392 protein-coding genes, 3 tRNA genes and 39 pseudogenes (1 of these 434 only partly in view) are annotated in these 452,136 nt (G+C 67.9%); 225 read left to right on the top strand and 209 right to left on the bottom strand.

The window, feature by feature from the left end:
• Positions 1–21: 21 nt before the first annotated feature.
• From DK389_RS06590 to DK389_RS06565, 6 genes are all read right to left on the bottom strand, one after another.
• Positions 22–597, bottom strand: a complete 576-nt coding sequence (locus DK389_RS06590; RefSeq protein WP_418292012.1) for a site-specific integrase — start codon at positions 595–597, stop codon at positions 22–24.
• A gap of 88 nt (positions 598–685) precedes the next feature.
• Entirely contained in the window at positions 686–1,252 is a 567-nt protein-coding gene (locus DK389_RS06585) for a phosphate-starvation-inducible PsiE family protein (protein ID WP_109888259.1), read from the bottom strand.
• Between the two features lie 780 nt (positions 1,253–2,032).
• Positions 2,033–3,616 (bottom strand): DUF3987 domain-containing protein, encoded by a 1,584-nt coding sequence (locus DK389_RS06580; RefSeq protein WP_109888257.1) that lies wholly within the window; start codon positions 3,614–3,616, stop codon positions 2,033–2,035.
• Complete coding sequence (locus DK389_RS06575) at positions 3,613–3,846, bottom strand: hypothetical protein (protein WP_109888255.1); 234 nt, start codon at positions 3,844–3,846, stop codon at positions 3,613–3,615. Before DK389_RS06575 ends, DK389_RS06580 begins: the two co-directional genes overlap by 4 nt.
• Before the next feature lie 124 nt (positions 3,847–3,970).
• A complete protein-coding gene (locus tag DK389_RS06570; protein ID WP_109888253.1) occupies positions 3,971–4,162 on the bottom strand; it encodes a helix-turn-helix domain-containing protein in 192 nt (63 codons plus the stop codon).
• A 775-nt stretch (positions 4,163–4,937) separates the two neighbouring features.
• Positions 4,938–5,013, bottom strand: a tRNA-Glu gene (locus DK389_RS06565).
• Positions 5,014–5,093: 80 nt separating this feature from the next.
• Here DK389_RS06565 and DK389_RS06560 point away from each other — a divergent pair.
• Together DK389_RS06560 and rpoH are read left to right on the top strand one after the other, a co-directional pair.
• On the top strand, positions 5,094–6,113 hold the full coding sequence (locus DK389_RS06560) for an RluA family pseudouridine synthase (protein ID WP_109888251.1): 1,020 nt from the start codon (positions 5,094–5,096) through the stop codon (positions 6,111–6,113).
• Positions 6,114–6,399: 286 nt separating this feature from the next.
• Complete coding sequence (rpoH, locus tag DK389_RS06555) at positions 6,400–7,293, top strand: RNA polymerase sigma factor RpoH (RefSeq protein WP_109888249.1); 894 nt, start codon at positions 6,400–6,402, stop codon at positions 7,291–7,293.
• A 161-nt stretch (positions 7,294–7,454) separates the two neighbouring features.
• Here rpoH and DK389_RS06550 read toward each other — a convergent pair whose 3' ends face one another.
• The 7 genes from DK389_RS06550 to purB all read right to left on the bottom strand — a co-directional run bounded on the left by DK389_RS06550 (position 7,455) and on the right by purB (position 15,923).
• On the bottom strand, positions 7,455–8,978 hold the full coding sequence (locus tag DK389_RS06550; RefSeq protein ID WP_109888247.1) for a histidine kinase: 1,524 nt from the start codon (positions 8,976–8,978) through the stop codon (positions 7,455–7,457).
• Positions 8,979–9,069: 91 nt separating this feature from the next.
• Positions 9,070–10,362 (bottom strand): adenylosuccinate synthase, encoded by a 1,293-nt coding sequence (locus DK389_RS06545; protein WP_109888245.1) that lies wholly within the window; start codon positions 10,360–10,362, stop codon positions 9,070–9,072.
• 172 nt (positions 10,363–10,534) lie between these two features.
• Positions 10,535–10,873 carry a hypothetical protein gene (locus DK389_RS06540; protein ID WP_109888243.1) on the bottom strand — a complete coding sequence of 113 codons (339 nt, stop codon included), beginning with the start codon at positions 10,871–10,873 and terminating at the stop codon, positions 10,535–10,537.
• An 83-nt stretch (positions 10,874–10,956) separates the two neighbouring features.
• Entirely contained in the window at positions 10,957–11,808 is an 852-nt protein-coding gene (locus DK389_RS06535) for a D-amino-acid transaminase (protein ID WP_109888242.1), read from the bottom strand.
• Positions 11,809–12,071: 263 nt separating this feature from the next.
• A complete protein-coding gene (locus DK389_RS06530) occupies positions 12,072–13,166 on the bottom strand; it encodes a catalase family protein (RefSeq protein ID WP_109896087.1) in 1,095 nt (364 codons plus the stop codon).
• A gap of 40 nt (positions 13,167–13,206) precedes the next feature.
• The gene (locus tag DK389_RS06525; protein ID WP_109888240.1) at positions 13,207–14,493 is read right to left on the bottom strand and encodes an SAM-dependent methyltransferase; all 1,287 of its coding nucleotides are present in this window, start codon (positions 14,491–14,493) and stop codon (positions 13,207–13,209) included.
• A gap of 119 nt (positions 14,494–14,612) precedes the next feature.
• Positions 14,613–15,923, bottom strand: a complete 1,311-nt coding sequence (purB, locus tag DK389_RS06520) for an adenylosuccinate lyase (protein ID WP_109888238.1) — start codon at positions 15,921–15,923, stop codon at positions 14,613–14,615.
• A 359-nt stretch (positions 15,924–16,282) separates the two neighbouring features.
• Here purB and DK389_RS06515 point away from each other — a divergent pair, with 359 nt between their 5' ends.
• Entirely contained in the window at positions 16,283–16,756 is a 474-nt protein-coding gene (locus DK389_RS06515) for a hypothetical protein (protein WP_162560532.1), read from the top strand.
• 3 nt (positions 16,757–16,759) lie between these two features.
• Here DK389_RS06515 and DK389_RS06510 read toward each other — a convergent pair whose 3' ends face one another.
• The 3 genes from DK389_RS06510 to DK389_RS06500 all read right to left on the bottom strand — a co-directional run bounded on the left by DK389_RS06510 (position 16,760) and on the right by DK389_RS06500 (position 18,294).
• Positions 16,760–17,143 carry a response regulator gene (locus DK389_RS06510; RefSeq protein WP_109888235.1) on the bottom strand — a complete coding sequence of 128 codons (384 nt, stop codon included), beginning with the start codon at positions 17,141–17,143 and terminating at the stop codon, positions 16,760–16,762.
• A gap of 154 nt (positions 17,144–17,297) precedes the next feature.
• A complete protein-coding gene (locus DK389_RS06505; RefSeq protein ID WP_194075167.1) occupies positions 17,298–17,963 on the bottom strand; it encodes a hypothetical protein in 666 nt (221 codons plus the stop codon).
• A gap of 91 nt (positions 17,964–18,054) precedes the next feature.
• Positions 18,055–18,294 carry a hypothetical protein gene (locus tag DK389_RS06500; protein ID WP_109888233.1) on the bottom strand — a complete coding sequence of 80 codons (240 nt, stop codon included), beginning with the start codon at positions 18,292–18,294 and terminating at the stop codon, positions 18,055–18,057.
• Between the two features lie 343 nt (positions 18,295–18,637).
• Here DK389_RS06500 and DK389_RS06495 point away from each other — a divergent pair, with 343 nt between their 5' ends.
• On the top strand, positions 18,638–18,907 hold the full coding sequence (locus DK389_RS06495) for a hypothetical protein (RefSeq protein ID WP_109888232.1): 270 nt from the start codon (positions 18,638–18,640) through the stop codon (positions 18,905–18,907).
• A 72-nt stretch (positions 18,908–18,979) separates the two neighbouring features.
• Here DK389_RS06495 and DK389_RS06490 read toward each other — a convergent pair whose 3' ends face one another.
• The 3 genes from DK389_RS06490 to DK389_RS06480 form a co-directional block, all read right to left on the bottom strand.
• Complete coding sequence (locus tag DK389_RS06490) at positions 18,980–19,345, bottom strand: response regulator (protein ID WP_109888230.1); 366 nt, start codon at positions 19,343–19,345, stop codon at positions 18,980–18,982.
• Between the two features lie 72 nt (positions 19,346–19,417).
• The gene (locus tag DK389_RS06485; protein WP_418292046.1) at positions 19,418–20,791 is read right to left on the bottom strand and encodes a polyhydroxyalkanoate depolymerase; all 1,374 of its coding nucleotides are present in this window, start codon (positions 20,789–20,791) and stop codon (positions 19,418–19,420) included.
• 146 nt (positions 20,792–20,937) lie between these two features.
• On the bottom strand, positions 20,938–21,138 hold the full coding sequence (locus DK389_RS06480) for a hypothetical protein (RefSeq protein ID WP_109888226.1): 201 nt from the start codon (positions 21,136–21,138) through the stop codon (positions 20,938–20,940).
• Positions 21,139–21,570: 432 nt separating this feature from the next.
• Here DK389_RS06480 and DK389_RS06475 point away from each other — a divergent pair, with 432 nt between their 5' ends.
• Positions 21,571–23,697 (top strand): TonB-dependent receptor, encoded by a 2,127-nt coding sequence (locus DK389_RS06475; protein WP_109888225.1) that lies wholly within the window; start codon positions 21,571–21,573, stop codon positions 23,695–23,697.
• Positions 23,698–23,737: 40 nt separating this feature from the next.
• Here the strand turns inward: DK389_RS06475 and DK389_RS06470 are convergent, their stop codons facing one another.
• The 5 genes and pseudogenes from DK389_RS06470 to hemB form a co-directional block, all read right to left on the bottom strand.
• On the bottom strand, positions 23,738–24,484 hold the full coding sequence (locus tag DK389_RS06470) for an arginyltransferase (protein ID WP_109888223.1): 747 nt from the start codon (positions 24,482–24,484) through the stop codon (positions 23,738–23,740).
• A gap of 128 nt (positions 24,485–24,612) precedes the next feature.
• Positions 24,613–25,098: an RDD family protein gene (locus tag DK389_RS06465; RefSeq protein ID WP_109888222.1), complete on the bottom strand. Its 486-nt coding sequence runs from the start codon at positions 25,096–25,098 to the stop codon at positions 24,613–24,615.
• A gap of 76 nt (positions 25,099–25,174) precedes the next feature.
• Positions 25,175–26,228: pseudogene (locus DK389_RS35115) on the bottom strand (cache domain-containing protein).
• A 156-nt stretch (positions 26,229–26,384) separates the two neighbouring features.
• Positions 26,385–26,771, bottom strand: a complete 387-nt coding sequence (locus DK389_RS06450) for a hypothetical protein (RefSeq protein WP_109888216.1) — start codon at positions 26,769–26,771, stop codon at positions 26,385–26,387.
• Complete coding sequence (gene hemB, locus DK389_RS06445; protein WP_109888214.1) at positions 26,768–27,838, bottom strand: porphobilinogen synthase; 1,071 nt, start codon at positions 27,836–27,838, stop codon at positions 26,768–26,770. The genes DK389_RS06450 and hemB overlap by 4 nt, the downstream gene beginning before the upstream one ends.
• Positions 27,839–28,002: 164 nt before the next feature.
• On the opposite strand from hemB, the gene DK389_RS06440 reads away from it, so the two are divergent.
• The 3 genes from DK389_RS06440 (at position 28,003) to ldtR (ending at position 30,193) form a co-directional block, all read left to right on the top strand.
• Positions 28,003–29,064, top strand: coding sequence for an enoyl-CoA hydratase/isomerase family protein (locus tag DK389_RS06440; protein WP_109888213.1), 1,062 nt, complete (start codon positions 28,003–28,005; stop codon positions 29,062–29,064).
• Position 29,065: 1 nt separating this feature from the next.
• Positions 29,066–29,518, top strand: coding sequence for a DUF6163 family protein (locus tag DK389_RS06435; protein ID WP_109888211.1), 453 nt, complete (start codon positions 29,066–29,068; stop codon positions 29,516–29,518).
• 162 nt (positions 29,519–29,680) lie between these two features.
• Positions 29,681–30,193 (top strand): transcriptional regulator LdtR, encoded by a 513-nt coding sequence (ldtR, locus tag DK389_RS06430; protein ID WP_109888209.1) that lies wholly within the window; start codon positions 29,681–29,683, stop codon positions 30,191–30,193.
• Between the two features lie 330 nt (positions 30,194–30,523).
• Here the strand turns inward: ldtR and pqqA (DK389_RS06425) are convergent, their stop codons facing one another.
• The 3 genes from pqqA (DK389_RS06425) to pqqA (DK389_RS06415) all read right to left on the bottom strand — a co-directional run bounded on the left by pqqA (DK389_RS06425) (position 30,524) and on the right by pqqA (DK389_RS06415) (position 30,927).
• Positions 30,524–30,613 (bottom strand): pyrroloquinoline quinone precursor peptide PqqA, encoded by a 90-nt coding sequence (gene pqqA / locus DK389_RS06425; RefSeq protein WP_109888207.1) that lies wholly within the window; start codon positions 30,611–30,613, stop codon positions 30,524–30,526.
• Positions 30,614–30,682: 69 nt separating this feature from the next.
• Entirely contained in the window at positions 30,683–30,772 is a 90-nt protein-coding gene (gene pqqA / locus DK389_RS06420) for a pyrroloquinoline quinone precursor peptide PqqA (RefSeq protein WP_109888207.1), read from the bottom strand.
• 65 nt (positions 30,773–30,837) lie between these two features.
• On the bottom strand, positions 30,838–30,927 hold the full coding sequence (gene pqqA / locus DK389_RS06415; protein ID WP_109888205.1) for a pyrroloquinoline quinone precursor peptide PqqA: 90 nt from the start codon (positions 30,925–30,927) through the stop codon (positions 30,838–30,840).
• 529 nt (positions 30,928–31,456) lie between these two features.
• Between pqqA (DK389_RS06415) and mgtE the strand changes: the two are divergent.
• Positions 31,457–32,826: pseudogene (gene mgtE / locus DK389_RS06410) on the top strand (magnesium transporter).
• Between the two features lie 184 nt (positions 32,827–33,010).
• Here mgtE and DK389_RS06405 read toward each other — a convergent pair.
• A pseudogene (locus DK389_RS06405) lies at positions 33,011–34,584 on the bottom strand (hybrid sensor histidine kinase/response regulator); the annotation flags it as partial.
• A 405-nt stretch (positions 34,585–34,989) separates the two neighbouring features.
• A pseudogene (locus tag DK389_RS33955) lies at positions 34,990–36,075 on the bottom strand (PAS domain-containing protein); the annotation flags it as partial.
• Between the two features lie 456 nt (positions 36,076–36,531).
• On the opposite strand from DK389_RS33955, the gene DK389_RS06395 reads away from it, so the two are divergent.
• Positions 36,532–37,212 (top strand): protein-L-isoaspartate(D-aspartate) O-methyltransferase, encoded by a 681-nt coding sequence (locus DK389_RS06395; RefSeq protein WP_109888199.1) that lies wholly within the window; start codon positions 36,532–36,534, stop codon positions 37,210–37,212.
• 140 nt (positions 37,213–37,352) lie between these two features.
• Entirely contained in the window at positions 37,353–37,697 is a 345-nt protein-coding gene (locus DK389_RS06390) for a hypothetical protein (RefSeq protein ID WP_109888197.1), read from the top strand.
• 96 nt (positions 37,698–37,793) lie between these two features.
• On the opposite strand, the gene DK389_RS34910 is transcribed toward DK389_RS06390, so the two are convergent.
• Positions 37,794–37,919, bottom strand: coding sequence for a hypothetical protein (locus DK389_RS34910; protein ID WP_257791929.1), 126 nt, complete (start codon positions 37,917–37,919; stop codon positions 37,794–37,796).
• A gap of 732 nt (positions 37,920–38,651) precedes the next feature.
• Here DK389_RS34910 and DK389_RS06385 point away from each other — a divergent pair.
• Positions 38,652–41,636 (top strand): ATP-binding protein, encoded by a 2,985-nt coding sequence (locus DK389_RS06385; protein WP_109888195.1) that lies wholly within the window; start codon positions 38,652–38,654, stop codon positions 41,634–41,636.
• Positions 41,633–42,283: a LuxR C-terminal-related transcriptional regulator gene (locus DK389_RS06380; RefSeq protein WP_109888193.1), complete on the top strand. Its 651-nt coding sequence runs from the start codon at positions 41,633–41,635 to the stop codon at positions 42,281–42,283. The genes DK389_RS06385 and DK389_RS06380 overlap by 4 nt, the downstream gene beginning before the upstream one ends.
• Positions 42,284–42,286: 3 nt before the next feature.
• Here the strand turns inward: DK389_RS06380 and DK389_RS06375 are convergent, their stop codons facing one another.
• The 4 genes from DK389_RS06375 to DK389_RS06360 form a co-directional block, all read right to left on the bottom strand.
• Complete coding sequence (locus DK389_RS06375; RefSeq protein WP_109888191.1) at positions 42,287–42,907, bottom strand: TetR/AcrR family transcriptional regulator; 621 nt, start codon at positions 42,905–42,907, stop codon at positions 42,287–42,289.
• Between the two features lie 47 nt (positions 42,908–42,954).
• Entirely contained in the window at positions 42,955–46,089 is a 3,135-nt protein-coding gene (locus tag DK389_RS06370) for an efflux RND transporter permease subunit (RefSeq protein ID WP_109888189.1), read from the bottom strand.
• A gap of 37 nt (positions 46,090–46,126) precedes the next feature.
• Positions 46,127–47,218, bottom strand: coding sequence for an efflux RND transporter periplasmic adaptor subunit (locus DK389_RS06365; protein ID WP_109888187.1), 1,092 nt, complete (start codon positions 47,216–47,218; stop codon positions 46,127–46,129).
• Positions 47,219–47,494: 276 nt separating this feature from the next.
• Complete coding sequence (locus DK389_RS06360) at positions 47,495–47,866, bottom strand: hypothetical protein (protein ID WP_109888185.1); 372 nt, start codon at positions 47,864–47,866, stop codon at positions 47,495–47,497.
• A gap of 114 nt (positions 47,867–47,980) precedes the next feature.
• Between DK389_RS06360 and DK389_RS06355 the strand changes: the two genes are divergently transcribed.
• Positions 47,981–48,598: a DNA-3-methyladenine glycosylase gene (locus tag DK389_RS06355; RefSeq protein WP_109888183.1), complete on the top strand. Its 618-nt coding sequence runs from the start codon at positions 47,981–47,983 to the stop codon at positions 48,596–48,598.
• A gap of 7 nt (positions 48,599–48,605) precedes the next feature.
• On the opposite strand, the gene DK389_RS06350 is transcribed toward DK389_RS06355, so the two are convergent.
• The gene (locus DK389_RS06350) at positions 48,606–50,249 is read right to left on the bottom strand and encodes a hypothetical protein (RefSeq protein ID WP_109888181.1); all 1,644 of its coding nucleotides are present in this window, start codon (positions 50,247–50,249) and stop codon (positions 48,606–48,608) included.
• A 205-nt stretch (positions 50,250–50,454) separates the two neighbouring features.
• On the opposite strand from DK389_RS06350, the gene DK389_RS06345 reads away from it, so the two are divergent.
• The 4 genes from DK389_RS06345 (at position 50,455) to DK389_RS06330 (ending at position 58,355) form a co-directional block, all read left to right on the top strand.
• A complete protein-coding gene (locus tag DK389_RS06345) occupies positions 50,455–51,645 on the top strand; it encodes an adenylate/guanylate cyclase domain-containing protein (protein WP_109888179.1) in 1,191 nt (396 codons plus the stop codon).
• Between the two features lie 80 nt (positions 51,646–51,725).
• Positions 51,726–53,633, top strand: coding sequence for a PhoX family protein (locus DK389_RS06340; protein WP_109888177.1), 1,908 nt, complete (start codon positions 51,726–51,728; stop codon positions 53,631–53,633).
• Positions 53,634–53,899: 266 nt separating this feature from the next.
• Positions 53,900–55,147, top strand: a complete 1,248-nt coding sequence (locus DK389_RS06335; protein ID WP_109888175.1) for an efflux RND transporter periplasmic adaptor subunit — start codon at positions 53,900–53,902, stop codon at positions 55,145–55,147.
• 40 nt (positions 55,148–55,187) lie between these two features.
• Positions 55,188–58,355 (top strand): efflux RND transporter permease subunit, encoded by a 3,168-nt coding sequence (locus tag DK389_RS06330; RefSeq protein ID WP_109888173.1) that lies wholly within the window; start codon positions 55,188–55,190, stop codon positions 58,353–58,355.
• A gap of 10 nt (positions 58,356–58,365) precedes the next feature.
• On the opposite strand, the gene DK389_RS06325 is transcribed toward DK389_RS06330, so the two are convergent.
• From DK389_RS06325 to DK389_RS06310, 4 genes are all read right to left on the bottom strand, one after another.
• Positions 58,366–58,821, bottom strand: a complete 456-nt coding sequence (locus tag DK389_RS06325) for a four-helix bundle copper-binding protein (protein WP_109888171.1) — start codon at positions 58,819–58,821, stop codon at positions 58,366–58,368.
• 155 nt (positions 58,822–58,976) lie between these two features.
• The gene (locus tag DK389_RS06320) at positions 58,977–59,720 is read right to left on the bottom strand and encodes a DUF4214 domain-containing protein (RefSeq protein WP_109888169.1); all 744 of its coding nucleotides are present in this window, start codon (positions 59,718–59,720) and stop codon (positions 58,977–58,979) included.
• The gene (locus DK389_RS06315; RefSeq protein ID WP_109888167.1) at positions 59,717–67,894 is read right to left on the bottom strand and encodes an Ig-like domain-containing protein; all 8,178 of its coding nucleotides are present in this window, start codon (positions 67,892–67,894) and stop codon (positions 59,717–59,719) included. Before DK389_RS06315 ends, DK389_RS06320 begins: the two co-directional genes overlap by 4 nt.
• 213 nt (positions 67,895–68,107) lie before the next feature.
• The gene (locus DK389_RS06310; RefSeq protein ID WP_109888165.1) at positions 68,108–68,671 is read right to left on the bottom strand and encodes a PilN domain-containing protein; all 564 of its coding nucleotides are present in this window, start codon (positions 68,669–68,671) and stop codon (positions 68,108–68,110) included.
• Positions 68,672–68,945: 274 nt separating this feature from the next.
• Between DK389_RS06310 and DK389_RS06305 the strand changes: the two genes are divergently transcribed.
• A complete protein-coding gene (locus DK389_RS06305) occupies positions 68,946–69,263 on the top strand; it encodes a hypothetical protein (RefSeq protein ID WP_162560530.1) in 318 nt (105 codons plus the stop codon).
• A 264-nt stretch (positions 69,264–69,527) separates the two neighbouring features.
• Here DK389_RS06305 and gspG read toward each other — a convergent pair.
• From gspG to DK389_RS32110, 5 genes and pseudogenes are all read right to left on the bottom strand, one after another.
• A pseudogene (gene gspG, locus DK389_RS06300) lies at positions 69,528–69,920 on the bottom strand (type II secretion system major pseudopilin GspG); the annotation flags it as partial.
• A gap of 35 nt (positions 69,921–69,955) precedes the next feature.
• Positions 69,956–70,885 carry an SCO family protein gene (locus DK389_RS06295; RefSeq protein ID WP_109888161.1) on the bottom strand — a complete coding sequence of 310 codons (930 nt, stop codon included), beginning with the start codon at positions 70,883–70,885 and terminating at the stop codon, positions 69,956–69,958.
• Between the two features lie 166 nt (positions 70,886–71,051).
• Positions 71,052–73,502, bottom strand: coding sequence for a multicopper oxidase domain-containing protein (locus DK389_RS06290; RefSeq protein ID WP_109888159.1), 2,451 nt, complete (start codon positions 73,500–73,502; stop codon positions 71,052–71,054).
• 217 nt (positions 73,503–73,719) lie between these two features.
• Positions 73,720–74,370: a LuxR C-terminal-related transcriptional regulator gene (locus tag DK389_RS06285; protein ID WP_109888157.1), complete on the bottom strand. Its 651-nt coding sequence runs from the start codon at positions 74,368–74,370 to the stop codon at positions 73,720–73,722.
• A 103-nt stretch (positions 74,371–74,473) separates the two neighbouring features.
• A complete protein-coding gene (locus tag DK389_RS32110) occupies positions 74,474–74,650 on the bottom strand; it encodes a hypothetical protein (protein ID WP_162560529.1) in 177 nt (58 codons plus the stop codon).
• Between the two features lie 505 nt (positions 74,651–75,155).
• Between DK389_RS32110 and DK389_RS06280 the strand changes: the two genes are divergently transcribed.
• Positions 75,156–75,641: a MarR family winged helix-turn-helix transcriptional regulator gene (locus tag DK389_RS06280; RefSeq protein ID WP_236960668.1), complete on the top strand. Its 486-nt coding sequence runs from the start codon at positions 75,156–75,158 to the stop codon at positions 75,639–75,641.
• 115 nt (positions 75,642–75,756) lie between these two features.
• A complete protein-coding gene (locus DK389_RS06275) occupies positions 75,757–76,614 on the top strand; it encodes a class I SAM-dependent methyltransferase (RefSeq protein WP_194075166.1) in 858 nt (285 codons plus the stop codon).
• A gap of 119 nt (positions 76,615–76,733) precedes the next feature.
• Here the strand turns inward: DK389_RS06275 and DK389_RS06270 are convergent, their stop codons facing one another.
• Together DK389_RS06270 and DK389_RS06265 are read right to left on the bottom strand one after the other, a co-directional pair.
• Positions 76,734–76,967, bottom strand: a complete 234-nt coding sequence (locus DK389_RS06270) for a hypothetical protein (RefSeq protein ID WP_109888155.1) — start codon at positions 76,965–76,967, stop codon at positions 76,734–76,736.
• Between the two features lie 120 nt (positions 76,968–77,087).
• A complete protein-coding gene (locus DK389_RS06265; RefSeq protein WP_418292045.1) occupies positions 77,088–78,305 on the bottom strand; it encodes an MFS transporter in 1,218 nt (405 codons plus the stop codon).
• A 490-nt stretch (positions 78,306–78,795) separates the two neighbouring features.
• Here DK389_RS06265 and DK389_RS32105 point away from each other — a divergent pair, with 490 nt between their 5' ends.
• From DK389_RS32105 to zwf, 3 genes are all read left to right on the top strand, one after another.
• On the top strand, positions 78,796–83,322 hold the full coding sequence (locus tag DK389_RS32105) for a hypothetical protein (protein WP_162560528.1): 4,527 nt from the start codon (positions 78,796–78,798) through the stop codon (positions 83,320–83,322).
• Positions 83,319–86,015, top strand: coding sequence for a calcium-binding protein (locus tag DK389_RS06255; RefSeq protein ID WP_109888153.1), 2,697 nt, complete (start codon positions 83,319–83,321; stop codon positions 86,013–86,015). The genes DK389_RS32105 and DK389_RS06255 overlap by 4 nt, the downstream gene beginning before the upstream one ends.
• Positions 86,016–86,134: 119 nt before the next feature.
• The gene (gene zwf, locus DK389_RS06250; protein WP_236960665.1) at positions 86,135–87,598 is read left to right on the top strand and encodes a glucose-6-phosphate dehydrogenase; all 1,464 of its coding nucleotides are present in this window, start codon (positions 86,135–86,137) and stop codon (positions 87,596–87,598) included.
• 317 nt (positions 87,599–87,915) lie between these two features.
• Here zwf and DK389_RS06245 read toward each other — a convergent pair whose 3' ends face one another.
• The 3 genes from DK389_RS06245 to DK389_RS06235 form a co-directional block, all read right to left on the bottom strand.
• Entirely contained in the window at positions 87,916–89,517 is a 1,602-nt protein-coding gene (locus DK389_RS06245; RefSeq protein ID WP_162560527.1) for a GNAT family N-acetyltransferase, read from the bottom strand.
• Positions 89,518–89,959: 442 nt separating this feature from the next.
• Positions 89,960–90,280 (bottom strand): hypothetical protein, encoded by a 321-nt coding sequence (locus DK389_RS06240; RefSeq protein ID WP_109888148.1) that lies wholly within the window; start codon positions 90,278–90,280, stop codon positions 89,960–89,962.
• Positions 90,277–92,592 (bottom strand): FdhF/YdeP family oxidoreductase, encoded by a 2,316-nt coding sequence (locus DK389_RS06235; protein WP_109888146.1) that lies wholly within the window; start codon positions 92,590–92,592, stop codon positions 90,277–90,279. The genes DK389_RS06240 and DK389_RS06235 overlap by 4 nt, the downstream gene beginning before the upstream one ends.
• A 424-nt stretch (positions 92,593–93,016) precedes the next feature.
• On the opposite strand from DK389_RS06235, the gene DK389_RS06230 reads away from it, so the two are divergent.
• From DK389_RS06230 to DK389_RS06205, 7 genes and pseudogenes are all read left to right on the top strand, one after another.
• Complete coding sequence (locus DK389_RS06230; protein ID WP_109888145.1) at positions 93,017–93,943, top strand: hypothetical protein; 927 nt, start codon at positions 93,017–93,019, stop codon at positions 93,941–93,943.
• Positions 93,944–94,224: 281 nt separating this feature from the next.
• Positions 94,225–94,530: a hypothetical protein gene (locus DK389_RS06225; RefSeq protein ID WP_109888143.1), complete on the top strand. Its 306-nt coding sequence runs from the start codon at positions 94,225–94,227 to the stop codon at positions 94,528–94,530.
• A complete protein-coding gene (locus DK389_RS06220; RefSeq protein ID WP_109888141.1) occupies positions 94,527–94,931 on the top strand; it encodes a hypothetical protein in 405 nt (134 codons plus the stop codon). The genes DK389_RS06225 and DK389_RS06220 overlap by 4 nt, the downstream gene beginning before the upstream one ends.
• A 68-nt stretch (positions 94,932–94,999) precedes the next feature.
• Positions 95,000–95,170 carry a hypothetical protein gene (locus DK389_RS33340; RefSeq protein ID WP_194075165.1) on the top strand — a complete coding sequence of 57 codons (171 nt, stop codon included), beginning with the start codon at positions 95,000–95,002 and terminating at the stop codon, positions 95,168–95,170.
• Positions 95,170–96,629, top strand: a pseudogene (locus DK389_RS06215) (APC family permease). The gene DK389_RS33340 and the pseudogene DK389_RS06215 overlap by 1 nt, the downstream one beginning before the upstream one ends.
• Before the next feature lie 7 nt (positions 96,630–96,636).
• Complete coding sequence (locus tag DK389_RS06210) at positions 96,637–97,317, top strand: hypothetical protein (RefSeq protein ID WP_109888139.1); 681 nt, start codon at positions 96,637–96,639, stop codon at positions 97,315–97,317.
• Complete coding sequence (locus DK389_RS06205; protein ID WP_109888137.1) at positions 97,292–97,567, top strand: hypothetical protein; 276 nt, start codon at positions 97,292–97,294, stop codon at positions 97,565–97,567. Before DK389_RS06210 ends, DK389_RS06205 begins: the two co-directional genes overlap by 26 nt.
• Positions 97,568–97,822: 255 nt before the next feature.
• On the opposite strand, the pseudogene DK389_RS06200 reads toward DK389_RS06205, so the two are convergent.
• Positions 97,823–98,808: pseudogene (locus DK389_RS06200) on the bottom strand (GlxA family transcriptional regulator).
• A gap of 104 nt (positions 98,809–98,912) precedes the next feature.
• Here DK389_RS06200 and DK389_RS06195 point away from each other — a divergent pair.
• From DK389_RS06195 to DK389_RS06180, 4 genes are read left to right on the top strand one after another with little or no spacing between them, the layout of a single operon-like run.
• On the top strand, positions 98,913–100,163 hold the full coding sequence (locus tag DK389_RS06195; RefSeq protein ID WP_109888135.1) for a sarcosine oxidase subunit beta family protein: 1,251 nt from the start codon (positions 98,913–98,915) through the stop codon (positions 100,161–100,163).
• 12 nt (positions 100,164–100,175) lie between these two features.
• Positions 100,176–100,463, top strand: coding sequence for a sarcosine oxidase subunit delta (locus DK389_RS06190; protein ID WP_109888133.1), 288 nt, complete (start codon positions 100,176–100,178; stop codon positions 100,461–100,463).
• Positions 100,464–100,474: 11 nt separating this feature from the next.
• Positions 100,475–103,498: a sarcosine oxidase subunit alpha family protein gene (locus DK389_RS06185; protein WP_418292044.1), complete on the top strand. Its 3,024-nt coding sequence runs from the start codon at positions 100,475–100,477 to the stop codon at positions 103,496–103,498.
• A complete protein-coding gene (locus tag DK389_RS06180; RefSeq protein ID WP_109888129.1) occupies positions 103,491–104,105 on the top strand; it encodes a sarcosine oxidase subunit gamma in 615 nt (204 codons plus the stop codon). The genes DK389_RS06185 and DK389_RS06180 overlap by 8 nt, the downstream gene beginning before the upstream one ends.
• Positions 104,106–104,117: 12 nt before the next feature.
• On the opposite strand, the gene DK389_RS06175 is transcribed toward DK389_RS06180, so the two are convergent.
• Positions 104,118–104,723 (bottom strand): helix-turn-helix domain-containing protein, encoded by a 606-nt coding sequence (locus DK389_RS06175; RefSeq protein ID WP_109888128.1) that lies wholly within the window; start codon positions 104,721–104,723, stop codon positions 104,118–104,120.
• A gap of 198 nt (positions 104,724–104,921) precedes the next feature.
• On the opposite strand from DK389_RS06175, the pseudogene DK389_RS06170 reads away from it, so the two are divergent.
• The 11 genes and pseudogenes from DK389_RS06170 to DK389_RS06120 all read left to right on the top strand — a co-directional run.
• Positions 104,922–105,814, top strand: a pseudogene (locus DK389_RS06170) (class II glutamine amidotransferase).
• The gene (locus DK389_RS06165; RefSeq protein WP_109888126.1) at positions 105,814–106,503 is read left to right on the top strand and encodes a GltB/FmdC/FwdC-like GXGXG domain-containing protein; all 690 of its coding nucleotides are present in this window, start codon (positions 105,814–105,816) and stop codon (positions 106,501–106,503) included. Before DK389_RS06170 ends, DK389_RS06165 begins: the two are co-directional and overlap by 1 nt.
• A complete protein-coding gene (locus tag DK389_RS06160) occupies positions 106,503–107,849 on the top strand; it encodes an FMN-binding glutamate synthase family protein (protein WP_109888124.1) in 1,347 nt (448 codons plus the stop codon). The genes DK389_RS06165 and DK389_RS06160 overlap by 1 nt, the downstream gene beginning before the upstream one ends.
• Positions 107,850–107,934: 85 nt before the next feature.
• Positions 107,935–109,233: a type III glutamate--ammonia ligase gene (gene glnT / locus DK389_RS06155; RefSeq protein ID WP_109888123.1), complete on the top strand. Its 1,299-nt coding sequence runs from the start codon at positions 107,935–107,937 to the stop codon at positions 109,231–109,233.
• 79 nt (positions 109,234–109,312) lie between these two features.
• Entirely contained in the window at positions 109,313–109,795 is a 483-nt protein-coding gene (locus DK389_RS06150) for a DUF3617 domain-containing protein (RefSeq protein WP_236960660.1), read from the top strand.
• On the top strand, positions 109,795–110,874 hold the full coding sequence (locus DK389_RS06145; RefSeq protein WP_109888121.1) for a histone deacetylase family protein: 1,080 nt from the start codon (positions 109,795–109,797) through the stop codon (positions 110,872–110,874). Before DK389_RS06150 ends, DK389_RS06145 begins: the two co-directional genes overlap by 1 nt.
• 829 nt (positions 110,875–111,703) lie before the next feature.
• Positions 111,704–112,357 (top strand): DUF2778 domain-containing protein, encoded by a 654-nt coding sequence (locus DK389_RS06140; RefSeq protein ID WP_418292011.1) that lies wholly within the window; start codon positions 111,704–111,706, stop codon positions 112,355–112,357.
• Positions 112,358–112,502: 145 nt separating this feature from the next.
• Positions 112,503–113,483, top strand: coding sequence for a hypothetical protein (locus tag DK389_RS06135; RefSeq protein ID WP_109888119.1), 981 nt, complete (start codon positions 112,503–112,505; stop codon positions 113,481–113,483).
• A 719-nt stretch (positions 113,484–114,202) separates the two neighbouring features.
• Positions 114,203–115,897: a sensor histidine kinase gene (locus DK389_RS06130; RefSeq protein ID WP_109888117.1), complete on the top strand. Its 1,695-nt coding sequence runs from the start codon at positions 114,203–114,205 to the stop codon at positions 115,895–115,897.
• Positions 115,894–116,559: a response regulator gene (locus DK389_RS06125; RefSeq protein WP_162560526.1), complete on the top strand. Its 666-nt coding sequence runs from the start codon at positions 115,894–115,896 to the stop codon at positions 116,557–116,559. The genes DK389_RS06130 and DK389_RS06125 overlap by 4 nt, the downstream gene beginning before the upstream one ends.
• 79 nt (positions 116,560–116,638) lie before the next feature.
• Positions 116,639–116,899, top strand: a pseudogene (locus DK389_RS06120) (glutamine--fructose-6-phosphate transaminase (isomerizing)); the annotation flags it as partial.
• Here the strand turns inward: DK389_RS06120 and DK389_RS06115 are convergent.
• A pseudogene (locus DK389_RS06115) lies at positions 116,896–117,417 on the bottom strand (glutamine--fructose-6-phosphate transaminase (isomerizing)); the annotation flags it as partial. The pseudogenes DK389_RS06120 and DK389_RS06115 overlap by 4 nt on opposite strands.
• A 738-nt stretch (positions 117,418–118,155) precedes the next feature.
• Between DK389_RS06115 and DK389_RS06110 the strand changes: the two are divergent.
• Positions 118,156–119,190: a glycosyltransferase family 25 protein gene (locus tag DK389_RS06110; RefSeq protein WP_109888113.1), complete on the top strand. Its 1,035-nt coding sequence runs from the start codon at positions 118,156–118,158 to the stop codon at positions 119,188–119,190.
• Positions 119,191–119,272: 82 nt separating this feature from the next.
• Positions 119,273–119,380, top strand: a pseudogene (locus DK389_RS32100) (IS630 family transposase); the annotation flags it as partial.
• Between the two features lie 110 nt (positions 119,381–119,490).
• Here the strand turns inward: DK389_RS32100 and DK389_RS06105 are convergent.
• Positions 119,491–119,700: pseudogene (locus DK389_RS06105) on the bottom strand (IS481 family transposase); the annotation flags it as partial.
• A gap of 114 nt (positions 119,701–119,814) precedes the next feature.
• On the opposite strand from DK389_RS06105, the gene DK389_RS34905 reads away from it, so the two are divergent.
• The 3 genes and pseudogenes from DK389_RS34905 to DK389_RS06095 form a co-directional block, all read left to right on the top strand.
• The gene (locus DK389_RS34905) at positions 119,815–119,943 is read left to right on the top strand and encodes a hypothetical protein (protein ID WP_257791944.1); all 129 of its coding nucleotides are present in this window, start codon (positions 119,815–119,817) and stop codon (positions 119,941–119,943) included.
• A pseudogene (locus DK389_RS33945) lies at positions 119,937–120,221 on the top strand (integrase core domain-containing protein); the annotation flags it as partial. The gene DK389_RS34905 and the pseudogene DK389_RS33945, both read left to right, overlap by 7 nt.
• Positions 120,119–120,648, top strand: a pseudogene (locus DK389_RS06095) (IS110 family transposase); the annotation flags it as partial. The pseudogenes DK389_RS33945 and DK389_RS06095, both read left to right, overlap by 103 nt.
• A 2-nt stretch (positions 120,649–120,650) precedes the next feature.
• Here the strand turns inward: DK389_RS06095 and DK389_RS06090 are convergent.
• Positions 120,651–120,758: pseudogene (locus DK389_RS06090) on the bottom strand (IS481 family transposase); the annotation flags it as partial.
• 58 nt (positions 120,759–120,816) lie between these two features.
• Between DK389_RS06090 and DK389_RS06080 the strand changes: the two are divergent.
• A pseudogene (locus tag DK389_RS06080) lies at positions 120,817–120,992 on the top strand (IS630 family transposase); the annotation flags it as partial.
• Between the two features lie 103 nt (positions 120,993–121,095).
• Here the strand turns inward: DK389_RS06080 and DK389_RS32095 are convergent.
• From DK389_RS32095 to DK389_RS06070, 3 genes and pseudogenes are all read right to left on the bottom strand, one after another.
• Positions 121,096–121,683, bottom strand: coding sequence for a methyltransferase domain-containing protein (locus DK389_RS32095; RefSeq protein WP_162560524.1), 588 nt, complete (start codon positions 121,681–121,683; stop codon positions 121,096–121,098).
• A 644-nt stretch (positions 121,684–122,327) separates the two neighbouring features.
• Entirely contained in the window at positions 122,328–122,516 is a 189-nt protein-coding gene (locus DK389_RS32090; protein WP_162560523.1) for a hypothetical protein, read from the bottom strand.
• Between the two features lie 19 nt (positions 122,517–122,535).
• Positions 122,536–122,766 (bottom strand): annotated as a pseudogene (locus tag DK389_RS06070) (hypothetical protein); the annotation flags it as partial.
• Between the two features lie 287 nt (positions 122,767–123,053).
• Between DK389_RS06070 and DK389_RS33940 the strand changes: the two are divergent.
• Positions 123,054–123,521, top strand: a pseudogene (locus DK389_RS33940) (IS110 family transposase); the annotation flags it as partial.
• 201 nt (positions 123,522–123,722) lie between these two features.
• Here the strand turns inward: DK389_RS33940 and istB are convergent.
• Positions 123,723–124,586: an IS21-like element helper ATPase IstB gene (gene istB, locus DK389_RS06060; protein ID WP_109888111.1), complete on the bottom strand. Its 864-nt coding sequence runs from the start codon at positions 124,584–124,586 to the stop codon at positions 123,723–123,725.
• Positions 124,583–125,845, bottom strand: a complete 1,263-nt coding sequence (gene istA, locus DK389_RS06055; RefSeq protein ID WP_109888109.1) for an IS21 family transposase — start codon at positions 125,843–125,845, stop codon at positions 124,583–124,585. The genes istB and istA overlap by 4 nt, the downstream gene beginning before the upstream one ends.
• A gap of 182 nt (positions 125,846–126,027) precedes the next feature.
• On the opposite strand from istA, the gene DK389_RS06050 reads away from it, so the two are divergent.
• Complete coding sequence (locus tag DK389_RS06050) at positions 126,028–126,600, top strand: transposase (protein WP_109888107.1); 573 nt, start codon at positions 126,028–126,030, stop codon at positions 126,598–126,600.
• Between the two features lie 152 nt (positions 126,601–126,752).
• Here DK389_RS06050 and DK389_RS06045 read toward each other — a convergent pair whose 3' ends face one another.
• From DK389_RS06045 to DK389_RS06025, 4 genes and pseudogenes are all read right to left on the bottom strand, one after another.
• A complete protein-coding gene (locus DK389_RS06045) occupies positions 126,753–127,871 on the bottom strand; it encodes a glycosyltransferase (RefSeq protein ID WP_210206734.1) in 1,119 nt (372 codons plus the stop codon).
• Between the two features lie 269 nt (positions 127,872–128,140).
• Positions 128,141–128,938: a hypothetical protein gene (locus DK389_RS32080; RefSeq protein WP_162560521.1), complete on the bottom strand. Its 798-nt coding sequence runs from the start codon at positions 128,936–128,938 to the stop codon at positions 128,141–128,143.
• A 1,548-nt stretch (positions 128,939–130,486) separates the two neighbouring features.
• Positions 130,487–130,720: a hypothetical protein gene (locus tag DK389_RS06040; protein WP_109888103.1), complete on the bottom strand. Its 234-nt coding sequence runs from the start codon at positions 130,718–130,720 to the stop codon at positions 130,487–130,489.
• Between the two features lie 4,710 nt (positions 130,721–135,430).
• Positions 135,431–136,198, bottom strand: a pseudogene (locus DK389_RS06025) (IS5 family transposase).
• Positions 136,199–136,385: 187 nt separating this feature from the next.
• On the opposite strand from DK389_RS06025, the gene DK389_RS06020 reads away from it, so the two are divergent.
• From DK389_RS06020 to DK389_RS06010, 3 genes are read left to right on the top strand one after another with little or no spacing between them, the layout of a single operon-like run.
• Positions 136,386–138,698: a peptidase domain-containing ABC transporter gene (locus tag DK389_RS06020; protein ID WP_109888101.1), complete on the top strand. Its 2,313-nt coding sequence runs from the start codon at positions 136,386–136,388 to the stop codon at positions 138,696–138,698.
• A 5-nt stretch (positions 138,699–138,703) separates the two neighbouring features.
• Complete coding sequence (locus tag DK389_RS06015; RefSeq protein ID WP_194075164.1) at positions 138,704–140,098, top strand: HlyD family type I secretion periplasmic adaptor subunit; 1,395 nt, start codon at positions 138,704–138,706, stop codon at positions 140,096–140,098.
• A 31-nt stretch (positions 140,099–140,129) separates the two neighbouring features.
• On the top strand, positions 140,130–141,923 hold the full coding sequence (locus DK389_RS06010; RefSeq protein WP_109888099.1) for a tetratricopeptide repeat protein: 1,794 nt from the start codon (positions 140,130–140,132) through the stop codon (positions 141,921–141,923).
• A 92-nt stretch (positions 141,924–142,015) separates the two neighbouring features.
• On the opposite strand, the gene DK389_RS06005 is transcribed toward DK389_RS06010, so the two are convergent.
• Positions 142,016–142,192, bottom strand: coding sequence for a hypothetical protein (locus DK389_RS06005; RefSeq protein ID WP_162560520.1), 177 nt, complete (start codon positions 142,190–142,192; stop codon positions 142,016–142,018).
• Positions 142,193–142,902: 710 nt separating this feature from the next.
• Here DK389_RS06005 and DK389_RS06000 point away from each other — a divergent pair.
• The 10 genes and pseudogenes from DK389_RS06000 (at position 142,903) to DK389_RS05955 (ending at position 152,999) form a co-directional block, all read left to right on the top strand.
• Positions 142,903–142,992 (top strand): K(+)-transporting ATPase subunit F, encoded by a 90-nt coding sequence (locus DK389_RS06000; protein ID WP_109888096.1) that lies wholly within the window; start codon positions 142,903–142,905, stop codon positions 142,990–142,992.
• A 22-nt stretch (positions 142,993–143,014) separates the two neighbouring features.
• Positions 143,015–144,730, top strand: a complete 1,716-nt coding sequence (gene kdpA, locus DK389_RS05995; RefSeq protein WP_109888094.1) for a potassium-transporting ATPase subunit KdpA — start codon at positions 143,015–143,017, stop codon at positions 144,728–144,730.
• A 3-nt stretch (positions 144,731–144,733) separates the two neighbouring features.
• Positions 144,734–144,931: a hypothetical protein gene (locus DK389_RS05990; RefSeq protein ID WP_109888092.1), complete on the top strand. Its 198-nt coding sequence runs from the start codon at positions 144,734–144,736 to the stop codon at positions 144,929–144,931.
• A gap of 35 nt (positions 144,932–144,966) precedes the next feature.
• Positions 144,967–147,054: a potassium-transporting ATPase subunit KdpB gene (kdpB, locus tag DK389_RS05985; protein ID WP_109888090.1), complete on the top strand. Its 2,088-nt coding sequence runs from the start codon at positions 144,967–144,969 to the stop codon at positions 147,052–147,054.
• Between the two features lie 17 nt (positions 147,055–147,071).
• Complete coding sequence (locus DK389_RS05980) at positions 147,072–147,677, top strand: K(+)-transporting ATPase subunit C (protein ID WP_109888088.1); 606 nt, start codon at positions 147,072–147,074, stop codon at positions 147,675–147,677.
• Between the two features lie 21 nt (positions 147,678–147,698).
• Positions 147,699–150,415 (top strand): annotated as a pseudogene (locus tag DK389_RS05975) (DUF4118 domain-containing protein).
• Positions 150,412–151,122, top strand: a complete 711-nt coding sequence (locus tag DK389_RS05970) for a response regulator (RefSeq protein ID WP_109888086.1) — start codon at positions 150,412–150,414, stop codon at positions 151,120–151,122. Before DK389_RS05975 ends, DK389_RS05970 begins: the two are co-directional and overlap by 4 nt.
• 90 nt (positions 151,123–151,212) lie before the next feature.
• Positions 151,213–151,512: a hypothetical protein gene (locus tag DK389_RS05965; protein WP_109888084.1), complete on the top strand. Its 300-nt coding sequence runs from the start codon at positions 151,213–151,215 to the stop codon at positions 151,510–151,512.
• Positions 151,512–151,940 (top strand): type II toxin-antitoxin system VapC family toxin, encoded by a 429-nt coding sequence (locus DK389_RS05960; RefSeq protein ID WP_194075163.1) that lies wholly within the window; start codon positions 151,512–151,514, stop codon positions 151,938–151,940. The genes DK389_RS05965 and DK389_RS05960 overlap by 1 nt, the downstream gene beginning before the upstream one ends.
• A 534-nt stretch (positions 151,941–152,474) precedes the next feature.
• Positions 152,475–152,999, top strand: a complete 525-nt coding sequence (locus DK389_RS05955) for a tetratricopeptide repeat protein (RefSeq protein WP_109888081.1) — start codon at positions 152,475–152,477, stop codon at positions 152,997–152,999.
• A gap of 164 nt (positions 153,000–153,163) precedes the next feature.
• Here DK389_RS05955 and DK389_RS05950 read toward each other — a convergent pair whose 3' ends face one another.
• The gene (locus DK389_RS05950) at positions 153,164–153,928 is read right to left on the bottom strand and encodes a Crp/Fnr family transcriptional regulator (protein ID WP_109888079.1); all 765 of its coding nucleotides are present in this window, start codon (positions 153,926–153,928) and stop codon (positions 153,164–153,166) included.
• 346 nt (positions 153,929–154,274) lie between these two features.
• Here DK389_RS05950 and DK389_RS05945 point away from each other — a divergent pair, with 346 nt between their 5' ends.
• From DK389_RS05945 to DK389_RS34820, 10 genes are all read left to right on the top strand, one after another.
• Positions 154,275–155,690: an ABC transporter substrate-binding protein gene (locus tag DK389_RS05945; protein WP_418292043.1), complete on the top strand. Its 1,416-nt coding sequence runs from the start codon at positions 154,275–154,277 to the stop codon at positions 155,688–155,690.
• Positions 155,687–156,544 carry an ABC transporter permease gene (locus tag DK389_RS05940; RefSeq protein ID WP_109888075.1) on the top strand — a complete coding sequence of 286 codons (858 nt, stop codon included), beginning with the start codon at positions 155,687–155,689 and terminating at the stop codon, positions 156,542–156,544. Before DK389_RS05945 ends, DK389_RS05940 begins: the two co-directional genes overlap by 4 nt.
• The gene (locus tag DK389_RS05935) at positions 156,541–157,392 is read left to right on the top strand and encodes an ABC transporter ATP-binding protein (RefSeq protein ID WP_109888074.1); all 852 of its coding nucleotides are present in this window, start codon (positions 156,541–156,543) and stop codon (positions 157,390–157,392) included. The genes DK389_RS05940 and DK389_RS05935 overlap by 4 nt, the downstream gene beginning before the upstream one ends.
• Positions 157,393–157,618: 226 nt before the next feature.
• Complete coding sequence (locus DK389_RS05930; protein ID WP_236960654.1) at positions 157,619–158,656, top strand: FAD/NAD(P)-binding protein; 1,038 nt, start codon at positions 157,619–157,621, stop codon at positions 158,654–158,656.
• Positions 158,657–158,685: 29 nt separating this feature from the next.
• A complete protein-coding gene (locus DK389_RS33935; protein ID WP_236960652.1) occupies positions 158,686–158,991 on the top strand; it encodes a hypothetical protein in 306 nt (101 codons plus the stop codon).
• A gap of 58 nt (positions 158,992–159,049) precedes the next feature.
• Positions 159,050–160,018 (top strand): aliphatic sulfonate ABC transporter substrate-binding protein, encoded by a 969-nt coding sequence (locus DK389_RS05925; RefSeq protein ID WP_109888072.1) that lies wholly within the window; start codon positions 159,050–159,052, stop codon positions 160,016–160,018.
• Positions 160,019–160,347: 329 nt separating this feature from the next.
• Positions 160,348–161,643: a 5-aminolevulinate synthase gene (gene hemA / locus DK389_RS05920; protein ID WP_236960922.1), complete on the top strand. Its 1,296-nt coding sequence runs from the start codon at positions 160,348–160,350 to the stop codon at positions 161,641–161,643.
• Between the two features lie 18 nt (positions 161,644–161,661).
• A complete protein-coding gene (locus DK389_RS05915; RefSeq protein ID WP_109888070.1) occupies positions 161,662–162,855 on the top strand; it encodes an efflux RND transporter periplasmic adaptor subunit in 1,194 nt (397 codons plus the stop codon).
• On the top strand, positions 162,852–164,504 hold the full coding sequence (locus DK389_RS34825) for an efflux RND transporter permease subunit (RefSeq protein WP_109888068.1): 1,653 nt from the start codon (positions 162,852–162,854) through the stop codon (positions 164,502–164,504). Before DK389_RS05915 ends, DK389_RS34825 begins: the two co-directional genes overlap by 4 nt.
• On the top strand, positions 164,486–165,931 hold the full coding sequence (locus DK389_RS34820; RefSeq protein ID WP_109888067.1) for an efflux RND transporter permease subunit: 1,446 nt from the start codon (positions 164,486–164,488) through the stop codon (positions 165,929–165,931). Before DK389_RS34825 ends, DK389_RS34820 begins: the two co-directional genes overlap by 19 nt.
• Positions 165,932–166,342: 411 nt before the next feature.
• On the opposite strand, the gene DK389_RS05895 is transcribed toward DK389_RS34820, so the two are convergent.
• Both DK389_RS05895 and DK389_RS05890 read right to left on the bottom strand, forming a co-directional pair.
• The gene (locus DK389_RS05895; protein WP_109888065.1) at positions 166,343–166,543 is read right to left on the bottom strand and encodes a hypothetical protein; all 201 of its coding nucleotides are present in this window, start codon (positions 166,541–166,543) and stop codon (positions 166,343–166,345) included.
• A 106-nt stretch (positions 166,544–166,649) separates the two neighbouring features.
• A complete protein-coding gene (locus DK389_RS05890; protein WP_109888063.1) occupies positions 166,650–167,291 on the bottom strand; it encodes a MarC family protein in 642 nt (213 codons plus the stop codon).
• Between the two features lie 439 nt (positions 167,292–167,730).
• Between DK389_RS05890 and DK389_RS05885 the strand changes: the two genes are divergently transcribed.
• The 3 genes from DK389_RS05885 (at position 167,731) to DK389_RS05875 (ending at position 169,758) form a co-directional block, all read left to right on the top strand.
• Entirely contained in the window at positions 167,731–168,447 is a 717-nt protein-coding gene (locus DK389_RS05885) for a Crp/Fnr family transcriptional regulator (RefSeq protein WP_162560519.1), read from the top strand.
• 111 nt (positions 168,448–168,558) lie between these two features.
• Complete coding sequence (locus tag DK389_RS05880; protein WP_109888059.1) at positions 168,559–168,825, top strand: hypothetical protein; 267 nt, start codon at positions 168,559–168,561, stop codon at positions 168,823–168,825.
• A gap of 153 nt (positions 168,826–168,978) precedes the next feature.
• Entirely contained in the window at positions 168,979–169,758 is a 780-nt protein-coding gene (locus DK389_RS05875; protein ID WP_162560518.1) for a bestrophin-like domain, read from the top strand.
• Positions 169,759–169,806: 48 nt separating this feature from the next.
• Here DK389_RS05875 and DK389_RS05870 read toward each other — a convergent pair whose 3' ends face one another.
• The 8 genes from DK389_RS05870 to DK389_RS05835 form a co-directional block, all read right to left on the bottom strand.
• Positions 169,807–170,664 carry a GNAT family N-acetyltransferase gene (locus DK389_RS05870; RefSeq protein ID WP_210206732.1) on the bottom strand — a complete coding sequence of 286 codons (858 nt, stop codon included), beginning with the start codon at positions 170,662–170,664 and terminating at the stop codon, positions 169,807–169,809.
• A gap of 147 nt (positions 170,665–170,811) precedes the next feature.
• Positions 170,812–173,064 (bottom strand): xanthine dehydrogenase family protein molybdopterin-binding subunit, encoded by a 2,253-nt coding sequence (locus DK389_RS05865; RefSeq protein WP_109888054.1) that lies wholly within the window; start codon positions 173,062–173,064, stop codon positions 170,812–170,814.
• 14 nt (positions 173,065–173,078) lie between these two features.
• A complete protein-coding gene (locus DK389_RS05860; protein WP_109888052.1) occupies positions 173,079–173,525 on the bottom strand; it encodes a (2Fe-2S)-binding protein in 447 nt (148 codons plus the stop codon).
• Positions 173,526–173,630: 105 nt separating this feature from the next.
• A complete protein-coding gene (locus tag DK389_RS05855; protein WP_109888050.1) occupies positions 173,631–174,575 on the bottom strand; it encodes a GlxA family transcriptional regulator in 945 nt (314 codons plus the stop codon).
• A 282-nt stretch (positions 174,576–174,857) separates the two neighbouring features.
• Positions 174,858–178,028, bottom strand: a complete 3,171-nt coding sequence (locus DK389_RS05850) for an efflux RND transporter permease subunit (RefSeq protein ID WP_109888048.1) — start codon at positions 178,026–178,028, stop codon at positions 174,858–174,860.
• Between the two features lie 37 nt (positions 178,029–178,065).
• On the bottom strand, positions 178,066–179,229 hold the full coding sequence (locus DK389_RS05845; RefSeq protein WP_236960650.1) for an efflux RND transporter periplasmic adaptor subunit: 1,164 nt from the start codon (positions 179,227–179,229) through the stop codon (positions 178,066–178,068).
• Positions 179,230–179,342: 113 nt separating this feature from the next.
• Positions 179,343–179,660: a hypothetical protein gene (locus DK389_RS05840; RefSeq protein ID WP_236960648.1), complete on the bottom strand. Its 318-nt coding sequence runs from the start codon at positions 179,658–179,660 to the stop codon at positions 179,343–179,345.
• A gap of 202 nt (positions 179,661–179,862) precedes the next feature.
• Positions 179,863–181,167, bottom strand: a complete 1,305-nt coding sequence (locus tag DK389_RS05835) for a TAXI family TRAP transporter solute-binding subunit (protein WP_109888045.1) — start codon at positions 181,165–181,167, stop codon at positions 179,863–179,865.
• A gap of 466 nt (positions 181,168–181,633) precedes the next feature.
• Here DK389_RS05835 and DK389_RS05830 point away from each other — a divergent pair, with 466 nt between their 5' ends.
• The 3 genes from DK389_RS05830 to DK389_RS05820 all read left to right on the top strand — a co-directional run bounded on the left by DK389_RS05830 (position 181,634) and on the right by DK389_RS05820 (position 183,377).
• Positions 181,634–182,407, top strand: a complete 774-nt coding sequence (locus tag DK389_RS05830) for a DUF2092 domain-containing protein (RefSeq protein ID WP_162560517.1) — start codon at positions 181,634–181,636, stop codon at positions 182,405–182,407.
• 117 nt (positions 182,408–182,524) lie between these two features.
• The gene (locus DK389_RS05825; RefSeq protein ID WP_109888041.1) at positions 182,525–183,064 is read left to right on the top strand and encodes a hypothetical protein; all 540 of its coding nucleotides are present in this window, start codon (positions 182,525–182,527) and stop codon (positions 183,062–183,064) included.
• Between the two features lie 82 nt (positions 183,065–183,146).
• On the top strand, positions 183,147–183,377 hold the full coding sequence (locus DK389_RS05820; protein ID WP_109888040.1) for a hypothetical protein: 231 nt from the start codon (positions 183,147–183,149) through the stop codon (positions 183,375–183,377).
• Between the two features lie 65 nt (positions 183,378–183,442).
• Here DK389_RS05820 and DK389_RS05815 read toward each other — a convergent pair whose 3' ends face one another.
• Complete coding sequence (locus DK389_RS05815; protein WP_109888038.1) at positions 183,443–183,628, bottom strand: hypothetical protein; 186 nt, start codon at positions 183,626–183,628, stop codon at positions 183,443–183,445.
• 168 nt (positions 183,629–183,796) lie between these two features.
• Between DK389_RS05815 and DK389_RS05810 the strand changes: the two genes are divergently transcribed.
• The 12 genes from DK389_RS05810 to DK389_RS05760 all read left to right on the top strand — a co-directional run bounded on the left by DK389_RS05810 (position 183,797) and on the right by DK389_RS05760 (position 198,746).
• On the top strand, positions 183,797–185,677 hold the full coding sequence (locus DK389_RS05810; protein WP_109888036.1) for an MHYT domain-containing protein: 1,881 nt from the start codon (positions 183,797–183,799) through the stop codon (positions 185,675–185,677).
• Between the two features lie 107 nt (positions 185,678–185,784).
• The gene (locus DK389_RS32070; protein ID WP_162560397.1) at positions 185,785–185,946 is read left to right on the top strand and encodes a hypothetical protein; all 162 of its coding nucleotides are present in this window, start codon (positions 185,785–185,787) and stop codon (positions 185,944–185,946) included.
• Between the two features lies 1 nt (position 185,947).
• A complete protein-coding gene (kaiC, locus tag DK389_RS05805; RefSeq protein ID WP_194075162.1) occupies positions 185,948–187,639 on the top strand; it encodes a circadian clock protein KaiC in 1,692 nt (563 codons plus the stop codon).
• Positions 187,636–187,977 carry a circadian clock KaiB family protein gene (locus DK389_RS05800; RefSeq protein WP_109888034.1) on the top strand — a complete coding sequence of 114 codons (342 nt, stop codon included), beginning with the start codon at positions 187,636–187,638 and terminating at the stop codon, positions 187,975–187,977. The genes kaiC and DK389_RS05800 overlap by 4 nt, the downstream gene beginning before the upstream one ends.
• On the top strand, positions 187,974–188,303 hold the full coding sequence (locus DK389_RS05795; RefSeq protein ID WP_236960646.1) for a circadian clock KaiB family protein: 330 nt from the start codon (positions 187,974–187,976) through the stop codon (positions 188,301–188,303). The genes DK389_RS05800 and DK389_RS05795 overlap by 4 nt, the downstream gene beginning before the upstream one ends.
• The gene (locus tag DK389_RS05790) at positions 188,293–190,044 is read left to right on the top strand and encodes an ATP-binding protein (protein ID WP_109888032.1); all 1,752 of its coding nucleotides are present in this window, start codon (positions 188,293–188,295) and stop codon (positions 190,042–190,044) included. The genes DK389_RS05795 and DK389_RS05790 overlap by 11 nt, the downstream gene beginning before the upstream one ends.
• A gap of 284 nt (positions 190,045–190,328) precedes the next feature.
• Positions 190,329–192,098, top strand: a complete 1,770-nt coding sequence (locus tag DK389_RS05785) for an N-acetylglutaminylglutamine amidotransferase (protein ID WP_109888030.1) — start codon at positions 190,329–190,331, stop codon at positions 192,096–192,098.
• A gap of 145 nt (positions 192,099–192,243) precedes the next feature.
• A complete protein-coding gene (locus DK389_RS05780) occupies positions 192,244–193,083 on the top strand; it encodes a class II glutamine amidotransferase (RefSeq protein ID WP_109888028.1) in 840 nt (279 codons plus the stop codon).
• Positions 193,084–193,433: 350 nt separating this feature from the next.
• Positions 193,434–194,468 (top strand): hypothetical protein, encoded by a 1,035-nt coding sequence (locus DK389_RS05775; protein ID WP_109888026.1) that lies wholly within the window; start codon positions 193,434–193,436, stop codon positions 194,466–194,468.
• 179 nt (positions 194,469–194,647) lie between these two features.
• Positions 194,648–195,694, top strand: a complete 1,047-nt coding sequence (locus tag DK389_RS05770; RefSeq protein WP_109896067.1) for a TAXI family TRAP transporter solute-binding subunit — start codon at positions 194,648–194,650, stop codon at positions 195,692–195,694.
• Positions 195,695–196,072: 378 nt separating this feature from the next.
• Positions 196,073–197,368 (top strand): CAP domain-containing protein, encoded by a 1,296-nt coding sequence (locus DK389_RS05765; RefSeq protein WP_109888024.1) that lies wholly within the window; start codon positions 196,073–196,075, stop codon positions 197,366–197,368.
• 430 nt (positions 197,369–197,798) lie between these two features.
• Positions 197,799–198,746, top strand: a complete 948-nt coding sequence (locus DK389_RS05760; protein WP_109888022.1) for a CAP domain-containing protein — start codon at positions 197,799–197,801, stop codon at positions 198,744–198,746.
• 919 nt (positions 198,747–199,665) lie between these two features.
• On the opposite strand, the pseudogene DK389_RS05755 reads toward DK389_RS05760, so the two are convergent.
• Positions 199,666–200,725: pseudogene (locus DK389_RS05755) on the bottom strand (IS630 family transposase).
• Between the two features lie 292 nt (positions 200,726–201,017).
• On the opposite strand from DK389_RS05755, the gene DK389_RS05750 reads away from it, so the two are divergent.
• Together DK389_RS05750 and DK389_RS05745 are read left to right on the top strand one after the other, a co-directional pair.
• Complete coding sequence (locus DK389_RS05750) at positions 201,018–202,304, top strand: site-specific integrase (protein WP_236960644.1); 1,287 nt, start codon at positions 201,018–201,020, stop codon at positions 202,302–202,304.
• Positions 202,305–202,697: 393 nt separating this feature from the next.
• The gene (locus tag DK389_RS05745) at positions 202,698–203,375 is read left to right on the top strand and encodes a DUF4163 domain-containing protein (RefSeq protein ID WP_236960642.1); all 678 of its coding nucleotides are present in this window, start codon (positions 202,698–202,700) and stop codon (positions 203,373–203,375) included.
• A 109-nt stretch (positions 203,376–203,484) separates the two neighbouring features.
• Here DK389_RS05745 and DK389_RS05740 read toward each other — a convergent pair whose 3' ends face one another.
• Both DK389_RS05740 and DK389_RS05735 read right to left on the bottom strand, forming a co-directional pair.
• The gene (locus DK389_RS05740) at positions 203,485–203,670 is read right to left on the bottom strand and encodes a hypothetical protein (protein ID WP_109888016.1); all 186 of its coding nucleotides are present in this window, start codon (positions 203,668–203,670) and stop codon (positions 203,485–203,487) included.
• Between the two features lie 63 nt (positions 203,671–203,733).
• Entirely contained in the window at positions 203,734–203,925 is a 192-nt protein-coding gene (locus DK389_RS05735) for an SRPBCC family protein (protein ID WP_418292042.1), read from the bottom strand.
• Between the two features lie 251 nt (positions 203,926–204,176).
• Here DK389_RS05735 and DK389_RS05730 point away from each other — a divergent pair, with 251 nt between their 5' ends.
• Positions 204,177–205,502 carry a polyhydroxyalkanoate depolymerase gene (locus DK389_RS05730; RefSeq protein WP_109888012.1) on the top strand — a complete coding sequence of 442 codons (1,326 nt, stop codon included), beginning with the start codon at positions 204,177–204,179 and terminating at the stop codon, positions 205,500–205,502.
• Between the two features lie 49 nt (positions 205,503–205,551).
• Here DK389_RS05730 and DK389_RS05725 read toward each other — a convergent pair whose 3' ends face one another.
• Positions 205,552–206,334 carry a PAS domain-containing protein gene (locus DK389_RS05725; RefSeq protein WP_109888010.1) on the bottom strand — a complete coding sequence of 261 codons (783 nt, stop codon included), beginning with the start codon at positions 206,332–206,334 and terminating at the stop codon, positions 205,552–205,554.
• A 349-nt stretch (positions 206,335–206,683) separates the two neighbouring features.
• Complete coding sequence (locus DK389_RS05720) at positions 206,684–206,944, bottom strand: hypothetical protein (RefSeq protein ID WP_109888008.1); 261 nt, start codon at positions 206,942–206,944, stop codon at positions 206,684–206,686.
• A gap of 472 nt (positions 206,945–207,416) precedes the next feature.
• Here DK389_RS05720 and DK389_RS35195 point away from each other — a divergent pair, with 472 nt between their 5' ends.
• The gene (locus tag DK389_RS35195; protein ID WP_335645524.1) at positions 207,417–207,785 is read left to right on the top strand and encodes a sigma factor; all 369 of its coding nucleotides are present in this window, start codon (positions 207,417–207,419) and stop codon (positions 207,783–207,785) included.
• The gene (locus DK389_RS35190; protein WP_335645523.1) at positions 207,767–208,132 is read left to right on the top strand and encodes a sigma-70 family RNA polymerase sigma factor; all 366 of its coding nucleotides are present in this window, start codon (positions 207,767–207,769) and stop codon (positions 208,130–208,132) included. Before DK389_RS35195 ends, DK389_RS35190 begins: the two co-directional genes overlap by 19 nt.
• Positions 208,133–208,237: 105 nt before the next feature.
• On the opposite strand, the gene DK389_RS05710 is transcribed toward DK389_RS35190, so the two are convergent.
• Positions 208,238–209,467 carry a sensor histidine kinase gene (locus DK389_RS05710; RefSeq protein ID WP_236960640.1) on the bottom strand — a complete coding sequence of 410 codons (1,230 nt, stop codon included), beginning with the start codon at positions 209,465–209,467 and terminating at the stop codon, positions 208,238–208,240.
• Positions 209,468–209,707: 240 nt separating this feature from the next.
• Here DK389_RS05710 and DK389_RS05705 point away from each other — a divergent pair.
• A pseudogene (locus DK389_RS05705) lies at positions 209,708–211,770 on the top strand (MHYT domain-containing protein); the annotation flags it as partial.
• Positions 211,771–211,825: 55 nt separating this feature from the next.
• On the opposite strand, the gene DK389_RS05700 reads toward DK389_RS05705, so the two are convergent.
• Positions 211,826–213,034 carry an IS256 family transposase gene (locus DK389_RS05700; protein WP_109896934.1) on the bottom strand — a complete coding sequence of 403 codons (1,209 nt, stop codon included), beginning with the start codon at positions 213,032–213,034 and terminating at the stop codon, positions 211,826–211,828.
• 119 nt (positions 213,035–213,153) lie between these two features.
• On the opposite strand from DK389_RS05700, the pseudogene DK389_RS35515 reads away from it, so the two are divergent.
• Positions 213,154–213,393: pseudogene (locus tag DK389_RS35515) on the top strand (hypothetical protein); the annotation flags it as partial.
• 629 nt (positions 213,394–214,022) lie between these two features.
• Here the strand turns inward: DK389_RS35515 and DK389_RS05690 are convergent.
• On the bottom strand, positions 214,023–214,562 hold the full coding sequence (locus DK389_RS05690) for a hypothetical protein (RefSeq protein ID WP_109888002.1): 540 nt from the start codon (positions 214,560–214,562) through the stop codon (positions 214,023–214,025).
• A 931-nt stretch (positions 214,563–215,493) separates the two neighbouring features.
• On the opposite strand from DK389_RS05690, the gene DK389_RS32065 reads away from it, so the two are divergent.
• Positions 215,494–215,712, top strand: a complete 219-nt coding sequence (locus DK389_RS32065; protein ID WP_162560515.1) for a hypothetical protein — start codon at positions 215,494–215,496, stop codon at positions 215,710–215,712.
• Between the two features lie 24 nt (positions 215,713–215,736).
• Here the strand turns inward: DK389_RS32065 and DK389_RS05685 are convergent, their stop codons facing one another.
• Positions 215,737–215,952, bottom strand: coding sequence for a hypothetical protein (locus tag DK389_RS05685; RefSeq protein WP_162560514.1), 216 nt, complete (start codon positions 215,950–215,952; stop codon positions 215,737–215,739).
• Between the two features lie 272 nt (positions 215,953–216,224).
• On the opposite strand from DK389_RS05685, the pseudogene DK389_RS33920 reads away from it, so the two are divergent.
• A pseudogene (locus tag DK389_RS33920) lies at positions 216,225–216,416 on the top strand (hypothetical protein); the annotation flags it as partial.
• A 405-nt stretch (positions 216,417–216,821) separates the two neighbouring features.
• Here DK389_RS33920 and DK389_RS05675 read toward each other — a convergent pair.
• Both DK389_RS05675 and DK389_RS05670 read right to left on the bottom strand, forming a co-directional pair.
• Positions 216,822–217,469, bottom strand: coding sequence for a DedA family protein (locus tag DK389_RS05675; protein WP_109887998.1), 648 nt, complete (start codon positions 217,467–217,469; stop codon positions 216,822–216,824).
• Positions 217,470–217,576: 107 nt separating this feature from the next.
• Positions 217,577–217,780, bottom strand: coding sequence for a hypothetical protein (locus tag DK389_RS05670; protein WP_109887996.1), 204 nt, complete (start codon positions 217,778–217,780; stop codon positions 217,577–217,579).
• 280 nt (positions 217,781–218,060) lie between these two features.
• On the opposite strand from DK389_RS05670, the gene DK389_RS05665 reads away from it, so the two are divergent.
• The 3 genes from DK389_RS05665 to DK389_RS05655 all read left to right on the top strand — a co-directional run bounded on the left by DK389_RS05665 (position 218,061) and on the right by DK389_RS05655 (position 221,571).
• Positions 218,061–218,357 carry a hypothetical protein gene (locus DK389_RS05665; protein ID WP_109887994.1) on the top strand — a complete coding sequence of 99 codons (297 nt, stop codon included), beginning with the start codon at positions 218,061–218,063 and terminating at the stop codon, positions 218,355–218,357.
• A 175-nt stretch (positions 218,358–218,532) separates the two neighbouring features.
• Positions 218,533–219,369 carry an SMP-30/gluconolactonase/LRE family protein gene (locus tag DK389_RS05660; RefSeq protein WP_236960636.1) on the top strand — a complete coding sequence of 279 codons (837 nt, stop codon included), beginning with the start codon at positions 218,533–218,535 and terminating at the stop codon, positions 219,367–219,369.
• 189 nt (positions 219,370–219,558) lie between these two features.
• The gene (locus DK389_RS05655; protein ID WP_109887991.1) at positions 219,559–221,571 is read left to right on the top strand and encodes a thioredoxin domain-containing protein; all 2,013 of its coding nucleotides are present in this window, start codon (positions 219,559–219,561) and stop codon (positions 221,569–221,571) included.
• 401 nt (positions 221,572–221,972) lie between these two features.
• On the opposite strand, the gene DK389_RS05650 is transcribed toward DK389_RS05655, so the two are convergent.
• From DK389_RS05650 to DK389_RS05635, 3 genes are all read right to left on the bottom strand, one after another.
• On the bottom strand, positions 221,973–222,212 hold the full coding sequence (locus DK389_RS05650; protein WP_109887989.1) for a DUF3072 domain-containing protein: 240 nt from the start codon (positions 222,210–222,212) through the stop codon (positions 221,973–221,975).
• 435 nt (positions 222,213–222,647) lie between these two features.
• Positions 222,648–223,292 (bottom strand): SOS response-associated peptidase, encoded by a 645-nt coding sequence (locus DK389_RS05640; protein ID WP_109887986.1) that lies wholly within the window; start codon positions 223,290–223,292, stop codon positions 222,648–222,650.
• Between the two features lie 261 nt (positions 223,293–223,553).
• The gene (locus DK389_RS05635) at positions 223,554–224,558 is read right to left on the bottom strand and encodes an IS110 family RNA-guided transposase (RefSeq protein WP_418292041.1); all 1,005 of its coding nucleotides are present in this window, start codon (positions 224,556–224,558) and stop codon (positions 223,554–223,556) included.
• A 549-nt stretch (positions 224,559–225,107) separates the two neighbouring features.
• On the opposite strand from DK389_RS05635, the gene DK389_RS35510 reads away from it, so the two are divergent.
• Together DK389_RS35510 and DK389_RS05625 are read left to right on the top strand one after the other, a co-directional pair.
• Positions 225,108–225,290, top strand: coding sequence for a ribosome modulation factor (locus tag DK389_RS35510; RefSeq protein WP_109887983.1), 183 nt, complete (start codon positions 225,108–225,110; stop codon positions 225,288–225,290).
• Positions 225,291–225,699: 409 nt separating this feature from the next.
• Positions 225,700–226,047 carry a hypothetical protein gene (locus tag DK389_RS05625; RefSeq protein ID WP_109887981.1) on the top strand — a complete coding sequence of 116 codons (348 nt, stop codon included), beginning with the start codon at positions 225,700–225,702 and terminating at the stop codon, positions 226,045–226,047.
• Positions 226,048–226,383: 336 nt separating this feature from the next.
• On the opposite strand, the gene DK389_RS05620 is transcribed toward DK389_RS05625, so the two are convergent.
• Positions 226,384–226,620 (bottom strand): hypothetical protein, encoded by a 237-nt coding sequence (locus DK389_RS05620; protein WP_109887979.1) that lies wholly within the window; start codon positions 226,618–226,620, stop codon positions 226,384–226,386.
• 316 nt (positions 226,621–226,936) lie between these two features.
• Here DK389_RS05620 and DK389_RS05615 point away from each other — a divergent pair, with 316 nt between their 5' ends.
• Positions 226,937–227,146, top strand: a complete 210-nt coding sequence (locus DK389_RS05615; RefSeq protein WP_109887977.1) for a hypothetical protein — start codon at positions 226,937–226,939, stop codon at positions 227,144–227,146.
• A 160-nt stretch (positions 227,147–227,306) separates the two neighbouring features.
• A complete protein-coding gene (locus tag DK389_RS32060; RefSeq protein ID WP_162560513.1) occupies positions 227,307–227,483 on the top strand; it encodes a hypothetical protein in 177 nt (58 codons plus the stop codon).
• 124 nt (positions 227,484–227,607) lie between these two features.
• Here the strand turns inward: DK389_RS32060 and DK389_RS05610 are convergent, their stop codons facing one another.
• From DK389_RS05610 to DK389_RS05595, 4 genes are read right to left on the bottom strand one after another with little or no spacing between them, the layout of a single operon-like run.
• Positions 227,608–228,495 carry an MBL fold metallo-hydrolase gene (locus DK389_RS05610; RefSeq protein ID WP_109887975.1) on the bottom strand — a complete coding sequence of 296 codons (888 nt, stop codon included), beginning with the start codon at positions 228,493–228,495 and terminating at the stop codon, positions 227,608–227,610.
• A complete protein-coding gene (locus DK389_RS05605; protein ID WP_109887973.1) occupies positions 228,495–228,701 on the bottom strand; it encodes a hypothetical protein in 207 nt (68 codons plus the stop codon). The genes DK389_RS05610 and DK389_RS05605 overlap by 1 nt, the downstream gene beginning before the upstream one ends.
• A 3-nt stretch (positions 228,702–228,704) precedes the next feature.
• Positions 228,705–229,040, bottom strand: a complete 336-nt coding sequence (locus DK389_RS05600; RefSeq protein WP_109887972.1) for a hypothetical protein — start codon at positions 229,038–229,040, stop codon at positions 228,705–228,707.
• Between the two features lie 3 nt (positions 229,041–229,043).
• Complete coding sequence (locus DK389_RS05595; protein WP_109887970.1) at positions 229,044–229,307, bottom strand: hypothetical protein; 264 nt, start codon at positions 229,305–229,307, stop codon at positions 229,044–229,046.
• 160 nt (positions 229,308–229,467) lie between these two features.
• Between DK389_RS05595 and DK389_RS05590 the strand changes: the two genes are divergently transcribed.
• The gene (locus DK389_RS05590) at positions 229,468–229,866 is read left to right on the top strand and encodes an exopolysaccharide production protein YjbE (protein WP_109887968.1); all 399 of its coding nucleotides are present in this window, start codon (positions 229,468–229,470) and stop codon (positions 229,864–229,866) included.
• Positions 229,867–230,106: 240 nt separating this feature from the next.
• Here DK389_RS05590 and DK389_RS05585 read toward each other — a convergent pair whose 3' ends face one another.
• Positions 230,107–230,379, bottom strand: coding sequence for a hypothetical protein (locus tag DK389_RS05585; protein ID WP_109887966.1), 273 nt, complete (start codon positions 230,377–230,379; stop codon positions 230,107–230,109).
• 968 nt (positions 230,380–231,347) lie between these two features.
• Between DK389_RS05585 and DK389_RS05580 the strand changes: the two genes are divergently transcribed.
• The 7 genes from DK389_RS05580 to DK389_RS05550 all read left to right on the top strand — a co-directional run bounded on the left by DK389_RS05580 (position 231,348) and on the right by DK389_RS05550 (position 237,804).
• On the top strand, positions 231,348–232,166 hold the full coding sequence (locus tag DK389_RS05580; RefSeq protein WP_109887965.1) for an IS5 family transposase: 819 nt from the start codon (positions 231,348–231,350) through the stop codon (positions 232,164–232,166).
• A gap of 233 nt (positions 232,167–232,399) precedes the next feature.
• Positions 232,400–232,666 carry a hypothetical protein gene (locus DK389_RS05575; RefSeq protein ID WP_109887963.1) on the top strand — a complete coding sequence of 89 codons (267 nt, stop codon included), beginning with the start codon at positions 232,400–232,402 and terminating at the stop codon, positions 232,664–232,666.
• Between the two features lie 69 nt (positions 232,667–232,735).
• On the top strand, positions 232,736–233,248 hold the full coding sequence (locus DK389_RS05570) for a DUF4186 domain-containing protein (protein ID WP_236960635.1): 513 nt from the start codon (positions 232,736–232,738) through the stop codon (positions 233,246–233,248).
• A gap of 35 nt (positions 233,249–233,283) precedes the next feature.
• Positions 233,284–233,496: a hypothetical protein gene (locus DK389_RS05565; protein WP_162560512.1), complete on the top strand. Its 213-nt coding sequence runs from the start codon at positions 233,284–233,286 to the stop codon at positions 233,494–233,496.
• Positions 233,497–234,283: 787 nt separating this feature from the next.
• Positions 234,284–235,435, top strand: coding sequence for a cell surface protein (locus DK389_RS05560; RefSeq protein ID WP_109887959.1), 1,152 nt, complete (start codon positions 234,284–234,286; stop codon positions 235,433–235,435).
• Positions 235,428–236,408: a DUF6384 family protein gene (locus tag DK389_RS05555; RefSeq protein ID WP_109887957.1), complete on the top strand. Its 981-nt coding sequence runs from the start codon at positions 235,428–235,430 to the stop codon at positions 236,406–236,408. The genes DK389_RS05560 and DK389_RS05555 overlap by 8 nt, the downstream gene beginning before the upstream one ends.
• Before the next feature lie 4 nt (positions 236,409–236,412).
• Positions 236,413–237,804, top strand: a complete 1,392-nt coding sequence (locus DK389_RS05550) for a hypothetical protein (protein WP_109887956.1) — start codon at positions 236,413–236,415, stop codon at positions 237,802–237,804.
• 434 nt (positions 237,805–238,238) lie between these two features.
• Here the strand turns inward: DK389_RS05550 and DK389_RS05540 are convergent, their stop codons facing one another.
• Together DK389_RS05540 and DK389_RS05535 are read right to left on the bottom strand one after the other, a co-directional pair.
• Positions 238,239–238,496 carry a DUF6489 family protein gene (locus tag DK389_RS05540; protein ID WP_109887954.1) on the bottom strand — a complete coding sequence of 86 codons (258 nt, stop codon included), beginning with the start codon at positions 238,494–238,496 and terminating at the stop codon, positions 238,239–238,241.
• 202 nt (positions 238,497–238,698) lie between these two features.
• Positions 238,699–239,124 (bottom strand): response regulator, encoded by a 426-nt coding sequence (locus DK389_RS05535; protein WP_109887953.1) that lies wholly within the window; start codon positions 239,122–239,124, stop codon positions 238,699–238,701.
• Positions 239,125–239,323: 199 nt separating this feature from the next.
• Between DK389_RS05535 and DK389_RS05530 the strand changes: the two genes are divergently transcribed.
• Both DK389_RS05530 and DK389_RS05525 read left to right on the top strand, forming a co-directional pair.
• On the top strand, positions 239,324–239,680 hold the full coding sequence (locus DK389_RS05530; protein WP_109887951.1) for a hypothetical protein: 357 nt from the start codon (positions 239,324–239,326) through the stop codon (positions 239,678–239,680).
• A 304-nt stretch (positions 239,681–239,984) separates the two neighbouring features.
• A complete protein-coding gene (locus tag DK389_RS05525; RefSeq protein WP_109887949.1) occupies positions 239,985–240,212 on the top strand; it encodes a hypothetical protein in 228 nt (75 codons plus the stop codon).
• A gap of 105 nt (positions 240,213–240,317) precedes the next feature.
• On the opposite strand, the pseudogene DK389_RS05520 reads toward DK389_RS05525, so the two are convergent.
• Together DK389_RS05520 and DK389_RS05515 are read right to left on the bottom strand one after the other, a co-directional pair.
• Positions 240,318–240,488: pseudogene (locus DK389_RS05520) on the bottom strand (IS3 family transposase); the annotation flags it as partial.
• A 198-nt stretch (positions 240,489–240,686) separates the two neighbouring features.
• Positions 240,687–242,636, bottom strand: a complete 1,950-nt coding sequence (locus DK389_RS05515; RefSeq protein ID WP_236960634.1) for an AI-2E family transporter — start codon at positions 242,634–242,636, stop codon at positions 240,687–240,689.
• A gap of 480 nt (positions 242,637–243,116) precedes the next feature.
• Here DK389_RS05515 and DK389_RS05510 point away from each other — a divergent pair, with 480 nt between their 5' ends.
• From DK389_RS05510 to DK389_RS05495, 4 genes are all read left to right on the top strand, one after another.
• Complete coding sequence (locus tag DK389_RS05510; RefSeq protein WP_109887948.1) at positions 243,117–243,638, top strand: helix-turn-helix domain-containing protein; 522 nt, start codon at positions 243,117–243,119, stop codon at positions 243,636–243,638.
• On the top strand, positions 243,635–244,165 hold the full coding sequence (locus DK389_RS05505) for an IS630 family transposase (RefSeq protein ID WP_109896059.1): 531 nt from the start codon (positions 243,635–243,637) through the stop codon (positions 244,163–244,165). The genes DK389_RS05510 and DK389_RS05505 overlap by 4 nt, the downstream gene beginning before the upstream one ends.
• A gap of 95 nt (positions 244,166–244,260) precedes the next feature.
• Complete coding sequence (locus DK389_RS05500) at positions 244,261–245,352, top strand: IS630 family transposase (protein ID WP_109887946.1); 1,092 nt, start codon at positions 244,261–244,263, stop codon at positions 245,350–245,352.
• 233 nt (positions 245,353–245,585) lie between these two features.
• A complete protein-coding gene (locus DK389_RS05495; RefSeq protein WP_109896057.1) occupies positions 245,586–247,406 on the top strand; it encodes a glycoside hydrolase family 15 protein in 1,821 nt (606 codons plus the stop codon).
• Positions 247,407–247,855: 449 nt separating this feature from the next.
• Here the strand turns inward: DK389_RS05495 and DK389_RS05490 are convergent, their stop codons facing one another.
• The gene (locus DK389_RS05490) at positions 247,856–248,041 is read right to left on the bottom strand and encodes a hypothetical protein (protein ID WP_162560511.1); all 186 of its coding nucleotides are present in this window, start codon (positions 248,039–248,041) and stop codon (positions 247,856–247,858) included.
• Positions 248,042–248,411: 370 nt separating this feature from the next.
• Between DK389_RS05490 and DK389_RS32055 the strand changes: the two genes are divergently transcribed.
• From DK389_RS32055 to DK389_RS05465, 7 genes are all read left to right on the top strand, one after another.
• The gene (locus DK389_RS32055) at positions 248,412–248,564 is read left to right on the top strand and encodes a hypothetical protein (RefSeq protein ID WP_162560510.1); all 153 of its coding nucleotides are present in this window, start codon (positions 248,412–248,414) and stop codon (positions 248,562–248,564) included.
• 21 nt (positions 248,565–248,585) lie between these two features.
• Positions 248,586–248,885, top strand: a complete 300-nt coding sequence (locus DK389_RS05485; protein ID WP_162560509.1) for an RNA-binding protein — start codon at positions 248,586–248,588, stop codon at positions 248,883–248,885.
• A gap of 127 nt (positions 248,886–249,012) precedes the next feature.
• Positions 249,013–250,062: a patatin-like phospholipase family protein gene (locus DK389_RS05480; RefSeq protein ID WP_109887940.1), complete on the top strand. Its 1,050-nt coding sequence runs from the start codon at positions 249,013–249,015 to the stop codon at positions 250,060–250,062.
• A gap of 315 nt (positions 250,063–250,377) precedes the next feature.
• Entirely contained in the window at positions 250,378–250,536 is a 159-nt protein-coding gene (locus DK389_RS05475) for a hypothetical protein (protein ID WP_335645522.1), read from the top strand.
• Positions 250,536–250,778, top strand: coding sequence for a hypothetical protein (locus DK389_RS05470; RefSeq protein ID WP_236960633.1), 243 nt, complete (start codon positions 250,536–250,538; stop codon positions 250,776–250,778). Before DK389_RS05475 ends, DK389_RS05470 begins: the two co-directional genes overlap by 1 nt.
• Positions 250,779–251,026: 248 nt before the next feature.
• Positions 251,027–251,179: a hypothetical protein gene (locus DK389_RS32050; protein ID WP_162560508.1), complete on the top strand. Its 153-nt coding sequence runs from the start codon at positions 251,027–251,029 to the stop codon at positions 251,177–251,179.
• 214 nt (positions 251,180–251,393) lie between these two features.
• The gene (locus tag DK389_RS05465; RefSeq protein WP_109887938.1) at positions 251,394–251,735 is read left to right on the top strand and encodes a hypothetical protein; all 342 of its coding nucleotides are present in this window, start codon (positions 251,394–251,396) and stop codon (positions 251,733–251,735) included.
• 370 nt (positions 251,736–252,105) lie between these two features.
• On the opposite strand, the gene DK389_RS05460 is transcribed toward DK389_RS05465, so the two are convergent.
• From DK389_RS05460 to DK389_RS05450, 3 genes are all read right to left on the bottom strand, one after another.
• Positions 252,106–253,293 carry a YsnF/AvaK domain-containing protein gene (locus tag DK389_RS05460; protein ID WP_109887936.1) on the bottom strand — a complete coding sequence of 396 codons (1,188 nt, stop codon included), beginning with the start codon at positions 253,291–253,293 and terminating at the stop codon, positions 252,106–252,108.
• 218 nt (positions 253,294–253,511) lie between these two features.
• The gene (locus DK389_RS05455; RefSeq protein WP_109887934.1) at positions 253,512–254,111 is read right to left on the bottom strand and encodes a phasin family protein; all 600 of its coding nucleotides are present in this window, start codon (positions 254,109–254,111) and stop codon (positions 253,512–253,514) included.
• Positions 254,112–254,836: 725 nt separating this feature from the next.
• Entirely contained in the window at positions 254,837–255,037 is a 201-nt protein-coding gene (locus DK389_RS05450; RefSeq protein WP_109887932.1) for a hypothetical protein, read from the bottom strand.
• Positions 255,038–255,194: 157 nt separating this feature from the next.
• Here DK389_RS05450 and DK389_RS05445 point away from each other — a divergent pair, with 157 nt between their 5' ends.
• Positions 255,195–256,142 (top strand): IS481 family transposase, encoded by a 948-nt coding sequence (locus DK389_RS05445; protein ID WP_109887930.1) that lies wholly within the window; start codon positions 255,195–255,197, stop codon positions 256,140–256,142.
• Between the two features lie 81 nt (positions 256,143–256,223).
• Here DK389_RS05445 and DK389_RS05440 read toward each other — a convergent pair whose 3' ends face one another.
• The 9 genes and pseudogenes from DK389_RS05440 to DK389_RS34900 all read right to left on the bottom strand — a co-directional run bounded on the left by DK389_RS05440 (position 256,224) and on the right by DK389_RS34900 (position 260,683).
• Positions 256,224–256,655, bottom strand: coding sequence for a CBS domain-containing protein (locus DK389_RS05440; RefSeq protein WP_109887928.1), 432 nt, complete (start codon positions 256,653–256,655; stop codon positions 256,224–256,226).
• A gap of 641 nt (positions 256,656–257,296) precedes the next feature.
• A complete protein-coding gene (locus DK389_RS05435) occupies positions 257,297–257,581 on the bottom strand; it encodes a hypothetical protein (protein ID WP_236960632.1) in 285 nt (94 codons plus the stop codon).
• A 41-nt stretch (positions 257,582–257,622) separates the two neighbouring features.
• Complete coding sequence (locus DK389_RS05430) at positions 257,623–257,832, bottom strand: hypothetical protein (protein WP_109896051.1); 210 nt, start codon at positions 257,830–257,832, stop codon at positions 257,623–257,625.
• Between the two features lie 238 nt (positions 257,833–258,070).
• Positions 258,071–258,286 carry a hypothetical protein gene (locus DK389_RS05425; RefSeq protein ID WP_162560507.1) on the bottom strand — a complete coding sequence of 72 codons (216 nt, stop codon included), beginning with the start codon at positions 258,284–258,286 and terminating at the stop codon, positions 258,071–258,073.
• A 186-nt stretch (positions 258,287–258,472) separates the two neighbouring features.
• The gene (locus DK389_RS05420; protein ID WP_109887924.1) at positions 258,473–258,961 is read right to left on the bottom strand and encodes a DUF3280 domain-containing protein; all 489 of its coding nucleotides are present in this window, start codon (positions 258,959–258,961) and stop codon (positions 258,473–258,475) included.
• Between the two features lie 181 nt (positions 258,962–259,142).
• A pseudogene (locus DK389_RS05415) lies at positions 259,143–259,469 on the bottom strand (transposase); the annotation flags it as partial.
• Between the two features lie 55 nt (positions 259,470–259,524).
• Positions 259,525–259,712 (bottom strand): annotated as a pseudogene (locus tag DK389_RS05410) (IS6 family transposase); the annotation flags it as partial.
• Positions 259,713–259,861: 149 nt separating this feature from the next.
• Positions 259,862–260,245, bottom strand: coding sequence for an exopolysaccharide production protein YjbE (locus DK389_RS05405; RefSeq protein ID WP_109887920.1), 384 nt, complete (start codon positions 260,243–260,245; stop codon positions 259,862–259,864).
• Positions 260,246–260,554: 309 nt separating this feature from the next.
• Entirely contained in the window at positions 260,555–260,683 is a 129-nt protein-coding gene (locus DK389_RS34900) for a hypothetical protein (RefSeq protein ID WP_257791928.1), read from the bottom strand.
• A 343-nt stretch (positions 260,684–261,026) separates the two neighbouring features.
• On the opposite strand from DK389_RS34900, the gene DK389_RS32045 reads away from it, so the two are divergent.
• On the top strand, positions 261,027–261,182 hold the full coding sequence (locus DK389_RS32045; RefSeq protein WP_162560505.1) for a hypothetical protein: 156 nt from the start codon (positions 261,027–261,029) through the stop codon (positions 261,180–261,182).
• A 328-nt stretch (positions 261,183–261,510) separates the two neighbouring features.
• Positions 261,511–262,155 (top strand): 2,3-bisphosphoglycerate-dependent phosphoglycerate mutase, encoded by a 645-nt coding sequence (locus DK389_RS05400; RefSeq protein WP_109896049.1) that lies wholly within the window; start codon positions 261,511–261,513, stop codon positions 262,153–262,155.
• Positions 262,156–262,227: 72 nt separating this feature from the next.
• Here DK389_RS05400 and DK389_RS05395 read toward each other — a convergent pair.
• The 5 genes and pseudogenes from DK389_RS05395 to DK389_RS05385 all read right to left on the bottom strand — a co-directional run.
• A pseudogene (locus tag DK389_RS05395) lies at positions 262,228–262,347 on the bottom strand (IS3 family transposase); the annotation flags it as partial.
• Positions 262,348–262,398: 51 nt separating this feature from the next.
• Positions 262,399–262,692, bottom strand: a complete 294-nt coding sequence (locus DK389_RS32040; protein ID WP_162560504.1) for a hypothetical protein — start codon at positions 262,690–262,692, stop codon at positions 262,399–262,401.
• 200 nt (positions 262,693–262,892) lie between these two features.
• The gene (locus tag DK389_RS05390; protein WP_109887918.1) at positions 262,893–263,141 is read right to left on the bottom strand and encodes a hypothetical protein; all 249 of its coding nucleotides are present in this window, start codon (positions 263,139–263,141) and stop codon (positions 262,893–262,895) included.
• Positions 263,142–263,193: 52 nt separating this feature from the next.
• A pseudogene (locus DK389_RS35505) lies at positions 263,194–263,322 on the bottom strand (DUF6894 family protein); the annotation flags it as partial.
• A gap of 136 nt (positions 263,323–263,458) precedes the next feature.
• Positions 263,459–264,223, bottom strand: coding sequence for a Crp/Fnr family transcriptional regulator (locus DK389_RS05385; protein ID WP_109887917.1), 765 nt, complete (start codon positions 264,221–264,223; stop codon positions 263,459–263,461).
• A gap of 327 nt (positions 264,224–264,550) precedes the next feature.
• Between DK389_RS05385 and DK389_RS32035 the strand changes: the two genes are divergently transcribed.
• A complete protein-coding gene (locus DK389_RS32035) occupies positions 264,551–265,015 on the top strand; it encodes a hypothetical protein (protein WP_162560503.1) in 465 nt (154 codons plus the stop codon).
• Between the two features lie 97 nt (positions 265,016–265,112).
• Here DK389_RS32035 and DK389_RS05380 read toward each other — a convergent pair whose 3' ends face one another.
• The 3 genes from DK389_RS05380 to DK389_RS32025 all read right to left on the bottom strand — a co-directional run bounded on the left by DK389_RS05380 (position 265,113) and on the right by DK389_RS32025 (position 266,462).
• A complete protein-coding gene (locus DK389_RS05380; RefSeq protein ID WP_109887915.1) occupies positions 265,113–265,661 on the bottom strand; it encodes a hypothetical protein in 549 nt (182 codons plus the stop codon).
• A 241-nt stretch (positions 265,662–265,902) separates the two neighbouring features.
• On the bottom strand, positions 265,903–266,067 hold the full coding sequence (locus DK389_RS32030; RefSeq protein WP_162560502.1) for a hypothetical protein: 165 nt from the start codon (positions 266,065–266,067) through the stop codon (positions 265,903–265,905).
• 212 nt (positions 266,068–266,279) lie between these two features.
• Positions 266,280–266,462, bottom strand: a complete 183-nt coding sequence (locus tag DK389_RS32025; RefSeq protein ID WP_162560501.1) for a hypothetical protein — start codon at positions 266,460–266,462, stop codon at positions 266,280–266,282.
• 711 nt (positions 266,463–267,173) lie between these two features.
• Between DK389_RS32025 and DK389_RS33910 the strand changes: the two are divergent.
• Positions 267,174–267,364: pseudogene (locus DK389_RS33910) on the top strand (integrase core domain-containing protein); the annotation flags it as partial.
• Positions 267,365–267,430: 66 nt separating this feature from the next.
• Here the strand turns inward: DK389_RS33910 and DK389_RS05370 are convergent.
• Positions 267,431–267,664 carry a WGxxGxxG family protein gene (locus DK389_RS05370; RefSeq protein WP_236960920.1) on the bottom strand — a complete coding sequence of 78 codons (234 nt, stop codon included), beginning with the start codon at positions 267,662–267,664 and terminating at the stop codon, positions 267,431–267,433.
• A gap of 543 nt (positions 267,665–268,207) precedes the next feature.
• On the opposite strand from DK389_RS05370, the gene pqqA (DK389_RS35500) reads away from it, so the two are divergent.
• The gene (pqqA, locus tag DK389_RS35500) at positions 268,208–268,324 is read left to right on the top strand and encodes a pyrroloquinoline quinone precursor peptide PqqA (protein WP_109887909.1); all 117 of its coding nucleotides are present in this window, start codon (positions 268,208–268,210) and stop codon (positions 268,322–268,324) included.
• Here pqqA (DK389_RS35500) and DK389_RS05360 read toward each other — a convergent pair.
• Positions 268,311–269,452, bottom strand: a protein-coding gene (locus DK389_RS05360) for an IS3 family transposase (protein ID WP_109887907.1) whose coding sequence is annotated in 2 segments (ribosomal slippage) — positions 268,311–269,185 and positions 269,185–269,452 — 1,143 coding nt in all. Because the reading frame shifts where the segments join, the coding sequence is not laid out codon by codon here. The two genes, pqqA (DK389_RS35500) and DK389_RS05360, sit on opposite strands and share 14 nt — an antisense overlap.
• A gap of 332 nt (positions 269,453–269,784) precedes the next feature.
• Positions 269,785–269,874: a pyrroloquinoline quinone precursor peptide PqqA gene (pqqA, locus tag DK389_RS05355; RefSeq protein WP_109887906.1), complete on the bottom strand. Its 90-nt coding sequence runs from the start codon at positions 269,872–269,874 to the stop codon at positions 269,785–269,787.
• Between the two features lie 560 nt (positions 269,875–270,434).
• On the opposite strand from pqqA (DK389_RS05355), the gene DK389_RS05350 reads away from it, so the two are divergent.
• The 5 genes and pseudogenes from DK389_RS05350 to DK389_RS35495 all read left to right on the top strand — a co-directional run.
• Entirely contained in the window at positions 270,435–271,439 is a 1,005-nt protein-coding gene (locus DK389_RS05350) for a sensor histidine kinase (RefSeq protein ID WP_109887904.1), read from the top strand.
• A 1,369-nt stretch (positions 271,440–272,808) separates the two neighbouring features.
• Complete coding sequence (rsgA, locus tag DK389_RS05340; protein WP_418292010.1) at positions 272,809–273,819, top strand: ribosome small subunit-dependent GTPase A; 1,011 nt, start codon at positions 272,809–272,811, stop codon at positions 273,817–273,819.
• 226 nt (positions 273,820–274,045) lie between these two features.
• On the top strand, positions 274,046–275,110 hold the full coding sequence (locus DK389_RS05335) for a ketopantoate reductase family protein (RefSeq protein WP_109887899.1): 1,065 nt from the start codon (positions 274,046–274,048) through the stop codon (positions 275,108–275,110).
• Between the two features lie 136 nt (positions 275,111–275,246).
• Positions 275,247–276,566 carry an IS701 family transposase gene (locus DK389_RS05330; RefSeq protein WP_109887897.1) on the top strand — a complete coding sequence of 440 codons (1,320 nt, stop codon included), beginning with the start codon at positions 275,247–275,249 and terminating at the stop codon, positions 276,564–276,566.
• A 177-nt stretch (positions 276,567–276,743) separates the two neighbouring features.
• Positions 276,744–277,076, top strand: a pseudogene (locus DK389_RS35495) (transposase); the annotation flags it as partial.
• A gap of 177 nt (positions 277,077–277,253) precedes the next feature.
• On the opposite strand, the pseudogene DK389_RS05320 reads toward DK389_RS35495, so the two are convergent.
• Positions 277,254–278,147: pseudogene (locus tag DK389_RS05320) on the bottom strand (IS3 family transposase); the annotation flags it as partial.
• 92 nt (positions 278,148–278,239) lie between these two features.
• Between DK389_RS05320 and DK389_RS05315 the strand changes: the two are divergent.
• Positions 278,240–279,259 carry an IS110 family RNA-guided transposase gene (locus DK389_RS05315; RefSeq protein WP_109896047.1) on the top strand — a complete coding sequence of 340 codons (1,020 nt, stop codon included), beginning with the start codon at positions 278,240–278,242 and terminating at the stop codon, positions 279,257–279,259.
• Positions 279,260–279,526: 267 nt separating this feature from the next.
• Here DK389_RS05315 and DK389_RS05310 read toward each other — a convergent pair.
• The 3 genes and pseudogenes from DK389_RS05310 to DK389_RS05300 form a co-directional block, all read right to left on the bottom strand.
• Positions 279,527–279,724 (bottom strand): annotated as a pseudogene (locus DK389_RS05310) (IS3 family transposase); the annotation flags it as partial.
• Positions 279,725–279,789: 65 nt separating this feature from the next.
• Positions 279,790–281,141, bottom strand: a protein-coding gene (locus DK389_RS05305; RefSeq protein WP_109889188.1) for an IS3 family transposase whose coding sequence is annotated in 2 segments (ribosomal slippage) — positions 279,790–280,803 and positions 280,806–281,141 — 1,350 coding nt in all. Because the reading frame shifts where the segments join, the coding sequence is not laid out codon by codon here.
• 267 nt (positions 281,142–281,408) lie between these two features.
• Positions 281,409–281,484 (bottom strand) — tRNA-Thr (locus DK389_RS05300).
• A 334-nt stretch (positions 281,485–281,818) separates the two neighbouring features.
• On the opposite strand from DK389_RS05300, the gene DK389_RS05295 reads away from it, so the two are divergent.
• The 5 genes and pseudogenes from DK389_RS05295 (at position 281,819) to DK389_RS05275 (ending at position 290,309) form a co-directional block, all read left to right on the top strand.
• On the top strand, positions 281,819–282,298 hold the full coding sequence (locus tag DK389_RS05295; RefSeq protein ID WP_109887893.1) for a tellurite resistance TerB family protein: 480 nt from the start codon (positions 281,819–281,821) through the stop codon (positions 282,296–282,298).
• A gap of 31 nt (positions 282,299–282,329) precedes the next feature.
• Positions 282,330–282,736, top strand: a pseudogene (locus DK389_RS05290) (CidA/LrgA family protein).
• Positions 282,733–283,449: an LrgB family protein gene (locus DK389_RS05285; protein ID WP_109887891.1), complete on the top strand. Its 717-nt coding sequence runs from the start codon at positions 282,733–282,735 to the stop codon at positions 283,447–283,449. The pseudogene DK389_RS05290 and the gene DK389_RS05285 overlap by 4 nt, the downstream one beginning before the upstream one ends.
• A 333-nt stretch (positions 283,450–283,782) precedes the next feature.
• Positions 283,783–288,054 carry a cadherin-like domain-containing protein gene (locus DK389_RS05280; RefSeq protein ID WP_109887889.1) on the top strand — a complete coding sequence of 1,424 codons (4,272 nt, stop codon included), beginning with the start codon at positions 283,783–283,785 and terminating at the stop codon, positions 288,052–288,054.
• A complete protein-coding gene (locus tag DK389_RS05275; protein ID WP_236960630.1) occupies positions 288,051–290,309 on the top strand; it encodes a CHASE2 domain-containing protein in 2,259 nt (752 codons plus the stop codon). Before DK389_RS05280 ends, DK389_RS05275 begins: the two co-directional genes overlap by 4 nt.
• A gap of 13 nt (positions 290,310–290,322) precedes the next feature.
• On the opposite strand, the gene DK389_RS05270 is transcribed toward DK389_RS05275, so the two are convergent.
• The 3 genes from DK389_RS05270 to DK389_RS05260 all read right to left on the bottom strand — a co-directional run bounded on the left by DK389_RS05270 (position 290,323) and on the right by DK389_RS05260 (position 294,807).
• Entirely contained in the window at positions 290,323–291,417 is a 1,095-nt protein-coding gene (locus DK389_RS05270; protein ID WP_109896043.1) for an NAD(P)/FAD-dependent oxidoreductase, read from the bottom strand.
• A 77-nt stretch (positions 291,418–291,494) separates the two neighbouring features.
• Positions 291,495–292,832: an HlyD family type I secretion periplasmic adaptor subunit gene (locus DK389_RS05265; protein ID WP_418292040.1), complete on the bottom strand. Its 1,338-nt coding sequence runs from the start codon at positions 292,830–292,832 to the stop codon at positions 291,495–291,497.
• A gap of 115 nt (positions 292,833–292,947) precedes the next feature.
• A complete protein-coding gene (locus DK389_RS05260; RefSeq protein ID WP_109896041.1) occupies positions 292,948–294,807 on the bottom strand; it encodes a type I secretion system permease/ATPase in 1,860 nt (619 codons plus the stop codon).
• Positions 294,808–295,410: 603 nt separating this feature from the next.
• Here DK389_RS05260 and DK389_RS05255 point away from each other — a divergent pair.
• Both DK389_RS05255 and DK389_RS05250 read left to right on the top strand, forming a co-directional pair.
• A complete protein-coding gene (locus DK389_RS05255) occupies positions 295,411–296,058 on the top strand; it encodes a LuxR C-terminal-related transcriptional regulator (protein ID WP_109887886.1) in 648 nt (215 codons plus the stop codon).
• Between the two features lie 51 nt (positions 296,059–296,109).
• Entirely contained in the window at positions 296,110–296,592 is a 483-nt protein-coding gene (locus DK389_RS05250; RefSeq protein WP_109887884.1) for a hypothetical protein, read from the top strand.
• On the opposite strand, the gene DK389_RS05245 is transcribed toward DK389_RS05250, so the two are convergent.
• On the bottom strand, positions 296,547–296,957 hold the full coding sequence (locus tag DK389_RS05245) for a hypothetical protein (RefSeq protein ID WP_109887882.1): 411 nt from the start codon (positions 296,955–296,957) through the stop codon (positions 296,547–296,549). The genes DK389_RS05250 and DK389_RS05245 overlap by 46 nt on opposite strands.
• A 122-nt stretch (positions 296,958–297,079) precedes the next feature.
• Here DK389_RS05245 and DK389_RS05240 point away from each other — a divergent pair, with 122 nt between their 5' ends.
• The 3 genes from DK389_RS05240 to DK389_RS05230 all read left to right on the top strand — a co-directional run bounded on the left by DK389_RS05240 (position 297,080) and on the right by DK389_RS05230 (position 300,162).
• Entirely contained in the window at positions 297,080–297,991 is a 912-nt protein-coding gene (locus DK389_RS05240) for a DNA-3-methyladenine glycosylase family protein (protein WP_194075161.1), read from the top strand.
• A gap of 82 nt (positions 297,992–298,073) precedes the next feature.
• Complete coding sequence (gene ada, locus DK389_RS05235) at positions 298,074–299,150, top strand: bifunctional DNA-binding transcriptional regulator/O6-methylguanine-DNA methyltransferase Ada (protein ID WP_236960628.1); 1,077 nt, start codon at positions 298,074–298,076, stop codon at positions 299,148–299,150.
• Positions 299,151–299,253: 103 nt separating this feature from the next.
• A complete protein-coding gene (locus tag DK389_RS05230) occupies positions 299,254–300,162 on the top strand; it encodes a DMT family transporter (protein WP_109887878.1) in 909 nt (302 codons plus the stop codon).
• Between the two features lie 4 nt (positions 300,163–300,166).
• Here the strand turns inward: DK389_RS05230 and glpK are convergent, their stop codons facing one another.
• Both glpK and glpD read right to left on the bottom strand, forming a co-directional pair.
• Positions 300,167–301,672 carry a glycerol kinase GlpK gene (gene glpK, locus DK389_RS05225; RefSeq protein WP_109887876.1) on the bottom strand — a complete coding sequence of 502 codons (1,506 nt, stop codon included), beginning with the start codon at positions 301,670–301,672 and terminating at the stop codon, positions 300,167–300,169.
• Between the two features lie 48 nt (positions 301,673–301,720).
• Positions 301,721–303,229, bottom strand: a complete 1,509-nt coding sequence (glpD, locus tag DK389_RS05220) for a glycerol-3-phosphate dehydrogenase (protein ID WP_109887874.1) — start codon at positions 303,227–303,229, stop codon at positions 301,721–301,723.
• Between the two features lie 164 nt (positions 303,230–303,393).
• Between glpD and DK389_RS05215 the strand changes: the two genes are divergently transcribed.
• From DK389_RS05215 to DK389_RS05205, 3 genes are all read left to right on the top strand, one after another.
• Complete coding sequence (locus tag DK389_RS05215; RefSeq protein WP_109887872.1) at positions 303,394–303,807, top strand: VOC family protein; 414 nt, start codon at positions 303,394–303,396, stop codon at positions 303,805–303,807.
• 110 nt (positions 303,808–303,917) lie between these two features.
• Complete coding sequence (locus DK389_RS05210) at positions 303,918–305,120, top strand: major royal jelly family protein (RefSeq protein ID WP_236960626.1); 1,203 nt, start codon at positions 303,918–303,920, stop codon at positions 305,118–305,120.
• Between the two features lie 352 nt (positions 305,121–305,472).
• Complete coding sequence (locus DK389_RS05205; RefSeq protein ID WP_109887871.1) at positions 305,473–305,655, top strand: hypothetical protein; 183 nt, start codon at positions 305,473–305,475, stop codon at positions 305,653–305,655.
• 61 nt (positions 305,656–305,716) lie between these two features.
• Here DK389_RS05205 and DK389_RS35490 read toward each other — a convergent pair whose 3' ends face one another.
• Positions 305,717–305,851, bottom strand: a complete 135-nt coding sequence (locus DK389_RS35490) for a hypothetical protein (protein ID WP_257791927.1) — start codon at positions 305,849–305,851, stop codon at positions 305,717–305,719.
• Positions 305,852–306,042: 191 nt separating this feature from the next.
• On the opposite strand from DK389_RS35490, the gene DK389_RS05195 reads away from it, so the two are divergent.
• The gene (locus DK389_RS05195; RefSeq protein ID WP_109887869.1) at positions 306,043–307,470 is read left to right on the top strand and encodes an FAD-binding oxidoreductase; all 1,428 of its coding nucleotides are present in this window, start codon (positions 306,043–306,045) and stop codon (positions 307,468–307,470) included.
• Here DK389_RS05195 and DK389_RS05190 read toward each other — a convergent pair.
• Positions 307,467–308,369, bottom strand: coding sequence for a ketopantoate reductase family protein (locus tag DK389_RS05190; RefSeq protein WP_109896035.1), 903 nt, complete (start codon positions 308,367–308,369; stop codon positions 307,467–307,469). The two genes, DK389_RS05195 and DK389_RS05190, sit on opposite strands and share 4 nt — an antisense overlap.
• 170 nt (positions 308,370–308,539) lie before the next feature.
• Entirely contained in the window at positions 308,540–308,812 is a 273-nt protein-coding gene (locus DK389_RS05185) for a DUF2312 domain-containing protein (RefSeq protein WP_109887867.1), read from the bottom strand.
• Between the two features lie 133 nt (positions 308,813–308,945).
• Here DK389_RS05185 and DK389_RS05180 point away from each other — a divergent pair, with 133 nt between their 5' ends.
• A complete protein-coding gene (locus tag DK389_RS05180) occupies positions 308,946–309,683 on the top strand; it encodes a hypothetical protein (RefSeq protein WP_109887865.1) in 738 nt (245 codons plus the stop codon).
• Between the two features lie 6 nt (positions 309,684–309,689).
• Here the strand turns inward: DK389_RS05180 and DK389_RS05175 are convergent, their stop codons facing one another.
• The gene (locus DK389_RS05175; protein WP_109887863.1) at positions 309,690–309,956 is read right to left on the bottom strand and encodes a hypothetical protein; all 267 of its coding nucleotides are present in this window, start codon (positions 309,954–309,956) and stop codon (positions 309,690–309,692) included.
• An 80-nt stretch (positions 309,957–310,036) separates the two neighbouring features.
• Positions 310,037–310,246, bottom strand: coding sequence for a hypothetical protein (locus tag DK389_RS05170; protein WP_109887861.1), 210 nt, complete (start codon positions 310,244–310,246; stop codon positions 310,037–310,039).
• A gap of 598 nt (positions 310,247–310,844) precedes the next feature.
• Here DK389_RS05170 and DK389_RS05165 point away from each other — a divergent pair.
• From DK389_RS05165 to DK389_RS05155, 3 genes are all read left to right on the top strand, one after another.
• Positions 310,845–312,053 (top strand): IS256 family transposase, encoded by a 1,209-nt coding sequence (locus tag DK389_RS05165; RefSeq protein WP_109896033.1) that lies wholly within the window; start codon positions 310,845–310,847, stop codon positions 312,051–312,053.
• Between the two features lie 98 nt (positions 312,054–312,151).
• Complete coding sequence (locus tag DK389_RS05160) at positions 312,152–312,694, top strand: helix-turn-helix domain-containing protein (protein WP_162560500.1); 543 nt, start codon at positions 312,152–312,154, stop codon at positions 312,692–312,694.
• A gap of 636 nt (positions 312,695–313,330) precedes the next feature.
• Positions 313,331–313,729 (top strand): hypothetical protein, encoded by a 399-nt coding sequence (locus DK389_RS05155; RefSeq protein WP_109887857.1) that lies wholly within the window; start codon positions 313,331–313,333, stop codon positions 313,727–313,729.
• A gap of 94 nt (positions 313,730–313,823) precedes the next feature.
• On the opposite strand, the gene DK389_RS05150 is transcribed toward DK389_RS05155, so the two are convergent.
• The 3 genes from DK389_RS05150 to DK389_RS05140 all read right to left on the bottom strand — a co-directional run bounded on the left by DK389_RS05150 (position 313,824) and on the right by DK389_RS05140 (position 315,412).
• Positions 313,824–314,657 (bottom strand): DUF4344 domain-containing metallopeptidase, encoded by an 834-nt coding sequence (locus DK389_RS05150; protein WP_109887856.1) that lies wholly within the window; start codon positions 314,655–314,657, stop codon positions 313,824–313,826.
• A gap of 20 nt (positions 314,658–314,677) precedes the next feature.
• Positions 314,678–315,013 carry a PRC-barrel domain containing protein gene (locus DK389_RS05145; protein WP_236960624.1) on the bottom strand — a complete coding sequence of 112 codons (336 nt, stop codon included), beginning with the start codon at positions 315,011–315,013 and terminating at the stop codon, positions 314,678–314,680.
• 75 nt (positions 315,014–315,088) lie between these two features.
• Complete coding sequence (locus DK389_RS05140) at positions 315,089–315,412, bottom strand: phasin family protein (RefSeq protein ID WP_236960622.1); 324 nt, start codon at positions 315,410–315,412, stop codon at positions 315,089–315,091.
• Positions 315,413–315,424: 12 nt separating this feature from the next.
• Here DK389_RS05140 and DK389_RS05135 point away from each other — a divergent pair, with 12 nt between their 5' ends.
• Genes DK389_RS05135 through atpC form a run of 6 tightly spaced genes read left to right on the top strand, consistent with a single transcriptional unit; the run spans position 315,425 to position 322,183 of the window.
• Positions 315,425–316,858 carry a phosphate acetyltransferase gene (locus DK389_RS05135; protein ID WP_418292009.1) on the top strand — a complete coding sequence of 478 codons (1,434 nt, stop codon included), beginning with the start codon at positions 315,425–315,427 and terminating at the stop codon, positions 316,856–316,858.
• 3 nt (positions 316,859–316,861) lie between these two features.
• Positions 316,862–318,070 (top strand): acetate/propionate family kinase, encoded by a 1,209-nt coding sequence (locus DK389_RS05130; protein WP_109887850.1) that lies wholly within the window; start codon positions 316,862–316,864, stop codon positions 318,068–318,070.
• Positions 318,071–318,086: 16 nt separating this feature from the next.
• The gene (locus tag DK389_RS05125; protein WP_109887849.1) at positions 318,087–318,590 is read left to right on the top strand and encodes a hypothetical protein; all 504 of its coding nucleotides are present in this window, start codon (positions 318,087–318,089) and stop codon (positions 318,588–318,590) included.
• A 27-nt stretch (positions 318,591–318,617) separates the two neighbouring features.
• A complete protein-coding gene (locus DK389_RS05120) occupies positions 318,618–320,978 on the top strand; it encodes a DUF3141 domain-containing protein (RefSeq protein WP_109887847.1) in 2,361 nt (786 codons plus the stop codon).
• Positions 320,975–321,757 (top strand): enoyl-ACP reductase FabI, encoded by a 783-nt coding sequence (gene fabI / locus DK389_RS05115; RefSeq protein WP_109887845.1) that lies wholly within the window; start codon positions 320,975–320,977, stop codon positions 321,755–321,757. The genes DK389_RS05120 and fabI overlap by 4 nt, the downstream gene beginning before the upstream one ends.
• A gap of 24 nt (positions 321,758–321,781) precedes the next feature.
• The gene (atpC, locus tag DK389_RS05110) at positions 321,782–322,183 is read left to right on the top strand and encodes an ATP synthase F1 subunit epsilon (protein WP_109896029.1); all 402 of its coding nucleotides are present in this window, start codon (positions 321,782–321,784) and stop codon (positions 322,181–322,183) included.
• A gap of 27 nt (positions 322,184–322,210) precedes the next feature.
• Here the strand turns inward: atpC and ppk2 are convergent.
• The 4 genes and pseudogenes from ppk2 to DK389_RS05090 all read right to left on the bottom strand — a co-directional run bounded on the left by ppk2 (position 322,211) and on the right by DK389_RS05090 (position 328,602).
• A pseudogene (gene ppk2 / locus DK389_RS05105) lies at positions 322,211–323,031 on the bottom strand (polyphosphate kinase 2).
• A gap of 52 nt (positions 323,032–323,083) precedes the next feature.
• The gene (locus DK389_RS05100; protein ID WP_109887843.1) at positions 323,084–326,263 is read right to left on the bottom strand and encodes an efflux RND transporter permease subunit; all 3,180 of its coding nucleotides are present in this window, start codon (positions 326,261–326,263) and stop codon (positions 323,084–323,086) included.
• 3 nt (positions 326,264–326,266) lie between these two features.
• Positions 326,267–327,385 (bottom strand): efflux RND transporter periplasmic adaptor subunit, encoded by a 1,119-nt coding sequence (locus DK389_RS05095; protein WP_109896027.1) that lies wholly within the window; start codon positions 327,383–327,385, stop codon positions 326,267–326,269.
• Positions 327,386–327,504: 119 nt separating this feature from the next.
• Positions 327,505–328,602, bottom strand: coding sequence for an AraC family transcriptional regulator (locus tag DK389_RS05090; protein WP_109887841.1), 1,098 nt, complete (start codon positions 328,600–328,602; stop codon positions 327,505–327,507).
• A 479-nt stretch (positions 328,603–329,081) separates the two neighbouring features.
• On the opposite strand from DK389_RS05090, the gene DK389_RS05085 reads away from it, so the two are divergent.
• Positions 329,082–330,119 (top strand): ABC transporter substrate-binding protein, encoded by a 1,038-nt coding sequence (locus DK389_RS05085; protein ID WP_236960618.1) that lies wholly within the window; start codon positions 329,082–329,084, stop codon positions 330,117–330,119.
• Between the two features lie 37 nt (positions 330,120–330,156).
• Here the strand turns inward: DK389_RS05085 and DK389_RS05080 are convergent, their stop codons facing one another.
• Positions 330,157–330,318 (bottom strand): hypothetical protein, encoded by a 162-nt coding sequence (locus DK389_RS05080; protein ID WP_162560499.1) that lies wholly within the window; start codon positions 330,316–330,318, stop codon positions 330,157–330,159.
• A 238-nt stretch (positions 330,319–330,556) separates the two neighbouring features.
• Between DK389_RS05080 and DK389_RS05075 the strand changes: the two genes are divergently transcribed.
• The 6 genes from DK389_RS05075 (at position 330,557) to glxR (ending at position 336,630) form a co-directional block, all read left to right on the top strand.
• Positions 330,557–330,838 carry a hypothetical protein gene (locus DK389_RS05075; protein WP_109887836.1) on the top strand — a complete coding sequence of 94 codons (282 nt, stop codon included), beginning with the start codon at positions 330,557–330,559 and terminating at the stop codon, positions 330,836–330,838.
• 293 nt (positions 330,839–331,131) lie between these two features.
• The gene (locus DK389_RS05070) at positions 331,132–332,454 is read left to right on the top strand and encodes an MFS transporter (protein WP_109887834.1); all 1,323 of its coding nucleotides are present in this window, start codon (positions 331,132–331,134) and stop codon (positions 332,452–332,454) included.
• 82 nt (positions 332,455–332,536) lie between these two features.
• Positions 332,537–333,427, top strand: a complete 891-nt coding sequence (locus DK389_RS05065; protein ID WP_109887833.1) for a LysR family transcriptional regulator — start codon at positions 332,537–332,539, stop codon at positions 333,425–333,427.
• Positions 333,428–333,552: 125 nt separating this feature from the next.
• Entirely contained in the window at positions 333,553–334,914 is a 1,362-nt protein-coding gene (gene gudD, locus DK389_RS05060; RefSeq protein WP_109887831.1) for a glucarate dehydratase, read from the top strand.
• Between the two features lie 29 nt (positions 334,915–334,943).
• Positions 334,944–335,714, top strand: coding sequence for an HpcH/HpaI aldolase family protein (locus DK389_RS05055; RefSeq protein ID WP_109887829.1), 771 nt, complete (start codon positions 334,944–334,946; stop codon positions 335,712–335,714).
• Positions 335,715–335,730: 16 nt separating this feature from the next.
• Positions 335,731–336,630, top strand: a complete 900-nt coding sequence (gene glxR, locus DK389_RS05050) for a 2-hydroxy-3-oxopropionate reductase (protein WP_109887828.1) — start codon at positions 335,731–335,733, stop codon at positions 336,628–336,630.
• A gap of 20 nt (positions 336,631–336,650) precedes the next feature.
• Here the strand turns inward: glxR and DK389_RS05045 are convergent, their stop codons facing one another.
• The 4 genes from DK389_RS05045 to DK389_RS05030 form a co-directional block, all read right to left on the bottom strand.
• Positions 336,651–337,787: a YeeE/YedE family protein gene (locus tag DK389_RS05045; protein WP_418292039.1), complete on the bottom strand. Its 1,137-nt coding sequence runs from the start codon at positions 337,785–337,787 to the stop codon at positions 336,651–336,653.
• Positions 337,788–337,888: 101 nt separating this feature from the next.
• The gene (locus tag DK389_RS05040) at positions 337,889–338,776 is read right to left on the bottom strand and encodes a sulfurtransferase (RefSeq protein ID WP_418292038.1); all 888 of its coding nucleotides are present in this window, start codon (positions 338,774–338,776) and stop codon (positions 337,889–337,891) included.
• A 397-nt stretch (positions 338,777–339,173) separates the two neighbouring features.
• Complete coding sequence (locus tag DK389_RS05035) at positions 339,174–339,635, bottom strand: YeeE/YedE family protein (protein ID WP_109887824.1); 462 nt, start codon at positions 339,633–339,635, stop codon at positions 339,174–339,176.
• A complete protein-coding gene (locus DK389_RS05030; protein WP_109887822.1) occupies positions 339,632–340,048 on the bottom strand; it encodes a YeeE/YedE family protein in 417 nt (138 codons plus the stop codon). Before DK389_RS05030 ends, DK389_RS05035 begins: the two co-directional genes overlap by 4 nt.
• Positions 340,049–340,341: 293 nt before the next feature.
• Between DK389_RS05030 and DK389_RS05025 the strand changes: the two genes are divergently transcribed.
• From DK389_RS05025 to DK389_RS05000, 6 genes are all read left to right on the top strand, one after another.
• Complete coding sequence (locus DK389_RS05025; RefSeq protein ID WP_109887821.1) at positions 340,342–340,548, top strand: hypothetical protein; 207 nt, start codon at positions 340,342–340,344, stop codon at positions 340,546–340,548.
• A gap of 28 nt (positions 340,549–340,576) precedes the next feature.
• A complete protein-coding gene (gene cysE / locus DK389_RS05020) occupies positions 340,577–341,422 on the top strand; it encodes a serine O-acetyltransferase (protein ID WP_418292008.1) in 846 nt (281 codons plus the stop codon).
• Positions 341,423–341,856: 434 nt separating this feature from the next.
• The gene (locus tag DK389_RS35095) at positions 341,857–343,248 is read left to right on the top strand and encodes a family 2B encapsulin nanocompartment shell protein (RefSeq protein ID WP_109887819.1); all 1,392 of its coding nucleotides are present in this window, start codon (positions 341,857–341,859) and stop codon (positions 343,246–343,248) included.
• 30 nt (positions 343,249–343,278) lie between these two features.
• Positions 343,279–345,270 (top strand): family 2A encapsulin nanocompartment cargo protein cysteine desulfurase, encoded by a 1,992-nt coding sequence (locus DK389_RS05010; RefSeq protein ID WP_109887817.1) that lies wholly within the window; start codon positions 343,279–343,281, stop codon positions 345,268–345,270.
• A 194-nt stretch (positions 345,271–345,464) separates the two neighbouring features.
• Positions 345,465–345,971, top strand: a complete 507-nt coding sequence (locus DK389_RS05005) for an RNA polymerase sigma factor (RefSeq protein WP_109887815.1) — start codon at positions 345,465–345,467, stop codon at positions 345,969–345,971.
• Positions 345,968–346,777, top strand: coding sequence for an anti-sigma factor family protein (locus DK389_RS05000; RefSeq protein WP_109887813.1), 810 nt, complete (start codon positions 345,968–345,970; stop codon positions 346,775–346,777). Before DK389_RS05005 ends, DK389_RS05000 begins: the two co-directional genes overlap by 4 nt.
• 307 nt (positions 346,778–347,084) lie before the next feature.
• Here DK389_RS05000 and DK389_RS04995 read toward each other — a convergent pair whose 3' ends face one another.
• The 10 genes and pseudogenes from DK389_RS04995 to DK389_RS33885 form a co-directional block, all read right to left on the bottom strand.
• Complete coding sequence (locus DK389_RS04995) at positions 347,085–347,603, bottom strand: hypothetical protein (RefSeq protein ID WP_109887811.1); 519 nt, start codon at positions 347,601–347,603, stop codon at positions 347,085–347,087.
• 134 nt (positions 347,604–347,737) lie between these two features.
• Complete coding sequence (locus tag DK389_RS04990; RefSeq protein ID WP_109887809.1) at positions 347,738–348,883, bottom strand: ABC transporter permease; 1,146 nt, start codon at positions 348,881–348,883, stop codon at positions 347,738–347,740.
• Positions 348,883–349,899, bottom strand: coding sequence for an ABC transporter permease (locus tag DK389_RS04985; protein ID WP_109887807.1), 1,017 nt, complete (start codon positions 349,897–349,899; stop codon positions 348,883–348,885). Before DK389_RS04985 ends, DK389_RS04990 begins: the two co-directional genes overlap by 1 nt.
• Positions 349,896–351,845, bottom strand: coding sequence for an ABC transporter substrate-binding protein (locus DK389_RS04980; RefSeq protein WP_418292007.1), 1,950 nt, complete (start codon positions 351,843–351,845; stop codon positions 349,896–349,898). Before DK389_RS04980 ends, DK389_RS04985 begins: the two co-directional genes overlap by 4 nt.
• Positions 351,842–352,732 (bottom strand): hypothetical protein, encoded by an 891-nt coding sequence (locus DK389_RS04975; RefSeq protein ID WP_109887806.1) that lies wholly within the window; start codon positions 352,730–352,732, stop codon positions 351,842–351,844. Before DK389_RS04975 ends, DK389_RS04980 begins: the two co-directional genes overlap by 4 nt.
• Positions 352,732–354,573 (bottom strand): ABC transporter ATP-binding protein, encoded by a 1,842-nt coding sequence (locus tag DK389_RS04970; RefSeq protein WP_109887804.1) that lies wholly within the window; start codon positions 354,571–354,573, stop codon positions 352,732–352,734. Before DK389_RS04970 ends, DK389_RS04975 begins: the two co-directional genes overlap by 1 nt.
• Positions 354,570–356,564 carry a glycosyltransferase gene (locus DK389_RS04965; RefSeq protein ID WP_109887802.1) on the bottom strand — a complete coding sequence of 665 codons (1,995 nt, stop codon included), beginning with the start codon at positions 356,562–356,564 and terminating at the stop codon, positions 354,570–354,572. The genes DK389_RS04970 and DK389_RS04965 overlap by 4 nt, the downstream gene beginning before the upstream one ends.
• Positions 356,552–357,891, bottom strand: a pseudogene (locus tag DK389_RS04960) (glycosyltransferase). Before DK389_RS04960 ends, DK389_RS04965 begins: the two are co-directional and overlap by 13 nt.
• The gene (locus tag DK389_RS33890; RefSeq protein ID WP_236960616.1) at positions 357,876–358,433 is read right to left on the bottom strand and encodes a glycosyltransferase; all 558 of its coding nucleotides are present in this window, start codon (positions 358,431–358,433) and stop codon (positions 357,876–357,878) included. Before DK389_RS33890 ends, DK389_RS04960 begins: the two are co-directional and overlap by 16 nt.
• Before the next feature lie 8 nt (positions 358,434–358,441).
• Positions 358,442–359,143 carry a glycosyltransferase family protein gene (locus DK389_RS33885; protein WP_236960615.1) on the bottom strand — a complete coding sequence of 234 codons (702 nt, stop codon included), beginning with the start codon at positions 359,141–359,143 and terminating at the stop codon, positions 358,442–358,444.
• 154 nt (positions 359,144–359,297) lie between these two features.
• On the opposite strand from DK389_RS33885, the gene DK389_RS04950 reads away from it, so the two are divergent.
• A complete protein-coding gene (locus DK389_RS04950) occupies positions 359,298–362,018 on the top strand; it encodes an ABC transporter transmembrane domain-containing protein (RefSeq protein ID WP_109887800.1) in 2,721 nt (906 codons plus the stop codon).
• Here DK389_RS04950 and DK389_RS04945 read toward each other — a convergent pair.
• Positions 361,981–363,348: an adenylate/guanylate cyclase domain-containing protein gene (locus DK389_RS04945; protein WP_162560498.1), complete on the bottom strand. Its 1,368-nt coding sequence runs from the start codon at positions 363,346–363,348 to the stop codon at positions 361,981–361,983. The two genes, DK389_RS04950 and DK389_RS04945, sit on opposite strands and share 38 nt — an antisense overlap.
• A gap of 378 nt (positions 363,349–363,726) precedes the next feature.
• Here DK389_RS04945 and DK389_RS04940 point away from each other — a divergent pair, with 378 nt between their 5' ends.
• Positions 363,727–366,006, top strand: a complete 2,280-nt coding sequence (locus tag DK389_RS04940) for a TonB-dependent siderophore receptor (protein ID WP_236960614.1) — start codon at positions 363,727–363,729, stop codon at positions 366,004–366,006.
• A gap of 225 nt (positions 366,007–366,231) precedes the next feature.
• Here the strand turns inward: DK389_RS04940 and DK389_RS04935 are convergent, their stop codons facing one another.
• The gene (locus DK389_RS04935) at positions 366,232–369,966 is read right to left on the bottom strand and encodes a vitamin B12-dependent ribonucleotide reductase (protein WP_109887797.1); all 3,735 of its coding nucleotides are present in this window, start codon (positions 369,964–369,966) and stop codon (positions 366,232–366,234) included.
• 576 nt (positions 369,967–370,542) lie between these two features.
• Here DK389_RS04935 and DK389_RS04930 point away from each other — a divergent pair.
• Entirely contained in the window at positions 370,543–370,959 is a 417-nt protein-coding gene (locus tag DK389_RS04930; protein WP_109887795.1) for an NADH:ubiquinone oxidoreductase subunit NDUFA12, read from the top strand.
• An 89-nt stretch (positions 370,960–371,048) separates the two neighbouring features.
• Complete coding sequence (locus tag DK389_RS04925) at positions 371,049–371,699, top strand: DUF2155 domain-containing protein (RefSeq protein ID WP_109887793.1); 651 nt, start codon at positions 371,049–371,051, stop codon at positions 371,697–371,699.
• A 16-nt stretch (positions 371,700–371,715) separates the two neighbouring features.
• Here DK389_RS04925 and DK389_RS04920 read toward each other — a convergent pair whose 3' ends face one another.
• The 7 genes from DK389_RS04920 to DK389_RS04885 form a co-directional block, all read right to left on the bottom strand.
• Complete coding sequence (locus tag DK389_RS04920) at positions 371,716–372,828, bottom strand: PAS domain-containing protein (RefSeq protein ID WP_109887791.1); 1,113 nt, start codon at positions 372,826–372,828, stop codon at positions 371,716–371,718.
• A gap of 255 nt (positions 372,829–373,083) precedes the next feature.
• Entirely contained in the window at positions 373,084–373,767 is a 684-nt protein-coding gene (aat, locus tag DK389_RS04915; protein ID WP_109887790.1) for a leucyl/phenylalanyl-tRNA--protein transferase, read from the bottom strand.
• 791 nt (positions 373,768–374,558) lie between these two features.
• Positions 374,559–376,364 (bottom strand): peroxidase family protein, encoded by a 1,806-nt coding sequence (locus tag DK389_RS04905; RefSeq protein ID WP_109887788.1) that lies wholly within the window; start codon positions 376,362–376,364, stop codon positions 374,559–374,561.
• 957 nt (positions 376,365–377,321) lie between these two features.
• Positions 377,322–378,674, bottom strand: a complete 1,353-nt coding sequence (accC, locus tag DK389_RS04900) for an acetyl-CoA carboxylase biotin carboxylase subunit (RefSeq protein ID WP_109887786.1) — start codon at positions 378,672–378,674, stop codon at positions 377,322–377,324.
• 10 nt (positions 378,675–378,684) lie between these two features.
• Complete coding sequence (accB, locus tag DK389_RS04895) at positions 378,685–379,173, bottom strand: acetyl-CoA carboxylase biotin carboxyl carrier protein (protein ID WP_109887784.1); 489 nt, start codon at positions 379,171–379,173, stop codon at positions 378,685–378,687.
• Between the two features lie 5 nt (positions 379,174–379,178).
• Positions 379,179–379,643: a type II 3-dehydroquinate dehydratase gene (aroQ, locus tag DK389_RS04890; protein ID WP_109887782.1), complete on the bottom strand. Its 465-nt coding sequence runs from the start codon at positions 379,641–379,643 to the stop codon at positions 379,179–379,181.
• Positions 379,644–379,763: 120 nt separating this feature from the next.
• Positions 379,764–380,543, bottom strand: a complete 780-nt coding sequence (locus DK389_RS04885) for a DsbA family protein (protein ID WP_109887781.1) — start codon at positions 380,541–380,543, stop codon at positions 379,764–379,766.
• Between the two features lie 161 nt (positions 380,544–380,704).
• On the opposite strand from DK389_RS04885, the gene DK389_RS04880 reads away from it, so the two are divergent.
• The 3 genes from DK389_RS04880 (at position 380,705) to DK389_RS04870 (ending at position 383,538) form a co-directional block, all read left to right on the top strand.
• Positions 380,705–381,028, top strand: a complete 324-nt coding sequence (locus DK389_RS04880; protein ID WP_109887779.1) for a c-type cytochrome — start codon at positions 380,705–380,707, stop codon at positions 381,026–381,028.
• Positions 381,025–382,278, top strand: coding sequence for an NAD(P)/FAD-dependent oxidoreductase (locus DK389_RS04875; RefSeq protein WP_109887777.1), 1,254 nt, complete (start codon positions 381,025–381,027; stop codon positions 382,276–382,278). Before DK389_RS04880 ends, DK389_RS04875 begins: the two co-directional genes overlap by 4 nt.
• Before the next feature lie 102 nt (positions 382,279–382,380).
• Positions 382,381–383,538, top strand: a complete 1,158-nt coding sequence (locus DK389_RS04870) for a pyridoxal phosphate-dependent aminotransferase (RefSeq protein WP_109887775.1) — start codon at positions 382,381–382,383, stop codon at positions 383,536–383,538.
• Positions 383,539–383,542: 4 nt separating this feature from the next.
• On the opposite strand, the gene DK389_RS04865 is transcribed toward DK389_RS04870, so the two are convergent.
• The 3 genes from DK389_RS04865 to DK389_RS04855 all read right to left on the bottom strand — a co-directional run bounded on the left by DK389_RS04865 (position 383,543) and on the right by DK389_RS04855 (position 388,865).
• The gene (locus DK389_RS04865) at positions 383,543–384,787 is read right to left on the bottom strand and encodes a methyl-accepting chemotaxis protein (RefSeq protein WP_109887774.1); all 1,245 of its coding nucleotides are present in this window, start codon (positions 384,785–384,787) and stop codon (positions 383,543–383,545) included.
• Positions 384,788–385,053: 266 nt separating this feature from the next.
• On the bottom strand, positions 385,054–387,927 hold the full coding sequence (locus DK389_RS04860) for an Rne/Rng family ribonuclease (protein ID WP_109887772.1): 2,874 nt from the start codon (positions 387,925–387,927) through the stop codon (positions 385,054–385,056).
• A 575-nt stretch (positions 387,928–388,502) separates the two neighbouring features.
• On the bottom strand, positions 388,503–388,865 hold the full coding sequence (locus tag DK389_RS04855; RefSeq protein WP_109887770.1) for a hypothetical protein: 363 nt from the start codon (positions 388,863–388,865) through the stop codon (positions 388,503–388,505).
• Positions 388,866–389,143: 278 nt separating this feature from the next.
• On the opposite strand from DK389_RS04855, the gene DK389_RS04850 reads away from it, so the two are divergent.
• The 5 genes and pseudogenes from DK389_RS04850 to DK389_RS04830 all read left to right on the top strand — a co-directional run bounded on the left by DK389_RS04850 (position 389,144) and on the right by DK389_RS04830 (position 394,373).
• Positions 389,144–390,148: a Bug family tripartite tricarboxylate transporter substrate binding protein gene (locus tag DK389_RS04850; RefSeq protein ID WP_418292006.1), complete on the top strand. Its 1,005-nt coding sequence runs from the start codon at positions 389,144–389,146 to the stop codon at positions 390,146–390,148.
• Positions 390,149–390,274: 126 nt separating this feature from the next.
• Positions 390,275–390,937 carry a tripartite tricarboxylate transporter TctB family protein gene (locus tag DK389_RS04845; RefSeq protein WP_109887767.1) on the top strand — a complete coding sequence of 221 codons (663 nt, stop codon included), beginning with the start codon at positions 390,275–390,277 and terminating at the stop codon, positions 390,935–390,937.
• A 36-nt stretch (positions 390,938–390,973) separates the two neighbouring features.
• Positions 390,974–392,479, top strand: a complete 1,506-nt coding sequence (locus DK389_RS04840; protein WP_109887765.1) for a tripartite tricarboxylate transporter permease — start codon at positions 390,974–390,976, stop codon at positions 392,477–392,479.
• A 54-nt stretch (positions 392,480–392,533) separates the two neighbouring features.
• Positions 392,534–393,538, top strand: coding sequence for a tripartite tricarboxylate transporter substrate-binding protein (locus DK389_RS04835; RefSeq protein WP_109887764.1), 1,005 nt, complete (start codon positions 392,534–392,536; stop codon positions 393,536–393,538).
• A gap of 134 nt (positions 393,539–393,672) precedes the next feature.
• Positions 393,673–394,373: pseudogene (locus tag DK389_RS04830) on the top strand (DUF2270 domain-containing protein).
• Between the two features lie 41 nt (positions 394,374–394,414).
• On the opposite strand, the gene DK389_RS04825 reads toward DK389_RS04830, so the two are convergent.
• Together DK389_RS04825 and DK389_RS04820 are read right to left on the bottom strand one after the other, a co-directional pair.
• Positions 394,415–396,937, bottom strand: a complete 2,523-nt coding sequence (locus tag DK389_RS04825; protein WP_109887762.1) for a glycosyltransferase — start codon at positions 396,935–396,937, stop codon at positions 394,415–394,417.
• Positions 396,938–397,183: 246 nt separating this feature from the next.
• On the bottom strand, positions 397,184–397,960 hold the full coding sequence (locus tag DK389_RS04820) for a GntR family transcriptional regulator (RefSeq protein ID WP_418292005.1): 777 nt from the start codon (positions 397,958–397,960) through the stop codon (positions 397,184–397,186).
• Positions 397,961–398,110: 150 nt separating this feature from the next.
• On the opposite strand from DK389_RS04820, the gene DK389_RS04815 reads away from it, so the two are divergent.
• From DK389_RS04815 to pyk, 3 genes are all read left to right on the top strand, one after another.
• Entirely contained in the window at positions 398,111–399,283 is a 1,173-nt protein-coding gene (locus tag DK389_RS04815; protein WP_109887760.1) for a pyridoxal-phosphate-dependent aminotransferase family protein, read from the top strand.
• A 156-nt stretch (positions 399,284–399,439) separates the two neighbouring features.
• Positions 399,440–400,738: an MFS transporter gene (locus tag DK389_RS04810; RefSeq protein ID WP_109887758.1), complete on the top strand. Its 1,299-nt coding sequence runs from the start codon at positions 399,440–399,442 to the stop codon at positions 400,736–400,738.
• An 81-nt stretch (positions 400,739–400,819) separates the two neighbouring features.
• Positions 400,820–402,235 carry a pyruvate kinase gene (pyk, locus tag DK389_RS04805; RefSeq protein ID WP_109887756.1) on the top strand — a complete coding sequence of 472 codons (1,416 nt, stop codon included), beginning with the start codon at positions 400,820–400,822 and terminating at the stop codon, positions 402,233–402,235.
• Here the strand turns inward: pyk and DK389_RS04800 are convergent.
• A complete protein-coding gene (locus tag DK389_RS04800) occupies positions 402,159–402,845 on the bottom strand; it encodes a phosphatase PAP2 family protein (RefSeq protein WP_109887754.1) in 687 nt (228 codons plus the stop codon). The genes pyk and DK389_RS04800 overlap by 77 nt on opposite strands.
• A gap of 233 nt (positions 402,846–403,078) precedes the next feature.
• Between DK389_RS04800 and DK389_RS04795 the strand changes: the two genes are divergently transcribed.
• Entirely contained in the window at positions 403,079–403,681 is a 603-nt protein-coding gene (locus tag DK389_RS04795) for a PAS domain-containing protein (protein ID WP_109887752.1), read from the top strand.
• A gap of 19 nt (positions 403,682–403,700) precedes the next feature.
• Here the strand turns inward: DK389_RS04795 and DK389_RS04790 are convergent, their stop codons facing one another.
• A complete protein-coding gene (locus DK389_RS04790) occupies positions 403,701–403,943 on the bottom strand; it encodes a helix-turn-helix domain-containing protein (protein ID WP_109887751.1) in 243 nt (80 codons plus the stop codon).
• A gap of 189 nt (positions 403,944–404,132) precedes the next feature.
• Between DK389_RS04790 and DK389_RS04785 the strand changes: the two genes are divergently transcribed.
• Complete coding sequence (locus DK389_RS04785) at positions 404,133–404,498, top strand: c-type cytochrome (RefSeq protein ID WP_109887749.1); 366 nt, start codon at positions 404,133–404,135, stop codon at positions 404,496–404,498.
• A gap of 77 nt (positions 404,499–404,575) precedes the next feature.
• Here DK389_RS04785 and DK389_RS04780 read toward each other — a convergent pair whose 3' ends face one another.
• The 6 genes from DK389_RS04780 to DK389_RS04755 all read right to left on the bottom strand — a co-directional run bounded on the left by DK389_RS04780 (position 404,576) and on the right by DK389_RS04755 (position 409,967).
• A complete protein-coding gene (locus DK389_RS04780; protein ID WP_109887747.1) occupies positions 404,576–404,836 on the bottom strand; it encodes a hypothetical protein in 261 nt (86 codons plus the stop codon).
• Between the two features lie 137 nt (positions 404,837–404,973).
• Entirely contained in the window at positions 404,974–405,702 is a 729-nt protein-coding gene (locus tag DK389_RS04775) for an amino acid ABC transporter ATP-binding protein (protein WP_194075219.1), read from the bottom strand.
• A 145-nt stretch (positions 405,703–405,847) separates the two neighbouring features.
• Entirely contained in the window at positions 405,848–406,540 is a 693-nt protein-coding gene (locus DK389_RS04770) for an amino acid ABC transporter permease (RefSeq protein ID WP_109887743.1), read from the bottom strand.
• Positions 406,540–407,262 carry an amino acid ABC transporter permease gene (locus DK389_RS04765; RefSeq protein WP_109887741.1) on the bottom strand — a complete coding sequence of 241 codons (723 nt, stop codon included), beginning with the start codon at positions 407,260–407,262 and terminating at the stop codon, positions 406,540–406,542. Before DK389_RS04765 ends, DK389_RS04770 begins: the two co-directional genes overlap by 1 nt.
• 27 nt (positions 407,263–407,289) lie before the next feature.
• Positions 407,290–408,201 (bottom strand): amino acid ABC transporter substrate-binding protein, encoded by a 912-nt coding sequence (locus tag DK389_RS04760; RefSeq protein WP_109887740.1) that lies wholly within the window; start codon positions 408,199–408,201, stop codon positions 407,290–407,292.
• A 128-nt stretch (positions 408,202–408,329) separates the two neighbouring features.
• Positions 408,330–409,967, bottom strand: coding sequence for a porin (locus DK389_RS04755; RefSeq protein ID WP_109887738.1), 1,638 nt, complete (start codon positions 409,965–409,967; stop codon positions 408,330–408,332).
• 672 nt (positions 409,968–410,639) lie between these two features.
• Here DK389_RS04755 and DK389_RS04750 point away from each other — a divergent pair.
• On the top strand, positions 410,640–411,923 hold the full coding sequence (locus DK389_RS04750) for a dicarboxylate/amino acid:cation symporter (RefSeq protein ID WP_109896015.1): 1,284 nt from the start codon (positions 410,640–410,642) through the stop codon (positions 411,921–411,923).
• A 22-nt stretch (positions 411,924–411,945) separates the two neighbouring features.
• Positions 411,946–412,848 (top strand): amino acid ABC transporter substrate-binding protein, encoded by a 903-nt coding sequence (locus tag DK389_RS04745; protein WP_109887736.1) that lies wholly within the window; start codon positions 411,946–411,948, stop codon positions 412,846–412,848.
• A 73-nt stretch (positions 412,849–412,921) separates the two neighbouring features.
• On the opposite strand, the gene DK389_RS34815 is transcribed toward DK389_RS04745, so the two are convergent.
• Together DK389_RS34815 and DK389_RS34810 are read right to left on the bottom strand one after the other, a co-directional pair.
• On the bottom strand, positions 412,922–413,542 hold the full coding sequence (locus DK389_RS34815) for an NAD-dependent epimerase/dehydratase family protein (protein WP_250645683.1): 621 nt from the start codon (positions 413,540–413,542) through the stop codon (positions 412,922–412,924).
• 110 nt (positions 413,543–413,652) lie between these two features.
• Positions 413,653–413,943, bottom strand: a pseudogene (locus DK389_RS34810) (NAD-dependent epimerase/dehydratase family protein); the annotation flags it as partial.
• 150 nt (positions 413,944–414,093) lie between these two features.
• Here DK389_RS34810 and DK389_RS04735 point away from each other — a divergent pair.
• The 5 genes from DK389_RS04735 (at position 414,094) to DK389_RS04715 (ending at position 418,420) form a co-directional block, all read left to right on the top strand.
• The gene (locus DK389_RS04735; RefSeq protein ID WP_109887734.1) at positions 414,094–415,383 is read left to right on the top strand and encodes an ATP-grasp domain-containing protein; all 1,290 of its coding nucleotides are present in this window, start codon (positions 414,094–414,096) and stop codon (positions 415,381–415,383) included.
• 816 nt (positions 415,384–416,199) lie between these two features.
• Positions 416,200–416,412: a type II toxin-antitoxin system antitoxin gene (locus DK389_RS04730; RefSeq protein ID WP_109887732.1), complete on the top strand. Its 213-nt coding sequence runs from the start codon at positions 416,200–416,202 to the stop codon at positions 416,410–416,412.
• A gap of 13 nt (positions 416,413–416,425) precedes the next feature.
• Complete coding sequence (locus tag DK389_RS04725) at positions 416,426–416,608, top strand: hypothetical protein (protein WP_109887730.1); 183 nt, start codon at positions 416,426–416,428, stop codon at positions 416,606–416,608.
• Positions 416,609–416,826: 218 nt separating this feature from the next.
• On the top strand, positions 416,827–417,096 hold the full coding sequence (locus DK389_RS04720) for a hypothetical protein (RefSeq protein WP_109887728.1): 270 nt from the start codon (positions 416,827–416,829) through the stop codon (positions 417,094–417,096).
• A gap of 1,117 nt (positions 417,097–418,213) precedes the next feature.
• Positions 418,214–418,420 (top strand): hypothetical protein, encoded by a 207-nt coding sequence (locus DK389_RS04715; protein ID WP_109887726.1) that lies wholly within the window; start codon positions 418,214–418,216, stop codon positions 418,418–418,420.
• A gap of 500 nt (positions 418,421–418,920) precedes the next feature.
• On the opposite strand, the gene DK389_RS04710 is transcribed toward DK389_RS04715, so the two are convergent.
• Both DK389_RS04710 and DK389_RS04705 read right to left on the bottom strand, forming a co-directional pair.
• Positions 418,921–419,217, bottom strand: coding sequence for a hypothetical protein (locus DK389_RS04710; protein WP_109887724.1), 297 nt, complete (start codon positions 419,215–419,217; stop codon positions 418,921–418,923).
• Between the two features lie 139 nt (positions 419,218–419,356).
• A complete protein-coding gene (locus tag DK389_RS04705) occupies positions 419,357–419,650 on the bottom strand; it encodes a hypothetical protein (RefSeq protein WP_109887722.1) in 294 nt (97 codons plus the stop codon).
• A 163-nt stretch (positions 419,651–419,813) separates the two neighbouring features.
• Between DK389_RS04705 and DK389_RS04700 the strand changes: the two genes are divergently transcribed.
• On the top strand, positions 419,814–420,152 hold the full coding sequence (locus DK389_RS04700; protein ID WP_162560497.1) for a hypothetical protein: 339 nt from the start codon (positions 419,814–419,816) through the stop codon (positions 420,150–420,152).
• A 29-nt stretch (positions 420,153–420,181) separates the two neighbouring features.
• Here the strand turns inward: DK389_RS04700 and DK389_RS04695 are convergent, their stop codons facing one another.
• Positions 420,182–420,451: a hypothetical protein gene (locus DK389_RS04695; protein WP_162560496.1), complete on the bottom strand. Its 270-nt coding sequence runs from the start codon at positions 420,449–420,451 to the stop codon at positions 420,182–420,184.
• A 388-nt stretch (positions 420,452–420,839) separates the two neighbouring features.
• On the opposite strand from DK389_RS04695, the gene DK389_RS04690 reads away from it, so the two are divergent.
• From DK389_RS04690 to DK389_RS04665, 7 genes are all read left to right on the top strand, one after another.
• Positions 420,840–422,093 (top strand): IS701 family transposase, encoded by a 1,254-nt coding sequence (locus DK389_RS04690; protein WP_109887716.1) that lies wholly within the window; start codon positions 420,840–420,842, stop codon positions 422,091–422,093.
• A gap of 488 nt (positions 422,094–422,581) precedes the next feature.
• Positions 422,582–423,805 (top strand): tyrosine-type recombinase/integrase, encoded by a 1,224-nt coding sequence (locus tag DK389_RS04685; protein ID WP_109887714.1) that lies wholly within the window; start codon positions 422,582–422,584, stop codon positions 423,803–423,805.
• Between the two features lie 99 nt (positions 423,806–423,904).
• Entirely contained in the window at positions 423,905–424,756 is an 852-nt protein-coding gene (locus DK389_RS32020) for a hypothetical protein (protein ID WP_162560495.1), read from the top strand.
• Between the two features lie 100 nt (positions 424,757–424,856).
• Positions 424,857–425,072, top strand: coding sequence for a helix-turn-helix domain-containing protein (locus DK389_RS04680; protein WP_109887712.1), 216 nt, complete (start codon positions 424,857–424,859; stop codon positions 425,070–425,072).
• 245 nt (positions 425,073–425,317) lie between these two features.
• On the top strand, positions 425,318–425,551 hold the full coding sequence (locus DK389_RS04675; protein WP_109887710.1) for a transcriptional coactivator p15/PC4 family protein: 234 nt from the start codon (positions 425,318–425,320) through the stop codon (positions 425,549–425,551).
• Positions 425,548–425,838 (top strand): hypothetical protein, encoded by a 291-nt coding sequence (locus DK389_RS04670; RefSeq protein ID WP_109887709.1) that lies wholly within the window; start codon positions 425,548–425,550, stop codon positions 425,836–425,838. The genes DK389_RS04675 and DK389_RS04670 overlap by 4 nt, the downstream gene beginning before the upstream one ends.
• Entirely contained in the window at positions 425,835–427,157 is a 1,323-nt protein-coding gene (locus DK389_RS04665; RefSeq protein WP_109887707.1) for a helicase RepA family protein, read from the top strand. Before DK389_RS04670 ends, DK389_RS04665 begins: the two co-directional genes overlap by 4 nt.
• Before the next feature lie 334 nt (positions 427,158–427,491).
• Here the strand turns inward: DK389_RS04665 and DK389_RS04660 are convergent, their stop codons facing one another.
• The 5 genes from DK389_RS04660 to DK389_RS04640 all read right to left on the bottom strand — a co-directional run bounded on the left by DK389_RS04660 (position 427,492) and on the right by DK389_RS04640 (position 429,313).
• Complete coding sequence (locus DK389_RS04660) at positions 427,492–427,761, bottom strand: hypothetical protein (protein ID WP_109887705.1); 270 nt, start codon at positions 427,759–427,761, stop codon at positions 427,492–427,494.
• Between the two features lie 288 nt (positions 427,762–428,049).
• On the bottom strand, positions 428,050–428,340 hold the full coding sequence (locus DK389_RS04655; protein WP_109887703.1) for a DUF6522 family protein: 291 nt from the start codon (positions 428,338–428,340) through the stop codon (positions 428,050–428,052).
• A gap of 163 nt (positions 428,341–428,503) precedes the next feature.
• Positions 428,504–428,746: a DUF6522 family protein gene (locus DK389_RS04650; RefSeq protein ID WP_109887701.1), complete on the bottom strand. Its 243-nt coding sequence runs from the start codon at positions 428,744–428,746 to the stop codon at positions 428,504–428,506.
• A 42-nt stretch (positions 428,747–428,788) separates the two neighbouring features.
• Positions 428,789–429,013 (bottom strand): hypothetical protein, encoded by a 225-nt coding sequence (locus tag DK389_RS04645; protein WP_109887699.1) that lies wholly within the window; start codon positions 429,011–429,013, stop codon positions 428,789–428,791.
• Between the two features lie 24 nt (positions 429,014–429,037).
• On the bottom strand, positions 429,038–429,313 hold the full coding sequence (locus DK389_RS04640; protein ID WP_109896013.1) for a DUF6522 family protein: 276 nt from the start codon (positions 429,311–429,313) through the stop codon (positions 429,038–429,040).
• A 260-nt stretch (positions 429,314–429,573) separates the two neighbouring features.
• On the opposite strand from DK389_RS04640, the gene DK389_RS04635 reads away from it, so the two are divergent.
• The 5 genes from DK389_RS04635 to DK389_RS04615 all read left to right on the top strand — a co-directional run bounded on the left by DK389_RS04635 (position 429,574) and on the right by DK389_RS04615 (position 432,216).
• On the top strand, positions 429,574–429,996 hold the full coding sequence (locus tag DK389_RS04635; RefSeq protein ID WP_109887697.1) for a DUF5681 domain-containing protein: 423 nt from the start codon (positions 429,574–429,576) through the stop codon (positions 429,994–429,996).
• Positions 429,993–430,601 carry a hypothetical protein gene (locus tag DK389_RS04630; RefSeq protein WP_109887695.1) on the top strand — a complete coding sequence of 203 codons (609 nt, stop codon included), beginning with the start codon at positions 429,993–429,995 and terminating at the stop codon, positions 430,599–430,601. The genes DK389_RS04635 and DK389_RS04630 overlap by 4 nt, the downstream gene beginning before the upstream one ends.
• Positions 430,598–430,828, top strand: a complete 231-nt coding sequence (locus DK389_RS04625; RefSeq protein ID WP_109887694.1) for a hypothetical protein — start codon at positions 430,598–430,600, stop codon at positions 430,826–430,828. Before DK389_RS04630 ends, DK389_RS04625 begins: the two co-directional genes overlap by 4 nt.
• Positions 430,825–431,082 carry a hypothetical protein gene (locus DK389_RS04620; protein ID WP_109887692.1) on the top strand — a complete coding sequence of 86 codons (258 nt, stop codon included), beginning with the start codon at positions 430,825–430,827 and terminating at the stop codon, positions 431,080–431,082. The genes DK389_RS04625 and DK389_RS04620 overlap by 4 nt, the downstream gene beginning before the upstream one ends.
• A 318-nt stretch (positions 431,083–431,400) precedes the next feature.
• Positions 431,401–432,216 carry a transglutaminase-like domain-containing protein gene (locus DK389_RS04615; protein WP_109887690.1) on the top strand — a complete coding sequence of 272 codons (816 nt, stop codon included), beginning with the start codon at positions 431,401–431,403 and terminating at the stop codon, positions 432,214–432,216.
• Positions 432,217–432,721: 505 nt separating this feature from the next.
• Here the strand turns inward: DK389_RS04615 and DK389_RS04610 are convergent.
• The 3 genes from DK389_RS04610 to DK389_RS04600 all read right to left on the bottom strand — a co-directional run bounded on the left by DK389_RS04610 (position 432,722) and on the right by DK389_RS04600 (position 434,584).
• A complete protein-coding gene (locus DK389_RS04610) occupies positions 432,722–432,964 on the bottom strand; it encodes a hypothetical protein (protein WP_109887688.1) in 243 nt (80 codons plus the stop codon).
• 654 nt (positions 432,965–433,618) lie between these two features.
• Positions 433,619–433,864: a hypothetical protein gene (locus DK389_RS04605; protein ID WP_109887686.1), complete on the bottom strand. Its 246-nt coding sequence runs from the start codon at positions 433,862–433,864 to the stop codon at positions 433,619–433,621.
• 126 nt (positions 433,865–433,990) lie between these two features.
• A complete protein-coding gene (locus DK389_RS04600) occupies positions 433,991–434,584 on the bottom strand; it encodes a phasin family protein (RefSeq protein WP_109887684.1) in 594 nt (197 codons plus the stop codon).
• 353 nt (positions 434,585–434,937) lie between these two features.
• On the opposite strand from DK389_RS04600, the gene DK389_RS32015 reads away from it, so the two are divergent.
• Together DK389_RS32015 and DK389_RS04595 are read left to right on the top strand one after the other, a co-directional pair.
• A complete protein-coding gene (locus DK389_RS32015; RefSeq protein WP_162560395.1) occupies positions 434,938–435,105 on the top strand; it encodes a hypothetical protein in 168 nt (55 codons plus the stop codon).
• Positions 435,060–435,248, top strand: a pseudogene (locus DK389_RS04595) (integrase core domain-containing protein); the annotation flags it as partial. The gene DK389_RS32015 and the pseudogene DK389_RS04595, both read left to right, overlap by 46 nt.
• Before the next feature lie 210 nt (positions 435,249–435,458).
• Here the strand turns inward: DK389_RS04595 and DK389_RS04590 are convergent.
• The 4 genes from DK389_RS04590 to DK389_RS04575 all read right to left on the bottom strand — a co-directional run bounded on the left by DK389_RS04590 (position 435,459) and on the right by DK389_RS04575 (position 439,171).
• On the bottom strand, positions 435,459–435,662 hold the full coding sequence (locus tag DK389_RS04590) for a hypothetical protein (protein WP_109887682.1): 204 nt from the start codon (positions 435,660–435,662) through the stop codon (positions 435,459–435,461).
• 786 nt (positions 435,663–436,448) lie between these two features.
• Entirely contained in the window at positions 436,449–437,918 is a 1,470-nt protein-coding gene (locus tag DK389_RS04585) for a PAS domain-containing protein (RefSeq protein WP_109887680.1), read from the bottom strand.
• Between the two features lie 342 nt (positions 437,919–438,260).
• Positions 438,261–438,497, bottom strand: a complete 237-nt coding sequence (locus DK389_RS04580) for a DUF6894 family protein (protein WP_109887678.1) — start codon at positions 438,495–438,497, stop codon at positions 438,261–438,263.
• Positions 438,498–438,979: 482 nt separating this feature from the next.
• Entirely contained in the window at positions 438,980–439,171 is a 192-nt protein-coding gene (locus DK389_RS04575) for a hypothetical protein (protein ID WP_109887677.1), read from the bottom strand.
• Between the two features lie 165 nt (positions 439,172–439,336).
• On the opposite strand from DK389_RS04575, the gene DK389_RS04570 reads away from it, so the two are divergent.
• Positions 439,337–439,495: a hypothetical protein gene (locus DK389_RS04570; protein WP_162560393.1), complete on the top strand. Its 159-nt coding sequence runs from the start codon at positions 439,337–439,339 to the stop codon at positions 439,493–439,495.
• Positions 439,496–439,651: 156 nt separating this feature from the next.
• Here DK389_RS04570 and DK389_RS04565 read toward each other — a convergent pair whose 3' ends face one another.
• Both DK389_RS04565 and DK389_RS04560 read right to left on the bottom strand, forming a co-directional pair.
• The gene (locus DK389_RS04565; protein ID WP_109887673.1) at positions 439,652–439,867 is read right to left on the bottom strand and encodes a hypothetical protein; all 216 of its coding nucleotides are present in this window, start codon (positions 439,865–439,867) and stop codon (positions 439,652–439,654) included.
• Positions 439,868–439,904: 37 nt separating this feature from the next.
• The gene (locus DK389_RS04560; RefSeq protein WP_109887671.1) at positions 439,905–440,168 is read right to left on the bottom strand and encodes a hypothetical protein; all 264 of its coding nucleotides are present in this window, start codon (positions 440,166–440,168) and stop codon (positions 439,905–439,907) included.
• 337 nt (positions 440,169–440,505) lie between these two features.
• Here DK389_RS04560 and DK389_RS04555 point away from each other — a divergent pair, with 337 nt between their 5' ends.
• The 4 genes from DK389_RS04555 (at position 440,506) to DK389_RS35485 (ending at position 442,157) form a co-directional block, all read left to right on the top strand.
• Entirely contained in the window at positions 440,506–440,715 is a 210-nt protein-coding gene (locus DK389_RS04555; protein ID WP_109887670.1) for a cold-shock protein, read from the top strand.
• A gap of 103 nt (positions 440,716–440,818) precedes the next feature.
• A complete protein-coding gene (locus DK389_RS04550; RefSeq protein WP_236960613.1) occupies positions 440,819–441,181 on the top strand; it encodes a DUF6481 family protein in 363 nt (120 codons plus the stop codon).
• Between the two features lie 43 nt (positions 441,182–441,224).
• Positions 441,225–441,425, top strand: coding sequence for a hypothetical protein (locus tag DK389_RS04545; protein WP_109887666.1), 201 nt, complete (start codon positions 441,225–441,227; stop codon positions 441,423–441,425).
• A gap of 405 nt (positions 441,426–441,830) precedes the next feature.
• Entirely contained in the window at positions 441,831–442,157 is a 327-nt protein-coding gene (locus tag DK389_RS35485) for a DUF551 domain-containing protein (protein ID WP_109887664.1), read from the top strand.
• 451 nt (positions 442,158–442,608) lie between these two features.
• On the opposite strand, the gene DK389_RS04530 is transcribed toward DK389_RS35485, so the two are convergent.
• From DK389_RS04530 to DK389_RS04490, 7 genes are all read right to left on the bottom strand, one after another.
• Positions 442,609–443,817 carry an IS256 family transposase gene (locus DK389_RS04530; RefSeq protein WP_109896011.1) on the bottom strand — a complete coding sequence of 403 codons (1,209 nt, stop codon included), beginning with the start codon at positions 443,815–443,817 and terminating at the stop codon, positions 442,609–442,611.
• A 1,061-nt stretch (positions 443,818–444,878) separates the two neighbouring features.
• Positions 444,879–445,433, bottom strand: coding sequence for a hypothetical protein (locus DK389_RS33880; protein ID WP_236960612.1), 555 nt, complete (start codon positions 445,431–445,433; stop codon positions 444,879–444,881).
• Positions 445,434–445,587: 154 nt separating this feature from the next.
• Positions 445,588–445,677 (bottom strand) — tRNA-Ser (locus DK389_RS04510).
• 151 nt (positions 445,678–445,828) lie between these two features.
• A complete protein-coding gene (gene htpG, locus DK389_RS04505) occupies positions 445,829–447,661 on the bottom strand; it encodes a molecular chaperone HtpG (protein ID WP_109887661.1) in 1,833 nt (610 codons plus the stop codon).
• A 79-nt stretch (positions 447,662–447,740) separates the two neighbouring features.
• Positions 447,741–448,961, bottom strand: coding sequence for an acyl-CoA dehydrogenase (locus tag DK389_RS04500; protein ID WP_109887659.1), 1,221 nt, complete (start codon positions 448,959–448,961; stop codon positions 447,741–447,743).
• A gap of 103 nt (positions 448,962–449,064) precedes the next feature.
• Positions 449,065–450,891 carry a glutamine--fructose-6-phosphate transaminase (isomerizing) gene (gene glmS, locus DK389_RS04495; protein ID WP_109887657.1) on the bottom strand — a complete coding sequence of 609 codons (1,827 nt, stop codon included), beginning with the start codon at positions 450,889–450,891 and terminating at the stop codon, positions 449,065–449,067.
• A gap of 92 nt (positions 450,892–450,983) precedes the next feature.
• Positions 450,984–452,136 carry the end of a DUF4214 domain-containing protein gene (locus DK389_RS04490; protein WP_162560494.1) on the bottom strand. 2,258 nt of this gene lie beyond the right edge of the window, so only the last 1,153 of its 3,411 coding nucleotides appear in the window; its start codon lies off the right edge, out of view; it ends in the stop codon at positions 450,984–450,986.

Below are 452,136 nucleotides of genomic sequence, written 5' to 3'. Positions count from 1 at the left end.
CCACATGCTGGGACCGAACATCTAGCGGCTACAGGAGCCGCTCCCCGAATGATCCTTGAAAGCGTTGGCGCGGCGGATGTAGCCCAGCACCATCCGCGAGTCGCGGTGTCCCGACTGATCCATGATGCGGGCAAGATCCGCACCCCGCTCCGCTGCCGTCGTGATGTAGCCGGCCCGCAGGCTGTGTGCCCCGAAGGTCGAGGCATCGAGGCCGACAGCGGTTGCGTGCTTCTTCACGACGTCGGCAATGGCCTGCGTCGTGAGGCGCCCGGCTTGGCGCACGTTGCCCGACCGCAATACCGGACGGAAGATAGGCCCTTCCGTGATGCCGGCGGCATCCAGCCACTCGCGGACGAGTGCCACAGGCCGAATGAACTTGCCGTGCGGTATCGCCTTCTCGATGCCCCTGCCCTCTTGATCGGTTTTTGAACGGCGTACAAAGACGCGAAGCCCATCCTTACCGTCCTGCAGGTCCTCGACATTCAGCGCGGCGAGTTCGGAGCGGCGAAAAGCGCCTGCGAACCGGAGAGCCAGCAAGGCGCGATCCCGCTTACCTGTGAGGGTGTCGGGCATCAGCATCAGCATGGCCGCGATCACGTCGGCGGTTGCGGCCGCCTTCTGGGTCGGCTTGACGCCTGTTCGGCGGCCGGGAGCACGCCTGGCTTCTCCAGGAAGGGCTGGTTGCTCAATCCTGCATCTTTGATGAGCCGTCGGCGCTCAGTTGCGTGTCCTTGCGATCTTGGTCACGCACGAGCCAATGCACGGCGCCAAGCGCCAGGACGGCAGCTGCTAGTCCGATGATGGTCAGCGGCTCGGTCTTGCTCGCGTCTAAGATGATGAACTTGCGGGCGAGCGCCAGCAGCGCGATCAGGATGACCGTGCGCAGCTGGATGATGCTCTCCTGACGGTGGAGCACGCTCAGGATCGAGTGGTTGAACTCGAGCGCGATCAGGACCGTGAAGATCATGCCGAACACGGCCTGAAACACGCTGTGCTCGGCCGGGTCGAGCAGGCCGAAGATGACGAGCAGCACGACACGGAAGCAGAGGTTGATCACGGCCGCGATGATGACGAGGCCAATCAGGCCGGTGAGCACCACGACGACCACTTCCTCGAAGCGCTCGTAGAGGCTCAGCCCCGGCCAAGCCTTACGCGTCTCCCTCAGCGTGTCCGCCGCCGCCGAGACGTGTCGGGCGAAGGGGTAGCGGCCCTTGCTCCGGTCGTCAGTTTCTTCCAGTGTCGTTTGGTTCACGCTCAGGCCCTCCGGTCAGCACCTTCAGCCAATTAGGGGAGACTCCGCGCAGGGCTCGTCTTGTCCGTTGGGGTATGCCCCAGCGGACACGTGAAATGAGGGGCAAAAGCGCGTCCACTAGGATGGCCTTCGACCTACGGACGCTCCTTCATGCAGACGATACCTTCGGGGTCAGGCCATAACACCGCTGCAGCTCGCTAACCCGCACGATGATGTCCCCTCGCATCAACCTCGCCGCGTGCGAGGATCGCGATGCATTTAGATTGACCTCGAGTTCAGCACTTGTGGCCCTCAGAACAGGGTCTAAACAGGGAGGTGAGGTATCGGATCGCCCGCAGAGACGCTCGCGCGGCGGGCAGCCTTGCCAATTCCGATAAAAGCGATCTCAAGTTCTGTCGCGTGGAGCTTGAGGCCAGAGCTGTCAGACCAAAAATCAGCTGGCCAAGGATGCAGGCACCCCGAATGCTTCTATCGTCTCAGTCCGCGCCAGGCGTTCAGCCTCGGCGCGGCTGAAGCCGCCCTCATACTCCCGGATCGCAGCGCGCTCCTCGTAGTAGGCCAGCCAGTCCTCACGACTGACCGTGCATGAAGTGCTGTCCAGCGCTTTACTGGAAGGCGCTGCGTTCGACACCTCACCCGCCTCAGGCTCCTTCGCTGCCGGCGCGCAGCCTGTCTCCTGGGGTTCGCTTGGCCTCCATGGCGGGAGTTTTGGCACTATTGGCACATTTGGCACAGCCGCTGCTGCTGACTGCGCCGCCAAGGCTTGGGCCAGCCAGCGGCTCATCGCTGCCCCCGCAGCACCGCCGGATTGACCTCATAATTGAGCGCCGGGCGGCCCTGCTGCTCGCCAGCAGGTCTGAGAACAGGCTGAATCAGGCAGGCCTCAGCAAGCTCTGCACAGGCCGCCTGCATGTCGGTCGCGTCGCGTAGCATGCCGCCGTGCTCACGGCGAACCTGCCGCGCGTTAAAAGCCCGCTGGCCAGTCCGCCGGAGATAGCGCACCAGCAACATGGCCCGGCGCTCCCGGATCGGAATGGCGGCGTCGCCGTACACCCGCTCAGCCATAGGCAGGAAGTAGCCGTCGAGCAGCCCGGCTGCCGCCTCAACGGCTTTCTTCGAGATGCAGGTCGGCTCCGCCGCGCGCGTGCCGCCGCACCACCACAGGTACTCCAGCACGCATGAGAGCCGCAGCACGTGTCCGCGAGCCTTGCCGATCGTGCCCGCCAGGAGGCCGCCTGCCTCGTGCCCCCGGTGCACCATCTCGCGCGCGAACGCCTCCAGCACATCCTCCGCCTGACTCGTCAGCCGCACGAGCCTGGGCTCGGCATGGCCGAACTCGTCCGTGCTCATCGGCAGATCGGACAGCCGCGCGAAGTTGCGCTTGGCCAGCGTGTCGTCCTGCAGGTTGCGCGCGAGCACGAACTCCGGTCTGGCGTCTGGCCACGTCCAGAGCAGGCGCGAGGCGAGCCCGTCATCCGGCCCACTGATGATCAGCGGCAGCTTGTCGGGCTGCACGCCACCCAGCAGACCGATGGCAAGGTGGCGGATGTGCAGCGGCAGTGGGCTTTTGACGCGATCGACCACGTAGGAGCGGCCGCCGTACATCTCGATGGCAAAGGCCCGATCCGAGCCGCCACCGCCGTACCTGTCGAAGGCGCCGAGCCAGCCGGCCAACTCGTCACGCACGAGCAGGAGCCCGCGCGGCAGGGCTGCAGCCAGACCGCCCAGCGCTTCGACCGTCGCGTCGGCAACGCGGATGCGCGGCCGGACCGGCAGATCCGGTGCCTGAGCCTCGTCGGGCATCGGCGGGGGCGGATCGCCCTTCTTCACCGCGGCCTTGATCTTGGCCTTCCACTCCTCCTGGCAGGCTTCGCTGACCTGCTTCTTCATGGTGTAGGCCAGCTGCTCCGTCTCGAAGCCGAGAGCCATCTGGTCCTCGGCGTAGCGCACCAGCGCGAAGGCTGCGTCCATCGACGGCGACTTCGACGAGGAGGGTGGCCCCACCACAGCACACCAGAGCAGCGGCGGCTCGGACCAGTCTGCGCCCGCCAGCGGCCAGCGCACGTTGCCGAGGGCGGCACCTGCGCAGGCCAGCAGCGCGACGGCGCAGTAGTCGATAGGGGCAGAGGCACCGGCGGCCTTCTGCTCGGCCCATTCGGCCCAGGGGCCGAGCAGTGGCAGCGGAAACGAGGGCGCAGCGCGCTGGCCGGTTCCGAGCAGCGACAGGTCTGGGCTGTCCCAGGTCGGCTCCTTGTCGGCTCGCTCGTTGGAGGGTGGCTCATCCTCCCACTGGTTTTCAAACCGCGCGCTGCTGGGTGCGGGCCCGAGCCGCTCCATCTCCAGAGCGAATGGATCTGCGATCACGGCCGCACCTCCCGGGCCTGATCAGCAGGGGCCTTCCGCCGCTCTGCCTGCACTTTGATCCTGTGCGCCTTCAGCTCCGCCACCGAGCCGATGGCGGAGCGGGTGCAGGCGACCAAGGAGCGGACAGTGTAGTCGAGGCCTGCCACATCGCCGATCTGCGCGTAGGTGGTTCCGAGCTGCGCGTGCGTTGCGGCCCAGGCGAGTGTCTCGGCAACGAACTCGCACAGCATCTCGGGATCGTAGCAGAGCGCGGCAGGAGCGCGTTGGGCAGACGCAGCGCCAGATGCGCTCAGACCGGCTGCTGGAGCGTCGCTCTGCGCCGGGGCGGCTTTACTGGAAATGGAGTTCATGGTGTCACGCTGCCTGCGTCTTGATGGCAGGCAGGCTGTTCAGCCAGGTACGCAGATCGTCCGCGAGGATGAGGGTGCGGCGACCCAGCTTCTTGGCCGTGAGGCGCTGGGCGGCGATCTCAGCGTAGATCGTCGTCCGGCTTGAGCCCGTGATGCGCGTGACTTCCGCGATGGTGTAGGCGTGCTTGCTGTTCACAAGTGTGCTCCAGGACAACGCGGAACGATCCCGCGTTCAGGAGCACACTATTCGAGCGCTAGATTCGGCCGCTCAAATTTGACAGAATTCAAGTTTGACGATCGGGCCCGCTCGATTTGTCCTGTTCGAAGTCCGTGCGATACGCTTGAAGGCAGGCGCGTACTCGGCGTGTGGAGACCGGAACGCCATAGCAGCGCGACGCTCGATCGGCGACTTTGCGCAGAAGCCATGATGGCGTGCCATATGTGCGTTTCGCGTCGCCTGAAATGCGCGCGGACCCGCGAGCCTCTATCCAGCTGCGTATATCGCCTACCACATCGTCAATGACGTCATCGCCCTCGCCAAGCGGCGTATCCGTTCGTGCGCGTCTCTGACGCTTCCGCAGAGAGAAACCCTGCATTCGACCGTTAAAGCGCTGCAGTTCCTCACGTGGGTTCATGCCCTCGATCAGCTTCTCGCTTGCCCGAGCACGCCTGTCGGCAACTCTCTGCGCTCTTCGCCTGAGAAGCTCGGCATACAGCGAGCCGACCCGAATTATTTGCTCGTACGTCAGAACGGCACGGCGGCCAGCGCGCGGACGCTGTCCACCGTGTGACATCAAATCACCTGACAGTTAGCGACCGCGTCAGCGCGGGGAAAGCAGCGCTGCAATTTGCTCGAACGCAGTGCGGCGTCGCTAGGCGGCTTTGGCTGATAGAGAGCAACAGCGTTTCCGTAAATTTTCCGTACATCTGCCGGAAAGCAGAAGGCTGCTGGCATAAGCCGTTGATCCAACTGGCGCTCCCAAGGGGACTCGAACCCCTGTTTTCGCCGTGAGAGGGCGACGTCCTAGACCGCTAGACGATGGGAGCTTTCCGGTCGGGAGGCGTTCGTATAGCGACGTGCCGGCGCGGGCACAAGGGCAGAGGCGAGCCTTTTTCGCGCCGCGTCGATGAGGTGGGGACAAGCGTTGCAGGACATCGTGGCCGGGATTGAGGAACGGGACGCTCGCGTGGCGGAGGGGGAGGGGGGACAGCGGCTCGACCGGACGCTGGCGCGGGCCTTCCCCGACCTGTCGCGCTCGCGCCTGCAGGATCTCGTGCGGGCTGGCCAGGTGCGCCTTGACGGGGCGATCGTGCGGGAGCCGGCCCTGAAGGTCGCTGCCGGCGTGCGCCTCGCGGTCATCGTGCCGGAGGCGGTGCCGGCGGAGCCCGTCGCGGAGCGGTTCGCGCTCTCGATCACCTACGAGGACGACGACCTCGTCGTCATCGACAAGCCGGCCGGGCTCGTCGTGCACCCCGCGCCCGGACACGAGGGCGGCACCCTGGTCAACGGCCTCATCGCCCATTGCGGAGACAGCCTGTCTGGCATCGGCGGCGTGCGGCGCCCCGGGATCGTGCACCGCCTCGACAAGGACACGAGCGGCCTCCTCGTCGTCGCCAAGAACGACCTCGCCCATCGCGGCCTCACCGCGCAATTTGCCGATCACGGCCGCAGCGGTCCCCTGGAGCGGGCCTATCAGGCCCTCGTCTGGGGCGTGCCCGAGCCCCGCAACGGCACGATCGAGGCGAATCTCGCCCGCAGCCAGCGCAACCGCGAGAAGATCGCGGTGGTGCGGGCGGGCGAGGGGCGGCACGCGGTGACGCATTACCGCACCGTGCGCGCGCTCGGGCCCGAAGTTGCGCTGCTCGCCTGCCGCCTGGAGACGGGCCGTACCCACCAGATCCGGGTGCATCTCAGCCACCGCGGCCATCCGCTCCTCGGCGACGCCGTCTACGGCAGCGCCTTCAAGACCAAGGCGGCGCGGCTGCCCGAGCCCGCGCGAGCCTCGCTCGCGGCACTCGGCCGGCAGGCGCTGCACGCGGGGCTCCTCGGCTTCGCGCACCCGCGTACGGGCGAGACCCTACGCTTCGAGAGCCCGCTCCCCGCGGATCTGGCGGCCCTCGTGCGGGCGCTCGGCGACCCGGGGTAACCGGCCGCCCGCATGTGCGAAAGGGGGCTGCGGAGTGCGGTGTGGCGAACCCGGCACAGTCAAGGATCGGCCCTGACCGGGTGCGCCATCACACCTCGATCCGCGACCAATCGTGCGAGGATCGACCGATAAGCCCGTTCGTGCGTTGACCACGACGTTCGCGCCGCGGACCCGCTACCGGATCGGGGATTTCCACAGTACAGATGGGAATTCGGACGGCCGGCTCAAGGAGCGGTCGACCGCGCCATCGTCCGCCCGTCAGGGGGACAGTCCAAGGAGGTATGCCATGGCAGGCGCTTTGCCCGTGCTCGCCAACGAGGGTGGCCTTTCGCGCTACCTCGATGAGATCCGCAAGTTCCCGATGCTGGAGCCGACGGAGGAGTTCACCCTCGCCAAGAGCTGGCGGGACCACGGCGACCGGGAGGCGGCCCACCGGCTGGTGACCTCGCACCTGCGCCTCGTCGCGAAGATCGCCATGGGCTACCGCGGCTACGGTTTGCCGATCGGCGAGGTCGTGTCCGAGGGCAATGTCGGCCTGATGCAGGCGGTCAAGCGCTTCGATCCCGACAAGGGCTTCCGCCTCGCCACCTACGCCATGTGGTGGATCAAGGCCGCGATCCAGGAATACATTCTGCGCTCGTGGTCCCTCGTGAAGATGGGCACCACGGCCAACCAGAAGAAGCTCTTCTTCAACCTGCGCAAGGCCAAGGGTCGCATCTCCGCCCTCGACGAGGGCGATCTGCGTCCCGATCAGGTCCAGCACATCGCGACCCGCCTCGGCGTGCCCGAGCAGGACGTGATCGAGATGAACCGGCGCCTGTCCGGCGACACCTCGCTGAACGCTCCCTTACGGGAAGAGGGCGAGGGGGAGTGGCAGGACTGGCTCGTGGACAACAGCCCGAGCCAGGAGACGGTGCTCGCCCGCGAGGAGGAGGGGCAGAATCGCCTCTCGGCGCTCCGCGACGCGCTCTCCGTCCTCAACCCGCGCGAGCGGCGCATCTTCGAGGCGCGGCGGCTCGCCGACGACCCGATCACCCTGGAGGATCTCTCGGGCGAATTCGGCGTCTCCCGCGAGCGCGTCCGCCAGATCGAGGTCCGCGCCTTCGAGAAGGTGCAGGAGGCGGTCAAGAAGAACCTCGCCGTGCGCGAGTTGCCACGGGCCGGCGCCGGAGCCGCCTGACGCGAGGTCGGTGACCCCGGCGCTCGTCCGTCCGGAACAAGGTGGGTGAGAGGCGGCGGCGTTCCGGGAGGGACGTCTGTGCCTCGCCCGGTCGGCGTTCCGCGAAACCGACCTCTCCCGATCGGGAAAGGCGAGGCGCGTTCTCCCGTCCGCTCGACCGACTATCGCCACTGCTCGAAGGCGCGCTGCAGCGCGTAGGCGCCGGAATTGCCCTTCTCGAACGTGATCACGGCGCGCTGGCCGCTCGCGTACTTCACCGCAAGGTCGAACCAGTTGCGGTGGAGCAGAAGGTCGGTGTTGCGGTCGACGTCGTTGCGCAGGGACGACAGGCCGATCAGGAACAGGTTCTCGCGCACCCGCACCGGCAGGCCGGAGAGGGGCGAGCCGCGGGCGGCCTCCTCGTCCTTAGCCTGGAGCAGGCCGATATCCTGGACGGCGCGCCGCTCGCCCTCCGGTCCGCTCGGCGTGAAGGCGAGCTTGATCGTGTGCGAGGCGGGCAGCGTCGGGTCGAGATTGCGCTGGAGCGTCGCCACCAGGGTCAGGCCCGCCTCGGGGAATTCGAGCGTCGCGACGACCGCCGTCTCGAGCGGCTGGCCTTGCTCGCCGCTCACCGAATCGAGGCGCCAGACCGCGCGGCCCGTGGTCGAGGTCGGCTGCGCGTTCTGGCCCGCGGTGTTCTCCTCGATCAGGGTGGCGCGCTGCGCCACCGCGAGATCGGCTTGGCTCGGCGGAGCGGCCTGGGCCGGAGCCTCGTTCTGCGCGGTGCCGGAGGCCCCCTGGGCCGGCTGGGCCGGGGCCGGCTCGCCGCCGACCCGGTCGGAAAACTTCTGGTCGCTGCCGTCGGCGGGTGCACTCGTCTCGGCATCGTTCTGCTGAAGATCGGCCGGCTTGTCGCGCAGCAGGAAGGCCGCGACCGCGATGAGGCCGATCACCAGGGCGAGCACCGCACCGACGAAGGCGTTGCGCAGGAGCTTCGAGCGGCCCCCGCGGGGCGGCACGACGTCGATGCGCGGGCGCTGGCGGCCGCCGTCGCTGCGGGCGGAGGCGCCCTCGGCGTCCGGCTCCGCGTCCCGGCCGGCGGCCTCGGCCTCGCCGAGGGGGAGGGCCGGACCGGGCTCCTCGGGTTCGGCAGCCTTGGCCGGCTCCCTCGCCTTGCGGGGCGCGATGGCGAGCGGCGGGGCGTCGCGCACCGGCTCCGGCTCGGCCGGGACCGTCGTGGGGCCGAGGTCGGGTGGCGGGGCCGGCGGCAGGGACGGCTCGTGCCGGCTCGACTCCGCCTCGACGAAGACGGGGGGCGAGGGCTGGCGGCGCGTCTCCGGCTCCGCCTCGAACAGGCCGTCGTCGCTCACGGGCTCGGGCCTGCGGGCCTCTGCCGGTTCGGGAGGCGCCGAGAAGGGCACGGCTTCCGGCGCGGGCGGCGGGGGGGCCGGTTCCGGCAAAGCGGCGGCCAGGGCCGCGTCGTTCGCGGGCAACGGCGCGCCGTAATCCACCTCGAGCCGCTCGATCGCCGCGTCGAGGGCCTTGCTCTCGAGGTCGATGTCCTCCTGCGAGAGTGGCGGCTCGAGGGAGCGGAGCTGACCGATCAGGGCGCCGCGCGCGCGGTCGTAGACCGCCTTGCGCATGGCGGGCGAGCGGTCGGGCAGGGCGTCCAGCGCCCGCGCCAGCAACGGATAGTAGTCGGCCATCGTGCCCGGATCCGCCCTCTCGCCCTGTCCTCTTGCCGTCGCGCTCCCGCGCCGCCCGCGCCGGCTCGAGCCGGACCGGCCGTGCCCGGGCTCAATCCTCGAACGGGTTGTGCATCAGGATGGTGTCGTCGCGCTCGGGCGAGGTCGAGAGCAGGGCGACGGGCGCCCCGATCAGTTCCTCGATCCGCCGCACGTACTTGATCGCCTGGGCCGGCAGGTCCGCCCAGGAACGGGCGCCCGCGCTGGTGCCGCTCCAGCCCGGGATCGTCTCGTAGACCGGGGTGACGCGCGCCTGCGCGCCCTGGCTCGCCGGCAGGTGGTCGAGGCGGGTCCCATCGATCTCGTAGCCGGTGCAGACGCGGATTTCCTCGAACCCGTCCAGCACGTCGAGCTTCGTGAGGGCGATGCCGTCGATGCCCGAGGTCTGCACCGTCTGGCGCACGAGCGCCGCGTCGAACCAGCCGCAGCGGCGCTTGCGTCCCGTCACGGTGCCGAATTCGTGGCCGCGCTCGCCGATGCGCTCGCCGACCGCGTCGTGCAGCTCGGTCGGGAAGGGGCCCTCGCCGACGCGGGTCGTGTAGGCCTTGGCGATGCCGAGCACGTAGCCGATGGCGCCAGGGCCTAGCCCTGAGCCCGTCGCGGCCTGCCCCGCCACGGTGTTGGAGGAGGTCACGAACGGGTAGGTGCCGTGGTCGACGTCGAGGAGCGCGCCCTGCGCTCCCTCGAACAGGATGCGCTTGCCGGCGCGGCGCGCCTCGTCGAGGAGGTGCCAGACCGTGTCCTGGTAGGGCAGCACCCGGTCGGCGATCCCGGCAAGTTCCTCGTAGATCGCGTCGGGCGAGAATTCGGGGAGGCCGAAGCCGCGGCGCAGCGCGTTGTGGTGGGCGAGCAGCCGCTCGATCTTGGGGGCGAGCGTGTCGAGTTCCGACAGGTCCATCAGGCGGATCGCGCGGCGGCCCACCTTGTCCTCGTAGGCCGGGCCGATGCCGCGCTTCGTGGTGCCGATCTTGGTGCCGGGGGCGCCATCCTCGCGCAGGGCGTCGAGCTCCCGGTGCAGGGAGAGGATCAGCGTGGCGTTGTCGGCGATGCGCAGGTTCTCGCGGCTCACGCGCACGCCCTGCGCGGTGATCCGGTCGATCTCGGAGACGAGGGCGTAGGGGTCGAGCACGACGCCGTTGCCGATCACGCCGAGCGTGTCGGGCCGCACGACGCCGGAGGGCAGCAGGGAGAGCTTGTAGACCGCCTCGCCGATCACCAGCGTGTGGCCCGCGTTGTGGCCGCCCTGGAAGCGAACCACGATGTCGGCCTGCTCCGACAGCCAGTCGACGATCTTGCCTTTGCCTTCGTCGCCCCACTGGGCGCCTACGACGACGACGTTCGCCATGCGCTCAATACCCGTACCGTTCTGCAAGGACGGGCGCCGGGCCCGACGGCTCCCGGTAACCCGTTGTCGGTAGGGTCTTTCAGCGATCCAGCCCGGGAAATCAAGCAAAGCGGCCGCAACCCGGCCAGACGGAAGGGGATGGCGTCCATCCCGCGCCCGCTGCCGGCCGGGCCTACTTCGCCTCGGTGTTCGGCTGCTGGCCGGGCAAGTCGCCGGGCTTGATCACCGGCATCGTGCCCGCATTCGGCTCTGGCGGCTTCACGACCATGCCGGGCGCCGCGATGCCCGGCGGCTTGATGACGCCGTCGTTCTTCTCGAGCTTGTCGCTCAGGGTGCCGTTCGTGCTCGATCCGTCGTCGGGCCGCACCTTCTCGGGCGGGGTCTGGCTCTGGGCGGGCAGATTCGGGTCGGTGTCGCGCCCTTTCAGGGGCGCGTCGGGCTGCTGCGCGAGGGCCGCACCGGCGGTGAGGCAGAGCGCGAGCACGGCGAGTCCGGGGATCAGTCTCGGCATCTTTTCCTCTCTCGGAAACTCTCAAGTTCCGAGAGGAACCGCTACCTGTCCGATCCGTTCCTGCCGGCGCGGCCCCGCGCCGTTCACGATTCGCGGGCCATCGCGAGGTAGAGCTCGCGCAGCCGCCGCGTCCGGGGGCCGGGCCGGCCCTCGCCGACCGGCCGCCCGTCGATCGCCACGACCGGCATCACGAACGCCGAGGCGCTGGTATAGAACGCCTCCGCCGCCGCGTAAGCCTCCTCGACGGAGAAGGGCCGCTCCTCGATCCCGAGGCCGCCTTCCGCGGCGAGCCGCAGCACCGCCTTGCGGGTGATGCCGGGCAGAATCGCCGTCGAGAGCGGCCGGGTCACGATGCGGTCGTCGCCCGTCACGATGAAGGCGGTGGAGGAGGAGCCCTCGGTGACCACGCCATCCTCGACCATCCAGGCTTCCGCGACATTGGCCGCGGCGGCCGACTGCTTGGCGAGCACCTGTGCCAGCAAGGCCACTGACTTGATGTCCCGCCGCTTCCAGCGCAGGTCCTCCACGGTGATCACCTTCGCGCCGGTCTCGGCGAGGGGATTGGCCCGGATCGCCTTTCCTTGCGTGAACATCACGACGGTCGGCGGCGTGCCGGCAGCCGGGAAGGCGAAATCGCGCTCGGCGACGCCCCGCGTGACCTGCATGTAGACGAGGCCCTCGGTGAGGCCGTTGCGGGCGACGAGGTCGATCTGCAGGCGCGTCCATGCCTCGATTGTGTACGGGTTGGCGATGCCGATCTCGGAGAGCGAGCGGTCGAGCCGGGCCAGATGGGCCGCGTTGTCGACGAGCCGCCCGTCCAGCACGGCCGAGACCTCGTAGATCCCGTCCGCGAACAGGAAGCCCCGGTCCATGATCGGGACGCGCGCCTCCTCGAAGGGGACGAAGCGTCCATCGAGATACACGGTGCGGGACATAGTCTCTCCTCGGGAGCGGGAACCCCTTCCAAGCACCGGCACGCCGCCGCCCGCAAGTGGCTTGACGGCAGGGCAGGGTGCAGGATTCGTGCAGGCCGCCACCGGCCCCCTCTCCCGATCGGGAGAGGGTCGGGGTGAGGGGGCGACCTCTGCGGAAACGCCGCACCCCTCACCCGGTCCGCTGAAGCGAAACCGGCCTCTCCCGGACGGGAGAGGTGGTCGGTCGCGCCGACCCATGAAGCCTCGGTCGTGGCCGGTTTACGTCAGAGGCCCGCCTGAGCGAGGCTGCCGGGCTCATGGATCGGGCAGCGGTTGTGCTCGGCCCGGAAACCGGAGGATTTCGGGTAGACGGCGCGGCGCGCCCGCATGATTGAGCCCAGCGGCTGGTGTGCCGCGAGCCCGTGCCACGGGCTGAAGGCGAGGCCGTCGTCGATCGCCTTCACCTTGCCCTCGCTCCAGGCCTCCTGCCTGGGCACCGTGATGCGGGCGACCGCCCGGTAGGGGCTCTCCGCCTCGGACCAGGGCACCGAGGCGTCCTCGATCGGCATCGTCTCGGCATTCGTCCAGAGCTGTGCCCGCACCTCCCAGACGCCCTCGTGCTCCGCGAAGAAGGCGACCACCGCCTCGCGCAGGCCGTTCGGCTTGCCGTTGACGTTGAGGGCGGCGTCGGTGAGGGCGGTCAATTCCGGCGAGACCGGCGCCACCGCGACCTTGGCCACGTAATCGCCCCAGCGCACCGGGACTTGGCTGAAGAAGGTCTCGCCGAGGATGTGCGTCTCGGGGTGGCCGCCGAGCGCGATCACCGTCGCGCTCTTGGTACCCAGCGCCTCCAGCACGGTCTCGACGCCGCGCAACGTCGCGGAGAAGGCCTTCTTGAAGATCTGCGGCGTGTCCGTCGTCGCGGCGAGAAGCTTCAGGCTCTTGAGGAAGGCCTTTGCGTCCGGCGCCACGAAGGCGGGCGCGTTCGCCATCACGAAATCCTGGGTCGAGCCCTCCGCGCCCGGCAGCCGCTCGCCCTCGACGCCGAGGATCTTGATCGCGAGGCCGCGGGGCGTCGAGACGCTGTCGTCGAGGATGTCGCCAGGATTGGTGGAGAGGCGCAGCACGACGTCGTGCGTGCCGGGCTTGGCGAACAGCCCTTGCGCGAGAAGCGGGTCGAGCCCCGTCAGCACCTCCAGCCTGCCGGTGAGGAGCCCGTGCCCCTTGGCGTGCACGCCGCGCACGGCGTGGCCGTAATCCTTGAGCGTGGTGCCCTGGATCTTGGCGAAGGTGGCGATCATGCCCTCGAAGGTCTCCGCCTCGTCGGGCCGCGGCGTTTCGACGGAGGGGGCGTAGGGGATCGGTCGGGCATCCGGCACGGGCGGCTCCTCGAGGAGGAAAACAATCTGCGTTTCGAGCTCAACGGTAGCCTGGGAGCTCCGTTCCGCGCGCCCGTTCACGGTCCGGCGCCAGAGCGGATTCGCGCCGCTGCAGGCGCCGCTCGGCGCGCGCGATGTAGTCACGGGTTGCCGGCACCACGTCGTTGCGGCGGGTGAGGAGGATCTGGAACACCACCGCGTCCTCGTGCCGGAAGGCGGCCTCGGCCGCCGCGAGGTACCAGTCCCACATCCGGCAGAAGCGGTCGTCGTAGAGGCGCTCGGCCTCGCTGCGCCGGGCGAGGAAGCGGGCGCGCCAGTCGCGCAGGGTGGCTGCATAGTGCAGGCGCAGCACCTCGACGTCGTTGAGGACGAGGCCCGACCCCTCGATCGCCGGCACCATCTCCGAGAGCGTCGGCAGATGACCGCCGGGGAAGATGTAGCGGGTGATCCAGGGATTCGTCGCCGCGGGGCGGCCGGTGCGGCCGATCGTGTGCAGGAGCATCACGCCGTCCTCCGCGAGGCGGTCCCGGCAGACGCGGAAGAAGCGGTCGTAATGCGCCGGCCCCACATGCTCGAACATGCCGACCGACACGATGCGGTCGAAGCGGCCGCGGACCGCGCGGTAATCCTCGAGCACGAACCGCACCCGGTCCGAGAGCCCCCGCGCCCCTGCGCGACCGAGCGCCGCCGCGTGCTGCTCGGCCGAGAGGGTGATGCCGTGCACCGTGGCGCATCCCGCAACCTCGGCGAGGTAGAGGCCCAGCCCGCCCCAGCCGCAGCCAATGTCGAGGATCCGGTGGCCGGGGCCCGCCATGAGCTTGGCCGCGATGTGGCGCTTCTTGGCGGCCTGCGCGGCGTCGAGGTCGATGCCCGGCGCGGCGTAGTAGGCGCAGGAATATTGCCAGTCCGCGTCGAGGAAGAGGCCGTAGAGCCGCCCGTCGAGGTCGTAGTGCCGGGCGACGTTGCGGCGGGCCCGGATGGGGCCGTTGCGATCGAGGAGGCGCCGCACGAGGCTGCGGGCGAGGCCGTGGCCGCGGAGCGGCGGGAAGCGAGGCGAGCCGTGGTTGGCCGCGAGCAGGACCGCCATCAGGTCGGGCAGCGTCCCGTCCTCGATGGTGAGGCGCCCATCCGTGAACAGCTCGCCGAGGCGGAGTTCCGGATCGAGGAGGGCGGCGCGCTCGGCCGCCGCGTCGCGGAAGCGGATCGCGACCTCGGGCCCGCGCCCGTCGCCCGCGTCGAAGCGGTGGCCGCTCGCCGTCGTCACGGTGAGCCGCCCGCTGAGGCCGCTCACCGCGAAGGCCCACTCTAGAATCCGGTCGAGCAGCACGCTGCAACCTCTAGACGCAGGACTTGTGTCCGCATGTAGAGGTTGTGTGTCTCGGCGTGGCCGTCAAGCGGTCCCGCCCGGTCGCGCCCTTTTCGTCGGGTCCGGACGAAAGGCCGCCCTCAAGCGTCCCGTCCGAACACCCGCTCGAAGATCGTGTCCACGTGCTTGAAGTGGTAGCCGAGGTCGAAGCATTCCTCGATCTGCTCCGGCTTCAGGGCCGCGGTGACCTCCGGGTCCGCCTTGAGCAGAGTCAGGAAGTCGCCCTCGCCGCGCCAGACCGGCATCGCGTTGCGCTGGACGAGGCGGTAGGCGTCCTCGCGCGAGAGACCGGCCTGGGTGAGCGCCAGCAGCACCCGCTGCGAGTGGACGAGCCCGCCGAGCCGGTCGAGGTTCTTCTGCATGTTGGCGGGGTAGATCAGCAGCTTGTCGACGACGCCGGTCAGCCGCGCCAGGGCGAAGTCGAGGGTGATCGTGGCATCCGGTCCGATCATCCGCTCAACGGAGGAATGCGAGATGTCCCGCTCGTGCCAGAGGGCGACGTTCTCCATCGCGGGCAGCGCGTAGGCCCGCACCATGCGGGCGAGGCCCGTCATGTTCTCGGTCAGCACCGGGTTGCGCTTGTGCGGCATCGCCGAGGAGCCCTTCTGGCCCTCCGAGAAGAACTCCTCGGCCTCCAGCACCTCGGTGCGCTGCAGGTGGCGGATCTCGATCGAGAGGCGCTCCACCGAGGATGCGACGACGCCGAGGGTGGCGAAGAACATGGCGTGCCGGTCGCGCGGGATCACTTGCGTCGAGACGGGCTCCGGCGTCAGGCCCATCTGCTGCGCCACGTATTCCTCGACCCGCGGGTCGATGTTGGCGAAGGTCCCGACCGCGCCCGAGATCGCGCAGGTGGCGACCTCCTCGCGGGCCGCGACGAGGCGCGCGCGAGCCCGCTCGAACTCGGCATAGGCCTGGGCGAGCTTGAGGCCGAAGGTGACGGGCTCGGCGTGGATGCCGTGCGAGCGGCCGATCGTCGGCGTGAGCCTGTGCTCGAAGGCCCGGCGCTTGAGGGCCGCGAGCAGCGCGTCGACGTCGGCGATCAGAATGTCGGCGGCCCGCACGAGCTGCACGTTGAGGCAGGTGTCGAGGACGTCGGACGAGGTCATGCCCTGATGGACGAAGCGGGCCTCGGGGCCGACGATCTCGGCGAGATGCGTCAGGAAGGCGATCACGTCGTGCTTCGTGACCGCCTCGATCTCGTCGATGCGGGCGACGTCGAAGACCGCGTCGCGGCCCTTCTCCCAGACCGTCTCGGCGGCCTCCCTCGGCACGACGCCGATCTCGGCCAGGGCCGTCGTGGCGTGCGCCTCGATCTCGAACCAGATCCGGAAGCGGGATTCCGGTGACCAGATCGCGGTCATCGCGGGGCGGCTGTAGCGGGGGATCATCGAAGACTTCCTGCAGGACGAACCCAGAGCGGCCCGCCGACGGGCTGATGGGCTTGATCGCGCGATGGCTAGTGAATGCGCCCGGCGATGGCAAGGCGCCGCGGGGCGCCGGTCGGGCGATGGTCCGGGACGCTTGGTCTTCGGCATGCCAGCATAATGCCGACCATGCAGAACAGCATTCGTAACTACTTCAAGTTTATCGACAGATAAACATATGTTGCATGCAGAGAACTGTACGGTTCACGACGCAGTAAGGTGACGTATTTTCGACATAAAAACGGGACCAGATCTCATGAGTTCAGTGCGGCAGCGTTTGAGTACGCCGTGCTGACGGGTGCAGTCTGATGTGGAGTATTCGGATGGCGAGGTGCGTGCCGGTGGCGATGGCAGCGGGCCTCGCCTGCATCCTCTGGGGCTCCGCGGCGGAGGCGGCGCATTGCCGGTCGGGGCAGTATTACCGCCCCTCGCGCGGGATCTGCGTCTCCGAGCGGGCCTTCCGGCGCGACGTGCAGCGGGCAGGCCACCACGCGGTGCGCGGCGGGCGGCGCCTCGCCCGGCACGGGCGCAATGTCCGGATCGTCTACGTGGAGCGCGAGGTGCCGGTCTACGTCGAGCGCCCGGCGCGCCGGGAAGCGTTCGTGCCCAAGCCCGCCCTGGTCGCGCTCGCGAGCGCCGATGCCGACACCATCCCCGCCACCACGGGCTCGGTCGGCGCCCCCGTCGCCGCGGTCCCGGAGCAGGCGCCCCCCGTGTCGCTTCCCTACGTGACGGGCGGCCTGCAATCGCTCAACCCGCTGCCGCCGAAGCCGAAGGGCTGGGAGTGGCAGCGCTGAGGCTCACCGCCCCCCGGCCGCCTGCTCGGCGGCCTTGAGCACGTCGATCGAGCGCCACGGCTTCTGCAGATAGGTCGCGCCAGCGGGCAGATGCTCGATCCGGTCGCCCGGATCCCCCGAGGTCACGAGGAGCTTGATCCAGGGCCACCGGGTGCTCACCGCGCGGGCAAGGTCCACCCCGTCGAGGATGCAGGGCAGGCGCACGTCCGCGAAGATCAGCGCCACCTCGCTCGCGTGGCTGCGCAGGTGGAACAGGGCCTCCTCGCCGCTATCCGCCTCGACGACACGCAGATCCGTCTCTTCGAGGACCGCGGCGGCGAGGTTGCGCAGGGCGCGGTCGTCCTCGACGACGAGGGCGGTTCGCGCGGGTGGCGTGGCCTGTCCCATTCCCATCTCCATCGCTGCGCCCGGTGCCGGTCGGCCCGCTCGACCGCCGGTGCCACAGGCTCTCGATGGAAGGCGGCCGCGCCGATGCGCTTGCCCCAAGTAACCACGACCACCTCCCCCGGTTCAATCCCGGCGGCGCGCGATCAATTCACGCTCAATCTTCCGGGATCGGCCCCTGGGCGGCGGGCTCGTCGTCCCGGCCCTCCTCGCGGGAGGGCGGCCTGGCGGGCGCCGCGACGCTCGGACGCGGGGGCGTGCCGGCGATGTCCTCGGGCGCGCGCAGGTCGATCGTCTGGGTCTGAGGGGCGCTCACCCGGTAGCCGAGGGCATGGGCGGTGCCGGCGAGGTCCTTGGCGGCGGCGCGGCCGCTCTCGAGCCCGTGGCAGACCGCGAAATAGGTGGCGGCGACGTTGGCGTAGCGCCGCACGGCCTCGCGAGAATCCTCGGTGGCGAAGGGCGCGAGCAGGATGCCGACCGTGCGGCCCTGCTTCTCCGCGACGACGGCGGGCCGGGTCTGCGAGCAGTAGACGTAGCCCGTCTCCTCGGCGCGCGCCTCGCGCCCGCTCGGGCTCGCGCGGTAGGTCCGGAACCGCGTCCGCTTGAGGGTGCCTTCCGGCGTGCTGCGCACCGGTTCGACCGCGAGGATCGCGAACTCGTCGCACCCGTCCGGCTGGCAGAGGCCGCGGACGAGTTCGGGCCGGTTGTAATCCTGGCGGCCCTTGTCCGCCGCCCTGTCTTGGGTCTGGGCCGGAGCTTGGGCCTGGGCCGCCCCGACGGCGCCCGCGAGCCAGAGCCCGGCGAGAGTGGTTCCGATCCGCATCGCGTGCCTCCATCCCCCGAGCGCGTCGGTTAGGGAGAGAGTTTGGCCGTCCCGAGGCAGGTACGCGGTCGCGCGGAGCGGAGGAGGTGCCTCAGCCGCGCCGGTCCCGCGCGTCGCGGGAGGCGCTGATCGCGGTCGCGGGCGCCGGGGGAGCGCTCGCGATCTCCGGGCTGCCAGCGAGACCGCCGAAGGCGGCGGCGACGTGCAGGCCGAGAACGGGGACGAAGACGAGCCCCATCATGAACAGGATGATGAGGGCGATGCTCCGGTCGCGGGCCGGGCGGGCGTTGCCCTTGCGGGCGCGGCGGGTCTCAATCTGGTGGGTCGTCATGGCTCACCTCGTTCGAACGGCCGCCCCTGGGCCGTTCGCGGGCGAGCCCGATCAGGCGATCAGGCGCGGTTCTCGCGGGCGGCCGAAGGCGGCACGAACCATCGACTACTGTCGCTGGGCATGGGGTTTGCAGGTTCCTGTGGGGCCGCGCGCTGCCCTCGGGCAGGGTCGCGACTGGAACCGACATGATGCAGGGCAATGGTTTCGTCAACCCTAAGAGGCGCGTCGGCGGCATGCTCGGACCGGGACTCTCGCCACCGTGGCAATGCTTCCACAGGCAATCCCGCGGCGTCGGCATCGTGCTAAGCCTGCGCGCTCCGGGAGACGATCGAGGGAGGCAGCGATGGCCGAACAACGCGCGCTCCGGGCGCCGATCGATCACGAGGTTCTGCTCGGGGAGATCCAGCACCTTCTCGGGGCGCTCGCCGACGTCGAGACGGATTTCGCCGTGGCCTGCGAGGAGCGCGGCTGGAGCGCGAGCGGGGAGGGGGCTCCGAGCCCCGACCGCAAAACGCTCGAGGCGGAGCGCCAGCGCCGCCGGGAGCCGCTGATCCGGCGCCTCGACAGCCTCGACCGGGCCTGCCGCGCCCTTCAAGCGGGCAACGCGGCCTGAGGACCGCCTGCCCGCGGCGAAGCCTCTAGCCGGAAGCGTCTCGCCAGAAGCCTCTTGCCGCCCCGTCGCCGCTCAGCCCAGCAGGATCTGCGCGATCCGATCCGGCTCCACCGGCTTCTCGCAATGGCGATGGGCCGCGTAGCGCGGCGGGATCGTCGCGGTGTCGTAGCCCGTGGCGAACAGGAACGGCACGCCCCGCTCCGAGAGCGCGTCGGCGACCGGGAAGGCCATCTCGCCCCGCAGGTTGATGTCGAGGACCGCGGCGTCGAGGTCCGGCGTCGCCGCGATGAGGTCGAGGGCGGCCCGGACGCTCGGCACCGGGCCCACCACATGGGCGCCGCTCGACTCGAAATGCCGCTGCATGTCGAAGGCGATGAAGTAGTCGTCCTCCACCAGGAGCACGTGGCGCCCCGCGAGCGATCGGCGATCCTCGGGCATGCGTCCTCCTGGCCGAGCGCGACGACACCGCGCGAGGATGCCACGAGCGCGACCGGCACGCCTTGCGGCACGTTAGGAGCGCGCGCGCAACTCGATCACCTCCGCGCGATCAGGCCGCTTCGAAGCCGCCTTCTCCGGCAGCCGGGGCCCGTTCGGCCCGACGGTGGAGACCGATGCGCGCTGCGGCGCGGGCCGGGCCCGGCCGCCGATCAGGATTGGGCGGTCCGCGGGCTTCCGCCGCTCGATCGGGCGCGCATGCGCCGCCATGAAGGCCGCGAGCTTCGGGGCGATCTCGGTGCGGAAGCGCGTGCCGTTGAAGATGCCGTAATGGCCGGCGCCGGGCTGGAGATGATAGGCCTTTTTCCCGGCGACGAGGTTCGGCGTCAGGTCGAGGACGGCGCGAGTCTGGCCGACGCCCGTGATGTCGTCCTTCTCGCCCTCGACCGCCATGATCGCGCAGCGGCGGATCGCCGAGGGATCGACCGGCCGGCCGCGATGGAGCATGCGGCCCTGCGGCAGGGCGTGGTCGATGAACACGGTCCGGATCGTCTCCAGGTAGAACTCCGCCGTGAGGTCCATGACCGCGAGGTACTCGTCGTAGAAGGCGCGGTGCTTGGTGGCGGAATCGCCGTCCCCCTCGACGAGGTGGTTGAACATGTCCCAGTGCGCGCTGAGGTGCCGGTCGAGGTTCATGCTCATGAAGCCGCCGAGCTGCAGGAAGCCCGGATAGACCGCGCGGCCCTGGCCCGCATGGCTCCACGGCACCGTGTGGATGCAGTGCTGCTCGAACCACGCGAAGCCGCGCTCCTCGGCGAGCCGGTTCACCGCGGTCGGCGCCACGCGCGTGTCGATCGGCCCGCCGATGAAGGTGGCGGTGCGAGGCACGCGCGGGTGGTTCTCGGCCTCCATCCGGGAAACGGCCGCGAGCACCGGCACCGAGGGCTGGCACACGGCCGCGACGTTGAGGTCCGGGCCGAGCTCGGAGAACAGGCTGATGCAGAGGTCGACGTAATCGTCGAGGCCGAATCGGCCGGCCGAGACCGGGATGTCCTTGGCATCGAGCCAGTCGGTGATGAACACCTGATGGGTGTCGAGGAAGGCCTCGACGGTGCCGCGCAGGAGGGTCGCGTAATGGCCCGACATCGGCGCCACGAGGAGCAGCTTCGGCTTCGTGCGCCGCGCATCCGGCGCCGCCTCGCCGAAGGCGAGGACGCGGCAGAAGGGATGCTCGAAGACCACGCGCTCGGGCACGCCGAGATCGAAGACGGGCTTCGCGTAGGTGCGGGTCGCCCGCTCGAACATCTCGCACGAGGCCGCCATCATGCGGCTGCCCGGCGCGAGGGCGAAGGGATTGAAGGGATTGTCGCAGGCAAGCTTTACTGCATCGGCGGCAAGTCTCACCGGTGCAAGCATAAGGTTACACGTATCGCGTGTGAGATACAGCAAAGCGTGCGCTCCCTCGAACAGCACGCCGTCGCCGCTGTCCTTCATCTCATCTTGGGGACGTCCAACGCGCGATGGTGATGTTGGGTTGCTCCTGAAAAGAAGCCGGCTGTTGATGACGCCACCGTGGAGAGGCCCGGCGGACGGCCTCAGGCCGCCCGGCGACGGGCCCGAAGACCGAGCGGGCCGGCATGCAAGCGGTCGATCAAGGTTGCGATCTCGTCGCTGACCGGGGCATGGGGCGCGGGCGGCAACGCGTCGCGCAGGAGGGGAGAGAGATCCTTCACGAATCCGCGCAGGGCGGCCGATTCGAGGGGGCGCGGATCCGGACGGGTGAATGAGGTCGGCATGGTGTTCCTCTCTCGTGATCCCGATCCCCCCATGCGGTCACGCTCTCGCGGGGAAAATGTGGCGGCCGCCATCCGTCCTGTTGATTCTCATGGAGTGTGCTGTTTCGGGCACGGAACCGGTGGTCGGGTGGAAGACGAGGCATTGCTGCGCTCTCCCACCCGATCCGTATGTTGCTGATCGGCAACACGCAGAAACATACGGTTGCAGTCTGGAAGAAATCCAGGATGAAAAGCCCGTCTGGATTCGCAAGGCGACGGACCGGCTTAGCACGTTACTTAAATTCCTTCTTAGAATTCCTTTAGGAAAGGGCCGGTGATTTACGGTTCGCTACCGCTTGCTCGCGCAACGACCGCGATTACAGCGCTCCCGTCACCGCACGCCGAGACGTGCGGACGTCCTGGACAGAACGGGACGCAACCGGGCCGGGAGCCATGAAGACCACATCTGAAGCTTGCATCGTCGGCCTCCTCCTCGCCGGTCCCGTCCTTGCCGCCCCGGCGCGCGCCCAGCCGGTGCCCGGCAACGAGTCCGTGACGCTTGATCAGCTCAGCGTGGAGGGTCTGCGCGGCAATACGGTCGGCTACCTGACGAAGCGCAGCTCGACGGCGACGAAGACCGACACGCCCCTGATCGATACGCCGCAATCCGTCACGATCGTGACGCAGCAGCAGATCCGCGACCAAGGTTTCCAGAGCATCAACGAGGCGATCCGCTACGTGCCGGGCGTGATCCCGCATCAGGGCGAGGGCAACCGCGACGACGTCGTCATCCGCGGCCAGCGCTCCAACGCGGATTTCTTCGTCAACGGCATCCGCGACGACGTCCAGTACTACCGCGACCTCTACAACACGCAGCGGATCGAGGTGCTGAAGGGCCCGAACGCGATGATCTTCGGCCGCGGTGGCGGCGGCGGCGTCATCAACCGCGTCCTCAAGGAGGCGGACGGCGTCCCGATCCGCGAGGTGCTGGTCCAGGGTGGCGAGTACTGGAACAAGCGCGTAGCGATCGATGCGGGCGACCGGGTCAGCGACAGCGTGTTCTTCCGCCTCAACGGCGTCTTCGAGGACACGGCAACCTATCGCGACTTCGTCGATATCCGCCGCTACGGCGTCAACCCGACGATGACCTTCCTGCTCGGGCCGGCGACGACGCTGAAGCTCTCCTACGAGTACTTCCACGACGACCGCACGACGGACCGCGGCATCCCCTCGCAATTCGGGCGGCCCTACCGCAACCGCGACAACGTCTCGACCTTCTTCGGCAACCCGGACCTCAACCGGGCGCGGGTGGATGCCAACATCGCCACGGCCGTGCTCGACCACCAGTTCGAGTCCGGCGTGCAGATGCACGGCCAGCTCCGCTTCGCCGACTACCAGAAGTTTTACCAGAACATCTTCCCGGGCGGCGCGGTGAACGCCGCAGGCAACCGGGTCAACCTGTCGGCCTACAACAACGAGACCGACCGGACGAACTATTTCAGCCAGAACGACTTCACCTACAAGTTCGAGACCGGCCCGCTGCGCCACACTCTGCTCGGCGGCTTCGAGCTCGGCTACCAGCAGGGGCTCTCCTATCGGCAGGACGGGTTCTTCGACACGACGGGCACGCAGACCCTCGTCGTCAACCCGCTGGCCCCGGTCAGCCGCGTCGGCGTCACCTTCCGCAACCTCGCCTCGGGCGCCAACAGCCTCTACGACCTCGGCCTCGCCGCCGCCTACGCGCAGGACCAGATCGAGGTGAACGAGCACCTGCAGTTCATCGGGGGCCTGCGCTACGACCATTTCGACTTCAGCTCGCGCGACCGGCGCACCAACGTCACGGTCGGCCGGGTCGACGACCTCCTGTCGCCGCGGGCGGGCGTCGTCGTGAAGCCCTTCGCGAACCTCGCCTTCTACGGCAGTTACAGCGTGTCCTACCTGCCCTCGGCCGGCGACCAGTTCAGCGCGCTCACGCCCGGCACGGCGATCGCGCAGCCGGAGAAGTTCGAGAACGCCGAGATCGGCGTGAAGTACGACGTCACCCCGGCCTTCCAGCTCACCGGCGCGCTCTACAATCTCGACCGCACGAACCAGCGCCTCGCCGACCCGAACCGGCCGGGCTTCTTCCTCCTGTCCGGCCGCACCAACACCCAAGGGGCCGAGATTGGCGCGAACGGATACGTGACCGACTGGTGGCAGATCGCGGGTGGCTACGCCTTCACCGACGCCCGCATCGCCAGCGACGTCTCGACCACCATCGTCCGGGGCAACACGGTCGGGCTCGTGCCGTTCAACACCTTCACCCTGTGGAACAAGTTCGACGTGACGGAGCGCTTCTCGGTCGGCGTCGGCTTCATCAACCAGACCCACACCTTCGCGTCCTCGGACGACACGGTGCGGTTGCCGAGCTTCTCCCGCTTCGACCTCGGCCTGTTCTACAAGCTGAGCGAGACGGTGCGGGCGCAGGTCAACATCGAGAACCTGTTCGACCGGCGCTACATCGCCACCGCCGACGGCAACAACAACATCACGCCGGGTGCGCCGCGGCTGATCCGCGTGCAGCTGATCGCGCTGTTCTGAGGCCGGGCCGGCGCCGTCCCGCGGAGCCGGGCCGGCGCCCCTATTCCACCCGCGCCCAGCCCTGCGCGAGCAGGCGTTCCTGGGGCAGGAAGCGGGCCTTGTAGTCCATCTTGCGGGAGCCCTCGACCCAGTAGCCGAGGTAGAGGTAGGGCAGGCCGAGCGCCCGCGCGCGCTGGATGTGGTCGAGGATCATGTGGGTCCCGAGCGAGCGCGCGGCCTCCTCGGGATCGTAGAACGAGTAGACCATCGACAGGCCGTCGGCGAGGACGTCGGTCAGGCAGAGAGCGAGCGGCGCGCCGGTGCCGCGGCCGTTGATCGCCGTGTCCGGCCCGCGGCGGCGGTAGGTCACGAGATGCGTGTCGACGTGGCTGTCCTCGATCATCATGGCGTAGTCGAGCACGGTCATGTCGACCATGCCGCCGTCCCCGTGGCGGGCGTCGAGATAGCGGCGGAACAGGGCGTACTGCTCCGAGGCCGGGCGGTTCGTCTCCGGATTGCCGACGAGGTCGGCGTTGCGGGCGATGATGCGGCGCTGGCTCGCGGTGGGCCGGAAATCGTCCACGACCACCCGCACCGAGATGCAGGCGCGGCAGGTCTCGCAGGCGGGCCGGTAGGCGATGGTCTGCGAGCGCCGGAAGCCGCCCTGCGTCAGGATCTCGTTGAGATCGCGGGCGCGCCGCCCGACGAGGTGAGTGAAAACCTTCCGCTCTTCCTGCCCCGGCAGGTAGGGGCAGGGGGAGGGGGCCGTGAGATAGAATTGGGGGGTATCGCGCGGGTGGCTCGTCACGCTTCAGGTCGCCCTCGAGGCCGGCGGCACGCTCCGCGCCGCCACCTTTGAGTGTAGCGTCGATAAGGCGCCGCTCAACAGCCTCGTTTGTGCCGCGGGCCGGATTTCAACGTCGGGAAACGGACCGTTCAGGCCGCCCGCACCACGGCGAGGCCGAGGATGAGGTCGTGGCCGAGGCGGCGGTCGCTGCGCATCACGCCGAACAGCATGTCGACGAACCAGAGCAGGAAGGTCGAGAGCGCGACGTAGAAGAGCAGCGCGTGCACGGCGGCCGTGATCATGTCGACCCGCCGGCCGCTCTCGGCGACGACGCGCAGGCCCATCATCCGCATGCCGATCGTGCTCTGGCGGGCGCCGCCGACCGTGATCATGCTGTAGAGCACCCCGCTCGCGGGCAGGATCGCGAACAACGTCCACCCCAGTCCAAACGTGATCACTCCGAGCACCGCGATCGCGAGCCAGAGCAGCATCGAGAACCCGAAGATGAACAGGATGTCGAGCAGGTAGGCGACGAAGCGCGCCCCGAGGCTCCCGCGTATGGCGGGCAGGGTCATCGGGGCGGCGTAGCCGGGCGCGTCGAGGCGCTCGGCATAACCGGGCGGGGGATTGAGCATGGCCGCGTCCTCAAGGGGGCGAGACAGTCGCCGCCGATGAGGTAGGAAGCCTCGTCGCTCCGCTCAAGATCGCCCCTCAGCCGATCTCCTGCTCGATGACGCCCCGCCAGCCGAGCCCGCGGTAGGTCTCGTAGCCCGGCGTGGCGTGGAAGGCGACGAGGCGGCCGCCCGCGTCGATATAGGCGCCCTGGGCCGCCCCCTCCGTGCGGAGGGGGTAGCGCTCGGACAGGATGCCCCTGCCCCTGGAGCAGGCGATGACCCGGTTCTCCGCATCGAGCAGCAGGACGCGGCTGCGCGCCCGCTCGTCGGCGGCGAGCCGCACCCCCTCCACCACGGCGCGCGCCTGCGGCTCCCAGTCGAAATGGATCGCGAGGTAGCCGAGGGGGGCCCCAGCGCCTCGCCGTTCTCGCGGATCGAGGCCGCGTAGGTGGCGGTCTGGGCCCCGCCGAGGCCCGCGGCGCGGCCGACATCGGCCACCGCGAACGCGTCCCCGCTAGTTAGGCGGCGGGCCCGCTCGAACCAGGGCTCGGCCCGCACGTCGCGTCCGCGCACGTCGAACCGGTCGGGACGGCCGTTGGCGATCACCCGCCCGTCGAGGCTGCACAGCCAGAGATCGAGATAGACCGTGTAGGAGGACAGGATGACGCCGAGCCGCTGGCTCGCGTAGGCGCGCGCCGCCTCGGTTGGGTCGGCGGCGCAATCGACCAGGGCGGCGTCGGTGGCCCACCAGCGCACGTCGCAGGTGCGCTCGTAGAGATTGCGGTCGATGATCTCGATCGCGTTGAGTGCGAGGTCGACGCAGCGCTCCGACCGCGCCTCGGCGGCCAGCCGTCCCACCGCCTCCGTGAGCGTGGCGACGCCCTCGCCGAGGGAGGTGCCGAGCCGCGCCGTCAGCCCGTCGATCTCGCCCGCGACCCCCGGACTTCCTGGGCCACTACGGAGAAGCCGGCCCCGTGGGATCCCGCATGGGCGGCCTCGATCAGCGCGTTCATGGCGAGGAGATGCATGCGCCGGGTGATGTTGCGGATCGCGCCGATGCTGGTCGCGGTCGAGACCTTCAGGGCACTGGTCGAGCGATCGACGATCGTTGCGAGACTTTCGGATCCGGCTGACCGATGGGCAATGCTCATTTTCTGCTTATTCCAGCGGAAGATGAGTCACATTTGACCGATTCCGTACAAAAGGAGTCTTAATGCAGTGCAATACCGATGCACCAATTTTTTGCACTGCGGTAGCAGGTCTTGGCGATTGCGATGGCAGGTTGTCGGTCGCTCGCGCGTCGGCGCTCAATTCTGGCGCACGGCTCGCCCCGGGTCGGCGGCCTCGGCATCCGGCGTGTCGAGGTAGTAGCGCTTGAGGAGATACAGGGCCGCGCCGCCGAGCGGAGTGCCATCGTTGGTGATGCCGATCAATTCGGCGCCCGCGTTGAAACGGCAGAGCGCGGCGTGGGGCCGTGGCCCGATTGCGTAATCGACGCGCACGCTGTCGGCCGTGGAGGCCGAGCCCGCGCGCAGGATCCGCAAGTCCGTCTCGCCCGGCACCAGGGCGGGCACGGCGCGCCGGCAGAGCGTGACGCGCTGGCGCTGCACCGCGCTCTCGCAGGCCGCGAGGCTGACGAGGAAGCCGCCGAGCGCGCCGGCGAGCAGGAGCCCGCGGGCGCCGCGCCGCGTCACGCCCCGGCGCGCAGGCGCTCGGCGATGCGCGGCGCGTAGTAGGTCAGCACTCCGTCGGCGCCCGCGCGCTTGAAGGCGAGCAGGCTCTCGGCCATGGCGCGCTCGCCGTCGAGCCAGCCGTTGCGGACGGCGGCCTCGATCATCGCGTACTCGCCCGACACCTGGTAGGCGAAGGTCGGCACGCCGAACTCGTCCTTCACCCGGCGGATGATGTCGAGATAGGGCAGGCCCGGCTTCACCATCACGGAATCGGCGCCCTCGGCGAGGTCGAGGGCGACCTCGCGCAGGGCCTCGGCGCCGTTGCCGGGATCCATTTGGTAGGTCCGCTTGTCGCCGACGAGGGCCGCCTGCGTGCCGATGGCGTCGCGGAAGGGGCCGTAGAAGGCGCTCGCGTATTTCGCCGCGTAGGCCATGATCTGGACATCGCGGAAGCCCGCCTTGTCGAGACCGGCCCGGATCGCGCCGACCCGCCCGTCCATCATGTCGGAGGGGGCTATGATGTCGGTGCCGGCCTCCGCCTGGATCAGGCTCTGCTCCACGAGGAGCGCCACGGTCTCGTCGTTGAGGATGGCACCTTCTTCCAGGAGCCCGTCATGGCCGTGGCTCGTGTAGGGATCAAGGGCGACGTCGGTCATCACGCCGATCTCGGGAACCGCCTTCTTCACGGCCCGCACGGCCTGGCAGACCAGGTTGTCGCGGTTGAGCGCCTCGGACCCCGTGGGATCGCGCAACGCCTTCTCCGTGTAGGGAAAGAAGGAGATGGCCGGGATGCCGAGGCGGGCCGCCCGCTCGGCCTCGCGCACGATCTCGTCGACGCTGAGCCGCTCGACGCCGGGCATCGAGGCGATGGGCTCGCGCCGGCCCGCACCCTCGATCACGAAGAGGGGCCAGATCAGGTCGTCGACGGTGAGCGTGTGCTCGCGGACGAGGCGGCGGGACCACTCTGCCTTGCGGTTGCGGCGCGGGCGCTGGGTGATCTTCAGGCTCTCGCCGCGGCTATCCTCCCGCGCGGTCTCGACGGCGAGCCGTCGCGGCTGGGGCGTGTCGTTAGACGGGGCGTGCGGCATGGCTGCGCTTGTTCGTGTGTGACACCGGGGCGGGCTGGGGGGCGCCGCCGCGAGCCCGGGCCTACCACTTCGCGAATCCGCTTGAAACCCGGCCGCCCGCAGGCTCGGTTGACGCGGGCCGCCTCGCCGGAGTCTAAGCGTCCGGCATGGGAGACCCGCAGAGCATGACGAGCGAGGCTGGAGGCGAGATCCTGTTCGAGCGGCGCGGGCCCCTCGGCCTCGTCACCCTCAACCGGCCGAAGGCGCTGAACGCCCTGTCCCTGCCGATGATCCGGGCGATGCACGCGCAGCTCCGCGCCTGGGAGGAGGACGATTCCATTAGCCGGGTCGCCGTGCGCGGCGCGGGCGGGCGTGCCTTCTGCGCGGGCGGCGACATCCGCCGGATCTACGAGGTGGCGCGAGCCGGCGACGAGACGGAGCTCTACGAGATCTGGGCCGGCGAGTACGGCCTCGTCGCCTATGTGGGCCGCTACCCGAAGCCCTATGTTTCGCTGATCGACGGCATCGTGATGGGCGGCGGCGTCGGGATCTCGCTGCACGGCGAGTACCGGGTCGCGGGTGCGAACTATTCCTTCGCCATGCCCGAGGTCGGCATCGGCCTGTTTCCCGATGTCGGGATGACCCACGCGCTGCCGCGGCTGCCGGGGCACACGGGGTTCTACCTCGCGCTGACGGGCGCGCGCATCGGGGCGGGCGACGCTCTCGCCGTCGGGCTCGCGACGCATCACGTGCCCGGCACCGATTTCGACGCGCTCGTCGACCGCCTCGCCGCGGGCGTCGCGGTGACGGACGCGATCGCGCCGCACGCCGCGCCGCCGCCTCCGGCCGGATCGCTGGTCTCCGAGCGGGCCCTCATCGAGGCCTGTTTCGACGCCGAGACGGTGCCGGAGGTCTTGGAGCGGCTCGACGCGCGGGCTGCGGCCGGCTCAACCTTCGCGGCCGAGACGGCGGCGCTGATGCGCACGCGCTCGCCCACGAGCCTGTGCATCGCTCGCGAGCAGATGCGGCGCGGCGTGAATCTCAGCCTCGCCGAGGCGATCCTCGCCGAGTACCGGCTCGTCACCCGCCTGATGGAGGGCGCCGACTTCTTCGAGGGCGTGCGCGCGGTGATCGTCGACAAGGACGGCAAGCCTGCCTGGCGGCCCGCCCGCCTCGAGGAGGTCGATCTCGACGCGGTGCGGGCGGCGTTCGGACCGTCCGGCTGGCCCGAGCCGCGGTTCGCCTGAGATGCGCGGCCCGGGACGGATCGGTCGGGGGGCGCTCGGGGATCCCGCGGGGGATCGGATCGAGCGGGGCGCTGCGGCCCCCCGCACCACTTGGGACACGGTCCTCGTCTGGTTCATGCGGGTGACGGCCCTGCTCTGGCTCGCCAAGGGCGTTCATGCCTGGGCCACGATCCTCGATCTGGTGCCGGGCCCACGCTCCTTCGAGGCGGAGCCGGTGGGGCGGCAGGCCGTGATCGTCTACCTCGCCGTGATCGACCTGACGGCGGCGGTCGGCCTCTGGCTCACCAGTGCCTGGGGCGGGGTGATCTGGCTGCTCGCCGCGACCTCGGCCCTGACCCTCGCGACGCTCACGCCGCAGCTCCTGCCGACGCCGCTTCCGGTCGTGATCGTGCAGGCAAGTATAGTTGCGGTTTACTTCGTGTTGTCGTGGTTTGCGGCGCGCGAGAGCCGGTAAATGGAAGGTTGATGGAACCGTTTCAGTTTGCATTTACCGAGAGAAGTAAATCGCGAATTCATCCTGTCGCTTAAATCGCCTTTCATTCCCGACCCATACGTTGTGCCCATAAGCGGCGTCGGACTTCACGGCGACCGACACAACAATCGGGTGAGGCACACGATGAAGACCCAGGCCGTCAAGGTTGTCGAAACCACCTCCGCCCTCGACGCTTCCGTGGCGAGCGGCTCCTATCTCGAGGCGCTGCATCTCGTGGAGCGCCTGCACCGGCGCCTCCTCGACGTGATCAAGGATGAGTTCGAGCGCCGCGGCCGCGAGGACGTCAACAGCGTCCAGGCGCTGCTCCTGTACAACATCGGCGACAAGGAGCTGACGGCGAGCGAGCTGCGCACCAAGGGCTACTATCTCGGCTCCAACGTCTCGTACAACGTCAAGAAGCTGGTCGAGGCCGGCTACCTCCACCACGCCCGCTCGAAGACGGACCGGCGCTCCGTGCGCATCAGCCTTACCGACAAGGGGCGGCAGGTGCACGAGATCATCCAGGGCCTCTACGACAAGCACGCCCGCACGATCCAGCCGATCGGTGGCATCTCGGATGACGATTTCGGCCGCCTCAATCAGGCGCTCGGCCGCCTCGAGCGCTTCTGGACGGACCAGATTCGCTACCGCCTCTGAGCACGGCCCGGAAGGCGTCGGGGAGCGATCGGTCCACCGCTGAGACCGTCCACCTCTCCGCTTCGGAGAGGGCGAATCGCGCCTCACGGAGACCTAACTCCCTTGCGGGAAGCACGCGTTCGGAGCGCCGTCACGCGCGCCGCTGCGGTTCGATCAGGCAATCAGCGACGACAGCCGGGAAGCCCGTCACGGGGCGCCCGGCTGTCGCGCGTCGCGTTTCCCGATGTCCTCGGGCACGGTCGCGTTCGCATCGGAGATCGGCAAAAAAGAAGGACGCCGTCCCCCGAAGGGAACGGCGCCCGAAGCCGATTCGCTGATGCGACGGTCAGCTTAGTGGAAGGTGTCGATCTCAGCCGACTCGTAGCTGGTGACTTCCATGCCGACGCAGACTTCCTGAACGATGGGGGCAGACCACTTCATGATGGATCTCCTGTTGGAATGAGGTGACAGGTTCGACGGTCGACCGGCTCGTCAGAGCTGGAAGAAGCCTTAGTGGAAGGTGTCGATCTCAGCGGACTCGTAGCTGGTGACTTCCATGCCGACGCAGACTTCCTGAACGATGGGGGCAGACCACTTCATAGCGTTTCTCCAGGGTTGAGTTTCAGTTTCGAAGGAGTGCTCGGCATGCCCGAGCCATCGACGCCTCAGTGGAAGGTATCGATCTCAGCGGACTCGTAGCTGGTGACCTCCATGCCGACGCAGACTTCCTGAACGACGGGGGCGGACCACTTCATGACGTGTCTCCTTCGCTTCGATGGAGAGAACATAGGCAATGTGTTGGGCACAATACAAGTGGGCCCTACACTTATATTTCTCATAGGATGTCGGGGTCATCCGAGGGCCGACGCCGGCAGAGACGCGATAGCGTAATTTGCCTTGTGTAGCAATGAGATGGTGATGTCGGTGACCGATGTCAACCGGGTCGGGCAAGGCGACCCGATGCTCGGTTCGGCGGCCCGCTCGGCGAGGCGGCGGCCCGGCCTGCATATGCACGGAAGTGCAGCTACGCTCGGCCCGGCCGCTTCCGCTTGACGGGATCGCCGTCCCGGCGCACCACCCCGGCGCCCGCGGCGACTCGGTGAGCCGTCGCGGTACAGGAATCCATCGACCGCGATGCCCAGCGACAGTTCCGATCGATCTCCCGAGCCGTGCCCGGCTCCGCGCCGCTGCCCCGCCTGACGCCCTGAGGCGCCTCCGGGACGCCCGCGCGTCGGTCGCGGGGCGAACCGGGGCAACGGTGCCGAGGAGCCGGAGGCGAGACCCATGACCGAATCTGTCGCCCTCGACGCGCGGGTCGACCCCGCCGTCCTCGCCGCGCGCCTCTCGGACGAGCGCGCCCCCGACATCGTCGAGGCCCTGAACGAGGAAGCGCCGGAGGTCGCCGCCGCAATCCTGCTCGGCCTTCCCCAGGAGCGGGCCGTCGAGGTGCTGGACCAGCCCGAGCTCGAATGCGCGGCCGACATCATCGAGATGCTGCCCCGTGACCGCGTCGCCGGCTACCTCTCCGGCATGTCGGCCGACCGGGTCACCGATATCTTCCGCGAAATCGAGGAGCCGGGGCGCTCGGACCTGCGCGCTCGCCTCGACGCCGAGACCCGCGGCGCCGTCGACCGCCTCAGCGCCTACGGCGAGGAGACGGTGGGCTCGCTGATGACGACGGAATTCGTGACGGTGCCGGGCAACTGGACCGTGGCCCAGACCCTCGACCATGTCCGCCGCGTCGAGAAGACCCGCGAGACCATCTACGCGATCTTCGTGCTCGACCCGCGCACCCGGGCGCTGACGAAGTCGGTTCCCCTGCGGCGCCTGATTTCCGGCGATCCCGAAGACAACGTGCTCTCGGTGGCACCCGGACGGCGCCCGCTCGCCGTCTCGCCGACGGCGGGCCGCGAGGAGGCGGCGAGGCTGATCTCGAAATACGATCTCCTCGCGCTGCCCGTGGTCGACGCGGTCGGCCACGTCATCGGCATCGTCACCGTCGACGACATGATCGACGCGATGGTCGAGAAGCAAACGCAGGACGTGCAGCGCTTCGGCGGCATGGAGGCGCTGCCCGAGCCCTACATGGACATCGGCTTCTTCACGATGATCCGCAAGCGCGCCGGCTGGCTCTGCGCCCTGTTCCTCTCCGAGATGCTGACGGCGTCCGCCATGCAGAGCTTCGAGGGCGAGCTGGAGAAGGCGCTCGTGCTGACGCTGTTCATCCCGCTCATCATGTCCTCGGGCGGCAATTCCGGCTCGCAGGCGACCTCCCTGCTGATCCGGGCGCTGGCGCTGCATCAGGTGCGGCTGCGCGACTGGTGGCGGGTGGCCCTGCGCGAAGTGCCGACCGGGCTCCTCCTCGGGGCGATCCTGGGGGGATCGGGATCGTGCGCATCGTGATCTGGCAGAAGGCCGGCTTCTATGATTACGGGCCGCACTGGCCCCTCGTGGCCGCGACCGTCGGCGCGGCGCTCGTCGGCATCGTCACCTTCGGCTCGCTCGCGGGCTCGATGCTGCCCTTCATCCTCCAGCGCATCGGCTTCGACCCCGCGACCGCCTCGGCGCCGTTCGTCGCCACCCTCGTCGACGTGACGGGGCTCGTCATCTACTTCACGGTGGCCCTGCTGATCCTGAGGGGCACGCTGCTATAGTGCTGCGCCGGCGCCCGGGAGCTTCCCCGGCCGCGAGGCGATGGTCACACGGCGCGGAGGATCGCCAGGACCGGGGGACCTCCGAGCCGGAACGCTCGGCCCGGCGCGGTCGCTCGGAGGCCGATGACGTTCGCGCGTTCGATGTCCGCGACGTCCGCCCCGCATATCTCGCGACGCCCCGATCTCAGGCGGTCGGCGTCTCGATCATCTCCCGGATGCGGGCCGCGAGCGTCTCGACCGGGAACGGCTTGGTGATCATCTGCATCCCCGGCGCGAGGTGGTTCTCGCCGAAGGTCGCGTTCTCGGCGTAGCCCGTGATGAACAGCACCTTCAGGCCCGGGCGCGTCTCGCGGGCCTGATCGGCGAGCTGACGGCCGTTGAGGCCGGGCAGGCCGACATCGGTGATGAGCAGGTCGATGCGGCCGGGAGCCTGCAGAAGGCGCAGGCCGGCCGCGCCGTCGCCCGCCTGCAGGGCGCGATAGCCGAGATCGTGTAGGACCTCGACGATGAGGTTGCGGACCACCGCCTCGTCCTCGACCACGAGGACCGTCTCGCCGTCGCCGGCCCGCCGGCTCGGATCGAACCCGTCCGGCTCCGGAAGTGGCACGGCCTCACCCCGGTGGCGCGGCAGGTAGAGGGTGACGATCGTGCCCTGGCCGGACTCCGAGCGGATCGCTGCGTGTCCTTCCGACTGGCGCGCGAAGCCGTAGATCATGGAGAGGCCGAGCCCCGTTCCCTGACCGAGCGGCTTCGTGGTGAAGAAGGGGTCGAAGGCGCGCGCGATGACGTCCGACGTCATGCCGGAGCCGGTGTCGCCGACCGCGAGCGCGACGTAATCTCCCGCCGTGACTCCGGGATGGCGCGGGGCGATGTCGGCGCCGAGATGCGTGTTGCAGGTCTCGATCGTCAGGCTGCCGCCGTCCGGCATCGCGTCGCGGGCATTGATCGCGAGGTTGAGGATCGCGCTCTCGAGCTGGTTCGGGTCGCAGAGCGTCGGCCACAGCTCCGGCTCGGGTCGGATCGTCAGGGCGACCGCCTCTCCCAGGGTGCGCCGCAGGAGATCTTCGAGCGACGCGACGAGATCGTTGACCGCCACCGGCCGGGGCTCGAGGGGCTGGCGCCGGGCGAAGGCGAGCAGGCGGTGGGTCAGTGCGGCGGCGCGGTTGGCCGAGGTCATCGCGGCCTTGGCATAGCGCTCCAGCGTGTCGATGCGGCCCTGACCGAGGCGGGTCTGAAGCAGGTCGAGGGAGCCGACGATGCCGGTGAGAAGATTGTTGAAGTCGTGGGCGATGCCGCCGGTGAGCTGGCCGACCGCCTCCATCTTCTGTGCCTGCCGCAGCGCATCCTCGGTGGCGCGCAGGGCCTCGCCTTGCGCCCGCTCCACGGTCACGTCGCGCACCACGGCGTAGACGAGCCCGTCGCGGGGGACGGCGTTCCACGAGAGCCAGCGGATGGTGCCGTCGCGGCTCCGGTAGCGGTTCTCGAAGCCGACCACCTCCTCGCCCCGCTCCAGCCCGTGCAGGATGGTGATCGTCGCCGCTCGGTCCTCAGGGTGGACGAGATGCAGGAAGGGGCGCGCCCGCAGCGCCTCGGTGCTCCAGCCGAGGGTGGTCGCCCAGGCGGGGTTCAGGTTGAGGAAGTTTCCGTTGAAATCGGCGACGCACAGGAGATCGCGGCTCGTCCGCCACATCGCCTCCAGTTCCGGGTGCGCTCGGCGACCTGCCGCTCCAGCGAGCTGTTCAGCTCGCGCAGGGCATCCTCGGCGCGCGCCCGGACAAGGGCGTCCCAGGTGCGGGCGGCCACCTCCTCGACGAGGACGACCTCGTCGGGCCGAAAGCTCTGCCGAGCGTTCGACCGCACTTGGAGGATCGCCCGCAACGCACCGTCGCGAAGCAGCGGGACGTGGATGGCGGCGGGCCAGGTCGGCGCTCCGCGGGCCGCGGCGGCGGGGACGACGACGGTCTCGCCGCGCAGGAGCGCTGCGCGCACGCCCGCACCACTCGCCTCCGCCGCCACCGTGCCGGCCAGTTCGCCGTAGCCGACATGATCGACGTCGAGGTGGTTGCGCAGGGCCGCAGCCGCCGCGTCCATGATCGCGCGCGGCTCGGACAGGGCGAGCAGCGTCGCCGCGAGCGCGAGAAGGAAGGCGTGCTGCGCCTCTGCCGCCCTGCGCTCGTCGATGTCGATGGCGACTCCGATCCAGCTCGTGATCCGGCCGGCCGCGTCCCGCACGGGCTCCCCCCGCACCAGGAACCAGCGGTCCGCGCCGTCGCGCGCCCGGCGCAGCGGCATCTCGACCTCGTAGCGCTCGCCCGTCTGGACCGCCAAGCGCCACGCCTCCATCACGGTTGGCCGCCGCTCGGGTGGGTAGGCACGGATCCAGCCGTCCCCAATCGTCTCGTCGTGATCGAGCCCCGTATAGGCGTGCCAGAACGGGTTGCAGTAGGTCACGCAGCCCGTCGCGTCGGCGAAGAAGACCACCTGCGGGCTCACCTCGACGAGCGTGCGGAAGCGCGTCTCCGTCTCGGCGAGCGCCTCGTCCCGGGCGCGCTCGGCGGTGCGGTCGCGCAGGATCTTCAGGAAACCGTCGACGCGCCCGGCCTCGCCGCGCAGCGGCAGCATCTCGCCGGAGGCCCAGAAGCGCGAACCGTCCTTGCGCAGGTGCCAACGCTCGTCGCTCGCCCAGCCGCTCTCGCGTGCGCGCCCCATCTCCAAGTCGGCTCGGCCCGCGGCCCGATCCTCGGGCACGAAAATCCGGTCGACCGGCTCGCCGATCATCTCGGACGCGCTCCAGCCCAGGACGCGCTCCGCGCCGACGTTCCAGTTGGTGACGAGACCCGAGGAATCGGTCGCGACGATCGCAAAATCGACGGCGCCGTCGAAAATCGCCTGATAGCGTGCCTCGCTGCGGGCGAGCGATTGCCGCGCCTGCCGGTAGGAACTGACGTCGACCTGGCTTCCGAAATGGTAGAGGACTTCGCCCCCCGTGCCGAAGACCGGGCTGATGTAGAGTTCGTTCCAAAACGGAGTGCCGTCGATCCGGTAGTTCAGGATCTCGACCGCGATCTCGCGCTGCTCGGCGAGCGCCGCGCGGATCGCCACGACCTGTTCCGGATCGGTGTCCGGCCCCTGCAGGAAGCGGCAGTTGCGGCCGACCAGGCTCTCCGCGGAATAGCCCGACAATTCCTGGAAGGCGCGATTGACAAAGATGATCGGGTCGTCCGGAAGGTTCGGATCCGTGACGATCATCGGCATGCGGGTCTTCTCGACCGCCGCGAACAGGACGTCGCGCATCGCCGGCGTAGACCGGGTCGGTCCGGCGAGCTGCGACGTTTCCGGCTGCGCGAGGAGGCCGCGCAGCCGCGCGACCTCGACGGCCAGCGCGTCGCGCTCGTCCCGCAGCGCCGCCAGCTCGCCCGCTCCGTCCGCCGCTCCCATCCCCGCCTGCGCCATTCGCCCCCGTGAAGACCCGAATCCGGCTTCCTCCCCGGCGAGGCTGGAACCCGGTCCGGGCTCGCTTAGCGCATCGTTGCGAGCGGACAAAGGGCGGCTCCGCCGATCCTCCTCAGGGCTTTGCCCGCGCCGCCGCGAACCGCAACCGCAGGTAGAGCTGCAAATCATGGATCAACCGGATATCCGAGCGGGAACGCGCGCTCCGCGGCCATCTTGTTCCGATGGACCGACCATTCCGGGCGGGAGGCGGCCATGGCGGATTTCGCGCGGCGACGTGATCGCATGATCGAGCGGCAGATCATCGGGCGCGGACTGGCCGACGCCCGCGTCGTCACGGCGATGCGCGCCGTTCCCCGCGAGCGGTTCCTGCCTGAAGATCTCCGGGATTCGGCCTACGAGGACGGGCCGCTCCCGATCGGGGCCGGCCAGACGATCTCGCAGCCCTACATCGTCGCCCTGATGGTCGAGGCCGCGGCGATCCAGCCGGGCGACCGGGTGCTCGAGATCGGTGCCGGTTCCGGCTACGCGGCCGCCGTGATCAGCCACCTCGCGGGCGAGGTCGACGCGATCGAGCGGCACCCGGAACTCGCGCGGGCGGCCTCCCTCCGCCTCGCCGCGCTCGGCTTCGACACGGTGCGGGTTCATGCCGGCGACGGCACGCTCGGATTGCCGGAGCGGGCGCCCTTCGATGCCATCCTGTCCTCCGCCGGCGGCCCCGAGGTTCCCGATTGCCTCCGCCGGCAATTGCAGATCGGAGGCCGCCTCGTCATGCCGGTCGGCGGGCGCTCGGGCGATCAGACACTGGTGAAGGTCGTGCGCCGGGACGTCGACCGTTTCGACGCCGAGACGCTCGGGCCGGTCAGCTTCGTGCCCCTCATCGGCGCGAAGGGCTGGCGGGACGAGGCGCCGCGAACGCCTCTCGGCCTCCCCTGACACAGGCACTCGGCCCGGCCGGGCTTACCCGGACGGCTCCCGGCACCGCGCCCTCTCGAAAGGGTGTCGTCGTGGCCGGTTGCCCACCCTGACAGGCTCGCGCATCATCGGGCCTCTCCACTCTTTCGCGGAGAGCCGGCATGCGGGTGATCGAGACGCCGGATGGGCGCTACATCGTGCTGCTCGGCCGGCTCTGGCGTCGCCATCGCCCGGATCTCGAGCCCGTCTCGCGGGATCGGGGCCTGCGCGCCCTGATGGAGGCTCGCCGCGCGCTCCGGGCCGGGCGCAGGGCGAAGGATCCTCAGGCGCTCGCCGATGCGCGCATCGCGATCGAGGCGGCCAAGCGCGATCTCGGCGAGCGTGGGCCGATCTGGTGGACGGACGGGGCTCCAGATCTCGACCGGCGCCCGGTTGCGGCCACACCCTACGCAGCCTGGTACGCAGGACTGCCGCCCTCCGAGCGGTCGGAACCGCCGCCGCGCTGAGGGCGGGCGCCGCGGGACGCTTCCCCGGCGCGGCCAGGCGTGGCTGTGCGCGTCGATTGATGGGGCACGTCGCGTCGCCCGCTCGTCCTCGGAAGATCAGGCGAAGAGATGGAAGTCGACTGCGATGTTCTCGTCGCTCGTGGTCTGGAGGACCTTGAGATCCGAGGCGTGGAAGCGCGGCGCCAGAGCGTCGCCCGCGCGGACGAGGAGACGAGCGGTCATGTGCGCGAGCCGCGTCCACGAGTTCGATGCCCGAGCCTGATGATCCTGGAATGAAGCCTCGTCCGCAATCTACCAGCGATGACATGCCTCTATCGCATGGCTCTAACACTGTGCAAATTGAGCTCTGAACTATGGTACGGTGCTCAGCGCTTGATGCCGCTCCGAAGGTGCGCCGAGCCGATCTCTTCTCGAAGCACCATCACGTCGCGCTCGGCGTCGACGGATGCAACTGAGCTCAGAACGCGGCGCTAAGCCCTGCACACGCAAATTTCGGTTGTGCGCGTGTATTCACGAATGAGCAGAATCTGTGCGGCAGAATACGCAGTTGTCGCGGTGCTGACGTTCTATCGAATGTTAATCCCTGAGGACTCGTGGAGGCAGTGTTAGTACCCGTTCTAACACCAGTCTTCGTGTGGCAGAAAAGTTGTCACGGGGGGAAAATTCCAAATATCCGTTTGAGCGAAGCCGAAAGTCTCTTGTCAGCAATTTCCGCCCGTGCTCAAAATCGTACCAACCTGCAAGTGTGCAGAAGCGGACGGACCAGTGTCCTGGGTTGTTAGCACAGATCGGATTGGACGACTCGCCGGGGGAGGCCAACCCAAGTCACCCCGCGTCTGGCCATTCTCGTTCTACCTCTGCGTGTTTGCGCTTGTTCTCACGCTGCCGCTTCTCGGAATATTAACATTTGTTACGAGCCGGTTCATCCAGTCCGAGCGGTCCAAGCTTGAGGGCGTGTCCATCGAGGCGAACATCGATCTCGGCCTCCTCGTCGAGCGCGACCTCATCACGCTGATCGCTGCACTCAAGGCGCTCGGCGCCTCTCCGATCGTCGACAACGACATCGCGCGCTTTCGTCACCAGGGCCGCGAGGCGCTGGCCGGCCGGCCGGGCGAGCTGATGCTGCTCGACCGTGCCGGGCGTGACCTGCTGGCGGAGGGCGGGCCCCACTGGGTGCCGGAGGTCCTGAGGCCCTCGGCCGCCACATGGGCGCAGGAGCCCGGGCACGTCTCGATCTCCGACCTCCTGCCCTACGTGCCGGGGCGGGGGCGCCAGGTCACGGTCTCGCTGCCCGTCAACTCGCCCTCGGGCGAGCGCTACGTCCTGCTCTTCGCCGTCCAGCCCTCGCACTTCACCACGCTGATGCAATCGGCGCGGCTCGCGCCGCCGCATTTCGGCGCACTCGTCGATCGGACCGGCGCCATGATCGCCCGCACCGTCGAGAGCGACCGCTTCATGGGCACGCGCGTCACGGACCTCTCGGCGATGGAGGGCGCGACGGGCCGGGTCGATGCGACGAACGTCGGAGGGGTCGAGGTCCGGCGCTTCTACCGCCGCTCGCCGATCTCGGGCTGGTACGTGCTGACCTCCGTCTCGCACGCGGCTCTGCAAAAATCGACTCGTCAGAGCCTCTGGCTGCTGGCCGCAGTGGCGGCCTCGCTCATGCTGATCGCGGTGCCGTGCGCCGTGATCCTCACGCGACGGATGCGCTACGCGGCGCGGCTCACCAAGGAGGCCGCCCGCCAGCTCGTGCGCGGCGAGCCGATCGACCGGCGCAGCACCGGCATCGCCGAGTCGGACATGGTCTGCCATATCCTCGCCGAGGCTTCGGACCGCCTGCGCGACCAGGCCGAGAGCCTGCGCAGCACCAATCAGGACCTGGAGCGGCGCGTAGCCGACCGCACGCGGGAACTCGCCGACAGCCACGTGCTGACCGAGAGCATCCTCGAGAACAGCCCCGACATCATCAAGGTCCTTGACGTGCGCGGGCGCGTGATCTTCTCGAACGAGCGCTGCCGCACCCTGCACGGCGAGGATCCGCGCGTCGCCGCGAAGGGACGCCTCTGGTCGACGTTCTGGCCCGGCGAGGGCGGCAAGGCCGCCCGCGAGGCGATCGCGCTGGCCCAGCGCGGCCGTCCGAGCCGGTTCACGGCTTGGCGCCGGGCGGAGAGCGGCGAGCAGCACTGGCTCGACGTGCTGGTGACGCCGATGGTGGGGGCCGACGGCCTGACCCGCCGGATCCTTGCCATCTCCCGCGACGTCACCGCCCATCACGCCCGCGACGAGGAGTTGCAGGTCGCCAAGGAGCGGGCCGAGGCCGCCTCGGTCGCCAAGGCCGACTTCCTGGCGACGATGAGCCACGAGCTGCGCACGCCGCTCAACGGCATCCTCGGCTACGCCGACCTCCTCGGCTCGGACCGGACCTTGAGCCAGTCGCAGAGCCGGCGCATCAGCCGCATCCAGGACGCGGCGAGCGGCCTCCTGCGCATCGTCAACGACATCCTCGACCTCGCCAAGATCGAGGCCGGCGACGTCACCCTGGAGCTGCGGCCGTTCTCGCTGAAGGATCTCGTCGAGAAGGCGTCCGCCATCGTCATGCCGATGGCGCAGGCGAAGCATCTCGTCCTCGACATCGAGATCCAGGATGGCCTGCCCCCGGCGCTCCTCGGCGACCCGGACCGGCTCAAGCAGATCATGCTGAACCTGCTCGGCAACGCCATCAAGTTCACCGAGACCGGGCGCGTCGTCCTGCGGGCCGAGGCACCGCCGGCGACGGACGGACGCTGCCGCCTGACCATCCAGATCACCGACACCGGCATCGGCATCCCGGCCGAGCTGCAGCATCTCCTGTTCCAACGCTTCTCGCAGGTGGATGCGGGCAGCGAGCGGCGCTTCGGGGGGGCTGGCCTCGGCCTCGCCATCTCGCGCCACCTCATCGAGCAGATGGGCGGCCGCATCGAGGTCGAGAGCGCGCTGGGCACCGGCTCGACCTTCCGTCTCGATCTCGATCTGGCGGTGGCCGACATGTCGACAGGGCCCGCCGAGGATGTTCCGCTGGCCTGCAGCGCCTTCGAGGCGAACGTGCTCGTCGTCGAGGACATCTCGCTCAACCGGGAGCTGATCGGTGAATTGCTCACCGCTCTCGGCGCCAGCGTCGACATCGTCTCCTCCGGCGAGGAGGCGATCGCCGCCGTCCAGGCCAAGTCCTACGACCTCGTCCTGATGGACGAGCAGATGCCCGGGATGAGCGGCAGCGCCGCGACCCGCATCATCCGCAGCCTCGACCACCCCTCGCACGACGTGCCCGTCATCGCCTGCTCGGCCGACGTGCTCTCGCACCACCTGCGCCGCTTCGAGGAGGCGGGGATGAACGGCCATGTCGGCAAGCCGCTGACCCAGGCCGCGCTCGCGAAGGTGCTGATCCGCTACGCCTTCCGGCTACGCACGCAGCCGGTGCGCCGCGAGGCGCCGCTTCCGGTCGTCGCCAGCCCCGAAGCGTCGACCTCGGGCAGGCACTGGCTGTCGGAAGAGCGCCTCGACGCCGCGCGTGGGAACCTCCGCGAGGACATCCGCATTCTGCGCGACACGATTCGGGCCGGCGACTACGAGGCCGCCGCCTGCAAGGCGCACGCGATGATCTCGACGGCCTGCATCCTCGACTTTCCCGGCCTCAGCAAGGCCGCCCAGTCCTTCGAGGCCGCCTGCAAGGGCGGCGCGCCGGACGGGCCCGAGCGCGCCCACTTCCTCGCCTGCCTCGACGAGACGGTCGCGGCCATCGGCGAGGCTCGCGCCGCGCAGCGCGCGCGCGTCATCGTCGTGCCAGAGACAGCTGTACCGCCGGCCGAGTCGCCCGCCGAACCTGACGGCGGCGTCATGGCCTCCTCCTATCCAACGAGCCTCATGAAGCGGCTCCGCTCACGCGCAGGTGACAGACCATGAGCAGTCCAGGCGCCGTCGCCCTCGTCGCCGACGATCACGAATTGTTTCGTGCCGCCGTCTCCGACCTCCTGAAGCGCGATTGCGGCTTCACCTCGGTCATCGAGGTGGGTTCCCTCGACGAGGCCATGCAGGTGCTCGGGGAGCATCCGGAGATCAGCCTCGCCTCCTTCGACCTCGCCATGCCGGGCGTCGGCAACGCCACCAGCCTGCGCAGCGTGCGCGAGGTGTTTCCGAAGGTGCGAGTCGTCGTCGTCACGGGTTCGGGCGGGCGCGAGGACATCCTGCTCGCCCTGCAGGCGGGTCTGCACGGTTACGTCCCGAAGACGCTCGGTATCTCCGAGATCGCCAACGCCTTCCGCACGGTGCTCGCGGGCAGCATCTACGTGCCCTCCGCGGTGACCGAGCTGCCGCCGCAATCGGCGCCCCCGGCCGTTCCCGTGCCGGCGCGGCTTCCGGAACTCACCGGCAAGCTCACCCCGCGCCAGCAGGACGTGCTGCGCCTGATCCGCTGCGGCCGCTCCAACAAGGAGATCGCGATCGCCCTCGGGCTGACCGAGAACACGGTGAAGGTGCACGCCAACGCCCTCTACCGGGCCCTCGGCGTCCACAACCGCTACGGCGCGGCCCACATGGCCGACCCCGCCTGACCCTCAGCCCGTCCCCAATCCCGTCAGCAAAAAATCGGTCATCTCGTCGATTGTCGGCTGCTCGCGGTCTGCGCATTGGGCGATCAGGGCGGGGTGGCAGAAGCGCACGATCGCGGTCTGCACGCAGCGCGCCGCCGCCCGCGGGTCCACAGCCCGGAACTCGCCGCTGCGCACGCCCTCCGTCACGAGGACGACGAGCAATTCCTCCACGCGGTCGATATGGCCGTGGATGACTTCCCAACTCTCGGCCATCGCCACCTCGACCATGTCGTGCATGCGGCGGTTGGCCGTGAACTGGCCCGCGCTCATCGCGTGCGTGGTCCGCAGGAACCGGCGCAGGCGCTCGCGGGCGGGCGAACAGGATTCCGAGACGATCCGGCCGAGCTCCGCCTCGATCTGCGCGAGCAGCCGCTCGGCAACCGCCTCGTTCAGCGCCTTCTTGGACGGGAAGAAGCGGTAGACGTTGCCGGGGCTCATGCGCAGGGCCGCCGCGATATCGGCGACCGTCGTCTTCCGGTAGCCCATGTCGCGGAACAGCCGCTCGGCGATCGTGAGGATGCGCGATCGCAGGTCGCTGGTGTCCGGGTCGGTCGCGGCGTCGCGGGCTAGGTCGGTCACGGTCATCGGTGGCAGAACGCTTGTACGCAGAATAGGTCCATCCGGGCGGCCCGTCATTCTGCCGCGATGGCGAGGTGGTGGACCGGGGAACGGGCCTCAGTTTGAGCGTCGGGCGCTCCCTCGTCCAGCCTGCGGCGGAACCAGAGGGCGTAGAGGGCGGGGAAGAACAGCAAAGTCAGGAAGGTCGCGACGAACAGCCCGCCCATGATGGTGATCGCCATCGGCCCCCAGAAGGCACTGCGCGAGAGCGGGATCATCGCGAGGATCGCCGCCAGCGCCGTCAGCACCACGGGACGGGCCCGGCGCACCGTCGCCTCGACGATGGCCTGCCCCCGGCTATGATGGCCCGAAGCCACGTCCGTCTCGATCTGGTCGACGAGGATGACGGCGTTGCGCATGATCATCCCGGCAAGCGCGATCAGCCCGAGGAGTGCCACGAATCCGAAGGGCTTGCCCGAGAGGTTGAGGCCGAGCGAGGCCCCGATCAGCCCGAGCGGCGCGGTGAGGAAGACGAGGAAGAGGCGCGAGAAGCTCTGCAGCTGGATCATCAGCAGGGTGAGCATCGCGAGGATCATCACGGGGAAGAGTACGAAGAGCGAGGCGTTCGCCTTGTCCGCCTCCTCGACGGCCCCGCCGATCTCGAGCCGGTAGCCAGGCGCCAGCGAATCCCGGATCGGTTTGAGCTGCGGCCAGATCGCGTTCGTCACGTCGGGCGGCTGCACGCCGTCGACGACGTCCGCCCGCACGGTGATCGCCATGTCGCGGTTGCGCCGCCACAGGATCGGTTCCTCGTGGGCGAATTCGAGCCGGGCGACCTGCGCAACCGGCACGGCGAGGCCGTTGCGGGCGAGCACCGTGAGGTCGCCGACGCGGCCGAGGTCGAGCCTCTCGGCGGCGTTCGCGCGGGCCACCACGCCCACCTGCTCGATGCCCTCGCGCACCGCCGTCACGGTGATGCCGGTCAAGAGGGTCTGCAGGGTCTGCGACACGTCCTGCACGTTGAGGCCGAGCGCCCGGGCGCGCTCCTGGTCGACGACGAGGCGGACGCTGGGTGCCATCTCGTTCCAGTCGAGCTGCGCCTCCACCGTCTTGTCATTGCCGCGCACGACGTCGCGGACACGGTACGCGACGTCGCGCACGCGGGCGGGATCAGGGCCCACCACGCGGAATTGCACGGGGAAGCCGACCGGCGGCCCGAAATTGAAGCGATCGACGCGGACCCGCGCCTCCGCCAGCGCGCCGCCCGCCACCGCCTTCTCGAGACGCGCCTTGACGCGCTCGCGCGCCGCCACGCCCCTGGCCACGATGACGATCTCGGCATAGGCCTCGTTCGGCAGTTCCGGGTTGAGGCCGAGCCAGAAGCGCGGCGAGCCTTGCCCGACATAGGCGGTGTAGGTCGCGACGTCCGGGTCATCCCGCCCGATCAGCGCCTCGGCGCGCTCCACGCTCGCCCGCGTGGCGCCGATCGACGTTCCCTGCGGCAGCCGCAATTGCAGGAACAGCTCGGGCCGCTCGGAGAGCGGGAAGAATTGCTGCTGCACGTGCCCGAAGCCGACGACCGAGCCGACGAAGATGGCGAGCGTCGCGAGCACGGTCGTCTTGCGCCAGCGCACGCAGGCCTGAATGACCCGGCGCAGCGTCCGGTAGAGGCGGGTGTCGTAGAGCGCGTCCGGGTCGCCATGCACGGCGTGACGCTTGGCGAGATCCTTCGGCAGCAGCAGCACGCCGAGATAGGGCGTGAACACAACGGCCACGAGCCAGGACACGACGAGGGCGATTGCCACCACCCAGAAGATGCCGCCCGCATACTCGCCCGTGGAGGAATTGGCGAAGCCCACCGGCAGGAATCCCGCCACCGTGACGAGCGTGCCGGTGAGCATCGGGAAGGCGGTCGATTCCCAGGCGAAGGCGGCGGCCCGCATCCGGTCCCAGCCCTGCTCCATCTTCACCACCATCATCTCGACGGCGATGATGGCGTCGTCGACGAGCAGGCCCAGCGCGATGATGAGGGCGCCCAGCGTGATGCGGTGCAGGTCGATGCCCATGGCCTGCATCACCACGAAGGTCATGGCGAGCACGAGCGGTACCGAGAGCGCCACCACGATGCCGGTGCGCCAGCCGAGCGACAGGAAGCTGACGAGCAGCACGATCGCGAGCGCCTCCACGAAGGAATGCTCGAACTCCGAGACCGCCTCCTCGACCACCTTCGGCTGGTCGGCGATCTGCTCCGCCGAGATGCCTTGCGGCACTGCCTGCATGAACTCGCCGGTCGCGGCCCCGACCGCCTTGCCGAAATCCAGGATGTTGGCGCCGCGCGCCATCACGACGCCGACGCCGAGGGCGGGCTCGCCGCGCTGGCGCACGAGCTGGTCCGGCGGGTCGGCGTATCCGCGGCTGACGCTCGCAACGTCCCCGAGGCGGAAGGTGCGGCCGTTCGCCTCGACCGGCGTCTCGGCCACCGCACGTACGCCGTCGAGCGCCCCGGTGACCCGCAGCGGGATCCGCTGCGCGCCCGTCTCGACGGTGCCGGCGGGCGTCACCGCGTTCTGGCGGGCGAGTGACTCGAACAGGGTCTGGGGCGTCAGCCCAAGGGTCGCGAGCTTGGCGTGACTGAATTCCACGAAGATCCGCGGCTCCTGCACCCCGTAAAGGTTCACCTTGACAACGCCCTCGACCTTGAGGAGGCGCTGGCGCAGGCCCTCGGCCACCTTCTTCAGCTGCCCGTAATCGGCGCCGGCGCCGGTCAGCATGTAGAGGATCGAATCGACGTCGCCGTACTCGTCGTTGACGCTCGGGCCGATCACGCCGGCCGGCAATTCGCCCCGCACGTCGTCGAGCTTCTTGCGGATCTGGTAGAACAGGGCCGGCACCTGGGCGGCCGGCGTGTTGTCCCGGAAGGTGACCTGCATCGCCGCGAAGGAGGGCTTCGCGTAGGTCATCACCTTCTCGAAATGGGGAAGCGTCTGCAGCTTCTTCTCGATCCGGTCGGCGACCTGATCCTGCATCTCCCGGGCCGTCGCGCCGGGCCAGATTGCGGTGACGACCGCCACCTTGATCGTGAAGTTCGGGTCCTCGGCCCGGCCGAGACGCAGGAACGCGAGGGTGCCGCTCGCCGCGACGGCGAGGATCAGGAACAGCACCACCGCCCGGTGGTGGACCGCCCATTCGGAGAGGTTGAAGCGCTTCATGGGATCGTCTCCCTGGCGGACGCGCTGGGGCGCCGCCTCAATATTCCAGCGCCTCGACCACGCGCACGCGCTGGCCGGGATCGAGCTTCTGGACGCCGAGCCGCACGACGCGGTCACCGTCCGCGAGACCGGAGACGACGAGCGCCTCCTGTGCCTCGTAGGCCGCGACCGTGACCGGCTTCAGCGTGAGCCGCCCCTCCTCGTCCACCGTCCAGACGGCGGGGCCGGTGCCCTGGTTGAAGAGCGCCGCGAGGGGCAGGCGCATCACCCGCTCGGCGGAATCGGCCGTCAGCGTGACAGTCGCCGTCATGCCGAGCTGCACGGCGGCATCGGCTTCGGGCAGGGAGAATCGGGCGAGGTAGGTGCGGGTAGCGGCGTCCGCGGCGGGGGCGAGCTCGCGCAGGCGGGCTTGGTAGCGGACATTCGGCTGCGACCAGAGCGCGACGCTCGCCCCGTTCTCCCGCGCCCGGCCGACGAGAGCCTCGGGCACGGCCACCACGGCCTCGCGCTCGGCGGTGCGGGCGAGGCGGATCGCAGCTTGGCCCGGCGCCACCACCTGCCCGGGCTCGACGGATGTCGCGGTGATGACGCCGTCCGCATCCGCGCTCAGTACGGCGTAGGAGGCGGCGTTGCGCGCGAGGTTCAGCGCCCGCTCCGCCCGGAGCAGGCGGCTGCGCGCCTCTTCGGTCGCCGATTTCTGGCGGTCCGTGACGGCGGTCGCGGTCCAGCCCTGCGTCGCGAGGGTGAGGGTGCGCTTCAGGTCGGCCTCGGCCTGCTCGACCGCCACGCTCGCGGCCCGTCGCTCGGCCTCCGCCTGCTCGGTCTGGAGGTTCAGGTCGATCTCGTCGAGGGTGGCGAGCGCTTGGCCCGCCGCGACCACGTCCCCGACATTGACGAGGCGGCGGGCGACCTTGCCCTGCACGCGGAAGCCGAGATCGCTCTCGATGCGCGGGCGGATCGTGCCGACGAAGCTGCGCTCGGGCACCCGGCTCTCGGCGGCGACGCGCTGGACGAGGACCGGACGACTCGTCTCGGGCCGGGCGGCGGGGGCCTGCGCCTCGTTGCAGGCGCCAAGCGCCAGGGCGGTGAGCCCGAGAACGGGGACGGCGAGAAAGGGAGACCACACCATGGGAGCCCTCGCAGTTTGGGGCATCCGGATCCGTCCGGCAGCAATACGCTGACACAAAATTGACGATCGTCAATAATCGTCAATTTCTGAAAAGTCGGTGCGACGCAGGTCCTGGGCGTCGGTGCTGGCTCGAAGTCTGAATGATTTCAGTGCTTTGCGGCTGTTCCAGAGAGCCGGCAGGAGCCCGCCAGAGGCATTCCCGAGTGTGCGCGAGAGCACATGAGCCCCGCCAATGCGCTGGCTGGCGCGGTAGCGGCGGGCGGGCTCGTGCCACTTTCAGTCGAGCGGGTCGATGCCGGCGTAAGGGATGGGCCGCGGCCCGAATCGCGTTTCGAAGAGCCCGATCCGGGCCTGCACCTCGACCGGGATGTAGGGGCCGGGCGGATAGACGACGGGCGTGTCGACGATGATCTCCCGCACGACGTGCGGCGGCCGATAGACGACCGGCCGCTCGACGATGACCTCCCGCACGACGCGCCGCGGCGGCAGCACGATCGGCCGCTCCACGATGGTGCGACGGGTCACGACGGGCGGCGGGACCTCATCGTAGGGCTCGAAAAAGTCGGCGGCACGGGCCGGCACTGTCCCGGCGGCGAGGCCCGCACCGAGCGTCAGGACGCCGAGCACCGACACTGCGATCCGTCTCATACCCTTCGTCTCCGAATAGGATGCCGGTCCAAGCGCTGCGGCCGGGCATCCGAGGCGCGCGGCCCGAGTTTGGCTGATTCGCGCGCCGCTTGCGCTGAGCTTTCGCGAGGATTCGTGCGATGGAGACCCACCGTCCCCCGCTTCGGCAGCCCTCTCCGACACCATGACCCTGCCCCCGCGTTCTTCGACCGCCCGGCCGCGCGCGTCGCCCCGGACCTGATCGGCTGGGGGCTCTCGGTCGCTGGAATCGGTGGCGTGATCGTCGAGACGGAAGCCTATGACCGGACCGATCCGGCCTCGCACAGCTTCACGGGGCCGACGCGCCGCAACGCCAGCATGTTCGGTGCGCCGGCCCACGCCTACATCTACCGCTCCTACGGCCTGCACTGGTGCCTCAACGTAGTCTGCGAGCCGGGCAGCGCCGTCCTGATCCGGGCGATCGCGCCGACCCGCGGCCTCGACGTGATGCGGGCGCGCCGGGCCATCGCCGATCCGCGCCTGCTCTGCTCGGGCCCCGGGCGGCTGTGCCAAGCGCTCGGGATCACGGGCGAGCAGGACGGCCTGCCCCTCGACCAGGCACCCTTCCGGATCGAGCCGGGCACGCCGAACGGGGCGATCGCGGTCGGCCCGCGGATCGGCATCACCCGCGGGGCCGAGACGCCCTGGCGCTTCGTCCTCGCCGGGTCTCCCTTCGTGAGCCGCCGGGCGCGGATCCGGGCGGCCTCGATCTGAGCCTTCCTCAGAGGTCGACCGCCGTCGCGGTCCGGCCTTCGTAGATCCCATAGGCCAGGTAATGCAGCAGCGGGTCGATCCGCGCGGCGGCGACGTCCGGGTTCTGGGCGAGGTAGGCGCTCGTGTCGAAGGCCGCGGACGGGTCGCGACCTTCGCGCCAGCCGAACGTGTCGTAATGGGCGAGGGGGTCGACACCGGCGGCGCGCACGTCGGGATTGGCCCTCAAGTAGGCGTCGGTGTCGAAGAAGGCGTTGCCGTCGCGGCCCTCGCGCCAGCCGAAGGTGAGGTAGTGCTGGCGGGCGAAGGCGAGAGTGTCGCTGGCGGCGAGTGCCTCGCGGGCCACGTCCGCGTTGTCGAGGAGATAGAAGGCGGCGTCGAAGCCACGGGCGGCGTTGAGGTCGGCGGACCGGCCGATCGCCGGGGCCGGCGCCGCCCGCCCCTCGTAGCGGCCGAAGTCGAGATAATGGGCGAGGGGGTCGACGCCGGCCGCCTTCACGTCCGGATTGCGCAGAAGGTAGAGGTCGGTGTCGAAGTTGGCGCCGGGGTCGCGGCCCTCGCGCCAACCGGTCTGGTCGTAGTGGCTGAGCGGATTGACCCCGGCCCGCCCGACATCGGCGTAGGCCGCCCGGTAGCCCAGCGTCGAGAAGAGGGCGTCGGGATCGCGCCCCTCGCGCCAGCCGAAATTCGCGTAATGCGCCTCCGGGTCCAGCCCGGCCGCCCGCACGTCCGGGTTCGAGATCGTGTAGAAGGCGTCGCTGACCAGCGCGCTGCGATCGGCGATGTCGCCGTAGAACAGCAGGTAGTCGCGGCCGGAGACGATCCGGCTTCCGTCGACGAGGATCGGCGTGTTGTTCGGCAGGAGCCCGAGATCTTCGCCGTAATTCGTGAGCGGATGGTAGGTGGCGGCGAGCGCTCCGAAGGCGGCCAGGCCAGCGACCCGGTCGGCCAGCGTCGAGTTCGGGCCAAATTGGTTGCCCGCGTCGGACAGGAGTCCGCGCAGCGCCTCCTCCAGGGCCGAACCGATATAGGTCGGGTCGCCGACCCGCCGGATCGTGTCGCTCCAGAGGAAGTTCGTCTCGTAATTGACCGGCGTGAAGCTGTAATTGGCGACCGGGTCGAGATACTCGACGTAGTTCGTCAGTGCCCCGGCGCCGCTCGGCGGGATCTTCGTGGTCGAGAGCCCCGGCGCGGCGAAGGTCAGTCCGTCGACGCCGAGTTCCGCCGCGACGTAGGCCGCCTCCGCCGCGCCGAGCGAGTGCCCGGTGATGGTGATGCGGTCCGTCCCGATCCCCAGGAGGGCCGCCGCGGCGATCACTTGGCGGCTGAAGGTGACCGCGTCGGTGAGCGCCTGCGGGATGCCGCCGTGATAGAGGGCGATGTCGGCCTCGATCTGGGCGAGGAGGAAGTCCGGCCGCTCCTTGTACCCGGCCGTGTCCGTTCCCTCGAAGCCGAGCACGATCTCGGGGACCGGGCCCGGTGTCTGGAAGGAGGCCCCGTGGAAGCCGCTCGGCAGCAAGCCCGAATCGAACTGGCCGCTGCCGTAGAAGAATGGCGCGAGGCCGACCGGGACCGGCGGCAGCGCGTTGCTGTCCGGGAAGCCGTACATCCAGCGGGAGATGTCGTAGTAGTTCTGCAGGGTCGGCTGTGCCATCTGAACCGTCTCCGCCGGGACAAGGGATGAGGTTTGGGCGTGGCCTCAAGCACGTGATCGGCGAAGGATCGCGCGCCATCAGGGTCTTCGTACGAAACCGCACGGCCGGACCGAACCGAGCCGTCGAAAAATCGACAGTAACAGGAAACAATCGGAAGTCGAACGCCCGTGACGGAACTGTGATTTTACTGATTTGACTCGCCGCATGGACGCACTCGCCCAACCTCACGATCTGATCGATTGGATCCTGCGCCACGCGCTCGCGACCGACGACCTCGGCGGCCTGCTCGCCGGCATCTGCGAGCGACTGTCCGCGCGCGGCGTCCCGCTCTGGCGGGCGAGCCTCGACCTGCCCACCATCGACCCGCATTTCCGCGCGCTCACGCACAAGTGGTGGCGCGACCAGCCGGTCACGGTCGGCACCTTCCTGCACGGGCCCGAGCAGGAGCAGAACTTCCAGCGCAGCGTGATCTACCACCTGCTCTCGCGCGACCTCGAGGAGCACCGCTGGCGCCTGGAGGCGGGCGAGGGGGCGGCCGAGTTCGAGCTCCTGGCGAGCCTGCGCGAGGCGGGGGGCACCGATTACGTGATGCGGCTCGTCACCTTCGGGGACGGCGGATCGGTGGTGCGCGGCTTCGCCCTCTCCTTCGCGACGGACCGCCCGGGCGGCTTCTCGGGCACGGAGATCGAGGCTGTCGGCCGCCTGATCCCGGCGCTCGGCCTCGCGGCCTACCGCACCAGTGCCGCCCTCACGGCGGCGAGCGCGCTGAGCGTCTATCTCGGCGCGAACACCGCGCAGCGGGTGCTGGCCGGCGAGATTCGCCGCGGCGAGGGCGAGCGCATCGCCGCCACGATCCTGTTCGCGGACCTGAAAGGGTTCACCGACCTCACCGAGCGGGCCGACGCGCTGCAGGTGGTGGCGTGGCTCAACGAGCATTTCGAGGCGATCGGCGCCGCCGTCGCCGCGCAGGGCGGCGAGATCCTGAAGTTCCTGGGCGACGGCCTGCTCGCCGTCTTCCCGGTCACGGAGGTCGGGCGCTTCCCCTGCGCGAGCTGCGAGGCCGCGCTGCGGGCCGCGGAGGAGGCAGTCGCCGGCAACGACGCGCTCAACGCCGAGCGCAGGCGGCGGGGCGAGCCGGCGCTCGCGGTCGACGTCGCCCTGCATTTCGGCGAGGTCGTCTACGGCAATGTCGGGGCGAGCCGCCGGCTCGACTTCACCGTCATCGGCCGGGCGGTCAACGAGACCTGCCGGATGGAGGCGCTCTGCGACGAGCTCGGGCGCAGCATCGTCCTCTCGGAGGATTTCGCCCGCCGTTCGGCCCGCGAGACGATTCGCCTCGGCGCCTTCGGGCTGCGCGGCGTGCGCGGAGAGCGCATCGTCTACGGCCTCGCCTGATCGCGTGTCACAGCTCTGACATGCGGGTGCGGGAGGGTCCCGCCCATCCGGACGATCCCAGAAGCCCGAGGTCCCGCCCCATGCCGAACGGACGCAGCGTCCGCCGATCCGACGCCGAGGCTCAACCGACCCTCGACGATCTCATCGCGGTCCGGCTGAGCCGCCGCGACCTGATGCGGGGGGCGCTGGCAACGGGCGCGGCCGCGCTGGGCGCGCCGCTCCTCGCGACGGAGGAGGCGGACGCGGCGGAGGGCTTCGCCTTTGCCGAGGTCGAAGCGGGGGTCGACGAGACCCACCACGTCGCCGCGGGCTACGAGGCCGAGATCCTCCTGCGCTGGGGCGATCCGATCTTCCCCGATGCGGCCCCGCTCGATCCGCGGGCGCAGGATGCGGAGAGCCAGCGCCGCCAGTTCGGCTACAACAACGACTTCGTCGGCTACCTGCCGATCGGCGGGTCGAGCGAGCACGGGCTGCTCGTCGTCAACCACGAGTACACGAACAGCGAGCTGATGTTCCCGGGCCTCGGCCCGCAGAGCCGCAAGACCAGCCTCGACGTGCTCTCGCGCGAGCAGGTGGCGGTGGAGATCGCAGCCCACGGCGGCTCGGTCGTCGAGATCCTCCGCGAGGGCGGGCATTGGCGCCCGGTCCTCGGCTCGCGCTTCAACCGGCGCATCACCGCCGAGACGCCGATGGAGCTGACCGGACCGGCCGGCGGGCATGCGCGCCTGCGCACCCCGGAGGATCCCGCGGGGCGGCGGGTCTTGGGCACCATCAACAATTGCTCGGGCGGCCTCACGCCCTGGGGCACCTGGCTCTCCGGCGAGGAGAACTTCCACTATTACTTCGCCGGCACGCTGCCCGAGGGGCATCGGGAGGCGGAGAACGCCCGGCGCTACGGGCTCGGCCAGCCCTTCTACGGCTGGGGGCGCTTCCACGACCGCTTCGATCTCGCGAAGGCGCCGAACGAGCCGAACCGCTTCGGGTGGGTCGTCGAGATCGATCCGTTCGATCCGAACTCCGTCCCCAAGAAGCGCACGGCCCTCGGGCGCCTGAAGCACGAGGGCGCGGCCGGCATCGTCGCGAAGGACGGCGCCTACGTCGTCTACCTCGGTGACGACGAGCGCTTCGAGCACGTCTACAAGTTCGTCACCGCGGGCCGGGTCGATCCCTATCACCCGGGTGCCAACCGCGACCTGCTCGATGCCGGCACGCTCTACGTCGCCCGGTTCGACGCGGACGGGACGGGCCGCTGGCTCCCCCTCGTCCACGGCACGGGCGGCCTCGACGCGGACGCGGGCTTCGACTCGCAGGCCGACGTGCTGATCGAGACGCGGCGCGCCGCCGCCATCCTCGGCGCCACGCGGATGGACCGGCCCGAGGACATCGAGGCGAATCCGCGTTCGAACCGCGTTTACGTGATGCTGACGAATAACGGGCGCCGGCAGGCCGATGAGGTCGACGCCGCCAACCCGCGCCCGAAGAACGCCTTCGGCCACATCATCGAGATGCTGCCGGACGGCGAGGATCACGCGGCCACGACCTTCCGCTGGGAGATCCTCCTGCGCTGCGGGCCGCCCGCGTCCGGCGCGACCTTCTCGGCCGAGACGAGCGGGAACGGCTGGTTCGGGATGCCGGACAATTGCGCGATCGACGGCCGCGGCCGGCTCTGGGTCGCGACGGACGGGAACTCGCGCAAGGCGACCGGCCGGGCGGACGGGGTCTGGGCCGTCGAGACCGAGGGGCCGCGGCGGGCGACGTGCCGCCACTTCTTCCGGGTCCCAGTCGGCGCCGAGATGTGCGGGCCCTGCTTCACGCCGGACGACGAGACCTTCTTCGTCGCCGTGCAGCACCCGGGCGAGTCGGACGACGACGCGATCCCGGCGAGCTTCGACCGGCTCCCCACCCGCTGGCCCGATTTCCGCCCCGACATGCCGCCGCGCCCGTCCGTGGTCGCGATCACGCGGAAGGGCGGCGGCGCCATCGCATGAGCCGGGCCGCCGGCCCGTTCACGAAAACGTGCCTGCGGCCTGCGGCCGCGTACTATCGAGCGCTGGAGCGTTTGCGGGGATCTCGGTGTTCTCTCACGCAATCCGGGTTAAATCAGTCACGGACCCGTCAAAATGTTGGCCTACCGACGCCATCGCAGCGTTCAGGACTGGTGCCGGACCAGCCGCCTGTGCATGAGAGCGGTCGATGAACTGCGTGTCCCTGTCCCTGTCGCTGTCACCCAGCGCGGGCGCCTGAGCTTACTCCGATGAGCACCATCCCGGGTCAGAACCTCCGCCCGATCGGGCTGAGGATGCGTACGCAACTCCTCATCCTCGCGACTCTCGTCGGCGCTGGGTTCGTGGGCTACGGCCTGCTGCACCGCGGCCCGGCCGATGCCGCCGTGCAGCCCGCCGCTCTGACGGCGCCCGCCCCGACCGGCGGCTTCGTCCTCACGACGGCGCAGCTCGCGACGCTGACGAGCGAGCCCGTCGAGCAGCGGATGTTCTTCGAGGAGATCGCCACCGAGGGCAAGATCGGCGTCGACGAGTACCGCGCCACCCCGATCTTCTCGCCCTATCCGGGCCGCGTCGTGTCGATCCTCGCGCGCTCGGGCGAGCAGGTGAAGCAGGGCGCTCCCCTGTTCGCCGTGCAGGCCAACGAGATGGTCCAGGCCCAGAACGACTATCTCGCGGCCCTCAACGTCCTCAACAAGAGCCGGTCGCAGCTGACCCTCGCGCAGACCGTCGAGAAGCGCCAGCGCGACCTCTTCGAATCGCGGGCGACGACGCTGCGCGAGTTGCAGAACGCCCAGAACGACCTCACGACCGCGACGAACGACGCGCGCACGGCCGAGGTCGGGCTCGAGGCGGTGCGCAATCGCCTGCGCATCCTCGGCCTCAAGGACGACGAGATGGCCGCGCTCCAGAAGGGCGCGATCAACCCGACCACGACGATCTACGCCCCGCTCTCCGGCACGGTGATCCAGCGCAAGATCGGCCCCGGCCAGTACATCGGCACCGGCGGCAGCGACCCGTCCTACATCATCGGCGACCTGTCGAAGGTCTGGCTGATCGCGCAGCTGCGCGAGAGCGACGCCGCCAAGGTCGATCTCGGCGAGCGGCTGACCTTCCGCGTCCTCTCGCTGCCCGACCGGACGTTCGAGGGCCGGGTGAACTTCATCGGCGCCTCGGTCGATCCGGCGACGCGCCGCATCGTTGTGCGCGCCGAGATCGACAACCCGCAGGGGCTCCTCAAGCCCGAGATGTTCGCGAGCGTGCGCATCATCAACGAGCGCGAGACCCTCTCGCATTCCGTGCCCCGGGCCGCGGTGATCCTGGAGGGGAGCAAGGCGAGCGTCTGGGTGCTGAAGGCCGACAATTCCGTCGAGAACCGGGAAATCAAGCCCGGCATCGTCGATGGCGGCACGATCGAGGTCCTCGACGGACTGAAGACGGGCGAGCGCGTGATCTCGCGGGGCTCGCTCTTCGTCGACCGGATGGCGACGCAGGGCTGATGGCGCGGCCGGCTTCTCGCCGGCCAGGGGGATCATCCACATGGACGCCATCGTCGCCTTCGCCCTGCGGCAGCGCGTGCTCGTCGTGCTCGCCTTCGTGCTCCTGCTGATCGGCGGGCTCGCGGCGTTCCGCACCCTCAACATCGAGGCCTACCCGGACCCGACGCCGCCGATGATCGACGTGGTCACGCAGGCGCCGGGCCTCTCGGGCGAGGAGATCGAGCGCTACATCACGGTGCCGATCGAGGTAATGACGTCCGGCCTGCCGAATTTGAAGCAGGTGCGCACGGTCTCGCTCTACGGCCTCTCGGACGTGAAGCTGCAATTCGGCTTCGAGTTCACCTATTACGAGGCCGAGCAGCAGGTGCTGAACCGGCTCGCCCAGCTCGACCCGCTGCCGAACGGCGCGAAACCGACCATTTCGCCGGTGAGCCCGATCGGCGAGATCTTCCGCTACAAGCTCGTCGCTCCCCCGGGCTACAGCGTGCTCGATCTGAAGACTTTGCAGGACTGGGTGCTGCGCCGCCGTTTCCGCGCGGTGCCGGGCGTCATCGACGTGATCGGCTGGGGTGGCAAGACCAAGACCTTCGAGATCAGCGTCGATATCGACAAGCTCTCCGCCTACGGTCTCACCCTGGCCGGGGTGGTGAAGACCCTCAACGACAGCAACCTCAACGTCGGCGGCAACCGGATCACGCTCGGCGCTCAGTCCGCCGTGGTGCGCGGCGTCGGACTGATCCGCTCCACCGACGACATCGAGGAGACGGTGCTGGCCCAGTCGGGGGGCGCGCCGGTACTGGTGCGGGACGTGGCCCACGTCACGATCGGCCACCAGCCGCGCCTCGGCATCGCCGGCATGAACGACGACGACGACATCGTGCAGGGCATCGTCCTGATGCGGCGCGGCGAGCAGAGCACGCCGACGATCAAGGCGGTGGAGGCCGAGGTCGCGCGCATCGAATCGTCGGGCATCCTTCCGCCGGGCGTCCGGATCGAGCGGATCTACGACCGCTCGGACCTCATCGAGGTCACGACCCACACCGTCCTGCACAACATGATCTTCGGGATCAGCCTGATCCTCGTGATCCAGTGGCTGTTCCTCGGCAACCTGCGGAGCGCGCTCATCGTCGTGGCGACGATCCCCTTCGCGCTGTTCTTCGCCGTGATCATTCTGGTGCTGCGGGGCGAATCCGCGAACCTCCTCTCCGTCGGCGCCCTCGATTTCGGGCTCATCGTCGACGGCACGGTGATCATGGTCGAGGCGATCTTTCGGCGGCTCTCGGGGCACGGGCCGCCCACGCCCGGTGGCGGCGCCAAGGGGCTCGCGGGCAAGCTCGGGGCGATCGTGCGCGCGTCGAGCGACGTCAGCCGCTCGATCGTGTTCGCGGCCATCATCATCGTCACGGGCTTCCTGCCGCTCTTCACGCTCACCGGCGTCGAGGGCCACATCTTCGGGCCGATGGCGCAGACCTACGCCTACGCCCTGCTCGGCGGCCTCATCGCCACCTTCACGGTGACCCCGGTCCTGTCCGCCTACCTGCTCCCGGAGCATATCGAGGAGGTCGAGACCGTCCTCGTGCGCACGCTCGACAGCCTGTACCGGCCGGCGATCCGCATGGCGCTCGGGAACCGGGCGCTGGTGCTCGGGCTCGCCGCGCTGCTGACGCTGGGCGTCGGCCTCGCCTCCCGCAACCTCGGCTCGGAATTCCTGCCGAAGCTGGAGGAGGGGAATCTGTGGTTGCGCGCCACCATGCCGGCGACGATCTCGCTCAAGGAGGGCAACCTCTACGTCAACCGGATGCGCCGCATCATCGCCGCGGTGCCGGAGGTCGAGCGCGTCGTGTCCCAGCACGGCCGGCCCGACGACGGGACGGATGCCGCCGGATTCTTCAACGGCGAGTTCTTCGCGCCGCTGAAACCCGTCGAGCAGTGGCGGCCGGGCGTGACCAAGGACGCGCTGACGGCGGAACTCCTCGACAGGCTGCGGGCCGAGTTCCCGGGGATCGAATTCAACCTCTCCCAGTACCTGCAGGATAACGTCGCCGAGGCTGTCTCAGGCATCAAGGGCGAGAATTCCTTCAAGGTGTTCGGGCCGGATCTGCAGACGCTGACCGACGTCGCCCGCAGGGTCGAGGCGGTGCTCAAGACCGTGCCGGGCGTGACCGATCTCGGCGTCTTCACCTCGCTCGGCCAGCCGACCGTGCAGATCGACGTCGACCGGGTGCGCGCCGCGCGCTACGGCCTCACGCCCGGCGACATCAACACCACGGTCCGCACGGCGATCGGTGGCGACAGCGCGGGCGACCTCTACGACACCGGCAGCGACCGGCACTACCCAATCATCGTGCGCCTCGCCTCGCAGTACCGGCAGAGCGTCGGCGCGATCCGCAACCTGCGCATCGCGGGCCAGGGACCGAACGGCACGGTGATCCAGGTGCCGCTCAACGAGGTCGCCACCGTGCGCCTCGTCTCGGGTCCGGCCTACATCTACCGGGAGGGGCAGGAGCGCTACTTGCCCGTGAAGTTCAGCGTCCGCGACCGCGACCTCGGCAGCACCATCATCGAGGCGCGCGAGCGCGTGGCCGCCGAGGTGGCGTTGCCGCCGGGCTACCGGCTGGAACTCGTCGGCGAGTTCAACAACATGCAGGGTGCGCTGGCCCGGCTCTCGGTGACGGTGCCGCTCGCGGTGGCGCTGATCGCGATCCTGCTCTTCGTCAACTTCAACTCGATCGTCGACACGCTGCTCGCGTTGAGCGTCATCCCGATGGCGGTGGCGGGCGGCATCCTCGCCCTCGTCTTCACCGACACGCCGTTCAGCGTCTCGGCGGCGATCGGCTTCATCGCCCTCCTCGGCATCGCCGTGATGGACGGCATCATCGTGATCACGCAGTTCAACGCGCTGCTCGCAGCCGGCGAGGAGCGCGTCTCGGCGATGATGCGCACCTGCCTCACGCAGATGCGACCGGTGGTGATGACCTGCGTGGTGGCAGGCGTCGGGCTCCTGCCGGCGGCGCTCTCATCGGGCGTCGGCTCCCAGGTTCAGAAGCCGCTGGCCCTCGTCGTGGTTGGCGGCATGGCGCTCGCGCCGCTCCTGATCCTGCTGATCCTGCCCGTGCTGATCCTGCTCCTGTCCCGGCGCCGGACGGCCGAGCAGCCCGAATCCGATGGGGTCATCGACGAGCCGGAACTCGCACCCTTCGAGGCGTGAGGGCTGCGCCTCACGCCGCGATCTTGCGGCACTCCTCGGCGCAGGCCCGGCAGGAGGCGCCGCACGCCTTGCACTCCGCGATGTCGGGGAACTTGTCGCATTCCTTGCCGCAGGCGATGCAGATCTCGCCGACGGCCTTGGCCAAAATCGCGGTGTGGGGCGAGTTGACCGCCGAGAGGGCTTCGAGCGCGGTGCAGGCCCGGATCAGGTCGTGCACCGAGGCGGTGCAGGAGGCCATGCTGGTATCCTTCATCGCCAGCATGCCGAAACAGTGGCGCAGGCAGGCATTGCCCGTCGAGACGCAGTGCGCGCTCGATTCCGTCAGCGCCTTGTACTTCGGCGGATGGTCGTGCCCGCCGGCGCCGTGACCGGAATGGTCGTGACCCATCTCGTGCGCCTGCGCCGAGCCGATGGCTCCGAAGGCCGCCACGGCACCGATCGCGGTCATGAAGTCACGGCGTTCCATCGAGAGCCTCCCCTGTTCGCCACTCGGCGCGGTGCCCGGAGAATGCCGCGGAAAGCTCGGCGGGTCGAGCCGTCGAGCTTACACGTCGACAGGCGGCCGGAACGGAGACGGCCGGGCTCCGATCGCCCGGCCGCCCCAATCCGGTCCCCGTCCTCTCAGGCGAGGTGCCAGCCCTGCTCGATCTGCGAGGCGAGGTGGTGGTGCGCTTCCTCGCTCTGCGCGATGCCGAGGGCGACCTCGGCCCGCGAGGCCCCGTGGCCCAGCGCTCCCGTCCAGCTCGCGAGGCCGCCGGCCTCGGCGTGGCGGCCGAGGGCGTTCTCGTAGAGCATGTCGACGAAGGCCGCGTCGGACAGGCCCCCGTGCTTGGCCTGATACTCGCCGGAGCCGAGGAAGGCCCGCACCATGCCGGCCTCCGACAGGCCGCCCTTGAGAGCCTGCGTCCAGGCCTGAAGCCCGCCCGCGTCCGGCGCGCGGTCGAGGAGCGTGTAGTAGAGCCGGGCCGCGTCCGTCGCCGCGTGATCGTCGACATAGATGCCCGCGCTCAGCGCCGATTGCAGGCTCGCGACGTTTTCGGCCGACAGGGCGAAGCCGACCGCGACGTCGGCGCGGGTAGCGCCGTGGCCGAGGGCGCCGGCCCAGCCGTCGATGCCGGCGGCCTCGCCCGAGCGGTGCAGGGCGGTCTCGTAGAGATGCGCCACGAAGCCCCTGTCGTCGAGGCCGCCGAACTTTGCCTGCATCTCCGCAGAGCGCAGGAACTGGTCGGCGACGTCGCGCAGGGCCGCGCCGTTCTTGAGCGCGCCGACCCAGTATTCGAGGCCGCCGGCGTCCGGTGTCCGGTCGAGGATGGCGTCATAGAGGGCGTAGACCTGGCCCTCGAAGCTGCGCACGTCGTGGCTCACCGTGCAGAACAGGTCTCGGTTCGCCGCGAAGTCGAGGTCGAAGGCGAAACTGTCGCTGTGCCCGACATTTCCGGCCGCGTCCGTGGCGGTCGCTGTGAGGAGGTAGTGGTGGCCAGGCCCCCCTCGCTCATCGCGAAGGGCAGGCTCCAGTTGCCGGCCGCGTCCGCCGTCACCGTGCCGAGGACGGCGGCACCGTCCTTGATCGTGATCGCGGCGCCGACATCGGCGAGGCCGACCGTGCCGGACACCGTGTGGCCGGTGACGTTACCGGGACCGGACACCGCCTTGACGGCGAGCGCGGGCGCGGTGGTGTCGAGGGTGAAGCTCACCGCGGCCGAGGTCGCGGCATTGCCCGCGGCGTCGGTGTAGCGGACCGCGACCGTGTGGGCGCCGTCGCCGAGCATGGCCGGGTCGTAGGTCGCCGATGCCTTGCCGTCGACGACGTAGCTCAGGCTGTCACCCGCCTCGGACGGCTGGGCCGAGAGGTGGCCGTCCTTCGTGATCCCGTCGCCCGGGAGGCCGGTATCGGCGGCGAGGGTGACGGCGGGAGCCTCCGGTGCGCCCCGGTCCAGGGTGAAGGTGAGGTAGGCCGCCGCCGAAGCGTTGCCGGCGAGGTCCGTCTGCCGCACCGCGAGCGTGTGGACACCGTCCGCGAGCGAGGCCGGATCGTAGCTCCCCCCGAAGGTGCCGCCGTCGAGGCTGTAGCTCAGGCTCGCGCCGGCTTGCGTGGCGGTCGCGGTCACATGGGCGTCGCTCGTGATCCTGTCGCTCTGCGATGCGCCGGTGTCGGTGGTGAGCGCGACGTTGGGCGCTCCGGGCGCGGTCGTGTCGAGGGTGAAGGTCAGGGAGCGCGCCGCCGAGACGTTGCCCGCCGCGTCCGTGTGCTTCACCGAGACCGTGTGCTGGCCGTCCGCGAGGCTCGACGGGTCGTAGGCGCCGTACGCCTTGCCGTCGACGCTGTAGCTGTAGCTGCCGCCGGCCTCGGCTCCGGTCACCACTAGCCGCGGATCGCCGGTGACGCGGTCGCCCGCGGTGCCGGTATCGTTGGCGAGCGCCAGCGTCGGGATGCCCGGCGCCGTGGTGTCGAGGATGAAGGTGAGGTAGCCCGCCACCGAGACGTTGCCGGCGGCGTCGGTGTGCTTCGCCGACACCGTGTGCTGGCCATCCGCGAGGGCGCCCGGAGCGTAGGCGGCGGTGTAGGCGCCTCCATCGACGCTGTAGCTGTAGCTCCCGCCCGTCTCCGCGGGCGTGACCGTGACGGCCCCGTCCCGCGTGAGCTTGTCGCCCGCTGCGCCGGTGTCGTTCGTGAGCTTCAGGCCCGGCGCGTCCGGCGCGGACCGGTCGAGGGTGAAGGTCAGCGATCCGGCCGCCGAGACGTTGCCGGTCGTATCGGTCTGCGTGACCGAGACCGTGTGCTCGCCGTCCGCGAGGAGGCTCGGGTCGAAGCCGGCTGCGTAGCCCTTGCCGTCGACGCTGTAGCTCAGGCTCGCGCCGGGCTCGGTGCCGCCGACCGTGAGAGTTCCGTCGCGGGTGAGCTTGTCGCCCGGCGCGCCGGTGTCGTTGGCGAGCGCGAGGCCGGGGGCCGGCGGGGCAGTCCGATCGACGGTGAAGCTCAGCGCACCCGCCTCCGAGGTGTTGCCGGCGGTGTCCGTGTGCTTCACCGAGACCGTGTGCCGACCGTTGGCGAGGCCGGCTTGGTCGTAGCTGTCCGCGTAGGCGCCGCCGTCAACGCCGTAGGTGTAGCGGCCGCCGCTCTCGGCCGGCGTGACGGTGAGCGTTCCGTCCTTGGTCACCCCGTCGCCGGCGATGCCGGTGTCGTTGGAAAGCTTCAGGGTCGGAGCTGCGGGCGCCGCCCGGTCGAGGGTGAAGGTGAGGGCGCCGGCTTCCGAGGCGTTGCCGACCGCGTCCGTGTGTCGGACGCGCACGGTGTGCTCGCCGTCGGCCAGATGGCTGTCGTCGTACCGCGACTCGAAGCTGCCGCCGTCCACGCTGTAGGCGAGGGTCCCGCCCGTCTCGGCGGTCGTCACCTTGATCTCGGGGTCGCTCGTGATCCGATCGTCAGAGGCGGAGCCGGTGTCGTGATCGAGGGCGACGGCCGGCTTGCCCGGCGCCGTCGTGTCGACCGTGAAGACGATCGGCAGGCTCTGTCCGGTATTGCCGGCGCCATCCGTGCCCGAGGCGACGATCCGGTGCTCGCCCTCGCCGTCGATCTCCACGGCGGCGCTCCAGTGGCCCGTCCTGTCGACGATGGCGGTGCCGATCTCCTTGCCGTTGTCGAGGATCTGCACGGTGATGCCGGCGTCGTTGAGCCCGACCGTGCCCGAGACCGTCTGCACGCCGGCCTTGACCAGTGACCCGGCCGAGATAATCGCGAGGCCGGGCGCCGACTCGTCCCCGTCGCCCTCGGCATGACCGTCGCCGTTCACGTCGCCGACGTGGTGCTTCGCGTAGCCCACCTGCACAGTCAGGCCCGCGCCGGTGAACTTCTGCAGCAGGGCTGCCATCTCCTCGGGGGAGTAGGCGGTCGCGAGCCCTTGCGACGCCGCGCCCTGGGCCACGCGGCTCACCGCGGCGACACCGACGAGGAAGTCGAGCCCGTCGGCCTTCGTGGATTGCTCGGACACGAGGGCGTTGTGGCCGTTGATCAGGGCCTCGACCTCCTCCGAGAAGGTCGAGGTCGGCAGGATGCGGCCGACGAGTGCGTGCACGGTGGCCGGGTCGGAGAGATCGAAGGGGAGACCGGAGGCGATCATCGCCACGATGTCGCTCATCGGATTCGCGAAGAACGCGGCGGATTGCAGGAGCGAGACGGTGTTGAGGATCTGCGAGGCGGTGACGAAGAGGTGCTCGGCGAGCGCCTTGGCCCCCGTCGTCGCGTTGCCGTCCATGATCGTCGCGATCGGATCGATCTGGGTGACGTCGACGCTGGCATCGAGCGCGAGGGCCGAGCGCAGCTGAGTCTGGGCCGCCGCGAGACTGGCGCCGCGCCCCATCAACTCCACGAGGATCGTGGTCAGGGGGCTCACGACGATCGAGCCGGTAGGCGCCTTGAATGTGCCGTTGAAGGCGAGGTTCGTGGCAATGTCGATCGCGCCCGTCCCGCCGGTGGCGACGATCACACCCGGCTTGCCCACGAGGGTGAAGTGTCCGGTCGCGTCGGTAATCGCCTGCGCCTCGAAGCTCTGGCGGAAGCCGTCGCCGTTCGAGTCCATGAACACGCTGGCGCCGGCGATGTAGCCGTCCTGCAGCGAGCCGTTGATCACGGCCTGCGAGCCGGGCGTCGGGTGGATCACGTTCAGGCGGAAGATGTCCGTGACCGTGAGCGGGGTGCCGGGACCCAGGTCGGTGGCGCTGACCTTGATATCGACCGGGCCCGTGACGGACGTGGCGAGCGTGCCGGTGATCCGCAGGGAGCCGTTGGCGGCGACCTGATCGACGACGCTGAGGCCGATCTCCGAGAGCGCGTGCCCGTTGGCGAGCGTGACGGTGTATTTCAGCTGCGCCGCCGGCGTCTGCGCGTCGCCGAAGACCGTGGTGACGGGCAGGTACAGGTTCACCGCCCCTTTCTCGAACACGCTGGTGTCGGGCAGGCCGACCTGGCCCTGCTGCGGCACCACGAAGGGCGCCGTGTTGACGTTCGGCGGGGTAGTGACCACGGCGGTCTGGGCCGAGACCACGCGCTCGGTGTAGCCCAGCGCGTCGACGAAGGAGGCACTGACGCGCAGCGCCTGCCCGACGACGAAGGCCGAGACCTTGTAGGATTCGCCCGTCGCCCCCGTGATCGGCACCCACTCGCCGCGGGCCGGATCCAGATACTCCCACTGGTAGGTGACCTTCGGCAGGAAAGCCGAGGGATCGGCGGAGTTCAGCGCGTCGAGGTCGAGGAGCGAGTTCGTGGCGTTGAGAAGCTGGCCGATGACCGGGTTTCCGGCAATGTCCACGGTGCCGAAGGGCAGCGTGTTCTTGGTCGGCATCGTGAACAGGAACTCGCCGACGCTGTGGGTGCCGTCCCGGAACTCCAGGCGCTCGATATTGCGCAGCTTGTCGACGCCGTCGTCCACGATCGCCGCCGCGCCGCCTCCGCCGCCGCCTGCGCCCACCGTCACGTGGACGACGGAGAAGAAGCCCTCCGCGTCGAGCCCGTCCCAGCCGCGGCCGTCCGCCGTGCGGGCGCCGATGACGTAATTGGCGGCGATGTCCGAGTAGACGGCGGTGTCGACGTCGTTCGGGCGGCCCCCGTCGAGGATCTCTCGGACGATCTGGCCGTTCTCGAGCCTGACATGCAGGTAGGCATCGCCGTCGATGATGTCGTTGCCGGCGCGGCCCTCGATGCGGTCGCTGCCGCCGCCACCCAGGATGATGTTGCCGCCCGAGAAATGGACCGGCGCATCGGGCGAGAAGAACGTGTCGAGCCCGGTGATCAGGGTGATGTTGTTGAGCTCGTTCGTTGGGTCGGCGACCGCGTCGTTCGTGCCCTGCAGGAAGTCGTCGTAGGACGAGCCGCTGAGCCCTTCCGTCTCGATGAAGCGGTCGCGGATCGCGTCGGGCGAGAGCGGGGGCGAATCGAGGATGAAGTCCTTGATGTCCATGTCGACCGAGACGCCGGCCCGGTCGAATTCGTAGGACGCCCAGTCGAAGCCGTTGCGACCCTCGAAGCGGTTGAAGCCGCCGCCGCCGATCATGATGTCGTCGCCGCTGAAGCCCTGCATGCGGTCGCCGCCATTGGCCGCGGTGTCGGTGACGGGGCTCGTGATCGGATGCCCGTCCGGCCCGGTCGGCAGCCAGGTGCCGCCGATCAGGACGTCGTCGGAGCCGTAGAGGGGCAGCTGCCCCGTCGGCGCGCCGGCATCACCGACGATCAGGTCGCCGCCCTGGCCGCCCTCGATCCAGTCGTCGCCCTCATTGCCCTGAATCTCGTCGTCGCCCTCGCCGCCGTCGATGATGTCGTTGCCCTGGCCGCCCTGGATGTCGTCGATGCCCTTGCCGCCGTGGAGCGTGTCGTTGCCGTCGTTGCCGAAGATGATGTCGTCGCCGATGCCGCCGTCGATCCAGTCGTCGCCAGCGTCGCCGTGGATCGTGTCGTCGCCCGCGGTGTCGGTGATGTGGTCGTTGCCCTCACCCCCGTAGAGGAAGTCGTTGCCGTTGCCGCCGTCGATGACGTCGTTGCCGCCGTCGCCGTAGACGGTGTCGTCGTCGGCGTTGCCGGCGAACAGGTAGTCGTCGTGCTCGGTGCCGCCGAGCACCATCGTGTTGCCGAAGAAATTGTCGTCGCCGAGGAAGTGGATCGACTTGATGTCGGCCCCGTCCGATCCCTTCAGGTGCTGTCCGTGATCGTCGAGCACCCAGCTCGACTCGAGGAGGAGCTTGCCGGTCGTCGGGTTGCGGGTCCAGGTCGAGATGTCGTCCGGATTGATGGCGCTCGCCTCGACCGTGTACTCGGGCGCGAGGAAGACGCTCGCGCTCATGTGCTTGGTGCCGAGGTTGTGCATGATCATCTCGGCGAACGAATTGTTCTCGATCTCGCCGAGGAAGTGCGTGCCCTCGAGGCGGGGCAGGTAGTAGAGCCGGTCGCCGTCCTGCAGGTTCTCCAGCTGGATGCGGAAGATGTAGTCGAAAGTCGAGCCGAGCAGCCCGCCGAACAGGTTCTGCTTCTCTGCGAGGCCGCCGATCCAGAGATCGACTTGGTCGAGGCCGGTGATGCTGCCCGTGCTCCGGAACGGGATCGCGCCGCTGGCGTCGTGGAGCGCGTTCGGGTCGAGCTTGAGCGCCGCCGGGTCGGTGATGTTCGCGTAGGCGCCCGTGCTGTGCAGGAAATCATGGGCGTCCTTGATGTCGGCCGCCGAGACGCCGCTGCCCGAATAGCCGTCCTGGCCGTGTTCCACGAGGAGGAGCGCGGCCGCGCGCTTGCCCTCGAGCGTCGTCGCCTCGAGGATGGTGTGGTGCGTGCCGTAGGCGGCCACGAAGTTGATCAGCGACGCCTCGTGCTTGAGGTAGCTGCCGAACTCGCTCCAATTCGCGTAGGGCTTCACCGAGCTGTCGTGCGTCTGGGCGTAGATCTGGTTGCGCACGAGGTTGAGCGGCGCCACGCCGGTCTCGCGGCCGCGGGCGATGTTGAGGGCGGCGAGGTCGAGGGGCAGGCCGAGCAGGTTGTTGCGCAGCGCGCCGGTGACGAACTCGTCGATCTCATTGCCGGGCTGGTTGAGCGCGCCGAGGGCGATCTCGCCCGCCGCGTCCGCGCCGTGGGCGGCGAATTCGAGCGGGTTGGTGAAAGCCTGGATCAACCCGATCGCGTTGAGGACGGGGTTGCCGGAGGCGTCGAGGAGCGGCGTGCCGGCGAGCGGGTTCGGGGTTCCGGTGACGGCGTCGGTCGGCTTGCCGTCCGCGTCGAGATACTTGCCCTGCAGCACGTAGCGGTTGAGGTTCTCGTCGAGCATCGAGTGCCCGAACCGGTAGACCGCGTTCGCGAACTCGGAGGTGATGGCCGGGTCGAGATGGACGTTCAGGTTGCCGAACAGGTGGATGGCCGGCGAGACCTTGCGGGCGAATTCCTCGAAGACGAGGTGCTGGTACTGCGTCTCGGTGCCGAACTTCGCCGCCTGGAACAGGCGCTCGCCGTTCCACTCGTTGTCCTGGATGCCGTCCGAGAGGTCGGTCCCGTCGAGGACCCAGTGGCTCGCGAAGGCGGTGTCGCCGTTGGCGAGTTCGGACAGGACGAGGTCTTTAACCTGCTGCACGAGCCGGTTGTGCTCGTCGTGGAAGACCTCGTGGATCGCGGTGAGGCCGACATTCTCGTTCGCCCGCCCGTCGCCCGCGATGTAGTGGGCGTCGAGGAGCTCGTTGTCGTAGGCCACCGGGTTGCCGCGCGCGTCGATCCCGCCGGGCGTGCCGTCCGCGTTCCGGTAGCCGACCGCAGAATCGCCGTCCGCCTGGAGATGCGGCCCCGCCGCCTCCGGGTCGCTCGGGGCCGCGCCGTAGGCCATGTCGTTGAGGAACTGGTGGCCGGTGCGCACGGAGCCGACCGTCGAGAGCGGCGTGGTCGGGCTGCCGGAGCGTAGGACGTCGTCGGCGGTGCCGGCGATCCCGTCCAGCCCCTTGAAGACGATCTGGGCGTAGCCCGTCGCCGGATCGGGGATGAAGTTGCCGTAATCGTCGGTGGCCAGCAGCGGGATGTTGTTCACGTCCTCGTCGCTGAGCCTGATGCCGATCTTGAGGGCATTGGCCTTCACGTCCGCCCAGGTCGGCTCGCCGCCATTCGCGCCCGTGAGCAGGCGGCCGGTCGTGTGGACCTTGCCGTCCGCGCCGACGATGTACTCGCGCAGGAATACCTGGTGCGAGGGGTGCGATGTGTAGGTCTGGTTCTGGTCGACGAAGGGCGTGACCTGGTTCGTGTTCGCGTGGATGTCGTCGGCGGTGCCGAGCTTGCCGTCGGGGCCGGGCTGGTTCGTCGCCCGCGTCAGCACCATGAAGTTGGTCTGCCCGCCCGGGACGTAGAGTGGATCGTCGGGCTTGAGCGGGATGTAGACCGTGCCGCTGACGCTGCTCTTCGCGATCAGGTCGAGGCCGTGGTCGAAGAACTGGCCGAACAGCGTGAAGAGCGTGTTGAACGGCGCCGAGAGGCCGGCATCCGGCGTCACGTTCTCGATGTAGAGGCTGCCGTTCTCGATCTTGAGGCCGAGCCCGTCCGTGAGGGTCTTGAGCGCCGCGTTCGCGGTGGCGAGCGCCGCGGCGTCGTGGGCGGCCGTGGCGGATTTCACGGCGTCCCAGGCGGTGGCGACCCTGGCGGCGTCGGCGTCGGGATTCGAGGAGCCGGTGAGCTTCAGCGCGGCGACGACGGCGGCGTTGTTGTTGAGCGACTGATCGGAGATCAGGTTGCTGATGACGCGCGGATCGGCGTCGAACACAGCGCCGCTCGTGCTGGCGTAGGAGGTCGCCGGGCCGCCGGGCGGCGCGAACAGCGACGGGTCGGCGCTCTGGAAGACCGGGTTCGTGAGCCGCGGGAAGGTCTGGTCGGCTGAACCGTAGAGGGGCTGGCCCGTCACCGTGCTGTTGTCGGTGCCGTCGACGTGGCGCAGGCCGAAGGTCAGGTGCGGGTTGACGGGGTTCTGTCCGGCCTCCGCCATCTCGATCTGCGTGAGGACGAAATCCAGATCGGTGCGGTTGAACTCGACGCCCATGACAGCCCCTCCGTTACTTTCGGAAGATCCGCGCTCTATCTGCGCTGAGGGGAATTTTTCACGGGGAGCACCGGGACCAATACATGCAAAGGTCCGGCGGAATGATCTTCAATGGTCTGAGCGCGCGTCGGACCTTGGTCCGATCCCGATCCTAAGCGCTTCGCCGAAGGTCCGAACCCGCCGCGCTCGGCCGGCCCGGGGGCCGGCCGGCTCTCATGGTGTGAGGATCTCCTCGGGGAGGCGGGTCTGGCGGAAGGTGGCGCGGAGGGCGAAGCGCTCGCGGGCGCGGGCCTTGTCGAACACGATCGGGCCGGAGAGCGTGGGGTTCTGCAGCAGGTGCGAGCCCTGCAGCCGGGCGATCAGCTCGGCCGCCGCCTCGCTGTAGCCGGACAGCTCCACGCCGGCGCCCGTCACCTGGATCTCGGTCAGGTAGGTCGTGGCCGGCAACAGCCGCGCCAGCTCCTCCCACACCGCCACCACGCCCGGCGCCTCCCGCAGCCGCGCCAGCTCGCCCGCCGCGCCGATCAGCCCGTAGACGCTGCGCAGCCGCTCGGCCGAGCCCCGCGCCGGCGCGTCCATCGCCGCCATCTGCGCCTCGAGCGCGCCGATCAGCGCCGCCTGCCGCCCGGCCAGCCCGCAGAAGCCGGTCAGCGCCAGCGCCAGGCAGGCCGCGCCGAGGCCGAGCGCGGCCCGCCCCGCCGCGGGCCGGGCCGGGCCTGCGCCGCCCGAACGGCAGCACCGGGCCGCCGGCCTCCGCGTCCTCCGGGCTGGCGCCATCCTCCGGGCCGGCGCCACCCTCCGGGCCGGCGACACCCTCCAGGCTGGCGATCGCGGCGCGCGCCAGCCCGAGCCGGGCCAGCGTCCGGTCGAGGAGGCTGGCCGGCACCACGAGGTAGTGCACCCGCACCCGCTCGGGGCCGTTCGGCGCCACCGCGCAGGCCAGCGCGATGTCCTCCGGCCGCAGCGGCGTCTTGCGGAGGATCTCGGCCCGCACGATCGCCTCGGCCTGCGCCAGCGCCCGCCGCGGCAGGCTCAAGGAGCGCCCGACCGCGTGCGGCAGCGCCAGGCTCAGCGGCACCGCCCGGCCGCCGGCCGCGGCCGCCGCCCGGGCCCGGGCCCGGTCGAGCCGGGCCGGGGCGTACTCGGCCCAGGTGATGCGCTCGGCGTGGAGCTCGGCCCGGGGCGTGCGCAGGCTGAGGCCGAGCCCCTCCGCGTCGGGCCGCAGGCGCAGGCGCAAGGGGGGCGGGGCGGGGCCGCGGGGGTGCCGGCGGCGGGGCGCAGGGCGGACAGGCCCGCCTGCAGCTCGGCCCGCCACCAGCCGGCCAGCGCCGCGAGCGGGGCGGCGAGCCGCGCCCGGCGCCCGGCGTGACGTTCGGCTTGACGTTCGGCTTGGCGGGCGCCCGGCACGGGTCCGGAGGGGGTCATTCGGCGGCCCTCCCGGAGGGGTCGGACCGCGAGAGGTCGGATCGCGAGAGGTCGGCCTGGCGCCCGCCGCCGGGCAGGGCGGGGCCTGTCGGGGCGATGGCGGGGGTGAGGGCGGGCGCGGCGGGGCGGGGGCGCGGGCGCGCGGGTCGGCCTCGCGGTCCTGGCCCGTGACGGTGATCAGGAAGCTGCGGCCGCGGTCGGGCGAGGCGTAGAGGTAGGGCCGGCCCCAGGGATCCTTGGGCACGGCCGCGCCCTTGAGGTAGGGGCCGTTCCAGGAGGCGAGCCCGCCCGGCGGGCTGACCAGGGCCTGCAGGCCCTCGCCGTCGAGGGGGTAGCGGCCGTTGTCGATGAAGAACAGCTCGACGGCGCTGGACAGGGTCTCGACCTGGATGCGGGCGGTCTTGGCCTTGGACTCGGTGAGGTAGCCGAGCACGCGCGGGCCGACCAGGCTCATGATCAGGCCCATGATCGAGAGCACGACGATGACCTCGACCAGGGTGAAGCCGGCTTGGCGCGCGGCGCGGCGAGAGCCTTGGCGAGCAGCGCGGCGCGCGGCGCGGGCGCGAGGCTCGTCCGGGCTGGCGGTGATGGGGTCGGTCATGGCGTGGCGCTCCCTCCCGGCACGGGCCTGCCGCCTCAGTGGTGGTGATGATGGTGGTGATGGTGGTCCCCGGCGCTCGCCTCGCGGGCGGCGTCCTTCTCGGCGTCCTTCTCCGCCTCCTGGGCGGCGTAGGTGCGGGCCTCGAGATAGGCGAGCACGTCGGCGGCGTCGGCCTCCGAGAGCGCGAGGTTGGGCATGCGCACGGACGGGAAGGCCCGGGCGAGATCGAGGGCGGCCGCGTCGCCCGCCGCGCGCAGCCGCTGCGGGTCGGTGATGTAGGCGGTGAGCCAGTCGCGGGAGCGCCGGGCGCCGATGCCGGCCAGGTCCGGCCCGACGCGGGCGCCCTGGCCGATCGTGTGGCAGGCCGCGCAGGTCTTCAGGAACAGGCTCTGGCCGGGCAGGTCGGTGGCCAGGCTCGCCTCGCCGATTGCGGCCCCGCCGGTGCGGCCGGCGCTGAAGGCGGGGTTCATGGCGCGGATGGTGGCGGCGAGCACGGTGAGGTCGCCGAAGGCGGAGTCGCGGGCCCACTCGCCGGTGGCGTCGTTGTAGAGCAGCAGGGTGCGGCTGTGCTCGACCAGCTTCTGGCTGCGCTCGCCGAGCTTGTGGCGCACCAGCGCGATGGCCTCGGGCTGGCCGGTGAGGAAGGTCCATCCGGGCCCGGCGCCGAAGGCGTCGGCGTAGGCCTTGAGGCGGGCGGGGGTGTCGGTGAGGGGATCGATGCTGATGGCCACGAAGACGGGCTCGGCCGCCTCCGCGCCCTTGTCCTGGGCGCCCTTGTCGTGTGCGAGCTTGTCGTGTGCGAGCTTGTCGTGTGCGAGCTTGTCCTGGACCTGGGTGAGGCGGGCGGTGACGACGGGGCAGATGTCGCGGCAGCTCGTGTAGATGAAGGCGATGACGGCGATCCGGCCTTTCAGCACGTCGGAGTAGAAGCGGCGGCTCTGCCCGTCCTGGTCGGTGAGCGCCACGTCCGGCAGGTAGCCCTCCCCCAGCGCGTGCCCGCAAGCGACGGGCTCCCCGCGAGCAGGGTCAGGGCCGCGCCCGCGATCAGCGAGGCGCGCGTCAGAATCCGGAACATGGGATTGGCTCTCTCGCTGGAGGAGAGCGGCCGGGGTGTCGGCCGCCCGCGTCGCGTCAGGCGCGGCCCGGCGGCTTGAAGGTCGGCTGGGCCTCGGGCAGCACCTCCGGCACGCGGAAGGTGACGCCGTCGGGCGAGGGGATCGGCGTGTTCGAGATCTGCCAGTGCGGCCGGCTGCCCGTCTTCACGTAATCCGGATCGTTTGGCGCCGGGGTCAGGAGCTGGTAGCGCAGCAGCATCGCGAAATCCTCGTGGACCGTGTTGTGGCAATGGTTCACGTAGGAGCCGCCGAACTCGCCGAAGCGGACCTGGAAGCGTACGGTGCCGCCGGGGCGCAGGCGCCAGACGTCCTTGCGCACGAGCTTCTCCATCGGGCCGATCGAGGCGCCGCCGCGGTCGAGGGTGATGCCCTCCTCGAAATGGAGGTGGATCGGGTGGTCCCAGCCGGTGCCGCCGTTGACGAGGGTCCAGTACTCGACCTCGCCGGGCTTCGGCACCAGGGCGCCGATGCGGTTTGCGTTCAGCGAGTGCGCGGCCTGCCCATTGATGCGGACCGCCCAGGGGAAGGACTCGATGTCCCCGCATTCGGGAATGCACTGGCCGGTCTTCGGGTCGCGGGAATCGCCGCCGCCGGCGCGGTTGAACTCGATGACGCGCTCGCGCACGGGGGCGACGACGGGAATCTGGGTGGTCAGGGTCTTCAGCCCGCTCTTCCAGTCCGCATTCGTGAAATCGGCGCTGCCGTCGATCTCGGTGCCCTGGTAGGTCCGGCTCGGGTCGTCGACGCTCTTGATACCGCCCTTGCGGACCCGGAACTCCATGATCGGGCCGACGCACGGGTCGGCGGCCACCCCCTTCAGGGCGTTCGACATGGAGACTGCGCCGTCCGGCTTCATGCCCGCCGTCTGCTGCAGCAGGTTGACTAGGTAGATGCTGTCACCGTCGGCGAAGGCCGAGAAGTCGATGACGATGTCGTAGCGCTCGGCGACGCCCTGCTCGTCCAGTTCCGTGATCTGGATGGGGTTGACGACGAGGTTGCCGTCGTTGGCGATGAACCAGATCGGCACCGTCGTGCCCGACGAGTAGGAGCGGGCATTGTTGACGGCGACGGCGAGCTTGATGAAGCGCGACATCGACGCGTTGAGGATGCGGAAGCGGTACCGGCGCGGCAGCACCTCCATGTAGGGGTAGTAGCTGCCGTTGACGGCCAGAATGTCGCCGAGGAAGCCGTCCGTGTCGAAGATGTCGAAGAAGAGCTGGCCGTCCTTGTCGAAGGCCGGGTTGGAGACGGCGAGGTTCACGTCGAAATCCTGGTTGCCCCAGGGCAGCGAATCACCACTCGGCAGCAGCAGGTTCACGCCGTCCCTGATGCCGGTGCTGGCCCGGTCCGGCCCGCTGTAGTAATTGCAGAGGGCGAAATTGCCCTTGTGCACGTTCTCGGCCGTGAAGAAGAACCGGTGGTCGTGGAACCACAGGGTGCCCTGCAATTCGCGGTAATCGCCCTCGACCATCATCAGGCCGCCGTCGTCGGTCGGGCCCGAGGCCTTCTTCTGGTAGAGCGGGTCGTTGAAGGCGCGGATACTCGGCATGTCCCGCCGCGCCAGGGTGGTGCCCCAGTGGTAATCGTAGAACGTGCCGGGGAAGTGGTAGGCGTTGCAGGCGCCGTCGCTCTCCGCGCCGTTATGCGCGTTGTGGAAATGGGTCGAGATCTCGTTGCGGCCGAAGCCGCCGTTCTGGGTGCGGTCGACCGGGAGGTCGTTGTAGATGCGGGTGAGCATCGGCTCGCCGTAGCGCGCCTTGATCAGGCAGGGCGCGCCGTAGCCGAGACGCGAGCCCGCGTTCGACCCCCGCCAGCCCGGCTGGCGCGGCCCGAACGACCACATCGCGTTGGCGTTCTGCGCCGGCATCTCGTTGCAATACTTGGTGCTCGACTGGCACTGCCCGAGGGACATGATGTAGCCGACCTTCGGGAACAGGTCGCGGTTCGAGCTCGTCGGATCCTTCGACCAGCGCTGGTGGGCGAAGAACTCGCCCGGCGGGCGGCCCTCGCAGGGGCCGCGGCCGGTCAGCGGGTTCGAGAGGCGCTGCCAGTTCGCGCCCTTCTTGCTCCACTCGTCGTGGTAGGACAGGCGCCGGCCCGGCAACTCGTTCGCGTAGGGCCGGCCATTCGCGTCGAGCCAGATCACGTCGTCGCTGCCAGCCGCGGCCACGAGCGGGATGCGCGGCTGCACCACCGCGCGGTTCAGGGGCTCGTGGAATTTCTGGGCGCCGAAGAGCGGGCTCGCCGGGGTCCCCGTCGGCACGGCCGCGTAGGCGCTGCGCACGAAGGGGCTGAGCCCGTGCTTGGCCGCGATCAGGCCGCTCGCGCCGTAGAGACCCCAGCGGAACATGTCGCGCTTGGTGATCTCGCCATGCGAGTGCGCCTTGACGATCTCCAGCCGGTTCTCGCGGGCGCGCTCGGCCTCCTGCATACGGATCCGAGAGGTCGTTTTGCGGTCCAGAAACATGGCAGCCGTTCCCAAAGAACTGCGATGTTCGGATCCTAGACAGTCGAGGCCGCCTGAATACCAACCAAGGACCAGCGCTCTGCGGGGCCTAGGTCCTAATCCGGTTCCGACCTTGGTCTGATCGGGCGCCGGGGCCCGGAATCGCGCGGGCCCCGCACCCCGCCGCGCGGGGCGGCGGAGGTGCGGGGCCCGGTGCGCGAGCGTTCGGCGCGCGCGCTCAGTGGCCGACGAGGTTCGAGCGGTTGTAGGCCAAGAGGGCGGCCTGCACGCGGTTCCGGACGTTGAGCTTGTCGAGGATGATGGTCAGGTAATGCTTGACCGTCTTCTCGCTGATCTCGAGGCGCCCGCCGATCTCCTTGTTGCTCAGCCCCTCCGCCAGCAGCGTCAGGATCTGCTCCTCGCGGCCGGTCAGGCTCGAGAACAGGGTCTGCTCGGGCCTCGGGGCCGGGTTCCGCGGCTTGGCGAAGAGGCGGGCGGCCAGCGCCGGCGTGACGTAGCGCTCGCCACGGTGAATCACCCGCACGGATTGCACCAGTTCCGGGCCGCTGACGCCCTTGAGTACGTAGCCCCAGGCGCCGCCCTGCATCGCGGCGCAGACCTGCTGGTCGTCCACGATGCTCGTCAGCATCAGGATCTTCACGTCGGCGCAATGGGCGACGAGGGTCTCGACCGCCTCCGCGCCGCCGCCGAGTATCCCGATGTCGAGGACGATGACGCTCGGCTTCAGGTCGGCCGCGAGGCGGAACGCGTCGGACGCCGACGCGCCCTCTCCGACGACCGCGATGTCGGCCTCGCCGTTCAGGGTGTAGGCGACGCCGGTGCGGAACAGCGGATCGCTATCGATGACGACGGCACGGATCTCGTTCACCTTGGGCCCCCTGTTTGGTCGGAGCCGCGCCGCTGAGTGGCGTGCCCCGCGAAGATCACCGATCAGTTCGGACGCTGCGAAGACCAGACGCCGGATAAGGACGTCAGTCGGACACGGGCCGGCGCGCGGCGGGGCGGCGGATTTTCGCCGTCCGGCGCACTGGGACGGTGACAAAACTCCTCACATGCCCGTGAGGAGTGATCTTCTGCAGGAAGAGACCCCTTGCGACGCGCAGACATTCGATAAAGTCTGAAAAGATCTTGACGATGTGCGGGCTCATGGATCTCAACCGAATTGCGGTTCCTACGTAAGTACTCGGTGCGCCCATCTTCCGTTTATCTGTTTCTCTGTAGTGCCTCGGGCGCTGAAGCACTGCACGTTCGAACTGCTGGGGCAATCCCAACAGTTTTGCAATAATTTTTTGTGATTAGAACAGGCTAGTACCCCTCTGCTGAGTGATGCTGTTTCGGTGCACAAGCGTACTTGTGAAGACTGCTCTTCGTGTGCCGTCAGCCTGACCGAAGAGAGTCTTCGCCAGCGCGCGCAGGGGGCCGGGCGCAGCTCGGCCGCGAATCACCTGGCGGCGGATTCCAGGCTTCGGATCGCGCGGGCGGGGCGTTCACCCATTCATGATGAAGCGAGGAAGCGTGGCGTGGGCACCGCATCCCGGCCCCTCGGGGTCCGCGGTCCGGGCCTGTGCGGACCGATTTCGGCACCCGCCCGTTCCGTCATCGGATATGATCAGGGACCGGGTGGCCGCGCGCCATCCGCGCGGGAGCGTGACGGTGGTGCGATCGGCGAACGGGGACGCGATGGATCCGAGCCTGTGCAGCAATGCGCTGCTCCGGCAGGCGATGCGCAGCCTCGGCCAGATCTACGACGAGGCCCTGGCGCCGGCCGGCCTGCGGGCCACGCAGCACGGCCTCCTGGCGAATGTCGCCCGGATGGGCACGCCGACGATGGGCGAACTCGCCGACGCCCTCGTGATGGATCTGTCGGGCCTCGGGCACACCCTGAAGCCGCTGACGCGGGACGGCTATCTCCGCCTCGTCCCGGACGCGCGGGACCGGCGGGCCCGGCGGGTGATCCTGACCGATCTCGGGCGCGCGAAGCTCGGCGAAACCACGGCCCTGTGGCGCGGCGTGCAGGAGCGCTTCGAGGCGGCCTTCGGGCCGGAGCGCGCGGCGGAACTCCGCGCGGTGCACGCCGTTCTGGCCTCCCGCGCGTTCCGCGACCGCGTCGCGGCCGGGGCCGACCCGGCGGAAGGATAGGCTCCGCCCGGTTCGGGACGCCCGAACGCGCGACGAAGTCCTGGCGCAGATGATGCTTCGCGGAAGGCGGCCGACGATGCCGCCGGAGCGTATCGTGGCAGCCGCGGAGGACGGAATGGGGTTCAACCGACATCTGCGCAGGGTCGTCCCCTCGGCAGCGACGTTGACCTACAACCCCTTCTTCAAGTTCGCATCCGGTTTGATGGACATCATCCCGGCGCTGATTTTTCCTGATCTGCGCAAGATCCCGCCGAACTACATGCGCATCCGCGTCGGCGTCGGGAACAGCGTCTTCGCCAACCAGATCGGCTACCTGACGGCCGGCAAGAACTTCTGGCTCTACATGCTGGCGAACGGCTTCATCTCGCCGGCCTCGGTGATCGTGGACATCGGCTGCGGCTGCGGCCGGTTCGCCCATCACATCCGCGACTACGCCTTCAGCGGCGAGCGCTTCCAGGGCCATTACCACGGCATCGACATCGACGAGGAGATGCTCGCCTGGTGCCGGGCGAATTTCGACGCCGAGCGCTTCACCTTCATCAATTCGACGCATGAGAGCGCGACCTACCGGAACGCGACGGCGCGCAGCGGCGGCTTCGACCTGCCGATCGCGGACGCCTCGGCCGATCTCGTCTTCTCGACCTCGCTCTACACGCACCTGCTCCAGCCGGAGGTCGAGAACTACACGCGGGAAGCCTTTCGCGTGCTGAAGCCGGGCGGCGTGATGGCGATGTTCGTGTTCAGCATGGACCACCCGCCCAGTTCCTTCGGGGACCGGCACACCTTCCGGCACCGGATCGGGCAGGCCCATGTGGAGACGCTGGAGAATCCCGAGGCGGCGGTCGCGTATGACGAGGCGTACCTCGTCGCCCTCGCCCACGGGCTCGGCTTCACGCAGGTCCGGGTGATCGCGGTCGCGAACGGCGTCCAGCAGCTGCTCATCGCCCGAAAAGGCGCGACGGGTGCGCCGTGAGGCCGTGACGCCTCCCGCTTCGCCCGTCCGGCAGATCTCACGCCGCGTCGGCAATCCGGGCTGATCCGCCGAGGCCGGGCCCCGCGACCCGGCCCCTGGCGGGGCAGGCGGCCGCCGGCTCAGTACCGGCGGCGCGGCCGGTCATCGTCGTCGTCATCCTCGATGTCGCGCCGCCGCTGCTCGCGCCGCATCTCGCGGCGAGCCTCCTCGCGGTCGAGATCGCGCTCGCGCTCGCGGCGGCTGCGAAGGTCGATGCTCGGGCCGCCGGGACCGATGTCGATCGATTGCGCGCGTGACGGCGGTGCACCGCACAGGCCGATCATGATCAGCGATCCGGCAAGTAAGTACCTCATGGGGCGATCCCTCCTGGGCTCGACGGACCCGCATGGCGAAAGCCCGCCTGTCCCTGAGAGGCTAGGGGGATCGCGCCGGACGGCAACGGGTCGCCGGCTCACTTCACGCTGATCCGCCCTTTAGCCGGGCTGCTCGCAGGGGCGCGGATCGGCGCGGTCGGCCACGAGCGAGACGGCCCAGACCGCGAGCCCGCCGAGCGCCAGGGCGACGCCGACGAAGCCGGTCGCGGGCAGGCCGAGCCCGTGAGCGATGGCGAGGCCGGCGAGCCACGGGCCGAGGGCGTTCGCGAGGTTGAAGGCCGAGTGGTTGAGGGCGGCCGCGAGCGTCTGCGCGTCCTCCGCCACATCCATCAGCCGCGTCTGCAGAATGGTGGCGAGGCCGCCGCCGCAGCCGATCAGGAAGACGACGGGGGCGAGCGTCCAGAGGCTCCCGACCGCGAAGGGGTAGAGGGCCAAAGCCGCCGCGCTCCAGACGAGGGTGAGCCCCGCCGCCGGCATCAGGGCCCGGTCGGCCGCCCAGGCGCAGGCGAGGTTGCCCGCCGTGAGGCCGAGGCCGAACACGGCGAGCATGCCCGGGATCGCGGCGGGCGAGGCGTGCGTGACGGTGAGCATGGTGGAGGCGAGGTAGGTGTAGACGGAGAACAGGCCGCCGAAGCCGATCGCCCCGGTCGCGAGCGTCAGCCAGACCTGCCCGCGCCGGAGCGCCCCGAGTTCCCGCAGGGCGCTGGCGCCCGGAGCGGGGGCTCCGAGCGGCGCGAACAGGCGCACCAGGATCGCGGTGAGGAGCGCGAGCAGCGCCACGAGGCCGAAGCTCCAGCGCCAGCCGGCGAGCTGGCCGATGGCGTTGGCGAGCGGCACGCCGACGACCGTCGCGACGGTGAGGCCGGCGATGACGCGGGAGACCGCTTGGCTCCGCCGCTCGCGCGGGACGAGCGAGGCGGCCACCAGCGCCGCCACGCCGAAATAGGCGCCATGCGGCAGGCCGGCGAGGAAGCGGACGATCAGCATCGTGCCGTAGTTCGGCGCCAGGGCCGAGAGGCCGTTGCCGAGGGCGAACAGGACCATGAGGCAAACGAGGAGCGTGCGCCGCGCGATGCGCGCGGCCAGAACCGCGATCACGGGGGCACCGACCACCACACCGAGCGCGTAGGCGCTGATGACGTGGCCCGCGGTCGGCTCGTCGATCCGGAGGTCCGGAGCGAAATCCGGCAGGAGGCTCATCGCGGCAAATTCCGTCGTGCCGATCGCGAAGCCGCCCATGGCCAGCGCCAGCAGGACGAGGGTCGGGTGGCTCTCCGAAGCCGCGGCGCTCGCCGGAGGCACGGTGCGGCGGGGCAGGGGCTCGTTCGTGATCGCTCGGTCGCTCACTGCGCTGTCTCGCTCCGATCCTGCGGGTGCCCGGTGCGGGGCCTCGCCGGCCCAGCCGAGCTGTGCTGCACCTGCTCACTAAGACGCTGCGCTGCAACAAGCAGGCCGGGACATAGGTCCGGAGGAAGCGGGAGGCGAGGGCGCGGCGCTCGGCTCAGGTCTTCGCTCAAGACATGGCGCCGCCTGCCGCCTGCCGCCGGCTCCGGGTCCGGCCCGGGCCGGTTCGCGGCCGCGCCTTCGTCCCATCCCGCACGAAATCAACACAGATCGAGGATCGGACTTTGGTCTGAAAAAACATCCGACCTTAGTCCCGTATATGTCGGACTTTTCGACCTGAATTGATCAGCAGAAAAATTGTATCTGATCGTTACGAATACTGTCGTGTTCGGGAGGGGGCCGGTGGAATGGGCGAACGGCCCGTCCGCCGGACGAGGCGCATCGACGCCGGAGGCCGCTGGTCATGGTTACACTGACGCGCTGGGGCAACACGCTCACGGATCAACTCAACGGCTTCAAGGTGGCCCAGGCATCGGCCGTCGAGGACCAAGTCTCCGCCGCGGACAACGCGGGCGATTTCTTCGCGGTCGCCTACCGATCGACCGAGGCCGACGGCGCCACGAGCATCTGGCTGAAGGCGCTCAACGCCGGGGGCGGCCTGTTCGACCAGGGTCTCCTGAAGGTCAGCACCGGGCCGGGCATCGTGTCGCGACCGAGCGTGGCGGGCGCGGGCGACGGGTTCGCCGTCGCCTACGAATCGCGCTCGGCCGTGGGCGAAGCCGCCGACGTGAAGGTCCGCTTCGTCGGCGCGGTCGGGCTCGTGCCCGGCGAGCTGACCCTTGGCACGGCCGAGGACGACGACCACGGGGCCGTCGTCGGCGGGTTCCAGAACGCCCTCGAGACCGCCAACAAGACGGTCGACGCCAAGACCATCCTATCGACCGGCTTCAACGTCGCCTGGATCGCGACGCCGAAGACCCTGCCGGCTGGTGCGGATGCCCGCTACGGGGCGGTGAAGTTCCAGCGCTACGCCATCGACCCGACGAGCCCGGACGGCGTGAGCCCGAAGGCCGCGGGCCTCGACGGGCTGGTGGGTGGCGCGGACGGGGACGCGGTCCAGACGCTGGCCGCCAGCGGGCGCAATGTCGCCATGACCACGCTCCACGACGGCGAGAGCGTGATCGCCTGGATCGATTCCGCGAACCACGTGCGCTTCACGATCTTCGACGCCGACGGCTCGCAGAACGACATCCGCTTCAACCCGAACGCGGCGGGCGCCGGTGGGACGCTCGCCTCCGACGCGGCGGGGATGGCCGCCCTCGGCGACGCCATGCTCGGGACCGCCAGCGCGGCGAGCGGCCTCGTGATCGCGAACATCGCGGGCACGACCGATTTCGTGATCGCTTGGATCGAGAATGTGGGCGGGGTCAGCTCGGTCGTCGCGCAGGTCTTCGCGGCGGGCGTCAACGCCAACGCGTGGACCGTCGATGCGGCCCGCGAGATCCGCTACGACCTGCCCGCCGGCTTCGGCGGGACCTTCAGCATCGCCGGCCTCGGCGAGGGCACCTCGCAACTCGTCCTCACCTACGCGGTGACGAACGCCGACAGCACCACCGACGTGGTCTCGGTCGCCTTCGCGACGGACGGCACCCACACCGCCGCCGCGACGGTCTTTCAGGGCGTCACCAGCCCGGACGGTTTCGCCTCGACGGGCGTCGCCGGCGACCGCGCCGTCATCGTCGGCAGCAACGGCGACGTGACCGCGCAATTCCTCGACACCCGCGACTATCAGGGACCGCCTTTCTTTCAGGAGGGCGACCGCCACCGCGCGGACGGGCGCATCGACGCCAAGGTCGACACGATGATCGGCACGAGCTTCGACGACGACCTCCGCCCGGGACTCGCCGCCGACACCGTCTGGGCCGGCTCCGGCGACGACCTCATCGAGGGCAGCGTCGGCAGCGACGCCATCCACGGCGGCGCCAACGGCTCGAAGGGCGACACGGTCTGGTACACCGGCCTGCAGAGCGCCTACAGCGTCAAGAAGAACGCCGACGGCTCGGTCAGCGTCGCGCATAACGGCGGCACCGAGGGGCCGGACACGCTCTGGGACGTGGAACACATCGCCTTCAACGTGCACGTGAAGGCGGACGGCACCCTCGATCGCAGCCAGCAGACGGTCCTCGACCTCGCGACAGAGGTCCAGCCGCGGTCGGATTCCCCCTCGCGCTGGGGCAACACCAACGCCGACCTGAACGGCTTCCAAGTCGACCCGGCGACGGGCGCCCAGAGCCGGCCGGCCATCGCAGACAATTTCGGCGAGGTGTTCGGCGTCGCCTCTCTCGCCGGTACGGGTGCGGCCACGCAGGTGCGGCTCCAGCTCTACAACCACGACGGGACGCCGGACGCTTTCCTTCCCCTGCCGATGCGTCTCGACGACGGCGCCGGCACCATCAGCGCGGGTACTGGCGTCGCGCTCGTCGGCTGGGGCGACGGCTACGAGGCGGTCTGGGGCGAGGCGACGGCGGAGGGCGTGCGCCTCGCCGCCCGCTTCCTCGGCCCGGAGAGCATCATCGGCAACGAGGTCAAGCTCGGCCTCGGCGGCAACGCCGCGGCCGGTCAGGTGATCGACCAGCACAGCGTCGCGATGGCGGGCTACGAGAAAGTCGTCACCCTCGACGCCGCCGGCAAGCCGCTCGACGTGCGCACCGGCTTCAACATGCTCTGGGTCGAGACCGACCGCGCCGGCGCGAACGCGGCCGGCAACGGGACGGCCGGCCACGTCTACTTCCAGCGCTACGAGGTGCAGGCGAGCGCCGACGGCGCCTCCTTCCAGGAGCCGAAGGCCGCGGGCCTCGACGGGCAGGCCGACGCGACGATTGTGGAAGGGAGCGCCGGCGCGAGCCCGAACAACGCCGTCTTCGAGCTGACGAGCGGTGCGCTCGGGCGCGACCCGAGCGTCGCGGTCGCTCATGACGGCGAGAGCATCATCTCCTGGATCGAGCGCGACGGCACGGGGCAGGACCGCCTGCGCGTGCGCGTCCTCGACCAGACCGGCGCCTTCATCGAGGGCCTCGCCCTCCCGGACGGGGTCGCCGTGGCGAACGGGCAGCTTGCCCACGCGGTCGCGCTCGGCGCCGGCAATTTCGGCCTGTTCTGGGTCTCCGATCCCGGCAACGGCGATCTCGCCGTCCTCGGCCAGACCTTCGTCCTCGGCGGCGCGCCCGGCACCTTCGTGGCGGGCGAGATCGTCGAGGTGGGCCGGCTCGGCAAGGCGTCGGTCTCCGGCGGCGCGGGCTTCACGGGCGAGTTCAACGTGGTCGGCCTCGGCGAGGACAACGACGGCGGCGTCGTCACCTACAGCGTCATCGAGAACGGTGAGACCGCGATCAAGGCGCTCAACTTCGACGGCGGCGCCAACGGCTTCGGCCACGCCGTCACCCTCGACACCGCGACGGGGCAGACCGAGAAGGGCCACGGCATCGCGGGCCTCGTCAGCGACCGCGCCGTCGTCGTCTGGAACGAGGTCTCGGCCAACGACAGCGACATCAAGGTCCAGATCATCGATACCCGCGAGGGACCGCAGGAGATCTTCGGCGACCTCGTGCGGCCGGACGGGACGACGCAAGGACGCCGCGACCTCATCGTCGGCACCGTCAACGACGACTTCATCAACGGACAGGGCCTCGACGACACGATCCAGGCCGGGATGGGCAGCGACACCGTTATCGGCGGGGCCGGCAACGACCATCTCGACGGCGGGCGGGAGCGCCTCAGCGATACGCCCGGCCACGGCAGCGACGACGACGTGGCGGTCTATTCCGGCAACCGCGCTCAGTACTCGGTGACCCTGAACGGCGACGGCAGCCTCACCGTCAAGGACATGCGCAACCCGCGCGACCCCGCCACCAATGCGGGCCCGGACGGGCGCGACGTCGTCAAGGATTTCGAGCACCTGAAATTCGCCGACGCCACCGTCGCGGTGACGGACTTCCTGCCGCTCGCGCCGAACGCCTTCGCGCCGCCGACGCCGGACGGCACCTACGCGGTCCGGCCCTGGGGCCCGCGCGCCGACACGGGCGACTTCATCGTCAACGACGGCGCCCTGCGCGCGCCGGGCGGCGGCGCCATCGCCAATCCGAGGGCCGGTCTGCAGCACGATCCGGTCGCGGTCGCGATGCAGGACAATTACGCCTTCCTGTGGGTGGAGGACGAGGGTGCTTCCGCCCGCAGCCACCTCTACCTGAAGGCCTACACCTCGCTCGGCGACCCCGACGCCGCCTTCGGCATCGGCGCGGGCGCGGCGGGCGTCATCCGCCACGAGGTCGGTGACGGCAACGGCCTGATCGCCCACGTGGCGGCGAGCGTGGCGGGCGACCTCGGCGTGGCGGCAGCCTGGGAGGAGGCGGCAGGCGCCGGCGCGACGAGCCGGATCAAGGTCGGCTTCGTCTCGGCGCTCAGCGGCAATCTCGGCGAGATCGCGGTGCAGGACCATGGTACTGGCGCGCAGACCGGCGCGTCGGTCGCGGGCTACGAACTCCTCGACGTCAACAACAAGACCGCCGAGTTCGGCTTCAACGTCGCCTACGGCCAGGGCGGACGGATCTACGTCGACCGCTTCGTGCTGCAGACCGGCACTGCGGGCCCGGAGGTCCTGCCCGCGGGCAGCCTCGGCAGCTCGGTCGATCTCGGCCTCGGCACGGGCGCCTCGACCGCGATGCTGCATGACGGCCAGCTCGTGACGAGCTGGATCGACGATCAGGGCCGCGCCCAGTACGCGATCCTCGATCCCGCGCGGATCGGCACGGGCGCCGACCCGGTCCTCGCCCGGTCGCCCCGGGGGGCGACGGGGCGGCGGTCGCCCAGGCGATCGTCGGCGTCGGCTTCACCTTCATCCTGGTCAAGCAGGGCGCGGGCGGGCTCGTCACGGCGACGATCCACAATGCCACCGGCGACCCGCTCGGCAGCCTCGACGCGCCGCTGGCGTTGACGGGCCTGCCCGCGGGCGCGACCTTCCAGGTGGTGCCCACCGCCGCCGAGCAGGGCTTCGCGATCTACTGGTACGACGCGACCGCCCATCAGGTGAAGGGCCAGGTCTACGACGCGGCCGGCATCCATCTCGGCGCCACCTTCGACGCCTTCCCGGACGGCTCCACAACCCTCGGCGTCCCGGGCGTCGACCCGAGCTTCTCCTTCTCGGTCGCGGGACTGGAGGACGGGCGCCAGATCGTGGCGGCCGAGGGCGCCGCCGCGGCCGGCGCCACCGAGCAGGACATCGTCGGGCAGATCCTCGACACCCGACAGCCCGGCAACCTGATCATCGGGCCCCGCGAGGGCGCCCCGCGCGATGTGATCAGCGGCACGGCGGGCGACGACATCATCGACGGGCGCGCGCTCGCCGACGAGCTGCACGGCGCGGGCGGCAACGACCTGATCCTCGGCGGCAGCGAGAACGACCTCCTGTTCGGGGACACCGGCGACGACATCCTGATCGGCGGCAGCGAGAACGACACGCTCTCGGGCGGGGACGGGGACGACCTCCTCATCGGCGGGTTCGGGATCGACGACCTCGACGGGAATGGGGGCAGCGACACGGTCTCGTATCGCGGCGAGGTGGCGCGCTTCCTGATCGACCTCCTCGGTGGCCCGACGCCCGCGGACGGTACCACGCGCTCGAACCGCGACCCGAACACCGGGGCGACGAACGCGGCCTTCCAGGTCGAGGACACCCTTCACAACGTCGAGAACGCGGTGGGCGGCGAGGCGGCGGACGAGATCCGCGGCACGAACGGCGCCAACCTGCTCGAGGGCCGGGGCGGCGACGACATCCTCGACGGCCGCCTCGGCGACGACACGGCCGTCTTCAGCGGCAGGCGCGCCGACTACGACATCACCCAGGATGCGGGCGGCACCGTCATCGTCAAGGGCGCCCGCGGCGACGGGCTCGCGGACGGCAGGGACACGGTCTCGAACGTGGAGCATTTCCGCTTCACGGACGGCGACTTCACGGTGCAGCAGCTCTTCAACACGAATACAGGCGGCGGAGGCACCGGCACGCCGAAGATCGCCTTCGGCACGAGCAGCCCGAGCGTCCTGGAGAATGCCGAGCACGCCACCATCACCACGCTCACCCCCAGCGGCTTCACGACCGGCACCCCCATCCTCAGCCTCGTGAGCAATCCGGGCGGCCTCTTCGCGATCGAGAACGGCACCCTCGTCGTGGCACCCGGCAAGGCCCTCGATTACGAGACGGCCCGGACCTACAGCCTGGTGATCCAGGCCCGCACCGCCGACGGCACCACGGCGACCGCGACGCTCAACCTCGCGGTCGGCGACGTGAACGAGGCGCCGACGATCGTCACCGCCACCGGCACCGGCACGAACGGCGCCCTGACGGTCTTGGAGAATGCAGCCGGCGGCACCCTCGTCGCCAAGCTCGCGACGAACGATCCGGATGTCGGGGACAGCCTCGTCTACGCGGTCGGCGGGGCCAACGCGGCCCTGTTCCAGATCGTCGGCAACGAGCTTCAGGTGAAGGCCGGCGCCCTGATCGACTACGAGACCGGCCCGCGCAGCCTGAGCGTCGACGTCACGGTCCGCGACGGGGCCGGCCACACCCTGACCCAGACCTTCGGCAACATCGCGGTCGGCAACGTCTCGGGCAGCTTCACCGGCACGGCGGCGAACGAGACTTTCCCGGGCACCTCCGAAGAGGACACGATCCGCGCGGGCGGCGGCAACGACGTGCTCAACGGGCAGGCCGGCGACGACCAGCTGTTCGGCGAGGCCGGCACCGACCGGCTCGACGGCGGCCTGGGCGCCGACCGGATGGACGGGGGCGCCGGCAACGACACCTTCGTGGTCGACAATGTCGGCGACGTGGTCATAGAGGGGGCGAACGGCGGCACCGACACGGTCGAGTCGTCGATCAGCTTCAGCATCGCCGCCCTGCCGAACGTCGAGAACGTGACGCTGACGGGGACCGCCAACATCGACGCCACCGGCAATGGCGGCCAGAACGTGCTCATCGGCAATGCCGGCGACAACGTCCTCGACGGCGGGGGCGACCGCGACGCCATGACCGGCGGCAACGGCAACGACACCTACGTCGTCGACAACACCGGCGACGTCGTCACCGAGACGAACGCGAACGCCGCGGGCGGGATCGACACCGTGCTCGCCTCCGTGAACTACCGGCTCACCAGCAACGTCGAGAACCTGATCCTGACGGGCTCTGCCCAGACCGGCCAGGGCAACGCGCTCGCCAACGAGTTGCGCGGCAACGCCCAGAACAACACACTCGACGGGGACCTCGGCAACGACAGGCTGTTCGGCCTCGGCGGCAGCGACACGCTGCGCGGCGGGGAGGGCAACGATATCCTGGCCGGCGGGGCGGGCAACGACACGCTGACCGGCGGCAACGGCAACGACGTCTTCGCTTTCGAGATCGGGACCGGGCGGGACACGGTGACGGATTTCCGCAACGGGCAGGACCGGGTCGACGTCAGCGCCTTCCTGCACACGGGCGGCGAACTCAACGCCTACCTCGCCGTCGCCAGCAACGTGCGCGCGGTGAACGGCGGTGTCGAGTTGCATCACGTCGTGGGCAGCGTGGACGACGTCATCGTGCTGACTGGCGTCACGCGGGCGCAGATCGACGCGAGCGACTTCCTGATCGGGTAGCCGGCGGAGGGCGGGAGCCGGTGCGGACCCCGCCCTCCCGCCAGACCATATTCCCATTTCCGCCGCTTTGGCGTGGCACTCCGGTTGCTTGCCCGTTCACAGCGGCGGAGGGGATGCCCGTGCGAAAGATTCCTCCCGGGGTCGGGCCGAAATTCCCGCAGGTGGTGGTCCTCGTCGGCGCCACCGGCGACCTGTCGCGGCGCAAGCTCCTGCCGGGGCTGTTCCATCTCTGCAGCGCGGGCTTCATTCCCGCGTGCCGGATCGTCGGCGTCTCCCTCGACGATCTCGACGCGGCCGCGTTCCGGCGCCTCGCCCGGGAGGCTGTCGACCTCTTCTTCGTCCGTCCCGTCGACGAGGCGGCCTTCGCCGCCTTCGCGGAGATGCTCGACTACGTGCCGCTCTCCGGCGGCGCCCCGGCGCTCAAGGACGCGGTCGAGCGGGCGGAAGCCGCGATCGGCGCCGAGAGCCGGCGCCTGCACTACCTCAGCGTCCCGCCCGCGGCCGCCCTCCCGGTCGTGCGCCTCCTCGGCGAGGCCGACCTCGTCGCGCGCTCGCGGATCATCATGGAGAAGCCGTTCGGGACGGACCTCGAGAGCGCGCGCCTCCTCAACCGGAAGCTCCACGAGGTCTTCCCCGAGGACCAGATCTTCCGGATCGATCACTTTCTCGGCAAGGAGCCGGCGCAGAACATCCTCGCGTTCCGCTTCGCCAACGGCCTGTTCGAGCCGATCTGGAACCGCAACTTCATCGACCACGTGCAGATCGACGTGCCCGAGACCCTCGGGCTCGGGCAGCGCGGCGCCTTCTACGAGGCGACGGGGGCCTATCGCGACATGGTGGTGACCCACTTGTTCCAGATCCTCGGCTTCATGGCGATGGAGCCGCCGACCTCGCTCGAGCCGCTGCCGATCAGCGAGGAGAAGAACAAGGTCTTCCGCAGCATGGTGCCGATCGAGCCGCGCGACGTCGTGCGCGGGCAGTACAACGGCTACCGCGCGGAGGAGGGCGTCGATCCGGAATCGGACACCGAGACCTTCATCGCGCTCAAATGCGCGATCGACAATTGGCGCTGGGCCGGGGTGCCGTTCTTCCTGCGCACCGGCAAGCGCCTCGCGGAGGGTCAGCGCATCATCTCGATCGCCTTCCGCGAGCCGCCGAAGAGCATGTTCCCGGTGGGCTCCGGCGTCGGCGCGCAGGGGCCCGACCACCTCACCTTCGACCTCGCGGACGCGACCAAGATGTCGCTCTCCTTCTACGGCAAGCGCCCCGGCCCCGGCATGCGGCTCGACAAGCTGAGCCTGCAATTCGCCATGCGCGACACCGGGATGCTCGGCGAGGTGCTGGAAGCCTACGAGCGACTGATCCTCGACGCGATGCGGGGCGACCACACGCTGTTCACCACCGCCGACGGCATTGAGCGCCTGTGGGAGGTCTCGACGCCGCTCCTCGAAGCGCCGCCGCCGGTGCGCCTCTACGAGCCGGGCTCCTGGGGGCCGAAATCGATCCATCAACTCGTGGCGCCCCACGCCTGGCGCCTGCCGTTCGAGCGCTCGTGGCGCGACCCGGACGCGCACGGGGGATAGGGTTTTCACCGTCGATCAGCTCGATTGTCTGAATGTCCGGATCGGGCGGGAACAGGACCCTTGAGCCGGCACGAGCCGATGTCCGCTTCGGAAGATGCCGGCGACCGCCACCGAGCGGCCGGGACGGGCACAAAGCCGAACGGCTGACTTCGGTATCCGGCCTGCCACGCGCACTGATCGACTCGAGACGCGCGTTGACAGCATGGCCGGTCGTGACTGTCACACCCGAGCAGGCTCAGATCGATTGTGGGCCTGAAATCGGTGACATCCTGTGGCCCCAGATGAGGCCACATCTTTCGAGAGATGGCCGCTCGACGTCATCCATTCGCACGGTCGACATGGATGAAGCCGTACTGCTCCAGGAATCTGGCCGCTCCATCGTCGCGCCTCTCAAGATGTACGAACACATCCTGTGAAGACGCGAACTGCTTCGCGTCGTGGAGTCTCTGTGACAGGGACAGCACGCGGACGTTCGGAGCCAACGCCTCGGTCACATTGTAGGTCTCCCAAAAATGCCAAGCCTGGCCGCGGCCCCGCATCATGCCGGGAGGGGCCGATCTGTCGCTGGCAACCCACGAGCAGTGAAGCAGAATGCCGCGGTTCGCGTAAGTGTACATGCGCGCACCGGCCTCAAGAAGACGGAGAGCCTCAGCTAAAAACTCACACTCCATCTCACGGCGCGAATAACGCACTTTCGGAAGAAGAAGATCGCTCAGGCAATTCACTCTCAAGGAGACCGTGGGTACCGAGATCGGAGGGAGCGGAGGTGTGTCCCTGCTGTGATAAATGATTTTCTTCTTCGAGGAAGCTAAGTGGAACAGATTTGCAGACAGGCTGAAACGTCGTCGCAGCGCCTTCGCTCTGGAGGTGGCGACCGGTCCCAACATATGCTTGGCTGAGCCCAGGAGGCCGTGCCGCATGACGCCGAGATAGTAATCGAAGCCGTCGAAAGATATTTCAAGTATGGACGCTTCATCGAACCGGGAGGCGAAACGGCTCTTATATTCATCCCCGCCAGCGGTAAGGTCGAAGTAAGAGAAGTTTTCTTGTGCTAGCTGCTTCGCGAGATACAAGATTAGCAACTTGCCGGGTGAGTGCTCAGAAAAAAATGGCGAGTGACAAATGATCCCGAGAGATACACTCGAACGGCTGATCGGTCCGATGTGTACTGCAATGGGAGCATCGCCGAGCATCAAGGCGGATGCGTGAATCAGCCCGGTCTTTTCCAAGAGGCCAAGCCAGAACTCCTTCTTATGAGGATCGTCTCGAAAGGGAAATGTCCGATTGATGGCGCCTTGCCGAAGATCGCAGAAATCAGCAATGGAGCCTATGAATGGCTCCAGATCCTGACGCTTCGATATCCGAGTAAATTTGAGTTCCGCGATCTTCTTAAGGCGGTTGATGCGACTTCTATTGCTTTTTTTTCGAAGCGATGCGTTGATCTGGCTCTCTGTCACAGTCTCGAGCAAGGGGCGCTTGACGACCGTTCGCTTGGTGCTCACCCCTCTGGTTCGTGCATGCGAAATCCAGCTCATCGGTGTGCGATCGGGGACGTATTGCAGGCGGATGTACTTGCCCGGAAACTGTTCTCGTAGGATGGAGAGTGCCCCGAGAATAAAAGTGTCCGAACTGGATGGTCGTGCGAGCCATACCTGATATTCGGCTTGGCAAGCTCCCGCATGCACAAGAGACTTTCCATCGCTGGATATCGCCAGCGCCAATAGTCCGGCGAGACGACCTTCCCCAGTCTCATGGAGGACGAAAAGAGGCTCGAAACAGTTGGAATAAATCTCAAACCACGTGCTGATATAGTTATAGGATTGGCACGCCGTTGCCCAGGGACATGCATCGGCAAGCGCATCCCATTCTTCCTGAAAGCAGCTGTCGCGCAGCAGATTTGCGGCCTCTTGTCCGCGCACGATCCGAATGCAATGATCAGGCCGATCCAGATCTGAATTTATCATAAAATATGCTCAGCGTGGCCCGACGATCTGGTATTTGCGGGCACAGTATGATCATAAATTATCCAATATCGTTGCTGTGGCAAGGTGACGCGGGTGAAATGTTCGTTTCTCGACTGTGCAGTATCATCCCGCTCACGATCGTCTATTGTGAGGTAGCACCAAATCGTGATCGAAAAGTGGACTGGCGTCGGGATTAAATTTCAAACCTCGCGTCAGAGCGCGCTTGACCTGAACCTTCACGTCGCGCGGGATCGGAGTCCTGCGCGTGAGCGCACGCGCCCAAACGCTCCCCTGTCGCGTGGCGCCGATTGGCCCGTCCTGCATGCGTGGCGCGATCTGAGCGGATGATACTGCGTCTGCGGGCTATCACGCGGGTCTGGCCGTGTCCGTTCGCCTCTCAGGCCGGGGGGCCCCCGAGCAGCGCCTCGCCGGCCGCGCTGAGGCCGTAGCGCGTGCGTTGCGTGCGCGCGTCGCGGCCCGCGAGCGCCAGCAGGGCCGCCGGCCCGGCGAGCGTCGCCAGCGCCCGCAGGACGAGCGCGTGCGCCACCCCGAAGATCCGCGCGAAGGTCCGGCTGTCGGCCGCGAGGCCGAGCCGGAGCCCCGCCAGGATCCCGGCCTCGAGACGCGCGAGGTCGGGCCGCAGGTCGGCGATCCGGTCGGTCTCGGCCAGGAACGTCTGCGCGAGGAAGGTCTCGGCGTCGGCGGGCGGGGCGCTCATGCGGCCCTCGCCCGCGGGCGGACCCGCACCAGCACCGATTTCGAGGTCGGCGTGTCCGAGTGCTCGCCGAAGCTCGACAGGGGCACCAGCACGTTGAGCTCGGGATAGTAGCCGGCCAGGCTCCCCCGCGGCATGTCGAAGGGCACGAGGCGGAAATCCTCGGCCACCCGCTCGATCCCGTCCGCGTGCGCGCAGACGAGATCGACCCGCTCGCCGGCGCGGGCGGTGAGGGCGGCGAGATCGTCCGGATGGGCGAAGACCACCTGGCGCTCGCCGTAGACGCCCCGGTAGCGGTCGTCGAGGCCGTAGATCGTGGTGTTGTACTGGTGGTGCGAGCGGAAGGTCTGGAGCACGAAGGTGTCGTCCGTCGCGCCCGCGCGCTGGTGCTCGGTCTCCTGCGGCAGCGGATCGGCCGAGAACGACGCCCGCGCGCCCGGCGTGTCGAAGACCCGCTCGGCCGCGAGGTTGCGCAGCCTGAAGCCGCGCGGGCGCCGCACGCGCTCGTTGAAGCGCGCGAAGCCCGGGATCGTGTCGGCGATGAGGTCGCGGATCCGGTCGTAATCGTCGGCGAGCGCCGCCCATTCGACCCGCTCGGAACCCACCGTGGCGGCCGCCATCCCGGCGATGATGCCGATCTCCGAGCGCAGCTCCGGCGAGGCCGGCCTGTTGATGCCGCCCGAGCCGTGGACCATGCTCATCGAATCCTCGACGGTCACGATCTGGGTCCTGCCGCGGCTGTTGCGGTCGATCTCGGTGCGGCCGAGGCAGGGCAGGATGTAGGCGATCTGCCCCGGCAGCAGGTGCGAGTGGTTGAGCTTGGTCGCGATGTGGACGGTCAGGCGGCACCCGGCGAGCGCCCGCGCCACCACGGCACTGTCCGGCGTGGCGCGGGCGAAGTTGCCGCCCAGCCCGATGAAGGCCTTGGCCGAGCCGTCGAGCATCGCCCGGATCGCCGCGAGCACGTTGTGGCCGTCCCGGCGGGGCGCCGCGAACCCGGAGCGGGCCTCCAGCGCATCGAGGAGGGCGGAGGGCGGCCGCTCGTTGATGCCGACCGTGCGGTCGCCCTGGACGTTCGAGTGGCCGCGCACGGGGCAGAGGCCGGTGCCGGGGCGCCCGATATGCCCACGCAGGAACATCACGTTGGCGATCTCGCGGATCGTCGCGACGGAGTGGCGGTGCTGCGTCACGCCCATCGCCCAGGTGGCGATGACCCGGTCGGCTCCGAGATAGACCTCGGCCGCCGCCTCGATCTCGTCCCGCGTCAGGCCCGACTGGTCGAGGATCGCCGCCCAGGCGGTCGCCGCGACGGCATCCCGGTACGCCTCGAAGGCGGAGGTGTGCTGGCCGAGGAAGGCGTGGTCGAGGAGCGACGGGCGGCCCGCCGCGATCTCGGCCTCGTCCCGCGCGAGGACCACCTTGGCGATGCCGCGGAAGACGGCCATGTCGCCGCCGAGACGGGGCTGCAGGTAGTGGCTCGCGATCGGCCGGCTCGCGCCGCGCAACATCTCCACGGTGTTCTGCGGGTCGGCGAAGCGCTCGAGCCCCCGCTCGCGCACCGGGTTCAGTACGACGACGCGGGCACCCCGCTCGGCGGCGCGGCGCAGGTCGCCGAGCATCCGCGGATGGTTGGTGCCCGGGTTCTGCCCGACCACGAAGATAGCGTCGGCCTTCTCGAAATCCTCCAGCAGCACCGTGCCCTTGCCGACGCCGATGGCCGCCTGGAGAGCGATGCCGCTCGCCTCGTGGCACATGTTCGAACAATCGGGGAAGTTGTTGGTGCCGTAGTGGCGGGCGAAGAGCTGATACAGGTAGGCCGCCTCGTTCGAGGCGCGGCCCGAGGTGTAGAACTCGGCCTGGTCCGGATGGTCGAGCCCCCGCAGGGTCGCGCCGATCTCGGCGAAGGCCTCCTCCCACGCCACCGGCCGGTAGCGGTCGCTGACCGCGTCGTAGCGCATCGGGTGGGTGAGGCGGCCCTCGCCCTCCAGCGCGTAATCGGTCCAGCCACGCAGCTCCGTGACGGTGTGGCGGGCGAAGAAGGCCGGCGGCGTGCGCTTGTCGGTGGCTTCCCAGGAGACGGCTTTCACGCCGTTCTCGCAGAACTCGAAGGAGGAGCCGTGCTCCGGGTCGCCCCAGGCGCAGCCGGGGCAGTCGAACCCGTCCGGCTGGTTGGCGCTCAGCAGGGCGCGGGCGCCGGAGAGCGGCGCGCGGCTGCCGAGGAGATGCCGGCCGCAGCTCTTGAGGGCACCCCAGCCGCCCGCGGCGGAGGAGCGCTTCGGGGACGACGAGCGCTTGGGGGAAGAAGACCGATCCATCGGACGTGCGGCTCCCGGAATTCGCGACCCTCGAACCGGCACGCGCGGACGGGCCGGCGCGTGCGGGCGCGCCGAGCAAACCCTTGCGGGACCTCGCGTATCCGGAGCCTCCGCGGCCCTCCGCTCCTCGACCGGGAGCGGGCGCGCGTCAGCAAAGCAGGGATAGCATCTCCCGCGCTGCGTTGGGCCGCCGTTTCACTGCCGCCGAGGTATGGGTGTCATGCATGGCTCGCGCAGCTTTGCGGTCGAGTCATCGGCTGAGGTGATGGCTGGCATGCCAGCCTGCGGCCCGCGACGACGCCCCCGCATCCTCCCAAAGGGGTAGCTCGGATGATCGCGTCGTGGCCGTTCTCAACTTGCGGTAAAGATTCCTGAGCTGGGCCACGATCGATGCCGGCCCGCTCCGCACCTGTCGGGAGGCCTCATGCGCATGATCGTCCGGGCACTTCTGTCGGCCGGCCTCCTGGTCCCGTTCGCGGGTCCGGCGACGAGCGTCCGGGCCGAGGACGTCCCCAAATCCACCGCCGACCTCCTGGCGGAGTACCGGGCCCGCCTCAACCTCGATCCGCTGCCCGGAGCGCCGTCGCAGGCGAAGGTCGATCCGGCGCCCGAGACCCGGCGCTCGGCGCCGCTCGACCTGACGGCGATGCCGGAATCCATACCGAACATGGAGACGGTCTCGGCCTATCAGCGCCGGGCCCAGAAGAAGCTCGACGAGTCGGAGCGGAGCTGGAAGCGCATCACGAGCTCGATCTGCGCGGGCTGCGGGACCTCGGTCCCCCCGGTCCGGTCCGTCACGGTCAATCCGAGCGCGGTCCTCGCCCGGCGGCTGCCGCCCTCCGAGCCGGCGGTATCGTCGGCGGAGCTGCGCGTCAGCCCGATGAGCAGGGCCGTCACCGATGTGGCGGCCGGCGACGGCCCCGGGCGCGCCGCGCCGAAGGCCGATCGCGTCGCCGACGCGCAACCGGTCGCGACCGGCACCGTCGCGGCGGCGAAGGCGGCCCGTCCGGCGCGCGTCGCGGCCGCTCCCGTGAAGCGGATCCGCCACGCGCAGCTGCGCCGCCATCACCTCACCCGCAAGCAGCTCGCGGCCCGGGCCGCGCGGCGCGCCCGGCTCGCGATGCTGCGCTCCGCCCGCCGGCAGAAGCAGGTCACGCCGGCGCGGCACCGCTACGTCGCGCGGCTTCGCCAGGCGCGGGCCGTCGCCGCCGCGCATCGGCGCTTCGTGTCGCTCGGCGCGGCGCGCAAGCACACGGGGGTTGCCACGCTCCCGCGCCGGCTCTGCACCTTCAGCTACGGCTTCCTGCCGGGCTTCGGGACGCAGTATGCCATGTGCGTCGCGGCCCGCTGACGCCCGACGCATCGACGCCCACCGGCGCGGCCGCACCGTGCCCCATCGACCTCGCGCCGACCGAGCCGACATGAGCGGCACGGGCGGCGCTTGATCGCGTCCCGATCCATCCGCATCCTCGCCGCGCCGCCGCGCCTAATCCCGCTGGCTTGCAAAAAACTTCGCACTCGCTGCGACGCACAACACTTTTCCGATTGACACGCAGCTCCTCTTGGCAGGATATTTCTCTGCAAGAATGGCTGGTTCCTAAAAGGAACTGGCGCTTTGGGAGGGACGCGTGCATGTCGCACCAGGATCCCCGCGTCGGCCGGATGTTCCGGCGCGACTGCATGGCAGCCGTCGGCGCGGTTGCCGCCGTCTGGCTGATCTACGGCTTCACGTTCTGGATGATGCGTCCGGCCTTCGCGGCCTCGGACATCACCGGCCTGATGATCGGGCTCGGTGTCTGCGTCGTGTTCCTCAACACCGCGGCGGTGCTGGCCATGGTCCGGCACTACGGTGAGGATCGGGCCGCGATCTACGGCACAGACATCTACTATCTCGACCGCCTCCGTCAGGCGCGCCGCGAGCAGGGAGTTCAGCCATGAGCCGCGAGCCCTACGAGCCGCCGACCCAGCCGGTCGCGGGCCAGATCTTCGACGCGCTCCTGATGCTCGTCCTCGTCTTCATCACGCTCTACCTGCCGCTGCTGTTCAAGCTGGCGGGCGCGGGCACCACGACGACCGAGTTCCCGAACCCGACCTGGGAGAGCCTCGGCCAGAACGCCACCATGGCGGCCCAGTGGGAGAAGCTCGGCTACGCGCCCGAGAAAGCCGCCGCCATCATCGGCACGCGCTTCGACTACGCGTTCAACTGGACGGCGGTGGCCATCACGGGCCTGATCATCGTCGGGTACTTCGTCTTCATGTTCCGGTACTCGGACCGGCAGTACCGCGACGTGATCGCGGAGCGCTTCGGCGACGGCACGACGCCCTCCCGCAAAGCCTGACGCCTCACAGGGCCGCCCGCGAGCGCGGGCGCGCCGCTTCGACACCTGCAACCCGCGAGGACTCGGTCATGGTCATGATCATGAACTGGAGCGCCTGGGCGATCGCCTGCGCGCTCGCACTCTGGATGGGCTTCGACCTCGTGCGAACCAACAGGGCTTTCGGCGAGGATTACCTGCTCTCCTCGGAGGAGGGCGAGATCGTCGATTCCGACACCGGCGAGACGGCAGCGAGGTCGTGATGCAGAACGTTCAGCTGGCGCCGTCCCCCGGCGCGCGCCCCGGCGGCGAGCCGCTGCTCGACGCCGCCCCCGCCGCGGTGCAGGCGGCCCCGCAGAAGAAGATCGCGCTGCTCCGCGTGCTCGGCCCCGGCCACGTCTGGGCGCTCGGCGTCGGCATCGTGCTCGTCGGCGAGTACATGGGCTGGAACTTCGCCGTGGGGAAGGGGGGCCGACCGCCGCGCTCACCGCCTGCTGGCTCGCCGGCATCCTCTACACCTGCGTCGCAATGATCGACTCCGAGATCACCTCGACGGTGGCCGCCGCGGGCGGCCAGTACGCGCAGGCCAAGCACATCATCGGGCCGCTGGCCGCCTTCAACGTCGGCCTCTACCTCGTGATGGCCTACACGATGCTGGAGGTCTCGAACGCTATCGTCACCGGCGACCTCCTCGAGGCGTTCATCACGAATCTCGGGATCCCGGGGACGATCGACAAGCGCGCCTACATGGTCCTCACCATCGTGGCGCTGGCCTTCCTCAATTACCGCGGCGTCCTCGCCTCGCTGACCCTGAACCTCCTGATCACGGCCGCGGCCTTCGCCGCCATCGTGGTGCTGTTCGTGGCGACCCAGCCCTGGGCCCCCGGCGCGGTGCTTCAGCACGAGTCGCTCTTCGTCGGCCTGCCCTACGGCAGCCTCGGCATCCTCGCCGCCATGCATTTCGGCCTGTGGTTCTACCTCGGCATCGAGGGCACGACGCAGGCCGCCGAGGAGGTGCGCTCGCCCGCGCGCGCCCTGCCGCTCGGCACCATGACCGGCATGATGACCCTGCTCATCGCCGCGACCGCCACGTGGTACGTCTGCTCCGGCCTGATGCCCTGGGAGTATCTCGGGCAGGCGGTGACGCCGCTCTACGACGCGGGCCGGCTGACCGGCAGCCGCTGGCTGGAGGTGTTCCTCTTCCTCGGCACCCTGTTCGCCACCGTGGCCTCGGCCAACGGCTGCATCAACGACGCCTCGCGGGCGTGGTTCGCGATGGGCCGCGACCGCTACATGCCCGCCTGGTTCGGCGCCGTGCATCCCCGGTATCACACCCCCTACCGCGCGATCGTCTTCTTCGTGCCCGTCGCGATCCTGTTCGCCGTGTCGACGCCGCTCGACCAGACGATCACCTTCTCGATCCTGTCGGGCCTCCTCGGCTACACGCTGATGGCGCTGTCGATCATCCTGTTCCGCCGCAAATGGCCGCTGGGCTCGATCCAGCGGGGCTACGTCCACCCGCTGCACCCGCTCCCGGCCGTGCTGCTGCTCGTCCTCTGCAGCGTGACGTATCTCGCCGTCTTCCTGGGCTACGGGACGCAGCTCGTCGCGATGATGACCTTCTACATCGGCGCCTCCGCGTGGTTCGTGCTCCACCGTTACAAGTATGTCCGGCGCGGCGACCAGTTCACGATGCACTGGCCGCGGCCGCAGGGCTACTGACGCCGCGATGCTCACCCTCGCCGCCCTCGCCGTGATCCTCCTCGCCGGCTACGCCATCCTCTGGTGCGGCCGTCGGGGCTCGGCGGAGCGGGCCGCGATGCTGCGTCCCTGCGCCTCCCTCCTCGCCGAGCCGGCCCAGTGGCAGGATCTCTCGGGCTTCGGCACCCTCGACGGGCTGTTCGAGGGCGTTCCGGTCTCGATCCGCCTCATCCCGGAGGCGGTGGCGTTCCGGCGGCTGCCCCAGCTCTGGCTCAGCGTGTCCGTGCATGTCCCGACCGGGCAGCCCGCGACGCTCGACGTCCTGCGCCGGGTGGCAGGGGCGGAATTCTACGCCCCGGCGGCCGAGCTGCCCCGGCGCTTCCCCGTCCCCGAGGGCTGGCCGGGCGACGCCTACCTGCGCGGATCGCGGGATGCCGCCGCCCTGGTCGACCGGACCGGCGCGCTCTTCGCCCGCCTCCTCGCCGATCCGCGCGTGAAGGAATCCCTCGTCACGCCGCGGGGCCTGCGCATCGTCTCCCAGCTCTGCGAGGGGGAGCGCGGCGCCTACCTGCTCCTGCGCGAGAGCCGGTTTCCGGTGAGGCAGGTCGAGCCCGAGACCCTGCGCCCGCACCTCGCCCGCGCGACCGGTCTCGCCCGTCACCTGATCCACGAAGGAGTGGCCGATGAGCCCGGCAGCCGCGCCGCCTAACCCGCGCCTCGTCCTCCTCGCCGCGATCGTCCTGCCCGGCATGGGCCACGTGCTCGCCGGCCGGCCGCAGCGGGGCCTCGGCTTCGCCTTCTTCACGCTGATCGGCGCCTGGCTCACGACGAAGTTCGCCGCGCCCGACGCCGACGCGATCGCCCGGCACGCGGCGGGCCTGTTCGTCTGGGCCCTGTCGATCCCCGACGCCTACCGGAGCGCGCGCCTGCGCGCCCGCCTCTCGGCCCGGGAAGGCTGAACGAGGCTGCGTCGGCGTCCGGAGCGCGAGTTCCCTCTCCCGTTCGGGAGGGGGACAGGGTGAGGGGTGCGACGTGTCCGCAGACGGCGCAGGCCGCTTCGCAACATCCGGATCCGTGAGGTCCCTCACCCGGTCCGCGTCCCGCGGACTCGACCTCTCCCGACACGGGAGAGGATGGACACCGCGGCGCCGAAGATGGGCGCCCATGCAAGCCCGGGCCGGACAGCCGCCCCCGCATGATCCCGGCGGACAGCCTCATCCCGCCCGCTCGCGCCGGCGCCGCTCGGCCCGGGACAGCTCGTCCGCGCTGGCGAAGCCGGTGGCCGCGGCGATCTCGGAGGCCACGAGCGCGCTCTCGCGGCGGAGCTGATGCGCCCGGTCGAGGCGCAGGTCGAGGTAGTGCCGGTGCAGGCCCCGGCCGAGGAGATCCCGGAACAGCCGCTCGAGCTGGCGCACCGAGACGCGGGCGAGGTCGGCCAGGGCCTCGCGGGTCAGCGGCGCCTCGAGCTGCGCCTCCATTGCCGCGAGCACCCGCAGCAGGCGCGGATCGCGCACCCCGAAGCGCTGGCGCAGATCCATCCGCTGCGGGCTCAGGCCCTCGCGGATCTGATTGTGCAGGAACCAGTCGCTCACCCCCGCCGCGAGGCCCGGCCCGTGGTCGAGCTCGATCAGGTGCAGCATCAGGTCGAGCGCCGCGATGCCCCCGGAGCAGGTGACCCGCTCGCCCTCGATCTCGAAGAGCGAGCGCACCACGTCGATGCCCGGATAGCGCTCCTCGAAGGCCGGTACGTGCTCCCAGTGCAGCGTGCAGCGGCGCCCGTCGAGGAGGCCGGCGCGCGCCAGGAGGTAGGGCCCGCCCGAGATCCCTCCGATCGTCACCCCCCGCCGGGCGAGGTCGCGCAGCCACGCGAACAGGGCCGGGTCCTCGAACCCCGCCGGGTTGCCGCCCGCGCAGACGAAGACCCGGTCGGCCGCCGTCACGCTGCCGACCGCGACGTCGGTGAGGATGGCGACGCCGTTCGAGGCCCGCACCGCGCCGCCGCCCGGGCCGCGTGCCACCATTGGTAGAGCGGGCAGCCCGACAGGGTGTTGGCCGCCCGCAGCGGCTCGACCGCGGCGCTGTAGGCCATCAGCGGAAAGTCCGGCACCAGGATGAAGCCGACCTTCAACGGGGCAGGGGGCTCGACCCGCGGCGCCTTGCGACCGGGCCGGGCGCGGACGGATTCGGGTGGGCTGCTCATTTCTGCGCGATCTGCCGGAAATGTGTCGCGGATTGCAAGCCTGCCCCCTCCGCCGTGGGGTATCAAGTGGGGAAAGACGATCACGACCGGCGACGGGGAACTCCATGCGCTACTCTGTCCTGAGCGTTCTCGGCCAAGCGTTCCGCGGCCAGAGGGACTGGAAGCCGCAGTGGCGGGACGTGGCGCCCCGCACCGAGTACGACGTCGTCATCGTGGGCGGCGGCGGCCATGGGCTGGCCACCGCCTATTACCTCGCCAAGGAGCACGGCATCACCAACGTCGCCGTGCTGGAGAAGAGCCACGTCGGCTCCGGCAATGTCGGCCGCAACACCACCATCGTGCGCTCGAACTACGGACTTGCCGGCAACATCCCGTTCTACGAGCATTCGATGAAGCTCTGGGAGGGGCTGGAGCAGGACATCAACTACAACGCGATGGTCAGCCAGCGCGGCGTGCTGAACCTGTTCCACTCGGATGCCCAGCGCGACGCCTACGCGCGCCGCGGCAACGCCATGCGCCTGGCCGGCGTCGACGGCGAGCTCCTCGACCGCGAGGGCGTGCGGGCGATGGTGCCCTTCATCGATTTCGACAACGCGCGCTTCCCCGTGAAGGGCGGCCTGCTGCAGCGGCGCGGCGGCACCGTGCGCCACGACGCCGTGGCCTGGGGCTACGCCCGCGCCGCGGACGAGCGCGGCGTCGACATCGTGCAGAATTGCGCGGTGACGGGCATCGCCCGCGAGAACGGGCGCGTCACCGGCGTCGAGACCAGCCGCGGCTTCATCCGGGCGAAGAAGGTCGCCATCTCGGTGGCCGGCTCCTCCTCTCTGCTCGCCGCGATGGTCGACATGCGCCTGCCGATCGAGAGCCACGTGCTGCAGGCCTTCGTCAGCGAGGGCGTGAAGCCCCTCATCGACTGCGTGATGACCTTCGGCGCCGGGCACTTCTACGTCAGCCAGTCGGACAAGGGCGGCCTCGTCTTCGGCGGCGACATCGACGGCTACAATTCCTACGCGAGCCGCGGCAATCTGGCGACCATCGAGGACGTGATGGAGGGCGGCATGGCCCTCTGGCCGGGGCTCGGCCGCCTGCGCCTGCTGCGCCACTGGGGCGGCATCATGGACATGTCGATGGACGGCAGCCCGATCATCGACCGGACGGATATCTGCGGCCTCTACCTCAACGCGGGCTGGTGCTACGGCGGCTTCAAGGCGACGCCGGCGGCCGGCTTCTGCTTCGCCCACACCATCGCCCGGGACGAGCCCCACCCGGTGAGCGCCGCCTACCGCCTCGACCGTTTCGCGACCGGCCATCTCATCGACGAGAAGGGCATGGGCGCACAGCCGAACCTGCACTGAGGAGCCAATCCGATGCGCATCCGATGCCCTCATTGCGGCGAGCGCGACAACGGCGAGTTCAGCTATCTCGGCGACGCCGCGCCCGTCCGCCCGGACGGGATGGAAGCCGAGGCCGGCGCCATGCACGACTACGTGTACCTGCGCGACAACCGGGCCGGCGAGATCCGCGAGCTCTGGTATCACGGCGCCGGCTGCCGGAGCTGGCTCATCGTGACCCGCGACACCCGCACCCACGCGATCAGCGACGTCTCGCCCGCCCGCGACGTCGCCCTGGCCCGCCGCAGGGGAGACGCCGCATGAGCGCGATCATCATGTCCCGGTCCCAAACGGTGATCGCTCGCGGCACGAACGGTGATCGCACCGGGCCGTTCCGCACCGCCGCCGGCGGCCTCGTCGACCGGCGCCGCCCCCTCGATTTCAGCTTCGACGGACGCACCTACACCGGCCTCCAGGGCGACACCCTGGCCTCGGCGCTGCTCGCCAACGGCGTGCGCCTCGTCGGCCGCTCCTTCAAGTACCACCGCCCCCGCGGCATCCTCTCGGCGGGCTCCGAGGAGCCGAACGCCCTGGTCGAGCTGCGCTCCGGCGCCCGGTGCGAGCCCAACACCCGCGCCACCGTGGCCGAGCTCTACCAGGGGCTGGAGGCCCAGAGCCAGAACCGCTGGCCGTCGCTGGCGCTCGACGCGCTCTCGGTCAACGCCCTCCTGAGCCCGGTCTTCGCGGCGGGCTTCTACTACAAGACCTTCATGTGGCCGGCCTCCTTCTGGGAGAAGCTCTACGAGCCGATGATCCGGCGCGCGGCGGGCCTCGGCCGGGCGGCGGCGGAGCCCGACCCGGACCATTACGACAAGGTTCACGCCCATTGCGACGTGCTGGTGATCGGCGGCGGCCCGGCCGGCCTCGCGGCGGCGCTCTCGGCCGGCCGCACGGGCGCCCGCGTCATCCTCGTCGACGAGGATTTCGCCCCCGGCGGCCGGCTTCTCGCCGAGCGGCGCGAGATCGGGGGACGCTCCGGGGTGACCTGGGCCGAGAACGCACTTTCCGAGCTGCAGAGCCTGCCCGAGGTCACGCTGCTTCCCCGCACCACCCTGTTCGGCGTCTACGATCACGGCGCCTACGGAGCGGTGGAGCGGGTGAGCGACCATCTCGCGGTCCCGGCGGCCCACGCCCCGCGCCAGCGCCTCTGGCGCATCACGGCGCGCCGCGCCGTACTGGCGGCCGGCGCCATCGAGCGCCCGCACGTCTTCGGCGGCAACGACCGGCCGGGCGTCATGCTGGCCGGCGCCGTGCGGACCTACCTCAACCGCTACGGCGTCCTGCCGGGCCGCCGCGTCGCCGTCTTCACCTCCGGCGACGACGGCTGGCGCACGGTCGCCGACGTCGCGGCCGCAGGCGGTCAGGTCGTGGCCGTCGTCGACACCCGCGCGAGCGTGCCGCCCGAGCTTCGGCGCGGCGCCGAGGCGGTGGGCGCGCGGGTGATCGCGGGCGGCTACGTCGCCGGCACCAAGGGACATCTCGCTCTGAAGGCGATCGAGGTCGTCGACGCCCACGGCAGCCACGAGACCATCGCCTGCGACTGCCTCGCCATGGCGAACGGCTGGAACCCCGTCGTCCACCTCGATTCGCACCTCTCCCGCCGTCCGGTCTGGTCGGAGGAAATCCACGCCTTCGTGCCGGGGGCGCTGCCCTGCGGCATGGTCGCGGCCGGCGCGGCGGCGGGCCGCCTGACGCTCGGCGAATGCCTGGAGACCGGCGCGCGCGCTGGCGCCGAGGCAGCCACCGCCTGCGGCTTTGCCGCGGCGGCTCCCGAGACCCCGAGAACGGACCCCGAGAGCATCGTGCACGCCCCGCTCTGGCGGGTGCCGCGGCCGAAGGGCAAGGCCTTCGTCGATTTCCAGAACGACGTGGCGGCCTCCGACGTCGAGCTCGCGCATCGGGAGGGCTTCCGGGCGGTGGAGCACCTGAAGCGCTACACGACCCTCGGCATGGCCACCGACCAGGGCAAGACCTCGAACCTCGCCGGCCTCAGCATCATGGCCGAGCTGACGGGGCAGGCGATCCCGAGCGTCGGCACCACCGTGTTCCGCCCGCCCTTCACGCCGGTGGCGATCGGTGCCTTCGCCGGCCACCACCGCGGCAAGGAGTTCCGGGCCACCCGCCACGTGCCCTCCCACGCCTGGTGCGAGGAGCAGGGCGCGGTCTTCGTCGAGACCGGATTGTGGCTGCGCCCCGCCTACTTCCCGCGAGCCGGTGAGACCGACTGGCTCGAGACCGTCATCCGCGAGGTGAACACGGTGCGGGCCAACGTCGGCCTCTGCGACGTGACGACCCTCGGCAAGATCGACATCCAGGGCCCGGACGCGCTCGCCTTCATCGAGCGGGTCTGCGCCAACCCGTTCGGGACGCTGCCCGTGGGCAAGGCCCGCTACGCCGTAGTCCTGCGCGAGGACGGGCTCGTCATGGACGACGGCACCGTCGCGCGGATGGGCGACACCCACTACGTGATGACCGCTTCGACCGCGAACGCCGCGAAGGTGATGCAGCACCTCGAATTCTGCCGCCAGTGGCTCTGGCCCGAACTCGACGTGCAGATCGTCTCGGTCAGCGAGCAATGGGCGCAGTACGCGATCGCCGGTCCCCGCGCCCGCGATACCCTGCGGGGCGTCGTTGATCCGGGCTTCGACATCGGCAACGAGGCCTTCCCGTTCCTGGCCTGCGCCGAGATCACCGTCGGCGGCGGCATCCCGGCCCGGCTGTTCCGCATTTCGTTCTCGGGCGAGCTCGCCTACGAGCTGGCGGTTCCGGCCGCCTACGGCGACGCCGCCTGGCGGGCGCTGATGGCGGCGGGCGCGCCCCACGGCATCACCGCCTACGGCTCGGAGGCGCTCTCGGTGATGCGCATCGAGAAGGGGCACGCGGCCGGCGCCGAGATCAACGGCCAGACGACCGCGCGCGACCTCGGCCTCGGCGGCATGCTCGCCAAGAAGAAGGACTATGTCGGGCGCCTGATGAAGGAGCGCCCGGCCATGACCGACCCGGAGCGGCCGATCCTCGTCGGCTTCCGCCCCGTCGATCGGAGCGAGCGTCTGCGTGCGGGCGCGCACTTCCTCGCTGTCGGCGCGAGCCCGAGCCTGGAGGCGGACGAGGGCTACATGACCTCGGTGGCCTTCTCGCCGTCGCTGAACCACTGGGTCGGCATCGGCCTGATCCGGCGCGGGCCGGAACGGCACGGCGAGCGCGTGCGGGCCTACGACCCTGTCCGGGGGGCCGACGTCCTGGTCGAGATCTGCTCGCCCGTCTTCGTGGACCCGAACGAGGAGAAGCTGCGTGTCTGAGCTGATGACGAGCGCATGGGCGCCCCGCGGCGCCTGGACCGGCTACGCGCAGGCGGGCCGGCACGGCCGCCTGCAGGGCGAGGCTGGAATTCGCCTGACGCTCCGCGAGGGCTTTGGGCTGGCCACTCTCATCGCGGGCGACGGTCAGGAGGAGGCGCTCGGCGCGATCCTCTCCGAGCGCTACGGCTGGAACCTGCCCGAGCCGGGCGCGACCGCGCTCTCGGGCGAGCGCGGTCTCGTTTGGTCGGGGCCGGGCCAGTGGCTCGCCGTGGCCGAGTCGGGCGAGGCCCTGCGTCGGCTGCCGGAGGCGCTTCGGGACGTCGCGGCGGTGACGGACCAGAGCGACGCGCGGGCGATCGTGCGGGTGTCCGGGCCGCGGGCGCGGGCCGCGCTCGCCAAGGGCGTGACGGTCGACCTGCATCCGCGCGCCTTCGGGCCGGGGCGGACGGCGGTGACGAGCATCGCTCATATCGGGGCGCAGCTCTGGCAGGTGGATGCGGTCCCGAGCTACGACGTGGCGGTGGCGCGCAGCTTCGCGGGCAGCTTCTGGTCCTGGCTGACCGACGCCGCGGCCGAGTTCGGTTACGAGGTGCGCGCGGGCGCGTAGGTTCCTCCGCGCTCACACCCGCGGATAGGCGATGATCGACAGGTAGGTCATCGGCGTCTTCAGGAGCTTGGCCGGCCCGTGCAGGGCCTGCGGGTCGAACAGGAGCGCGTCACCCGGCTTCAGGTGATAGTCCTGGTCGGCGTGCCGGTAGCTGACCTCGCCAGTCAGCATGTAGATGAACTCGATGCCGCCGTGGCGGAAGCCCGTATAGGGCTCCGCATCCTCCTCGAGCGTGATCAGGTAGGGCTCGACCACCATCTCGCCCCGCAATCCCGCGCCGAGAAGCTCGTAGATGTGGCCGACCTTGGTGCCGCGCCGCTCGATCACGACGCCCTGGCCGCGCTTCACGTAGGAGCAGTCGCGGCTCTCCTCGAAAGCGGAGAACAGGGCGGTGATCGGCACGTTGAGCGCGCTCGCCACCGCGTTGATCGAGGCCAGCGAGGGCGAGATCTGGCCGTTCTCCATCTTCGAGATCATGCCCGGCGAAATGCCGGCGGCCGCCCCGAGATCGGCGACCGAGAGGTCGCGCTCGCGCCGGAGCATCCGGATCTGATGGCCGATCGCGCGCTCGAGGGTCCGCGGATTCTCGCTCGGGGCGTTCGAGGCCGTGTTCAGCATTCTCTGTCGTTCGCCTCGTGGCTGGGGCCGGATCGGCCCGCATCATGCCTCACCCGTTGCGCGTGCACCACTCGCCGACCGACGCATTCCCCTGCGCCGCGTGTTTCTTGTGAAGAAAAAATCGTTACCACCGGTTGACGCGATCGCGCTCCTGTGCGAGCAATTCTCAACGAACCTGATGAGGCGAGGAACGAGGCCATGTGTGGGATCGTCGGGCTGTTTCTGAAGAAGCCGGAGCTTGAACCGCAGCTCGGCACTCTGCTGGCCAAGATGCTCGAGACGATGACGGGGCGCGGGCCCGACAGCGCGGGCTTCGCGGTCTACGGCTCGGACGCCGCGGGCGTGAAGCTGACCCTGCGCGGGCCCGATCAGGCGGCGCTCGGCGGGCGGTCTCCGGCCTCGAGGAGGTCTTCAAGCGCTCCTTCGACAAGACCGAGCGCGACACCCACACCGTCCTGTCCGTGCCGGCCGAGCGCGAGGAGCAGATCCGGACCTGGCTCAAGGGCAACGCGCCGGGCATCGACGTCGTCAGCGCCGGCCGCCGCATGGAGATCTACAAGGAGGTCGGCCTGCCGGCGTCCGTCGCCGAGCGCTTCGACCTCGCCGGCATGGCCGGCAGCCACGGCATCGGCCATACCCGCATGGCTACCGAGAGCGCGGTCACCACCAATGGCGCCCACCCGTTCTCCACCGGCACCGACGAGTGCCTCGTGCACAACGGCTCGCTCTCGAACCACAACGACATGCGCCGGCGCCTCGAGCGCGAGGGCCTCACCTTCGCCACCAAGAACGACACCGAGGTCGCCGCCGGCTACCTGAGCTGGCGCATGCGCGAGGGTGCCTCGCTCAAGGAGGCGCTGGAATCGAGCCTGACCGACCTCGACGGCTTCTTCACCTTCGTCGTCGGCACCGAGACCGGCTTCGCGGTCGTGCGCGACCCGATCGCCTGCAAGCCCGCCGTCATGGCGGAGACGGACGATTACGTCGCCTTCGGGTCCGAATACCGCGCCCTCGTCGGCCTGCCGGGCATCGACAAGGCCCGAGTCTTCGAGCCGGAGCCCGCCAAGGTCTATGCCTGGGAGCGCCACTGATGCCGACCTTCGACCTGAACCGCTCGGCCCTGCGCGAGCTGAACCAAGCGCTGCACGCCCTGCGCGCCGACACCAACGAGACCCACTGGACCGTCAGCGGCCCGGATGGGCGCCACGCCGTCGCTGCGGGCCTCGATGCGCCGGTCACCGTCGAGATCGAGGGTAACGTCGGCTATTACTGCGCGGGGATGAACAAGCTCGCGTGCGTGATCATCAACGGCAATGCCGGCGTCGGCGTCGCCGAGAACATGATCTCGGGCTTCGTCCACGTGCGAGGCGATGCCAGCCAGTCGGCCGGCGCGACCGCGCATGGCGGCCTCCTCGTCATCGACGGCAACGCGGGCGCGCGCTGCGGCATCTCGATGAAGGGCATCGACATCGTGGTGAAGGGCTCGATCGGCCACATGTCGGCCTTCATGGCCCAGGCCGGCACCCTCACCGTGCTGGGGGACGCCGGCGAGGCGCTCGGCGACTCGCTCTACGAGGCCCGCCTGTTCGTGCGCGGCTCCGTGAAGAGCCTCGGGGCGGATTGCGTCGAGAAGGAAATGCGCGACGAGCACCGCGAGCAGCTCTACGCCAAGCTGAAGCTGGCCGGCCTCGCGGGCGAGGTCGATCCGTCCGAGTTCCGTCGCTACGGCTCGGCCCGCAGCCTGTACCACTTCCACGTCGACAACGCCGGAGCCTACTGATGGCCGAGCATTCGAAGGACCCGCGCGCCACCCCGCGCACCAAGCCGCGCTTCTCGGCGACCTTCACGCCCGACGTGATGTCCGAGATCCGCCGTGCGGCCGCCACCGGCATCTACGACATCCGCGGTGCGGGCGCGAAGCGCCAGCTGCCGCATTTCGACGACCTCCTGTTCCTCGGCGCCTCGATCAGCCGCTACCCGCTGGAGGGCTACCGCGAGCGCTGCGGCACGGAGGTGGTGCTCGGCTCCCGCTTCGCGAAGAAGCCGATCGAGCTGAAGACGCCGGTGACGATCGCCGGCATGAGCTTCGGCTCGCTCTCGGCGAATGCCAAGGAGGCGCTCGGCCGCGGCGCGACGCTGGCCGGCACCTCGACCACCACGGGCGACGGCGGCATGACGCCGGAGGAGCGCGGGCACTCGCAGAAGCTCGTCTACCAGTACCTGCCGTCGCGCTACGGCATGAACCCGGACGACCTGCGCAAGGCCGACGCGATCGAGGTGGTCATCGGGCAGGGCGCCAAGCCCGGCGGCGGCGGCATGCTGCTCGGCCAGAAGATCACCGAGCGCGTGGCCGGCATGCGCTGCCTGCCGCCGGGCGTCGACCAGCGCTCGGCCTGCCGCCATCCGGACTGGACCGGCCCGGACGACCTCGAGATCAAGATCGAGGAGCTGCGCGAGATCACCGACTGGGAGAAGCCGATCTACGTGAAGGTCGGCGCCTCGCGGCCCTATTACGACACCGCGCTCGCCGCGAAGTCGGGCGCCGACGTGGTGGTGCTCGACGGCATGCAGGGCGGCACGGCCGCGACGCAGGACGTGTTCATCGAGCATGTCGGCATCCCGACGCTTGCCGCGATTCGCCCGGCCGTGCAGGCGTTGCAGGATCTCGGCCTGCACCGGAAGGTGCAGCTCGTGGTCTCGGGCGGCATCCGCTCGGGCGCCGATGTCGCCAAGGTGCTGGCGCTCGGCGCCGACGCGGTGGCGATCGGCACCGCCGCCCTGATCGCGCTCGGCGACAACGACCCGCGCTGGGAAGCGGAATACGCGGCGCTCGGCACCACGGCCGGCGCCTACGACGACTGGCACGAGGGCAGGGATCCGGCCGGCATCACCACGCAGGACCCGGAACTGTCGAAGCGCCTCGATCCGGTGCTCGCGGGGCGGCGACTCGCCAATTACCTGGCGGTGATGACGCTCGAAGCCCAGACCATCGCGCGGGCCTGCGGCAAGAGCCACCTCCACAACCTCGAACCGGAGGATCTGGTGGCGCTCACGATCGAGGCCGCCGCGATGGCGCAGGTGCCGCTCGCCGGCACCGGCTGGATCCCCGGCAAGACGGGCATCTGAACAAGCACGGGCCATCCCCACGCGGGGGTGGCCCATTTTGTTGGTCGATAACAAACAGCCGATCGATCCCTGGGAGGGTTTAGCGATGACGCTCGATCTCGAGACCGCCGCCAAGGAGCGCGGCATCAAGTACTTCCTCGTCTCCTACACGGATCTGTTCGGCACGCAGCGCGCCAAGCTCGTGCCGGCCGCCGCCATCCGGAGCACCTGCAAGAACGGGGCGGGGTTCGCGGGCTTTGCCACCTGGCTCGACATGAGCCCGGCCGACGCCGACCTCCTCGCCGTGCCGGACCCGGACGGGCTGATCCAGCTGCCCTGGAAGCCCGAGGTGGGCTGGCTGCCGGCCGATCTCGTGATGGACGGCAAGCCCGTCGAGCAGGGGCCGCGGAACATCCTGAAGCGCCTGATCAAGGACGCGGCCCGCGACGGCCTGCAGATGAAGACCGGCGTTGAGTGCGAGTTCTTCCTGATCACGCCCTGCGGCTCCGAGCCCGCCGACATGGCCGACAAGCAGATGAAGCCCTGCTACGACCAGTCCGCCCTGATGCGCCGCTACGACGTGATCACCGAGATCTGCGACGCGATGCTCGGCCTCGGCTGGAAGCCCTACCAGAACGACCACGAGGACGCGAACGGCCAGTTCGAGATGAACTGGGACTACGACGACGCGCTGATCACGGCCGACCGGCACGCCTTCTTCAAGTACATGACCCGCTCGATCGCCGAGAAGCACGGCCTGCGAGCGACCTTCATGCCCAAGCCCTTCATGGATCTGACGGGTTCGGGCTGCCACGCCCACGTCTCGGTCTGGCGCGACGGGCGCAACGTGTTCTCGGATGCCTCCGACGAGATCGGCATGTCCGAGGCGGGCTACCACTTCATCGGCGGCCTGATCCACTCGGCGGACGCGCTGGCGGCGATCACCAACCCGTGCGTCAACTCCTACAAGCGCATCAACGCGCCGCGCACCACCTCGGGGGCGACCTGGGCGCCGAACACCGTGACCTACACGGGCAACAACCGGACCCACATGATCCGCATCCCGGACGGCGGGCGCTTCGAGTTCCGGCTCGCGGACGGGGCGGCGAATCCCTACCTCCTGCAGGCCGCGATCCTGGCGGCGGGCCTCGACGGGATGCGCAACCGGCGCGATCCGGGCAAGCGGCTCGACATCAACATGTACACGGACGGTCACACGGTGGAGGGCGTGAAGCAGCTGCCGCTGAACATGCTCGACGCGATGCGGGCCCTCGACCGCTGCGACGTGCTGAACGATGCCTTCGGATCCTTCGTGCCGAGCTACCTCAAGCTCAAGCAGGACGAGTGGAACGCCTATTGCCGCCACCTGACCCAGTGGGAGCGTGACAACACCCTCGACTGCTGAGGAGCCGGATACCGGGGCAAGAAGCGGGTCGCGCAGCGCGGCCCGCCATGCTCTCCTGCGGCGGACAGGGAGATGCCCGGTGCCGCAGGATACCAGCCGGCCAGACGCCATTTGGAACGCGCGGCGTCGCCTCGCGCTCCTCGCGCTGCTGGTCATCGGCCAGCCCGCGCGCGCCGACGAGGCGCTCGAGCCCGGCCGCTACGCGGTCGAGGTGCGGCTCGAACTGCCCCATCTCGACGACATGACCGCCCGGAAGGTCGCCGATCTCTGCCTCGCGGGAGAGGCAGGCGCGCCCAATCCCGGCTTCGCGGTCCTCAGCGACAACAACCCGCTCGCGCACTGCCCGATCAGCAACCTCCGCCGGGACGGCGCCGAGCTGACCTTCGACATCGCCTGCGAGGGGCGCAACGCTGCGAGCGCCAGCGCCCGCTACGTGCTGTCGCCCGGAGCCTTCCGCGGCCGCATTGCCATGCGGATGGGCGGCAAGAACATGACCATGACCGAGGTCCAGGCCGGGCGCCGCACCGGCCCCTGCGCCGGCCCGGCGCCGGGGGCGCGGTGATGGGCGGGAGGCGGGATGGGGCGAAGGGCGGCGCGGCGGGGCGGCCGGCCGGGTCCGACCTCACCCGCCGCGTCCTGCTGGCCGGCGCGGCGAGCCTCGCCTCGGGGACGGGGCTCGCCGCGCCGGCGGAGCCGGGCCGCACCATGCTCGTCACCCACGCCGCTTTCGCGGCGCACGAGACCGGGCCGAGCCATCCCGAGCGCCCGGCCCGGATGCGCGCGCTCGACGAGGTGCTGGCGGGGCCCTCCTTCGCGGGCCTGCGGCGCGAGGCGGCGCCCCTGCGGGAGGACGCGGAGGCGGCGATCCTGCGCGCTCACGCGCCTGCCCATCTCGCGGCGATCCGCGCGCTGGCGGCGGATCCGGGTGGGCTGCCGGCGCGGATCGGGCCCGACACCGTGGTCTCGGCGGGCACCTGGGAGGCGGCTCTCCGCGCCGTCGGCGCCGGGCTGCGGGCCGTCGATGCCGTGTGCGAGGGGGGCAGCGTCCGCAATGCGTTCTGCCAAGTGCGGCCGCCTGGCCACCACGCCGAGCGGGCGCGGGCGATGGGCTTCTGCCTGTTCGACACGGCCGCCGTCGCAGCGCTCCACGCCCGCGCCCGGCACGGGGCCCGGCGGGTCGCGGTGGTCGATTTCGACGTGCACCACGGCAACGGCACGCAGGACATCTTCTGGTCCGACCCGGATCTGTTCTACGCCTCGACGCATCGGATGCCCTGGTTTCCGGGCACGGGCGCCGCCTCCGAGCGCGGGGTCGGCAACATCTGGAACGCGCCGCTCAAGGAGGGCGACGGCGCCGCGCCGTTCCGGGCGGCGTGGGCGCAGCACCTCCTGCCGGCGCTCGACGCCTTCCGGCCCGACCTGATCGTGGTCTCGGCCGGCTTCGACGCGCACGAGGGCGACCCCCTCGGAGGTCTGCGGCTGCAGGCGGCGGATTTCGGCTGGATCACGGCCGCGATCGCCGAGGTCGCCGAACGGTGCTGCGGCGGCCGGATCGTCTCGCTGCTCGAGGGCGGCTACCGGCTCGACGCTCTGGCGGCGTCGGGCGCAGCCCATGTCCGCGCCCTGCTGGAGGCCGGCTGATCGGCCACCACCCCTGCAGGCGCCCCTTGCGGGCGTCCATCCAGGGCGGCTCCGTCAGCCGGGAACAGGTTGAGACGCACGCCGAGTGAACTCCGCCGAGAGGTTCTCGAGCGTCGTAGATTTCGGCGAGCATCCGCCAATGTAGCGTTTCGTGCGATCGCAGATCGGCCACATGTTCGCCCAAGAATGGCCGAGCCCGGGTGGATGTCTGGCCCCGGATGATGCGGCGCGGACTGACTGCCGATCGTGATGTGCTTGCACCCTGATGTGCAGGCGTGTGACGGCGCGGACGGTTCCTGACGAGCGAGGGCCGGCAGCGCGAACATGGAACATGCTTCTTCGTCATCACGGGAGCCTCTGCACGGCGTCGGTCGCCTCGGCGGCCGGAGCCCGCTTCCCCCCTCACGATGTTGGCGGCCGCGTTCGGTCTCGCGATGGCCGGAAGCGCGTGGCAGCAGAGCCAGCCGCCCGAGGCGCAACGCGCGCCCTTGCTGCTCGCCGCCGCCCCGGCGGAGCCCGTGGAGGAGCAGGCCGTCGAGCCCCTGCCGGTCGCCGTCGATGCTTCGGTCTCGGCATCGGACGAGGCGCAACCGTTTGAGCCCCTGAACGGGCAGGCTCTGGCCCTGTGGCGCGAGGCGCTGCTCGGCGCGCTCGCTGCCCCGGGTCTCGAAGCCTTCGCGCCCGATTACGATGCGCTTCGGCCATTCGCCGCCGGCGATCCGCCGCCGGCGGACGCCGTGACCGGTCAGGACGAGGCCAAGCTCGCGCTGACCGTGCCGCTGCCCATGCCGCGTCCCCGGAACTGCGGCGCCCGACTGGGGCGGAGACGGTGCGCCGAGCCGAGCGCGGCGCCCGCCGCGCGGCGAGTGCCGCTCCGGCCGCACCGACGGAGGACGACCGCAACTTCATCGAGAAGCTGTTCGGGATCGAGCGGCCGCCCGCCTCGGCGACGGCCTACGCCTCGCTCTCGCCCAACCCAGCCGAGTCGCTGGCGCGCCCGCCCGCGCCGCCGAGGCCGACCCCCTCCGGCGGATCGGGCGTCGCCGTCTACGACATCAGCGCGCGCCTCGTGACATTGCCGAACGGCGAGAAGCTGGAGGCGCATTCCGGCCTCGGACCGAGCATGGACGATCCCGCGCACGTGCATATCAAGATGCGCGGCGCCACGCCCCCCGGCACCTACGACCTAACCGAGCGCGAGCAACTCTTCCACGGCGTGCGGGCGATCCGCCTCAACCCGGTCGGCGGCAGCGCGGCGGTGTACGGGCGGGCAGGCCTCCTCGCCCACACCTACATGCTCGGCCCGAGCGGAGCCTCGAACGGCTGCGTCTCGTTCAAGGACTACAACCGGTTCCTGCAATCCTACCTGCGGGGCGAGATCCAGCGCCTCGTCGTGGTGGCGGGCAGCGGCCAGGACCGGCTGCCGAGCCTCGCCGGCCGCGCACGGCCCCAGCGGCTTGCGCGCGTCGGCGACGATTCCTGATCCCGGCGGCGCCCGGCCGGGACACTCATCCGAAAGGTGTACCCACCCTGGCTAAGTCGTAGTTCCGAAAACTTTGCTGTACCCATCCTTGTTCGGGATTGTGGGCCTCGGCGATCGGCAACTGCGAAACGCGTCAGGAGGGCTCATGCGTGCGCTAGTCAGGACCCTCCTGTCCGCGAGTGTCCTCGCGGCTGGTGCCGTGCCCACGGCGGCGATCGGGGCGGAGAGCGCCGGACCGGCGCTCGCAGAGGCGACCGCCGAGCCCCGCGCGGAGGCGCGCGAAGGAATACGCGAAGGGGCGCGCGACGAGACGGTCGCCGAGATCCTCCGGCGGCTGCGGCGCGAGACCGGCCTGCAGGCCGAGCCCACCCGGACGATCGCGGAGACGCCCTCCACCGACGAGGCGCTCTCGGCCCACCAGCGCCGCGTCCAGAAGAAGCTCGACGACGACGAGCGCACCTGGAACCGGATCACCACCTCGATCTGCTCCGCCTGCGGGGTCCCTGGGCGCGGCTCCCGGGCCGCCTCCGTCACGCCCGGCGACGTGCTCGCGCGCCAAGCGCCGGCCGCCGGGGCGCTCGCGCGGGCGAGCGCTTCGGAAGCCACCGGCACGCGCCTCGCCGAGGCGGTACGCCCGCGCCTGCGCTACGCCCGCCTGCGGCGTCAGCTTCTCGGTCAGCCCCGGCTCGCGGAAGCCGGCACCGGCGTCGGGACGGAGGCCGCCGTGGCGGCCCGCTCGGCCGGCGCGCCGCGCCGGCCGGTGGCCTCGGCCGCGCGCAAGCGGCTGCGTTACGCCGCCTACCGGCGGCGGATCCTCGGGCAGCCCCGCGCGGTCGCGGGGATCCGCCGGCGCGTGCGCGCCGCGTGGCTGCGCCCGGGCAGCCTTGCCCGCACCCGCTCCGCGCGCGAGAGGATGCTCCTCGCGCGGCGCCATGAGGCGCGCAACCGCCGCGCGGCGCTGCGCACGCGGCTCGTCGCCTATCTCGACGGCGCTGCGATCGCCAACCGCAGCCGCAACTCCTCGTTGCCGCGCCCGGTCCGCCGCCACGACGCGCTCTGCACCTACGGCTACGGGCCGATCGTCCCCGCGAGCCTCCACCAGACGACCTGCCTGACGGGACCGTGAGCGAGGGCCGCGGCGGGCAACGCCGCCGCATGGTCGGCGCGCCCCGGGCGATGCGCCTCTACCGGGCGGCCTCGCGCGGTGCGCGGCCCGTCTCGCCGGCCATGGGCCGCATCGGATTAGGTTCACTGACCGTCCAGCGGAAACTATTCTTCCACTTTTAGGCAAGTATTGCGCCCTCTGTACTGCGACCTGACGGCCTTTCTGTACCGGTTCGCACCGATTCTGAAATTGGTGTTTCACAAACGTGTAGGATAGTGCACAAAGTCCCTGTTTCGCGTATTCCATACCGATAAAGGTCGAGTTCGCAGTTGCGAGCGAGATCTTTTGAAGAGGGCAACCTGCTCGGAGCTCTAATGAGCAAACAAGACGGGGCGGTTGGGGAGGAAATATGTGCAACCTTCATCGGTGCGCGTCAGCGCAGCAGGGCAGGTCGCGTGTCGACGATTGGCGTGGACTTGTTCCAATAAAGCTCACGGGCTGACGTAAATTCTCAAATGGCGACTCGCGCGACGGATACCGACTCCGATCCGTGCGCCGCTTCCTTCCGGTCGTCCTACCGCGGGACGATCACGCGATGCGCAGATCCTGCGTTCATCACACCGCTCAATCCCTGAGGTCCGCGTCAAAGATGTCCGCGTGGTGCAGCAGACACGCCCCTGTGATCCCGCCCGGATGGAAATCTCACCCACTCCTGCACCCGTCTAGTGGACCGTCATGCTATGACAGATAACTTTGTCATCGGTGACTTCGCGGCATCTGATCCACGGGCGTGGCGTTTCAAGGGTGAGCGCGGCGCGCTGTCCCGGGCGCACTGGCTCCGGCTCGACACACTCCTGTTCGGCCGGCCCGTCCCTCAGGTCGTAGCACTCGCCCGCCTCGCGGTCTCGATGATCGCCCTCACGGCGGTCCACGCGGCTCCGCCGCAGCTCCAGGCTCCGTTCATTCAGAATCTGATGCTCGCCTATGCCGCCTGTGCGGCGGCGGCGGCGGGCGTCTGTGTCGTCACGGCGCCGCCGGTGTGCCTGGCGTATCTCGGCCACGTCCTCGACGTGATCGTCAGCGCCGTGCTGATGTATGGCTGCGACGGTGCGGGCAGCCCGTTCGTCGTGCTGCTCGTCTTCACGCTGCTGTCCTCCGCCGCCCAGTGGGAATGGAGGAGCACGCTCGCCACCGCGATCAGTCTGCTCCTCGCGCAGGCCAGCGTCATCCTGCTCGCGCACGCCATGAGGGGAGCGCCCGTGCGGGGCCTGTTCGAGGATCTGGTGCAGGCGGGTCTGCAGGGCGGGCTTCTGCTCGCCTGCGGCTCGGTCGTCGCGTGCTTCGCGGGCCTGCGCGAGCAGAGCCGGGCCCGCTTCCAGCGTCTCGCGGAGATTTGCGCTGGTCCCGCGCCCGACCCCCGGACGGATTGTCTGAAGGAAGTGATGCGCCGCGCGGCCGATCTCCTCGCGGCCGACCATGTCTCCGTCAGCTTCATCCTGAAGCCGACCCTGCAGGGGACCGTCATCGAGTGCTGCCATGGCGCGGTCCGCTGCAGCGCCTGGCCGGTTGCCGGAGGCGATCCGATGGAGCCGCTCGATCGCGCGCCGCGCACCGCCGGCGAGCGCCGCGCGCACGGCCCGGCCGATCCTGTCATCGAGGCGGCGTTCGATTCCGCGAACTGCTGGGGATGGATCGTCGCGCGCAGGCATCGGGCTTGGTCGCCGGAGGATCGGACGGTCCTCAGGATCCTCGCAGACCGGATCGGCGCCGAGGTCCAGGATCGCGAACGCTGCGCCGCGCTCCAGGCGACGTCCGCGCGGCAGGAGCGGGAGCGGCTCGCGCGCGATCTGCACGACGGCCCCCTCCAGGGAATCGCCGCCGCGAACCTGCAACTGGGGATCATGTCGCAGCAGGTGCCGGAGCACGTCCAGGTGCAGCTCCGCGACACGCGCGACCTCCTCTGCGGCGAGGCCGACCGCATCCGCTCCGCGATCCGCAGCGCGCCCGCATCTCCCGAGCCGATCCGGAAGCTCGTGCGGCTCGTGCGCCTGCTCGACGAGCACGTCGATCAGCTCCGGCGCCTTTGGGCCTGCACGATCCGGCTCGACATAGCGCCGATGCATCTCAGAGCCTCGCGCAGCGACGTCGCGCACCTCGCGAACATGGTCTCGGAAGCCGTGTCGAACGCGGTGAGGCATGGGCGGGCGACCAAAGTGGAGATCTCCGTCCGCCAGACCGACGATCGCCTGATCCTGAGCATCCGTGACAACGGCACCGGATGTCTCGCGACCGAGGGCACCTATCCACACAGCGCGCTCGCCGCCGAGAATCTCGGGCCCCAGACGCTGCGCTCGCGCGCCGAGGCGCTCGGCGGCTCGATCAGCCTCGTGAGCAGCCGGCACGGTACCGCCCTGCACATCGAGTTCGCCACGTGAGCGGCGGCGGCAAGACGACGGTCCTCGTCGCCGACGATCACCCGATCGTCCTGTCCGGCCTGACCATGCTGCTGAAGCAGACGCCCGGCTGCGAGGTGGTCGCGTCCTGCGCGGACGGCGCGTCGGCGCTCCGGAAGATCGAGGAATTCGAGCCGATGGTGGCGTGCCTGGACATCCAGATGCCGCGGCTCAGCGGGCTCGACGTGCTCAAGATGGTGCGGGGACGGGGCCTGCGGACCAGGATCGTGTTTCTGACGGCCTCCCTGGACGAGACGACATCAACCGAGGCAAGCGCGTCCGGGGCTTGGGCCGTCCTCCACAAGGATTGCGCGGCCGATGCCCTGATCGATTGCATCGGCGCCGTCGCGATCGGACGGCGCTGGACGTCGCGTCACGAGCCCCACTGCCCGCTCGCGAACCGCGCCGAACCCGGGCCGCGGCCCTGCACGAGCGCGGCCATCCTGACTCCGCGCGAGCAGGAGATTACCCTTCTCGTGGCGGAGGGATTGTCGAACAAGGACATCGCCCGCACAGCCCGGATCTCGGAAGGCACAGTGAAGATCCACCTCTACAACATCTACCAAAAACTCGGGATATCAAACCGGACATCGCTCGCTTCCTATGCTCATCAAGTGCAAATCAACGGTGCACCTCACAGGTAAGCTCGGCATTCTAGAGGAATGTCTGGCGCCGCTTCCGAACGCTAGTGACGCATGCAGTCGTCCGCGTTGAGAGAGCGACATGTGCGGCATTGTCGGGCGCGACGCGGTGGCAGGCCAGGTGATCGAGGCGCTGCGCCGCCTCGAATACCGCGGCTACGATTCCGCCGGCATCGCAACCCTCGAGCACGGCCGCCTCGAGCGCCGCCGCGCCGAGGGCAAGCTCGCCAACCTCCAGCTCAAGCTGATCCAGGCCCTGCTGTCCGGCGCCATCGGCATCGGACACACCCGCTGGGCCACCCACGGCAAGCCCAACGAGACCAACGCTCACCCCCACGCCACCACCTCGGGCTGCTCGTGGATCTCTTTCGCCATGAAGTGGCGATGGTTGCCCTTGTCGATGCGGTAGGCCTGGGCGGCGATCTTCTGGCGCGGGCGCTCGACCGGCCGGCCGGCGACGTCGCGGATCTCGGCGCCCTCGCGGGTGAGGATCGCCCAGTCGCCCTCCTCGAGATAGGTGATCTCGTCGGTGAAGGGGGCGAGCGCCAGCGCGTCCGAGCCGAGATAGGTCTCGCCCTCGCCGTAGCCGATGGCCAGCGGCGCGCCGTGGCGGGCGCCGATCAGGAGGTCGTCGCGGCCGGCAAACAGGAAGCCGAGGGCGAAGGCGCCGCGGAGTTTCGGCAGGGTGGCGGCGACCGCCTCGACGGGGCCGAGGCCCTGGGCCATGGCGTGGCTGACGGCCTGGGCGACGACCTCGGTGTCGGTCTCGAAGGCGATGCCGTGGGCCTGGAGTTCGCGCTTCAGCTCGCGGAAGTTCTCGATGATGCCGTTGTGGACGACGGCGAGGCGGTCGGTGGCGTACTCAGCCACCACATCGAGCTGATCAAGCGCCAAGTCAACCTCTCCACCTTATACGCATATCTGAACAAGGCCCACACGATCTTCGCAGGACGAGTTTATCCCTTAACGTTCATACTGTAGAGGAGGGCGTGGCCGAACTTGATGAATGGAGCGTACAAGTAGAAGTATTAGGCGGAGTTTAAGCGGTCTAACACCTTTATTCAAGTAGGCTCGCTTTTCCGTTTGGATCGCTTTGATGCTGTGGACATCTTGAAGATGGGACATTGAGCGCGCGGGATTTGAGGTCTTTTCGCTTTTTTGTGAAGACTAGATTTGTCGTGTAAATCTATCGATTTTTGAGAAACACCATCAATTCGGGGTTGTGAATAAGAGTGATGCTCGGTATAGTGTTAATTCGCACTCTCAAGCAAATTTTCGCGGGAGAGAGATCTATTATTTGTAAATAGCTGAGCAGCGAGACTCTTCGTCTCAGGCAGTGCGAGGGGCAATCTCGGCCAGTTTGCACTTGCAGAGTCGTCAGGAGCAATCGCTCGCGACTCGCGCGGAGTATAAATACTGCATGTGGTGGCGTATTGAGTATCGAGTATTAAATCAATCCTGGCCTATACATAGGAGCGCTTTAACTGCAAAGGCTGGCTGTGTGTTTCTGTTATTTATGCAGTAAGAAACACTTGTAGACGTGCGGCTTGCCCCCTGCGACGCTATGCTGCCCTCGAAATTCTTCTCAAGGAGCTTGCCATGAGGCAACAAGATGTCGATGTGGCGAAAGATAAGATGGATAGTACTGTACTGTGCTGGTGTGAAGGGAGATTTCAGGAAGTGCCGAGGCCGGATTGGTGGAGGTCTGATAATAATTGCGGAACTCTGAATTTTCCCGTTAAGGCCGAGTACGCCGTCGGAGAGACGGCTCGCGTATCTTTGTATTATGTTGCAAGCAATGATGGTTGGATTATCAGATTTCAAAATTCAAATAATCTAACCTTTGACATTTTGTCGCGCAATCGTGCAGATCTTCTTGACTTTTTTACAACGTGGATCCCAGTTTTTTTGCAACTTCGGCCGGCAGCGGTCCAAGAACGCCAACCGAATTCCGAACAACTCGAGTCTGCAGTTCCTTTCCCAGTCGTCTTTGTTATCAATATGGATCAGCGGCTGGATAGATGGTCGGCGATCCAAGCAGAATGTCTTACTGTCGGAATTACTCCAAATCGAGTTTCGGCTATCGAGTATACACCGGGCTGGATAGGCTGCGGCTATTCTCATCTCAAGTGCATCCAAATGGCGAAAGAGCGTCGCTTGCCATGGGTGCTGATACTGGAGGACGACGCTACCGTAACCGAAGAAGGAATGACACGATTCAAAGCGATGTTGCCATATTTATGGTTTAATCGTGACAAGTGGGAGAGATTCAACGGTGGCCCTACGCTTCCTGCAGATGCGATTATAAGGCTGATGGATTTAGAGAGGAAACTGCTCTACGCGCGCGGATACACATCTCATTTTAACCTAATACATTCTGGAGCGTATGACTTAATTCTGCGGTGGAATCACGATTATGGCCAGCAAATCGATGTCTATTTCATTGAACTGGAGAAAAAGTTTAGGACAAATTTCAGTAGTATCGCAACGGTTCCTCACATTTCGATCCAACGGCCAGGGTCCTCCGATATAAGCACGGATGGTTATGGTGTCGGGGACGATTACAGCAACTTTTTTCGATTTTCAGAGGCGGTGATGCGAGATTTTCTTAGAAAATTAAGCGCTCAATGCTAGCCTATTTGTAGGTGATTTCAGCTGTAGCTACGTTTGACTGGTGACGGGTAGGTCGAGCCTGCTTCGGGGGAAGCACTTCTTTAGTGTCACCGAGACCCTGGTCCCGGTGCTGCAGCCGGGCGACATCGCCGTCATAGACAACCTGTCCGCCTACAAGGTCGCGGGCGTGCAGGACGCGATCAAGGCCGCGGAACTCTAGTGCACTGACGCAGACGAACGCTCCACGCGCTCACCTGCTAATCGCTTGCAAACGCGGAAGAAATTGCGTTGCTCGCTGTACGTTTTGTCAGCGTCAGTGCACTAGGTGTATTGTCTCGGGATTTGATAGTGCGGGTTCTGGGTAAACCTGGCGGGCTCATCTATCCAGGCTTTGCAGATGGCTTCGTAGGGTGTCAGGCCCCGTAGGGTCTTCAGGCGGCGCGCAAAGTTGTAAGCCGCCACGAAGTCGGCGAGGTGCTGCCGAAGCTGGTCATAGCTGTCATAATAGAAGCGCTTGACGGTCGCGTCCTCGACGATCCAGCCCTTCCACTCGACTTAACCATTATCCGGTACGTGACGTGACCTGACCGGCTGGCTTTGGACCGGGCTGATTGCGAGGATCAGCCAGGACCGGAGGAGCTGGAGATGAAGCGAGGACAGAGGCCGAGTGCCGAGCAGGTGGTGCTGACGCTGCGCCAGATCGAGGTGCAGACAGCCCAGGGCAAGAGCATCGCCGTTGCCTGCAAAGAGGCGGGCATCTGCGAGCAGAGCTGAAGGACGAGTGCCTACGCCAAGAGATCTTCTACTCGCTGAAGGAGGCACAGGCTGTGATCGGCCTCTGGCAAAACACCTACAACTGCGTCCGGCCGCACTCGTCCTTGGGCTATCGGCCACCCGCGCCCGTCAGCTGCCCGGCTCTCGCCTTCTGCCTACCCATGGCCGCTACCATTTCGCGGAGCAGCTATCGGCGGACGACGTCGTGGTCGTCGAGGCCACTGGCAATGCCTCGGCCGTGGTGGCGGTTCTCACGCCGCACGCGAAGAAGGTGGTGATCGCCAACCCGATGCAGGTGCGGATGATCGCGTATGCGAAGATCAAGACCGACCCGATCGACGCTGGCGTCCTGGCGCAGCTCTACGCGAGCGGGTTCCTGCCGGAGGTGTGGGTTCCGAACGAGCCGACCCAGGCGCTACGCCGGCAGGTCACCCGCCGCAACCAGATCGTCCGGCAGCGATCCCGGCTGAAGAACATCATCCAGTCGATCTTGCACAGTCACTTGATCCCATCCTGTCCCACGCCGACCTCTGCGGGGCCAGGGGCAGGGCCTGGCTAGTCGAGCAGGTCGTACCGGAGGACGAGCAACTCGCGATCGAGCGGCACCTGCGCGAGTTCGACAGGCTTGGCGAAGACCGGAAGGTCATCGAGCGCGATCTCGCCCGCTCGGCTCTCGCTGACGAAGGCGTCAAGCGGCTGATGACGAGGTTGATGCCGTAGCGCTGAGCAAGCTGCCTCAGGCTCGCTTGACTATGCTGTATCGCTCGACGGACTGCCGCTGTCGTCGTGGCGCACCCGTGGTGAACCTGTCCCATAGCGCATCCTTCCACTCGCGGGAGGAAATTGCGCCATCAAACCCTGGGATCAAACATCAGGCTCAGGTACCTGCCGTCCTACAGCCCTGATCTCAACTCGATCGAGCAAGGTTTCGCCGACAAAGGGCGCTGCTGCGCAACGCGGCAGCCCGCACCATCCCGGATCTATGGGCAGCGATCCGGCAGGCCTTCACCTCGCAGGAGTGCCGCAACTACCTCGCTGCAGCCGGATAGGAGAACGACTTGGCCGTTGCTACATGAACGGTAACACCGTTCGTTTCGCCTGTTTACCATCTCTGCAGAACGTCGCCCTATGGACATCTGGCCGCCCCGTCACTCAGATGCGAGTGTTGTTGCTGAACAACAACCCAGTTGCGGCAAGGTACGGCGCGCCTTCCTGACTCGCGATCGCCCTGACGCGCCTCGTGTCCTCTTCAAGCAAGCTACAGCCGCGGCTCACCAAGTGATCGACCCAGTATTCCGGTGGTTGGAGGTTAACATGATGGTAGCCATTCTGCCCTGGCAGAGCATGGGTCATCAATATGATGCGACCACAAAGCAGACTTGCGAGCAGGTTATCGAGATGCTTCTCTTCGATATGCTCCACGACCTCCTGGCAATGCACTAAGTCAACACGTGCATAAACGCCGGATTTCGTGAGATCGTGCTGAATCGTTGGATAAAACGACCTATCTACATTATCACGGAAACCGTCAACAGCGACAGTAAAGATTCCCTTGCTGGCGAAATAATGTGCGGCAAAGCCGGATCCGCTGCCAAGGTCCATCGCTGATCTGATGGCAAAACGCTCTCTCACATAATCCCAGGCGCGAGGGCACCATGTAAAAGGGTCGCCAACAGTGATGTTGCCACCAAGATGAGGCGAGTCGTTACTCTTTGCACTCGTTAATCCTGCGTAACTCACGGCTATGTCTCCTGCTAAGAGGAAATCTCGGATTAACGGCTGGACGCTGAATAGGCAAGACAGAAATAATTATTAGGCGATGCAGTGCCAGTAAATCGCATCAGAAGGATCCGTAAAATATTCACATACAGCTGTAGGTGCTACCCCTCAGAACTCGATCGATGATCGATGCTGCGGCCTTGAGTGCCTAACGCGGTACCGAACTCAAGCGGTTGCTGGAGGCCGATCTGGATCTGGCGCTATGCCTATGTCTCAGGTGAGCCTCTGATTACCCGGTAATTATCGATGACGCAGGTTAGAGGGATTGAGCACCAGGCCAAGTGCTCGGGCGTAGTCATTTTCCCCGCCGTCACTAGGGAACTCGTGGGCATTCAGCCGTCAAAGCGCCGTTCTCTCGAAAGCTGATGCATCCCGGCCAGAAATAACCAACACAGCGCGCTAATGCTGTATAATACGAATTGCGCAGCCTCGCAGGCACAAATGGAAGCTGCAGGGCACGGCAAGCATTGTGCCTGTCAGCGTCGGCCTTGGACAACCGCCCATCCTGATCTCCGGGCTGCGTCTCTCGCGAACCCTCACACCAGCTCCTCCTCCGTTTTCGGGGATGAACTCGAGGACGACTATGCCGACGTAGTCGAGCCAGCCTACATCCTCTTTGGAACCACGCGCGGCGAGTTCACCTTCGGTGTGTCGCTGGGGCGTTCGCCGGTGAAGGGAATCACGCCGCCATCGCGTTCAACTGGACCGGACGCGAGGAGAGGGATGACGCCTAAGGCTTCGGATGCGCCGAGCTTCGGGTCGACGGCTCGCTCTACGGCGAGATTGGCTTCCATGTCGACGACGAAATCTCCTTCATTGCCCGCCGCTGGCCGAGTTCTTCAACAGCCTGCTGTTTTTCGGTCCCGGCATGTGGTGTGACGGATCGAGCCTGAAGCGCTCGGGCTCTTTCGTCCAGGTCTGGCAGATGAACTCGTAGGGCGTGAGGCAGCGCAGGATCTTGAGCCGGCGGCCGTAATTGTAAGCATCGACGAACAGCTGCAGGTGCTGCCGCAACTCGTCATGGCTGGTGTAATGGTAGCGCTCGGCCACCACTCTCACGCTCATTGGTGCACCTCATTGGTGCACCTTCCGACCGGCGCAGGCGAGCCTCCTTATGGGGTAGCGTGCGTCAGCCTGAGCACCTGCCGTGACGGCCACTTACGCTCGCCCCTCTTGAGGGCTCAAGAGAGACCGCCGCACGGCCGGTGCCGGGAGGACCGGACGGACCACAGGGTGTCGCGCCAGAGCCTGCCAGCCAGAGCGCCTGTCAATGAGCGATCCGCACGACCTCCCGGCTCGGGTCAGTCTAGCCCTCCCGGAGATGCCAGCCCATGCTTATGACCGTCGGCCTCGACTGGGGTGCAAGCGGCCATGCCGTCTGTGCACTCGATGAACACGGCACCATTCTGGTCCGGTTCGAATGCCCCCACTCGGCGGCGGGGCTGGCCGAACTGCTGCGGCGGTTGAGGCGGGTCGCCGCTCCGGAAGCTTTGCCAGTGGCCATCGAGCGCCCCAGCGGCCTCGTCGTCGAAGCCCTCGCGGCGGCGGGCCACCCGATCGTGCCCATCCATCCCAACGTCGTAAAAGCCTGTCGCCCGCGCTACCACGCGGCCGGCGGCAAGTCCGATCCGGGCGACGCCTACATGCTGGCCGATATCCTACGCACCGACGGACACCGCTTCCAGCCGCTCACTGCCATATCCGGGGAGATCAAGGCTCTGCGGGCCCTTGTTCGAGGACGCGACGATCTGGTGGCTCAGCGCGTCTCACTCACCAATCAGCTCCGGGCTGTGCTCGACAGTTTCTGGCCCGGCGTCGCGACGATCTTCGCGGCCCTCGACAGCCCAATCGCGCTGGCCTTCATCGCCCGCTACCCCACGCCCGAGAGCGCCCATCGTCTGGGTGAAAAGCGCATGGCCAGCTTCCTGAGGCAGCAGGTGTCAACGCCGGGTGGCTTGTCCTCAGATCCGCCGAAGCAAATTTCCCCACTCTGGCGCGCTTCACGCCGGAGCGGGATCGCCTTCGCGCCGCAGCGGCGGACGACCGCGGCGCTTGGGTGCCGGTGGCGGCGTGATGAGCGCCTTCGAGCGGACGTGCTCGGGCACCAGTTCGGCATGCTGGCGCAGGCGGTAGCTCGATCCCTCGATCTGCACGACGACAGCATGGTGCAGCAGGCGGTCGAGCAACGCGGTGGCCACGACCGGATCGCCGAACACCTCGCCCCACTCGGCAAAGCCGCGGTTCGAGGTCAGGATCATCGCACCCCGCTCGTAGCGTGCGTTCACGAGCTGGAAGAACAGGTTGCCCCCGCCCGGCACCACCGGCAGGTAACCGATCTCGTCCACGATCAGCAGCGCGAAGGCCGAGAGGAAGCGGATGCGCTCGCGTAAGCTTCCCTCCCGCTCCGCCTTGGCGAGCGAGGCGATGATGTCGGCCAACGTCGCGAAGTAGACGCTGCGTCCCGCCTTGATCGCCTCCACGCCAAGTGCCACCGCCAGATGGCTCTTGCCTGTGCCGGGCGGTCCGAGCAGGTGGACGGCTTCACGCCGTTCGATGAAGTTTAGCCCCGCCAGCGCCAGGATGCGGTTGCGGTCGAGTGAGGGCTGGAAGGCGAAGTCGAAGCCGGCGAGCGTCTTCACGCTCGTGATGCGCGCCGTCATCATCGCCATCTTCACCCGCCGGTTCTGGCGCAGCGTCAGCTCCTCGGACAGCAGCACGTCGATGGCGTCCACCGCACCGATCTGCCCCTGCTCGATCCGGCGCAGGGTCTGGTCGAGCACCTCCAGCGCCCGGGCCATCTTCAGCCCGACGAGGTTGCGCCGGATCCGCTCCAGCGTCGTGGCGGGGTCGAGCCCGTCCGTCATGGCCGGCCTCCCTCGGCGAGGCGCCGACCGACCGCCGCGTAAATCTCCAGCGAGCGCCGCGCCACCTGGTCGCCGGCGCGGCCGATGACGAGACCGGCCTCGCGTGTCGGCCGCTGTGAACGCGGAGGAAGCACGGCTCGGCTGCGGTGGCCCGAGGCGACCCGGGTGCGCCGATGGCCCTCGATCACGGGGTGCACGGCGACCAAGCGCCCGGCATCGAAGATCTGGATCTCGTCGGCGAGCTGATGAACCTCGACGACGCGGCGCGTCCGGTCGGGCACGCTGTAGAGGTTGCCGCCCACGCTCACGAGCCCCTCGTGCGTGACGCGCCGCTCCAGGCGCAGCACGGCGCGGAAGGGCAGTGCCGGCAACGGCCGTAAAGTCGGCTGCTCCTCAGCAAAGGCCTCCGCGACGACGCGGTGCGTGGTGCCGTGCAGACGCAGGTTGGCCACTGTGGCGAGCCAGTCGTCGAGCTGGGCGTTCAGATCGTTGAGATCGCGGAAGGCACGCGCCAGGAAGAAGTCCTCGCGCACGTAGCGGAACGGCCGCTCGACCTTCCCCTTGGTTTTGGCCCTGTAGGGCCGGCAGGCGCGCGGCAGGAAGCCATAGTGGGCGGCCAGCGCCACGAGCGAGCGGTTGTAGACGATGTGGCCATCCTCGCCCTCGCCGGTCACCGCGGTCTTCATACGATCATAGAGGATCTCACCGGGCACGCCGCCCAGGGCCGTGAAGGCGGCGATGTGGCAGCGCAGGACCGTCTGCAGATCCTGGTGCGGAACGAAGCGTGCCCAGATCTGGCGGGAGTGGCCCAGCACCATCGAGAACAGCCAGACGATGCGCGTCACGCCCGGCTCGTCGGTGAAGCTGACGACGAAGCGGGCAAAGTCGACCTGAGCCTGATGCCCGGGTGGCGTCTCGAACCGGACCTCGAACGGGGCCGGCAGCGCCGGACGAACGTCGCGCAGGTAGTCGGTCACCGCGGTGTAGCCGCCTGCGTAGCCGTGCTCCCTGATCTCCCGCCACAGCCGCGAGCCGGTGAGCGCCGGGAAGGCGGCGACGCGCTCGCGCAGGTAGCCGGTGAAGGGATCGAGGCGATGCCCGCGGGGCGGACGCGGTTTGTAAGCCGGCGGCTCCAGGCCGCGGGCGATGTACTTGCGGACCGTCTTGCGGTCGAGGCTGAGCTGGCGGGCGATGGCGGTGACGGACAGGCCCTGACGATGCAGGTCCAGGATCATGACGAGCTCTCCGAGCTGGACCACCACCGACGCTCCCCGTGCGTTCACGAGGTTCGATCATCGGCGGGGCGGCGACGCCCGGCTGCCAGACGAACAGCGCCCGAACTCGCGGACGCGGCAAAGCCTGGGGATTTTTCAGTCGGCGCCTTCGGGGATCATTCACCCGGCATCGACAGCAGGGCTATCCTGGCCGCCGAACTCCAGCCGTGTTGCTGGAGCGGTTGCGTGCGGCTCCTGTCGGCCAAGCACCGGCCACGGAGACCGAGGCCAAAGGTCGGCTCGTTCGCGCGCTCGTCAGCGTTCTGGAGACACTCACCGTCGAGATCGGCAGGCTGTCCTCGCGCATCGAGCAGGCTGTGGCCGAGTTGCCGGACGGACGGATCATCATGTCCTTCCCCCGCGCTGGCCGCATCAACGCCGCTCAGATGCTGGCTGAGATCGGCGACGAGCAGGCACGTTTCCAGACCTTCGACCAACTCGCGGCCGAGGCCGGGGTATCGCCAGTCACACACGCATCCGGCAAACGCCGCGGCGTGGTGTTCCGCTTTGCCTGCAATCACCGGCTACGCGCCGCCATCACGTGCTTTGCCGACAACTCTCGGCATGCCAGTACTTGGGCTGCGCAGCACTATGCCCGAGCTCGGAGCCGAGGTTGCACCCACTCTCATGCGGTCCGCGTGCTCGCGCGAGCATGGCTGCGTGTTCTCTGGCGTGCCTGGTTGGACGGAAAGCCCTACGATCCTCAGCGACACAGCTCAGCCGTCCGACTGACCCGCTGATTGGACAGGGCTGGACACAGGGTGTCTCTCTTGACGAGCTTGGATTGCCCGACGGACCGTCTCAGCCGTCGTGGCGCTGCCGTGGAGAACCTGGCCCATAGTGCGTCCCTCCATGCGGCGTCAGTCGTACCACCACACAGCGGGATCAAACATCAGGGCTGTAGGTCAGAGTGGCTCCTAGCTCCCTTTTTCCGCGAAAAATCAGCGTTCACCTCAATGCGTTCACGCTGATCCGATGGAATTCTTCCCTCCTGCAGAATCTGCAAACAACTATCCAGACTTTCCTGAAAATGCCCGCTCCAATATGCCAAGATCGAAAATTCATCCAATAGACCGTATTCGTAAATCCAGGGCAGCACAAAAAGTCCGCTACTCGGAATTGTAATTGAGACCGCGTGCTTTCCGATGAGAAACCCCTGATGATGCAAGCCACACCTGCGGCAGAAGTTCATAGCTGCATGTAAAGACTCGGCGCGGGTTGGACGCCCTTCGAAGGCTTTAAGATACATACCGATTACCTCAAAGTCAGGATAACCGAGCTGCTCCATCATCGCTGCCGATTGCCACGTGCTGTAGAAAATCTCCTCTTCCCAATATCCAAGCCTAGACCGCTCGATATAGTATTTAAGTGCCAGCTCATTATTGCCACTATCGCGGTAGCTTTGAGCGAGATAGAATGTATAACGCGAGACAAGAAATTCGTCAGTTTCGCTCACTAGCGCTTTCTCTAGAGTGCGCGCATCGTCTTCATACTTTCGAGGATTTCTGCTTCTTGCCCCTCCGCGGCCCGATATGATATGAAATCCCGACTCGATTGTGCCACTCGACGATCTGGGCGGCGCCTCAATGAACTCGTGCAAAACTCCACGATATACAAATTCAAGATTATTTTTCAGTAATTGTGGGCGAAAGTACTCAGTTGGGTATAAAACGATTTTGATGTGATAAAAATCTTTATTTAGCTGCTGTTTGAAAGCAGCTTCGTTAAAATCATCATCGTAGACTATCACCTCGTCGGCATCGAGAACTAAAGCATAAGAAATATCAGTTCTTTGGCGTAATCTGCGAAGACAGGATGTTCTATTTGTCGCAAAATCGACCCATGCTTCTTCGATGACTTCGCCGGGGATGTCTTGCTCGTGAAGGTACTCGGCGATCAGCCTCTGCGTTTCGTCTGTCGATCCAGTATCCACGATCAACACATAATCAATCAACCTTCGAGCGCTTTCAATACATTTCACAATTACATCAGCTTCGTTCTTCACGATCATACATAATCCAATCATTTGCCCTCTCCGGCGGTAAATCGCTAAATTACATGATCCTGTGAAGAAAACGACCGCTCGCCAGCTGTTCAGAGCGCGCTTTATCGCTAACATTAGCTCTCCGAGTACGGCAGTCAGCCGCTGCAAATTTCCAGTCTATCAAGGCTCTAAAATAAAAGTTCAGAAAAATACGTTCGTGAATAGCCTGCCTCAACTTCGAAGATCCGCATCAGGTTGAACTTCGGCGTAGTGGGACGGATGTACGGTATCACCCGCTAATTCGCGGTAAGATTTCGCATAAATTGGGCCAGAGCGCCGCTCGTTCCGAGCTCCCTACAGCTAGCTTCCCACAAAGAGAGATATTCCTCAAGCGGAGTCGCGCTCCGAGCGGGCCAGCGATTTAAGGCACCTAAATCCCCGAGTATTGACTCGCATTCTCCAATTTCCTCGACTATATAGCATACTAGCTTTACAGCTGGGCCACTTAAGCCGGACTGACTTTCGATCTCGCGACGGTTTTCCTTAAACCAATTGGTGGGAGAGTTAACCGGTGTCGGATCGCCGTGCTGCATCAAAACGCGTAGTCGGTATTCGCGGATTGCTTCAGAAAATCTAGGAGCACCAGCGATCACCGGGCTTAAAGCCCAGTTTGTCGCAAGCTTGTCTAGCCCGTGGATTGAAAATGCTTCGACCAGAACTTCTTCAACCCATTGGCACGGCGGCGCAGATTTAGCATCCGATTGCCAGCTATTGCAAAGAACGTGCCCTAGCTCATGGCCGAATTGATAGGCAAGTCGCGACCAGTCGTTTTCTCCGACATCGACGATAATGCACGCCGTGTCCGGGCGATCGGTATGCCACCAGATGGAAGGAGGTGTGATTCCGCCGTCGTTGTGTCCATCGATAACTAATTTGGCTGGCTGACGATCAGAGAAAAGCTGAAATCCGCTCAAGCAAGCAGCCCGCGCCGCTTCAACAACTTTCAATACATTGCCCCGGCTAGAAACGCTCCAATTCCCAGCAAGTTCCATTTGAGCAGAAGAAAGTTGCGCGTCTGAAGAAGAAAGAGGCATTTGCCGACCTTTCGAGGATGCACTTAGCGGAAACTGTTCGCAGCAGAGCAGCTCATATGCGGCGTCTGGCTTCCAGACGGAATACTAACGCAGAAGCGTGCCGAATGGCAGCTGTGCTCAAGAAAATTTGCTATGCAAGATGCTGGCGTTGATCGAGGGAAGGAGATGCGCGGGTACGTCATACAGCGATTTTCTGCCGTGTCGTGACATTAGAGCAGTTGTGTTGATACTCAAACTGCGGCAGTCATTCCTCTAGTTGAACCCACCTCGTAAATGTAAGGCAAATGGTCACCTCTCCTCAGTGTCCGCAGCAGGAGCCTCAGTTTGCAGGATCATTGCTTTGCGTGAAATGAACCTTGCGCAACGAGGCCGTACTCGGCGAGACAGCCGCGCAAGCGTCGATAAGTGAGGTCGGTGAGAGAGCTGTGCTGGCTAGACAGCACGTCGCGGCTCCGACCGATGACTGCGGACGCTTGTGCGGCCCCTTTTAGAGACGACAAAGCGCAACGTCGAGCGCTGCGCGGCCTCACAGGACGCCCCCGCGTCGGCATCAGCCGCGCGTTCTTCTTCCGCTTATCGTGGGTGTGCATGCAAGTGGGCACACTCACGCCTCAGCGCGTGGCCGAGCTTCGCGATCTTGCATAGTCAGTGATGCGTGTCGGTGTTCGGTCTCGACGTCTCTCATCCTTTTTGGGCGCGCAAACGTCAGTGATTGTCACGCCAGATACTCGCGCTCGCCATTCCTATGCTGAGGCTTGTGTGTGTCGCTGGAAAGCTGCACCAATGTGCGCGAGATCTTCCCCGGGCGCTGGGATTGAGCCTGGTCACCGCTCAAAGGTGGCGATTAATACGGGCCAGCAGCGATGTCCGAATTGGTCGAAAGGAGCAACGCTCCAGCGTGCCGAGCTTGAGGAAAGTGGCGCGCATCGTCATTCTGTCGCGGCACGTCCTGTCGGCGCTGGACGACTCTCTTTATGTGTTACGCGTCGGGACTAAATATCTGGGCGGGATCCGGCTCATACACTATACCTTCGGAGATCGCTGAGTAACATTTCAGACCGGACTATTATAGCACAAACTGGGACTATTGCTCATCACGGTTCATAGCGCATCAGGTTAGAGTTTGGTCGCGGACGAATATCAAGAGCGGGTTCCGAAGGTTTAAGATTACGGAACCCGCTCTTAACTTTCTTTGGAAGGAGCGCGGTGCTCGTTGGCTCGCGCTCCGTCGTGGTAAGGCTCGTCAGTTCTGCGGGTTCAACGCGCTCTGCACTGTATGCTGAGTGCCGGAGTTGTCGGACAGCAGCCCGCCGGCGGGTGTAGTCTTCGGGTCAGATGCCTGACCACATGGTCCGCCGGCAAGCGAACTCTGCCCTTTCCCACCCTTGAACTCTGTGAGGAGATCAAGAGGCTTGCTCTGGGTCTGGACGCTTCCACCGGACTTGGCGGTGGCATCCTTTGTCGAACCTGCTGAACCAATTAGGTCATTAAGTAGCGTGTTGGCCGGTGTTGCTGGGGCTCCGCCGCTCTTAGCATCTTGAATGAAGCTCAGGCCGCCTTTGCTCCTACGGTCGTCGAGGTCGTCCGCATTGATCGCCACCGCTTTCGACCGACCTGTTGACCATTTGTCGTGCTGATGGCCCTCGCCGTGGCCGTTATCCCGATCATGGTCATGGCCCCTGCCGTGGTGACGACCCCTGCCGTGGTCATGATCGCGGTCATGGTCATGATCCCGGTCATGGCCATGACCCCTGCCGTGGTCATGATCCTTGCCGTGGCCATGCCCCGTTCCGCCGGTCGGACCCGTGCCTCCCGTCGGGCCAGTGCCACCCGTTGGGCCAGTGCCACCCGTTGGGCCAGTGCCGCCGGTCGGACCTGTGCCGCCGGTCGGACCTGTGCCGCCGGTCGGGCCAGTGCCGCCGGTCGGACCTGTGCCACCCGTCGGGCCAGTGCCACCCGTTGGGCCAGTGCCTCCGGTCGGACCCGTGCCTCCCGTCGGGCCAGTGCCACCCGTTGGGCCAGTGCCACCCGTTGGGCCAGTGCCGCCGGTCGGACCTGTGCCGCCGGTCGGACCTGTGCCTCCGGTCGGACCTGTGCCACCCGTCGGGCCAGTGCCACCCGTTGGGCCAGTGCCGCCGGTCGGACCTGTGCCTCCGGTCGGACCCGTGCCGCCGGTCGGGCCAGTGCCTCCGGTCGGACCTGTGCCGCCGGTCGGACCTGTGCCTCCGGTCGGGCCAGTGCCGCCGGTCGGGCCAGTGCCACCCGTTGGGCCAGTGCCGCCGGTCGGACCTGTGCCGCCGGTCGGACCTGTGCCGCCGGTCGGGCCAGTGCCGCCGGTCGGGCCAGTGCCACCCGTTGGGCCAGTGCCGCCGGTCGGACCTGTGCCGCCGGTCGGACCTGTGCCGCCGGTCGGGCCAGTGCCGCCGGTCGGGCCAGTGCCACCCGTTGGGCCAGTGCCGCCGGTCGGACCCGTGCCGCCGGTCGGACCCGTGCCTCCCGTCGGACCTGTCGGACCCGTCGGACCTGTGCCACCCGTCGGGCCAGTGCCACCCGTTGGGCCAGTGCCTCCGGTCGGACCTGTGCCACCCGTCGGGCCAGTGCCACCCGTTGGGCCAGTGCCACCCGTTGGGCCAGTGCCGCCGGTCGGACCCGTGCCTCCCGTCGGACCTGTCGGACCCGTCGGACCTGTGCCACCCGTCGGGCCAGTGCCACCCGTTGGGCCAGTGCCGCCGGTCGGACCTGTGCCGCCGGTCGGGCCAGTGCCGCCGGTCGGGCCAGTGCCACCCGTTGGGCCAGTGCCTCCGGTCGGACCTGTGCCACCCGTCGGGCCAGTGCCACCCGTTGGGCCAGTGCCTCCGGTCGGACCTGTGCCACCCGTCGGGCCAGTGCCACCCGTTGGGCCAGTGCCTCCCGTCGGACCCGTGCCGCCGGTCGGACCTGTCGGACCCGTCGGACCGGTCGGACCCGTGCCTCCCGTCGGACCTGTCGGACCCGTCGGACCTGTGCCTCCGGTCGGACCTGTGCCACCCGTCGGGCCAGTGCCACCCGTTGGGCCAGTGCCGCCGGTCGGACCTGTGCCTCCGGTCGGACCCGTGCCTCCGGTCGGGCCAGTGCCGCCGGTCGGGCCAGTGCCGCCGGTCGGACCCGTGCCTCCCGTCGGACCTGTCGGACCTGTGCCTCCGGTCGGACCCGTGCCTCCGGTCGGACCCGTGCCTCCGGTCGGACCCGTGCCTCCGGTCGGACCTGTGCCTCCGGTCGGACCCGTGCCTCCCGTCGGGCCAGTGCCACCCGTTGGGCCAGTGCCACCCGTTGGGCCAGTGCCGCCGGTCGGACCTGTGCCGCCGGTCGGACCTGTGCCGCCGGTCGGGCCAGTGCCGCCGGTCGGGCCAGTGCCACCCGTTGGGCCAGTGCCGCCGGTCGGACCCGTGCCGCCGGTCGGACCCGTGCCTCCCGTCGGACCTGTCGGACCCGTCGGACCTGTGCCACCCGTCGGGCCAGTGCCACCCGTTGGGCCAGTGCCTCCGGTCGGACCTGTGCCACCCGTCGGGCCAGTGCCACCCGTTGGGCCAGTGCCACCCGTTGGGCCAGTGCCGCCGGTCGGACCCGTGCCTCCCGTCGGACCTGTCGGACCCGTCGGACCTGTGCCACCCGTCGGGCCAGTGCCACCCGTTGGGCCAGTGCCGCCGGTCGGACCTGTGCCGCCGGTCGGACCTGTGCCGCCGGTCGGGCCAGTGCCGCCGGTCGGGCCAGTGCCACCCGTTGGGCCAGTGCCGCCGGTCGGACCCGTGCCGCCGGTCGGACCCGTGCCTCCCGTCGGACCTGTCGGACCCGTCGGACCTGTGCCACCCGTCGGGCCAGTGCCACCCGTCGGACCTGTCGGACCCGTCGGACCTGTGCCACCCGTCGGGCCAGTGCCACCCGTTGGGCCAGTGCCTCCCGTTGGGCCAGTGCCGCCGGTCGGACCCGTGCCTCCCGTCGGACCCGTGCCGCCGGTCGGACCTGTCGGACCCGTCGGACCGGTCGGACCCGTGCCTCCCGTCGGACCTGTCGGACCCGTCGGACCTGTGCCTCCGGTCGGACCTGTGCCACCCGTCGGGCCAGTGCCACCCGTTGGGCCAGTGCCGCCGGTCGGACCTGTGCCTCCGGTCGGACCCGTGCCTCCGGTCGGGCCAGTGCCGCCGGTCGGGCCAGTGCCGCCGGTCGGACCCGTGCCTCCAGTCGGGCCAGTGCCGCCGGTCGGACCCGTGCCTCCGGTCGGACCCGTGCCTCCGGTCGGACCTGTGCCTCCGGTCGGACCCGTGCCACCCGTCGGGCCAGTGCCACCCGTCGGACCTGTGCCTCCGGTCGGACCTGTGCCACCCGTCGGGCCAGTGCCACCCGTTGGGCCAGTGCCGCCGGTCGGACCCGTGCCTCCGGTCGGACCCGTGCCTCCGGTCGGGCCAGTGCCGCCGGTCGGGCCAGTGCCGCCGGTCGGACCCGTGCCTCCAGTCGGGCCAGTGCCGCCGGTCGGACCCGTGCCTCCGGTCGGACCCGTGCCTCCGGTCGGACCCGTGCCACCCGTCGGGCCAGTGCCACCCGTTGGGCCAGTGCCTCCGGTCGGACCTGTGCCACCCGTCGGGCCAGTGCCACCCGTTGGGCCAGTGCCGCCGGTCGGACCCGTGCCTCCGGTCGGACCCGTGCCACCCGTTGGGCCAGTGCCTCCGGTCGGGCCAGTGCCACCCGTCGGACCTGTGCCTCCGGTCGGACCTGTGCCACCCGTCGGGCCCGTGCCACCCGTTGGGCCAGTGCCGCCGGTCGGACCTGTGCCTCCGGTCGGACCCGTGCCGCCGGTCGGGCCAGTGCCTCCGGTCGGACCTGTGCCACCCGTTGGGCCAGTGCCGCCGGTCGGACCCGTGCCTCCGGTCGGGCCAGTGCCGCCGGTCGGGCCAGTGCCGCCCGTCGGACCTGTCGGACCCGTCGGACCCGTGCCTCCGGTCGGACCCGTGCCACCCGTCGGACCCGTGCCGCCGGTCGGGCCAGTGCCTCCGGTCGGACCTGTGCCGCCGGTCGGGCCAGTGCCTCCGGTCGGGCCAGTGCCTCCGGTCGGACCTGTGCCTCCGGTCGGACCTGTGCCGCCGGTCGGACCCGTGCCTCCCGTCGGACCTGTCGGACCCGTCGGACCCGTGCCTCCCGTCGGACCCGTCGGACCCGTGCCACCCGTCGGACCCGTGCCACCCGTTGGGCCAGTGCCGCCGGTCGGACCCGTGCCTCCGGTCGGGCCAGTGCCACCCGTCGGACCTGTGCCTCCGGTCGGACCTGTGCCGCCGGTCGGGCCAGTGCCACCCGTTGGGCCAGTGCCGCCGGTCGGACCCGTGCCGCCGGTCGGACCCGTGCCGCCGGTCGGGCCTGTCGGACCTGTCGGACCCGTGCCACCCGTCGGACCTGTCGGGCCAGGAACTGCGTTAACACTCACTTCGCTTGTTGCATCTAAGTCAGTGCCGCGAATCGTAGCGGCGTCATTATTGTCATCATAGGCCACAAAAAATGCTGCAGTCTCACCGTTACTGGAAATAAAAATATTGTTTACATCGCCTGCACTGGAGTTCCACACCCCAAACTGGTAAGTTCCGGCCGGCAAACTTGTGGTGAAGGAAAACGGGGTTTCTGTTCCAGCAGCCGAGTCGAACGGATTGTTTGTATTTCCAACTGTGCTCGTTTCGGTATGCCCTAAAAGTATCCATCCTGAGGATGAGCTTTCTCTATAGTAGAAATATACGTCATCCGCATTAGAGGGATTTGCTGCAGACATATTATTCGTCTGGGTCGTGGTTCCCGTGATCGTGATGATACCCTCAGAAGGCATGACCCTCTCCCACATCTCACGAATTCGCCGGCCGAGCCCACGCCCAATCGAGGCAGCTCCACCCCTTGATCAAGCCTCCTATCGCTTGCGGTGAGCAATGATGCCATATGCCGGTTGTTATAGATTGGCTCCGAGGGCATTCATGCGCTGCGCTGCACAAAAGGTTTCGCTTGGGGAGATCAGATCTTTATTTTAGCCGACTTGATTGACAGGCTAATCAAAGTCTGGAGCTTCCCCGGTTTGTAGTCCAAGGTCTACGCAAGTTTTCGGGCTCCGCATTCGGGCGATCCGGGCAGCGGGCGCCAGTCCCCGTTACTTGCCCGCCAACTCGCCCCATCTGAATTTTATCGAGCTTGCCTTCGCCAAATTGAAGACGGTGCTGCCCGGATACGCGCGGCTCTCTGGCAGAGCGTCCACGTGGCCTTCACACAAGTCCTGCCGGTGGAGTGCGCCAACTATCACTGTCACTGCGACTATGATCCAGCATGACCCGAAATGCTCTCTCGCGGCCCAATTCCTCCGGCACACAGGGAACATAACTGGTGGCCCATCAATCAGCGCACGACGTGTGGCTAGCGCCCGTCTGGCTCAACCTGCTCTCCGCCGCAGGCTCAGGTCGCGCACATGAAATCTTCGGAGGCTGCGGCCTGTTATGGCTTGAGCCAGTCGAGTGCGGCGGCAAGGCAGAGGACACCGGCGAAGCTGGTGGCGGTCTTCTCGTAGCGGGTCGCGACAGCGCGCCTCTCCTTCAGCCGTGCCCAGAGGCGCTCGACCCGGTTGTGGTTGGCGTAGATCCACTCCGGGCAAGCGACAGGAGCCTCGTGCCGCTGCGGCGGGATCGCAGGCCGGGCGCCCATGCCCCAGATGTGCTCGCGGAAGCGATGGCTGGTGTAGCCTCGGTTGCCCACCACCCACCTGGGCACTCCGGGCAGCTGATCGAGCAGCGGGATGGCCTGAGGCAGCTCATGCGCCTGCCCAGGCGCGATTTCGGAACGCGATGGCGCGACCCGCGCCGTCAGCGATCACGCAAGCTTTGGTGCCATAGCCGCCACGAGAGCGGCCAAGCGCCTCACGATGATCTCGCTCAGCTTGAGATCCCCCCTTCGCGCAGCATCCGCCGCCTTCTGGTGAGCGCGCACGCTGGTGCCGTCGAGAAACACCATGCCGAGCTGCACGCCGCGCTCCTGAACAAGGCTGAGGAGCCGCTCCCAGACGCCGGCACGCGCCCACCGGATGAAGACCTGAGCGGCCCGCCACCAGGGTCCGAGTTCGGCTGGCACGGCGCGCCATTTGGCGCCGTTCTGATGGCGCCAGAGGATGGCCGAGACGATGCGGCGCAGATCCTGTGGTGGCGTCTTGCCCTTCGGTCGGCAGGCTTCCACCAGCGGCTCCAACTGGGTCCATTGTGCGTCCGACACAGCATCGCTTCTCCTCGCCCAGGAGAGGCGAAACGCTCACACCATCAGGTGATTCAAGCGATCACACGCCGTAGTAAATCTATAACGTTTGGCGTATGGGCTCGGCCGGCCCGATGCGGGACAACCGGAACCCTGGTGAGATGCGGCCATCGCCGGACTCACGTGCGTGCGTGCGCTGAGTTTGCCGATGGCCGCGTGCGGGGAGTCCAAGTCGTTGAGCGAAGCCTCAGACCCGCGTCTCCCGGACACGCGCAGGGGGCAGGCCGCACCCGAGGCGGCCCTGAGCGTCCCGCCGAGCGGCGGACCCGACCCGAGCGTCGCCGCGCTGTCGCGCCTGCGCGCGGTCGCGACGGTCGCGCTCCATTTCGGGACCGACCTCGACCACCTGGAGTTCCGGTCCGACCGGATCGAGGCCATCCCGTCCCCCGCTTCGCTGGCGGCCTGGGTTCGGGGCGCCGGCCTCTGGGCCAAGGCGACCCGCATCCGCTGGCGCCAGCTCCTGCGGCTCGAGGAGGGGGCGCCCGTCGTTCTCCTGCTCACCAACGGCACGGCGGCGCTGCTCGTGGGGCGCGACCGCGAGAAGGGCGTGGCGTTCGTCGCGAACCCGCTCGCCCCGGAGCACGCTCCGACGATGGTCGACGAACTGCGCCTCTCGCATGTCTGGCACGGCGACGTCCTGCTGATCCGGAAAGAGCGCAGGACGAGCCTCGACGAGGCGCCGTTCTCGTTCGCGTGGCTGATGCAACTCGTCCTGCGCGAGCGCCGCAACCTGCGCGAGGTCCTCGTGGCCTCCCTGAGCCTGAGCGTCCTGCAGATCCTGCCGCCCTTCCTGACGATGGCGGCCATCGACCGCGTGATGACCCATCACACGCTCTCGACGCTCGCCCTGATCTCGCTGATGCTGGTGGTCGTCACGGCATACGAGACGCTTCTCGGCTACGCGCGGCGCGAGATCGTCGAGGTGATGTCGACCCGGCTCGACGCCCGTATCAACGTGCACGTGTTCCGCCGCCTCCTCGCGCTCCCGGTCGAGTTCTTCGAGCGGACGCCGACCGGCGAGACGACGCACAAGGTGTCGCAGATCTTCAAGATCCGCGATTTCCTCACCGGCAAGCTCGTGAGCACGATCCTCGACGTGTTCACCCTGCTCATCTTGCTGCCGTTCCTGTTCTGGATGAGCGTGACCCTGGCCTGGATGGTGCTCGCCGCATCCGTGTGCATCGGCTTGACCGTCCTCTGCTTCCTCCCCGCGATTCGGCGGGTCTACGCGCAGCTGATCGCCGCCGAAGTTAGGAAGGGCTCGCTGCTCGTGGAGACGGTGCACGGCATGCGCACCGTCAAGTCGCTGGCCATCGAGGAGTCGCGCAAGCAGGATTGGGACGAGCGCGTCGCCGAGTCCGGTCACGCCCGACTCGCCGCGGGACGGATCGCCAACTGGGCCCAGACGATCACCACCCCGCTCGAGCGCTTCGTCGATCGGGGCGTGCTGATGTGCGGCGCCTATCTCGTGCTCGTGGCGCCGGCCGGCACCACCGGCATCACCACCGGCAGCCTGATCGCCTTCATGATGCTGGGCGGCCGGGTCGCGAGCCCGCTCATCGGTCTGGCCAAGCTGACGCAGGACATCGAGGAGGTCCGGACCTCGATCTGGCAGGTGTCCGAAGTCCTCAACCACCCGACCGAGACCGCGGCGACCCGCGGCGGCCTGCGGCCGAAATTCGCCGGCCAGATCACGTTCGAGGACGTGAGCTTCCGCTATCCCGGCTCGCAGGCGCTGGCGCTCAACGGCGTCAGCTTCAGCATCCCGGCCGGCACGATGCTCGGCCTCGTCGGGCGAAGCGGGTCGGGCAAGTCGACCATCGCGCGCCTCCTCCAGGGCATCAACCGCGACTACAGCGGCCGGCTCAAGATCGACGGGTCCGACCTGCGCGAGATCAACCTGACCCATCTGCGGCGCAGCTTCGGCGTGGTCATGCAGGACAATTTCCTGTTTCGCGGCACGGTGCGGGAGAACATCGTCGGCGGCCGTCCGGGCCTGAGCCTGGATGACGTGGTGCGGGCCGCCCGCCTCTCCGGCGCGGAGGAGTTCATTGAGCGCCTGCCGCAGGGCTACGAGACCTGGATCGAGGAGGGCTCGGCCAACCTGTCCGGCGGCCAGCGCCAGCGCCTCGCGATTGCCCGGGCCCTGATCGTCAACCCGCGCCTGCTGATCCTCGACGAGGCCACGAGCGCCCTCGATCCGGAAAGCGAGGCCCTGGTCAACGCCAACCTGCTCCGGATCGCCAAGAACCGCACCATGGTGATCGTCTCGCACCGCCTCTCGTCGCTGGTGGATTGCGATCAGATCCTCGTCATGGACAAGGGGGCGGCGGTCGACCTCGGACCGCACGACGCGCTGCTCGAGCGCTGCGGCATCTACCGGCAGCTGTGGCAGCAGCAGAATCGGCACGCGGACCGGAGCCGCCAGCCGCACCTCGCCTCCATCGCGGCGCGGAGGTGAGCGGCATGGCCAGCGGCGCACTCACCCTGAGGCTCGCGGCGAGGGCGCGGCGCGCGGACGCCGCCGCCGCCCGGGCGCTCCTCGAATTCCAGTCGCCCACCGCCGAGCTCCTGGAGACGCCGGTCAGGCCGGTCGCCCGCAGCATGCTCTGGGTCATCGTCACGCTGATCCTGGCCTCGGGAGCGGTGCTCAACCTCGTCCCGATCGACATGGTGGTGACGGGCGCCGGGCGCATCGTGTCCACCGAGCCCACGGTCGTCGTGCAGCCGCTCGAGACGGCCATCGTCCGCTCGATCAACGTGCACGAGGGCCAGCTCGTCCGGAAGGGGGACCTCCTCGCCGGGCTCGATCCGACCTTCTCCAGCGCGGATGCCAGCGCCCTCGAGGCGCAGGTCCAGAGCCTCCAGGCGGAGGTGGACCGCCTGATCGCCGAGGCGTCCGGGCAATCCTACACGCCGCGCACCTCGGACGCACCGGCGGCCGTCCAGGTCGCGCTCTTCGGGCAGCGGCAATCGCAGTACCGCTACCAGATGGAGAGCTTCCAGCAGAAGATCAGCGGCCTCCAGGCGCAGCTCACGCGCGCCGAGCACGACGTGCGGGCGTTCGGGGAGCGGGCGGAGATCGCCTCCGTCCTGGAATCGAAGCGGCGCGAGCTGGAGCGCCTTCAGGTCGGGAGCCAGATGAACCGGCTGATCGCGCAGGATCAGCGCATCGAGATGCAGCGCAACCTCACGGACGCGACCGGGACGGCCGAGCGGGCCGGCCGCGACCTGAAGCAGATGATGGCCGAGCGGGACGCCTTCGAGCAGCAGTGGAAGACGCAGGTCAACCAGGACCTCACGCTCCGTTCGCGCGCGCTCAACGACGCGACGGAGGGGCTGCGGAAGGCCTCGCTCCGGCGCCAGCTCGTGGAGCTGCGCGCCAAGCAGGACGCCGTCGTCCTGAACATCGCGCGGGTGTCGGTCGGCTCCGTCATGCAGTCCGGCGAGCAGTTCATCACCCTCGTCCCGACGCACGCTCCGCTCGAGGTCGAGGCCCGCATCGCGGCCGAGGATGCCGGTTACGTCCAGCAGGGGCAGCGGGTGACGGTGAAGTTCGACACGTTCCCGTTCGTCCAGTACGGTATCGCGGAAGGTTTCGTGCGCATCGTGAGCGCCGACAGCTTCACCGGCGCCCAGGAGAACCAGCGCGGCAGCGTCGGCGGGCAGGGCCAGCAGACGGTCTGGTACAAGGCGCGGGTCACGATCGACAACGTCGCGATGCACGGCGTGCCGGGCGGGTTCGAGATGAAGCCGGGCATGCCCGTCACGGCCGACATCAAGGCGGGCGAGCGGACGCTCCTGAAGTACCTGTTCGCCCGCGTTCTCCCGGTCGGGCTGGAGGGCATGCGCGAACCGTGACGCGCGGGGTCCGAGGTGGATAGAGCCGTTCATGAGCTTCGTTGATCGCCTGATCGCTCCGCTTTCGCCGACCGCGCGGCTGCGGAACGGCGTCGATCTGATCGAGCGCGGCCGCGCCAAGGACGGCGTCCTGGAGATCGGGCACGCGGCGCGCGCCGGTCTGAGCGAAGCGCAGCATCAGCTGGCCATCTGCTATCTCGACGCGGTCGGTGTTCCGAGGAATGTCGGGGAGGCGGCCCGCTGGTTGACCGCCGCGGCGATGCAGGACCACGCCGAGGCCCAGCTACGCCTGGCCTTGCTCCACGTCAGGGGCGAATGCGCCGACCCGTCCGGCGCGGGCGCGGGACCGGACCTGTTCGCGCAGGAACAGCCGTCCCGAAGCGGCCCGGTGGAGCCCGACTTCCCGTCCGCGATGGCTTGGGCGCGGCGCGCGGCCGAGTCCGGCCTGCCCGAAGCGCAGGCCCTGCTCGGGTATATTCTCGCCACGGGTCCCCTCGTGCTCCGCGACGTCGCGGAGGCCGAGACGTGGTACCAGCGCTCCGCGGATGCCGGTTGCCCGCAGGGGTCCCTCGGCCTGGGCATGCTGCGTCTCCAGACCGGGACGGAGGAGAGCGGTTGGACCCGGGCGGCCAGCGACGTCGCGCGGGCCGCGGCCGCAGGTCTGCCCAATGCTCTGACCCTCCTCGGTGCCCTGACGCAGGTCGGGGTCGGCGTGCCGCGCGACCTGGCCGCTGCGGCGCAGCTGTACCGGGAGGCGGCGGACAAGGGCGTGCGCGCGGCGCAAACCTGCTGGGGTCTCGCGCTTCTGAACGGCGAGGGCGTGGAGCGGAACGTCGTCCTCGGCGAGACGTGGCTGCGCCGGGCCGGCCTCGCGGGCGACGCACACGCGGCGGCGCTGGTCGGCTTCCTCCACGCCAGGGGGGGCGACCAGCCGCCCAATTACGTGGAGGCCGTGACCTGGCTCGAACGCGCCGCGGAACTCGGCCACGCCGTCGCGGCGAGAACGCTGGGACAACTCCATCTCATCGGGGCCGGCGTCGAGCGGGATGGGGAAGCCGCCGCCCGGTGGCTGCGGCGCGCGGCGGAGATGGGCAGCGAAGCCTCGCAGGTCGATCTCGCGAATCTGATCTTGAGCGGCCACGGGCAGCCCGAGGATCAGGCGAGCACCCATCACTGGTTCGAACGCGCGGCTCAGCAGGGCGACATGACCGCGGCGTTCAACCTGAGCGTCTGCCTCATGCAGGGTATCGGCGTCGCCAAGGACGAGCAGGAGGCCGCGACGTGGCTGAGGCGCGCCGCCGAAGGCATCCCGACCGCGCAATACTGGTACGGCCGGATGCTGGTGGAGGGACGCGGCGCGCCGTCGGACCCGGGAGCGGGTCGCATCTGGCTCGGCCACGCCGCGGAAGCCGGATTGGTCGATGCGCAGGTGATGCTGGCGGAGATGCTCGTGAACGGGCGCGGCGGGGACCGGGATCACCCGCGCGCGCTCGAGCTGTTCCGAAAGGCTGCGCAGCGGGAGCACCTGGGCGCCCTGTTCGCGCTCGGTGCCCTGTACGATGGCGGCCACGACGTTCCAGCCGACCGCCCCCTCGCGCAGCAATGTTTCCGCGAGGCGGCCGAGCGCGGCCACGCCCGCGCGAAATTGCTCCTCGGTCAATACTTGGCCCACGGCTTGGCCGGGACCTGCGACAGGGCCGAAGCCCGACGCTGGCTCGAAGCCGCGCGTGAGCAGGGCGTCGAGCAGGCGGCCTGGGAACTGGATCAGCTCGCGGCCGGGACGGATCTGGGAACCGGTGGGGATCGTGCGACGTCGGCCGCTTGAGGCGGGCGTCGGTCAGGATCTTCGATCGCCCGATAGCAGGGCCCCGTGGGCCGGATCGGTGATTGGCGACCGCTGAGTCGGCGTCGATCCGGTCAGGCTGCGCGAAGCCGCCGGACGGGGGTCGGATTGAATCGCCGCTCCATCAGATCGATCCCGGCATCGACCATCCGGTGCTTCTCGGCCTCGCTGAACTCACCGAAACTGTCGTCGACGGCATCGTACCAGTCGCGCCAGCTCGGCCGTGCGTTCTGCGACAGCAGGAACAGCATCACTTCGATCATGCGCTCCTGCATGGAGCGGAGAGGTAGCGAAGCAGAGGTCATCCGAACCATGCGCGGCGAGGAGTTTCCGGTGATTTGCGCAATGATTTCGGCAAAGCGATGGCCAGCTGAAATGTATGAGTCAGTACAGAGGTAGATGACACAGCGCTGACGGCAATCGTGTCGAGGTTGCCGATCAGTTGGGAAAACATGAACTGGGATATCGCGACTCGGCTTCTGTTGCCGTGTTCTGATTTGAACATTTTCCCATTGTCTCGCAATTCCCTCGCGCGGCGGGATACGTTGTGCATCTCAATCGAGAGCGCTGCCGGATCAGGTTCGGCGGACGGACGAACGGGGCGCGGGACGGCTCCGCATCGGCCGGGATTGGGGAACGGCGGCGGCGTGAGCCTCCGGTCAGCCTCGACGCTCGGCCGGCCCCGATTCGATCGGACGGCTCGGACGGCGTTCCGCTGCGTCGGGACGGCCTCCCCAGAGCGACGCCGCGGATCCTCACGCGATCCTTATGCGATCGCGCCCGTCTCCCTCTCGAACCCTAACGCGGGGGCCGGCCACAATCCCGGCCGGTCGCGGTCGGTCGCGACCGCGCAACGGACTCGGACACCATGCTCGACCTGATCTTCATCGCCGCGGGCCTCGCCTTCTTCGGCCTGGCTGCCGGCTACGCCTCGCTCTGCGAGCGCCTCTGAGGTGGCGGCATGAATCTCGACCTCACCCTCGGCGCCCTCGTCACCGCGGGGCTCCTCGCCTACCTCGCCTACGCCCTCGTCCGCCCCGAGCGGTTCTGAGCGGCCTCACGGACACGATCCCATGACCCTCGACGGCTGGATCCAGATCGCGCTGTTCTGCGCGGTCGTGCTGGCGCTCGTGAAGCCGCTCGGCCTGTACATGGCCCGCGTCTTCAGCGGCGAGCGCACGCCCCTCACGCCCCTGCTCGCGCCCATAGAGCGCGGGCTCTACCGCGCGGCCGGCATCGATGCGCGCCATGAGCAGACCTGGCTGGCCTACGGCTTCGCCCTGCTCGCCTTCCACGCCCTCGGTTTCCTGCTGCTCTACGCGATCCTGCGCCTGCAGGACGTGTTGCCGCTGAACCCGATGGGCCAGGCGGGCGTCGCGCCGGACCTCGCCTTCAACACGGCCGCGAGCTTCGTCACGAACACCAACTGGCAGAACTACGCGGGCGAGAGCACCCTCTCGTACCTCGCGCAGATGCTGGGGCTGACGCATCAGAACTTCCTCTCGGCGGCGACCGGCATCGCGCTCGCCGTGGCGCTCATCCGCGGCTTCTCGCGCGCCTCGGCGCGGACGGTCGGCTCGTTCTGGGTCGATTTGACCCGCTGCACCCTCTACGTGCTGCTGCCCGCCTGCGTGCCGCTGACGCTGTTCTACGTCTGGCAGGGGATGCCGCAGACATTCCACCCCAGCGTCGAGGCGACGACCCTGGAGGGCGCGCGGCAGAGTCTCGCGCTCGGCCCTGTGGCGAGCCAGGTCGCGATCAAGATGCTCGGCACGAATGGCGGCGGATTCTTCAACGCCAACGCCGCCCACCCCTTCGAGAACCCGACCGCGCTGGCGAATTTCGTGCAGATGGTCTCGATCTTCGCGCTCGGTGCCGCGCTCACCAACGTCTTCGGCCGCATGGTCGGCGACGAGCGTCAGGGCTGGGCGATCCTCGCCGCGATGGGCGCGCTGTTCCTCGCCGGCCTCGCGGTCACCTACGGGAGCGAGGCGGCGGGCAGCCCGGTCCTCGACGGGCTCGGCCTGACCGGCGGCAACCTGGAGGGCAAGGAGGTCCGCTTCGGCATCCTCGGCTCCGCCCTCTTCGCGGTGGTGACGACGGCCGCGTCCTGCGGCGCCGTCAACGCGATGCACGATTCGTTCACGGCGCTCGGCGGCATGATCCCGATGATCAACATGCAGCTCGGCGAGATCATCGTCGGCGGCGTCGGCGCGGGCCTCTACGGCATCCTGGTCTTCGTCGTCGTGGCGATCTTCGTCGCCGGGCTGATGGTCGGCCGAACGCCCGAATACCTCGGCAAGAAGATCGAGGCCCGCGAGGTGAAGATGGCGATGCTCGCCATCCTCTGCCTGCCGCTGATGATGCTGGGGCTGACCGCCCTCGCCACGATCCTGCCGGCGGGTCTCGCCGGGCCGGCCAATGCCGGGCCGCACGGGTTCTCGGAGATCCTCTACGCCTTCACCTCGGCCGCGGCCAACAACGGCTCGGCCTTCGCGGGGCTCACCGGCAACACCCCCTTCTACAATGCGACACTCGCCGCCGGCATGCTGTTCGGGCGGTTCTTCGTGATCATCCCGGCGCTCGCCATCGCCGGCTCGCTCGCGGGGAAGAAGCGCGTGCCGGCCTCCTCGGGGACCCTGCCAACCCATGGCGGGCTCTTCGTCGGGCTGCTCGTCGGCGTGATCCTAATCGTCGGCGGCCTGACCTTCTTCCCCTCGCTCGCCCTCGGGCCCGTGGTCGAGCACCTCGCCGGGGCCGCCGGGCAGACCTTTCCGGCGGGGGGCTGAGCCATGCGCCACGGCTTCCCCGCCCGCCCGGTGCCGCGGCACCGACTGAACCTCCACCGGTCCCTCCCGCGGCGGGACGAGCGCGGCGACCGTCCGGCGCGCCTCTCGGACCTGATCCTCGCCCTCCTCGCCGTCAGCCTCCTCGGCGGCCTCGCCCTCTTGGCCGCGCTCGCCCTCGCGGGCGGCCGCGCGGCCCTCTGACCCTTCCGTTCCCGGCCCTTTCCCGACACCGACCCATGTCTCGTCAGAACCCATCCCTGTTCAGCGCCGCCCTCGTCGGGCCCGCGCTCCTCGGCTCCGTCAGGAAGCTCGATCCGCGCGCCATGATCCGCAACCCGGTCATGTTCGTGGTCGAGATCGTGGCGCTCCTCACCACGATCCTGTTCGTCCGCGACCTGATCGCGGGCGGCAGCGACCTGCTCTTCTCCGGCCAGATCATCCTCTGGCTCTGGTTCACCCTGGTCTTCGCCAATTTCGCGGAGGCGCTGGCGGAGGGCCGCGGCAAGGCGCAGGCCGAGAGCCTGCGGCGCGCCCGCACTGAGATGACGGGCAAGCGCCTCACCGGCCGGGGCGACGCCTACGAGACCGTGCCGGGCACGAGCCTGCGGGTCGGCGACGTCGTCCTCGTCGAGGCCGGCGACCTCATCCCCTCGGACGGCGAGGTCATCGAGGGCGTGGCCTCAGTCAACGAGGCGGCGATCACCGGCGAATCCGCGCCCGTCATCCGGGAATCAGGCGGCGACCGCTCAGCCGTGACGGGGGGCACGCAGGTTCTCTCCGACGCGATCAAGGTCCGGATCACGGCGTCCGCCGGCTCCACCTTCGTCGACCGCATGATCGCGCTCGTGGAGGGAGCGTCGCGCCAGAAGACCCCGAACGAGATCGCGCTCAACATCCTGCTCGCCGGCCTGACGATCGTGTTCGTGTTCGCGGTGGCCTCGATCCCGAGCTTCGCGAGCTACGCCGGGGGAGCGATCCCGGTGATCGTCCTCGTCGCGCTCTTCGTGACGCTGATCCCCACCACGATCGGCGCGCTGCTCTCGGCCATCGGCATCGCCGGCATGGACCGGCTGGTGCGCTTCAACGTGCTCGCCCTGTCGGGCCGGGCGGTCGAGGCGGCCGGCGACATCGACACGCTGCTCCTCGACAAGACAGGCACGATCACCCTCGGCAACCGCCAGGCGACCGCGTTCCGCCCCGTTTCCGGCGTCGCGGAGGGGGATCTGGCCGACGCCGCGCAGCTCGCCTCGCTCGCCGACGAGACTCCGGAGGGCCGCTCGATCGTGGTGCTCGCCAAGGAGGTCTACGGCATCCGCGCCCGCGACCTCGCGGGCCGCAACGCCGCCTTCGTGCCCTTCACCGCCCAGTCGCGGATGAGCGGCATCGATCTCGACGGCGCCGCGATCCGCAAGGGCGCGGTCGACGCGGTCGTCTCCGCGGTGACGGCCGGGCCGGTGGCCCTGCGCGGCTCGAACGCGGCGCTCGCCGTCGACCCCGACGCCGCGGCGGCGATCGCCGAGATCCGCGCCATCGCCGAGGAGATCGCGAGAGCGGGCGGCACCCCGCTCGCGGTCGCCCGCGACGGCCGCCTCCTCGGCGTCGTCCACCTCAAGGACATCGTGAAGGGCGGCATCCGCGAGCGCTTCGCGGAGCTGCGCCGCATGGGCATTCGCACCGTCATGATCACGGGCGACAACCCCGTCACCGCCGCGGCCATCGCGGCGGAAGCGGGCGTCGACGATTTCCTCGCCGAGGCGACGCCGGAGGACAAGCTGGCGCTGATCCGCAGGGAGCAGGCCGAAAGCAAGCTGGTCGCCATGTGCGGCGACGGGACCAACGACGCGCCGGCCCTGGCCCAGGCCGATGTCGGCGTCGCCATGAACACCGGCACGGTGGCGGCGCGCGAGGCCGGCAACATGGTCGATCTCGATTCCGACCCGACGAAGCTCATCGAGATCGTCGGCATCGGCAAGCAATTGCTGATGACCCGCGGCGCGCTGACCACCTTCTCGATCGCCAACGACGTCGCGAAGTACTTCGCGATCATCCCGGCCATGTTCCTCGGGCTGTATCCGCAGCTCCAGGCCCTCAACGTCATGGGGCTGGCCTCGCCCCAGAGCGCGATCCTGTCGGCGATCATCTTCAACGCGCTGATCATCGTGGCGCTGATCCCGCTCGCGCTGAAGGGCGTGACCTACCGCGCGGTCGGCGCCGCCGCGCTCCTGCGGCGCAACCTCCTCGTCTACGGCCTCGGCGGCGTGCTGGTGCCGTTCGCCGGCATCAAGCTGATCGACCTCGCCGTCAGCGCCCTCCACCTCGCCTGAGACCCCGGGAGACCCCCATGTTGAGAGAGCTTCGCCCCGCCCTCGTCCTCCTCCTCGCCCTGACGGCGCTGACGGGCCTCGCCTACCCGCTCGCCATGACCGGGCTCGCCGGTGCCCTCTTCCCGGCGCAGGCTGAAGGCAGCCTGATCGAGCGCGGCGGCACGATCGTCGGCTCGGCCCTGATCGGGCAATCCTTCACGGGCACCGGCCACTTCCACGGCCGGCCCTCCGCCACAACGGCGCCCGACCCGGCGGACGCGACGAAGACCGTGCCGGCGCCCTACAACGCCGCGAATTCCGGCGGCTCGAACCTCGGTCCGACCAGCGCGGCTTTGGCCGAGCGCGTGGCCGGCGACCTCGCTGCCCTGAGGGCGGAGAACCCGGATCGGCCGGTTCCGGTCGATCTCGTCACCACGAGCGGCTCCGGCCTCGATCCCGACATCTCGCCCGAGGCGGCCCTGTTCCAGGTCCCCCGCGTCGCCCGGGCGCGCAACCTGCCGGAGGCTAGGGTGCGGGCGCTCGTGGCGTCCGAGATCCGGGGCCGGAGCCTCGGCCTCTTCGGCGAGACGCGGGTCAACGTGCTGGCGCTCAACCTCGCCCTCGACGATCTCGCCCGACGCTGAGGGCTTCAGTTAAGATCCGGCATGTCCGAGCAAGGCCGCGATCCGCTCCGCCCCTCGCCCGACGCGCTGCTCCAGGCCGCGCGCCGGGAGGAGCGCGCCCGCGGCCGCCTCAAGATCTTCCTCGGCGCGGCCCCCGGCGTCGGCAAGACCTACGAGATGCTCACGATCGGCCGCGCCCGCCTGAGGGCGGGGACGGACGTGGTGGTCGGCGTGGTCGAGACCCACGGCAGGCCCGAGACGGAGGCCCTGCTCGACGGGTTCGAGCAGATCCCCCGCCGCAGCGCGCCCTATCAAGGCACCCTGCTGCAGGAGATGGACCTCGACGCGCTGATCGCCCGCCGCCCGGCCCTCGCCCTCGTCGACGAACTCGCCCACACCAACGCGCCGGGTTCCCGGCACCCGAAGCGATACCAGGACGTCGAGGAGCTGCTCGATGCCGGCATCGACGTGCACACCACCCTCAACATCCAGCACGTCGAGAGCCTGAACGACGTGGTGGCGCAGATCACCCGCATCCGTGTCCGCGAGACGGTGCCGGACAGCGTCCTCGACCGGGCCGACGACATCGAGGTGGTCGACCTCAACCCGGACGACCTGATCCAGCGCCTGCGGGAGGGGAAGGTCTACCTGCCGGAGAGCGCCGAGCGGGCGCTGCGCCACTACTTCTCCCGCGGCAACCTCACGGCCCTGCGGGAACTCGCCCTGCGCCGCACCGCCGACCGGGTCGACGACGAACTCCTCGGCCACATGCGGGCGAACGCCGTGGCGGGTCCCTGGGGGCAGGGGAGCGGGTGCTCGTCTGCGTCGGCGAGGATCCGCGCGCGCCCGGCCTCGTGCGCTACGCCAAGCGGCTCGCCGACCGCCTGCACGCGCCCTGGACCGCGCTCTCCGTCGAGGGCGCGCGGGCCGTGCATCGCAGCGAGCCCGTGCGCGACCGCATCGCGGAGACGTTGCGCCTCGCCGACCGCCTCGGCGGCGATGCCGTCACCCTGCCCGGCGGCCGCCGCATCGCCGAGGACATCCTCGCCTACGCCCGCTCCGCGAACGTGAACCACATCGTCGTCGGCAAGGCGGAGCGGGCGTGGCTGTTCGAGCTCGTCAACGGCTCGGTCGTCCACGACCTCGTGCGCCGCAGCGGCACCATCAGCGTGCACGTCGTGGCGGGCGAGCCACTGGCTCCCGGGGGCGCCCCGGAGAAGGCCGTCGCCACGGCCGCGCCGCGGGTGCGGATCGACGCCCGCGCCTACGCCCTCGCCCTGCTCGCCACCGCCGTCGGCCTCGGCCTCGCCCTCGCGCTCCAGCCGGCCCTCGGCGTCGAGAACGCCGACCTGTTCCTGCTGACCGCAGTCGTCGCCGTGGCGTTGCGCGCCGGGCTCGGGCCTTCGCTCGCGGCGGTGGTGGCCGCCTCGCTCGCCTACAATTTCTTCTTCCTGCCGCCCGTCTACACCTTCACCATCGCCGACCCGACGAACGTCGCGGCCTTCCTGCTGTTCACCCTGGTGGCCGTGCTGGTCTCGAATCTCGGTGCGCACGCCCGTCGGACGGCGGTGATCGCGCAAGGGCGCGCCCGCGCGACCGAGCGCCTCTACGGCTTCTCGCGCACGCTCTCCGCCTGCGCGACCCTCGACGACGTCCTCTGGGCGACCTCCGCCCAGGTCGCGGCGATGCTGTGGGTGCGCGTGGTCGTCCTGCTGCCGGACGGGGGCGCGGTGACGGTGCGGGCGGGCTACCCGCCGGAGGACAGGCTCGACGGGGCCGACCGCGCCGCCGCCCAATGGGCCTTCGACAACGACCGCCCGGCCGGCCGCGGGGCCGACACGCTGCCGGGCGCGAGGCGCCTGTTCCTGCCGATGCGGACGGGGCGCGGCACGCTGGGCGTGATCGGGCTCGATTCCGACCGAGCGGGCCCGATCCTGAGGCCGGAAGAGCGCCGCCTTCTCGACGCGCTCGCCGATATGGGGGCGCTCGCGATCGAGCGGGTCCGCCTCGTCGAGGATCTCGACCGGGCCGAGCGCGCCGCCGAGACGGACCGCCTGCGGCAGGCGCTCCTGACCTCGATCAGCCACGACCTGCGCACGCCGCTCTCGTCCGTGCTCGGCGCGGCCAGCACGCTGCGCGACCTCGACCCCGCCCTGAGCCCCGAGGCGAAGCGGGATCTCGTCGCGACGATCGTCGAGGAGGCCGAGCGGCTCAACCGCTTCATCGTCAACCTGCTCGACATGACGCGCCTGGAGGCCGGCGCGGTGGCGCCGAACCTCGCGCTGCAGGACGTGTCGGAGATCGTCGGAACGGCGCTGTCCCGGACCGAGGCGGTGCTCGCCGGCCACCGGGTCGCGCTCGATCTCGCGCCGGACCTGCCGCCCCTGCGCCTCGACCCCGTGCTGTTCGAGCAGGTGCTGGTGAACCTCCTCGACAACGCGGCGAAATACGCGCCGGACGGCTCGGCGGTCCTGCTGCGCGCCCGGCGCCTCGGCACGCAGGTGCGGATCGAGGTGATGGACGAGGGCGACGGCCTGCCCGAGGAGGATGTGGAGCGCGTCTTCGACAAGTTCTACCGGGTCCGCAAGGGGGACCGGGTCCGGGCCGGCACGGGCCTGGGGCTCTCCATCGCCCGCGGCTTCGTCGAGGCGATGGGCGGCACCGTCACGGCCGGCAACCGCCGCGACCGGGCCGGCGCGGTCTTCGCCGTGACCTTGCCGGTCCCGAAGCGCGCCTCCGGCGAGGGGCTCGCGGCATGAGCGCGCGAATCCTCGTCGTCGACGACGAGCCGCCGATCCGCAAGCTCCTGCGCACGGGCCTCGCCACGCAGGGCTACGCCATCCTGGAGGCCCCGAATGGGCGCGCGGCCCTCGACCTCCTCGGCCGCGAGGGCGCGGATCTCGTCATCCTCGACCTCGGCCTGCCGGACATGGGCGGGCACGATCTCCTGCGCGCGATCCGCGCGCGCTTCCCCGGCCTGCCGGTGGTGGTGCTGTCGAGCCGCGACGACGAGGCCGGCAAGGTCGAGGCGCTCGATCACGGCGCGGACGACTATGTCACCAAGCCCTTCGGCATGGCCGAATTGCTGGCGCGCCTGCGCACGGCGCTCCGCCACCAGCTCGCCGTGCAGGGCGAGCGCCCGGTCTTCCGGGTGGACGGGCTCAGCGTCGACCTCGTCCGCCGGATCGTCCGGGTCGGCGACGCCGAGGTGAAGCTGACCCCGCGCGAGTACGACTTCCTGCGGGTGCTGGTGATGCATGCCGGCAAGGTGCTGACGCACGCCCAGCTGATGCACGCGGTGCCGAGCTCGTCCGATCCGCAATACCTGCGCGTCTACATTCGGCAGTTGCGGCAGAAGCTCGAAGCCGACCCCGAGCGCCCGCGCATCCTCCTCACCGAGACCGGCGTCGGCTACCGCCTGCGCGCGCCGGACGAGGCGCCTGCGGAGCCACCGGTGGGCGGCTAGGGCTCCGCCGCGCCGGTGGAATCGCTGCCACTCGGGCCTCTTGAGTGCAGGTGCTGTCCGGTTATATTGCTGGACACACCGGAGTCCGTCATGAGCCGGGCACAGCGCCGCGCCGTTCGAACTTACCGCTCCCGCCTCGGCGAGCGCGGGCTCGCGCGGTTCGAGGTGCTCGGACGCGAGACCGACCGCGCGTTGATCCGATCGCTCGCCCGCCGCCTCGCGGAAGACACGCCCGCGGCAATGGAGCTTCGCGCAACAGTCAGTCGGTCGATCGCAGGCGAGCCTCCCCGGAGAGGAGGCATCCTGGCGGCCCTGAGGCGCTCACCGATGGTCGGAGCCGATCTCGACCTTGCCCGGCCCCGAGAGGATGGCCGCAACGTCGACCTGTGATGCGCTACCTGCTCGACACCAACATCATCAGCAACATCATCAAGACCTCCCCCTCGCCATCGCTGCTTGCCTGGATGGCCGGGCAGCATGACGAAGACCTCTACATCGCCGCTCTCACCGTAGCCGAGATTCGGCGCGGCATCCTGGAAAAACCCGCTGGTCGGCGCCGCGACGCACTGGAAGCCTGGTTCTCCGGTCCTGAAGGGCCGCAGGCCCTTTTTTCCGGCCGCGTCCTGCCCTTCGATGAGACGGCCGGTCTCGTCTGGGCGAGGCTGATGGCGGAGGGAACGGCGCAGGGGCGCCCCCGCAGCGCCCTGGACACGATCATCGCCGCCGTCGCGGAATCCAACGATTGCGTGGTGGTCACCGACAACGAGCGGGATATCGCCGGCGTACGCGTGATCAATCCTCTTCGGGCAGCGCCGTGACCGGCGCTCACCCCGTCCGCAAGGCCGTTGCGGAGGCGTCCTGATGGATGAGACCTGACGCGTGATACCCACTCGCGAGGGGCCGCGTGCGACCCGTTGCGGACACTCAGGAGGCCTCGCGCCTATCCACTGCGCCACTCACAATTCGGCGCTCAAATCTGTTGCAGCACTGAGTGAGCGCCTCTTCCAAGAGTTTCTCACGCTGTTGAGGCTCTGATGCTGCGTAACTGCGTCGAAAACCGGGGAGAAAAGCGAAGAGCCTTCTGTTGGACTTTTCCACCAACAGCCTCAATTCTCTTGCGTTGGGGGTGGTTCTCGACTGACCGTCATCAATCAGAACCGCTGCGCATTTCTCTAAAGCCTTCGTATACTCGTCTTCGGGAATTTCACTCGGCCGCTGCCACCCCCAGCCTTCGATCAGATGTATGGCCGTGAGAGCGTCTTGATCGAGCATGGCGAGGATTGTCTGTCACTTGCCTCAGGTCTGCAAGCCACACTTTGCGGACATACCCTGACCCCGTGCATAATCGTCGTATGAGCAAGTGGTCTGATATCGAACTGCACGGCTATGTCAGCGCGGCCGAGAGCGGTGGTGTCGCAGACCAGATGTGGCTCGGTTGGGCCTACTTTGAAGGCAAGTTCATCGCGCCCAATCTCGCCCTCGCTTCCCGCTGGCTGGAGCGCGCGGCCGCAGGCGGCGACCCGGAGGCGAGCTATCGGCTCGCCTCGTTTCTTCATGCAACGGGGCAAGTCGAGCGCGTGCTGGCCTTGCTGGAGGATGCAGCGGACAAAGGGTTCTCGCCCGCAGCCTACGCCCTCGGCGAGCACTATCGGGCCGGTCAGATCACGCCAAGGGACATAAACCGAGCGATCACGGCGTGGCGCTGGGCTGTTTCACTTGGGCACATCCCTGCCGAAGTCCAACTCGTGCGTGCCCGTATACAGGCGGTGCCACTGATCCAGCGCCCACTCGTTTGGCTACGGCTCGTGGCGATCAGCCTGCGCGCCGCACGATGTTTCTGGCGCGATCCGAACGACCCCAGGGTGCTTGGTGCCTGAGACCGGTTGCCTCTCGATCTTACGGCTGCTTTCCACCCTCAGCGCACTGCGCGAGCGGGTACCAAGCGTCAGATCTCGACCCCTCGGCGGGGCGCGGAAGGCGTTCCCTCGTGAGGGCAATGGACCCGGGACGGCGCCGATGGACGCGAACGGACAGGCTCGGCTCACGCCTCGCCCTGGACGATGTCCTGCAGCCGGGACGGCCGCTTCAGCCGGATGCAGGACCGGTCGACCGCGAGAACGCCCTCGTCCTGGAAGCGCCGCAGCATCATCGTCACCCATTGCCGGGTCGAGCCGACGAGGGCCGCGATCTCGTCGTGCGTGATCCGGCGCTCGATCACGACCGCGCCGTCGACGCGCCGCCCGTAGAGGTCGCCGAGGTTGAGGAGGAGTTGGGCCAGCCGCTCGATCACCGAGCGGGTTCCGAGCATCTGGGCCATCGCCGTGTAGCAGCGGCCCTTGGCCTCCAGCGCCTCGATCAGGCAGAGGGCGAAGTTCGGCATCTGGCGCACGAGGCTCTGCAGGGTCGCCGCGGAGAGCGCGGTGACGCGGCAGGGCTCGATCGCCTCGCCCGACCATTGATGGAGGCCGCCGCCGGTGAGGCTCGGGCCGCCGATGAAGTGGCCCGGCGTCCAGTAGGCCAGCGTGATCTGGCGGCCGGAGGGGCCGGTGTAGAAGACCCGGACCCGGCCCTCCTCGATCAGGAAGATGCCCGAGTGCGGCTGGCCCTGCTCGAACACGCTCTGCCCGGGCGCGAGCGCGAGGGAGCGGCCGGCATCCCGCAGGCGCGCGACCTCGCCCGGCGTCAGGCGGTCGAGGAAGGCGGCACCGTCGTCGAATCCCTCGATGCTCTCGCTCAGGAACAGGGCGCTGGCGATCAGGGGCGCCGGCGTGCGGGACGGAGCGAGTGCGACGATCGTCGACGGCATGGGCGGCAGCGGTCCGATTCGGGCTTGGGGCGGGACGGGGGCTCGGGACGGGTCGGTCCGCACCGCGCCCGCGGCCGTTTCATTATCCGTCCGAGACCGTTTTGAGCCATTCCAAATCCAGACACGGCCAAAGGACATTCTTTCCTTTCACCGCTCGTACGGAGATTTCTATTTCGAAACACCTCGGCGCGGACCGTATGGATGTGACGTTACTGCGGCGATGCAATTAATTGCTGGTCTCCGTTGCTGTGCGGGGACGAACATCGGCCCCGTTCCCGCAGTGCGGCAAGCCGCCCAATTCCGGCGCCGCCGCGGCCACACCCTTCCGACGGAGCCTGCCCGCGTGATCCCCTTCCGCCGCCTCGCCGCCGCCCTGCTGGCGGCCACTACCCTCGTCGGATCGGCCGAGGCCGAGACCATCCGGGTCGCCGTGGGCACGCAGGACACCACGATCAACTGCGCGACCGGCGGCCTCCTGATCCGCGAGCTGAAGCTCCTGGAGAAGTTCCTGCCCCGCGACGGCAAGTACAAGGACGCGACCTACGACATCCAGTGGCGCAACTTCACCAGCGGCGCGCCGCTGACCAACGAGATGGTCGCGGGCAAGCTCGATTTCGGCGCGATGGCCGACTTTCCCGGATCGCTGAACGGGGCCGCCTTCGCCAAGGCCGGCCGCAAGAGCCTGTTCCTCAGTGTGCTCTCGGGCAGCGTCCGCGGCAGCGGGAACGGCATCGTGGTGCCGACCGCCTCGCCGGTGCAATCCTTCGCGGACCTCAAGGGCAAGACGATCTCGGTGCCCTTCGCCTCGACCGCGCACGGCCTGCTCCTGCGCGCCGTGAAGGCGCAGGGCTGGGACCCGGAGCGGGACGTCACCATCATCACGCAGGCCCCCGAGGTGGCGGGCTCGGCGCTCAAGGCCAACAAGATCGAGGCGCACGCGGACTTCGTGCCCTTCGCCGAGCTCTTTCCCTGGCGCGGCATCGCCCGCAAGATCTACGACGGCTCGCAATCCGACGCCCCGACCTTCCACGGCTCCCTCGTCGACGCGGCCTACGCCGAGCGCTACCCCGAGATCGTCACCGCCTACCTGCGCGCCGCGATCGAGGCCGACCGCCTGTTCGCGGCCGAGCCGGAGAAGTATTCCGAGCTCGTCGAGCGCGTGACCGGCATCGAGGCCGAGGTCGCCTACCTCTTCCACGGGCCCCTCGGCCTGCAGACCCGCGACATCACCTGGAAGCCGGAATACCGGCAGGCCCTGAAGACATCGATCGAGACCCTGACGCTCCTCAAGAAGGCCGACGGCGACCTCGACGTCGACCGGTTCGTGGACGACCGCTTCGTCCGCGCAGCCGCCGCGCAGGCGGGCCTCGACTACGCGGCCCGCCTCGGCGACTACGCCCAGAATCCGCTCCGGAACGCCGACGCGGCGACGGGCAAGCCCATCACCGACGTCTCGCGCGTGGCCGAGATCTGGGTGAAGGGCGAGGACAAGGTCCGTCCCTACGCCTCCCCCGAGGCGGCGCTCGCCGCCCTCGCGGCCCTGGAGAAGGCGGGCGGCACGGCCCGCGTCGTCTACGCGCAGGACCGCAACAGCGGCATCAAGCTCTTCGCCGCGCAGGCCTGGTACGTGCAGGACCGGGAGCGGCGCCTCAGCGCCTTCCTCCTCAAGGGCGACGCGGAGACCTTCGCCAAGGCCCACGGGGGCGAGGTGATCGACTTCGCCGCCGCCCGCGCCGGCGAAGCGCGGCTGAGCGCCCGATGACCAGCGCGGCGATCGACGTCCCGGCCCTGGCGGCCGGGCGGGAGGCACCCCGCGCCCGCGCCGCCTTCCGGCCGCGCCTGCCGCTCGGGCGCCTCGCGCTGCGGGCCGGGGCGCTCGGCCTCGGGCTCCTCCTCTGGCACCTCGCCGCGAGCCTCAAGCTCGATCTCGGCCTCGTCACCTTCCGCAACGTGCCGACGCCCCTCGACGTGGCGCGGGCGGCGGCCGCGCTCGCCCAGTCGCCGAAGCTCGGTGCCCATGTGGGCGCGAGCCTCGCCCGGGTGCTGAGCGGCTTCCTGGCGGCGCTCGCCGCGGGCGTGGTCCTCGGCCTCGCCATCGGCCGCTCGGCAGTCGCCCGCGACCTCCTGCTTCCGCCGCTCGAGGTGCTGCGCCCGATCCCCGCCGTCGCCTGGATCCCGCTCGCGATCCTGATGTTCCCATCCTCCGAGCTGTCGATGGTCTTCATCACCTTCACGGGCGCCCTGTTCCCGATCCTGCTCAACACGGTGCATGGGGCGGAAGCGGTCAGCGCGCGCCTCGTCGCCTCCGCCCGGAGCCTCGGCGCCGGTCAGGGCGCGATCCTGCGCGAGGTCGTCGTTCCGTCCGCGGCGCCGAGCATCGTCACGGGGGCCGCGATCGGCATGGGCACGGCGTGGTTCTGCCTCGTCACCGCCGAGATGATCTCGGGCCAGTACGGCATCGGCTACTTCACCTGGGAATCCTACACCTTGCAGAACTACGACGACATCGTGGTCGGGATGCTCCTGATCGGGCTGCTCGGCATGGCCTCGAGCGCTGCCGTGCGCGCCCTCGGCAGCCTCGCCATGCCCTGGACCCGGGCGGGGATCCGGGCATGATCGCGATCAACGCCCCCACGTCGCGTTCTGGATCGCTCGCGATCACGGATGTGACCATCCGCCTGGGCCGCGGCGCGGCGGCCTTCGATGTCGTCGATGGCATCCGCCTCGCCATCCCCGCCCGTCAGTTCGTCTGCCTGCTCGGGCCCTCGGGCTGCGGGAAATCGACCCTGCTCGGTGCGCTCGCGGGCCATCTGGTGCCGAGCCGCGGCAGCGTCGGCCTCGACGGGGAGGCGGTGTCGGGACCCCATCCGGAACGGGGTATCGTCTTCCAGCAGCACACGCTTCTGCCGTGGAAGCGGGTCATCGACAACGTCGCCTTCGGCCCGAAGATGCGCGGCCTCCCGAGGGCGGAACGCCTCGCCAGGGCGAGGGCCTACCTCGCCCTCGTCGGCCTCGCGGACTTCGCCGACCGCTATCCGGCCGAATTGTCGGGCGGCATGCAGCAGCGGGCCGAGATCGCCCGCGTCCTGATCAACGAGCCACGCGTCCTCCTGATGGACGAGCCCTTCGGCGCGCTCGATGCACAGACCCGCCTGATGATGCAGGAATTGCTGCTCGACGTCTGGACGCGGCTTCCCACCACCGTCGTGTTCGTGACCCACGACATCGACGAGGCGCTGTTCCTCGGCGACCGCGTGCTCGTGATGTCGGCCCGCCCCGGCCGCATCCTGGAGGACATCCCCCTCGGTTTCGCGCGGCCCCGCGCGCGCGACCTCGTCGCCGACCCCGACTTCATCGCCCTGAAGCGACATTGCCTCGACCTGCTACGATCTCGGGACGGACAGCCCTCGCTGCCGCGCCTGACGCCGCTCGGCCTGCCCGGAATGCCGGTCGGGGCCGCCTGATCGTGCGGGCAAAACGTTCGTTCTTTCAAACGCCACGCGGATGAAAGCCTTTTCGCTTCCGGGCGCTGCTTATAGACGCAAAACCTCTCGCATGTTCTGAGATGGCGCAGTGTCGGCCGGACCTGACGATCTCTGAATTCGATTGCTCTTGTTCTTTTAAAAGAACGAAGCTAGCTATCGCGAGCGACGAGCCGACCTCCGGCCGGCCCGCTAGGAACACGCCTCGATGCCCGCGACGGAACCCGCTCTTCCCATCGCCGTGATCGGTGCCGGATTCAGCGGCACGATGGCGGCGCTCCAACTCCTCTCGGCGCTGCCGCCGCAGCGCCCGGTCCTGCTTTGCGAGCGGGCGGAGGCGTTCGGGCGCGGCCTCGCCTACGCGACATCGGAGCCGGCCCATCTCCTGAACCTGCGCGCCGCAAACATGAGCGCCTTCTCGGACCGGCCGCACCATTTCGAAGCTTGGCTCGAGGGCCATCCGAGCGACGGCGTCCAGCGCACGCTGGCGGGCACCTTCGCTCCCCGCGGCGTCTACGGCCGCTACCTCTCGGAATTGCTGCGGCAGGCGATCACGGCGGAGGGGTTGCCGCGCCTGCGCCTCGTCAACGACGCGGTCACGGACCTCGAGCCCGCGGGCGGCGGCTTCGTGCTTCGCACCGAGGGTGGACAGGCGCACCGGGTCGCCGGAGCCGTGCTCGCCGCCGGCAATCTCGCCGGGCCGGGAGAGCCGCGCAGCCGCTACCGCGTCGATCCCTGGCACCCGGAGACGTTCGGCCGCCTGCACCCGCACCTGCCCGTCCTCATCATCGGGACCGGCCTGACCATGGTCGATACGGTCGCGACGCTCCGCCAGCGCGGCTTCTCGGGCCGCATCGTCGCCGTCTCGCGCCGGGGGCTGCTGCCGGAGAGGCATGCTCCAGCGGAGGCGAGGGCTGCCCCGAACCTCACGACGCGGGATCTCGCCTCGCTGACCATGCTGCTCGTCCGGATCCGGCGCGAAGTGGCCGACGCCCGCGCGACCGGGGCCGACTGGCGCGGCGTCGTCGACGGGCTGCGCCCCGTCACCGACTTCATCTGGCGCAGCCTGCCGCCCCCGAGCGCGCCCGGTTCCTGCGCCACCTGCGCCCGTTCTGGGACGTCCACCGGCACCGGACGGCGCCACCCAGCGCCGAGGCGATCGCCGCCGAGATCGCGCGCGGCAGCCTCACCGTCCTCGCCGGCCGGGTCGGAACGATCGTCGATGCCGAGGCGCATGCGGCGGTGACGTTGCACCCGCGCGGCTCCGATCAGCCGGTGCACATGGACGTCCAGTGCGTCCTCGATGCCACCGGCATCGGGCGGGTCTCCGAGACCGACGATCCGCTGCTCCGCCGCCTGATGGCGCGCGGCCTCGTGCGCCCGGGTCCCTTCGGGCTCGGGCTCGATGCCGGCGCCGATTACCGCGCCCTCGGCACCCGCGGCAGCGGTCGCCTCTGGACGCTGGGGCCGCTCCTGCGCGGCGTGCTGTGGGAGTGCATCGCGGTGCCCGACATCCGCAATCAGGCGGCCGAAATTGCCGCCCTGGTGGCCGCGGACCTCGATCGGGCGCAGGCCGCCTGACACCCGCCCGCGGCCTTCTCAGCCCGCCCAGCTTCCTGCAACCGACGTGAGAGACACCATGATCCGCCGCCTCACGGCCCTCCCCGCCGCCCTCGCTCTCTTCGCCCTCGCCCTCTTCGCCCTCGCCGCGGGCCCTGCCGCGGCCGACCCGTCGTCGCTCCGCATCGGCTACCAGCGCTCCTCGACGCTGATCGCCCTGCTGCGCCAGAACGGCGCCCTGGAGAAGGCCCTTGCGCCGCTCAAGGTCTCGGTGTCCTGGCACGAGTTCACGAGCGGTCTGCCGATCATGGAGGCGCTGAACGCGGGCAGCATCGACGTCTCGGCGGACGTCGCCGACACGGTGCCCGTCTTCGCCCAGGCGGCGCAGGCCCGCATCACCTACCTCGCCGAGGAGACGCCGTCGCCGACCGCGCAGGCGATTCTCGTCCCCGCCGATTCTCCCCTGCGGAGCGTTGCCGATCTCAAAGGACGCAAGGTGGCCGTGACCAAGGGGGCCGGCAGCCACTACCTGCTGCTGGCCGCGCTCGCCGCCGAGGGCCTGCCCTTCAAGAGCATCACGCCGGCCTACCTGACGCCGGCCGACGGGCGCAGCGCACTGGCCTCGGCCAGCGTCGACGCCTGGGTCGCCTGGGACCCCTTCCTGTCCGCGGCGCAGGCGCAGACCGGCGCCCGCATCCTGCGCGACGGAACCGGCCTCTCCCTGTACAAGCGCTACTACCTCGTCTCCGACACCTATGCGGCGGCCCGTCCGGACGTGCTCGCCATCGTCTTCGACAAGCTGCGCGAGACCGGTCTCTGGGTGAAGGCGAACCCGGATGCGGCGGCGGACGAATTGTCGAAGCTCTGGCGGATCGAGGCCCCGATCGTCCGGCAGGCGAACGAGCGGCGCTCCTACCGGGTCGAGCGCGTGACCCGCGAGGGCCTGTCCGAGCAGCAGAAGATCGCCGATGCGTTCCGTGCCGAGGGGCTGCTGCCGCGCGCGGTCGACACCTCGGCCCTCGCCGTCTGGGAGCCGGCGACTCGGTAGGCGGACCGGATAGAGGGGAGGGGCCTCGCGTATGCGCACATCGTACTAGTACGCCCTAATGCTTTACTTTGTTCGACTGACTAGCCGATCAGTGCAATTGATCTCAGTTTATAAATTCTAAAGATTGCCTCTGGAGACGGGGGCGAGTCATGAATTGCTCAGGCCAGTGCGCGAAACCTCTGCCGATCGCCGATACGACTTGGCCGGAGGCGGAGCAGAAGCCCTTCCTGCTCTACTGCGCGCGGAGCGGCTGGCAGACGGCGCGTCGCTTCGAGGGCAAGTGGGTCGACTCGGCGACCCTCATGGAGGAGCTGTCACCGACCCATTTCCTGCCGGGGCTGCCCCTCACGGCGCCGGCGTCTCGCCGGGCGATCGAGCCGCAGCCCGGCCCGGACCCGCTCGCTTACGGCGGCTATTTCCAGCGGGCCCTCGATCGGCTCCATGGGGAGAGTCGATACCGCGTCTTCGTGGACATCGAGCGGGTCGCGGGCCGCTTCCCGGAGGCGATCTGGCATGCTCCGGGCGGCGCCCGACCGGTGACGGTGTGGTGCTCGAACGACTATCTCGGCATGGGCCAGCATCCAGCCGTCGTCGAGGCGCTGGTGGCCACCGCGCAGCGCAACGGGGTTGGCGCGGGCGGTACGCGCAACATCTCCGGCAACAGCCATCCCGTCGTGGCCCTCGAAGGTGAACTCGCGGATCTCCACGGGAAGGAAGCGGCGCTGGTCTTCAGCTCCGGCTACGTCTCCAATCAGGCGAGTCTCTCGACGATCGGCCGGCTGATCCCCGGCTGCCTGATGATCTCGGACGCGGACAATCACAACTCGATCATCGAGGGCATCCGGCAGTCCGGCTGCGAGAAGGCGATCTTCTGCCACAACGACCTCGCCCATCTCGAAGCGATCCTGAGCGCGGCGCGAGACCGTCCGAAGATCGTGGTCTTCGAGAGCGTCTACTCGATGGACGGCGACGTCGCGCCGGTCGCCGCGATCGCCGGACTGGCCCGCCGCTACGGTGCCATGACCTATCTCGACGAGGTGCACGCGGTCGGAATGTACGGCGCGCGCGGCGCGGGCATCGCCGAGGCGCAAGGGGCGTCCGACATCGTCGACATCCTCGAAGGGACGCTGGCCAAGGCCTACGGCGTGATCGGCGGCTACATCGCGGCGAGTGCCGCCATCGTCGATGCGATCCGCAGCTGCGCGCCGGGCTTCATCTTCACCACCGCCCTGCCGCCCGCGACCGCCGCGGCGGCCTGCGCCTCGATCCGGCACCTGAAGGGTTCGGACGCGGAGCGCCGGGCGCAGCGCGGTCAGGTGGCGGCGGTGAAGCAGGCCCTGGCGGAAGCGGGACTGCCGGTGCTCGATCACGGTACGCACATCTTGCCCGTCCTCGTCCGCGACGCCGGCGCCTGCAAGGCGGCGGCCGATCGCTTGCTCGAGCGGCACGGGATCTACATCCAGCCGATCAACTACCCCACCGTTCCGAAAGGGCTGGAACGGCTGCGTATCACGCCGACGCCCCTGCACACCGACGCGCAGATCGGCGCGCTGGTCGAGGCGCTCGCGGAGGTATGGGGCACGCTCGGCCTCCCACTGACGCCCGGCCGCGTGCCGAGCCTCTGAGGCTAGGGGAGCGACACGATGCGACCGACGCGCCTGACCCTCTCCCTCGGGGCCGTTGCCCTCGGTGGTGGCCTTTTCCTTCACGATGTCCGGTCGCCGGCCCGGATGGAGGCCCTCGCCGCGCGTGGGGATGCTCCCGTGGGAGCGCCGGTGCATCGCACCGAATTTCCGGTGCGCGCCGAGTTCGCACGCCTCGAGCGGGTGCCGGATGTGAGAACCGGCGTCGGCTGGGTCGAACCGCTGTCGACCGTCAAGGTGCGGGCGCGCATCGAGGGCGAGATCGTCGAGCGGCGCGTCGAGGACGGAAGCGTGGTCTCGGAAGGCGACGTGCTCTTCCGGATCGATGACAGCGAGATCCGCGCCGTCGTCGCGCGCGACGAGGCAACGCTCGCCAAGGACCGTGCGACCCTGGCGCGTCTGGAAGCGGATCTCGGGCGGGCCCTCGAACTGCGCGCCCGCAGCGTCTCGACCCAGGTGCAGGTGGACCAGCTGACCGCAGAGGCCCGTGCGGCCGCGGCGATTGTCGCCGCGGCGGAGGCGTCGCTCAGGGCCTCGCGGATCAGGCTCGGCTACGCGATCGTGCGGGCTCCGATCGGCGGGCGGGTCGGCGTGGTGCGCAACGCCCGCGGCGACCTCGTGGGGCCGGCCGAGGGCCCGTCCGCTGCGCTCCTGACGATCACGCCGATGAAGCCACTGCAGGTCGGCCTCACCCTCCCTGAGCGCGACCTCGATGCTCTGCGCACGGCGATGGCGGAAGGCGGGGAACGGCCCGCCGTGTCCATCTTCCTCGGCGGAGCCGAGAAGCCCGCAGCGACGGGTCGGGTCCGCTTCATCGATTCCTCGGTCGATCAGGCGACCGGCACAATCCTCGTGAAGGCCCTTGTCCCGAACGATGACGGCGCCCTCTGGCCGGGCCAGTACGCCCGGCTGAGCCTCAGCCTCGATGCGGGCAGAGACCAAGTCACGGTGCCGCTCGCCGCTCTGATGCGGGATAGGGCGGGGGTCGCAATCTTCGTCGTCCGTCCGGACGGCATGGCCGAGCGGCGCGCGGTCGAGAGCACAGAGACCGTCGAGGGTCGCGCCGTGATCCGGGCCGGGCTCGCCGCGGGCGAGCGGGTCGTCGTGGAGGGCCAGGCGCGTCTCGTCGACGGTTCGGCGCTCTCCGTGGAGAGCCGGGCCGTCGCTTCGGCCGGTGCTCCGGTGCTGCCATGAACCTCGCGGCTCCCTTCGTCCGGCGTCCGATTGCCGCGATCCTGCTGGGGCTCGCCCTGCTCGGTGCCGGGCTCTACGCCTATCGGCTGCTGCCGGTCGCGGCGCTGCCCCGCGTGGAATTTCCGGTCGTTCTCGTCTCCGCCCAGCTCCCCGGCGCGAGCCCCGAGACGATGGCGAGCGCCGTCGCCACACCCCTGATCCGCGAATTCGCGGCGATTCCCTCGCTGCAGGCGACGAGCGCGACGAACACCACCGGGACGAGCGCGATCACCCTGGAATTCGCCCTCCACCGCGATATCGACGCGGCGGCTTCCGACGTGCAGGCCGCGCTGGCGAGGGCGCAGCGCCATCTTCCGACCGAGATGCTGACCGCGCCGACCTACCGGAAGTTCAACCCTGCCGACGCGCCGGTCCTCCTCGTAGCGCTGACGAGCCAGGGCCTGCCGCTGTCCCAACTCGACGGCGTGACCAGGACCGTGCTCTCGCCCGCCCTGTCGGCTCTACCCGGTGTCGGACAAATCGTCCTGCATGGTAGTCAGAAGCGCGCCGTGCGCATCCGCCTCGATCCGCGGGCGATGGTGGGCCGAGATCTCGCCCCGGACGCCATCGAACAGGCGATCCGGGCCGCCAACGCCCAGACCCCGGTCGGCACCCTCATCGACGCGGAGCGGCGGGCGGCGCTCCGCTCGCCGACGCAGTTCGAGGACGCCGCCGGATTCCGGGACCTCATCGTCGCGACGCGGGGCGGGCGGCCGGTGCGCCTCGGCGACTTCGCCTCCGTCGTGGATTCCGTCGAGGATGATCAGTCCGGAAGCTGGCTCGACGGCGAGCCGGCACTCGTCCTCGCAGTCCATCGTGAGGCAGGCTCGAGCGCCGTCGCGGTCTCGGACGCGGTGCGGCGGGCGCTGCCGCGGCTTCGCGCCGATCTCGGCGGGAACGCGGCCCTGACGATCGTCAACGACCATTCCGGTGCGATCCGGGAAGGCGTGGCCGACGTGCTGGTGACGCTCGCTGCGACGAGCGCACTCGTGGTTCTCGTCATCCACCTCTTCGGCGGTGGTCTTGGTACCACCCTCATCGCGGGGCTTGCCGTGCCGCTCTCCGTCGCCGGCACCTTTGCAGCGATGCACGGCCTCGGATTTTCCCTCAACACCATCACGCTCCTCGCTCTCACGCTGTCCGTCGGGCTCGTGGTCGACGATGCGATCGTCATGCTCGAAGGGTTCCAACACCACCGCGAGTCCGGGCTCGGTCCGGTCGACGCGGCGCTCCGCGGCGCAAGCGAGATGGCCTTCACCATCGTCTCGGTCACCGTCTCGCTGATCGCGGCCTTCATCCCCGTTCTGTTCATGGGTGGGATCGTGGGCCGGATCTTCCACGAATTCGCAGTCACCGTCTGCGTCGCCCTCGCGATCTCCGCCCTCGTCTCGCTGACCCTGACGCCGGCGCTCGCAAGCCTGCTGCGCGGCACGCCGCGGCGGACCCGGGCGCGGGACGCCCATGCGCGTCTGCTCGCCCACTACGGCCGGAGCCTCGACTGGTCGCTTCGACATCGCTCCGTGATCGTCCTCCTGTTCCTCGCGACCCTGGGGGAACCGCCGCGCTCGGTCGCGCCATACCGCGCGGGTTCATGCCTCAGGAGGATCTGAGCCTTCTCACGGTCTCGACGGAGGCACGGCCCGACATCGCCTTCGGAGCGATGGCCGGCCTCCAGGCGCAGGTCGACGCCGCGCTTCGCGCCTCCCGTCACGTGGCGCACGTCGTCTCCAGCATCGGGGGGCCGGGCGCGAACGGCGGCGGCCCGAACCAGGGCCGTGTCTTCGTGGAGCTGAAGCCGAGATCGGAGCGTGGGAATCTTGAGACGGTCCTGGCGGAGCTGCGCCGGGCGCTCGACGCGATCCCCGGAATCACGAGCCTTGTGACGCCCTACCAGACCCTGCGCGGTGGGCGGCAGGGGCGCAGCCAGTATCAGTTCGCCGTGCAGGGCGCCGACCTCGATGAGATAGGCCGCTGGTCGGCGCGGCTCGCCGAGGCAATGGGCCGGGACGCCCGCTTTGTCGGTGTGACCACCGACCTCCGGGACGCCGTCCCACAGGTCACGCTGCGCGTTGACCGGGACAAGGCGCGCCTTCTCGGCATCGGCGCCGATCAGGTGCGGTCCGTGCTCAACCTCGGCTTCGGGCCGCGTCAGGTCGCGACGATCCAGACCGGCTCAGACATCCACCCGGTTCTCGTCGAGTTCGCCCGGACGCCCGTGGGGCAGGCCGTGGACCTCGACGGGATCCGGCTTCGCGCAGCGGGCGGCGCGCTCGTGCCCCTGTCGGCCTTCGCCCGCGCCGAACCGAGCCTCGGCCTGCAATCGCTCAATCAGATCGGGCTGTTTCCCGGCGTGACCGTCTCGTTCGACCTCGCGCGGGGTGTCTCCCTCGGAGAAGCCGTGTGGCGCATCGAGGCAATCCGCGCGGAAGCCGCGGTCCCCGCCTCGATCGCCGTGACGTTCCTCGGCACTGCGCGCACGTTCCAGGAAAGCTCAGGCAGCCAGGGCCTGCTCGTGCTCGCCGCCATCCTCGCGGTCTACGTGATCCTCGGCATCCTCTACGAGAGCTTCGCGCAGCCGCTGACGATCCTGGCTGGCCTGCCCGCCGCGACCCTCGGCGCGCTCATCGCCCTCTCCTGGACCGGGCTCAGCCTCGATCTGACGGGCATCATCGGGATCCTGCTCCTGATCGGCGTCGTGAAGAAGAACGCCATCATGGTCGTCGACGCCGCGCTCGGCCGGCTCCAGGCGGGGGACGCGCCGGTCGTGGCGATCCGCGAGGCGTCCCTCCGGCGGTTCCGGCCGATCGCGATGACGAGCCTCGTGGCCATCGTCGGCGCGGTGCCGCTGGCCTGCGGGTACGGCGCGAGCCCCGAGATGCGCCAGCCCCTCGGGATCGCGGTCGTTGGAGGCCTCGTAGTGTCGCAGATCCTGACCCTCTACGTGACGCCGGTCCTGTTCCTCGCCGTGCAGGCAGCGTCTGAGCGGGCCGGGAGGCTCGTCCGGCGCCTCGGCACGCCGCGTCCGGCCGCGCGATGAGCGTGTCCGCACACCGGGGCCACTACTGATTCGCCCGTCAGCGATTGCCGATCCCAGGTCCGCCAGCCGTGCCGCCCGTGCCCGGCGCCCCCCGGTTGGGGTGCCACCGATGTTCACGCCGGGATTCGTGCCCGGCACGGAGGCGTTGCTCGGGTTTCCGGGGAGATTCGTCGTCGGGCCGAGACCCCGGTCGATATTCCCGGTGCTTGGTACCGCCCCACTCCGCACCGGCTCCGAGGTGCCGCCACTCGAATTGTCGAGCCTTCCTTGAGCTGTCGCGGCACCCGCGAGCGCGAGGCAGAAGGTCGTGGCCAGGGCGAGATGGGGCCGCATGCGAGGGATGCTCCATGAGCGGTCAGGTCCCCACCCCAACACACGGAGCGGCCGGTCGTTCAGTATGGTCGGACAGCCTCAGCGCCGACGCCCGGTTGGAGTCAGGTCGCCTTCGAGGGCCTTCACGGCGCTCGCCCAGGCTTTCTCCTCGCTCGGGTGGGGCCTGTCCGAGCGCTCCAGCAGCTTGCCGCCGCGCCTCAGCACCCAGCGATAGGCGCCGGCCGGCTTCTCGAGGGGCAGGACTTCGATCTCATAGGGATGCGGAATTTCGTTCGTCATGGGCTCGATATGGGGCAGGCGGACCGAAATGTCAGGCGTGGCGCCGCCTGACCGACCCGCGCTCTGTGCATCGCAGGACGCCACCGAATCGGGTGACCCGCCCCGCCTAGCGGGTCAGTCCGGGAAAGAGATCGCGCAGGCTCGTCACGATCATTTCCATCGCCACCGCGGCGAGGATCATGCCCATGAGGCGGCGGGTGATGGCGGTGGCGGTCTGCGAAAGGTGCCGCCCGAGGAAGGGCGCCGAGAGCAGCGCCGCGGCGAGAAGCGCGAGAAAGAGACCGAGGCCGGCCGCCAGCTCCGTGAGCTTTCCCTGCGTGCGAGCCGTCTCCGCGAACACGATCAGCGTCGCGATCGTGCCGGGACCGACGAGCAGGGGTACGGTCAGCGGATAGATGGCGACGCTCGCCGGATCGAGATCCTCCGCCTTCTCCTTGGGGGTGGCCGCGTGCGCGTGGCTCGCCGTTCCCTGCAGCATCGAGAGCGCGATCAGAAGGACGAGTAGGCCGCCGGCGAGGCGGAAGTCGTTCACGCTGATCCCGAAGATTGCGAGGATCATGCCGCCTGCCAGAACTGCGATGAAGCAGCCGATCGTGGTGCCGATCGTCGCCATGACGGCTGTCCGCTGCTGCGCGGTCGCCGAGGCGCCCTCGGTCAGCGAGAGGAAGACCGGAACGTTGGCGATCGGATTCATGATCGCGAACAGGGCGGCGAAGACCTTCGTCACGAAGGCGAGATCGAACTGCATCCTGTCCCCTTGTCGATGGAGCCCGGTCCGCGAAGCAGAGCCGCGCGATCCTCGTCGAAGCCGGCCGCTCGCGCCGGGCCCCGCGGCCCATCAAGCGAGGCTGATGGCAGCTACACAAGTTGCATTCCTGAGGCAGACGCCAGCCCCGGTTGACGATTGCGTGCGATTCCGCGCGCAGGCCGCATCCTCGATCGCGGTCGCGCCGGGTGCCGCGCAGGACGTGGGGACGGCGGCGAGCCAAGTGTTGGCGCCCGCATCGGGGCTGTCGCGCCAGTCCGAGCACCTCAATCGGAAGGTCGCTCGGAAGTAAGAAGTTGTACGCGCCAGCCCCAATTCATCTATGCGTGCGCCGCAACTCCGGAATGCAGCAACGCAATAGATAGATCGTATAAAGTAAAAAGAAAAACTTGTTGCGTAAAATTGCTTAGGGGGCAATTAATTGACCGGAGATCCTTTTCTTCAGAAACTTGAACGCGCTGGCCAGCTATCCGAGGAAGACCGATCCGTCCTGCAGGGCTTGACCTTCAATCGGCGAACGGTGACGACCCGGCGCGACATCACCTGCGGTGAAGTCACCGATCGCGTCTACCTCGTGATGAGTGGCTTCGCCTGCCGGTACAAGACGCTTCCGGGCGGCGCGCGCCGGATCGTCTCCTTCGTCCTGCCGGGCGATCTCTGTTACATGCACGATGCCGGCCGGTTTGGACGGGACCTTCGGGTCGGAGCGCTCGCGCCCTGCTCCGTCGCCGATATCCCGCGCTCGCGCCTGCTGGAGGTGGTCAACGCGTTTCCCGCCATCAGCCATGCGATCTGGTGGGTCACGCTGCGCGAACTGAGCCGGGCGCGCGAATGGATCGTCAACGATACCCGTCCGGCCGACAAGCGCTTGGCCCATCTGTTCTGCGAGCTGCTGGTCTGTCTGCAGGTCATCGGTCAGGCTGACGCGGACGGCTTCGAGTTTCCGTTGACGCAGCTCGATATGGCGGACGCGCTCGGCATCTCCCATGTGCACATCAATCGTGTCCTCCAGAGCCTGCGCACGAACGGGTTGATCAGCTGGAGCAACCAGCAGGTGGCGTTCCCGAACGTCGAGGCGCTGAAGGCCTTCGCCGAATTCGATCCCGCCTATCTCTGCTTCGATGGGTACGGTCCCTGAGAAACGTGCCGACCGCACCGGAGCACGCCCAGCTCGCAGCAGGTCTGAAACTTGATGCGCGTTAATCCCGTTAGGTGCTGCAGGATCGAGTGGCGCCCTTTTGAGGAACGGATGGTCGATATCACCCTGGAGCCCGTCCAGATCGGGACCCTGTGCGCGGACACGGACGGACGCCTTGCATTCGCCGATGGCAAGCTCGTGGCCGTCCTGATCCGCCTGAGCGAGGAGGTGCACGGCACGGATGGTAAGGCAGGACAATGGTGCATCGAGGTCGGCTTCGGAGCTTGTGACGTCGGCGTGCTGTCCGTCCGTTTCGACGGCTTGAACGCTGCGCAGGATTGGATTGCGGAGCGGATGTCTTTGGTGCCTGCGGCCTGATCTGGCCGCGGCCGTGGATCTGACCGGAATCCGATCGTTCGCTTGGTGACCGAGGGCTGATCGAGCTCAGGCCGAATGCTACGTCTCCCGCCAAGCTCGTGAGCGTGGGAGCGCATGATCGGGGTCCGATCGCGCCGGCCCCGAGGAGCCGGGATGGGCCTGTCGCATCTTCCGCTCTGGCTATGCGGTCTCCTGATCGTCGGCCTGCCGACGCTGCTCGCGATGTTCGCTCCCATCCTGATCCGGCGGCAGATCGGCTTCGCCGCGCTTCGCACGAACAACGAGGTCGCGGGTTTCAAGTTCGCGACCGTCGGGGTCCTCTACGCGGTCCTGCTGGCCTTCGCGGTCGTGGTCGTCTGGGAGCGGTTCAGCGAGGCGGAGCGGAAGGTGGCGCAGGAGGCCGCTGCCCTTGCCGTCCTCTACCGCCTCAGCGATGGGCTCGAGGCCGGGTCACGATCGGCCCTCCGTACGAACCTGACCCGCTACATCCGGGCGACGATCGAGGACGACTGGCCTGCCATGGAGCGCGACCGGACCAGTCCCGAGGCACGCCACGCGCTCGACGGCATCTACGCGGCCGCCCTGGCGACGACACCGGGCGACCCACGCAGCGAGGTGATCCTCGCCGAGATCCTGAACCAGCTCGATCACGTGACGGAAGCGCGTCGCGACCGGCTGATCATGGCCTCCGGCAGCGTGCCGACGCTCCTCTGGCTGGTCCTCGCGAGCGGTGCGTTGCTGACGATCGGGTTCACGTTCTTCTTTGCCACCGAGAATCTGCGCGTCCAGACGATCATGACGGGGATGCTGTCGATCCTGATCTTCTCCGGGCTCCTCGTCATCGTCGCGATCGATCATCCGTTCGCGGGGTCGGTCCGGGTCGAGCCCGAGGCGCTGGGCCGCGTGCTGGAGAGTTTCGGGCGCGGCTCGTGAGCATCCCGCTTTTCCACGTGTCTCAGGCGAACATATCCGTCAGCGGTCTCAGCCCAGCTCGAAGGTCGTGATGCCGAACGTCTCCCCCAGCGGCAGGTCCGGCCGGGCACCGCGATACATCCGGGCGGTCTCGAAGACCGGTGCCAGGCCGTACGACTCGGCGAGCCGCAAACCCGCTGCGTTCGGCTCCGGCAGGTCGAGCGCCACCGGGCCGGCGAGCCCGGCGACGAGGTCGTTCAGGAGCGCGGCCGCCACGCCGGGATCCCGAGCGAACAACGGGCCGACCTTGTGGCCGACCCGGCAGGCGCGCACGACGCCGTAGCCGAGGATGGCACTGCCTTCGAGAAGTGCCTTCGCCCGATGCCCCTCTCCACCGAGCCAGCAGCGCAGGAAAATCTCGCGCGGCGCGGGAAAGAAGCGCCGGTCGTAGGCAAACAGGGCGGGCAGGAGCGCCTCGTCGACCGGGACGATGCGCGGATCGGGCGGGCCGGACCGGCGGGGTTCGCCGGCATAGCGGATGTTCCGGTGGGCCGTCGCGAAGCCGGCGCGCCCGTAGGACGCTTGCCGCGCGACGACGCCGTCGAGGCCGATGGTGCAGCCGTCGAGGTGGGTGAGCCCGGCCTCCCAGAGGCGTCGCCCGAAACCCCGCCCGCGTCGATCCGGCCTCACGATGAAGAGGCCGAGGAAGCCGAATGCCTCGGGGTAGCGGACGACCGAGATCGAGCCTGCGGGGGCATCGCCGTCGTACAGCATGAGAAAGCCGTCCGGATCGGCGGCGTGGAAGCAGGCGGCATCGTTCAGCCCGGGGTTCCAGCCTTCCGCTGCGGCCCAGTCGAGGGCCGTGCCGAGCGCGCTCGGTGCCATCGTCCGGATCGTGATCCCACAATCGGGGCGAGCGCTGGTCATGGCGCGGCCTCCACGTCGCACCGTCCCGCCGATGGACCATCGGCGAAGCGGGTCTACCATCGCGCGAGCCTACCGCAGGCGCACGCCGCCCCGCCATGTCGGTGCGGGTCGGGCTCGCCGCCGCACGTCGCCCGGCGATCTGTCGCCTCAGGCGGCAGAGAGACGCGCCTTGGCGAGCGGCAGGCTGCGCACGCGCTGCCCGGTGAGCGCGGCGACCGCATTGACGACCGCCGGCGGCACGCCGGGAAGACCGGGCTCGCCAATGCCGCCCATGGGTGCTCCGCTCTCGACGACGGTCACGTGGACGCGCGGCATGCGGGTCCGATCGAGGATCGGGTAGGCGTCGAAGTTGCGCGCTTGGCGCTGCCCACCCTCGTAGACCACCTGTTCGAGGAGGGTTGCCGAGAGGCCGAGAGCCGCAGCGCCCTCGACCTGCCGCTTGACGATCGCCGGGTTCACCACGCTGCCGGGATCGATCGCGATCCAGAGATCGTGCACCCGGGCCTCGCCGTCCTCCAGAGACACTTCCGCGATGGTGGCGGTCTCCGAGCCGAAGGGCGAGGCCATCGAGACGCCTCGCGCCCGCCGCCCTCCGTCCGGCCCCGCGAAGGGGCCTCGCTTCCAGCCGCCCGCGAGATCAGCCGCGGCCTGCAGGAGCGTCCGGTGGCGCGGGCTGTCTTTCAGGAGGGCCATGCGCAGGGCGAACGGGTCCTTGCCCCCGGCCTCGGCGACCTCATCGAGGAAGCTCTCGTAGAAGTAGTCGTTCATCGAGTGGCCGACCGAGCGCCAGAAGGCGATCGTGACCGGCTGGGGCACCTTCACGTAGTCGAGGCGGCGGTTCGGAATCGCGTAGGGCTTCTTGTCGAGGCCCTCCACCACCGAGGAATCGACCGGGCTCTTGAAGATCGCCCCGAACCAGCGGCCGATCGGTCCCTCGCCGATAGCCGTCGTCTGGAGGGCCACCGGCATCCCGTCCCGGTCGAGCGCGGCGCGGAAACGCACGAAGCCGAGCGGTCGCACGGCATCCATGCCGAACTCCTCCTCGCGCGACCAGAGAACACGGACCGGGCGGCCCGAAGCCTTGGCGAGCAGGATCGCCTGCGGGAAGGGGTTCGCGGGCCCGTAGTAGAAGTGGCGTCCGAAGAAACCGCCCAGCATCGGCGAGTGGATGCGCACCTGATCGGAATGCAGGCCGGCGATCTTCGCCGCGACCTGCTGGAACACCTCGGGCATCTGGTTCGGCACCCAGAGATCGAGACTGCCATCGGCCGCGAAGCGCGCCACGGCCGATGGCGGCTCCAGCTGCGCATGTGCGAGGTAGGGCGCGTCGTACTCCCCCTGGATCACGGTCGCGGCGCCGGTGAAGGCCGCCTCCTGGTCACCCTCCTGCTCGGCCACGATGCCCGGCCCCGTGGAGCCCTTCAGCGCGGCGAGCATGGCGGCCGACGAGAAGCGTCCCGATACCGTGTCGACACCGTCCGGCGCCGGTGCGGTCCACTCGACCTTCAGCGCTTCGGCGCCCTTTCGGGCCCGCCACCAGCTGTCGGCCAGCACCGCGACGGCCCCCGGCAGGCGGTGGACCGCACGCACGCCGGGCATCGCGGCGACATCGGCCTCGTTGGCGATGACTTGCGGCTCGGTGCCGAGATGCGGCGCGTGCATCACGGCGGCGTGCAGCATGCCGTCGAGACGGATGTCGATGGCGTAGATTGCGCGTCCCGTGGACTTGTCGCGCGTGTCCAGGCGCGCCACCGGCTTTCCGATGAAGCGGAAATCTTTCGGATCCTTCAGCGGGACGTCATCTCGTGGCGCGAGGGCGAGCGCGGCTGCGGCGAGGTCGCCGTAGTTCAGAGAGCGTCCGGACGCCTTGTGCAGGACGCGGCCGTTCTCGGTCGAGAGTTCGTCTTGCTTGACCTTAAGCTGCGAAGCGGCCGCGCGCAGCAGCATCTCGCGTGCGGTGGCGCCGAGGCGGCGCATCGCGGCGAAGCTGGAGCGGGTCGAGAAGCTGCCGCCGGTCAAGCGCAGGCCGTTGACGACGGCGTAGTCGGGACCCGGCGGGGCGCACTCGACGGTGAATCGGGCCGGATCAAGGTCGAGGTCTTCGCCGACCGTCTGGGCGAGGCCCGTATTGATGCCCTGGCCCCCCTCGACGAAGGGGCTGAGCAACCGGACTGAGCCGTCCGGCCGGATCTCCAGGAAGGCAGCGACCCGGGTGCCGGGCTTCGGCGCGATGGCGCCCGCCCCCTCGGCCGGCGCGCCGGCGCGAGCGGGTCCGACGCGCAGACCTACCCCGAGGAGGAGCGCGCTCGTGCCTGCGCCGAGCAAGGCGCGGCGAGAGAGGTTGCGGATCGGTTCGCCCGCGCGCGGCGCAGCGAGGAGCAAGGGCTTGAGATCGTTCATGGCGCGACCTCCCCTCAGGCCGCCGCGCGGCGCACGGCGGCGCCGATCGCATTGTAGGTTCCGCACCGGCAGAGGTTCGTCATCGCCTGCGCGATGTCGTCATCCGTCGGCCTCGGGTTCTGCCTGAGCAGGCTCGTCGCGGCCATCACCTGACCCGACTGGCAATACCCGCATTGCGGGACATCGAGGCCGACCCAGGCCTCGACGACCTTGCGGCCGACCGCATCCTGCTCGATCGCCTCGATCGTGGTGACGGGCTGGGTGCCGACGCTGTCCAGCGGCATCTGGCAGGAGCGCGTCGCCTGCCCGTCGATCAGAACCGTACAGGCGCCGCACTGACCGATGCCGCACCCGTACTTCGTTCCCGTGAGGCCGAGATCGTCGCGCAGAACGAAAAGAAGCGGCGTGTCAGGCTCAACATCCACGGAATATTCACGGCCGTTGATCGTGAGCTTGATCATGGCTGTCTCCTCCCGTTCAGCACTCGGTGAGTGACTATGCTAATGGCGAACCGGTCAGCACCGAAATGTCATAATCCCACCGTTTCCGGACATTGATCATGGCGTTCACGCCAGGGCCAGGGCGCGGGTCGCGCGCCGGAAGTCCTGTGGATTACGCCCGTAGACCCGAAGGAAAGCGCGCCGCATCCGCTCCCGGTCCGCGAATCCCGTCTCCGCGGCGATCACCTCGAGGGAGTGCCGCCCCTGCGCGAGCATCACCCGCGCCGCGTCGGCGCGCAGACGCTCGATCGCCTTCGCGGGGGGCAGGCCGAGTTCCGCATGGAAGGCGCGGCTGAACTGCCGCGGCGAGAGCCGGGCGATTTCCGCGAGCTGAGTGATGCTGAGCATCTCTCGCAAGTTGAGACGTGCGAAGTCGAGCGCCCTCTGGATGCGATCGGATTTCGGCTCGAGATCGATGAGGCGGGACGCCTGAGGCTGCGCCCCCAGGCGGCGCCGGTCGAGAAGCATTCGGCGTGCGACCTCTCGTGCCGTCGCCTGCCCGAGATCGGCCTCGACGAGGGCGAGCGCCATGTCGATCGAGGCGGTCATCCCGGCCGATGTCCAGACCTCGCCGTCGTTGACGAAGATCCGATCGGTCTCGACACGCAGGTCGGGAAAGCGTGCCTCCAGATCCGCCACGTTGAGCCAATGCGTCGTTACGCGCCGCTCGGCGAGGAGGCCCGCCTCGGCCAGGACGAAGACCCCGGTGCAGAACGATGCAACGCGCCGTGCGCTTCCGGCGGAGCGACGCACGAAATCGAGGAGTTGCGCCGAACCCGCGCTCTTGCCGGTGAAGGCACCCAAGATGAACGTGTCGAAGACTGCCGCATCCAACGCTTCGGTGCTGACGCCGAAGCCCGCGTTGGTGGGCACCATCCCCCCGCGCTCCGAGACGAGCCGGATCTCGTAGGCCCTGCCGCCGGACACGCTGTTCGCGGCCTGGAAGACCGAGAGAGCGGCGAGTGACATGAGCTTGAGTTCGGGAATGGCCAGCACGCCTATCGTGAGCATCGGCTTCGACCTACCTCTCCACGTTCCCGGCACAACACGCGAAGGTTGTACCGCCCGGGCGCCGCTGGGAAGTTCGGATGCATCCGCCCAATCCTGCGTGCGGGTTCGATCCAACTAGATGCATATGCATTTAATCGTTGCCATGTGGCCTCGGCCGAGGCGGGGAATCAAGTGCTCCGCCGCACGCTGGGGACTCGCTCGAAAGCGAGTCGTCAGGTTGCCGGGATCGACGCGTCGCTCTGGCCAGCTTCGGGGCACGACACAGCATGCAGATGACGGAACTCAGGCGTGATCCGCCGCAGAGCCTGCATCCGCCTCGGCCGAGGGCTTCCGCCGCCGGCGCCACTCTACGATGCGCTGCAGGACCACGTAGAGCGACGGCACGAACAGTATCGCGAGGCAGGTGGACGCGAGCATGCCGCTGAAGACCGCGATGCCGATCGATTTGCGGGCCGAGGCTCCGGCTCCGCTCGCCGTGACGAGCGGCAACACGCCGAGAATGAAGGCGAAGGAGGTCATCAGGATCGGGCGGAACCGCAGCCGCGCGGCCTCGATCGCGGCCTCGACGATCTCCATGCCCTCGGCCCGCTTCTCGCGAGCGTATTCGACGATCAGGATCGCGTTCTTGCTCGCCAGCGCGATCAGCAGGACGAGACCGATCTGCGTGTACAGGTTGTTCGCCGCGCCGAGGGCCCCGAGCGCGCCCACCGTCCCGAGGAGCGCCAGAGGCACCGCCAGCAGGACCGCCAGGGGCAGGATCCAGCTCTCGTACTGGCCTGCCAGCACGAAGTAGACGAGGACGAGCGCGAGGGCGAACACCACGTAGATCTGCGTGCCGACCGCCTTTTCCTGGTAGGACATCGCGGTCCAGTCGTAGCTCGCGCCGCGCGGCAGCACGCTTCCAGCGATCTGCTCCATCAGCCCCAGCGCCTCCCCGGAGCTGTAGCCCTGGGCGGGGCCACCGACGATCGTGGCAGTCGGGTAGAGGTTATAGAGGCTGATCAGCGACGGACCCTGCACCGTCTTCACCGTGACGAGGGTGCCGAGCGGCACCATCGTGCCGTTGCCAGCCTTGACGTAGAGGTTCGCGATATCCTCGGGCCTCAGCCGGTAGTCCGGGGCCGCCTGCACGTAGACCTGGAAGGTGCGGCCGAACTTGTTGAACTGTGTGACGTAGGACGAACCGACATAGCTCGACAGGGTGGAGAACACCTGGCCCACGGTCACGCCGAGCGCCTCCGCCTTGATCCGGTCCACGACAACGGAGAGTTGCGGGACGCCGGCGCGGAAGGAGGTGTTGAGCCGCTGCAGGGCGGATTGCGAAGACCCGTTCGAGACGATGGTCCGCGCGAGGCTCTCGAGCAGAGCGTAATCGAAGTTCCCGTCACGCAGTTCGATCTGCATCGTGAAGCCGCTCGCATTGCCGATGCCTTGGATCGGCGGCGGCACCAGCACGAAGGTCGTCGCGCCCTCGATCTCGTCGAGACCGCGGGTCAGCCGTCCGTAGAGGCTGCGCAGGTCCTGCCCGGCCGACTTCGCGCGCTCATCCCAATCCTTCAACACCACGTAGGCGACGCCGGCATTGGGCAGGCTCGCGTTCGAATCGAGCACGGACACGCCGCTGATCGTGAGCACCTGATCGACGCCGGGTACCTCCTTCGCGATCGCGGTGATGCGCTGCATCACCGCGTCGGTGCGCTGCTTTGAGGCGCCGTCCGGAAGTTGGGCCCCGACCAGGACGTAACCTTGGTCCTCGACGGGCAGAAAGGCGGTCGGCAGGCGGGTCAGACCCCAGGCGGCCGCACCCGTCAGGAGAAGCGCGATCAGCACCATGGCGGGGCTGTGCCGCACCATGCGGGCGATCAGCCGGGCATAGGCGCCCTCGGCGAGGTCGTAGACGCGGTTGAAGGCGCGATAGAAGGCGTTGCGGCGCTCCGGCGGCACGGGCTTGCGCAGCCACAGCGCGCATTGCGTCGGCTTGAGCGTGAGCGCGTTGATGGCACTGATCAGGGCGGTGGCCGCGATCACCAGGGCGAACTGCTTGTAGAGCTGCCCTGTGAGCCCCGGCAGGAATGCCGCCGGGATGAAGACCGACATCAGGACGAGGGTGATGCCGATGATCGGACCGAACAGTTCGTCCATGGCGGCCTCGGCGGCGGCCCGCGGCGTCAACCCCCGCTCGATGTGCCGGACGACGCCTTCGACGATGACGATCGCGTCGTCGACCACGATGCCGATGGCGAGCACGATGGCGAACAAGGTCGACAGATTGACCGTGAAGCCGAGGGCGGCCATCGCCGCGAAAGCGCCGATGATCGTAACCGGCACGGTCGTCGCGGGGACGAGCATCGCCCGCCAATCCTGCACGAAGACCATGATGACGATCAGGACCAGGATTCCGGCCTCGAACAGGGTGAGATAGACCTCGCGGATCGAGGCCTCGACGAAGCCCGTCGTGTCGAAGGGGATCGTGTAGACGAGGCCCGGAGGAAAGCTCTTCGCGAGCCCATCCATGCGGGCGCGGACTTCGCCCGCCACCGTGATCGCGTTGGCCTCGGGTAGCTGATAGATGCCGATCCCGGCCGCCGGTTGGCCGTTCAGCGTGAAGGATTGGCTGTAGGTCTGCGCGCCGAGCTCGACCCGGCCGACGTCGCGCAGCCGCGTGATGCGCCCGCCATCCTGCGCATCGGCCTTGAGGATGATGTTCTCGAAGTCGGGCGCGTTGTCGAGCCGGCCGTGAACGTTGAGCGTGTACTGGAAGTCCTGGCCCTTCGGCGCCGGCGGCATTCCCACCGCGCCGGCCGTCACCTCCTGGCTCTGCTGCTGGACGATGCTGATCACGGTGTCGGGCGTGAGGCCGCGGGACTGCACGAGATCGGGATCGAGCCAGATCCGCATGGCGTACTGGCCAGCGCCGAACACCGTCACGGTTCCGACACCGGGCAGGCGTGCCAACTCGCTCTGCAGGTTGATAACGCCGTAATTGGCCAGGAACAGGCTGTCGTAGCGCCCGTCCGGCGAGGAGAGCGTCACGAATTGCAGGATCGCCGTGGACTTCTTCTGCGTCGTGACGCCCTGCACCTGCACGGCCTGCGGCAGCGAGGACATCGCGATCGCGACGCGGTTCTGAACCAGCACCTGCGCCTGATCGGCATTAGTGCCGATCGCGAATGTGACGGTGAGCGTGTATGTGCCGTCGCTCGCGCTGGTCGACTGCATGTAGAGCATGCCCTGCACGCCGTTGACCTGCTGCTCGATCGGAAGGGCCACGGTGTCGACGACCGTGCGGGCGCTCGCCCCGGGATAGCGCGTCGTGACCTGGACGGTGGGCGGGACGACGTTCGGGTATTGCGCCACCGGCAGGTTCCAAAGGGAGACCGCGCCGATCAGGACCATCACGAGGGCGAGCACGTTCGACAGGACGGGCCGCTCGATGAAGAAGCGCGAGATCATTGCGGCCCTGTCGGTTCGTGGTGGCTCTCCGAACGCGTCAGCGCCGCGTATCGGCGGCGGCAGGGGGCGTCGCCTCGGCCGTCGCCTCCTGCATCACCTTCTGCGGCACGACCTTAGAGCCCGGCACGGCACGCTGGAGGCCGTCGGTGATGACCCACTCGCCCGAGGCGAGGCCTGCCTCGATCACCCGATAGCGGCCCTCTCTCTGGCCCGGCGTGACGAGGCGCTGGGCGACGACATCGTCTGGCCCGACCACCAAGAGGTAGCTGCCCTGTTGGTTCGTGCCGATCGCGTCGTCGCGCACGAGAAGCGCCTTCTCCGGCCGCTGGATCGGCACGCGCACGCGCACGAACAGGCCGGGCATGAGGGCGTGCTGCCCGTTCTCGAACAGCCCGCGGGCGAGCAGCGTCCCGGTCGACGGATCGACCTGGGGCGCCACGTAGTCGAGGTGCCCCGCATGCGGGTAACCGGTCTCGTCCTGCAGACCGATCTCGACCGGGATCTTCGAGACGTCGCCGAGCGTGCGTCCCTGTCTGGCAAGGTTCTGCTTGACCAGAAGGACCTGCTGCTCGCTGACGTTGAAGTAGACGTAGAGGGGATCGACTCGCACGATGGTGGCGAGTTTTGTCGGGCCGCCGACCCCGACGAGGCCGCCGACATCCACGAGATGGTTCGTCACGATGCCGTCGAACGGCGCCAGGACCTGGGTGTACCCGAGATTGATCTTGGCGAGGTCGAGATTCGCCTGCGCCTCTATGACGGAGGCGGTCGCTTGGTCGAGCTTGGTCTTGGTGTCCTCGACATGGGCCTGCGAGGCGAATTCCTGCTTTCCGAGAGTCGCCTGACGCTGGTACTCGGATTGCGCGTTCGTGCGGGCCGCCTCCTGGGACGCGAGGCTCCCCTGCGCCTGCTTGAGCTGGGCCTCGTAAGTGTCGCGCTGGATGCCGAACAGCGGCGTGCCCTTCGCGACGCGCGCTCCGTCCTTGTAGGTGATCGTCTCCAGAAAGCCCTGCACGCGAGCTTCGAGGTCCACTGAGGCGAAGGCCTGCGTGTTGCCGGTCATCTCGAGGTAGCGCGTCACCGGCCGCTCGATCGGCTGGGACACCGAGACGGTGGGTGGCGGTGGCGCGACGTACTGGTTCTTCTCGTTGCAGCCGGCGAGGAGCACGAGAAGTCCGGCCGCGACGAACCGGGAAGCCACATTCGAAACCGGACCACGGCTGCGCTGATCCGGGACGGACGAGCGGGACCACGATGCGTTCGGCATGAGAGGGTCTGCCCAGAAAAGGGGTGCGATGCGAGCGCCGGGCCCGTTCAGTTGGGCCCGCCTGCCTTGGCCTCCCGGCCGAGCGTCAGGCATTCGAGGAGGTCGACGTAGCTCGGCATTCCGTTCAGCTGCGCCTCCGCCGTGCAGCGCTGGCGCTCGGTAGCGGAGAAGCTGGCCCATTGCTTGGTGACCTCGGTCCGGGCAGTGGCCTCGTCGTCGATGCACCGGGCCTCCCTTTTCGGGTCGAGCGTCATCAGCGAGGTGGCAGCATGGCAGCTCGGCCGAATGTCGAAATTCGGCACGTGGTCCGTGACGGTGACGGCAAGGGTGGCCCCGAACAGGGCAACAGCGGTGACGGGCATCATGTACGTGCGCTCCTGTACGGACAACAACACAAACGACCCGGTGCGCAAGAGTACAAATACAGTCAAATCAAGTCCTGTGACGATGACATCTTTGCGGAACCCGATCAATGCCGCGCGGCGAGGTCGGCGAAAACTTCCTCCATCGTGAGTCTTGGTCCTGCGGTTTGCGCGGGTTCTGAGGGAAACGCGCGCACCGGCGCCGCTAGACGTCGGGCGCCGCCGCTGGCTTGCCGGTGGCACCCTGTCGACCGGCGATCACGTGGCGCGCATGCGCGGTGGCCGCTGCGATGACGGCCCATTGGTCCGGACCGGTATGCCCTTCGGCCTGCCGCGTGAGGGCGGCCGCGACGAGACCGTGCAAGTCCTGGTCTAGGGCGGCGAGGCTCGTCGGATCGGCGTCCCGTGCGCGCTCCGCGATCTCGACGAGACGTAACAGAAGCTTGCGATCCCGCGTCGATTGCCGCCGCCGCCTGCGGTCGGCGAGGATGGCGAGGGCGGAGCCCGTGAGGCTGACGAGGATGCCGATGACGTAGACGTAGCTCTCCGAGGTGTCGAAGAAGCTCTGATCGCCGTTGCTCAGGTAGGCGATGACGCCGGGATGGATCGGGAGGGACGGGTTCTTGTCGTCGGTGTCAGGCGCCTCGATCTGGCTCGCCAGGGGCGTCGCCGCGAGCAGCATCGGCTTCATCGTGAAGACGGAGCGGGCGATCGCCGCAGCGAGGATGTCGAGCATGGTCCGGGAAGCCACCAGCCGGTAGGTCACCGCGACGCTTGTCACCGACTCGCCCGGGACCTCGGGCCGGCCTCGGAAGGCCCCTGCCGGCACATCGATCGATTCATATCCCGGTAGACGCTTGCCGATCGCCTCGGCCTCGTCGATCGCCATGAGCTTCGGCGTGCCCTTCTCGGCCCTCGCGAGCGCGCCGACGGCGTCGACGACCATACCTGGGCCGATCGGCCCAACGGCCAGGATCGCGGCGGCCCGCCGCTCCTGCACGGCACGCCCGATCTCGTCGGCGGCCAGGAAGATCCGCTCGACCTTCGCAGCCGGCACGTCGAAATAGCCGAGCAGCCGGTCCAGGATGCGTCCGTCCTCCGCAGGGGCCGCCCCGGCGGGCAACGCCACAATGTGCCCGGAGAGACGCGCGATCCCATCAATGGGACTGCGCGGCGGGAGCACGAAGGCGACGACGTCGCGGCGGAGGATCGCTATGGTCTGGGCGTTGCGCGGCGGGGCCAGGTCGCTTCGGATCACGGCGAGATCGACGCGGCCCTCCTCGAGATCACGCCCCGACGCTTCCAGACTGTCGGTTTCAACGAGCACCAACCGCACACGCGGATGCACCTTGGCGTTCGCTGCGGCGAGTGCCGCGATCAAGCGATACATCGGGGTGCCGGATGGGCCTGCCGCGATCCGCAAGTCGGCGTGCGGCATCCCCAGATACGCGCTGGCGACCACGCAGCCCGCCAGCGCGAAGAGCCCTGCGAGCACGCGGACGACCGACATCCGACCCTCCCGATCGGCGCCCCGACAACATGCCTATCGCCGGTGGGCACAGAGGCGATGTACGTACAAGCCCTGACGTTCAGCCCAGAAATAGCCCGAACCGAAACAGTCCTAAGATGTCATCAACGCATTCGGGCGGCAATTTCGGTACGGTACTATCACATGGACTGAACATATCGGCAGGCATAAGGTGCCGCCATCCTGTGAAAGCTTTCCTCCAGATAGGAGGGGCGCCTGAATGTCCACGGCCGAGCCTACGGTCGTGCGTCCTGCGCCGAAGTTTTGCAGGAACGTTTCCACCCGCGCCCTGCCAAGGGCGTGCGCATGCACCAGCATACCTCGCGGCGCTCGCCCGAGGTCAGGATCCGGTCGGCAGAGCGGCGGATCGAATGCCGCTGCCCTTCGCCGACCCGCAGCAGAGGCCCGCGCGAGCCAGCCCCGGTGCCCGCGGGACAGGGAGGAGACCATGGCACGGCCCCGCGACGCGATCGGGCTGCTGGCGGCCCTCGTCCTGTGCATGACCGCGCCGGAGCGGGCTGCCGCGCAGCAGCCCGCCGCGGCGCAGCCGGCACAAGGCGTCGAGCCGGCGGCCGTGGCGCTACTCAAGGCCGCGGGCGACACGCTCGCCGCGGCGAAGAGCCTGAGATTCACGGCCATCGCCGTGCACGACGTGCCGAATGCCGAGGGTCAATCGATCTTCTACACGGTGCGCAGCCGGGTAGAGTTCCGGCGCCCCGATCGTCTGCGCGTCGTCACAGACGGCGATGGCCCCTCCCGCGAATTCATCGTCGACGGGCGAACGCTGACGTTGTTCCGGCCCGAAGCGGACACCGTCGCCACGGCGCCGGCACCTGCGAGCCTCGACGCCGCCCTGAAGGCGGAGGTCGCCGCGACGGGCGAGAGCCAGGCCTTCGCCGACATGCTGCTGACGAACCCCGCTCAGGCTCTGACGAACGGCCTGACGCGCGCCTTCGTGGTCGGACGCTCGCGGCTCGTCGGCGGTGTCGAGACCGACGTCGTCGCGTTCGCCGATCGCGACGCGCAGGCGCAGGTCTGGATCGGTGTGCAGGACCGCCTGCCTCGCCAGCTCTACGTGACCGAAACGGGCGCGCCGGGCCGCCCACGCAATGCTGTCACCTTCTCCGACTGGATGATCGATCCCCCGATCGAGGATCGGATCTTCTCGACCGCGCATACCGAGGGTGCACGATCCGTGCCCTTCCCGAACCCGGACTTCTGAACTCGCCGCCTCGCCCCTGATGCGGCGGCTCTCTCGGTCCGCCCCTGCGGCGAACACGCAAAGCCGAGATTTGTCATCTCAAACGGAGCCAGCGGATTTTCAACGGAGGAGGCATCGATGAAACGTCTCGTCCTCGCGATCCTGGCCGGCGCAACCCTGGCCGGCCTCGCGACGCCCGCAGAGGCATTCTGGATTGCGCGGGGCTGGCGTGGAGTCGCGGTCGGCGGCATCAGGGCGCCGCTCGTGGCGCGGGAAGCCTTCCTCGCGCGCTGCTTGCGCTGCGTCCCGGCCGCGGCCCTCGCCGGCACCGCGGTCGCGGGGGCGGCCATGGCCGAGACGGCGGGCACGGGCTCGACGGGTTCAGCATCCGGCGCCGCGCCGGGACCGGACGCCGCCGGCGCGCCTTCCAAGGATGCTGGGACGCACGTCGCGCAGGCCGGGAGCGGGGGCGCCGCCCATTGCGCGGCGGGCCTGCCGGCCGATTCGCGGATCATCTACGACGCCTCTGTGCGCAACATGAAGGGCCTCGACACCTTGCGGGACACTGTGGTGGCGCAGACCAAATCGCTGGTCGAGGCCGGCAAGATCAGCGAGGCCGACGCGCGGCCCGCTGCCGAGAAGGCCGGCACCTGCCTGCGGATGCTCGCCACACCCTGACGGTAGCGGTTTGCGGGAAGTGGTTCGAGGTCACGCGACGTCGGGTGGTCTCAGCCGGATTCGTCGAAGATGGAGACGCGTGATGAAGCAGTTCCTCCTCGCTCTCGGCCTCCTGTCGGGCCTGATCGTTTTCCTGCCGACCGAGGCGAACGCCGTCGTCTGCGCGCGGGGCGTCTACCGTGCGGGCTGCGTCGGCCCGAACGCGGCTGTCGGCGTCCGGCGCGGCTATTACGGGCGGCGCGGCGTCGTGGTGCGCCGGGGCGCATATGGGCCGAGGAGCGTGGTGGTCCGGCGCGGCTACCGCCGCTACTAGGGCGCGCGTTCGTGGACCAAGAGCATCTCCGATTGCGCTCAGCCAAAGCGTACTAGCGTGGCGCCCTACCGCTCCTGATAGATGTGAACCCGGAGGATCGGAATCGGGTGGTGATTCACCGCGAGGTGAGACGCCTCGGATTCGATGTCGATCCGCAGGCCGCTCTGCACCGCGTAGGCCATGGCCCGGTTCAGCGCGCTCGCCGCCTCGTGGACGGCGTCGGACAATCGCTTGATCGTCTCCTCGTCCATCGGGCTCTCCTCTCGACTCGACGCATCCTACGGTCTTCGTCGGGCTTTGGGGAAGGCGGGAGCGGCGGGTGCGCTTGCGAACGCCGAGCTCTGCGCCGGGCGATGGTGCTTCTGACGCGGTCAGGCTAGCTTGCGCCTCACCCTTCTGATCGCCACTCCGAACCTCCGATGGTCCATACCGGCTACAACCCGGCCCTCGTTGCCCTGTCCATCGCCATCGCGGTGTTCGCTTCCTACACCGCCCTGGATCTCGGCGCCCGCGTCCGGGACGGGGTGGCAGGCCCGCGCTGGGCGTGGCTCGCGGGGGCGGCCGTCGCGATGGGCGGCGGCATCTGGTCGATGCACTTCGTCGGCATGCTCGCGTTCGAGATGGGTCTTCCGGCCGCCTACGATCTGACGCTGACAATCCTGTCCCTGGTCATCGCGGTCGCAGTGACGGGGGCTGCTTTCGCCTGGGTCAGCCGGCCGCGTGCCAGTTCCGGCACCGTGTTTCCCAGCGGCGCATTGATGGGGCTTGGCGTCGCGGCCATGCACTACACCGGCATGGCCGCGATGCGGATGCCGGGCAACTTCGCCTACGACCCAGCCATCGTCGCCGTATCGATCGGCATCGCCGTCACGGCCGCCACGGCCGCGCTCTGGCTCACCTTCCGCCGGAACAGCGTCTGGCAGAAACTCGCCGCGGCCTGCGTGATGGGCGTGGCGGTGGCCGGGATGCACTATACCGGCATGGCCGCCGCCACGATCACGGCGGCGGATGCGGGGGCGCACGCCGCCCATCCGGCGACGCTCGGGCCTGCCCAGCAGAACCTCGCGCTCGCGGTGGCGGGCGCCACCTTCCTGATCCTGTTCCTGGCCATGATCGCCACGTCGATCGATCAACAGCGCGTCCAAGCCGAACTGCGCATGAGCGAGGAGCGCTTCCGCGCCGCGGTTCAGGCGGTGCGCGGCGTGCTCTGGACCAACGACGCGCAGGGGCGGATGGTCGGCGAGCAACCGGGCTGGGCGGCGATCACGGGGCAGTCGCCCGAGGAGTATCAGGGCCACGGCTGGGCGAACGCCGTACACCCGGACGATGCGCAGCCCACCATCGACGCCTGGAACACGACGGTCGCCGAGCGGCGGACCTTCGTGTTCGAGCACCGGGTCCGCTCGAAGGACGGCAGCTGGCACCACTACGCGATCCGGGGCGTGCCGGTGCTCGATGCCGACGGCGCGATCCGCGAGTGGGTCGGCGTCCACACCGACATCAGCGATCAGCGCGAGGTCGAGGCCGAGCTGCGGGAGTCGAACGAGGAGATCCAGCGCTACGCCTACATCGTCAGCCATGATCTCCGGGCGCCGCTCGTCAACGTCATGGGCTTCACGAGCGAACTTGAGGCCACGCGCGAGGAGATCCGGCGTGCGCTGTCCGGCCATCCCGCAGCCGAGCGGATCGACGAGGACCTCGGAGAGTCCCTCGGCTTCATCAAGGCGGGGGTCGCGCGCATGGACACGCTGATCGCGGCCATTCTGAAGCTGTCGCGGGAGGGGCGGCGCACCTTCGCCGCGGAGCCCCTCGACATGTCGGCGCTCCTGCGCGGCATTCGCGACGCGCATCGTCATCAGGCCGAGATGCAGGGCGCGACCGTCGAGATCGCCCCCGCCCTGCCCGAGATCGTGGCCGACCGGCTCGCGGTCGAGCAGGTGTTCGGCAATCTCGTCGACAACGCCCTGAAATACCTCGACCCGGGACGCCCGGGCCGGATCACCGTGACGGGACGGCGCGTGCCGAGCGGACATATTTGCTTCGAGGTCTCGGATAACGGGCGTGGGATCGCCGAGCACGACCACGGCCGCATCTTCGAGCTGTTCCGTCGGGCGGGGCCGCAGAACCAGCCGGGTGACGGCATCGGCCTCGCGCACGTGAAAGCGCTGGTCCGTGCCCTTGGAGGTCGCATCGAGGTCCGCTCCGAAATCGGCTCGGGAACGACCTTCGCCGTCACGTTGCCCTGCCAGGGGCCCGCGAGCGCGGCCATCCCCGAGCCCGTGCCGCTCGCCGCGGAATGAGCGGTGGTGCCGCCTCCCCGATCGTCCGTTTCCCGCAAGCCTCCGCGTATTGCCGCGGGCGAGGCTTTGCAGTAGGCGGGCAGCCCGTTCCGTTTTCGGAGGCCGCCTTGAGGGACCCCGTCGCCTGTCCGGGTGTGTCCGTGCTGCTGCCCGCACGACGGGGCATCATCGAGCGGCAGGACCGCATCGGCATCGCCGGCCACCCCGCAGCGCTGGCACGCGCCGCGCCGTCCCGGCTCCGGCCGCCCAGGAATCCGGAGACGCGCTGAAGTGGCCCCCGACTTTCCCCAGCCCTTGAGCCTGCCGAAGATCAAGACCGGAATCACGGGCTTCGACGAGATCACCTTCGGCGGATTGCCGGCGGGCCGTCCGACGCTGATCTGCGGGGCGGCCGGCTGCGGCAAGACGCTGTTCGCCACCACCTTCCTCGTCAACGGTGCGACGCAGTTCGACGAGCCCGGCGTGTTCATGAGCTTCGAGGAGCGCGCCGAGGATCTCGCTGCGAACGTCGCCTCCCTCGGCTACGACCTCGACCGCCTCGTGAGCGAGGGAAGGCTCGCCATCGATCACGTGCGCGTGGAGCGCAGCGAGATCGAGGAGACCGGCGAGTACGACCTCGACGGTCTGTTCATCCGGCTCGGCTACGCCGTCGACACGGTCAAGGCGAAGCGCGTGGTACTCGACACGATCGAGACCCTTTTCTCCGGGTTCTCGGATCCCTCGATCCTGCGAGCCGAGCTGCGCCGGCTGTTCGGCTGGATCAAGGACCGAGGGCTCACCGCGATCATCACGGGCGAGCGCGGCGAGGGCCAACTCACCCGTCAAGGACTCGAGGAATACGTCTCGGATTGCGTCGTGCTCCTCGACAACCGGGTCGAGGATCAGATCACGACGCGACGCCTTCGGGTCGTGAAATATCGCGGCTCGGCCCATGGCACCAACGAGTACCCCTTCCTGATCGATGCCGAAGGCATCAGCGTCCTGCCCGTGACCTCGGCCGACCTCGACTACGCGACGCCGGGCGGGATCATCTCCACGGGCATCGCTGGCCTCGACCAGATGCTGGAACCGGGTGGATTCCACCGCGGGTCGAGCATCCTGATCTCGGGCGAGTCCGGCACCGGCAAGACCATGATCAGTGCGAGCATGATCGACGCGGCTTGCCGCCGCGGCGAGCGATGCATGGCCTTCGTCTTCGAGGAGAGCGGCGACCAGATCTGCCGGAACGCGGGCTCGATCGGCCTCGACCTGAAGCAGCACGTCGAGGCCGGCCTTCTGCGCTTCGAGGCTGCGCGGCCGAGCCTGTTCGGGCTCGAGATGCACCTCGCCCGCATGCATCGCGACCTCGATCGTTTCGGCCCGGACCTCGTTGTCGTCGACCCGCTCTCGGCACTGCGGGGACCGGCGAGCGAAATGCAGGCCACGATCCTGCGCATGGTGGACCTGCTCAAGAGCCGCGGTATCACGGCGCTTTTCACGAGCCTGCGGGTCGACGGCGCTCTCGACCTCGCCGACGATTTCGGCGTGTCGTCGCTGATGGATTCCTGGGTGAAGCTCCTCAACGTCGAGGCCAATGGCGAGCGCTCGCGCACGCTCTACGTGATCAAGGCCCGTGGGATGAGCCATTCGCATCAGGTGCGCGAGTTCCTGATGTCGAGCGCGGGCATCGCCCTCGTCGATGCCTATATCGGGCCGGCCGGCGTGCTCACGGGCACCGCACGCTTGGTCCAGGAGGCGGAGGAGAAGGCGCAGGCTCTGCGGCGCCAGCAGGAGAGCGAGCGCCGCCAGCGCGAGGTCGCGCGGCAACGCGTCTCGATCGAGCGCCAGATCGCGGAGCTTCACGCCAGCCTGGAGGCGGCCGAGGAAGAGGAGCGCTTGCTGTTCGGCGAGGTTGAGGCGCGCGAGGCGCAACTGGAAACCGGGCGCCGCGACATCGCGGTACGGCGGAGTGCGGCACGATGAGCGACGCGACACCCGAACCGCCTGAGCCTGTGACCGAGCCGGATCTCGATCCCGGTCTCTATCACCTGCGCCTCTACGTCGCCGGGCAGACCGCCAAGTCGCTCGCCGCGATGGCGAACCTGAAACGCTTCTGCGAGGAGCACCTCGCGGGACGCTACGACATCGAGGTCATCGACCTGATGAAGAACCCCCAGCTCGCCGCCGGCGACCAGATCCTCGCGATCCCGACCCTGGTGCGCCGTCTGCCCTCACCACTGAAGCGAATCATCGGCGACCTCTCGAACACCGAGAAGGTGCTGGTCGGGCTCGATATCCGCCCGAGGGACGACGAGCCTTGAGCGCGAGCGTCACGACCGCGGACGAGGCGGGCCGCCCCGTCCTGCGCCTCTTCATCGCGGGCACCTCGCCGCGCTCCCGCCGCACGATCGAGACCGTGCGGAGGGTCTGCGACGCCCACCTCGCGGACGGCTACGATCTCGAGATCATCGACATTTACCAGCAGCAGGCGCTTGCCGATGCGGACAGCATCCTCGCGGCCCCGACCCTCGTGAAGCTTCAGCCGCCGCCGGTGCGCCGCATCACGGGCGACCTCTCGGACGAGCGGCGCATCCTCCAGGGTCTCGGCCTGCATCCCGCCGAGACGAAGGATCTCGATGACAGCTGACGCCCCGACGACGCACTCCGACCTCACGCCCGCGGCCTATCGCGCCCGCATCAGCGAGCTGGAATCACGCTTGGAGGAGAGCGAGGACACCCTGGCGGCGATCCGTCGGGGCGATTTCGATGCGGTTGTCGTCGAGGGTCCGAACGGCGAGCGGCTCGTCTACACCTTGGAGAACGCCGACCAGCCTTACCGGGTGCTCATCGAGCAGATCCAGGAAGGCGCCTTCACCCTCAGCCCCGAGGCCACACTCCTCTACTGCAACCGGCGCCTCGCGGCGATCCTCGGCGTGCGCCAGGAGAAGCTGATCGGTCGCTCTCTGCGCGACTTCCTCCAGCCGGGACATGAATCCAGCCTTACCGCGCTCCTCGACGGGGCCCTGAGGGCTCCGGTCCGCGGCGAGATCGCGCTGCGCGGCGAGGCCGGCGAGCCGCGCCCTGTCTACCTCTCGATCAACCGGTTGGAGCGGGAGGGCGAGGAGCCACTCCTCTGCGGAGTCCTCACCGATCTCTCCGAGGAGCGCAGCCGCCTGCTCGAACTCGCCGAGGCGAATGCACGCCTGACGGCCGAGATCTCGGAGCGCGAGCGGATCGAGGAGGCGTTCCGACAATCGCAGAAGCTCGAGGCCGTCGGTCAGCTCACCGGCGGCGTCGCCCACGACTTCAACAACCTTCTCACCGTCATCAAGTCGTCGACCGATCTTCTGAAGCGACGCGATCTCGCCGAGGATCGGCGAAGCCGCTACGTGCTGGCGATCTCCGACACCGTCGACCGCGCCGCGAAACTGACGGGACAATTGCTCGCCTTCGCCCGACGCCAAGCCCTCAAGCCCGAGACCTTCGACGCCTGCGCCAGCGTGGCGGCGATCGGCGACATGGTCGGCACGCTGACCGGTGCGCGCGTGCATGTCGTGACGCGGCTTCCGGACCGGACCTGCTGCGTTCATGCCGATCCGAGCCAGTTCGACACCGCGCTCGTTAACATCGCCGTCAACGCCCGCGACGCCATGGACGGCGAGGGCGAGCTGACGATCACGGTCGAAGCGCCGGACGCGATCCCGGCCGCTCGCGGACAGGCGGCCGTACCGGGGCCCTTTGTCGCCGTGTCCGTGAGCGACACCGGCACCGGCATCCCGCCGGCGATCCTCGACCGGATCTTCGAACCCTTCTTCACCACGAAGGGCGTCGGCCAGGGCACCGGGCTCGGGCTCAGCCAGGTCTTCGGCTTCGCCAAGCAATCGGGCGGCGAGGTCCTGGTGCGCAGCGAGCTCGGTCGCGGCACGACCTTCACGCTCTACTTGCCGCGGGCCGAGACGCCGATCGCGGCGCCGAAATCCGGAGACAGCAGCGAGGTGCCTGTCGACGGGCAGGGGACCTGCGTGCTCGTCGTCGAGGACAACCCGGAGGTCGGGCGCTTCGCGACCCAGACCCTGGAGGAACTCGGCTACTCGACCGTTTGGGTCCGCGATGCCGAGGCTGCGCTGGTGGAACTGGAGAGAATTCCCTTCCGGTTCGACGTCGTGTTCTCAGACGTGGTGATGCCTGGCCGCGACGGGGTCGATCTCGCGAACGAGATTCGGCAGCGGCGCCCCGGCATGCCCATCGTCCTGACGAGCGGCTACAGCCACGTTCTGGCGAAGGAGGGCACGCACGGCTTCGAGTTGCTGCACAAGCCCTACTCGGTCGAGCAGCTGTCCCATGTGCTGAGCCGTGTCGTCGCGGCCGGTCGGCGCGGCCGGGCTTAGCGCGAAGCCGCGACCCCCAGTCCCGTCTTGCATAGCTCGGGCAACGGTTGGGCTCAGGCGCTCGCCAATCGCCTTCGAGCCCTGCGTCCCGCTCTCCGCCGACGCAGCCCGGGAAACGGCGTGGCGCGCTGACCTGATCTGCGCCGTGGCTCGGAAATCGCTTCGTTCTCCCCGGCGAGCGAACCGGGCGAAGCGCCGGCGCGTTGCGCCCTGCGCGGAGTACGATGCCGCTCCGCCGCGCCGGGGCTGTCCGGCGTCGACCTGGAGGGGAGGGCGAGCAGCGGATGTGCGGGCTCTGCGGTGAGATCAGCTTCGACGGCCCGGCGGACCCGGCCGCTGTCAAGCGCATGGTGGACACGCTGGCGCCGCGGGGGCCGGACGGCGGCGGCATCCTCGGCCACGACAGGGTCGTGTTCGGCCACAGGCGCCTGAAGATCATCGGCCTCAGCAGCGCCGCGCAGCAGCCGATGCAGGACCCGGAACTCGGACTCTCCCTCGTCTTCAACGGCTGCATCTACAATTACCGCGCCCTGCGCGGGGAGCTCGAGGCCAGGGGCTACCGGTTCTTCTCCATGAGCGACACCGAGGTCGTCCTTAAGGCTTTTCACGCCTGGGGGCCGCGCTGCGTCGAGCGCTTCCTCGGCATGTTCGCCTTCGCGATCCTCGAGCGCGACAGCGGCCGCGTCACCCTCGCCCGCGACCGTCTCGGCATCAAGCCGCTCTACTACAGCGAGGCGAAGGGACGCTTCCGGTTCGCCTCGACGCTGCCGGCGCTGCTCGCGGCCGGCGACGTCGACACCGCGATCGATCCGGCCGCACTCCACCACTACATGAGCTGGCACGCGGGCGTGCCGGCGCCGCTCACGATCATCAGGGGCGTGCGCAAGCTCGCACCCGCGACCCTCCTCACGCTCGAATCCGACGGCTCGCGCAGAGAGGAGACCTACTGGACCCTCACCGTCGGCGCGCGGGACGAGGATCGCGTCATGACCGAGGCCGAGTGGCGCGAGGCCGTGCTCGATGCCCTCGGCACCGCCGTCGAGCGCCGGCAGGTGGCCGACGTGCCGACCGGCGTGCTGCTGTCGGGCGGGCTCGACAGCTCTGTCATCGTGGCGCTTCTGGCGCGACGGGGCCAGTCGGGCCTGAAGACCTTCTCGATCGGCTTCGACGCGGTGAACGGCGTCGAGGGTGACGAGTTCAAGTATTCCGACATCATCGTACGGGAATTCGACACCGAGCACACCAAGCTCGTCATCGACGGCTCGCGCACCCTCGACGCGCTGCCCTCCGCCATCGCGGCGATGGCCGAGCCGCAGATGAGCCACGACGCGGTGGCCTTCTGGCTGCTGTCGCAGGCGGTCGCCAAGCACGTGAAGGTCATCCAGAGCGGCCAGGGCGCGGACGAAGTCTTCGGCGGCTATCACTGGTATCCGAAGCTGATGGGCTCGCGGGATCCGGTCGGCGATTACGCCTGCGCCTATTTCGACCGCGACCACGCGGAGATGCGAGAGGCGCTCGCTCCCGATTTCCTGAACGGCGACTACAGCCGCGAATTCATCGCGCATTTCTTCGCCGGGTCGGCGAGCCGGAGTGCGATCGACAAGACGCTGCAACTCGACCAGCAGATCATGCTGGTCGACGATCCGGTGAAGCGCGTCGACAACATGACGATGGCCCACGGGCTCGAGGCGCGGGTGCCGTTCCTCGATCACGAGCTTGTGGAGCTCGCTGCCCGCATCCCGGCCGATCTGAAGGTGCGGGGCGAGGGCAAGTACATCCTGAAGGAGGCGGCCCGCGCGGTGGTGCCTGAAGCGGTGATCGACCGGCCGAAGGGCTATTTCCCCGTTCCGGCCCTCAAGCACCTGCGCGGGCCCTTCCTCGATTTCGTGCGCGATGTCCTCGATCGGCCTGCGGCCCGAGACCGCGGCCTGTTCAACCGCGCCTACGTCGACCGCCTCCTCGCCGATCCGGACGGGGCGTTGACGCCGAAGGGCAACTCGAAGCTCTGGCAGGTTGCCCTGCTGGAATCCTGGCTGCAGACGCATGGTGTCTGAACCTCCGATTCCGTGGTCGCGCAGAGGCCGCCTCGGGCAGCGGATCGAGGTCAAGCTACGCGGCGACGCGCTCAAGGTGACGTCGTTTCTCCATGATCGTCCGGGATTGGCTGAAGCCGAGGAATCACGCGGGAAGGAACCCATCATGTGCCGCTGGATCGCCTATCGTGGCCGCACGATCGCGCTCGAGCACTACGTGACCGAGCCGGCCCACTCCCTCGTATCGCAGAGCATCCAGGCTCTCGAATCGACCGTGAGCCTCAACGGCGACGGGTTCGGCCTCGGCTGGTACGGCGAGCACCCGGAGCCGGGGCGCTACCGCGAGGTCCAGCCCGCCTGGTCCGACGACAACCTGCGCTACCTGTGCCGGCATCTCCATTCCCACCTGTTCTTCGCGCATGTGCGCGCCGCGACGGGAACGCCGATCACGCGGCCGAACTGCCATCCCTTCGCCTGCGGGCCCTGGCTGTTCATGCACAACGGCTATATCGGCGACTGGGCCCGCCTGCGGCGCCCCATCGAGGCGCTGATCCCGGACGACCTCTACCCGTCCCGCAGCGGCACAACCGATTCCGAGGCCATCTTCCTGGCGATCGCCGGGGCGGGCCTGGTCGGCCAGGGTGAGCGCCGCGACCCGATCACCGCCACCATCGAGACCTTGCGAGTGCTGACCGAGCGCGTTGACGACAATGACGGCGCGCAGCCCTTCCGCTTCACGGCGGCACTGGCCGACGGGCGCGATCTCTACGCGTTTCGCTACGCTGCGAACGACGCGGCGAACAGCCTCTACTACCGCCAGTCCGAGGATGGCGTCGTCATCGCCTCGGAGCCGGTCGACCGCAAGCATGACGAGTGGATCGCGGTTCCCGACCACAGCATTGTGATCGCGCGCAAGGACGAGCCGGTGGAGGTGCGCGCCTTGACTGAATTCGGCCTGCCCCACCGGGCGGGCGCGTCCCGCCTGCCGATCCGCAAGAGCGCCTGAAGCGCGATCCGGCGCCGGGCTCGTCTGCGCAGATCAGGATTTGCCGCGCCTCGCGCCGCTAAACGACGCGCGAGAACGGGGGCGTGCACGGAACCACCCTATAAGGTGGTAGACGTTGCATTTGTTAATGCCCATCCCCTCGAAGTCGGCGCCTCTCGACGACAGTGGATCGATGCTTGGCGAGCACGACACTCCGCAAAGCGGCTCGCGATGCAACGTCGCGACTGAGGAGCGGGACTTCGGCCCGCCGCAATATTTCAAGCCTCGATCTCAACACTGACACGCGCGGCCCTCAGGGCACGCGCTCCGGCGGGCCGCGTCGCGCGAGGCGACGATCGGGAGGGATGCCAATGTCGAGCGCTCCTCGTTCCGGGTACCGCCGCGCCCCCGCCGCCCTCGCTCTGCTCGTCGCCGGCTGGGCCGCCGCGGCATCCGCGGCACCGGCCGCGGACGGGAGCGAGGATGTCCGGCCCGGATCGGCGACGCAGACCCTCGTTCTCTCGCGCGACGTCATCGGGGAGCCCGGCGCACCGATCCCGCTCGCGATCGAGGTGCGGCGCCTGCCCGACCGGTCCAACCCCAGCACCTACCTGCTCGGTCTGCCGAAGGGCGCGCGCCTCGCGGATTCCCTCCACGCCATCACGGCCCAGGAGGAGAAGTCCATCGTCGAGGTCACGGACTGGAACCTACCGGAACTGTCGATCACCCTGCTGCCGCAGCAGATCGGGACTTTCACCCTGGCGGTTGCCGCCCTGTCGCGGGCGGAGAATGGCGAGCCCCTGCGGCTGGCGCGCTCGACCTTCACCCTCAACGTCCAGCCCCGCGAGGCGCCCGTTCCGATCGCGCAGCCGAGCGGCCAAGCGGCCCTTCGGCCGGACGTCGGCGCATCGGCCCCGGTCGTAACGGCGAACCTCAAGGAGACGGCCTCGCAGGTCTATGTTCCTCAACTCCCGGCGATCGCGCCGCTGGAGGCGCGGCTCGCCGAGATGAAGCCGCCCGCACCCGCGACGCATCCGGATACCGCAGGTCCGCCGCCCGTGGGGCCAGCGCCGGGCACCGCCAAGCCTCCCTCTCCCGCCATGCCGCCCACCGCTGCCAAAGCCGCTTCCCCTTCCGAGCCGAGCCCGCAGGCGCTGGTCGAGCGCGCGGAGCGGCTGATCCAGCTCGGCGACATCAGCGGCGCGCGCCTCGTTCTGGAGCGGGCGATGGACCGCGGCGAGCCGCGCGCCGCCTTCCTGCTCGCCCAGACCTGCGACCCGAGGATGCTGCGCGCCTGGAAGGTCCAGGGGCTCCAGGCGGATCCGGAACGGGCCCGCGCCCTCTACGCCCGAGCTGCCCGCGAGGGCCTCGGCGACCCGAAGAGCCTCGCGGAGGCGATGCGCTGAGTCTGAGATCGCAACGGAGCACGCCGATGACGCCGAGGCGCACCACACTGTCCGCCCTCTTCGGGGCCCTCTTCCTCCTCGCCGCGCCGGGCTGCCTCGCCCGGGAAGCCGGCGCGAAGCCGCCTGAGCCGCGCGAGGCCAAGGTGAAGCTGCCCGAGCCGCGCGAGGCCAAGACGGAGATGCGGTCAGAGGTGACCACCGAGGCGATGCTCAGCGAGACCATGAACGCCAACACGGTCTCGGTCATCACCGGCACGCCTGGCGGCACCTACTTCCGCATCGGTGCCGACATCGCCTTCGTGCTCAACGACGGCGACAAGATCCGCGTTCTGCCGATCCTCGGCAAGGGCGCGGGCGAGAACGCCTACGACCTGCGCTTCTTGAAGGGGGTCGATCTCGGCTTCGTGCGGACCGACACCCTTGACCAGCTCCGCCAGGACAAGCGCCTCAGGGACGTCGATCAGCGCATCCACTATATCGCCAAGCTCTTCAACGACGAGCTCCACGTGATCGCCCCGAAGGGCATCGACGACGTGCGCCAGCTGGCCGGCAAGCGCGTGACCTTCGACGTCAAGGGCAGCGGCACAGATTACAGCGGCCGGGCCATGTTCCGCGGGCTCGGGATCGAGGTCGAGGCGCTCAACGTCGACCAGCCGACCGCCCTCGAGATGCTGCGCAAGGGCGAGGTCGAGGCGGTGGTCTCGGTGGCGGCGAAGCCCGTCTCGGTGCTGGCGGGCTTCGAGCCGGGCGACCGATTCCACCTCGTGACGATCCCCTACCTCGACACGCTGAGCGAGGCCTACGTGCCCGCGACGCTGACCGGCGCCGACTACCCGAAGCTAGTCGACGGCGGACGGCCCGTGGAGACGCTGGCGGTCGGAACGATCCTGGGCGTCTACAACCACTCGAAGGGTTCGGAGCGCTACCGGAAACTCGAGCGCTTCGTGGCAGCGTTCTTCGGCCAGTTCGACAAGTTCCTGGCCCCGCAGCGCCACCCGAAATGGCGGGAGGTCAACCTCGCGGCCTCGGTGGTCGGCTGGACGCGGTTCCGCCCGGCCCAGGACTGGCTCGACGCACACCGCGACGAGGGGGCGCCCCAGGCCGAGATCGAGCGTTTCCTGAGCGAGCAGCCGCAGGACGTCGCCGCCGACAAGGAGCAGGTCTACCAAGCCTACCTGAAATGGCGCCGCGCCAGACAGACGAGCCTGGGCATGGCGCGGCGCTGAGGCGGCAGAGGACGCTGCACGGCGCTGATCGAAGGATCCCCCGGCTCTAGGCGCATATTGCCATCGGTCTTTAATCTGCAGGCGAATGGCGCCCTCGCGCGCCCTCGCGTCGCTGGCGCAGCGTCAAGGGGGCGAGTGGCGAAGTGTAGCGAAGATTTCAAGTAAATCCAAATAACAGAGAACACGGTTGCGAATATAATCTCGCAAGACCGTAGTCCTTTTGTTGGAAATCATGCCTTGCATAAATGTATGAGTTTGTACTAATCCGCCCATCTGACTGTCTGCCGCTCAATTGCCAAGCTGATGACACAATATGGCCACGCTGTCTGCGATGTTAACCTTCGTCGCAAACATTTTTAATAAGCGGAGGATAGCTGGGTGGCAGCGAACCCCTTGGTCGAGCCGACGGCAGACGAACAGTACTTGCTTCAGTTGGTGAACAGTGAGCGGGCGAAGACCGGCGCACAGCCGCTCGCCTTCAGCACAGCTCTGGGCGTCGCTGCGGATGGCCATAACACGTCGATGTTCGCGACGAACGAGTTCGCACACGTGGTTTCCAATGAGCCAGACCTGACCGCCCGGGTCCAGGCTGCGGGCTACAATCTCAGTGGCGCTTGGTCAGACGGCGAGAACATCGCCTGGAAGTCTATATCCGGAGCCGCCGGCATCAGCGATGATACGCTCACGCTCCACCAGAATCTCATGAACAGCGAGGGACATCGCGCCAATATCCTCAATGCTGGATTCAGTGAGGCCGGCATCAGTGTTCAGGAGGGACAGTTTCAGGGATGGGATGGTGTTCTGGTCACCGAGGATTTCGGGCATAGCGGATCGAACGTCTATGTGACCGGCGCAGCCTTCTCCGACGCGAACGGCAATGCGTTCTACGATCCTGGGGAGGGGCTTGCAGGCGTCACGGTCACGGCAACGGACGCGGCTGGTCATGTGGCCTCGACGACCACGATGGATGCAGGCGGCTACCAGCTCGCGCTGGCTGCCGGCGAGTATGACGTGACCTTCTCCGGTGCGGGCGCACCTGCGGGCAGTCACCACGTGACGATCGCCGCCCAGAACGTCGCCCTCGACATTGCTGCTCCCGCCTCCGCCAGTGCTGGCCAGGACCCGGCCGCAGACACGGGTGCGTCGACACCAGCGCCCTCTGAACCCGTGCAACCGGCGGACAGCACATCCGTCCCGCCCGCGCCGCCGTCGTCGGCCCAGCCCACCGAGAGCACGGGCACGTCGTCCCCGAGCGCATCCGAGCCGGCACAAGCGGCGGAGAACGGCAGCGCGACTTCCGAAACGCCCCCGCCCGTCGCCCTACCGGAAGGAGGGGCGCAGCCGCCGCTGAACCCGGCCGGGACGGCACCCACGAACCCGACGGATGCGCCTACTGCGACGGCGCCCGAACCGACATCCGAGGCGTCGCGGGGCAATGCCCAGCCCGACATCTCCACCGGGTGGATGGGCAATGATTCATTTCACTTCCAAGGCAGCGGTGGGGGGCGCCACCACCACTGGCACGCCTCCGGCCATGACGGGAAAGATGCGGATACGGCCCGGACGAGCGCCTTCGACTCGTCGGGAGCCAGCGAAGACGTCGGGCATTCGGGCCATCACACCGGACATCACGACTTTCTGCAGTTTGCGCATCACTCGGATTGGCATTGTTGAGCGCGGGGCGCCGATGAAGTTCGAGGCTGGCTGCGCCCTCGAGCGCTTGCGGTCTCGATCACATGGGCGAGGGCGCCCGAGGATCGCCGCGTAAGGCGATCGAATGGGGGAGGCGGGTGCAGGAGCGCCTGCCTTTTCTGGCCACGGAACATCAAGGGCGCGAGCAACCGCCGCAGCACCCTCCTGCGCGAGGACAATCGCCGGCGGCCAATCCTCGACCGATGCCTGCGGGCAGCACGGACGCTGTCATCGACATCACGTCAACCCGAGCCCTGCGCGTTGCTGGCAGGGCGACCTGCAGTGCTGCCGCGCCAATGCTATGCAGGTTGAATATTGTAGACAGTTTATTCCGACAATCTCAGTAGTTTTTTACTCTTATTCTCAGTAATTCATAATTTCATCGTAGTGTTAACAAGGGGAGCTTGTCGAAATGGCCACGCCAACCAATATCGAATCCTACTTTCTCAGCCTTGTCAATCAAACTCGCGCGAGCGTCGGTGCGAAACCTCTCAGCTTCGATGGCGAGTTGCTGGATGCCGCGGACGCCCATAGTGCCTGGATGGATCAGACTGACACGTTCTCCCACACGGGCGTGAACGGTTCCAACCCCGGCGCGCGCATCACCAGCGCCGGCTACGGCTGGCAGGGCTACGGTGAGAACATCGCCTACGTGAGCGGGGGCCTTGACGAAGCGACCGTGCAGAAACTGCACACCATGCTCGTGAACTCTCCCGGCCACTACGCGAACATCATCAATGGTTCGTTCGAGGAAATCGGCATCGGTCTGAAACAGGGGACGATCGGCGGCTACAATGTCGTTTTCGTCACCGAGAATTTTGGGACGCCGAATGCGACAGAGCGGGCCGAGGCCAATGACGTGATCACTGGCACGGCGACGGATCCGCTGCCGGCGACCCCTGCGCCCGCGCCCACCACGCCGGTTCAGACCACGCCAACGACCGTCACGGCCGGTCAAACCCTTACCGGGGATCGCTACAGCAATACCCTCAAGGGCGGCGCCGGGAACGACACGATCAACGGCAAAGGCGGTTCGGATTACCTGGTCGGAGGCGCCGGGAACGACACGTTCGTGTTCGACACGGTGCGCGAGGCCAAGCGGGACACGGTGGCCGATTTTTCGCACGGTGCCGACAAGATCGATCTGCGGGGCATCGACGCGAACACCAAGCTCTCCGGAGACCAGGGTTTCACCTTCATCGGCGATCAAGGCTTCCATCAGAACGCCGGTGAGTTGAAGGCCTACGAGTCGGGTGGCAGCACCTATCTTGCCGGCGACGTCAACGGTGATGGCGTCTCCGACTTTACGATCAAGGCTCTCGGCTCGCATCATTTTACGAGCGGCGACTTCATCCTGTGACAGGACGGCCCCCGACACTGTCGGGGGCATGACCTGCTCGGTCAGCGTCGCCCGAGTTGAGCGAGAGTCCGTGGACTGACGAACACTCGCAACCCGGACCTCGGGCCGCACGCGGCCCGGCATCGCGTCGGCATGGCGACGGCCGCAACCACCGCTGCGCGGGTCGCTTGACGGAACGCAAAGCGTGGCCGGTTTGTTCTGAAGGCCATGGTAAACCGCACGGTCCTGGCCGGCTCAGCCCTGGCCGTCGCGGCACTCTGGGCGACCGCCTTTGGCACCCTTCTGCCCGAGCAGAGGAATGCTGCGCCGGACGACCGACAGATGACCCGTGCCGGAACGATGGACAGCGCTGCCGTGACGTCTCTGGTTTACCGGGCGAGTACTTGGGTCGACCTGCCTGCGTCAGAGGCGCCCCGTGCAGCAATTCTGCCGCGAAGCCCCAGTCACGGCCCTGTGGCGGCTGGGGCGGACGAGGTCGTGCAGGTTGGGCCAGCTGCTGATCCGGTGCCCCGGCGTCTTCGACGGGTGAGCACAGGCGCCCACCCGACCGCCACGTCCGCAGCCGAACGGCGCTCCACCCGTCGCAAGGCATCGGTGGTGCCCACGGCAGCCCATCGGAAGCGCTACAGACCGTTCCCTATTCCTGTCGAATTCAGCTTGGCCAGCCGTGGCTAGCCGATCGAGCACCTTGCGCCGATCAACCCGGCCCCATGAAAAGCGGGTTGCGGATGTCACGGCGTTCGAATTCGACGATGACGGCGCCGGAAGTTCGATTCTCGGGCAGGATCAGGCAACGACGCCGACGGTTCTGGCTGGATCCCCCGGCACGACATCGCGCAGCGGCATCCCGATCCTCCCCGAGGCAGCGTCCTCAAGAGAGCGGTCAGGGTTGGTCCGGGCTAATACCAATCGGTGGTGATCATAACTGATAGGCCCAGTCACGCAGGCCGATGGACATGATCTTCCAAGGCTGGTCGATGAACCGGTTCCAGACCTGACAGCACTGCTCGACAATGTCCTCGTAGGACGAGAAGACGCGGTCGCCGAGCCAGTTGTCGCGCAGGAACTGCCAGACATTCTCGACCGGGTTGAGTTCCGGGGCGCAGGCTGGCAGCGGCAGCAGGGTGATGTTGGCGGGCACGACGAGGTCGTGGGCGACGTGCCAGCCCGCCCCATCGAGGATCAGCACGGCGTGGGCGCCTTCCTCGACGCTGCAGCTGATCTCCCTGAGGTGCTCGTTCATCGCCGCGGTATCGCATCTCGGCATGATGAGGCCGGCACCCTTGCCCTTCTCGGGACAGATCGCTCCGAAGATGTAGGCGTGGGCCGTGCGTTGGTCCTTGGGCGCCGAGGGCCGGCTGCCGCGGCGCGCCCAGCGGCGGGGCAGCGTGTTCTTCTGGCCGACCCGAGCCTCGTCTGACCACCACACCTCGATGGCCGCGCCAGCCGGCAGCCGGGCTCGGATCGCCCTCACCTCGGCTGGCAAGTTTTTTTGAAGGCTGCCAGTGCGGCCGGGTCCTGCTCATGATGGCGCGGGCGTGCCGACAGCTTGCGGAAGCCGAGTTGTTTCACCGTGCGGCCCACCGTGCTCTCGTCCAGGCTCACGCCGAAGCTGGCGTAGATCCAGGCGGCGAGATCCTTCAGCCGCCAGCGCACCACGCCGTGTCGATCCGGGTCCGGCCCGCTCTCGACGATCTGCGCCAGCGCTTGACGCTGCGCATCGCTCAACTTGGCTGGGTTGCCCGGGCCTTGCGGTTGATCAGCCCGGCCGGGCCAGCTGCGTTGAAGGCGAGCACCCAATCGCGCACCGTCTGCAACCCTACCACCCCGATCCGAGCCGCATCCGTGCGGCTGCCGCCCTCGTAGATCTCGGCCAGCGCCAGCAGCCGGCGGCTCTGGCCCGCGTCTCGGCTGGCCTTGGCCAGACGTCGAAGATCGTCGGCGTTGAAATCCTCACGCAGAGCAACCGCAGCGGACATGGCAAACCCTCCCGGTTTGCCTCATCGAACCAGATCCGCCGCCGATACGAAACCTCGTGAGTCGCTATCACCGTCGACCGGTATAAGTGCTTGAAAAGGGTGGTGCCGCAAGAGGGATTCGAACCCCCGACCCCCTCATTACGAATGAGGGGTAACGAGATTTCCCGAGTTTGATGTGGGGTGCTGGAGATCGCTATCCCCTTGAGTCTGCCCGTGCTACGGTGAGATCGAGTGTGCTGGCGGTTCCGCTAGTTCGCCTTTCGGTGGTCACCTAGTGGTCACCAGAAGCTCGGTGACCACCGTAATGGACATCTCCCCAACCAAGCTGACGAAGCGGAGCGTTGATGCTGCGCACCCAGCCGCGATCCGCTACATCGTGTGGGACTCCGAGCTGAAAGGGTTTGGCCTGCGGGTCGAGCCTTCGGGATTGAAAAGCTACCTTGTCCGCTATCGCGCAGGACACGGTGGTCGTGCTGCGCCCAAGCGCTTTCTGAGCATCGGGCGTCATGGAGCTCTGACGCCGGATGAGGCTCGCCGGAAGGCGAAGGAAGTCCTCGGGGCTGTGGCGAGGGGCGAGGACCCGGCTGCCGATCGTGCGCAGTTGCGCGCCGCCCTGACGGTGGCTGATATCGCCGAGGCTTTTCTCGCCGAACACATGAAAACGAAACGGAAGCCCAGCACCTTAGGAAACTACCGCCGGGCTTTCGATCTGCACATCCTGCCCAGCCTCGGCCGTAAGCTGGGTGAGGAGGTCACCCGAGCTGACGTCGCTCGATTGCATCATAGAATGCAGAGCCGGCCATCCATGGCGAACTACGCCAATGCCGTCCTCAGTTCGATGTACGCCTGGGCCGCAAAACGACGGCTCGTTCCGGAGGGCTTCAACCCTGCGGCGAAGATTGAAAAGTACCGCGAGAATCAGCGTGAGCGGTTCCTCTCCGCCGAGGAGCTGGAGCGGCTTGGTCTGGCCATACGCACGGCAGAGACGCTGGGCGTTCCATGGGAGCCAAGTGCCGCCAGGAACGTGAAGCATGCACCACGGCCTGAGAACCGGCGGGTTAAAATCAGCCAGCATGCGGCGGCAGCGTTGCGGCTTCTCCTTTTCACCGGCGCGCGCCTCCGTGAGATCCTGCACCTTCGCTGGGAGCACGTGGACCTCGCACGGGGACTACTGCTGCTTCCGGATAGCAAAACCGGCAAGAAGGCGATCGTCCTGAATGCCCCAGCTCTTCAGGTGCTTGCCGATACCCCCCGCGTCGGGGCCTTCGTGATTGCTAGCGGCAGTGCTGGGCAGTCGAATGAAAAGCCACGATCGGATCTGAAGCGTCCGTGGGAGCTGGTGACGAAGGAAGCGGGCTTGGAAGGTGTCCGGCTCCATGACCTCCGGCATTCGTTTGCCAGCGTGGGAGCGGGAGGCGGCCTCGGATTGCCGATCATCGGCAAACTGCTTGGTCATTCTCAAGCAGCCACGACACAGCGGTATGCTCATTTGGATGCCGATCCCTTGCGCCGAGCCGCTAACGAGATTGGTGCCCGCATTGCGCATGCTATGGGGGATACAGCGCCGTCAGCGACATGAAGGTCAGTACTGATCCCAGCGAGATCGGCCCTGCCGACTACATTCACACACCGTGAGATGGCCAATCAGAGCAGCGCCTGAGCTATCCTGTGATAGGATGCGCATGCCGAGTAAATCGATAAGACAGCTCACAACACTGCTTGGAGAGTCGCCTCTTCGGATTGAGGGGCATGATCAAAATCCTGTAACGAAATTGCTTATAGTAAGTTAAACGGGGAAATCGTTACACGAATTCCGCTATCCACTGGAAGCTCTGGGGAGGGTGACTCTCCCACCCATGGTTGTGCGATGAACCGCCTTTTCCAACTGTTCGCAGCCGTAACCCTCCTTGCAGCGATCGTCTCCTCAGCGTCTGCTGCCGATCGACCAGTCCACCTGCGGGTCCCGCCCGACGTGAGCAAGAACCTCGCGTCCATGCCGCAGATCGTGAATCCCACTGACGAGGCGGAGCTGCGGATCAATGCCGCCCTGCGGCGCCTGGATGCGAGCGTCCGGAAGGCTGCCCTGGAGTGTAAGGCAGAGGGTGGGGCAAACAGCTCATGGGAGCGGAACATCAACGTTCCGATGCGAGGTCCCCGCTTCCTCAGCTTCGAGATCACCGACAACGTGTTCTGCGGTGGCGCGCACCCCAACGTCAGCACCATGGCCATCGTGTACGATCTCGCGACCGGAGCTCCCGTCGTCTGGACCATGCTCCTTCCACCCTCACTCACTGGCAAGGCGGTCCTCGCAGCGGGTGCAGATGGCACGAAAATGGTGACGCTTGCCTCGAGGATGCTGCACGCGCTCTACCTCGAGGGCTACCGCCCGATGGCCGGCGACGCCAAGATCGACGAAGCCGACAAGGAGTGCCGAGACGCAGTCACGAACTGGTCTGGAGACGCGCCTCCCATGATGGCATGGCTCGATGCCAAGGCAGGCGGCCTCGCAGTGCAGTTCGACCTACCTCACGCCGTTCAGGCCTGTGCTGATGCCGTGGTAATCCCGGTCGCAACGCTGTGGCAGGAAGGTGCTCAGGCCGTCCTCATCGACGCCATCGAGCCGGCACACGGGAAGCCGACAACACCCTGATCTTTGGAGCAGGGCGGAGGGCTTGCGGGACGTCCCACACACTCGCCACCAGTGTCCGCCGTCGTCAACCTCAGCGGCTTCCAGCGGGACAGGAGCTGCAAGCGAGAACTCACAGGCTCCTTGAGACGACACCGAGCGCCAGCACGGCGTAGGCAGCGATGAAAAACCACGTGCGGTACTTCACGACAGTGGGGCCGATCGTTGGGATCTTCAGGTAGAGGCTCGCAACCGCAAGCCCGATGAGGATGATGGACAGCAGGAACGTCACGAGGCGCGGCGGCGAGAGGCTCAGCATAAAGCAGTCTCGCCACACGTGGCTGAGGAGTGGTGAAGGCGGTGATCCGTACTGGCTGCTGCCCTACCTGCCTGCTTCCTTCGCGATGCCGGCCAAGCCTCGCTCGTAGACGCCGGCGATGAAGGCCACCGCCTCCGCATCACTCACCGCGTCAGCCTCGAAGGTGGCTCGCCAAGTGACCAGCGCACCTGCGCCCTTCGGCGTGACCGCGATGGTCGAGCTGTAGTTCCTCACCGGCACAGGACCACCAAGCAGCGTCGAGCTGTAGCTCGCTACCGCCGCGATCGCTGTGGCGCGATCGCATCAGGCGTCCGGGCATCGCTTACCTTAACGGAAGGTTAGGATGGCCAAGGGTGGAACCATCATGCACCATCGTGGCTGATTACGCAGGCGGACGATTCATTTCGCTGCTGTGCAACGCATCATAGTTCCAGGGCGTTGGCCATCGCAGAAATGGTCTCCTCTGCAATGGCTCTGCTCTGGAATGGGCCGAAGGGAACGCCTTTATGCTGTACCTGATGCGTGATGCTTGTGACCTGATGCTCACCCCAGCACGCATGGCAGCAGGCGTTGCCAAGACAGCCTGTCAGAACCCGTTCAGCCCACTCGCCTACACACCCTCCAGCCGCGCCGTCGCTGCCTCCTGCGAGTTGTTCGAGCGTGGCACGCGCCGCTACGCCAAGCCTGCCTTCGACCTGCCCGCGTCCGAGCACGTGGTGTGGGAGCGCCCGTTCTGCCGCGTCATTGCCTTCGGTGCACCCTCGGCAAAGCCGAAGATGCTGATCGTGGCCCCCATGTCGGGCCACTACGCAACACTCCTGCGCGGCACGGTGGCGGCGTTCCTCGACACGCATCAGGTGTTCATCACCGATTGGGCCGACGCCAAGCAGGTGCCGCTGTCGGCCGGACGCTTCGACCTCGACGACTACATCGACTACTGCATCGCCATGTTCGAGGCGCTGGGACCGGACCTGCACGTCATGGCAGTCTGCCAGCCCTCCGTGCCGGTTCTCGCCGCGATCGCCCGTATGGAAGCCGAGGATCACCCGCTGGTGCCGCAATCGGCCGTGCTGATCGGCGGCCCCATCGACACCCGCCATTCGCCGACCGCCGTGAACAAGCTGCCGCAGGAGCGCAGCATCGACTGGTTCCGGCAGAACTGCATCCACGCGGTGCCGTGGCCTCACGCGGGCTACGGCCGCAATGTCTACCCCGGCTTCCTGCAGCTGGCCGGATTCATCAGCATGAACCTCAATCGCCACCAGACGGCGCATTGGGACATGTTCAACCACCTCGTGCAGGGCGACGGTGACTCGGCCGCCAAGCACCGGGAGTTCTACGACGAGTATCTGGCGGTGATGGATCTCACCGGGGAGTTCTACCTCAAGACGATCGAGACGGTGTTCATCAACCACGCCATGCCGCGTGGCGTGATGCGGCACCGTGAGGCGCTGGTGGAGCTCGGCGCGATCCGCCGCTGTGCCCTGATGGCGATCGAGGGTGAGAAGGACGACATCACCGGCGTCGGCCAGACGCGCGCGGCTCTGGATCTCGCCGCGAACCTGTCGGCCGAGAAGAAGGCGTACCACCTCCAGATCGGCGCGGGGCACTACGGCATCTTCAACGGCTCGCGCTTCCGGGCTGAGATCGCGCCGAAGATCGCGGCCTTCATGCAGGACAATACGGCCACGCTGCCAGCGGAGCTAACGTTGGGGCTCGCGAATATGGCCACCTCCGGCTCAGATGCATTGGCAGAGCAGTTCGTAGCAGCGGCGCTGATCACTGACAGAGCGCAGTCGCAGGGCAGCGCCTCAGCCGAAAGGTACCTGTAGCCGTCCCGACGAGGCACAGCCGTTTGTGCCGAGACGCTGGCGGGCGGCCTCAGTGGAGGGTGTTGCGAGGATCTACGATCATCCTCGCTGTCCCCTTCCCCTCTTGAGCCTCCGCCATGAGCCGCTTGGCCCGCTGCTGTAGCTGGTCGAGTCGCTTGTTCAGCAGGGTGCGCTGTCTCTCCCTTTTGCTCTCAAGCTGCCGGACGATGTGCTCCTTCTCGGCCTCTGAGCTGGACCATGCCTCAAGGCGTTCGCAGTCGATCTGGAAGCCGAACTCCACATCAGCCTGGGCAGCCAAGGTTCTCTGGAGGCAGCCCGTCAGATCGTCGAGTTCGAGGCTATCCGGCAGATCAGGGGGCAGTGCCTCCGTCCAGTCGTCGCCGGAGTAGTCGAAGGGAGGCAGTACGCTGCCCTGCGCGGTGAGCGGCAGAAGCACGTTGGAGCCGGCGACGATCGCGCCCGAGGCGTCTCGCAGCGGCGTCGGATGGGGCAGGAAGGGGATCAGGGTCCCGTCCGGTCGTTCCACTACAGCCTGCACCCCACGTACTGCACGGCCCTCCTTCAGCGCCACAGCCATGGGGCACTGGTCGAGCGGCAGGTGCGCGCCTTCGGTCGTGAAGATCCGCCAGGAGCCGCACCAGCGCGTCTTGCCGAGTTCAGGCCGGTAGCCCCAGAGATCGGCTGCCGCCTCGTTGTAGTAGGTCAGCCAGCCGTCCGCGTCGGTGGTGTAGGCAGGTGACTTGATCTGCTTGAACAATTCAGCCCGCGACGGCTCGTGATTCCAGCCTCGGTCGGGCGCATCGAGTACGTATTCGGAATCGTCCGAGCCCAAGGCGTTCTCCCTCGACCGCCGGGCCGCGAAATGCCCGCAAAAAGCATTCCTGCTGCCCCTCTGTCGCGAGCAACCTGCGAACCGAATCTGCTCATTCCATGGCAGCCTCGGTCGGTTGGTATGCGTAAAGCGTCGCACTCCAGATCGTCCAACTCTGCGGAATTGCGCCTTGAAGCTTCCGGGGGCGGTTGCTCCACGACGCCATGACTGGCTTACGCCAGCCTATGCTCTCCCGCCGAGCCTTGTACGGACGCTCCTACTTCACGCAGCCGCATCGTAGCTACAATGATCCCGTGAGCTGGCGGAAATGCTTACCGTGACGCGTCAATTGCACGGAAATCCAGCCACCTCAGGCAGCCGTGGCCACGTACGGTGGGAGGGCTCCCCCAGCGGGCTTCAGGAGCGCAGAGATCGCCATCTGCTCCTCGCGGAAGAACTCGTGCATGGAGCTATAGAACCGGTGCATCGAGCGGCATGCCTCGTAGACCGAGTCATCCGCTTCGCCCTGCGAGAGCTTGAGGTAGTCGCTCGCCTTGCGTTCAGAGATCTGAGCCCCAGCGATGCACTCAGCCAGTGCCTTCTGGATCTGCGGCGGAAGGTTCTCGTTCACCTGAGTGGTTCCTGGCACGGGGCGCGTCTCCCTGTAAGGCGGCATCTAATTGGGCCGTCTTTGAAGCGTTCTATGAGACACCCTCATTGTGCGGGATGTCAGCTCGGCGTGTGAAAGGCTGAAGCTCCCACGAGCACAGAGGGAACCGAAGATCGTGCTGAGGCCGCATGCGCGCACGCTGCCACCGGGGCTGGTATACCAAGCAGGTATTTTGACCATAACCTTTGTTGCAGGTGCGTGACGATTCCTGCCTGCGCCCGCGTGAATGTACGAGGTCGTGCAAAGCCGGCAGGAAGTTGTTCGCCGGAATATCGGGGGCTCATCGCTCCCGCGTGCCAGAAGCGGAGCGATGATGAGGCCGGGACGGAAGATCGCGCGTAAGCATATCTTCCGAAGCGTCTCTCTATTTCTCCGAAACTAGGTTCGAATTCAGTATGCAACCGCAGGAACGGTGACGCTGCCGGTGAGTTGAATGGTCACGCTTCAGCTTGGCCATTCACAGGTGCCCATGATCAACCCCGACCAGAACCAGCGAGTGTGCCTGACCGCAGCCCTGCGCGCCCACCTCGGCAGTCAGCTTCGGGCCTGCTATGGCACTTTCCTGACGGAGAACCAGCCACAGCGGCTTCTCGATCTCATCCGGCAGCTTGAGACTGCGCTGGCCTCTCAGAAAGAGCCAGACGCGGCAGCGTTTCGTGATGGCTTGCTGGCAGCGGTTCCGCGATTGCACACCTACGCTATGTCCCTAACCGGGAACGCGGCGCGAGCCGATGATCTCGTGCAGGAGGCGCTGCTCAGGGCTTGGTCGAACAGCACAGGTTCGTGCCCGGCTCCAACCTAAACGCGTGGCTGTTCACGATCTTGCGCAACCAGTTCTACAGCGAGTGCCGCAAGCACAAGCGTGAGGTGGAGGACGCAGATTGGGTTGCGGCGGAGCGGCTGATCGAGGTGCCGGACCAAGAGGATCGGATCGAGTTGCAGGATGTCTGGGGCAAGGTGGCGAAGTTGCCTGCCGTCCAGCGCGAGGCTCTGCTCCTCGTGAGCGTGCACGACATGACCTATGAGGCTGCCGCCGAGGTGATCGGATGTCAGGTCGGCACCGTGAAGAGCCGTGTCAGCCGCGGACGCGCCCTGCTGTCAGATCTGCTCGGCTTCGCAGATGGCCGGTTGAGCCGGGTGACCGCCTGATGCGTCTGTGCCGCCCCACGACAGCCGCTCCCTTCAGGACGAGCTGGCCTCGTTTGGCATACCTTACAGCGCAGGAGGTTTGCCGTTGACCTGTCGTGACGCTCCTCAGCCGACCTCCAGCGGGATGTCGAGCAGGCAGACGACTCCTGCCGGCTCGTAGCTCATCTGGACCTCACCCTGGAGTTCGCTGGCAAGACCGCGCTCGATCATGCGCGTGCCGAACCCTCTGCGCGTCGGCGGTGTTACAGGCGGGCCACCCCGCTCCTCCCAACGCAGTGCAAGCCGAAGGCGCGGCTCGGCTGACCGATCGCCCACATCGGTGATCTTCCATGTCACAGAAACGGTGCCAGTCGCGTTCGAGAGCGCTCCGTACTTGATCGCGTTGGTCGCAAGCTCGTGCAGCACCATCGCGAGCGCCAGTGCGATGCGAGATGAAACGCGTACCGCGTTGCCCTGCCAGCGGCAGCGCTCGCCGTCCCCGCCATGCAGCCGCAGGGCATCAGCGACGATCTGAGCAAGGTCCGCCCCCTGCCAGTCCTCGGCTGTCAGCACGTCGTGCGCCTGAGCCAGCGCGATCAGCCGCGCCGTGATCGCCTCGCGTGCCTCGGCCAGTGAGCCGGCTGTGCGCAGAGTCTGACTGGTGAATGCCTGGACAGTGGCCAGCGTGTTCTTCACGCGATGGTTGAGTTCGTGCACCAGAAGAGCCTGACGCTCGGCTGCGCGCTTCGCTTCCGTGCGGTCCCGCAGAATCTTGAGAAAGCCGACGAGCCCACCCTCATCATCGCGTAGTGGCATCATCAGGCCGTTCGCCCAGAAGCGGCTGCCATCTTTCTTGAGGTGCCAGCGATCGTCCTCGCCACGGCCTTCCGTCACGGCCAAGCGCATCTCGGTTTCCGCGATGGCGACCCGGTCGTCCTCGGGCGTAAAGATCAGGTTGGCTGGAGCGCCGACGGCCTCGTTCTCGGTCCAGCCCATCAGGTTCTCAGCACCTGAGTTCCAGCCGGTGATGCGCCCGGTCAGGTCGGTGGTGAAGATGGCGTAGTCGCTGGCGCTCTCCACCGCGAGGCGATAGCGCGCTTCGCTGGCCGCGAGAGCCGCGCGACTAGCGGTGAGTTCAGCGTTCGCCTGCTCCAACTCGCCCGAGCGTGCCTGCTCAAGAGCCAGAGCGGCGCGAAGATCGGCCACTTCGTGCTCATAGCCTGCGGTAGCCCCAGGCACATCGTCGGCTGTGCGCCGCACAGCCTCATCGAGCGAGCGACGCAGGCGGCCAATCTCGGCCTCAAGCTCGGCTTCACGTTCGCTCGGCGGCTGAGCGGCCGGGGGCAGGTCGTGCAAAATCATCTCCGGCAGGCAAGCGCAGCGATTGGGGAGCTTGGCAGGTTGCGCGCAGTAAGCCGAATTAGCGCCTCGAATATGACCTTCTTGCTATCACGATGCGGAGGACTCCGCCTCAAAGGTGGTTGAGGAACAAGAAGTTAAACCAACTTGGCGTTTTATCGCTCCTCAGCAACGGAGAAGCTGCAAGGTGCGTTCCTCTTCGGACGTGAGCACAGCTGCTCACGAGGTTGCAGAGCTATGGCCGCTGAAGGATCTCACGACCACTTCCTCGTTCTGCTCTCGGTCGTGATCGCGGCGGCAGCCTCCTACACGGCTCTTGATCTCGCCAGCCGCGTGCGTGCCGCTACAGGTTGGGTGCGGCACGCGTGGCTCGGAACGGCTGCTGTCGCGATGGGCGGCGGGATCTGGTCGATGCACTTCGTCGCCATGCTCGCGTTCAGCATGCCGGGCATGGAGGTCAGCTACGATCCAACCCTCACCGTGCTCTCGCTTCTTCTCGCCGTCGGCGTCACCGGGGTCGCGTTCGCTGTCGTGAGTAGGAGCGAGGCGAGCACAATCATGCTCGGGTTGAGCGGCCTCTTCATGGGGCTGGGCATCGCGGGCATGCACTATGTCGGCATGGCCGCGATGCGCATGCCGGCCGACCTGCGCTACGAGAGTGTCTGGGTCGCAGTTGCGATCTTGATCGCCATCGGAGCCTCCACCACAGCCCTGTGGCTTGCATTCCGGTACCCGGGGCAGCGTCCCGGATCGTCGCAGCGCTCGTCATGGGCGTGGCCGTGGCTGGGATGCACTACGCAGCCATGCAGGGCTCAGTGTTCCACGCTCATGCAGGAATGGCTGCAGCCCACACGGATGCCAGCCTCGATCAGGTCAAGCTGGCCCTGGCCGTTGCTACCACGACCTTTGTCATCCTGTTCCTGGCCTCTGTGGCTGCCATGTTCGACCGGCGGTTTGCCGTTTTGGCGGAGCGCGAGGCCGAAGCGCTTCGTCAGAGTGAGGAGAGCTTCCGCAGGCTCTACAGCAGGACGCCTCTTCCGCTTCATTCGCTCGACAGTGACGGCCAGATCGAGCAGGTGAGCGATGCATGGCTTGACCTCCTCGGCTACACCCGCAAGGAGGTGATCGGCCGCCCGCTGATCAACTTCATGACGGAAGCTTCTGCTCGCCAGCGGATGCAGGAGGACTGGCCTCGGCTGATCCGGGAGGGCACGCTGGAGCAAGCCGAGTATCGGTTTGTCACGAAGGCAGGCGAGATCCGAGAGGTCGTGGTCTCCGGGCGAGCCGAGTACGACCACGATGGCGCATTCACGGGTGTTCTCGGCGGCCTTGTCGATGTGACCGCGCGTAAGCGTGCCGAAGAGGCACTGCGTCAGGCGCAGAAGATGGAGGCGGTGGGTCAGCTAACCGGGGGTGTGGCGCACGACTTCAACAACCTGCTGGCTGTCGTGATCGGGAACCTCGATCTGCTGCGCAAGCGAATCCCTGACACCCCTCGGCTACGCCGCCTGCTGGACAACGCTGCGCAGGGTGCTCAGCGCGGCGCGGCGCTGACGCAGCGCATGCTTGCCTTTGCGCGTCGCCAGGATCTCAAGCCAGAGTCCGTGGACATCGCTTCTCTGGTCGAGGGCATGACAGATTTGCTCCAGCGAGCTGCCGGGCCAGCGGTGCGCGTTGAGGAGCACTTTCCTCCTGAGCTTCCCGTGGTCCGCGTTGACGCCAACCAGCTGGAACTCGCCCTCATCAACCTGACGGTGAATGCGCGCGACGCGATGCCGAATGGTGGCACAATCGCCCTGACGGCGCGGGAGGAGCATGCCGGTCCTGAGGCCGCGGATGCACTCAGACCCGGCAATTACGTGTGCCTGTCGGTCAATGACACTGGCGAGGGTATGGACCCAGCGACCTTGGTGCGGGCACGTGAGCCATTCTTCACGACCAAGGGTGTTGGCAAGGGCACCGGGTTGGGGCTCTCGATGGTGCACGGACTGGCCGAGCAGTCGGGTGGCCGACTGGTCCTGTCGAGCGAGAAGGGGAAAGGCACAACGGCAGAGATTTGGCTGCCGTTGGCCGAGGAGGCTGCTTCCGCAGCGCGCCCGGCCGACACCACGGCCGAAGCCGTTGCTTCGGCGTTCAAGCCGCTGCGAGTTCTGGTGGTGGACGATGATGCTCTGGTGCTCGCAAACACAGCCGAGATGCTGGAAGACCTTGGCCACACGGTCGTTCAGGCAGCCTCAGGGCGGGAAGCCCTGAGCGCACTACGTCATGGACGCGATGTTAATTTGATCATCACCGATCATGGGTGACGTCCGTCAATGAGGTGGACTTTCGGGGTGGAATTGGAGTGGCCATCGGTCAGGCCGCCTGTGGTGGAAGTGTCGTGACGCTCTCCTCGATCAACGCCGGAGCAAACCCGGCCATGCCCTCGATCTGCATATAGCGGTGCTGAAGCTGCCACTCGTCGTTGGCCTCCAGGAGCACCGCACCGATCAGGCGTTGGATCGAGTCCGTGTTGGGGAAGATGCCGACCACATCGGCGCGCCGCTTGATCTCCTTGTTGAGGCGTTCCAGCGGGTTCGTGCTGTGAAGCTTGGCCCGATGCTGGAGCGGGAAAGTCAGGTAGGCCAGCACGTCCTCGCACGTGGCCTCGATGAAGACCTTCAGCTTCGGCCAGCGGTTGTGCAGTTGCTCGCCCAGGTGCTGAAGGGCGGCCCGGGCGGCGTCCTGATCGGGCTGCTGGAAGGCGTGGCGCAGGCCGGCAGCCACCATGGTCTGCTGGGTGCGCGGCACGTAAGCCAGCGCGTTCCGGGTCCAATGAACGCGGCAGCGTTGCCAGGTCGCCTTCAGCATCCGGCGGATGGCCGCCTTGAGCCCCTCGTGGGCATCCGAGATGACGAGCTGCACGCCCGAGAGCCCGCGCTTGACCAAGCTCCGCAGAAAGTCTGTCCAGAACACCTCGGCCTCGGACGGACCGATGTGCAGGCCGACGATCTCGCGCCGCCCCTCTGTGTCCACCGCGACGGCGACTATGGCAGCGACAGAGACGATGCGACCGCCCTCGCGCACCTTCAGGTAGGTGGCATCGAGCCAGAGATAGGGCCACGCACCCGAGAGCGGACGCGTCAGGAAGGCGTTCACGCGCTCGTCGATCTCCTTGCACAGCTTCGACACCGAGGACTTGGAGATGCCCGACAGGCCCATGGCCTGCACGAGGTCGTCGACGCGCCGAGTCGAGACGCCGGCGATCCACGCCTCCTGGATCACGGCGACCAGCGCCTTCTCGACCGTGCGGCGCGGCTCCAGGAAGCCGGGGAAGTAGCTGCCGGTCCGCAGCTTGGGGATCTTCAGGTTGAGTGAGCCGAGCCGTGTGTCGAGGCTGCGTTCGCGATAGCCGTTGCGGTAGGTGCTGCGTTCGCCTGTGCGCTCGTAGCGACCGGCGCCGATCAGGCCCTCCACGTCGGCCTCCATCAGGATCTGCAGGACCGTCTCGGCCAACGAGCGCAGGAAGTTGCCGTCGTCAGCCTTCTGCAGCGCCTCGATCAGTGCCACTCTGTCGTCGGTCATCGGGTGCTCCCGGCTCAGGTTGAAGTCCGCAAACTCCACCTTAGCCGCCGGCCCCGATGACCACCCCAATCTCCGCCGAAGCGGCCCCAGAAATTACACCTCGTCCGCGGACGCTACCCGATCATGCGATGCCGGAAATGACCGGTGTGCAGCTTGCGGCTGCGCTCCGGACTGATTGGCCTGATCTGCCGATTATCCTAGCGTCCGGCTACACAGACCTTCCGGAGGGCACGGGCTCCGGACTGCCTCGATTGAGCAAGCCGTTTAGCCAGGCGGCGCTGAAGCGAGCCGTTAGCGACCAAGCACAGGCCATAGAGCATCGGTCGCAAGTCATCCCCTTCCCAGCGCGGCAGGTATGACTAACACGCCGAGAAACATTTTCGCTGATGCTGCTCCGACCGGGCGGAGCAGTGAACCCTAAGGCACTGCCTCTAAGCACATCGCGACTGTGCAGCCTGCGGCTGATGTTCGAGAGCCTGATGCACGAGGCAGGCCCCTACTTTGCCAGGTGCGAGGCGGCTGGAGCCGCAGCCCACGACCGACGTAGAGAGGCCCCAGTGCCGTTCAGCGCCGGGGCCTCCTCTTGTCAGCTTGCAGAGCTTCACCGCCCATGTCCATCCAGACCTGCGCCCGCCGAACCCTGCCTTGTATGGCCCGAACCCAGATCCCGTTGCTGACGCGGCTGACGGAGGTGCCCAGCGCAGGTGCTGGTTGTACCCGCCTCGATGCCACTCGGTTCCTGCGAGGGGAAACGGACCACAACCCGTAGTCCGGAAGCAGCGTCACTCGTCAGCAATGTTCCGGTAATGTTCGTTCCTGTATGACGGCATCTCACCGGGAGGGCTGGCGGCCATGCACACCACGATCGTTCGTGTTAGCTGGCTCTTCGCGTGCTCTTTCCTGGGCATGCCTGCGCTGCCCCACTGACAGACGAGAGTGTGCCGGCCACCGTGTTGGCCCAACACGGTGGCACGGGACGACCTTGATCTCAGACCGTGCCCGGCTCCTTCTCGAACACGCCGAGCCACACCTTGAGCATCTGCGAGATGGAAGCTTGCTTGCTCGCTTCCGGTGCTGTGTCCGCTCGTGCAGCATTGAGCCGGTCAGCGGCAACATCAGGAGCGAGCGGGTCCGCCTGCCGCCCGATGGCCAGAGCCCCTTCGAGAACACGAATACCCTCATCCATCGACACATGCGGCATGTACCGGCCATCCAAGTCGATGCGTGCCCGGATGTAGGCGGCTCGCTCCCGCTCGATCTCGGGTGTGTCCGCGCAGGCAAGCCGGGTGACGAACGGAATGAGGCGCTGCCGCTCGACGTCGCCAGCCTCATCGTTCAGATGCAGCGCCAATCGGCAGATCGGGCGCGAGAAGCACAGCGGCATGTCGGTGGGTGCGCGCACCGGTCGGTAAGGGAAGCCGCACGCCACGATGGCGGCCTCGTTGATGCAGGTGCCGCCCTCTGGTCCAGGGAAGGTGTGTGAACCGCGCTTCAGCGTCCAATTCAGGATGTGGTAGAAGTCCGTCATGGTGGCTGATCCTGTAGCCGCCCCCAGGATCAACGCTCCCGCTTCCGGCCAGTATCCCGCAGCATTCACGACTGTTTGATGTGAATGGACATGGTGCCGAACCAGGACAGGATCTGCGTTCCCGCCTTCAGCCGCGCAGCGTCAGAACCACACTGGTGGCTGTAGGAACGATCTGTATCGCTGCTCGAACGGCGCTTCGTACCTTTTCTGGCAAACTGTCCTTAAATCGAGACCGCCGCCGATTACGGCGGGTCCGCTCGCTCCTTGGCCACATTCTCTCCATGTGACGCCGCTCAGTTGCCCCCGGTTTGGGCAACCCAAGGAGCGCGTAATGTATGCTCTTCACACTGCTTCAGGCGCAGCGGCTTGTTCGACGACGGCCGCAGCCGAGCGTCCGGTCGTTGATCTCGACCGCCAAGCTCTCGGATGTGTCATCAGAGGTATCTCTTCCGGTCTGCGTGATGCGCTGCCGGTGCCAGAAGGCGAGCCGCTACCGGAAACGTTCGACCCGTTGATCCGGCGGCTGATGACCGGCCCGCTGAGCCGTCTCGGCGCGCATTCGAGGCGAAGAGCTGTGAACCATCCGTCCCGAGTCGCTGGCCGCGCTGCCGTAAAGTTCAGTTGCTGAAGCTGGTGTCTCTACTCGGCGACGTTCGTCGCAGCGCACTGTGGACCATCTTCTTGCCGGTGCATCCAATCTGCGTCGCGCGGCGTTGAGCCTTCACGAAGATGGCCTTACACCCCATCATCCAGCCTTCCGCTCGGTCGTGCCCCGGCGCGACCCTGCGTCCCCATAGGAACCCCGCACCCCATGCCCGACGACAGTAGTCGATCGACCCTGCCGCCACTGGCTGACCGCGTGAGCCGCGCCTGATTGTTTGATCCGGCTCGCCCGCGACCGGCCTTGGCGGCTGGTCAGATTAGGTGAGCCATGACCCTTCGAAACAAATTTTCACGCGCGGCAGCGCCTGCGCGACGCGACCACAGCGCTGCCGCCATCGTCATCATGATGCTGCTGGTTTTCGCGCCCGTGCTCGGCATGCACATCGCTGCCGTAGCCTTCGACTCTGACTCCGCACCTGTCACGAAATCCTGGGCCGCCGATGGCATCGCAACGCTCTTGAGGCTCGGCCACGGCTCTCCGGGCTGACCCGCAGGCCCAGTTCCTTGCCGCCTACGCAGCTTCACCCACCGTGGTGGTCGCCTCCGAGCGAACGAAGCAGCGGTCGAAGCCGTCGGGATCGTAGACGCGTCCATGCATATCACTAACCTGCACGTCCTGCGCCTGCACGCTCTCCAAGGATCTGGCACGCTCCAGTGCGGTCTCCGGAGATCGGGTCTGATAGGCGATGTGACCGTCCTGCGTGCTCGCGCTGATGATGAAGTGCAACAGCTTCCCTCCGTGGCTGATACGGCCGAGCTTAACGAACTGAGGCCCGGTTGACGAGGTTGAGGCCGGAAGGGTGAGGATGCGCACCGCGCCTCTCTTCGAACTCCGTCAGTTTCACAGCAGATGCACGGCCACGGGCGTCGAAGGCCATAGGCGTGCACAGGAGGCTCCATGAAGAAGTTGGCTCTGTCGGCTGTTGCAGCTGCGTTCGCAGGCTCCCTGCTCGTCGCTCCGGCCGCTGAGGCTCGCCCCCAGGCTACCGCGGCGGGCACGGCTACCACGGCGGCTATGGCCATCGGGGTGGCTACCGCCACTACGGCCACTGTCGCGGCTCGGGCGTAGGTGGTGCTCTCGCAGCAGGTGCGGCGCTTGGCATCATCGGCGGCGCTATCGCCGCCAGTCAGGCTCCCCGCTACTACGCTCCGGCTCCGGCCTACGGCTACGATCCCTACTACGGCTACTGACCGCCGTCGTAGTTCGATGCGAAAAGGGGTGCCTTCCGGCACCCCTTTTTCGTTGCTGCTCAGTCTGCCTTGAGCACATAAGCATTGATGCGGTTCTGCACTATGCAACCATGCCAAGCGCAACCACACATCCGATCAGAGTTACGAAAGAAAAACCGAAGCCTAAGCTTGCTTGAAGCAGCGACGGGCCTGACGGGAGCGCATTTCTATATTCAGCATTAGTGCTCATTTATCGTCCCCAGCGTTTGAATTTGGCTTGCAACGCAGGCACAAGCTGAGCGGTTCCATCGGAAGGCGTGCACGGTCGCTTGGCTGCGCTTCTCGTCTTCACCGCAATCACGCGATCGTCTCAAGCAACGGGGTTGGAGCATCCCCAGCCCTGGGACGTTGATCGTCCGCTCGCCCTTAGGTCGGCATCAGCGGGCCGGGGAGCGCCTGCTCTGCCTCTTCCAGAAGGCGCGCCTCGTGCTTGCGCAGCATGACGATGAGCCAGATCAAACCAGCCGCTGCCAGGACGAGTAGGCATACGCCCACGGGACCGGTCACTGCCTCGATGCGCGAGCCGAAGAAATAGGCTCCGCAGGCAAATACCGTCGCCCAGACCAGCCCGCCTGTGGCATTGAACAGGAAGAAACGTGGCCATGCCATCTGGTTAGCGCCCGCCAACAGCGCCGCCAGCACGCGCAGCACGGCGACGAAGCGGCCGAGGAACACGACCTTGCCGCCATGGCGCAGGAAGAGGTAGCGCCCGAGCTTGATCTTCTCAGGTGTGATGCCGATCCGTGGCCCGTGCCGGACCAGCGCGCGCTGCCCCACGCTCCGGCCAATCCAGAAGCCGACGCTGTCGCCTATCACCGCCCCTGCCACGGCTGCCGCAATGACCGCGCCCAAGGAGAGATTGCCGGTTGCTCCGGCGTAGAGGGAGGCGGTGACGAGACACGTCTCACCCGGAAGCGGCAGGCCCATGCTCTCCAGGCCGATCACCAGCGCCACGATCCAGAGTCCGTGCGTGGCGATCAGGTGGGACAGGTCTCCAAGAACGAACTCCAACATGGACCCACCCGGTTTGCTGCTGCGGATGTTCGGCCGGCCTCAGGGTGGTTGAGCCCAGCACTGAGGCACCTTCCGAACGCACGTCAGCGCTCGCCGCCTCGTTCAACTCAACGGTGGCTCTCGCTGCTCCGGCTCATGCGGCGAGCCACATCTCGGCTCGCGTGAGACTGCCCGAAGATCAGCCAGGCTATGGCAAAGCCGAGCGCACCTGCGGCGAACAAGCCGCCGAGCGTCGCACCGTCCATGTTGCCGAGGGCTTGGCTGCCCTGTCGGTAATAGCGCTGACCCTGATCAGAGGCGCTGTCCCACATGTCGGACGCCTGTCGCGACGCGGACCGCCGCCTGCTTGTGGCGCTGAACTTTCGCAGTGAGCCCGCAACGATCCGGGTGGGCAAGGCAGTCCGGATCTTGGCGTCAAGCCATCCTGATCTGACAGGTACGCCCCTGCAGGCGCCCAGCCTTGAACTCCGCCGCAACGAGGGGGTTGTGGTTGAGCTGGCCTAAGATTTGTGCCGCCTCACGCAGGCACCTTTTCCCGCCTGGACGGTTCATCTGGCAACATGTTCCTGGGTACTTCACAAGGAAAGCGTCATGAATACGGCCAATCTTCAGCTGGAGGGCCTCTACGCCGCTGTCGCGGGTCTCATGAACGCTCTGCGTGACAAGAACCTCCTCAGCCAGGAAGAGATCGACCAAGCTTTCGGGGGTGTTGAGGCCGCCATGGTGGCGGACCCGGGACGGCCCACGCAGCTCTCCGCTGCTCATGTCGACGCCATCTGCTTCCCGGCGCGCTTCCTCAGGCTCGCCAATCAGGTCAGTGCGCGAGGCGATGCGCTTTCCTTCGCTCAACTCACCGCCGAGGTCGGTCGCTCGAAGCCACCCCGCTGATGCAAAGCCGAGGGGCGATTGGCTCACATTTGCTCGCCCGAGGAGCCTTTGCCGAAGGCCTGCGATAGCAAAGGAGTGACGCATCGTGGCCATTGTGCTTCGCAAGGCAGGACCGCCGCAGCCGGTCGGGGACGTGCCACCCCCAACCGCCTTTGACCCCCGCTTCACTGACCTCGTGGCGAAGGGAGCGCAGTTGTGTTCGCTCTACGATCAGGCAGTGTTCAGCGAGGGGCCGGTGTGGTGGCCCGCGCGCGAGATCCTGGTCTGGTCGGATGTCGAAGGGCGACGCGTGCTCGGGTGGCATCCTGACGGCCGGGTCGAGGTCGTGGTCGATGCCACCCCATTCACCAACGGCCACACGATCGACGTGGCCGGCAACCTGATCCACTGCGAACACGGTAGCCGGGGATTGAGCTGCACGACCCCTGACGGGCGAACGACCGTGCTTGTGCGTGACTACGATGGTCGCCGCTTCAACTCACCCAATGACGTGACCTGCGCACCGGACGGAGCACTCTGGTTCACGGATCCGGCCTTCGGCCTGCATTCGCCCCGGCAGGGTGCCCTCGACGAGCCTGAACTCGACCACAGGAGTGTCTACCGGTTCGATCCCCAAACCGGACAGGTCGAGCGCATGGCGGACTTCGAGCAGCCAAACGGCCTGGCATTCTCACCCGATGGCAGCACGCTCTACGTCTCCGACACCTCGCAGGCTCTTGGCGGCACACGGCACGAGATTCAGGCGTTCGACGTCACGGAAGGCGGCAGGCTGAGTGCACGGCGGCTGTTCGCGGTGATCGAGCCGGGCGTGCCGGATGGCTTCCGCGTTGACCAGCGCGGCTGGATCTGGACGAGTTCAGGAGCAGGCGTGCAGGTGTTCTCTGACCGAGCGGAGAAGCTCGGGTTGATCCCGACGCCCCAGGCCGCCACGAACTGCGCCTTCGGCTCTGGAGAGCGGCGGCTGTTCATCACGGCGCAGCAGCACCTCTACGCGATTGATCTCGGCGGGTGACCGAACCCGGTCGGACCAGTCCGCCCCCAATTCATTGATCCGGCACATCGAGGAGTTGGATCGTCCTGACGTGTCAGCCCAACAGCGTGCCACCTCACTGGATTCCTGCGTCTGGGACACCCGGAACCGTGTTTCCCCCGAGCTGCTTCCTGCGGAGGGGCGCCCTATCGCACTTGGAACGCACGCTCGATGAACCGTCTCGCGCAAGCGACGTCACCCTACCTGCAGCAGCACAGGGACAACCCGGTCGCTTGGTGGGAATGGAGCCCGCAGGCGCTCGCAGAGGCGGTACGCCTGAACCGCCCGATCCTCCTCTCCATCGGCTACTCGGCCTGTCACTGGTGCCATGTCATGGCTCACGAGAGCTTTGAGGATCCGGACGTCGCAGCCGTGATGAACGCGCTCTTCATCAACATCAAGGTGGATCGCGAAGAGCGGCCCGATGTCGACCACATCTACATGGGCGCGCTGCAGGCCATGGGAGAGCGGGGTGGCTGGCCCCTCACCATGTTTCTGACGCCGCAGGCCGAGCCGTTCTGGGGTGGAACCTACTTTCCCAAAGAGCCACGGCTCGGCCGCCCTGGTTTTGTCGACCTCCTGCGCGCTGTGGCTCATACCTTCGAGAGTCAGCCTGAGCGGATCGCAGGCAATCGTGCTGCGCTGCTGAACGGCCTGGCGGGGTCTGCAGGTCATGCACCCGCTCCTGCAATGACAGCTCACGACCTTGAGAGCGTTGGTGCGCGGTTGGCCGGCGTGTTCGATCCTCGGAACGGCGGTATCGGTGGCGCGCCCAAGTTCCCGAATCCCACGGTTCTGGAGTTCGCTGCCCGGCATGCACGCCGGGCCGACGACGGGATGCTGCGCGAGCTCGTCCACCTCACGCTCGAGCGCATGGCCAAGGGTGGCATGCACGATCATCTCGGGGGCGGCTTCGCACGCTACTCCACCGATGAGCGTTGGCTCGTGCCGCACTTCGAGAAGATGCTGTACGACAATGCGCAGCTGATCGACCTCTACGCGCTGATGGCCGTTGAGACGGGCTCGCCGCTCGCGCGATCGGTGGCCGAGGGGATCGTGTCCTGGCTCACGCGCGAGATGCTCACGCCCGAGGGTGCGTTCGCCTCCAGTCTCGATGCGGACTCGGAAGGGGAGGAAGGCAAGTTCTACGTGTGGGATCCCGCTGAGATTCGAGCGGTTCTCAGCCCCGACGACGCGGCCCTGTTCGCGCGCATGTACGACATCACGGACGGCGGCAACTTCGAAGGCAAGAGCATCCCCAACCGGCTCGATGCCCCCGAGACGGATACGGGCACGGAAGCCCGGCTGGAACGACTGCGCGCGACGCTGCTCGCGCGTCGCGAGCTGCGCGCCCGACCTAGCCGCGACGATAAGGTCTTGGCCGATTGGAATGGGCTGATGATCGCGGGGCTCGTGCGAGCGGGGCTGCTCCTCGATCGGCCGGACTGGGTAAGCCTTGCAGCAACGGCCTTCTCAGCCAACGTGAGCCTGCTGGGGCGCGACGGCCGCCTCGGGCACGCGGCGCGGGCAGGCAGCCTGGTGTATCCGGGGTTTGCACTCGACCACGCCACGATGATGCGGGCCGCCCTTGCCCTCTTCGAAGCAACCGGGGAGCAAACCTATCTGGAGCACGCACGGCGCTGGTGTGACGTGCTTCTGCGCGAGTACCGGGTACCAGAGACGGGCCTGCTTGCGATGACCTCAAGCAAGACGCCGGAGCCGCTCATCACGCGGCCCCAGCCTGTGCAGGACGACGCTGTACCCAACGCCAACGGGGTCTTCGCTGACGCACTGGTGCGGCTCGCCGCACTGACGCATGACGAGACAGCCCGGCGTGAGGCGGAGACGCTGCTGGAGCGGCTCAGCGGTCCAACACGGGTCTCCCCGCTGGCCCATTGTTCCGTCCTCAACGCCGTGGATCAGCACCTCCGCGCCACCTCCATCATCGTCGGATCAGAGGCGGCGGAACTCCTCGAGACGGCTCGGCGCCTGGCGTATCTCGACCGGTCCGTCGCCAGCGCCACAGCATGGGACCGCGTGGTGGCGGACTGGAAGAACGAGGCTGCATTAGATCTCGGCGCCCGGTCGGCGCTGATCTGTGCAGGAATGCAGTGCTCCCTACCCGTGTCCGATTCAGTAGCGCTCCTCGCTGCTCAGCGCGACGCACTGGGCAGTCACACCTGAGGCAAGACGGTGCTGCGCGTTGCGGGACCATGATCCGAGCATCTCTTGACGCGCCGCGGTCAGCACGACAGCGCTGTAGCAGGGCAAAGGCAGGATGCTTCAGCTCTATCGACCGATCATGCGGCGATGTTGTCGCGCTCTGTTCGTAGGCGCGGTTACCAGTCGCCGTGTCGTTTGTCGGGTCTGTTCAGGGGGCTCTGACGCGGTGAAGGATCCGCTGCAAAGCCTGTTGTGGTCGCCAGCAGAGGGGCGGGCGAGGAGGAACCTTGAACTCTGTTCCTCTCAAGCCCATGGCCGGCCTGCAAATCGGTCAGAGATGTTGCAAGGAGACCCGTGCGTCTTGGCTTCGCGCAGCCTCGGCCGTGGCCCGCCCGTCCTCCCGGACTTGGGTCAGCACCGTCTCAGGCATGACCTGCATCCGTCCTGAGGGCATCAATGCGCTTCGAGGCCTCCGCCTTATCAAGATCGGGATCGAACGCCTCCGGCTCCTTGGCCTCCTCCGAAAGGGTCTTGAGGTAGGAGGCCTGCGCGCCGGTCATCGGTTCGCTGCCGGTGGTCCACTGATCGGGATCCTTGACCCGGTTCGAGGCGTCCTTGGGGTTGGTCTTGGGATTCTCGTTCTTCGTCGCTGCCTTGGCCATTGCGAACCTTTTTGTTCGTGTTATGTTCTCACAACGCCGGCGATGCGATGCGAGTTCCCGGCGGCGTAAACATCTGACATCTCAGCGCTATCTTGCGGATGCACTCTGCCGATCCGGAGCCATGGTGATGGCGATCACTGCCCCTCTTCAGCCTGTTCCGCTCCGTGACGTCAGCCCGGTCGCGCTGATGCGTGCCCGGGCTGTTGCTGACGCGAACTGCCTTCGTGCTCTCGCTCGCGCAGCGCTGCGAGACGGTGCGCCGAAGCCTCAGCTCCGGGCCGGAAATGCCAGAGCTGCAGCGCATCGCGTCCTGGCTCATGCGCGCTGTATGTCGGTGCTGGCGTAGCCTGTGCCGGCCCGGGGGCTCTTCGACCTGGTCACCTGAAACGCCTACTGCTCCGCGACGACAGGGCGACAGGCGTGCACGAGTGCGCCTCAGCCCTCGTCCTTGCGAGCGCCACGCGCGACGACCTTCATCATCTCATCGGGCAGCGGTCGCTGAAGCTTCATCGCTTCCTCGGTCGGTGCTTCGAGCCAGGTGCTCCACTCGTCCTCGGTGGTCAGCAGCACCGGCATCGCCTTCGGGTGAACAGGACCGACCACGCCGTTCGCCTCCGTGGTCAGGAACGAATACAGCCGATGCTCCTCCTCGACCGGCTCCTCTCGTTTCGGCCCACGCACGCCCGTCCATGGTCTCCAGATGCCGGCGAACGCAAACAGCGGCCGCTCGTCGGCGATCGCGAACCACACCGGCGTCTTCTTCGGCTTGGTGTCGGCGTACTCGCTGAACGCGGAGACTGGCACGAGGCAGCGGTATTCCGGCTTCAGCCAGGGTCGCCAGTAGGGTGAGGCGACGTTGCGCACGTTCGTGACAGGTTGCGTGCCGACCTTCGGCGGCGGCGGGAAACCCCAGCGCATCATGCTGAGCTCGCGTCCTTCACCGCGCTGGCGCACGACCGGTGCCATCTGGTCGGGGAAGATGCCGGGCAACGGCGGCAGGTTGCCGGTCTGATCGTGCGTGATGCCGAAGACGCGTCGTATCGCGTCCTGGCCCTTGTTGAGGCTGTAGAGATTGCAGATGTGGACGGCCCCCGCTTGTCAGGATGTAGCAGCTTTCTGACCTGATCGCTTGCTCTCAGATGTCCGGCCTGTTCGCGCGGGCGAGGCCCGCTGGCCAAGATGGTGTTCGCTACACGCGTTCCAAGCACATGGGCGACGTGAGAAGTCAGTGTAACCTTCGGAAGCTCGCGCGTATCGACCGACCGGCCATACCATCTGCTGCATCCTGCAAGTTCATGGGCTATCCGCCGAGCAGCCTCGCCCGCCGGTGCCGATCTCGGATCAGGCCGGCAGGGCGGCTCGCGGCTGGCTGTAGACGCCGCCCGTGACCATCAATCGCCATGCGATGCGGGCGAACTTGTTGGCCAGCGCCACCGCCACGAGCTTGGGCGGCTTCCGCTCCAGTAGCGCGACGAGCCACGCCGAAGGCTTATGCCGGCCTTTGCGGACGTGCCTTAGCAGGGCGGTCGCTCCGACGATCAACGTCGAGCGGAGCGCCGAGTCCCCGGCCTTCGTGATGCCGCCGTGTCTCTGGCGTCCGCCGGTCGAGTGATCCCTCGGCGTCAGCCCGATCCAAGCTGCGAAGTCGCGGCCGGACCTGAACGTCTCCGGCGGCGGAGCCTTCATGCTCAGCATGGTCGAGCCGATGGGTCCTACGCCGGGGATCGTCGCGATCCGCCGGCTTACGTCATCCTCGCGATGCCATCGCATCAGCTTGGCCTCGATCTCTTCGAGGCGTGCCTCGACGGCTGCGTACTCCTTGGCCTGGAAGCGGAAGAGGTCACGCGCCATCTCGGGCAGGCTATCGTCCTCCAGCACGCGCTTGATGAGCCCGTTGACGTTCTGCCTGCCGGTAGCTCCGACGATGCCGAACTCCGCCGCGTAGCTCCTGAAGGCGTTCGAGAGCTGCAACTTCACGCTGACCAGACGCTCCCGCACGGTCATCAACATGCAGGCCGCCTGACGCTCCTTCGACTTCACAGGCACGAAGCGCATGCTCGGCCGGGTGACCGCCTCACAAAGGGCCTCGGCGTCAGCCGCATCGTTCTTCCCGCGCTTCACGTAGGGCTTCACGTACTGCGGAGGGATCAGCCTCACCTCATGGCCGAACGACTGGAGCAGCCGCGCCCAATGGTGGGAACTGCCGCAGGACTCGATGGCGACGAGGGCCGGCGGCAGGCGCTCGAAGTAGCGGACCATCTCGGCGCGACGGAGCTGGCGGCGGATGAACACGACCTCGTTCTCGTCAACGCCGTGGAGCTGGAAGACCGACTTGGAGGTATCCATGCCGATGCGGACGGGAAGGTTCACTGGACGCTCCTCTCATCTGGCTGAGACGCCGAAGCGCATCAAACCTTTGGGTTGAGAGGCCGTCCACACCAGCACAAGGTCCTGCAGACGGGCCGGCAGATCTCCGCCTGGGAGCTCGCAGGTGTCAGCGAGACCACGAGCAACACAAGGTCCTGCAGACGGGCCGGCAGATCTCCGCCTGGGAGCTCGCAGGTGTCAGCGAGACCACGAGCAACACCGTGGGTAACGGCAGCGGCGGGACCTGAACGGGAGGGCAGTAGAGAGCTTGCGTGGCGCATCAATCCTCCATCCCGGATGTGAGATGCCTCTCACGCACCGAGCTCACGCTTAATCCATGTTGTGCTTGCTCTGGAAAATAGCGTGGATGGAGAAGGGTTTCAGCTTGGCCTTAGTAAAATTCGAGATCCGATTTGTTTTGCGAGCAATTCAGTTGCAAGAAAACCAGATGGTTGCTCGTGCATCAATGCGGGATCTGCAGAGCTTCGACCGAGTTGCTTTGTGGGGGCGGAAGCCAGAGCTATCGCCATGGCAGATACCTGTCACACCCACATCGATCCCATTGCCCAAGGAGCATGGGCGCGCATTCACGGTCGCGCGAAAGATGCTTGCCCGTATCCACGTGACAGCGAGGAGCGCGCGTCCTGGATGGAAGGCTACGACGGGATGCCGCGAGACCGAACCCAGGACTTGCCGTTGTCATCAGCCTGAGCGCTGCGGGCAGGAGCCTGCCGTATAACGAGGTAGATCGTTGCGTGCGCCGTGCACTTCACTTTTGCGAAGGCTGCCGGCGGGAGTTGAGGCCGAAAGTGGCAGCGTCGGGATCTACCCCGGTATGGCCCTGCCGGCGGAAATCTTCCCCCTTGGACCGACGCCGGCGGGGCTGCTCCTCACATCCACCCTCCGCCCCGCAGCCTTATAGCTCGCGGGGTTTCTCTTGTGGACGGACATCGCAGGCTGCAAACACGGCTCAGCGGGATCCTCCCGCTTCGGGAACTACCTTGGCCCGCCCGGTTCGCCGGCGCGGGCTTCTTTATGCCCGCCCGTCCTCCAAAATGAACAAGGGCATCTCAGCAAGGTTGGCCCGAATGGAGAGCGCTGGCTGAGAAGGGCCAACGAGGTGTCCCCCGACCTCCCCGACCTCAAGGAAACGCGGGAGCTACTCGAACTCTTGGCGCGCCAGGATCGCCAGGTGCGCGAGGTCCGCGTGCGCTACGGGGTGATGCCTGGTCCCAGGGCGCCCCTGGCGTTGCAGGTTCTGTCGATGAAGATGGTTCCCCGGGTCCGTATGGCCCGCAGGGCCCTGCTAGTCATCGGAGAGATCAAAGACCGACCGCCGCCGCGGAGCCTGCCGGTCATTCTGGCGCAACAGGCGCGGCTGGTTCTGCTGGCATGGACGGTCAGGCGGGTTCTGCGGATCCTCAAGGGCCGGCAGGTGATGCTGGACGAGCTGGTTCCGCGGAGCTGACCCAGGCGGCTTGCATTCTGCTCGATTGGCAGGCCGCAATGCTTCTCAACCTCCACCGATCCCAGTGGTCACTTTGCCGGTGCCCTGGCAATCCGGGCAGGCCTCTGCCTCGAGCTTGCCGGACCCACCGCAGCGCGGGCACAGGTTCTCTCCACTGCTCGGCGTTCCGGGAGGGGCTTCGTCGCCGGGTTTCGCTGGATCCGTCCCGTTCATGGTGTTTCTCCACTAGAGGAGAAGGAAACAGGCCGATCGTGAGCGGCGTTCCGGGCGCGGTGCACGGGCAAGCGCCCGCAGCCTCAGGGCTCGTGGAGCTTTTCGGCGGCGCTTTCGATCCGCTCACAGAGCTCGCGCGAAGCCAGGGAGCAGGTCGATCGCCTGCGCCGTATCCTGAGACAGCCTGGCCTCGGTGAGTTCGACCTCAGCATCGGCCTTCACGGCCTGCCGGACCAGCTCGACGGCCTCTTCCGGACTCCCAGTGAGGGCGGCGTAGAACATCGTCAGCGGACCGTCTGGGATGCCCGCGTCGCGCCAGCTCACTTTGAGGATGTAGGCGGTCTGGTTCGGCTCAATCATGCCGGGAGCCTAGCACCGCTCCTAAGGCACAACCATACGACCATGACCGCCGCGGCCTCTGTCGCCCAAGTTAGCTAACGCGTCGGCCACCGCCTCACTGGCCTGTCCGTCACGTCACCGCCTCCGCCTCCGCGGCCGAGCAGCTGAAGTCACGCCACATCCGGCCCACCCCAGGACCGGCCGCGGTTCACAGCATCCGCTCTGCCTCGACAACCTGGTTTGGGCGGCTAGATTCCTGCCACGAGGGCAGCCGCATGAGGGCACAATGTCAGGCGGTAAGGCTGTAGTTCGGCAGCACCTCGAGCGGATCGCAGGCGTGACGCGAACCTGGTTCGAGCTGAGCCAGGAAGATGGGGCAGTGCTTAAGACGCTTGTGGTCGAGGTCTCTTTCGATACCGATCCGAACGCAGCCAGCTACAGTCAGGGCACCGTCGAGGCGATCTTCAGCACTGCCAAGGACGTGCTCACGAACGAGACAACGATGACCGTCAGCGCCTTTCGGATCGTGCCGCGAGACGCTCGGTGATGCGCACCGCCCTAGTCGCTCTCGCCTTTGTCCTCTTAGCCAGTGCGGCGAGTGCGGCGGAGCGGCTTCCTACCTTCCCGAAGAAGACGAACTACGGCGGGGCCCGTCGAAGCCTGATCGCTCTCGGCTGGCAGCCCGTGAAGATGCCGGAGGCCGACGAGTGTTCCGAGTTCAACGAGCGCTGCAAGGGCAGGCAGAGATGGAGGCCTGCGCGGGCACTGGCCTCGGCAACTGCCTGTTCACGTGGAAGCGCGCCGACACGCTGATTGAAGTCGGCACGATCGGCGAGCCGGAGCCGGAAGTCGTCAGCGTCCGCTGCCGTGCGGGCTGCCGCTAGGCATAGTCGGTATCAGGCCCGCTCCAGGACTGCCCTCGGTTCATCGTCACGTTGTTGAACAGCGTGCCCTCGGTCGAAGAGTTCACCTTCGCATCCGGCGGCAGCGGTTGCCGAAGGTAGTGACTCACGACCTTCTATAGGCAGATCCATCCTCAGCCTTTGCCGGCTCTTCGACGTAATGACCCTGTTTCGGCAAGGCGACTAAGTCGAAGTCACGAGCCAGGGTGTGCAGCGCATCGCGTAGAGCAGCTCCCTTCAGAGGTCGACCGTGCCCTGTGATCGCGAGTTCCGGTTCAAGGTCAGCAAGTGCTTTCACCGAGCGCCGGGCGGCGTCCCAATCAACCGTGAAATACATCGGCGGGCCATGCAGTTCGGGTTCCTGCACAGCGACAGCGTAGGCCGACTCCTGTGCCGTCGTCACGAAAGCGTCGGCTGCGATCAGGCTGCGATCAGCCTCGCGCCAGAGAGCCACCTGACCGACCGAGTGGCCCGGCGCATAAATCCAACGCCAGCCCGGCATTGGCGGCACAGAGCCATCCTCGGGCAGAGCCTGAAGATGATCCGATACATCGACAGGCGCGCGGGGAAATAGTGGGGAGAGTCGGGCTACCAAGCCGCCACCGACGGTGGGGTCCGGGGGCGGGTAGGCGGCTGATCCGTTGAGATATGGGTGCTCAAGCGGATGAGCCCAAACTGGCACCTGCCATTCCCGCGCGAGATCCTCAACCACGCCAACATGGTCGAAATGACCGTGGGTGAGCACGATCCCAGACGGGCGGGCACCGGGGCCGAAGCGCTTCTCAGCGGCCTTCATGATGGCAGCCTTGGAGCCGATCACCCCGGTATCAATTAAGACCCAACCGCGATCACCTGCACCGGGGCGGCCGTAATAGATAACGTTGACGATGGCGTGGCGTTGGTAGGCGAGGTCGTCCGCTACTTCGTGGGTGCCGTCCGGACCAAGGGGACGATCAGCGCGTGCCTCGGAACCAACGGGAACCTGCTGTGCCATTAGCGAGCCTCGAAGAAGGGCCTCGGATCGGCCCCCTTTTGCCGATCAATCTTGCCAGCGGAATTGGAGTTCCACCTCTGCGCAGCGGCCTCGGTGCGGCCCTTCGTCGGCAGCCCGGCATGGATCGCAAGCCCGGAGGCGGTCAACGGCACGTCGGTTAACGCCTCGAGCACTTTGCGGCTCTGGACCGGCAGGGCCCGCTTCACGGCTCAGTCGTGGCTCTCGCTGGTCGCGTTTGCCGCAAGACCGTTGGCCTGCCACCGCCAGCCCCCGGTCCAATCCGGATAGCTCTCGATCCGCCGCCCGCCGCAGGCTGTGCACCGGCAGCGCAGCGCCACGTCCAGCACGTACTCGTCGGCTCGCAATCGCTCGAATGGCAGCAGCGCCTCGTAGTTGCAGGCGCACTTCACGGTGATGCCGCGGGCTCCATTTTGCCGGGCGTTGTCGACCGTTGCCGGCTCGACCTCGCGCCCCTCCTGATCGTAGCTGCGGCGCGGGTTGCGCAGGCGGCGCGGGCCCGACGGGCCCTTGCCGCTCGCGCGCATTGGTCAGTGCTTCGACCGCATCGACGTCGGCGCCCCATCGCGCGCCTCAAGCTCCATCATGACAGAGCGGAAATCCGACATCTCAACGATCCGCGCTGCAACACGCCGCGCCTCATGGCGCGACAGGCGCCCGGTGAAGTCGAGCTGCTCTGGGTCCTCAACGAAGAACAGAGTGGCGATCGCGAGCCCATTCGCGTCCTCAACCCGGTAAGCGTCTTCAAGCTCGACGACCCGCCAAGGCAATGCAAAGTCACGAAGCTCGTTCATCGCTTCTCCAGCCGCGCCAGCGGGGTTGCCCTGTGCACCGAGGCTCTAACGGCCAGCGGCCACTGTTGGCACCGCACAAAATCAGTCGCCTGCCCTCTTGAGGAACTTCCGAGCGATCGGATGATTTCCCCCGCTCCAATCAAGAGTGGAGGAACGCACCATGAAGGCCTCAACCTTCATCAGCGCTGCTGCTGCGCTGGTCCTCTCAAGCAGCTTTGCGCTGGCCGCCCCTTGCAACACCGGCGCGACCAAGGGTCAGAGCCCCGAGCAGCAGGCGGCGAACCCGAAGAGCTCGGACGCCGATCGATCCAGCAAGAACCTTGCTGGTGGGCAGCAGCCGGCCTCGCCGGGGACCGTGGGCGCCATGAACAACGTCGGCGCGAACCAGGCGGCGGGCGCGAACACGGGTTCGACGGCGCAGGCCAACAAGGGGGATCGCACCGACCCGGGCTCCAAGAACCTCGCAGGCGGCGAGCAGCCGGCCTCCCCCGGCACCGTCGGCGCCATGAACAATACGGGCGCGGACCAGAAGGTCGGCAAGAAGGACGACGATTGCTGAGCGGAGCTCGCAGCGACTGAGACGCAGCCCGCCCAGCCACGCTGAGGCGGGCTCGTTCTTTTTACCAGTCGACCGTGTTGTTGTTCGAAACTCAACGGGAAGAGCCGGCCGAACGACGCCTGACCTAAGCTATGCGCCTTTCGGACCGGCTCCCCGTTAACGACCTTAAGGAACGCACCCTAGGGTCACAGAAACAAGCTGTGATGGCGCGAAAGGTTCACGCACCAACTCTCGGTCCTGTCACGCTATCCATCGCTTCTCCGGCCGCGCCAGCATAATCGCAGTCCTGATGGCGATACGCTTCAGGAACTCGGACGCCTCGGGATCGTGAAGGCGTTCGTGGGCCCGAGGGATCGCCGCGACCGCGGAAGCCAGATCGACCTCGTAGACGTCGGCAAAAACGAAGGGCTCTTTCGCAGTGCCAGCCACGCAGGCGGTGACGGCCGCGTCGATCTCCTCCTCGCCAATCACCTTGGCCCTGAAGAGATCACTGACGGTCGGGATATCAGCCACGTGCACACTCCCTGGCTAACGCCTTGAGCGCCTCGACGTAGAGGCTGACCGAGTGTGATCTTTTGATGTTCCTCACCCTTCAGCCCTGGCAGTGCGCCGGTGATATGCTTTGCCAGTCAGTTCGCTCTCATCCATCACAGAGCTACCGGTTGGTGGGGCTTCAGCCCGATCCCGTCTGCCTCCTCTTGGCTCAACACCTCGTTAGTGGGAGCTACCTCGCAAGTCGCGGCAACCCTCTCCCGAACCACCTCCGCAGCCACTTCGGCACTTTCTGAGAGGACAGCCCAACGCTTCTTGGCGGGCTCTTGGCCAGCGATCCTAGGCGACTGACAGGTCACCACATGAGCCTGGAGGGTCTCGGTTGGCATGTCGATGGCGACGCTCACACTCGGGAGCCCATTACGTTCAACGCGGCCGATGCGTTCCGCCCGAGAGCCGACCTTTGACTTGGTGGTTGAACATCAAGGGAAAGGGCTGCCGAGTTTCTAGGAAGTCAGGCTGGGTCATTGCGGCACCTCGCCGGCAGGACGCATCGACACCTTGACCCGACCGGCCGGCTTTGGACCGAGCTGATTGCAAGGATCAGCAAGGACCAGAGGAGTCGGGCATGCGGCGAGGTCAGAAGAATCGCCGCGCACGCAAGGAACTCACAACAGCCGATCAGGCCGAGTGCACTGCGAGGCGCGTACCACGCCGGAGAAGCTCCGACAGAATCGGCTAACGCAACCCACACGCCAAAGGGCTGATCTCCGGTGCGAAAGCGCGGCTGTGTCCCTGGCCTCGCGGATAATGGTTAACGAGGCGTAAAGGGCTCCAGCTTCGGCAATGAGATCTTCACAAGTTTGCCGCTGGTCGGGTGCTTTCGTAACCTCTCAGACCCCGTTTCATAACGGGGTGAGGGCGTGCTGATGGGGTGAGCGGCAGCATCGCGGGCGTTGGGGAGTGTCTGACGCTACCCCGGATCGCCGATGTGGACGCCCGCCGCGCGCGCAGAACTTGCGCCCGAGAGCCAACCTTACGCAACCAGCCTGACCGATGCCGAATGGGCGGTCGTTGCCCCTCTGCTACCCGCCCCCGCCCCGACGGGCCGTCCGCGCCGCTGGCCGATGCGCTCGGTGCTCGATGGCATCCTGTACGTGCTCAGGACAGGGGGCGCTTGGCGGCACCTGCCGCACGCGTTTCCGCCCTGGTCCACCGTTCATCGCTGGTTCTTGCGCTTGTCACAGGCGGGTGTGTTCGAGCGCCTCGCCCACACCCTAACGATGGCAGATCGCGAGCGAACTGGATGCGAAGCAAGCCCCAGCGGTGCCATCCTGGATGCCCAGGCGACGCGCTCGGGCGGCGTCGGTGTCGAAGGTCCACGCGGCTACGATCCAGCCAGGCGTGTCGTTGGGCGCAAGCGTCACGCGCTCACTGACACGGATGGGCGCCTGCTCGTAGCTGCTGTCTCGCCTGCTGATCTGCACGACAGCCACGGCGGCCTCGCGCTCCTGCGCGCCTCACCCCGTCTGTGGCCATTTCTGACGCATTGCTTTGCCGATCGCGCCTACAGAGGCGATCGTTTGGGCACCGCCACGGCCATCACAGTCGAGATCATCGTGCCCAAGGAAGGACAGAAGGGCTTTGCCGTTCAACCGCGGCGCTGGGTGATCGAACGCACCTTCAGTTGGATCAGCCGCTGCCGCAGGCTGGCCCGTGATCATGAGGCGACGCCTTCCTCTGCGCTCGCCTTCTTCGTCTTGGCCGCCGCCATGATCCTCGTCAGACGATTGGCACGAGCATTATGAAACGGGGTCTCATGGCCGCCTGCACATCGAGGTAGCCGAAGGGCGCGGTCTGATGCGGCTGGCTCTCGGCACCCGGCGGCGAGCCCCAGAGCATAAAGCACAACCTTGAGGATGGCCGCCACAGGGCCATGCTCGATCGTCTGCCGATTGATGAATGTGAAAAGCCTCCGAGCGGCCTTGGGCTAAGGAGAGCCCAAGCGAGCAGGATGAGCTCGCAACCTTGGGGGCAAAGCATGGAAGCCGAGGTGGATTGGAGCCGCTACGCGGTCGTGCATTGGACCGTTGATCTTCAGCCAGATCGCGGAGAGCTCCGGCGCTGCGGCCGCACTCGCGCGTTCGCAGGACTGGCTGAGGCCGTGCTGTTTGCCACCGAGCTGAATGGCCCGCAGCGGCAGACGGCCCGGGTCGATTGCGGCGGTCAGACCTATCATCTTCCCGCCATTGAGCGCTTCGTGACCCGGTCGGACTTCCCACATCGCGAAGAGTCCGAAGCGGCCTGAGGAGCAGAACGCGAGCCGTCCGCCCGGCTGGTTCCACCGCCGCGGCGGACATCCTTCTCATCGAGGGCAATGGTAGAGGCGATCGATGCTGCCGAGGTGAGGACACGATCACATATCGGGAGCTGGCGCGGTACGGACGAGCTGGGTGAGCTGATGCAGACCTTGGAGGATGTCTTCGATCAGCTTCAGCGATCTGCGTTCCGGCAGCGCTTCCGTCTGAAACCTGCGGAAGAGGCATACCTACGCAATAAGAGCGTCGCGACCGTGCTGGAGCATGCCGGAGACTTCGTCAGGCAACGCCTTGCCCCGGCCATCCCAAAGAACGATGGCAAACAGACACCGCTGCGCGGCCATCCGGTCTTTGTCGCCCAGCATGCCACGGCGACCTGCTGCCGAGGTTGTTTGTCCAAATGGCACTACATCCCATCCGGACGCGAGTTGAGCACAGCCGAAAAGGCGCATGTGGTCGAGGCGATCGCCCGCTGGCTGCGCATGCAGGACGTCAACGTTGCGCGCGACGAGCCTGCAGGGACCGGATTACCTCTGTTCGCGTGGGCCGGAGCAGATGAGAGCAATCGGTAGTGCACCGCTACGGTGAACGTGGGGGGCGCACAGACATGGGACGAGACGAGCAAATCGCTGCGGCGAAGGTGTGTGCACTTGCTGTTCTGGACGAGGGCAAGCCGAACAAGGCAGTTTCGACCTTCATCGTGGAGCTTCGGAAGCACCCGGCAATGGCGCTGATCATCACGGCTGACAAACAGGCAATTGGGCTTGAGGCTGCTTTTCTCGGGCCCTACTACGTGCGCGCTTGGATCAACAGCTTCTGAAACCTACGTAAGCCCCCAGCAGCATCAGCAGGTGTACGGTCACGATCTGCTTGCCACGTGGCGTCTGTCGCTGCGGCTTGTTCCATGTGACCGCCACATCAGATTGCAGCGAGTCACTATCTGGTTTTACTGCTGGGCGTTTCCCGTAAGCTCGTGAAGCTTTTGCCTCCTGGGCGACTGACCACGGATGTGACCGTCTTACAGGCGAGCGCAACAGTCTTGACTGACCAACCCTCTGCTTGATGGAAGGACTTCTTCCGCACGCGCTCGCAGACCGGTGCCGACGCGGCGGCAGTGACCGCTTTAGCCACCTTCGGAGCCTGAGCTGGACGTGCGGCGACCGCTCCTGGCACAGCAAGGAGCCCGAGAAACAGAACAAGGCGGAGCATGGCTGAGACCTAAGGATAGGCCCACTATGACAACGCTCCAACCTTGACCATTGTTCACGCTGGAGAGTCGCTCCCCGCGCGAGTTTTCGACGTGTGCACCCAACCAAGTAGGCGCACCGGCCAGACTGCGAGCAACGCCCGCACCCGTAAACCGGCGGCGCCCGACGCTTTGGCGCTGCTAACATACGGGCCCCTGGAGCCGGAACAAGAGCGCAGGAAGGCGGTTCGAAAAGCTGATGCTCAAACCGGCAGACATTCAGCTCGTCGAAAACTGGTGATTGAATGCAAAGCAGGCCCGCGAATCTCGCTCTCACGATGTGGCTGGGTGCTCACCGTTGAGAACCCCTGAAACCGCTCAGGAAGGATGCGCCGTGTCCAACGCTATCGTGAAATCTCCTATGCAGTACCTCGACAAGGCCACCTCGGCCCTGCGCGAGTTGGGCATCGTTCCTCCTCCAGCCATGGACGCCCCCATCAATGGCCTCCTGGAGAAGATCTCGGACTTGGATCAGGGCCGGATCGTGATCATCGCTCGCACGCTTGGCCAGACCAGCGTGTTCAATGAGGTCGTGCGGGAGCAGACGCAGGCAATGGAGATCGGCGAGCGCTACCGCCAGATCACCGAGGCCTTCAACTCCATCCGCGACGACACGAAGAAGATGGTCGACCAGCTCGAAGACAATAAGATCGACCTCCTGGAGCGTGTCACCAACGTGTGGATGAAGATCTCCAGAGGAGACGTCGCGGATCGGTTCGACGACATCAAGAAGGTCTATCTCGACGTGACCCGGTCGACCAAGGACCAGATCCAGCGCGAGCAGATCATCCTTGATGCCTACCGTGACTTCCGCGGCGCCCTGAAGCATGCCGAGGTGATGGCTCTCGAGGTGCTCCAGACCGCGGAGCAGAAGCTCGAGGCAGCCAAGGCGGAGTTGCAGAGGGCGTCGGACGCTGTCGTCAACTTCAAAGGCACGGAGGTGGCCGAGCGTGCCCGGCTCGAGCTTACCCGTGACGAACACCTCCGCCGCACTCAGGACGAGGAGAAGCGCTACCAGATCGCCAAGGACCTCTCGGACAATCTGACGGTCAGCTACAACACCTCCGAGGTGATCATGGCGCGGTTGATGCAGATGACCAACGCCAAAGAGCGGGTCTATGCCCAGGCCGTGACCTTCTTCTCGACCAACGATTCCGTTTTCACGGCGCTCAAGGCGTCGTTCACCGGCATGTTCGGCTTGCACGAGGCAACCCAGACCCTAAACGAGATGAAGGAGGGCGTATCCCGCAGCCTCGAAGTGCTGGCCGAGATCGGCGACCAGGTCGGCGAGGCTGCCGTGAAGGCCGGCTACGGACCAACCATCCGGGCCGACGCGGTCAAGAAGCTCGTGGACTCGGTCATCACGTTCCAAGAGCGCTCTCTCGAGATTGTTGGCGAGATGCGCCGGCTCGCAACTCAGAACTCGGCCGAGATCCGCGACGCCGTTGAGGACGGCAAGCGACGCATCGCGCGCTTGGTGGCGGAAGGACAGGCACTGCCAGCCAATGGCTGATCAGGCCGTGCTGACCGAGCAGGCCGCCGGAAGGGCTTCCCAGAGCCTCGACGAGGTCATGCTCGCGATGGATGTGGTGGACACCCTCCGCCACCAGGAGAACCTTGTCAGCCGAGAGCTCGGCGAAAACGCTCGCGATGCGCAGCTCCTGCAGCGGTTGCGCGACATCTACCGTGGGCAGGGAATTGAGGTGCCCGACCGGATCCTCTTGGAAGGGGTGCAGGCCCTCAAGGAGCAGCGGTTCGCCTATACCTCGCCTGGACCCAGCTTCTCGCGCACCGTGGCGCTGGCCTGGGTCAACCGTAAGCGCTTCAGCAAGGGCCTCCTAGCCATTGCGGCGGTTCTCGGTCTCGGCTGGGGCGCTTACCATTTTGGTGTAGCCGAGCCCGCCCGGCAACGGGCGGTCGAGCAGCAGGCGCAGGCCGAGCGGAACCGGATCGATCTTGCTGAGAGATTACCAGCTGCCTTGAAGCAAGGGCACGAGGACGTGCTGCGAGAGGCACAGGTTCCCGCAGCACGCCAGAGAGCCGACCAGATTTTGGCTGATGGAGAGGCCGCCATTGAGCGGAAGGATGCCGAGGGCGCACGGCAAGCCATCGGCAACCTGGAGGTTCTGCGAGCGGATCTGCGTCGCGAGTATGTCCTGCGGATTGTTTCCCGGCCAGGCGAGCCCACCGGGGTCTGGCGAGTGTCGCAGCGTAACCCGGCAGGCCGCAACTACTATCTGATCGTGGAGCCCGTGGCCCCTGATGGGCGAGTCCTCAACCTGCCTGTCAGCAGCGAGGAGGACGGCCGGACAGCCACCGTGTCTAAGTGGGGCGTGCGTGTGAGTGAGACCACAGCCAAGCAGGTGCAGCAGGATAAGAACGACGACGGCATCGTGCAGCGCAACCGTCTGGGCGAGAAGCGGCGCGGCCAGCTGGATGTCGACTACCAGATGCCGGTCCTTGGCGGGGCGATCCTACGGTGGTGACTGAATGATCTCAGGACGGCAGGCGCTCGCGCAGATTGAACATACGATCGAGACGGCTCGTCAGCAGGAAGCGCAGTTCGAGCAAGTCTATACCGCCGTGACCGAGGAAGTTGGTCGCCTTCGCATTGAGCGGACGGAGGCGTTTCGCGAGCTCGCCAAGCTGAAGCTGGACGCGATCACGAAGAATGAGGTTGTCGGCCATCTTGATGCTGCCGAGCGCCAAGCCGTTGCCCTTCTCAACAACCGCAAGGAAACCTTGCGGCAACTGACCGAGCGGCGCCGGCAGGCTGAGCAACGGGTGAGGCAGGCAGAGGCGGCGCGGCAGGCCGCCATCGACGTCTTGGAAAAGGCACTCGCGGAGGTCGAGGCTGCCCGCAAGAATGTCGAGGCAAAGATCAGCACCGACCCCGAATGGATCTCGACCCGCGCTGAGGTGGCGGAAGTCACTGAGCAGGCCAAGCAGGCCGAGAAGAAGGCCGTGCAAGCCGAGGCTGACCGGGATGAGAAGCGTCGGCCCTATGAGGCTGACGCGCTGTTCATGTACCTTTGGAGCCGAAAGTTTGGCACCGCTGATTACAAAGCCAATCCGTTTACGCGCTACATGGATCGTCTAGTGGCACGTGTTGTTGGCTACGACAAAGCACGGGCCAATTACACCCTCCTCAACGAGATCCCCGAGCGTTTGCGGGAGCACTCCAGGCGCATCATCAACGAACTTCGCGAGACCCGGGCCAAGCTCACTGCACTGGAGCGCAAGGCACTCGTGGAGGCTGGGGTTGAGGCGGTAGAGGCTAGAGCGGCTAAGGCACGCGATGTCCTGTCCGACATGGTGCACAAGCTCAGCGAGGCGCGAGAGGCCCTCGCTACGCTGGATCGCGCCTACGACACCTCCGTGCTGGAGGGGGACACTCCCTATCGAGATGCGGTTGAGCTATTAGCGGCCGCCGACGAGCGTGAGAACCTCGAGCAGCTCTACCAAGAGGCCCTCGCGACACCGACGCCGCGGGACGAAGAGATCGTTCGGAGCATCCAGGCGATCGATGGCAGGATCAACCAAGCTCTGCACCGAGCAGTCAATGCTCATCGCCAGCTCAAGGAGACGGCTCAGCGCCGCGCGATGATCGAGCACGAGCGCGAGCGACTTCAGCACCGGGGCTACGACACGCCTTACGGGACGTTCAGCAACGAGGCTGCCCTGAGCAACATTCTAGGCGGCGTTCTCACAGGTGCGGTCGGCGGCGCTGTCCTGGGACAAGTCCTGAACGGCGGCTTCCATCAGGGGCCGAGCCCGTGGGACTCCGACTTTGGCGGTGGGCTGCCCATTCCACCACCGGACGGTTTCGGCACTGGCGGGATCTTCGGTGACGGCGATTTCAGGACTGGCGGGTCTTTCTGAAAGAATGGGAGTGCATCAGGCGAGACCTCCAAGTCGGATCCGGGACCTTGGTTGACAGGCCGGAGGCACGCTGACTCTGTGAGTTCCAGCGGGATCTGGATCCAGCGGGGCGCGCCCGGCGTTAATATGCCCTACTGGTTCAGGGAAGCTCGCATGTACTCAGATCTGGAGCACGCGCGGCAAGCCTGGGACCGCGCCAAGAACATCGTGCAGCAGCTCGAAAGTCGCCCTCCCGCGAAGCCAGAGGACGCATCCCGCCACCAAGCTGAACTGCACCTCGCCCGTCTACGCGCCTACATGACTCAGGGACGCGTCATTGCCCTGGAGAGAGGCTGCTTGGGTGCACAAGGCCTGTGAGGATGCTCCGCGGGAGCGGCTGAGGGCCTCAGAGGCCTTCTCTGCCGCTTTGGCCGAACCTTAACAAGAACTCCAGCCTACACGGGCGGCTTTGTCCCTGCGCCAAAGCTCTGCTGGAACATGCGATTGAATACGTCCTGCACCTGCTCGGGGCTCTGAGGAGCCAGCGTCATCCAGCTCCTCAGCAGAGCTTCAGGCGAGAAGCGGTCCATCTCAGCCAGCATCCGCCGCTCCATCTCAGCCATGATCTTCGCCTGCATGGGCTGGACGTCAGGCAAGCCGAAGAAGGTGCGCGCCTCCTCAGGCGTGCAGTCGATCTCCACAGTAACCTTCATTGGGCAGGACACTCACGATCCGAGGCAACGAGTCTGGAAGGCATATGGAGGTCCACAGCGGTGGCACTAGTCCCTGCACGGCGGGGCTCGACGCCTCCGGGTCGCCCGGACAGCGCCTTCGATCTTGTCTTCCTGTACTGCTGGTGCCGCTCAGGCAGGGCACCCCGGTTGCCTGCCGTTGACGGTCTGCGATGGCAATCTCTCAGGCGGCAGCGGAGCCGTCCGGCTCCAGGCGGCCTGATGCTCGCGCGGCGGCAAGCTCCCTCACAGCGCCGACCAACGCCTCAGCCTCGAACGGCTTACGCAGGAACTGCGCACCCTGCGGCATCGCTTCCGGCTCTGGCTCAACGATGCCCGACACCAGCACTATCGAGACCTCTGGCCAGCGTGCTGCGGCCGCCTTGGCAAGTGTCAGTCCCGTCAGCGGCTCGCCGCTCAGATCGATGTCAGCGACCATCACCTCCAGATCCGGGTGGGCGTCGAGCGCGGACGTGGCCGCCTCGACGGTTGCTGCCTCCAGCACGCGCATGCCGGCGTCCCCGAGCGCGCTCGCGGCTGCCATCCTCTGAACGGGATCGTCCTCTACGATGAGGACAACCAAACCGGCCGATCCGGCACCGGCTGCCATCGCACACCTCCATCCCTGCCCATCTCAAAACGCGGCACGCTCCTGCTCAGACTTACGACTCGCCGGGCCTTTTGTCCGTTTTACGGTGCAGTCACCGCCATCTTCATCGAGGGATTGGCGAGGCTCCGGACCCGAGGCTCGGAGCACCACGAGGTAAACCAGTGCTCGGCGAACACTTGAGGGCGAGTGGCCCCCTGACATGAACGAAGCGGGCGCAGGCAGCACCGAGCCCGTCAGCGAAGTTGTTCGCCTGACCACGGCCCTGGCCGATCAGGTGCTCATGGCACGGCTTGAGGACCGGGCGGTGTACACCGAGCAGGCTGGGGCCCTCGTGAAGGCCGCCTGGCTTCTAGAGCAGCTAGGCGAGCCTTGGCCGCCTCTGCTCACCCAGGCGCTGTACGAGCTTTCGGGCACGGCAGAGGCAGATGGCCTGGCAACAAGTGCACCGTCGGCAGCGCAGGAGCCAGTGGAGGGCGAAGTTCCCGACGCTAAGCAGCACGGCGAGCGTGGTCTCTTGCGCTTCCTCAGGCTTCTGAAGAAGGACACGTCCGCCTAGGGGGCTTGCCATGTTCGCCAATTATAAGAACCTTTGGTGGTTCAAAACGGCGCCGCCTCGGCCGCTAAGTCGTTGGAACCACAAGAACCGCTGTGGCTCCGCGCCTCTGCTGACAAATGAAAACGCTCAACGTGACAAGCTGGCAGCCCTGACCTGCGGGTTGGCAGCCCCGCTTGAGTGACAGATCCACCGACCGTTCGCTCCTCCCAAAAAGCTGGTGATAGTGTCCTTTGCTTCGTCCGCATTCTGTCGAGTTTGCTGGACACTTTGAGAATCTACAGCTCCGACGGAAGTGCTCTTTGCCATGAGCAACGCAGGGTCAAATCAGAAAATCTCGATCTTCGCGGATCCGGATCAGAGCCTCGTGTTCCTGGAGATCTACGAAGGCGACCACCTGATAAGCACGGTAGCGTTCCGGCCCGAGGAGGCCGTGGAGATCAGCAAGGTTCTCTACGCCAAGGGCATAAACGTGCTGCAGGACGCGATGCTGTCAGCGTCGATCACCCATGAAGGGACGACTGTTCGTCACTGATCACCCGTGAAAGGAGCGGAATCCGCCGACCCGCGGCATGTTCTTATTCAGCGGGATTAGTCACTGGAGTGCACCCTGTCTGACCGGACAGGGGGCGGGGCGGGTTTAGGCACTCCGGCTGAGGAACTCTCTGGGCGAGAGTATGTGCAGGCCGGAGTGCGGATGGACGGTGTTGTCGTCCTCGACCCAGGCTGGCAGACGCCGTATCACGATCTCAGCGCCCGGCAGGATGGCGAGGCGGGCGTAGTCGCGCTTGAGCGTCGTCACGAACGCCTCATACCGTTGGCGTGCGAACTCACCCCACCGGTCCGTGATCGGATCGTGCGGCGGGGCAGCTCGCTCATCGCCAAACTCACAAACGCTGGCGCTTCCCTTGGCGAGCGGGTCAATGCGCCCTGCTTCTGCATGAGCTCACGTGCTGCTGCAGGTCTCAATCGCCAGTCGGCCAATGAGGTAGGCGCCTTTGCAGAGCCATCACAACCCTGAAGGAGATTGACGCCATGCCAGGACGTTGCGGCGAACCTCCTCAATCGATGGGGCAACTGCGTCTGCGGCCAGTGCCCGCGCGACGTCTTCCAGGTCATCTGCCTTCACCGACGTTCGGCCCCACAGACCTGCTACGATCTTCAGCTTCGGAGAGCGCCGCTTGAGGCGCCGGCATACATAGCGCACATACACCTCAGGCTTGGGATGAAAGTAGGACAAGCACACGACCTTAACGCTCGTGAGATCAAGCCGGCCGAGCGCGTCCAAACTGATCGCGCTGGCAGGCAAGACCCGCGACTGGACGCCCGCATCATCCACAAGGATCTGGGCCAACATCGCTGCCGCAGCTTCGTCGAGTTCCGTCCGTCCAGCGACACAGAGAACCGGGTCGGGAGCTTCCACCGGCTCCGCGATCTCGGATTGCGCAGCAGCTTCGGTGCTGTCGGCCGCGTCCGTAGCCACTGTCGGGCGGCGTTCGCGGACATGTTCGGCTACTTCGCGAACCACCGCCATCGTCCCTTCGGCGACGATGAGGCGGAAATCCTTGTCGCTGGTAGTACGGCGTCGGTCGACTTCAGCCAGACGCAACGCAGGCAAGGCCACCTCATCGTAGAAGGCAAGGGCTGACTTCTCGTCAACGTAGTTCTCGGCAATCTCGACCGCCTCCTCGGCATTGCCCGAGAGTAGACGCTGGTAGAAGCGCTGCTCGGGAGCCAGCACAGGTTCACTGCCCAGCAGCACACCCAGGAACTCCAGCTGCGGTACGTACCGGCCGATGACCACAAGGCATACAGTGAGCGGCGTCGAGAGGAATAGACCCACCGGGCCCCACAGGGAGGTCCAGAAGATCGCCGCCATGATAATGGCCAGCGAGGAGAGACCAGTGCTCGTGCCGTACAGCCAGGGCTCAACAACGTTGTTGCTGATCAGCTCGAGGACAAGAAACAGCGCAATTGTCCACCCCAGCATCGACCAGCCGGGGTCGACCGCGAAGGCGAGCGCTACCGGGAAGAGAGCGGCCAGAAAAGGCCCCAAGTAGGGAACGAAGCGAAGCAGCGCTGCGAGCAGTCCCCAGAGGAAGGGATTGGGAACACCGATCAGGTAGAGCCCGAGGCCGAGTGGAACGCCGTAGGTCAGGTTCACGACGAGCTGCATCAGCAGGTAGCGGCTGACCCGGGCTGCTGCATCGTTGATCGCTTCACTGCTGGTCTGAAGGTCATCAGCCCCCACGAGCTTGAGGAAGCGGTCCCGCAGGTCCTCGCGCTCGATCAGAATGAAGACGACGAATACGATGACGAGGCCTGCTGTGGCCAGCGGCGCAATGATGGGACCAAGCACTGTCTGGATGATCTGGATGGGTTGGGCAGCGCCCTGCTCGATGGTGACCGGGATCGGAGCGCGTGCCTTTGGCTGCGTCAAGGTTCCAGGTACGGTACCTGAGCTGCCAGCGGGCTTCGGTTCCGAGAGTTCCTGACTGAGATCCTTGATTGTCTCGGTGACCTGCGCGACGACGCCGCCCCCGGGAGCGTCGGTGCGCAGCGTCTGCAGCTTGGTTTTGATCGTATCCTGGTAGGCTGGAAGGTTGCCGGCGAGTTGCACGAGTTGCCCGGCAACGATGAATCCGATGCCGCCGATGAGGCCGAACGCCAGAGAGACCGTGATCGCAATCGCGGCGACCTTGGGCAACCTCAGCCTGCGCAGCCACAGGACGGGAGGCGCCAGCGCAAAGCTGAGCAGGAGAGCGAGAGCGAAGGGAACGAAAATATCTCTGCCGAAGTACAGGACTGCGACAGCGAGGACGACGCTTCCGGTGGTGATGACTCCCGCTCCGACAGTGGTACCGGACCGAGATTCCGCGTTGGGCGGCCTCAGTTGAGAAGATGCTGGTCCAGATGCGCTTGACTTGCTGGTCTCAAGGAGAGGGTCGGACGCGGGCACGGACAGCCTCGTGAAGGCAGGTTTGAGACCTTACAACTCGCTGGTGCGCTGAAAAGTCCGAGAACGTTATGTGACGTTGAGCCCAAGCTCAGCTGATCGGCCCCCACGAGGCGGTTCTTCGCCGAGTTTCGTGGAGGGCTGTAAGCCACTCAGGTCATAAAGCTTTTGCCACGCCCCTCGATGACGCTCCGTACGCCTCCGAAGAGCACGCCGCCGCGGCGTGATCGGTGATACCCGCATTCGGGCGTACTCTCCGCTATTTCCACGAGAGTTGGCGAGGAGCCCACGGGGTGGCCCGAGTTCAAAGTTAATGCAGGGCTAGTGCACAGACGCCGACGAACGCACCACGCGCTCGTCCGCTAACCGCCTGCAACCGCGGGAGGATTTTCGACGCCCGCTGTACGTTCTGTCGGCGTCAGTGCACTAAGTACGTCCTTATAAGTTTCGTGGTATGCTGGGGCGCTAAGCCGGGAGGCGGCGATGCGCGCCCTGCGTTTGGACAGCCTGAACGTCGATCAGCTGCGCGAGCTTGATGATCTCTACCGAACGACGCGCGATGTCCGGGTTCGCACGCGTGCGCAGATGATCCTGCTCGCGGCCGAGCAGAGGCTCGCTGTCTCCGAAGTTGCCGCGATCGTGCGCGAGAGCGGCGAGACGGTCCGACGCTGGGTCCATCGCTACGAGGCCGAGGGCATCGACGGCCTCTCCGACGCGCCGCGCTCGGGCAAGCCGGCCAAAGCCGGTGCCGCCTACCGCGAGCGGCTGGTCGAGCTGGTGCGGCGACGGCCACGCGCCCTGGACCTGCCGTTCTCGATGTGGACCGCCGCCCGGCTGGCCGATCGCTTGGCGGAGGAGACGGGCTTGCGTATGAGCGTGGCCAGTATCCATCGGCTGTTGCGCTCGGCTGGTCTGGGGTTCGGTCGTCCCCAGCACACGATCAGCAGCCCGGATCCGGACTATGCTGTCAAAAAAAGGCGGTCGAACTCGCTCGCGACGGTCTGAAGCCAGGATCCGTCTTCTACTACGCCGACGAGTTCAACATCAGTTGGCACCCGACCTTGCGGCCGATGTGGGGGCCGAAGGGACAGCAGGTGATGATCCCGACCCCGATGCAGCCGGCGCGGCGCTATGGGCTTGGGGCGGTCGATTGGCATAGCGGCCAGACGGTGGTCCTCACCCGCCCTCATAAGCGGCGACGCGAGGTCGCTGAACTACTCGGAACGCTCCTGACCAAGCACCCGACCGAGACCATCTACGTCGCCTGGGACAATGCCAGCACGCACGAGGACGACGAGGTCGAGGCGGTGCTGCGCGGCGCGGCCGGGCGCCTCGTCCTGCTTTACCTCCCGACCTACAGCCCATGGCTGAACCCGATCGAGATGCTCTGGCGCCAGTTCCGCCGCGAGGTCACACACTGTGAGTTGTTCGCCAGCATCGACGCCCTGGTTGAAGCCGCCCGGGCTTTCTTCGAGCGTTACAACCGCAAGCCAGGCGGTGTTTGCTCCATCATCGGAGCGCATCCCACATGACTTCCGCGGTTGTACTTAGTGGTCTGAGTTAGAAATGTGAGTGCATTTGCGAGCGAAGGTCGCAGACTGGAGCGCACCGAGCCAGGAGGTGTGCGATGTCGCGTGGACCCAAGGCCGTCGCTCCGGATCTGAGCGAGAACGAGCACGCTGCCTTGCAGCGTCTGTTACGGCGGCACGGGACCGGTCAGGCCCTGGCTCAACGCGTGCGCATCATCCTGGCCTGTGCCCAGCCCGAAGCGACAAACCTGGGCGTCGCCGCGGTTTTGGGCGTGGGCCGGCAGACCGTCGCCTTATGGCGGAGCCGCTTTGCTGCACACCGCCTGGAGGGGTTGGTCGACGCTCCTCGGCCTGGCGCCCCGCGCAGCATCGGGGACGAGGCTGTTGAGCGCGTGATCACCCTCACTCTGGAGGAGGCACCCAACAACGCAACCCATTGGAGCACGCGCACGATGGCGCGCCGCACAGGCATGAGCCAGACTGCGGTGTCGCGCATCTGGCGCGCGTTCGGCCTGCGGCCGCACCAGGCTGAGACCTTCAAGCTCTCCTCTGATCCGGCCTTCGTCGAGAAGGTGCGGGACGTCGTGGGGCTCTACCTCGCGCCGCCTGACCGGGCTTTGGTTCTATGCGTGGACGAGAAGCCCCAGATCCAGGCGGCACAAGGCACAGCTCCGACCTTCCCCTTGCGGCCGGGCCAGCCCGAACGCGCCACCCACGACGACCGCCGGCATGGCACACTCGACCTGTTCGCGGCACTTGATGTGAAAGCTGGCACGGTGATCGGCTGCTGCGAGCAGCGTCATCGCAGTGTGGAGTTTCGCAAGTTCTTGGAGCAGGTCGACAGCAGCGTTGAACCTGAGCTTGAGGTGCATCTCGTGCTCGACAATCTGAAGACGCACAAGACGCAACTGGTTCATGACTGGCTGGTGCGGCACCCGCGGGTTCATCTGCATTTTACGCCGACGAGTGCATCGTGGCTGAACTTGGTTGAGTGCTGGTTTGCGGTGCTGAGCAGGCGCCGTCTGCAGCGCAGTGCTTTCACCAGCACGGCAGACTTGGAGGCAGCCATTCAAGGCTACATCGCTGAGACGAACGCTCATCCCAAGCCGTTCGTTTGGACGAAGACCGCCGACGAGGTCCTGGCCAACGTCGCACGTTTCTGCAAGCAGATTTCTAACTCAGATCACTAGGTCTAACTCAGATCACTAGGTATGCGCCAGGGACCAGGGGCCAAACGTGGCTGTTGGTTTGCAGAGCATCCTGCGATCAGCTTCGCGGCTGGTTGGTGCGCAACCCTGACTATCGGTGGGTTTGCTGAGTCAATATATGATTTCGCATCCGCGGCTTCGCTTATCTCATTCACACCGGAGTCGCTGTCGCAGGATGTCCTGAGAGGTCGGGATGGCCCGGGGCTAAGATGCCGATGTCAGCTGAACCAGCCTCAAATATCGAGGATTATGCGCTCATCGGCGACTGCGAAACTGCCGCTCTTGTCGGGCGCGACGGTTCGATCGATTGGCTGTGCTGGCCACGCTTCGATTCCGACGCCTGCTTCGCTGCTCTCCTGGGCACTGCCGAGCATGGTCGCTGGCACCTTGGTCCCGCTGACGACATCAAGGCAGTCAGCCGGCGCTACCGCGAAGGCACCTTGATCCTGGAGACTTGCTTTGAGACGGCAGGCGGCGCCGTTCGACTCATCGACTTCATGCCGCCGCGGACGCTCAACTCGGATGTTGTTCGCCTCGTCATTGGTGAACGGGGCCGCGTCTCCATGCAGATGGAGTTCATCCTGCGCTTTGGCTACGGGGCAACCGTGCCCTGGGTGACACAACCTGAACGGGGAGTCCTGCAGGCCGTCGCCGGACCGGACATGGCCATGCTCCACACATCCGTGCCGCTCCATGGCCACGATCTACGCACGACGGCCTCGTTTGAGGTCCGCGCCGGTGAGACCATCCCTTTCGTGCTCACATACGGACCGTCGCACCGTGGGCCGCTTGACTCCATCGATCCGCTCACAGCTCTGTCCTCAACCGAAGCGTTCTGGCGTGAGTGGGTGGGCCGCTGCAAAGAGGCGGGGCCTTGGTCGGAAGCGGTGAAGCGCTCGCTCATAACGCTCAAAGCCCTCACGTACGCTCCCACAGGCGGCATCGTCGCGGCCGCGACCACCTCGTTGCCAGAACTGATCGGCGGGTCACGGAATTGGGATTACCGCTTCTGTTGGCTGCGGGACGCCACGTTGACCCTGCTGGCGCTCATGGACGCGGGCTTCTTCGATGAAGCGAGAGCGTGGCGGGACTGGCTCCTCCGCGCTGTGGCCGGCAGCCCGAACCAGATGCAGATCATGTACGGCCTTGCCGGCGAGCGACGGCTGACCGAATGGGAGGTGCCATGGTTGCCCGGCTATGGCGGATCGCGGCCCGTACGGATCGGCAACGCTGCGCACGGGCAGCATCAGCTCGACGTCATCGGCGAACTGATGGATGCTCTTCATCAGGCGCGGCGAGGCGGATTGCCGGAGAATGCTGCCGCATGGGCGCTGCAATGCGCCCTGCTGGCCCATCTTTCAACGATGTGGCACGAGCCTGACGAGGGGATCTGGGAGATCCGGGGGCCGCGCCAGCACTTTGTCCACTCGAAGGTGATGGCCTGGGTCGCCTTCGATCGCGGCATTCGGAGTGCCGAAGCATTCGGGCTTGGCGGCCCGTTGGAGGAGTGGCGGCGGATCCGTCGAGAGATTCACGAAGACGTATGCACCCGAGGGTACGATTCTTCGCGCGGCAGCTTCGTTCAGGCCTACGGCTCGCAAGATCTCGATGCGAGCCTTCTCCTGCTGCCCGCTGTCGGCTTTTTGCCTGCGTCGGATCCGAGGATCGTCGGCACCCTCCAAGCTGTTGAGCACGAGCTTGTGCGGGATGGTCTTGTTCTGCGCTATGACACCAGCACGACATCGGACGGCCTCCCGGCGGGCGAGGGGGCGTTCCTGGCCTGCAGTTTCTGGCTTGCGGATGCTTACGTCCTGCTCGGACGTCATGAAGAGGCAACGGTGCTCTTTGAACGTCTGCTGACGCTCTGCAATGACGTTGGACTGCTCTCCGAGGAGTATGACCCGGTGTTGAGGCGCCAAGTCGGCAATGTACCGCAGGCGTTTTCACATCTCGCGCTGATCAACACAGCCCATAATCTCTTTCACAACAGAGGCGAAGCTCCAGCCGATCAGCGGGCAGGTAGCGTCTCAGCATGAGTATTTGCGGCGGTGTCACGGGGAGCGGTGACGGTTTGTAACTGGGCAGGGGGCGTTGCAGCTGATCAGCTACGCTCGGGCCGCACCGGCGGTACTCGCAGATCAAACCAGCCCAGAACACTTCCTGCGGCTCCTGCCTCTCCCGGGTGCTGCCCGGCCCACTGTCATTCTCCGCGATGAGTTCGACACAGGTCTCCGATCTTGAGCTCGCCTCGCCCAGCCACCCCGCGACGAGCTAATTCGAACTCCCGAAGTTGTAGCGCCCGCATGCGCACCTTCATTCTGGGACCTGCGGTGACCACCACTTCAAAGAGGTGCTTTGACTCCTCAAGTCTACGAACGACCTCAGCTATGGACATGGGCGGCTTACGCATAGCTGTGGCACGGGTGGTGTACGGCCGCCTTAACGGGGCGCCGATTGGCTTCGGGCCGCGTGCGCGTGAACCTAATTAGACGATCGAAGAGATAATCAGCGCAGCACCAAAAGCTACAAACACGAGACAAATCGCAGGATAGGGAACGAACGCCGCATCACGGCGCAGGAAAGCGGGCTGCTTGCCGCTTCTCTTCGGCATTGCGAATACAACCAGCCCAATGCCCATAGCTAGGAGCAGTGCGCCAACGATGAGGGTCATTTGCCACCCGTGCAGCTTCAGAGACAGGGCTACCACATGCCGATGAGCCCGCGAAGGCGCCAACTCCACGCTCCGGCAAGCTCCAGACAGCGTCTACAGCCGCGTCTACTTCGCCCTGAGAGATGAGCCCCTGCCGCAGCAGCACGCCGATGGTCTGATCTTCTGTCATGCTGGCGAAGCTAGGGCGCAGATCCGAGCCTTGCAGAGCCGCCGGCAGCTCAGGACGGGCAGGCGCCGCCCTCGTCCGCTTCCGCAACGCTCGGAAGTGCTCCAGCCAGACGTGAGGCGTTCTACGTGGTGGCAGGCTTGGCATTCCGTGCGAACTCGCAGAGCCCTCCGCGGTTGGCTCGGTGGAACAGCAGGAGGTCCGATGGTTGCGCCCAATGACATGAACAGAAAGCCGGCAAGCCAGAGGATAAACCGCTTCGGCCTGATTGCGGCCGCGCTGCTGTTTGCTGCCCTCATCGCCTACGGGATCTACTTCGTGATGATCCCTTCTCCGATGCCGCCGCAGGCACACTGAGTCGCGACCGAGAGGATCGGCATGGCACGTTTCATTGCGGTTGAGAGAGGTACAGGCCGCGTCTACGGCGACACGGCTCGATTTGGCTCGGCGGGGAACGTGGTTTCGCCGGCCGATGCGGTTTGCCTGTTCGACCGCCACGCCGGCCGCGCCGCTCGCGGCTTCGGCTACGTCAAAGCCGATAGCCAGTCCGCGCATTACGACATCTACGAGATCCCGCACTCTGCTCCCGACAGCGCCACAGCGAGCGACGCGGCGGCGCAGGCTTTGATCCACCATCACGGCTCGTTGGTGACCTCACTCGTCACCTACAATTCCTGAGTGCGTCCAACGCCGGCCTTCCAACATGCTGACACTGGTGATGCCGCAAACCTCACCATGCGGGTCTGCGGTTGGGCGGCTTGACGAACGCTGCTGAAGCGTCAGACACGAAGGACTGGGGAGGCGGATGCCAGCCAACACGAACAACCTCGCTTGGGTCTTTGCGGGCGGCAATGCGCTCGGCGCCTATCATGCGGGAGCCTACGAGGCCCTGCACACTCGTGGTCTTCAACCGCACTGGGTCGTTGGGTGCTCCATCGGCGCGGTCACCGCCGCCATTGTCGCGGGCAATGCACCTGAGGATCGCGTCGCCAAGCTCCGCCAGTTCTGGAACGAAGCGACCCAGTTCACTGCTCCAAGCCCGACCAGGATGCTAAAGCCGCGTCAGGTCTACAACGGTCTGCACGCTCTCCTGGCGCTTGCCGTGGGGCGACCGAACATCTACCGGCACCGCCTACCCGGCTTCTGGTCGGCCCTGCCGTGGGTGCCGAACGATGTGGCCCTGTTCGACAACGCGCCCCTTCTCAAGACCTTGAACCGCCTCGTCGACTTCGAGCGGCTGAACCGAGGTGAGACGCGCCTCACGGTCGGCTGCGTCGACGTCGAGACCGGTGAGGAGGTCTACTTCGACACCGCTCGCCAGGCGATCCGGCCCGAGCACATCCTGGCCAGTACGGCCATTCTCCCCGCCTTTCCGCCCGTGGAGTTGGACGGCCGCGTCCTGTGCGACGCCGGCTTCACGAACAATCTCCCCCTTGACCCGATCTTCGCGACGGAGCCGGAGAGCGATCTTCTCTGCATCGCATCGGACCTGTTCAGCCTGCAGGCACCGCGTCCACGCTCTCTCGACGCTGTGCTGGAGCGAGCCAACGACCTCATCTTCGCCAGCGCGGCACGCCGCGCGGTGGCGGGTCTAACCCGCGAATACGATCTGCGGCAGAAACTGGATCCGAATGGTCCGGCCGTGACCCTTCTTCATCTCGTCTACCAAGCTGGCGCTCACGAACTCTCCGCTAAAAGCTTCGACTACTCACCGTCCTCGATCCGCGACCGCTGGGCGGCAGGCGCACGTGACGCCATCGGTGGTCTGGAGCGGCTAGAGGCCCGCGAAACTGATCGTCGGCGCTTCAACTACGTCACTCTTCACGGGCCAGCGATTGCAGAGCACCGCGGGTAAGGTGAGCCTGCCGGACTGCCCAAGCCTGTGAGATCGCCTCTCGCGCGGGCCGGGAGCGGCCACGGCACGATCAGAGCGGATGTCGGCGAGAGCGGCAGACCAGGAGAGGGAGCGGCGGAAGGACATTTTTAGTGACCCGACTGTGTCGGCTGGAAACCCTGCCGTGTGGGTGATACCTATAGCCGTGCCAGTATGTGCAGTACACCTCTAAGCGGGTGCGAGAAACGTCAATGCTCGTGACGGGCAATCAGCTCAAAGCCGCGCGCCCTGCTAGGGGTTGAACAGGCTGACCTCGCAACGCGCGCGGATGTGCACGTGAACACCGTTCGTAAGATGGAGGCGAAGGGATCGGCCACGCTGACGAGCGGTGTCGCTATCGTTCACAAGGTACAGTCTGCCCTTGAAGCCGCCGGTATTGAGTTCCTGAACCACGGGCGCCCTGGTGTCCGGCTCCGTGAGCCGATGATGGAGTGATGACCATGCGCCAGATCGGCACCTTCGCTCTTCAGATCGAGCCCGCAACCACAGCCACGCCCACGCGTGTCTCCATCGTGGTTTCCGGCGCTCCACAGGATGAGCAAACGGTCATCCATCTCAGCCCGGACTGCGTGACGCTTGACGAGTTCGAAGGACAGATCAACGGTCTGCAAGACGAGCTGGACCTGCTGCGAGCCGAAGCGCGCCGCGCCTTTGCCGATAATGCCGGCCATGCCTGACATCATCCCTGTCGGCATTGAACTCATCCCCGAGAATGGGGGAGGGGCCGGCATCCGGTTCCGCGAGCGCAGCACGCCCAAAGCTTGACCTGAGCGTAGTCTGCCAAAGCCACAGGATCACGCATGAGCACCTACGATCCACGCAAAATCGTCGCCGCTCTTGCGGATGGCGTCAGCGCCGCTTTCGGAAGGTCCGAGCAAGAGCGTTTATTCCACGGCCGGTTTTCCCGCGGGTCGCGGAGGCATTCGTGCGGGCTGGCATCGACGCTCCCGAACGCCTCCTTTTCATGAAGGTGACGGAGATCGGAGCCCTCAAGGGGATCGGCCGCGCCGAATTGGACGAGGTCTATGCGTACCGCGCTCGCTTCGACCCGAGCAGCGCCGACAAGCCGCAGCTCTGATCCAGCGCCAGCCTGCCGGGCCCCTTTGCCACCTCCCGTAAAAGGGACCCGGTTTCTTTATTCGGAATGGGGGTATGCCTTTGGGAACGCTCGCATTCGGGCGTCTCTAAAAGGATCCCTTTTTGAGCGACAGCCCGATTTCCAAATTGCCATGCAGGGCGCTGCTGTGTTGATCATATTGCGCCGATAGGAATGACCAAAACAGAGGGCGAGCATGAGCGAGCATCATGTGATGAAGTTGGCCAGCAGCGCCGATCTTGGATCATTGGAGGAGGCGTTCTGCAAGCTTGTCGATCACGAGAACGAGCAAGTTGCTGTTGGAATAAATGTTGAGACAGGTGAGCAAACACTGCTACGGCTGTGTGATGCTCTGGCTGGAGATTTGACGGTGATGCCCCGCCGCACTGTGCAATCCGTGAAAAGCTACGTCAACTGTGACAGACAGTTGACGTATGGATCAGCCTTTAGGGATGGCGCGCGCGTGATGCGTGACGCCATCAATGGCTGGACGGAGCGGTTTGACCAAGCGCAGAACCGTTACTTGGGGGACATCTGAGCCGGGCTCGGCAGACTATGTGCACGCCCTCACAAGTGCGATCATCGGACGGTTAGCACGGCCCGGAATGTCAGGCTGGCGGAGCAGTCAGCCTCTGCCAATGCCGGTCAATGGTGTCCATCAGGATCGGCATGAAGGGCGAGGTCGGGTTGAGCCGAGTGACGGCCTTGCTGAGCTCACCGAGCGCAATGGTCTGTGCGTCGAGCCCTTGCACGGCCGAGGAGTTGGCCCAGATCGCCTCGCCCGCGGCTCCAGCCTCGCTGCCTTCAACAGTCGCTGATCATGCGGAAGGGCTTTGGAACAGCCCACAAATGAGCAAGGCTGCGGTCGGTACAGCGACCGCAGTCCGCCTTGCGTCAGTTGCCGGGACCTACTTGCGGCTGTCAGCGAGTGCGGCCCGCTTGTTGCCGGAGCGCCTACCAGCGTTCGAGATCTCAACCTCATCCCGCCGGATCGTGTCCCGCACCGTCTCAACACGCTTCGTGCGCTCCCGACGGACCACGACCTCTTCCCGGACCCTGACCCCCTTGGCCACGAGCGGCACTTCGGAGGTCTCAACCATCTCGACGGTGAGCTCCGTCAAGGTCTCCCCGGTTGCCTGATCGGTCACAGGTCTGCGCCGCTCAACCACCACCTTCTCGTCATACAGCGTCACCTGCTGCTCGGCCGGCACCTCGACGACATAGCGGCGCACCGTGGTCGTGCCGCTGGTCTCGGTGCGCTTGCCCACGATCAGCGTCTCTTCGGCGAGCGGGATGACCTCCTCTTCCTGGCTCGACACCTGGGTCCTGGATGCCGAGGCACTGCCGGACCGCGCGAGGGAGCGGCCAGACGGCACGCCCCACAGCCCGAACATCGCATCAAAGAACAGCGAGCCTGTGCTCAACGGGGCGGTCGCGACACGCTGAGCGGTCTCGGCAGCGCTCTGGGTCACCTTGCGGGTGCTCTCAGCGGCCGCTTCGGCGGTTCGTGCCACCTGCTCGGCAGTCCGCCGCACAGCCTCTCGGCTCTCCCGCTCGCGATCGGCGGCTTCCCTCTGCTCGGCCAGGAGCTTCTCGGCCTGCTCACGCTCTTGCCTTTGCTCGGCCCGGCGCTGCTCAGCCTCGGCCCGCCTCGCTTCCTCGACCTCGGCCTTCCCCTCCTCGATCTTCTCGACGATGGCCTGGGCCTCCTCGTCACTCAGCGCCTTCAGGACCGCTGGCAGCAGGTCCTTGCGTTCATCGCGCACGCTCTGCTGGAAGACCTTCCGCAACTCGACGACCTTCGGGCCAAACTCCTCGCTGCCCTTGGGCGTCTCCTCCAGCTCAGCCAGCAGCTTGCGGGTTTGTTTGTTGTCGTTCAACGCAGGGGTCACAAGGTCTTTGGTTTCCTTGTGCTTCCGAAGGACTGGGAACAGGTGCTCCTCCTCCAGCTTGGCCAGGAGCTCCAGCTCATCCTTGAGGTCGCCCAGGAGGCGCTCGCGCGTTTTAACGGCATTGTTCGAGGTGTCGGCGAGTGCGGCGAAGAGCTCGTTTGCTTTCGTGGGGCTGGTCTGAATCAACTGCCGGATCGTGGTCATGTTTGCCTCATAAATGTGAGAAGAAGGGACCGCCGACGCAAAACTAGAACGGCGATCGTGCCGCTCGGGCCAGTGGCGCTCCGAGGTTTACGAGCGGCATGATTGCGAGATCTGCCATTCTTAGTGCTAGGTGATCACCTAAAGGGCGGTCAAAACGACCGCCACTCTGGTTTGTTGTCGAGCCTGAACACACATGGCCAGCTCAGAAGCTGTGTGATTCAGCGGACGATCGTTGGGGTCTGCGCGACGCTGGCGAAAGTCTTGCTGGCCTCCTCGACGGTACGCGTCGAGCTCTCAGTGATGGAGCGGCTGTCCTGCACGATGTGCTGCAGGCTCTCGCGAGCCAGCTCGCTCTGGATCGCGGCAAACTCCTGGATCGACTTCGCCCGAGCCAGCTTGTTCACTCCGTCGAGGTTGCGCTGCCACTGGCTCTGAGCCAGACCGAACCAACCACGCGATGCGTCTTGGAAGGCTTGGGTCAGAACCGTGCCGCAGCGCGTGACCGCTTCCATGTTCTGCTTGGACTGGCGGGCGAGACGCTCGCTGTCCTCACCGGTGAAGCCCAGTGTCTTGGTGAGGCGCTCCGTAGCCTCACGGGCCTGCTGCGAGGCGATCTCGACGTTCCGCTGCACGATCTGCTTGGTGTTCTCGGACGCCTGCTCCTGCAGATCGACCAGCTTGTTCACCCCGTCACGCGCGGCGTCAGCGAACTGCTTGCCCTGCTCAGCGGCCTTGTCGAGGCCCGCTTCCGCAGCGTCGGCGGCCTTGTCGCTCTGCTCGGACTGCTTGCTTTGATTGGAATTCTGATTGAAGGCCATGGTGGCTTCCTTCCCTATGGATTATGAATTCGTGGCGCTTATAAATGAGACAATAAGCACATTCATCTTAGGCAGCGAAGCATTCTGCCGCATATGCTGCACTGCACCTAAATTGCAATTGAAGCGGTTATTTTCAAGTGCCGCATGTACCATTTGTTTTTATTTAAAGTGTGACGAATTTTATCAAACGTCAGGCTCGGGAGGCAAGCTTCTGATAGCGTTGCACAATGGCGGGGCCGTTCGAGAAGAAGAGTTGCGACAGGCAGGGCCGAGGCATGATCTGAACTGCCTCTCAGAGGCGCTCCTGAATCCGGATGGCCCTCTGCTCGTGCCAGCGGTCGCCCTGCGACGTCGCCATCTTCCGCCGGTTCAACTCGGCTGCCACAGCGCCGCGTGCCGACGGGCCTAGAAGAGCACAGTCCGCCAGACTTGCGAGATCAAAGGTGTTCCTCTGCGACGAGCTGCTGACGGTCGAGGAGCGCGAGGCTGGATCGGCCGAGATCCCGGCGGATTGGGGCCAGCAGGTTGCCGCCGGCCGCAAGACCCTGCAGGGGAACGCCTAAGCTCAGATCTCGCCCGAGATGACGGCCGAGGAATGGGCGGTCCGCTACTGCACCGAGCATTGAGAGACGGCCTCGCGCGCTCGCGCGTATTGCTCCCGATTGCGCCATGTGAGACCGCCTCTCGCGCGGGCGTGCGTACTGGTCCCATATCCTCGCCGGAAGCTACGCGTTGATCTTTTTGATGAGGCTTTCCAGTTCGTCCAAGGCGGCGCCAATCAGGTCAGCTTGGGCCTTGATCTTTTCAGCATTCAGCCCGGCAGCAGCATCCGACGACCACCAGATACCGCTGTCGGCTGAGCGGAGCATGTCCGTGAAACGCTGATGCTGAAGCGCTAAGGCGTCCAATGCGGTCTGATTGTCCACGGCGCTGTCTCCTGCTTGGTGTTGATCATATGCCAGCCCAAAAGGATGCGCGACCAAGCGGACTTCTCACCACGAACAAAGCATGAAAGCGGGCAGCAGAGCCTCTTCTGCGTCCTCTGTGGTTGCGAAGCCTACAGCTCTGGACCCGGAGCCTCGGATGGACGCGCACCAGGATGCCCGCACGACACCGCTGGGTCGACGCCGGATTGTGGACCGGCTGGCCCAGGGCTGGACGGTGGCCATCGTGGCGGATGCGATGGGGATCGATCCGAAGACGGTGCGCAAGTGGCGGGACCGGTTCGCGGCGGAGGGCGCGGCGGGCTTGCAGGACCGCTCCTCCCGTCCGCATCGCTCGCCGACCCGGCTCGACGCGGGAGCGGAAGCTGAGATCGCGCGGCTCCGACGGGAGCACCTGTCCGGGCCGTCCATTGCCGGCCAGGCCCGGCGGCCTCTCTCGATAGTGGGCGCCGTGCTGCGCCGGCTCGGTCTCGGGCGGTTGGCGGCGCTCGACCCGAGGCCGCCGGTCACTCGCTACGAGCGGGAGCCGCCGGGCGAGTTGATCCACATCGACACGAGGAAGCTCGGCCGCATCGACGGGGTCGGCCGTCGCATCACGGGCCACCATGTCGGCATGGTCAGGAACCGCGGCATCGGCTGGGACCACTTGCACGTGGCCGTCGATGCTGCATCCTGGCTCGCCTACACCGAGATCCTGCCGAACGATCGCCAGGATAGCGCGACGGGCTTCCTGACCCGGGCGATCGGCTTCTTCGGCTGGCACGGGATCGCGGTGGAGCGCGTCATGACCGACAACGGCTCGGCTTACCGCTCGCGCGCCTTCGCGGCCGTCATCCGGACGGGCGGCCTGCGCCACGTCCGCACCCGGCCCTACACACCGCGCACCAACGGCAAGGCCGAGCGCTTCATCCAGTCGAACTTGCGCGAATGGGCCTACGCCCGCCCTTTCGCCACCTCGGCCAAGCGAACCCAGGCCATGCGGCCCTGGATCGGAGCCTACAACCACAGCCGACCCCACGCCGCCCTCGGTGGACAACCGCCCATCAGCCGCATCACCAAGGACAACCTCCTCGGTAATGACACCTAGCGGAATGCCGCAAAGTTCGGTGGCACCCGCCACAATGAGCGCTACGCCCACGATTACATTTGAGCGGCCAAAACGGCTGCCTCAAGCTCCCGTGATGTAGTCGCGCATCGCCCGCTGCTCGGCCTGCAAGGTGGGAAGGCGACGCTTGACCACGTCCCCGATCGAGACGAGTCCGACGAGCCTACCGTTCTCGCAGACTGGCATGTGGCGGAAACGCCCGTCCGTCATCAGCCGCATGATCTCCTCATTGGTGGTCTCGCGGCGGCAGGTGGTCACGTCGGCAGTCATGTGGCTTGAGACGAGAGCATCGAGTGCAGTAGCGCCCTGGTGCGCCAACGCCCGCGTGATGTCGCGCTCCGAGAGGATGCCGGCAATGTGCCCCTCAGTGTCACAGACGACTAAGGCGCCGATGCCCTTATCGGCCAGCAGGTGGATTGCATCATCGAGGGTGCGCTCGGGCTGCACCGTGACAACGGAGGAGCCCTTCTCGGCCAGAATATGGGCGACGGTCATGGATGTCCCTCCCTGGGGAAACACGCGCGCTGTCAGCCCGCGGCGCGCCTAGCGGAAACCAGTCGGGTTTGTTCCGGCTCGTTGTCCTACACAATCTCTAATCCGCCATGCGCGCGGCTCAAAGCGCCGGCTCAGTCCGGATAGGCCAAGCCCTATTGGAACGTCAGCGTCCTGCGCTCGCGGCCATCGCGATGGGCACAGAGAAGACACGCCAATCAGCCAAACTGGGGGTTTCACACAAAACTGCGGAGAAGCCGCAGATCCAGCACCACTGCTTAACCTGAGAAAATGAACGCGCCTCATCAGCACCTTAGCCGTGGTTTGCCGTCAGCCGATCCCCTGACGGATGGGGTGCGGTGCGCCTCTACGAGCCTGTCGCAAAATTTCTTCGGTCACTCGACGAGGTGCCTGAGAACGCAGCGCTGTCTCACGTCTCGTTGTACGCTCAGGTCAGAAGGCAGTGAGATGGCTGCCTTGGGTTGTGCCGAGGCAGGCTCGGCAGATAACAATCCCAGCTGAAGCAGCGATCCAGAAGACTTTGCGACAGGCCACTTGACTGAGGTGCTGGCGAGGGCGGCGCACTGATCAGAATAACCTGCTGCAGCCAGAGCTACCAGACGGTGTGGGCTGTTGGCGGGATCTCACTCCTCGTCATCGTCGTCATCGGCCGCCCCCGGAGCGCGCTGGATTTCGCGCCGCTCCCGGACCACTCCGCCACGTTCGATGTCACGTCGTCTCTCTACGCGATCGATGTCGCGCTCGCGCTGTCCTCTGGATCGAAAGTCGACCGACGGGCCACCAGGACCGACCTCAATGCTCTGGGCAGATACCGGCCCGGCGGCAAGTAAGCCGACCGCCAGCACCGATGACGCCAAAAGGACTTTCATGATCCCCTCCTCGGGTATCGTCGAGATCAACCGGGCCAAGGAGGGGACGTTCCGGTGAGTGCACAGATAGGCCGCGAGTGTTACTCGTCGCCCATCTCCTTGTGTTCCGTGACCTCATCCTCATCGGCATCATCGCCGAGAAGATCATCGAGCTCGTCAATCAGGTCAGCGATCTGCTGCTCGGTCGCGGCGACCTGGAAGGTCTCACCACCCTCAGCCTCAAGGGTGATGTGAAACTCGCCGTGGACCTCGTCGGTGAGAACACGGGCCAGTCTCTTGATCGGAGCCATGACGTGGTCACCTCCTAGCGATGCGAGCTGCACGAGGGTCATGCTCGTGCACCCCCTACCTCTACCTCTCAGCAGCCGTCGCGCAACAGGGCCGCTGACGACGCCGTTCGGCGCGCGTCAACCGCTGTGCAGCGGGAGCTGGCTCATCGGAAACTCGCCACTCGGGCTGCTCGCACGCCTGCTCGATCACGTCCCTTCTCCTCCCGCGCAGGCGGTCCCTCTCTGGCGGCGAGGGCAGTCACGACTTCGTCCGCATAGTGTGAAGATGCGCCCGGCGGGTGCGCAGTGTCGCGAGGTTGGTCTTGATGTTCTGCAACACGCCCCTGGCCCCGATCGCACACTGCCCGTTCTCGTTCAGCTGCTCGATCCGCGCGACCTGCTCGCCGTGGCGCTTCTCGCCTTCCGCGATGAGACGGTCGAGGGCATCCAACTGATCTTCGATTGATCGCGTCACGCCTCGCTCCGCTCCGCCTGACCCCGATACGCAACCATTATCCGGGGTGAGAAAGAGTGTGAAAGCGGCAAGCGCCCAGGTTCGCGGGCTGGAAGTTATGGAACAGCACGCCTGGGCCAGCATCAGAGCGCATGGCTCGTAGACATCTATCGATCCGCGAGGGGCAGTTATGTGGACCGATTTCACCTACGGTGTAGGTAAGTTGTTCTTCACGAGGTACCTGAGGCCACGGTCGAACGACGTGTCATTATTGCCGCGGATGTCCACGCTGTAGGCCTGCTCTGGCTTGCCGCTCTTAAGATCCTTCACGTAGACGTTGATGTTAAGGATCAAGTTGGAGACTTTCTGGATCTCGCCCGTGATGGCGACATCAGCCCCAAGTTTCCGGGCATATTCCTCAGCGCAGCCGTTGCAGCGGCGTAGGTCGGATCCTTTAATCACCTCTTCCTTCACCGGATCCGTCGACACGATCTCATAGCGACCGCTGTCTTTGAGCAGGGAGCGAAACAGGCCGCTGAGAGGTGCTAAGCGTGCCCGGTCGGCCTCTGTCGGGCCGAGCATGCCTTGATCAGCTAGTTGGAAGTCGAACACGGCTGCTTTGGGCGGCTCTGCGTAAGCAGCTGTGCCGGTCAGCAGGGCTGCGAGAGTAAAGTGCAGCCGGAGGTTGGCCATCATGAGCGTTCTGTCCTGGTTTCCGGCCGGCGATCTTTGACCACCTTTCTCCTACAATGCAGCAGAGCGCGAAAGGGCTAGCGGAAGTTCAAGTCGGCCGCCCACCTCGGCTCATGTCGCTCCAATAGGGCTTGTCCTAGCGGAACGCTCCAAAACCACTGAGAGCCTGCTGTAGGCTCAGGACTCACAACCTCGGCAGCCAAAAGAGCACGGTGGCGGCGAGCGCGATGGCGGACATGAAGGTGTGCGCGCACCGGTCGTAGCGGGTGGCTATGCGCCGCCAGTCCTTCAGTCGACCGAACATGATCTCGATCTTGTGACGCTGCCGGTAGAGCTGCTTGCCGTGGCGGATTAGACGTGAGCGGCCCGAGCGCCCAGGGATGCAGGGGCGCCTGCCGTAGTCGCGCAGCGCTTGGCGGAACCAGTCGGCGTCGTAGCCCTGATCAGCGATGAGCATGGGCGCCTCCGGCATGGCGGGCAGCATGGTGGCGGCACCCTTGTAGTCGCTGACTGGGCGCGTCGCAAACCCGGATGCGCGCCGCAAAAGGGCGTCTACCGCCCCGCTCTCATGCTTTATTCGCGGCGGGAAGTCCGAAGCAGGTTGCGAGCAGATGGTTCTGCTCGCGGACGGTCCACGCGCCGGCAAAGCCGAAGCCCTTGCGCAGCCAAAGCATGGCCTCGAAGCCCTGGATGGTGCGTCGCGCCGTATGGAAGGAGCGGAAGCCGCCGCGACACGGGGTATGTTTTTCTTGACTAGACATGGCAGTACTCCGTACGTCTGTGCCGCTTCATGGTCACGACATCAGCAAGCCGCGCGATCACGTGCGTGCAACTCTGCGCATGAAAAGCCCGCCGCGGCGCGAGCCGGGCGGGCGATCTGGGCGGAGCTGTCCATCCGGGCGCTCAGCAATTGTCGTCCTTCTTGCCGAGCGCCTGATACTCACCGACGTTGTTGAGCGCGCCAACGGTTCCAGGCGAGGCCGGCTGCTGACCACCAGCCATGTTCTTGCTGGCCGGGTCCTCGCGGCCCTTCTCCGTCACGGTGTTAGCCACCTGCTTTTCACCCAGGCCCTGGTTGGCGCCGACATTGTTCATCGCGCCCACCGTGCCAGGCGAGGCCGGCTGCTCGCCGCCGGCCAGGTTCTTGGCGCCTGGATCAGCACGCGAATTTCTGTCGTTTGAAGTCTGCTGGCCCGCCGTGGAGCCAGTATTGCAAGGCGCTGCCAGGGATGTCCCTGCCGTTAGCGCGAGAATGGCAGCTGCACCGACGATCAACGAAATTTTCACGGGCGTTCCTCCAAAATTGTTGCCAGTAAGAACAAGTCCGCTCGCGGAGCGCGGTTCCACTTTTAGCGGACGAGAAAGCAAAATATCGCCTAGTTGCCTCGGCCAGCACCGATTTTATTGCGCTTCAGCTTAGGTTGCCTGCTCCAGTTGCACATTGCTTACTACAGTGCTTTTTTCGCTGAGCAGAACTCGGCTGCCGCAAGCGCAGTTTATACCTGCAGACGTTTCGACAGCCCTGCGTTGCGGGCCACCAGCGCGGCAAAGCTCGGCGCGCAAGTGGCCCGCGGATCTGATTGCGCGACGCGGCACTCAGTCGTCCAATGCATCCGCGGCGGGATTATCGTCGGCAGGCGACGCCCAACGGTCGCGGTCGCGGTGCTTGGCACGAATAGCGTCGGTCACGGCATTGTACAGGAACTGGCTGACCGTCACCTTCAACGAAGCCGCCAACTACTCGAGATCCGCCGCCTCGGCGTCGTCCAGCTTAACCTGGAACACCCTCTTCGGCATGCTGCCCTCGCTCCGACACTGGGCGGGTTGCGACCGTGTCAGCCATTATGTCACGTCGGAGGAGCGGCATCATCAGTGGATTTCACAAGCCATCCGTAGCGTCCCATAGCCACTTTGGCCTTCCGCAGGGCGTCTCGAATTTCGCCGTCAACCCGGACAAACCACCGCCAGTGTCTCATGGAGCTGCGGCCCAGCAAGCGTTCGGTGATGCAGCGGAAAACAGGAGCAGCCAGGCTTGCCGCATGTGGAGCCGAGCGCACCGAGGTGAGAGATGCGCAGCTACGAAGCGACTGCAGAAGCCATGGAGAACGTCGCCGGCATTCTCGAGCAAGCACGCCGAGAAGGACGGGATCCAGCCGCAGCCCTGCAAATTGCCTTGGTGACGCTCAACTACATCGCAGGGCGAGACCCAAACCCGGCGCAGTAGAACACGATTGCAGCGCTTCGTCAGTCCCTGCAGGAGCAGCGGAGGGGTCAAAGCATGTAGCTGGGTGAGGAGGGATGCCAAGCGCTGGTGCGCGGCTGACGTTTCACTGCAGATGATGGCCTCGGCACTGGCGAGGACTTTAGCGGCTGAAAGGCCTTCTCAAGCGACAGTGCTGCCCCTGCCTTGAGCCGAGAACAAGCGTGCCGACGATGGCGTGCCTGGCAGGATCAGGGTGTCTGCCTTCCTTATCTGCCCCGCGACGCGGATCCCCCGGTGAATGAACCGCGCCGTTTGCTATATGCCCGGCTTCGCAAAGGGCGGCGGTGAGATGACGGCGACTGAACGAACTCTCGTGCTCGTGCGCCACGGGCAAAGCTACGATAACCAGCAGGATCTCTTCTCTGGCTTGCGAAACTCTGATCTCACCAGCCAAGGCGTGGCCGAAGCCATCCAGGCTGGGCATCAGCTCGGAAAACTTGGATTCTGTTTCGACGTCGCGTTCACCAGCGAGCTCACGCGTGCCCAGCGCACATTGTCCCTCATGCTGGCGGAACTCGGGCAATCCACTCTCACCGTCCGACGGGCTGGGGCGCTGAACGAGCGCGACTATGGAGAGCTCGCCGGTCTGAACAAGGAGGAGGCCCGGGCACGATGGGGGGTGCAGCAGGTCCGTCTATGGCGGAAGTCATATGATGCTGTGCCTCCGGGTGGTGAGAGCCTCGCCATGACCGCCGAGCGGCTGGTGCCGTACTACAGGCGAGAGATTGCGCCGCAGGTACAAGAAGGCAGGCGTACGCTTGTAGTGGCTCACGGCAACTCATTGCGATCTCTCGTCATGCACCTAGACGGCCTCAGCGCAGAGGACGTGGCGGAGGTGCACCTCGCAACAAGTCAAATCCTCGTCTATCGCTTCGACGAGGCTGGAGCAGTACTGGACAAGCAGTCGATCTTGACTGACGTTCGGCAGAACTGATGGTGTCGATCTATGCGGCAAGCCTGCCCCCGGGCGACCTGACCGGTATTTCGGACCGAGCCGATTGCGACCCTAATGCATGGTAGCGGCCATGCGTAGATGGAAGGCTGAGTCCGGGATGATGACAGGCGAGGGCGGCCGGTCGCGGTTGTAGGTGTTCTGCCAGAGGCCAATCACAGCCTGCGCTTCTTTTGCTCAGCCGCATGGGCCATTCCTGCGCAGGCGCGTGGCCCAATCAGAAGATCAGTGGGCTTGAGGCGAAGGCAGATCCTCATCGGCCAAAGCCGTTTCCACGACGAAGCACAGGTACTCGTCGAGAGTGCTCAGACTCTGAGCTGGCACCTGCGTATCCGGGTATGTGTCACGGATTAGCTGCAGGTCGCGTCGGATACCCGCCAACAAGGCAGGACGGAGATGCGGGCTGACGCGCGGGTTCAATTGTTCACAAGCGATGATCAGTGATCCGAGCGATTTGGAAAGAAAAACAACGCCAAGCTCATTGACAACCTCAGCATGTTTTGCGTCGCTCAAAGTCATGACGCCGCCTTCGGTCGTGCAGGCACGTCACGGATGCTTAGATGCCTTCCGGAAACATGTCGACCGATTGTCGCACATCGGTTCATAAGCGCACGCTTTAATCAGGGCCGCTTCGATTACGCGAAATCGATTGGCAGCCGTGAAGCGCGCCTGCCCTCACCGCTCGCCAAAGATAGAGGTAAGGTCGCGAGCGTGAAGCATCAGTGCTTCAGGATCTCGCTGGCTGTGAGGAGCATGGCCTCGCCGGCAGTCTCGCGAGCTACCTGGATCTCATCGAGCAGCCATTGCTCGATGGATGCCGCACGCGCGGCCTCCTCCAACTCCAGCAGCTCGCAGAAGAGCCGATGCTTGGAGCCGGAGTCGGTAGGAGGCGGCTCCTCGAGTATCTCGAGCAAGCGGTGCATCAGTGGACCCGCGAGGCGCTGCTGGCGTCCCATGATCGGCGCCATTCTCGTCGCGCACCGTCGCGCCAAGGCGGCTGTGCATGTGTTCAAGCGGACGTTCCCGCGCCACGTCGCAGAGCAGCTTCAGCGCGTACTCGCTCACCGCGTCCGGGCCCGCACACTCCTGCCCGCGGGTGTCGCGCGACGAGAACTTGCTGTTGTGAAGGTCGAAGAAATAGCGTGCCATGTCGCTCCCCACAGATCGTCGGCGGGAGCACACGCCTCTCTCAGCGGCTGATTGCCAGGGATCAGATCGGCGGTGAGCCACCTTAGGCCCTGCTCAGCCGCATAGCCACGCAATTCGCCGGAGCAGCCCGCAATCCTCACGCCTGCCCAGTTCGGCGCAGAAGATGCAGGTAGTTCGGATTGAAGTGAGCGAAGGCTTGCAGTCGGGCAACATCCGGAACTGTCAGCATGCCCTTGGCCAGAGTGATCAGGCCATCCGCGCGCAGCTGCTGCAGGGTGCGGTTCATGTGCACGGGCGAGATCCCCAGCGCGTCGGCCAGCTCGTTCTGCGTCAGCGGAAGGTAACAGCTGTCTGGTGCCGCAAGTCCGACAGCCTGGAGCCGCACCAGAAGCTCGCAGAAGAGGTGAGCTGTCTGGGCTTCCGAGGAGCGTTGGCCCATGCCGGTGAGCCACTCGCGCAGTATGCCCTCATCGACCAGCGTCGCCCACCACAAGGCGCGGGTGATGCGGGGATGGTTCAAGGTCAGTTCCGCAATGCTCTCGCTTGAGATCGCCACCATCGTGCACCGGCTCAGCGTGCAGATGCTGTGATCCATGAAGCCGAGGATGGCGACGTGCAGATCGCAGAAATCGCCCGGGATCAGGAAGGCCAGGATCTGGCGCTTGCCGTCCGGCAGGACTTTGTAGCGGCAGGCCAGTCCGCTCATGACGAGGTGGACCACCTCCGGCCGCTCGCCTTCCTGGATGAGATCCTTCCGCGCCTCGACCTCCCGTGTGCGAGCCGACAGCGCTTCCAGCGTAGCCTTGTCTGCCGCGGAGAGAGCGGCCCCATGTTCAAGCTTCAGGATCAGCGGGTTCGACGGTGGCTCAAGGCAGGGGAAGCCGGAGGCGAACACGGACATCCGCCAGCTAGATAGCCAAAGGATGCGAGGGTCAAATTGCCAGTCGCTCAGATGAGGCGGCAGGACATCAGCCGGACCTCTCTTCGAGGCTGGAAGCGCGCTGCGCTTTTGGGGCCGTGGGCCGAGAACCAGTCCGAATTCGCACTGACGCGCCGGTCTACTGAGCGAAGAGCGCGGTCAGCTCGTCTGAGCGACCAGCAATTTGACCCTTCGGCCGTTTCGCTGCTCCGGATCTGTGAAGGGAGCCAGAACCGGCTCGCGAGGACAGGGACCTGTTCGCGAATCCAAAAAATAAATGGGCACGAGGTCGAAAGACGAACGTTGCCCTTGGAGACAGACATTGCCGCACAGTTGTCCGATATCCTTAGGGTGCAAGCCATGAGAAACTTCGCAGCATTTCCGCTTTTACTTTTACTCGGATCAAGCGTGGCGTTGGCCCAATCGCCAGATAAGCATTTGCAGATTTGCGAGCAGGCGGATCACTCCTGTCAGGAGGCACAGAAAGAATTCAAGGGATTTTTTCCAAGAGCCCTCGCGGGAGAGCGCGAAGCTCAGCGCAATGTGTCGTCTTGTTTGACGAATGGTTGCGAGGACGCAGTTCAGAGAGATCGTGTGTTAGGCTGCGCTTGGAGGCTAATGATCATCAAATCCACGGCAAGTGAATCAAAAAATATTGACGAAGACTATTTTAGTGCGAATTGCACGGGAAGTCTCACCGATGCGGACGTTGCTTATCTGGAGAGCCAGGCGAAAGGTTTGTTCCGTGCAGTTTATAAGAAATCAATGCCCTGAAAGATCGGTCATCCGTCGGCTTGCCGCCTCTCCAGCAGCCTACACAACATGTGCTCCATAGTCGCACAAATGCCTATTTTCTGTTGCGGCGCAACATTCAGCTCAACGTTCGTTTGGCTCGGTGGGACGTTCTCTGTGTATCGAGCTTAACGGCTCTCTCACCGAGATTGATGAAGGCATAGGGAGTTCCGGGCGCCTGCCGGACGCGAAAACCCAGAGCGTAGGCTGCCGCGAGGAACATGCCGTTCGGCACGTTGCCGCCCGTGATCCGCTCAGCCGCGGACATCCAAGAGTGACTGGTCCGCTCGCGGTTGATCGCGGTCTGCGCAAAGGGGCTCGCGTAGCTGAGAAAGCGCGCGGCGCGCTCGAATGCCGCCACCAGCCCGCGTCCCGTCATGCCGTCGCGCTCGCGCTCAAGCTGATGCGGCTCCCAGTTCCAGCCGTACGACGGATCGTGCCCGATGCCGGCCGGGTGCAGATCCGGATAGTCCCTTCGAACCGCGGCAATGGCTTCTACGGCATTGTCGCGGCCCGCTCCCCAGATCGCTGCGGTGTGAAGGGCCCTGATCGGCTGGCGCAGAACCTGGGCGCGCAGCTCGGTCAGGTTCTCGGTGGGTGCCGGCGGCGTCTGCTTGGCGCGGGTCAATGATGGATCTCTCAGGCTTGCCGATGAAGGGCTCTGAAGTTCGCTGGCACGTGTTGTCGGTCGACGTGCGTTGAGGCGGTGCCGCGCCTCGGCTGGTCAAGGCAGAGCGGTTGGGTTGCATTCGGCGCGCCATAGACCGTTGGCGCCTCCGCCGACTTTAATCGTAACAGCGGCCATCCGTGCCACGTCGAGGGCTGCTCGGATGCCAGCGTTGAAGGTGGCATGTTCATTTCTGGTCATGTCACTGGCTCACATTGAGGCGGTCAAAGCTAACAAAATTGAGTGCGACATCATCGCGGATGCTCGAAGTATCTGCCGCCCTCGACACAGCGGTGGCTGCGATGAAAAACCAAATCAGCAGGTCGGCCGCATACTGGCGCAAGCTTGAGCGCACCGTTTCGGCCAAGGTAGGCGTTGCCCTCAGCAAGCGTGACGGCGACAATGAGACGCTGATTTTGTATCTGCGGGATCTGGAGAAGGTGGCGCGGGCGGAATGCGACCGTGCCGAAACCATCCAGATCATAGCATCTGGGAGGCGCCTACTCGGGGACCAGAGCACAATCAGGCGGGCAGGTCCTCCTGCCAGATACGTGACCGCGCAATCAGTGTCGCCCCTCTTCACGGGCGCGGCTCCTGTCGATGAAGGGCTGCGAACGGCGCCAGCACATGCATGCGGTCGATAGGGGCGAGCTGGCGCAGGGCCTCGGCGGATCGGGGCAGGGCGTCAGGGCCGCGCTCGGCGCGGTGGAGTTCGTCAACGGTGTCGCCAGCCTCAATCGAGATCGCGGTCGTGCCGGCCATATGTGGGACACTTTGATCGCGGGCCTTCTCCGTCCGTGCTATCGTCAGTCTGCAATCCCTACAACGCGTGGCGATCCGCTTGGAGCAATCTACTGACGCGACTGCGGCCGTAGACTTTGGGCCATCACCGCGCACCAATGCCCGCTTCGAAGCCGACCGCCAAATCACGGTCCTAAGCAGTCTTGCGGCAAAATTCGTGAACGCCGCCGTTGAGGTTGCGGCCTCGCAAGGAGACGTGCTGGCCGAGGCGAACGCGCCTCCATATTGAGGGAGCGGATACCTGCCCGACTTTGCTCCCGCACGCAAACCACCGGTCCGCCAGAGCTGGTTGCATGCTGTGATCTAAGCCGACGGAAGTGTGTTGAACCAGCGGAGTTCCTTGCGGTTTCGCCCGGAAGAGGTGTTCGGCGGCCACGTCCCGGTGCAGTCTGAGAAATGTGCATCTGGCTTCGCCAGCTCAATATGTGTTTAGGCAGGCTGCTTCTCATTCGCTGATTTCGGCCCCGGCTTGTCTCGCCAGCTATTCCTAGTGGGCAGTCTGATTCGTCCGGACAGAAGTGGTCCGCCCTCTTGTAGGGCGTTTGAGCCTGGAGAACGGACGAGGTGGCAAAGGACACAAGCCCAAACGAGATCGTTGCCAATCTGCGGCAGGCCAATCGTGCTAATCTCCCAAGGCCAGAGCGTGGCCAAGGCGGCCGGCGTGAGCGGGGTGACGAACTCCTCAGCGGCAAGATCTTCTACACGCTGAGAAACGCGCAGACCGTGATCGGGGGATGGAGACGTCACTACACACAATCAGAGTGCACAGGCAATTGGCCTATCGGCCACCAGCTCCGGAGGTGTTCATACCTGCCTTCACCATCTGGCCAGTCGCGCCGACGATGCTGCCCGCGGCGGAGCGAGAGGGCGCATCATTCCTTGGTATGCCCAAAAGGGAAAAGGGAGCCGACCCAGCCCCCTCCTCAGTGTTAGCGCCTGACAGCTCCAGATGTATTGTCCAACGTGGTTCGCGCGGCAACGCGGTCCTTGCGAGGCATCAACCCTGCAAGTCCTATCAGCCCGAGTAGACCGAGCCACCCCCACTTGCCGCTGTCGTCATGATCAGCCACGTGGGTGGGAGGGTTCGCCGTACTCGGGGCACCCGGATTTGCAGTCGTGTTCTGAGCGAGAGCAGGCGCAGCCGTGGCCAAGGCGAGAGCCATTAGTGCAGCTGGAAATATACGCATGTCGTTTACTCCTGGCGCCGAATCCATCGATTCGGTACGCATAGAGAAACGCACTCATGCCACGGAGGGTTCATATAATTCCTAAGCAAAACGATGGAACATACTGCTGAAGCAGCTTCGATGGACGTAAATGAGTCTTCAGCGGAGGTGTCGTCAGACAGGAGCTTAGTCAACGTAATACCGCGCGGCATGCTCGGCGGGTACAGACCGCACCATCATGAAACCATGAACAAGAAGAATGCTGACTTCGCGTCTTTCTGCCACCGGTGTCATATGCTGCGTGACCTGCCAGATCATCACGCCGGCGGTGGGCCGCGCTGTCCCGAAGGAGAGCGCTGAGCGACTGATTTGGGCGGCGCAGCCAAGGACGGGGCGAAGGTAAAAATAATATTTCTTACGAGTTCTGTAGTGTCAGGGCTTGTTTTATTGTCTCACAGGGCGCATACAAAAGTCATTGCGGCGGTGTCGCTGCCTGAAGTTTTTATAATCTTCTCAGGAAGATCGTTTAGGAGAGGTAATATGGTTTGGTCTGCCCCGATCGTCCAGGAAGTCTGCGTCGGCATGGAAGTCACCAGCTACGAGTCTGACCTGACCGGCATTTTGGACCGAGCCAGTTGCGAGGCTACTGCATGGTAGCGGCCATGGGTAGGCGGAAGGCCAGATCCGGGAAGCTGACGGGCGCGGGCGGTCGATACCCCAAGGACGAGTGCGGCCGGACGCGGTTGTAAGTGGCTTGCCAAAGCCCGATCACAGCTTGTGCCTCTTTGAGCGAGTAGAAGATCTCCTGGCGCAGGCACTCGTCGCGCAGCTTGCCGTTGAAGCTCTCACAATAGCCGTTCTCCCACGGTGAGCCCGGCGCGATGTACTGGATCTGTGATCCAGCTTGGGCGACCCACTTGCGCAGCGCCTTCGCAACCATCTCAGGGCCATTGTCGCAGCGGACGTTCTCCGGGATGCCGTGCAGGCACATCGCCTCCGCCAGCGCCTCGATCACGCCCAGGCTGTTGATGCGCCGCGCCACCTTCAGCGCCAAGCAGGCTCGGCTGTGCTCGTCGATCAGCGTCAGGATGCGCAAGCTGCGGCCATCGTGGGTCTGCGCCTGCACGAAGTCGAAGCTCCAGACGTGGTTGCGATGCTGCGGCCGCAGCCGCACGCAGGAGCCGTCGTTCAGCCACAGCCGGCTGCGTGGCCGGTGCTTGTGCGGGACCTTCAGCCCCTCACGACGCCAGATGCGCTGAACCCGATCCTTGCCCACCTGCCAACCACCTGCCTGCAGCAGAGCCGTGACACGGCGGTAGCCGTAGCGCCCGTACTCGGACGCCAGGCTGATGATGGCGCGGGTCAGCGCATCCTCGTCGGCTAGCACGGTGGGCACGTAGCGCTGCGTGCCGCGGTGCTGGCCGACGATCCGGCAGGCGTGACGTTCCGAGAGGCCGTACTTCTCCCGGATGCCAGAGACCGCCTGCCGGCGTCGCTCGGGGGCTACAAGTTTCCCGCCGCGACGTCCTTGAGCACCTGCTTCTCCAGGGACAGGTCCGCCACAAGGCGCCGCAGGCGGGCGTTCTCACGCTCCAGATCCTTCATCCGACGCGCCTGATCGACCTGCAGGCCGCCGTACTCCTTGCGCCAGCGATAGTAGCTCTGCTCGCAGATGCCCGCCTCTTTGCAGGCAATGGCGATGCTCTTGCCCTGGGCTGTCTGCACCTCGATCTGGCGCAACGTCAGCACCACCTGCTCGGCACTCGGCCTCTGTCCTCTCCTCATTTCCAGCTCCTCCGATCCTGGCTGATCCTCGCAATCAGCCCGGTCCAAAGCCAGCCGGTCAGGTCAAGGTCACTCCCTCGACGCCGCACTGGCAGAGATCGAGAGGCACACTCGCGGTGTCTGCCGTCGCAATCCGGGGGAGGACTGGGCCTAGGGGTTCGTGTTGTCCACGAGCGTATTCGGCCTCGCGCGCATCGCCGCGTCACAGGCATGGTCGACAGGGTTAGGCGCAGTTCACCATTCTGCAGGCCGTCCTGGTCGAAACGAGAAAAGCCGCCCTCAGGCGGCTCTCAAGTATCAGAGTTGTGAAGCGCGAACGCCCGAGTGGCTGCTTAGTGGAAGGTGTCGATCTCAGCCGACTCGTAGCTGGTGACTTCCATGCCGACACAAACTTCCTGAACGACGGGGGCAGACCAAGCCATAGTGTTTCTCCTTGTTTTATCTTCATGAGAAGATTATAAGAAAGCGAAGTGGCGGCGCCACCTCTATATTTCTTGTATGCGCCGATCCTAAAAACAAATCAAGCGCGCATGTTTGTGGAGCGAAGATTTCCCTTAGATTTCTTTTTACGCCAGAGCTAGTCGGTATGAACCTCGGAATTAACTGCCGAGAGCCCTCCTCTGAAACAGCGTGCGCCATTGTCGCCGCTGATGTTCGGATCGGTCGTGCAACGTGTGGCAGCGCTGACAGAAGGCGGCGAGGTTGGCACCGACGTGGAAGGTGGTGCCGTGATCGCGAGGGGCCGTTTCCAGCTTGCGCTCGAGCGGTGGGCCTTGGTGCGAGCGAGCGCCTGTGTGAGGTAGCCCCGTGAATGACCGGACCGGGGCTCACGCTTGTGGAAGTGTGTGCCTATGACCGACCCCATGGTGAGTTTTAACGACCCGCCCCGCGCCGAGCGCGTCGAGGTGATCACCTCCGTCCAGCGCCGGCGGCACTGGACCACGCAGGAGAAGGTGCGCCGAATGAGGTTCATGGAATTCTCATGTTAGAAGCCCAGTCTGCGTCATCGCCCGCTTGGGGAGAGCGACACCTACGCCTCGCGATCGACGCGGCGGGAGTAGCCCTGTGGTCGTGGAACGTGGACAACGACGCGTTCACCATGGACGAGCGAGCGTTCGTCCTCTGGGGCCTGCCAAAGAGCGCATCCATCACCTTCGAGGACCTGTCCTCGCGCATCCATCCAGCCGACCGTGACCGCGTCCGGGGCGCCTTCGCGGCGACCCGCGCTATCCTGGGCGATTATGAGATCGACTTCCGCATCCTGCATGGCGATCTGGTGAAGTGGATCTCCGCGCGGGGCCGCGGCGACGACCAAGGCATCGTCGGACGGGTCATGTTCGGGATCTTCCTCGACGTGACCGGACGCAAGCAGGCGGAGGAGGGACACGAGCTGCTCGCCGGCGAGATGAGCCACCGCGTCAAGAACCTGCTCGCCATCGCCAGCGGCCTGACCGCCATCACCTCCCGCTCCACCTCCACCACGGTCGACATGGCTCGCGAGCTCACCCAACGGCTCACAGCGCTCGGACGCGCGCACGACCTTGTCCGCCCACTCCCCGGCAACGAGGGCAAGGCGGCTTTGCTCGGCGACCTGATCGCGATCCTTCTGGCTCCCTACGACGACATGGGTGCCTTCAGCGGACGCATCCGTGTCTCGGTGCCGAGGATGGGGGTAGGTGAGGCAGCCGCGACGACACTGGCGCTGGTCGTGCACGAACTGGCGACCAACTCGCTCAAGTATGGCGCTCTCTCGGTTCCCACGGGCACCCTCGACGTGTCGTCCTCGGAGCAAGAGGACGTGGTGGTCATCGCATGGACGGAAAGAGGCGGGCCGCCCGTCACTCGCCCGACCGGCCCTGGGGGATACGGCAGCAAGTTGCTGAACCGGGCGATGACCCATCAGCTGGACGGGTCCATCACTCGCGAATGGGACCCGGCCGGCGTCATCGCCACTCTCACCATGAACAAGACATTCCTCGCCAAGTAGGGGTCGCTGTGGTCAGACCGCGGCAGAATCGACGCCGAACTTGGTCGCCCACTCGGCGGGACGGAACAGCGGACCGCGCGATATGACGGCGGGGGATGGAAATCGCACGTCCGCAGGGCGTTGATGGAAGGGCGCTACGAGAAGCTGCGCTCCCTCATCCGCTCCGAAACATGGTGGTGCAAGCGACGGCCCCATTACAGGCCGCTGAGGCGCTCCTGATGCCAAAACTAAGCACACCTCCAGAAGGTCATTGACCAGTCTCAGTCTCTGCTGGAAGAGTGCGGACAAGCTTATCGGCCTTGTGAGTGTCGTAGATTTTGCACGTCGCATGTTTTTCAGGTGGTAGAGACTTGCATTTCGTATTTCGAGCTACCATCTTGTGTTTACCCCACAATGACAATTAGGGCGCGTTTTCACGCTCTCTCCATCTTGGGCCGCCGCACGACCGTGCCGGTGGCCCTTCATCTTGCCCTGAAAGATCCCGCATGTTGAAGGTCTCTGCTGTGCTCGCGCTTGCGTCGAGCCTGTCACTGGCAGCGTTCCTACCTGCACGTGCAGCGGACGCGGCGTCGTACAACGGGACTTGGAGGGTCGAGCTCGTGACCGAGAGCGGCTTCTGCGATGGACGCCACACCTACTCGGTCGTCGTACAGGAGGGACAGGTTCGTCTCCTCTCGGCCTCAGACGAGGCAACGCGGATGTCCGGTCGCGTCGGTGCTGATGGAACCGTCGGCCTGAATGTCTCGCAGGGCTCGATGAATGGTTCTGTGCTCGGTCGCCTTCAGGTGCGATCCGGTTCCGGCACGTGGAAGGTCTCCGCTCTTTGTTCCGGACGCTGGGCTGCGAGCCGGCGTTCGATCGTGGCTGCGCAGGTACCGTGAATGGTCCGCGCTGGCTGGGGGCGCATCGTGGAACCTGGGACCGTTCCGCCCCGGTTCAAGTGGCGCCGAGTTCCAGGCTGATCTGAAGGATCCGCCCGATGTTCCGCTTCAGGGATAAAGAGGCGACTGCCCAGTTTGACGCAAAGTTCGGGCGTCGGCCGACACAAAGTCCTGCTTCTGCAGCAGCTGTCTGCGGCATTCGGGTTGCCAATCGAACATCTGTGCCTTGCCTTTCCCCGCGGAACACCCGGCATGGCAAGCCCGAGAGGCCCTTGCGCGAGAATTCTGATGGCTGGAATAGCGAGCGGGTCCGTAGCTGCATCTGTCTTTCGGAAGACATGCTCTGCCTTCGTGAGGGGCGCGGGACGCTTGTGAGGAAGCATCTAGGTCAACAGCACCGAACGCTCTGCATTGCTGCTTCAGGGGCGAGAGCACGCCAGAATGCAGGGTGCTGGCCATGGGCGTGACAGCGTGTCATAGGCAAATCGGTGACCGGTCATCCCGACTTCCTTCATCCCGTATCGCCTGCAAGCCTGGGTTGGTCCGACTTTTTTGAGGACCAGCGTGAGCGCAACGAGGCCGATCTCGCCCCGATGCGGATCGCTGCGGTTCACCGCTCCCGCCTGACCGCCTTGTCTCTCACTGGGCCTGTCAAGCTGACACTTCCGGCTCACACCAACACCGGCGATTACGCTGTGGGCGATTGGGTGCTAGTCGATCCCCAGACCCAAACGCTTCACCGCCGCCTCACCCGCAGGACGGTGCTGGCGCGGCGTACCGAAGGCAGCAGGCCCCTTCAGATCGCCGCGGCCAACGTCGACACCCTGTTCGTCGTCACCTCCTGCAACGCCGAATTCAACCCCGCCCGGCTGGAGCGCTATCTGGCACTGGCCAATCAGGGCGGCACCAATCCGGTGATCCTGCTCACCAAAGCCGACACTGCGGTCGATGTGGGGGCTTATCAGCGCCAGGCTGCCCAGTTGCAGCGCGGGCTCGCCGTGCTGACCATCAATCCTCGCCTGCCCGAGGCCGTGAGTGCCTTGGCCCGGTGGTGCGGCGTGGGGCAAACCGTGGCGCTGGTCGGCTCCTCCGGTGTCGGCAAATCGACCCTGGTCAACACGCTGGCTGGTCCGGACCAGAATGTGCCTCAGGAGACGGGACGCATTCGCGAGCACGACGCCAAGGGCCGCCACACCACGACATCCCGCTCCCTGCACGCCATTGCTGGCGGCGGCTGGGTCATCGACACGCCGGGAATGCGAACGCTGCACGTCAGCGACGCCGCGCAAGGCATCGAGACCCTGTTTGCCGAGATCACTGAGCTCGCGCCCCTGTGCCGGTTCCGCGACTGCACCCACGCCCACGAACCCGGCTGCGCCGTGCAGGCCGCCGTCTCTGGCGGAACGCTGGACCCTGAGCGCCTGACCCGCTGGCGCAAGCTCCTCAACGAGAACCGCGGCAACACCCCAGCCTCCACCGGGCCACGCCGCAGGCGATAATGCCAATCATCCGGGAGCTGTGCCGACCCATCCCAGCGCGGCGATGGAGAGGGCCAGGCGGGCTGAAGGTGAGATCCGGCCCCTTGTTACGGCTGAAAGTGCGGTGGGCAGACGGCCTGGCTGCGTGCTGTAATCCGGACGTGGAAGGCCCAGCGTGCCTTGAGGCTGAGGAGTCGAACATCGCTACGTTCGTGGAAATAACACTACAAATTTTGGGAAGAAGCGCATGCCACGCAATATTCTGATCCTTGGAGCCTCGTACGGCTCGCTGCTCGGCACGAAGCTGCTGATGGCTGGTCACAACGTGACCCTCGTCTGCCGCAGGAAGACGGCTGACCTGATCAACCGCGAGGGCACCGAGGTCCGCATCAAGCTGCGCGATGAAGCGGGCCACCGAGCAATATTTTCGCGTGATCTGCCTGGCACCTTGGACGCGACGCCGCCCGAAGACGTCGACGTCTCCCGATATGACTTGGTTGGGCTCGCCATGCAGGAGCCGCAATACAATGACTATTCGATCCGTCTCCTGATGATCAAGATTTCTGAGGCGAAGCGGCCTTGTCTCTCACTCATGAACATGCCGCCCCTTCCGTATCTCAGGCGCATCCCGGCGCTCGCCAACATGGACTTGGAGTTTGCCTACACCAATGCCGGCGTCTGGGATCGGTTCGAGCCAGGGCTGGTCACGCTCTGCTCGCCCGATCCGCAGGCCTACCGCCCGGCAGGTGAGGGTGCGAATGTTCTCCACGTCGGGCTGCCGACGAACTTCAAGGCGGCGGCGTTCGCCGACGAGGCGCACAACCAGCTGCTCCGCGAGTTGGAGGCGGACATCGACGCGGTGCGCCTCGACGGGCAGGACGTGCCGGTGAAGCTCAAGGTGTTCGACTCGCTGTTTGTGCCGCTGGCGAAGTGGTCGATGCTGCTGACAGGCAACTACCGCTGCGTCACACCGGAGGAGCCGCAATCGATCCGCGACGCAGTGCATAGCGATCTAGCGCGGTCCCGCGCGATCTACGAGCACGTGGACGCCATCGCCCAGCGGCTCGGCGCCGACCCGAAGGACCAGGTGCCCTTCGAGAAGTACGCCAAGGCGGCCGAGAGCCTGCTCAACCCCTCGTCGGCGGCGCGGGCGGTGGCGAGCGGGGCGCCCTTCATCGAGCGGGTTGACGTGCTGGTGAAGCTGATCTCGCACCAGCTCGGCGCGCCTGACGCCGAAATTGACCGGACGGTCCGGATGGTGGACCGAAAACTCGGCGAGCGCGTCATCTCGGGTGGATTCGGTGCGGATTGAGCTGCGAAGACCGCACCTCATCCGTCGCCTATCACGAAGAAAAGCCGCGGCGAGGCGGGCGGGCTGTGCACTAGTACTACTGTGTCACAAGAATGGGGTGTATGAGGGGTGATCCGATCTCGTGCAGGAGCGCGGCATGGATGCCCTGAACACTCCGTTGGCCGACCAGCCGCGCTTTGCGGCCTATGTCGACACCCTCTCGGACGTCCTCGGCCATGCTGATCGGGTCGCGCCGCTGAAGGCTTACTGCACCGGTCTGCTCTTGCCGGGCGCGCGCAAGAGCATCGAGCCCATGGCGGCCCGGATCGCACCGGCTCGGGTTCAGGCCACCCATCAGGCGCTGCACCATTTCGTGGCCAAGGGCGACTGGTCAGACGCCGCTTTGTTGGCCCGGGTCCGCGCCGCGGTGCTGCCGATGATCGAGAGCCAAGGCCCGATCCAGGCCTGGATCGTCGATGACACGGGCTTTCCCAAGAAGGGCCGGCACTCGGTCGGGGTGTGGCGGCAATACTGCGGGCAGATCGGCAAACAGGAGAACTGCCAAGTCGCCGTGACGCTCTCGCTGGCCAACGCGCAGGCCAGCCTGCCGATCGCCTACCGCCTCTACCTGCCCGAAGCCTGGGCCCAGGATCCCGAGCGGCGCACGAAGGCTGGCGTGCCCGAGGCGATCTTCTTCCAGACCAAGCCGGAGATCGCGCTGGATCAGATCCGTGCCGCCCAGGCCGAACAGGTGCCGCCCGGTCTCGTGCTGGCCGATGCCGGATACGGGATCGACACAGCCTTCCGCACGGCCCTGACGGAGTTGGGTCTGCGCTACAGTCTCGGCATCTCCTCCTCGACCAGCCTGTGGCCACCCGGAACAGCTCCTTTGCCGCCCAAAGCGTGGAGCGGGCGCGGCAGGCCACCGACCCGGGTGCGGCGCAGCCCCGATCAAAAGCCGCTCTCGGCCGAGAAGCTGGCCCGGTCTCTGCCGGAGGCGGCTTGGCAGCAGGTCAGGTGGCGTGCGGGCCCGAACGGGATGTTGGCGTCGCGCTTTGCGGCGGTGCGGGCGCGCCCGGCGCATCGCGATGAGCTGCGACACGAGCCTCGTGCCGAGGAGTGGGTCCTGATCGAGTGGCCGCAGGGCGAGGCCGCGCCGACGAAGTATTGGCTCTCGAGCCTGCCGCCCGAGACGTCCCTGGCCGAGCTCGTCAGCCAGACCAAACTGCGCTGGCGCATCGAGCGGGACTATCAAGAGCTGAAGCAGGAGATCGGGCTCGGCCATTACGAGGGGCGGAGCTGGCGCGGCTTCCATCATCACGCCAGCTTGTGCATCGCGGCGTACGGGTTCTTGGTCTCCGAGCGAGGCCGGTTTCCCCCCTCAGGACCGAAGATCACCAGGCGCCAAACCCCTGTCCTACCCGCCGGTTACAGACCCCGCGGCGCCCCCGATCCGGCCAGAGCGTCACGTGCCTGATTCCATCAAGAGCCTGCGCTTGAGACTGGCGCGTGCACTGGTCCTGTCCCTTCACCGATGTCCCTGCTGCCATCGCTCGTTTGTGACACAGTAGTACTAGCAGGCTGTTGAGGAAGTCCGTGGCGTGGCCGAGCTGGGCATGATTCACTCCTTCCCGGTAACGCTTGGGGCAGGTGGATGCGCGGCTCGGATCAGCGGTCGGGGACCTTGTTCTCGTATGTGGACCTGGAGGCGCGGGTGCGGCGCGACCATCCTCTGCGGGCGATCCGGCAGCTCACGGATGTGGCGCTCGCAGCGCTGAACCAGGACTTCTCTGCGCTCTATGCGGCCCGGATAGGTCGTCCGTCGATCCCGCCTGAGATGCTGCTGCGAGCGATGCTCCTGCAGGCATTCTACTCGATCCGCTCGGAGCGGCAGTTGATGGAGCGGCTGGAGTTCGACCTGTTGTTGCGCTGGTTCGTGGGGCTGGGTGTCGACGATCCGCCCTGGGATCATACGAGCTTCACCAAGAACCGGGACCGGCTGCTGGCCGGCGAGATCGCCGCCAAGTTCCTGGCAGCCGTGCTGGCCCAGCCCCGGGTGAAGCGGCTCCTGTCCAGCGACCACTTCAGTGTCGATGGCACGCTGATCGAGGCCTGGGCCTCGATGAAGAGCTTTGATCCTCCCCTGTTTCAGTGGACACGGAGGTTACGTTGCCCAGCGCTGCTCAGCTTGCTCAGGCGTACGGTAGCCGAGGGCGGAGTGGAGGCGCTGTCGGTTGTAGTAGCCCTCGATGTAGGCGAACAGGTCGCGACGTGCCTCGTCGCGGGTTGCCCATCGGCGCTGATGGACGAGTTCGACCTTGAGTGTGTGGAAGAAGCTTTCCATCGGGGCATTGTCGAAGCAGCATCCTGTCCGGCTCATCGAGGCGACCGCCCCTACGACGGCGAGTTGCTCGCCGTAAGCTGCCGCAGCGTATTGGCTCCCGCGATCCGAATGACAGATGAGCCCGGCAGCTGGCCGTTGCCGCTGGGTGGCCATCATCAACGCGGCCAGGGTCAACTCGATGCGCATGTGCTCGCGCATGGCCCATCCCACGAGCTTGCGGGTGGCCAGATCCAGCACGGCCGCGAGGTAGAGCCAGCCCTCGCCAGTCGCCAGGTAGGTGATGTCGGCTAGCCAGACGCGGTTGGGGGCTGCCGCCACGAAGGTCTGCTGCAGGAGGTTGGGAGCGAGCGGCAGGGGATGATTGCTGTCGGTGGTGCACGGGCGATAGCGGCGGCCTGCCAGAGCCCGGATGCCGTGTCGGCGCATCAGCCGCTCGATGCGGCCTCGGCTGACGCCGCGTCCCTCCGCGCGCAGAGCGGCATGCATCCGCGGTGAGCCGTAGCGGCTCTTGTGCTGTTCCTGCAGGCGTCGCACGTCCGCCAGCAAGGCACGGTTCTCCTGGGCGCGGCGGCTCTCAGGCCGGGAGCGCCAGGCATAATACCCACTGGCCGAGACCCCGAGCACGCGGCACATGAGACGCACCGGCCAGATGCTTCCATGCTGCTCGATGAAGCGAAACGTCATTTCGGCACCTCCGCGAAGATGCCGATGGCTTATGGGATGGCCCGCCCCTCACGGAACCGACGGTGGCATTTTGCTGCCACGGACACACGGAGGGATCTGGAATGGCGAAGAGTGCGATCGCGGTGCTGGGCATCGACCTCGGCAAGAACAGCTGCAGCCTCGTCGGCCTCGACGCGTCCGGGGCGGTGGTGCTGCGCCGGCGTTCGCGGCGGGAGACGATTGTCGGCCTGACGGCCAAGCTGCCAGCCTGCATTGTCGCGATGGAAGCCTGCTGCGGTGCCCATCACCTCGGCCGGCTGCTCGCCGCGCAGGGACACGTCATCCGACTAATGTCGCCCGAGTACGTCCGCCCCTACGTCAAGGCGCAGAAGAACGATGACCGCGATGCCGAGGCGATCGCCGAGGCCGCCTCGCGCCCCACGATGCGCTTCGTGCCTCTCAAGGCACAAGAGCAGCTCGATATGCAGAGCCTGCACCGGGTCCGGTCGCGGCTGGTCGGCATGCGCACCATGCTCATGAACCAACTCCGCGCGATCCTGCTGGAGCGCGGCCTCGCCTTCCCTCAGGGCCGGCGCAAGTTCGAGACGGCGGTCGATGTTCTCCTGACGGACCCCGAGGCGCGGGTCGGCACGCGCATCCGGGCCCTCGTCGCCGAGATCCGCGAGGAGTGGGCGGGTCTCGACCGCCGCATCGAGGCGCTCGACCGAGAGTTCGTGGAGCGCGCACGCGCCGACGAAGCGACGCGCCGCTTGGTGTCGATCCCGGGCGTCGGGCCAATGACGGCCACGGCCCTGCGTGCGGCCGTCGACGACGGGAGCGCCTTCGCGTCCGCCCGCGACCTTCCCGCTTGGCTCGGCCTCGTGCCGCGCCAGCACACGACCGGCGGCAGACCGAAGCTCCTCGGCATCAGCAAGCGAGGCAACGCCTACCTGCGTGGGCTCTTCATCCATGGGGCGCGCGCGGCCCTGGCCTCGCTGTCCAAGGCCGAGGACGCGACCGGACGTTGGCTGCGCGGTCTAATGGCGCGGGCACACTACAACGTCGTGGTCGTCGCGCTCGCGGCCAAGCTCGCGCGGGTCGCTTGGGCGACGTTGCGCAAAGGGGGGAGCTTCGAGCGGCATCTGGAGCCGGCCCTCGCCTGAGGCGTGGAGAGAGGTCGACCCGAGTTCGAGCCGGACCACTCGGCGCGGGTCCACGAGGTCTGCGGGAGGACAGTGAAGATGGCCTGACGGTCGAGCGGCGTCCCGGAAGCCTGGCAAAAAAAGCGGCTCAGCGAGGCCGACGTGCTTATGAGGCCCGGGACGTGCGGCTCTCCATCTTGGCGGCGGCCATTGTGCCGACATGCCGGATACGTTTGTGCAGACCGGATACAGGCGTCTTCATCGACCACCTTGCAGACGGGGCGGGCCATACGTTTTTTTGAGCAGGCGGTTCTCCAGGACGAGATCGGCCACGACCTCCTTCAGCGCACCCGCCTCACGGCGCAGCTCCTTGACCTCGTCGGCGGTGGCAGCACGGGCCGTGTCGCCGGCCAGCCGCTTCCGGCCAGCCTCCAAGAACTCCTTGGACCAGCCGTAGTACATGGAGGAGGCGATGCCTGTCCGTCGTCAGATGATTTGAGACGATCTGGGACGCTCAGGAACGGAGGCTCTGGTCCACCTGGGTTGAGAGGTTAGGCAGCCCGCGCGTGGTGGCGCAAGCGGCGGTCGATGAGGGTCTGACGCTTGATCTGCGCCCGCTCGCGCAGGATGCCCTCGCCGCGGCCGAGATAGACGTCAGCGGGGGTGAGATTGCCCAGGCTCTCGTGAGCTCGGACGTGGTTGTAGTGCTCCACGAAGGCGGCAACCCGGGCCTCCAACTCGCCCGGCAGGTAGGCGTGTTCGAGCAGGATGCGGTTCTTGAGCGTCTGGTGCCAGCGCTCGATCTTGCCCTGCGTCTGGGGATGGCGCGGCGCACCGCGGATGTGGGTCATGCCTCGGCTGCCGAGCCATGTCGCCAAGTCACCCGCGACGTAGCTCGATCCGTTGTCGGTCAGCAGCCGCGGGCGATGCGCCACCGGCACCTGATCGAGCCCGGCCGCGGTCAGCGCCAGATCGAGCGTGGCGGTGACGTCGCTGGCCTGCATCGTGGCGCAGAGCTTCCAGGCCACGATGAAGCGCGAGAAGTCGTCCAGCACCGTCGACAGGTAGTACCAGCCCCAGCCGACAACCTTCAGGTAGGTGAAGTCGGTCTGCCAGAGCTGGTTGGGCGCCGTGGTCTTGTCGCGGAACGCGTCGGCGGCCTTGACGACGATGTAAGCGGGGCTGGTGATCAGGTCCTGGGCCTTGAGCAGGCGGTAGACGCTGGCTTCCGAGACGAAGTAGCGCCGCTCGTCGGTGAAGCGCACCGCCAGTTCGCGTGGGCTGAGTTCCGGCTCCTCCAGCGCGAGGGCGACGATCTGCTCGCGGATCTCTGTCGGTAGACGGTTCCAGACCCGGCTGGGCCGGGATGGTCGGTCAGCCAATGCCTCGGGACCGCCTCTCAGGTAGGCGTCGTACCAGCGGTAGAACGTCGATCGGGTGATGCCGAGCTTCTCCAGGGTGCGGCGCACCGGCAGGTGGGATTGCTCAACCAGCCGGATGATCTCCAGCTTCTCAGGGGCTGGGTACCTCATGCCTCGTCGTCCCCAGCCCCGCTCATGCTTTTTTTGAGCAGGCGGTTCTCCAGGAGGAGATCGGCCACAACCTCCTTCAGCGCGCCCGCCTCGCGGCGCAGCTCCTTGACTTCGTCTGCTGTCGCCGCCCGCGCCGTGTCGCCCGCCAGCCGCTTCTTACCGGCTTCCAGGAACTCCTTGGACCAGCCGTAGTACATCGAGCTGGCGATGCCCTCGCGCCGACACAGCTCGGCGATACTGTCCTCGCCGCGCAGGCCCTCCAGCACGATGCGGATCTTCTCCTCGGCCGAGAACTGCCGGCGGGTGGCCCGGCGGATGTCTTTGATCACCGCGTCTGCCGGCTTGCGTGCCAGTCCGGATGTCTGCTTCATCGTCGTGCCTCAGGACTACGATGAACCAGCCATCCTCCGTTCGTGAAGGGCCTCGATGTGTCTCAGGAGCGCTGACGGCGGACACTTGAATAGATGCAAAGGTTTAGCCTGACCCGCCTCAGTCCACAGCTGGTACGACAGACACAAATGCCTTTCCCGGCGGATCGAGCTTCTCTGACGTGGTCACCCGATGGTCACCAGACGGAGCTCCGATCCTGAACTCATTCTGCCAGGTCGATCGAAGGCATTGTTAGAGAAGTGAAAAAATGGTGCCGCAAGAGGGATTCGAACCCCCGACCCCCTCATTACGAATGAGGTGCTCTACCAGCTGAGCTATTGCGGCCTCCGGCCCTATTAAGGCCATACTAAATCGATCGTCGGTCCGTCAACTCGTTGAGACCATTTCGATTTTAACGGTTAACCCGCCAATTACGAATGAGGTGCTCTACCAGCTGAGCTATTGCGGCGCGATCGACGCGCCGTGGGGCATCGTTCGATCGTTCGGGTGAGGCTCATATCCGGACGGCTCCGTATTGGCAAGGCGGGAGGCGGCAGCCGGCGCGATCCGATGCAGCCGCGCCACGCCGCGAGGGCGCCGCGCGCGCAGACGATCCCGAGCGCTTGACGGGGCTCAAGGCGATCGAGACTGTCGGCCGCCCCTCTCGAGATCTCTGCCCATGTCCCTGATCGCGCGCCTCCGGGCCTATGCCGCCGACGCCTTCGGGATCGCGCCGGCCGCCGACCTGCCCGTCGACGACGAGCACCTCGCGGCGACCGCGCTGCTCGTCCACGTGGCTCGCGTCGACGGCGTGCTCGCGGCCCCTGAAGCGGAGCGCCTGACGCGTCTGGTGCGCCGGCGCTACGCGGATTCGGGCGAGGCGGCGGACGCACTGATCGCGCGCGCCACCGCCTTCGACGCGGAGACCCGCGATGTCGCCATTCTGGTGGAGCTGATCGGGCGCGAGGGCGGCGAGGCGGAGCGGGCGCGGCTCCTTGCGATGGCATGGTCCGTCGCCGGAGCGGACGGCACCGTCGACGAGTTCGAGGAGGCCCTCGTCTGGCGGCTCGGCAAGCTTCTCGGCCTCGATGAATCCGCCATCGCGAGCGCCCGCGAGGAGGGGCTCGCAGGCCGCGACGGCGCGGCGGCGCGGGCGTGAGGCCGTCCGTCCGGGCGGCGGAGCGCAGCCCGTGATCGCGAGCTTCGCCCTTGTCCTGCTCGCACAGCTCGCCGGAGAGGTCGTCGCGCGCAGCAGCGGGTTGCCCTTGCCGGGGCCCGTGCTCGGCATGGTGCTGCTGCTCGGCTTCCTCGTGCTGCGCGATCAGGGGCCCGCGATCGTGCCGCGCACGCTGCCGCGCCCGCTGACGGACGGCACTTTGGAGCGGACCGGCCGGGGCTCCTCGCCAACCTATCCCTGATGTTCGTACCGGCCGGCGCCGGCATCGTCGGCCGCCTCGACGTGCTGCAGGTGCAGGGGCTGAAGCTCGCCGTCGTGCTGGTGGTGTCGACGCTCGCGGCGCTCGGCGCGACCGCGCTGACCTTCGTCGCCGTCTCGCGGTGGCTGGAGCCGCGCGGGAAGCGGGGGGCGGAACGATGAGCGGCGAGTTCGCGGTCTGGGTCTATCTCTCCCGCACCCCGCTGCTCTGGCTGACGGTCACCCTCGTCGCCTACCTCGTGGCCGACCGGATCGCGGCGGCGACGGGCCGCAGCCCCTTGGCCAACCCGGTGCTGATCGCGATCGTGCTGACGGGCGCCGTGCTGGCGCTGACGGGTACGCCATACGCGGATTACTTCCAGGGCGCGCAGTTCGTGCATTTCCTGCTCGGACCGGCGACGGTGATGCTCGCCCTGCCGCTCTACGAGCACCGGGCGACCGTGATGCGCGCCCTCCTGCCGATGCTGGCCGCACTCGTCGTCGGGTGCGTCGTGGCCCTCATCTCCGCGGTCGGGCTCGCGCGCCTCCTCGACATCCCGCGTCCAGTGATCACCGCGCTCAGCCCGAAATCCATCACCTCGGGCGTCGCGATGGGCGTCTCCGAGACGCTTGGCGGTGACCCGACGCTGACGGCCGTGATCGTGATGCTGACGGGCGTCACGGGTGCGATCCTCGTCACGCCGCTGATGGACGCGCTGCGGATCCGGGACATGCGGGCGCGGGGTTTCGCGGCGGGCCTCGCTGCCCACGGCGTCGGCACAGCCCGCGCCTTCCAGGTCAGCGAGGTCGCGGGCACATTCGCCGGAATCGCGATGGGTCTCAACGCTCTGTTGACCGCGATCCTGGTACCGTTGGTGCTGACCCTCGTTCCCTGAGCGATTCCGTCGACCGATGGCCGCCGCGCGGGGCCGGCGGCTGCCGGCAACGCCATGTTCGGGCTCGCGAATTGGCGCCTCTGTGCTCTCGGAACACTTGAAATCTTCAGGCCCCTCGGATGAACCTGCGCGAGCCTGTCGGGCGAAGGGAATTGAACTGTACGGATACGGACGGTTCGGGTCTTCGGGCGTGCCGGCGCCGGCGACGCTTGTGGGTGCGCGGTGAAGCCGTCTTTTCGTGTGACGGGGCGCACCAACACGCTCCGATACTTCCCGTAGCGCAGCCATGAACAGGCGTCGCGAGACGCTCCATTCGGATTCGGTGCACGAAACGTGAAGAGCGCAGCCGACATCAGATCATCTTCGCAGGGGCCGTCCTTCGGCCTCGCGGACGTGCGCGAGGTCGAGGCGGAGGCCGGCGGCACCATCCGGGTCGACGACGCGGCCCTTCTCTTCCGTGGCCACTACGTCCGTGCGGGCGCCGATCTGATCATCAGCGACGAGACGCACCGCCTCGTCGTCCACGATTACTTCGAGGTCGGGCGGCGCCCCAAGCTCGTCGCGCCGGACGGGGCCTCCCTGTCCGACGCGGTCATCGACGCCCTCAGCCTGCCGCTCGGCGGCGAGCGCTACGCGCAGGCCGGTGCGCCGCAGGCCTCCGACGCCTCGGCCGCGATCGGCCGCGTTCAGACGGTGACCGGCTCGGCGAGCGTCGTGCGCAACGGCGTCACGGTCGCGCTCCACGTGGGCGATCTCGTCTACAAGGGGGACGTCGTCCAGACGGAGCGTGGCTCCTCGCTTGCCGTCTCCTTCCTCGACGGCACCCTGTTCAGCCTCTCCGCCAGCGCGCGGATGCTCCTGAACGAGATGGTCTACAAGGCGGAGGGGGAGAGCAACTCGGCCCTGTTCAGCCTCGTACAGGGCTCGATCACCTTCGTGGCCGGCAAGGTCGCCAAGACCGGCGACATGAAGATCGGCACCCCCGTCGCCACGATGGGCATCCGCGGCACGGCGGTCCACGTCCAGATCGATGCGGACAACGGCACAACACGCCTCTCCGTGATGACGGAGCCGGACGGACACACCGGCCGCTTCGAGGTCTACGACCGCGACGACCCGACCCGCCTCCTCTTCACGGTGTCGGATCCCGGCAACGCCTTCATCGTCAGCCCGAACGGCCCGCTGCAGGTCAAGTTCGAGCAGGTCGCCAAGACGCCCGCCGATCTTCAGTTCGAGGCCGGCCTCGTCCAGGCGATCTTCAAGGCGATCGCCGAGGCGCCCCGCCTGCCCGTGTTCCAGGGACCCTCGACCGGCGGCGGCGGCGGTTCGAGCACCGAACCGAACATCGTCCAGCCGGACACCGCCCCGCCCGGCGCGCCGAACGGGCCCGTCGAGACGCCGCCGGTCGATCCGCTCTCCGGCTCGGCGCCGCGCGGATCGAGCCAGCCGCCCGTGGATCCGCTGACCGCCCCGCTTCCGCCGGGCGGCTCGCCGCAGGACGATCCCCTCGTCCTCACGCCCCGCACCTTCACGGTCGTGCAGGGCAACGCCCTCGTCGCGGCGACCGTCGGCCAGGGCGTCCTCGGCGCGACGACGGCGCACATCGTGGCGGCGCGGGCCGGCATCGAGGCGCCGATGGAGGGCCTCTCGGGGGGCACCGTCACCCTGCAGGGCCGCTACGGCACGCTGCTGCTGCGGGACGACGGCACCTATGTCTACCGGGCCGACAAGGCCGCCGGCCTCGCCGAGGGGCAGCAGGGCGCGGACGTCTTCACCTACCGCGTCGAGGACAAGACGGGCGTGAGTGCCACGACGACGCTCACGATGGACGTGACCGGGGTCAACGATGCGCCCGTCGCGCCCCTCGCAATCGTCCTCGCGGCGGGCGCAGAGGATGCCTCGCGGATCGTCTCGGCCGCGGACCTCCTCGCCGGCGCGAGCGACGTCGACGGCGATGCACTGCGGGTGAGCGGGCTGCGCGTCGTGAGTGGCGGCGGTACGATCGAGGATCTCGGCGACGGCCGCTTCATCTACCGGCCGGCGGCAGATGCGAGCGGACGCGTGACGCTCGCCTACGCGATCACGGACGGGCACGGCGGCGGCGTCGAGCAGATTGCGAGTTTCGAGGTCTCGCCCGTCAACGATGCACCGGTCGTCGCGCGGGCGCTGTCGCTCCGGTCGAGTCCCGAGGACACCCTTCGCCCGATCAGTCCGCTCGATCTGCTCGCCGGGGCGACGGATGCGGACGGCGACGCGCTCGCCGTGACCGCGTTGAGGATCGTGAGCGGCGACGGCACGATCGAGGATCTGGGCAACGGCCACTACGCCTACCGGCCCGACTCGAATGCGAGCGGGCCGGTGACGCTCGCCTACACGATCACTGATGGCCACGGCGGCAGCGTCGCGCAGACCGCCCGCTTCGATGTCATCCCGGTCAACGATGCACCGACGATCGGCGGCCCGCTCGTGCTGGCGGCGAGCCTCGAGGATACCGCGCGCGTGATCACCGCCGCCGAACTCCTTGCCGGCGCGGGCGACGTCGATGGGGACGTCCTCGCCCTGACCGGCCTGAAGATCGTTGGCGGCGGCGGCACGATCGAGGATCTGGGCGACGGGCGCTACGCTTATCGGCCCGCCGCGAATGCCAATGGGCCGGTGACGCTCGCCTACACGATCACGGACGGCCATGGCGGCGACGTCGCGCAGACCGCCCGGTTCCAGATCGCGCCCGTCAACGACGCGCCCGTCATCCGGCCTGACGCCACGAGCGCTGCGGCGCGCGTGGACGAGGTGGCCTACGGCGCACCCGGCAGCGGGACACTCCTGCACAGCCGCTCGGGCACGATCGCCTTCAGCGATCCCGATTTCGGTGACGTCCACGGCGCGACCGTCGTCGCGGACGGAACCGGGTATCTCGGCACGCTCACGCTCGGTGCGATCGACGAGGCGTCCGGAACCCTGGCCTGGAACTTCGCGGTGCCGGACGGTGCGATCGACGCGCTTTCCGCCGGCGAGACCCGCGTGCAGACCTACTCGGTCCGGATCTCGGACAGTCTCGGCGGGAGCACGACCCAGGTCGTCTCGGTGACGCTGGCCGGAGCCGGCGAGCGGCCGCCCGTCGCCGCCGACGACCTCGACCTGCATCCGAGCCTCTTGGTGAACAGCGGATTCGGCGCCGCACCGGATTTCTCCGGCTGGACCCAATCCACCGTGAATTCCGGGAATTTCATCAACAATTCCTACCGGCCGCAGATCGTCGTCGATCGCAGCGGCACGTATCTCGCGGGCGCCGACGCCGTCGCGGTGCTGGCCTTCGAGGGCACGATCGACACACGCGGCGGCACGGCCTGGGGGCCGTCGATCCGTAGCGCCACGTTCTCGGCCTCGGCCGGTGACGCGATCAAGTTCGACTGGCAATTGTCGAGCGGCGAGGACCACGCTCGCGGCCGCGGATACCTGCGCGATGCGTCGAACGGCCAGATCGTCGCGACCGTGCTGCAGGAAGACAGCATCGTGTCCGGCTCGACCGGATGGCAGACGAAGACCTTCGTCCTTCCGTCGGGCGGGACCTACTACATCGAATTCCAGGTCGGGTCGTACGATTCGACGTTCGGGCAGGTCGTCGGTGCCGAGCTCGTCATCGACTACGCCGGCGTCGTGCCCCGCATCCGCGAGGACATGCCGCTCGTCATCCAGCCGGCGGAACTCCTCGCCAACGACAGCGATCCGAGCGGGTTGCCAATCCACCTCGTCTCGGTAGCCGGCACGAGCGCGCACGGCGCCGCCGTCACCCTCAACCCGGACGGCACCATCACCTACGATCCGCGCGCGGCCTTCGATCATCTGGCCCAGGGCGAGACGGCGACGGATTCCTTCGTCTACACGATCGCGAACAGCACGGGCGCCACGGCCTCGGCGACGGCGTTCTTCACCGTCTCGGGGGACAACGACGCCCCGATCGGCGGTCAAGACCACATCGTCGCCGCACCCGATGCCTCCCTCACCGTGCCGATATCGGCACTGCTCTTCAACGACCGCGATCCGGATTCCGGCGCGCGCCTCGGGGTGGTGAGCGTGACGGACGCGCAATTCGCTCCATCCGGCGACGCGATCCGCTATCAGGGCACGGGCGACGGCGGCCATTTCAGCTACGTCGTGCAGGATGAGCACGGCACGCCGGCGGTGCAGGCGGTGGAGGCCGTCGTGACCCGCGGCGAGGCGCGTCACCTCGTCGGCACGGCCGCTGCGGAGATCCTGATCGCGTCGGCTACCACGGAAGTCCTGACGGGCGGAGCCGGCCGCGACGTGTTCGTCTTCGCTGATGCCGGCACGGCCCGCACCATCACGGATTTCGCTGCGGGCGCGTCGGGCGACGCGATCGACCTCACCGGCGTGTTCGGCGGAAACGTGACATACGAGAACCTCGCGGCCTTCGCCCGCCTCGTGACGGAGGGCGATCACGCGGCGCTGGAGGTGAGCGACGGGTCGGGCGGCGACTGGCACATCCTGGCGCATCTGACGAGCCTGCCGGCGTCCGCCACCGACGTGACTCTGATCTGGACCGATCACCTCGTCCGGCTGAACGCTCAGGCACCGCTGGTGTGAGGGAAGCGGGCCAAACAGGCATACCTCCCGGCTTCACCGCCCGCCACGCCGCCGCGCGCCGGGGACTCGTCGGCCGGATCGGCCTCGACCGGGTGCTGGCGACATCGGTCCTCGTCCTCTTCGTGGTGCTGCGGCTCTGTGACCCGCCGCCGGTCGAGACCTTCAGGCTTCGCACCTTCGACGCCTTTCAGATCCTGCGACCGCGCCCGGCGACGTTGCGGCCGGTCACCATCGTCGACATTGACGAGGCTAGCATCCGCGCCCTCGGGCAGTGGCCCTGGGCCCGTACCCGCGTCGCCGACCTGGTCCGGCGCCTGACCGAGGCCGGGGCTGCGGCGATCGCCTTCGACGCCGTCTTTCCCGAACCCGACCGCCTCTCGCCGGCCCTCGTTGCGGAGAGCGTCGCCGGGCTCGACGCGGAGAGCCGGGCGACGCTCGCCCGGCTGCCCAGCAACGATCGGATTCTCGCAGAGGCGGTGGCCGCCTCGCGGGTCGTCCTCGGGCAGACGGCCCTGGCGCAGCCCTCGGGCAACGATGCCGCCCTGCCCGAGACCGGCTTCGCGCAGATTGGCCCTGACGCCTCCGCCCACATCGCGCATTTCCCCGGCCTCCTGCGCAACGTGCCGGAGCTGGAGCAAGCGGCGGCGGGGCGCGGGCTCTTCACCATCGTGCCGGAGCGCGACGGTATCGTGCGCCGGGTGCCCCTCGTTCTGATCGCCGAGGGGCGGATGGTGCCAGCCCTGTCGCTGGAGGTACTGCGGGTGCTCACCGGCAGCGGCGCCGTGATGCTGCGCACCGACGAAGGCGGCGTCAGCGCCGCCGCCGTGCCGGGCTTCGAAGTGCCGACCGACGCGAGCGGATCGGTCTGGCTGCACTTCAACCACCACGATCCGGCCCGCTTCGTCCCGGCGCGCGCCGTCCTCGACGGCAGCTTCGACAGGGAGCGGGTCGCCCAGAAGATCGTGCTGATCGGAACGTCCGCGATCGGGCTCCTCGACAACAAGACCACGCCCGTCGACCGCATCATCCCCGGCGTCGAGATCCACGCGCAGGTTCTGGAGAGCGTGCTCACCCGCGCGACGCTGTCCTATCCGAGTTACGCCATCGTGGTGGAGGTGCTGCTCGCGATCGCCGTCTCGGCCGGGATCATCGCCTTCGCACCGGTGCTCGGGGCCGCATGGCTCCTCGTGCTCGGCGCGGTGGTCGCGATCTTCATCGCCGCGATCTCGTGGCTCCGCTTCACCGAACTCGGCATCCTGCTCGACCCGACTTTCCCGCTGGGGGCGAGCTTCGGCGTCTACGCGGTGCTCGTCTTCACGAATTACACCCGCGAGCAGATGGGCCGGCAGCGCATCCGCTCGGCCTTCAGCCAGTACCTCTCGCCGGCCCTCGTCGACGAACTCGCGGCCTCGCCCGAGAAGCTGCGCCTCGGCGGCGAGGAGCGGCCCCTCACCATCATGTTCAGCGATGTTCGCGGATTCACGGCGATCTCGGAATTCTACCGGGCGGATCCGGCCGGCCTCACGACCTTGATGAATCGCTTCCTGACGCCGCTCACCGACGCGATCATCGGGCGGCGGGGCACCATCGACAAATACATGGGCGACGCCATCATGGCGTTCTGGAACGCGCCGCTCGACGATCCGGACCAAGAGGCGAATGCCTGCGCGGCCGCCCTGGAGATGATCGCCCGCATGAACGCGCTCAACGCCGAGCGGCGGGCGGAAGCCGAGGCCGGCGGCCACCCCGTCCTGCCCCTCAACGTCGGCATCGGCATCAACACCGGGCGCTGCGTCGTCGGAAACATGGGCTCGGCCCAGCGCTTCGACTATTCGGTCCTCGGCGACACGGTGAACGTCGCCTCGCGCCTCGAAGGCCAATCGAAGACCTACGGCGTGCAGATCATCCTCGGCGATGCCACCGCCTCGGCGGTCTCGGACCGCTTCGCGTTGCTCGAGATCGATCGGATCCGGGTGAAGGGCAAGCTGCTGCCCGAGACGATCTCGGTGCTGCTCGGAGACGCCGAGATGCGTGCCTCGGAGACGTTCGCGCGGCTTTCCACCGCCCACGCTGCACTGCTTGCCTGCTACCGCGGGTGCGACTGGGCGGGCGCCCGCGACCACCTCGAAACCTGCCGGGCCCTCGGCTTCGGTCTCGATGCGCTCTACGACCTCTACGCCGCCCGCATCGTGGCCTTCGAGCGCGCGCCGCCACCGGAGGATTGGGCCGGCGTCCACGTCGCCGAGACCAAGTAGGGGAGGGGCTCGCTCAGGCGTTCAGCCTGTCGGCCACATCCTCCGCGAGCGACAGGCTCGCGGTCAGGCCGGGGCTCTCGATGCCGAACAGGTGCACGAGGCCGGGCAGGCCGTGCTCGCGCGGACCGTCGATGCGGAAATCCTCCGCTGGCTCGCCGGGCCCGGTCAGCTTCGGCCGGATGCCCGCGTAATCGGGCACGAGGCTGCCGTCCGGGAGCGCCGGCCAGTAGCGGCGGATCGCCCCGTAGAAGGCGTCCGCGCGGGAGGGGTCGACGGTGAAGTCGAGCCCGTCCGTCCACTCGACGTCGGGGCCGAAGCGCATCCGGCCGGCGAGGTCGAGGGTGAGGTGGATGCCGAGCCCGCCCTCGACCGGTGCGGGGTAGACGAGCCGCCGGAAGGCGGGCTTGCCGGCGTACGAGAAGTAGCTGCCCTTGGCGAGGACGAGGCGGGGCGGTCGCGCCGGCTCGTAGCCCTCCGTGCGCGCGGCGAGGGCCGGTGCGCCGAAGCTTGCCGCGTTCACGACGGCGTCGAACGGCATCTCGCCCGCTGCCTCGCCGCCGGTCAGCGCGATCCAGGCATCGCCATCGCGGAGCAGGCGCTCGACGGGCGTGCGGAAGGCGAGCATCCCGCCGCGCGTTTCGATTTCGCCCTGGAGCGCCAGCATGAGGGCGTGGCTGTCGATGATCCCGGTCTCGGGCGAGTGGAGGGCGCGCGTGCAGGCGAGGTTCGGCTCGATCTCGCGCGCCTCGGCGCCCGTCAGGAGGCGCAGGCCCTCGACGCCGTTCCGGCGGGCGCGCTCGTGGATGGCGACGATGGCCAGCTCCTCGGCCTCCGCCGTCGCGACGACGAGCTTGCCGAGGCGCGCGTGCGGCACGCCGTGGCTCTCGCAGAAGGCGTAGAGGCGACGGCGCCCCTCGACGCAATGGCGCGCCCGGAGCGAATCCGTCGGATAATAGAGCCCGGCGTGAATCACCTCGGAATTGCGCGAGGAGATCCCGGTCCCGATCGAGTCCGCGGCCTCGGCGACGACGACGTCGTGTCCGCGCAGGGCCAGCGCGCGGGCCGAGGCCAGGCCGACGATGCCGGCACCGACGACGAGGATGGACAGACGCGCGCGGCTCATGGTCGAGCATACCGCGCCAAGTCAGGCTTGGCAGCCGGGGATCGGCGGCCCCCGCTTCTCGGCTATCGTTCTTTCCAGGCTTTGGCGATCTGGTCGGTGAGGGGCTTGGTGAGGTAGCTGAGCACGGAGCGCTCGCCGAGTTGCATGAAGCTCTCCACCGGCATGCCCGGCACCAGCTTCGAGCCCCCCAGCCGCGCCGTCTGCTCCTCCGGCACCTGGATCCGCGCCACGTAGTAGCTCATCCCCGTCTTCGGATCGCTCGTCACGTCCGCCGAGACCCGGCTCACCACCCCGTCGATCTCCGGCGTCACCCGCTGGTTGAAGGCCGGGAAGCGCAGCACCGCCGCCTGGCCCACCCGCACGTTGTCGATGTCCTGCGGCTGGATCTTCACCTCCACCGCCAGCTGGTCGGCCGACGGCACGATCAGCATCGCCGGCTCGCTCGGCACCACCAGACCCCCGATCGTGTGCACGGCCAGCTGGTGCACCGTCCCGTCCTGGGGCGCGCGCAGGTCGATGCGCTTCAACTGGTCCTCGGCCGCCACCCGCTTCTCCACGAGTTCCGACCAGCGACCCCGGATCTCAGCGAGCTCCTTGCCCACCTCCGTGCGCATGTCCCCGTCCACCTGCAGGATCTGCAGCTCCGTCTCGGTGATCTTGCCCCGCGCCGAGGCCGTCGAGGCGATCAGCTGGCCCCGCTCCCCCTCCAGCCGCGCCGCGTCCCGCTCCAGCGCGGTCACCCGCGAGAACGGCACCAGGTTCTTGGCAAACAGCTCGCGCACCCCTTTCAGCTCCGAGCCGATCAGCCGGATCTCCCGGTCCTTGGCCGCCGCCTGCTCGGTCAGCCCCCTGATCTCCTGGCCGAGCTGCGCCACCCGCTCGCGCAGCTGCGCCTTCTGGCCCTCCCGCGCGGCCACGCGGGCCGCAAACAGCCGCCCCTCGCCCTCGAGCAGGTGCGCCACCGCCGGGTCGGAGGAGCGCGCCAGCAGCTCGGGCCCGAACGTCACGCGGCCCGCCCCGTCCCGCTCCGCCTCGTCGCGGGCGCGGCGCGCGGACAATTCGTCGAGGGCTTTGAGCACGATGTCGAGGTTGGCCCGGGTCTGGGTCTCGTCGAGCCGGATCAGCACGTCGCCGGCCTTGACCCGCTGGCCCTCGCGCACCCGCAGCTCGCCGACCACCCCGCCGGTCGGGTGCTGCACCTTCTTGACGTCCGACTCCACCACGAGCTGGCCCGGCGCGATCACCGCCCCCGAGATCTGGGTGAAGGTCGCCCAGCCGCCGACCCCGACGATCAGGGCCGCCGACAGGCCGATGGCCAGGGCCAGGTGGCGCCGGATCGAGCCGAGCGCGCGCGGGCGCGGCGGGCCGATCAGGCCGGGGGCGGCCAGGCCCGGGCTCATGCTCACCGACATCTCACGATCCCCCGCATCTCAGCCCCACCCATCACGCGCTCGCCCAGCATCCGGCGCTCGCCCAGCATCACGCGCTCGCCCAGCATCACGCGCTCGCCCAGCATCACGCGCTCTCCTGCAGGCCGGCCGGCGGCTGGGCCGGACCGCCCATCGGGCCGCCGCCGGGACCGCCCTGGCCGCTTCCCAGGCCGCTTGCCAGGCCGCTTGCCTGACCGCTGGCCTGACTACCGCCGGGACCGCTTCCAAACCCCATCGCCCGCGGCATCGGCGCCTGTGGCTCGGCCGCCACCGGGGCCGGTGCCGGGCGCAGCACCCGCTTGAACACCTCGTCCTTGGGCCCGAACGCCTGGGCGCGCCCGTCCGCCATCATCAGAACGAGATCCACCGCGGCGAGCGCGCTCGGGCGGTGGGCCACCACCACGCAGATGCCGCCGCGCTGGCGCACCCCCAGGATGGCTTGCGTCAGCGCGTTCTCGCCCTCGTTGTCGAGGTTGGCGTTGGGCTCGTCCAGGATCACCAGGAACGGCTCGCGGTAGAGCGCGCGCGCCAGCCCGACCCGCTGGCGCTGGCCGGCCGAGAGCCCGGCCCCGCCCTCGCCGATGCGGGTGTCGTAGCCCTCGGAGAGCCGCAGGATCAGCTCGTGCACGCCCGCTGCCCGGGCGGCCGCGATCACGTGCTCGGGGTCGGGGCTGACCTCGAAGCGGCTGATGTTCTCCGCGATCGTGCCGGCAAACAGCTCGACCTCCTGGGGCAGGAAGCCGATATGCGGCCCGAGATCGGCGCTCGACCATTGGTCGAGGGCGGCGCCATCCAGCCGGACCTTGCCGCGCACCGGCGGCCAGACGCCGACGAGGGCGCGCACCAGCGAGGACTTGCCCGACGCCGACGGCCCGATCACCCCGAGCCCCTGGCCGGCCTGGAGGGCGAAGGAGAGGTCCTGCACCACGAGGCGGGGCGCGCCGGGAGGGGCGACGCTCACCCCCTCGACCGCCAGCGAGCGGGTGGGCGCGGGCAGGGCGTGGGGCTGGCTGACGGCGGGGATGCGGGCGAGCAGCTCGGAGAGCCGGCCCCAGGCCTGGCGGGCCTGCACGAAGCCCTTCCAGTTGGCGATCGCCAGCTCGGCCGGGGCGAGCGCGCGCGAGACCAGGATCGAGCTCGCGATGATGATGCCGGCGGTGGCCATGTTGTTGATCACCAGCCAGGCGCCGAGCGCCAGCACGCCCGATTGCAGGGCCATGCGGAAGACCTTGGAGCCGGCCCCGAAGCCGCCGGCCACGTCCGAGACGCGCTGCTGGGCCTCCATGTAGTCGCGGTTGGCGCTAGCCCAGCGGGCCCCGACCCGGCCCTGCATGCCCAGCGCGGCCAGCACCTCGGCGTTGCGCCGGCCGGCCTCGGCCAGGCCGTTGCGGCGAAGCCCATGGCCGGTGGCGGCCTGGGCGGGGGTGCGGGTGGAGCGGTCGGTGACGTAGGTGACGAGGGCCAGCACCAGGGCGCCGACGATGGCGGCGACGCCGATCAGGGGATGGAACAGGAAGCAGATGACGAGGTAGATCGGCATCCAGGGCAGGTCGAAGAAGGCGCCGGGCCCGGCGCCCGAGAGGAAGCCGCGCAGGGCATCGAGGTCGCGCAGCGGCAGGAGGCCGTCGCCGGGGGTGGCGCCCTTCAGCGGCGCGCGCACGACGAGGTCGAAGACGCGGGCGGAGAGCGCCTCGTCGAGCGCCGCGCCGACCCGGGCCAGGATGCGCGAGCGGATCATCTCGAGGAGGCCCTGGAAGGCGTAGAGGACCAGCGCCAGGGCCATCAGGCCGACCAGCGTCGGCACCGAGCGGCTCGGGATGACGCGGTCGTAGACCTCCAGCATGAAGAACGAGCCGGTCAGGTAGAGCACGTTGACCAGCCCGCTCATCACACCGACGCCGATGAACGCCGAACGGCACCGGCTCAACGCCGAGACAATCTCCATCGAGTTGCGGTCACTCTTCACGGCGATCGATCCTCCGAAGCCGAGGTTTTGTAGACGGTTCGTACGATGGGAATCCAGCGCAATCTGTCGCTAATCCTACGAACTAATCCCTAATCATCAGTGTCATTTTTGACGTTTAGGGTGAAGCTTAACGGAACATTACTATCCATCGGCCCGAAGTCGCCCGGCGCTGCCGCCATCCGCTTTCCGGGCACGCGCCATGTATTGTCGAGCGGCCTGCACAGGGAGCGCTGAGCTTGGTGTCCGCAAGCATAGCCCGAAAGGCTTATCAACGCCGTGCTCGCGGCAAACCGGTCCAGTTGTCAATGTCATCCAAGACGCAGGCAAAATATCTCAAGATCACATAAAGTTGTACACTAGCGTACGGAAGTCATCATTTGATGCTATGTTAGTGCAAAAGTAACAGCGATAAATGGATTCATCCGCATCTCATGCTTGTCATGCTTGGCGGTACATGGTCCAGCATATCGCTGGAGAGAAAGATATCGAGGTCATTGAATTGACGTGCATTCGCGGCCGATGCGGATGCCGCGCCTGCCGCTCGTGGGCGTGGCGCGGTAACGTTCGCGGAAAGTGACCGGCATGGCCGATCACACCCTCGCTCTCGTCGTCGACACCCATCGCCTGTATCGCGAAGCCTTCGCCGCGCTTCTGCGGCGGGAATGCGGATTCCTGGACGTTCGGGAGACCGGTTCCCTCGACGAGGCGCTTCAGACGCTCGACGAGCGACGGGACTGCGCCTTCGCCGCCTTCGACCTCGCGACGCCCGGTATCGGGACGCCGCTCAGCCTCCGCAGCGTACGCGAGGTTTATCCGGATCTCCGTCTCGCCGCGCTCGCGACCGCCTCGCGGCGCGAGGACATCTTCCTCGCCCTGCGCGCGGGCCTCCACGGCTACGTGCCGAAGACCTTCGAGCCCAGCGAGATCGTCGGCGCGGTGACGCGGATCATGGGCGGCGACCTGTTCGTGCCCAATGCCCTCGTCGCCCTCCCGCTAGCGCCCGAAGCCGTCGGCGAGCCCGGTTCGGAGCGACGGAGCGCGCAGCCCTTCCGGCTGACGCCGCGCCAGCTCGACGTGCTGCACCTGATCCGATCCGGCCTGTCGAACAAGGAGATCGCGAAGGCGCTCGGTCTCACCGAGAACACCGTGAAGGTCCACGCGAACGCCCTCTACCGCGCGCTCGGCGTCCGAGACCGCTCGGGCGCGATGAAATGGGCCGAGACGTCCTGACTTCCGCTCGGCGCCTCCGGCGTCTACCCTCCGCCGAAAGGGAGGTGCCGCATGGTTCAGGCCGCGATTCTCTCGACCGATTCCTCGGGTATGGCAGCCGCGGGCATCCGCCTGCAGCGGCGCGGCCGCAGGTTGGCCGTGCTCGGCCTCGCGCTGGCGGCACCCGCCGCCGTGTTCGCCCTCGGCGGTGACGCTGCGGCGACCGAGCCCGATCTCGCCCGGCTGATCCGCTTCATGGCGCTGCTCAAGGCCGGCTTCGCGCTCGCCGCCCTGGTGGTCGGGCTGTGGCGCATCGCCCGTCCGGCCGCTCCCTGGCGCGAGGCGGTCTACCTCGCGGCGCCCGCCCTGATGCTCGCCGGCGCCGCCGCGCTCTGGCAGATGCAGGCATTCGGTCCCGCGTCGATCGTGCTGCATGCCGGTCTGTTCGGCTTCCTCGCCGCGGCGCTAACCGACCCGGATTTCTTTCCGTCCGGCCTGCGCCGGATCGGTCAGGCTGCCGGAGGCGGTGAGCGCAGGCTCTCGCCGACGGAGTGAAGGGCGCTCGCGCAGGCGATCGCCTGGTCGACCGAGAAGCGCAGGACGAGCTGCGCCCCGCCGAGCAGATGCGCGACCATCACGGGAAGGCGCGAGGCGCTGAGGCTGCCCGTCTGCCAGCCGATGACCGGCAGGTGAGCCGGCTCGATCGCCTCTCCCTGCTTCGGGCGCGGATGGCCGGGCGAGCAGATCGCGCTCGCGGCGAGCAGCGAGAGGCCGAGATGGGCTGCCTGCTCCGGCGCGATGTCCACCGGGATCGACCGTCCTCCGATCTGAACCCGGATTCGTGGGTTGTTCGGCCCCATCTCGACCTTGAAACTCACGCCGGGCGGTGTTCCGCTCTCGCTCACGATACCGTACCCCACAGGCCTCTCCGGCTTGTGCCACGTGCACCCGCGTCGCGTCGACTCTCGGACGGGCTCCGTCCGGTTTCCGAGATTCGCCGCTCCCAACGTTGCGGTCGAGCGCGCGCGCAGGACCGATGCCGATGATGGACGACGGCCATCGCGCCACGCTTCCCGTCAACGCCCCGTACGACTGGGCGGCCCTCGTCGCCTTCCTCGCCGCGAGAGCGATCCCCGGCGTCGAGGTCGTGGAGGCGGACCGCTATCGCCGCACTCTGTGCCGCGGCGGCCGGCACGGCGCGGTGACGATCGAGCCCGGCGAGAGCGAGCTTCGCGTGTTCCTCGACCTCCCGGACCGGGATGGTCGCGCCGCGATCCTCGCCCGCCTCGCCGCCCTGTTCGACACGCTCGCCGATCCCGGTCCGATCGCGGCACGCCTCGCGGTCGACCCGGCACTCGCCCCGCTGGTGAAGGCTCGGCCGGGATTGCGCGTTCCGGGGGCCTTCGACGGGTTCGAGATGGCGGTTCGGGCCATCCTCGGCCAGCAAGTCTCGGTCGCGGCCGCGACCGGTCTCGCCGGCAGGCTCGTCGCCGCCTTTGGAACGCCGCTGGCGTCGGCGGTCGCCACCCGAGCGGTGGGTCTCACACATCTCTTTCCGAATCCGGAGGTGCTCGCGGGGGCGGATGTCGCTGCCGCTCTCAACATGCCGCGGGCCCGCGGCCGCGCGATCTCGGCCCTCGCGGCGGCCGTGCTGCGGGAGCCCGATCTGTTCGCCGAGGGGCAGGGGCTGGAGGCGGCTCTGGCGCGGCTGACGGCGCTGCCCGGGATCGGCCCGTGGACGGCGCAGTACATCGCGATGCGGGCCCTGCGCGAGCCCGATGCCTTGCCGGTCGGCGACATCGGGCTGCTGCGGGCCCTCGATCGAGGGCGGGGACGCCCGTCGCCTGCCGCGTTGCTCGCCCAGGCGGAGGGCTGGCGGCCGTGGCGGGCCTATGCAGCGCTTCATCTCTGGACCGGGGATGCCGCGCGGATTGCCGAGCAAGGGGCGGGATGAAACACCGAAGCGGATCGGCGATCGTGGGATGGTCCCGGCGCGCTCCGTTGCGCGCCGCCTCCCTTTCGCGGAAGGATGCGCGATGCTGATGGCCGAAGCCGAGCGGATGATCGTCACCGAGGAGGCCGCGCGCTGGGCCGCTCTCGAAAGGCGCGACCCGGACGCGGACGGACACTTCGTCTATTCCGTCCGCACGACCGGCATCTACTGCCGCCCGAGTTGCCGGGCACGGCGGGCGAACCCAGAGAACATCGCCTTCCACATCTCCTGCGCGGCGGCGGAGGCCGCGGGCTTCCGTGCGTGCCGGCGCTGCCGTCCGAACGAGCCGTCCCGGCAGGCGCGACAGGCGGAGGCCGTGGCCCGCGCCTGCCGAATGATCGAAGCCTCGGAGAGCGCGCCGCCGCTCGCCGACCTCGCACGCGCCGCCGGGATGAGCGCGCACTACTTTCACAGGGTCTTCCGGATGATCGCTGGCGTCACGCCGGCGGCCTTCGCCGAGGCGCGCCGGGCCGCCCGCGTCGCGGACGGCCTGCAGCGGGCCGGCAGCGTGACGGAAGCCGTCTACGAGGCCGGCTACAACTCGGCGAGCCGCTTCTACGCCGGCGCGGGCGCACGCCTCGGGATGAGCCCGCGGGCCTACCGGGCGGGCGGCACCGGCGCCGCCATCCGCTTCGCGGCGACCACCTGCTACCTCGGTGTCATCCTGGTGGCGACGACCGAGCGCGGCATCTGCGCGATCCTCCTCGGAGACGCGCCGGACGAACTGGTGCAGGATCTCCGCCGACGCTTCCCCAAGGCCGACATCCAGGAGGGCGATCCTGATTTCGAGCGGCTGATCGCGCAGGTCGTCGCCTTCGTCGAAGCGCCGGCAACGAGCCTCGACCTGCCGCTCGACATCGGCGGAACCGCATTCCAGCAGCGGGTCTGGGAGGCCCTGCGCAAGATCCCGCCCGGCGCCACGGCGAGCTATGCCGAGATCGCCCGCGCCATCGGGGAGCCCGCCGCGGTGCGGGCGGTGGCGCAGGCCTGCGGCGCGAACGGCATCGCGGTCGCGATCCCCTGCCACCGGGTGGTGCGCTCCGACGGCGCCCTGTCCGGATACCGCTTCGGCGTCGAGCGCAAGCGGCGCCTGCTCGCACGCGAGAGCGGCGAGGGCTGAGGGTCTGCCGGAACGGGAGCTGCCCTGCGCCAGGATGCCTGTTCCGCCGGCTACCGATCCCCTAACAGACCGCAGCGCCCGCCACCGCGAGACCCCCTCGGAGATGTCACCGTCCTCCACCGCCGCCGGCCGCAAGGCCTACGCGCTCCTCACCCTGACGGCCCTCCTCTGGGCGGGCAACGCGGCGGCGGGAAAGATGGCGGTGGGCGAAGTCTCGCCGCAGGCGCTGACCTGCCTGCGCTGGGCGGTGGCCTGCGCGGTGCTCGCGGTGATCGCGCGGCGGCCCCTGCTCGCGGAGTGGGACCGGCTCGTGCCGAGCTGGCGCCGAGTGCTCGCGATGGGTGCCTGCGGCTACACGCTCTACGCGAGCCTGTTCTACGCGGCCGGCACCCTCACGAGCGGCGTCAACCTCGCCCTGCTGCAGGGCGCGATCCCCGTCCTCGTCATCCTCCTCAACGTCGCGTTCTACCGCCGGGCGGTGAGTTCGGGGCAGGCGATCGGCGTCGCGATTACGTTGTTCGGGGCGGCGGTCGCGGCGAGTCACGGCGACTGGCGGGTGCTCGCGACGCTCGCCTTCAACGGCGGCGACCTGCTGATGCTCGCGGCCTGCGTGCTCTATGCCGGCTACACCGTGGCGCTTCCCTCCCGCCCCAAGGTCTCGGCGCTGACCTTCTTCACGGCGATGGCGGCGGCGGCCCTCGTCACCTCCCTGCCGCTCCTCGCGGCGGAATGGGCTACCGGCCACCTGATCTGGCCGACGCCGAAGGGCTGGCTCATCGTTGCCTTCGTGGGCCTCGGGCCCTCGCTCACGGCGCAGCTCTTCTTCATGCGGGGCGTCGAGCTGATCGGCCCGAACCGGGCCGGGCTGTTCGTCAATCTCGTCCCGGTCTTCGGAGCGGGGCTCGCCGTCCTCCTCGTCGGCGAGCCATTCGGCTGGAACGACGCGCTGGCGCTGGGCCTCGTCCTCGGCGGTATCGTCGTGGCGGAGCGTCTCGGGCGCAGGCCGGCCTGAGGCCTCAGGCCTCCGGCTCGGCCCAGTCGAAGGAGCGCTTCACGGCCCGGCTCCAGCCCGCGTAAAGCCATTCGCGCGGTCCCGCCGCCATGCCGGGTTCCCAGCGGCGGTCGACGCCCCAATTGGCGACAAGGTCGTCGAGGCTGTTCCAGTACCCGGTGGCGAGGCCGGCAGCGTAGGCGGCGCCGAGGGCCGTGGTCTCGGTCACCTTCGGGCGCACCACCGCCACGTCGAGGATGTCGGCCTGGAACTGCATGAGCAGGTCGTTCCCGACCATGCCGCCGTCGGTGCGCAACTCCCGGATGTCGATGCCAGAATCCTCGACCATCGCCTCGACCACCTCGCGGGTCTGGAAGGCGGTGGCCTCCAACGCCGCGCGGGCGATGTGACCGCGGTTGGCATAGCGCGTCAGCCCGATGATCAGGCCGCGGGCGCTCTCGCACCAGTGCGGCGCGTAGAGCCCTGAGAAGGCGGGCACGAAGTAGAGGCCGCCGTTGTCCGCGACGCCGGCGGCGAGGCTCTCGATCTCGGCGCTGTCGCGGATCAGGCCCAGGTTGTCGCGCAGCCATTGCACGAGGGCGCCGGTGATCGCGATCGACCCTTCGAGGGCGTAGACGGGCGCCTGCCCGTCGAGCCGGTAGCCCACCGTCGTCACGAGGCCGCAGGTCGAGGGGACGGGCTCCGCCCCGGTATTCATGAGGAGGAAGCAGCCCGTCCCGTAGGTGTTCTTGGCCTCGCCCGCCCGGAAGCAGGTCTGCCCGAACAGGGCGGCCTGCTGATCGCCCAGGATGCCGGCGATGGGGACGCCCGGAAACGGGGCGCGCGTCTCGCCGTAGACCTCGCTCGACGAGACGATGCGCGGCAGGATCGCCTCCGGGACACCGAGGCTGCGGCAGAGGTCCGGGTCCCAGGTGAGGTCGGCGAGCGACATCAGCAGCGTGCGGCTCGCGTTCGTCACGTCGGTGACGTGGAGGCCGCCCTCCGGCCCACCGGTAAGGTTCCAGACGAGCCAGGTGTCGACGTTCCCGAACAGGATCTCACCGGCGTCGGCTCGAGCGCGGGCGCCGTCCACGTGGTCAAGGAGCCACGCGAGCTTGAGGCCGGAGAAGTAGCTCGCGAGCGGCAGGCCGGTCTGGGCTCGGAACCGGTCCCGCCCGCCCTCGCGGGCGAGGCTCGCGACCAGCGGCTCGACCCGCGTGTCCTGCCAGACGAGCGCGTTGTGCAATGGCTCGCCCGTGCGGCGGTCCCAGAGGAGTGTCGTCTCGCGCTGGTTGGTAATGCCGATCGAGAGGAGGTCCGTCGGGGTCAGGCCGGCGGCGTCCAGGGCTTCGCGCATCACGGCTTGCGTGTTCGCCCAGATCTCCTTCGGGCAGTGCTCGACATGGCCGGGCTTCGGGTAGATCTGCGTGTGCTCCCGCTGCGCGCAGGCGATCATCTCGCCCTCGCGGTCGAACACGATGAAGCGGGTGCTGGTGGTGCCCTGGTCGATGGCGCCGACATAGCGCGTCATGGCTGCTTCCTCCCTTCGGCGCGTCGTCCCGGCGCCGGACCGTTGATCTCAGGCGGCGGCCTCCGCGCGGGCGAGGTGGCGTTCGAGCCGGGCAACGCCCTCGGCGCTCGTGCGCAGCCCGAGCTTGGTGCGGCGCCAGAGGATGTCGTCGGCCGTACGGGCCCATTCCTCCCGTTTCAGATAGGCGATCTCGGCCGCCGTGAGGCCCGCCTCGAAGGTCTCGCCGAGATCGTCGAGGCCGTGCGCTCCGGAGAGGACGCGCTCCGCGCGCGTGCCGTAGGCGCGGGCGAGGCGCAGGGCCATCTCGGGCGGCAGGAAGGGGTGGTCGGCCGAGAAGCGGGCGCGGAAGGTCGCGAAATCGGTCCCTGCAAGGTCGCCGCCGGGCAGGGGGGCGGCTCCCGTCCAGGCCGGCCCGAGACCCGGAAAATGAGACTTCAGCTTCTCCAGCGCGTGCTCCGCGAGCCGTCGGTAGGTCGTGATCTTGCCGCCGAAGACCGAGAGTACGGGGGCCGTGCCCGCCTCGCCGGCGAGGTCGAGCACGTAATCCCGAGTCACCGAGGAGGCGTTCAGGGCGTCGTCGTCGTAGAGCGGGCGCACGCCCGAATAGCTCCAGACCACGTCGGCGGGGCTGATCGCCCGCGCGAAGGAGCGGTTGATGCAAGCGCAGAGATAGTCCGTCTCCTCGGGCGAGATCGCTACGGGGCCGGGGGCGCCCGCATAGGCGATGTCCGTGGTGCCGATCAGCGTGAAATCGCGCTCGTAGGGGATCGCGAAGATGATGCGCCGGTCCGGCTGCTGCAGGATGTAGGCCTGTTCCCCCGCGTAGAGCCGCCGGACGACGATGTGGCTGCCCTTCACGAGCCGAAGCGACGCGCGGGCGTCGAGGCCGAGCCTGGCGCCGAGGATGTCGGCGACCCAGGGGCCGGCGGCATTCACGATTGCCCGCGCGCGGACGCTCTCGCCGAGGCCCGTCGCCTGATCGCGCAAGCGCACCGTCCAGGTTCCACCTCCCCGACGCGCATCCTCCACGCGGGTGCGGGTCCGGATCCGGGCGCCGCGATCGGCCGCGTCGCGGGCGTTGAGGACGACGAGCCGGCTGTCCTCGACCCAGCAATCCGAATAGGCGAAGCCTCGTGTCAGCCGCGGCTGCAAGGGCGCGCCGAGGTCGGACTCGCGCAATCGCACGCTCGCGGATCCGGGCAGCGCCCGCAGCTGCGTCAGGTGGTCGTAGAGGAAGAGGCCGAGCCGTAGCATCCAGGCGGGGCGCAGGCCCTCGTCGTGGGGCAGCACGAAGCGCAGCGGCCAGATGATGTGCGGCGCGAGCCGGAGCAGGCGCTCGCGCTCGGCTAGGGCCTCACGCACCAGCCGGAACTCGTACTGTTCCAGGTAGCGGAGCCCGCCGTGGATCAGCTTGGTGCTCGACGAGGAGGTGGCTTGCGCGAGGTCGCCCTGTTCGCACAGCATCACCCGCAGGCCGCGGCCCGCGGCATCCCGGGCGATGCCTGTGCCGTTGATGCCCCCTCCGATGATGAGAAGGTCGACGCCGTCCTGATCCAATCCCGATCCCCGACTTCGCGGCGCATCGCAGATCTGCGCGTGGCCAAGATAGCCAACGCGCTGGCGGACGGGCAGTCGCCCGGCGCATTCGGAAGCCTGTGGGAAAAATGACGCTGGCCCGACGGTTAACCGACCGAGGGGTCGCAGCGCAGGAGGGCTCGCGTATGCCGGCACTGAGTGGCGTTCTGGAAACCGTGCTCTACGTCACGGACCTCGACCGCGCCGACGCCTTCTATGGCGGGGTGATGAACCTTCCCTGCCTGCACAGCGATGCCCGGATGCGCGGTTACGACGTGGCGGGCCGGGGCGTCCTGCTGCTGTTTCCGCGCGGCGGCTCGCTGCACCCAATCGAGACGCCCGGCGGCACAATCCCACCGCACGACGGCAGCGGGCCGCACCACGTCGCCTTCTCGATCGCCGCGGACGCTTTGCCCGCCTGGGAGGGCCACCTCGCGGAGACGGGCATCGCGATCGAGGGCCGCACGCACTGGCCGCGGGGCGGCACCAGCCTCTATTTCCGCGATCCGGACGGGCACCTCCTGGAACTCGCGACGCCGGGCCTCTGGAAAGGCTACTGATCAGCGGCCGGCCTCGCGCCGTGACGCCGCGCCTGCCGGCGGGAGCTTGGCCGGATACGGCTGCGTTGGCCCTCGGACGGATGTCCCGTTTCCCGAGAGGTCGCCCCAGCATGATGAGAGTTTTCTGCGCCCGCACCGGGCTGGCCGCATTGCTTCTGGCCGGCGCGGCGCCGCTGGGCCTGCCCGCGCGGGCCGAGACCTCGACGACCGGTCAGGTCCAGCTGACGAAGGTCGCGACCTTCGAGCATCAGGTGACCGGCGTGACCGTGTCGCGGGACGGCCGGATCTTCATCAATTTCCCGCGCTGGAGCGAGGATGCGCCGGTCTCCGTCGCCGAACTGAAGGATGGCAAGCCCGTGCCATACCCGGACGAGGCCTGGAATGCCTGGCGCAACGCGAAGGCCGACGAGATCTCGCCGAAGGACCATTTCGTCTGCGTGCAGAGCGTTGTCGCCGACGGGCAGGACCGGCTCTGGGTGGTGGATGCGGCCGCCCCCGCGATGGCGAACGTCATCAAGGACGGTCCGAAGCTCGTCGGCATCGATCTGAAGACGAACCGGGTCGTCAGAACGATCCCGTTCGACACCGGCACCGTGCTCCAGGCCTCCTACCTCAACGACGTCCGCATCGCGCCGGACGGCAAGACGGCCTACCTCACGGATTCCGGCGCCGAGGGTGCGCTGATCGTCGTCGACATCGACTCGGGCAAGGCCAGGAGAATTCTGTCCGGAGACCCTTCCACGATGCCGGACAAGAGCGTCACCGTGACCTACGACGGCAAGCCCCTGCGGCGGCCGGACGGGCGTGGCGTCACCTTCTCGGCCGATGGAATCGCCCTATCGAAGGATGGCGGGACGCTCTACTGGCAGGCGATCAAGGGCAAGACGCTCTACAGCCTGCCGACCGATGCACTGACCGGCTGGGCCACCGCCTCGCTGGTGCCGGAAACACTGACGGACAGGAACCTGTCGGGCAAGATCAAGACGGTGGGTGAGAACGGCGTCGCCGACGGCCTGCTGATCGCGCGCCGCGACGGGCGTATGTACGTGACCTCGCCTCAGGACAACGCTGTGAAGGTGCGCGATCTCGCGAATGGACAGGCCGGTCTGACGACGCTCGTGCAGGATTCGCGGCTGCGTTGGCCGGACACGTTCAGCGAGGGGCCGGACGGGACCATCTACGTCACGACATCGCACATTCAGGACTCAGCCGACTACAAGCGCGACGCCCCCATCAGGTTGCCGACCGAGCTCTGGAGCTTCAGGGCTGGAACGCCGGAGGCCACCGGATCAACGGCACCTCCGGCCCGCTGAGATCTGGGCGAGGCCCGGCTTTGCGTGCAGAGATGCAATTCTTGGTTGAGCGATCGCGCGGCTTGGTCCGGGAGATTCGTTAACGCCCGAGCCGGGTCTCGCCGGCACTCCTGACGGCAAGACCCGTCATGTGCGGGTAGCGCCGCCCGGTTTCCGCACGGGTGCCAAGCGGCAACCCCGATGGCGCTTGGCATGCCGACCGTTCGGCGATGCGTCGGCCGCGCGGCCGAGCGTGTACCGGTGAGCGGCCTTCGGGGACTCGGGCGACGACGGGGGCACCCTCTCCATGCATTCTCGCGGAACGCCGTCGGGGCCCCGCGGTTAGCCTACCACAACCAGAAAGCGAGATCGCATGACAACGAAACCTCCCCCCGTCCCGCCCGCCAACCAGTCCCACAAGGGGCCCGGCAGCGCGACCGAAGCTCCGCGATCGCAGGGTCAAGGTTCCGCGCAGACCAAGGATCCGGACAAGGTCGGTCAGTCGGGCAATTCGAAGGTCAACACGACCCATCAGGGCTATCAGCAGGACCGTTGATGAACACGTCGCAGAAGAATCCAAATGCCGACCGCCATCATGGCGGCCCAGGTAGCAGCCATCAGGACCGTACGGAACCCCAGCCGGAGGAGCGGCGCGGTCCCGTGCCGGGAAGCCCGACCAACACCTCGAAATCCGGCGTCTCGGGGGCGGCGGCGAGCGAGACGCCCATCACCGGCACAGCAGCATGGGCCACGCACCCGACCGCACGGACCGCTCGCACTGACCGGCCCTGGCCGATCGGGATGGTTGCGATCGGCAGCCGTCCCGGCGGCGGACGTCGGGCCCCCCATTTCGAGCTTCCTCGGACAGGCTCTTCCACGAATGGCCCCGGTTCGGTATCGCCTGCCGGCGTCATCGTTCTCCGTACCGAGGGACTAGATCCGAATGACCGGGGATGCGCCGCCCGAACCCTTCCCCGCGCGACGGCGACCGGATGCCGGCATCGTTGCAGCCGTCGTCGATGCACTGCGGGCGCACTTCGGCCCGCGTCTGTCGACCGGCCATGCGCTGCGCGAGCAGCATGCCAGCACACTCACCTGGGTGCCGAGCCAGCCGCCCGACGCAGTGGTCTTCCCACACGACACCGATGAGGTGCGCAACGTCGTCAAGCTCTGCGCCGAGCACGGGGTCCCGGTCATCCCCTTCGGCACGGGCTCGTCCCTCGAAGGTCACGTGAATGCCCCTTACGGTGGCATCTCCGTCGATCTCTCGGCCATGAACCGGATCCTCGCCGTCCACCCAGAGGATCTCGACGTCGTGGTGCAGGCCGGTGTCACCCGCAAGATGCTCAACGAGCACCTGCGCGATCAGGGGCTGTTCTTCCCGATCGATCCGGGGGCCGACGCGTCGCTCGGCGGCATGGCAGCCACGCGCGCATCGGGCACCAATGCCGTCCGCTACGGCACGATGCGCGATGCGGTCCTGGCGCTCACGGCCGTTCTGCCGAATGGGGATGTCGTCCGCACCGCGCAACGCGCCCGTAAGAGCTCGGCCGGCTACGACCTCACCCGGCTGCTCGTGGGATCCGAGGGGACCCTCGGCATCATCACCGAGCTTACCCTGCGCCTCAGCGGCATTCCGGAGGCGATCGCCGCTGGCCTCTGCCCGTTCCCGAGCATCGAAGCGGCCTGCGACGCGACGATCCTGACGATCCAGTCCGGACTGCCGATCGCGCGGATCGAACTGCTCGACGAGGTTCAGGTTCGGGCCTGCAACGCCTATTCCCGGCTGGCGCTGCCCGAGACGCCGCTGCTCCTCGTGGAATTCCACGGCTCGGACGCGTCGGTTCGCGAGCAGTCGGAGCGGTTCGGCGAGATCGCGGACGAACACGGCGGAGGGCCGTTCCGGTGGGCGACTGAGGCCAAGGAGCGCACCCGCCTGTGGCAGGCCCGCCACGACGCCTACTGGGCGGCGATGAGCCTGCGCCCCGGTGCGAAGGCCATCTCGACCGACGTCTGCGTCCCGATCTCGCGGCTCGCCGAGTGCGTCCAGGCAGCGAAGCGCGACATCCTGGAAAGCGGTCTGGTCGCGCCCATCGTCGGGCATGTGGGGGACGGAAATTTCCACTGCCTGCTGCTTGTCGATCCCGATCTTCCCGAGGAGGTTGCACGGGCGACCGGATTCATCGATCGCGTAGTCGGCCACGCGCTCGCTCTCGAGGGCACCTGCAGCGGCGAGCACGGCATCGGGCAGAAGAAGATGCGCTACATGGCGGAGGAGCACGCGCCCGCCACGCTCGCGCTGATGCGCAGCCTGAAGCGGGCGATCGATCCCCGCGGGATCATGAACCCGGGCAAGCTCCTCGACCTTTAGAGGGTCGCGGACCCCTTCGCCTCCACCAGCTTGACGAGGGTGTGGAGGACCCGGTTCGCGGGCGTCGCGATGCGGAGCTCCTCGCCCCTACGGACGATGTAGCCGTTGAGGTGGTCGATCTCGCTCGCCCGACCGCGCGCGAGATCCTGCGCCGTCGACGAGAATTGTCGCGGCATCGCGTCAGCGAGGGCCAGCACCGTTGCGCCGATATCCTCCGGCAGGTGGATTCCCGTGGCTCGGGCGACCGCGGTGCACTCGGCCACAACGTCGCTCATCACCTCGGCGATCCCCGCCGTCCGCATCATCTGCCCGTAGGATTGCTCCGCGATGGCGGAGAGCGCGTTGTAGGCGCAGTTGATGACGAGCTTGCTCCACAGGGCGGTGAGCGTGTTCTCTGAGACGTCGGTCGGGATGCCGGCCGCGCGGAAGGCCACCGCGATGCGCTCACTGGCCGGCGAGGGGCCGACGATCAGTTCTCCGCGGCCGTGGTGCCGGACATGTCCGGGTCCGGCCATCTCGGTGGCGACGTAGACGGCGGCTGGGATCACGTCGCGGCTGAGCAGACCCGTGAGCCGCTCGGCATTGTCGACGCCGTTCTGCAGGCTGAGGATCGTGGCCTGCGGCGACAGATGGGGAGCAATCTCCCGGCCGACGGCCTCCGTGTCGCCGGACTTGACGCAGAACAGTACGACGTCAGCGCCGGACACGCCCGCGGCCGCCGTCGTGGCGGAGAGGTCCACGAAGGCGCGAAGGGAGTTGGTTTCCAGGAGCAGCCCCCGCTCGCGGATCGCATCGACATGCGCGGGCCGCCCGACCAGGGTCACCGCCTCGCCGGCGCGCGCCAGCAGGGCGCCGAAATAGCTGCCGACTGCCCCCGCACCCATGACGGCGATCTTCATCACGCGCAGCTCCGCTCGGAACATGCCAATCCCGGCCCGCTCAGGTGGGCCGCCAGTGCCGAGGTTGCCAGCCTCTCCGCCGGATTTCGTAAGTGGGCTGGCTCATACGTCGCGGGAGGGCGGCTCGCCACGTCAAGCTCATGGGGCGGGCCGCAGATCTCCTCGGGGTCTCAGGCCGCCTGCGCGACAGGAGCCGGACTGGGCGCGTCCATCGCGCGGAGGTAGACCTCGAGCAGGGTCTCGTGCTCGTCGCGCTCGTCCTTGTCCTGCTTGCGCAGCTTGATGATCTCCTTGAGAATCTTCACGTCGAGACCCTCGCCCTTGGCTTCCAGGAAGATCTCCTTCTTGGCCTCCATCAGGTCCTTGATCTCCTCCTCGACCCTCTCGATGCGCTCGACGATGGAGCGGATGCGGTCGCCGGCGATCCCAACGGTGTCGGTCATGGTTCACCCTTCCTCAATCTGGACGAGCAACCTCGGCGATCAGGGTAACCGCTCCGTTAAGCCCTGAGCGACGATCAGACGCTTCCGTCGCCTTCCGTTGCGACGGTGCGTGGCGACGGCTACAGCACCTCCGATGGCAGGTTCCGAATGGCGCGCGCTGCGCAACGAGCAGGCACGGCGACGGCTGGAACGGGCCCTGCCGGCCGTCTTTCCGGCGCCTGTGCTTCGGCACGCAATGTCACGGCCGCTGATCCCCCCGACGCCGCGCCTGGCCGTGGAGAGCTACTGGCGCAGCCACATCCTGCGGGCCGAGCACCTGGCACGGGCTCTTGCCGCCCGGTCCGAGCAACCGGCCGGCTGGACATGGCGTCTCGCCTCCGGGACCGGCGGCGGCCCGCATGCCAGCTTCCGGATGCCGCCCGCGCCGTTCCGGGAGCCTGACTACGCGCTCGGACGCGGGCATTGCTGCATCTGCGGTCAGCCGGTCTATCGGTTCGGCTGGCACCGGGATCTGTGGGGCGCCGGATCGCCGAACCGGAATGCGCGCTGGCATTCGGCCTGCGTGGCCGCCTGGAAGCTCTGGGTCGCTCCGAGCGATCAGATCCGGACCTTGAAGATTCGCCAGGGACATCGTTGCGCCGCCTCCGGCAAGCGGCTTCTGAGGACCGCCGAGGTCGATCATCGCGTGCCGCTGTATCGGGTCTGGCGCGAGCATCGCGACGCGCCCTGGCCGACCCAGCTCGCGTTCTGGGGCGTCCCGAACCTGCAGGTGGTCAACCGCGCCGTCCACGCCTCGAAATGCCGGGACGAGGCCGGTGAACGGGCCCGTACCCGCCGCGGCACGGATCCGTGCGTCCCGCCCGATGGGTAGGTCGCCTCAGCGCGGTTCGTTGCGGGCGCCGCCCTGCTTCGTCCTGTCCTGCGGATCGGCGGGGATGCCCGTGCCCGGGATCTCCTTGCCCTGCGCGTCGGGATCCGCCGAGGGCCGGGAAGCGCCCGTGATCTCGCCGCTCGATTTTAGATCCTTCTTCGCCGTATCGTTCGCCCCGGCAGCCGGGGCGGGCGCCGCGCCCTCTGCGCGTGCGGCACAGGCGGGCAGGAGGGAGAGCGTCACGGACAGGCCGAGGAGTGCTGCGCGCAACATTTCGGAGTTTCTCGACGAGAGGACGATCGATTGGGAAGTGCGGAGATAACGCTGTCACGCTGCCGTTCGTTCGCGCGCGATCACCGCGTCGGACGCTGCGCGAGTGTCGACGTGCCATCGCCGCCGTCGGACGGGATGGACGGCTCGTCCTGCCCCTTAATGACCGTCACCTCCCGCGCGACCCTCTCAAGCTCGTCCTCGTCGCAGAGCGGAGCCTTCTCGACCATTCTGACGACTGCATACAGGCCGATCAGCAGAAGGCCCCCAGCGGCAACAGCGAGCCAGATCATGCATCACCTTCGGACGACGATCAGCTTATCTCAAACGTCCGCGCCGTCGATGGGAATAAGGAGGTAAGCAATCTGCTCTCGGGTCAAGAGATCACAGAGCGTTCAGCCGGTGCGCGTCCCGGATTGGCGTCGGCCGATGCGAATGCTCTTCGAGGGAATTCGAATTCAGATCGCACGCCGGAAATCATCGAGAAATCTGACGTGAATACGCTCGCACATCCAACGTGATCACCGGAGAGAATGGCGACAGCTGCACTGAACGTCCGGCTCTGAACCGCGCCGCGTATTCTGCTCGTTTGCCGACGCGTGGATGTTTGCACACCCGCCGCTGAAACTTCTGCGTGAACTCGTCCGTACCCGCTGCCGATATTGCGGGTCAGCCGATCACGGTGATCTGCAGTGCACCGGATGAAGGGATGGAAACGATGGAGGGTATGCGGACGCGTGGATGATCTGGACAACCGGACCGGCACCGATGATGGTAGCGTCCACGGACGAGGTGTAATTTCCGGGACCGTTTCGGTGGGGATTGGGGTGGCCATCGGGGCCGGCGGCTAAGGTGGAGTTTGCGGACTTCAACCTGAGCCGGGAGCACCCGATGACCGACGACAGAGTGGCACTGATCGAGGCGCTGCAGAAGGCTGACGACGGCAACTTCCTGCGCTCGTTGGCCGAGACGGTCCTGCAGATCCTGATGGAGGCCGACGTGGAGGGCCTGATCGGCGCGGGCCGCTACGAGCGCACAGGCGAACGCAGCACCTACCGCAACGGCTATCGCGAGCGCAGCCTCGACACACGGCTCGGCTCACTCAACCTCAAGATCCCCAAGCTGCGGACCGGCAGCTATTTCCCCGGCTTCCTGGAGCCGCGCCGCACGGTCGAGAAGGCGCTGGTCGCCGTGATCCAGGAGGCGTGGATCGCCGGCGTCTCGACCCGGCGCGTGGACGACTTGGTGCAGGCCATGGGTCTGTCGGGCATCTCCAAGTCCTCCGTGTCGAAGCTGTGCAAGGAGATCGACGAGCGCGTGAACGCCTTCCTGACGCGCCCTCTCTCGGGTGCGTGGCCCTATCTCTGGCTCGATGCCACCTACCTGAAGGTGCGCGAGGGCGGTCGCATCGTCTCTGTCGCTGCCATAGTCGCCGTCGCGGTGGACACCGAAGGCCGGCGCGAGATCGTCGGCCTGCACATCGGCCCCAGTGAGGCCGAGGTGTTCTGGACCGACTTCCTGCGGAGCTTGGTCAAGCGCGGGCTCTCGGGCGTGCAGCTCGTCATCTCGGATGCCCACGAGGGGCTCAAGGCGGCCATCCGCCGGGTGCTGAAGGCGACCTGGCAACGCTGCCGCGTTCACTGGACCCGGAACGCGCTGGCCTACGTGCCGCGGACCCAGCAGACCATGGTGGCTGCCGGCCTGCGCCACGCCTTCCAGCAGCCCGATCAGGACGCCGCCCGGGCCGCCCTTCAGCACCTGGGCGAGCAACTGCACAACCGCTGGCCGAAGCTGAAGGTCTTCATCGAGGCCACGTGCGAGGACGTGCTGGCCTACCTGACTTTCCCGCTCCAGCATCGGGCCAAGCTTCACAGCACGAACCCGCTGGAACGCCTCAACAAGGAGATCAAGCGGCGCGCCGATGTGGTCGGCATCTTCCCCAACACGGACTCGATCCAACGCCTGATCGGTGCGGTGCTTCTGGAGGCCAACGACGAGTGGCAGCTTCAGCACCGCTATATGCAGATCGAGGGCATGGCCGGGTTTGCTTCGGCGTTGATCGAGGAGAGCGTCACGACACTTCCACCACAGGCGGCCTGACCGATGGCGGCTCCAATTCCACCCCGAAAGTCCACCTCATTGACGGACGTAACCCCGATCTCCTGTTTCGAACGGCCGATGCGGATTGGTGTGACGAGGTGGCGAGACGCTTCGGCAGAGACAAGGTTGCAGCCTATCGCTATCGGCCGGAAGGACAGGGCGATCCGGGCACGATCCTTCACCAAGCCTACGAGGCCCGCGATTGGGCGTACCGCCGGTGGATCGCCGCGCGGGGCGTGCCGGATGTGCGTCTCCGTCCGCATCTGCAGGCGACGCAGCCCGACACTCTGCTGACTATATCAGGCGCTGCCACGTCGCGCTCCCCTCGACCGGTTCACGGCCGCAATCCCGCACCGGCCTCGCCGTCGGCGGATGGCCCCCTCGTTTCCGTGGCGGAGCGACTGTCCGGGCGGGCGAGAGAAGGCGAGCGATTTCGATTGGCTCGCAAGCGCTGCGCCTACGACATACGCGGGCTGGCAGGCGTTGCCGGTGTCGATCCCGACTGTATCCGGGCGCTGGAAGGTGGTCAGGGCCAGGTCGACCCGCGCGATGTCGAGCGGATCGCAAGGACGCTCGGGGTCACGATGGAGGGCGAGCCGGTCGCCGTTCAGCGCCCGTCTCTCGCTACCCGTCGAACCTGAGTTAGCAATGCAGAAGGCGGGAGCGCTTCATCTCGGCTCCGGAGGCCGCAGGACGACGACGACGATGAGAACAGCGACCGCGATCAGAAGCGCTGCCATCCCGTAATGCTCGACGATCGACTGCATGCGGTCACCACGTCGCCGGTTGGGTCGGGCACGGCGCGGAGGCCGCCGAATTCGGCTTTGCCTCCGGACTGACGGCTGCTCCACCATCCGTATGATGGCGCGGCCTGCTTGAGCGCCGAGACATGCATTCCTGCGCCATGAGCCGAAAATTTCCGATCAAAATCAAAGGATCACCTCCAGCTACGTCCTGGATCGTTCCGGCTCGCGCCTTTGTCGCGGATCCGCGCCAGATATGACGAGATCGAGCAAGGTGCCATCCTCCGTCCTGAAATCATTCCATGAGGCGCGTTGGTTGAGGGCGAGGAGGATGCCGCAGAATCTGCAGGTCTCGATCACCTCAGGGACGACAGAGCCGGAGCCCGTGTCCCGTTCGATCAAGCGATGATCTCGGCAGGGCCTTACGGTCCGAGTCGCCAGACTGCTGAAGCCGGGCTGTTCGGATGCGGCCACGCCATCCGGATCGAGAGTGTCCCGCTTCGTCATGTTGTCCTCCGGCACGGAGACAATGTCATGAAAACTCTGATCATCGCATCCGCGTCGTTCGCCGCCTTCCTTCTGACCAGCGTGGCGGCCGACGCCCGCGGCTTCCGCGGCGGCGGCGGCTTCCACGGTGGCGGCATGCGTGCCGGCGGTTTCCGCGGCGGCGGCGTCGGTTATCGCGGCGGGGCCGTGGGCTTCCGGGGCGGGGCAGCGGGCTTCCGGGGCGGAGCGGTGGGCTATCGGGGCGGCTACGCGGGGGTCGGCCGTTACGGCTACGGCCGGTATGGCTACCGTCCCTACGGCTACGGGCTGGCCGCAGCCGGCGTGGGCGCGGCAGCGGGCTATGCGCTGAGCAATGCGGGCTCCTACGGCGGCTGCGGACCCTATGCCTATTATGATGCGTATGCCGGGGGGTGCCGCCCGTACTGAGCGTTCCGACAGGGCTGCGGCTCCGCGGACCGAGGCCCGGCGGCCGCTCGCCGTCGGGAACCGCGTCGGGCATGCCTGCCTGCAGGCGCGGCCCCTATCGTTCGCGGGCCCACCGGAATCCGCGGCGAACGCCCTCGCGCGACATCCGGCCTCCGCGCAGATGCCGGTGAAAGAGCCGGTCCATGGCGAAAACCGCCTGACCGTACTCGGCCGTGCAACTCTCGGCCCGCTCCTTGGGTAGCTCGTCTCGCTCCACGAGGTACGCGAAGGCCCGCTTGTCCGAGCCATAGGCGAGACACAGCAAGTTGTAGAGGCGCTGGGCCGAAAGGCCGTGATGGTCGGCGAGAAACGCGGTGTCCGGCTTCTCGTCCGCGGCGTAGCTCGCGAACAGGAACGCGCTGCCCTTGATGATCTGGCGTGCCTGGACCGGGCGGAGCCGCAGGACGATCAGTGCGGCCAGTTGATCCGCCGCGTCCTCCTCCCGCCCGAGCACCGGCACGTCGAGGAGATGGAAGAGGGCGTGCCCGGCCTCGTGGAGGAAGACCTGCGCCAAGGGGCCGATGATCGCCTCGTGGCGTGTGATGCCCGCAGGCGTCGCCTCGGCCGGCGCGCGCGCCCGCAGATCCTGCACGTACTCGTAGCAGACGGTGACCGAGCGCGTCTCGGGCGCGTACCACGCGTTGATCTCGCCGTCGCACTCCGACAGGCGCAGGGTGAGCGGCATCGGCAGACGGACCATTCCGACGATGTCGCGCAAGCCCTCGAGCACCCGCCGCGCCTTCAGGTCGCGGTGGATCTCCAGGGCCGCCGCCTGCTTCGGAACGTCGTAGGCGATCCTGATACGGCTGCGCGGCGCCGTATCCGACCAAGCGGACGGCGCGATCAGGACGAGGGCCAGACCGAGGGCGATGGGACGCGCGGGGGGCATCGTGCGGCCTCCGCCGAAGGTCAGAGCGACGGCATCGCCCGGATCGTGCTGCGTGTACCGCTGACGACAAGATCGTTGCCGACCTGCCGGAGACTGGGAACGGGAACGCCGATCTCGCCGCCGCCGAGCCAGCGTCGGCGTGCGACGATCGCGACGAGCGTGTTGCCGTTCGACGCGACGCGGATCTCGCGCACCCGGCCCACTGCGAGTCCGTTGTCGGCGTAGAGCCAACGTCCGCGAAGCGTCGGCATGAGCGAGGCGGCGCTCATCTGCATCGTCGAGTCGACGCGATCCGCGAGCGTCGACCGGATGGCCTGCGCGAGCGCCCCGTCCGCAACCAGAACGATTGCCGTCAAGCCGATCCACCCACGAGCACGGCTTCGCATCCGACGCTCCTGTGCTCTCCCAGCAAAGATCACCGGCGTGCCGCGTCAGGCGGCCTTCGCCCTCAAGGTATCCCGGACATCCTGCGACAGGGTCGCCGTCGCGGATTTGTAGTCGGAGACGGCTTGGCCCAGGAATGTGGATTGCAAGTTGACGGCGTCGGTCACCGAGCCGCAGCGGCTCAGGGCCGACAGGTACGACGCCTGAGCTTCCAGGCGTCGGCTCGCGAACTGCATCATCTCGGCGGTCAGACGAAGCGGGAGATCGACGGCGAGTGCGCGCCATGCCTCAATCCCGGGCTGGAGCGCCGCGTTGACGTCCCCTGCCGCGATCATCTGCGCCGCCCGCTGCTCCGTTGAGCGTTGGCTCATGATGACCCTCCTGTGAGGGGAGTGCAGGCGGCCACTACTGTAACGTTATCTTTCGTATTGATCCAGATTAACAACACTCTTGGCCTGAGGTTTTGTTGGGACGTACGGTCGCGGTCCAAGTATCGGTGCGGCTTTGCCCTCCTGCGTATCGCTCGACTCCCGGGCGGCCTCGCGAAAGGGTCCGGCATCACAGCATCTGCCACGACACTGCTCGGCGGTCGGACACGAGCGGGGCCGGATCCGTACGGCCTGCGCGGCCGGCCTGGGGCGTCGGCGCATCTGTCCCATTCGATCAAGCCGGGCGGTAGCGAATGGGTCATCGTTCGAAACATCGACGCCGCGCCCGCGGAGCAGGGCGCCTCGGACCGCCTATCGGAGCGGAGCTTGAGCGCCGTCGCGCCTGTCCGGCCCGCCCGCACGTGGCGACCACCGGCGACGGGTCCTGTCCTCGACGGATCGGGAGAGACCATCGTGCCGACTTCGACGATCGAGCGCACCAGGGTCGAGACTGGCGGGCACGAGAAGTATGACCGGCTCATTGCGGCTGCCCAAAACCTGCCAAGGCTGAAAGTCGCGGTCGTCCACCCTTGCGACGAGGCCGCTCTGGGCGCTGCTCTGGAGGCCGCCGCGCTGGGGATCATCGAACCTATCCTGGTCGGGCCACCCGGGAAGATCGCCGCGGCCGCGGCTGCGATCGGGGCCGAACTCGCGCCGTTCCGGCTCGTCGAGGCGGCGCACAGCCACGACGCGGCCGACAAGGCGGTCGCCCTCGTCCGGGCCGGCGAGGCCGAGGCGCTCATGAAGGGCAGCCTGCACACGGACGAGGTGATGGCCGCGGTGGTCCGCCGCGAGGGTGGCCTGAGGACCGCCCGCCGCGTCAGCCACTGTTTCGTCATGGACGTGCCGGGCCATGCCACGCCCCTCATCGTCACCGACGCGGCGGTCAACATCGCGCCGACCCTCGAGGAGAAGCGGGACATCACCCAGAACGCCATCGACCTCGCGCACGCCCTCGGCGTCGATCGCGTGCGGGTCGCCATCGTCTCGGCGATGGAGACCGTCAACGCCCGAGTGCCGTCCACCCTCGATGCCGCCGCCCTCTGCAAGATGGCCGATCGGGACCAGATCACGGGCGCGGCGCTCGATGGCCCCCTCGCACTCGACAACGCCATCGACCTCGGGGCCGCCCGCATCAAGAAGATCCGCTCACCCGTCGCCGGCCAAGCCAATGTCCTCGTGGTCCCGAACCTCGAGGCCGGCAACATGCTGGCCAAGAGCCTGACCTTCCTCGCCCGCGCTGATGCGGCCGGCATCGTGCTCGGGGCGCGGGTGCCGATCATCCTGACGAGCCGGGCCGATTCCGAGCTGACGCGCCTCGCCTCCTGCGCCGTCGCGTCGCTCTACGCCGCAGCCCAGAGGGCGGCCCGGCCCATTCCCGAGGTCTAGCCGATGATGCCGGTCTACCTCGTCCTCAACGCGGGCTCATCGAGCCTGAAGTTCCAGGTGTTCGCCCTCGGCGATGCCGACGAGCCGCGCCGCCTCTATCGGGGACTCTTCGAGGGCTTCGGGACGGCGCCGCGCCTTCTGATCCGGGACGGCGCCGGCACCCTCGAGACCGACGAGCATTTCGGCGGCGGAACCGCCTTCGGTCATGAGGAGGCGCTCCTGCAGGTGGCGGAGTGGCTGCGCGCGCATGGCGGCGGCTATCGGCTCGCCGCCGCCGGCCACCGGGTCGTGCACGGGGGCATGGATTATCGCGCGCCGGTGCGGGTGGATGCAGAGGTGCTGCGCAATCTGGAGCGCCTCGTCCCGCTCGCGCCTCTGCATCAGCCGCACAACCTCGAGCCGATCCGGATCATCGGTCAACGCTTTCCGGACCTTCCCCAGGTCGCCTGTTTCGACACGGCCTTCCATCGCGATCAGCCCGAGATCGCGCAACTCTTCGCGCTTCCGCACGCGATCACCGAGAGAGGGGTCCGCCGCTACGGCTTCCACGGCCTGTCCTACGCCTACATCGCCTCGGCGATGGCGGATTACGATCCGGCTCTCGTGGAGGCCCGGGTGGTGGTCGCCCATCTCGGCAACGGCGCGAGCCTCTGCGCCCTCGACAGTGGTCGGAGCGTCGCGACCACGATGGGCTTCTCCGCCCTCGACGGGCTGCCCATGGGGACGCGCTGCGGCAGCCTCGATCCAGGCGTGATCTTCTACCTGTTGCGCGAGATGCAACTCGAGCCCGACGAGGCGGAGCGGCTCCTCTACACGCAGTCCGGCCTTCTCGGGGTTTCGGGCCTGTCGAACGACATGCGCAGGCTCCGTTCTCTCGCAGGCTCCGATCCGGACGCCCGGCGGGCGATCGACCTGTTCGTCTATCGGATCGGACGGGAGATCGGGTCCCTGATGGCGGCGCTCGGCGGCATCGACGCCCTGATTTTCACGGGCGGCATCGGCGAGAACGATGCCGCCACCCGGGCCGAGATCCTGCGCGGAGCCGCCTGGGCCGGCTTCCGGCTCGATGAGACGGCCAATGCCGCCGGCGGCCGGCGGGTGACGCGAGGCGGTGGTCCGGCCGCCTGGATTATTCCGACGGACGAGGAACGCATGATCGCGCGCGGTATGGGCGAGGCGCTGGGCGAGCCCCGACGCCTGCCGGCCCTGTGAGCGGAGGGAGCCTCTGATGGAAGCGCTGACGACGAAGCCGCCGGCCGAGCACGAGCTCGCGGACGAGACCTTCATGTCCGCCGAGGATCTCGGCACCTACACGGCCAAGCTCAGGGCCGCGAAGACGATGAAGGAATTGCAGGCCCAGGATCACGCCGAGAAGGCGCGGGCCGACCTCATCAAGACGCTGTCGGCGCCCATCGCGGTCACGCCCGAGAAGGTGCACGAGATCACGCGCACGCTCCAGCACAAGCTCCGCCTCGCCGCGGAGCAGGGCAAGTCCGAACTCCTGGTGATGCGCTTTCCGAACGTGATGTGCAGCGATGGCGGGCGCGCCATCACCAACACGGAGGCGGATTGGCCCGAGACCCTGACGGGCCGGCCGCGACAAGCCTACGAGTTCTGGCGGGACCGCCTGCGGCCGGCCGGCTACGGGTTGAAGGCCATGATCGTGGCGTGGCCCGACGGCATGCCGGGCGATGTGGGCTTCTTTCTCACGTGGGAGAGGCACCGCGCCTGACTCCCTCAAAGGTCCGGGACGGCAACCATGACCGACGTCCAGACACGCAACCGCGACGTACCGAGCGAGCAACCCGAGGCACCGTCGCTCCTCACGCTGCAGGCACGGGTCGCCGAGGTCTATCAGGGCCGCTGCATTGCGGCAGCGGAGGCCTATCTCGACGCGATGGGTACGGCCGGCCGCGCCTACGTCGACGCAACCCGACCGCTCACCCCGCTGCAGGCCTTCAACGACGCCGCCACCTACTGGGCCGACTTCGCTCAGCGCTCCGTGCTCTTCTGGGACACGCTCCGTCAGCGGGGCAACAATTGGCTGAAGCACGAGAATGCGGGCAAGCCGCCACTCCTCGCCTTCGACTGGGAGATGGTCGCCGACGCCAGGACGTTCGAGCATCCCGTCAATTACGCGCTCGTGCGGATCGTGCCTCCGGCGAGCACGCAGACCGATCCCGGCAAGCGCCCCTACGTCATCATCGATCCCCGCGCGGGCCACGGGCCCGGCATCGGCGGATTCAAGTCGGATTCCGAGGTTGGTGTCGCGCTCAGGGCCGGCCATCCGGTCTACGTGGTGATCTTCTTTCCGGACCCGGTCGAGGGCCAGACGCTGGCCGACGTCTCGCAGGCCGAGGCCGCCTTCCTGCGCCTCGTGCGCTCCCGGCATCCGACCCGCGGCAAGCCGGTCATCGTCGGCAATTGCCAGGGAGGCTGGGCCGCGATGCTGGTCGGGGCGCTCGATCCGGATTGTGCCGGACCCATCGTGGTGAACGGCGCCCCGATGTCCTACTGGGCCGGAAACGACGCCGAGAACCCGATGCGCTACGCCGGCGGCATGCTCGGCGGGAGCTGGACGGCGCTTTTCGCGAGCGATCTCGGCGGCGGGATCTTCGACGGCGCGTACCTCGTCGACAATTTCGAGTACCTGAACCCGGCCAACACGCTCTTCGGCAAGAACTACAACCTCTTCGCGAAGATCGACTCCGAGCCCGAGCGCTACCTCGAATTCGAGCGCTGGTGGGGCGGCTACTTCCTGATGAACCGCGAGGAGATCCGCTGGATCGTCGACAACCTGTTCGTCGGCAACAAGCTCGCCGCGGGCGACGCGCAATGGTCCGAGGGCCACGCGTTCGATCTGCGCGGAATCCGGTCGCCGATCATCCTGTTCGCATCGCTCGGGGACAACATCACCCCGCCGCAGCAGGCCTTCAACTGGGTCGCGGATCTCTACCCAACGACCGAAGACCTGAAGGCGAACGGTCAGGTGATCGTCGGATTGATGCACCGGAGCATCGGCCATCTCGGCATCTTCGTCTCGGCGAGCGTCGCCCGGCGGGAGCACGCCCAGATCGTGGACCTGCTCGAATACATCGAGCACCTGCCGCCCGGGCTCTACGGGATGGAAATTGAAGAGCAGCGCTCGAACGGCGCCACGCGCTACGACGTGATCCTGACGGAGCGGCGGGTCGAGGATCTCCAGAGGCTGCAAAAATACGCCCGCCGCGACGAGGTGCCGTTCGGTGCGGTCGAGAAGGTTTCGGAGCTGAACGCCTCGCTCTACGAAGCGTTCGTGCATCCCATGCTCGGCACGCTCGTCTCCCCGGAATCGGCCCGGCTCGGACGGGCCCTGCATCCCCTGCGCGTGCGACACTGGGCCGTCTCGGATCTGAATCCCTGGCTCGCCCCAATCAAGGAATGGGCCGAGTTCGCGCGGACCCACCGCACGCACCGTGACAAAGCCGGCGCATCGGTCGCATCTGAGCGTCTCCTCGCCGCCGGGATCACCGCGTCGTGGGACCTCTTCCGGCAGATGCGCGACGCGACGGTCGAGAACGCGTTCTACAACGTCTACGGCGCGATGAGCGTCGCCGACGCGGGCTCGCGGCGCGAGGCACCGGCAGCCGAGCCGATGAGGACAGGTTCGGCCCTCCGCCCGGCCGCCCGGATGGAAGAGGGCGGCTTCACGGAGGCCGCGGTGCGGGCGGCGCTCCTCGTCGCGCGGGCCGGGAAGCATCAGCGGCGCCTGTCCACCGCCAAGCGCATCCGCGCGCTCGTCGGGCACGACGTCGGCCTGCTCGACCTGTCCGCGGAGGCGGCTGGCCGGATCGTCCGGCAGCAGGCGCAGCTCGTCGAGAACGATCCAGGGCGCGCGATGGCAACGCTGCCGCTGCTCCTCCCGACACTTGCGGAGCGGGAACGCCTGCTCGGCCTCCTCGAACGGCTGATGGCCGACATCGACGTCGAGCCGCGGCAGCGGGCCCTCCTGCCCGAGTTCCGGCGCCGTCTCGCCCCGGAGGCGGACCCGGATCGGAACGGGCTCAAACGCGCGCCCGCGGCCCTCGCCGCCGCGCGGCCGTCGCGGCGCCCGGATCAGGCACGGAGGGCCAACCGATGAAACGCCTTCCCGACGGCAGCGCGCTCGCCGGCAAACGCGCCCTCGTGCTCGGCGTCGCCAACGAGCACTCGATCGCCTACGGCTGCGCGCGGGTGTTCCGCCGGCTCGGAGCGGATCTCGCCCTGACCTACCTCAACGAGAAGGCCCGGCCCTTCGTGGAGCCGCTGGCGCGGGAGCTCGACGCACCGATCTTCGCGGCCTGCGACGTTCAGAGGCCCGGCGACCTCGAGGGTGTCTTCGACCGGATCGCCGAGACATGGGGCGGCCTCGACATTGCCCTCCATTCGATCGCCTTCGCGCCGCGGGCGGATCTGCAGGGCCGGCTCGTCGACAGCTCGTCCGAGGGGTTCGGCGTCGCGATGGACGTCTCCTGCCACTCCTTCGTGCGCATGGCGCGGCTCGCCGCGCCGCTCATGCGCGAGGGCGGCACGCTCCTGACCATGAGCTATCACGGCGCAGCCAAGGTCGTGCCGAACTACAACCTGATGGGCCCCGTGAAGGCAGCCCTGGAGAGCGCGGTCCGCTATCTCGCCTACGAGTTGGGCCAGCAGGACATCCGCGTGCACGCCGTCTCGCCGGGTCCTCTCAAGACCCGTGCCGCATCCGGCCTCAAGGATTTCGACCTCCTCCTGGCCGAGGCGGTGCAGCGGGCCCCGATCGGCGATCTCGTCGATATCGACGATGTCGGTCTCACGGCGGCCTACCTCGCAACACCCTACGCCGCCCACCTGACCGGCATGACCGTCTACGTGGACGGAGGCTTGAGCATCATGGCCTGAGCAGTGCCCCTGCGGGAGGACGAGATGGCTGATCTCCACGCGGAACTCGTCGCTCCGGACCGGGTCGTCTTCGCGGGCGAGATCCGTTCGGTCGTCCTGCCGGGCGTCGAGGGCGACATGACGGTGCTGCCCGGCCACGCACCGCTCGTGACGGCTCTGCATCCCGGCATCGTCTTCGCCACGGATACGGACGGCGTCGGACGCAGGGCCTTCGTCAGCGGAGGATTGGTCGAGGTCACCGGCAGCAGGGTCACGATCCTGGCCGAACGGGTGCGCCCGGTCGAGGAACTGACCAGCGACGGCCTCGACGAGGAGATCCTGCACCTCCAGATGGAGCGGGACGGGACGCGGGACGAGGCGATTCGGGCGCAGTTCGAAGCCTCGATCAGCCGGTTGGAGGAATTCAAGGCAAGCCTCGGGCTCTGAGCGCGGTGCCGCTCGGATTGCTGGCCGTCAATACAATTCCCGGACGAAGCGCCTGTCCCGGAGCGCGTCGTCGTAGGCGTTCTCCTTGCGCCGTTTCGGGAGCGTCACCGGCTCGCGCGCGACCGTCTCGTGCGGGATCTGGCCGAGGATATGCGCGATGCAATTGAGCCGGGCGCGCCGCTTGTCGTCGGACCTGAGGATGTACCAAGGCGCGCGCTCGGTGTCGGTCGCCGCCAGCATCTCGTCTCGCGCCTTCGAGTACTCGTACCAGCGCTCGTAGGATTCGAGATCCATCGGGCTGAGCTTCCACTGGCGAAGGGGATCCTCGATCCGGGCGAGGAAGCGGCGCTTCTGCTCCTGCTTCCCAACTTCGAGCCAGACCTTGATGAGCTGGATTCCACCTTCGATGATGAAACGCTCGATGCGCGGGCACAGGGCGAGGAAGCGCCGGCACTCCGCCTCGCTGCAGAAACCCATCACCCGCTCGACGCCGGCACGGTTGTACCAGCTGCGATCGAAGATCACGATCTCGCCGGCCGCTGGGAAATGCTCGATGTAGCGTTGGAGGAAGAGTTGGCTCTTCTGCCGGTCCGAGGGCGTCGGCAGCGCGACGACGCGGAACACGCGGGGCTGACCCGCTCGGTGATGGCCTTGATCGTGCCGCCCTTGCCCGCAGCGTCCCGCCCCTCGAAGACCACGATGACGCGGGCGCCGCTTCGCCGGATCGCGTCCTGCAGATGGCAGAGCCCGACCTGGAGCTTGCGCAGTTCCCGCTCGTAGACCTTCCGCTTCAGCTTCTTGCCCACCTCGCCGTCGCCCGCCTCGGTGTCGGGCCGATCGTCCAGCATGACCTGCTCGCCGTCGTGCATAGCCCTGCTCCTCTCACCCGCCTCGGTTTCCTCACTCGGCCGGCAGATGTCCGGGCGTCTCCGCCGGTCCCTCCGTCGCCTTCGGCGCCGCCTTGCCCCGCATCAGGCTCCAGGCCCGCTCGCGCAGGCTCTGGAAGACCACGTAGAGGGGCGGGATCACGAATATGCCGACGAAGGAGGCCGCGATCATCCCGCCGAAGACCGGTGTGCCGACGTTGCGGCGGGCGAGCTGCGCGGCGCCTGTCGCGATCACGAGCGGCAGCAGGCCGAGGATGAAGGCGAAGGAGGTCATCATGACCGGGCGAAAGCGCAGGCGCGCGCCCTCGGTCGCCGCTGCGCGGACGGGCACGCCCGCCTCGCGCTGCTCCTTGGCGAACTCGACGATGAGGATGCCGTTCTTGGCGGCGAGGCCGATCAGCACCACCATGCCGATCTGCGCGTAGAGGTCGAGGGTCAGGCGGCCCCAGACCATCGCCGCGTAGGCGCCGAGGATGCCGACCGTCACCGAGAGCAGCACCGGCACGGGGATCGTCCAGCTCTCGTAGAGGCCGACGAGGAACAGGAAGGCGAACAGGACCGCGAATCCGAGGATGATCGCGGTCTTGCCCTCCGCGCGCTTCTCCTGGAAGGCCGTGTCGGTCCATTCGCCGGCAAAGCCCGCCGGCAGTGTGCGGGCGGCGACGGACTCCATGGCGGCCAGCGCCTGCCCCGAGGAGACGCCCGGGGCGGGCGAGCCCTGGACCGTGACGGAGCGCAGGTTGTTGTAGCGGATCAGCGCGGGCGGCCCCACGACGATCCGGACCTCGGCGAGACTGCGCAGCGGCACCATCTGGCCGTCCTTGTTGCGCACGTTGATGCGATAGATGTCGTCAATCCGAGCCCGGTCGGCAGCCTCGGCCTGGACCTGCACCTGCCAAGTCCGGCCGAACAGGTTGATGTCGTTGACGTAATAGCCGCCGAGTGAGGCCTGGAGCGCCTGGAACACGTTGTTCAATGGCACGCCCAGGATCTGCACCTTGTCCCGGTCGATATCGAGGTAGACGGACGGGTTCGTCGCCGAGAAAGTGCTGAAGACGCGGTTCAGGCGCGGCTCTTCGTTCGCCGCCACGATCAGGCCGCGCAGCACCTGGGCGAGTTCCTTCGGGTCCCCGCCGCGCAGATCTTCCAGCACGTAGGCGAAGCCGCCGCCGGTGCCGAGGCCGATGATGGGCGGCGGCGCCAGCGGCACCACGGTCCCGCCCTGGATCTCCCGGAAGCGCTGGCCGAGGCGGGCGATGATCGCCGCGGCTCCGTCCGAGGCCGCCTTGCGCTCCTCGAAGGGTTTCAGGGTCACCACCATGAACGCGGCGTTTCCCTGGGAGTAGTTGTCGATGAAGTTGAGGCCGATGACGGAGGTGACGTCGGCGACCGTTTGCTCCTGGCGCAGGATGTCCTCGGCGCGGGCCACGATCTCGGAGGTACGCCCGACTGAGGCGCCCTCGGGGAGCTGCGTCACGACGAAGAAGGCGCCCTGGTCGTCCTCGGGCAGGAACCCGGTCGGCGTGATCTTCGCCAGCTGCATCGTGCCGTAGGCGGCGGCACCGGCGAGGACGAGGCCGATCGCGGAGAGGCGCACGATGCGCGCCACGGCGGCGCCGTAGCCGTCGCGGACCCGGTCGATCGCGCGCATGACGAAGCCCATGACACCCCGGCGCGGACCGTGGTGGGGCCGCAGCAGCACGCCGCAGAGCGCCGGCGACAGGGTGAGCGCGTTGATCGCCGAGAGCAGCATCGACACGGCCACCGCGACCGCGAACTGCCGGAACAGCTCGCCCGAAATGCCCGGCACGAAGGCCACCGGCACGAAGACGGAGAGCAGGACAAGCGTGATCGCGATGATCGGTGCCGTGATCTCGGCCATCGCCCGCTTCGTCGCCTCCCGCGGAGAGAGGTCCGGGTGCTCCTCCATGACGCGCTCGACGTTCTCGACCACCACGATCGCGTCGTCGACGACGATGCCGATGGCGAGAACGAGGGCGAGCAGCGAGACCGAGTTCGCCGAGTAGCCGACCGCCTTCAGGACGATGAATGTTCCGATGAGGCTGACGGGGACGGCCAGCGTCGGGATCAGGGTGGCGCGCAGGCTGCCGAGGAACAGGAACACGACGATCACGACGAGGATGAAGGCCTCGACCAGGGTCTTCTGGACCTCGTGGACCGTCTCGGTGATGAAGATCGTGGGATCGTAGGTGACCTTCCAGGCGAGCCCCTCGGGGAAGGTCTTGGCGAGTTCGCCAACCCGCCGCTTGACCTCGTTGAGCGTCGCGATCGCGTTTGCGCCCGGTGATTGGTAGATCGCGATCACCGTCGCGGGGGCTCCGTTCAGCCGCGTCTCGCGGTCGAGATTGGCCGCACCGAGCTCGATCCGGGCGACGTCGCCGAGGCGCAGCACCGACCCGTCCGGATTCGTGCGCAGGACGATGTCGCGGAACTGGTCGGCGGAGGCGAGGCGCCCCTGGGTCTGGATGCTGAGCTGGAGCTGTTGATCGTTCGAGATCGGTCTTGCACCGATCCGCCCCACGGGCGCCTGCACGTTCTGGGCCTGGATCGCGCCGATAACGTCGCCGGTGGTGAGGTTCAATCCGGTGAGCTGGTCCGTGCGCACCCAGGCCCGCATCGCGTAATCCTGCGGGCCCCAGAGTGTGGCGTCGCCGACGCCCGGCGTGCTCTTGATGCGGTCGAGCAGGTTGATCGTGACGTAGTTCGAGATGAAGAGCGGGTCCTGCGTCGCCTTGGGCGAGTAGACCGCGAGCACGCCGAGCAGGGCCGAAGACTTCTTCTTGACCGTGACGCCCTGCTTGCGCACGTCCTCCGGGAGCTTCGCGAGGGCGATCTGGACCCGATTGTTGACGTTGACAGCGTTGATGTCGGGATCGGTCCCGAGCTCGAAGGAAGCGGTGAGCGTGTAGCTGCCGTCGTTGCCGCTGACGCTCTTCATGTAGATCATCTTGTCGACGCCCACGACCTGGGACTCGATCGGCTGCGCGACGGTCGATTCCACGACGTCCGCGGCGGCGCCGGGATAGGTGGTCGTCACCGAGACCTGCGGCGGCACGATATCCGGGTACTGCGCCACCGGAATGGTCAGGAGCGCTAGCGCCCCCGCGATCGCAGTGACGATCGCGATCACGACCGCGAGCCGCGGCCGGTCGACGAAGATGGCGGAGAGCATGGCTCAGGTCCTGCTGGCGGACGGACCGATCGGGTTCGCCCGCACGGGAATCCCGGGCCGGACCCGCTGCAGCCCATCGACGATCACGAGCTCGCCGCCGGAGAGGCCCTCCTCGATCACGGCGTCCGGCCCGGTGCCGCCCGGGCCGGGCTTGACCCGCTTCGTCACCGCCCGGCCATCCTCGACGGCGAAGACGTATACGCCGCCCTGGTCGGCGATGAGCGCCGCCTGCGGCACGACGACCTTCTGCTCGGGCGCCCCGACCTGGAGCGCGACCCGGACGAGCTGCCCGTCCCGTAGCGCGCCGGCCGGATTCGGCATGACCGCGCGCACCACGACGGTATCGGTCGCGCGGTCGACGCTGATGTTGACGAAATCGACGCGGCCCACCTGTCCGTACTCGGAGCCGTCCTGGAATCGGATCCGCACCCCGACCTTGCTGCGGTCGGGCCGGTCGCCCCCCTGCTGGTAGCGCAGGAACTCCCGCTGGCTGACCGGGAAGGTCACGTACATCGGATCCTGGCTGACGATCGAGGTCAGCACGCCGCTGTCCGGGCCGACCACGTTGCCCTTGGTCACGCTGGTGCGGCCGACTTTGCCGGCGATCGGCGCGGAGATCTGCGTGTATCCGAGGTTGATCCGCGCCGTCTCAAGGCTCGCCTCGTCGCCGGTGACCGCGCCCTTCGCCTGGTGCAGGGCCGCGCGCGCCTGATCGCGGGCGACGACGGTGCCGGAATTGCGGTCGAGCAGTTCCTGCGCCCGATTCAGCTGGATCTTCGCGAGCGTCTCTGCGGCCCGGCTGCGCTCCAGCGTGCCCTCCGCCTGCTTGACGGCGGCTTCGAACAGGTCGGGCTCGATCCGGTAGAGCGGCGCCCCGTCCTTGATCAGCTCGCCCTCCTTGAAGAGGACGGCGTCGAGGAAGCCGGTCACCCGCGCGCGCACCTCGACGCGGCTCACCGCCTCCACCCGCCCGACGAAATCGTGGGCCTTGTCGATGGCCCTGCGCTCGGCCACGACCGTGCCGACGGGGAGTGCGGAAGCGGGATCGGGCTCTGCCCGGACGGGATTGCAGAGGGCGGCGCCGAGCCACAGGGCCCACAGCGGAGCGGGAAGGCGGACCATCATCGTCCCTCGCCTCGTCGCGGAATGCCGAAGCACCGGCACCGACCGCTTATCCTGGCATTTTCGGCGCGCAGAGCTTGATCGGATGGGACACCCGCGCGGTGCACGGACCGGCGAACTCAGGCCGGGACCCGGCCGGGGTGCTGATGGGCCGCCCGCCACGCGGTCGGCGTCGTGCCCGACCAGCGCCGGAAGGCGTGGGAGAAGGCCGCCGATTCGGAGAAGTCGAGGCTTGCCGAGATCTGGACGAGGCTGAGATTGGTGTTGACCAGCAGCTGCTTGGCGATCTCGAAGCGCGTCTCCTGCGCCAGCGAACGAAAGGTCGTGCCCTCGGCGCGCAGGCGCCGGCTCAGCGTCCGCCGATGAAGCGAGAGGTGTCGGGCGATGGAGATTCCGCGCCAGCGCTCCGCGACGACCTCCGACCGGAGCAGGCGGCGAAGCGCGTCGGCGAACTGCGTCGGATGCGCGGCCTCGAAGCGAAGGACCTGGCCTTCCGCCAAGCGTCGTGCGGCCGCATCGGCGCCTGCGACCCGTTCCTTGAGCAGGCGCGACGGGAAGACCATCGCGGCCATTTCCTGGTCGAACCGGACCGGCGCGCCGAAAAAGCTTCGATAGGGCGTCGTCTCTTCCGGCGCCGACCGGGGCAGGAGAACCTCCAGCGGGGTCCAGCTCGCGCCGCACAGGGTCCGGACCACGTTCGTGCTCGTGGCAAGGGCGCCCTCCGACCGGAAGCCCGCCTCGTCCGCCCCCGGCTCGAAGGGCAGGTAGCAGAAGAGGGCGAGATCGCCCTCGACGCAGAGCCTGACCGCGGCCCCGCAATTCCAGCCCCACGGGTGGACCTCCAGGGCATGCATCGCGTCGCCCACGGTCTCGGAATTCCGGAGGAGGGTGCCGACGGGCCCGAGGGAGGTCAGAGTGACTCGCTGGCCGATGCGGAGGCCGAGGTCGGGACAATGGGTGTGGTCGACGCCGTAGGCGATGAGCTGCCCGAGCGCCGCACCGGAGACCGGTTCGTCTTCCGACCGGGACGACTCCGACGCCAAGCCGGCCTCGGCGAACAGGCGCGCCGGATCGGCGCCGAGGCGCGCGAGGACAGCGCAGGCCGCCTCGATGAGGATAGCCGAACCATCCCCACGGCCGTCGTCGCTTCGCGACCCGGCAGGACGAGGAGCGGCGGCCACCGGATCGGTGCGCGCAGAGACACGTTCAGATGACATCCGGGACGCATCCGTTTCGTGAACGTCAGGCCGTGTAACTAAACTTATGCGGTCAACAAATCACGACAGGTCATAGTTTACCATGAGGCAAACTGTGTTGACACACGACTTGGTTTTGCGGTGCGAAATAGGACATTATATTTTCGTGTCCTGGCGTGAGCCGAGAGATTGCTTCGCCCGGATTTTCTTATGTTTTTCAAGACGTTCGATGGAAACGTTGTGAAGCTTCCTTGGCATGCCCCTCCGTGAGCCTGTCGAGCGCCGGCGCCCGTTCGGCAGGGGAGAGCAGGCCTGACGAGGGTCCCGTGCCGACAGAAGGATCTCGGCGCCGTGGACGCGTGCGCAGGATGGTCCGCATGCTAGAGGGCGCTCCGGCGTCGCGCGGGCACGGTTCCCGCGCCCTGGGCCGTCACGTTGCTTCGCCGCCTCGAAAGTGCAGGGTGGGTGCCCTCGAACCTCCATGGCCGATGGCTCCCGCGTTGCCTTCCCTGCGTTCCCGAACCGTCCTCGCCGCGATCTGGGCCCTCGTCGTCCTCTCACTGGCATGGTCTGCACGGGCGGCGGAACGGCCGCGACTGACGATCTACACGGCGAGCCAGAAGGAACAGGTCGCGGCGACGGAAGCCGCCGTCGCTCGGCTCGTTCCCGAGGCCGACATCGCGTGGGTGCGCGCCTCCACGGGCATCATCACGAACCGGGTCCTCGAAGAGGGGAGGTTTCCCAAAGCCGACATGATCTTCGGCCTCTCGGCGTCCAGCATGCTGGTCCTCAAGCAGGCCGCCCTGCTCGAAGCCTACAGGCCCGAGGGCGTCGACCAGATCCGATCGTCCTTCCTCGATCCGGGCGCGCCCTACAGCTTCACCGGGATGGACGTGTATTTCCCCGTGATCTGCATGAACGTCGAGCAGGCGAAGCGCGACCGCGTCGCGAGCCCGATGCTGTGGCGCGATCTGGCCGACGCGAGCCTCAAGGGCCGCATCGTGATGGCGCATCCGGGCTCGTCCGGGACCGGTTACGGCCTCGTGGCCGGCTGGCTCCAGAGCATGGGCGAGGCGGCGGGCTGGGCTTTCATGGATGCCCTGCACGAGAACGTCGACGTCTATCTCCACACCGGCTCGGCGCCCTGCCTCGACGTCGCGCACGGGAAGCATCTGCTCGGGTTGGGGCTCGACATGCGCGCCGCCGTCGAGAAGGCGCGGGGTGCCCCGATCGAGACGATCATCCCCCTCGACCGGGTCGGATGGGACCTGGAGACCTTCGGCATCATCAGGGGCACGCCCCACCTGACGCTCGCGAAGCGGATCGCCGATTGGGCGGTGACGCGCGAGGCCAATGAGATCTATGCCCAGAGCTACTCGATCGTCGCGCATCCGGGAGCACGGATTCCGGCAGCGATCGCGCTGTCCCACGCGGAGGCACGGATGGCGAAGGTGAGCCTGGCCTGGATGGCGGAGAACCGCGAGCGCGTCATCGCCGAATGGGTGCGGCGCTATGATGCCAAGGCTGCCCCGCGCTGAGGCCGTTCGGGCGCGCCGACGTCGGCGGGGCAGCCCGTCAGGCGGGGTCTCGACCGCCGTTCCCGTCCGCCTTGCCGGACCGGGCGGAGAGCTCGGCGCGGAGGCGCGCGACCTCCGCTTCGTGCCTCTCCGCCGAGGCTTCGAGCCGGTCGCACAGATGATCGTAGAACGAGCGGAGCGCGTGCATCAGGGGCGTCATCGATCCCTCCAGCTTGGCGGCACGCCGCGGCCGATGGCGGCGGCCTGAGCGGCCCGCGGGCATCACATCGCGACCTGAGAGATCGGGTGCACCCGGCGCTGCGCCAAGATCCCGTCGGTCACATGTCGCGGAACCACCCGACTCTCGGCATCGATCGTCCGGCCTTCCGAACCTCGGCAGCGGACGGAACGCCGATCCGGCGGCGCTGTTACTCCCGGCATCATCGCGGAGAAGCAGCATGCGAATCGTGGCAACGGCGCCGGTCCTCGTGATCGTGACGCTGATGAGTATCGGAACGGCGGAGGCCAAGGGCTGCATCAAGGGCGCGATCATCGGAGGGATCGCGGGCCATTACCTGGCGGAGCGGGGCGTCGTCGGCGCCGTGGCGGGCTGCCTGGCCGGCCGCGCGCTCGCCAATCGCCGCGCGCAGCGTGAGATCGATTACGGCTCACGGGTTCAGCCGCGCGGCGCGGGCTACGGGCCCGCCTCCCGGCCCTCGCGGCGCGAATACGCGTATTAGGGATTCCGACCCGAATAGCGGACACGGCCGTTCCCGAGGCGGCCGGGTCCGGCTCGCGACGGCGCAGAAGGTGCGGGTGGGCGATCATTCTCTCGATGCGGCTATAGCCTTGTCCGCAGGTCGATCGATGCGTGTTCGGTATCAATCGATCCAGGCTTTGAGTTGAACCGGAGACTGCGCGCGCTCTTAGGCTGATCCTCGCACATGGCCGCCGGTGGATCCTGATGGATCCGGGAGAATGGCCGATGCCCGTCACGGCAAGGGCCGGGCGGTCTACCCGAGGGAGAACGCCCATGAGCGCCGGTCTGGCCATGACCGCGGCGAGGCGGAGTCGCGTGCGGCTCGTCATCGTCACGATGCTGTTCATCGCGACCACCATCAACTACGCCGACCGGGCGACCCTCTCGATCGCCGGGCCCTCGCTCGCCAAGGATCTCGGCCTCGACGCCGTGGCGATGGGCTACGTGTTCTCGGCCTTCGCGTGGTCCTACGTGCTCGCGCAATTGCCCGGCGGCTGGCTGCTCGATCGGTTCGGCGCGAAGTGGGTCTATGCCGGCGCGATCTTCCTGTGGTCCGCCTTCACCCTGCTCCAGGGCATGGTCGGATTCTTCGCGGGCTTCACGGCCGTCGCCCTCCTGTTCGCCCTCCGCCTCTGCGTCGGGCTCGCCGAAGCACCCGTGTTCCCGGCCAATGCCCGCATCACGGCGGCCTGGTTCCCGACGAGCGAGCGCGGCACGGCATCCGCCTTCTTCAACGCCTCCCAGTACTTCGCCACCGTGCTGTTCACGCCCCTGATGGGCTGGGTGGTCCACCAATTCGGCTGGCATCACGTCTTCACGCTGATGGGAGCCCTCGGCATCGCCTTCGCCCTCCTGTGGACGCAGGTCGTCTACGGACCGAAGGACCACCCGGCCATCAACCAGGGCGAGCGCGATTACATCGAGGCGGGCGGCGCGCTCCTCGACATGGACGGGCAGGGCACGACGCGGCAGGCGCGGGCGGGCCGGACCATCGCGCAGCTGCTCTCTAACCGCATGCTGCTCGGCATCTATATCGGCCAGTACTGCATCACCACGCTGACCTACTTTTTCCTCACGTGGTTCCCGGTCTACCTCGTGAAGGAGCGGGGTCTCTCGATCCTGCAGGCCGGGTTCGCCGCCGTGCTGCCGGCCCTGTGCGGCTTCGTCGGCGGCATCCTCGGCGGCTACCTCTCCGACCTCCTGCTGAAGCGCGGTTACTCGCTGACCGCCGCCCGCAAGATCCCGATCGTCGGCGGGATGCTGCTCTCGATGATCATCATCGGCTGCAACTATGTCCAGGCGGACGCCCTCGTAGTCGGTCTGATGGCGCTCGCCTTCTTCGGCAAGGGGATCGGGGCGCTCGGCTGGGCGGTCGTCTCCGACACCTCGCCGCGGGAGACCGGCGGCCTCTCCGGCGGCCTGTTCAACACCTTCGGCAACACCGCCGGCATCACCACCCCGATCGTCATCGGCTACATCGTTCAGCAGACGGGCTCGTTCAACGGCGCTCTCGTCTTCGTCGGGCTGAACGCCCTGGTGGCGGTGCTCTGCTACCTCGTCATCGTCGGGGAGATCCGGCGGGTGGAGTTGCGCTGAGGCGCGCTCCGGCCTCTCATCCGGCACCCCTTCCTCGCGGCCGCGGCTCGTTCCGCGGCCGCGCATCGTCGCGCGGTGCCCCATGCTCGATTTCAGCCAGCTCCGCTGCTTCGTCGCCGTGGCGGAGGAGCTGCATTTCGGGCGCGCGGCGGCCCGACTCAACATGACCCAGCCGCCGCTCTCGCGGCAGATACAGGTGCTGGAGCGTGTCCTCGACGCGCAGCTCCTCGACCGGACCAGCCGGTCCGTCCGGCTCACCGCGGCCGGGCGCAGCTTTCTGCCGGAGGCGCGCCACATCCTGCGCCTCGCCGAGACCGCCACGCACGTGACCCGGCAGGTCGCGGCCGGGCGCTCCGGCGTGCTCAAGCTCGGCTTCACGGCGGCCTCGGCCTACGATTTTCTGCCTCGCCTCGTCACCGCCTGCCGCGAGGCTCTGCCCGACGTGATGCTGTCGTTGCGCGAGATGGTGACGAAGGATCAGATCGAGGGTCTGCTCTCGGGCCAGATCGATGCCGGCCTGATCCGCCCCCCTGTCACCCATCCGGAGCTCGACTCTGCGCGGGCGCTGGCCGAGCCGCTTGTGGCGGCGCTCCCCGCCGGGCACCCGCTCGCCGCGAAGGAGAGCCTCGCCCTCACCGACTTCGCGGGCGCGCCCTTCATCGCCTACGCCCCGCACGAGGCGCATTATTTCCACGACCTCGTCGTGACGCTCTTCGCCGAGGCAGGCGTCCAGCCGAGCGTGCGCCAGCAGCTGACGCAGATCCACTCGATCCTGGCGCTGGTCCGGGCCGGTCTCGGCCTCGCCCTCGTGCCCGAGGCGGCCGAGCGCCTGCGCTTCGAGGCGGTGGCGTTCCGGCCGCTGGCGCTGCCCCGGCCCCGCCCGGCCGAGCTTTACCTGACATGGCGCCGCGAGCAGGACGATCCGCTGCTCGGCCGCCTGCGCGCGGTCGTGCGGGACATGTCCGCGCCCTGACCCGATCGATGCGTCGAGCGCATCAATCAATCCAGTCTTTGGCTTGGACGGGTATCGAAGGCGGCGGGTAGAACGGGGGCAACGCGGCGCGCCAGACGCTGCATCGCCAGACCGGGAGAACGCCCATGCTCACCGAAGCTCTCCGCCCCGCCTCGCACGGCTTGTCCCGCACGCCGGTCGTGACCGACATGAAGGTCGTGCCCGTGGCCGGCCGCGACAGCATGCTCCTGAACCTCAGCGGCGCGCACGGCCCCTTCTTCACCCGCAACCTCGTCGTCCTGACAGACTCCACCGGGGCCACCGGGCTCGGCGAGGTGCCCGGCGGCGAGGGCATCCGCCGGACCCTCGAGGACGCATGCGACCTCGTCCTCGGCAAGCCCCTCGGCGCCTGGAACGGCGTGCTCAACGCCATGCGCACCCGCTTCGCCGACCGCGATTCCGGCGGGCGCGGCCTCCAGACCTTCGACCTGCGCATCACCATCCACGCGGTCGCGGCGGTTGAATCGGCCTTCCTCGACCTCCTCGGGCAGTTCCTCGACGTGCCGGTGGCGGCGCTCCTCGGCGAGGGCCAGCAGCGCGATGCCGTCGAGATGCTGGGCTACCTGTTCTACGTCGGCGACCGCCGCCGGACCGACCTGCCCTACCGCGAGCCGCGAGCCCGCGACGGCTGGTTCCGCCTGCGCGACGAGGAGGCGCTGACGCCCGGAGCGATCGCCCGGCTCGCCGAGGCGGCCTACGAGGAATACGGCTTCAACGACTTCAAGCTGAAGGGCGGCGTGCTGGCGGGCGAGGACGAGATCGCCGCCGTGACCGCGATCCACGAGCGCTTCCCCCAGGCGCGCGTCACGCTCGACCCGAACGGCGCGTGGTCGCTCGCCGAGGCGGTCCATCTCTGCAAGGGGCGCGGCGACGTGCTCGCCTACGCGGAGGACCCGTGCGGGGCCGAGGACGGCTTCTCCGGCCGCGAGGTCATGGCCGAGTTCCGGCGCGCCACCGGCCTGCCCACCGCCACCAACATGATCGCCACCGACTGGCGCCAGATGAACCACGCGATCCAGCTCGGCGCCGTCGATATCCCGCTCGCCGATCCGCATTTTTGGACGTTGGCCGGCTCGGTGCGCGTCGCCCAGCTCTGCCGCGACCACGGCCTGACCTGGGGTTCGCACTCGAACAACCACTTCGACGTGTCGCTCGCCATGTTCACGCACGTCGCCGCGGCCGCGCCCGGCCGCGTCACCGCCATCGACACGCACTGGATCTGGCAGGACGGCCAGCGTCTCACCCGCGAGTCCCTCCCGATTCGCGGCGGCCTCGTGCGCGTGCCGGAGCGACCCGGCCTCGGCATCGAGCTCGACTGGGCAGAGGTCGAGGCGGCGCACGCCCTCTACCGCGACCACGGGCTCGGCGCCCGCGACGACGCGGCGGCGATGCAGTTCCTCATCCCCGGCTGGACCTTCGACAACAAGTGTCCCTGCCTCGTGCGCTGATCTTCGCCCTCACGTTTGGAGTATCGACGATGGACATTCTCAAGAACCGCTTCAAGGCGGCGATCGGCGCGGGCCGGCAGCAGATCGGCCTCTGGTGCAGCCTCGCGAGCCCGATCTCGACCGAGATCGTGGCCGGATCCGGCTTCGACTGGCTGCTCCTCGACATGGAGCACTCGGCCAACGACCTGCGCGACATCTACGGCCAGTTGCAGGCCATGGGGGAGGGCAGCGCCAGCGCCATGGTGCGGGTGCCGAGCGACGAGCCGATCACGATCAAGCGCATCCTCGATACGGGCGCGCAGTCGCTGATGATCCCGAACATCGACGATGCCGATCAGGCCCGCCGGGCGGTGGCGGCGACCCGCTATGCCCCGAGGGGCGTGCGCGGCTTCTCGCAGGCGCCCCGCGCCGCTCGCTTCGGCCGCGTGCCGGATTACCACGCCCGCTGCGAGGCGGAGATCTTCGTCGCGGTGCAGATCGAGTCGCGCCGCGCCTTGGACAACCTCGAGGAGATTGCCGGCGTCGAGGGCGTCGACGGGGTCTTCATCGGGCCCGGCGACCTCTCGACCAGCCTCGGCTATCTCGGCCAGCAGAACCATCCGGAGGTGGTCCGCGTGGTCGAGGAGACGATCCGGCGCATCGTCCGCACCGGCAAGGCCGCCGGCATCCTCACCGCCAACGAGGAGCTGGCAAAGCGCTACGTCGCGGCCGGCACGCGCTTCACGGCCGTCGGCTCGGACATGGGGCTGCTGGCGCGCAGCTCCGAGGCGCTGGCGGCCCGTTTCCGCGCTCAGGGCTGACAGGGGAGTGGCGCGCATGAAGATCGGATTCATCGGGCTCGGCATCATGGGCCGGCCCATGGCGGAAAACCTCATCCGGGCAGGCCACAGCCTGTTCCTGAAATCGGGATCGCGCCCGGTGCCGGCGGAGCTGATCGAGGCCGGTGGCACGGCCTGCGACAGCGCGCGAGCCGTCGCGGAGCGGGCCGAGATCGTCATCACGATGGTGCCCGACACGCCGCAGGTCGAGGAGGTGCTGTTCGGCCCCGCCGGCGTCGCGGAGGGCCTCACGCCCGGCAAGACCGTGATCGACATGAGCTCGATCTCGCCGATCGCCACCAAGGGCTTCGCCCGCCGCATCAACGAGCGCGGCTGCGACTACCTCGACGCCCCTGTCTCGGGCGGCGAGGTCGGTGCGAAGGCCGGCTCGCTGACCGTCATGGTGGGCGGGCCCGAGGCCGCCTTCGAGCGGGCGAGGCCCCTGTTCGAGGTTATGGGGAAGAACATCACGCTCGTCGGCGGCAACGGCGACGGGCAGACCACGAAGGTCGCCAACCAGATCATCGTCGCCCTCACGATCGAGGCGGTGGGCGAGGCCCTGGTCTTCGCCGCGAAGGCGGGGGCCGATCCCGCCCGCGTCCGCGCGGCCCTGATGGGCGGCTTCGCCGCCTCCCGCATCCTGGAGGTGCACGGCCAGCGCATGGTCGAGCGCGCCTTCGAGCCCGGCTTCCGGATCGAGCTGCACCGGAAGGACCTGAACCTCGCGCTGGAGGGCGCGCAGGCGCTCGGCGTGCCTCTTCCGAACACCGCCACGGCCCAGGAACTGTTCAACACCTGCATCGCGCATGGCGGACGGGCCTGGGATCATTCCGCGATGGTGCAGGCGCTCGAACTGATGGCGAACCACGCGCTGGGGTCGGCGCCCGAGCCGGCCTGAGGCCGGCTTCGCGGCGGTCGCTACGGGAGGAGGCGGAGCCGGCGGCCGGCAAGCAGCGTGGCCGTGGCGCCGCCGAACATCGCGAGGCCGAACACCCATCCCGAGACCGCGCCGGCCATGATGCCGGAGAGCAGAGTGCCGACGCTGCAGCCGAGCCCGGTCATCGCCCCCCAGCCGAGGAGGAGGCCGCCTATTACGCCCCGCGCGGCCTGCGCTCCGCTCGGCCATGCGGGGCGGAACTGGCCGGCGGCGAGGGCGGCCGCCAAGGCGGCGAGCACGAGGCCGCCGACGAACAGGCCGTTCGGCGTGAGGAGCGCGTCGCGCACGGCGGTGGCGCAGCCCCGGAAGGTGTCGAGCCCTTCGAGCCGCTCCGGCAACAGGCCGAACTGCGCAGCCGCCTGCCGGGTCCGCCCGCCGATCTCGGCAGTGACGCCGAGGGGGGCGACGCGGAGGTAGGAGGCCGTGGCGATGGCGCCGACGGCGAGGCCGCCGATCCAGGTCGGCCAGCGCGCGACGAAGATCGCCGTCAGGGGCGCCCCCGCCGCGGCCGTGTCGGCCGGCACTCGGCCGAGGCGGTGGAGGAGCCACGCGAGCCCTGCCAGCGCGGCGAGCCCCGCGGCGAGGGCGCCTGCGTAGCCGAGATGGCGCGGGAGCCACAGCACGGGCGCCGCGGACACGCTGGCGAGATAGAGCGGGTTCCAGGTCGCGAAGCCGAGGCCGAAGCCGAGCATCGTGCCGAGGAGGGCGAAGGGTGCGGTCGGCGAGCCTTCGCCGAGCCGGTAGAGATGCGCGCTGATGCAGGAGCCGGAGACGGCCATGCCGGCGCCGAACGCCAGTCCGGCAAGGACCAGCACGGGGCCCACGGGACCGATATGCGCGTCCGGGGGCAGGCGCGTGCCGGACGGGTCCGGCATCCAGGCCCCGAGCACCAGAGCGTAGCCGACGAGGCCCGCGGCCAGAGCCGTCAGGATGCCGAGCATCCCGCGGGGGTCGCGGGTGTCGAGGAAGTCCCGCCACAGGCAGAAGAAGCAGAAGCGGGCGCGCTGCAGGACGAACCCGAACAGCGCCCCGAGCACGAGGGAAAGGCCGAGCCGCGTGCCGCCCGGCTCGGTCGCGACGCGCTGAGCGCCGAGGGCGATCCCGAGCCCGAGCGCCAGGGCGAGCCCGACCCGCAGGGACCCGGCGAGGCCTCCGAGCGAGGCCCGCGCCGCGAGGGCAGCGCCCGCTGCGGGGGCCCGCGCCTCGCCGGCACCTGCCGTCACTTGCCGCCCCAGACCGTGCCGGCGAGGTTCACCACGGGCACGCCGACCGCGTTGCCGTACTCCGTCCAGGAGCCGTCGTAGTTGCGGACGGGGTAGCCGAGGATGCGGCTCAGCACGAACCAGGAGTGGCTGGAGCGCTCGCCGATGCGGCAGGAGGTGATGATCGGCTTCGAGCCGTCGATCCCGGCCGCCGCGTAGAGCGCCTTCAACTCGGCGGTCGACTTGATGGTCCCATCCGGGTTCACCGCCTTCGCCCAGGGCACGTTCACGGAGCCCGGGATGTGGCCGGCCCGGATGGCGAGTTCCTGCACGCCGGCGGGCGCGATCACCTTGCCGGAGAACTCGTCCGGCGAGCGGATGTCGAGGATCTGCTCTTCGCGCTCCTTGCGCGCCACCGCCAGCACGTCGGCGAAGCGCGCCCGCAGGCCGGCCGAGGGTTGGGCCGCCTGGAACGTCGAGGCTTTGACCTCTGGCGTGCGGGTGTCGAGGGGCCGCTTCTCGGCCTCCCACTTCTTGCGGCCGCCGTCGAGGAGCTTGACGTTGTCGACGAGCCCGTACTGGGCGAGCACCCAGGCGCCCCAGGCCGCGAACCAGTTGTTGTTGTCGCCGTAGAGCACGATTGTCGTGTCGCGGTCGATGCCGAGCCGACGCAGAAGGGTGGCGAACTTTTCCGGCCCGGCGATGTCGCGGGTCACGGTCTCGACGAGGTCGCTGTGCCAGACCACGTTCTGCGCGCCCGGGATGTGGCCGCGCTCGTACTGGCCGGGCTCGACGCTGACCTCGACGAGGCGCAGCTTCGGCGCATCGAGGTTCTTTTCCAGCCACTCGGTCGAGACGAGGGCGCTCTCGCGGGCGGGTTCCTTCGCCTCGGCCGCGACGCGGATCGCGACCGGCTCCTGCGCGGCGACGGGCGCGGTGACGGCGAGGGCGATCAGCGCGGCGAGGCCGAGCGGGTGGAGGGATGTACGCGGCACGGGCTGGTCTCCGGCGGGGTTGATCGATGGAGGGGCGGCGCGCCTTTCGGCGTGCCCGGCGGCCGCGCTTCGGCCAACGGGCGCTCGCGAGGGACGCCGCTGTCGGGAATTGGGCAGATCCGCAGGACGTCCGGGCTGCAATCGGGTGCGCGGGCGGTGGCCCGTTCGCCGAACGCAGGTCCCCGGCTGTTCGCGGACCGCGGCGGCATCATCGTCAAGAAACAAGCTCTCCGTCAACGGAACGGTATTTCGTTTTACTGTCCAGAAGGAAATGCACACCCTCGGAATGCAGTGAAAATGCGGAGGATTATCTTGCCGGCACGTCCGTGACAGCGGGCTGGGCTTCCGGTGGTCGGGTCAGCAGGCGATGGGCCGCCATGCCGGCCAGCATCGCGGCGACGAAGACGACGACCGGGAGCGCGCCGGTCGAGAGGGCGGCGACGGCCGGTCCCGGGCAGAACCCGGAGAGCCCCCAGCCGATCCCGAACAGCGCCGCGCCGAGGATGAGGGGACGGTCGATCCGTTGCCCCGTCGGGATCGAGAAGGACGGCGCGAAGGCGGGCGCCTGGAGCCGGCGCGCGGCGGCGTAGCCGAGGGCCGAGACGGCGACCGCGCCCGCGAGCACGAAGGCGAGGCTCGGATCCCAGGCGCCCGCGACGTCGAGGAAGCCGCGCACGCGCGCGGGATCGAGCATGCCCGAGAGGGCGAGGCCGAGCCCGAAGGTGAGGCCGGCGGCGAGCGCCGCGAGGATCTGCGCGGCCTGTCTCATGGGACGATCACCCGCGCGAGGACGACGGTGAGCATCCCGGTCGCCAGGAAGGTGAAGACGGCCGCGATCGAGCGCGGCGACAGCCGGGCGAGCCCGCAGACGCCGTGCCCGCTGGTGCAGCCCGAGCCGAGCCGGGTGCCGAAGCCGACGAGGAGACCCGCCACCGCGAGAAGCGGCAGCGGCGCGACCATCCGCATCTCCGGCCAATGCCCGGCGAAGAGGGCGAAGGCGGGCGGCCCGAGAATCAGCCCGGTGATGAAGGCGAGATCGGCGGCCCAGCGCCGGTCGGGCGGCCGCCCGAGGCCGGCGACTAGGCCGCTGATGCCCGCGATGCGTCCATTCAGGAGGAGCAGCATCGTGGCCGACAGGCCGATCAGGACGCCGCCGGCGAGTGAGGGAAGATAGGCACCCATGAAACGTCCTCCGCTCGCGGTGCCGCTGGCGCGGCGGCACGCGAGGTATCCCCGGCGTAGCGCCAGCGGGCCTTCGGAACAAGGCTTGCCAAGGCGCGTTCGATCTGCAAATATCAAGCAATCACAACGACTTAGCGAAATTTATGCTCCTCACTGCGCCGTTCGCGACCGAAACCTTCTCCCGGTGTCGCGCATGGCCGGAAGTCTCTTCTCGGCGGCCCGTCCGGGCCATCTCCCGCCTTCCAGCAGACGATTCGGCCAATCTCCGCGGCCCGATTTCCAAGGATGATCCCATGGCTTCAGCGACGGTGATGCGCGGCGATCAGGTGGTGTTCGAGCGGCTCGACGTCGCCGAGGTCCTGGGGATCTGGCGGCATGCCCGGGGACGCGTTGTCAGTACCCACGGCCAGGGCGGCCGGGCGCAGACGATCGACGTGAAGTTCGAGGGGCACGAGACGCTGAAGCGCTACCTGCCGGATCTGTTCCGGCGGGTGCGGTAAGCCCGTGGCCGGCGCAGCGGCGCGGGCCGTGACGGCCCCCATCACGGCACAGGCGCCGTCGCGCCCTGCGAGCCGCAGCACGGTGGAGCAGGAGGTCTGGGCGGAACTCCGGGCCGAGGCGGAGGCCGCACTCATCGAGGAGCCGCTCTACGCGGGCATCATCCAGGCGACGGTGCTCGACCAGCGCAGCCTCGCCCAGGCACTCGCGTACCGGCTCGCGCACCGCCTCGGCGACGGCGACCTCGCGCGCCTCTCCATGCGCGATCTCTGCCTCTCCGCCTTCGAGGCAGACCCGTATGCGGAGGCGCACGCAGTGCGCGATCTCGTCGCGATCCGCGAACGCGACCCGACCTGCCGCCGGTATCTCGACCCGTTCCTCTTCTACAAGGGCTTCGCCGCGCTGGAGGGCTACCGGGTGGCCCACTGGCTCTGGCACCAGGGCCGCGCCACGCTGAGCCTGCACGTGCAGAGCCGGATCTCCGAGGTGTTCGGCTGCGACATCCATCCGGCGGCCCGAATCGGCTCGGGCGTGTTCGTCGATCATGCCACCGGCGTCGTCATCGGCGAGACGACGGTGATCGCCGACGACGTCTCGATCCTGCAATCGGTCACCCTCGGAGGGAACGGCAAGGAAAGCGGCCACCGCCATCCCAAGATCGAGCGCGGCGTGCTCCTCAGCGTCGGCGCGAAGGTGCTCGGCAACATCCGGGTGGGGGAGGGGGCCAAGGTCGCGGCCGCCGCCGTCGTGCTGCACGACGTGCCGGCCCACACGACCGTGGCGGGCGTCCCGGCCCGCGTCGTCTCCCGGTTGCCGGTGGACGAGCAGCCAGCACTCAGCATGGACCAGACCTTCGGCTTCGGCGACGGGATCTGACGCGGCGCCGGGCAAGGGGGAAAAACGTCCCCCGCACAGACTCCCGCACAATCATCCCTTGCGGGCGCAACGGAGAGATAAAAATTCCACAAAACATCATCTATGCAGAACATCATTCTGTATAGCTGGCATGCAGGGCGATGTTCTTCCATCTAAAATCAAAATTTTAGAATGTGTTTCCATTGACCGCGCACCGACCCCGAGTCTAGACCCTGTGAGCCCGGAATAAGGTCGAGTTCAGAGCCTCGCCGGGCAAGAGTATCGGCAAGTTTCATCGGGTGCGCTTCAGTGAGGTGTAGTCCCGATGCGGTCGCTCGACTGCGTCGGCTCCTGACAATCCTTGAAGAAGCATCCCTGCGCCTCCGGATCACTGGGCTGGACGCCCGCTCCGGAGCCGCTTCCCCATGCCTTGAGCGAGACGGAGACGACAGACGATGAGTGGACCGGGTTTGAGCGTGAGCGCCTCCGCGGCGCGCAATCTAGCGACGGCGACCGTCACCTCCGTCCAGAACGCGGCCAATACGCCGCGCTGGCTCCTGCGCCTCCTGCCCTTCGTCGACGTCCCGGGCGGCGTCTACCGTGTCAACCGACGCGCGGTGGTGCTGGCCAAGCCCGGTCGCATCGATCTCGCCACGGATGAGAAGGGCCGGAGCATTCGTCTCAGCAGCCTGCGGGCGGTGCCGCTGTTCAGCCGGCTCGGCGACGCGGAGCTGGCGGCGCTGGCGGGCAAGTTCACCGAGAGCCACCATCAGGCCGGCGAGGTCATCAGCGAGGAGGATTCGGCCGAGCGTGGCCTGACGATCGTCGCCGACGGCACCGTCGAGCGGACCCTGTCGGGCCCCTACAAGGGCCGGGTGCGCCAGGGCCTCGCGACCCGCGGCGACTATTTCGGCGACAGCGCACTGGCCGGCGAAACCGGCCCGGCACCCGCCGTCAAGGCGCTCTCTGCGGTGACGCTTCTCACCCTCGACCGCGCCGCCCTCGAGGACGAGGCGGTCCGTTCGCGCATCGCCCAGCACATCGAGGAGCGCGACCGCCTCAAGGGTCACACCAATTCCTACGGCGAGCAGGGTATAGAGCTCCTGGCCGTGCATGCGGGCGAGCCGCGCCTGCCCACCACCTTCGTCGATTACGAGGTCGACCCGCGCGAGTATCACCTCTCGACGATCCAGACGATCCTCAACACCCATACCCGCGTCACCGATCTCTACTCGAACGAGATCGATCAGCTCCGCGAGCAGATTCGCCTCACGGTCGACGCCGTGAAGGAGCGCGAGGAGTGGGAACTCCTCAACAACTCGCAATTCGGTCTCCTGCACGAGGTCGGATCGCGCCAGCGCATCCCGACCCGCGGCGGACCGCCGACCCCGGACGACCTCGACGAGCTGCTGACACTCGTCTGGAAGAAGCCTGCCTTCTTCGTGGCCCATCCCCGCGCCATCGCCGCCTTCGGCCGGGAAGCGACCCGCCGCGGCGTGCCGCCCGTGGTGATCCACCTGTTCGGCGCGCCGTTCCTCACCTGGCGAGGCGTGCCGCTGGTGCCGAGCGACAAGCTGCCGATCGACACCGACCCGGTCACGGGCGCGCAGACCACCTCGATCCTGCTGCTGCGCGTCGGCGAGGGCGAGCAGGGGGTGGTTGCCCTCCAGAAGTCCGGCGTCACCGGCGAGATCGAGCCCGGCCTGTCGGTGCGCTACATGGGCACCAACGACCATTCCATCGCCTCGCACCTCGTGACCCGCTACTTCTCGGCCGCCGTGCTGGTCGAGGACGCGATCGCCCGTCTCGATAACGTGCTCCTGGGCAACTACCATGAATACGCATAACGCGCCGGCCTTCGGCCTGCCGGCGGGGGGCTGGGCCTGCCCACGGGCAGCCCCGGCGAGCTGGCGCACGCGGATCTCGTCGGGCGCCTCGCCCGCGAGATCTATGGGCAGGGGCAGGCGGCGAGCCAGCCCTTCGCGCCCGAGCTACCGGCGAGCCCGCAGGCGCCGCAGGGCTTCGAGAGCCTGCCGCAGGGGCCCGGCGGGGCAAAGATGCTGAGCGCCGACCTGGGCGTCCCGTCCGCGCTCGCGGCCGGCCTGCCGCAGGGCCCGCAGCCGGACGCCTCCGCGCTCGCCGCCCGCTCCCTCGGCGCGCCGCCGGTCGGCTTGCCGGGGGTGACGGGCCCCTCCGTGCCGAACCCCGTGCCCGCTGGCCCGGTATCGGTCGACGCGGCGGCAATTCCCTCGGTCCATCCGCTCTCCGAACCGTTCGGCTCGCGCCGGGCCCTGCCCGAGTTCTTCGTGCCGAGCGTGCCCGAGGTGGCCGCCGCGCTGCCAGGCGGGCGCGACCTGCACCGCCAAATCGCGGCCGACCACCCGCGGGCGAACGCCTTCGCCCACGCGCTCGCGCCGCAGCTCGTCCCGGCCGACCCGTCACGCTACGGGGTCGACGCGGCGCAGGAGACCTTCCGGCGGACAGGCCGTCTTTCTCTCGCGCCCGAGCCCACGGCGCCTGCCTCCGACTACTACTTCCTGGCGCCCGCCGCCGCGCGGCCGCCGCGGACGACCCATGCGCAGCCCCGCGTCGAGCCCTCGCGCCATCCCGGCTCCGCCCCGCGCGTCACCTCGCATCGGTCGAGCCCGGTCGCCGCGCCCTTCGACGTTGAGCACGTGCGCAGGGACTTCCCGGCGCTCCACCAGAGCGTCAACGGCCATCCCCTGGTCTGGCTCGACAACGCGGCGACGACCCACAAGCCGCAGAGCGTGATCGACGCGACGAGCGAGTTCTACGCCCGCCACAACTCGAACATCCACCGGGCCGCGCACACGCTGGCGGCGCGCTCCACCGACCTGTTCGAGGGCGGGCGCGAGAAGGTGCGCCGCTTCCTCAACGCGCCGACGAAGGACGACATCGTCTTCCTGCGCGGCACCACGGAGGCGATCAACCTCGTCGCGAATTCGTACGGCCGCGCCAATGTCGGCCCGGGCGACGAGATCATCGTCTCGACGATCGAGCACCACGCCAACATCGTGCCCTGGCAGCTTCTCAGCCAAGCGACCGGCGCGACGCTGCGGGTGATCCCGGTCAACGACCGGGGCGAGATCATCTTCGAGCAGTTCGCGGCGCTGCTGTCGGGCCGCACGAAGATCGTCTCGGTAACGCAGGTCGCCAACGCGCTCGGCACCATCAACCCGGTTGCCGAGATCATCCAGCTCTCCCACGCCTACGGGGTGCCGGTGCTGGTCGATGCGGCCCAGTCCTCGCCGCACATCCCCCTCGACGTGCAGGCGCTGGACGCGGACTTCCTCGTCTTCTCCGGCCATAAGGTCTTCGGACCGACCGGGATCGGGGCGCTCTACGGCAAGACGCACCTGCTCGAGGCGATGCCGCCCTGGCAGGGCGGCGGCCACATGATCGAGGACGTCACCTTCTCGAAGACCGTCTACAAGGGCGCTCCGGAGAAGTTCGAGGCCGGAACGCCCGACATCGCGGGGGCGGTGGGCCTCGGCGCGGCCCTCGACTATCTCGAGGGCGTCGGTCTTCCCGGCATCGCGGCCTACGAGCACGACCTGCTCGAATACGCGCAGGAGGGCCTGGCCGAGGTGAAGGGGCTGCGCCTGATCGGCACGGCGCGGGAGAAGGCCAGCGTGATGTCCTTCGTCGTCGAGGGATACGAGAACGAGGCGGTGGCCCACCACCTCGATGCGCGCGGGATCGCCGTACGCTCGGGCCACCATTGCGCCCTGCCGGCCCTGCGCCGCTTCGGCGTCGACCAGTCGGTGCGCGCCTCACTGGCCTTCTACAACACGCGGGAGGACGTCGACGTCTTCCTGAAGGCCCTTCACACGCTGCCGCGGCACTGATCCGTGACACGGCAACGCTACTCCCCTGCGCGGGGAGTAGCGGGACCGCCCGAACCGGCGGTGCCGTTCGATCAGGGCGCTTTTGCAGGTACGTCTTCGGACGCGTGCACGACGGGGGCGATCGCCGGTGGAATAACGCCGGATTGCCGGCGTCTATGGCCCGGAAGCTGATCTCGGACGCGTGACGCGGCGTCATGGACAACCTCGCCGCCCTGATCGAGCCTGCCATCCCGGCGTTGCGTCGCTACGCCTGGGCGCTGCTGCGCGACCGTGACGCCGCCGACGACCTCGTCCAGGACACGCTCGAACACGCTGTCCGTCGCTGGAACCTGCGCCGTCAGGACGGAGACGTGCGGAGCTGGCTGTTCAGCATCGAGCACAACCTGTTCGTCAGCGGCAAGCGACGCTGGGCCCGCCGCGGGGTGCAAGTCGGTCTTGACGAGGCGCGCGCCGTTCCCGGGGCCGCGTCTCCGGAGCAGCAGGTCGGAATCGGCGACCTGCTCGCCGGGCTCGACGCGCTGCCGACCGACCAGCGGGGCGCTATCCTGCTCGTCGGCGTGGAGGGTTTGTCCTACGCGCAGGCGGCGCAGGCCCTCGGCGTCCCGGTCGGCACCCTGATGTCGCGGCTCAGCCGGGGCCGCGAGCGCCTGCAGGCCTACCTTGAGACGGGACAGGTGCCGCGCCTGAGGAGGGTGAAATGACGCGGCTCGACCCTCCGCTCGGCGAGGACGACCTCCAGGCCTGGATCGACGGGCGCCTCGATCCCGAACGTCAGGAGGCGGTACAGGCGGCGCTGGCCGACCAGCCCGAGCTTGCCCGGCGCCTCGGCGAGTACAGGGCGACGCAGGACGCCCTGCGGGCGCGCCTCCGGTTCAAGGCCGCGGAGCCGATCCCGGCGCGGCTCCGCATCGACAGCGTCCTGTCCGCGCAGAGGCGGGCCCGGAAGAGCTGGCTGTCGGCTGCCGTGGCGGCCTGCCTCTGGATGGTTCTCGGCGTCGTCGTCGGCTGGGCTGCCAACGAATTCCTCGCCGTCGACGGGCGCCTGGGCTTCGGCCCCCGCTCCATCGCCGTGGCGCAGGAGGCCATCGACGCGCACCGGACCTTCGCGGTCGAGGTCGTCCATCCGGTCGAGGTTCGGGCCAGCGAGCAGGCGCACCTCAAGCAGTGGGTCACCAAACGCCTGGGCCGCAGCCTGCAGATTCCTGACCTGACATCCCTCGGCCTGCATCTCGTCGGCGGCCGCGTCCTGCCGGCCGGGCAGAACATCGCGGCGCAATTCATGTTTGAGGACGACGCGCGCAACCGGATCACCGTCTACGTGCGCGCCGGTCACGCCGGTGCGGGCGATCTCAGTTTCGCGCGGCGCGGAGACGTTCAGAGCTTCTACTGGGTCGACGACGGATCCGGCTACGCCGTCGTCGGCACGATCGACCGGGCCCGTCTGCAGGCGGTCGCCGAGCAGGTCGTCCGACAGATCGAGGAGGTTCCCGGGAGGAAGCAGGGCTGAGCAGGGTGCGGGCTCGCTCCACGACCACCGATCCGCGGGGAGAGCTCATGATGCCGAACGACGTTCCGTTTCATGCGGCCCCGCAGCCGCCTGCGGCCGGCGACGCGCGATCGCGAGAGGAGGAGGAGATGTGTCGAGCCACCGATTCCGCCTGCCCGACGCCGGTGCCCGATCCGAGGGCAAAGAGTTCCGGATCTCCGTTGCACCCCATTCGCGCCCATGTGCGCGCGATGGTCCTGAGGGCCCTGGTGAGACGGTGAGGCGAAGGCGGCCAGACGGATCGCGAGGTCGAGCCACCCGCCGCCGGTCAGCCGAGGACGTCCGGCGCGGCCCGGTCGGCCGGGGGCGTCGCGAGAACGCGCCGCGTCAGACGCGGGCGCCAGACGCCGAGCACGACGTTCGCGGTGGCGACCGCGAGCAGGACCCAGAGCGTGTTTCGCTCGGCGTCGAGCGCGTCGCCGAGCGTCACGGGATCGACGAGGCCCGCCAGGGCATCGGCGCTGCGCCTCGCTTCCTGCTCGATCGGGCCCTGCACGCCCACGAAGCCCCACTCGAACATCACGATGCCCGTGGCGAGCTTCACCCAGGCCCAGCCCGCGTTGTGGAAGGCCCGGTTGGCGATGGCGAGGAGACCGGCCAGCAGCGTCAGCGCGAGCGAGGGGAGAAAGATCCAGTTCGCGATGCCGGCCATGGCGTGGCGGATCAGGGCATACCCGGCCAAGGAGGTCGGGGGCGGCGCGAGGCTGAACAGCACCAGGAGCGACGCCATCGCTCCCATCAGCCCGATGGCGCCCATCGTGTGGAGGAATTTCAAGAGGCGTCGCAACGGGTCTCGCCGATGGTCTCGGGTCGATGGCGCGCGACGATACCGCGATCAGCAGGCCCGAGATAGCTGCCGCGACGGCCCCGGACCCGACGTGCGGTCACGGTGATACAGGCGCCGAGATCGGCGGCGTCGCCTCAATGGTAGGGATCGGCGGCGTCGCGCAGGCCGTCGCCCAGGAAATTGAAGGCGAGCACCGTCACGAGCACGGGCACCACCGGCCAGAGCAGCCAGGGGTAGAGCTGGACGGCGGCGAGATTCTGGGCCTCGTTCAGGAGGACGCCCCAGCTCGTCACCGGGGGCCGCAGGCCGAGGCCGAGGAACGAGAGCGCAGTCTCCCCGAGGATCATGGTCGGTATCGCCAGCGTCGCCGAGGCGATCAGGTGGCTCATGAAGTTCGGGATCAGGTGGCGCGCGATCACGCGGGCCGGCGTCGCGCCCATCAGCTCGGCGGCCTGCACGAAATCCTCCTCGCGCAACGCGAGCAGCTTCGCGCGCACCGCCCGTGCGAGTCCCGGCCAGTCGAGCAGGCCGAGGATGATCGTGATCCCGAAGAACACCCAGAGCGGGCTCCAGGTCGGCGGAAGCGCGGCGGAGAGGGCGAGCCACAGGGGAAGCTCGGGCAGCGAGCGCACGACCTCGATCAGGCGCTGCACGGCCGCATCGACGGCGCCTCCGAAATATCCGGCGATCCCGCCGAGGATCAGGCCGAGCACGAAGGAGATCGATACGCCGACGAGCCCGATGACCAGCGAGATCCGCGCGCCGTAGATGAGGCGCGAGAGCATGTCGCGCCCGAGCCGATCGGTGCCGAGCAGGAACAGGGTGCCGCCCTCGGGCGGGCAGATGAGGTGCCGGTCGGCGTGGACGAGCCCGAGGAACTGGTAGCCGTCCCCGCGGCACAGGTAGCGCAGGGGCTGCGGGCGGCTCGTGTCGCTCCGGTATTCGCGCCGGAAGGTCTGGAGGTCGAGTTCGGCGCGGTAGGGATAGACGAAGGGACCGATGAAGCGCCCGTCGTGGAACAGGTGCAGCCCTTGTGGCGGCGCGTGTATGAAGTCCCCGTTCCGCCGCGCCTGCCCGTAGGGCGCGAGCCATTCGACGAAGGGCACGGTCGCGTAGAGGATGGCGAGAACGATCGCCGAGGCGACGGCGAGTCGGTGGCGCAGGAACCGCCGCGCGATCAGCCGCCAGGCGGAAGCCGAGGGCAGGCGCCCGGCCTCGCCCGCTTCCGGATCGAACGGGGCCGGGTCCACGAAATGGCTCGGGTCGCGCGTCACCCCCATCACCGGGCGCCCAGACGGATGCGCGGATCGAGCCAGACCAGGACGAGGTCGGAGATCAGCATCCCGACCAGCGTCAGGCCGGCGATGAACATGAGGATGAAGCCCGCCATGAACTGGTCCTGGCTGCGCAGGGCGTCGAGGAGCAGGGGGCCGACCGTCGGCAGGCTGAGAACCAGGGAGACGAGCACCGAGCCCGAGACGAGATGCGGCAGGAGATTGCCGATGTCGGCGACGAACGGATTGAGCGACATCCGGAACGGGTATTTCAGCAGCGCGCGCAGCGGCGGCAGGCCCTTGGCGCGGGCGGTCACCGTGTAGGGCTTGGCGAGCTCGTCGAGGAGGTTGGCGCGCATCCGCCGGATCATCGCCGCGGTGCCCCCGAGCCCGATCACCAGGGTCGGCACGACGAGATGGGCGAGGAGCGAGCGCACCTTCGGCCAGTCCCAGGGCTTTCCGGTGAACTGGGCGTCGTAGAGGCCGCCGATCGAGAGGCCGAACCAGCGGTTGGCGTAGAAGAGGAGGATCAAGGCGAGCAGGAAGCCCGGAACGGCGAGCCCCACATAGCCGAGCACGGTCACGACGGCGTCACCGGCCGAGTGCCGGTGCGTGGCCGAATAGAGCGCGATCGGGATCGCCACGACGTGGACGAAGACCAATGCCGCGAGATTGACGACGAGGGTGAGCCAGAGGGCGTCGCCCACCACCTCGGCGACCGGCCGGTCGTACTCGAAAGACCAGCCCCAATCGCCCTGGAGGAGACCCGAGAAGCCCGCCGGGCCGGGCCAGAGACCGATCCACATCAGGTATTGCTCGATGACCGGCCGATCGAGACCGTATTGGCGGATCAGGTTCTCGGCCTTCGCGACGGAGGCGGCCTCGCCGGATGCCCGCAATTCGGCGATGCGGTTCGTCAGGAAATCGCCCGGCGGCAGCTTGATGACGAGGAAGACGAGAGCCGAGATCACGAGGAGCGTCACGGCCATCGTGGCGCAGCGGCGGAGCACGAGGCCGATCACCGGGCCTCGGCCCTTCGCTCGGACGCTTGGTCCCAGAACACCTCGTCGAGGCGCTGCACGCCGATCATCGCGGTCGGCTCCCAGGAATAGAGCGCGCGCTCCGGGAGGTTGACGAGATGGCCGGCCGTGACCACCGGCTGCAGAGCGCCCGCGACCGTGCCGATCACCCACTGGTTCTCGACGTGGTTGCGGAGCATCTCGCGCCAGATCTCGCCCTGGCGGCCCGCATCGTCGGTTCCGTTCCAGTCCCGGTTCAGCGCGATCAGGCGCTCGACTTCCGCCACGTCGCAGGGTTCGCCGCTCCGGCCGCGCGTCTCGAGGTTCAGGCTCCAGCGCGGCCAGGCGTAGTGGTCGGGCTGGGCGGGGCTGAGGCCCGTCGGCGGCATGATGGCGGTCGGGACGGCGAGGTCGAGCCCCTGCGCCGCCACCATCACCGTCAGGCCGGCGAGTGACCGGCGCCTGAGGTTCGTGCGCTCCTGCGGCTTGACCACGAGCCGGATGCCGACCTCGCGCCAGAACTCCGCGATCAGGAGGAGCCCGTCGAGGACCATCGCCGCCTCGCCGTCGCTCTCGACCACCACCTCGACGGGACGTCCGTCGGCCATGAGGCGGATGCCCGACGCGTCGCGCCGGTCCAGGCCCGCCGCATCGAGCAGGCGGCCGGCCTCGTCCGGATCGTAGATCGCGTGGAGCGTGCGGAGCTCCGGCGAGAAGAGCGGGCTCTCGGGGACGACAGTGTCGTTGCCCTCGGTCCCGAGGCCGAAAAGCAGCGTGTTGTTGAGGGTGCGCCGGTCGATGGCGAGCGAGAGCGCCCACCGGTAGCGCCGGTCGCGGTTGAGCGCGCGCCAGGCCGGATCGAGGGTGGTCAGGTTCGGATAGAGCGCGATCTCGCTGCCGCGGGCGATGGGCCAGAGGTTGGTGCGGTAGCCGTGCGCCCGCTCGCCCTCCTTCAGGCTCGGGATGTCAGACATCATCAGTCCCCGGAACATCAGGTCCGCCTCGCCCGCATTCGTCTTGGCGGTGAGCAGGCCGGACGCGGTCACGTCCATCAGGATGCCGTCGAGGTAGGGAAGCTGCGTGCCCTGCAAATCAACGCGGTGGTAACAGGGGTTGCGCTCGAAGACGAAGCGCGTGGCCGGGCCCGCGGTGCGCGGCCGCCATGCCTGGAGGGTCGGGCAGTCCGGATTGGCGAGTTCGTAATTGTCGTCGAGGCGGTTGTGGAGCGCCGCCCAACCTCGGAGCTTCTGCGCCTTCGCCGCGGCCTCCGCTTCCTCGCGGCCGGCATGGCGGGGGTGGAACGGCTTCAGGTAGTGGGCCGGGCGATAGATCAGCGGGTCGCGGGGTGCGGCGAGCGCCGGCAGGAAGCGGGGATTCGGCCGCTCCCAGAGATAGCGAAGCGTGACGTCGTCGAGGATCTCGACCTGCGGAGGCTCGCCGTCAACGAGGAGGAAGTCCGGCGGGCCGCCCGGGCTGAGCTCGCGGTCGTTGGCGACATCCTCCCAGTAGTAGCGGAAATCCTCGGTCGTGAACGGGTGCCCGTCCGACCAGCGATGCCCCTTGCGCAGCCGGAAGGTGAAGCGGCCCCCGTCCTCGTCGTACCCTTCGAGCACGTCGGGCCGCAGGACGAGATCGGCATCGTAGCCGACGAGCCGGGTGTAGCCGTAGACGGAGAGGTAGCGGACGTCCCGCGCCTTCGCGATCAGCGTGCGGATGCTGCCGCCGGCGACGCCGAGGCTGCGCCCCCGGGCGGCAAGGTCCACGACGAGCGGCGTCTCGGGCAGGTGGGCGGCCGCGCTCGCCTCCGGGGCGGCCCCCGGCGCGGACGGGCGCAGAAGGGCTGCCGCCGCGATGCCCGCGACGAGGCTGCGTCGGGACAGGCGGCCATTCGCAGCGTCCGTCACCACCTCGTGCGCTCCGCGCGCGCAGCCGCTCGAACCGGCGCTCACGGGCCCGCTCCAGCGGGAACGGTGCCGCTCCGGCGCAGGGTCACCGAGGTCAGCCGGGCCGGGGAATATCCGGTGGCGCGATGCAGGTCGTCGAAGGCGTGGGCGCGTGCGATGCAGGCGGCGGCCCGCCCGATCAGCGGATCGTCCGAGCGCTGCTCGAAGGCGCGGCCGTTGCGCAGCCACCGGATCGGCTCCGGATCGTCGCGCAAGGCCGTGACCATCGCGATGGTCGGATGGGCCGGTCCTCCATGGGCATGGATGCGGTGCCCGGCCGCGTCGTCGTCGAACAGAAGCTGCGTGAGGCCACGCGCCTCGGCCTCGACAACGCGCCTCGCCTGCGGGACGTGATCGTCGAAGAAGGCGACGGTCGCAGAGGGGTCGAGCCCACGGAGACCGGTGTGCGACCAGTCGGTCGTCGCGTAGCGGGCCTGCGCGTCGCGGTACTGGAGGCCGGAGAGGTCCGGGTCGTGGCAGTGGATCTCTGCCTCGGGGCAGGCCTGCCGGATCACCCAAGTCGTGAGCCCCCGGAAAACGCCCGACTCGATCACGTGGCGCGGGCCGAGGGCGCGCATCGCGACGTAGAGTTGCAGGGCGCCATTGAAGCCGCTGCCGCCGCGGCGCTGCCGCACGGGTGCACGCGGGATGAGGGCCCAGAAATCGTCGACCATGCCGCGCACGGAGCCGCGCACCGGGATGCCGGCGGCGGCGAGGTCCGCCTCGAGGATCGTGGCGGCGTTCGCGAGCAGTCGGTCGACCTCCGGGGCCGAGAGTGGCCGATGGCTCCAGTCGGGGTCGGCCGGCACCAGATCGTAGCCGAGACGGTCGAAGAGCGGCGCGAGGATGCGGCGGTGCAGCCGTTCGAGGAGGATCGGCCGCCGCGTCTGCATCAGGCGGCCTCCCGCGTCCGCGCCGCGCCGACGCGGACGCGATGGCCCGGCTCGATCTCGCGCATCGCTCCCGCCTCGTCGGGGGCGAGGCAGTGGGGCTCCGGCCAACGGCCCGGGTCCGACGCCTCCCCCGTCACCGCGGCGAAATCGAGGGGGTGGTCGAGGCTCGGGTGGGGCACGGCTGCGAGCAGCGCGCGGGTGTAGGGATGGGCGGGGTTGCGGAACAGGACGGCGCGCGGCGCCTCCTCGACGATGCGGCCCCGGCACATGACGCTGATGTCGTCGGCCATGTAGTCGATGACCGCGAGGTTGTGGGACACGATCAGGTAGGAGAGGCCGAGGGCCTCCTGCAAGTCCTTGAGCAGGTTGAGGATCTGCGCCTGGACCGAGACGTCGAGGGCCGAGACCGGCTCGTCCAGCACGAGAAGGCGCGGGTTCAGGGCGAGGGCGCGCGCGATGCAGATCCGCTGCCGTTGCCCGCCCGAGAAGGCGTGCGGGTAGCGCGCGAGCGCCGCCGGGTCGAGGCCGACCATCGCCATCAGGTCGCGGGCCCGCTCGGTCCGGGCGCGCGGCTCGACCCCGTGGATCTCCATGGGCTCGCAGAGGATCTGGCGCACGCTCATGCGCGGATCGAGAGAGGCGTAGGGGTCCTGAAAGACGAGCTGGACGAGGCCGCGAAAGTCGAACAGCGCCGGCCCTTGCAGGTCCCGCACGTCGGCAAGGCCCGCGCCCGAATCGAACAGAACCCGACCCGAATCGGGCGCGAGGGCCCGCATGACCATCTTCGAGAGGGTGGTCTTGCCCGAGCCCGACTCGCCCACGAGCCCGAGGGTTCGGCCGCCCGCGAGGCGCAGCGACACGTCGGACACCGCCCGTACGATGCGGGGCTTTGCCCAGAGGCGTCCGGCCCTTAACGTGAAGCTCCTGCTGACACCTTCGACCCGCAGGATGTCGCCGGCCGGAGCCTCGTGCCGGGCCATCGGCGGGATGTCGGCCTGCGCCGCGCGGATCGGCATGAGGCGCTCGCCCGGCGCCATGTCGAAGCGCGGCACCGCCCGCATCAGGGCGCGCAGGTAGGGGTGGCCCGGCCGGCGCAGGACGACGTCGCGCGGCCCGGCTTCGACGAGCCTGCCGCGATAGAGGACGGCGACGTCGTGGGCGATGTTGGCGACGATGCCGAGATCGTGGGTGATGAGCAGGATCGCCATCCCGGTCTCGTCCTGCAGGCGCCGCAGGAGGGCGAGGATCTGTGCCTGCGTCGTCACGTCGAGGGCGGTGGTCGGCTCGTCGGCGATGAGGAGGGCCGGCCGCAGGATCAGCGCCATCGCGATCATGGCGCGCTGGCGGAGGCCGCCCGACAGCTCGAAGGGGTAGGTCGAGAGGGCGCGGGCCGGGTCGGGGAAGCCGACGCGGGCGAGCGCTTCCTGCGTCTGCGCATCCGCGTCCCGGCGGCTGGCGCCGGTGTGGATGCGGAGCGCCTCGCCGATCTGGTCGCCGATCGTGTGGAGCGGCGACAGCGATGTCATGGGCTCCTGGAAGATCATCGCGAGGCGCTGGCCGCGTAGAGCGCTCATCACCGCCCCATCGGCAGGAAGCGCAGCGATATCAATCTGTTGGCCGCCATCAGCGAGCAGAATCCGCCCGCCGGTGATCATCGCCGCGCGGGGGAGTATCCGGAGGATCGCTTGCGCCGTCACCGACTTGCCCGATCCGGACTCGCCGACGAGGGCGAGCGTCCGGCCGGACGCGACGTCGAGCGACAGGCCGTGCAGGACCTCGAACCGGCCCGCATCGGTCCGGAAGGCGACCGACAGGTCGCGGATCGAGAGGAGCGGGCTCACGGCAGCCTCGCGCAGGCGGCGGGCGCCGCCACGGCTCGCGTGGCCGCGGCCGCGGATCTGGGCCGGAACAGCCGGCGCGGATCGGCGAACCGGACGGCGGGATGCCCGGCGAGCACAGCCAGCAGGCGCTCGATGAAGTGCCAGAGCGCGGCGTCGTGGGCGAGGTGGTGCGTGAGGAGCCCGATCGGCGCGTCCGGGGTTTCCGCGAGGTGGTGCAGGATGCGATCGACGAGGCGGTCGGGGTCCACGAGGCTGCGCGTGCCACGCCAATCGGTCGGATCGATCTGCCCGTCGAAGCGTACGAGTCCCGGCACGTCTCGGGTCGCGCCGGGCGCAGCCGACAGGCCGTCGTAGCCGAGATCCGGCAGGGCGGTGGCGAGGTCGTCGGCGAGCCGGTTCCAGGGCGGCACGAAGACCGGCAGCAGCCGGTCTCCCGGAAGCCGGGCGCGAGCGAGGCCGAGCGCGTCGTCCGCCGCCGCGATCAAGACGGGCAGGGGCCGGTGCGGGCCGAACTCCGCCGGGCGAGTGCCCACCGGGGCGTGATCGGCGTGGACGAGCCCGTGGACGGCGAGGCTCGCCTGCGCCGCAAGGCCGATGCGCCGTGCCAGGGATGGCTCGACGAGGCCCGGGATCGCCGCGATCAGCACTGGCACGGCGAAGCGCTCCGAGAGGGCGAGCAGCCGGTCGAGGGCGGGGGATGCCGCGACCGCGTCGTCGTCCCGCCACCAGACGGCGAGAGGGACGCGCGCCGACGACCCTCTCTCGACCGCGTCGTCGAGGCCCGCGCGCAGGCGGTCGAGCGCGGCCGAGATCGGGTCGTCGGTGCGCGCCGTCCCGATCACGATCGCCGCCGGGCGATCCGCCCGACGGGCAGCGTGAAGCGCCTCGATGATCGACACCGAGCGCGGTCCGCCGCCGAGGTCGATGCCGTGCGCGACCGGGGCCGGCGCGGAGAGCGCTTCGCGCGCGCAACGCAGCAGGTTGCCGGCGTCGAGTTCCGCCTCGGGAAGGACGCGCGCGAGACCCCGCGCGACGAGGAGTTCGGCGCGCAGGCGCTGCTCGGTCTCGCGTCCGGCCTCGAAGGGGACGAGCACGGACGGGGTGCGCGTGGCGAGGAGGTCCACCGCCGTGTTGTAGCCGCACTGGCTGACGGACAGGGCGGCCCCGGCGAGCATCGTCCGGTAGTCGGGCCGGGCGCGGCCGATGACGCCGTCCGGCAGATCGCGGCCGAACTCGGAGAGAACCGCGTCCGGCACGCCGTGCCCGACCAGGATCCGCCAGCCGAGTTCCGGCGCCCGCCGCGCCGCCTCGGCCGCTTCCCGGAGAAGGCCGAGCCCCGCCGCACTCGATCCCGCCGCCACGAGAATGCCGGAACGTCGGTTCGAGGCCGGCACCGGCGGCCCCTCGTCCAAGTACCCGGTGTAGCGCAGGCGGCTGGCGAGTTCCGCGTCGACCGGCCAAGACGCGTCGAGCGGGACGAGTCCCGGATCGGCGTGGACGAGAACCGCGTCGTAGAGGTGCAGCAGCTGCGCCCGCACCTCCGCGATCCGGCCTGGTTTCCCGGGCCCGACCAGAATGTCGCGAATCGAGGCGAGGACGAGGGGCCGCGGGCGCCGCGCGTGGGCGGCCTCGATGAGGCTGAGGAACTCTTCGGCGAGGGCGCGCCGGCCGAAGGGGAACAGCTCGGTCACGACGACGTCCGGACGCGCCGCGGCGAGGGCGTCGAGCAGCATCGCGCGCCGCCGCGCCAGCAGGTCCGGCCCGGCCTCGGAGCCGTCCGGCCCGAGCAGGGGGCGGAAGGCGGCGCCAGCGACATTGACGGGCGGCAGCGCCACGAATCGGGCTCCGTCAAGGCGCACCAGGGGCGCGGGTCGCCCGCCGCTCACGAGGACGGTCTCGTGGCCGGGCGCCGCGCAGGCGCGCGCCAGAGCCGCCGCCCGGGTCAGGTGACCCGCCCCGAGAAGGTGCGTGACGGCGATCAGGATGCGCATGACGGGCAGCCTGCCGCGTGGGGCCCGGGCACGCGCCGCATCAGCGCCGGAACGAGGCCGGCCGAGGCGGCCAGCCGCGCGCCGATGAGGTCGATTCCCGCCTCGTGCGTGAATTCCGCCTTCAGGCGCGCCCCCGCCGCGGCGGCGAGGCGCCGGCGCCGGCCTGGATCGCGGGCGAGCGCCGCGATGGCCTCGGAGAGCGAGACCGGATCGCCCGGCGCCACGAGGACGCCGTGCACCCCGTCGGTCACGAATTCCGGCGTGCCCGCGAAGGCGGTGGCGAGGATGGGAAGGTCCTGGCTCGCAGCCTCCATCAGCACGTTCGGCAGGCCATCCCGGTCGCCGGAGGGGGCGGCCTTGGTCGGCAGCACGAACAGGTCGGCCTCCTGCATCGCGGCGATCACAGCCGGATGCGCCCGCGCGCCGTGAAAGCGGACCCGCGCCTGAAGGCCGTGCGACCGGGCCAGGGCCTCGAGGTCCCCGCGCCGCTCTCCGTCGCCGATCAGGTCGAGATGCCAGTGCAGCCCGGCGGGCAGGCGGGCGAGGGCCGCGATCAGGTCGTCATGCCCCTTCTTGGCGACGAGCCGCCCGACGGAGACGAGCCGGACGGGATCGGCGCGGTCGGACCCGTCGCGGGGCGGGCGCGGCGGGGGCGGGCCGGGCAGGCGCGCGAGATCGAGCCCGTGATAGGCGAGGGCGACCCGGCCGGGGGGCGCGAGCGCATCGAGGCGTGCGAGGCCGTCGCGGGTGCAGGTGACCGCCCAGGCTGCATCGGCGAGCTTGTCGGACAAGTCCCAGGCCGGCGTCGTCCAGATGTCCTTCGCGTGGGCCGAGGCGCTCCAGCGGCGCCCCGTCAGCAGCGCCGTGTAGCGCGCGACGCTCGCCGGGGCGTGCAGGAAGTGGGCGTGGAGATGGGCCACCGCCCCCGGTAATTCGCGGGCGAGCACCAGCGCCTGCCCGAGGCGGCGCAGGCGCGCGGGCGTCGGGTCCCGCACGAGATCCCGCGCGAAGGCGCGCATGAGCCCGAAGAAGCCCGGCCGCCGCGCGGCCGTGAGGAACCCCTCAGCACCCGCGACGGGGCGTGGTGCAGGTATTCCGGCAGGTAGGCGACGGGCGCGCGGATCGCCGCATGGATCGGGTGGCGCTCCCCGTCCGTGGGGTGGCGCAGCGACCAGACCTCAAGGTCGAAGCCGCGACCTTCGAGCGCCAGGATCTCCTGCGCGATGAAGGTCTCGGACAGCCTCGGATAGCCCTTCAGCACGATCGCGATGCGCGCGCCGCTCGCCGGCCGGGCGCTGGCGTCGCGCGCGCTCATGGATGGGCGCATCCGAGGGCGGGCTCGGCCCGGCTCTCCACGAAGGGCGGGCCCTGCGCCGGCAGGGTGAGGGGGACGGGCTCGGTGGCGAGGATCGCGCGCAGGCGCTCGACCACGCCGCCGAGCCCGTCGAGCAGGCCCGGCGGGAGGGATAGCGACGGCTCCGGCTGGTCCGGAAGCGCCCGCAGGGCGGCGGCCATCCGGGCGGGTTCGCGCTCCGCGTCGGCGTGGAGCATGCGCGCGAGGCCGAGCGCCTCGGCGGCGACGGCGCGGATCTCCTGCTCCCGCCGCGGCTCCGTGCGCGGCACCAGCAGGGCCCGCCGGTCGAAGGAGAGGATCTCGCAGAACGTGTTGTAGCCGCCCATCGCCACGATGCCGGCGGCCCGGCTCATCAGGTGCTCGATCTCGCTGTCGAAGGTGATGGCCGTGAGGCGGCCCGGCTGCCGCGCGACCCGCGCGAGGAAGCCCGCGCGCGTCTCCGGATCGAGGAACGGCCCGAAGGCGACGATGGCGGGCAGCGGCAGGCCGGGATCGGCCTCGTAGGCCGAGATCACCCAGTCGATCAGCCCGGCCCCGTCGCCGCCGCCGCCGGGGTGACCAGGAGGAAGGGGGCGCCCGCCATCGTCGGCTCGGAGCGGCCGGGCGGCCAGTGCGGAGCCTCGCGGCGCAGGTAGCCCAGGTAGTGGAGCCTGTTCGAGGGGCCGAGCGCGAGCGCGCGCAGCGGCTCGTGGATGCGCGCGGCGCCATAGACCCAGATCTCGTCGTAGAAGCGCTCCACCGCCGCGACCGCGCCCTTGCGCTCCCATTCGGGCGCCAGGCGCTCCGCATCGTCGAGGATGTCGCGCAGGCCGAGCACGCATCTGCAGCCGCGCACCGACAGGCGCTCCAGCGTCGGCAGGAGTTCGCCGTGCAGGCCGGTCGGCTCCTTGTCGACGATCGCCAGGTCGGGGCGAAACGCCTCCGCCGTCGCCTCGATGATGGCCGCGCGCTCCGCGATCCGCTCGTCGAGGGCGCCACCTGGTTCGAGCGGGGCGTAGATTCCGTCGACGCGCTTGGTCACGGGCGGGAGGCGCACGGCCGAGACCCGGTCGGAGAAGGCGAATCGGTCGACGAAGGGCGAGCCGGAGGCGATCACGACACGGGCTTCGCGCTCCACCGCGACGATCGCGTGCGCGATGGCGCGCGAGCGGCGCAGGTGCCCCAGCCCGAACGTGTCGTGGCTGTAGATCAGCACGCGCGGGGCCGAGGCGGGGGCGTCCCTCACCGGAAGCGTTCCATCTCGAACACTCTTCCTCTCTCGGCGGATCGGCCGGGAACGACCGATGCCTGGCCTCTCGCAAGAGGCGGCCAAGCATGACAACTTCTAGATGTCCCATGTTGTCAAGTCCGGCCGAGCGGAGGGGCGAGCCCCGAAACCGATGCGTGAACTGCAGCCGACCCTCTTTCGGTACATCTGGGCGCATTCGAAGCGGGATCAGCTCGCCATATGCGCCGTCGTCTTCGCCTCCCTGCCGTTCTACTTCGCCTCCCTGGACCTGCCCCGGCGAATCGTGAACGACGCGATCACCGGCAAGGCGTTCGGAGAGGGGCGCCGGACGGCCTCCTTCCTCGATCTCACGATCCACTGGCCGGAATGGCTCGGCGGCGGCTCGCGGACGCTGTTCGGAGGCTTCCAGCTCGAGCGGATGGACCTGCTGATCGGCCTGTCCGGGCTCTTCCTCGCGCTGGTCCTGATCAACGGCGCCTTCAAGTTTTGGATCAACCTCTCGAAGGGCGTGCTCGGCGAGCGCATGCTGCGCCGGCTCCGGTTCCAGCTGTTCTCGCTGATGCTCCGCTTCACGCCGGAGGCGCAGCGCGAGGTGAAGGCCTCGGAGACGGCGACGATCATCCGCGACGAGGTCGAGCCGATCGGCTCCTTCATCGGCGACGCCATTATCAGCCCGGTCTTCCTGGGCACGCAGGCGGCGACCGCCCTGACCTTCATCCTGATGCAGAACGCGTGGCTCGGCCTCGTCGCGGCCTCGATCGTCGCCGTGCAGTTCATCGTCATCCCGCGCCTGCGGCGGACGATCCTGCGCCTCAGCCGCGAGCGGCAACTCCGGTCGCGGGAACTCGCCGGCCATGTCGGCGAGGTGCTCGAAGGGCTCGACGCCGTGACGGTCAACGATGCGGGCCGGTGGGAGCGGGCGGAATTCGGTGGCCGGCTGCACGGGCTCTACAGCCTCAGGCTGCGGATCTACCAGCGCAAATTCGCGATCAAGTATCTCAACAACCTGCTGGCGCAGGTGACGCCGTTCCTGTTCTACGCGATCGGCGGCATGTTCGCCCTGCATGGCCAGCTCGACATCGGCCAGCTCGTCGCCGTCCTCGCGGCCTATCGGGACCTGCCGCCGCCGCTGAAGGAACTCATCGACTGGGATCAGCAGCGCCTCGACGTCGAGGTGAAATACGAGACCGTGGCGGCGCATTTCGCCCCCCACCGCCTGCGCCGGCCGGAGGCGGAGGATGCGGACGAGGCGGATGCGCCGATCCCCGCGGCCGACACGCTGCAATGGGAGGACGTGAGCCTGAAGAGCCCCCACGACGGCGAGGTCGTCGAGGTCGCCGACGCGACGATCGCGCTGCCGGCGCGTGTCGGCCTCGTCGTGGAGGACGGCGCGATCGCCCACGTGCTGGCGCGCGCCCTCATCGGGCTCGACGCGCCCCTGAGCGGGTCGATCCGGCTCGGGGGCCACGAGCTCTCGGGGCTCGCCCAATCCGTCCGCAGCCGGCTGATCGCCTATGCGGGACGCAGCCCGAACCTGTTCCCCGGCTCGATCCGCGACAACGTCGTCTACGGGCTGCACCGCGTCCCGACCGGGACCGCCATCGCCGACGAGGCGAAGCGCGCCGAGGCCCTGCGGACCGGGAACCCGGTGGAGACGATCGAGCAGAACTGGATCGACTACGCCCGGCTCGGGCTCTCCGACGCGGACGGGCTCGACCGGCGGATCCTGACGCTCCTCGGCGGGCTCGGGATGCGGCGGGACCTGTACCGGTTCGGTCTCTCGGCACCCTGCCTGGGGGCGCCCGATCCCACGATCGGCGCGCGCCTGATCGCCGCCCGCCGGCACCTGCAGGCGCTCCTCGACCGGGCGAAGCGCGGCGGCCTCGTCGTGCCCTTCGCCGCAGACCGCTACAACGACGAGGCCACAGTCGCGGAGAACCTGCTGTTCGGCGTGCTGAGGGATCCCGGGCTGATGAACCGCCTCGCGGCCGAGCCGGCTTTCCTCGCGGCCATCGACCGGGCCGGCCTTCGGGATGCGCTCGTCGAGACCGGCGTGGCGATCGCCCGAAACCTCGTCGAGATCTTCCGGGACCTGCCCCAGGGGCACACCCTGTTCCGGCGCTTCTCGCTGATCACGCCTGAAGCCTTGCCGGACTATGTCCGCCAGCTCGCGCGGATCGACAAGGACGGCGGGCTCGAACCGGAGGACCGCCCGGCCTTCCTCGCCCTGACCCTGAGCTACGTCGAGACACGCCAGCGCTTCGGCCTCCTCGATGCGGCGCTCGAAGTCCGGATCGTCAAGGCGCGGGGCCTCGTCCAGAGCGCGCTCGGCGGCGTGGACGGCACCGGGATCGAGCCCTACGATCCGGACCGGATCAACCCGCGCATCTCGATCCTCGAGAACCTGCTGTTCGGCCGGATCAACACGCGGCGCATGCACGCGGAGGCCGACATGCGCGAGCACGTGCTGGCGGCGGTCCGGCGCTTCGACCTGGAGGAGTGGATCGAGCGCCGCGGCCTCGATTTCGACGTCGGCAACCGCGGCCAGCTCCTGACGGAGGACCAGCGCGCCAGGATCGAGCTTGCGCGCGCCGCGGTCACCCTGCCCGCGATCCTCGTCGTCGAGGATGCGGGCGCCCTCGACCGGACGCTCGTCGGCTTCCTCGCCGCGCCGGACTGGTCCGCGGGGCGCACGTCTCTGGTGCTGTTCACCGCGTCCGCCGCGCTCGCGGCCGATCTCGACGTCCGGATCACGGTGGGGCCCGGAGGGGCGGCGAGCAGTCCGGAGGCGCCCGCCGCGCCTGCGCGCACGGATTCGGGCCGGGATCTCGAACTCAGCCCTCGCCGGCGGCCGCGGGGGCGTAGATCGTGATCAGCTCCTTGCGCCCGGCAAACGGCTCCCGGCCGATCTCCCGCCAGGCGTCGCGCTCCGCCGTGCCCTCGACGGCCGCCCCGGAGGCCAGGATCATCGCGCCGTAGCGCTTGGTCGCCTGTTCCAGCCGCGAGGCGACGTTGACGGCGTCGCCCAGCACCGTGAACTCCATCCGCTCCTCGTCGCCGACGATGCCGCAGAAAACCTCGCCGACATGGATGCCGATGCCGATGCGCACGGGATGGGGCATCTCCTGCGTCGCGTTCCAGGCCTCGACGATGCCGACGAGGTCGTGCGCGAAGGCGAGGGCGCGGCCCGCATCGTCGCTGCCCTCGTCCGGCACGCCGAACAGGATCAGCGCCCCGTCGCCGATGAACTTGTCGACGATGCCGTGGTGGCGGCGCACGCAGCCGAGGATGCGGGTGCGGAAGGCGGTGAAGAACTGCGACAGGCGCTCCGGGTCCATGCCCTCGGCCATCCCGGTCGAGTCCCGGATGTCGACGAACACGATGACCGCCCGTTGCCGGCGCCCTCGGCGCAGGCCGACGTCGCCGGCCGCGACACGGGGCGCGATCTCGGCCGGCAGGAAGCGCGCGAGGCTCGCGCGCCCGACGGCGTCCTTGACGGCCGAGGACAGGAGGCGGCGCGAGCGCACGATGCCGAAGGCGGTCGCGGCCCCCGCCAGGAGGAGCAGCGTGAACCGCATCACGTTGACCGGCATGGAGAACAATCCGGGCCAGGCGGGCCCGTCCGGCGCGGCCGGATCGAGGATCAGGCGGTGGTCGAGCGCCGCCGCGATCGCGACGATGCCGAGCGCGAGCAGCGCGATCGCGCAGAGCTGCACGGCGACGTCGTAGCGCAAAGCACCGACCGCCAGGACGAGGGGCGCCGCCCAGATGATCGGCGCCGAGGGCAGCGCGTTGCCGGGCAGCCCACGCTCGGCGAGCGCGAGGTAGGCGATGACGAGCACGAGCCCGACATCGAGCACCATGAACAGGTAGGAATAGGCGTGGCGCCAGCGCGGCGGCACCGCGAGCCCGATGCTGACGACGCCGACCGCCAGGAAGCCGAGCGCGGCGATCCAGGCATTGCGCATGAACAGATCGAGGGACGCGCCCGTCCATCGCAGCATCACCTGATCGGCGACGATCACCGTCACGAAGACGCAGATCCCGATCGCCACGCGGACCCACCCGATCAGCCGCTCCGCCGCGACCTCGTGACGGCGCATCAGCGCGGCGACGAGGTCGCCCTCCAGCGGGCGCGGGGCGATGCCGATCAGCGGCGCGATCGCCTCGGCTGCGGCGTCGGGGCGCAGACCTGGCCGCATGACGGCCTCCGGGTTCCCCGCCTCGGCGAGACGGGAGAGGGCCGGATAAGAGCATGGCCGGGCACGCGGGGCCATAGGGCGCCCCCGGACAGCGATCCGCCGCGCCCTGCAGGCGCCGAACCGGCCACTGATTGGAGGGCCTGACGCGGTCGCGGGCCCCGAATTTTGCCGGACCGTCCCGTATTCCCGCGCTTTCGGATCCCTCGCGCGCCTCGAATGCGGGTCGCGGTCAAGCATTCATCCGATTGTAATGATTACAATTTGTGATTTATGCGCCACGACAAGGACAAACCGGAGTCGGAGAGCTGGGTATTTCTTGACTGACCGGTCGATCCATCGACAGTCGCAGGTCTGTGTTCGAGGAAGTCGGGCGTCGGCATGCGTATCGGTCGGTTGAGTTTCGGTGAGCGGTGCTGCGGGCGCGCTCCGCGAACGTCCCGGCCATTCGGGTCGGAGCGGGGAGGGCAGCCCCACCGCGCGCGCCTGCTCTCCTCGGTCGCGGCAATCGGCCTGCGCGGCGCATTCTGCACCCTCGCCGCCGGGGTCACGTGGAACACGGCCGAGGCGCAGCAGGCCGGGGCCGCCGTGACCCTCGAGACCCTGAGCGTCGCCGGTGCGGGAGCCGGCGGCGGGCCGCCCGGCGAGAGCGCCTACGGGCCCGTCCAGGGCTTCGTGGCGACCCGCTCGGCCACCGCCACCAAGACCGACACGCCGCTCATCGAGACGCCGGAATCGATCGCGATCGTGACCGCGGACCAGATCGCCACGCAGCAGGCGCTCTCGCTCGGCGAGACGCTGAACTACGTTGCGGGCGTGTCGGGCACGGTCAACACCGCGAGCGACACCCGCTGCGGCGGATTCCAGATCCGCGGCTTCGACGTGACGAGCAACTCCGTCTACCGCGACGGCCTGCGGCTGCCCGGCACCTCCCAGGCCGACTTCAACTGCCTCGATCCCTACGGGGCGGAGCGGATCGAGATCCTGAAGGGGCCGGCCTCCGTCCTCTACGGGCAGAACGGCCCCGGCGGCGTCATCAACTACGTCAGCAAGCGGCCGCTCTTCACCTCCTTCGGCGAGGTCTCGCTCCTCGGAGGCAGCTTCGACCGGGTGCAGGGCGAGTTCGATTTCGGCGGACCGGTCGACCCGCAGGGCCAGTGGGCCTACCGCCTGACCGGCGTCGTGCGCCAGGCCGGCAACCAGATCGACTTCGTCAACGACGACCGCGTCTTCATCGCGCCGGCCGTGACGTGGCGGCCCGACGCGGACACGACGCTCACGGTGCTCGCCAATTACCAGAGGGACCGGGCGGGCTGGGGCCTGCAGTTCCTGCCGGCGCTCGGCACGGTGACCGACAATCTCGGCCGCTTCATCCCGCGCAACCGCTTCGTCGGCATCCCCGGCCTCGACCGCTACGACACCGATCAGGCCTCGATCGGCTACCTGTTCGAGCACCGGTTCTCCGACGACCTGATCGTGCGCCAGAACGCCCGCTTCAGCTACCTCCGCAACGATCAGATCCTGGCCTACGGTTCCGGCTACATCGACCCGGTCGTCGGCGACCTCGCCCGGATCGGAGGCGCCGGCCGCTCCGTCCTGCACACCTTCGCGATCGACAACCAGGCTCAGGTCCGGTTCGCGACGGGCCCCTTCGGCCACACGATGCTCTTCGGGCTCGACTACCGGAGCACGGGCTACACCGACAGCCTGAGCAGCTTCGGCGTCGACCCGATCAACGTGTTCCGGCCGGTCTATACCGGCCCTACGAGCCCCGTCACCCGCTTCCAGGACCTGAAGGTCGGGCAGGACCAGGTCGGCCTCTACCTGCAGGATCAGATCAAGTTCGACCGCTTCACCCTGGTGCTCGGCGGCCGCAGCGACTGGGCCGACACCACCGTCGCCGACCGCTTCAACGCGACCCGCACCGACAAGGCGGTGCAGGCGTTCACCGGCAAGGCCGGCCTGATCTACAATTTCGACAACGGCGTCGCGCCCTACGTCAGCTACTCCGAATCCTTCCTGCCGGTCCTCAACGTCGACCTGAACGGCCGCCTGTTCGAGCCCGAATCCGGCCGCCAGTACGAGGTCGGCGTGAAGTACCAGCCGCCGGGCTTCCGGGGCTACTTCACGGCCGCTGCCTTCGACCTGACCCGCCAGAACGTGATCCGCTTCGACGCGGTCAACGCAACCTTCGCGGCGCGCCAGACCGGCGAGATCAATTCCCGCGGCGTCGAACTCGAGAGCGTCGTCAGCCTGACGGACGGCCTCAACGTCCGGGCCGCCTACGCCTACATCGACGCGGAGATCACGAAGGACCCGGACGGCGGCAATGCCGGCCGGGTGCCGGTCACGGTGCCCCGGCACCGGATCTCGGTCTGGGGCGACTACACGCTGCAGACGGGCGACTTGCGGGGCTTCCAGTTCGGCGGCGGCATCCGCTTCGTGGGCTCGACCTTCGGGGACGATGCCAACACCTTCAAGGTCCCCTCCGCCACCGTGCTCGACAGCGTGATCAGCTACACGCGCGGCAATTATCGCCTCTCGATCAACGCGACGAACCTCCTCGACAAGCACTACGTCGCCTCGTGCTTCACCGCCGATTTCGGCTGCTTCTACGCGGAAGGCCGTCGGGTCATCGCGAAGCTGACCTACCGCTGGTAGGCGACGGGGCGCATCGGCCCTCGCAGATCGAGGCCGCCCCGGGGGCGTGGCGGGCTGCCCGAACCGGGTTCACGGCCGATCCTGAAAACGCTCCCACGCAGAAGGGGCGCCGGTGGCACGGCGCCCCTTCTGCTATCGGCTGTGAGCGGAACCCCGGCTCAGGTCGGACGGCCATCTTGCGATGGCCGGCTCGACGCTGTCCTTCGCGAGCCCGAGGCCGCGGGCTCAGCTGCAGCCCGTGGTCGAGCCGCAGGTGTCGCACTTCAGGCAGGTCCCGTTGCGCACGAGGGTGAAGTTCGCGCATTCGGGGCAGGCTTCCCCGACATAGCCCTTCATCTTCGCCTCGGCGCGACGGTCGGCGACGCTGCGCTCCGCCTTCTCCGGCTTCGCGAAGGGGAGGGCGTCGACGAGCGCCTCGGCCTTGCCGGCTTCCTGCGGCTCGGCCTTCAGTGCCGTGGCGCCGCGCATGGCGTGGACCACGCCGCCCGCCGGGGCCGTCTGGCCGGACTGGCCGCCGCCCACGCCGAGGCTCGCGCCCGCCGGGCCGCCCTGGATCAGGGTGAGCCGGTCGGCCGAACCGCGCAGCAGGCCGCGCGAGACCACCTGCGCCACCGCCGCGGGCTTCTCGTCGGGCCGGTCCTGGCCGACACCGCCGCCGAGCACGGTGCTGCCGATCTCGGACGGGTCGACATGGGCGAGGTCCATCCGGGCGAGGTAGGAGATCGCGAGCTCGCGGAACACGTAGTCGAGAATCGAGGTCGCGTTCTTGATCGCGTCGTTGCCCTGCACGAAGCCCGCCGGCTCGAAGCGGGTGAAGGTGAAGGCCTCGACGTACTCCTCCAGCGGCACGCCGTACTGGAGGCCGAGCGAGATCGCGATGGCGAAGTTGTTCATCAGGCTCCGGAAGGCGGCGCCCTCCTTGTGCATGTCGATGAAGATCTCGCCGAGGCGGCCGTCGTCGTACTCGCCGGTGCGCAGATACACTTTGTGCCCGCCGACGACCGCCTTCTGGGTGTAGCCCTTGCGGCGGTGGGGCAGCTTCTCGCGCGACCGGATGCGCTCGACGCGCTCGATCACCCGCTCCACGATCTTCTCGGCGATCTGCGTCGCCTTGGCAGCGGCCGGCGCCTGGATGATCGCCTCAAGCACGTCCTCGGCCTCGTCGTCCTCGTCGGCGATGAGCGCGGCGTTCAGCGGCTGCGAGAGCTTCGAGCCGTCGCGGTAGAGGGCGTTGGCCTTCAGTGCGAGGGTCCAGGAGAGCTTGTAGGCCTCCTTGCAATCCTCGACCGTGGCGTCGTTCGGCATGTTGATGGTCTTGGAGATCGCCCCCGAGATGAAGGGCTGCGCCGCCGCCATCATGCGGATGTGGCTCTCGACCGAGAGGTAGCGCTTGCCGATGCGGCCGCAGGGGTTCGCGCAGTCGAACACGGCGTAGTGCTCGCGGCGGAGGTGCGGCGCGCCCTCCAGCGTCATCGCTCCGCAGACATGGGTGTTGGCGGCCTCGATGTCCTTCCGCGAGTAGCCGAGGAAGGGCAGCAGCTCGAAGGTCGGGTCGGCGAGCTTCTCGGCCGGAACCTTGAGGACGTCCTTCAGGAAGTCGTCGCCCAGATTCCAGCGGTTGAACACGAACTTGATGTCGAAGGCCGACTTCAGCCCCGCCTCGACGGCCGCGATCTTCTCGTCCGTGAAGCCCTTGGCGCGCAAGCTGCCCGGGTTGACCGCCGGGGCCTGGCCCATCGAGCCGTGGCCCACCGCGTAGGCCTCGATCTCGGCGATCTCGGATTCCCGGTAGCCGAGCGCCCGCAAAGCGTCCGGCACGGCGCGGTTGATGATCTTGAAGTAGCCGCCGCCCGCGAGCTTCTTGAACTTCACGAGCGCGAAGTCGGGCTCGATGCCGGTCGTGTCGCAATCCATCACGAGGCCGATCGTGCCGGTCGGCGCGATCACGGTCGCCTGCGCGTTGCGGTAGCCGTGATCCTCGCCGAGTTCGAGCGCCCGGTCCCAGACCGCCTTGGCGCGCTCGGCGATGTCGGCCTGCGGCACGTTGGCGTGGTCGAGGGGCACGGGGTCGATGCTGAGGAACTCGTAGCCCTCGGCCTCGCCGTGCGCGGCGCGGCGATGGTTGCGGATCACCCGCAGCATCGCGTCGGCGTTCTCGGCGTATTCCGGGAAGGTACCGAGCTCGGCCGCCATCTCGGCGGAGGTGGCGTAGGCGGTGCCCGTCATGATGGCGCTGAGCGCGCCGGCGAGCGCACGCCCCTCCGCCGAATCGTAGGGCAGGCCCATCGTCATCAGCAGGCCGCCGATATTGGCGTAGCCGAGGCCGAGCGTCCGGTAGCGGTAGGACAGCGCGGCGATCTCCTTCGACGGGAACTGCGCCATCATCACCGAGATCTCGAGCACCACCGTCCAGAGCCGGTTCAGGTGCTCGAAGGCGGCGACGTCGAAGTGCTTCGCCTCCCGGTCGTACATCGTCAGCAGGTTCGCCGAGGCGAGATTGCAGGCGGTGTCGTCGAGGAACATGTACTCGGAGCACGGGTTCGAGGCCCGGATCCGCCCGCCCGCCGGGCAGGTGTGCCAGTCGTTCATCGTGGTGTTGAAATGCAGGCCCGGGTCGGCCGAGGCCCAGGCCGCCTCGCCGATCCGCTCCCAGAGGTCGCGGGCCTTGAGGGTCTTCGTCACCTTGCCGGTGGTCCGGGCGGTGAGGTTCCAGTCGCCGTCGGATTCCACGGCGCGCAGGAAGTCGTCGGTCAGCGAGACCGAATTGTTGGAGTTCTGGCCCGCGACCGTGAGGTAGGCCTCCGAATCCCAGTCGGTGTCGTAGATCGGGAATTCGATCTTGGTGAAGCCCTGCTTGGCGAACTGCATCACGCGCTTGATGTAGGCGTCCGGCACCATCGCCTTGCGGGCGGCCTTCACCTCGCGCTTGAGGGCCGGGTTGCGCTCGGGATCGAAGCAGGCGTCACCTTCCGCCTCGCACTGGGTGCAGGCCTTCATGACGGCCTGAAGGTGCTTCGAGACGACCTTGGAGCCGGTGACGAGGGCGGCGACCTTCTGCTCCTCCTTCACCTTCCAGTCGATGTACTGCTCGATGTCCGGGTGGTCGATGTCGACGATCACCATCTTGGCGGCGCGCCGCGTGGTGCCGCCGGACTTGATGGCGCCGGCCGCCCGGTCGCCGATGCGCAGGAAGCTCATCAGGCCCGACGACTTGCCGCCACCCCCGAGCTTCTCGTTCTCGCCGCGCAGCATCGAGAAGTTCGAGCCGGTGCCGGAGCCGTACTTGAACAGGCGGGCCTCGCGGACCCACAGGTCCATGATGCCGCCCTCGTTAACGAGGTCGTCCTGCACCGACTGGATGAAGCAGGCATGCGGCTGCGGATGCTCGTAAGCGCTCGTCGAACGCGTCAGCTCGCCCGTCTTCCAGTCGCAGTAATAGTGGCCCTGGCCCGGCCCATCGATGCCGTAAGCCCAGTGCAGGCCGGTGTTGAACCATTGCGGGGAGTTCGGCGCCACCATCTGGCGGGCCAGCATGAAGCGCAACTCGTCGAGGAAGGCGGAGGCATCCTCCTCGGAGGAGAAGTAGCCGCCCTTCCAGCCCCAGTAGGTCCAGCAGCCGGCGAGGCGGTCGAAGACCTGCGTCGCCGAGATCTCGGAGCCGGTGCGCTCGTCCTCGGGCAATTCGGCAAGCGCCGCCTCGTCAGGAACCGAGCGCCACAGGAAGCTCGGGACGTCGTTCTCCTCGACCTTCCTGAGGCGGGTCGGCACGCCGGCCTTGCGGAAATACTTCTGGGCCAGCACGTCGGCGGCGACCTGGCTCCAGCTCTCGGGCACGCTGATGCCCTCCAGCCGGAACACGACCGATCCGTCGGGATTGCGGATCTCGCTCAGGGCCTTCCGGAAGGGGATCGCCGCGTAGGGAGACTGACCCGACGTGGTGTAGCGCCGCTCGAACCGCATGAAACACACCTCTCCCGACGAGACACGAGGTCTCGGCCCGCGACGCCGCGCGGGACGTATGCCCGATCATTGGGTGCCGACTCCGGCCGCATCGACGATGCGCTCCAGGCCGCTGAACATGACGATGACGCTTCCGAGAGGGCGCGAACCACGCGGCGGCCGCTCCCGAACCGTGACCCGAACATTAACGCCCGGCCCGTCGTCACGTCAACAACTGGTGTTTGGCGGCTATGTTCCGCGCTAGATGTTGTGGTGACGAACCAAAAGTTGTGGATATCCGGAGCGCGCCGCTAAGTCCGCTTTTTACCTTCGGGATTCGCGGCGGAAAATTTTTGCGTCCACAGAGTCGGGGCCGGCGGCGGGTCGGCCCGGCCTCTCGGGACCGGGCCGGGGGCTGTGCCGAAAGAGGAAAGTGGGGAGAGCGTGCCCCAAAAGCGACACCCCTTCGGGCGAGCCCGCGGCCGAGTCCACCCGCGATGCGGCCGCTTGCGGGCTGGACTTGCGCCGACCCTCTCAGCATAACGCTCGCGGACAGGCGCGGCCGGCCGCGAGCGGCCGCGGGACGAGAGGATTTGGATGGCTCTCAAGGACACGCTGCTGCGCATCTTCACGTGGTGGAACGGGCAGACCATGTCGCTCGCCTTCTACACGGCGCGCAGCGGCCAGTTCGTCGGCAGCGACGATCTGGGCAACAAGTACTACCGGGCGCAGGGGCCTCTCATCGACGCGTCCGTCGGCTCCGAGCGCCGCTGGGTCGTCTACAACGGCTACGCGGATGCCTCGCGCGTGCCGCCGGGCTGGCGCGCCTGGCTCTGCCACAACGGCGACGTCCCCCCGAGCGAGGACGGCTACCGGCCGCGCGAGTGGCAGAAGCCCTACGAGGAGAACCTGACCGGCACGGCCGCCGCATACCGGCCCAAGGGCTCGCAGCTCTCCTGGGGCGCCCGTCCGGCGGCGACCGGCGACTACGTGCCCTGGAGCCCGGGCGACTGAGCCGGATCGCCCTTTTTCCACCACCGTTCGGGTATTGATGGCCGGACGCGCCCGCCGCCGGCGCGCCGTCCATTCGAGAGGGGCGAGCCTTGAGCCGCAACACCGCACGTCTCGCGCGCGCCGCGCTCACCCTCGTCGCCCTCGGCGCCTGCGCCCTGCCGGCCTCCGCCGACAAGATCAAGAACCCGACCGCGGTGTTCTCCGGCCTCGACAAGATCACCGGCCGCATCGTGTCCTTCGAGGTGGCGGTGGACGAGACGGTGCAGTTCGGTGCCCTGCAGCTCACCCCGCGGGTCTGCTACACGCGCCCCCCCACCGAGAGCGCCAAGACCACCGGCTTCCTCGAGGTCGACGAGGTCACCCTCGACAACAAGTACCGGCGCATCTTCACGGGCTGGATGTTCGCGGCGAGCCCCGGCCTCCACGCGATCGAGCACCCTATCTACGATGTCTGGCTCGTCGATTGTAAGGGCGGCACCGACCTCATCGCCGAGGCGAAGGAGCAGGAGGACGTGCCCGCGCTCGCCTCCAAGCCCGAGAAGAAGACCCGCAACCGCGACAAGGACCCGACCCGCACCGCCCAGCAGGTCAATTCCGCCGGCCAGGTCGACGTGGAGGCGCCGCGCGGCGTGCCGGTTCAGCCGCGCCAGAAGCCTTCCCGCAAGTTCTTCCCGTCGAACGAGGGCCCGGCCCCCGCGCCCCAGCAGCCGCAATCGCTGTTCGACGCCCTGTTCCGCTGAGCGTAGCGCGCCCCATTCAGGTCCGGTGGACGCAGATCGTCGAAGCGTCGAGCACGCGAAAGCGGATGCCAGCGCGCCGGAGGGTTGCGACGGCGACGTGAAGCGAGTTCGCGCGGGTACTCGGCAGATCCTCCTCCAGGCGCCGGATGGTGGTGAAGGATAGGCCGCTCGCCTGGGCGAAGGTCATCATCGACCAGTCGAGGAGCGCGCGCGCCGCCCGCAGGTGCCGGCCGGTCAGCGCCTGTTCCAATCCCTTCAGAGCGTTTCCTGACAGGCCCTCGGCGACGTCATGGGCGGGATACGCGATGCTGCTCCAATCGACGATAAGGCCGTCGGCATTCCTGACGGGAACGGAGAGGGTGCGCAGGCGCAACCTGCCGCCCTCGGCCAGGGGCACCAGCGGCGTCGAGCTGTGCACCAATCCGGCGGTCTGGAAACCGATGCTGCGCTCGCGCCAGTGCTCGCGCTCCTCGGGGACGACCGCGATGAAGGGGTCTTCCGAGGTCTCGGCGAAGGTCAGGCCGGTCAGAGCGAACATCTCGGCCGGATAGCGGAACTCGAAATCCGGCGAATTCGAGTAGGCGATGAACTTGGTCTCTTCGAAGATAGCCCGGCGCTGCCGCCGCTCCGTCGCTTGGATGCGCGCGGCGACATCCTCGTCGGTGACGTCGAGCGCGACCCCGGCGGCCGCTCGCGGCCGACCATCGGGATGGACGTAGACCTCGTTGGCGAGGGACAGGCTGCGGATCTCCCGGTTCGGCCGGATGATCCGGACGCGGCAGCTCTCGGCGGACCCGCGCCGCAGGATCTCCGGCGCACTCTGCACGCGCACCCTGTCGTCGGGGTGGACGAGGCCGCGGAACTGCTCGTAGCCCGGAGCGACGCTGCCCGGCTCGAGTCCGAGCAGGTGGAAGAAGCCATCCGACCACGCGTGGGCATTCGTCGCGAAATCCCAGGCCCAGGTGCCGACGAGGCCGAAACTCTCGATCAGCTCCAGATAGCGACGGGATGAGAAGGCGATCGACTCGGCCGTCATGGCGCTGGGCTTCGCATCGCGGCGGGCCACGCCGGTGCGACAGGCTTCCGCCCCGCTACCAATCTCCGGATTCGTCCGTGCCGGACGCTGCATCGCGCGCTCTCGCCGCCTCCATGCGTCCGGCCGAGGTACAGCCGAGCCGCGCACGGCGCGTTCACATGATTCGGATCAGGAGAGTACTGATCGGCACGACTGATGAAAACAGAATGAGCACCCGTATCCGGAGCTGGCGGGCGGATCAATTGAATTTTCTCAAATATTAAACTTTTAGATGTATGTTCTGTTCAAATGAAGCGGGCGGCGATCGCGGCCTTTTGCCTTTCGGCCGTTGCGTCGGGGGCCGCTGCCTCACACGCCCGTCTCGTGACCGATCGCGATCAGCGCCTCGGCGCCGCTGATGCGGCCGTCCTTCGGCCAGACAGCCCAATCCGCACGGCTGGCGAGCGCCTCCCCGAGGAGGCGCTTGTAGACGTGGCGCGGCAATTCGTGCGCGCCGAACTGGGCGAGGTGGTCAGTGACGAATTGCGTGTCGGCGAGGCGGTAGCCGCCGCGGCGCAGGCGCGCCATCAGGTGGACGAGGGCGACCTTCGAGGCGTCGCGTACCTCGTGGAACATGCTCTCCCCGAAGAAGGCGGCGCCGAGGGAGACGCCGTAGAGCCCGCCCACGAGGCGGCGCGGCGTGCCGGCATAGACCTCGATCGTGTGGGCGTAGCCCTGATCGAACAGGGCACCGTAGAGCTCGCGGATGCGCCGGTTGATCCAGGTCCGCTCGCTGTCCCGCCGCGGCGCGGCGCAGCCGGTGATGACGCCGTCGAAATCGCTGTCGCTGCGGACCTCGAACACGTCGGAGCGGACGGTGCGGGCGAGGCGTCGCGAGACCCGGAAGCCGTCGAGGGGCAGCACCCCGCGTGCCCGCGGCTCGACCCAGTACAGGGTCGGGTCGCTCGCATCCTCCGCCATGGGAAAGATGCCCGCGGCGTAAGCCTTGAGCAGGATCTCGGGAGTGATCTCCACACGGGCGCCGTCGTGCATGGGATGAGTCTGGCGCGGCGGCGCCCCGAAGACCAGAGGCTTGTCGTGACGAAAACGGCGGAGCGCGTGCCCCGCCGCATTTTCCTCGAACCGTGCGGCTCAGAACAGGGGCCGCCGGCGGTCGCGCCGAGATTCGGAACGCGCCGGTTCGTCTGCTCGGCATTCCCGCCCTTGGCGGAATCCTCGAAGATCGCCTGCCGGTTCGGCGCGAGGTTGACCGGGTTGCCGACGAGCCGCCCCTCGTAGGCGTGGGGCGCGAACTCGCCCTGCGGACCGGAAGGCCCGACGAGAACCTGAGCGGAGGCGGCGCCAGCGGTCAAGGTGGCAGCGAGGAGGGCGAGGCTGAGGGTGCGCATGGCTGTCGTCTCGACGGTTCGGGTGATCGCGTCCGGGCTCGGGCGGCTGAGGATGCCGCCTGCCCCGCATGGGAGAGGAAGCCTGCTGCAGCGCACGCGTTCCGCCGAGCCCTGAGCCGACGAAAGGTCGCAGAGATGGGGGATGCGCCGCCGCGATCCGACCCCATGGCGCGCTCGGTTCACGACGAGAATCCCCTTCGATTGCAATCAGAAGGAGAGTTTCCTCGTCAATTTCCGATTTCTGGTTCGTTGAACTCCGTCCCGGACGGGAGCCGGTGCGTGTGGCGCCGCACAAGACGGCGCCCGTGCGGCGCCGGCTCGCGCGGGGTGGGGCGATCTCCGCCCCGCGCGTCAGCCGTCATGCGATGGTGAAATCGTCCATTGAGATCTCTCTCGCCGATACCCCGTAGAGGTCGATCCGGGTGGTTCCGTAGATCACGACCGCGTGCCCGTCATCCTGGAGGATCGTCGGTCCGCCGCCGGCCGAGCCGCCGCCGCGATGCGCATCCGAGCCCCGCGCGCGCAAGCCGCGGCCGAATCCGCATCGACCTCCTCGAACACGAGGTGGTCGCGTCCGGGCCGGAAATCGGTCACCATCGCGTCCGTGTCGCCCGAGAACACGAACTGATCGCTGCCGCCGCGCCCGGTCAGGAGCTGATGGCCGGTGCCGGCGATCAGGATGTCGCCCTTCGGACCTCCGACGAGTCGCGCCGTGCCCGGCGTGCCGATGATGAGCTGGGCTGCGTCCGGATCGTCCGACGCGACGTCGCTGCCGTGGCGGTCGTAGAAGGTGAACGCGTCGCCCTGGAGGTGCTGCGTGTCGGTGTTGCGCAGGATGATGTCCGACAGGCTCGTGTCGCGGATGCCGTCGAGGGTCGCCCTGTCGAAGCGATCGTTCTCGTACCAGAGTCGGTCGCCGTCGCGCAGGCGCTCGAACTGCGAGCCCACGATGGTCGAGAACGTCTCGCCGATGAAGGATCCGGGCGCCTGCTTCTCGGCAAGGCCACCCGTCCAGAGATCGACGGCGTCGACGGTGCCGAACGCCTCCTTCAGGGCCGCGACGGTCGCCGCATCGTCGGTGATGTCGGAGAAGCTCTCGTGCGGGGCGAGGCCGAGGGATTCGCGGGTCTCGTTCAGCGTGCCGAGCCCTAGGTCGCGCCCACGCTGGATGTTGATGCTCGCCAGATCCTGGCCGACCGGCGGGTCGAACAGGAAGTTGCGTAGGTCGGTGACGATGCGCGCGTCCATCGTCTGCGAAGCGTCGTCCGCGAGATGGCGCAGGAAGCCGTCGGCGCCGGACGCGTCCGCGAAATCCGCCGGCGTCATTCCGAACGTGTCGCGCAATTCGAGCCCCGGCCCGACGAGCGCGCCATTCTCGTTGATCCGCTCCGTCTCGGCCGACACGATGGAGTGCCCGAACCGGTAAGCCGCGCCCGCGAACTCGACGCTGATGCGGGGATCGGTCGAGGCATCGTAGCCTCCGTAGGGGCGGATCGCGTCGCCGCCGAGGAGGTGCGGCAGAAACTCATCGTAGGTGATGTGCTGGATCTCGGCCGTCACGATCGCGCGGGCCTGCTGGTAGAGGATTTCGCCGTCGAGTTCGGGGTGGATCTGGTGCAGCCGATCGACCTGGAAATTGTGCTCGCGGACGAAGAGGGTCTGGAGCGCGGTCAGCGACGGATTCTCGGTGGCGCGGACATCGCCCGCCACGAAGGTCCCGTCGACGATCGGCAGGTTGTCGCCCGCCGAGGTCGCAAGATGCCCGTCGGCGGTCCGCAGGCTCGCGGCATTCTTCGAATCCGATCCGTAGATCATCGAGGCGTCGAGCCAGCCGGTGATCGCGTTCACGGCGATCGCGGGCGTGCCCGTTCCGGCCCCCGTCACCGGATCGATGACGGCGCGCGTCATCGGCAGGAGGCTCCCGGCCGGGAAATAGGCGTCCCCGGGCGGAATGAGAACGTTGATCGGCGTGACGTGATCGGTCGGGCTCAGGTCGAGATCGTGATCGATGAACTGGCCCCACGCGTAGAGCATGCCCGACAGCCCCTGCGGATTCGGGATCGTGGGGTCGCCCTCGCCGACGACGAGGTTGCTGATCGTGCGGGGGTTCGGCCCCGAGACGAGGGTCGAGATACCATCCGCGAAATGGGCCTCGCCGAGCCGGGCAAAGTTCGACCCTGCCGCGTTGAGGTCGGGGTCGCGAAGATTGTTGCCGCTGCCGTCGATCGCGTAATATTCCATTGCGTTGGTCCTCCCTGATCTTCGTTCTCCGGGCCCTCGGCGCTGGCGTGCGCAGCCTGTCGCGCGCCGCAGGCGGATGCGGCGTGCGAAGCCCGGTGACTGGCTTCATGGGGACGCGGGAGAGACGCTCAGCGCGCAGGTGACGCCGTCGCGCGACGCGGCTGTGGTGCCGGTCCGGGCACGAACGAAGGCCAGGCCACGCCTTCGCCCGAGACGACCCGTCTCGTTCGCGGAAGGTATTCTCGAGCGGCCGTCCGACCAGGGCGCACCGCTTGCCGAATGATCCGGAAAACCGGCCCCGTCGCGGCGGCCGGCCTTATGGTCAAGGCGACCATACGGAATGAGTCGAAGCGGGTTCAACCCTCAAATGTTAATATTTTTCCGTTTATGGCCAAGCCAAATACTAGATCTGTATTTTGAAAAACGGAAATCGATTGTTTTCAAAGCTTAGTGCTTGACTGATTTTGCGTCGGGACTCGATCTCCCTCAAGCCTCGCCCTAACCTTCGAACGGGGCGTTCTTCGCGCAGGCATCGACTGTCGTCCGCGTGGTACATCCGGGTTCCGCCGCGCCGATCTCCCGCAAACAGCTGTACTGCCCGGCGATGTGGAGCATTCGGCGCGACGCCGGACGGATCGGGACATCTCCGATGGTCGAGCCGGCGCGTTGGAGCGCTCGCTGCGCAGACGCGGCAAGGCCGGACGTAGCGCAGATGTCGTTCCACGGGATCAACCCACTTCCGCTTAGGCGCAGAATCTCAGGGGTCACCGACGTGGACTTCGGGATGACGGCCGGACGGGAAAGAATTCGCCCGCTCGTCTCGGAGCGAGGCCCGCAATGCTGGACTGGGCGCGCGGTCGATTGCGACGCGGTGAAATGTCGGAAGCCCCGCCCCCCTCTCCGGAAGCGAGGAAACGGCGTGGCGCCGACGGCCGAAGACCGCCGGCGCCGATCCGTTCAGGCGTCGAGACCGCCCTGCGCCAGAAAACCCTCCAGCCAGTGGATGTCGTAGAGGCCGTTCTGCACGTCCGCGTTGCGAACGAGCGTGCGGAACAGCGGCAGGGTGGTGTCGACGCCGTCGACCACGAATTCGTCGAGCGCCCGGCGCAGGCGCATCAGGCACTCGTTGCGGGTGCGCCCGTGTACGATCAGCTTGCCGATCAGCGAATCGTAGTTCGGCGGGATCCGGTAGCCCTGGAAGGCCGCCGAATCGACGCGAACGCCGAGGCCGCCCGGCGGGTGGTAGTAGGTGATGAGGCCAGGCGAGGGGCGGAAGGTGGCCGGGTGCTCGGCGTTGATCCGGCACTCGATGGCGTGCCCCTCGACGCGGATGTCCTCCTGCGCCACCGAGAGCGCGTTGCCCGCCGCGACGCGGATCTGCTCGTTCACGAGGTCGATGCCGGTGATCATCTCGGTCACCGGGTGCTCCACTTGGATGCGGGTGTTCATCTCGATGAAGTAGAAGCGCCCGTCCTCGTAGAGGAACTCGATCGTGCCGGCACCCAGATAGGCGAGCTCCTCCATCGCCTTGGCGCAGATGGCGCCGATCTCCGAGCGCATCTCCGCATTGAGGGCGGGCGAGCCGCCTTCCTCCCAGACCTTCTGGTGGCGGCGCTGGAGCGAGCAGTCGCGCTCGGCGAGATGCACCGCGCCGCCGCGGCCGTCGCCGAGCACCTGCACCTCGATGTGGCGCGGCTTCTCCAGGTACTTTTCCAGGTAGACCGCGTCGTCGCCGAAGGCGGCCTTGGCCTCGGAGCGCGCCATGCCGATGGCCTGCTCCAGATCCGCCTCGGTGCGCGCGACCTTCATTCCGCGGCCTCCGCCGCCGGAGGCCGCCTTCACGAGCACGGGATAGCCGATCTCGGCCGCGACCCGCTTGGCCTCGTCCGCGTCCTCGACGCCCCCCTCCGAGCCCGGCACGCAGGGGATGCCGAGGCGCTTGGCCGTGCGCTTCGCCTCGATCTTGTCGCCCATCACGCGGATATGGTCGGCCTTCGGGCCGATGAAGCCGATGTTGTGGTGGGCGAGCACGTCGGCGAAGCGGGCATTCTCCGAGAGGAAGCCGTAGCCCGGATGCACCGCATCCGCCCCGGTGATCTCGCAGGCGGCGATGATCGAGGGAATGTTGAGATAGCTCTCACGGGCCGAGGGCGGGCCGATGCAGACGCTCTCGTCGGCGAGCCGGACGTGCATGGCGTCGGCGTCGGCGGTCGAGTGCACCGCCACGGTCGCGATCCCGAGTTCCTTGGCGGCCCGCAGGATGCGCAGCGCGATCTCGCCGCGATTCGCGATCAGGATCTTGTCGAACATGGCGCGCCGCCTACTCGATCACCAGCAGGGGCTCGCCGAACTCGACCGGCTGCCCGTCCTCGATGAAGACGGCGGTGACGGTTCCGCCCCTGGGCGCGACGATCTCGTTGAAGGTCTTCATGGCCTCGACGAGGAGGAGCTTGTCGCCGGAGGCCACCTGCGAGCCGACCTCGACGAAGACCTTCGCGTCCGGCGAGGGGCGCCGATAGGCTGTGCCGACCATCGGCGAGAGCACGGCGCCGGGGTGGTTCGCCCCGGCCTTGCCCTTCTCGGTCACGGCTCCCGGACTGCCCTGCGCGGCGGCCGGCGCGCTCACGGTGGCCATCGGCGCAGGCGCGGCGACCGGCGCCGCGACCTGCACGCTGACCGGCTCCAGGCGCCGAACCACGCGGATGCGGAGATCCGCCTTCTCGACCTCGATCTCGGTGAGACCGGTTTCGGTGACGAGGTTGGCGAGCTCGCGCACGAGCTCAGGATCGATGGAATCGTGCTTGGGCATCGGCTCTAGTCTTCGGAAGCGGGAGTCGGGATGCGGGCCGCCATCAGGGCGGCCAGCGCGTCGAGGCCGAGGCGGTAGCTCATCGGGCCGAAGCCGCAGATCACCCCCGCGCAGACGGGGGCGATCAGCGACGCGTGCCGGAAGCTTTCCCGCGCGTGGACGTTGGAGAGGTGGATCTCGACGGCGAGCGCGCCGCTGCCGCTGATCGCGTCGCGCAGGGCGACCGAGGTATGGGTGTAGGCGGCGGCGTTGATCAGGACGCCCGCGCCCGCGAGGCCCGCCTCCTGCACGAAGGCGACCAGTTCGCCCTCGTGGTTCGTCTGCCGGACGGTGAGGGCGACGCGCAGCGTGTCGGCCTGGGCGCGCAGGTCCCGCTCGATGTCCGACAGGGTCGCGGTGCCGTAGATGCCCGGCTCGCGGCGCCCGAGCAGGTTGAGGTTCGGCCCGTTGAGGACGTGGATCGAGATCATGGGACCACGCGGTCAGGCGAGCCCGGCCGGCGGGCGGGCGCGAGGTGGGCCGCTCTTAGACGATCGGCCGGACCTGCGACAAGGGCCGGCCGCTCGCGCACGTTGCATGGCCGCGCGCGATCAGCAGCTGGCGTGGCCGCATTGCCGGACATCGGTGATCGTCTTGCGGATGGGATCGACGCCGACCGCGCCCGGGATGATCTCGTCGCCGACGATGAAGGCGGGGGTCCCCGAGAGGCCGAGCTTGTCGCCGAGGCCGCGATTCTCGGTGAGCGCCGCCTTCACCTCCGGGCCGAGGGCGTCCTTCTGCAACTTGGCCGTGTCGAGCCCCATCTCCTTGGCAACCTGCAGAGCCTTGGCGCCGTTCACGCGCCCCTTGGACTCGAGCAGCTTCTGGTGGAATTCGAACAGCTTTTCGCCCTTGATCTGCTGCTTGGCCGCCACTGCCATCTGGCTCGCCTCGAGCGATTCGGCGCCGAGGACGGGGAAGTCCTTGATCACGACGCGCAGCTTCGGATCACCCTTGATCAGCGCCTGCACGTCGCCGAGCGCCTTGCGGCAATAGCCGCAATTGTAGTCGAAGAACTCGACCAGCGTGACGTCGCCGTTCGGGTTGCCGGCGACGACGTCGTGGGGGCCGTTCAGGAGCGCCTCGCGCGACTCCTTCAGGGCCGCGGACTGCGCGAGGCGCTGCGTCTCCAGCTGCCGCTTCTCGCCCTCGGCGATCGCCTCCTGCAGCACGTCCGGGTTCTTGACGAGGTAATCCCTGATGATCGCCTCGATGGCGCCGCGCTGCGCGTCCGTGAAGGGCGCGGGCTCGGGGCTCGTCTGCGCGGCGGCGGGCAGCGCGACGAGGGCGAGCGTCAGGGCCAGGGCGGAGATCGAGGAGAGGCGGAGCATGAAACCTCGCGGGACGGCGCGGTCCGGCCGGTGCCGGTGAGCGCAGGGTCGGTAGCGAGCGGGTTAGGCGTTTTCACGGCGCCCGGTCAAATCGACCGGGCCCGGCTTGCCGCGCGCGGCAGCCCAGCCTACCGAGTAGTCGGTCGGCGCGGGAGCGAGGTTTGACGGGATCGGCATCTCCGCACCGGGCGCGCGTCACGCTCCTCGCCGCCGGTCTGCTCGCGGCGTCGCCGGCCGTCGCCGAGACTCGCGCACCGCCGGGGGCGACGGCCTGCCTCGGCTGCCACGATGCCTGCCCGGACGACCCGACGGCGCCCCCGTGCCTCCGGCGCCTGAGCGCCGATGTGATCGCGGAGGCGCTCGAAGCCTTCCGCGCGAACCGAAAGGCCGGCACGGTGATGCCCCTCATCGCGAAGGGTTTTTCCCGTGAGGAGATCGGGGCACTCGCGTCCTATCTCGGGCGGTCGGAGGGCTCGCCCCGGTGAGGCGCCCGGCGACCCGCCGCGCATTCCTCGGAGGCTTGTCGGTGCTCGCGGCGACGCCGGCTCTCGGCGGCCCCCGCCCGAAGGTCGTCGTCATCGGCGGCGGCTTCGGCGGCGGCACCGCGGCGCGGGCGCTGCACCGGCTCGGCCTCGACGTCACCCTCGTCGAGCCCTCGCGCACCTACTGCGCCTGCCCGGGCAGCAACGCCGCCCTCGTCGGCCTGCGGCCCCTGGCGGGGCAGGTCTTCGATTACGTGGGGTTCGCGCGCGTGGGCATCGGGGTGGTGCACGAGTGGGCGGTCGGGATCGATGCCTCCGCCCGCAGGGTCCGGCTCTCCGGCGGCACCGACCTCGCCTACGATCGGCTTATCGTCTCGCCGGGCGTCGAGATGCGCCTCGACGCGATCCCCGGCTACGATTGCGCCGCGAGCGCGGCGATGCCGCACGCCTGGAAGGCGGGCCCGCAGACGGCCGACCTCGCGCGCCGCCTCGCCGCGATGGAGGATGGCGGCCTCGTCGTCATCACGGTGCCGGACAATCTCTATCGCTGCCCGCCCGGGCCCTACGAGCGCGCCTGCCTGATCGCGGATTACCTCAAGGCGAGGAAGCCGCGCTCGAAGATTCTGATCCTCGATGCCAAGGACGTGTTCTCGAAGCAGCCGCTCTTCGAGGAGGCGTGGGCGGCGCGCTACCCGCAGCATCTCGAATACGTGCCGAAGAGCCGCGGCGGCACGCTCGTGGAGGTCGACGCCGCCGGCCTGACCCTGCGCGCCGGGGGCGGCGCATTCCGGGCGGCCGTGGCCTCGGTGATCCCGCCGCAGCGCGCGCCGGAGATCTGCCGTGCTGCCGGGCTCACCGACGCGACCGGCTGGTGCCCGGTCGATCCACTGACCTTCGAGTCCCGCCGCGTGCCGGGCGTCCACGTCATCGGCGACGCGGCCATCGCTGGCGCGATGCCGAAATCCGCCTTCTCGGCGAACGCGCAGGCCAAGGTCTGCGCGCAGGCGGTCGCCGACCTTCTGCAGGACCGCGCGCCGGACATCCCGAAATTGATCAACGTCTGCTACAGCCTCGTGGCGCCGGAGCGCGCGGTCTCGATCGCGGGCGTCTACGGCATCGAGTGGGCCGCCCTCGTCGCGATTCCCGAATCCGCCGGCATCAGCCCGGTCGGGGCATCCGAGGATCTGCGCATCCGGGAGGCAGCGCTCGGCGACGCGTGGTTCCGCACGATCACGGCGGAGGTGTTCGGCTGATCCCGCCGCCGCGTGTTGAGGCGCGGACCCGCAGCCTTTAACAGGGCTGCCGTCCCGGCCCCAGCGCCTCGTCCGAGCCGGGCCAGCGCTCGAGAGCACCCGATGCCCGAGATCTCCCGCCGCGCCGCCGCCGTCGCGCCCTTCCTCGCCATGGACGTCATGGCCGCCGCCACTGCCCGGGACCGAGCGGGTGCCGGCGTCGTGCACATGGAGGTGGGCCAGCCATCCGCGTCCGCGCCGCGCCCTGTGGTCGAGGCGGCCCGCGCGGCCTTGGAGAGCGGGCGGATTCCCTACACTGAGGCCCTCGGCCTTCCTGCGCTCCGCGAGCGCATTGCCCGCCACTATCGCGAGCACTACGGCGTCGCGGTGGAGCCCGAGCGGGTCGTCGTCACCACCGGCTCCTCGGCGGGCTTCATCCTGGCCTTCCTGAGCCTGTTCGATGCAGGCGACCGCGTGGCCGTGCCGCAGCCCGGCTACCCGGCCTACCGCAGCATTCTCGCTGCCCTGGATCTGATCCCCGCACCGATGGTTCTGACCGATGCGGATCGCTACGCGCCGACCGCCGCGGGGCTGCGGGCGACGCACGCCAAGGCCTCCCTCTCGGGCGTCCTCGTGATGAGCCCGGCGAACCCCTCGGGCACCGTGATCGTACCCGAGCGTCTCGGCGAGCTCTGCGCCGCGTCCCGCTCGCTCGGGCTGCCCTTCATCTCCGACGAGATCTACCACGGCCTCACCTACGGCGTGCCGAGCGCGACCGCCCTGCAATTCGATCCCGACGCGGTCGTGATCAACTCGTTCTCGAAGTACCATTGCATGACGGGCTGGCGCATCGGCTGGATGGTGGTGCCGGCGGGTCTCGTGCGCGCCGTCGAGCGCCTCGCGCAGAACCTCTACATCTCGGCGCCCTACCTGTCGCAGGTCGCCGCGCGCGCGGCGTTCGATGCGCAGGACGAACTCGACGCGGTGCGCGACGGCTACGCCCGCAACCGGCAGATCCTGCTCGACGCCTTCCCCGGCCTCGGCCTCGGCCGGACGCACCCGGCGGACGGGGCGTTCTACCTCTACGCGGACGTGGCGAACCTCACGAACGACGCGTCGGCCTTCTGCCGACGCATGCTCGACGAGGCGGGGGTGGCAGCGACGCCCGGCCTTGATTTCGACCCGGCCGAGGGCGCGCACCACGTGCGCTTCTCCTTCGCGGGCTCCGAAGGCGAGTGCCGTGAGGCGGTCGTTCGGCTCAGACGCTGGCTCAAGGGCTGAGCCCTCAGGCGGCGAGGCCGCGCGCCGCGGCCGAGTCCGCTGCCTTCGCGGCGTCCTGAAGCTTCGCTTCGAAGGCCCGGAAGGTGTCGGCCGCCGCGCCCCAATCGGACGCGCGCACGCTCGCGACCATCTCGCCGGCCCGCGCCCGCGCGCCGTCGAGATGGACCTGAACGGAGGCGGGGAGGGGAGCATCCTGGCCGGGGCAGGTGGTCGCCTGCTCGTCGGCAGCGGCGAGCCCCACCAGAGCGGCGGCGAGGCGGCGGCGCCATGCCGCGCAATCCGCGGGAAGGCGGGCGAGGCGAACGGCGAGGGCGTCGTCGCCCGAGAGAAGGTCGAGGCTCGCCTGCTCGACCTTGAGGAGGCTTCCGATCGCATCCGCGATCTCGCCGCGGGACTTCTCGGTGCCGGAGGCGATGCGGGTGATGTTTGAGGAAATCTCGCTCGTCGCCTGGATCTGCTGGTCCATGATCTCGGCCATGGCGCGCATCTCCGAGGCGGCCGCGGCGACCGACGCGCTCTCCGCCTCGACCCGGGCATTCGCCCGCGCCATCACCGCCGAGCCCGCCGAGACGGCGGCGCGGCTCTGATCGACCGCGCCCTGCATCGATGCGAGCTCGCCCTGAAGCGAGGCGAGCCGCGCCCGGATCTCCTCGGTGGCCTTCGCCGTCTGGGCCGAGAGCGCCTTGACTTCGCCCGCGACGACCGCGAAGCCGCGGCCCGCCTCGCCGGCGCGCGCGGCCTCGATCGTGGCGTTGAGCGCGAGCAGGTTCGTCTGCGCGGAGATGGCAGCAATGGCGCTCGCCATCTCCTCGATCCGGCGCGCCGCCGTCGCGAAGCCGTCGAGGCGCCCGCCGATCTCGCCGGTGCAGGTCTCGATGATCCCCATCCGCTCCGCGGCCTGCCGCATGTCGACCGCGCATTCGACGATACCGGCGCGGGCGCGCTCCGCGGTTGCTGCAGAGGTCGCCGAGCGGGCCGCGATCTCGCTGGTGGACGCCGCCACTTCCTCGCTCGCGGCGGCGATCAGGCGGGCCTGATCCGCCACCTGCGCCGCGTCATGGGTGATCCAGCCGATCGAGACGCCCGCCTCGGAAGCGGCGGCGGAGACGTTGGCCTGCCGCTGCAGCAAGCCGATGTCGGGACCAGTCGGCGCGGGCGGCGGAGCGACAGGCGCTTCCACGGGAGCAGGTGGCACGCGGGAGAGAGGGGCCTTCGTCTCGACATGGCCACGGCGGAACAGACGGAGCATGGGACGAAGCGCCCTCGGTGAGGATTGAGGGCAGAGTGCTCAGAAAAAGCTCAAGCGATCGTTAATCTGACGTCACCAGAAACCGTCGCCTGGTCCGGGCAAAGAACGACTTTCATTCAACTTCCACGGGGCGACCGAACGGCCCAAACGACTTCCCGCTCACAGTTACGGCATCGCCTGCGAGACATGTGCGGGGATCCTTGCGGCAATCCGGCAGCGAGGGCGGGCGCGCGTCAGACACGCGCCCGCCCATGCTCGCGCGGCGATCACTCGCCGGTGATGGCTGCCTTGGTGCGTGACCACCAACCCGCCCGCTTCGGGCGGTCGGGATCGGACGGAGGCGTCAGGACGACGGCGACCGGCTCGGGCGCGGGCGTCGTCGGCGCCGCGACCTCGTCCGTGCCGCCCATCTCGGGTGCCGCGCTGTCGGTCGTGTGAGCGGCGGGCTCGTCCGCCGGGCTCGCCGCAACCGGCAGCTCGACGGCCGCTTCCATCAGGACCGCCTCGTCCGCGCGCTCCTCGACCGAGGAAGCGACGGTCTCGGCGACGGTCTCGGCGCTCACCGGCTCTTCCGGAGACAGGGCCGCCACGTCCGTTGCCGCCATATCCGCCCCCGCATCGTCGGCACCCTGTCCGCGACCCTCCGAGCGGCCGCGGCCACCCCGACGCCCGCGGCGACGGCGGCGTCCGCCGCTCTCGTCCTCGGTGGCGCGGACGGGCTCGCTCGGCGCCTCGTCGGCATCGGCGGCGACGGCCTCGTCACCCTCTCCGGCCTCATCGTCGCCCTCGTCGTCACCGGCCTGCGCCTCGTTTTCCTCGGCGCCGTTCTCGGACCGGCCTCCGCGGCGGCGGCGACGGCGGCGACGGCGGCGTTGGCCTTCGCCGTCCTCCCGGCCCTCGGTGCGGGCCTCGCCCTCCTCGGCCTCGCCCTCAGCCTCCTCCGAGACCTCCTCGACGAGTTCCTCCTCCTCGATCTCGTCCTCGACCGCCATCGCGGGCGAGATCGCGACCGCGCGCACGCCTGTCACGGGCCCTTCCGCGCGCTGCGCGGGCTCGCCGCGATCGAGCTGGAAGGCCGCCGTGGCCGAGAGCCGCTCGTCGGCCGCGATCGTCACGGTGACGCCGAAGCGGACTTCGAGCTCCCGCAGGTGCGCGCGCTTCTGGTTGAGGATGTAGAGCGCCACCTCGGTGCGCGTGCGCAGCACGAGGTTGTGGGTCTGCGACTTGAGCAGCGCCTCCTCGATCGAGCGCAGGATGTGCAGCGCCACCGACGAGGTGGCCCGCACGAAGCCCGAGCCGCCGCAATGGGCGCAGGGGATCGAGGAGGATTCGAGCACGCCCGTGCGGATGCGCTGGCGGCTCATCTCCAGGAGCCCGAAGGGCGAGATCCGGCCGACCTGGATGCGGGCGCGGTCGTTCTTCAGGCACTCGTTGAGCTTCTTCTCGACGGCGCGGTTGTTGCGCTTCTCCTCCATGTCGATGAAGTCGATCACGATGAGGCCGGCGAGATCGCGCAGGCGCAGCTGCCGCGAGACCTCCTCGGCAGCCTCGAGATTCGTCTTGAGGGCGGTGTCCTCGATGTCGTGCTCGCGGGTGGCGCGCCCCGAGTTCACGTCGATCGAGACGAGCGCCTCGGTCGGGTTGATGACGAGGTATCCGCCCGATTTCAGGGAGACATGCGTCGAGAACATCGCGTCGAGCTGTTGCTCGACGCCGTAGCGGGCGAAGATCGGCGTCGGATCGCGGTAGGGCTTCACGACCTTGGACTGGGTCGGCATCAGCATCCGCATGAAGTCCTTGGCCTCGCGGTAGGCGTCGTCGCCCGCCACCAGAACCTCGTCGAGATCCTTGTTGTAGAGGTCGCGGATGGCGCGCTTGATGAGCGAGCCCTCCTCGTAGACGAGCGCCGGGGCCTGCGAGGACAGGGTCAGCTCGCGCACGCTCTCCCAGAGCCGCATCAGGTACTCGAAGTCCCGCTTGATCTCCGGCTTGGTGCGGGACGCGCCGGCGGTGCGCAGGATGACACCCATCCCGTCCGGCACTTCCAGGTCCTGCGCGACCTCCTTCAGGCGCTTGCGATCGGCCGCGCTCGTGATCTTGCGGGAGATGCCGCCGCCGCGGCCGGTGTTCGGCATCAGCACCGAGTAGCGCCCGGCGAGCGACAGATAGGTGGTGAGCGCCGCGCCCTTGGTGCCGCGCTCCTCCTTCACGACCTGAACGAGGATGATCTGGCGGCGCTTGATCACCTCCTGGATCTTGTAATGGCGCCGGTAGGTGCGGGGCCGCTCCGGGATCTCGGCCAGCGCGTCGCCGTTGCCGCCGACCTGGGCGATCTTCGGCTCGGCGTCCGGATCGTCGCTGTCCTCGGATTCCTCGTCCTCGTCGGAATCCTCGTCGTCGTCCGAATCCTCGTCGTCCCCGGGCTCGTCGTCGGATTCCTCCGAATCCTCGTCCTCGGAGGCATCGCTCGTCTCGGCCTCCTCGGAATCGGCCGCGTCGGCGGCGGCCTCGACGGCGGCCGGCTCGGGGTGGCCCTCGGCGACGGGCACGGGCGCCTCGGACGTGGCGGGCTCACCGGCCTCGGCCTGCGGCTGGGCAAGCGCCTCGGACGCAGCGTCGGAGGTGCCGGAAGCCTCGGCGCTCGCGTCCGACCCGGACGCGAGCGCGCCCTCGGGCAGATCGGCCGAGGCGTCGCCGCCCGGCACCACGGCCTCGGCGCCCTCTGCCGTCTCGCTCGCATCCTCGGCGCTCACCGTCTCGGCATTGCGGGCCGAGGCGGCCTCGGCGCGGCGTCCGCGCGAGCGGCGGGACGTGCGGCGGCGCTCCTCGCGCTCGCGATGCTCCTCGGCGTCGCGCGCCTCGTCCTCAAGGAGCGCCTGCCGGTCGGCCAGCGGGATCTGGTAATAGTCGGGGTGGATCTCGTTGAAGGCGAGGAAGCCGTGGCGGTTGCCGCCGTATTCCACGAAGGCCGCCTGGAGCGAGGGCTCCACGCGGGTCACCTTGGCGAGGTAGATGTTGCCGCGCAGCTGGCGCCGGTTGGCGGCCTCGAAGTCGAATTCCTCGACTCTAGATCCGTGAACCGTGACGACCCGGGTCTCCTCCGGGTGCATCGCATCGATGAGCATCTTGTTGTTGGCCATGACGAACTTTCGACATGGCGGCCGACGTCGCACACCTTGGACCGAGGCGTCCCGGTGGAGCCTCTCCCGGCCCGCGGGCCATCCTGGGAAACGCTCGCGACGGCCTCGTCACCGGGGCCGTGGGGGCTGTGGGGAAGGGAATGCCGTCAACCGCCGCTCGGCGCCGATCTTCGGCGCGCCTGGGGTTGAACATGGCCGGGGGGAGGGACGAACCGGCGCGACGCGAGACACGCGCGCTTGCGGCACGAGCAACGGCAACCGATGCTGTGCGTTCGCCCATCCTTTCCCCGACCTCGCGAAAACATCCTGGCCGGCAAATGCCGGCCGCGAATTCCAACTGGGTGTGGCGAGCATAAAACCGCCACGTGTGCCGACACCCGCCCGATGTCCAAGAAGGATCCGGCGATCACCGCGAGGGACCGAAAGCGACAGCGCGCATGGGCCCGGGGGTTCGGCCGCAGGTCGCAATATCGACCGACGCAACCGGGAAGGGGTCCGTATCATTACAGATTGCCGCAGCGATTTGGCAAGGGTGCGATCGAGCGCGCGGGCGCCGTCGTCGCACCCGCCGCCGGTCAGGGGCGGGTGGCGGGCAGCGGCGGAGCCTCGGCGGGATCGTGCGGGGCGGCCTCGCGGTCCGCACCGGCATTGCGCGCGCGCCGCGGCGCGGCGGCGGGCCCGGTCACGCAACCGCTGCAGATCGAGCCGGTGGCGCGGCGGACGCGGTCGTCGAAGGCTTTCTCCTGCAACTTCCGCTCGGTGTCGGCCCGGTTGCGGCTCGCCTCCAGCTCCTCTTCCGTATGCGGAGCGGGCTCGGCCGCCCGCGCTGCGGCGTTCGGCGGGACGGGACGCCGCTTGTTCGGGGCGGGATCGACCTGAGCCGCGGCCGTCAGGGGCGCGGCGAGAACGAGAAGGGCGGCGAACAGGGACAGGCGCATCGCGGACTCCGTGGGCGCGGGAACCTAGCACGGAGCGGCGACCGCGAAAGCCGGATCGTCAGAGTGCTCCGGCCTCACTTGTGAACCCGTCGGCGAATCTTGGAATGCGCACCGGCCAGCTTCATCCGTGACAATTGATCCGCGCCGTCAATGCGATCTCGGCAATCCTGCGCGCCCGCTCTCCTTTACGGATCGGGTCCCGCCGGACCAGTATGTCCCTGCGCGACCGGCCCGGATGAAGGCGGGCGCCACGGATGAAACGTTCGAGGAGTGGCTCGATGACAGGTTTCGGTATGGGGCGCCGCGCGCTCCTGGGGCTGTGGCTCGCCGGTTCGTGCTTCGCGGCGCTGCCGCTCTCGGCCGGGAGCGCGCAGGCGCAGGCGAATTTCCCGACCCGGCCCATTACCCTCATCGTTCCCTTCGCGGCCGGCGGCTCGACGGACGTGGTGGCCCGCCTCGTCGCCCAGAAGATGTCGGAGAGCCTCGGCCAGCAGGTCGTAGTCGAGAACGTCGTCGGGGCGGGCGGCAATGTCGGGGCGACACGCGTCGCCAAGGCCGATCCGGACGGCTACGCGATCCTGATGGGCACGGTGGCCACCCACGCCCTCAACCCGTTGATCCTGAAGCGCAAGCCCTACGACCCGATCACCGACTTCGCGCCCGTGTCGCTTCTCGCGGTGGTGCCGAACGTCCTCGTCGTGAACCCGAACCTGCCCGCCAAGACCGTGCCGGAGCTGATCGCCCTCCTCAAGGCGGAGCCGGGCAAGTACAATTACGCGTCCTCGGGCAACGGCACGCCGCTGCACCTGTCCGGAGAGCTCTTCAAGAGCATGGCCGGAGCACAGATGCAGCACATTCCCTATCGCGGTGCGGGCCCGGCGCTGAACGACGTGGTGGCGGGGCAGGTCCCGATCATGTTCGACAACCTGCCTTCGTCCTCGGAATTCATCCGGGCCGGAACGCTCCGGGGCGTCGCGGTGACCACCAAGGAGCGGGCTCCCTCGTTCCCAGATATGCCGACGATCGCCGAGGCCGGGCTGCCGGGCTACGAGACCTACACCTGGAACGCGCTCTTCGTCCCCGCCAAGACCCCGCGCCCGGTCATCGACGCGCTGAACGCCGCGGCGCTCAAGGCCCTCAAGGATCCGACCGTGATCGAGCGGATGAATGCGTTCAGCGCCACCGTCGTCGGTTCGAGCCCGGAGGCGCTCGCCGATCACGTGAAAGCAGAGGCTGCGAAATGGGCGCCGGTCGTCAAGGAGGCCGGCGTCCAGACCGAGTGATCAGTCGCGCGTTGCTTGGGAAAACCGTCGGCGTCCTCGCGACGGGACGGGCAAGACGTGGCACAGTCCTCGGCAGACCCGCCGGAAAGGCGGCAGCCGACGAGGACGGCGGCAGGAGGAGACGACATGAGCGAGCTGAACCACGGCCGTGGACCGGGCCGTGGCATCGTGCGCGCACCGCAGAGCCTGGTGTCCGGTCTCGGCCTCGTGGCCCTGGCCCTGTTCGGGCTCTGGGCCGGGAGCGATCTGCCGCAGGGAACGCTTCGGGCGATGGGACCGGGCCTGATGCCGCGCTGGCTCTCGATCGGGATCGGACTCTGCGGCATCTCCCTCCTCGTTGCGGCCTTCCTGAAGGACGGTGAGCCGCTCGCGAGCGCGGCCTGGCGCGGCCCCGTCGTCGTTACCCTCGCGATCCTCGCCTTCGCCGTCACGATCCGGCCTTTCAGCCTCGGGCCCGTCTCGACGCCCGGCCTCGGATTGATCGTGGCGGGTCCGCTCGCCGTGATCGTCGGCGGATACGCCTCGCCCGAGGCGCGCCTGCGGGAACTCCTCATCCTGGCGCTGTTCCTCACAGCCGGGTGCATGCTGCTCTTCGGCGACCTCCTCAACCTGCCGATCCCGATCTTCCCGATCGCCCTCGTCGACGCGCTCTCCGGCACCCTGTCCTCGCGCACGCTCCTGCGCCTGGCGGCGGGGCTCCTCGCGATCGGGGGCCTCGCGCTCCTCCTCGTCGGCCGCGGCCAGCGTCGCCCCGCGGTCGACGTCGCCTCCCACTCGATGACGACCTGACGCTCTGCACGGTCTCGCTTCAAGGACAACTCGGCTGTGTCGGACCTCGTCTCCAATCTCGGGCTCGGCTTCTCGATCGCGCTCAGCCTGCAGAATCTCGCGCTCTGCTTCCTGGGGTGCCTCGTCGGCACGCTGATCGGCGTGCTGCCCGGCGTCGGGCCGATCGCCACGATCGCGATGCTTCTGCCGATCACCTTCGGGCTCGATCCGGTCGGTGCGCTGATCATGCTCGCCGGCATCTATTACGGCGCCCAATACGGCGGCTCGACCACGGCCATCCTCGTCAACATCCCGGGCGAGGCGACCTCGGTCATCACGACCCTCGACGGGCACCAGATGGCGCGCCAGGGCCGCGCCGGCATCGCGCTCGGCATCGCCGCGATCGGCTCGTTCTGCGCCGGCACCGTGGCGACCATGCTGATTGCCGCGATCGGCGCGCCGCTGACCCGGCTCGCCCTCGTCTTCGGCCCGGCCGAGTATTTCGCCCTGATGGTGATGGGCCTCGTCTTCGCCGTCGTGCTGGCGCGGGGCTCGATCCTCAAGGCGGTGGCGATGATTCTCGTCGGCATCCTGCTCGCCACGATCGGCACGGATCTCGAGACGGGCCAGGAGCGCCTGACCTTCGGCCTCGCCTTCCTGACGGACGGGATCGACTTCTCGGTCCTCGCGATGGGCCTGTTCGGCATCGCCGAGATCCTGCGCAACCTCGACCATACCGAGACCCGCGACGTGGTGCGCCAGCATATCGGTCGCCTGTTGCCGGGCCGGCAGGAACTCCGGCAGGCGGCGGGCCCGATCCTGCGCGGCACCGCCATCGGCTCGGCGCTCGGCATCCTGCCCGGGAACGGCGCCGTGCTCGGCCCCTTCGCCGCCTACACGGTCGAGAAGCGCATCGCCCGCGACCCGAGCCGCTTCGGCCGCGGCGCCATCGAGGGTGTGGCGGGGCCGGAGAGCGCCAACAACGCGGGTGCGCAGACCTCCTTCATCCCGCTCCTGACGCTCGGCATCCCGCCGAACGCGGTGATGGCCCTGATGGTCGGCGCCATGACGATCCACGGCATCGTGCCGGGGCCCGGCGTGATGACGAAGAACCCGAACCTGTTCTGGGGCATGATCGCCTCGATGTGGCTCGGGAACCTGATGCTGCTCATCATCAACCTGCCGCTCGTCGGCGTCTGGGTTCGCCTCCTGAAGGTGCCCTACCGTCTGATGTTCCCCGCGATCCTGATGTTCTGCGCCATCGGCATCTACTCGATCAACGCGCTGCCCACGGACGTCATGCTCATCGGCGTGTTCGGGCTGATCGGCTACGTGCTGATCAAGTTCGGCTTCGAGCCGGCGCCGCTCCTGCTCGGCTTCGTCCTCGGCAAGCTGATGGAGGAGTACCTGCGGCGCGCGCTCACGCTGTCCCGTGGGGATGCGATGGTGTTCCTCGAACGTCCGATCTGCGCGGGGCTGTTCGCCATCTCGATCATCATGCTGGTCGCGGCCCTGATGCCGTCGCTGCGCCGCAGCCGCGACGACGTCTTCAGCGAAGCCTGACCGCGCCCGCCGGGCGCGAGACGGGCCGACACAGGTTACGGAGGAAACACGCACATGACACGCACGCTCACCCGCCGCCTCGCGGGCCTCGCTCTGATCGCCGGTGCGGCGACCGGGCTCGGCCTTGCGGCGCCCGGCGCGCAGGCCGACACCTATCCCCAGCGCCCGATCACCATGGTGGTGCCCTTCGCCGCCGGCGGACCGACCGACGTCGTCGCGCGGATCGTGGCCGACCACATGTCCCGCACCCTCGGCCAGCAGGTCGTGATCGAGAACGTGACGGGGGCGGGCGGCACCACCGGCATCACCCGCGCCGCCCAGGCCGCCCCCGACGGCTACACGATCATGATGGGCCACATGGGCACGCACGGGGCGGCACCCGCCCTGTTCAAGGGGCTGAAATACGATCCCGCCACGAGCTTCGACCCGATCGGGATGGCGGCCGGCACGCCGATCGTCATCGTCGCCAAGAAGGATTTCGCCGCCCCCGACCTCAAGGGCTTTCTCGCGGCGGTGAAGGCGGGCGGCGCCTCGATCAACCAGGCCCATGCCGGCGTCGGCTCGGTCTCCCACTCCACGGGCGTGCTGTTCGATTCGATCGTCGGCGCCAAGCCCACCCTCGTCGTCTACCGCGGCACCGGTCCGGCCCTGAACGACCTGATGGCGGGGCAAGTCGACTTCATGACCGACCAGATCGTCAACGTGGCGCCCCAGATCACCGGCGGCACGATCAAGGCCTACGCGATCGCCACGCCGGAGCGCTCGCCGGCGCTGCCGAACGTGCCGACCACCAAGGAGGCCGGTCTGGAGGGCTACGAAGTCAGCGCCTGGAACGCGGTCTTCGCGCCGAAGGGCCTGCCGAAGGATGTCTCGGCCGCCCTCGTCAACGCCCTCGGCAAGTCGCTGGAGGACGAGTCGACGCGCAAGCGCATCCTCGACCTCGGCGGTACCGTGCCGCCCACGGCCGAGCGTGGACCGGCCGCCCTGCAGAAGCTCGTGGAGAGCGAGGTCGCCCGCTGGACCCCGGTTCTGCGCGCGGCCGTCGAGGGCAGCCAGTAAGTCAGGCCCGTGCGGCGCGGCTCCCCCGTGCGGGGAGACGCGCCGCGCTCTCATCCGCAAGCGCCGGCCGTTCCCTGCAACCAAGGGGGCGGCCGCTCGTAGAATGATATGAGCCCGCGCCGCTCCCCGAGCCCATTCCCGGGCCGCATCACGAAGGGCCACCGGGCCCCGTGCCGCAGCCGCGCGGGTCCGGCGAGATCATCACCGTCTTGGCCCATTACCATCGCGGCGAGATCGGCCGCATGGCCGGCTGGCGCGACCGCATCGACCGCACCACGAACTGGTCGATCACGGTGATCGCCGCGATGCTCTCGGTCTCGCTGTCGACGCCGACCGCCCACCACGGCGTGCTGCTCTTCGCGATGCTGCTCGTGCTGCTGCTGCTGGCGATCGAGGCGCGCCGCTACCGCTTCTTCGACGTCTACCGTGCCCGCGTCCGGCGCCTGGAGCGCTACTACTACGCGCAGGTCTTCGCCCCGCTGCCCGGGGGGGCGTCGACTGGTCGCGCGAACTCGGCGAGAGCCTGCGCCGGCCTGCGTTCCGCATCTCCCTCGCCGACGCGCTCGCGCGCCGCCTGAGGCGCAATTACGGCTGGATGTTCATGATCCTGCTGCTCGCCTGGGTGCTCAAGATCACCTCTCCGAAGCTTCAGCCCGGGAGCGGCGCCGAGACGGAGATCACGATCCGCGCGGTGGTGGAGAATGCCGCCCTCGGGCCGCTGCCCGGCGGGCTGGTGGTGGCCTGCGTCGCGGTCTTCTACGCCGCGCTCCTGTTCGTCGTCCTGCGCTCGATCCGCCGAGAGCGCGAGCGCGACGATGGGCCCGTCCACGTCTGAACGGGGGCCGCGTCCCTGGAGCGGGACCGCTTGGCACCGCGTCAGAGTCGGGGTGATCGCGCCCGCAGGATGGCCGCGATCCGATCGCGGTAGAGGGGCACGAGGGCGGTCGGCTCGTAGGCCTGCGCGACGAGGTGGGCGGCGTTTTCGACGCGGCGCTGCCGCTCCTCGGCATTCCCGCGCACGGCGCGCAGGGCCTCCACGGCGCTGGCGTGACGCGGTTCCGCCCAGACATGGCCGGGCTCGACATAGGCGTACTCGGTGGCGCCGGTCGGCACGAGGTCGTAGGCCACCGGCCACGCGGTCTCGGCATCGCAGAAATCGGCATTGCCCGAATAGCCGGTGCAGACGACGGGCGTGCGGCGCTGCATTGCTTCCATCATGCCGAGGCCGAACCCCTCGGAGCGGTGCAGCGACACGTAGCAATCCGCCGCCGCGATGAGGCCCAGCACCTCGTCGTGCCGCATGGTGCGGTCCACGATCGCAATGCGCGGGTCACCCTCGCAGGCATCGGCGATATGGCGCCACGCGCGCAGCGTGAGCGGGTCCGTCAGGGCGGCGGCATTGTGCGTCTTGATGATCAGCCGCACCCCCGTCTCGCCGGGCGGGAAGGCCGTGTGAAACGCCCGGATCACGGCGAGCGGATTCTTGCGGGACGTGTAGGAGAACGAATCGTAGGAGGTGAAGAACACGAAATCGTCGGCGCGGGTGCCGAAGAGGTTGTTCATCAGGGCGCGGTCTTTCGCCGTGTCGCCAGCCCCGAGCGGCGGCATTGCGAGGCGCATGTTGTGCACCGGCTTGTCGGTGGCCTGCGCGAAGCAGCGGCGGTTGTACTCGGAGCCCACCCAGATCTCGTCGACGAGTTCGAGCGCGAGATTGTGGTTGGCTGCGATCTTGTCGAGCTCCCAGAAGAAGAAGCCGATGTTGTAGGCCCCCGTGAAGACGTCCGGCGAGTGGGCGAAGACGAGGGGCAGCAGGTCCGGATTGATGTGGATGACGTTGATCGCCGCCCCGAGCGCCACCTGCCGGTCGTGATTGTCGTCGGCCACGACGGGCTGCGGGTTCTCGATTGAGAAATTCGCGAAGCGACTGGGCAGGCCTGCGCCGAGCAGCACCGAGCGCGTCGAGCGACCGGCGGTGGCGAGCCCCGAGGCCTTGTCGAAGGGTGCGATCACCTGGATGAAGGGCTGCGATGTCGCTGCCGGGCTCGCGACTAAGCGGTGCGGGTCGATCCGGTCGCCGTCGCGGGTCGTCGTCCCGAAGACCTGCCGCTCGATGTCGAAGCCGCGGGCCTTGATCTCCGCCAGATAGGTCCTTCGGTCGATCGTGGCGCCCGCGGCGCCGATCGCGGCGCTCACCGCATCGAATTGGGGATCGGGTCCAAGGAGGAAATAGTCGAGGACCTCACGCGGGACGAAGCGCAGGAGCCCGGGCTCCTCGGCGGCCTCGAGCAGCACGACATAGTAGCAGGCAATCCGGGTCTGCGTGTCGCAGGTGTTGCGCACCCATGTGAGATCGGGATGCTGGAGCAACGCTTCGGTGACGAAGCGCGAAAACGGCAGGAAGGCTCCGCGCTCAGCCGGCGTGATCGCCTGCAGGAAGGAGACCTGCCGGTAGGAGACGAGGCAATCTTCTACGTTGAGGGCGCGGACCTTGGTGCTGGCCCACCAGTACAGGACCCGCCGGTACCCCGCCTCCTTCGAGAGGTCGAGGACGGTGCGGATCCCGTCGTCCTCGAGCGCGTACCAAAGCGCGGCGCGAGACAGCGCGTAGGGCTGGCCGCCGATGATCACTGGCTCGTTCAGATGGGCGATCTCCGCGGCGCTGAACGGCGCGCGCAAGGGACGGCGCGCCGCGTAATAGTCGATGTACCAGCGGTAGAAGTGATCCTGCTCCTCGGGCGTCGCGAAATGCTCCCGCAAGCCCAGCCGGTCGCGCAATTGCGCGGCGAAGGGCGAGAGGGGGGGCTGTATCGTGCGGTCGGAGCCTGTCTCCGCGCGCGACTCCTCGGGCGCGTGCAGAAGCTTTCGATAGATCGGGGCTTGCGCGCGCGCCGGAGCCTCGTCCGCAGCCTCGTCCGGTCGATCCGGCGTCGCCGCGACGGCCCGGGCGGCCCGCTCCTGCGATCCCCGGATCAGGTCGAGCGGCAGCGCCTCGATTCCCGCTCCGCCGAACCTGTCCGAGAACGAAACCTGCCCCATCAGCAAAGGCGGCCTCCCGATGGCGCGGATCTCGACCCGCGTACCGGGTGCGGACGCCTTCCGCCAGAGCTCGTCGTCGAGCTTGAACATGAACCCGTGGTAGCCGGACCCGATGCCTGCTTCCCGCAGATCCGCCCGGAACTGGTCCGCCCTCTGCTCGAAGAGCACGCTTCCGTCCATCCGCATCTCGACGGTGACAAAGCTGTCCGGGCGATGCGGATCGAACGCCCAGCCGCACAGGACGCCGTCGTGGCACACATCGATGTTGCCGCGCAGGTTCCCTTCCGGCGCCTGCCGGGATCCGGACCGGTGGGGGAGGCGTGCGAGGCGGAGCAGCGATTTCGCGAGACGGGGTATCTTCAAGGAGCTACCTGCGGGGGAGGGCAAGCCTCACGGCGTCTGTCGGCCTCAAGCGACCCGGTCGGCGGCGCGCACGTTCAGCACGCCCACGCGCTCGGGACTAGTCTGTCAGGATATCACGAATGCTTAAGGTCGCTGCCGGGTCCGGCCCACGTCAGTGCGGTGGCGGACGCGCAGGAGACCCAACCTGGTGAGATCCACCTCAAATGAATGCAAGATCTGCCGCTCCGGCTTGAAGATTGACAGCAATCAGGCCTCGTCTCGGGCCGCTTCCTGATCGGCCGCGGAGCGGAACTTGTTGCGGAGGTGGCGGAACAGGATGTCGCTCAGGTCCGGCCCCGCCCGCCTGTGGAGCGCGTCGAGGATCTGCTCGTGCTCCCGCATGGCTTCGCCCCAGCGGTTTCGATGCTGGTCGAGGTTGGCGGAGTAGCGGGCGCGGCGTACCCGCCCGGCGAAGGTGGCGTAGGTGGCGCTCAGTGCCGCGTTGCCCGCGGCCGCGACGATGGCTTGGTGGATCGCCTGGTTGCAGGCGAAATAGCCGTGCAGGTCGCGGCGCAGATAGTGGCCGTACATCGCGTGATGGAGCCGCTCGATCTCCGCGAAGGCCGCGTCGGTCATGCGTTCGCAGGCTAGGCGGCCGGCGAGCGCTTCGAGGCCGCCCATCACGTCGAAGAGCTCGACGAGTTCCCGCTCGCCGATCTGGCGCACGCGCGCCCCGCGATTGGGCAAGAGGTCGATGAGCCCTTCGGCCGCCAGCACCTTCAGTGCCTCGCGCAGGGGCGTGCGGGAGATGCCGAAGCGCTCGCAGAGCAGCCGTTCGGGCACCCTCGCGCCTGCTGGCAGATCGCCCTCGACGATGTAGTCGCGCAGGCGCGTCAGCACCTCGCCGTGCAGCGACGATGGGGCCGCGTCGCGCTCGAGCCGGTCCTGCTCCGGCATCGGCGCGAGGAGCGATCCGGAGAGATGTCCGAGATCGCTGTCCCGGTCCTCAGAGGGATCGCTGCCGAGGGTCGATGGGCGGGGCATGACGAAACCGTAGCAGTGCTGCCGCGGGGCGTCGACTCGCGAATTGCCGACAAGATAATTCTTGCGGCCCGAAAAAATGAATGCATTTTACGTCGATCAATCAAGACGTGCCGGGCGGCGATCGCCGAACCGGCGCCGTGGGAGGCCGCCATGAGCCGGACCGGACGCCATTTCCTGCAGATTCCCGGGCCGAGCCCCGTGCCCGAGCGCGTTCTGCGCGCCATGGACATGCCCGTGATCGATCATCGCGGGCCCGAATTCGGCGTCCTCGGACGCGAGGTGCTGGAGGGCTGCCGCGCCGTCTTCCAGACGATGGGACCGGTGGTGATCTACCCGTCCTCGGGCACGGGCGCCTGGGAGGCCACCATCGTCAATACGTTGTCCTCGGGCGACAGGGTGCTGATGTTCGAGACCGGTCACTTCGCCACCCTCTGGCGCCAGATGGCGGCACGCTGGGGCATCGAGGTCGAGTTCGTGCCCGGCGACTGGCGCCGCGGCGTCGATCCCGAGATCGTCGAGGCGAAGCTCGCCGAGGATCGGTCCCGCGCCATCAAGGCTGTGATGGTCGTTCACAACGAGACGTCCACAGGCGTGACGAGCCGCGTCGCGGAGGTCCGCCGCGCGATCGATCGGGCGAACCACCCGGCGCTGCTTCTCGTCGACACGATCTCGTCGCTCGGCTCGGCCGACTTCCGGCACGACGAGTGGGGGGTCGATGTCACCGTCAGCGGCTCGCAGAAGGGGCTGATGCTGCCCCCGGGCCTCGGCTTCACGGCGATCTCCGAGAAGGCGCGGGCGGCTTCCCGTATCAACAATCTGCCCCGCTCCTACTGGGATTGGGAGGAGATGCTGAAGCCGAACGCCAACGGCTACTTCCCCTACACGCCTGCCACCAATCTGCTCTACGGCCTGCGCGAGGCGATCGCGATGCTCTTGGAAGAGGGCCTGCCTGAGGTCTTTGCGCGCCACCAGCGCCTCGCTGCAGCGACCCGCGCCGCGGTCCAGGGCTGGGGTCTCGAAGTGCTCTGCCGAGAGCCCTCGGAATATTCGCCGGTGCTGACCGCGGTCGTCATGCCGGAGGGACACGACGCCGACGCGTTCCGCAGGATCGTGCTCGACGATTTCGACATGTCGCTCGGCGCCGGGCTCTCGAAGCTCGCGGGCCGCATCTTCCGCATCGGGCACCTCGGCGAGTGCAATGAATTGACCCTGATGGGCGCGCTGTCGGGCGTCGAGATGGGTCTCGACGCGGCCGGGGTGCCGCATCAGCGCGGCGGCGTCCTCGCCGCGATGACGAGCCTGCGGGCCGGCCGCGACGGGTAGCGCCCGATCGGGCGGTTCGACCACGACCCTCTCGTCCCGGGTGGGGCGGAGCAACAACGCGGCAGGCGGGGCGCCTGCCGGTCCGCAATGAGCATCGACCCGCGAGAATGCCCGGCCAGAGACCGGCGCCGCGGGCTCCCCACCGGAGGAAATGCAATGATCAGGATACCGAGACGCGTCACCGCGCCGGGCATGGTGCTGTTCCTGCTGTGCCTGATGTACTTCATCACCTACGTCGACCGGGTGAACGTCGGCACCGCCGCACCGGCCATCAAGGCCGAGCTCGGCCTGACGAACACGCAGCTCGGGCTGATCTTCTCGGCCTTCGCCTATCCGTATGCCCTGTTCCAGATCATCGGCGGCGCCATGGCCGACAAATGGGGCGCGCGGCGCACGCTGTTCATCTGCGGCCTGATCTGGGCGGCGGCGACGATCGCCACGGGCTTCGTTGGCGGCGTGGTCTCGCTGTTCCTCGTCCGCTTCATCCTCGGCTTCGGCGAGGGCGCCACCTTCCCGACCGCGACGCGAGCGATGCAATCCTGGGTCCCGGCTGATCAGCGCGGCTTCGCGCAGGGCATCACCCACTCCTTCGCCCGCTTCGGCAACGCCGTGACGCCGCCGCTCGTCGTCCTGCTGATGGCGTTCATGGGCTGGCGCGGCGCCTTCGTGCTGCTCGGCATCATGAGCTTCGCCTGGGTGGCGGTGTGGTTCTTCTACTACCGGGACGATCCGCGCGAGCATAAGGCGATCACCACCGAGGACCTGGAGAGCCTCGCGATCCGCGACCGCAAGCCCGCCGCTCCCAAGCCGCCGGTGCCGTGGCGGCGCCTCGTGCCGCGCATGGCGCCCGTCACGGTCACCTACTTCTGCTACGGCTGGTCGCTCTGGCTCTACCTCAACTGGCTGCCCTCGTTCTTCAAGGACGGCTACGGGCTCGACATCAAGAACTCGGCCTTGTTCGCCTCGGGCGTGTTCTTCGCGGGCGTCGTCGGCGACACGCTGGGCGGCGTGATGAGCGACCGCATCCTGAGGAAGACCGGTGACCTTCAGAAGGCGCGCCGCAACGTGATCTGCCTCGGCATGCTCGGCGCCGCGGCTTGCCTGACGGGCGTGTTCTTCACCAAGGAGCTCACCCTGATCGCGCTGCTGCTCAGCGGCGGGTTCTTCTTCCTCGAACTCGTGATCGGCCCGATCTGGTCCGTGCCGATGGACATCGCCCCGCAATATGCCGGCACGGCGAGCGGGCTGATGAATTTCGGCTCGGCCTTCGCGGCGATCGTCTCGCCGCTCACCTTCGGCTGGATCGTCGACGTCACCGGCAACTGGATCCTGCCGTTTGCCGGCTCGATCGGGCTTCTCGTCATCGGCGCGGCGCTGGCCTTCACGATGCACCCCGAGCGGCCGTTCGTGGTCGAGCCGGAGACGTTGACGGCGCGGCCTCTCCCGGCCGAGTAAGGTCGGCGCGTGCGGGCGCTTCGCGGCGCCCGCATCCCGCGTCGCGTCCCGGCGCGGATCCTCGATCAGCCGGAGTCTCCCATGCGCAGACACCGCCACGCCAAGATCGTCGCGACCGTCGGCCCGGCGAGTTCCTCGCCCGAGATGCTGAAGGCCCTGTTCCAGGCCGGCGTCGACACGTTTCGCCTCAACTTCAGCCACGGCGGCCGCGACGACCACGCCCGGGTCCACGCTGCGATCCGGGCGCTCGAGCGCGAGGTCGGCTGCCCGATCGGCATCCTGCAGGACCTCCAGGGGCCGAAGATCCGGCTCGGTACCCTGCAGGGCGGCGGCTTCCGCATCGAGACGGGTGAGCGCGTGCGCTTCGTGCTCGAGGGACACGACGGTGATCGGGACGCGATCCCGCTGCCGCATCCCGAGATCTTCAAGGCGGTCACGCCGGGTCAGGAACTCCTGATCGACGACGGTCGCGTGCGCGTGCAGGTCACCGGCCTCTCGAACGACGCCATCGAGGCCGAGGTCTCGGTCGGTGGCGCGATCTCGAACCGCAAGGGCGTGAACCTGCCCGGTACCCTCCTCGACATCTCGCCCCTGACGCAGAAGGACCGTGACGACCTCGCCTTCGGCCTCGAGCTCGGGGTCGATTGGGTCGCGCTGTCCTTCGTCCAGACGCCTTCCGACGTGCTGGAGGGGAGGGGGCTGATCGGCGACCGGGCCGGGCTGATGGTGAAGATCGAGAAGCCGCAGGCCCTCGACCGGATCGGCGACATCATCCGGCTCTCGGATTCGGTGATGGTCGCCCGCGGCGATCTCGGCGTCGAGATCCCGCCGGAGGACGTGCCCGGCCGGCAGAAGGAGCTCATCCGCGCCTGCCGCGTCGCGGCCAAGCCCGTCATTGTCGCGACCCAGATGCTCGACTCGATGGTCGCCGCCCCGACGCCGACGCGCGCGGAGGCCTCCGACGTCGCGACCGCGATCTTCGACGGGGCCGACGCCGTGATGCTCTCGGCCGAGTCCGCCGCGGGCCGCTATCCTGTCGAGGCCGTGGCGATGATGGACCGAATCATCCGGCGCACCGAGGCGCACCGGCTCTACCCGTCCCTCGTCGCGGCCTCCGAGCCCGGCGACGAGGAGAGCCCGCCGCACGCCGTCGCGACCGCGGCGTCGGGCCTCGCGGAATCGATCCATGCCTCGGCCATCGTCGCCTTCACGCTGAGCGGCACGACCGCCGCCCGCAGCGCCCGCCGCCGCTCCACGGTGCCGATCCTGGCGATGACGCCGTCCGAGACGGTATCGCGGCAACTCTGCCTGCTCTGGGGCACGCAGAGCGTGCGCTCCGACGACATCGTCTCCTACGAGGAGATGGTGGATCACGCGTCCGAGCAGGCGCTGCGCCACGGCTATGCCAGGTCGCACCAGTTCATCGTAGTCGTCGCGGGCATCCCGTTCGGCCGGGCCGGGTCGACGAACAACCTTCGGGTGCTGGAGATTCCGTAGCGGGCGCTGCGTGCGGCCTCGCCGCTGCCCGGAACGCGGCCTCGGAGGTAGCCTCCGCCAGCGCGCCGACCGCGACGCCCGCCGCCACGTCGGTGGGAAAGTGGGAACCGCGCAGCACCTGGAGCGCCGCCACGAAGGCCGCTCCGGCGCAGGCCCGCCCGCGCCACTCGGGATGCGCGCGCATCACCGCGCGGGACACGGCCACGCTCACGGCGACATGCCCCGAGGGGAACGATTGCCAGGAGCCCTCGTTCGGGCCGAACCAGCCCCTGACGTAGAGGCCGTCGTCGATCAGCAGGTCCGGGCGCGTCCGGTGGGTGAGACGCTTCACCGTGGATTTGACGAGGCTCGCGGCGATGTGGGCGCCGAGCATCCGTGCTCCGGTCCGCGTCCCGCGGGCGTCGCGGGTGAACAGGCCGTAGGCGAGCATGCCCGCTGCCAGCGTCAGGAGGGCCTGCTGGCTGCCGATCTCGCTCAGGCCGCCGAGGGCACGAACGAGCAGGCGGTCCTTCCCGCGTGCCAAGCGCAGGGCGAGGGCGACGTCGAGCGCCTCGAGGCCGAATGACCGATCGATCGGGTCATGGTGGCTTGGCTCCTCCCCGCGCAGCATCGCCGACAACGCGCGGGCTCGCCGTCGCGTTCGGTCCCGTGCGCAACTGAGGCCCGATCCGGCGCGTCTCGCCAGGGTCGAGCGACATGAGGCCTGACAATAGCGATCGCGATCACTTGTGCCCGATCGTATTGTGGACTGGCAATTCGCGGCCTCGTGGTCTTTTCTAGTAACGAAAAGTTGATCGTTGACACGATGCTTGGTAGCTCCCCGGGGCGAGGGAGGAGCACAGCGTGCGGCATCGAGCGGACGATCACGCGCCCGGAGAGACGGACGATCACTTTCTGGGAGCGGGCGAACCGAACATCGTCGGCACCTGGACCTGGGACGCGGCCGACGGACTCCACGTGCTCGATAGCGGTGCCGCCGAGTTTCTGACCGGGGACCAGTCCCTCGCCGAGACCAAACTGACCTGCGCGGAGGTGGTCGCGCGCATTCACCCGGACGACCGCGCCTCCGTGATCCGCGAGATCGCGCGGGCGGAGCAGGAGGGCGGTCCCGTCGTCCTCACCTACCGCGTTCACACCGAGGACGGCGTGCGCTGGCTTCTCGATCACGGGCGGATTTACGCCACGACCCAGGCGGCCCCCGCCCACGGCCACGGCATCCTGATCGACGTGACGCAGAGGATGAATCGCGGCGGCGAGCCGGGCACGTCGTCCGCGGAGCGATTGAGCCCACTTGACCGGGCGGCGCGCCACGCGATCGCCGCCCGCAAGGCCATCGACGAGGACGGCACGCCGCTTCTGCGGAAGATGGTCGACCTGTTGATGTGGGAGATCGGGCGCGCCATCGCCCGACGGATCGACCGCGCGAGCGGCGGCCGCCTGAATTGACGGTGAGCCGGGCTCGCGCCTAGCGGAATGCCCTCGCTCCGATTACGGGACGCGGCTTCTCGTCCTGACCGATCGCCCGGGCGGTCGGGTTGTCGCTGAAGAATCGGGTCAGGGCGCGGTCGAGCTCCGGGTTCGGCTTCTTCAATCCCTTGATGAAGCGCGAGATGCGCGGCTGGTTGACGCCGAGCTCCCAGGCGAGCTGGGCCTGCGTCCAGCCGGAGCGCTTCAGAAACGCACTGACATTACGCGGTCGAACCGGCACGGCTCATTCCCCGGCGGACGGTGATGCCTACACCTGAGAACCTAGGAACGTCGGTGCAAGGCACCAAGTCGGGCCGATTTTTAATCCTGCGCTTACGATCACAAATATGTGAGTTTAGTCCGATCGGCGTGGGCGGGCTCTCCCCCGGCGTTAGCTACCTGCGTCCGATCCCGCCTGAGAGGACCCACCATGCGTTACCTGATCTACAGTGCCGTGCTCGCCGTTCTGCTCCCGACCGCCGGGTACGCTCAGGACGCTGGTGATCCCGCAGCGGGCGAGAAGGCTTTCGCGCCCTGCAAGGCCTGTCACGCCTTCGACAAGAACGGCGTCGGCCCCAATCTGACCGGGGTTGTCGGCCGGAAGGCCGCGAGCCTCGAAGGCTACAACTACTCCCCGGCGCTGAAGGGTTCGGGCCTCACCTGGGACCAGGCCAGCCTCCACGAGTGGTTGAAGAATCCGAAGGCCAAGGTACCGGGAACCAAGATGGTCTTCGCCGGCATCCCGGACGACAAGAAGATCAACGACGTGATCGCCTACCTCGCCTCGAAGAAGTAGGCCGCCGGCCGGTAACACGCGTCTCAACGACGGCGCGTCCCTGTTCCGGAGAGGGCGCGCCGTCGTCGTCTCGTCGCTCACGAAAATAGCGCCACCTTCACGATCCGCGTGCCGCGCCACGTGACGGCGCAGGGCCGGGGCGTGAAGTCGGGCGCGACGGCGAGGCTGAACCATTCGGGCAGCGAAACCGTCAGGCTCGTCTCGATCAAGGCGCGATGGCGATTGATGATGACGGCCCGGCAACCGTAGGCGCCGGGCTGGTTGCGCAGGATGATCCGCGCGTCCTCCAGGGGAGAGGTTGTCTCGTGGTCTCGGTTTAGGGCTGTGATCGTCGACATGACACCGGCTCGGGAAGAAGAAGTCCCGGCGATGCTGCGGCCTGCAGGGTTCGGGGATTGCTACCGGAATCCGTCGACTTGTCCGGATTTTCGCGGAAGCATCTTTCCGTGAGCGGGAGGAACTCGGGCCGCGACGCTCAGTGCGAGAGGATCTTCGAGAGAAATTGCTGCGCGCGCGGCGAGCGCGGCTGGCCGAAGAAATCGTCTTTCGTCGCATCCTCGACGATCTCGCCGCGATCCATGAAGATCACGCGGTCGGCGACCTTTCGAGCGAAGCCCATCTCGTGGCTGACGACCATCATCGTCATGCCGTCGCGGGCGAGCTCGACCATGACGTCGAGCACCTCGCCGACCATCTCCGGGTCGAGGGCGGAGGTCGGCTCGTCGAACAGCATCACGATCGGGTTCATGGCCAGCGCGCGGGCGATCGCGACGCGCTGCTGCTGGCCGCCGGAGAGCTGGCCCGGGTATTTCTCCGCATGCGCCGAGAGGCCGACGCGCGCGAGGAGATCGAGCCCGCGCTTCCTGGCGTCCTCGGGGGCGCGGCCGAGCACCTTGCGCTGGGCCAGGGTGAGGTTGTCGCTGATCGAGAGGTGGGGGAACAGCTCGAAATGCTGGAATACCATGCCGACCCGCGAGCGCAGCTTCGGCAGGTTGGTCGCCCGGTCCTTCACCTTGGTGCCGTCGACGCTGATCTGGCCCTTCTGGAACGGTTCGAGGGCGTTCACGCACTTGATCAGCGTCGACTTGCCCGAACCTGAGGGCCCGCACACGACGACCACCTCGCCCTTCGAGACGCGCGTCGTGCAATCGGTGAGGACCTGAAACGATCCGTACCACTTGCTGACGGCATCGATCGCGATCATCGGCTCGCCGGCCTTCCCGTCCGAGGGCTCCACGAGCCGGCCCTTCTGAAGGCCGGCATCCTCCAGGCTCCCCTCGGCCTGAGGGACGGGTGCGGGCGCCCCGGGCGCCGGGATCGGGGTGGAGGTCATCTTGCCCTCAATCCAGCTAGCGGATGATCGCGACGCGGCTGTGCAGCCGGCGGACCAGGGACGAGGCCGTGAAGCATATCAGGAAGTAGACCACGGCCGCGAAGAGATACATCTCGACGAGGCGCCCGTCGCGCTGGGCGACCTTCGAGGCGGCGCCGAGGAAGTCGGTCAGGGAGAGCACGTAGACGAGGGAGGTGTCCTGGAACAGGATGATCGTCTGCGTCAGCAACAGCGGCAGCATGTTGCGGAACGCCTGCGGCAGCACGACGGTGCGCATCACCTGCGCCCGCGTCATGCCGAGCGCCAGCGCGGCTGACGTCTGCCCCTTGGGGATCGACTGGATCCCGGCCCGCATGATCTCGGCGAAGAAGGCCGCCTCGAACAGCGTGAAGGTGATCAGCGCGGAGGCGAAGGCGCCGACCTGGATCGGCGTCGGCGAGCGCACGACCCAGGCCCCGATATAGGGGACGAGGAAGTAGAACCAGAAGATGACGAGCACCAGGGGCAGCGAGCGCATCAGCTCGACGTAGCCCTTGGCGAGGTGCGAGACGCCCGGCACGCCGGACAGGCGCAGGATCGCCAGGAACGTGCCCAGCACCACCCCCATGGAGGCGGCGAGCGCCGTCAGCGTGACGGTGAAGACCATGCCCTGCCCGAACAGGTAGGGCAGGGAAGAGACGATGACGCTGAGGTCGAGGTTGGAAAACATCAGCGCTGCCCCGGGATGGCGAGGCGGCGCTCGAGGAGAGTCGCCGCCACGATCACCACCACGTTGATCATGACGTAGAGGAGCGTCGCGGCAGTGAAGGCCTCGAAGACTTGGAACGAGAATTCCTGCATCGAGCGGGCGCGCGCCGTCAGTTCGAGGAGCCCGATTGTCAGGGCGACCGACGTGTTCTTCAGGTTGTTGAGGAATTCCGAGGTCATCGGCGGCAGGATGATCCGGTAGGCGTTCGGCAGGAGCACGTAGCGGTAGGTCTGCGCCACGGTGAAGCCCATCGCGGTGCCGGCGAGGCGCTGCCCCCGCGGCAGGGCCTCGATGCCGGCGCGTACCTGCTCGGCGACGCGCGCGGCGGTGAAGAAGCCGAGGCAGATCACCGCCGTGTAGAAGGGCGCGTTCGGCAGCTGCTTGATGTAGGCACCGGCCGCCGCCGGGAGCAGTTCCGGCAGCACGAAGTACCAGAGGAACATCTGCACGAGGAGCGGCACGTTGCGGAACAGCTCCACGTAGGCCGTGCCGAAGCCCCGCGCCGCCTTCGAGGGCAGGGTGCGCATCACGCCGATGATCGAGCCGAGGCAGAAGGCGATCGCCCAGGAGGCGAGCGCCGTCAGGATGGTCCAGAGAAGGCCCGACAGCAGCATGTCGGCGTAGGTGCCGGCGCCTTCGGGGGAGGGCTCGAAGAAGATCCCCCAGTTCCAGGTGTAGTTCATGTCCGGCCGCCCCCCGTCACGGCCGGATCAGTAGGCAGCCGGGTCCGGGCTGTCGCTCGGGTTCGCGAAGGCTTTCTGCATCGCCTCGCTCATCGGCAGCTTCAAGTTGATGCCGCGCGGCGGGATCGGCTGCGTGAACCACTTCTCGTAGAGGGCCTTGCCCTCCGGGCTCTTGTAGAGGGCGGCGGTCGCCGCGTCGGCCACGGCCTTGAAGGGCGCGTCGTCCTTGCGCAGCATGATGCCGTAGGGCTCCGGCTTCGAGAGGGCTTCGCTCGAGATCGTGTAGGCATCGGGCGTCTTCGACCCGGCGACCAGGGAGGCGAGCAGCACGTCATCCATCACGAAGGCGTCCGCCCGGCCGGTCTCGACCATCAGGAAAGCCTCGGCGTGGTCCTTGGCCGGCAGGATGGTCAGCCCCATCGAGCGGGCGGTGTTGGCCTCGTTGATCTGGCGGATGTTGGTGGTGCCGGAGGTCGAGACCACGGTGCGGCCCTTCAGGTCCTCGATCTTGTCGAGCTTCTTCTCCTTCTTCGCCACGTAGCGCGTCGCCGTGAGGAAGTGAGTGTTGGTGAAGCCGGCCTGTTTCTGGCGATCCGCGTTGTTGGTGGTCGAGCCGCATTCGAGGTCGATCGTGCCGTTGGCGATCAGGGGGATCCGGGTCGCGGAGGTGACCGGCACGAGCTTCACCTCGAGCTTGTCGAGCTTGAGGTTCGCCTTCACGGCGTCGGCGATCTTCAGGCAGATCTCGGTCGCGTAGCCCACCGGCTTCTGGCTGCCGTCGAGGTAGGAGAAGGGCACCGAGGAATCGCGGTGCCCGATGGTGATGGCGCCGGAATCCTTCACCTTCTTGAGCGTTCCGGTCAGCTCCTGCGCCCCGGCCGGCGCGCCGGACAGGAGGGCAGCGAGGGTGGCGAGCAGGAGCGAGTCTCTGAGGCCCATGCGGGGTCCTTCCTGGGGATGGCGCGATCGTCCGACGCAAGGTTAGGCTTGCCGCCGCCGCCGGGGCAAGCGGCGTGCCGGATCTGGCGGGATCCGAACGATCGCGCCGGGCCTGCGGACGGGGTCCCTCAGAAGTCGCGCTGGACCCGCATGCGGATCTGGGTGGCGTCGTAGCGGCTCACCGTGAAGGCCGGCAGGCCGTTCACCGTGATGGGCCGGGTCTGGTCGGCCACGCGCCCGCCGATGACGGAGGTGCCGATATACGTGCCCTCGACGCCGATATCGAGATCCTTCACCGGCGACCAGATCAGGCTCACGCCGGCGATGATCTGGGCGTTGTCGCGCAGCACCGGGCTCAGGGCGAAGCCTGCCGGGTTGGTGAAGGCGTTGGGCGGCGTGGCGCCACCGATGAGACCGTTGAGCAGGCTGAACGCCTGCCGCGTGCCGCGCTTGTAATTGACCTCGCCGTAGCTCGCGAAGAAGGCCGAACGCCATTCGGGCGACCAGTAATGCAGGAAGGAGCCGACCACCGTGAAGCTCGTCGAGAGTTCGAGCTTGCCGGTGATCGGGTTGATCACCGCATCCGAGACGTATTGCTGGAAGGAGGCGCCCTGCACCGGCGTCAGGTTGCTGAGGTAGCTGCCCGTCAGATAGGTGTAGCCGGTATAGAGGATGCCGCCCTCGGCGTAGGCGCCCTGCAGGTAGAAGCCGTCGCCCTGCGCGATCATCGGCAGGTTCACCTTCACGCCGCCCTGCACCGCCCAGCCGTAATCGGTCTGCGCGCCGGACCGCACGCCGCGTGCGGCCAGCAGCGCACCGGCGGCGTCGTTCGAGATGGCGCCGCCCGTGCCGAAGGCCGAGCCGCCGATGAAGCCGCCGACATTCACGTCCTTGACCGCGCCCGAGATCTGGGCGGAGCCCCAGGCGGCGTCGTAGCGCAGCGCCGCCACGAAATCGGGCATGCGCGAGCGCTGCACGGCATCGAGGAAGGTCACGCCGGTCGCCGCGAAGCCGGCGGTGGTGAGGATCACCGGGGTCGGCGCCGTCGTCCCGACGATGAATTGCGAGGGCAGCCCGACGCCCGCCGCCGCCGTCGCGACGGAGGCCGCGTAGACCGGCTGCTTGCGGAACATCGGGTCTTCCATCGCGAGCGTCAGGCTCAGGCCCTCGCCGATCTTCGCCGTGTAGGCGAGGAGGTTCGTGGAAGCGATGTCGGAGCCGCCCGTCGACCCGATCAGCTCGTAATCGTGGGCGTAGAAGTCGAAGAACGAGGACGCGCGACCGGCGGTCAGGCCCGCGAACTGGACGAAGGCCTTGTCGGCGACAACGAAGTTCTGGACGCGGCCGAACGTGTCCTGGCCGAAGGCCGGGAAGGCGTTGGCGATCCGCTGCTGCGTGCCGGAGGCCAGCAGCGTGCCGGTGCGGCTCGCGATCTCGGCGCGGACGAAGGCGCGGAGCGTGCCGTAGCCGGTCTGGGTGCGCGCATCGAGGTTGAGGCGCAGCAGGCCGCGGGACTGGTACTCGTCGCCCTGACTCTGCGCCCGGTTCGGGTTCGGGATGGTGCCGGCCTCGAAGCGCGCGCGCCCCGAGACGCGCAGGCAGGTGTCCGTGCCCGGGATGTAGAAGAAGCCCGCCCCATAGGCGCCGCAGACGCGCACGTACTCGACGGGCACCGCCTTCTTCAGCGGGAGGTCGGCGGCCCCTGCCGTCGCTGTCCCCACGATGCTGGCCGCCGTGCACAGCAGCGCCGACTTGATCCTGTTCATCCCACAATCCCCGACGCGACGTGCCTTCCCGAGCGGCCCGGTCCGCAGAGTGGAGCGCCTCGACGATCTCCCGTCATCGTCACAGGGCCTCCGTGCCACCCGGACGCGGCCGGTCATGGAGGCGGTTCGTGGCTCCCACGCGGCACCGAACCCTCGGTTGCCTCATGGATCGACGGCTGCATGATTCTTGTGCGCGTTGTTTGCTTGGCGAGCACAAGTTCAATTCACGTCGTCTTTGGAATTCGACAGACAAGATGGCGCGCAGGCAAGACCAAATCCGCACTCGGGCCGGGAACAACCGCAGGTCTCGGCGATCTGTGTCTTTTCTGCATCTTTCGTGGGGAACGGTTGCGTCGCCCGCGGACGGCGGGATGATTCCCCGATGGGGCCCGTGCGCGCACGAAACCCGTGCGCGGACCGGCCGGACGACGCCAGGCTCGCTGCCGGATTCCAAGTAACGCAGGTCCCTTTCGCGGGCCGATCTCCCGATTTCGCCGTCCTTGACGGGATTTTCGATCACGCTGTCGTGATCAAGTGTCGATCCGGCGTGACGAAAGCGGCGAGGCGTCAGGTTCCGGAGGTGTCGCGACTTAGCCCTGCTTGCGCATGGCACGCTTCCTGCTCAAAAATCATCATACGCGGAGAGCGGACAGAGCTGTCGAGGAGATGCCCGTGAGCGGCAACCGCCTGACCACCCTGATCTTCATCGGCATGGTTCTCGGCATCGGCGTCGGATACGCCTGCAGCATCATGTGGCCGGATCCTCAGACCGCCAAGGAGATCTCCGGCTATATCGCGCTCATCAGCGACGTCTTCCTGCGGCTCATCAAGATGATCATCGCGCCGCTGGTCTTCTCGACGCTGGTCGTCGGCATCGCGCATATGGGCGACACCGCTTCCGTCGGGCGCGTCGGCGCCAAGGCGCTGATCTGGTTCCTCGGCGCCTCGTTCTGCTCGCTGGCGCTCGGGCTCATCCTCGTCAACATCATGCAGCCGGGGCACAACCTGAACCTGCCGCTGCCGGATACGGGCGCCGGCACGGGCCTGAAGACGGCCTCGCTCTCGCTGAAGGACTTCGTCACGCACCTGGTCCCGAAGAGCGCGGTCGAGGCGATGGCGCACAACGAGATCCTGCAGATCGTCGTCTTCTCGATCTTCTTCGGCGTGGCGCTGGCCGCCCTCGGGGAGAAGGGCAAGCTCCTCGCGCAGGGCATCGAGGGCCTCGCCGACGTGATGCTCAAGGTGACGGGCTACGTCATGCTGTTCGCGCCCGTCGCCGTCTTCGCCGCCATCGCGGCGACAATCACCACGCAGGGGATCGGCGTCCTCGTCACCTACGGCAAGTTCCTCGTCGAGTTCTACCTCAGTCTTTCGGTGCTGTGGTGCCTTCTGATCGTCGCGGGCTTCCTCCTGGTCGGCTCGGGCAGCATCGCGCGCCTCCTCGGGCTGATCCGCGAGCCCTTCATCCTCGCCTTCTCGACGGCCTCCAGCGAGGCCGCCTACCCCAAGACGCTGAACAACCTCGAGCAATTCGGCGTGCCGAACCGGATTACCTCCTTCGTTCTGCCGATGGGCTACTCGTTCAACCTCGACGGCTCGATGATGTACTGCACCTTCGCGGTGATGTTCATCGCGCAGGCCTACGGCATCCCGCTGACATGGGGTCAGCAGCTCACGATGCTGGGCCTCCTGATGGTCACCTCGAAGGGCATGGCCGGCGTGCCGCGGGCCTCGCTCGTCGTGATCTCGGCGACGCTCTCACAATTCAACATCCCGGAGGCGGGCCTCCTGCTGATCATCGGCATCGATCAGTTCCTCGACATGGGCCGCTCGGCGACGAACGTGCTCGGCAACAGCGTGGCCACCGTCGCCGTCGCCAAGTGGGAGGGGCAGCTCGCCACGACCGATCAGCGGCTGGACCGGGACGTGACCCCGCTGCCGTCACCGGCCGAGTGACCGGCATCGGCGGAGGCGCGCGATGAGACGCGGAACTGCGAGGTGGGCCGCCGCGGGCGCGCTGGCGCTCGTGCTCCAGGCTGCGCCGGCGGCGGCGATCGAGGTGCTGACCGGCACCCTGAAGAAGGCGGCCGAGACCGGCGAGGTGGTGATCGGCCATCGGTCGAGCTCGGTGCCCTTCTCCTACACCGAGAAGGACGGTCGCCCGGTCGGCTACGCGATCGACTTGTGCCAGGAGATCGTCGACGACATCGCGAAGGCGACGGGGCGCGAGGGATTGCGCATCCGCTACGAGCCCGTGACGGCCGAGAGTCGCATCCCGGCCGTGACCTCGGGCCAAGTCGACCTCGAATGCGGCTCGACGACGACCAACGCCGAGCGGCGCCGAAGCGTCGCCTTCTCGCCGATCACGTTCATCAGCGCCACGAAGCTCCTCGTGAAGCGCGACTCGGGCTTGCGCTCCTACCGCGACCTCGGCGGCCGCAGGGTTGTCGTGACGTCGGGCACCACGAACGAGCCGGCCTTACGCGCGATGCTGGCGAAATCCGGCATCGCGGCGGAGATCCTAACCGCCAGGGACCACGCGGAATCCTTCGCGCTCGTCAAGGACGGGCGGGCCGACGCCTTCGCGACCGACGACGTGCTGCTCTACGGGCTGAAGGCGGGCGAGGGGGCGGCCAGCGGCGCCTACACGGTTCTGCCGGAGAAGCTCTCGTTCGAGCCCTACGCGATCATGTTCCGGCGGGACGACCCGGACCTCGCCGCCCTCATCAGCGATACCTTCCGCCGGCTCGCGGCCTCGCGGGAGCTGCGCTGGACCTACGACAAGTGGTTCCTCAAGCGCCTGCCGAACGGCGAGCGCCTCGATATCCCGATGTCGGAGGATCTGCGCACGAGCTTCCTCGCGATGGGCCTGCCGGATTGAGGAGGCCGGCCTGCGCCGGTTCGATGCCCTCCGCCATCGACGCGCCGATCGTGGGGATCTGCGCCCTTGCAGGTCAGGCGACCTTCGCCGAGGGCCGCGGCGCCGGAGCCCCGCACGGCGCGGCCGGTTCCGCCATCAGCCAGCGCACCGCCTCCGCGAGGGGCCCGTCGATCGGTGCCGGGCAATAGCCGAGCTCGTCCCGCGCCTTGCTGTCCCCGACGTGACCTTCGCCGAGGGCGAGCCGCACGCCCTCGCGCGTCGCGACGGGCGGGCGCCCGGTGACATGGTCGGCCGTCCATTCCGCGATAGCGGCGACGGCCCGGGCCGCGGCGCCCGGCATGGCGAGGCGCGGCATCCGACGGCCCGAGAGGCGCTCCAGCCGGCCGAGCAGATCGCTGAGCCGCACGTCCTCGCCGTCGAGGACGTAGCGCGCGCCTCTCCGTCCGTGCTCGGCGGCGAGGAGCATGCCGGCGGCCACGTCCCGCACGCCGACGAGGTTGAGGGTGCAGTCGAGGAAGGCCGGGGCGCCGCCGGCAAGGAACTGAGCCAGCATCGCGGCGGGCGGCGTCCGGTTGGCGTCGCGCGCCCCGATCGGAACGGTCGGGCTCGCGATGACGACGTCGAGTCCGGATTCGGCTGCCGCGAGCGCCATCGCCTCGGCCTCGCGCTTCGAGCGCGTGTAGGGGCCGGGCATCGCCTCGACCCCGCCAGGTCGTGCAGCGGCGCGCCCGCACCGATCCCGGCGGGCCGCAACACGGTCGCCGACGAGCAGTGGACGACCCGTCGCACGCGGGCCGCCGCGGCGGCTTCGAGCACCATCGCGGTGCCGCGCGCATCGACCTGCGCGAGATCGCCCCTGCGGCGCGTCCAGAGATGAGAGATGCCGGCCACGTGGTGGACGATGGCCGCCCCGCGCATCGCCTCGGCGAGGCCGGCGGTATCCAAGATCGAGGCCCGGTGGATCTCGACGCCCGCCGGTAGACCGGCCGGATCCCCGACGTCGAGGACGCGGACGCGCGCGCCGCTCCGGACGAGTGCCTCAACCACGTGCCGCCCGATGAAGCCGCAGCCGCCGGTCACGAGGATCAAGGACATCTCGCTGCCCGCCGATGCCCGACGCCATGTCGTTCGAGAGCCAGCTTCGCAGGTCGCGCGGCCCGGCGAATTCGCAAATGAAGCCGGGAGGGTGCACCGTGCGGAGGCGGGCGAATCCGGGATGCCTCGGGGCATGTCGAGGAGGTGGCCATGCCGCACGAGCGGTCGGCCGGGGAGCGGGTACGGGTGCTGCTCACGGAGGGCAGCAGCACCTCCGCCCGCGAGGCGATCACGGCGCTGGCACTGGCGGGGCACGCGGTCTCGTTCTGCGATCCGGAGCCCGTCTGTCTCGGCCGGTTCTCCCGTCTGGTCGCCGGCCGATACCAATGCCCGCCGCTCGGCACGGATCCGCAGGGTTATCGGCGCTTCGTCCGGGACCTCGTCGCCACCGGGCGCTTCGACGTGCTGCTGCCGATCCACGAGCAGGGCTACCTGTTCGCACGGATCGCCGACGAGATCGCGCCCCACGCCGCGCTCGCCCTGCCCTCCTTCGAGAGCTACGCCCGACTCCAGGGCAAGGCCGGCTTCAGCCGGCTTCTCACCGAACTCGGCCTGCCGCAGCCGCGGACCGACCTGATCGAGGATCATCGCCAACTCGCGGGCCTCGCCCGATACCCGTTCGTCCTTAAGACGGATCTCGGCACCGCGAGCCGCGGGACCTGGCTGATCCGCGATCCCGCCGCGCAGGCCCGTGCCGTCGCGGAGATCGGGAAGGCCGGGCCACCCGGCGGACCGATCCTGGTTCAGGAATGGGTGGAGAGGCCCCTGGAGCAGGTTCAGTCCGTCTTCCGGCACGGACGGCTCGTCGCATTCCACGCGACGCGACGCCTGATCGAGGGGGCGGGAGGCGGGGCGGCCCTGAAGGAGAGCGTCCGCCGCCCGCGGATCGCCGCCGACCTCGCGCGGATCGGCGGGCATCTCGCGTGGCACGGCGCGCTCTCGCTCGACTATCTTGCGGACCCGGACGGCGTCGATCCGCTCTACATCGATGCCAATCCGCGCCTCGTCGAGCCGATGGCGGCCTACCTCGCCGGGCTCAACCTCGCGGATCTCGTGGTCCGGATCTCGCTTGCGCACGCCTCCCTCGACCTGCCGGGGACGGATGTTCTTGAGACGCACCCCGGCCTGCGCAGCCGCCTCGCCCTGCAGGCCCTGCTCGGTGCCGCGCTGCGCACGCCCTCACGCCGCGCGGTCCTGCGGACGGCCCGCGACCTGCTTCGGCGGCGCGGCGACTTCGTCGGGGCCGAGGAGGAGCTGAGCCCGGCGCGCCTCGATCCGCCGAGCGTCGTGCCGGTGGTCGGAGCCGCTCTCGCCCTGCTGGTTCGACCGGAGCGCGCGGACGCGCTGGCGCGTCGCAACTGGGGCCGCCACCTTCTCACGCCGCACGCCGCCCGCCTCATCCGCGCGATGGATCAGCCGGACGTGGCCCATCGGGGATGATCACAGCAGCCGGCTCCGCGCGGGCGATCCGGTCTGCAGCCAGCGCTGTTGAAGGCAGATTCGTAGAGCACCGACATCATGGCTTCGAGAGCGTGGGCTGAGCCGGGCTCAATGCGTCCGAGCCTGTTCTGGCGTGGATGCGTGGCCGAGAGGGAGTCCGGCGGCGCATCTCGCATGTGCGTCGTTGGTCATCGAGTTAGCTTGCTGCAACTGGGTTCCGCCACGTTCGCACATGCGTCTCGCACGCGAAACGCGGCGAACAGGGGCGTATGAGGGCTGCCGAAGGACACGATGATCAAGCGTGCGGCTTCGGACTGATTCGGCGCATGGCTGGCGGTTGTGGAATGGAAGGCGTAGGGGACGACCGCTCACGATCAGGAGCAAATCGATGCCAATCGAAGCGCTCGTCTTCTACGCCTACGTTGGATCTCTGACGTTCTGGACTGCCCTTCTCGTTTGGGACTGGTCGCACCAGCATCACTGATGCTGTGTGGATCATGCGCGCCTTCCGCTGAGGCCGGCGAGGACTGGGGCGGTGCTGCGCCGCGCATCCGGATCAGCCAGACGCATCACCTGAATGGCTTGCGTGACGGGGCCGAATGGCTGGCCCGACCCCTCGTATAATGAGCCGGGCTGCCGAGGCGCGATAGAGGCATGGTCGTATAGGCGTGCGAAGCCATCAACAGCATCGTCCAGATGCGATTGATGGTCAGGTCCAGCCTCGGGATTTCCAGTGCCAGGGCTGAGCCGTTTGCTATTGCTAGCAGATCGCTTACAATCGCTGACAATCGAGCGATCAACCAGCATCTGCCAACAATGTCAGACGAACGAGAAACGCGATCCGCCCCGCTCGGGCTTCGGATCCTCCCCTCGATCAAGAAGGCGCTGGCGCAGGCCGCCGCCGAAGACCATCGGACGGTCGCCTCCTATGTCGAGAAGCTCCTTACCGAGCATTTGAAAGCTGCGGGCTACCTCGGCGGCACCGCGACCTCGACGCTCAGCAACGAGCCGCATCTCGCCAAGCGCTGAGGGCGAAGCGCTCATGAAAGAACAAACTCATCTGCTGCTCGCGGGAGCAGCGATCATCGTTCTCGCCACGCTTGGCGTCTTGCTGGTGTTGCAGCCCGACGATCCCAAGGTCGCGTTGGGCGACACAGCCGCGGCGGCCCTGTTCGCCTCGATCATCGTGCTCGCGAAGGTCCGGCGGGATCACTGGCTGCAATGATTCCCGCCGAGCACCTGAAGGCGACGGGCTATCCGACGTGAATTCGTCTCGTCTCGGGGTTGATCGACCGCGCGCAGCTGTACGCACGATGGTCTATCTGTTGCGGCCGGAGGAGCGATGAAGGACCCTCGAAAAGAGCGCTATGCCCGGGGCATGCTGGTCGGCGGCCTTCTCGCCGCTCTGGTCGTCCTTGGCTCATTACTCATCTGGCATTTCGCATGACCGAGCCCCGCTGCTTTCAGCCGCCCTGGCGCGTCGTCGAACTTCAGGGCGCTTATCGCGTCGAGGACGTGAACGGTCTCGCCGTCGCCTCCGTGTTCTTCGTCGAGGACGCAGTTCGGCGCGGCGCGACAGGGCGTCTGTCGAAGGAGGAGGCTTGGCAGGTCGCCTTTCGCGTTGCCATCATGCCGGACGTGGAGAGCGTCTTGATGGGGTGTGGGACAGAGTGCGATGAGGCACACGTATCCGCGGCCTGGGCGGCGCAGTGACCGATGCCCCATCGTGGCCAGCATCACAGTCGTCGAGGCGCGTGGCCGAGGAGCGGTTGAGGATGGTGTGAGCGTGGTGGGCAGATGGCTGCTAGTCGCAGGCGCATTGATCAGCGACCTTTGGATCGCCTTTCACATCAGGCGAACACCAACGCAGGTATGATCCTCACCGAGCACCTCAAGAGGAAGGGCTGATCCGATCGAGCGGCGGCTATCGCGGCGATGGATCGAATGAAATCAGTCGGTCGCTACAGCGACGAGCGAGAAAAAGCCGGCTAGGGCGAGATTGCTGGCGAGGAGAACGGCGAGAAGGGTCATCAGGCTACTCAGATGCGTGGGAGGTAAATGGTGGATGGTACGGCCATGCCAAGCGTTGCGGTGCTGCAGCCACGCTTAATTCACCGATCCGTTGCCTGGTTCCAGGCGAGCGGGTCGAGCCGCTGTGACGGGCAGCCTGCGCAGCATGGCTTTGACATGGGCTCGCACAGCACTGCGAGCTTGAGCCTGCGCTGAGCCTGATTTTGCCTGATCTCTGGACGGAGCAGATTTGTCCGACATTGACACACCCACGCGCTGCTCAATTGCTGCGCGTGTGTGATTGCAAAGATCATACGCCCGCCCGGCGCCCTGATCTGGGATTGACTGTGGCCGGTCTTGGGATGGGCCGGTGGTGCGTGGGCTGATGAGCGATCAGAAGATCAGCCATGTCCCGAGCAGAAGACTACCCAGGAAGAGGCATGAACTCGCAGCGACTGCGAGAGCTTCCCGGTGCCTGAGCAGAAGAGCATCGAATGCGGCAATCATGGCGGGCCGGAGAGTAAGATTGGTAGAAGGAAGGTAGCTTTCTTCAGGCGGCCAGCCAGTGCGCAAAAGTGTTAGTTCGGTGGGAGTTTACCCCTGTCACACACCTGCAACATCCGCTTCGCACTCATCGATCGCCTTGTCCGTGCCACTCCAGTTGCCGGTAGGGGATGCCCCGATCAAAGCCCGCCGATGCAGGCGTTGGAAGTCCGCTGTCGAGGGTGTGGCTGACGCGGAGCAGCGCGGGAGCTGAGATCGGCGCAGTGTCAGACGGCGGCGGATTGGCCACCTTCGCCGGCCATGGCATAGCTAGGCCATGAGCAAAGACGTACCACACCCCTACAGCATCGAGGTCGAGCCGCTGACGAAGCCGGAAGGGCAGTTTGGATGGCTCCTTCGCCGGAGCGGCAAGCTCATTGAGCGCTCGGATCGCGCCTATCGGAGCGAGGAGAAGGCTTGGGAAGCCGCCCTTGAAGCCGCCTTGCGCGACAGCAAGCCAGGAGCGGGCATGGGACGCCGCTGAGAGTAGGGACCGGGGGGCAGCCAGGAAGCCATCCTTGACCCGACATGTGGCACCGCCAGGCCTCAGCCCATGCGGGCGCCCCTCCATCTCGGCCTGCTGGCATCGGCACAAGAGTCAGCATAGTCCCATGCACGTCCTGGATGGCAACATCCAGTGCTGTGGGTCCTGGCCACCAGCGGCCGGTGCGCTGATGATCCTCTTCCAGATCGCTCGCGTGGCTGCCGTCGATGGCTCCTGAGACTTAGGCCGACGGTCCTGATGGCGAATTTGCCGGCACCGGGTGGCGCGTTCCACCACACGTGCGCCACCATCCGCGTTGCGGCCGCGCTGTTCGGCCTTCGCACGGCGATCTGCCTCGTCCCGAAATCGATAGACAGAAGCCATGGCCCGCGAGCAGGAGGCGGTAGGTCACGAATGCACGGTTTGGCCGGATCTGCAGGTCTTGGCGGGCACCGAAATACGCCGTGCGCCCGCCACGCGCGTCGAAGCTGTGCCCGCTGTTAAGCCGCGAGTGGCTCCGGCTCGAACTCGATGGGCTGCAGAACTTCGCTCAAGACCGCCTGAACCTGATCAGCGGCGGCCGAGAGGATCTGCGTTCTGATCGCACTGTCGGTGTCGGCTTCCTGAACCTGGGAACAGTGCAGGGCCGCTCTCTGCTGAACGTTCTGCAGCAGCTGCCGAGCCGCCTCCTCTTCGATCTCGATCAGCGTTCTGGCAAGGTCCGCATAGGCGTCGCTGAGCAGGGAAAACGCGATCTGCGACGTCACCTCGGTCTGGGCGTGGCTTAACTCCAGCATGCCAGTCTCCTACACAGTTACTCAGTGTGCTCCCCAGTAAGAGATCCTGGTTTGACCCATAAGATCAATCAACAACATTCGTTTATTGATTTGTGTTGATATTGTGGCAAGCGTGAGCATCAATTTACTGGCTTGTTCGTCAATCCGGTGCCGCCGATCGGCACATCCAAGCGTTGAGCCTGACCCTGCCGACGAGCCACGCGTCGCCCATCTTGCTGCCGACGATGTGAACGCGGCACCAGATTCGGACGGTCTCCGGGGCGCGGCGGGGTTCGCGGGTGATGACCTTCGCCGGTACCCGATCCTCCGAGCAAGACGTCGCGGCGAGGCGAGACTGGCCTGCAGAGCCCGCCAGCACAGCCTCGATCTTGGCGGCGCTGGCGAGGTAGGCCGAGCGGGCATCTTTCGGGGCTGTGCGCTCAGCCGGCGTCATGTGCGTCTCCTTGATGAGGCCGACAACCGACCTTCGGCAACGCCGAACGATTGAGGATTAATTCTCTTTCAGATCTGTCTGGAATTGAGTCAAGATCGATACAGTCTGTGCCCGCTTCAGCGGAAGAGCGAAGCGTAACAATACAGACGGAAATGCTGTGAGCATGATCACAGTGTTCCGGAACGGAGACGCCGATAGTCGATCCAGCGCCGAATTCTCCAGCCGCCTGTGCGGCAAGGGAGCCTCGGCAAAGCGACGAAGTCCGATGATGATCAGGATCCAGTTCGATGTTCCCAGCGACGCCTTCGGTGTGTTGGTGAGCGGCCTCGAGCAGCAATTCGGTGCGGCGCGGGCCGCTGTTGATCTCGATTTCGCGAGCTTGCGCAACGAGAGCTACACGCTGTCCTACGCGACCGATCATGCGGGCAGGGTGCTGGCGTTGTTGGACGTCACGCCCTCTTGGCAGATCCCGGATCAGCTTCAGGCGTATCGCCGCGCCTGAGCCAGCCAGCGACGATATCTCGGCTTCTGTCACGGGCGTCTCCGATGAAGGGCCGCGTCGCTGGCGAGCACGTGCCGGCAACCGGCGAGCGCAAGGGCGTGCGAGACGTTCAACGCCGGAACGAGAGCGGCAGCATCTCGCTCAGCGCGATCGAGGAAGCGGGCCGGCACCTCGCCGGGTCGTCCGCAGGTGAGGCAGACGATGGCGCGAATGGCGCGGAGGCGAGACAGGCGCTCGGCCGTGTCGAGGTTGCGAGCCCAGGGGCAGAAGGCGTCGGCGGCCGTCACATCGGCTCTCACCGTGTCGGGGTCCGTACCCCCGTAAGATCAGTAGGAAGACCGGACGTGGGGCGCTCACCCATCGGCGTGCGCCCCGCTCTCGCAAGCCTCTTCTTATCGGCGCATCAGCTTTTCTTATTGGGTAGCCGCGATTGATAAGAAACTCTGCGCACTCCAAGCCGGAGGCGCCACTTGTCTCGTCCCCGTTTTGTATCGTCACACCGTTCTTATGAGATTCGGGGACCTCGAACCGCGCGACCTGCCGCGCGCCAGCGGATGGGGCAGGACCGCGCGGCTTCGACGCCGGCGCGTGCTGGGAAGCCGGCAATGCCGTTCGCGGAAATGAGGGCCTAGCATTACAGTTGCAGGGTGAGGCTCCTATCTGAGTGGTTTCGGATGGGAGAGCGCGATGTCCTCAACCTCGCTCGAATCCACGCTGGAGCTCTGGTCGACGACACTGCGGCAGGCCAAGCAGCGCATCCGCCCGCTGTTTGCCGCCCCGAGCGTCGCCGCCTCCGCCAACGCCTTCCTGGAGGGCTTGCTTGGGGGTGAGCGGCGCAAGACCGGCTGGATGCGGGCTGAAGCTGCTGGTGATCCAGGCCCCTGGCGCCAGCAGGCTGTCCTCGGTCGCACGCACTGGGACGCGGAGGCGCTGCGGGACGTGGTGCGTGACTACGTCCTCGAGACGCTCGGCTCACCTGACGCGGTGGTGGTGATCGACGAGACCGGCTTCTTGAAGCAGGGCAGAGCCTCGTGCGGTGTGGGCCGGCAGTACACAGGCTCAGCTGGCAAGATCACCAACTGCCAGATCGGGGTGTTTGCCGCCTACGTCTCGGATCAGGGCCACGCCTTCATCGATCGTCAGCTGTACCTGCCCAAAGCCTGGGCCGGAGACCCGGCTCGAAGGCGGGCGGCGCATGTGCCCGAGGCCATCACCTTTGCCACCAAGCCGCAGCTGGCGCTGGCCATGATCGAGCGGGCGATAAAGGCAGAGGTGCCGTTTGCGTGGGTTGCGGCTGACAGCATCTACGGGGTTGGCGAGATCGAGCTGGCGCTGCGCCGTGCGTACAAGGGCTACGTGCTCGGTGTCACGGGTCAGCATCGGTTCTGGTCCTGGGACCAAAACCTCGACGTTGCGGGCACCGCCGAGGAGATCGCCAAGGATCTCTCCGAGACAGACTGGATCCGGCTCTCGGCCGGATCTGGCACGAAGGGACCGCGCCTGTTCGACTGGGCCTACCTGCCGCTGGCCACGCTGCCGGCGGATGCGCTCGACGCCGCTCTTGATCAGAGCGTGTGGACGCGCGGCCTGCTCGTGCGGCGCAGCCTGTCGGACGGGAGCTTCTCCTACTTCACCACTTGGTGCCCGGCCGGCACGCCGGTGCAGACGCTGGTGGCCGTGGAGGGGCGACGCTGGGCCATCGAGGACGCGTTCGAGACCGCCAAGACGGAGCTCGGGCTGGCCCACAACGAGAGCCGTTCGTGGCACGGCTGGCACCGGCACGTCAGCTTGGTGATGCTGGCTTTTGCGATGTTGGCGCGGGTGCGCCGGTTGGCCAACGGAACGCCCCCAAAAACGCCGCTCATCGCCAAGCTCGCCGGTGCCGTGGTCCATTCAGGAGATCCGGCGCGTGGCGATGCGGCTGGCGCAGCGGCGCATTGAGCCCGCGCTCGTGCTCGCTTGGTCAGCCTGGCGGCGCGCCCACCAAGCTGCCGCCCGACAGGCGCACCTCAGAACGAAACTGCAACTGTAATGCTAGACCGGCGAGCATTCGAGCTCGGGCAGTGCCGGCAGGCTGAGCGTTCTCTCGCTGCCTTCGCCGATGCCGAGGCAGGTGATGACCGCCTCGTGGGTCCGAGCGCTAACCCACATCGAAATCGCGAATTTGAGCTTATGCCAGCGAGCCGCCTTGAAGGGCGGTCTCCAGTTCGTGCAGCGATTTCAGAGACTTAGTGGATAGGCGCGGACGCCTATGGACAGGGAAGTGGCGGAGAGGGAGTCCGCCAAACTATAGTACGCCGGGATCTGAGATCGTCCGAATTCCTGCTTATTTCTCGGCACGCTACGGTGCGAACGAGCTTTCGAAGTCCGTAAGCGTTTGCTACGATCCGCGCCAAATGTTGGGGTGGAAGTTGGGGTGAGGCTGGGCGATGGCGCGATCGGTCAAGAAGCTGAGTGCCCGTTCTGTCGCCACCGTCAGCAAGCCTGGGCGCCACTCAGACGGGGAGGGGCTGTATCTCGTCGTGGACGCTAGCGGCGCCAAGCGCTGGCTCTTCCTGTTTCGGTGGCAAGGCAAGCTGAAGGAGATGGGGCTCGGCGGCCTCTCTAGCGTCTCGCTTGCCGATGCCCGCGAGAAGGCGGCAGAGGCGCGCCGGACCCTGAAAGCCGGTCACAATCCGATCGAGCAGCGACGCACCGCGAGGGAAGAACGGCTTGCAGCTGTCACATTCGGCGCCTTCGCCGACGAGGTGGTGACGAGCCTGAAGAGCGGCTTCCGCAACGACAAGCACAAGGCGCAGTGGACCTCGACCCTCAATACCTACGCCGCGCCCCTGCGTAACATGCCAGTCGAAGCGATCGGCACGGACGATGTGCTCCGTGTGCTTACACCAATTTGGCAGTCGAAGAACGAGACCGCATCGCGACTGCGCGGTCGCATCGAACGCATCCTCGACGCTGCCAAGGCCAAGGAACTGCGCACAGGTGAAAACCCGGCCCGCTGGCGCGGTCACCTCGACAAGCTGTTGCCAGCCCGGCGCAAGTTGACCCGCGGACGCCATGCCGCCATGCCGTTTGAAGAAGTGCCGGCCTTCGTCGCTGATTTGCGGAAGCGTGAGGCGGTAGCGGCCATGGCCCTGGAGTTTTGCATTCTGAATGCCTCACGCTCCGGCGAGGTGCTGGGTGCTCGCTGGAGTGAGATCGACCGCAGGACGAAGACTTGGATCCTTCCACCCGAGCGGATGAAGGGCGGCCTTGAACATCGTGTGCCGCTGACGGAGCGCGCTCTGGCAATCCTGGATCGGGCTGAAGCGATCCGCTCCAGCGAGTACGTGTTCCCCGGCTACAAGCGTGACCGGCCGCTATCGGTGATGGCGATGGAGATGATGCTGCGGCGGATGAAGGTGGACGTGACGGTCCACGGCTTCCGCTCGTCGTTCCGCGACTGGGCAGGCGAGCGGACGGCTTTCCCGCGTGAGATTGCCGAGACTGCGCTGGCGCACGTGGTGGGCGACGCGACGGAGCGAGCCTATCGACGCGGCGATGCACTGGAACGTCGTCGCAAGATGATGGCGGCCTGGGCTGCCTTCATCGGCAAGGAGCGACCCGTGGACACCCGGACGAACGTGCTCGCTCTGCGCCAGCAGTCGGCCTAGTTTGCCTGTTGGCGCGGCTAGGTTTGGCCGCCGAAGAGCCCGGACCGCACTGGGTCTGCCGCGCCATCCTCATTGCGGAAGCTCCAATGCGGAGGAGCGATGAGCCGATTTATTCCGGCAGATCATATTGGACTGGAGCGAGGCGTGCTTCAGGTTGCAGAATGGTCCGATACAGAGATTTGGCAGGGGCTACCGAGCGAAGAGGTTCAACTATGGCACCGTCTAGGTCGTTCAATGTATGCTCAAGGTTTGGAATTCCAGATCGATCGATTTTCCGGACCAGAACGGAAGAGCTTTTTTGAGCGCTATCTTTCCTATCTTAGCGCCGAAAGCGAGGTAAGAAAATCTCTGCATGCCGGCTATCTGACGGCTTATGTGCTGGCGGAAGGGCATTCTGTTACTGTTGATCGTGAATTCTGGGGCACAGAGGCGGGTATATTTCCCTTCGGGGATGGTATGATCAACATTGCAGGCGCAGTTTGGCCAGATCGAGTTCTTAACCTTGGGATTGTGCGAACTATCGTATTCTTACGCGAAGTCGACTTGGCTAAGCGGTTTGTCAAAATTGCCGCCTCTTCGCCAAGAGTTCTGAATGATAGCGCGACAAATGCGCCGGCCGAAATTCCAATTTTGACCGAGCCAACACGCCGAGAAGGCCCCACTGGCCGTCCCGTTTCAGGATCTGAAATTTATACCAAAGTTGGTTCCACAAGGCTCGGACGCAAGCCGACCTACGATTGGCCAGACGTTGAGGAATTTGTCCGCAAGACGCTTGAGCATCAAGGCTTGCCGTCCGCTGATGATCCCGACCTGCCTGATCAAGCTGCTCTTGAGCGCCGAATAATGCAGCATTGTTTACAGCGGTATGGCCGGGAGCCTGCCATCTCCAACGTGAGGCCAAAGCTAGCTAAGTGGTTGAAGGCGTTCAAGGAAGCGCAGGTCAGAAACTAATTCCTGACCTTTTCCTGCCCATTCTGACCGACATGCACTGTGTTTTCCATCAAGCTGCTTCACATCCGAGCAAGTCCGCTCGGTTTGGCGGAGAAATGCAGTGCCTCAGCACAACACCTCCGAGCCCGACGCTCCCCTCGCTCTCGGCATTGTGGAAGCCGCCCGTGCCGCCGGCATCGGCCGCTCGACAGTCTTTGAGGAGATCAACGCAGGTCGATTGAAGGCTCGCAAGGCCGGGCGTCGCACCCTCATCCTGCGCGACGATCTCGCGGCTTGGCTCGCAGCCCTGCCGCAGCGTCAGAAAGTTGCCGCCTAAACGGAACCGCCGGCCCCAAGCGGGAACCGGCGCCGGATGTTTAGGTGCGTCTCGACAGCGCTCTCCCTACAATATCCGCGCGTTGCGCGCCACCGCTTTCTCGGCCGGCACCTCAACAGAAGGTGCCACATGCCAGATCTCGACATCACCACCGAACGCCGCATCCGCTGGCTCGTCTACCGCCTCGGCATCAGCGCCGATCGCGCCCGCCTGCTCGCCGGTCTCGCCTACGGGGAGACGCGCGTATGACCGAGCCCCGAACCTTCTGCAGCATCCGCAAGGGCAACTCGGAGGAGATCCGAGTTCGCCTCGCTGAGTACCGCGGCGCCGCGTTCGTGGACATCAGGGCGTTTGCGCCCGTGCGCCACAAAGGCGGCGAACCGGTCCCGACGCGGAATGGTGTCTGCATCTCCCGCCTGCGCCTGCGCGAGCTGATTGTGGGGCTGCAGGCCATCGAGCGTGAGGAGGGCGGCCGATGAACGCCCCTCTCGCCAGCAGTCGCTTTCAGGCCGTGGAGGACATCCCCCACGGCTCCCCCGAGATGACGCGCGAGTGCCTCGCTGAACTCCTTTGGCAGATCAGCACCCGCGCGACCGTCGCCCTCAACAGCTTGGACTTGGGCGACGACTTCGGCCTGACGCGCTCCATGCGGTGTCTCGCCGCTGAGGTCGACACGGCCCTCGGCCTCCTCGTGCAGATCAAAGCCGAGACCATCCGAGAGCGAGAGCGCCAGCAGGCACACAACTCCGATGAGGTGGCCGCATGAGAGCAGAGACAGGGCGCTTCGGCGGGCACCTTTCGGACTTGGACGGGCTCGAAGCTCAGCGCCACGACGGCCGAGATCCCGCCAACATACACCCCTTCGAGCGGCGACCCTTCGCACCTGCTGGGGACGACGAGCCAGCCGGCTTCGACCGCTTCGACCGCAAGCCTGAGGAGCGGCAGCGCATCGTCGCGACACCTTTCGTGTTGCGCGACCCACGGCAGATCCCGCCACGGCGCTGGCTCTACGGGCGCCACTTCATCCGCCGGTACGTCACCACGACGGTTTCGCCCGGCGGCTTTGGTAAGACGAGCCTGTTGCTAGTCGAGGCCCTCGCGATGGTGACGGGGCTCCCTCTTCTCGGCATTCGAGCGCCCGAGCCCCTTCGCGTCTGGGTCTGGAACGGCGAGGACCCGCAGGACGAGACCGAGCGCCGCCTCGCGGCGATCTGTCTGCATTACGGGATCAAGCCGCAGGAGCTTGAGGGCCGGCTGTTCATCGACAGCGGCCGGGACACGCCCATCAAGATAGCGGCCCGACAGCGCGATGCGACGATGGTTGCGCGGCCCGTCGTTGATGACTTGGTGCACGAGATCCGCGAGCGCCGAATTGACCAGCTCATCATCGATCCGTTCGTCTCGTGCCACGACGTGCCGGAGAACGACAACAGTGCCGTGGATGCGGTCACGAAGGCGTGGGGCGGCGTGGCCGAGGCCGGAAACTGCGGCGTGGAGCTCGTCCACCACGTTCGCAAAGCTGGCGCCGGACAGACGGCCTACACTGTGGACGATGCCCGTGGCGGCTCGGCCCTGATCGGCGCCGTCCGTTCCGCCCGCGTCCTCAATGGTATGTCACCCGAGGAGGCTGCCCAAGCCGGCATCGAGGCCGAGAAGCGGCGCCAGTATTTCCGCGTCGATGACGGCAAGGCGAACATGCAGCCGCCGGCAGAGGGCGCGGCATGGCATCACCTCGTCGGCGTGCCGCTGGGGAACGAGACCCGAGAGGCGCCCGGCGATTTCGTAGGTGTGGTCACGCCGTGGACGCTTCCAGGTCTGTCCGACGTGATCCAGCCGGGCGACCTCCGCAAGGTGCAGGACATCATTGCGGGCGGCCAATGGGCCGACGACGTTCGCGCGAACAACTGGGCAGGCAAAGCCATCGCGCAGGTGCTTGGCCTCGATGCGAGCGATCCCACCGAGCGCAAGCGGCTCTCAAAGCTGCTGAGCATGTGGAAGAAGAATGGGAGCCTCGGAACCGAGACCCGACACAATACCCGCACGGGGCGCGATCAGACCATGATCGTAGTTGGGGAACTCGCCTGATGCCCTTCCACACCTCCACAATCAGACTGTGGCGAACCGCGGAAACCGTGGACCATCACCACCACCACACTCCGTATGGGGTGTGGGGTGTGGTGGTGGAAACCGTGGTGACTTCGCGAACCGTGGACCGTGGAGCCTGTGGGCTGACCGTCATCACGGACGAGGAGGCACAAGCGTGATCTCCTCTGCCGACCAATTCGGGCCGTGGGCCCCGAACCTCGAACCCGGTAAGTGGATAGCCCGGCTCGGCGTTATTGTGCGCCTGTCCGGGCGGCCTCCCGTGACAGCAAAGGACCGCCGGTTCATCGGCGGCCCTTCGCATGCGAGTGCAGGTTCAGTTGCGCGGCAGGCCATTGGCCGGGCCACCAGCATGGCTGCCGGAATAGCGGTAGGCGGCGCCGTAGCCCCGTTCACGAACCGAGCCCGCCTGCATCGCGGTGTAGGTGCCCTGAGGTGCGCTCAGAACCTCGGCCGACTGCGATCCGGGCACCGAGAACTCGTGACCCCAGGCGTTGAACGTCGCAGCCTGCGCAAGAGCAGGAGCAGCAACCGCGCCGAAGCTCAGGGCAACAGCGGCAGCGAGGGAAGCAAAGCGGTTGGTCATAGCATCCATCCTTCAGTGACGGTCGCCCTCCAAGGGGAGGCTGTCTCGTCCCGTCTGATGGCTGGTTCGCTGGCGCGTTTTCGATTGAGGTGCCGTTACGCACGCAATGAGATCGCCGCCGGGGTCAGCTCTGGCTCACGATTGATGGACCTCGCTTGCGCCTTCAGTCCGTGGGCCAAGAACCGTAATCCTGGCGAGTGCTTGTTGCAGCTCCGCTCTATGCACGTCTTCGTGCGTCCGCCCTGCAATTCCCGCGATCAGAGCTTTGTCAATGAAACGCTGTCCAAACTACCGCATCAACTGCTCTGGCAGTTGGTCCATCGACAGACGACATTCATTCAGCACGTAGCCCTGTCCATCAATGATACCCTGCCATGCCGCCTCGCGGGATCGGACAGTAATACGCGATCGTCCAGTGTCTTCGCCGCGGCCCTTCTCAACCAACAAGCGGATGAGCTCAAGGTCTATCTCGGCCTGAAAGCGTTCGGGTGTGATGCCGAGCTTGGCAGCGAACTCGGTAGGGTCGAAGACCCACTGACCGCGCCAGTTTCGACTGAACCGCATTGCGGTGCCCTCCATCAGCTCGACGGCCGAGGCGGGCTGAACCTGACGCTAGCACACGCACGGTATGGGAGCGATCTGTCGAGTGCACAGATTTTCGCCCGCAGCGACAATCAGCGTGTGTTGGCTTCGCGCCCGCCCAAAGGCCCGAACGGAACGTCTTGATGGATCTGCCCCAGCCTCACAGGCGGCGTTCGCGGATAAGGCAGCCCGCGTCATTAAAGATGCCCTGCCAACCCGCTTTCCGCGTCCGAACTGTCACGCGCCAACAGCCCTGGTCTGCGTCTCTCCCGCCCTCGATGCGGCTGGTGACGAGCCCGAGGCGCATCTCGTGGCGAAGCTGCCCGGGATTGATCCCCAGCCTGGATGCAAGCTGCTCCGGATCGACGACCCAGTCACCACGCGTGTCTCGCTCGAAGTGCATGCCATGACCCTCCATGGAGCCAGAGGCGGATGCGGGCTGAGTTCATTTCTGCGGCGCAGTCTCGGCCAGCACGTGCCTCTCGGCCTTGCGAACGACGGAGAGCGGATCGCACCCTCTTTGATGTGCCAGCAGAAGCAGATCGGTAATCAGATCAACAATCTCGCAGGAGGGTACGCCATCCTCCAAGCGCCGCTCTGCACCCTCTGCGAAGATGTAGGCATCAAGAGCAGTCTGCGCGAGCTTTGTACGGCTGACTTCCATGACCATTGGCAGGCTCCTCGGAGGCTCAATCTACCGGATCACGTCATCAGGTGGTTGATCCGTCAAAAGACGGCACTCGTTGATCAGGCGCCCCTGCGCGTCGAACACGCCTCGCCATGCGGCCTCGCGGCACCGAACCGTAATACGAGACCGCCCTTCGTTCCCGCCATGCCCGGCCTCAACCAGCGTGTGAACGAGGCCAAGGTGCATCTCGTCTTGCAGCAGCCGGAGTGTGATGCCGAGCTTGGCTGCAAGTTCGCTCGGATCAACGATCCACTCACCGCGCGCGTCGCGTTCGAACCGCACCGGGACACCCTCCATCAGCTCGGCAGGAGGGGCGGGCTGAGACTGACGATAGCACACTCAGAGAACCTGAGTGATCTTTCCAGTTTTTGGTTTTCGACCCTATCGACCGCCCACATGTGCTGGTGGCCTTTGCCGCCTTATACCGGCCGGAGCCTCGCACATGATCCTGGCAGACAGGCTCGCCGGCATGCCCACATGCAGGATTTCCGGGTTTGCTGTTTCCCCGCTGTAAAAACAGCGGAGCAAGTTGAGGTCGGACGATGACGACGCTGCGAGGCAAACCCTTTGAGAAGGGCCAGACTGGCAACCCAACAGGGCGCCCGAAGGGTGCCCGCAGCCGCGCCACGCTCGCCTTTGAGCAGCTTCTGGATGGCGAGGGGGACGCGATCACCCGCAAGGCCATCGAGCTTGCCAAGGATGGCAATCCGCAGGCCCTTCGCATGTGCCTGGACCGCCTGCTGCCGCCCCGGAAGGACCGCACCGTCAACTTCGATCTGCCCGAGATCACGACGACGGCGGACCTCCCGCGGGCGACCAGCGCCCTGTTGCAGGCCGTAGCCGCGGGCGACCTGACCCCGGCCGAGGCCAGCGACATCGGCAAGGCGGTGGACGCCCATGTGCGAGCCATCGAGGCCGCCGACCTCCACCAGCGACTTCTCAGGATCGAGGCTCACCAGCAATGACCATCACGAGCCTGTCCCGTCGCCTTGAGAAGGTCGAGGCCAAGCGCCCGCCGGGCGTATCCTTCTTCCTGATCTGGGGCCGCACCCTTGAGGAGGCAGAAGGCGAAATCGCATTGCGTGAGCGCGCCGGCACCCTGCGGAAGGGCTCGGACGCCGTGGCGCTCGTCTGGCCAGACCCGGAGCCCATGCCCGCGTCGCGTAGCATCCGGTTCGGCCTTGGCTTCGGCCAGGAACCCAAGATCAGTGACCGCGAGCTTGCCCTACTGGGTGCTGCCTTCCGCGCGGAGGCCATCGCCCGCGAGCGAGCCGCTGCCGTTGAGGCCGGCGAGGACGTGTCCGCCTTGGACGACACGGACTTTCACATCCGGTCCATCCGCCGCGAGAGCAATGACCTTGAGCGGGATTTGCGCTTCTTCTGCCGCGAGGAGAACCCAGAGCCCGAGATCCACCGGCCAACCGGCAACGGACACGGGCCGATGAAGCACTGCGTCTGCCCGAGCTGCCAATCTGGCGACACGGCGCCCCGCACGGGCTTTGAACGTCACGCCGCCCGGCAGTCCGCATGGCTCGCTCGCTACCTGCCTGGGGAGGGCCTGTTCGTATGAACCGGAGCCTTGAGACCCGCCTGCGGAGGATCGAGGAGCGGCGCAGGCCCGTAAACGAGTTCGGGCACCTCGGCTTCGGGCCCGCTGTCCGGATCGTCACACACAGCGACGAGGATCAGGCCCAGCAGCTCGCGGCGCTGGAAGCCGCCGGCCAGTACCGGCCCGGTCAGTTCGTCATCGCGTGGCGCATTGTCGATCCACCCGCCTACAGAAGGCCGAACGCATGAGCACGATTGCGAGCATGTTGAAGCGCGTCGAGAGGATCGAGGCGCGGCAGCCCACGGGACACATCGCGAAGCTGGTCAACCTCGGCGGCTTCCCGCCTGAGGTCGTGGCCGACGCAGTGACGAACTGGCGGAGGTGGGTGGCGGATGGACGGGCGAACCGCGACGGAGATACCCTGATCATCCACGCACCGCTTCTGACGGTTGAGGAATGGATCACAGAGACGGACAAATACCAGATTGAACGACTGCAGTGAGGAAGCAAGATCTCTAGCTGGTCTGTCTGAATTATCGCTAGCCAAGCGACACATTACTGCAATCTCGGCTTCCGGCAATTGACCCGCCTCAATCGGGCGGATCGCTTGAAATCTGGCGGGTCCGAAGTGAGATAGCCAAGTATTCCTGAGCCTCCAGCCCAATAGGGGCTTCGATCACGCTCAAAATAAATCGACAGCTCACCGCTCATCCATGCTACGCCCAGGGGTGCGCTCACCCTACGGGGCACATCTGCCGGCGCGGCTTCTGCTTTCAAACGACCGGCATGGATCCTTGTCCTACTTTTCTGGAGAGCGCCCATGCGCATTCTTGTCGGCTGCGAGATGACTTACGAGTTCCCGCAACCCACACCGGTGATTGCGACGCTGAACGTCCACGCCTCACGTTTCTCCGACCTCGAACGGCCAGATTACCTAATCACCAGCCCCGCGGTCCCCCTCGACGGATACCGCGACAGCTTCGGCAATTGGTGCAACCGCATGGTCGCCCCTGCCGGCCGCTTCACCCTGAAGACCGACACAGTGGTGCGCGATCACGGCAGCGGCGACACGCAAGTCACCGACGCCCAGGAGACCGCCATCGAGAAGCTACCCTCGGACAGTGTGCTGTTCCTCCTCGGCAGCCGCTATTGCGAGACCGACCGCCTCTCCGACATCGCCTGGGATCTATTCGGCCATCTCCCGGCTGGCTGGAGCCGGGTTCAAGCCATCTGCGACTACGTGCATGACCGGATCACCTTCGGGTACGAGCATGCGCGCTCGACCCGCACGGCCTACGATGTCTTTGAGGAGCAACAGGGCGTCTGCCGCGACTTCGCGCACCTCGCCATCACCTTCTGCCGCTGCCTCAACATCCCAACCCGCTACTGCAACGGCTATGTCAGCGACATCGGCTTGCCCTTGCCACACGCGCCGGGCGACTTTGCGGCCTGGATGGAGGTCTATCTCGGCGGCCGCTGGCACACCTTCGATCCGCGCAATAACAGCTCCCGCATCGGCCGGATCCTGATCGCCTACGGACGCGATGCCGCCGACGTGCCACTGACGCTGACCTTCGGGGCAAATACCCTTGCAGGGTTTCGCGTGACAACGGAGGAAGCTCCGACCCTGTCTTAGATCGACGAACCGGAGCGCGAAGAAAGGTGTAGCGATAGGGCGAGTTGCGAAATCTCAAGGGGAGAAGAAACGAAGCTCGCGGCGGATCGGCATGGCTACAAATGGCCATGCTTGCGCCTGATGTGGCAAGCCTTGGCTTGAGGCAGCTACCCCGCCGCTAACGGCGATCACGGCGGCGGGGCGTGTCGTGCCCACACGACTGGGATCGGGCCGGTACGCAACGTGGCCCGCAGTTAGGATGCCAGCCGATCGGTTAGCAGCGCATCAATGGCGCGCCAAGGGCGCAGGCCCGAGTTTGGAAGGATCCCGATGCGATCGCCGCTTACGGTCAAGGGATGGACGGTGCGCTACACGCCCAGGGACCGGCACTTACCCTAAGCCGTTCTAATGGGCTCCGAGGCGTGTCCTCATCGTGCGCTCGACGATCTCGAAACCACCTACCCGACGATTTAAAGACATCCCACGTGGGCAAACTCGATTGGGCCAGAGATGGCTCCGAGACGCCTCAATCCCAATCGCGGCTGTTAAGTTCGCAGGTGCCGCCCATTTTCCTCGCGATGGAGGACATCGCCTCATCGAGCGAGACATGCAGCAGCTTGACGCCCCTGAGGCCGCCCGCCGGCTCTGGCTCGATCACGAAAGGGAAGGATCCCTGGGCTATCTGGATCGTGCCGAGATGGCGGCCGAGACGGTCGTCCAAGCTCCATTCGGTGCCAGACGATCCGGTCGGGTTGACGATGACGTCCATGTCCGCATCCTCACGATAGCACTGCTGGATATCCATGCGTCGCACTTAATGGTGACCGCGAGGACGAAGATTGCCTATCGCATTTCACGCTTCGCGGCGCCTGCGCTTCGGCGTCAGTTCTATTGCGTCTGTCGGGCCGCCGTTGATGACGCTGAGGTCCAAACGCATTGGCTGGTGGGGCCTTCCCCATCGAACACTTCCGGCGCTTCCGAGTGATGTGCTGGCCTCGGCGTTACGCCTGAGGAGGGCCCTCTTATCTCAAGGAGGTTAGCTCCGGAAATGCTCGCATGACGATCTGTGGTAAGTAACAGGTCGCTGCGACAACGTTTGATGCGGTGTTGCTGTAAACCAGCCCAGCGGTGGTAGGAGCGAAGGCCATCCGGTAAAGCCCAGAACTGTCACCTGCTCTACTGTTCCTGCGGAAATCGACGCACACGACAGTAACTAGCCGTCCGTTCGCCCCAGGCACGATAGTCAGGTTGCTAATACGGGCTGAACGCAGATCATGGGGGTTGGCCAGATTTCCGCGCATCCAATCGAGGATGGCCGCCTTTTCAACCGGTGTGACCGGCCGTGCTTGTGCGCTCGCGGCAGTCAGCAGCATGCTCGTGACGACAGCTACCATTACGGTCCCGAAAAGGCTCGCTACGCTCCTCATGCGGCGGTCAACCGCTTGGTGTTGGCCGCGACATGCTCGCGGTAGCGGGCGACCACCGTGTCGCAGGAGCCACCCATCATAAGCGTGCCGGACGCCTCGATGAGGGCGCTGACCTTCTCGCTCATCATCTGCTGGGCCTCGGTGCAGCCCTCAGGGCCGCCCCAGGCGAGCTTCACGAGCCGAAGCTCGACGACCTTCTGAGCTTCCAGGGCCAGCAGGGCGATAGCAAAGGGGTTGTACATGGCGTGCTCCGCGCCGCGAGGCGCCGGAGCCTGTGCGACTGAGGAAAAGAAAAGGGCGACCGCAGTGGCCGCCCCTCTGGCTCGTGGTGAACCTCGGTTCGTTGCCGGGTACAGGTGTTGTACGCTTCAGCGAGCAGGCGTCTGCGCGACGCTGGCGAAAGCCTTGCTGGCCTCCTCGACGGCGCGAGCCGAGGTCTCGGTGATGGAGCGGCTGTCCTGCACGATATGCTGCAGGCTCTCGCGAGTTAACTCGCTCTGGATCGCGGCGAACTCCTGGACCGACTTAGCCCGGGTCAACTTGTTCAGCCCCTCGAGGTTGCGCTGCCATTGGCTCTGAGCCAAGCCGAACCAGCTGCGTGAGGCATCCTGGAAGGCTTGGGTCAGGACCGTGCCGCAGCGCGTGACCGCTTCCATGTTCTGCTTCGACTGGCGGGCGAGCCGCTCGCTGTCCTCGCCGGTGAAGCCCAGCGACTTCGTGAAGCGCTCGGCGGCCTCACGCGCCTGCTGCGAGGCCGTCTCGACGCTCCGCTGCACGATCTGCTTCGTGTTCTCGGTGGCCTGCTCGCGCAGATCGACCATCTTGTTCACGCCGTTGCGCGCGGCGTCGGCGAACTGCTTGCCCTGCTCAGCGGCCTTGTCGAGGTTCGCCTTCGCAGTGTCGGCGGCCTTGGCGCTCTGCTCGGACTGCTTGCTCTGATTGGAATTCTGATTGAAGGCCATGGTGGCTTCCTTCCCAAAAAATTTGTGAATTTAAGGCGCTTACAGATGAGATAATAAGCACATTTATTTATGGAGACGAAGTGAGTTACTTCTTATATTGCAACGCACCTAAGTCGCATTGAAACGATTTTCTTTCAAGCGCCGTCGATGCATTTGGGCAAAATTTATTCTGTGACGAATTTCGTCAAGCGTCAGGTACTGGGCGCAACCTTCTGATTGCGCTGCACAATGTCGGGTTGCGTGAAAGAGCAGGGGCAAACAGACCCCGACGAGCCGGGTGCGCCGACTGACCTGACCGGCTGGCTTTGGACCGGGCTGTTAGCGAGGATCAGCCAGGACCGGAGGAGCTGGAGATGAGGCGAGGACAGAGGCCGAGTGCCGAGCAGGTGGAGCTGACGTTGCGCCAGATCGAGGTGCAGACAGCCCAGGGCAAGAGCATCGCCATTGCGTGCAAAGAGGCGGGCATCTGCGAGCAGAGCTGCGCGACGAGTGCCTACGCCAGGAGATCTTCTACTCGCTGAAAGAAGCGCAGGCTGTGATCGGGCTTTGGCAAACCAGCTACAACCGCGTCCGGCCGCACTCGTCCTTGGGCTGGCGGCCGCCCGCGCCCGTCAGCTTCCCGGATCTGGCCGTCCGCCTACCCATGGCCGCTACCATGCAGTAGCCTCGCAACTGGCTCGGTCCAAAATGCCGGTCAGTTCAGGACATAGATGCCATGAACGCACTTGCTCGGAAGTCCGGCTGCCCTCGCGCGGCTGCGCGTAGTGCTCTCGATTGCACCATTTAGGGCCGCCTCTCGCGCTCGCGCGCGGGCGTGCGCACCGGCTCCCACGTGTCTCTTCCTTACCGCTCGGAAGCATCAACTCCCGATCGCTCATCGGTCCATCAGGCTCAGCATGATTGCGCGGTGTGTGCGGGCAATCGTGAGTGTCCGCTCGATCTCGGCTAGCACTCGTCGCGCACAAACTTCCGTGTCGCTGCCTCTGGTAAGCCCGCTGATCAGGCGGATCTGATCCGCTCGGCGCTTCTCGCCCTCGGATACGTCTTCAGCAGCAGCGTCGAGAAGGCGCTCATCCATGGCTTACGAATTGTCGGGTCTTGAGCATGCATGTCCAAGCCGCGATCATCTCATTCAGATCCGCCTTGGCTGCTTGCCTTGCTTCTTCAAAGGTTGCGTAGGTGTCGATTGAACAGCGCTTCATCCCTCCGATCTGGCCGATTGAGTGGGTGAAGCGGCCAGGTGTTAGTCGGAACGGCCTGATGTCGAGAACGAAGGGATGTGGGTACGACGGCATAATCCTATCAGTTGCTGTTCTGCTGCATCACGAAACAGGCCCGCCTTACGGCGAGCCTGCTTGGCAACCGATCCAAGGAACAACGGGGCACCGAACGGGTTTCCCGCATTGCAGCATGGCGATGACGTCGCTGTGCCGCTGCCCCTCGGGGCGTTTCCTCCCTAGACTTGGCCGTCCTCAGGGGCGGCCCTCTTTCTAGGAGACGGTTGCTTTGTGCTAACTCAGTGCCGCTCGATAGGTTCTCGGAATTCGTTGCGCGGGCCGGTTTGGCACCCAATCCGTCTACTAGCGGAGGACTGGGAACCATGCGGGAGCTTCCCATACGGCGTGGCCACCGGCCGCGGCATCGCGTGAGGAGATGAGCGTGCTGGGCCGGCGCCTGCTGCCCTGTGGTCGGAGTGCATGATGATGCTCTGCTATGACTTGGGCGCCGGCAACGTGACAAACGGGCGCTCGGCCTTTGAGCCTGAACTGCGATTGGCGGCTGGTTAACCAATCGGGGCGAGGCTCAGCATGTGATCTTTCGCGCAAGCAATCGTTACCCGAAAGAGACCAGCCATCACATCAGTTCAGTCCCTCACGATTTCTGGCAGCGGCGCTTCGGCGGTGAAAACGACGCCACGGGGGCGATAGTCGATCTCTGCTGTGCCGCCGATCTCTTGCGCCAGAGCGCGTTCGATCATGCGGGTGCCGAAGCCTGTGCGGGTCGGTGGCGTCACGAGCAGGCCACCGATCTCCTGCCACTGAAACCACAAGCGCTCTGGGCTTGACCCATCCACGACATCCCAACTGATCAGCACCCGGCCCTGGTCGTTCAAGAGCGCCCCATACTTCACCGAGTTCGTCGCGAGTTCGTGGATCGCGAGAGCGAAGGCCAGAGCGACCCGGGGCGCTAAACGCAGGATCGGACCGCCGACTTTGAAGCGGCTCCCTTGCTCGACGCCAAAAGGATGAAGCGCCGCGATCACAACATCGGCTAGTGTAGCCCAATCACCCCCCTCGCGGGTCAGAACGTCGTTGGCAGCAGCCAAGGACTGAATGCGGGCATCGAGAGCATGTTGCGCCTCCTCCAGGGATGACGCCCCGCGCAGGGTCTGGCGGGCAATCGACTGTACCATCGCGAGCGTGTTCTTAACCCGGTGGCTCAGCTCTCTGGCGAGGAGATCTCGGTGGTCTTCAGCCCGCTTGCGGTCCGTGACGTCCTGGGAGACGCCGGCCATGCTCAACGGGGTGCCGTCTGCCCGGTAAGACGTTTGACCCCGGATCTGAACCCATCGGATCTCGCCCTTCGGCGTCACAATCCGGTACTCGATGTCGTAGTCAGCATGCTTGGCGATTGACGTAGCGACCGTGGCCTGCATCCGCTCTCGATCGTCAGGATGGATCGCCTCGGTCAACTGATCGTAAGTGAACGGGTCGGATGCCTTGCGGCCAAAATTCTCCTTGCAGCCATCCGACGCCATCAGTCGCATGACATCCAGATCGAGGCTCCAAGCACCGAGACGGCCAGCCTTGAGCGTAAACCGTAGGCGCTCCTCGCTCCGGCTTAAATCGAGAGACCGTCGTTCAGCCTCTGCCTCAAGGGCATCGCGATCCTTCTGCAACCGGACAAGCCGGTCCCGCTCCAGCGTCACGTCGAACTGAGAGGCAAAGAAGTAGGTCAGGGCGCCGTCGTCATCGAAGACCGGTGCGATGAGGAGCCGGTTCCAGAAAATCTCGCCATCCTTGCGGTGGTTGATCAGGTCGAGTTCGATCGGAACTCGCCGATCGATAGCGTCCCTGACCCGAGCCACGTCCTCGCGAGGGGTCTTCGGACCTTGGAGGAACCGACAATTCCGCCCAAGGATCTCGGCTCGGGTGTAGCCGGTGAGCTTCGTGAAGGCGTCGTTGACGAAGATGATCGGATTGTCGTGCTGCCGGGGATCCGTGATAATCATTGGTATACGGGTCGCCCGCACAGCGGCTGCGAATGGGTCAGTGCCGCCGGCAGAGCGGGTGATCTCCTCACCAATGCGCACGGCTTCAGATTGATTGGTCAACGATCTGATTTCCCCTTCCGCCGACAAACCTAGGCAGAGCGGGCCATTCGGCCAATGTGAACCTAAGTACGGAGAACGCCCCTCCCTACTCGCTGAAGCGCAGAAACCGCCCATGCTCTGCTTTAGTGGTGACGAACCGCGGCGGCTCCATAACGCTCACTACACGACCGCCCGTCCCGTAGCGCCTCAATCTCGGCCTGCAAATCTCCGGCGCTCTACGAAATCGGCGAAGGCGGTCGGATCCTGATCAGTCTCGTTCATGGGTCCGCCGGGAGATCGACCCCTATTCGCTTTCGCGATGCTGCTTGGGATCGCGCATTATGGAGCTGTAGGTGCGGCTTACTACTGCAACCGGAGGCCCGCGAAAGTGAGTGTCGCCGAGTAGATGGGGTGACCGCTCTCGTCCTTGACCATCACCGTGAACGTGCGCTGGTCACCATCCCTGGGGATCTCCTCGCGAGCGATGTCCGGCAGGAGCGACGTGGCCTTCGCATGCGCCTCGTCCGGGCCTGCAAGCTCGGTGCCGGTGTCGTCAAATTCGGGACCGCCATTGTGGATGCCGAAGAAGTAGCGCGGCACGTTGGCTCTCCGCATTGAACAGGCGGGAGCACACGGATCCCGCAGCCGCTGGCGCCCAAGATCATAGCCAGCGATGGTCCACTTCTGCACCGATCGGAGGGACGGCGCCACAACGTGGGTGAACGCTTCGCGTGATGTTGCGGCCGCCTACCGACAGAGCCCGCACTGCTAGACTGCGGTTAAGACGCCCTTCGCCATATGGGACCGGCCGCCCTCGCGCGTGGGCGTGCGTACTGATCCCACATGCGGTCCGTATGCCCTGCTCGTTGGCCTTCTGCGGCGTCAGGTTCCCGCGGGCGTCGAGGGCGAGACGTGGTGGAAGTGCTTGCGGTCGCCCGTGACGGCCTCGGCCAGCCCATCAATCGCGTCCACGATCCCGCTCGTGGTTTTGTACAGCATACTGCCCAAGCGCCCGCGAAAGCCCGCGATGGCCTTGGGGCACGTATGGGTGTCGCCCCGTATAGGGATGCCAAGCGTGAGGGCTAACGGTCGCCCGCTCCCGACAGCAGCTTCTCGATCTGCGCCATGCCATTCTCGTGGGCCTTTGCCTCGCTCGTCAGAGTGCGATCCGAGCGCTGAACGAGCTTGCCACTTTTGCGGATCGCCCACTGATAGGAGGCGCCCTCTGCCTTCGGCGGCAGGATCTCCAGCGTATAGGGATGCGTGTTGGTCATCGTGTCAGTCATGCCTAGCCGTGTGCCACAAGCGCGCGCCGACATTAAGGCCAACCGCTACCAGCGGATCGACGTTGGCGTTTGTCCTCGCCTTTTCAGCCGTCTCGCATCATAGATCTTCCACCCTCCGCGCAATCCCGTGCTTTGGGCGACGATGCGGAGATCATGATGGCGCATGCAACCAACAACGGTTCGGCTCAGTCGATTTCGGCCAACGACTTCAACGAGCGCGTGAAGCGTCTGCTGGAGAAGAAGCCTGCCGTAGAACCGGCACAAGCGAAGCAGGCGGCACGGCGCTTTTCGCGCAGCGGTCCGAGGACCTAGCGGCAGCCGTAGCCTATCACCATCGACGGCCCGTTTCCTGAGACGTGGCGGGCTGGCCCACTCGGCGGTGGCGTGAAACACCGAGAGCCGGCGGTCTCCTGAGGGATGGAGGCGCGGTCGGCGCTTTGCGGCCGCGCTCAGGGTTTGGCCTAACGCTTACGAATGTCGCGGGTCTGAGGCGAAGGTGGCAGTGCGGGCGCGGAGGGCCTCAAGTTCCTCCTCAATCTCCCGCAGCACCTGCTCAGCCTCGGTGGTGCCCTGATCGCAACGCCCCTCGTTCTGAATGAGCAGTACCTGTCTACCTCGGCGGGCCTCCAGCGCCGCAATGCGGGCCTCCAGAGCGTCGAACCTGTCCTCAGTCGATCCGGCCATAGCCAACTGCTGTCCGTTTAGCTTCCACGAACATCCTTTACGCGAGTTGTAGGGCGAGCTTTTCATCCTCCTGCGTGCGGGCCAGGACATCAACCACGTGCGCCGCACACCAGTCCCTGAAGGCACATTCGCGCGCTTCGTATGCCGCACTCAATGGCGAGCCCGGCGTGCCGCGGCCGGTGGGCTTGTCGCGATGAAAGTAGGGATTGCCGCCATACAAGGCGCGAACCTCGGCGGCCCACATCTCGTTCGCGATGGCGAAGCGGTTCTCGATGCGGGCTAGCTGGGCGGGATCAATCATGCCCGATGTCCTCTTCGGAGGTTGGACCGTGATGCGCGGTTCGCATTTGAGACCTGCAGCTCTAGGGCCAGTCAGAGAGACGCTTCAAGAGAAAGACAGCGCTTCATGTCAGAGGCAGGATAATATTTTATCTTTGTCGTCAAAAATACCTCGACCGGGTTGTAAATTTTTGCCTCACGGCGTACATGCCAAATATCGATTTTCGGCCAGATATCCGGCCGTGCCGCTCACTTGGGCGCGCGTTCTGCATTTCTCCCCTATTTCGACGACGAGCGACCGAGCGCGTGATTGCATGCGCTCGCCATGCCTTCTTGCCTACCAAGATACGGAAATACCTATGAGCATCGGCACTGTGAAGTGGTTCAACGGAACCAAGGGTTTTGGCTTCATCCAGCCTGAGGACGGCAGCAAGGACGTGTTCGTCCACATCTCGGCCGTCGAGCGAGCCGGCATGCAGACCCTCGATGAAGGCCAGAAGGTCTCCTACGAGATGGAGACGGACCGCCGCTCTGGGAAGCAGGCAGCCGGCAACCTGAAGGCCGCCTGAGCGTTAACCTTCCGCCTATCCAAAATTCGGAGCCGTTCCCCTGGAACGGCTTCATCTGTTTCTCGCCACCAGTGCGAAGTCATGGTGCGCATAAGGAATGTACGTGGGCCAATTCAAAGCCAACCAACTCGTTGATCGTCTTGAGGCTGCTGCAAAAGCGCGGCAGGCCACGGTAGCCCGGTTCCGGGCACGCCCCTCCGCCGATGACCCGATTGTTCTCGCGCGCCAGTCGGCACGGCGAGCTGTCATCCAAGCCCGTGAGGTTCGGGTGAACGAGCGGGGGATGGCTCGTCTTGCAGCCGAGGCTCAGCGCGAAGCCGAGGCGCTTGCTGCGCAGGAGCGCGAGGCGGCTGAGGCCGCCCGTCAGGCTGCCGAAAAGTTGGAGCGTCAGGCCGCGCTTGCTGCCGAGCAGAAGGCGGCACGCGACGCACGCTTTGCTGCCCGTAAGGCCAGAGCGCGGCGGTAGGCGGCCACGTTCCGCAGAGTGGCGAGATCAAGGAGAATTGCAGATGTCTCACAAGTTCAAGATCGGCCAGCAGGTGCGGCAGGCCCGGCAGCACGGCTCCGTTGATCGCGGGGGTGCTGTCAGCAGCATCTACGAGATCGTTCGGCTCATGCCGGAGGAGCGTTCGGGCGAGCCAGCGTACCGCGTGAAATCGGCCCTGGGCGAGCGTGCTGCGCTTGAAGGCGAACTCACCCTCGTCTCCTAAACGGGAGATCCCAGCTAGGGATATCAATGAGGAGCCTCCGGTGACGTCCGACCGGAGAGCTTTACGCCAGCCCTAGCGGGGATCCGGTGGTTCTTGGGCCGGAGGGCCACGACAGGACGTCCTGTCGTCCTGCATGTGCCGAATTAGCCGTCCGGTGGTCTACCCACCGAGATCGAGCTTAGCCCCTTCCTCGTCGTCGGAGGGGGCCCACAGCACCAAGAGCTTCTCCGCCTGATCGGTACGCTTGTCAGAAGGCGGATCCTTCACGGACGCACCCGTAGGACCGTCGCACTGGGCTCCCACGTGATGCTTGCTGCGCACCCATAGCAAGCGAATTGAGGGAGATCCGCCCGATATGAGCCCTTACAACAGCCGGTGATATGGTCCACGGTCGGGAGACAAGCCATGTCGGAATGGCAGCCAATCGAGACGGCCCCACTCGATGACACGTGGATCTTGCTCAGCGGCGGCACGGTAGATTGGGCCGAGTTCGCCTTCGGGATCACCTGTCCACCCGTCGTTGTAGCCTGTCGCAGGAGCGAGGAATGGATCGTCTCTCTGGCAGACAGCGGGTACATGCTGACGCGGTACAGGGAACCGACCCATTGGATGCCGCTGCCTGCCACACCCTTCTCAAATGATGCGCCGACGCCGATCAGTGAGGAGACGCTCACCGCGCCGGATCAATCGAGGCCATACATGAAGCCGCGCTACGTCCGTCGCGGGCATTAGAATTCAGGCGGCCGGGACGGGAACCGCTTCGCGCCGCCAGGCCGCAACCATCTCATCGAGGGCGGCCTTACCGGCCAGACGAGCCTCCTCGAAGGTAGTGTAGGCAATCAGCGACTGCCTCCTCGTCATCCCCCCGTGTTGCCAGACAGCCCACGAGTAGGTGCGACGAAGAGGCTTGTCCGCCACGACGGTTATCGTGAACGGGTGCGCGAGAGGCTTTTGCATATCGGCGCTATATCACGGAGCGACCCGGCTGCCAGTGCGATGCAGCGATATTGTGCACAGCGCTCAAAGCTGGGCGACAGGACAGTGGGAGCCATCACAGCAAGCCGCGCCCCGAATGATCCTTGAAGGCGTTGGCGCGGCGGCGAGGCCGACAACCTTCCAAACGAACGTGGGTTACGTCCGTCAATGAGGTGGACTTTCGGGGTGGAATTGGAGCCGCCATCGGTCAGGCAGCCTGTGGTGGAAGTGTCGTGACGCTCTCCTCGATCAACGCCGGAGCAAACCCGGCCATGCCCTCGATCTGCATATAGCGGTGCTGAAGCTGCCACTCGTCGTTGGCCTCCAGAAGCACCGCACCGATCAGGCGTTGGATCGAGTCCGTGTTGGGGAAGATGCCGACCACATCGGCGCGCCGCTTGATCTCCTTGTTGAGGCGTTCCAGCGGGTTCGTGCTGTGAAGCTTGGCCCGATGCTGGAGCGGGAAAGTCAGGTAGGCCAGCACGTCCTCGCACGTGGCCTCGATGAAGACCTTCAGCTTCGGCCAGCGGTTGTGCAGTTGCTCGCCCAGGTGCTGAAGGGCGGCCCGGGCGGCGTCCTGATCGGGCTGCTGGAAGGCGTGGCGCAGGCCGGCAGCCACCATGGTCTGCTGGGTCCGCGGCACGTAGGCCAGCGCGTTCCGGGTCCAGTGAACGCGGCAGCGTTGCCAGGTCGCCTTCAGCACCCGGCGGATGGCCGCCTTGAGCCCCTCGTGGGCATCCGAGATGACGAGCTGCACGCCCGAGAGCCCGCGCTTGACCAAGCTCCGCAGGAAGTCGGTCCAGAACACCTCGGCCTCACTGGGGCCGATGTGCAGGCCGACGATCTCGCGCCGGCCTTCGGTGTCCACCGCGACGGCGACTATGGCAGCGACAGAGACGATGCGACCGCCCTCGCGCACCTTCAGGTAGGTGGCATCGAGCCAGAGATAGGGCCACGCACCCGAGAGAGGGCGCGTCAGGAAGGCGTTCACGCGCTCGTCGATCTCCTTGCACAGCTTCGACACGGAGGACTTGGAGATGCCCGACAGGCCCATGGCCTGCACCAAGTCGTCCACGCGCCGGGTCGAGACGCCGGCGATCCACGCCTCCTGGATCACGGCGACCAGCGCCTTCTCGACCGTGCGGCGCGGCTCCAGGAAGCCGGGGAAATAGCTGCCGGTCCGCAGCTTGGGGATCTTCAGGTTGAGTGAGCCGAGCCGTGTGTCGAGGCTGCGCTCGCGATAGCCGTTGCGGTAGGTGCTGCGTTCGCCTGTGCGCTCGTAGCGGCCCGCGCCGATCAGGCCCTCCACGTCGGCCTCCATCAGGATCTGCAGGACCGTCTCGGCCAACGAGCGCAGGAAGTTGCCGTCGTCAGCCTTCTGCAGCGCCTCGATCAGTGCCACTCTGTCGTCGGTCATCGGGTGCTCCCGGCTCAGGTTGAAGTCCGCAAACTCCACCTTAGCCGCCGGCCCCGATGGCCACCCCAATCCCCACCGAAACGGTCCCGGAAATTACACCTCGTCCGTGGACGCTACCCGAACGTGAGCCCTGACTTCGCAACAGTCAGCGGAAGCTGCAGGTCTCCGCGTCCACTCTGACGCAGGCGAGGAACCATCATACTAACGCACCTGTTTTTATTGTGCGGTGCAACATTGCCGCTGAGGAGCGGATATGATTGGGCCTGCAGAGATCGAAGACATGATGTCGGAGTATGCCGACGCACAACCTACCTCGGACGAACCGACATCTTCAGAGCTTCAGAGTTGGCCGCCTAGCCACTGGTCGTGGGGCTCAGGGCCAACTGCGTCAGTCGCTGAAGGATCTCCATCCGTCCATGAACCTCGCCGGGGAGCCGTCGTGGTGGGGTGACCATCGCCGGCGAATGAGTAGGGCCTTCACAGAACCGCATTGCGCCTGTAGATGAGGTTGATCGGACCAGATCCATTCGGCCCGCTCTCATGCTCTTGATCGAGCGCCGAGCCCGGTTTCCCGTCTATTTCAAAGTTTGATCGCTGCCTTTCGCAGCGCGCCTGTCGCTTGCTTCTAGCCGCGACGCTTCTGCACATGCGCCGCCTTACGGCTTCTGCCGAAGCGGCTTTTGGATTTCACATGCACATCCCCACTGAACCGAAGCCTACGACGGTGCGGTCGCGCTCCTCGGCGTGTCTTAAGCCGGCCATCTCCAATCCTGTTTGGAGGCCACAGCCCTGCGGTCTGACCCGCGAAGAACTACGCAAGATCGTCCTAGAGCAGCTCGGCTGACCTACAGAAACCCGCTGCCCGAGTGGTCCTTGAAGGCATTCGCCCGGCGGATGTAACCGACGACGGTCCGCGGGTCGCGGTGTCCCGACTGATCCATGATCCGGGCGAGATCCGCGCCGCGCTCTGCCGCCGTCGTGATGTAACCAGCCCGCAGCCTGTATGCCCCGCCGGCCGAGGCATCGAAGCCGGTAGCGGTGCCTCGATGATAGTCAGTGCCTCAGGCATCGTTCTCGTCGGCCTGCTGTTCCTTTAGGGCGCGATGTTCGGCGAGCAGCCCCCGCATGGTTCTGTCCGCGTCTGAGCAGTCTGCCGGCTCCGGTCTGTCAGCGGTGCAACCCTCAATGGTTTCGTAGGTCTGCAGATCGACTGCGGCGCGGTCCTCGCGGCTGAGCCCGGCGAGTTCACCGAGCCCGAGTTCCTGCGCGACGTGAGCTGCGATCTCCTCCCGCTTGGCATTTATCGCCACCACCAGAGCTTCGCTGCTACTGCCCGCATCCGAGCGTCCGACCTGCTGGGCGAGCGCACGCCGCCAGCCGGGAGACGAGGGAACGCCCCGCATACGCATCCTATCCTCGACGCTCGCGAGCACGATCTGCCAGTGCTCCGGGGCGAGTTCGTGCAGAGGCTTGTCCAAACCGAAGTTGCGCGCTGCAGTTGCGGCTGCCTCGCGCCACTCGGTGGGCAACTCGCGCTTTTCCGGTAATGCCGGAAAGATGGATGTCCCAGCCATACCGACCCCTGAACAGAACGCTGCTAAGGCGTCGCTAGCCAAGCCCGCACTCCGACGCCACGACTGCTCGACGCCACAAGCTAGACAATCCACCGGCGTCCGCTGAGATCCACGCCCGATGTTGGGGTAAACGTTGGGGTTGGCGAGCGGAACTCGCGAAATTCCCCAACGAAATCAGCCGTTTGGCTGAGATAAGTGGCGGAGAGGGAGGGATTCGAACCCCCGATGCCCTTGCAGGCATGCCGCATTTCGAGTGCGGTGCATTCAACCGCTCTGCCACCTCTCCGCGAGGCGCCTCGACGAGACGGGCGGTGCCTAGCACACGTGCTCACGCTCCGACAAGCGGGTCGCGCAAGATCGTCGGCGCATCCGCCCTGATCGGGTGGCGTCCGATCCGCCGGGTCCCGCGAGCGGGCGCGGGACCCGACGCATCTCGGTCAGGCCGGCTTTCCGGCGGCGAGCGCCGCGGCGACGGTGCGGGCGAAGGCGACCGGGTCGCGCGGCGAGTCGCCGTCCTGGATGCGGGCGAGATCGAGCAGGGTGCCCGCCGCCGATGCCACGTCGCCCTCGGGCCCCTCGGCGAGCGAGCGGATCAGCGGGTGACGCGGGTTGATCTCGAGGATCGCCAAGCCCGAGGACGCCCGGCCGGCCCGGCGCAGCAGCCGCTGCATCTGGAGGTCGGGGCCGCTGCCGGAGGCGGAGAGCACCACCGCGCTGTCGACGAGCCGGTCGGTGGCGCGTACGTCGGACACCTCGCCAGACAAGGCGGCCTTCAGCGCCGCCACCAGCGTCTCGATGCCGGCCGGGGCCTCGCCGCCCGCCTCGTCGCCCGCGAATTTGGAGAGGTCGACACCGCCCTGGGTGACCGAGCGCAGCGGCTTGTCCTCGAAGCGCGCCAGCGCCTCCGGCCAGAACGCGTCGACGTGGTCGGAGAGCAGCAGCACCTCGATGCCGCGGGCGCGGAAACCCTCGAGCTGCGGGGATTTTGCCAGCGCGTCCGCATCGTCCGCGACGAGGTAGTAGATCGCCTCCTGCCCGTCCTTCATGCGGGACACGTAGTCGGGCAGCGAGGTCCAGCCCTCGACGGCCGACGAGCGGAAGCGCAGCAGCGGTGCGATCTCGGCGCGGCGCTCGTGATCCTCGTAGATGCCTTCCTTCAGGATCGGGCCGAAATTCTCCCAGAAGGTCGCGTAGGACTCGCCCTCCTTGGCCCGGCTCGCGAGTTCGGACAGGACGCGCCCCGTCACCGCGCGCCGGATCTTGGCCAGCGCCGGGGTTGCCTGGAGCATCTCGCGGGAGACGTTGAGCGGCAGATCCTCGGTGTCGACCACGCCCTGCACGAAGCGCAGCCAGGACGGCAGCAGCCCGGCCTCGTCCGTGATGAACATGCGCCGCACATGCAGGCGCACCTTGCTCTCGCGCTCGTTGTCGAGGGCCTGGAACGGCTTCATGCCGGGCACGAACAGCAGCGCCGAGAATTCGAGCGCTCCTTCGGCCCGCCAGTGCAGGGTGGCCCAGGGCTTGTCGAAGTTCATGCCGACCTGGCGGTAGAACTCCGTGTACTGCTCCTCCGAGATCTCCGACTTCGCCTTGCGCCAGAGCGCCGTGCCCTGGTTGGCCGATTCCTCGCGGCCCTCCTGCACGATCGCGATCGGGACCGTGATGAAGTCCGCCCATTTGCGCACGACGTGGTCGAGCCGGTAGGGCTCCAGGTACTCGTCGGCGTCCTCTTTGAGGTGGAGCACGATGTCGGTGCCCGGCTCCGCGCGCTCGGCCCGTTCCAGCGTGTAGCTGCCGCCGCCGTCCGAGGCCCAGGTCCAGGCCTCGTCGGAGCCGGCCCGGCGCGAGGTCACCGTCACCCGGTCCGCCACCATGAAGGCCGAGTAGAAGCCGACGCCGAACTGGCCGATCAGGCTCGGGCGCTCGTCGGGCTTCGCCTCGGCCAGCGTCTGGCTGAAGGCGCGAGTCCCGGAGCGCGCGATCGTGCCGAGATTCTGCCCGAGATCCTCCTTCGACATGCCGATGCCGGCATCCGACAGCGTGAGCGTGCGCGCCGCCTTGTCGGGGACGATGCGGACCTTGGCATCGGGCGGCAGGGCGAGGCCCGAGGCGGTCAGCGCCTCGAAGCGGCGCCGATCCATCGCGTCCGCCGCGTTCGCGACGAGCTCGCGCAGGAAGATCTCCCGATCGGAATAGAGGGCGTGGACGACGAGGTCCAACAGGCGCCCGACCTCGGCACCGAACTCGTGCCGCTCCACCGTCTCGCTCAAGATGTCGCCTCCGCTCCGCGAAAAATCGCTGGCGATATGCCGTTCCGCGTCGGCGAATTCAATGCCGGCGCGCGAGCGGTCAGAAGGCGGAGAGTCCCGTCTGGGCCCGGCCGAGGATCAGCGCGTGGACATCGTGCGTCCCCTCGTAGGTGTTGACCGTCTCGAGGTTCTGGGCGTGGCGCATCACGTGATACGCGCCCATGATGCCGTTGCCGCCGTGCATGTCCCGGGCGGAGCGGGCGATGTCGAGCGCCTTGCCGCAATTGTTGCGCTTGATCAGGCTGATCATCTCCGGCGCCACGCGGCCTTCGTCGAACAGGCGCCCCACCCGCAGGGCGGCCTGAAGTCCGAGTGCGATCTCCGTCTGCATGTCCGCGAGCTTCTTCTGCACGAGTTGCGTCTGTGCGAGCGGCCGGCCGAACTGGCGGCGCTCCAGCGTGTAGGTGCGCGCCCGGTGCCAGCAATCCTCGGCTGCCCCCATCGCGCCCCAGGAGATGCCGTAGCGCGCCCGGTTCAGGCATCCGAACGGGCCCTTGAGGCCCGTGACGTTGGGCAGGAGCGCGCCGTCGGGCACCGCGACGTCCTCCATCACGATCTCGCCGGTGATCGAAGCCCGCAGGGAGAGCTTTCCCGCGATCGTCGGGGCGGAGAGGCCCGCCATGCCCTTCTCCAGCACGAACCCGCGGATCGCGCCGCCGTGGGCGTCCGATTTCGCCCAGACCACGAACACGTCCGCGAAGGGCGCGTTGGAGATCCAGGTCTTGGTGCCGGTCAGCCGGTAGCCGCCGTCAACGCGGGTCGCACGCGTGCGCATGCCGGCGGGGTCGGAGCCCGCATCGGGCTCAGTGAGGCCGAAGCAACCGACCCATTCGCCGCTGGCGAGCTTCGGCAGGAAGCGTCGGCGCTGAGTCTCGTCGCCGTAGGCGAAGATCGGGTACATCACCAGCGAGGATTGGACGCTCATCATCGAGCGGTAGCCGGAATCGACCCGCTCGATCTCCCGCGCCACCAGACCGTAGGCGACGGCACTCGCATCCGCGCAGCCGTATTCCTCGGGCAGGGTCACGCCGAGGAGGCCGACCGCGCCCATCCGGGCGAACAGCGAGCGGTCGGTCCGCTCCTCCGCGTAGGCGTCGACGATGCCCGGCAGGAGCTCGTCCTGCGCGAAGGCGCGCGCCGTGTCGCGGATCGCGCGCTCGTCCGCACTGAGCTGATCGTCCAGGAGAAACGGATCCTCCCAGGCGAAGGCGGTGGCCGGGGTGGTGTGGTGCCCGAGGCGTCTCGCGGTCTCGCTCGTCATCTCGCGTCGTCCCATCCGCGGACGCCGCCCGCTTCCAGCGGACGGCGAACCGTTTTGTGGAACGATCTAGCCCGGACGGCGCGCGCCGCCAGGGGCCTTCCCCTCACTCCACCGTGACGGACTTGGCGAGGTTCCGCGGCTGGTCGACGTCTTTGCCCATGCTGACGGCCACGTGGTAGGCGATCAATTGCATGGGGACCGCGTAGACGATCGGGGCGACCACGGGGTCGAGGTCGGGCATGGTCAGGGTCGCCAGCGTGTCGAGGCCCGCCTCCGCCGCCCCCTTGGCATCGCCCACCAGGATGATCCGGCCGCCCCGCGCCGCCACCTCCTGCATGTTCGAGACCGTCTTCTCGAAGATCGCATCGTGCGGCGCGATCACGATCACCGGAACGCTCTCGTCGATCAGCGCGATCGGCCCGTGCTTCAGCTCCCCCGCCGCGTAGCCCTCCGCGTGGATGTAGCTGATCTCCTTCAGCTTCAGCGCCCCCTCCAGCGCCATCGGGTAGGCCGTGCCCCGGCCCAGATACAGAACGTCCCGCGCCTTCGCGATCTCGCGGGCCAGCCCCTCGATCTCGCCCTCCTGCTTGACGGCCTCCGCCATCAGCCCCGGCACCGTGATCAGCGCGTCGACCAGGCGCCGCTCGTCGGCCGCCGTGAGCACGCCCCGCTCCCGGCCCGCATGCAGAGCCAGGCACAGCAGCACGGTCAGCTGGCAGGAGAACGCCTTGGTCGAGGCCACCCCGATCTCGGGACCCGCCAGCGTCGGCAGCACGGCCGACGCCTCCCGCGCGATCGTCGAGGTCGGCACGTTGACCACCCCCAGCGTGTGCTGGCCCTGTCCCTTGGCGTAGCGCAGCGAGGCCAGCGTGTCGGCGGTCTCGCCCGATTGCGAGATCACCAGGGTCAGCCCGCCCGCCTCCAGCGGCGCCTCGCGGTAGCGGGCCTCCGAGGCCACGTCGATCTCCACCGGCAGCCGGGCGATCCGCTCGAACCAGTACTTGGCCACCAGCCCCGCGTAGTAGGCGGTGCCGCAGGCGGTGATCGAGATCCGCGTCAGGTCCGCGAACGAGAAGGGCAGCGGCTCGGGCAGCGCCACCCGGCCCTCGGCGAGGTTGACGTAGTGGGCGAGCGTGCGGCCCACCACCTCGGGCTGCTCGTGGATCTCTTTCGCCATGAAGTGGCGATGGTTGCCCTTGTCGATGCGGTAGGCCTGGGCGGCGATCTTCTGGCGCGGGCGCTCGACCGGCCGGCCGGCGACGTCGCGGATCTCGGCGCCCTCGCGGGTGAGGATCGCCCAGTCGCCCTCCTCGAGATAGGTGATCTCGTCGGTGAAGGGGGCGAGTGCCAGCGCGTCCGAGCCGAGATAGGTCTCGCCCTCGCCGTAGCCGATGGCCAGCGGCGCGCCGTGGCGGGCGCCGATCAGGAGGTCGTCGCGGCCGGCAAACAGGAAGCCGAGGGCGAAGGCGCCGCGGAGTTTCGGCAGGGTGGCGGCGACCGCCTCGACGGGGCCGAGGCCCTGGGCCATGGCGTGGCTGACGGCCTGGGCGACGACCTCGGTGTCGGTCTCGGTCTCGAAGGCGATGCCGTGGGCCTGGAGCTCGCGCTTCAGCTCGCGGAAGTTCTCGATGATGCCGTTGTGGACGACGGCGAGGCGGTCGGTGGCGTGGGGGTGGGCGTTGATCTCGTTGGGCTTGCCGTGGGTGGCCCAGCGGGTGTGTCCGATGCCGATGGCGCCGGCGAGCGGGGCCTGGATCAGCTTGAGCTGGAGGTTGGCGAGCTTGCCCTCGGCGCGGCGGCGCTCGAGGCGGCCGTGTTCGAGGGTTGCGATGCCGGCGGAATCGTAGCCGCGGTATTCGAGGCGGCGCAGCGCCTCGATCACCTGGCCTGCCACCGCGTCGCGCCCTGCGATGCCTACGATGCCGCACATGTCTCCAGACTCCTCAAGATACGGAACGCGAGGTTGGTGGAACCGGGCGGCGCGGCGCCGCCCGGTGCGTCGAGTGGATGGGCCGAGGCCTCTCAGACGAGGTGCCAGCCGGTCTCGATGAAGGACAGGAGGTGCTGGTGCGCCTCGTCGCTCTGCGTGATCCCGACCGCGACCGACGCCCGGCTGCCGCCCTGCGCCAGGATGCCCGCCCAGTAATCGTGACCGCCGGTATCGGCCTGCCGACCGAGGGCGTTCTGGTAGAGCGTGTCCACGAAGGCCGCGTCGGTGAGGCTCGCGTACTTCACCTGATGCTCAGTCGAGCCGATGAAGCTCTGCGCCGCGTCCGCGTCGCTCAGGCCGCCCTTGAGGGCTCCGGACCAGTACTGAAGCCCGCCGGCGTCGGGGGCCCGGTTGAGGAGGCCGTAATAGAGCCGGGCCGCCTCGCCCGCATCCGCGTCCGCCGTGAAGATGCCGGCGCTGTACGCCGATTGCAGGCCGGCCAGGTTCTCGGCCGAGAAGGCGAAGCTGACGATGGCGTCGGCCCGCGACAAGCCCTGGTCGAGGGAGCTCGTCCAGTACTGGACGCCGCCGGTATCGCCCGCGCGGTCGAGCGCCGTCTGGTAGAGCGCCTGGACGAAGGACAGGTTGTCGCCCGAGCCGAGATGCGACTGGCCCTCGGACGAGTCGAGGAAGGCCTGAGCGATGTCGTGCAGCGACAGGCCGGCGCTGTGCACGCCGGTCCAGTACTGCTGGCCGCCGACGTCGGAGGGCCGGTGCAGGACGGCGTCGTAGAGGGCGTAGACCTCACCCGCGGCGCTGTGCGGGTCGTTGCTGACTTCGCCGAAGAAGGGTCGATTCTGCGGCTGCGCAGTCGGAACCAACTCGACGGACACATCATGGGTCGCGAGGCCTGTCAGGCCCAGCACCAAATGAGCCCCGGTCGCATCCTGCGTCTGACCGATGACTGTGGCCCCGGTAACCTTCACGGTAAAACCGTTCAGATCCGCCAGATCGAGGGACACTTGCCCGTCGCCGGTCACTTGGAACGAGAGGTCTCGCCCGTTCCCGGACAGCGAGATGAGATCCGCGCGCATCGGCAGCGCAGTGATGTGCGTCACCTGGCTCGCGCTGGTCCCAAGCTGGATGTTGTAGGTCGCTCCGCTCAGCGATGCGGGAAGGAACACGCTGTCGTCGTCGTAGGCGTACCAAGCCTGCCCACCATTCGACACGCTGGCGATGTGGTAG

Source organism: Methylobacterium durans, assembly GCF_003173715.1.
Classification (GTDB): Bacteria; Pseudomonadota; Alphaproteobacteria; order Rhizobiales; family Beijerinckiaceae; genus Methylobacterium; species Methylobacterium durans.
The sequence above is the reverse complement of the archived record's forward strand: the minus strand, read 5'-3'. Positions and strand labels throughout refer to the sequence as shown.

What these genes read in the sequence shown, in the direction of transcription:
- ldtR (WP_109888209.1), top strand. Translation starts at nt 29,681, where the DNA reads ATGAAGACCCAGGCCGTCAAGGTTGTCGAAACCACCTCCGCCCTCGAC.
- DK389_RS05130 (WP_109887850.1), top strand. Translation starts at nt 316,862, where the DNA reads ATGATGCCGGTCTACCTCGTCCTCAACGCGGGCTCATCGAGCCTGAAG.
- DK389_RS06230 (WP_109888145.1), top strand. Translation starts at nt 93,017, where the DNA reads ATGCGCATGATCGTCCGGGCACTTCTGTCGGCCGGCCTCCTGGTCCCG.
- DK389_RS05465 (WP_109887938.1), top strand. Translation starts at nt 251,394, where the DNA reads ATGAGCGAGCATCATGTGATGAAGTTGGCCAGCAGCGCCGATCTTGGA.
- DK389_RS34820 (WP_109888067.1), top strand. Translation starts at nt 164,486, where the DNA reads ATGCCTCAGGAGGATCTGAGCCTTCTCACGGTCTCGACGGAGGCACGG.
- DK389_RS05460 (WP_109887936.1), bottom strand. Translation starts at nt 253,293, where the DNA reads ATGACCACGATCCGGCAGTTGATTCAGACCAGCCCCACGAAAGCAAAC.
- DK389_RS05700 (WP_109896934.1), bottom strand. Translation starts at nt 213,034, where the DNA reads ATGACCGACGACAGAGTGGCACTGATCGAGGCGCTGCAGAAGGCTGAC.
- DK389_RS04730 (WP_109887732.1), top strand. Translation starts at nt 416,200, where the DNA reads ATGTCAGACGAACGAGAAACGCGATCCGCCCCGCTCGGGCTTCGGATC.
- glpK (WP_109887876.1), bottom strand. Translation starts at nt 301,672, where the DNA reads ATGACGCGCTATGTCGGCGCCATCGACCAGGGCACCACCAGCACCCGC.
- DK389_RS06505 (WP_194075167.1), bottom strand. Translation starts at nt 17,963, where the DNA reads ATGCGGATCGGAACCACTCTCGCCGGGCTCTGGCTCGCGGGCGCCGTC.
- DK389_RS05815 (WP_109888038.1), bottom strand. Translation starts at nt 183,628, where the DNA reads ATGGACGAGGAGACGATCAAGCGATTGTCCGACGCCGTCCACGAGGCG.
- DK389_RS06135 (WP_109888119.1), top strand. Translation starts at nt 112,503, where the DNA reads ATGCGTGCGCTAGTCAGGACCCTCCTGTCCGCGAGTGTCCTCGCGGCT.
- DK389_RS06310 (WP_109888165.1), bottom strand. Translation starts at nt 68,671, where the DNA reads ATGGCGCCAGCCCGGAGGACGCGGAGGCCGGCGGCCCGGTGCTGCCGT.
- pqqA (WP_109887909.1), top strand. Translation starts at nt 268,208, where the DNA reads ATGGTTTGGTCTGCCCCGATCGTCCAGGAAGTCTGCGTCGGCATGGAA.
- DK389_RS05740 (WP_109888016.1), bottom strand. Translation starts at nt 203,670, where the DNA reads ATGCTGAGCCTCTCGCCGCCGCGCCTCGTGACGTTCCTGCTGTCCATC.
- DK389_RS04500 (WP_109887659.1), bottom strand. Translation starts at nt 448,961, where the DNA reads ATGACGAGCGAGACCGCGAGACGCCTCGGGCACCACACCACCCCGGCC.
- DK389_RS05400 (WP_109896049.1), top strand. Translation starts at nt 261,511, where the DNA reads ATGACGGCGACTGAACGAACTCTCGTGCTCGTGCGCCACGGGCAAAGC.
- DK389_RS32110 (WP_162560529.1), bottom strand. Translation starts at nt 74,650, where the DNA reads ATGAGCCCGCACATCGTCAAGATCTTTTCAGACTTTATCGAATGTCTG.
- DK389_RS05480 (WP_109887940.1), top strand. Translation starts at nt 249,013, where the DNA reads ATGCCAGCCAACACGAACAACCTCGCTTGGGTCTTTGCGGGCGGCAAT.
- DK389_RS06185 (WP_418292044.1), top strand. Translation starts at nt 100,475, where the DNA reads ATGTCCCGGTCCCAAACGGTGATCGCTCGCGGCACGAACGGTGATCGC.
- DK389_RS06560 (WP_109888251.1), top strand. Translation starts at nt 5,094, where the DNA reads ATGAGGTGGGGACAAGCGTTGCAGGACATCGTGGCCGGGATTGAGGAA.
- DK389_RS05890 (WP_109888063.1), bottom strand. Translation starts at nt 167,291, where the DNA reads ATGCAGTTCGATCTCGCCTTCGTGACGAAGGTCTTCGCCGCCCTGTTC.
- DK389_RS04670 (WP_109887709.1), top strand. Translation starts at nt 425,548, where the DNA reads ATGAACGCCCCTCTCGCCAGCAGTCGCTTTCAGGCCGTGGAGGACATC.
- aat (WP_109887790.1), bottom strand. Translation starts at nt 373,767, where the DNA reads ATGCACGACGGCGCCCGTGTGGAGATCACTCCCGAGATCCTGCTCAAG.
- DK389_RS05865 (WP_109888054.1), bottom strand. Translation starts at nt 173,064, where the DNA reads ATGAACGATCTCAAGCCCTTGCTCCTCGCTGCGCCGCGCGCGGGCGAA.
- DK389_RS05565 (WP_162560512.1), top strand. Translation starts at nt 233,284, where the DNA reads ATGGGACGAGACGAGCAAATCGCTGCGGCGAAGGTGTGTGCACTTGCT.
- DK389_RS05055 (WP_109887829.1), top strand. Translation starts at nt 334,944, where the DNA reads ATGGACATTCTCAAGAACCGCTTCAAGGCGGCGATCGGCGCGGGCCGG.
- DK389_RS06395 (WP_109888199.1), top strand. Translation starts at nt 36,532, where the DNA reads ATGGCGGATTTCGCGCGGCGACGTGATCGCATGATCGAGCGGCAGATC.
- DK389_RS06380 (WP_109888193.1), top strand. Translation starts at nt 41,633, where the DNA reads ATGAGCAGTCCAGGCGCCGTCGCCCTCGTCGCCGACGATCACGAATTG.
- DK389_RS04845 (WP_109887767.1), top strand. Translation starts at nt 390,275, where the DNA reads ATGAGCGAGCTGAACCACGGCCGTGGACCGGGCCGTGGCATCGTGCGC.
- DK389_RS06435 (WP_109888211.1), top strand. Translation starts at nt 29,066, where the DNA reads ATGCGCGGCCCGGGACGGATCGGTCGGGGGGCGCTCGGGGATCCCGCG.
- DK389_RS05090 (WP_109887841.1), bottom strand. Translation starts at nt 328,602, where the DNA reads ATGTCATCTGAACGTGTCTCTGCGCGCACCGATCCGGTGGCCGCCGCT.
- DK389_RS04775 (WP_194075219.1), bottom strand. Translation starts at nt 405,702, where the DNA reads ATGATCGCGATCGATGCCGTCAGCAAGTGGTACGGATCGTTTCAGGTC.
- DK389_RS05555 (WP_109887957.1), top strand. Translation starts at nt 235,428, where the DNA reads ATGGCTGATCAGGCCGTGCTGACCGAGCAGGCCGCCGGAAGGGCTTCC.
- DK389_RS06440 (WP_109888213.1), top strand. Translation starts at nt 28,003, where the DNA reads ATGACGAGCGAGGCTGGAGGCGAGATCCTGTTCGAGCGGCGCGGGCCC.
- DK389_RS06220 (WP_109888141.1), top strand. Translation starts at nt 94,527, where the DNA reads ATGAGCCGCGAGCCCTACGAGCCGCCGACCCAGCCGGTCGCGGGCCAG.
- DK389_RS04565 (WP_109887673.1), bottom strand. Translation starts at nt 439,867, where the DNA reads ATGGCCGGATCGACTGAGGACAGGTTCGACGCTCTGGAGGCCCGCATT.
- DK389_RS05095 (WP_109896027.1), bottom strand. Translation starts at nt 327,385, where the DNA reads ATGGTCCGCCTTCCCGCTCCGCTGTGGGCCCTGTGGCTCGGCGCCGCC.
- DK389_RS06160 (WP_109888124.1), top strand. Translation starts at nt 106,503, where the DNA reads ATGGCCGAGCATTCGAAGGACCCGCGCGCCACCCCGCGCACCAAGCCG.
- DK389_RS05210 (WP_236960626.1), top strand. Translation starts at nt 303,918, where the DNA reads ATGATGAGAGTTTTCTGCGCCCGCACCGGGCTGGCCGCATTGCTTCTG.
- DK389_RS05065 (WP_109887833.1), top strand. Translation starts at nt 332,537, where the DNA reads ATGCTCGATTTCAGCCAGCTCCGCTGCTTCGTCGCCGTGGCGGAGGAG.
- DK389_RS05550 (WP_109887956.1), top strand. Translation starts at nt 236,413, where the DNA reads ATGATCTCAGGACGGCAGGCGCTCGCGCAGATTGAACATACGATCGAG.
- DK389_RS04590 (WP_109887682.1), bottom strand. Translation starts at nt 435,662, where the DNA reads ATGGATGAGCGCCTTCTCGACGCTGCTGCTGAAGACGTATCCGAGGGC.
- DK389_RS04570 (WP_162560393.1), top strand. Translation starts at nt 439,337, where the DNA reads ATGATGGCGCATGCAACCAACAACGGTTCGGCTCAGTCGATTTCGGCC.
- DK389_RS05500 (WP_109887946.1), top strand. Translation starts at nt 244,261, where the DNA reads ATGTCGCGTGGACCCAAGGCCGTCGCTCCGGATCTGAGCGAGAACGAG.
- DK389_RS06535 (WP_109888242.1), bottom strand. Translation starts at nt 11,808, where the DNA reads ATGTCCCGCACCGTGTATCTCGATGGACGCTTCGTCCCCTTCGAGGAG.
- DK389_RS04765 (WP_109887741.1), bottom strand. Translation starts at nt 407,262, where the DNA reads ATGAACTACACCTGGAACTGGGGGATCTTCTTCGAGCCCTCCCCCGAA.
- DK389_RS05350 (WP_109887904.1), top strand. Translation starts at nt 270,435, where the DNA reads ATGTTAGAAGCCCAGTCTGCGTCATCGCCCGCTTGGGGAGAGCGACAC.
- DK389_RS04905 (WP_109887788.1), bottom strand. Translation starts at nt 376,364, where the DNA reads ATGGAATATTACGCGATCGACGGCAGCGGCAACAATCTTCGCGACCCC.
- DK389_RS32090 (WP_162560523.1), bottom strand. Translation starts at nt 122,516, where the DNA reads ATGGAAGCCAATCTCGCCGTAGAGCGAGCCGTCGACCCGAAGCTCGGC.
- DK389_RS05180 (WP_109887865.1), top strand. Translation starts at nt 308,946, where the DNA reads ATGGCAGGTTCCGAATGGCGCGCGCTGCGCAACGAGCAGGCACGGCGA.
- DK389_RS35510 (WP_109887983.1), top strand. Translation starts at nt 225,108, where the DNA reads ATGGCAGATACCTGTCACACCCACATCGATCCCATTGCCCAAGGAGCA.
- kdpB (WP_109888090.1), top strand. Translation starts at nt 144,967, where the DNA reads ATGTCTCGTCAGAACCCATCCCTGTTCAGCGCCGCCCTCGTCGGGCCC.
- glxR (WP_109887828.1), top strand. Translation starts at nt 335,731, where the DNA reads ATGAAGATCGGATTCATCGGGCTCGGCATCATGGGCCGGCCCATGGCG.
- DK389_RS32015 (WP_162560395.1), top strand. Translation starts at nt 434,938, where the DNA reads ATGAGGCGAGGACAGAGGCCGAGTGCCGAGCAGGTGGAGCTGACGTTG.
- DK389_RS04620 (WP_109887692.1), top strand. Translation starts at nt 430,825, where the DNA reads ATGAGCACGATTGCGAGCATGTTGAAGCGCGTCGAGAGGATCGAGGCG.
- pqqA (WP_109888207.1), bottom strand. Translation starts at nt 30,613, where the DNA reads ATGAAGTGGTCTGCCCCCATCGTTCAGGAAGTCTGCGTCGGCATGGAA.
- atpC (WP_109896029.1), top strand. Translation starts at nt 321,782, where the DNA reads ATGGCTGATCTCCACGCGGAACTCGTCGCTCCGGACCGGGTCGTCTTC.
- DK389_RS04605 (WP_109887686.1), bottom strand. Translation starts at nt 433,864, where the DNA reads ATGTACAACCCCTTTGCTATCGCCCTGCTGGCCCTGGAAGCTCAGAAG.
- DK389_RS05485 (WP_162560509.1), top strand. Translation starts at nt 248,586, where the DNA reads ATGGCACGTTTCATTGCGGTTGAGAGAGGTACAGGCCGCGTCTACGGC.
- DK389_RS05895 (WP_109888065.1), bottom strand. Translation starts at nt 166,543, where the DNA reads ATGACGAACGAAATTCCGCATCCCTATGAGATCGAAGTCCTGCCCCTC.
- DK389_RS04675 (WP_109887710.1), top strand. Translation starts at nt 425,318, where the DNA reads ATGACCGAGCCCCGAACCTTCTGCAGCATCCGCAAGGGCAACTCGGAG.
- DK389_RS05070 (WP_109887834.1), top strand. Translation starts at nt 331,132, where the DNA reads ATGAGCGCCGGTCTGGCCATGACCGCGGCGAGGCGGAGTCGCGTGCGG.
- rpoH (WP_109888249.1), top strand. Translation starts at nt 6,400, where the DNA reads ATGGCAGGCGCTTTGCCCGTGCTCGCCAACGAGGGTGGCCTTTCGCGC.
- DK389_RS05590 (WP_109887968.1), top strand. Translation starts at nt 229,468, where the DNA reads ATGAAGGCCTCAACCTTCATCAGCGCTGCTGCTGCGCTGGTCCTCTCA.
- DK389_RS06270 (WP_109888155.1), bottom strand. Translation starts at nt 76,967, where the DNA reads ATGAGGTACTTACTTGCCGGATCGCTGATCATGATCGGCCTGTGCGGT.
- DK389_RS06375 (WP_109888191.1), bottom strand. Translation starts at nt 42,907, where the DNA reads ATGACCGTGACCGACCTAGCCCGCGACGCCGCGACCGACCCGGACACC.
- DK389_RS06475 (WP_109888225.1), top strand. Translation starts at nt 21,571, where the DNA reads ATGAAGACCACATCTGAAGCTTGCATCGTCGGCCTCCTCCTCGCCGGT.
- DK389_RS05385 (WP_109887917.1), bottom strand. Translation starts at nt 264,223, where the DNA reads ATGTCCGTGTTCGCCTCCGGCTTCCCCTGCCTTGAGCCACCGTCGAAC.
- DK389_RS05670 (WP_109887996.1), bottom strand. Translation starts at nt 217,780, where the DNA reads ATGTGGGACAGCGCCTCTGATCAGGGTCAGCGCTATTACCGACAGGGC.
- DK389_RS05620 (WP_109887979.1), bottom strand. Translation starts at nt 226,620, where the DNA reads ATGATTGAGCCGAACCAGACCGCCTACATCCTCAAAGTGAGCTGGCGC.
- DK389_RS04850 (WP_418292006.1), top strand. Translation starts at nt 389,144, where the DNA reads ATGACAGGTTTCGGTATGGGGCGCCGCGCGCTCCTGGGGCTGTGGCTC.
- DK389_RS06360 (WP_109888185.1), bottom strand. Translation starts at nt 47,866, where the DNA reads ATGAGACGGATCGCAGTGTCGGTGCTCGGCGTCCTGACGCTCGGTGCG.
- DK389_RS05120 (WP_109887847.1), top strand. Translation starts at nt 318,618, where the DNA reads ATGACCGACGTCCAGACACGCAACCGCGACGTACCGAGCGAGCAACCC.
- DK389_RS04945 (WP_162560498.1), bottom strand. Translation starts at nt 363,348, where the DNA reads ATGCGGCCAGGTCTGCGCCCCGACGCCGCAGCCGAGGCGATCGCGCCG.
- DK389_RS06040 (WP_109888103.1), bottom strand. Translation starts at nt 130,720, where the DNA reads ATGGCCACGGCAAGGATCATGACCACGGCAGGGGTCATGGCCATGACC.
- DK389_RS05760 (WP_109888022.1), top strand. Translation starts at nt 197,799, where the DNA reads ATGGCCACGCCAACCAATATCGAATCCTACTTTCTCAGCCTTGTCAAT.
- DK389_RS05025 (WP_109887821.1), top strand. Translation starts at nt 340,342, where the DNA reads ATGGCTTCAGCGACGGTGATGCGCGGCGATCAGGTGGTGTTCGAGCGG.
- DK389_RS06575 (WP_109888255.1), bottom strand. Translation starts at nt 3,846, where the DNA reads ATGCTGTGCGAGTTCGTTGCCGAGACACTCGCCTGGGCCGCAACGCAC.
- accB (WP_109887784.1), bottom strand. Translation starts at nt 379,173, where the DNA reads ATGCCCAAGCACGATTCCATCGATCCTGAGCTCGTGCGCGAGCTCGCC.
- DK389_RS04745 (WP_109887736.1), top strand. Translation starts at nt 411,946, where the DNA reads ATGAGACGCGGAACTGCGAGGTGGGCCGCCGCGGGCGCGCTGGCGCTC.
- DK389_RS05080 (WP_162560499.1), bottom strand. Translation starts at nt 330,318, where the DNA reads ATGACGCCCCTGATGCACGCGCTCCGCTCGTTCTACGATCATCTGTGC.
- DK389_RS34815 (WP_250645683.1), bottom strand. Translation starts at nt 413,542, where the DNA reads ATGCCCGGCCCCTACACGCGCTCGAAGCGCGAGGCCGAGGCGATGGCG.
- glmS (WP_109887657.1), bottom strand. Translation starts at nt 450,891, where the DNA reads ATGTGCGGCATCGTAGGCATCGCAGGGCGCGACGCGGTGGCAGGCCAG.
- DK389_RS05035 (WP_109887824.1), bottom strand. Translation starts at nt 339,635, where the DNA reads ATGAGACAGGCCGCGCAGATCCTCGCGGCGCTCGCCGCCGGCCTCACC.
- DK389_RS05195 (WP_109887869.1), top strand. Translation starts at nt 306,043, where the DNA reads ATGACCGGGGATGCGCCGCCCGAACCCTTCCCCGCGCGACGGCGACCG.
- DK389_RS06370 (WP_109888189.1), bottom strand. Translation starts at nt 46,089, where the DNA reads ATGAAGCGCTTCAACCTCTCCGAATGGGCGGTCCACCACCGGGCGGTG.
- DK389_RS04555 (WP_109887670.1), top strand. Translation starts at nt 440,506, where the DNA reads ATGAGCATCGGCACTGTGAAGTGGTTCAACGGAACCAAGGGTTTTGGC.
- DK389_RS05490 (WP_162560511.1), bottom strand. Translation starts at nt 248,041, where the DNA reads ATGACCCTCATCGTTGGCGCACTGCTCCTAGCTATGGGCATTGGGCTG.
- DK389_RS04855 (WP_109887770.1), bottom strand. Translation starts at nt 388,865, where the DNA reads ATGCGCCTGTCCCTGTTCGCCGCCCTTCTCGTTCTCGCCGCGCCCCTG.
- DK389_RS04930 (WP_109887795.1), top strand. Translation starts at nt 370,543, where the DNA reads ATGGCTCTCAAGGACACGCTGCTGCGCATCTTCACGTGGTGGAACGGG.
- DK389_RS05285 (WP_109887891.1), top strand. Translation starts at nt 282,733, where the DNA reads ATGAGCGGCGAGTTCGCGGTCTGGGTCTATCTCTCCCGCACCCCGCTG.
- DK389_RS05330 (WP_109887897.1), top strand. Translation starts at nt 275,247, where the DNA reads ATGGATGCCCTGAACACTCCGTTGGCCGACCAGCCGCGCTTTGCGGCC.
- DK389_RS04965 (WP_109887802.1), bottom strand. Translation starts at nt 356,564, where the DNA reads ATGCGCATCCTGATCGCCGTCACGCACCTTCTCGGGGCGGGTCACCTG.
- DK389_RS04800 (WP_109887754.1), bottom strand. Translation starts at nt 402,845, where the DNA reads ATGCTGCGCGGGGAGGAGCCAAGCCACCATGACCCGATCGATCGGTCA.
- DK389_RS05600 (WP_109887972.1), bottom strand. Translation starts at nt 229,040, where the DNA reads ATGCGCGCGAGCGGCAAGGGCCCGTCGGGCCCGCGCCGCCTGCGCAAC.
- DK389_RS04650 (WP_109887701.1), bottom strand. Translation starts at nt 428,746, where the DNA reads ATGCACTTCGAGCGAGACACGCGTGGTGACTGGGTCGTCGATCCGGAG.
- DK389_RS06145 (WP_109888121.1), top strand. Translation starts at nt 109,795, where the DNA reads ATGGGCGGGAGGCGGGATGGGGCGAAGGGCGGCGCGGCGGGGCGGCCG.
- DK389_RS32080 (WP_162560521.1), bottom strand. Translation starts at nt 128,938, where the DNA reads ATGCCTCTTTCTTCTTCAGACGCGCAACTTTCTTCTGCTCAAATGGAA.
- DK389_RS05970 (WP_109888086.1), top strand. Translation starts at nt 150,412, where the DNA reads ATGAGCGCGCGAATCCTCGTCGTCGACGACGAGCCGCCGATCCGCAAG.
- DK389_RS05990 (WP_109888092.1), top strand. Translation starts at nt 144,734, where the DNA reads ATGCGCCACGGCTTCCCCGCCCGCCCGGTGCCGCGGCACCGACTGAAC.
- accC (WP_109887786.1), bottom strand. Translation starts at nt 378,674, where the DNA reads ATGTTCGACAAGATCCTGATCGCGAATCGCGGCGAGATCGCGCTGCGC.
- DK389_RS05000 (WP_109887813.1), top strand. Translation starts at nt 345,968, where the DNA reads ATGACGCGGCTCGACCCTCCGCTCGGCGAGGACGACCTCCAGGCCTGG.
- hemB (WP_109888214.1), bottom strand. Translation starts at nt 27,838, where the DNA reads ATGCCGCACGCCCCGTCTAACGACACGCCCCAGCCGCGACGGCTCGCC.
- DK389_RS05580 (WP_109887965.1), top strand. Translation starts at nt 231,348, where the DNA reads ATGTGGACGCCCGCCGCGCGCGCAGAACTTGCGCCCGAGAGCCAACCT.
- DK389_RS04615 (WP_109887690.1), top strand. Translation starts at nt 431,401, where the DNA reads ATGCGCATTCTTGTCGGCTGCGAGATGACTTACGAGTTCCCGCAACCC.
- DK389_RS35195 (WP_335645524.1), top strand. Translation starts at nt 207,417, where the DNA reads ATGGTCACGCTTCAGCTTGGCCATTCACAGGTGCCCATGATCAACCCC.
- DK389_RS05190 (WP_109896035.1), bottom strand. Translation starts at nt 308,369, where the DNA reads ATGAAGATCGCCGTCATGGGTGCGGGGGCAGTCGGCAGCTATTTCGGC.
- DK389_RS05785 (WP_109888030.1), top strand. Translation starts at nt 190,329, where the DNA reads ATGTGCGGGCTCTGCGGTGAGATCAGCTTCGACGGCCCGGCGGACCCG.
- DK389_RS05455 (WP_109887934.1), bottom strand. Translation starts at nt 254,111, where the DNA reads ATGGCCTTCAATCAGAATTCCAATCAAAGCAAGCAGTCCGAGCAGAGC.
- DK389_RS05530 (WP_109887951.1), top strand. Translation starts at nt 239,324, where the DNA reads ATGAACGAAGCGGGCGCAGGCAGCACCGAGCCCGTCAGCGAAGTTGTT.
- DK389_RS04705 (WP_109887722.1), bottom strand. Translation starts at nt 419,650, where the DNA reads ATGACGCCGGCTGAGCGCACAGCCCCGAAAGATGCCCGCTCGGCCTAC.
- DK389_RS06195 (WP_109888135.1), top strand. Translation starts at nt 98,913, where the DNA reads ATGCGCTACTCTGTCCTGAGCGTTCTCGGCCAAGCGTTCCGCGGCCAG.
- DK389_RS04630 (WP_109887695.1), top strand. Translation starts at nt 429,993, where the DNA reads ATGACCATCACGAGCCTGTCCCGTCGCCTTGAGAAGGTCGAGGCCAAG.
- DK389_RS32025 (WP_162560501.1), bottom strand. Translation starts at nt 266,462, where the DNA reads ATGGCCGGCACGACCGCGATCTCGATTGAGGCTGGCGACACCGTTGAC.
- DK389_RS04885 (WP_109887781.1), bottom strand. Translation starts at nt 380,543, where the DNA reads ATGCTCCGCCTCTCCTCGATCTCCGCCCTGGCCCTGACGCTCGCCCTC.
- DK389_RS05820 (WP_109888040.1), top strand. Translation starts at nt 183,147, where the DNA reads ATGAAGCAGTTCCTCCTCGCTCTCGGCCTCCTGTCGGGCCTGATCGTT.
- DK389_RS05860 (WP_109888052.1), bottom strand. Translation starts at nt 173,525, where the DNA reads ATGATCAAGCTCACGATCAACGGCCGTGAATATTCCGTGGATGTTGAG.
- DK389_RS05940 (WP_109888075.1), top strand. Translation starts at nt 155,687, where the DNA reads ATGACCAGCGCGGCGATCGACGTCCCGGCCCTGGCGGCCGGGCGGGAG.
- DK389_RS05635 (WP_418292041.1), bottom strand. Translation starts at nt 224,558, where the DNA reads ATGGATACCTCCAAGTCGGTCTTCCAGCTCCACGGCGTTGACGAGAAC.
- DK389_RS06010 (WP_109888099.1), top strand. Translation starts at nt 140,130, where the DNA reads ATGAGCTTCGTTGATCGCCTGATCGCTCCGCTTTCGCCGACCGCGCGG.
- DK389_RS04720 (WP_109887728.1), top strand. Translation starts at nt 416,827, where the DNA reads ATGACCGAGCCCCGCTGCTTTCAGCCGCCCTGGCGCGTCGTCGAACTT.
- fabI (WP_109887845.1), top strand. Translation starts at nt 320,975, where the DNA reads ATGAAACGCCTTCCCGACGGCAGCGCGCTCGCCGGCAAACGCGCCCTC.
- DK389_RS04545 (WP_109887666.1), top strand. Translation starts at nt 441,225, where the DNA reads ATGTCTCACAAGTTCAAGATCGGCCAGCAGGTGCGGCAGGCCCGGCAG.
- DK389_RS04935 (WP_109887797.1), bottom strand. Translation starts at nt 369,966, where the DNA reads ATGCGGTTCGAGCGGCGCTACACCACGTCGGGTCAGTCTCCCTACGCG.
- DK389_RS05495 (WP_109896057.1), top strand. Translation starts at nt 245,586, where the DNA reads ATGTCAGCTGAACCAGCCTCAAATATCGAGGATTATGCGCTCATCGGC.
- DK389_RS04920 (WP_109887791.1), bottom strand. Translation starts at nt 372,828, where the DNA reads ATGCAGCGTCCGGCACGGACGAATCCGGAGATTGGTAGCGGGGCGGAA.
- DK389_RS05445 (WP_109887930.1), top strand. Translation starts at nt 255,195, where the DNA reads ATGGACGCGCACCAGGATGCCCGCACGACACCGCTGGGTCGACGCCGG.
- DK389_RS05185 (WP_109887867.1), bottom strand. Translation starts at nt 308,812, where the DNA reads ATGACCGACACCGTTGGGATCGCCGGCGACCGCATCCGCTCCATCGTC.
- DK389_RS05950 (WP_109888079.1), bottom strand. Translation starts at nt 153,928, where the DNA reads ATGCCGTCGACGATCGTCGCACTCGCTCCGTCCCGCACGCCGGCGCCC.
- DK389_RS04660 (WP_109887705.1), bottom strand. Translation starts at nt 427,761, where the DNA reads ATGACCAACCGCTTTGCTTCCCTCGCTGCCGCTGTTGCCCTGAGCTTC.
- DK389_RS05175 (WP_109887863.1), bottom strand. Translation starts at nt 309,956, where the DNA reads ATGTTGCGCGCAGCACTCCTCGGCCTGTCCGTGACGCTCTCCCTCCTG.
- DK389_RS04810 (WP_109887758.1), top strand. Translation starts at nt 399,440, where the DNA reads ATGATCAGGATACCGAGACGCGTCACCGCGCCGGGCATGGTGCTGTTC.
- DK389_RS06240 (WP_109888148.1), bottom strand. Translation starts at nt 90,280, where the DNA reads ATGAGCGCCCCGCCCGCCGACGCCGAGACCTTCCTCGCGCAGACGTTC.
- pqqA (WP_109888205.1), bottom strand. Translation starts at nt 30,927, where the DNA reads ATGAAGTGGTCCGCCCCCGTCGTTCAGGAAGTCTGCGTCGGCATGGAG.
- DK389_RS05440 (WP_109887928.1), bottom strand. Translation starts at nt 256,655, where the DNA reads ATGACCGTCGCCCATATTCTGGCCGAGAAGGGCTCCTCCGTTGTCACG.
- DK389_RS04610 (WP_109887688.1), bottom strand. Translation starts at nt 432,964, where the DNA reads ATGGACGTCATCGTCAACCCGACCGGATCGTCTGGCACCGAATGGAGC.
- purB (WP_109888238.1), bottom strand. Translation starts at nt 15,923, where the DNA reads ATGATCCCCCGCTACAGCCGCCCCGCGATGACCGCGATCTGGTCACCG.
- DK389_RS04990 (WP_109887809.1), bottom strand. Translation starts at nt 348,883, where the DNA reads ATGGGGGTGACGCGCGACCCGAGCCATTTCGTGGACCCGGCCCCGTTC.
- DK389_RS06315 (WP_109888167.1), bottom strand. Translation starts at nt 67,894, where the DNA reads ATGGGCGTCGAGTTCAACCGCACCGATCTGGATTTCGTCCTCACGCAG.
- DK389_RS05230 (WP_109887878.1), top strand. Translation starts at nt 299,254, where the DNA reads ATGTCACCGTCCTCCACCGCCGCCGGCCGCAAGGCCTACGCGCTCCTC.
- DK389_RS06015 (WP_194075164.1), top strand. Translation starts at nt 138,704, where the DNA reads ATGGCCAGCGGCGCACTCACCCTGAGGCTCGCGGCGAGGGCGCGGCGC.
- pqqA (WP_109888207.1), bottom strand. Translation starts at nt 30,772, where the DNA reads ATGAAGTGGTCTGCCCCCATCGTTCAGGAAGTCTGCGTCGGCATGGAA.
- DK389_RS05075 (WP_109887836.1), top strand. Translation starts at nt 330,557, where the DNA reads ATGCGAATCGTGGCAACGGCGCCGGTCCTCGTGATCGTGACGCTGATG.
- DK389_RS04815 (WP_109887760.1), top strand. Translation starts at nt 398,111, where the DNA reads ATGAGCCGGACCGGACGCCATTTCCTGCAGATTCCCGGGCCGAGCCCC.
- DK389_RS04710 (WP_109887724.1), bottom strand. Translation starts at nt 419,217, where the DNA reads ATGCTGGAGTTAAGCCACGCCCAGACCGAGGTGACGTCGCAGATCGCG.
- gudD (WP_109887831.1), top strand. Translation starts at nt 333,553, where the DNA reads ATGCTCACCGAAGCTCTCCGCCCCGCCTCGCACGGCTTGTCCCGCACG.
- DK389_RS32065 (WP_162560515.1), top strand. Translation starts at nt 215,494, where the DNA reads ATGACCCTTCGAAACAAATTTTCACGCGCGGCAGCGCCTGCGCGACGC.
- DK389_RS05390 (WP_109887918.1), bottom strand. Translation starts at nt 263,141, where the DNA reads ATGGCGCCGATCATGGGACGCCAGCAGCGCCTCGCGGGTCCACTGATG.
- DK389_RS06045 (WP_210206734.1), bottom strand. Translation starts at nt 127,871, where the DNA reads ATGATCGTGAAGAACGAAGCTGATGTAATTGTGAAATGTATTGAAAGC.
- DK389_RS04715 (WP_109887726.1), top strand. Translation starts at nt 418,214, where the DNA reads ATGAGCAAAGACGTACCACACCCCTACAGCATCGAGGTCGAGCCGCTG.
- DK389_RS05790 (WP_109888032.1), top strand. Translation starts at nt 188,293, where the DNA reads ATGACAGCTGACGCCCCGACGACGCACTCCGACCTCACGCCCGCGGCC.
- DK389_RS32020 (WP_162560495.1), top strand. Translation starts at nt 423,905, where the DNA reads ATGAGCCGATTTATTCCGGCAGATCATATTGGACTGGAGCGAGGCGTG.
- DK389_RS06345 (WP_109888179.1), top strand. Translation starts at nt 50,455, where the DNA reads ATGGACGCACTCGCCCAACCTCACGATCTGATCGATTGGATCCTGCGC.
- DK389_RS35485 (WP_109887664.1), top strand. Translation starts at nt 441,831, where the DNA reads ATGTCGGAATGGCAGCCAATCGAGACGGCCCCACTCGATGACACGTGG.
- DK389_RS34905 (WP_257791944.1), top strand. Translation starts at nt 119,815, where the DNA reads ATGAAGCGAGGACAGAGGCCGAGTGCCGAGCAGGTGGTGCTGACGCTG.
- DK389_RS04780 (WP_109887747.1), bottom strand. Translation starts at nt 404,836, where the DNA reads ATGTCGACGATCACAGCCCTAAACCGAGACCACGAGACAACCTCTCCC.
- pqqA (WP_109887906.1), bottom strand. Translation starts at nt 269,874, where the DNA reads ATGGCTTGGTCTGCCCCCGTCGTTCAGGAAGTTTGTGTCGGCATGGAA.
- DK389_RS05800 (WP_109888034.1), top strand. Translation starts at nt 187,636, where the DNA reads ATGAGCGACGCGACACCCGAACCGCCTGAGCCTGTGACCGAGCCGGAT.
- DK389_RS05880 (WP_109888059.1), top strand. Translation starts at nt 168,559, where the DNA reads ATGGTCGATATCACCCTGGAGCCCGTCCAGATCGGGACCCTGTGCGCG.
- DK389_RS05650 (WP_109887989.1), bottom strand. Translation starts at nt 222,212, where the DNA reads ATGGCCAAGGCAGCGACGAAGAACGAGAATCCCAAGACCAACCCCAAG.
- DK389_RS32055 (WP_162560510.1), top strand. Translation starts at nt 248,412, where the DNA reads ATGGTTGCGCCCAATGACATGAACAGAAAGCCGGCAAGCCAGAGGATA.
- DK389_RS05675 (WP_109887998.1), bottom strand. Translation starts at nt 217,469, where the DNA reads ATGTTGGAGTTCGTTCTTGGAGACCTGTCCCACCTGATCGCCACGCAC.
- DK389_RS04530 (WP_109896011.1), bottom strand. Translation starts at nt 443,817, where the DNA reads ATGACCGACGACAGAGTGGCACTGATCGAGGCGCTGCAGAAGGCTGAC.
- DK389_RS06495 (WP_109888232.1), top strand. Translation starts at nt 18,638, where the DNA reads ATGGCCGAACAACGCGCGCTCCGGGCGCCGATCGATCACGAGGTTCTG.
- DK389_RS06340 (WP_109888177.1), top strand. Translation starts at nt 51,726, where the DNA reads ATGCCGAACGGACGCAGCGTCCGCCGATCCGACGCCGAGGCTCAACCG.
- DK389_RS05665 (WP_109887994.1), top strand. Translation starts at nt 218,061, where the DNA reads ATGAATACGGCCAATCTTCAGCTGGAGGGCCTCTACGCCGCTGTCGCG.
- DK389_RS05525 (WP_109887949.1), top strand. Translation starts at nt 239,985, where the DNA reads ATGAGCAACGCAGGGTCAAATCAGAAAATCTCGATCTTCGCGGATCCG.
- DK389_RS05825 (WP_109888041.1), top strand. Translation starts at nt 182,525, where the DNA reads ATGAAACGTCTCGTCCTCGCGATCCTGGCCGGCGCAACCCTGGCCGGC.
- DK389_RS04835 (WP_109887764.1), top strand. Translation starts at nt 392,534, where the DNA reads ATGACACGCACGCTCACCCGCCGCCTCGCGGGCCTCGCTCTGATCGCC.
- DK389_RS05770 (WP_109896067.1), top strand. Translation starts at nt 194,648, where the DNA reads ATGCGGTCAGAGGTGACCACCGAGGCGATGCTCAGCGAGACCATGAAC.
- DK389_RS05690 (WP_109888002.1), bottom strand. Translation starts at nt 214,562, where the DNA reads ATGACGGACTTCTACCACATCCTGAATTGGACGCTGAAGCGCGGTTCA.
- DK389_RS06175 (WP_109888128.1), bottom strand. Translation starts at nt 104,723, where the DNA reads ATGCTGAACACGGCCTCGAACGCCCCGAGCGAGAATCCGCGGACCCTC.
- DK389_RS06365 (WP_109888187.1), bottom strand. Translation starts at nt 47,218, where the DNA reads ATGGTGTGGTCTCCCTTTCTCGCCGTCCCCGTTCTCGGGCTCACCGCC.
- DK389_RS05560 (WP_109887959.1), top strand. Translation starts at nt 234,284, where the DNA reads ATGCAGTACCTCGACAAGGCCACCTCGGCCCTGCGCGAGTTGGGCATC.
- DK389_RS04700 (WP_162560497.1), top strand. Translation starts at nt 419,814, where the DNA reads ATGATCACAGTGTTCCGGAACGGAGACGCCGATAGTCGATCCAGCGCC.
- DK389_RS05655 (WP_109887991.1), top strand. Translation starts at nt 219,559, where the DNA reads ATGAACCGTCTCGCGCAAGCGACGTCACCCTACCTGCAGCAGCACAGG.
- DK389_RS05150 (WP_109887856.1), bottom strand. Translation starts at nt 314,657, where the DNA reads ATGCCCCCCGCGCGTCCCATCGCCCTCGGTCTGGCCCTCGTCCTGATC.
- DK389_RS04940 (WP_236960614.1), top strand. Translation starts at nt 363,727, where the DNA reads ATGCGTATCGGTCGGTTGAGTTTCGGTGAGCGGTGCTGCGGGCGCGCT.
- DK389_RS05855 (WP_109888050.1), bottom strand. Translation starts at nt 174,575, where the DNA reads ATGCTCACGATAGGCGTGCTGGCCATTCCCGAACTCAAGCTCATGTCA.
- DK389_RS05510 (WP_109887948.1), top strand. Translation starts at nt 243,117, where the DNA reads ATGCGCGCCCTGCGTTTGGACAGCCTGAACGTCGATCAGCTGCGCGAG.
- DK389_RS05165 (WP_109896033.1), top strand. Translation starts at nt 310,845, where the DNA reads ATGACCGACGACAGAGTGGCACTGATCGAGGCGCTGCAGAAGGCTGAC.
- DK389_RS04860 (WP_109887772.1), bottom strand. Translation starts at nt 387,927, where the DNA reads ATGGCCAACAACAAGATGCTCATCGATGCGATGCACCCGGAGGAGACC.
- DK389_RS04600 (WP_109887684.1), bottom strand. Translation starts at nt 434,584, where the DNA reads ATGGCCTTCAATCAGAATTCCAATCAGAGCAAGCAGTCCGAGCAGAGC.
- DK389_RS06020 (WP_109888101.1), top strand. Translation starts at nt 136,386, where the DNA reads ATGGCCGCGTGCGGGGAGTCCAAGTCGTTGAGCGAAGCCTCAGACCCG.
- DK389_RS04785 (WP_109887749.1), top strand. Translation starts at nt 404,133, where the DNA reads ATGCGTTACCTGATCTACAGTGCCGTGCTCGCCGTTCTGCTCCCGACC.
- glnT (WP_109888123.1), top strand. Translation starts at nt 107,935, where the DNA reads ATGACGCTCGATCTCGAGACCGCCGCCAAGGAGCGCGGCATCAAGTAC.
- DK389_RS06225 (WP_109888143.1), top strand. Translation starts at nt 94,225, where the DNA reads ATGTCGCACCAGGATCCCCGCGTCGGCCGGATGTTCCGGCGCGACTGC.
- DK389_RS06510 (WP_109888235.1), bottom strand. Translation starts at nt 17,143, where the DNA reads ATGGGACAGGCCACGCCACCCGCGCGAACCGCCCTCGTCGTCGAGGAC.
- DK389_RS34910 (WP_257791929.1), bottom strand. Translation starts at nt 37,919, where the DNA reads ATGACCGCTCGTCTCCTCGTCCGCGCGGGCGACGCTCTGGCGCCGCGC.
- aroQ (WP_109887782.1), bottom strand. Translation starts at nt 379,643, where the DNA reads ATGATCTCGATCCACGTCCTCAACGGGCCGAACCTCAACCTGCTCGGG.
- DK389_RS05100 (WP_109887843.1), bottom strand. Translation starts at nt 326,263, where the DNA reads ATGCTCTCCGCCATCTTCGTCGACCGGCCGCGGCTCGCGGTCGTGATC.
- DK389_RS06165 (WP_109888126.1), top strand. Translation starts at nt 105,814, where the DNA reads ATGCCGACCTTCGACCTGAACCGCTCGGCCCTGCGCGAGCTGAACCAA.
- DK389_RS06210 (WP_109888139.1), top strand. Translation starts at nt 96,637, where the DNA reads ATGCTCACCCTCGCCGCCCTCGCCGTGATCCTCCTCGCCGGCTACGCC.
- DK389_RS05575 (WP_109887963.1), top strand. Translation starts at nt 232,400, where the DNA reads ATGGAAGCCGAGGTGGATTGGAGCCGCTACGCGGTCGTGCATTGGACC.
- pyk (WP_109887756.1), top strand. Translation starts at nt 400,820, where the DNA reads ATGCGCAGACACCGCCACGCCAAGATCGTCGCGACCGTCGGCCCGGCG.
- DK389_RS05730 (WP_109888012.1), top strand. Translation starts at nt 204,177, where the DNA reads ATGCTGTACCTGATGCGTGATGCTTGTGACCTGATGCTCACCCCAGCA.
- DK389_RS05810 (WP_109888036.1), top strand. Translation starts at nt 183,797, where the DNA reads ATGGTCCATACCGGCTACAACCCGGCCCTCGTTGCCCTGTCCATCGCC.
- DK389_RS06480 (WP_109888226.1), bottom strand. Translation starts at nt 21,138, where the DNA reads ATGCCGACCTCATTCACCCGTCCGGATCCGCGCCCCCTCGAATCGGCC.
- DK389_RS05925 (WP_109888072.1), top strand. Translation starts at nt 159,050, where the DNA reads ATGATCCGCCGCCTCACGGCCCTCCCCGCCGCCCTCGCTCTCTTCGCC.
- DK389_RS06190 (WP_109888133.1), top strand. Translation starts at nt 100,176, where the DNA reads ATGCGCATCCGATGCCCTCATTGCGGCGAGCGCGACAACGGCGAGTTC.
- DK389_RS06545 (WP_109888245.1), bottom strand. Translation starts at nt 10,362, where the DNA reads ATGGCGAACGTCGTCGTCGTAGGCGCCCAGTGGGGCGACGAAGGCAAA.
- DK389_RS04865 (WP_109887774.1), bottom strand. Translation starts at nt 384,787, where the DNA reads ATGCTCCGTCTGTTCCGCCGTGGCCATGTCGAGACGAAGGCCCCTCTC.
- DK389_RS32040 (WP_162560504.1), bottom strand. Translation starts at nt 262,692, where the DNA reads ATGACTTTGAGCGACGCAAAACATGCTGAGGTTGTCAATGAGCTTGGC.
- DK389_RS05850 (WP_109888048.1), bottom strand. Translation starts at nt 178,028, where the DNA reads ATGATCTCGCGCTTCTTCATCGAGCGGCCCGTCCTGTCGAACGTGCTC.
- DK389_RS04635 (WP_109887697.1), top strand. Translation starts at nt 429,574, where the DNA reads ATGACGACGCTGCGAGGCAAACCCTTTGAGAAGGGCCAGACTGGCAAC.
- DK389_RS05840 (WP_236960648.1), bottom strand. Translation starts at nt 179,660, where the DNA reads ATGATGCCCGTCACCGCTGTTGCCCTGTTCGGGGCCACCCTTGCCGTC.
- DK389_RS06000 (WP_109888096.1), top strand. Translation starts at nt 142,903, where the DNA reads ATGAATCTCGACCTCACCCTCGGCGCCCTCGTCACCGCGGGGCTCCTC.
- DK389_RS05030 (WP_109887822.1), bottom strand. Translation starts at nt 340,048, where the DNA reads ATGGGTGCCTATCTTCCCTCACTCGCCGGCGGCGTCCTGATCGGCCTG.
- DK389_RS05870 (WP_210206732.1), bottom strand. Translation starts at nt 170,664, where the DNA reads ATGACCAGCGCTCGCCCCGATTGTGGGATCACGATCCGGACGATGGCA.
- DK389_RS05255 (WP_109887886.1), top strand. Translation starts at nt 295,411, where the DNA reads ATGGCCGATCACACCCTCGCTCTCGTCGTCGACACCCATCGCCTGTAT.
- DK389_RS06130 (WP_109888117.1), top strand. Translation starts at nt 114,203, where the DNA reads ATGACAGATAACTTTGTCATCGGTGACTTCGCGGCATCTGATCCACGG.
- DK389_RS05980 (WP_109888088.1), top strand. Translation starts at nt 147,072, where the DNA reads ATGTTGAGAGAGCTTCGCCCCGCCCTCGTCCTCCTCCTCGCCCTGACG.
- DK389_RS05610 (WP_109887975.1), bottom strand. Translation starts at nt 228,495, where the DNA reads ATGGCACAGCAGGTTCCCGTTGGTTCCGAGGCACGCGCTGATCGTCCC.
- DK389_RS04725 (WP_109887730.1), top strand. Translation starts at nt 416,426, where the DNA reads ATGAAAGAACAAACTCATCTGCTGCTCGCGGGAGCAGCGATCATCGTT.
- DK389_RS06335 (WP_109888175.1), top strand. Translation starts at nt 53,900, where the DNA reads ATGAGCACCATCCCGGGTCAGAACCTCCGCCCGATCGGGCTGAGGATG.
- DK389_RS05335 (WP_109887899.1), top strand. Translation starts at nt 274,046, where the DNA reads ATGCCACGCAATATTCTGATCCTTGGAGCCTCGTACGGCTCGCTGCTC.
- DK389_RS34825 (WP_109888068.1), top strand. Translation starts at nt 162,852, where the DNA reads ATGAACCTCGCGGCTCCCTTCGTCCGGCGTCCGATTGCCGCGATCCTG.
- DK389_RS04575 (WP_109887677.1), bottom strand. Translation starts at nt 439,171, where the DNA reads ATGACCAACACGCATCCCTATACGCTGGAGATCCTGCCGCCGAAGGCA.
- DK389_RS05420 (WP_109887924.1), bottom strand. Translation starts at nt 258,961, where the DNA reads ATGATGGCCAACCTCCGGCTGCACTTTACTCTCGCAGCCCTGCTGACC.
- DK389_RS35095 (WP_109887819.1), top strand. Translation starts at nt 341,857, where the DNA reads ATGAGTGGACCGGGTTTGAGCGTGAGCGCCTCCGCGGCGCGCAATCTA.
- DK389_RS04560 (WP_109887671.1), bottom strand. Translation starts at nt 440,168, where the DNA reads ATGATTGATCCCGCCCAGCTAGCCCGCATCGAGAACCGCTTCGCCATC.
- DK389_RS05570 (WP_236960635.1), top strand. Translation starts at nt 232,736, where the DNA reads ATGGTAGAGGCGATCGATGCTGCCGAGGTGAGGACACGATCACATATC.
- DK389_RS05125 (WP_109887849.1), top strand. Translation starts at nt 318,087, where the DNA reads ATGGAAGCGCTGACGACGAAGCCGCCGGCCGAGCACGAGCTCGCGGAC.
- DK389_RS06275 (WP_194075166.1), top strand. Translation starts at nt 75,757, where the DNA reads ATGGGGTTCAACCGACATCTGCGCAGGGTCGTCCCCTCGGCAGCGACG.
- DK389_RS06490 (WP_109888230.1), bottom strand. Translation starts at nt 19,345, where the DNA reads ATGCCCGAGGATCGCCGATCGCTCGCGGGGCGCCACGTGCTCCTGGTG.
- DK389_RS05260 (WP_109896041.1), bottom strand. Translation starts at nt 294,807, where the DNA reads ATGGAGATTGTCTCGGCGTTGAGCCGGTGCCGTTCGGCGTTCATCGGC.
- DK389_RS04645 (WP_109887699.1), bottom strand. Translation starts at nt 429,013, where the DNA reads ATGGTCATGGAAGTCAGCCGTACAAAGCTCGCGCAGACTGCTCTTGAT.
- DK389_RS05935 (WP_109888074.1), top strand. Translation starts at nt 156,541, where the DNA reads ATGATCGCGATCAACGCCCCCACGTCGCGTTCTGGATCGCTCGCGATC.
- DK389_RS05780 (WP_109888028.1), top strand. Translation starts at nt 192,244, where the DNA reads ATGTGCCGCTGGATCGCCTATCGTGGCCGCACGATCGCGCTCGAGCAC.
- DK389_RS05830 (WP_162560517.1), top strand. Translation starts at nt 181,634, where the DNA reads ATGGCACGGCCCCGCGACGCGATCGGGCTGCTGGCGGCCCTCGTCCTG.
- DK389_RS06350 (WP_109888181.1), bottom strand. Translation starts at nt 50,249, where the DNA reads ATGGCACAGCCGACCCTGCAGAACTACTACGACATCTCCCGCTGGATG.
- DK389_RS06330 (WP_109888173.1), top strand. Translation starts at nt 55,188, where the DNA reads ATGGACGCCATCGTCGCCTTCGCCCTGCGGCAGCGCGTGCTCGTCGTG.
- DK389_RS06550 (WP_109888247.1), bottom strand. Translation starts at nt 8,978, where the DNA reads ATGGCCGACTACTATCCGTTGCTGGCGCGGGCGCTGGACGCCCTGCCC.
- DK389_RS05205 (WP_109887871.1), top strand. Translation starts at nt 305,473, where the DNA reads ATGACAACGAAACCTCCCCCCGTCCCGCCCGCCAACCAGTCCCACAAG.
- DK389_RS05430 (WP_109896051.1), bottom strand. Translation starts at nt 257,832, where the DNA reads ATGGCTCCGATCAAGAGACTGGCCCGTGTTCTCACCGACGAGGTCCAC.
- DK389_RS05595 (WP_109887970.1), bottom strand. Translation starts at nt 229,307, where the DNA reads ATGAACGAGCTTCGTGACTTTGCATTGCCTTGGCGGGTCGTCGAGCTT.
- DK389_RS05295 (WP_109887893.1), top strand. Translation starts at nt 281,819, where the DNA reads ATGTCCCTGATCGCGCGCCTCCGGGCCTATGCCGCCGACGCCTTCGGG.
- DK389_RS05170 (WP_109887861.1), bottom strand. Translation starts at nt 310,246, where the DNA reads ATGATCTGGCTCGCTGTTGCCGCTGGGGGCCTTCTGCTGATCGGCCTG.
- ada (WP_236960628.1), top strand. Translation starts at nt 298,074, where the DNA reads ATGCTGATGGCCGAAGCCGAGCGGATGATCGTCACCGAGGAGGCCGCG.
- DK389_RS05155 (WP_109887857.1), top strand. Translation starts at nt 313,331, where the DNA reads ATGAAAACTCTGATCATCGCATCCGCGTCGTTCGCCGCCTTCCTTCTG.
- DK389_RS04870 (WP_109887775.1), top strand. Translation starts at nt 382,381, where the DNA reads ATGCCCGAGATCTCCCGCCGCGCCGCCGCCGTCGCGCCCTTCCTCGCC.
- DK389_RS05540 (WP_109887954.1), bottom strand. Translation starts at nt 238,496, where the DNA reads ATGAAGGTTACTGTGGAGATCGACTGCACGCCTGAGGAGGCGCGCACC.
- DK389_RS06540 (WP_109888243.1), bottom strand. Translation starts at nt 10,873, where the DNA reads ATGCCGAGACTGATCCCCGGACTCGCCGTGCTCGCGCTCTGCCTCACC.
- DK389_RS06235 (WP_109888146.1), bottom strand. Translation starts at nt 92,592, where the DNA reads ATGGATCGGTCTTCTTCCCCCAAGCGCTCGTCGTCCCCGAAGCGCTCC.
- DK389_RS05535 (WP_109887953.1), bottom strand. Translation starts at nt 239,124, where the DNA reads ATGGCAGCCGGTGCCGGATCGGCCGGTTTGGTTGTCCTCATCGTAGAG.
- DK389_RS04820 (WP_418292005.1), bottom strand. Translation starts at nt 397,960, where the DNA reads ATGCCCCGCCCATCGACCCTCGGCAGCGATCCCTCTGAGGACCGGGAC.
- DK389_RS04690 (WP_109887716.1), top strand. Translation starts at nt 420,840, where the DNA reads ATGTCCTCAACCTCGCTCGAATCCACGCTGGAGCTCTGGTCGACGACA.
- DK389_RS33340 (WP_194075165.1), top strand. Translation starts at nt 95,000, where the DNA reads ATGGTCATGATCATGAACTGGAGCGCCTGGGCGATCGCCTGCGCGCTC.
- DK389_RS05140 (WP_236960622.1), bottom strand. Translation starts at nt 315,412, where the DNA reads ATGAGCCAACGCTCAACGGAGCAGCGGGCGGCGCAGATGATCGCGGCA.
- DK389_RS04685 (WP_109887714.1), top strand. Translation starts at nt 422,582, where the DNA reads ATGGCGCGATCGGTCAAGAAGCTGAGTGCCCGTTCTGTCGCCACCGTC.
- DK389_RS05875 (WP_162560518.1), top strand. Translation starts at nt 168,979, where the DNA reads ATGGGCCTGTCGCATCTTCCGCTCTGGCTATGCGGTCTCCTGATCGTC.
- DK389_RS06110 (WP_109888113.1), top strand. Translation starts at nt 118,156, where the DNA reads ATGAGGCAACAAGATGTCGATGTGGCGAAAGATAAGATGGATAGTACT.
- DK389_RS06205 (WP_109888137.1), top strand. Translation starts at nt 97,292, where the DNA reads ATGAGCCCGGCAGCCGCGCCGCCTAACCCGCGCCTCGTCCTCCTCGCC.
- DK389_RS32045 (WP_162560505.1), top strand. Translation starts at nt 261,027, where the DNA reads ATGCGCAGCTACGAAGCGACTGCAGAAGCCATGGAGAACGTCGCCGGC.
- DK389_RS06390 (WP_109888197.1), top strand. Translation starts at nt 37,353, where the DNA reads ATGCGGGTGATCGAGACGCCGGATGGGCGCTACATCGTGCTGCTCGGC.
- DK389_RS05835 (WP_109888045.1), bottom strand. Translation starts at nt 181,167, where the DNA reads ATGTCGGTCGTCCGCGTGCTCGCAGGGCTCTTCGCGCTGGCGGGCTGC.
- DK389_RS32105 (WP_162560528.1), top strand. Translation starts at nt 78,796, where the DNA reads ATGGTTACACTGACGCGCTGGGGCAACACGCTCACGGATCAACTCAAC.
- DK389_RS05965 (WP_109888084.1), top strand. Translation starts at nt 151,213, where the DNA reads ATGAGCCGGGCACAGCGCCGCGCCGTTCGAACTTACCGCTCCCGCCTC.
- DK389_RS04665 (WP_109887707.1), top strand. Translation starts at nt 425,835, where the DNA reads ATGAGAGCAGAGACAGGGCGCTTCGGCGGGCACCTTTCGGACTTGGAC.
- DK389_RS05215 (WP_109887872.1), top strand. Translation starts at nt 303,394, where the DNA reads ATGCCGGCACTGAGTGGCGTTCTGGAAACCGTGCTCTACGTCACGGAC.
- DK389_RS04975 (WP_109887806.1), bottom strand. Translation starts at nt 352,732, where the DNA reads ATGCAGACGCGGCGGCCGATCCTCCTCGAACGGCTGCACCGCCGCATC.
- DK389_RS05250 (WP_109887884.1), top strand. Translation starts at nt 296,110, where the DNA reads ATGGTTCAGGCCGCGATTCTCTCGACCGATTCCTCGGGTATGGCAGCC.
- DK389_RS05265 (WP_418292040.1), bottom strand. Translation starts at nt 292,832, where the DNA reads ATGAGCCCGGGCCTGGCCGCCCCCGGCCTGATCGGCCCGCCGCGCCCG.
- DK389_RS04950 (WP_109887800.1), top strand. Translation starts at nt 359,298, where the DNA reads ATGCGTGAACTGCAGCCGACCCTCTTTCGGTACATCTGGGCGCATTCG.
- DK389_RS04655 (WP_109887703.1), bottom strand. Translation starts at nt 428,340, where the DNA reads ATGGAGGGCACCGCAATGCGGTTCAGTCGAAACTGGCGCGGTCAGTGG.
- DK389_RS04755 (WP_109887738.1), bottom strand. Translation starts at nt 409,967, where the DNA reads ATGAACAGGATCAAGTCGGCGCTGCTGTGCACGGCGGCCAGCATCGTG.
- DK389_RS05960 (WP_194075163.1), top strand. Translation starts at nt 151,512, where the DNA reads ATGCGCTACCTGCTCGACACCAACATCATCAGCAACATCATCAAGACC.
- istB (WP_109888111.1), bottom strand. Translation starts at nt 124,586, where the DNA reads ATGACGGACGGGCTCGACCCCGCCACGACGCTGGAGCGGATCCGGCGC.
- DK389_RS06500 (WP_109888233.1), bottom strand. Translation starts at nt 18,294, where the DNA reads ATGACGACCCACCAGATTGAGACCCGCCGCGCCCGCAAGGGCAACGCC.
- kdpA (WP_109888094.1), top strand. Translation starts at nt 143,015, where the DNA reads ATGACCCTCGACGGCTGGATCCAGATCGCGCTGTTCTGCGCGGTCGTG.
- DK389_RS04735 (WP_109887734.1), top strand. Translation starts at nt 414,094, where the DNA reads ATGCCGCACGAGCGGTCGGCCGGGGAGCGGGTACGGGTGCTGCTCACG.
- DK389_RS04770 (WP_109887743.1), bottom strand. Translation starts at nt 406,540, where the DNA reads ATGTTTTCCAACCTCGACCTCAGCGTCATCGTCTCTTCCCTGCCCTAC.
- DK389_RS05775 (WP_109888026.1), top strand. Translation starts at nt 193,434, where the DNA reads ATGTCGAGCGCTCCTCGTTCCGGGTACCGCCGCGCCCCCGCCGCCCTC.
- DK389_RS05470 (WP_236960633.1), top strand. Translation starts at nt 250,536, where the DNA reads ATGACCATGCGCCAGATCGGCACCTTCGCTCTTCAGATCGAGCCCGCA.
- DK389_RS06290 (WP_109888159.1), bottom strand. Translation starts at nt 73,502, where the DNA reads ATGTTTCTGGACCGCAAAACGACCTCTCGGATCCGTATGCAGGAGGCC.
- DK389_RS06465 (WP_109888222.1), bottom strand. Translation starts at nt 25,098, where the DNA reads ATGCTCAATCCCCCGCCCGGTTATGCCGAGCGCCTCGACGCGCCCGGC.
- DK389_RS06005 (WP_162560520.1), bottom strand. Translation starts at nt 142,192, where the DNA reads ATGCTGTTCCTGCTGTCGCAGAACGCACGGCCGAGCTGGCGCGACTGG.
- DK389_RS05955 (WP_109888081.1), top strand. Translation starts at nt 152,475, where the DNA reads ATGAGCAAGTGGTCTGATATCGAACTGCACGGCTATGTCAGCGCGGCC.
- DK389_RS05370 (WP_236960920.1), bottom strand. Translation starts at nt 267,664, where the DNA reads ATGGCTCTCGCCTTGGCCACGGCTGCGCCTGCTCTCGCTCAGAACACG.
- DK389_RS05915 (WP_109888070.1), top strand. Translation starts at nt 161,662, where the DNA reads ATGCGACCGACGCGCCTGACCCTCTCCCTCGGGGCCGTTGCCCTCGGT.
- DK389_RS04625 (WP_109887694.1), top strand. Translation starts at nt 430,598, where the DNA reads ATGAACCGGAGCCTTGAGACCCGCCTGCGGAGGATCGAGGAGCGGCGC.
- DK389_RS04760 (WP_109887740.1), bottom strand. Translation starts at nt 408,201, where the DNA reads ATGGGCCTCAGAGACTCGCTCCTGCTCGCCACCCTCGCTGCCCTCCTG.
- DK389_RS05005 (WP_109887815.1), top strand. Translation starts at nt 345,465, where the DNA reads ATGGACAACCTCGCCGCCCTGATCGAGCCTGCCATCCCGGCGTTGCGT.
- DK389_RS06325 (WP_109888171.1), bottom strand. Translation starts at nt 58,821, where the DNA reads ATGGAACGCCGTGACTTCATGACCGCGATCGGTGCCGTGGCGGCCTTC.
- DK389_RS05240 (WP_194075161.1), top strand. Translation starts at nt 297,080, where the DNA reads ATGATGGACGACGGCCATCGCGCCACGCTTCCCGTCAACGCCCCGTAC.
- DK389_RS06515 (WP_162560532.1), top strand. Translation starts at nt 16,283, where the DNA reads ATGGCGAGGTGCGTGCCGGTGGCGATGGCAGCGGGCCTCGCCTGCATC.
- DK389_RS05930 (WP_236960654.1), top strand. Translation starts at nt 157,619, where the DNA reads ATGCCCGCGACGGAACCCGCTCTTCCCATCGCCGTGATCGGTGCCGGA.